Consider the following 461373-nt stretch of genomic DNA (forward strand, 5'->3'; position numbering starts at 1 on the left):
TTCAAAAAATATCACCTTCCTTAGATATGGCAAGCCGTACATTAGGTCAAAACGGCATCAAAATGTTACATCGTGTTCATCTGCCATTATTGTCTAAAGGTATTCTCACCGCATTGATGATGGTGTTTATCGAAACCATGAAAGAATTAAATGCTTCGTTATTATTACGTCCTTTTAATTTTGATACTTTGGCAACCCATGTTTTTACCTTTACTTCCGATGAGCAGCTCGAACAAGCCGCCCTACCTGCCATTGCGTTAGTATTAGTCGGCTTATTACCAGTGATTTGGTTGACACGCTCACTGGTGCTTCATTCCGAAAAAGATCGCTAATTATGAATATATTACAAATATCCCAATTAACTTGTGGTTACAGTACCGAAAACGTCTTACAAAACTTAGATCTGGCGATGGCTCAGAATGAAATTCTCTGTTTACTCGGAGCCAGTGGTTGTGGCAAAACAACGCTCTTGAAATCGATTGCCGGCTTACAAGACATCAGTCAAGGCAAGATTTTGTTTAATGAGCAAAATTTAGCTGGACTGCCCGTGGAACAACGGCAAATTGGAGTTATTTTTCAAGATTACGCGTTGTTTCCACATTTAACGGTGAAAGAAAATATCGCCTTTGGTTTACAGAAGAAAAAAGCGGCAGAAAAAACAGAAATTATTGAAAAAATGACCGCACTTGTGCGCCTCACAGGCTTACTCGAACGTTATCCTCATGAATTATCTGGAGGTCAACAGCAGCGAGTTGCCATTGCACGTGCTTTAGCTTGCAAACCGCGTTTATTGTTATTAGATGAACCTTTTTCCAATATTGATAGTCAAGTGCGTTATCAGATGATTGATGAGATCAAGGACATTTTAAAAAGCCAACAAATTCCCGCGATTTTTGTCACTCATAGCAAAGAAGAAGCCTTTGCCTTCGCTGATAAACTTGCCATTATGGATAAAGGTAAAATTGTGCAAGTCGGTGATGCCGACTTACTCTATCAAATGCCTATCAATAAGTTTGTGGCAGAGTTTTTAGGTAATGTCAATTATTTAACTTGTCGTATTACGTCAGAGCGTAGCTTCAATTCGGTGATTGGTGAATACACCTTTACTCAACCGCTCACCTTTTCCAACGAGAAGCCAATAAGTGTCGGACAGAACGTACATTGGTTAGTACGTCCACAAAGTTTCCAAATTCATCTTGATGAGCAAGGCAGTGGAGTCATTAGTAAAAAGCGTTTTTTAGGTCCTTACTTTCAATATGATGTTAATATTGGCGACGAGTGCTTTATGGTACAAAGTCCGAAAAACTTCCCGCTTGATGCGCAGGTCCGTTTAAATTATAAATGTACCGCGCCTGTTCTTTTTGACATCTAGCCCGCTTTTTTATTGTAACGTAATAAAAAATCTGCACCGTACTGAATACGAGTGCAGATTTCGCAAGATGTGTTATCTGGTTTAAAAAGGACTATTCATTAAAATTAGCCGGTAAATATGCCTGCATATTTGCCCAAATCACCCCACTGTCTTTACCATATTGACGGATACACTCTTTGACATCGTTCACTTGCTGTGTTTGACACAACGTCTTTAGCGAAAGATAAAAGCGTTTCGCTAATTCACGCGCCGATGGATTGGCAAAATAAAACAACCCTACACGTGTATATAACCCTTTCAAACTATTTAAAATCAAACCATACACAGGATTATCAGATGCAAATGCTAATTTACGGAAAAGATCATAATCAAAATTAGTATAAGCTTCTGCTGTATCTGCTAGAGTATCAAGATCCTTAAACGCTTCGAGTGATTTCTGTGGTTCTACTTTGAAGGCTTTTTGAATATAGATTGCCGAAATATTGGTTCGCGCGGACAGGATGTTAGAAATGAAACTAGGTAACTTGGTGCTATCTAAACGTACTAATACCTCTAAAATATTCAAGCCCGAGGTTTCCCAAATATTATTCACTTTGGTTGGTTTCCCATGTTGAATATTCAACCAACCGTCACGCGCCAGGCGTTGTAGCACTTCACGTAACGTGGTACGCGTCACCCCAATTTTCTCTGCCAACTCACGTTCAGCCGGCAAATCGGAGCCTGGTGGGAAATGATTATTCCAGATACTTCTGACAATATATTCTTCCGCTAAACCAGCCGGACTCTGTGCTTTTAAAAGAGGTTGATCATTATTCATACGTTTCTTCTAGTCGATTAAATTTAAAATGTGATACAGATAACAAATAGTTATTTTAAGTATTATCGTGTAATGCAGTATATATTACAATGATTCCAATATTATATTCAAAATTTCTAAAAATATTAAATATTAACTAAGGTGGTAGTAAAAATGAGTTATACTCAAGCATTCCTAAGAAATTTCTTAGGAACAAGTCCTAATTGGTACAAAATCACAATTGTCCTTTTCCTTATTATAAACCCTATAATCTTCTTCTTTATCAGTCCCTTTATTGCCGGTTGGCTCTTAGTTGCTGAATTCATTCTGACTCTCGCCATGGCACTGAAATGTTACCCTCTTCAACCCGGTGGTTTACTGGCATTAGAAGCCGTGGCGATTGGTATGACCCATCCAGAACACGTGAAAGCCGAAATCATAGCAAACTTCGAAGTCATCCTACTATTGATCTTTATGGTTGCAGGGATTTATTTTATGAAGCGGTTATTGCTGTTTGTTTTCACAAAATTACTTTTAAGTATTCGTTCAAAAATGGTGTTATCCCTTGCTTTCTGTTTAAGTGCGGCCTTTTTATCGGCTTTTCTCGATGCTTTAACTGTAGTAGCCGTGATCATCAGTGTAGGTATGGGGTTCTATGGGGTATATCATAAAGTTGCTTCAGGCAATAATTTCAACGACTCCACTGATATTACCAAAGACGATAAAATTGGTGAAAATAAAGACACGTTAGAACAATTCCGTGCTTTCTTACGCAGCTTAATGATGCATTCTTGTGTGGGAACCGCATTAGGTGGCGTCATGACTATGGTCGGTGAACCCCAAAACTTAATCATTGCAGAACAAGCCAAATGGGCATTTGGGGAATTCTTCTTACGTATGCTCCCAGTCACGTTGCCAGTTCTCATTTGTGGTTTAGTGACCTGCTTCTTAGTGGAAAAATTTGGTGTATTTGGCTATGGCGCCAAATTGCCACGTAAAGTATGGGGCATCTTGGCAAAGTTTGATCGCAATAATCAACAAAAAATGTCACGACAAGATCGTTTGAAACTTTTTGTGCAAGCTTTAATTGGTATTTGGTTGGTTGTTGGACTCGCATTCCATCTCGCCGCCGTCGGTATCATTGGTTTAACGGTGATTATTTTGGCTACTTCATTTTGTGGTGTCACCAGCGAGCATGCTATTGGTAAAGCCTTTCAGGAATCCTTACCCTTCACAGCATTGTTAGTGGTGTTCTTCTCGGTTGTTGCCGTCATCATTGACCAACATCTGTTTGCGCCAATTATTCAGTTTGTGCTGGCTGCCAGTGAACATACTCAGCTTGCTCTTTTCTATATTTTTAACGGTTTGTTATCCGCCATTTCAGATAATGTGTTTGTGGCCACAGTTTATATCAATGAAACCAAAGCGGCATTAGAGGCTGGCTTAATTGCTCAACCACAATATGAATTACTGGCAGTAGCAATTAATACCGGTACCAATCTTCCTTCTGTTGCAACCCCAAATGGTCAAGCCGCATTCTTATTTTTATTGACCTCATCACTGGCACCATTAATTCGTCTTTCTTATGGTAGAATGGTTTATATGGCATTGCCTTATACCATCGTATTATCCTGTATTGGTTTATTGACTGTGGAATATATTTTGCCTGGCGCAACCAATGTGCTCATTCAAATTGGTTTATTAAAACCAATGTAATGACAAGTAAAAGGAGGAAACATGCTAAGCTTTTTTAAGACACTCTCAACAAAACGAAGTGCATGGTTTCTATTGTTTAGCTCAGCTTTACTATTAGAGGCTATCGCTCTTTATTTTCAACATGGCATGGGGCTCGCCCCTTGTGTCATGTGTATTTACGAGAGGGTAGCTATTCTTGGCATTGCTTTCTCCGGTTTATTGGGGTTACTCTACCCGAGTTCGATGCTTTTGCGCCTTGTGGCGTTATTAATTGGTTTAAGCAGTGCAATCAAAGGCTTAATGATTAGCATCACCCATTTAGATCTACAACTTTACCCTGCACCTTGGAAACAATGTTCAGCGGTGGCAGAATTTCCCGAGACTTTACCCTTAGATCAGTGGTTTCCTGCACTCTTCCTCCCTTCAGGCTCATGCAGTGAAGTAACATGGCAATTTCTCGGCTTTTCTATGGTGCAATGGATCGTCGTCATTTTTGCACTCTATACCTTATTACTTGCTCTCATTTTCATCAGCCAAGTCAAACGTCTAAAACCCAAGCAGCGCAGACTCTTTCATTAAGTCATAAAAAATGGTGCGATAAAGCACCATTTTTCATTTCTCGTTCGGTATAGATTAAATTTCTTGCACGACAAACTGCAGGGAATGTCTTGCTAATAATCTTGCTTTACGCTGCTTTAAGCGTTTTAAACGTAATGCGCGTCCTTGTGATAAACGATATAATTTTTTTGTCGGCTTCAAAAAGCTTTTACGTCTCGCCATACTCTTCCTCTTATTGTGTCGTTACGGTTGTCGCTAACGTATCCGTTTCTTTCTTGATTTCGTTGATGTTTTCTATTTCGGCGGCTTGTGTATCTAATGTTTCTTCAATTTGTGCTTGCTGTACCCGATAATAATGCACAATGCTGTTCATATAACGACGGATATTTTCCACATAGTGATATGCTTCATAGCCTCGCGCATACCCGTATTTTAACCCCGTGTAATAGCGTTTTTCTGCTAATAGTGGCAAATTCTTCTTCACATCTAACCAATTATCGGGATCACCACCTAGGCTCTTGGTTAAACGGCGCGCATCTAACAAATGCCCTAATCCCATATTATACGCCGCTAAGGCAAACCAAATACGCTCATCTTCTTTAATCGTATCAGGCATTTGCGTAATAAGCCAATGTAAATATTCTGAACCGGCTTTAATACTTTGTTCCGGATCCGTTCTGTCTTGAATTCGCATCCGCTCTGCTGTGGCTTTCGTTAACATCATCATACCTCGTACCCCGGTCGGTGAGGTTGCATCAGGATTCCAATGGGACTCTTGATAAGCAATTGCCGCCAATAAACGCCAATCAAGATCGCCTTTATATTTTTCAAAGAGCGGGGCAAATTTCGGTAAAACCGTTTCTATTGCACGTAGATAGCTACGGGTATCAACATAGTCAAATTGCGCTAAATGATTAAAATATTTTTCTTCAATACGCGCAATCAAGCCTGTTTCAATAGCGCTATTCATAAAATCTAATAATGAGGCTTGCAATTCACTATACGAATTACTTGGTAAATACCAATGCACCGTCGATTCATCCGTCACATCAAACGCGACCGCTACATTTGGCTTAATTTGTTGCACCGCAGACACATCAATAGAATTCGCGATCACATAGTCAATTTTGCCATCTGCCATTTGAATCAGCAGTTCTTCCGGAGTAAGTTTTTCATTTACACGCCAGATTAAGTCAGGGTATTTTTCTTTTTCTATTTTTAATAATTCCGTGAGCTCTGATCCAGAGGCAATACTTAAAGTGCCTTTCAATTCCCCTAGACTACGTGGACGTTCTGTTCCCTTACGGTACACTAACTGCCACGAAGCCGAATTATAAGTGGGACCTACTTGGAACATATCTAATTTATTCGGTTGATACAACAAATTCGCCGCCGCAATATCAATTTTATTATTTTTCAGCGCGCTAAAAAGTTCATCACCATTTGACATCGCGAGAATTTCGAGATCCACATTAAGATAGTCAGCAAACGCCTTACTCAACTCATACTCAAGTCCCGCCGCTTGTCCTGCATGATCAATAAAATAAGAAATCGGATTATTAATTGTTCCCACCACCAACTTACCGCGACTTTGAATCGCAGTATAGCGGTTCTCTTCAGAACGCATGATTTGTTGCCAAGGAAACACCATATCTATTGCCCATAGCAATAAGGCTACAATCGCAATAATACGTAGAAATAAACCTTTCAAATGACCTCTATTGACTCGATAACTGAAAATTGACGCATTTTAACCATTAAATCCAGATTAGACAAATCAAAAAAGCGTTTCTTTTTTAAACAATTCAAATATCACGATGTCGCAATTCAGAGCTTAACTTGCCTATTACTCGCCTCATCAATATAATATGTGCCTATTTTTACTCTCTCGTTAGGAGGATAAGATGGATTTTGCGATCTATCTTCAATTCTTTATTGGACTCATCGCTTTAGTTAACCCAATAGGGGTTGTGCCAATTTTCTACTCCATGACATCAACCTTGTCAAAAGAGCAACAAAATAGAACTAGCTTCATCACCTGTATTTCTATTAGTGTGATCTTATTGGTCAGTTTTTTCTTTGGTAGCTTTATTTTAAATGCGTTTCATATCTCAATTGATTCTTTCCGAATTGCTGGTGGGATCGTAGTGATTTTAATTGCGTTAACCATGATTAACGGAAAAATCGGTGAGCATAAGATGAATAAAGAGGAAAAAAGTGAAAACTTCGATGACTACAATAATATTGCGGTCGTCCCCCTTGCCACGCCAATTATGGCAGGCCCCGGGTCGATTAGTGCGACCATTGTTTTTAGCTCGACACAAAATAGCCTTATTAACTATTTCTATTCCTCAATTACGATCATCCTGTTTGGTGTAGGCTGTTATATTTTATTACGTTACTCAAAACCCGTGATTAAACGCTTGGGTAAAACGGGTTCTAATGTGATCACTCGTATTATGGGATTACTCTTAATGTCGCTTGGTATTGAGATCATTATTGGTGGCTTAAGAAACTTAGGCATTGTTTAAAAGACATCACTCCCTTTAACTCCCCCATATACGGTGAAGTTCAGTTCAGTGCCCTGCCTTTGACTTCACCGTTGTCTAGAAAATGATTTATGATATTTCAACCCTTTTGCTTTAAAAATGAACTTTCACTTAACTTAACACAATAAATTTAGACAAAAATCAATAAAAACAGAAAAATAATAAATTTAATCTAATAACAACTTATTTTTTTAAATAGACAAAAAAAAACGTTTGCATCCGCCTTCACTTCTGTTGAATACTCTTTCCTGTGCCTAAGTGGCAAATTATTATAATAAATCGCAAACCAATTAAAACATCATATCTAGAAGGAAATCATTATGTCTCAAGTTGCAACATTAGATGCATTTTTAGAAAGAGTCGCACAACGCGACGGTACGCAACCTGAATTTTTACAGGCAGTACGTGAAGTATTTACCTCTATCTGGCCTTTTTTAGAAGCTAACCCAAAATATCGTTCACAAGCCCTACTCGAACGCTTAGTTGAACCTGAACGTGTTATTCAGTTCCGCGTAGCATGGACAGATGATCAAGGTCAAACCCAAGTTAACCGTGCATTCCGCGTGCAATACAACAGTGCAATCGGTCCTTTCAAAGGAGGAATGCGCTTCCATCCTTCTGTTAATCTTTCCATTTTAAAATTCTTAGGTTTTGAACAAATCTTCAAAAACGCGTTAACCACATTACCAATGGGGGGCGGCAAAGGCGGTTCCGATTTCGATCCTAAAGGAAAATCTGACGGTGAAGTCATGCGTTTCTGCCAAGCTTTAATGGCAGAATTATACCGTCATGTTGGCGCCGATACCGATGTGCCTGCGGGTGATATTGGTGTAGGAGGACGTGAAGTCGGCTATCTAGCAGGTTATATGAAAAAATTATCTAACCAAGCCGCTTGCGTGTTTACCGGTCGTGGCTTGTCATTCGGTGGCAGTTTAATTCGCCCAGAAGCAACCGGTTATGGTCTAGTCTATTTCGCCCAAGCGATGCTCGCTGAAAAAGGGCAAAGCTTTGCCGGTAAAACGGTGTCTGTTTCAGGTTCGGGTAACGTGGCGCAATATGCCATTGAAAAAGCGCTGCAATTGGGGGCAAAAGTCGTAACTTGTTCTGACTCATCTGGTTATGTTTATGATGAAGCCGGTTTCACAACAGAAAAATTAGCTGCATTAATGGAATTGAAAAACGAAAAACGCGGTCGAGTGGAAGAATACGCGAAACAATTCGGTTTAAAATACGTAGCAGGCAAAACACCTTGGGAAGTCAAAGTTGATATTGCGCTACCTTGTGCGACACAAAACGAATTAGACTTAGCGTCTGCTAATACCTTAATTGCCAATGGCGTACAATTAGTGGCTGAAGGGGCTAACATGCCAACTACTATTGAAGCAACAGATGCCTTTTTAGACGCAGGCGTGCTCTTTGGTCCGGGTAAAGCGGCGAATGCTGGCGGTGTAGCAACCTCAGGACTAGAAATGACGCAAAGTTCACAACGTTTATACTGGTCTGCGGAAGAAGTCGATAAAAAACTCCACAGTATCATGTTAGATATTCACGCGAACTGTAAAAAATACGGCACGATTGAAGGTCAAGCCAACATTAATTATGTCGTTGGTGCAAACGTTGCGGGATTCGTCAAAGTTGCCGATGCGATGTTAGCGCAAGGTGTTTACTAAACTAAAATAAAAAAACATAGCAAAAAAACACCGCACTTTGTTCGTCAAGAAAGGCGCCAAGTGCGGTGTTTTTTATTGATGTGAGGATGCCTGTCCGTGTCCGTGTCCGTGTCCGTGTCCGTGTCCGTGTCCGTGTCCGCCACGCAAATGAAGGATTTTTCCATCTTTATCAACATGAAACGCTTGACCAAATCCTTTCACATATAAACTTTGCTTCGGAGATAAACTGAAAAGTTTAAAATCAGATAAGCAGGCTAAACCATCAATTCGCTCACCATAACGTTGACGTAATGCCGCTAAAAGTTGTTTACCTTCTTCACTCTCCTTTTCAATCAAGCGCGCCTCTGCATTCGTGGTCAAACGCTTACGCGCAAATAATTCTCTCGCCGTTTTCTCATCTTCAATCAGCATTAAAGATACTTTAGGGACTTGCTGCAAATTTCGAGCATGTTTTGCCATTTCTGAAATCAAAACGACATAGCGATCATTATGATAAGCAAAAGGCGCATAGCTGGCATTAGGCTCACCCCTTTCATTTACCGTAGCAAGTTGGATCGTTTGGCAAGCATTCCTGAAATCAACAATTTCAGTACTAATTTTGGCTTGTAAAATCTGTTGACGTTCTTCCGACATAGTTCCTCCTCAATCAATAAAGTTAATGATAATAATTTTTATTTGCATAATTATGTAAAAAATGACAAGATTGTCAATGTAAATTATTTGTTACATAAAAGTGAGTGTCATTAAAAAAATACACAACAACGACTTTGTTATTTTTCTCTTATTTGGTTTAAAGGAAACTTGTTAAACAATGATGGGTAGCCAATTACAAGGATTTTTCACACAATTATTTCACTTAGCACGCATTTTTTGGGGTGATAAAAAGAACTGGTCATCTTGGATTATTTTAGCGACTGTCATTGCAATTGGTGTCTTTATTGTTTCCTTAAATGTCATGATCAATGATTGGAGCAAACATTTTTATGACACCTTAGCAGAATTAAACGTCCAGCTTATTTTGCCTCTTATTCAAGAATATTTAATTTATGTCGCACTTTATATTTTAGTCAGCGTTTATCGGAGCTGGTTACGTAAGCTGTTGATTATTCGCTGGCGCCAAGCCATGACAGAACACTTTGTCGAACGTTGGTTTAGTAAAAAAATTTTTTATAAATTGGCACAAGAAAATAAAATGGATAATCCCGATCAACGTATCGCAGAAGATATTCACTTATTTGCCAAATACAGTCTAGAGCTCACCGTATCCTTTGTCCTCAATTTCGTCCAATTAGGTTCTTTTTTAATGATCCTGTGGAATCTTTCCGGTTCCCCAACATTCAACTTGTTTGGATATGATATTGTTATCAAAGGTTACTTAGTATGGGTTGCCATTATTTATGCGTTTTTAGGGAGTGTTGTTACCCATTTAATTGGTCGTAAGCTTCATCCACTCAATTATAGTCAACAAGTTTACGAAGCCACTTTCCGTGGAAATTTAGTACGTCGTCATGAACATGCCGAGCAAATTGCGTTATATGGTGGAGAGCAAACAGAAAAACGTAAATTGGCTGATGAGTTTGCGCATATTGTCAAAAATTGGCGAGCGATTATGGATAAAGAACGTAATCTTGGTTTCTTTACAGTAGGCTACTCTCGCTTTAGCTCAATGTTACCTGTCCTTTGTGCAATTCCCTTACTGTTGCTTAAAATTATTACTTTTGGTGGCTTAATGCAGATCCGCAGTGCTTTTGGTACTGTATTAAGTTCATTAAGTTGGTTTATTTATGCTTATACCATTTTACCCGAGTGGTCTGCCACCATTTCACGTTTAGCGCAATTTAACCGAGAAATTGAACAATTCGAAAAATCCTACTGCACACCACAGTCACCAAAAAAAGCGATGATCTCAGTTGAAAACCTTTCAATGTTTACTTCTGATCATCAGCTACTCTTAAAAAATATCCAGTTTTCTGTACAAGAAAAAGAATGGCTACATTTAAAAGGACAAAGTGGTTTAGGAAAATCCAGTTTATTACGCACGTTATGTGGTATTTGGCAATATTATTCGGGAAAATATCAAATATGCCTGAAAAATCATTTATTTATTCCACAAAAAACTTATTTAAATGAAGGTAATCTCGCCGAATTATTACGTTATCCAAATCAACATCACTATTCACCACAAGAACTTAATCAAGTGCTTAACCTTGTGGGCTTAGAGAAATGGCAGAATCGCTTAGAGGAAGTATTACCTTGGCATATTGTTTTATCACATGGTGAGCAACAACGCTTAGCCTTTGCACGTATTCTTCTCACTAAACCCCAACTCTTATGCTTAGATGAGGCGACTTCAAATTTAGATGAAACCTCTGCCCTCTTATTAATGCAATTAATTCGTGAGCAATTACCAAATACCACTGTGATTTTTACTTCACATCAAACCAAAATAAGTCAATTGGCTGATCGAGAAGTGGATTTAAATAGTTATTTACCAGAACAGAACTAAATTCCCTTTTAATGCTTTTTTATATGATTTCAACAAGTTAAAAATTGATTAAAAAAATACACTTGACATCCCCTTTTTATTAAAGATAATGAGAATCGTTTTTATTTAGATTTAACATTAATTTAACAAAAGGAAATGTCATGTCATTCAAACATAAAACACTGGCGCTTTTTGTCGCACATGCTTGCTGCACTTCTGCCTTAGCAGAAAACGCGGCTACCACGTTAGAACCCATCGTGGTTTCCGAGCTCAGTCATACCACGCTGAACCTTGATCAAAATAAGCTTGAAAAAGAAAGTCCAAAAGATTTAAAAGCTATTTTTACCACAACGCCAAATATTAATGTTATCCATACGGGACATGCACAATTAGGCGATATTGAAATTCGCGGTATGGGAAGCAGCCGAGAAATCTTTGCTACTGGTGCAAACCGCGTCACAATGGAATTAGACGGTATGGACATTAGCCCGAGTTTTTATTTTGGACACAGCTCACGCCATGGTCGGCAATATTTTGATCCCAGTGATCTAAAACGTGTTGAGATTCATAAAGGTCCAAACAGTCAAGGCGTGGCAGGGCATGTTCGTTTCCAAACGAAAGATCCTCGTGATTATCTCTTGCCTAACCAACGTACAGGTGCACAACTTCGTGCTGGCTATTTAGGCGACAGTGATGCTTATTATGTTGGGATAACTGGTGCCACTTTATTGGATGAACACAGTAGTGCTTTAGTGAGCTATACACGACGCTGGTTTAATGAATTTAATAATAAGGGAGGCTTGGATGTCACAGGTAGTCAACGTACTAAAAGCAATCCTTCCAGTGGTTATAGTAATGCAGTGAACAGTAAATTACGCTATTCACCAAATGATCGCCATAAATTTACGCTGAATTTGCAACATTATGATTTAAAACGCACCGCTTATTTAGAAGATAGCTTAGGAACAACGACAACACGACGTGGCACAAAAACAGTTCATCATAATACCAACATTCAGAAAAATCAGCGTCATGCTATTGCTTTCAGTCATGACATGCAACAAACCACGGCATTTTTTGATCACCTACACTGGCAAATTGCGTTACAACAAACAAAAAGCACGAGCCGTAATACAGGGGCAGTCACGAGTACATCAGCACCTCCTCCCCCAAGTACGCCAAAATTTAGCCAAGAGCGTTCATTTGATGGCTTTAAAACCAAAACCATCAGCTTAAAAACGGAATTCAATAAAAGCCTTGGGCAACATGTCGTACATGAGCTTCACTATGGACTAAAATTGCAATATAGCCAAATGCAAGCTTTACGCCAAACACAATCCCTTAACGAACAGGGGAGTAACACTCGAACCAGCGCCTTTTTCCCGACACAGCAACAATGGCAAAGTAAATTCCATCTTTCCGATCGGATCAGTTTTGGTAAATCTGGTTTAAGCTTGACACCATCCATACATCTCACACAGATTAGAATCAAACCGAAAACAGAAAATGTATCGAAGAAAAACCGTGAACAATTATTTACTTACAAGGATACCGCCATTGGTTACGGTCTGCGTGTTGATTATGCACTCAATGAAGCGAATTTACTGAGTCTGAACTATCAGCACGCCACCCGCTTACCCGGCTATGGGGAAAACAATGCGCAAAGCTATGGACACTGGCCAGCAAAACCGAACCCTCATCTACAGCCAGAAACCTCAGATGGTGTTGAATTAAGTTGGCGTAGTGCGGGGGCGATTGGTCAACAAACCACGACCTTGTTCTATAACCGTTACAATGACTTAATTTATCTCGATACCACGGCATGTTATGCTGACCGAACAGGTCAAGTGCCTTGTGATTTAGCAAATGAAAAAGGACGTAGTTATAGCTATGGAATAGAATTCGACGGTAAACTCAATCTTGATACGATCGGCTTCGCTCAAGGAACATATTTAAATGCTGGCTTCGCTTACAGCAAAGGGAAGACCGCGAACAAGCAACCACAAGGACGTCTTGATCCCCTAACAGGCTTTGTCGGTCTTGGCTACCAACAGCCAATGGATGTTTGGGGCATTGAAGGTAAACTGAAATTTGCCGCGAAGAAAAAAACTAAAGACTTACCCGCCAATCAAGGTTTTGAAGGCTTACCGGGCTATGCTGTAGTTGATCTTACCGCCTATTATAATGTGACGAAACAGCTTTATCTTGGCATCGGCATCTATAATGTGCTAGATAAAAAATATGCTCGCTGGGCAATGGCAAGAGGCGATATTAAACATGGTAACTATGACAAGCACACTGAAGCAGGTCGTCATTTTGGTGCCAATATTCGTTACCACTTTTAACCTGCCCTCATCTAAAATCTTGTAATAATGACCGCACTTTGACGACAAACGAAAAGTGCGGTCTTTTTTTGTCATTTTTCGCACACAAAATGACGGGGTATACCTGCTTTATGCTTTCCATGGAGACAAGATCACTTTATGAAAAAGAGTAACATTATTTTATTTCTGAGTTTATCTCTCTTTTCTCTCACCACTATTGCACAGCAATGTACTCACCAAGATTTAGATGTGGTTGTACTCGGTTCTGGTGGACCTGAGATTCAATTATTCCGTAACAATCCTTCTCCTCCACCGAGAGCTTCAGCAAGTTATTTAGTGCGAGAAAATGGAAAAGCCGCATTTTTAGTGGATTTCGGTACTGGTGCCTTGCAAAATTTTGCACGTTCAGGCGCTAAAATTGAAGATGTAAAAGGGATTTTAATTACTCATTTCCATGTGGATCATATAAACGATCTGCCTGCACTTGTGAAAGCCTCTTTCTTTTCTTCACGTCATCATGACTTAGCTATTTATGGACCAACGGGCAATGAATTCATTCCAGATACCGAACAATTTATCACCCGCTTACTCGGTGAAAAAGGGGCTTATAGTTATCTCTCTGGTTTTTTAACGGGCGATGAATCCTATCAAATTCAACCAACCTCTGTGCCTGCTGATAAAACCGCCCCTATGCACTTTCACACCGAGATCGACGGTTTTCAACTGTCTGCTATCGCGACAGAACATGGCTTACTTCCCGCTCTGGCTTGGCGTATCGAAAAAGGCGGATGCCGTATTGTGTTTTCTGGCGATACCAGTAATCAAGGCAACAGCTTAGATCGCTTGGTGCAAGAGGCAGATCTCTTTATTGCACATAATGCGGTGCCTGAAACGAGCCAAGATAATGTTGCAAATAAGCTCCATATGCGCCCTTCCGAAATTGCTCGAATTGCCCAACAAGGCAACGTAAAAAACTTGTTATTAAGCCATCTCATGCGCCGTACTGAACACGTCAAAGCACAAACCAAAAACATCATCCAAGCACGATTTGACGGAAAAATTGCGTTTGCTAATGACTGTGATGTGTACGCTGTTGCAACAGGGATAAGAAAAGGTCAATGTGGCAATAAAATCAGTGATTAATATGGCATGACTTATAACTTTTTTATCTAATAAGATTTTGTTTTTTATGTTGAAAATTTCTACATTATAGTGTTAAATCGGCATATTTTATAAGGTTATTTAACGTCGTGTTTTTATGTGTCAATTACTAGGAATGAATTGTAATACGCCAACGGATATTGTTTTTTCTTTTGAAGGATTTCGTCGTCGCGCGGGTTTAACGGATTGTCATTGTGATGGATTTGGCATCGCATTTTTTGAAGGGAAAGGAATTCGAGTCTTCCGCGATAACCAAGCTGCCCATTCTTCTCCCATTGCTGATTGTGTTAAGCAGTATCATATTAAATCACTCAATGTCATCGCACATATTCGTAAAGCCACACAAGGTGAAGTGAATATTGAAAATACTCACCCGTTTATCCGTGAGTTATGGGGGCAAAACTGGGTCTTTGCCCACAACGGCAACTTAACCGTTTATCCTGATCTGACCCATTCGCTTTATCAGCCGATTGGTAGCACTGATTCTGAAGCGGCATTTTGTTATATGATGAGTGAACTCAAAACACGCTTTGCACAAAAACCCAGTGAAGATGAATTATTCACTGCGATGCAAGATATTACGCATTCCCTTTGTCAAACAGGCACATTTAACTTTATTTTATCCAACGGCGAATGGATGATTGCACATTGCACAACTCACCTCCATTACCTCACCCGAAAAGCGCCTTTTGGTAAAGCACAGCGCATTGATGATGACGGTGTCATTGATTTTAATGATTATGCGAAAGAAGGAGATCGTGTCACCATTATTACGACCTTCCCACTCACAAAAGATGAAATTTGGACCAAAATGGAATGTGGGGGCTTTGTCTTTTTCAAAGAAGGCGAAAAAATCGCAGAAATTATAGGTGTACCCACTCAAGCAATTGACGACGGTACACTAGGCTATCAAAAATGTGCATAAAATCTGTCCACTGACAGCGGTCATACAAGCGTGAGCTCATCTCCTCACGCTTTTCTTTTGCCTAAATTTTATGCTACAAAATGTTAATCAATAGTTAACTTTATGCTATTTTTTCTACAAAAATAGCATAAAATAACAATCTAAGTCACAAACTCAACATTTAATTTAATTTCACATTGAGTTTTCCCCACAATCTCTCTACTATAAATCTCCTCTTATTCTAGCGCTTTGGCGCTATTTGTTTTTTCAATAACATGGAGCGTTTTATGACAACAAAATCTTGTGTCAGTTGGAGCAAGTTTGATCTTGTCTGGGCATTAAATTTATTCGGTACCGCTGTGGGTGCGGGTGTCTTATTTTTACCCATTAATGCAGGAAAAGGCGGGTTTTGGCCCTTAGTATGCATGACACTCCTAGTAGGTCCCATGACTTACTTAGCACACCGCGGACTCACTCGTTTTGTCCTATCTTCTGCCAAAAGCGGCAGTGATATTACTGAAGTCGTAGAAGAACATTTTGGTCAAACCGCAGGAAAATTCATTACTTTACTTTATTTCTTCGCGATTTTTCCTATTCTGCTGATTTATGGTAACGGAATAACTAACACAGTCGATTCATTTATTGTACATCAACTGCATATGAGCTCACCTAATCGCGCCTTATTGGCTTTCATCCTCATTGCCGGCTTAATTTCTGTTATGTTAATGAATGAGAAGATCATGCTAAAAATTACCGAGTTTTTAGTCTATCCATTAGTCTGTATTCTGCTCGCCTTATCACTCTATCTTATTCCGGAATGGAATACCTCAATGTTAACAGAATTTCCGAGTACGCAAGCCCTATTCAGCACCTTATGGATTACGATCCCTGTATTGGTTTTTTCGTTTAACCACTCACCGGCTATTTCATCTTTTGCCCAATCTCAACAACGTGAATATGGTGATCTCACAAACACAGAAACGCATACTAACCGCACTTTAAAAATGACCTCAAGTATTTTGCTAGTGTTTGTGATGTTCTTCGTTTTTAGCTGTGTATTAAGTTTAACCCCTGCTGAATTAGCACAAGCAAAAACACAAAATATCAGTATCTTATCCTTCCTCGCCAACAAATTTGATAATCCTTATATTTCTTACCTTGGACCTTTCGTTGCCTTCTTGGCAATTACTAGCTCTTTCTTTGGTCATTATCTCGGTGCAAAAGAAGGACTAGAAGGGTTAATTATCAAAATGTCTGGCAAAAAAGAGATTAAGTGTCAAAAATTAAATTATTTCACCGCACTTTTCTTCTTGCTAACCCTGTGGATTGTCGCCATTATTAATCCAAGTATTCTTGGCTTAATAGAATCCTTCGGCGGACCGATTATTGCTGCAATTTTATTTATCATGCCTATGTATGCGATCCGTAAAATTCCCGCGATGCAACGTTACCAAGGACGCTTTTCGAATCTCTTCGTTACCATCATGGGTATGTTCGCCATCTCAGCGGTTGTTTATGGCTTATTTTAATTCGGCAAAATCCGTGTAGAATAGCCTCCCTTTTACGCTAAAGAAAAGTAGAAATGTATGATTAGTGTTTTTGATATGTTTAAAATTGGTATTGGTCCCTCGAGTTCCCATACTGTCGGTCCCATGAAAGCGGGCAAACAATTTATTGATGATCTTGTGAGTCGTCATCAGCTAGCACAAGTGAGTAAACTGCGTGTGGAGGTGTACGGTTCACTTTCCATGACAGGACGTGGACATAATACCGACATTGCCATTATTATAGGATTAGCCGGCTATTTACCCCATGATGTGGATATCGAGTTGATCCCTCAATTTATTTCTACCCTAAAACAGACTGCCCGTTTGCCCATCGCGCAAAATACGAAAGAGGTCACTTTTAATTTTAATGATGACTTAATCTTTCATCAAACCTTCCTCCCACGACATGAAAATGGGATGACTATTACCGCACTAACACAAGATGATACGGAACTTTATCAGCAAACCTACTACTCTATCGGAGGCGGGTTTATTGTGGATGAAGAACATTTTGAACATGCTATGCATACTGAAATCAGTGTGCCATTTCCTTACCAAAATGCAGCAGATATGCTAAAACACTGTGATGACAATGGTCTCCCGTTGTCTAGTGTTGTGATGAAAAATGAAATCGCATTACATGGAAAAACCGCATTAAGTCAACATTTACAACAGGTCTGGCAAACCATGAAAGCCTGTATCCAACACGGTATCAATACAGAAGGTTTATTACCGGGTCCATTAAAAGTGCCTCGTCGCGCGGCAAGCTTATATCGAATGTTACAAGCGAATAGTAGCTTATCCAATGATCCAATGAGCATTGTGGATTGGGTGAATATGTATGCGCTTGCTGTCAATGAAGAAAATGCTGCAGGCGGACGTGTGGTAACTGCGCCAACCAACGGGGCTTGTGGTATTGTGCCTGCTGTATTTGCTTATTACGAACACTTCATCGCAGATAGCATACCTGACATCATCGAACGTTATTTATTAACTTGTAGCTTTATTGGTTCACTGTACAAAATGAATGCGTCAATTTCAGGTGCTGAAGTAGGCTGCCAAGGCGAAGTTGGTGTAGCTTGTTCTATGGCGGCGGCTGGCTTGACTGAAATTCTGGGTGGTAGTCCTGAACAAGTATGTATTGCGGCAGAAATTGCCATGGAACATAATCTTGGTCTGACTTGCGATCCAGTCGGAGGACAGGTACAGGTCCCTTGTATTGAACGTAATGCTATCGCCGCGGTTAAAGCCATTAATGCCAGTCGAATGGCATTGCGTCGAACAACCAGTCCACGAGTCACTTTAGACAAGGTCATTGAAACTATGTATGAAACAGGCAAAGATATGAATGCTAAATACCGTGAAACCTCGCAGGGTGGATTGGCTATTAAAGTAGTCTGTTCATAACTCATTTAAAAGGGCTTATTACAAGCCCTTTTTTATCTAATAACGATAATGCCCAATCATTTTATATTTAAATAAAATATCTTCTTCCTGCGTACCCGCACCAATATTATGAATAACCAGAGGAATCCCTGCCGAAGTTTTCTTATCCGAAATAATGCCAATATGCGGTAAATTACGCGGTAAACGCCAAGTCACAATGTCTCCTGCCTTAAAACTTGTGATATCCGTAAGGGATAATGATTTCGCATGGCGTTGAAAAAAAGTTTCTAAATTTGGAACACGACGATGGTCAATATTGGTATCCGTGCTTTTTAATCCCCAAAGTTTTGGATAACTTGACCACGCTTTTTTCATGTCTTGATTGACCAATTTTTGCAAATCAATCTGCTGATGACGATACGCCCGAATCACGACATCCGTACACACCCCAGTGTGTAACGGCACATCCCCCATGGGGAAAGCCATTTTCCGGTAAGCCGGATCATAACCAATTGTCACATTAATTTGCTTCTTGGCATCATTCACTAACTGCATTGCATTAGTCGCTGCTAACGTCCCTAACGAAAAAACCAGCAAAATAACACTAACGATCCACTTTTTCATGATTGAAACTCTAACTCCACTGCATTTTCACCTAATTTTTCAGCCAGTTCAGTAAATAATTGATCGGTCGGATTCACAGACCACTGTACTCCCATTTTGACACGACATTGCCCCGCTGTACTCGCATAATAAACATAGATAGGTAAGGTTCCGCCACTATAAGGTGTTAATAACGCTTTCAATTCACGAATAAATGTCGGTTTCATGTTTTCCTCAGATAAACATATCGCCAAACTTTTCGCATAGCGACTACGCGCTTCATCTAAGCTCATCAGTTCACGAACTGACATTTTTAATCCACCCGAAAACTCATCAAAACTGACTTGCCCTGATACAATGATCACCGTATCTTTTTGTAATTTGTCTGCATATTTATCCAAGGCTTCACCAAATAACGTGATATCTAATCGCCCTGAACGATCATCTAGTGTAGCGATGCCAAGCCGATTGCCTTTCTTGGTTACAGCAAAACGAGATGAGACAAGTAACCCACTGACCGTACTCATTTGTCCACGAGAATTCGGTACTAAATCTTTTAACCGCGTAGCACTGTAATGCGCTAACTCTTTCAAATACGGACTAATAGGATGGCTACTTAAATATAACCCAAGGGTTTCACGTTCCCCTTCCAAAATTACTTTCTCGCTCCAACGTGGCGTACTGGCATACGCTTTTTCCACGTCTTCATGACTTTCAGTCAGCACACCAAACATATCCGCTTGCCCCATTGCCGCATCTTTCGCGTGCTGATCGGAGGCTTTTAACGCATCTTCAAGATTTTTCGATAACGCGGCACGGTGTGGACCTAATTTATCAAACGCACCAGATAAAATCAGACTTTCAAAAGTACGACGATTGATCTTTTTCAAATCGACTCGAGCACATAAATCAAATAAATCTTTGAAAATGCCGCCTTGCTCACGGGCTGAAATTAACGCTTCAATGGGTCCTTCTCCCACCCCTTTAATCGCACCAATACCATACACAATTTCGCCATGTTCATTCACGCTGAAATGATGCTTACCGGTGTTAATATCTGGCGGAGCGACTTTTAACCCCATACGTAAACATTCATCGTATAAGCCGACAATTTTATCGGTGTTATCCATCTCTGATGTCATTACCGCCGCCATAAACTCGGCAGGATAATGAGTTTTCAACCACAGGGTTTGATAAGACACTAAAGCATAAGCCGCAGAGTGGGATTTATTAAAGCCATAACCTGCGAATTTTTCCACCAAGTCAAAGATTTTCATGGCTAACTCGCCATCCACTCCTTTTTGAATCGCGCCTTTCTCAAAAATTTCACGTTGTGCTGCCATTTCTTCTGGCTTTTTCTTCCCCATCGCACGACGTAATAAGTCCGCCCCACCGAGAGTATATCCAGCCAATTCTTGGGCAATCTGCATGACCTGTTCTTGATATACAATTACGCCATAAGTCGGTTCTAAAATCGGTTTTAAACTGTCGTGTTGATATTCTGGATCGGGATACGCCACTACTTCATTGCCATGCTTACGATCAATAAAGTTTTGTACCATGCCTGACTCTAACGGACCAGGACGGAACAATGCTACTAACGCGATAATATCCTCAAAACAGTCAGGCTGAAGACGTTTGATCAAATCCTTCATACCACGCGATTCGAGCTGGAATACGGCGGTGGTTTCTGAACGTTTTAATAATTCAAAAGAAGCAGGATCATCTAACGGGATTGTGGCAATATCCACAGGCGGTTTGCCTTCTTTGGCAAGACGCGTATTAATCATGTCTAATGCCCATTTGATAATGGTCAGTGTGCGTAAACCTAAAAAGTCAAACTTCACCAGACCGGCATACTCCACATCATTTTTATCAAAATGGGTGACTGGATGTTTACCTTCAGAGTCACAATAAAGCGGCGAGAAATCAGTAATTAACCCTGGGGAAATTACCACGCCTCCAGCGTGCTTACCGGCATTGCGGGTGACTCCTTCAAGCTTGCGCGCCATATCAATCAAGGCTTTGACTTCCTCATCGGAGTCGTATACTGCTTGTAATTGTGGCTCCGCGGCAAATGCTTTTGCCAAGGTCATGCCGGGATCAGGCGGAATTAATTTTGAGATGCGATCCACAAAACCATAAGGATGACCAAGTACACGCCCCACATCTCGGATCACGGCTTTTGCTGCCATGGTACCGAAAGTGATAATCTGAGATACTGCACCACGACCATAGGTTTCTGCCACATGATCAATCACGCGATCGCGACCATCCATACAAAAATCCACGTCAAAGTCAGGCATGGAGACTCGCTCTGGGTTCAAGAAACGCTCAAAAAGCAAATCAAATTCTAGCGGATCAAGATCGGTAATTTTTAATGCATACGCCACTAACGATCCTGCCCCGGAACCACGTCCTGGACCGACAGGAATATCGTTATCTTTCGACCACTGAATAAACTCCATCACGATCAAGAAATAGCCCGGAAAACCCATTTGGTTAATCACGTCTAATTCTACTTGTAAACGTTCATCATATTCGGGGCGACGTGCTTGACGCACTTTTTCATCGGGAAAAAGAAATTTAAGGCGCTCTTCCAAACCTTCTTTCGATTTTTTTACCAAAAAATCTTCTGTGGACAGATCGCCCGTTGGAAATTGTGGTAAAAAATACTCTCCAAGACGAATCGTCACATTACAACGTTGCGCGATCAGTAAGGTATTTTCTAATGCCGAAGGCACGTCTGCAAAAAGATCACACATTTCTTGCTCAGAGCGAAAATATTGCTGATTGGTATAAAGTTTAGGACGTTTAGGATCATCAAGGGTGTAACTGTCATGAATGGCGACGCGAATTTCATGGGCTTCAAAATCGTCTTCATGCAAAAATAACACATCATTAGTGGCAACAACGGGCAAGCCTTTTTCTTCTGCCAATGTCAAAGCCAAACTCACATAGCGTTCTTCTTCATAACGTCCTGTGCGGCTCAAACTCAAATAAAAGTGTTCGGGGAAAAAATCTTGATAAAAAGCGACCGCACTTTCAATCTCAGCCGCATGACCTTTTAGTAATTTTTTACCCACATCACCATTGTGTCCCCCTGACAGTACAATAATCCCTTCACGGTATTCAGCGAGCCAGGCTTGGTCTAGATAAGGGAGATCTTGATAACCTCGCTCATAGGCTTTAGAGAGCAGCAAAGTAATATTGTGATAGCCTATATTGTTCTTAGCCAGTAATGTCAGCTCAAAAGGTTCATCACCACAAAGTTCACTTCTCACCAGCACATCTGCTCCAATAATGGGTTTCACACCAGCAGATAATGCCTCGCCATAAAAGCGCACTAAACCACAAAAGTTAGTAAAGTCTGTTAAGCCCATTGCCACCATATGATTATCGACACAGGCTTTAATTAATGGCTTGACTTTGGCAATCCCATTAATCATGGAAAAATCACTGTGAACGCGAAGGTGAACAAAACGGGGTTGAGACATAAAAAGTATCCTTGAAAAGCATAAATTCAGGCAGAAAGTGCGGTCTATTTTAGCGAGATTTTGACAGTAGCACAAATTCAACAAATTGAGTCAACTATGTGGAGACCATGCATAAAACGAAAAAGGCTTGGGTTGCCCCAAGCCTAATATTCATAAAGTTCAGAAGGTATTATTTTGCTAAGTTTGCACGAATTGCATCTGCTAATTCTTTGCTCACTTTATCAAACAAGGCTAATTGTCTTTCAACGATTGCACTGTCTGTCACACCAGATAAACCGGCTGCGAAGTTTGCTGCCACACGTGCTTTTTGATCCGCATCGAATAAGTTGTAAAGTGCGGCAGGTTGTGTGTAGTAGTCTTCATCATACTCACGGAAGTTAAAGTGTGCTGCTGAACGTTCTAACTCTAATGCAGGCTCTTGTTGGTGAGTCGGCACATAAGTATCAAAACGGTTCGGTGCATAGTTAGGGTGTGTACCACCATTGTTATCTACACGCATTGCGCCATCACGGTGAGTGGTGTGGTATGGGCATTTTGGTGCGTTCACTGGGATTTGGTGATGGTTAACCCCTAAACGGTAACGTTGTGCGTCTTGGTATGAGAAAAGACGACCTTGTAACATACGGTCTGGTGAGAAACCAATTCCCGGTACGATGTTAGAAGGTGCAAACGCAGCTTGTTCCACTTCTGCGAAGTAGTTAATTGGGTTTTGGTTTAACTCTAATACACCCACTTCGATCATCGGATAATCTTTGTGTGGCCATACTTTAGTTAAGTCAAACGCATAGTTATGTTTGTGTGCATCTGCTTCTGGCATGATTTGCACTTGAACATTCCAACGTGGGAATTCGCCACGCTCAATCGCTTCGTATAAATCTTGTTGGCTTGACTCACGGTTTTCACCCACCACTTTAGCCGCTTCTTCATTAGTATAGAATTTGTGACCTTGTTGTGTTTTGAAGTGGAATTTCACCCAGAAACGCTCATTTTGTGCGTTAATAAAGCTATATGTATGGCTACCGTAACCGTTCATATGACGTAAGTCAGTTGGAATACCACGATCACTGAAAAGAATCATGATTTGGTGTAATGATTCAGGGTGACGTGACCAGAAATCCCATGCCGCGTTCGCATCACGCAAGTTAGTTTGTGGATTACGTTTTTGCGTATGAATGAAATCTGGGAATTTCAATGGATCACGGATAAAGAAGACTGGTGTGTTGTTACCCACTAAGTCCCAGTTACCTTGTTCAGTGTAGAATTTTAATGCGAAACCACGCACATCACGCTCAGCGTCTGCCGCACCGCGCTCACCCGCTACTGTTGAGAAACGTAATAAGACTTGTGTTTGTTTACCGATACCATTGAATAAATCCGCTTTAGTGTATTTGCTGATATCGTGTGTCACAGTGAATGTACCGTACGCTGCTGAACCTTTTGCATGAACAACACGCTCAGGAATACGCTCACGTGCAAAGTGTGCTAATTTCTCTTGGAACCAAACATCTTGTAAAAGTAATGGACCTTTAGGACCCGCAGACATGGTGTTGTCGTTTTCAACAATAGGTGCACCAGCTGCATTCGTTAAGGTTTTTGAACCATGGTCAAATGGGCATTTAGACATAATAAAATTCCTCTCAAATAATAGAAATCGAAGATTCTGAATTTATGAACGGGATACTCCATTAGCGAGTAAATATCACTAGCTGAGTACCTTGTGGGCTCCATTATATTTAGAAAAAAAACACTCGCAATCTATTATTTTGATAGAGAAAAGTAATTAAAAAGGAAATAACAAACAACGTAATAAATAAAACCTATTATGTGTAAACAAGTAAAACAGCACTGTCCTATCAAAGCTCAGACAGTTATTCACATAGCGTTCATTTTCGCGCAATAGCGACGGTTTTACCTATCACTCCTTTTCATACGGATTGCGTGGTGGTTAGTAGGAAATGTACTCCGTTATCCTATTAGCTGTCATTGTTTATACAAAATAAAGTAAACAATGTGCTTGCTATAATATAAATAATCAAGAATACATTTAACCTATTTGGAAATAAAAATGGGCAAGCTATATAACAGAGAATATAGATTACAAAAATAAATACTTATTTTGCAGAACCAAGTGAAAACAAATATCATTATTTATGATAATGTTATTTTAAAGAAAGAAAATATTGCAATGAATGCACTATAACATTAAATATCAAGGAAAGGAAAAGAAATAAAAATAGACATCACTGAAAAAGCAGATTTCTCTCTTTTTCTAAACAAATTTTCTCCGCAGCTATCACATTTCATCACATCAGGTGTTATTTCGTTGTACTATCAGTATTACTCCTAACAATATCACTGCATAACAGGTTTCGCTATTTTTTATATGAGTGAATTCAGCTTGGAAAATAATATTTCAACACATTGGATAAGCTGAAAAATAGCAAGATTAACTTATAAGGATACCTATTTCGATAGGTTTTACCTAACACAAAAAAATGCCAACGTGAAATATTTTCTTGCGTAAAAGGCGCTTTACTCAGCTTATGAAGAAGTAAAATCAGTTGTCGTCAACTAATGCCATAGCACAAGCATAAGCCGAACTCCATGCCCATTGAAAATTATAACCGCCTAACCAGCCAGTGACATCGAGCACTTCACCAATAAAATACAAGCCTTTTACGCTTTGTGCTTCCATGGTTTTCGACGAAACAGCACGGGTATCCACCCCCCCCATAGTGACTTCCGCAGTACGATAACCTTCCGTCCCATTCGGTAAAAATTGCCAATGATGGATCAAATCGCTTAATTGCTGTAAACGGACTTTGCTGAGTTGTGCAATCGGCTCGTCTTGAATGAGTTGTTGTTCGCTCCAAACTTCGACTAATTTTTTAGGCAAGACTCTTGCTAATGCATTTTTAAGCTGTAATTTAGGTGAAGTGGTACGTAATTGCTGCAAAAATTCCGCAATATCTTGAGGCAATAAATTAATCTCCACGGATTCGTTCGGTTGCCAATAGTTAGAAATTTGCAAAATAGCAGGACCAGAAATACCACGGTGAGTAAACAACATTTGATTGCTAAAGGATTTGCCACAGTTTGCCGTAACAACTATCGGTAACGCCACGCCAGAGAGGGTGGTATACACTTTATCTGCTTCACGCCAAGTAAAAGGCACTAAGCTGGCTCTTGGTGGCAAAACCTTAATCCCAAATTGCTCTGCCACTTGATAGCCAAAAGGTGTTGCCCCTAAGCCCGGCATAGACAGCCCTCCTGTCGCAATCACTAAAGCATCGCAATACCAAGTTGTTCCATTAGCAAGTAATGCAAAACGCCCTTTTCTTCCTTGTTCAGCATCTGCTTGGTTCAGTTGGCGGATGTCGCTCACTTGTTGGCGTAACTGAATATTTACCTGATAGTTGGCACATTCTGTCGCCAGCATATCCACGATTTTTTCGGCGCCTTCATCGGTGAAGAGTTGACCTAATTCTTTTTCATGATAGGCAATACCATAGCTTGCCACCATGGCAATAAAATCCCACTGGGTATATCGGGCTAAAGCCGATTTAACAAAATGAGGATTCTGCGAAAGATAATGTTGTGGCGTCACTTCTAAATTCGTGAAATTACAAAATCCACCACCTGACATCAAAATTTTTCGTCCAATCTTTTTGCCATTATCGAGTAAGGTGACTTGTTTGCCTAACTTGGCGGCTTGGCTTGCACAAAATAATCCCGCTGCACCCGCACCGAGAATAATTACATCAGAATAGTTGTTCATAAGCTTGTTTGATCACCGTATTGCGGTTAAATAAAATCAGGCATGGTTCCCCCCCACCTGATTTCAAGTTATTTAATTGGATTGCTGTCTAAATTGCGCCATTTGTATTCGCTGAATCAGTAGGCGACGTTCGACATTCGGTCGGTCGGAGTCTAACATTTTTTGCCAGGTTTGTGCGGCTTTCTGATAATTTCCTTGTACAAAAGCATCTGTAGCAATCAAAGACAAGCTCGCTGTTTCAAAAGGATCAGCCGTTAAGGCTTGCGTTAATAGTGCATCCACTTTAGCTGTCATTTTTTGTCCAGCTTGATAATAATACGCCGTTGCTATCGCACCAAGAATAGCCGGTTTGTCACCTAATAATTGTTGGGCATTGCCATAGGCAATTAAGGCGTGCTCTACTTCGGCATTGTCCAGATAAGCTTGCCCAAGCAATAACCAATTTTCTGCATGATTAGGATCTTGACGTAATTTTTGCTGAAGTTGCGTGATTTTATCCTCGTGTTGCTGTGAGACAGCTTGTTCCATTAACTGCATTTGTTGCGCTAAAAAGGCTTGCTCACCGACTTCGACGGCAGCATAACGTGGCAAAGAAAAATAATACAGCGTTGGAACAGTCAACAATAAGACAATTAAAAACAGATGAAATTTAAACGAAAAGCGCTCACTTTTTTCACCTGACTGTTGCTCAAAGTGCGGTCTATTTTGGAAAAATTTTTCATCTTCTAGTAAGCGTTGCCCTAACTCTTTCGCCAATTCGGGATCAGATTGTCTTGCTACTTGTGCACGATAAAGTGCCACATTTTGTTGTTGGCGATAGTGTGTCTGCCATGCTTGCCATTTTGCCAAAGGTAACATCAGGAACACCACAATCAATAACCCAAATAGTGCTAATCCCCATCCCATCATTTTTTGTTTCCTGTGTGCTCCGTTTGTTTAAGTAATTGCGTTAATTTCGCTTGTTGTGCCGGATCTAACGCGGTAGTGTGCTGCGGTTTTTCACGCTTTTTAGCATAGCGCCACATGAGACCAAACGCTAACACAGTTAAAAAGATTGGCGAAAGCCACAACAACAGGGTTGTCCACTGAAACGGGGGCTTATATAACACAAAATTACCAAAACGTGCCGTCATCGCGTCGATAATTTGTTGATTGTTTTTTCCTTCGTTCACCATGTTGTACACCTCAATGCGCAAATCATAGGCAATTGGCGAATTGGATTCGACCAAGTTTTGATTTTGGCATTGTGGACAACGCAGCGCCTTTGCTAACGCCACTGCACGAACCCGTTCTTCAGGGCTGTTAAATGAGTAAGTATCCACCATATCCGCCCGCGCAAAGACACTGATCACAAAGACAAAACTCAGTAAAAACTTACCGCACTTTGGCATTTTCAGCCTCCAATTTTTGCCATTCTGGGATAAACATTTCTTGCCACACCTCTGGCGTTAATGGACCTGAGTAACGATAACGAATCACACCGTATTGATCGATCAAATAGGTCTCAGGGGCGCCATCTACCCCTAAATTCAGTGCTAATTCCCCGCGACTGTCATTGATGACAAGCTGAAAAGGATTACCTAGTTGATTCAACATTGCCAACGCATTTTGGGGGTTATCACGGTAATTTAAGCCCACAATCGGCATCGATTTGGCTAATTGCATTAAAAAAGGATGCTCTTTTTTACAATATGCACACCAACTGCCCCACACATTGAGTAAAAAGGTCTGTTGAGGTAAATCCTGCTGAGTCACACGTCTTTCTGTGCGCAAAAGATCGGCTTGCGAAAACGTCGGTACAGGCTTACCAATTAAGGCAGAAGCGATTTTCTGCGGATCCTGCTGTAATCCGATGAATAATAAAGCGCATACGGCTAACAGGATCACAAGCGGTAAAAATACAAAGTGATTTTTTCTTTTTTGCTGATGTAGCATACTCATACTCTCACCTGTTCATTCAATCTGACTGACGACGTGGTTTTAGTTTATTGCTATTGCGCAAGGAAAATATGGCAAGCAAGGCACCGAGTGCCATTAAAAGCCCGCCAAACCATAACCAACGGATAAAAGGTTTATATTGCAAGCGGAAAGTAAATTCGCCTTGTCCCAATTTATCGCCCATTACAATATAGACATCACCAAGCCACCCCCAATCAATCCCAACTTCGCTCATGTTCATAGTACGCACATCATAATAACGGCGTTCTGGGTAAATCTCAGTATAAGCTTGGTTTTGCTTTGTCACCACAAAATGGGCTTTTTCACTGGTGTAATTCGGACCTAACACATGCTGAAAACCCTGATAGTGAAACTCGTAATCACCGAGTTTTTGGCGTTGTTGCGGTGCCAAGCGCACGCCAATCTCACTGCTGTAATAGCTACTCATGATCGCCCCAATTGCCGTTATCGCTACACCTAAATGCGCGATCACCATGGCGAGCTGTTTCAGTTTCAGCTGCGTCCATGGGAGCCATAACGTCGCCAGAATTAACCAAATCGACAAGCTTAACAAGCCATAAGCGCTGAAATTGAAAGGCAACCCTTGGTTATGATCTACATAATAACGGATTAATCCATAAGCCAATATAAGCGCGGGAAATAACAATAACGTACGTTGAATAAACGGTTTTTTATTCAGTGTTTTCCAACGTAAAGACAACACCAAAATCATAGCAAGCATTGCCATCACAAACAGTGGCAGAAAAATTGTATTAAAATACGGCGCGCCGACTGAAATAGATCCCCATTGTAATGCGGTAAAGACAATCGGATAAAAAGTGCCTAAAAAGACACTGACCGTGGCAATCGTCAATAAAATATTGAGAAGCAACAGAGCATTTTCCTTCGAAATTAAACGGAAACGTACCGCACTTTGTGGCAAGTTAACCTTTAATGCAAATAAAGTGAATGCACTCACAGTCAATAAAAAGAATAAAATCAGTAAGGCAATTCCCCGATCGCCATCTACTGCAAACGCGTGCACAGAAGTTAAGACGCCCGAGCGCACGATGAAGGTACCCAGTAAACTGAAAGAAAATGCCAAAAGTGAAAATAGCAGCGTCCAGTAACTAAAAATGCCACGCTGTTCTGTGATAGATAGACTATGTAATAGTGCCAAACCTAATAACCAAGGCATCAATGAGGCGTTCTCGACCGGATCCCAAAACCACCAGCCGCCCCAGCCTAGTTCGTAATACGCCCACCAAGACCCTAACACAATCCCTAAAGTTAAAAATAACCAAGATAGCAAAACCCAAGGGCGCATCATGCGAGCCACGGCGGCATCTAAATGCCCACTCACTAAAGCAGAAATGGTAATAGCAAAATTGACTGCAAAGCCCACATAGCCCAAATACAATAAAGGTGGGTGAAAAATCAGCCCCACATCTTGCAACATCGGATTTAAATCACGCCCTTCAAATGCTTGTGGAAAACTGCGTTCAAATGGATTTGATAAAAATAAAATAAAGAGACAAAAACCAAAACAAATGAGCCCAAGCACTGAAAGTGCTCGCGCACAAATAATCGGATCTTTATGACGACTGGAAAACGCAAAGAGAATCAACCAGAGTGCTAAAGCAAACAACCAAAATAGCATCGACCCTTCATGTCCACCCCAAGTAGCAGACACTTTAAAGAAAATTGGCAGTTGTGAATTAGAATGATGTGCCACATATTGCACAGAAAAATCATCGAGCGCAAAGGCATAGGCAAGGCAGAATAACGCTATACAAGTAAATATCCCAAAGAGATAACTCAAATTCCACGCAGTACCAATCATATACGGCTTACGCAAAAAAATGCCGACTTGTGGCACTAGCGCAAGCAAGAACGCACACAAAGAAGCGATCAGTAAAGCCAAAAAACCAAGTTCTGGGATCATAGTGAATATAAACAAATCTGAAAAGCTGTATCAAAAAGGCGAACTTAGGTTCGCCTTCTCATAAAATGAAGCATTTATGCTAGCGTCATTTGTCCTGCATAGAGGATAAAGAAACGCAAACATAACACGCCAATTAAGCCTAAGCAAGCCACCAGTAGCATAAAGCCTTTGCGATGTTTTAACTGCGGAGTGGCTATGCCATTGAGGAGTAATGGCAAGACTAAACCAATACCAACTACCCCAATCCAGAAGACATTTGCCCAGAATCCACCTAAAAGTGCGGCCTCAAATGCCACCGTTTTTTGACCGCCCCCTAAATACAAGCCAATAAAGAAGGCAGCAAGTAAAAAGATTTCCATCAACACTACCGGCAATTCAAATTTATGTAAGAAGCCTAACGCAGGTGAATGAGGGTCTTCTTTAGTAAAGAGCAAGGTACAGAAAATTAATGCCACAATACCTGACGATGTCCCTGAGGCCAAGAATAAAATTGGTAACACCGGGTTATTCAACATTGGGTAGCTAATCAAAGCCGATAATAAGAAGCCCGTATAGGCGCCCAATAACACAGAGAGAATTATCAAAATAATTTCAATTAACCCAGTGAATTTGGTAGCAAAGGCAATCAATTTATTCACAAATCGTAACGGTTTGGCATATTGCTCAATTAAAGTTGCCACAAGCTGATGGAAAATAATCGCTAGCCAGACCAGTAAAAATGCCATATATACTTGGAATAGCATAACCCCCATCGACATAATAGAGGTGGTACTGTAATTAAACATCAAGTACCAAAAGGTCCATGGCTTAGTTAAATGGAAAATCAAAATCACCAAGCCAATAATCAGACTTAATGGCGCCAAAAATGCCGTACAACGTATCACATGATTGTTTGACGGTTCTGCGCCAGCTAGCCCTGCGCGTTTTAACAAAACGGCTAACATGGTTGCACCGGCAGAGATCCCCAATAAGAACAAATAAACGGCGATGGTATGATCCCATACTAAAGACGGGAAATGAAATGGACTGTTCATCGTCTTAGCTCCCCTCTTTTAGCTGGTACATGATACAGCTGTGGATCGGTGCCTAATTCCACCTTCGTCCGATACACTTGCTGCGATTTGACTTTTTGTGAAATGGCACTGTCAGGATCATTCAGATCCCCAAAGGTCAACGCATTGGTTGGGCAAGATTCCACACAAGCCGGTAATTTGCCGTTAGCTAAATTGGTATCGCGACAGAAGTTACATTTATCGGCTGATTTATACACGGGGTGAATAAATCGAACACGATATGGGCAGACAGCAATACAATATTGGCAACCGACACAAAGATCTTTGTGCACATCGACAATACCTGTTTCTTTGTCAACAAAAGACGCCCCTGTTGGACAAACATGCACACAAGGTGCATTGTGACAATGCTGACAAGAATGGCGGAAAAATTCATATTCTGCGTTTGGAAACTCACCATAAGGCTCACTACGGATAATCTCCAAACGAGAAACCCCTTCTGGGACCTGGTTGGTTTCACGACACGCATCCATACAAGCAGTACAACCGATACAAGCGGTTTCATCGTGTAACATCGCATAACGAATTGTTTTTTTCGCCTCGCTTGCGTTCTGTCCCACTGATTTTATTGATGTTCCCGTCATGAGGATTAACGCTCCCATGCCGGAAACAAAGTTTCGGCGTGAGCAAGCTGTCATTGTTTATCCTTTTGTTGCGGAGCATAAATATGCGGTGGTTGTAAATTTGCCTTACGTTTTTGTTGTTCACCGTGACAATCCACGCAAAGTTTCACTTGGTCTTTCTTCGCAATACCTGACATTTTATCTTGTGCGGGATGCAAAGTATGGCAACTTGCACAAGGTAACTTCATGGCATGTACATCATGCGCCCAAAGTGTTTCGCGTAATTTTTTCGGTTGGTGACACGCAAAGCAAACCTGATTTTGTTCCTCTACGGTGAACATTGGTTTTTCATCGCTGAAAATATTGCCATGGAAACGCATCACATCTTTCACACCACGGCGGTGATCTTCAGAAATATTGCCATGACAGTTCACGCAGGTAATCGGTTTACCGGTATTCGGATTTTTTTCCGATAAATGAGTTCCGTGGAATTTTCCAAAATGGAACACCCCACCAGATTGGCTATCATTAGCTTCTAATTTATGGCATTTCGCACAATATTGGTTCGGATCACGTTGATGTTCCAATTGTGGCTCATACATTAATTGACTGACTTCGTTACTGTTGGCTTTCTCTGCCTGCGCGAAAGTCGCCACACTAAACGCAATCAATCCTGCCGTGATAGCGATTCCTTGTTTGATTAGGGAATGTAAGCGCATGTTTATTACCTCAAAATGTAGTGTTAAACGCACCGCACTGATCGTCATAACCTCAAAGTGCGGTCATTTTTGACAAAGTTTCTGTTTATTTCTCCGCAGGAAGTAAGCCTTTTTCACGGGCTTCTTTATCCCATTGAGGAACAACAGTTTTGAGGAATTCGGCTTTTGCCTTACGTTCTTTTTCAATATCCACGCCTGTCGCTTTCCACGCATTTTCTGCCGTTGAAATATCTGGCAATTGCACAGGATCGGTAATGCCATGTTTGGCTAAGACACGCACTAATTTAGTTCTGGCATCAGCGGATTTATCCAAGCCTGTCCCAATCACTTTCAACAACACATCTGGTGCATGAATATGTCCACCATGTCCTGCTGCTGCATAATCCCAACGCCATTGCGCATGACGGATATCTTGCAATGCCTCTTTCATTTCTTCTTTGGTCGCGCCGGCTTCCCAAGCTGCTTTCGCTTCAAAGTGTGCGGCAACCAATTGATCTTCAAGACGTAACATCACATCTTTAATTTCGGTTTTACGTGATTTGACCATTGCTTGTAATTTTTCTTTGCTTTGGTCATGGCAGTTTGCACAAGTGTGTTCAAAGGCATTAAAAGGGTTACCGATTTGATGGTCAGTATAGACTTTACCGTCTGCGCCCTGTACTTTTGGCATATGGCAGTCAATACAAGTCACTCCATTTTTACCATGCACACCGAGCATCCAGGTTTCATAATCAGGGTGTTGTGCTTTTAACATTGGTGCTTTCGAAACAGCATGTGTCCAATCCACAAAACCGATGTCATCGTAATATTTCTCCATGGCGTCCACGGTGATACCGTTATCCCATGGAAACGTCACTTGTTTTAAATCACCCGCGAAATAGTATTCCACATGACAGTTTGCACACAATGCAGCACGCTGATCTGTCCGGTCTGAGGTATCAAATTTATGATCAATTTTTTCTAAGGCACGTAACACGTAAGGACGCGCAATACGTAAGGCAGGTTTGCCTTCCGCAAAGTCTTTTGAGGTGGTGTCATGACAATCTGCGCAGCCAATCGGGTTCACGACTTCTGAACCACCACTTGCCCATGTTGCCCCAAAATAACCCGCTTCACCGCGCTCAGCAATTAAGCGAGGCACATCGGGACTTTTACAAGACCAACATGCCATTGGCATTGGACCCGCATCAGGCGTCATAGGCGCTGCTGTACGTAAAATTTCTCTCACATCGGTTACCGCGTAGAAGTGTCCACGTGGTTTTTTATAATCTTTGGCAAACGCATAGCCTGCCCATAGTACAATCACGCGAGGATCTTCATAGTTAACCGAATCAAGATCCGTCGATTTTGAGGTATCCGCCCAAGTTTGATATTGCTTTGGATATTTTTCTTTGAACAAATCGTTACGCGATTCAATTTTTAAACTTGGATTTGCTGGCTCAACCGGTTGTTCAATCGGTTTATATTCCGCTAGAACGGGCAATGTCACTGAGAGTCCCCAGATCATTGTCGTTGCAACGAATAAGCGTTTTTTCAATGTGTTCACGATAATCACTCCATTCATAGATTTAAACTTTAAATCACTTTGCCTATATAAAATGAATAAAAAAAACGACCAGACCTGCTCATCATCCTAAATGATAATTTTTATCATTAAAAACAACTAGCTAGCTGATAAAAAGAGAGTTCCTTAATGTCGAAAAATAGCAAATAACCATACTTTTTGCTGAGGTATTTCGCACTTTTTTGCGCTTGATCAAAATTTCATTCAGAAAGCAATCAAAAATGGAAATGTGTAGCATATAAAATACCTCTAAATAAGTAGAAAAAAGCCTTAAAACCCAAATAAGAAAGGCGTTTAGGTAACAATTTTGGTGAGAAACGAAAAAGATACCCATTTAGAGTTATTTGATAACAATGCTACATAAAAAAGAAAAGAGAGGGGATAAAATAATATAACTAAAAGCAATAAAAAATGTCCCCTCATCAAGGGGACACTGTTTCATTAATTCTCCGTGAATGCCTATTAATTTCGATAAATCCCTTTACAAATGACTTGTCCGAGAATCTTGTGTGGCGAGTGCATATAATGTTTTGCTAAAGAAAGATGCTGTATTTGGGTCGATGACGCCTCGCCTTTTCCCCAAAAATCTGCATGATAGGTCGCGCTGACTAAGGCTAAACCATGACTTTCACAATTGACAAAATACACTTGTCGCAATGATTTCGCATAACGTTCGGGCTGCTCAGGATAAGCATAAACGGCTTTTTCAAAATTCTCTACAACATCAAAATGCACTTGGTTTGGATTTAAAGGATCTTTTTTCACACGCTGCGCATCAATAAATTGATTAGGATTTTGTTCTAGTCTGACAAAACCAGACTCAATGAGTGTAGGCAAAGTCAATACAATTTCTGGTGGTTGTGGTTTCTCGACAGGCACAGGCGCGTTACAAGCAACTAAGCCAAACATGCTGATCATCATAAATCCCCATTTCTTCATTACTGACTCCTTTGACACTACCTGCGAGTGCTTTGCGAGATAAAAAAGTACACATTGATACGATGCCCACTATTCTAACGAGAGAAACAAAGGAGCAAAAGCCTTTTTATCGCTTTTTATTGTGCAAAAGACAAAACAACCTGACGCGTAAAAATTCTTAAACAACTATCGCAAACGTTTGCTTAGGCATGCTACAATTTAGCAGATTTAAATTTATTTTCTCTAACTTATAGGAAATCATTGTGAGCAAACAATCATTAAGTTACAAAGATGCTGGCGTTGATATCAATGCCGGTAATGCTTTAGTCGAAAAAATCAAAGCCGATGTCAAACGCACAACCCGCCCTGAAGTCATCGGTGGCCTAGGCGGTTTTGGTGCTTTATGTGCGATACCAACAAAATACAAAGAACCGATTTTAGTTTCTGGCACAGATGGTGTGGGAACCAAACTGCGTTTAGCGATTGATTTAAATCGTCATGATAGTATTGGTATTGATTTGGTCGCGATGTGTGTTAATGACCTTGTAGTACAAGGCGCAGAACCGTTATTCTTTTTAGATTATTATGCTACCGGTAAATTAGATGTGGATGTTGCTGCCAGTGTAATTAGAGGCATTGCTAACGGTTGTGAACAATCTGGCTGTGCATTGGTAGGGGGAGAAACCGCTGAAATGCCGGGAATGTATCATGCTGGTGATTATGACTTAGCAGGATTTTGTGTCGGTGTCGTCGAAAAGTCAGAGATCATTGATGGCAGTAAAGTCCGCGTAGGTGACGTATTAATCGCCTTAGGATCAAGTGGTCCACATTCAAATGGTTATTCTTTAATTCGTAAGGTCATTGAGGTAGCAGGCATCAATCCAGCAGAAGAACAACTCGCAGGTAAACCACTTGCGGATCAAGTGCTTGCATCAACTAAAATTTATGTCAAATCTATTCTACAATTAATTAAACACGCCGATGTCCATGCAATTTGTCATTTAACTGGCGGTGGTTTCTGGGAAAATATTCCACGTGTCCTTCCAAAAAATGTTAAAGCTGTCATCGATGAAAGCAGCTGGGAATGGCAACCTGTCTTCAAATGGTTACAAGAAAAAGGCAATATTGACACCCATGAAATGTATCGTACCTTCAACTGTGGCGTGGGCATGATTATTGCATTACCACAAGAAGATGTGGATACGGCACTTGGCTTATTAAAACAAACAGGTGAAAAAGCTTGGGTCATTGGTCAAATTGAACACGCCACTGATGGCGAAGAACAAGTGATTATTCGCTAATGAAAAAAATTGTTGTTTTAGTGTCAGGACATGGCAGTAATTTACAGGCATTAATCGATGCCTGTCATAGCGGACAGATTGCAGGTAAAATCGTTGCTGTCATCAGTAATCAAGCGGAAGCTTATGCTTTAGAGCGAGCTCAAAGCGCGTCCATTCCAAGTAAAGTGTTTTTACGCAAAGATTTTGCTAATAACCGCGCTATGGATGAGCAAATTGGTCATTATATTGAATCTGTCCAAGCCGATTTGATCGTACTCGCAGGCTATATGAAAATTTTAAGTCCTGCGTTTACTCAACGTTTTGCTGGCAAAATTCTCAATATTCATCCTTCGCTTCTCCCTAAATACCCGGGTCTCAATACTTATCAGCAAGCCCTCGATGCAGGTGAGCGCGAACATGGTACCTCAGTCCATTTTGTGAATGAAGAGGTGGATGCAGGTGCCGTCATTTTACAAGCGAAAGTGCCTATCTTTGCTGAAGACCGTATTAAAGACATTGAGCAACGTGTCAAAGCGCAAGAGTTACGCATTTATCCTTTAGTCGTCAAATGGTTTGTAGAGGAACGTTTAACGTTGATCGGTGAACATGCTTTCCTTGATGGCAAACAATTGCCCCCACAAGGGTATGCGATGGAAGAATAAATTGTTTAAAAAAAGTGCGGTCTGTTTTCAGACCGTTTTTTTATGCTTAAAAAATATAAAATTAGCCAAGTCTCTAACTATCAATTTTTTAGATTATGTTTTAAAATTTAATGATTTTATTTTTCACCCACCCAAAAGGAGCCTACCATGAAATTAGTCCAAGTACAGCATCCGCTGGTCAAACATAAATTAGGTCTAATGCGTTCAGCTGAGATTAATACGAAAAAATTCCGCGAATTAGCAACAGAAGTAGGCAGTTTATTAACATACGAGGCTACCGCTGACTTAGAAACAGAAAAAGTGATCATTGATGGTTGGTGCGGTCCCGTCGAAATTGATCAAATTAAAGGGAAAAAAGTCACTGTTGTTCCTATTTTACGAGCAGGATTAGGGATGATGGACGGGGTTTTAGAACATGTGCCAAGCGCCCGTATTAGCGTCGTGGGGATGTATCGTGATGAAGAAACCCTTGAACCTGTTCCCTATTTCCAAAAACTCGCCAGTGATTTAGAAGAACGCTTAGCTATTGTGGTTGACCCAATGCTTGCCACCGGCGGCTCTATGATTGCGACAATCGATCTTCTAAAAGCGAAAGGCTGTAAACACATTAAAGTGCTCGTGTTAGTCGCCGCGCCTGAAGGCATTAAAGCATTAGAAGCTGCGCACCCTGATATCGAATTATATACCGCATCAGTTGATAGTCACTTAAATGAACAAGGCTATATTATTCCAGGTCTTGGTGATGCCGGTGATAAAATTTTTGGCACTAAATAATCCCAACACAAGCGGCATCTTATGCCGCTTTTTTCCGTTCAATTTATAGCGCTTACAATCTTAACAGCTTGAACACTATAAAATGAAAAGTTAATTCAGACAGAGAGTTGAAACTTAACATGACAAATCAAAATCCCCCTGTTCTTCTAGAACAAAATCACGCAAAACAAGCCTTCGTTGGGCTACAAATGCTTTTTGTTGCCTTCGGTGCTTTAGTCCTTGTTCCCCTGATTACGGGTTTAAATGCCAATACTGCCTTATTGACCGCAGGGATTGGGACACTCTTATTCCAACTTTGTACTGGACGCCAAGTCCCAATTTTCTTAGCCTCTTCCTTTGCTTTTATTGCACCAATTCAATATGGCGTGGCAACATGGGGCATTGCTACTACTATGGGGGGGCTGGTGTTTACTGGACTGGTTTATTTTGCCCTCAGTACGTTAGTCAAAATTAAAGGTGCTGGTGCTTTACAAAAAGTCTTTCCGCCAGTAGTTGTTGGTCCCGTTATTATCATCATCGGTATGGGACTTGCCCCTGTTGCCGTGGACATGGCATTAGGTAAAAACAGCACTTATCAATATAACGATGCCGTATTCGTTTCGATGGCAACATTATTGACAACGTTAGGTGTTGCGGTGTTTGCTAAAGGCATGATGAAATTAATTCCTATCATGTTTGGTATTGTCGTCGGCTATATCCTCTGCTTATTCTTAGGCTTAATTAATTTCCAACCTGTCATTGATGCACCTTGGTTTAGTGTGCCAGAAATTACTACCCCTGAATTTAAATTAGAAGCTATTCTTTATTTATTACCGATTGCTATCGCCCCAGCAGTTGAGCATGTCGGTGGGATCATGGCAATCAGTTCGGTGACAGGGAAAGACTTCCTACAAAAACCAGGATTACATCGCACTTTATTAGGGGATGGTATTGCAACGAGTGCCGCCTCATTCTTAGGAGGACCACCTAATACAACTTATGCTGAAGTCACTGGTGCTGTCATGCTTACGCGCAACTTTAACCCTAAAATCATGACATGGGCAGCCGTTTGGGCAATTGCGATTTCCTTCTGTGGTAAAGTCGGGGCTTTCCTCTCTACCATTCCAACTATTGTCATGGGTGGCATTATGATGTTAGTGTTTGGCTCTATCGCCGTAGTCGGTATGAGTACACTGATCCGTGGTAAAGTGGATGTAACAGAAGCGCGTAATCTGTGTATTATTTCCGTTGTGATGACGTTTGGCATCGGTGGTATGTTTGTGAACTTTGGAGAAGTCTCCTTAAAAGGGATTAGTTTATGCGCCGTTGTCGCGATTTTACTCAACTTAATCTTACCCAAAGCCAAAAACACCCCAATAGAAGAAAATCGATAAGAGAAAATTAAGGGTTAAGTCTTGCTTAACCCTTCATTTTTCGTTTATCCTTATTCTCCTTTTTTCGATTTTGTAGGTTGCTTTTTGTTAGAAAATTTCCAATTACCTTTGCCTATTCATCAACTCGATGATGAAACGCTGGATAATTTCTATCCCGACAATAATTTATTGTTGCTCAATTCGCTACGCAAAAATTTTACTTGTCTAACACAACAATTTTTTTATATTTGGGGCGAGCAAAGCAGTGGTAAAAGTCACCTCTTAAAAGGCATTACTCATCATTTTTTCCTTTTACAGCGCCCCGCTATCTATGTGCCCTTAGAAAAATCCCAATATTTCTCACCGGCGGTACTCGAAAACTTAGAACAACAACAATTGGTTTGTTTAGATAATTTACAGGCAATTATAGGCAATACTGAATGGGAATTAGCGATTTTTGATTTATTTAATCGCATAAAATCTGTTGAAAATACACTGCTTGTGATCAGTGCAAATCAATCCCCAACTGCATTACCTGTAAGTTTACCTGACTTAGCTTCACGTTTACGCTGGGGAGAAAGCTATCAGCTGGTCCCCTTAAATGATCAACAAAAAATCCATGTATTGCAAAAAAATGCACATCAACGTGGTATCGAACTCCCCGATGAAGTAGCTAATTTTCTTTTGAAACGCTTAGAGCGCGATATGAAAACGTTATTTGAAGCACTAAGTAAATTAGATAAAGCATCATTACAAGCCCAACGTAAATTAACGATTCCCTTTGTAAAAGAAATTTTAAAGCTATAAAAAAAGACCACCTCTTTATCAGGTGATCTTTCTTGTCAACTAAACGTATTTTGTTTAGTTTGTTTTAATATAATGACGGCTATATTGATAACTTACTGTTGGTAAGAAAAGCAACGGCACTGGGTGTAATCTAGAACGACGTTCTACGACTTTTGGCTGAGTATCACTTAAGTTAGCTTGATGCTCAACTTCTTTTGAATACGCCTGCTTTTGCGATGGGTCAACTGTATTTCCGCTTTTCACGCGTTGGTTATATTCTTCTAATGTTTTTAAATCCATTTGTGCACTTTCCACATTTTTTTGTGCGACACAACCCACAAGAAATAAAGCTGGTAATAATAAGATTAATTTTTTCATAGATTTTCCTTAATAAACTATGCCTAAATGACTTTACGACATATCACATGGGATAAAATCGTTTTTCTATTTTCAATATTTTTACTTGCTAAATTTTTCCCTTTCTTATTTTCTTCATCCTGCACTTTTTTCGCTAATTCAGGATTTTGAATATAAAAAACAGGTACATACTGCATATTTTTTGAATCTTCATTAGACAACACGGTGGCTGTTGCAATATTGGTGTAATATTCCTCTTTATTCACAGGGATCACATAATATGTTGTTGCATCAGTCACTTCCACACCTAGTCTTGAGTGGAAACCTTGGCAAATGCCTGCACCAGACTCAAAAATAGTATGCGAAGATTTCGTTTCATTAATTTGAAATACTTCAAACTCAATACTGCTTCCTAATGCTTTCGCATCTTGCTCATCTGCAGAAGGATTTAATTGACGAGTAAAATCACGATTCACATAAGTTACTTTTGTATTTTTCTCGCTCTTAGGAGAGCTTTCCAATAGAGGCATTGTGTGTTCGCTCTCTACTGTGTCATGATAACCATAAGTCCGACTCACCTCGTCCTCAGAAATACGAATAGACCAAGACTCAGCAAAAGCCAACGTTGGTAATAACAGACTTAATAAGAACGATACATTAAAACGCATATTTTCATCTCTTACATTTCATAGAGTTCTAAAGGCAAATCATCAGGATCCCGTAGAAACGTAAAACGCTTACCTGTTATCGGATCAACCCTAACGGGTTCACATTCGATATGTTTATCACGTAGAAAATCAATAAAACGATCAAGTTGTTCTACTCGGAAAGCTAAGTGACGTAAACCACAAGCTTCAGGATAAGTTAAACGCGTAGGAGAATCTGGAAAAGAAAACAATTCAATCTGACTACCATCGCGACAACGTAAATCCAATTTATAGCTATTTCGTTCAGATCGATAAGTTTCGTGAATAATTTCTGTACCTAAAATGGTCGTATAAAAATCTTTCGATTTTAAATAATCAGACGCAATGATAGCAACATGATGAAAGCCTACGATTGACAACGTAATTTCACTCCCCATCTAAAATTGATGGACTAATTATACACATTTTAAAATCAATGTAAAATAAATAGCGCCCTCTCCCGTTTCAACAAAGAAGGCACTCACTATCGACTTTATCAGCATATAACGCGACATTTTCGTGATCGCTTACTCACTCTGGCTTACGCTTTGCCCCTTCTTGTGCTTCTTGCGATGCCAGAGCAGAATGAATACTGCGTTCAATTAATGTCACTCGTGGATCATCTTCAGGTAAAAGACGTAGCATCATCGACCAAGTGACAGCTGCCATTTTATAGTCTTCTATTTCAAAATAACGAAACGCCAATAAGCCTAATGCTTCAAGATTACTATGATCTTTCCGAATGACTTCTTTTAACAGCGTGTCCCCTTTAGTTTTATCCGATGTATCTTCTGAAAACATCAGAATTCGTGCATAAGATAATTTATATTCAATGTTGTCAGGTTCAAGTTGATGCGCTCTAGCATAGCTATCGAGTGCTAATTGCCCTTTATTCGTATTCATCGCAATTTGCCCCAGTAACCACCAACTTTTCGCATCACTTGGCTGCTTTTGTAAATGCAAACGAAGTGCGGTAGAAAATTGCTGTAATTCTGACTCATTCAAAGGATGATGTTGTTCCTCTTTCAAGCGTTCGTGAAAGTGCGGTAATTTTTGGTAGGTTTTTTCCAACATAGCTTCAGCTTGCCATGCGCCAACACTTAAATAAGCACTCAGCGATAAAATACTTAATGCCAACAAACCCGACACAAACCAGATTTTGCCATAGGTTTTCTGTTCATTCTCATGTTGTTGTGCCGATTCTGGAATATCTTCTAATAGCGTTTGTTGCAATTCCGTTTTGACTTGCGTGGCATTTTCTAATAAGCCCTGTGCTTCATCACGCTCAATCTCGGCTAAACGTTGAAAATATAACGCCTTGTTTAATTCATCACGTTTCACAGTCTGTCTTGTTAAAGACGAGTTCGTACTGGATTTAAGTAACGGATAAAAACAAATGAAGGCGATAAATAACGTGAATAACATCACACTTAACCAAAAACTCATTCTTTCTTCTCTTGTAATAAACGTTGTAAACGCTGTTTTTGTTCATCACTCAAGCGAGGTTCACTCGCCTGCGCGGTCACGACTTGCTTAGTATGGCGACGAAATAAAAGCCGAAAACCCAAGATAACGAATAACGCGGGAATGACCCAAAGTGAGACCGTGGCAACGGTTAACGGGGGATCATAAGTCACAAAATGCCCATAGCGTTCAACCATAAAATTGACAACATCTTGTTTCGATTTGCCTTCTTGTAACAATTCCAAGACTTTATGCCGCATATCGACTGCAATCGTCGCATTCGAATCGGCAATATTATTGTTTTGACATTGTGGGCAACGTAATTCTTGTGTCAACGCATGATAATCTTTTTCTTGTTGCGTGGAAGAAAACTGCACTCCTTCAATCGCAGCAAGGCTCGAGAAACTCAAACATAACAAAAAAAGTGCGGTCAATTTTTTCATTATTTTCTCTCCACCAATTTTTGATAAATCGGCTGGATTTTCTCATCCCACACTTTCTGATTTAAATCCCCCGCATGACGATAATGAATGATACCTTGTCCGTCAATGACAAAGGTTTCTGGTGCGCCATAGACCCCTAAATCTAAACCATTTGAGCCGTTTTCATCTTTTAAAACAATCTGATAAGGATTACCCAGATCTTTTAGCCATTTTATCGCCTGTGCTGACTTATCCTTATAATCAATACCAATAATTGTCACACCTTGTTGTGCCAACTTATTTAAATATTGATGCTCGGCATAGCAGGTTGGACACCAGGTTGCCCAAACATTTAATAAAATCGGTTTACCTTGCTGAAAAATGTCAATGCCATATTGCTTCTCTTCAAACAAATCCTGTAATGTTCTCAGCGGAACAGGTTTACCAATTAAGGCTGATTCTAATGCTTTAGGATCATCACCTTGCGCGTTACGCAGAAGCTGAACAGCAAACGCAAAAACCAAAATTAAGAATAAAATTAAGGGAAAATACAATTTTTTGTTCATGCCTGCCCCTTAGTAAATAACTTCCCAAAACGATAACGACGATCAAACATACAGAGTAATCCACCTAATGCCATAAAGACACCACCGAACCAAATCCAGCGGATAAACGGCTTATAATATAAACGTAATGCCCAAGCATCTTGTCCTAAGTTTTCCCCCAATGCGACGTAAATATCACGTGTAAATCCCCAATCAATCGCAGCTTCAGTCATGGTCATTTTACTCACCGTATAGAAACGTTTTTCAGCAAATAAGATGGCTTCTACTTGTCCATTACGACGAATATCGACTTGTGCTTTGCCCCCCAAATAATTCGGTCCATTTGCCTCTGTAATGCCTTGGAAAGTAAATTGATAATCCGCAATTTGTACGCTATCCCCCACATTCATACGTACATCACGCTCCATACTGTAGTTCTGACTAAAAGCAATCCCCCACACAGACATTGCCACACCTAAGTGTGCCAACACCATGCCCCAATGAGAACGAGAAAGTTTCGTTAATCCAGACCAAAAAGCTGAACGATGTGTGGCGCGTTGTTGCAACTCATACACACTTAACAACACGATAAATACCGCCATCATCGTGCCCAATACTGCACTCACCGTCAATTGATCCTGTAAGAGATAAGGCAAGGCGAAACCGGCGACTAACATAACAATTAAGCTCAGGATAACCGGTTTACGAATCGCTGAAAATTCATCACGACGCCATTTTATTAACGGTCCGACACCTAATAAAAGTGAGAAAGGCACCATGATGATTAAAAACATTTGATCAAAAAACGGCGCGCCGACTGAAATAGTGCCCAACCCCAATTGTTTATGCACCAGTGGTAAGAGCGTACCAAGCAACACAACAGAAAGTGCACTCATTAAAAGAATATTATTGAGTAACAATGCAGTTTCACGCGAATAGCGTTCGGCATTTTCACGTGAGCGAATTTGGCTGCCTTTATACGCATACAGGACGAAGGATCCACCAATGACCACAACGAGATACGCTAGAATATACAGTCCACGGGTAGGATCGGAGGCAAACGCATGCACGGAAACCAAAATCCCCGAACGCACCAAGAAGGTGCCAAGCAAGCAAAGGGAGAAAGCCAAAATCGCTAATAACACTGTCCAAGCTTTAAAAGAGCCACGTTTTTCTGTGACTGCTAATGAATGCAACAATGCAGTGCCGGCAATCCAAGGCATGAGTGAGGCATTTTCTACCGGGTCCCAGAACCACCAACCGCCCCAACCGAGTTCATAATACGCCCACCAAGAACCTAACACGATCCCTAAGGTTAAGAAAACCCAAGCTGCCATCGTCCAAGGACGTGACCATCTTGCCCAAGCAGTATCCAGTTTTCCAGTCATTAATGAAGCAATCGCAAAGGCAAACGCGACCGAAAAACCCACATAGCCCATATACAGTAGCGGTGGGTGAAAAATCAACCCTACATCCTGTAATAAAGGATTGAGTTCTTTCCCATCAACCGGAAAATCCGGAAAGGTGCGGTCAAATGGATTCGAGGTGAATAACACAAAAATCAAGAAACCAATACTAATGATCCCCATGATGCCCAACACGCGCGACACGGCTTCTTGTGGTAATTGCTTACTAAACATTGCAACGGCAGCGCCCCATAACGTGAGTAGCCAAATCCACAGTAACAAAGAACCTTCGTGAGATCCCCAAACCGCCGATAAACGATAATGCAACGGCAAATTCGTGTTCGAGTTATTCACAATGTATTGCACAGAAAAATCATTCACCGCAAACAAGTAAAACAACGCAACAAAAGCCACCGTTAAACTGATAAAGAGCCCATAAGTCATGGGGCGCGCTAACGACATCAGTTGTATATGATTTTTTTCTGCGCCCCACAAGGCAAAAATTGCCACTAGCATCGCGATGGCAAGACTTAACGCTAAAGCATAATTTCCTAATTCAGCGATCATTTTTGACCTTCTTGCATCGATGTTTTCTGGTAAGCTTTTTCTTGACGATCTCGCTCGCTTTCCCCTTTCAAATCAGCGACCCCCATAGGTTTATGTACTTTTTGCATTTGTGCATCTAATTCTGGTGGTACATAATTTTCATCATGTTTAGCTAATACTTCTGTAGCTTCCAGTAAGGTTGGTGTTTTTAATACGCCTTGTGCCACGATCCCTTGTCCTTCTCGGAATAAATCAGGCAGAATGCCTTCATATTCCACACTGATGGAAGGTCCAATATCATTGAGATCAAATTTGACTTTCAAGCTCTTTGGATCACGTTCTACTGTACCAGCCACAACCATGCCCCCCACACGAATACGTTGTCCTACGCTAGGTTTCTGAGTTGCGTCTTCATTCTTACCATACACCACTTCTGTTGGGGTATAAAATAAATCAATATTTTGGCGTAATGCATAGAGCACTAAGGCAGAAGCAATAGAAATCCCGAGTAATACAAATAAAATCACAGTCATTCTTGACTTACGTCTTGGAGTCATAGCGCACCTCTTGTTTTATTCTTTTGTAAACGTGCTTGGCGTTGCTGTTCACGCAGTACATCACGCAAAATCGCTTTTCTCTCCTTCACACTTTGTACAATTAATACAACAATCGCTAACAAGCTGATGCCATAGGCTAGCCACACATAAAAACCGTAGCCACCCATATTGAAAAAATCCTGCCAAGTTGCAAAAAACATATTATCTCTCCCCCAGCCTATTTGAGTTTTGTGGCTAATTCTTGTACCCAAGGACGCTTATAGTCTTCTTTCAGTAGCGCACTACGATAGCGGATTAGCGTCAACCAAATGTATAACATCATAAAACCAAAAATACAGAGAATCAGTGGAATTAACATGGGGGTCGCAATTGAAGGCTTCTCAAATTTCGTAATGCTCGCCCCTTGATGTAGGGTATTCCACCACTCTACTGAAAAATGAATGATCGGTAAATTAATCACCCCCACTAAACACAGGACACCTGCTGCTTTTGCGCCAATAGCACGATCTTGAAAGGCTGAATAAAGTGCCATCACCCCTAAATACAGGAAAAATAAAATCAATTCTGAGGTCAAACGGGCATCCCATACCCACCAAGTGCCCCACATTGGTTTACCCCACACGGCACCAGTAACCAAAGCTAAAAAAGTAAACAATGCACCAATCGGTGCCATCGCTATCATGGCTAAGTGCGCCTGTTTGATTTGCCATACTAACGCAATAAAAGCCGCAATTGCCATTGAACCATACACGCCCATCGACCAAATTGCGGTGGGTACATGCACATACATGATCCGAAAACTATTGCCTTGTTGATAATCTGCTGGGGCAAATGCCAGCCCCCACACGACGCCCACGCCTAATAAAAGTGCGCTCAGTAATGCCGTTAAGGGTAAAAATTTACCGCACAAGTGATACTGTGTTTCTGATTTTGCATAAGGATGTAACCATTTCCACATAATGCCTTCCTTTTATTGATCTAAGCTAATTCGTAATGCAGCCGCAATAGCAAACGGCGATAATGTTACAGAGCCGGCTAAAATAGCGCCTAAAATGGCTAATTGCCCACTGTAAGGTAGGCTTAAACTGGCAGCTTCTAACACAGAAGCCGAAAAAATTAAAACGGGAATAAATAACGGCACAACTAATAAACTTAATAACACGCCGCCTTTACGTAATCCAACGGTCAACGCCACACCAATCGCGCCAAGACAACTTAAAACTGGTGTACCTATAAACAAAGTTAATACTAATGCCCACCAAATTTGAATCTCTAAGGAGAGAAGTAGTGCCGCAATCGGCGATAATAAAATTAAAGGAAATCCTGTTAATAGCCAGTGTGCAATGACTTTAGCTAAGGCTGTTAATGCAAGTGGTTGCGCTGTTAGCATTAATTGTTCCAAAGAACCATCTACAAAATCATCACGAAATAAGCGCTCAAATGAGAGTAACGCTGACAATAATGCAGCAACCCATGTAATACCAGAGGCAATACGTGATAATAATTTAGGCTCAGGTCCTATCACTAAAGGAAATAGTGTAATTACAATCAAAAAGAACCACAGCGGGTTTAAAATTTCCGCTTGTTTGCGCATAGCAATATAGAGTTCCCGTTTGATAATCTGAATAAATATCATATAGTTACTTAATTTATCTTCCCTAACCTATTCATTTTATGAGTCACTTACCTCACTCACAAATTAATCCATAAATTTATAGTTTTCTAACCGCACTTTAGTTAATAAATGACTTTGCACATCTTGATGGCTAGTGAAAATCACCATTCCCCCTTTTTGAACATGTTGTTCAAAAAGCGCAGTTAAAACTTGTACACCTTTTTTATCGATTGCTGTAAAAGGTTCATCTAAAATCCACAGTGGTGCTTTGGACAACCATAATCGTGCTAATGCAATACGTCGTTGTTGACCTGCTGAGAGCTGAGCAGCAGGAATATCCTCACGTCCTAATAACCCGACGGTTTCTAACACTTGCCACAATATCTCTTCACCCTGTTCACTTGCACTAATATGTTGATAAAATTTCAAATTTTCCCAAGCTGTTAACTCTGGTTTAATACCTGAATGATGACCTAAATAGAGTAAATTATATTGATACTCTTCACGTTGTTTTTGAATTAATTCGCTATTCCAGAAAATATTTCCTTCAAGTTGTTGAGCCAAACCGACTAAAATACGTAATAAACTGGTTTTCCCGATACCATTATGCCCTTCAATTTGTATAAAATCGCCACTATTCACAGTTAAATTTAAGGCTGTAAATAATATTTTGTCACCACGCTGACAAGCTAGCTTTTCCGTTTTTAATTGATAAGTTTTTTGCATAATTAATCAATTCCACCTATTAATGGCTCGCATTCTATCATAAGCAATTCACTTGGCGTAGTCATTGCGCTTATAAAAGGCTACCTCTTTAGAGGTGTATCATAGGGTTTATTGATTTAAAACAAAAGTTATGATTTCTAACAAAAAAATCGCCTATTTATTCAATAGGCGATTTTATTTAAACAAAATTGATTTACTAACTTATAGGTTCGTTATTCACTTTATTTTTTCTTCTTCAAGCAATATTTGTATCATTTCTGCGATTTTCTGATCTTGTAACTTCCCTTCTTCTAGCATAGCCTCATTCGCAAAGAGTGATAATTCTGGATCATATAAACTCGCCATTTTCCCCATACCATTACGATCCATTCTAAAATAAAGCTCACCTACTTTCTCAGCCGTTTCTTTTGGCATTCCTAAATATTCTAATGTACGTTTACCTGAACGCACTGCTGAGTCAAAGGTTTCACGAATAATATCATTTACACCTTTACCATATAACCTAAAAGTATGTACTCGATCATAAGAGCGAACAACAAGTTTAATATTTGGATTGACTTCTCTTGCAAATTCAACGATTCTCAATGTCAGCTCAGGATTATCAATCGCAACTACTAACACTTTTGCATCTTCAATCCCAGCCTTTAACAAGAGTTCGGGACGACTTGCATCGCCAAAATAAGCTTTAATCCCATATTTATTAATGCCCGAAATTGTCGTTTCATCCATATCAATAATGGTAACTTTATAACCGCTAAACTGTAAAATACGATTAATAACTTGCCCAAAACGCCCCATTCCAACTAATAATACAGAATGTTTCTCATCAACATTGTCTGCCTCTCGCAATGTTTTTACTTTAGGTTTCAAAAATCTTTGCTGTAAAACTAACAGTAATGGAGTAATTGCCATTGATAATACGACAATTGCTGTCATATTGGCATTATCTACTTCACTTAACACGCCTTGTGAAGTAGCGGCAGAATAAAGTACAAAAGCAAATTCACCACCTTGCGCCATTAAAAAAGCACGATCAATCGCCTCTTGATGATCGCTTTTTGCAATACGAGCCACACCATAAATTGTGGCAAATTTCACAATCATTAAAATGATTACACCTGATAAGATCAGAAACCAACTATCTACCACAACCGCCAAATCTAGCGCCATGCCTACGCCTAGGAAAAATAAACCTAACAGTAAACCTCTGAAAGGTTCTACGTCAGCTTCTAATTGATGGCGAAAACTAGACTCAGATAATAAAACTCCTGCTAAAAATGCCCCCATTGCCATTGAAAGCCCACCCCACTCCATCAATAAAGCTGAACCTAATACAACCAATAGCGCAGCAGCTGTCATGACTTCTCTTGCTTTATAACGTGCTAAAATTTTAAATAATGGGTTTAATAGCCAACGACCAATGATAACTAAAATAGTAATTGACAATAAAGAAATACCAATACTTTGCCACAAAGGTGTATCACTTTCAGTATGAATAGGAGAAAGGAAAGAAACTATCACTAACAATGGAACAATGAGCAAATCTTCGAATAATAATACAGAAACAATTTTTTGCCCACTTGAAGTAGAAAGCTGATTACGTTCTGCCAATTCGGACATAACAATAGCCGTTGAGGTCAACACAAAGCCTGAAGCACTGACGAAAGAAACAGGTAATGAAAAACCAAATGCAACCCCTACTCCTGTTAACAATACTGCTGCTAAAATAACCTGTAAGCTACCTAAACCAAAAATTTGCTTACGTAAATGCCATAAATGCGAAGGATGCATTTCAAGCCCGATGACAAATAGAAAGATGACTACGCCCAATTCAGCGACATGTAAAATTGCCTGTGGATCTGTAAATAAACCAAAACCAAATGGTCCAATAATAAGCCCTGCGGCTAAATAACCTAATACCGATCCTAATCCTAAACGCTTAAACAAAGGTACTGCAATCACTGCCGCCCCTAATAATGCAACGACTTGTACTAAGCTACTGGCTCCTTCAGCTGCCATCTTTTTCTCCTATAATATATTCAATGAAAAGTGTGCGTATTCTAGCTTTTTTACTAAAAAAATCCATATACAGGTTAAACAGCTTAAATGAACAAACTAAAAATAAACCGCATTTTTTCACAAAATAACTGCTGATTGTTGCATGAAAAACAAGCAATCATCTCTTACTGATAAATGTCTGGCTATGTCTATTACATAATACACTTTCTATCAAAACTGTATCTGTCTATGTGATTTTGTGTCGATATGTTAAATTAGTCATTGTTCATGACTTACTCACTCTTTCTCTCGATATATTGTATCAAAGGTAAGGATTACAAAATATGAACACTTAAAATTTAACCACTGAATTTAAGGAAGGAATCATGAAAGTAGCATTAGTATTAGGCAGCATTAGTCAGAAATCAATGACACATAAGATCGCACAATTTATCGTGAAGCAATTCCCAGAAGATATACAATGTGATGTTGTACAAATTCAGGATCTACCTCTTTATACACAAGATCTTGACAGTATCACTGTCCCTGTTTATGAGCGTGTACGTGAACAATTAAAAACAGCAGATGCCGTATTAATCGTCACACCTGAACATAACCGTAGCGTACCTGCTTCTCTCAAAAACTTACTTGATATTGGCAGCAGACCATCTGGACAAAATGTATGGGCGGGTAAAAAAGTTGCTGTTGCAACTGCCTCTCCCGGCTCATACGGCGGTATCAACTCAGGCTTACATACACGTCAAATCCTTCAGGCACTAGGCAGTAATGTACTGAGTGCGGAAGTCTACTTAAGCCAAGCACATACTGCATTGAGTGAAGAGGGAAAAGTTACAAATGAACGTACAGCTGGATTCTTAGCTAAATTTGCCGCTAATTTTGTCACTTTCATAAAATAAGGAGATTGTTCATGAGCATTGATAAGTTTACAGCACTGACGAAAGATGTCGGTGGAATCCCAGTTGCTCGACTTTTACCTAAATCAAGCAAAAAAACAATTGGTGCATGGTGTTTTTTAGATCATGCTGGTCCTGCTGAATTTTCACAAGAATCAGATGGTTTACAAGTCGGCTCACATCCTCATACAAACCTACAAACGTTTACATGGATGCTCTCTGGTGAGGTATGGCATCAGGATAGTTTAGGCTTTCGTCAATTAATTCGCCCTAAACAAGTCAATTTAATGACGGCAGGAACAAACAATTATGGTATTTGCCATACGGAGCAAACACCTGAAAACGTCAAAGATTTGCACGCTGTGCAACTTTGGATTGCATTACCAATGAATCAAGAAATTAAGCCTAATTTTGAACATTATCCGACTCTACCAGAGTGGTCCGAAGATGGCATTAATTTTATCTTAACAACAGGTAGCTTTGCTGGTCATACGGCACCCACAACGCAATTTAGCCCATTATTAGGCTTAGATGTACAGTTTACTAAAAAGACTTCACTGACAGTAAAAGTAGAAAAAGGTTGGGAATATGGCGCGCTAGTGATTGGCGGTACGTTATCTGTTAATGGTGAAGAATACCAACAAGATGAACTTGCTGTATTAACTGCTTGTGATGAACATGGGACATTTACTTTAGAAGGAGAAGAAGGCTGTCATCTCATGTTATTAGGGGGAGAACCTCTGCCGCATCCCACTGTAATTTGGTGGAATTTTGTTGCGGATAAAGCAGAAACCTTAACACAAGCGGTAGAAGACTGGAATAACAACCATCCTCGATTTGGTCATATTAATCTTGAAGGCACAAAACTTAAACGATTAATTGCCCCTAGAGTACCTGAAAAATTAAAATAACAAAAAAATCGTACTACTAATATCCTAAAGTGCGGTCCGTTTAAAACAAATTTTATCAGTGAGAAAAAAGTGAAAAATAATTTATTTTTCACTTTTTATTTTCTTTAATTATTGATGAAGATAGACTGCTTGGTAAGGCATTAACGTAACTTGCCTATTTTCAATTCTATAGTCTCCATAATTATTCATCAAACATATGACTTCCTTATGACACCACGCTGGAGGTAATTCAAATATCTGTTCTACTTCACTTAAATTAGCCAATACAAGCAATTTTTCATCTAAAGTCTGGCGTTGATAACACCACAATAAGGGATGTTCAGGGGCTAAATCTTGATAATCACCCTCTGTTAAAATCGGCAATTTCTTACGTAATGCGATCAAATTTTTATAGGTATAAAACACTGAATTTTTGTCAGCTAAGGCAGATTTTGCATTGATTTTTAAATAGTTTTTTGCCACATCAATCCAAGGCTCACCTGTTGTAAATCCAGCTTGTGCCGAGTCATCCCACTGCATTGGTGTTCGGCTATTATCACGAGACTTTTGTGCCAAAATTTGCATAATTAATGTTTCATCAATGCCTTTTTCCTGTAATTCTGCATAAGCATTTAAACTTTCTACATCACGATATTGCTCAATAGTAGTGAAATTTGGATTTGTCATACCAAATTCTTCACCTTGGTAAATATAAGGCGTTCCTTGCAAGCCGTGTAATAACATAGCTAGCATTTTTGCTGACTCTTGATGCCATTGTTCTTCATTACCAAAGCGTGACACAATACGCGGTTGGTCATGATTACACCAGAACAAGGCATTCCAAGCTTTGCCATACATACCTTGTTGCCAATAGTTAAAAATAGATTTCAATTGCACATAATCAGGTTGAGCATAAGTCCATTTTTCCCCATTTGGATAATCGACTTTCAAATGATGAAAATTAAAAGTCATCGAGAGTTCTGTGCCTGCTAAATTGGCATATTTTTGACAGTTTTCTAAGGTCGTCGAAGACATCTCTCCAACCGTCATTAAGCCATAAGGAGTGAGTGCACGTTGATTTAATAACTGTAAATATTGGTGAATTTTCGGTCCATCCGTATAAAAACGACGCCCATCCCCTTCGGGATCATCTTCAAATTGTTCAGGTTTTGAAATTAAATTCACCACATCTAAGCGCAAGCCATCAATACCTTTCTCTGCCCAAAACTTACAAATGTCGAATAGTTCTTCTCGTAATTTTGAGTTCTCCCAATTTAAATCCGCCTGCTCGGGTGCAAATAAATGCAAATAATATTTTTGTGCTTTGTCAGACCATTTCCATGCTGAACCGCCAAATTTTGACTTCCAATTGGTTAGGCTCTCACGCCAAATATAATAGTCGTGATATTCGCTATTTGGGTCCTCACCCTCAACAAACCATCGATGGAAAGTTGAGCTATGATTAAACACCATATCCATCACAATTTTGATGCCTCGTTGATGCGCTTGTGCAATTAACTGTTCAAAATCAGCCATACAGCCATAACTCGGATCTATATCACGATAATTAGCGATGTCATAACCATTATCAATTTGTGGCGAAACATACATCGGTGTAATCCAAAGCCCATCAACACCCAATTCTTTTAAATAATCTAAACGCTTAATAATTCCCTGAATATCGCCAGTTCCACTTCCCGTTGTATCTTGGAAAGATTTTGGATAGATTTGGTAGATAACCCCATTTTGCCACCAATTTTTATTACTCATATTGTTCCCTTACAAAAGTGTGTTGCTATCAATTAACGAGTTAAATCAAAACTCCAGTCGATTAAATGATAAAGTTGTTGTTGCGGAAAAGGACTATTAAGACGTAAGCTAAACCAATGTCTTTTATTCATATGATAGGCAGGAAAAATAGCCTCACTTTGGCGTAAACTATCAATGACAGCTGGCTCACATTTTAAATTAATAATATCGATTTGTTCTGTCTCTGCTAAACCTAAACTTATTGCTGGCACAGTTAAAATCAAAGCAAACCATTTATGGTTATGTGGATGTCGGAATACAGCATAACAAGGTTTATCTTGCCAAGGATAATCAGGACGAATAGCATATTTTCGTTCAATGTATTTTAAAATAGCTTCGCGAGTTAACATCTATCCGTCCTTTTGCACTATTGTTTTATCCAAAACTCTGCTAAAACAAACCGCACTTTCTCCCTTTCTGAAGGACAAAAGGGATGAAAAAAAGTTTGACTAATTTAATGTACCTGCTTTTTCTTTACGTTTGTAAACAAGAGTAGTAAGAATGAATGGTACAACAATCGCTATTGCCATAGCTAAAGCATAGACTGCCCAATATTGATGTTGAATAGATAAAATTCCAGGTAATCCACCCACACCAATACTGCTCGCTAATACACCAGCTAGACCACAAACTAAACCAGCAGTAGCTGAACCAATCATGGCACAAAGCATAGGAAAACGATATTTTAAGTTAACCCCATACATAGCAGGTTCTGTTACACCTAAATAAGCAGAGATTGCAGCTGGCACAGAGATTTCACGAGATTCTGCTGTTTTATTAACATAAATAATCGCTAATACGGCTGATGCTTGAGCAATGTTTGAAAGTGCAATTAAAGGCCATACTGGCGTACCGCCAATACTGCTAATCATTTGGAAGTCGATAGCTAGCGTTGTTTGATGTACACCTGTTACAACTAATGGGGCATATAAGAAACCAAATAATGCTGCGCCAATCGGAGCAAAATCACCTGTCATAGCGTGTTTTACAACAAAGGCAACACCATTACCAATTTCACGTCCAATTGGACCGATAATTGAATGTGCAAGGAAAACTGCTAATATAATAGACACTACTGACACAATCACTAAATTCAAATAATTTGGCACAATTTTAGTTAAATACCGCTCGATAAATGACAATGCTAGCCCAGCCATAATTGCTGGAATCACTTGAGCTTGGTACCCCACTTTTTCAATTGCCATGAATCCAAAATCCCATGCTTCAGGCAGTTGTGATCCTAATGCATAAGAATTCATTAATTGTGGTGAAACTAATGTGACCCCTAACACAATGCCTAAGATAGGCGATGTTCCCATTTTACGTGCGATAGACCAACAGATACCTACTGGTAAAAAGTGGAAAATCGCCTCACCGACCAGCCATAAGAAACTGTGCATACTTGCCCAGAATGAACTGATATCAACTAGTGTTTTAGTGCCATCTTCAAACATTTTGATGTCACCAATCACATTACGGAAACCTAAAATCAAACCACCACTAATTAGTGCTGGTAGCAATGGAATAAAAATATCAGCTAAATGAGAAATACTGCGTTCATACCATTTTTGATTTTGGCGTGCCGCTGCTTTGATTTGTTCTTTATCCGCATTAGCTAAGCCTGTCTTTTCAAGTAAAACTTTGTAATAGTCACCAACTTCTTGACCAATTACCACTTGATATTGACCACCTGTTGCAAAACTGGCTTTTACCATTGGTAAGCTTTTCAGTTTTTCAGCATCTGCTTTTGCATCATCATTCAAAATAAAGCGTAAACGGGTAATACAATGAGTTACTGCTGCAATGTTGTCACGACCACCAACATATTCAATAATTTTATCTACTGCACTTGGATCAATTTTTGCCATAAAATAGCCTCTTTTTTTCATCAATGGGAGAAAGCATAAATTGTTGTCCATTATAAATATGTTGATTATTTAATCAATGGGAACGTTCCCAAAAATAAGGAATATAAATGAGATCAAGATCACAAATTTAATAAAAAGATAAATAAAGACATCAAATAACTAATCGACAATCGAGACAATGATGCTGAATTGACTGATTTTCCAATAAATCAAATAACTGTTTTACTGTAATCTCACCAACCTGATCAAAACCTAAATCAACACTTAATACATTAGGAAATAAAAAATGTAGTAGTCGACTTTTTCCAACCCCACAAACTTGGATATGCGACAACTGTTTTTCTTGTAAATATTTTAGTGCGCCAATTGCCAAAGTATCAGTTGCACAAACAAGAGCCGAAACTTCAGGAAAAATAACTGCACTTGTATGATTATATGCCCATTCATACCCTAACTCACCTTGTAAAGAGCAAGGTTGTAAACCATACTCTTTACAAAAATGCAAATAAGCTTGATGGCGAGTATAACCTGTAGTCGCATCTTGATCATTCACACCTAAGTAACTAATTTTACGATGCCCTTCTTTATAAAGATGTGTCATCAATAAATGTACAGCCTTTCTATCATCATAGTAAATTGAAGATAACTGAGTATAATTTCTCGCAATGACAACCATATTATGCCGCCATCCCTGTAAATCAGTTTCCTCTAACTCACTAAACGCAAATAAAATCACGCCATCTACACCACGTTTTTGGAAAAAGGCTAAATGTTCTTTCACTAATTCTGGCTTAAATTGGCTTTCAACAATAATAGGCTCACACTGTTGTGCATAGAGTGAAGGAAGGATACTTGATAGCACTTGGTTTTCTGCTGTTGAAGCTAAACGTGTGACAATAATACCGATTACACGATCAGACACACCACGCATTGCACGAGCTGATTTTGAGGGTTGAAAACTATATTGTGCAATCACATTTTGCACACGCTGACGTGTTGCCTCACTAACCTTAGAGTCATTATTCAACACTCGTGAGACAGTGGATTTTCCAACTCCACTTAAACGTGCAATATCTTTAATAGTGAGCTTTGTCATTTTAATCTTTTGAATGTCGATAAATTAAAAAATAATAGCAACTGACCGCTGCGACGCTACAACATGCCATAGTTAATAACATCGGTGCAGCGCTTTTCATTGGCATCAAAGCAACTAGAGAACCAACTATTGCTCCCGTACCAAACCGTACACTACCAACAACAGAATTGGCGGTACCAGCCATTTTGGGAAACTTTTCTAAAATAGATGCCATAGCATTCGATGAAATTAAAGGGTTTTGCCCTGCAAAAATAGCTAAACAAAATGTCATAAGCCAAAAACCAAGATCAAAAAGAGAAACCATGATCAAACCAATGGCCGCGATAAATTGAATAAGCAAACCAGCTTTAAGCATCACTTCAGTCCCTACTTTATTAACAATACGACCATTAATGAAAGATCCGATTATCATAACAGCAATATTAAACATAAAGAAATAGCCAAATTTATCTACAGGTATACCATAAAGCCCGACATAAACGATTGAACCTGCCGTAATCAAAGCAAATAAACCACCAAAACCAAAAGCAGAAGCAAACATATAACCTAACACTTCTCTTTGCTGACAAAGTGCTAAAAAGTTTCGTCCAACAACACCTAACCTAAGAGGAATCCGCTGTGTTTTGTGATGTGTTTCAGGAATGATCACGAAGACTAATAAACAGGACAAAAATCCCATAAAACTGATAACATAAAAAATAGAATGCCAGTGGAACCAAGAAACTAAGTGACCGCCAATAATCGGTGCTAATAAAGGTGCTAACATAAAAACCAAGGTAATTGATGACATGATCCTAGATAATTCATTTTTATGAAATAAATCACGTAGAATCGCGCCAACCAATACCACTGGTGCTGCCCCAAAAAAGCCTTGTATAAAACGAAATCCTGTAAACTGACCAATCGAATAAATATGGGTTAAAATCAATGCCGCAACAGCACTTACTAGTACACCTAATAAAATAATCGGCTTACGCCCATAACTATCGCCTACAGGTCCCCAAAAAAGTTGTCCAATTGCCATCCCTGCGGCAAAAAATGTTAAAGTGTGTTGAACTTGTTCAGGCGTTACATTTAAGTCTTTTGCAATCAGTAAAAAAGCGGGAAGATACATATCTACACCTAAAGGGGGAAGCATAGATAAAATCCCTAATGTAATGATAAAAATAGTGCCTGCTTTTACAGGCTTTTGTTCAGCCAACATACTATCCTTTCTTAATACTATTTATTTCTCGTTCAGAAAGCGAACGGTACTCACCTTCTGCTAAATTTTCGTCTAATTCAATATCGCCGATTTTCCAACGGTGTAAGCCTACTACTTTATTCCCCAAAGCTGCAAACATCCGTTTGACTTGATGATAACGTCCTTCACTAATCGTTAAATTCACATTGTAATCATCAAGAATTTCTAACGTTGCAGGCTTCGTTGGGGTTTTCTCACCACGCAATAGCATACCTTCTGCACAGGCTTGTTGATAATGGCTTTCCACAGGATCGGCAAGTGTCACCAGATAGGTTTTCTCACAATGGTGTTTTGGGGACGTAATACGATGTGACCATTTTCCATCATCAGTTAATAACACGAGCCCGGTCGTGTCCACATCTAATCGTCCGGCACTATGCAATTTACCTACCAACGGATAATCAAAGAATTGATAAATCGTTGGATAATCCCCATCCTCATGAGAGCAAACATAGCCTTGCGGCTTGTATAACATCAAATATTGTCCTACAGATACCCAAGGTAAATGCTCGCCATCTAAACAAATTTCATCTGTTTGACTGACTTTTTGTGCACCATTTTTCTCAACGTGTCCATTTACCGTGACCGCACTTTGCTTTAAGACTTTATTCGCTTGTGAGCGGGTTAGTCCTGTATTTTCGGCTAAAAATTTATCTAATCGCATGCTAATTTACGTTGTCCTTCATTCATTAACTTACGCATTCTACTATGTTTCAGCACAAGAGGGGGAATTATTAAAAAATAAGCAAGTTGACGAAAAAAACAAAATCCCAATACTGTGTTTTAGGTCACGTTTTTTATTCTCAATTTATTTATAATGGTTTGTCTATTACGATAATTTATTTACTCACAAGAGGACTGTTTTATGGATGCACAATTACGTCAAGCTGCTCTCGATTTTCATGAATTTCCAACACCGGGAAAAATAGAAGTGACTCCGACCAAATCGCTGGCAACACAGCGTGATTTAGCGCTCGCCTATTCCCCCGGTGTTGCGGTCCCCTGTTTAGAAATCCAAGCAGATCCCGCTGCCTCTTATCGTTATACCTCCAGAGGCAATTTAGTTGCTGTGATTTCCAATGGTACGGCGGTTTTAGGTTTAGGCAACATTGGTGCATTAGCGGGAAAACCGGTAATGGAAGGGAAAGGGGTGTTATTTAAAAAATTTGCCGGTGTCAACGTATTTGATATCGAAATTGACGAAAGAGATCCAGATAAATTAGTCGATATTATTGCTTCGCTAGAACCCACTTTTGGTGGCATTAACTTGGAAGATATTAAAGCCCCAGAATGTTTCTATATTGAACAAAAATTACGTGAGCGGATGAAAATTCCTGTTTTCCATGATGACCAACATGGTACCGCTATTATCAGTGCTGCTGCGATTTTGAATGGCTTACGTATCGTGAAAAAAGACATTGCCAAGGTTAAATTGATTGCCTCGGGCGCGGGTGCCGCATCGATTGCGTGTTTAAATTTATTGGTCAGTTTAGGTTTACCGCGTGAAAATATTATCGTCTGTGATTCAAAAGGGGTGATTTTCCATGGTCGCGATGAACGCATGGATGAAACTAAAAAATTATATGCAATTGAAGACAATGGTAAACGTACGTTAGCGGAAGTCATCAACGATGCGGATATTTTCTTAGGTTGCTCTGCGGCGGGAACATTAACCCAAGACATGGTAAAAACCATGGCGGCCAACCCGTTAATCCTTGCGTTAGCTAACCCTGATCCCGAAATTTTACCGCCTTTAGCGAAAGCCGTTCGTCCAGATGCAATTGTTTGCACGGGACGTTCTGATTACCCAAACCAAGTCAATAACGTACTCTGTTTCCCATTTATTTTCCGTGGGGCATTAGATGTGAGTGCAACAGCAATCAACGAAGAGATGAAACTCGCGGCAGTGCATGCCATTGCGGATCTTGCACTTGCCGAACAAAGTGAAGTGGTTACCTCAGCTTATGGCGAAACGGAATTATCTTTTGGTCCAGAATATTTAATTCCTAAGCCGTTTGATCCCCGTTTAATTGTCAAAATTGCCCCAGCGGTAGCTAAAGCAGCCATGGATTCGGGGGTCGCCACGCGTCCAATTAAAGATTTTGATGCTTACATTGAAAAACTCACGCAGTTTGTGTACAAAACAAACTTGTTCATGAAACCGGTGTTCGCTCAAGCGAAGCAAAATAAAAAACGTGTTTTACTCACCGATGGTGAAGAATCTCGTGTTTTACATGCTGTGCAAGAAATCGCAACATTAGGTATTGCAACCCCAATTTTATTGGGTCGTCCAAGTGTCATCGCACAAAAAATTAAACAGCTTGGTTTACACATTCAAGAAGGGCGTGATTTTGAATTAGTGGACATCGAAAACAACCCTTATTTTGAGGAATGTTATAAAACTTACCACAACTTGCTTAAACGCAAAGGCATTACGCCAGCCGGTGCGCAACGTAAAATGCTACATAATCCGACTGTGATTGGTGCAACCTTGCTCCAACTCGGCAAAGCCGATGCCATGTTATGTGGTTTAGTCGGTCCTTATGCTTCGCATTTAAGCAATATTAAAGAAGTGATTGGTGTCCAACCGTGTGTCCCAACGCCTGCGACAGTAAATGGGCTCGTGTTGCCAACAGGTAACTTATTCATTACAGATACCTTTGTTAACCATAACCCAACCGCACAAGAATTAGCTGAGATCACCATTATGGCAGCCAATGAAGTAAGCCGTTTCGGTATTGAACCTAAAGTTGCCTTAGTCTCCCATTCTAATTTTGGCACCTTTGATGATCCAAGTGCGGTCAAAATGCGCGAAGTTTTACGCTTAGTGAAAGAAAAAACACCAGACTTGATCATTGATGGCGAAATGCACTGTGATGTCGCTTTAAATGAGAAATTGCGTCAGGACATCATGCCAGACAGTCCATTAAAAGGGGCGGCAAACTTATTGGTGATGCCAAATATGGAAGCTGCACGGATCAGTTTGAACCTATTACAGGGCACTGCCACCCCAATTACAGTCGGACCAATTTTAATGGGGATGAATAAACCTGTTCATATTCTCACCTCCGCGTCTTCTGTACGCCGGATCATTAATATGGTCGCGATTGCGGCAGCTAATGTTGAACCCACTTGTAAGTAGTGGATAGCAAAATCAGGGCAGAGGTAAAAATCTGCCCTGAGATTTTTGGTGTTAACTGCAGAGAAATAATGATCTTAATCAAGTTTCCTGTTAAAATCTTGTTACTTTTTGGCAATAATGCCCCCTTACTTTCACTCAATAAAGGAAATAATTATGGCTTATACACTACCAGAATTAGGCTATGCCTACGATGCATTAGAACCCCATTTTGATGCAATGACGATGGAAATTCACCATTCAAAACATCATCAAGCCTATGTCAACAATGCCAATGCTGCATTGGAAAATTTACCAGAATTAGCACAAGGTTGCCCAGGTCAATTATTAACTAAGTTAGCAGAGGTGCCTGCTGATAAATTGACAGCTATCCGCAATAATGTGGGTGGTCACTTAAACCACTCGCTATTTTGGAAAAGCCTGAAAAAAGGTACCACGTTACAAGGCGCACTAAAAGATGCCATCGTGCGTGATTTTGGCTCTGTGGAAGCCTTCCAAGCAGAATTTGAAAAAGCGGCAGCAACCCGTTTCGGTTCAGGTTGGGCATGGTTAGTCTTACAAGAAAACGGTAAATTAGCGGTCGTATCCACCGCGAACCAAGATTCACCTGTAATGGGTAAAGCTATTGCGGGTTGTGAAGGTTACCCATTATTAGGTTTAGACGTTTGGGAACACGCTTACTACTTGAAATTCCAAAACCGCCGTCCAGACTACATTAAAGAATTCTGGCACGTAGTAAACTGGGATTTCGTGGCAGAACGCTTCGAGAAAAAAGTTGAACATTGCAACTGCACAAAATAATCTCTCAATCCCCTCAATCGAGGGGATTTTTCTTTCTTCCTCCCTTTTCTCTCCCTCACTGTACTTTTTTTCAAATTTATGAGAGAGATCACAATCTATACAAAGAAATCACTAGAGCTAGCACGTAACTTTCTCTAGAATGGATTCCCCCTAATGTATTTATATTTCCAAGAAAGGAGTAATTATGGATAGAAGACGTTTTCTACAATTAGGCGCATGCAGTATTTTAACGTTTACTGCATCGAAATATGTTTTTGCTACCCCACAAAATTCAGCTTCATTGCGCATTATTGCCACCACGGACTTACATAGTTTCTTAACTGACTTTGATTACTATAAAGACGCACCAACAGAGAAATTTGGTTTTACACGCGCCGCCTCTTTAATTCGCCAAGCACGCAAAGAAGTCAAAAACTCGGTATTAGTAGATAATGGTGATTTAATTCAAGGTAACCCAATTGCTGACTATCAAGCGGCAAAAGGGTATAAAGAAGGTAAAATGAACCCTGCTATTGAAGTGCTTAATGCCATGAAATATGACGTAGGCACCCTAGGTAACCATGAATTCAATTATGGCTTAAAATATTTAGATGATGCTATTGCCGAAGCCAACTTCCCGATCATCAATGCCAACGTAGTCAAAGCCGATTCTGGTGAACCACGCTATCAACCTTATGTGATTCAAGAGAAAGGGGTTAGAGATGCTAATGGTCACTTACAAATGATCAAAATTGGCTATATCGGTTTCGTCCCACCACAAGTGATGGTATGGGATAAAGCCCATTTAGAGGGACATGTTTTAGCCCATGATATTAAAAAAACGGCTGAAAAATATGTGCCAGAATTAAAGGCAAAAGGCGCGGATATCATCATCGCTCTTGCGCACACTGGACCATCCGATGAGCCATATAAAGAAGGGGCAGAAAACTCGGCGTTCTATCTTGCCGATGTCAAAGGCATTGATGCCGTTATTTTTGGTCACTCACACCGCTTATTCCCAAATAAAGAATTTGCCAAATCCCCAAATGTGGACATTGAGAAAGGGACAGTCAAAGGCGTCCCAGAAAGTATGGCGGGCTATTGGGGGAACAATATCAGCGTAGTCGATTTAGAATTAGCACAACATGGTGATAAATGGGTTGTTGTGAATGGAAAAGCCGAACTGCGTCCAATTTATGACAACGAGAAAAAAATGGCGATTGCACAACCTGACGATGAGATGAACGCCTTACTTGCGCCTGTTCATGATGCAACGCGTCAATTTGTTTCACAACCGATTGGTCGAGCCGTCGATAATATGTTCAGCTATCTTGCGCTAGTACAAGATGACCCAACAGTACAGATCGTTAACCAAGCGCAACGTGCTTATGCGGAAAATGTGGTGAAAAATTTACCTGAGTTGGCTGGCTTGCCTGTACTCAGTGCGGGCGCCCCATTTAAAGCGGGTGGACGCAAAAATGATCCAACGGGTTATACCGAAGTCGATAAAGGAGAATTAACCTTCCGCAATGCAGCTGACTTATACTTGTATCCAAACACCTTAGTGATTGTCAAAATCAGCGGTGCAGAATTAAAAGAATGGTTGGAGTGTAGTGCGGGGATGTTCAAACAAATTGACCCAAGCAATGAACAACCACAAAGCTTATTAGACTGGACAGGCTTCCGTACTTACAACTTCGATGTGATTGATGGCGTACAATATCAATTCGACATCACGAAGCCAGCGCGTTATGATGGCGATTGTAAATTAATCAATGCGCAATCTGAACGTGTGATTAATTTGACCTACCAAGGTAAACCAGTGGATCCAAAAGCAGAGTTCTTAATTGCAACCAATAACTACCGTGCTTATAGTGCGAAATTCCCAGGCACTGGCGATAGCCATATTGTATTTGCTGCCCCTGATGAAAACCGTCAAATTTTAGCAAATTATATTTCATCTGAAAGCAAAACCCATGGTCAGGTCAATCCAAGTGCAGATAAAAATTGGCGTATTGCCCCGATCACAAGCAAAGTGAAATTGGATATCCGTTTTGAAACCTCACCAAGTGAAAAAGCAAAACAATTTATCCAAGAGAGAGCGCAATATCCAATGGTTCAAGTCGGAACTGACGAAGTGGGATTCGCGATATATCAAGTGGATTTAAGTCAATAATCACGCCTTATCCGATAATAAAAAAGCAAAGTGCAGTGAAGTACTTTGCTTTTTTTGTCTAGTCTCAGGTTTATCTCCATCCGTAAAAGTGCGGTCAGTTTTCCCTAAAAGTTATAACCACCGTCGCACTTTCTGTTTATAGTCTAAATAGGCATCGCCAAACAATTTTTCTAACTGCCGCTCTTCTGGCTTGATCTGAAATTGTGTGATACAAAACACAAAAACTACTAAAAAAAGCACCGCACTTAAACTCGCAAGCCATAATCCCCAAGCTAGCAATAGTAACGCCAAACTTAAGTACATCGGATTGCGGCTAAATTGATAAATACCACTCACGACTAAAGCACTGCTTTTCTCTAGCCGAATGGGATCCACAGTGGTTTTAGCTTGCCAAAATTGCCATAAACTGCCCGAACCGATAATCCCACTAATCAAAATAAACAGCCCAACTAGCCACGTATGACGAGCAAATTGATAAATCGGGGGAAGGCACCACATCACAGCCGCACAAGCAAGAAAAATCACGGGAGGTGGAAGGCGGATTGTCATCATAAACTCCTAATTTATCGTGGTTTGTTTCAGCCAATATCGTACTACTTGTTTTATCAAAAAAGGGCGGATTGGGCAATGCCACCCGACACGAACATAATCAGCATTTTCATCAACACAAACAGCTTATTTACCCTAAATATGCCTTGAGTTAACAAAAAAGAGAAAGAAAAAAGGCTTGGAAAATACCTTCCAAGCCTTTCAAGTAAATTTATAAATTATTCAACCGCACTTGTAACCACTGTGCTTCTAATGGTGAGGCATTATTTAACGCTTGTTGATAACTGGCTTTTGCCGCCACCTTATCCCCTTTGGCTAATAAAATATCACCAATCAGTAAGTTTTTACGACTATCCCAACTGCTTTCTTTCACCTGTTTCAAGCTGTCTAATGCCATGTCAAAGGCTTGTTGTTGGTATTGTACTGATGCTAAACGTAATGCTGTAATCGAGGATAAGTTTTCATCTGTTGACTGCGCTAGGGCTTGTTTTAAGGATTGCTCTGCTTGAGCAAACTCCTTTTTTTCCACTTCAACTTTTGCCTTTTCTAACAAGGCTAAAACCGCATAACTGGTTTTGCTGTTCGCTTGTACAAACTGCTCAATTTGCGCACTCTTGCTAGCAAAATCTGCTGTACTATACAGTGCCTGTTCATACTGAGCTGAAGTTTGTTGAATTTTATTTAACTGATGACTTTGCCAGTAATTCCAACCGAACACACCACCAAATGCAATAATGACCGAGGCGATTAAAGTTTTATAATTTTCCTTCCACCATGTTTTAATCTCATTTAGCTCTTGTTCTTCTTCCGCAGTATAAGCCATTTTCCTCTTCCTTCTCGATTAAAAATTGTTCTTAATGTAATCAACAATATCATCTAATGCAAGTGTTTGTTGCTCGGCTCCACCAAGTAAGTGTTTAACCACAACTTGTTGATTTTGCACTTCACTTTCACCAATCACTAACGCCAATGTCGCACCACTTTTATCTGCGCGTTTAAATTGTTTTTTAAAGTTACCACCACTGCAGTGGGTCATCACACGTAATTGTGGCAATTCAGTACGGAGAGTTTCAGCTAACTGAAATGCTGCTAATGTTGTCCCTTCGCCTTGGTAAACTACGTAAATATCAACCGCACTTGGCAAGCTGATACTTTGATTCACTTCTTGCACCAATAACACTAAGCGTTCTAGCCCCATCGCAAAGCCCACACCTGTCGTCGCATGACCACCTAATTGCTCAACAAGACCGTCGTAGCGACCACCACCACAAACAGTGCCCTGTGCTCCTAACGCAGAAGTCATCCACTCAAAAACAGTTTTGTTGTAATAATCTAAACCGCGCACCAGTTTTGGATTCACTTCATATTGAATCCCTACCGCATCCAGTAAAGCACAAAGTTGGGCAAAGTGTTCACGGCTATCCTCATCTAAATACGCTAACAGTTTTGGCGCATCATTTAGCACCTCTTGTAACGCTTGATTTTTTGTATCCAAAATACGCAGTGGATTTTTCTCTAAACGTTCTTTTTCTTCTTCACTTAATAAATCAACATGTTGCTGTAAAAAAGCGACTAAAGCAGAACGATAGTTCTTACGCGCCTCTAATGAACCAATTGAATTCAGTTGCAAGGTGACATGCTCAGCAATGCCCAATTCTTTCCATAAACGTGCCGTAAGCATAATTAACTCAGCATCAATTTCCGGATTAGGAATACCGAACACTTCAACACCTGCTTGGTGGAACTGGCGATAGCGTCCTTTTTGTGGACGTTCGTGACGGAACATCGGTCCCATATACCATAAACGTTGTTCTTGGTTATAAATCCAACCATGTTCAATCGCTGCACGTACACAACCTGCTGTCCCTTCTGGACGCAAAGTTAATTGCTCATCGTTATCCCAAAAAGTGTACATTTCTTTGGATACTACATCGGTTACTTCACCGATCGCACGAGCAAATAATGGCGTACTTTCGACAATTGGCATACGCACTTCAGAATAACCATAATTTTGTAAAACTGACCGCACTTTTCCTTCGACCCATTGCCATAATGGGCTTTCCGTTGGGGAACAATCATTCATACCACGAATTGCTTGAATTGTTTTTGCCACAATACTATCCTATTTTTTCTTTTGTTATTTTAAATAATTCGATTTTTGGGATCTTGCGCCGCCACTTTGGCACGAATTTTGGCTTCTAATTGATTGATTAGATCATCATTATCAAAGCGCTCTTTTTGGCGTTCCCCATCTAAATAATAACCGCTTTTCTTATTACCACCCGTGACACCTAAATCAGAGACGAGTGCTTCACCCGGTCCGTTAACGACACAGCCGATAATCGACACATCCATTGGTGTAATAATATCTTCTAAGCGTTGCTCAAGGGCGTTAACCGTGCCAATCACATCAAACTCTTGACGTGAACAAGTTGGGCAAGCAATAAAGTTAATACCACGAGAGCGGATCCGTAATGATTTGAGAATATCAAAGCCCACTTTGATTTCTTCAACAGGATCGGCCGCAAGCGAAATGCGTAATGTATCGCCAATGCCTTCCGCTAAAAGCATGCCCAACCCCACCGCACTTTTTACTGCCCCAGCACGAAAGCCGCCGGCTTCGGTGATGCCTAAATGCAAGGGTTGTTTGATGGCTTTTGCCAATAAACGATAGGATTCGACCGCTAAAAACACATCAGATGCCTTCACACTGACCTTAAACTGGTCGAAATTAAGGCGTTCTAGAATTTCTACATGACGTAACGCTGATTCCAATAACGCTTCGGGCGTCGGTTCACCGTATTTTTCTTGCAGATCTTTTTCCAAAGATCCGGCATTCACCCCAATACGGATCGGAATATTGTTATCTCTGGCGCAATCGACAACTGCACGGATACGATCTTCACGACCAATATTACCCGGGTTGATTCGCAAGCAGTCCACTCCGTACTCCGCCACTTTTAACGCAATACGATAATCAAAATGAATATCCGCCACTAAAGGCACATTCACTTGCTGCTTGATGAGCTTAAATGCCTCAGCTGCATCCATTGTCGGGACTGAAACACGAACAATATCCGCACCAACACGTTCCAGCGCTTTAATTTGCGCCACAGTGGCTTCTACATCAGTTGTTCTAGTATTGGTCATGGATTGCACTGCAATAGGCGCATCCCCACCAATCGGCACGTTCCCCACATAGATTTTGGTTGATTCTCTACGCTTAATCGTTGGTTTGGCTAACATAATTGTTTGCTACCTTATCAGCCACATTACTGTGGTAATTTAAATCGAGCGACACGACCATCTACTTTTAGCGGATAGTCCTCGCCTTTATATGTGATCTTAACATTTGCTGGCGCACCTATAATCAGTGAATAAGTCACACCTTCATTAAACGTCAACACATCACCTTGTTTGTATTCTTTTTGTGCAAGAATCTTTCCACTCTCATTTTGCACACTAATCCAACAACCACCGGTGACTTCAATGTGTAATTCATGAGAAGGGGTCGCCACCGTCTCATGTGAAAGAAGATTTTTCTCGCTTTTTTCATCTAATTTTTCCATTTCCGCTTTTAACACATCCGCAGACGTGATCGGCTGGTCACTTACTGGGCTGATCGTCACAGGAAGATCAGTAGAAGAGGTAGTTTGTGTCGTCGGTATCACTACACTTGAGGCACTGAGCACTGTTGCATTTTGTGTAGTATCCGCCAATGCAGTAGAACTCGCTATTGGTGTGCTTTGTACGACGCTACTTTGCGGTGTTGTGTCAACGTAATGTTGCACTAAACTCTCGCGCTCGGCATTAGACTGAGTATAGTTTTCCCACCACCACAGACCCGTCATCCCCGCCACAATGAGAACAACAAGTAAACTTAACCAACCAATCCAGTGGTTATGCGAGGAATAATGGTTAACCGCTCTGGTTGCACGTGCATTTTTACCTAGATCATTCTTATGATCTTCACCAAAACTTGCATGTACCCATACGGATTCAGGTAATTTGAGAAATTTAGCGTAACTGCGAACATAACCTCTCATAAAAGTGGCTGGAATTGACTTTTGAGCCAATTGATTCGTTTCAATCAATTGTAAAATAGAGGGTCTAAGAGAGATTTTTTTAGAAACATCTTCAATGGAAAGGTTAAGCGCCTCGCGTGCTTGGCGGAATTGTTCGCCGAGAGTGAGTACTTTTTCCTCAATATTATTTGTCGCAGTATTCATTTCACACCATCTATTTACACAAAATCCAAAGGGTAAAGTTTAAAGTTGTACAGGGGCTTTTGCAATAGCTATTCGCTAGATAAGCTATGTGAAAAAGTGTTTTTCTGTCTTTTTATCCTGAGTTACTCAATATGTGGCGGAAATTTTTTTGCTCTATTGGGATCAAACTGCGTTAAATGTTGCAAATTTTGTTGATAACGGACAGCGTCTTTGGCAAAAGACGCACACCAAACCAAATTTTCATAAGTATCGGCGTGTTGATAATAATGTGGGGCATTTAATGCTTGAGAAAATTGTTTGTAAGCTTGTTCAAACTCACCTTGTTGGCATAAAAAGGCACCATAATTATTTAATACATCGCCTTGATTTTTATCTAATTTTATCGCCTTTTCATAAGCGTGACGGGCTAAATCAAGATGACCTTGTTTTTGGTAGAGATACGCTAAGACCGCATGAGATAAATAGTAATTTGGGGCATGGGATAAAGCTTTATCAAAATTTTGCTTTGCTCGCGCAAAATCATGCTGAGATAAATAGCCTAAACCTAATTCAATTCTGGCTTTTGCCGCCTCATGTGAATCAAACGTATTGTTACCTTCTTGACTCACACAAGCACAAAGCAAAAGAGAAAAAATGCTCGCGATCCCAAATCGAAAAGTGCGGTTCATTTTTTCTCCTTTTTACGTCCTCAGCCATCATGACTGTCTTAATGATTTCTCACTGCAATTTCTTGACCAAATTGCTTTTTCTGTGCAGTACGTTTTGTTCGGTCAATTACATCACCGGCTAATTGCCCGCAAGCGGCATCAATATCATCGCCACGGGTTTTACGTACAATCACGGTGAACCCATATTCCATCAAGGTTTTTTGGAAACGATCAATACGCGAGTTTGAGCTTTTCGCATAAGGTGCTTCTGGGAACGGGTTCCAAGGGATCAAATTGATCTTACATGGTGTATTTTTTAACACCTGTGCTAACTGATGTGCGTGCTCCACACCATCATTAACATGATCTAACATTACATATTCAATAGTCACTTTACCGTGATTCGCATTCGACACGCTTAAATAACGGTTTACCGAATCCATCAACATTTTGATGTTATATTTTTTATTGATTGGCACAATTTCATCACGCAATTCATCATTCGGTGCATGTAACGAAATCGCCAACGCCACATCAATCATTTCACTTAATTTATCTAACGCAGGTACAACACCCGAAGTGGATAACGTCACACGGCGTTTTGATAAACCATACGCAAAATCATCTAACATGATTTCCATCGCAGGCACAACATTTGCCACGTTTAACAATGGCTCGCCCATCCCCATCATTACCACGTTGGTGATCGGACGCACACCAGTTACTCCAAAGTTACCAATAATTTTTGAGGCGCGCCAAACTTGACCAATAATTTCAGACACCGTCAAGTTACGGTTAAACCCTTGTTGTGCAGTCGAACAGAACGTACAAGCCAACGCACAACCTACTTGTGAAGAGACACATAAGGTGGCACGATCTGCTTCTGGAATATACACGGTTTCCACTTGCTGATCGCCCACTTGCATTGCCCATTTAATAGTACCGTCAGCAGAACGTTGCTCCACCGCGACTTCAGGGGCTTTAATTTCAGCTACTTGTTTTAATTTATCTCTTAACTTCTTGTTAATATTGGTCATATTGTCGAAGTTATCTTCGCCAAAATGATAAATCCATTTCACTAACTGATCGGCACGAAACGGCTTTTCGCCCAATTCTTTAAAGAACTCACGCATTTGCTGGCGTGTTAAATTCATTAAGTTAATTTTTTTTGCTTGGTCGGTTGATAATTCAACCGTGTTGACTGTATTTGCTGCTTTTTCAGCACAGGTTTGTTGTTCTAACATAACGCCTCGTTGTTACACATTGCGGCCTAGATAATCGCCTATAAAAAATGAGTTGCGATTGTACAGAGTTAGTGCGCATTAATCTAGCAATTTCGCCAAACTCTGTAAAAAAACACCGCACTTTTTTGCGAACTCGATCGAGAAAGAAAAAAGTGCGGTGTGTTTTTTTATAACCTGTTGCTATTTTTGATCCGCGGCTTTCGCGATCGCTTGAATTTCAGCTTCAATTTCTGCCTTAGCATCTGCAATGACGCCAGCGATGGCTTCATTCTTTGCTTCTTCTTTGGCCGTGGCAATGGCTTCGGCGATTTGCTCCGCGTTTTCTTCCCACTCAGCCTGTTCTTTGATGCGTTCTGCGGCTTCTTGTTTGGCGTCGATGATTTCACGGTTAATGTCTTTCACATCGCCTAACAAAATCGCATATTTAACCGTTTCTGGACTGGCTTCAAGGGCAATTTTTAGCACCATTGTCAGTGGCACAGACAGCAACATCCCAACTGTACCCAGTAACCATCCCCAAAATAATAAGGATAAGAAAACGACAAGTGTCGATAAGCCTAAGGTGCGCCCCATCATTTTCGGTTCAATGATGTTACCCACAATCATATTCACCGCACCTACACCAATCGCTACCCCAAGACCTGTTGGAAAACCATTCAGTAATAAGGCTTGCACTACAATTGGCACGGCGGCAATGATCGAACCAATATTGGGAATATAATTAAGCAGAAAACTCAAAGTTGCCCATAAAATAGCATATTGCACATCAGTTAATTCAAGCAGAATATAAACGCAAACACCGGTTAATAAACTGGTCAGCGTTTTCACGCCAAGATAACTAATTACCCCTTGTAAAATCCGATTGATATAATGTTCTTCACGGTGAACATCACGCACATCTGAACTAAACACCAGCGCCAATTTATGTTTCGCAAACGGCGCTTCACTCAGCATAAAAATCACCACAAGGAACAGAACAAATACGTTGGTGACGACGCCGGAAAAGCTTAGTAATGTACTACTCACCAAATTCATGATCACACTCGGATCCATATATTCCATCGTTCGCTCGGTGGATAAATCCAAGGGAATATTCCACTTCTTCGCCAATAATACTAAAGCATTAATCCGTTCTGATAATAAAAGACGATATTGTGGGATCGATTGGGTAAACTCTCGCGCGGTGCTATTGATCAAACTTAACACCGAGAAAAACACCACTAAAATCATCAACAGTAATAAGGTAATGGCAAGCCAGTGCGGGACTTTACGGCTAGTCATAAAGCGGATGATCGGCGAGCAAATGATGGCAATAAAAAGCGATAATAAAAACGGTACCGCAATTTCACTTGCGACTTTGACGCCAGCCAAAATGATCACAATGGCGGCTAAAGCGACCAACACTTTTAAAATAGGCGATTCAACTTTGAGCATTTAGATTGCGTCCTCGTTTTCTTCCCCAGTACGGATTCGGATGACACGTTCAACGTCATACACAAAAATCTTGCCGTCACCAATTTTCCCAGTTTGTGCGGTTTCCATAATGGCTTCAATACATTGATCCACTTGCTCATCAGTCACGACAATTTCCATTTTGACTTTCGGCAGAAAATCCACCATATATTCAGCACCACGATAAAGTTCAGTATGTCCTTTTTGACGTCCAAATCCACGCACTTCTGTAACCGTCATCCCGGTAATACCCACATCAGATAGACTTTCACGTACGTCATCTAATTTGAAAGGTTTAATGATTGCTTCAATCTTTTTCATAAATTTTTCCTTTTTTGACCGCACTTTTATCTCCGCTAACTCGTCTAACGACGGGCGGATTTAGGGCGAAAACTTTCAATCACGTCGGGATAAGTATCAATATAAATCCCGTTGATCAGTTGTAAACAATAGGGCACCGCACTAAAAATCCCTTTCACAATAACCTGACCGTTTTCATCTTTCACCCCTTCTAGCGTTTCTTTAATCGCTTTAGGTTGCCCCGGCAGATTGAGGATTAAGCTGTTTTTACGGATGACGCCCACCTGACGCGATAAAATCGCCGTTGGGACGAAATGCAAACTGACTTGGCGCATTTGTTCACCAAATCCCGGCATTTCACGATCTGCCACCGCGAGAGTCGCATCAGGTGTGACATCGCGTTTTGCCGGTCCAGTTCCGCCTGTGGTTAACACCAAGTGGCAATGGTAATCATCAACGAGTTCACATAAGGTTTGTTCGATACGATCTTGCTCATCAGGAATTAAGCGAGTTTCTATCTCAAAGGGCTCACATAATGCCTTTTCTAACCAAGCTTGTAATTCAGGAATCCCTTGATCAGCATACACGCCTTGTGAAGCACGATCAGAGACTGAAACTAAACCAATTTTTAAAACTGCGGTCATTTTTTCCTCTATTTTTTATTGCCAACTAAACCCAATAATATCTCACCACATGGAAGAAGATAGGTGCCGCAAAGCATAAACTGTCCATGCGATCTAACATGCCACCATGACCACTGATCATATTGCCCCAATCTTTCACGCCCATACTACGTTTGATTGCCGACATCACTAATCCGCCTAAAAAGCCCATTAAACAAATCAGTAAGCTCATCAGAAAGGCTTGTAACGGACTAAACGGGGTTAACCAATACAGTAAACCACCGAGAATTGAGGCACTTAGGATCCCACCGGCAAACCCTTCCACTGTTTTAGAAGGTGATAATGTCGGCGCAATTTTATGTTTTCCGAATAATTTGCCCCACACATATTGCAACACATCACTTGATTGCACGACTAAAATTAAGAAAATCATTAACAATAAATTCTTATTCTCAAAACCCACAATATCCAAGGTTAAGATAGCGGGAATATGGGAAATACAAAATACTGAAATCATAATTGCCCACTGAACTTTCGTGGAACGATCTAGGAAATGTGAGGCATCACCTAGCAAGGCAGACAAAATCGGTAAAAATAAGAAGGCATACACCGGAATAAAGATCGTAAACATGCTAAACCAGTCGATTGCCACAAAATAATATTGTACGGGGAGAATGACATAAAAACAGGCAGCTAACGCAAGATGATCACCACGACGGATATAAATTAATGATAAAAATTCGCGTAATGCCATAAAAGAAATGATAAAAAATAACGCAATCACCGCGTAAAAACCAATAAATGCCGCGGCAAAAATAATCAAAATCATGACCCACCACGCATTAATACGGGCATTTAAATTATCAATCACAGCGTGAGGTGTAGAAAAACCCACTTTCCATTTTAATGTATAACCGATGGCGGAAGCGAGAATTAGGGTGAACATTAAGCCCCAGAAGAGTGTCCAAATTTCCATCTTATTCTCCTTGATATTTTGGATTTAAACGTAATAAGGCGTTTTGCGCACGAGCAAGAAAATCGGCTTTTTCTTCCCCTTGTTGGTAACTTAACGGTTCACCTAAATACAGATCGCAAAGTAGTGGAATCGGTAAAATAAACCCTTTCGGTAACACATTATGCATATTACTAATCCAAACAGGGACCAATTCTAGCGTTGGGTTTTGTTTTGCTAAATGAAATAACCCACTTTTAAAAGGTTGTAAGGCAAGATCATCATCAGTCTTACGCGTGCCTTCTGGGAAAATAATTAATGAACTGTCTTTTAGTGCGTCGCTAATTTGATTAGTTGCCACCTTAGGATCATCACTACCACGTTCAATCAAGAGCATATTAAAGACCTTTTTCGCTAAAAAACGGCGGACTTTGCCTTTTAGCCAATAATCTGCACCCGCGACAGGGCGGGTATTTTGGCGTACTTCATAGGGTAAAGACACCCAAAGTAATATAAATCCCCGTGACTATTATGATTGGCATAATACAGTCGATTTTTTCCTGTAGATTGTTGCGTAACGTTTTTTTGTGGGCGAACACCCGTAATAAAGGAAGTAAAACGACATAAAAGAAAATCAATCAGTTTGGCGAGCATAAAATTCTCCTTATTCAGAGGATGAGATATCCGTGCTTGTTTTTTCAGTGCCATGTTCCACTTGGTTAGGTAACTCAGCTAACCCCGCACGCACACGCTTAATACAGGTCAAAATCAATAATAACACCACGAGCCATGCTACCCAATACAACCATTCCGGCAAAGGAGCGTAGAAGGTATAAGCCAGCCCTAATACACCAAATAAAAACGCACGATCACTTTTTCCCAGTGGACCATCATAACGACGAGTTTGACCTTGTACTTGCCCTAAGATGCCACATAATTCCGTCAACGCGGCAAGCCAAATAATCAACCCAATCAGTAGCGGATCAAACGGAAAAATGCAAGCAAAAGGTAAATATAATGCGGCATCAGAAACCACATCAGTAATTTCATTTAAATACCCCCCTAAGCGTGATTTTTGATGAAACTCACGTGCGAGCATGCCATCAATCGCATTTAACGCCATACGAATAAACAGCCAAATAGGGATCAAAATAAATAACCAATGTACTTCAGCCAGTGCTGTGAGAAAGAGCCCTAGCACAACGGAAATCGCACACGCCAATAAAGTCACTTGGTTCGCTGTTATCCCACGTTGCGCCAGTTTGACAACCGTTGGGCGTAATAGATTCTGAAATTTAGGTTTTAAATCATAAATACTCATGAGCACGCTCCTACTCAGAATGGGAACAGTAAAGGAATTAAAAAGACACTTACGATCATCACTAATAAAGTGAAAGGTACACCAACTTTAACAAAATCCGCAAATTTATACCCACCGGGACCTAATACCATGGTATTCACAGGGGAGGACACTGGCGTCATAAATGCAGCGGAGGCTGCGACTGCAATAATCATCGCAAATGGCATCGGTGATACTTGTAATTGATGGGCGATGGTAATCGCAATGGGAGCCATTAAAATGGCCGTTGCGGTATTAGAAATGAATAGACTCACCGCTGCGCAGAGTAAAAATAAACTCATTAACACCGCATGTAAACCTAATCCCCCCACTGCATCTAACATTAATTTCACCGCTAAATCTACACCACCGGTTTTTTGCAAAGCGATAGAAAAAGGCATCATACCCACAATTAACACTAAACTTGACCAATGGATCGATTCATACGCACTTTTCCCATCGACACAACGGAAATAACCGAGCATTAAACACGCAATTAGGGCAGCAATCACATTCGGTACAACTCCACTCACCATTAATACCACCATGGTTAAAATCGCAAATACCGCATGTGGTGCTTGTGTGGCGGCGGGGACCGCTCTTTCCATTTCAAGCGGATAGTTTAAAACATAAAAATCTTTCGCATGATGCTGCATCTGTGCAATGGCTTTCCAATCCCCGACGACGAGAATCAAATCCCCTAAAGCATAACTGACATCCGAAAAATTACCGACTAAGACTTCACCATCACGTTTTACTCCCACCACATTTAAACCAAATTGTGAACGAAAACGCAACTCCGATGTGGTTTTTCCAATACAATCGGAATCTGGTACAAGTGTGATTTCTGCCATGCCAATGGATTTCGCTTGTTGTGAGAAACTTTGGCTACGAATTTCCGCCATTTCTAAATGATTTTCTTGGCAAAACTGCTCTAAATCGAATTCAGGATGACTGCTGTCCATCATTAAAATATCTTTCTCACGAATCTCAGAGGTGCCTAGCGCGGCAATAAACATCGGTCTAAATCGTTTCCAACGTTCAATAGCTAACACATTTAAGCCATAACTAGAACGCAGATGAAGTTCGTCTAAATTTTTCCCAATGAATGGCGAGCCTTTTTTGACAACCAGTCGTTTGGTCCGCTCACGTAGCCCATACTCATCGATCAAATCATTCATTGAGCGTCGACTGGTATCTTTTTTGGTTTGTTCTTCAGGATCAGTTAACCAACGGCGCGCCACTAACATATATAAAATCCCCATGGTCAGTACGACTAGACCGATAGGGGTAAAATCAAAGAAGTGAAAACGAAAATCCGTATTACGAATCAATTCCGCATTGACGACTAAGTTAGGAGCGGTGGCAATCAAGGTCATCATGCCACTAATTAAACCAGCGACACTCAGCGGCATCATAAGCCGTTTCGGTGAGATATTCATTTGCTGACAAATGACTAACACCACTGGAATAAAAATCGCCACAATCCCTGTCGAACTCATAAACGAACCGAGTACCGCCACCGCGAGCATTAACAAAATTAGCACTTTGGTTTCATTATTTTTCGAGGCTTTTAATAACCATTCACTCACTTGATAAGCAATCCCAGTACGTACAATTCCTTCTCCGACAATGAAAAGTAATGCAATCAAAATGACATTAGGATCACTAAAGCCTGCTAAAACTTCATTTACACTTAAAATGCCACTTAACGCAAAGGCGACAATCACTAATAATGCCACCACATCCATGCGGATTTTATTACGTACAAATAAGACAATCGCGCCAAATAAGAGCAGTAAGACCCAAAATAACGAACTTGTCCAGAAAGGTGCTTGTAAGCTGAGCTCCACGTTAAACTCCTCACAAAATAAATAGATGAATTATAAAGTATTGAGTAATTTTCGCACAGGCGCAAAACTACGTCTATGCTGGGCTAAAGGTCCCAACTCGGCTAATTTGGCTAAATGCAACGCCGTTGGGTAACCTTTATGTTGCGCAAAGGCATATTCCGGATAGCGTTTATCTAACTCAGCCATTTCTTGATCGCGTGCGACTTTCGCCAAAATGGAGGCAGCGCTGATTTCTGCCACCAGTCCATCACCTTTCACAATCGCTTGTGCTGGGATCATGAGCTCTGGCACACGATTGCCATCCACTAACACAAAGTGCGGTTGAATTTTCAAATTTTCGACCGCTCTTTTCATCGCTAACATGGTGGCATGCAAAATATTTAATTGATCAATTTCCTCTGCTTCTGCGCGCCCCAAACTCCAAGCTAAGGCTTTTTGCTTAATTTCTTCGGCTAACAAAAGGCGTTTTTTTTCAGACAGTTTTTTCGAGTCATTGAGACCTAAAATAGGTTGATGAGGATCTAAAATCACCGCTGCCGTCACAACCGCGCCCACTAAAGGTCCGCGCCCGACTTCATCCACACCTGCAATGAGTTCAACCCCTTTGGGATATTCAAATACCATGTTATTTATCCTCTTGTTCGAGTAATTCAATCACAGCTTGTGCCGCTTGTTTATCTGCATCACATTGGATCAACTTGTGTAAATCCGTAAAGCGTTGAATTAATGCATGACGTTGTTGTAACGCGCTTTCTTCTTGGCTTAAATAAAGCGCCAGTTTTTCAGCAAGATTTTCTGCTGTACATTGCTCTTGGATAAGCTCTGGTACCAACATTTCATTCGCCAATAAATTCGGTAAGGAAACATATTCTGTTTTCACTAAGCGCTTTGCTAAGAAGTAAGTAGTTGCTTTCATACGATAACCCACCACCATCGGCGATTTACATAACATGGCTTCTAGCGCTGCCGTCCCTGACGCTAATAAGGTTGCTTCTGCGGCTATCATGGCTTGGCGAGCCTTTCCGTCTAACAAGATCAGCTCTAATTCTGGCGCGACTTGCGCTTTAATTTGTTCAAATTGTTCACGACGCTTAGCATTAATCAATGGAACCAAGAATTGAATATCAGGATATTGTTGTTTTAACAATTTAGCCGCTTGCAAAAAAGGTTCCGCTAAAAAGGTAACTTCTGAACCACGACTTCCAACAAGTATCGCCACATAACGCTGACTTGCATCAAGATTTAAATATTCACAAGCTTCCTGACGATTTGGTTTTAATGCGATCGCATCTGCCATCGTATGACCGATAAAACGGCAAGGCACCTCAAAACGATCATAAAATGCTTTTTCAAAAGGTAAAAAAGCTAAAACGAGATGCGTCGCTTTGGCAATTTTATGAATACGATTCTGACGCCAAGCCCAAACGGAAGGGCTGACATAATGTATGGTTTTGATGCCATTTTCTTTTAACTTCAATTCAACGTCGATATTAAAATCCGGCGCATCAATACCAATGAAAATATCTGGCTTTTCTTGCAACATGGTGTGAATTAATTGACGACGGATTTTCAATAAACGGGGTAAGTGTTTCACCACTTCGGCTAATCCCATGACTGAAAGCTCTTCCATATCTACCAAGGTTTCCGCGCCTTCTGCCAACATTCGAGGCCCCGCGATCCCAATAAATCGTGCATGAGGATACTGAACTTTCAAACTGCGGATAAGCCCAGCACCCAAAATATCACCCGACACTTCGCCGGCAACAATGGCAATCGTCGGCGGCTGTTTATGTATTTCTTTCATCTCTCAATCCTAGATAAAAAACAACCGCACTTCTCAGGAAAAAAGTGCGGTCGATTTGAGTCAAATTTCGCTTAATTAACGAATAATTCCGCGTGTTGAACGCTTGAAAAACTCAACAAAGAAGCTAATCGCTGATTCTTTTGCCGCCACTTGTTCAATTTCGGGCATCACTTCTTCTAAGGTTTTGCCACTGCGGTAAATCAGTTTATACACATTGCGAATCGCATGTAAGGTCGGTTTATCAAAACCACGACGTTTCAAGCCTTCAATATTCACACCAAACGGTTTTGCGTGGTTGCCTTGCGCCATCACATAAGGTGGTACATCTTGGCTAACCATTGAACCACCACCTAGCATCACGTGTGCGCCGACAATGACAAATTGATGAATCGCAGACATCCCACCAACAATCACAAAATCATCGAGCTCAACATGCCCTGCTAATGTTGCATTATTGGCTAAAATACAACGATTCTTAATGCGGCAATCATGTGCTACATGCACATTCACCATCAATAAGTTATCATCACCAATTACCGTCACAGAACCGCCCTGCGCTGTACCACGGTGAATCGTCACACTCTCACGAATGCGGTTACGATCACCGATGATCGTTCTGGTTGGCTCACCTTGGTATTTTAAATCTTGGTTGGTGTCGCCAATACTGGCGAATTGAAAAATTTGGTTATCGCGCCCAATCTTAGTAATGCCTTTGACGACAACATGCGAATGTAAGATCGTACCTGCACCAATTTCGACTTCTGCACCAACAAGACAAAAGGGACCGATAACAACATTCTCACCAATTTTTGCTCCAGCCTCCACAATTGAGGTAGGATGAATCTGTGCGGTTGGGTGGATCATATTTTACTCCTTGCTTATTATGCGGGACGACGAGCACACATTAATTCTGCTTCGCACACCACTTGACCATCTACGGTTGCCACACCAGTGAAACGCGTAATACCGCGACGCTCTTTCAAGAAGTGAACTTCTAACACCATTTGATCACCAGGTAACACAGGACGTTTAAAGCGCGCATTATCAATTGCAGCAAAATAATAAATTTCATTTTCTAATTGACGGTAAGTTTTACAGGCGAGCACCCCCGTCGCTTGTGCCATGGCTTCCAAAATCAACACACCCGGAAAAATCGGTTGTTCTGGGAAATGTCCCGTAAAGCAAGGCTCATTTACGCTAATATTTTTTACAGCTTTAAGCCATTTACCTTCTTCATAATCCACCACACGATCCACTAATAAAAAAGGATAACGGTGAGGAAGCAATTTCATAATTTCATTTGCTTCAATGATTTTTGTTGTGGTAGTTTCAGTTGTCACAATAGTACCTTCCAATAAAAATAAAACGATAAAACATTCAAAATTATACGGTATTTACGTGCTGAATACAAAACGCACCACAAAAAAGTGCGGTTCGTTTCACGCTTATTTCTTCTCGAATTTCTTTTCTAAGGCTTTTAACCGTTTATTCATCGCATCAATGCCTAACGTCAATGCAGCGGTTTTACGCCATTCTTTATTCGTTTGTAATGGGATACCCGAAGAGTACACGCCAGGTTCAGTAATTGGACGCATCACCATCCCCATACCTGTAATCGTCACTTTATCGCAGATTTCCATGTGTCCATTGATCACACTGGCACCACCAATTAAGCAATAGCGTCCGACGGTCAAGCTACCAGCCATAATCACCCCACCAGCAACTGCAGTCCCGGTCCCAATATGGACGTTATGCGCAATTTGGCAAAGATTATCAATAATCACATTATCTTCAATGACCGTTGGATCTAACGCACCTCGATCAATACAAGTGCAAGCGCCAATTTCGACATGATTGCCAATAATAACTTGTCCAACTTGTGGAATTTTAATCCAACGCCCACGATCATTGGCGTAACCAAAACCATCACTACCGATCACTGCACCAGATTGAATTAAACAATGTTGCCCTATTTCAACCTCATGATAAACACTGACATTTGCCCATAGCTGGGTATAAGCACCAATTTTGCTATTTTTGCCGACAAAGCAGTTAGCACCAATGACTACATGATCACCAAGCGTTACCCCGTCTTCAATCACCGCATTGGCACCAATTGAGACATTTTTGCCTATCACAGCACTAGCCGATACCACCGCACTGGCGGCAATGCCGCTCGCAGCTTTCGGCGTGCTATCCATATATTGTGCTAGAACGGCATAAGCCACGTACGGATCTTTTACAATCAATAAATTACTTTGCTCTGCACAAAACGCCACATCCGCTTCTGACACCACCAAAATCCCGGCATGAGATTGTGCCAGTAAGGAACGGAACTTAGGATTAGAAATAAAGGTAAGCTGTTTTTCTGTCGCCTTATCTAAAGGCGCAATACTTTCTACAACAACATCGGCGTTACCACGAATGGTAGCGCCGATCTGTTGTGCTAATTCTTGGAGGGAATAAACTTGCATTATTTCGCCTGTGTCGCAGGAATGACTTTTAGAACATCTTCAGTAATATTTTTTGCATCTGCAGCAAACACGACTGCACCTTCATTCAGTACTAATGTATAGTTTTTCTCTCTTGCAACCGTATTTACCGCGTTTTGAATGCTATCCACTAATTTTGCGGTTTCTTCACGTTCACGTTTTGCATAATCGTCTTGATATTTACTGACTTCTTCATCATGTGCAGTAACGAGTTTATTGATCGCTTCTTGCTCGCTATTGCCGAGTTTATTGATTTCTTCTTCACGTTTTTTAATATCTGCACTGCGTAATTTCGGGGCATCTTTTTGTAATGCAGCAACTTTGGCTTCAACTTTCTTTTGAGAAGCGGCAATTTTTTCATCAATGCTTTTTTTATTTGCAGTGAGTTTTTCTACTCTGGCTTTAAACTCTGACTCTAATTTTTCTGCCACCATTTTACGATCTGGGTGATTTTGAAATAAATAATCCCCACTGATAAATGCAATATTTTCTGTGGCCATGGCTAAAGACGAAGTAAAGGCTAATGCTAAAGAAAGTGCGGTAACTTTGACTGCTTTTTTCATTGGTTTCTTTTCCTATTTCAATAAAGATATGAATAAATACTGTGCCGAACGCTGACGGCACAGATGGCTGTTTAGACTACAATTTTTTACATAAGTTCCAATCGCTTATTAGAACGTCCCACCAATGCTGAATTGGAATTGCTCAATTTCATCGCCTTGGTATTTTTTAAGAGGTTTCGCATAAGAGAACACTAACGGTCCAATTGGCGATTGCCATTGAAGCGCCACCCCAGCTGAAGCACGAACGCGACTTGGGTCACTGTAATCTGGCACATTCAATTTTGCAAATTTTGCTTTATCCTCTGCTTTCCAACGCGTATTCCACACACTTGCGGCATCCACAAACAAAGAAGTTCTTACTGAGTTTTGGTTTTTGTCTGCGACAAATGGTGTTGGGACAATGAGTTCGGTACTGGCGGTGACCATTGCATTCCCCCCAATCACATCGCTACTGACTAAACAATAGCTGTCAGGACATTGACGTGTACGATAAATTGCATTTGGTCCAATCGCACCATAGGCAAAGCCACGTAAACTCCCGATACCGCCTGCGCTATAATATTGATAGAACGGCAAACGCTTACCACCAAATCCATCAGCAAAAGAGGCACTAATACGGCTTGAAAGTACCCAACCATGTTCACGATCTAACGGATAGAACCCTTGTGCTTCTGCATTGAGTTTATAATATTTATTGTCTGAGCCCGGAATGGTCACTCGTCCACCAATATTGGCACGTACCCCTTTGGTTGGGAAATAGCCACGGTTAAGACTGTTATAATTCCAACCAAAAGACAAATCAAAATCGTGCGATTTAAAGGTCCAAGAATCATTATATTTCATTGATTGACGATATAAATCACGATTATATTCCGGTGCGATATTCTTCAGTTTATTATACGTATAGCCCACACCAAGATAATATGAGTTATTCTCATTCACCGGAAAGCCTAGTGTCAAATTACCACCATAGCTAGTCCGTCCATAGGCCGCAGAGGTATTACTTTTGGAACTATCATATTCTTCAAAGAAAACATTGCCACCGAGGCTCACACCATCTTTGGTAAAGTACGGCTCATTATAACCAAGATTGATTGTAGTACCGTAGTCATTACGCGTCCCACCTAAACTAATAGAAGATCCCATTCCTAAGAAGTTATCCTGTTTAATACTGGCTTGGTAGCTCAACCCACTTTCTGTACCATAACCAATACCAAAGTTAATGCTACCCGTATTACGCTCTTTGACTTTATAAATCACATCGACTTGATCAGAACCCGGGATAGCTTCTGTTTTGGTTTCTACACTCTCAAAGAACCCCGTACGATCTAAACGTAATTTACCTAACTCAACCAACTCCGAGGATAGCCAAGCGCCTTCTTGTTGACGCATTTCCTGACGTAAGGTGCTATCTGCACTACTTGTATTGCCTTCAAAACGAATTTGGCGAACCGTATAACTTTTGCCTGCTTCAACAATAAAATCTAACGAAATCGTTTTATCTTGTTCGTCAAATGTCGGGTGAACATTGACTTGCGCAGTCGCATAACCTCTTTCACCTAACTTCGATTTGATGCGTTGTTCAACTTCCAATACGTTTGCGCGACGGAAAAGACCATTTAGTTGAATCGTATCTAAAATCGGGGCAAGTTCTGCTGACATGCCACCCACATCCCCTAGAATACGCGCGCTTTTCACTGTATATAAGTCACCTTCTTTCACTTTAATAATGACACGCGCTTCTTTTTTATCATCACTTAATTTGATATCAGTATCTAAAATTTGGAATTGCGCGTAACCACGATCTAAATAATAGCTACGTAAGGTTTCTAAATCTTTATTGAATTGGGTTTGATCAAATTTGTTACCAAACAATTTCCACCATGCATCTGTTTGAAGTTCCATTTGATCTTCTAATTTACTGCTGCTAAACGCTTGATTACCTTCAAAAATAATTTCTTTAAATAGCGCAACATCATCTTCATTAATTTGAATTTTAATTTCCGCGCTATTATTTGGTAGTGTATTCACGATAGCCTCTACCTTCGCGTTATAGCGACCGACACTATTGTAGTGTTCGACAATCCCTTTCCGGAATTCTTCTAATTTAGCACGGTTTAATACATCACCGACTTTAAAGCCATTCGCATCTAAGTTTTGTTTAATTGCTTCATCAGGAATCGATTTATTACCGTCAATCACGACGTTTGAAATAACAGGTTTAGGCATGACTGTCACAACTAAAGTATTCCCTTCGCGACTTGCTTTCACATCATCATATTGCCCACTCAGGAATAATTTTCGTACCACATTAGCAATATCGTTATCTGTTGCTCGCTGCCCAACACGAACAGGAAGTGTAGCTAATACACTTCCTTCTGTACCTGCTTGAACACCGTCAACACGAATGTCTTTCACTACAAACGGCGCAGCAAATGCAGTGGTTGAACCAAATAATAAGCTCGCAATTAAAAGTTTTTTCATCGTGAATGTTATCCTGTGAGTAAAATTAATTATAAACGTAAGAAATCATTAAAGAGTGCAAATCCCATTAAAGCCATTAATATCGCTGCACCAATTCGATAACTCAAATTTTGAATACGTTCTGAGAGTGGTTTACCTCGGACCGCCTCAGCCGCTAAAAAGACTAAATGACCACCATCAAGAACAGGTAATGGAAATAAGTTCATTATGCCTAAATTCACACTGATCAATGCCATAAAACCGAGGTAATAAATCAACCCAATTTCAGAAGAGATGCCCGCACCTTTCGCAATAGAAATCGGACCACCTAAATTCTTCAAAGCCAGATCACCGGTAAAGAGCTTGCCAATCACTTTTACCGTTAACCATGAAAGCTGTATCGTCTTCTCAACCCCTTTCTGTAAGGCCTCAAGAATACCATATTTTAATTCGGTTCGATATACATCAGAGATCGGGGCAGCCGTCGGCGCAATCCCCACATACCAGCGTCCTTTTTTGTTTAATTCTGGTGTCAGAACAACAAAGGAAAACTGACCATCACGTTCAACTTTAACATTAAACGGTTTTCCTTCTTGTACAAACTGTACAAATTGTTGCCAACTAATTAACTGCTCTCCCGCATAAATGCGATCACCGGCTTTTAAGCCTGCTTTGTCGGCAGGTGAGTTGACCTCGACCTTAGACAAAATCATGTCCACTTTAGTTCTCACAGGTTGCAGACCAAGTGAGCTCATGGCACTTTCTTTTTCAGGATCAAAACGCCAGTCTTTCGTATTGAGTACTTTATGTTGCTCAATAGACGAGCCAAAAGGCGATAACGTTAGGTGAATTTCATCATTTCCCATCTTAGTTGCCAACAACATATTAATGGTTTCCCAATCGCTCACTTTTGTGCCATCTACCGCCATAATTTGTGTATTCGGTTCAATTTGGGCTTGGGCAGCAATAGAATTTGATGAAATGTCCGCAATGACAGGTTTTACTGTCGGGATACCCACAGTATAAATCGTAAAATATGCCACAATCGCAAATAAGAAGTTCGCGATAGGACCTGCTGCAATCACGAAAGCGCGCTGTAGCACACTTTTTTGATCAAATGCACGTGAGCTCAATTCAGGCGGAACCACTTCATTACGTCCATCTAGCATTTTGACATAACCACCGAGTGGAATCGCAGATATGACAAATTCAGTTCCCTGTTTATCTGTGCGCGACCAAAGTACTTTACCAAAACCAATTGAAAAACGATGAACCTGAATACCGCACTTTCTCGCAGCCCAAAAGTGCCCATACTCATGGACTGCAACAAGTACACCAATAACAATAATAAACGACGCAAATGACCATAAAAATGACATAAATCTGTTGTTCCTAATGCATCATGAAATCACGAAAAAGTAAAAATAAGCAAAGAACGGAACGGCCGCCGTTAAACTATCAATCCGATCTAAAATACCACCATGTCCTGGAATGAGCTGACTACTGTCTTTAATGCCACTTTGACGTTTAAACATACTTTCGGTGAGATCACCTAATATTGATACAGCAACAGTGGCAACAGAAAGGGCAATGAAAGCAGGTATTGAGATACCAGAAAGCAAACTTTCTTGCGTGAAGTGAATAAAAATACTGGCTAGAATTCCTGCTGTGACTAAGCCACCGATCACGCCTTCCCAACTTTTACCGGGAGAAACTTTTGGTGCAAGTTTATTTTTGCCGAACTGGCGCCCAGCAAAATATGCTCCCGAATCCGCGCTCCAAACAAGAATGAAAACATAGAGTAATAAAATTAAACCATGATAGGGATCTGTTACATAATGTGCTAAGCGTAAACGTAACACGCCAGCAAAGAAAGGCACTAAGGTTAAAAAAGCAAAAGCAAATTGCAATAATTTGTTTTTTCCCCAATAGGTCGCCCCTTTGGGATAACTTATCACTAAGCCTAAGGCGACAAACCACCAAAGCACAGAAGAGAATAAAAGAAGTGAGAGCGTATTTTCAAACACACGACCCGCATTTAAATAGTCACTTTCACCATAAATCCAAAGAAATAGAAAAGCTGCGGATAAACCCGTCAAACCTAAACGCCAAAAAGACCATTTGAAATGCGCAAATTGCGTCCACTCCCAAACAGCGAGAATAACGACAACACCTACTGCAAGTGCAAAATAGAAGGGTGAAAAGAAAAACAATGCAATAAATACTATTGCAATTAACATGATCGCTGACAAAACACGTTCTTTAAGCACAATCTAATCCTCTTTATTATTCTTCTGCACCACCAAAGCGTCGGTGGCGTTGTTGATAAGCAATAATTGCTTCGTTAAATTCCTTTTCATTAAAATCTGGCCAAAGTACATCAGAAAAATACAGCTCAGCATACGCGATTTGCCATAATAAAAAGTTACTAATTCGTTGTTCACCACTCGTTCTAATTAATAAATCGACTTGTGGCTGCTCTTTGGTAACCAAAGCTTGCTGTAATACTTGCGCATTAATCTCATCAACGGCTAACTTGCCCTCTTTAACCTGTTGTGCGAGCGATTTTGTAGCTTGCACGATATCCCAGCAACCGCCATAGTTTGCTGCAATATTTAAGGTTAAAGCTGTATTGTTTTCAGTTAATTTCTCGGCCTGATGAATTTTATTCTGCAAGCTGGCACTAAACCCCGTTACATCCCCTAATATATTCAATTTAATATTATTTTTATGCAACTTTTTAACTTCAAGATCTAACGCTTGCATAAATAACGCCATTAATGCATTCACTTCTTTTTTTGGGCGGTTCCAGTTTTCACTACTAAACGCATAGAGTGTTAAAACTTTAATGCCCACTTTTCGGGCATAAGAAACCGCCTCTCGCACGGCTTTCACCCCATTTTTATGACCAAAAATGCGCATTTTGCCCTTTTGCTGTGCCCAACGCCCATTTCCATCCATAATAATCGCAACATGTTGTGGGATATTATTTGGATCAAGTTCTACCATATTCTCTCAAATTTCTGACCGCACTTTTTTCGCCACTATACCACAAGGCTTACGGATGTGAAAAACTTAAAATGATTGACTGAGATAATTCCCTTGCCTTTTTATCTACCTCAAGTACATCTTCTATGCAATGAATTTTTTGTGGTTGCAATTTGCTCACGACTAACTGATTTAGTCGCGCAATATCTGTAAATTTAATCTTATTGTCTAAGAAAGACGCTACCGCGATTTCATTCGCTGCATTCATTGCTGTCGTGGCATATTGTCCGGCTGAAAATGCGTCAATGGCTAATTTTAAACAAGGATAACGTTGATAGTCTGGCTCAATAAAGGTTAATCCATTCAGTTGGTAAAACTCCAAGGGCTCAACGCCAGCAACGGTCCGACTTGGATATGCCATGGTTTCCGCAATCGGTGTACGCATATCAGGATTCCCCATTTGTGCAATCACGGAACCATCGATGTAACGTACCATAGAATGAATAATGGATTGAGGATGAATAATAACTTCCATTTCCTCTGCCGAGGCATTAAATAACCAGCGTGCTTCAATATATTCCAACCCTTTATTCATCATGGTAGCGGAATCGACAGAGATCTTTTTCCCCATTGACCAATTAGGATGCGCAACTGCTTGTGCTGGGGTGATCTGTTCAAATTGCTCCAGAGGGGTATAACGGAATGGACCACCGGATCCCGTTAACACAATCTTACTGATCCCTAATTCAGAAAGCGGGCAAAACCCAATTTGTCTTTGCGCTTCAGGCGGAAGGGATTGGAAAATCGCATTATGTTCACTATCTACTGGTAACAATTGTGCTTGAGATTCACGCACTGCATCAATAAATAATTGCCCGCAAGTTACCAAGGCTTCTTTATTTGCTAATAGTACACGTTTTCCAGCTTTCACCGCAGACAAAGTAGGCAATAATCCCGCCGCCCCCACAATCGCAGCCATTACCATATCTGCTTCAGGATGTGCCGCTAACTCACAAATAGCTTGCTGTCCTGCTAAGACTGTTGTTTTGCTTTGGTGGGCTTTCAGTTTCTCCGCCAATATTTTGGCTGCGACATCGTCATCTAACGCAGCAAACGACGGTTGGAATGTCAAACATTGTTGAAACATTAGCTCTACATTACGTCCACCAACTAACGCAAACACTTGGTACTTATCAGGATTATGTGTAATCACGGATAAGGTACTGGTACCAATCGATCCAGTTGAACCTAAAATAACGATCTTTTTCATAAAATAACTAATACTCATTAATAACAATCCGCCCGTAAAACGGGCGGTTTTTAGGCCACCCTATAAGGGCCTAGTACTTCACATGCCCCTCAAGGGGCATGTGAATTCTGACAACCGTTCAATAACTCTGTTGCCTACCCCTTAAAGGGGTCCATATATTCTTTCTTCGATAAATTATCCTGAATCATATCTTCCTTTTCCTGATTTCGGATATATTCCTCTACAATTTTTGTATTTAAACCTACTGTACTTACATAATAGCCTTTCGCCCAAAAATTTCGATTCCCATACTTATATTTCAAATTTGCATGTCTTTCAAATATCATTAGCGATGACTTACCTTTTAAATACCCCATAAAACTTGAAACGGCCAGTTTCGGAGGTATCCTTAACAGCATATGGATATGCTCTTTCATTGCATATGCCTCTATTATCTCTACATTCTTGTAGTGACATAATTGTCTTAGTATCCCTCCTATATCAACTCGCAATTTTCCATAAATTGCTTTTCTCCTATACTTAGGGATAAAGACTATGTGGTACTTACAGTTCCATCTTGTGTGTGATAGACTTGAATCGTCATTGGATTTACTTGCCATGACTTATCCTCCTATATGTTGAATTTTGGTTGTCAGCCTTGTTCAATATAGGAGGATGTTTTGTTCTGCTCACCGCTTAAGCTTTTCTGTTCCATACGCAAAGCGTATGGTTTTTATAGCTAGACTTTGTCTAGCTATAATAAAAAACGATTTACTTCACACTTGAAATAAACCGTTTTATGTATTCAATAAAGCGCTCTCTTAATATCTGAATGGATGTAATGATTAGATAGACCAATCAATACTATGCTTGACATATCCGTCCATAAAGAGAGGCTCATGAATTAGAAATCGAGCAATTCTTTCTCTTTATCTGCCAATACTTCATCCACTTTTTTCACGAAAGTATCCGTGATTTTTTGGATTTCGTCTTGTGCTTTACGCTCTTCGTCTTCACTGATTTCTTTGTCTTTCAGCAAAGCTTTAATTTGATCATTAGCATCACGACGCACATTACGTACTGCAATTTTCCCTTGCTCAGCTTCACCTTTCACAATTTTAATTAAATCACGACGGCGTTCTTCTGTTAATGGCGGTAACGGTACACGAATCGTTGTCCCGGCAGAAGACGGGTTTAACCCTAAATCTGAGGTCAAAATCGCTTTTTCTACCGCACTAATTAAGCTACGATCAAACACAGTGACAGCAAGTGTACGCGCATCTTCTGCAACCACGTTGGCTAACTGACGTAATGGGGTTGGTGAACCATAGTATTCCACTTGAATACCATCAAGTAAACTTGGTTGAGCACGACCTGTACGCACTTTAGCAATGTGGTTTTTAAAGGTTTCTAAGCTTTTTTCCATACGCAATTGCGTATCTTTTTTAATTTCATTAATCACAAGAAGTCCTTCTTTATAGTCAATAAGTCTTAGTTAATCGGCTGCCTGTAAGTTTAATCTAATTCTGGTGAAAAATCACGACAACTTTTGGTCACAAATCAATGTCCCTTCGACTTCACCCAAAATCACTCGACGTAATGCTCCCGGCTTACCCATATTAAAGACCCGAATTGGCATATGATGATCACGTGCTAAGGTAAAGGCGGCTAAATCCATCACTTGCAATTCATGTTCAATAACATCAGCATAATTCAGCTGATGATAAAGCACCGCATCTGCATTTTTTGCGGGATCGCAATTATACACACCATCGACTTTCGTCGCTTTTAACACCACATCCGCTTCAATTTCAATTCCACGTAAACAAGCCGCAGAGTCCGTTGTAAAAAATGGGCTTCCTGTCCCCGCAGAGAAAATCACTACGCGTTTTTCACGCAACATTTTTATTGCTTCAGACCAGTTATAGGTATCACAAATACCATTTAATTGAAAGGCTGACATCAGTTTGGCATTCACATCAGCACGATGTAGTGCATCGCGCATGGCAAGACCATTCATGACGGTTGCGAGCATCCCCATGTGATCACCAACTACACGGTTCATCCCTGCTTTTGCTAATTTGGCACCACGGAACAAATTACCACCACCCAGTACAACACCAACTTCGACGCCCATTGCTACTAATTCTTTAATCTCGAGCGCCATTCTGTCTAAGATAGACGGGTCAATACCAAATCCCTCGTCACCTTGTAATGCTTCACCGCTTAGTTTTAATAAAATTCGTTTATAAATTGGTTGGCTCATTTTTGTACCTCTTTTGATTCTGTAAGCAACAAATTATCTTTTATTCCGCTGCACTCTGACATCTTATACACAAAGAGAGGCGAGTGCCGCTATCCATCTCTCTTATAAAGAAAAGGCGAGTTACCTCGCCTATTTTTTAGAAATTAGATTTTTTGCATCGCTGCAACTTCTGCTGCAAAGTCAGATTCAACTTTTTCGATACCTTCACCCACTTCGAAACGAACGAAGTTAGTCACATCAGCACCGCTTTCTTTTAAGAATTCGCCTACTGATTTAGCTGGATCCATTACGAATGGTTGACCTGTCAATGACACTTCACCAGTGAATTTCTTCATACGGCCTTCAACCATTTTTTCTGCGATTTCACGTGGTTTACCTGATTCCATCGCGATTGCCACTTGGATTTCACGCTCTTTTGCTACAACATCTGCTGACACATCTTCTGGTTTAACAAACTCAGGACGGCTCGCTGCAACATGCATCGCGATTTTTTTCAATAAATCTTCGTCTGCATTTTTACCCGCAACTAATACACCAATTTTGGCGCCGTGTAAGTATGAACCAACGACATCGCCATCTAAAAATTGTACGCGACGAATATTCATGTTTTCACCAATTTTCGCCACAAGTGTTGCACGTTTTTCTTCAAATTGTGCTTGAAGTGCTTCGATAGTCACGCCTTTGTTCGCTAATGCATAGTCTGCTACTTCGTTCGCTAAACCTAAGAAGCCAGCATCTTTTGCCACGAAGTCAGTTTCACAGTTCATTTCCACTAACACACCGAAACCAGCGCCAATACGAGCAAGGATAACCCCTTCTGCTGCCACACGACCTGCTTTCTTAGCCGCTTTTGCTTGACCTGATTTACGCATGTTATCGATCGCTAATTCGATATCACCATTTGCTTCAACTAACGCTTTTTTACATTCCATCATACCTGCGCCAGTACGCTCACGAAGTTCTTTTACTAATGATGCTGTGATTTCAGCCATTTTTTAATCCTCTGTCCGCTTGATTTTGTGCAATTTCTTAACCGCACTTTCACATAAAAAAGCAGGGAACTTAATTCAGCCCCCTGCTAACCAATTAATCGTTGTGATTAATAATAAGGGCTTGCGCCTTATCTACCTGAATTACTCAGCTTCTGCTACAAAGTTCTCTTCAGTGACAGCGTCTTGGTGACGACCTTCTTTAACCGCCGCGGCTGCTGCTGAAAGATATAATTGGATTGCACGTGCTGCGTCATCGTTACCTGGGATAACGAAATCAACACCATCTGGATCTGAGTTAGTATCAACGATAGCAAACACTGGAATACCAAGATTGTTTGCTTCTTTCACTGCAATGTGTTCATGGTCTGCACCGATAACGAATAACGCATCTGGTAAGCCACCCATCTCTTTGATACCACCAAGACTTAATTCAAGTTTCTCCATCTCACGTGTGCGCATTAACGCTTCTTTTTTCGTTAATTTATCGAACGTACCATCTTGAGATTGAGTTTCTAAATCTTTTAAACGTCTAATTGATTGACGAACTGTTTTCCAGTTAGTCAACATACCACCTAACCAACGGTGATTGACATAATATTGTTGACAGTCTAATGCTGCTGCTTTCACTGCTTCAGTAGCTGCACGTTTTGTCCCAACGAATAAAATTTTACCGTTGTTACCCGCAATACGTGTTAATTCCACTAAGGCTTCATTGAACATAGGAACAGTTTTTTCTAAGTTAATGATGTGAACACCGTTGCGTGGACCATAGATGAATGGTTTCATTTTTGGATTCCAGTAACGAGTTTGGTGACCGAAGTGAACGCCAGCTTGTAGCATATCGCGCATTGAAACTTGTGCCATAATAATATTTCCTTTTAATTGGGGTTTAGCCTCCACATACCAAGCAAATCGACCGTTTGGCACCCCGATTTACCCTCACGATATGTGTGTGATGTTTAAGTTAAAAATTAAATGTGAATGTTATTTTTCAAAAGTCAAAATAACGGGGTGCTTTATACCATAAAGAGCGGTCAATTTCTAGCAATTTTTTCACAACAGGTCCGATTTGTGCTACAATCTTGTTCACATTACATATCTTTCATTTATAAGGAGATCGTAATGAAAAAATGGCTCTTTATGCTTCCACTCATTGTCATTGGATGTGGCGTTTACTGGACACACTATCATCATGATAACCAACATACCGATATTGTGTCTTCAAATGGGCGTTTGGAATTTTTACGATTAGATGTTGCCAGTTTGTATGCCGGACGCGTCGAACAAGTCTTGGTCAAAGAAGGCGACTATGTCAACAAAGATACGCTTCTAGCAACCCTCTCTTCTGATACGGTTAAAACCCAAGTCGATACGGCCTTCGCACGAAAACAACAAGCCCAACAAGCAGTAAAACGCGTACAAGCACAACTCAGTGCACAACAGCAACAACTCAACACTGCCCAATTAGATGTCGATAATGCACATAAATTGCGCAAAAATCAGCTAATTTCCTCAAGCGAATTTGAAAAACGTCTTGCTTTACGCGATGCTGCCCAAGCCAATTTACACGCATTAGACATCGCTGTACAAGAAGCACAAAGCAGCGTGGCGCAAGCGGATGCCCAATTACGGCAAGCACATGCTATTTTAGCAGATTTACAGATTAAAGCGCCTCAAGCAGGACGCGTTGTCTATAAATTAGTTGAAGTAGGCAATGTGATCGCGGCGGGACAAAAAGTCATTAGCCTATTGGATCTTAATGAAGCCAGTATGTACTTGTTTTTTCCAGCCCCTATCGTCAATCAAATTCCCTTACAAAGTGAAGCACGTCTTGTATTTGACGGTCTCGAGGCTGTTTTCCCTGCCACCGTTAGCTATGTATCAAGTGATGCTCAATTTACGCCTAAATTTGTTGAAACCACGACAGAACGGGAAAAATTGATGTTTAAAGTCAAATTGCAGATCCCCTCAGATATCGCACAAAAATATGCTGACTATCTGAAAGGCGGTATGACGGGAAATGGTTATATCCGGCTTTCCTCGTCCACTGAGTGGCCAGCCGAGCTACAACTTCACTTACCAGACTAAGCGCAGGAGGGGGCATGAACACAATTCGTGTCGTGAATGTGACCCATACTTACCAAAAAACGACCGCACTTGATCAAGTGTCACTCTCACTTCCTGCGGGCAGTACGGTTGGATTAATTGGACCTGACGGTGTGGGCAAATCCACTTTACTTTCCTTACTCGCAGGCGTGAAAATCCTACAACAAGGACAGATCACGGTCTTCGGTCTCAGCCAAGCCGAGAAAGCAGAGCGTGAGTGCTTACTCAAACGCATTGCTTTTATGCCACAAGGGCTTGGTCGCAACCTTTACCCCACTCTCTCGGTGTATGAAAATATCGAATTTCATGCCTGCTTATTTGGTCTCACGCAGACACAACGTCAACAACGGATTCAACGTTTATTACTTGCCACAGGACTCGCCCCTTTTCAAAAACGGGCCGCGGGAAACCTTTCTGGTGGTATGAAACAGAAACTGAGTTTATGTTGTGCCTTGGTGCATAATCCAGATTTATTAATCTTAGACGAACCGACAACCGGTGTGGATCCCCTTTCACGCCAGCAGTTCTGGACTTTAGTCAATGAACTCCGCCACGAAAATCCCGCTATGACTGTTCTCGTAGCGACTGCATATATTGAAGAAGCCGCTCAATTTGAACATTTAATTGCGATGGATGAGGGAAAAATTTTAATGAGTGCCCCGACACAACAGGTATTAGAAGCCACTATGTCGGACAACCTCGAACAAGCTTACATTAAATTATTGCCAGAAACCAAGCAAACCCATTGGCATGCCGAGCAAATTCCACCGTTCTGCGCGGATCCAACGTTACCCTTTGCCATCGAAGCAGAAGGACTGACCAAAAAATTTGGCACCTTTACCGCTGTTGACCAAGTCAGCTTTAACATTCCACAAGGGGAAATTTTCGGTTTTTTAGGCTCGAATGGTTGTGGCAAAAGTACCACCATGAAAATGCTAACCGGCTTACTTGATGCAACAGAAGGCACAGCAACTTTGTTGGGTGAACCCATTGATTCAGGGAAAATGGAGACACGCCAACAAGTAGGCTATATGTCGCAGGCATTTTCTCTTTATGAAGAGCTGACCATTCGCCAAAATTTACTATTACATGCCAAACTCTATGATCTCACCGGTGAACGTGCAACTCAGGCCGTTTCGCAAGCGCTTGATCAATTTCAACTCATCGACGTCGCGGAGAAATTACCACGTGACTTATCCTTAGGTATACGTCAACGCTTACAGCTTGCCGCTGCTTGTTTACATCACCCCAAAGTCTTAATTTTAGATGAGCCGACTTCCGGAGTTGACCCTGCTGCACGGGATATGTTTTGGCAATACCTCATTCAACTTTCAAGAGAAGAAAAAATCACGATTTTTGTTTCAACGCACTTTATGAATGAAGCACTACGTTGTGACCGTATTTCATTAATGCATCGCGGTAAAGTACTCGCAGTTGGCACCCCCGAATCCCTCTGTCAACAACGTCAAACCGATAATTTAGAAGAAGCATTCATTGCATTTCTTGCTGACTACCCCGAAACAGAAGTGCCCGCGACCTCTTCACAAGTACCTTCCAGCGTAGTAGCGCCACCCCATAATCAAGACATGACACACTCAAGCTCACTCAGGCTTTGGTTTAACTCGATTTGGACCTTTGCTCGACGTGAAAGCAAAGAAATTTTACGTGATCATATCCGCTTAATTTTCATCATTCTGGGACCGATTATTTTACTCTTTGCTGGCAGTTGGGGACTGTCTTTTGATACCAACAGCCAGAATTTTGCAGTTCTCGATCAAGATCAAAGTGCAGAGAGCCGCCAACTTATTGAAGCATTCGAACAGTCTGCTTATTTTAACGCCATTGCGCCGTTAAACGTGCGGTCTGATTTAGCTACACTTCTAAAAACAGGGCAAGCACGACTATTAATTGAAATTCCACATCATTTTGGGCGAGATTTATTACAACAACGTCAACCTGAAATTGCCTTTTATATTGACGGTTCAATGCCATTTACAGGGGAAAATATCGTTTCCTACATACAACAAATTTTACGCCAATACCAAACGCAACTGTATCAGCAACAAGGCATCGACTTACCACAACTTGCACAGTTAGAAGTGCGTTTTATGTATAACCAAACGTTCCGCAGTGTGAATGCCATTTCGCCCGGTCTGATTATGGTCACATTGATGTTGATTCCTTCCATGATGACCGCACTTGCCGTGGTGCGTGAAAAAGAAATTGGTTCTATCACCAACCTCTATGGATCACCCGCAAGCGTTTTGCAGTATGTGCTTGGTAAACAACTCCCTTATGTGTTTTTAGCTTTGACCAGTTATTTTTTGCTAGTTGCTATGACCGTTTGGATTATTGGAGTGGACATCACTGGCTCTTTTTGGGCAATGACATTAGGCGCCTTGTGCTTAATCTTATCCGCCACTGCCTTTGGCTTATTAGTCTCTGCCTTTGTGAAATCACAGGTCGCTGCTATTTTTGCTACCGCGATTATCAGTATCGTTCCAACGATCAATTTTTCTGGTTTGCTCTACCCACGCTCAACCATTACAGGTTTAGGTTATTGGATGGGTGTAAGTTTTCCAACCAGTTGGTATCACTTGATCAGTTTAGGCGCCTTTACTAAAGGCTTGGGAATGAAGAGTTTTCTGCATTTATATCTGATTTTACTGCTCTTTTTTGCTGTTTATTTAGGGCTGACATGCTTCCTTTTGAAAAAACAGGAGAAATAACATGAAACGTTGGATAAAAAATGTTTATTTCTTATCTGGTAAAGAAATACGTAGTTTCTTTAGCGATTACACTTTATTGGTGTTAGTGATTATTATGTTTACGGTGATGATCTATTCCATCGCCAAAGGCATCACGACCGAAGTCAAAAATGCCACGGTAGCAATCTTAAATGAAGATCGCAGTCCCCTTTCTTACCGTATTCAAGATGCGATGCTCCCTCCACAATTCAAGTCAGTGGTTGAAATCCAACGTGCAGACATTGATGCGGCTATGGACAGTGGTGAGTTTATCTTCGTACTCACTATCCCTCCTCATTTCAGTGCTGATGTGTTAGCGCATAAACAACCTGAACTACAATTATTAGTAGATGCCACCGCTATGTCACAAGCTGCGGTAGGTGCAGGCTATTTGAGCCACATCATTCAGCAACAACTGTCGGAATACTTAAGTCATATCCCCTTGGATAGAACACTGCTCGAACCTAAACTGAATGTTTTATTTAATCCCAATTTAAAAACCGAGTGGTATATGCCAATTACACAAATTACTGGTAACTCGACCTTACTCACCCTAATTTTAGTAGGCGCCGCGGTGATTCGAGAACGAGAGCATGGCACCATTGAACACTTACTGGTGATGCCTGTTAGCGCGAGTGAAATTGTTATCTCAAAAATTTTAGCTAATGGCTTCATTATCCTCATCGCCGCCTTCTTATCTTTATATTTTGTAGTGCATCAATTCATTGGGGTACCAATCAATGGCTCAATGACGTTATTCATCGTCACAGAAGCCATTTTCCTGTCCTCTATGGCAGGGCTTGGCATTTATTTAGCGACCCATGCCCCTACGATGCCGCAGTTCAGCTTATTGTGTTTACCTGTCTATGTGGTGTTATATCTTCTGTCTGGCAGTTTATCCCCATTAGAAAATATGCCTGTGGCAGTTCAGTATCTCATGCAACTGTCCCCCTTAACCCAATTCATTTCGATTGGTCAAGATGTGCTCTTTCGTGGGGCAGGATTTACTGTGATTTGGCCGAAAGTACTGATGATAAGCCTAATGGGCGCATTTTTTATTGTAGTGGCGATTTTCCGTTTTAGACACATGCTCGCGCGTCAAAGCTAAGGAGCGATTATGCAAAAAACAATGATGACTTTTCTGCTCAGCAGCATGCTACTGGGCTGTCAGCAGACCGAAGTGGATTTACAGTCTAATATCCAATTACCTGATGTTTATCAATATGCACGCCTAGAAAAGGGGGCGCCAATCGTCCAAAATTGGTGGGAAAGTTGGCAAGATCCACAACTTAGCCGTTTAATCCAGCAAGGTTTAGCACAAAACCACCAACTTGCGATCGCTAAAAGTAAAATACAAGAAGCACAAGCAATCGTGAAAATCGCACAATCCACGCGTTTCCCTACCATTGCTGCCCTTGCCAATAGCGGTAAATCTCACCTTGATATTGAACAAATTGATATCACGCCAAGCGGTGTATTAGGTGGCATACGTGTTGCTTGGGAGCCTGATATTTTTGGACAAAAACGCAGTGATACTGATGCTGCACAAGCCACCGTATTGGGCGCTCAACAACAGTTTTATGCTGCGCAAATCCTTGTGGCAAGTGAAATTGCCCATTATTACTTGCAAGCGCTCCACAACAAAAAACAACAAGCGTTATTACAACGTACTCAAATGGCGCTAAAAGCCTTACAAAACTATATTGAGGGACGCTTTAATGCGGGGCAAGCTAGTGCTTATGAGCGCAATGAAATCAAAATAAAACGCCACTCTCTTGCAGCCAAACAAGCGATACTCGATGCCCAATTTATTGCCGCCCAAAATGCGATTGCCGTGCTGATTGGAGAAACGCCACAACACTTTAAGTTGGATATTGGGCAAATGCAAAACGTGGATATCCTCTCTCACTTACCGCGACCACCAAAAGGAATACAACCTGCTGATTTACTTCATCAGCGTCCTGATATTCAAGCCCAAACTGCCAATGTGAAAGCCCACGCAGCTAAATTAGCCAGTGCTAAAGCGGATTTATTTCCCCGCTTCACACTCGATTTCCTCTGGCAAACCGGACGTATTAAATTAGACGCGGACTTACCGACATTACAAGCTTGGCAAAACGTTGTCAGCGCAGGAATCCAGTTACCGATTTTCACTGCAGGACGTATCCAAGCGAACATTCAGGCAAGCGATGAACGCTTACAACAAGCCTTACTTCAATATGATCGCACTTTATTACAAGCTCTAGCAGAAGTCGAAAATCACTATCAACAACAATTTTCACTCACTCAGCAAGCACGTTTATTAACACAGGCAAGTCGCACTCAGCAACAGCAAGTACGTGATACACAGAAATTGTTTCAATATGGCGACTATACCTTTGATCGTGTATTGCAAGCGCGCCTCGATGCCTTGACCTTAGAAGAAAAACAGCTTGAAAATCAACTGGCTTGTGCCATGAATTTAGTCTTGTTATACAAAGCTATCGGCGTTGGTTGGCAATCGCAATAATGCCTTCTACTTTCCTGATACGAAAAAAAGCCTAGCAAATTCGCTAGGCTCTCATGTCACAAGTTTTACGTCTTATTGCTCTTCATTTTGCTGGAAGAACTTTTCATTCACTTCAATTTTCGCTTTCGCTCGTAAAGCTTGTAATAAAGTATTTTGCAACGCAACTTGACGGGCTTGTGCAAGCTGTTTTGTGAATAATTCACTTTCTGCTGCACTTAATGCACCTTGCTCAATATGACTTAATTCCACTAAAACCACCTCGCCATTGCTTGCTTTCGATGCGATATAGCTCGGTTTATTATCCGTTAATGACATGGCAAAAATCACATTATTTAATGCCGCATCGCGATTTTCAGCAAAAACCCATTTCTCCGCTGAGCCAAACTGAACGCCTTCTGGTAACGTTGAGCTTGCATTGTCATTTAAACGCTGTGCCGCTTGGTTTGCTTCTGCCAATACAATTTCTTCTGCTTTTTGGCGCTTCAAGTAGCTGATAATATCGGCTTTTGCTTCCTCTAAGCTTCTTGTACCTTCGGGTTTGTTTGCAATAACACGCACGAGCACAGCATGTTGTTCGCCCACATTCATCGGCTCAGAGTTCACGCCCCCTTGTGAGATATCAGAATGGAAGATCGCCGAAATCACATTTGGATAATTTAACGCCGCAGGCACATCATTTGCTGAGAAAAAGTCTGTCTCTTGAATGGTTAATCCCGCCACTTCAGCAGCTTTTTCTAATCCTTCTGGGTGTTCAAACGCTTTTTCTGCCAGTTGTTTTTCAATCGAGAAATACTGATTATTGACTAAATTCTGACGAATTTGATCTGCAATCTGGGTTTTCACAACCTCTAATGGTAAAGTTGATGGTTCTTTACGCTCTGTGACCAAAATAATATGGAACTGTTCATCTACTTTCACCGGTTGACTGAATTGCCCCACTTGAAGCGCATTAGCTGCCTCTTCAAAAGCTTTTGGGAACGTCCCCGCACTGGCCCAACTCAAATCACCACCATTTTCAGCAGAAATTTTATCGAGTGAACGCGCGCTCGCTAAACCAGCAAAATTAGCGCCATCTTGCAATGCTTGATAAATCTCTTTGGCTTCCGCTTCCGTTGCCACTTGAATATGCGATAAGCGTTGCTGACCTTGGGACACATAAAGGGCTTTATTATCTTGATAATATTGTGCAATTTCTACATCTGACACTTGAATATGTTTTTCGACATCAGCACGTGTTAATGTCATATATTGCACTTTAGCCAATTCTGGTACTAAAAACGCCCCTTTATTTGCTTCATAATACGCACTAACCTCTTCATCGGAAATGGTTTGCTTTTCTAACACTTGATCGAGCGAAAATGGCGCTAAACGTACTGTTCTTGCTTGAAAGAACAATTCCGTTAATTGCGCTTGTTGTGCAGGAACAATAAATTCACTTTCCGCTAATCCCGTTTGCAACTGCTCTAAACGTAACCCCTCACGCACAATATTGGCGTAGGTATCTGGCGTTAAGCCATTTAATTGCAACATGCGCTGATACAGGGCATTATCAAATTTTCCTTCTTGTTGGAAAAATTGACTTGTCACAATTTCTTGTTTAACACGCTCATCACTAATACCTATTTTCAACTCATCAGCATACTGGCGTAATAATTCTTGGTTAATTAAATTATTTAGCACACTTTGTCTTAAACCAGCCACAAACTCAGGCGAGCCCGATAAAGCGGCAAATTGTGCACCGAGTTGCTGTCTTAAACGCTCTGACTCTGATTCATAACGTTGATAAAAGGTTTGTTGTGAAATTTCTTCACCATTGATTTTTACCGCTGAAGTATCTACGCGCGTAAAAACGTAACCTGTAATCCCGCTTAACACAAAAGCCACAGCAATCAGACCTAACAAAAATTTGGATACCCAACTGTTTGTCATGCCGTGAAGTTTTTCAATTAACATTGTTATTATCCTATACGTATTTAAATCAACCGAAAATGTGTACGATTATAATCAAAAGTACTGATTTTCGCACTGGCAAAATAAAATAAGCCAAATCATAACAATTTGGCTTTATTTATAAAAGTATTAATTAATTGACCGCACTTTTACGTGAAGTAGATCGCCCTTTGCGGACCGTTTTCGCCGCACTAACCGGTGTTAATTTCATGAATTCAACCCCCGTTGGTGCATTTTCTAACGCAATTGTTAAGACTTCATCAATCGTTTCAACAGCATGAATCGTCAAATTACTTTTCGCGTTATCTGGAATCTCTTCCAAATCTTTCACGTTTTCTTTCGGAATAATCACCGTTTTAATACCACCACGGTGTGCCGCCAATAATTTCTCTTTCAAGCCACCAATTGGCAACACTTTACCACGCAAGGTGATCTCACCAGTCATTGCCACATCCGCTTTAACAGGGTTCCCCGTCAAGCAAGAAACTAATGCTGTACACATCGCAATCCCCGCACTTGGTCCATCTTTAGGCGTTGCTCCCTCTGGCACATGAATATGGATATCGCGTTTTTCATGGAAGTCAGACGCAATTCCCAATTTCTCTGCTCGCGAACGCACTACAGTCATCGCCGCTTGAATCGATTCTTTCATCACATCGCCTAGAGAGCCCGTATAAGTTAATTTGCCCTTACCCAAGACTGACGCGGTTTCAATGGTTAGTAAATCACCACCCACTTCGGTCCAGGCTAAGCCTGTGACTTCACCAACACGGTTTTGCGTATCCGCACGACCAAATTCAAAGCGTTTCACGCCTAAGTAATCGTGTAAATTTGCCGAATTCACTTTCAACGATTTCACTTTTTTATCGAGTAATAAGTTTTTCACTGCTTTACGACAGATTTTAGAAATTTCACGTTCAAGGCTACGCACGCCGGCTTCACGGGTGTAGTAACGGATAATATCTAAAATCGCACTGTCTTCAATGGTCAACTCACCCGCTTTTAAGCCATTACGCTCCATTTGTTTTGCAATCAAATGACGTGTAGCAATATTGAGTTTTTCATCTTCGGTATAACCTGACAGACGAATCACTTCCATACGATCCAATAATGGCGCAGGAATACGCATTGAGTTTGAGGTGGCCACAAACATCACATCAGACAGATCGTAGTCGACTTCTAAATAATGATCGTTAAATGAGGTATTTTGCTCAGGATCCAGCACTTCTAATAACGCTGATGCCGGATCTCCACGCATATCTGAACTCATTTTGTCGATTTCATCAAGCAAGAATAACGGGTTTTTTACCCCTACTTTTGCCATTTTCTGAATCAATTTACCCGGCAATGCTCCAATATAGGTTTTACGGTGACCACGAATTTCCGCTTCATCACGCACGCCACCTAATGCCATCCGCACATATTTACGTCCCGTTGCTTGGGCAATCGACTGACCTAACGAGGTTTTTCCCACTCCCGGTGGACCAACTAGACACAGGATAGGTCCTTTGATTTGATTCAAACGGGTTTGTACCGCTAAATACTCTAAAATACGCTCTTTTACGCGCTCAAGTCCGTAATGATCTGCATCCAACACTTGTTGTGCTTTGGTCAGATCTTTCTTCACTTTGGTGCGTTTATGCCAAGGCACTTGAATCATCCAATCAATGTAACTACGTACGACTGTGGCTTCCGCCGACATCGGCGACATCATTTTTAATTTTTGTAATTCTGCTTCGGCTTTACTTTTCGCCTCTGCAGGCATTTTCGCCTCTTCAATTTTTTGGCGGAGTTGCTCAATTTCATCCGCACTATCCCCTTCGCCTAACTCTTTTTGAATGGCTTTGATTTGCTCATTTAAATAATAATCGCGCTGTGTTTTTTCCATTTGCTCTTTGACACGTCCACGAATGCGTTTTTCAATTTGCAATAAATCCGTTTCTGATTCCATTAAACCGAGCAAATATTCAAAACGGGCGACCACTTTGGCAACTTCAAGGACTTTTTGTTTGTGTTTGACTGCCACAGGCATATGCGCAGCTAAGGTATCACTTAAACGATCAAATTCTTCAATACGTTCAAGAGCTGCATGCACATCTGGTTGCACTTTCTTATTTAATTTTGCGTATTTTTCAAATTCTGCAAGGGTCGCTTTTTTGACGACTTCAAGTTCTTTATCATCACCAAATTCTGTTTCAATTAAGCGAATTTGGGCAGAAAAATACTCACCATTATCGTCTAACTGCTCAATAGTGGCACGTTGTTGCCCTTCGACGAGGACTTTTACTGTCCCATCGGGCAATTTTAATAATTGAATAATATTAGCGACCGTACCAACGCGATACACATCATCCACTGTTGGTTCTTCTAAATCAGCTTGTTTTTGAGACACTAATAATAGCTGTTTACCAGTTTCCATTGCTTCATCGAGACTACGAATTGACTTCGGTCTCCCTACAAATAATGGCATCACCATATAAGGAAATACGACGACATCACGCAATGGTAATACTGGAATGCTCTGTTGCTGTGTTTTTTTTGCGCTCATTCCGTTCTCTCTTAGTTAAAAATTAGGCTACTTCGCTCAAATATGAGGGTAAATAATCATAAATCAAGCTTGAGGGCAAAAAAGTGCGGTAAAAAATACCGCACTTTTAGATGACATGCAGAAATTATGCTTTATACACGAGTGTTGGCGGTTGATTGTCTGTAATGGTGCTGGCTTCTACAATCACTTTTTCAAGATGCTGTAATGAAGGCAAGTCATACATCGTATCCAATAAAATGGCTTCCACAATCGAACGTAAACCACGCGCACCGGTTTTACGCGCTAAGGCTTTCTTCGCCATCGCAGTAAGCGCCTCTGGGCTAAATTCCAAGGCAACATCTTCTAAGCTAAATAACGCTTGATATTGTTTAATCAGCGCATTTTTTGGTTCAGTTAAAATTTTAACTAACGCTTCTTCATCGAGTTCAGCCAGTGGTGCTACCACAGGTAAACGACCAATAAATTCTGGAATTAAACCAAATTTCATTAAATCATCTGGTTCGACTTGTTCAAATAATTGGCTCAGAGTGGCTTTATCTTGCTTACTCTTCACTTCCGCACTAAAACCAATACCTGATCCCACATGCACACGTTTTTCGATCACTTTATCTAAGCCGGCAAATGCACCACCACAAATAAACAGAATTTTCGAGGTATCAACACGTAACATTTCTTGTTGTGGATGTTTGCGTCCACCTTGTGGTGGAATTGAGGCAACCGTCCCTTCAATTAATTTAAGTAACGCTTGTTGTACCCCTTCGCCAGAAACATCGCGAGTAATCGACGGATTTTCAGACTTACGGGTAATTTTATCGATCTCATCAATATAAATAATCCCTTGCTCTGCACGTTCTACATCATAGTCGCAACTTTGCACTAATTTTTGTAGTACATTCTCTACATCTTCCCCCACGTAACCGGCTTCAGTCAACGTAGTGGCATCAGCCATAGCAAAGGGCACATTCAACATACGTGCCATGGTTTCCGCTAATAACGTTTTCCCGCTTCCTGTTGGACCAATAAGCAAAATATTACTTTTACCTAATTCCACATCGGTAATCTGTTTATCAGAACGTAAACGTTTATAGTGATTATAAACGGCGACAGACAACACTTTCTTCGCATAATCTTGCCCGATAACATAATCATCTAAATGTGCACGAATTTCATGTGGTGTGGGTAATTTTTGTTGTTCTGTACTTTCGACTTCTGGCGTTTCTACGGCATCCGATAACAACATATCATGACATAATTCGATACATTCATTACAAATATAACCTGATGTGCCCGCAATTAACTTGCTGACGTGTTTCTGTTCTTTACCACAAAAAGAACAATGTAATTCAGTGTCTTTTTCCATTTCTTATCCTAATACTTATCGACTTGCTAACACTTCATCGACCAAGCCATAAGCTTTTGCCTCTTCTGCAGACATAAAATTATCCCGATCCGTGTCACGCTCAATGCGTTCGATAGTTTGACCGGTATGGAACGCTAAACGTTCATTTAAAGTTTGCTTAATTTTTAAGATTTCCTGAGCGTGAATTTGAATATCAGAGGCTTGACCACGGAAGCCACCCAAGGGTTGGTGAATCATCACACGTGCACTCGGTAACGCAATGCGTTTACCCGCGGTTCCTCCCGCTAATAAAAATGCCCCCATTGAACAAGCTTGTCCTACGCAAAGGGTGCGAATATCCGGTTTCACAAATTGCATCGTATCGTAAATCGCCATTCCCGCCGTTACTGAACCGCCCGGTGAATTAATGTAAATGTTAATGTCTTTTTCAGGATCTTCAGATTCTAAAAATAATAATTGCGCAACGATCAAATTTGCCATACGGTCTTCCACTTCACCGCCTAAGAAGATCACGCGCTCTTTTAATAAACGTGAATAAATATCATAAGAACGTTCCCCTCTTGCGGTTTGCTCAACAACCATAGGAATTACACTCATCTCTACCTCTCTCAATCCATTAATCATCCGTTTTTAAATCGTTTTGTTATTCTACCTGAAAATTCCGATTTCACTAAATTGAATATTTACACAAGATAAAAAAGTGCGGTCAAAATATTCAACATTTTGACCGCACTTAAAAGGGATATGACGCTTAAAGCAAATTACGCTTGTGGATTCATCACATCATCAAAAGAGGCTGCTTTTTCCGTCACTTGTGCTTTTGCAAGAACCGCATCAACAGCTTGTTCTTCCAACACAACATTGCGAATATTATTCATTAACTCTTTGTTCTTGCTGTAATATTCAACCACTTCAGCCGGTTGCTCATACGCAGAAGCAATCTCTTCGATCATGGTTTTTGCACGTGCTTCATCGACTTTTAACTCATGAGATGCAATCACTTCCGCTAATAATAAGCCAACTTGAACACGGCGTTTTGCTTGTTCTTCAAACAATTCACGTGGTAATTGTGCAGCTTGCTCTTTGTTGCCGCCGAAACGTTGTGCAGCTTGACCACGCAATACTTCGATTTCTTGTTCTACTGCGGAAGCAGGTACATCAATCGCATTTTGTGCAAGTAAACCATCAATCACTTGACCTTTTACTTTTGCGGTCAACGCATTTTTCAATTCACGTTGCATGTTTTTACGAATTTCGTTACGTAAATCATCTACTGTTTTGGTGTTTGGACCGAATTTCGCCACAAACTCATCAGTTAATTCTGGTAATACCATTACTTCGACTTTTTTCAAGGTAATCGCAAATTTTGCCGCTTTACCTTTTAAGTTTTCTGCGTGATATTCTTCAGGGAAAGTCACGTCAATATCAAATTGCTCACCGGCTTTATGCCCCACAATCCCCTCTTCAAAACCAGGGATCATTCGACCTTGCCCCATGAATAACGTGAAGTCTTCAGCTTTACCACCTTCAAATACTTCGCCATCTACAGAACCCACAAAATCAATCACAACACGGTCTTCTGCGCTTGCGGCTTCTTCTGTTTCCGCCCAAGTTGCTTGCTGTTTACGTAATACATCGATCATTTTATCAATGTCAGCTTCGCTAATTTCAACAACTGGCTTTTCCACTTTAATTTGGTCTAAACCTTGTAAAGCTACTTCTGGATAAACTTCAAAAGTTGCAGTAAATACTAAATCTTTACCTGCTTCAAATTGTTCTACAGCAAAAGCTGGACGACCCGCTAAATTGACTTTTTGCTCCATCACAACGTTAAAGAAGTGGCTTTGTAATACATCACCTAGCACATCGTGACGCACAGAGGCACCAAAACGTTTTTCAATGATATGCGGTGGAACTTTACCTTTACGGAAACCGTCAACACGTGCGGTTTTTGCAACACGTTTTAATTCTTCACGTACGGCACCTTCAACAGTGTCAGCTGGAACGGTGATTTGAACACGACGCTCAAGACCTTGAGTTGTTTCAATAGTAAATGACATTATGTTACCTCAAAATGAATTTGCACTCGGCGAATGCACGCACCGAACACGTTAGTAAAAATTAAAGTTAAAAATAACCGACGAATTATAGCGGTTTAAAACACAGCCGTCGAGAAAATGCCACCTAAAAACGCATATTTGTTTATTTTTTAACCCAAACAAAAAAGGAAGCTGGCTTTGCTTCCTTTTTGTAAAAATAAAATCAATGCCTCTTAAAGCACTTTCGGCAAACGAATTTTCTGACCTGGGAAAATTTTATCCGCGTCTTTAATCACTTCTTTATTTGCTTCAACGATCGCCGTATATTTACTGCCGTTGCCATAAGTTTTCTCAGCAATTTTCCACAAAGTATCGCCTTTTTGGATCACATAGAACTCATCTTCACCACTTAAGCTTTCGCCACTGACGATCACCACTTTATCCACTTTTACTTTAGTAATCCCAGCGACATTTCCCGCCATTAAGACTGCCTTCTCGAGCGCACTTGCTGATTTTGCCGTCCCTTCAATGCTGGCAACGCCATCCTCTACTTTCACATTGAGGTCTTCAATTCCTGGATTATCCTCTTTAATATGCTTAGCGAGTGCCTCTGCGGCGTCTTCTTGTTTAGAAAAAAGCTTACGCCCAATATCACTGACAAAATCAAATAAGCCCATAATACATTCCTCTTTTGTTAAAAAATCAACTAGACCATAACGGAATCATGCGATGAAGTCCACGACTAAGGCAAATCTTTACATAACTTGAAAATTTTTGCATAAATTTGACCGCACTTTGAACAATCTAGGCTAAAATACGCTTTTGATGACAACAAGTGAGAACATATTATGCGTTGGCGTGGTCGTAGAGAAAGCACAAATGTAGAAGATCGTCGTGCCTCAAGCGGTGGTTTAGGTGGCGGTAAGAAAACAGGCATCTTAGGCATCATTATTTTACTCATTGGTGCCTATTACGGTGTGGACTTATCCAGTTTAGTCGGCACTCCCGATTTTGGCATGCAGCAATCCAGTCCATTGGCGAGTGAAGAAGAACAAGAGCTCAACAGTTTATCTAGAGTGGTGCTTGCGGATACAGAAACCGTATGGGGCAATTATTTTGCTAGACAGCAACAACGCTATCAAGCCCCTGTGATGGTGCTCTATAACCGCGTGACTCACACCGCTTGTGGTACAGGGCAATCGGCTATGGGACCGTTTTATTGCCCAAATGATCGCAAAGTGTATCTGGATTTATCCTTTTATCAGGACATGAAAACGAAACTTGGTGCTGACGGCGAAGCGGCATTTGCTTATGTAATTGCACATGAAGTGGGGCATCATATCCAAAACCTTCTTGGTATCTTACCGAAAGTACATCAACTGCAAGGACAAACAAGCCGAACCCAAGCCAATCAACTTTCCGTTAAAGTAGAACTCCAAGCAGATTGCTTTGCCGGTGTTTGGGCATATCAAGCGTCAAAAACGGGCTTATTTGAAACTGGTGATATTGAAAAAGCTTTCAATGCCGCTGAGGCGGTAGGAGATGATCGCCTACAAAAACGCAGTCAAGGCTATGTCGTTCCCGATAGCTTTACCCATGGCACCTCAGCACAACGCTTACATTGGTTCAAACGTGGCTTAAACAGCGGCGACCCTAATCAATGTAATACATTCTGATCTTTTTTAGCAAAGTGCGCTATTCATTGAAAACATGTTTATCGCACTTTTTTGTTCTTATTCCCTTCCTTACTATCTTCTTTCTGCATTACCTTGCGTTCCATATCCTGTGACCTTTTTATATTTCAAATTGAATATCCATTTCTCTTACCAAGAAATAAAATGAAAAATAAAAAACTTAAAATGAAATATTTTTATTTCATTTTGATAAATTTATTTTCAAATTGTGATCTAACTCACTTTTTTCAAAACAGAAATGATCTATGATCAAACACGTTGTCGTTCTACAGCAACACAATATCAACTCTTCATATAGGAGGTCGTATGATCGAATACATTACACATGGTGCCGAGTGGTTTATTGGATTATTTCAAAAGGGAGGGGAAGTTTTAGTGAGTATGATGACAGGCATCCTACCTTTATTAATTTCTCTCTTAGTTGTCATGAACGCTTTAATTAATTTTATTGGACAAGAACGTATTGAACGTCTTGCCCAACGTAGTGCCGGCAATCCAATCTCTCGCTATTTCATTCTACCTGTCATTGGTACGTTTATTTTTTGTAATCCCATGACATTAAGTTTGGGTCGCTTTTTACCTGAGCGTTACAAACCGAGCTATTATGCCGCGGCTTCGTATAGTTGCCATTCAATGAACGGTTTATTCCCACATATTAATCCGGGTGAACTCTTTGTTTACTTAGGCATCGCAAGTGGCTTAACCACTTTAGGTTTACCACTCGGTCCATTAGCAATCAGTTACTTGTTAGTCGGTATGGTAACTAACTTTTTCCGTGGTTGGATTACTGACTTTACGACTGCGCTTTTCGAAAAAAGAATGGGCATCAAACTAGATAGAGAGGTCAGAATCGCGAATTAATTACCTTGCGAAAATAAGGAGCAACAGAGTATGAATAAAGCAATTTATATTGAAAAAGGAAACGGTGGTTGGGGAGGCCCTTTAACCTTGCCATTAGTTGAAGGAAAAAAGATCCTGTATATGACAGGCGGTACTCGTCCTGCTATTGTTGATAGATTAATTGAGCTGACTGGTTGGGAAGCCGTAGATGGTTTTAAAGAGGGTGAACCTGCAACAGAAGAAATTGGTATTGCGATTGTTGATTGTGGTGGCACACTACGTTGCGGTCTTTATCCCAAACGCCGTATTCCAACAATTAACGTACATGCAACAGGGAAATCTGGTCCACTTGCCGCATATATTGTGGAAGATATTTATGTATCAGCGGTTAAGCCACAACATATACAGTTAATTGATGCCGATCTGAGCGTAACAGAAAGCGTGACAGAAACCCCTACGCCAGCTCAACAATATAAAGAATATGATGCTAATAAAAAAATTACTGAACAAAGTGATGGCTTACTCGCGAGAATTGGTATTGGTATGGGCGCTATTGTTGCTGTTTTTTTCCAAGCTGGACGAGATACTATCGATACTGTCTTAAAAACAATTCTGCCATTCATGGCGTTCGTTTCCGCCTTAATTGGTATTATCATTGCTTCAGGTTTAGGTGATGTAATTGCACATGGCTTAACGCCTTTAGCAAATAGCCCTATAGGTCTCATCACGCTTGCCTTGATCTGTTCTTTCCCGCTCCTCTCGCCATTCTTAGGACCTGGTGCAGTAATCGCCCAAGTGATTGGTGTTTTAGTCGGAACACAGATAGGTTTAGGCAATATTCCACCACACTTAGCACTACCCGCATTATTCGCTATCAACGCTCAGGCAGCTTGTGATTTCATCCCTGTAGGCTTATCTATGGCAGAAGCCAAGCAAGATACTGTACGCGTTGGCGTACCCGCTGTATTAGTTGGACGTTTCTTAACTGGAGCACCAACAGTATTAGTCGCGTGGTTAGTTTCTGCTTTTATCTATCACTAAACTTAACGTAATGGACGTTGCCTAGACGTCCATTACCCCCATTTAACTTCAATATTGATACAGATAAGGATTGTAGTTATGAAAACTCTTTATCAAAGCAGATTTATTCAAATTGGTAATTTTGCAGCAGAAGCCTTAGATGACGGCATGCTGATCACCTTTAAACGAGGTGTGCCGGAGGAAATAGCTGATTACTGTTATATTCACACCCATGGCGAATTGCACGAAAATTTACAGCTTGGTGATCAGGTGAATTTTAATGAAGAACCTTATTACATTACTGCGATAGGGGATGTCGCAAATCTAAACTTCAAAGAACTTGGACACGTCACTTGGCGCTTTGATGGTGCAGTCGTTGCTGAATTTCCAGGGAGCATTCATCTACAAGGTCCTCCACCTGAAAGTGTGGCAATCAATAGTTTATTCACGATCAAACGTGATGAAAAATAATTTATTTTAGTTTTAAAGAAGGAAAAAATTATGTCAAAAGTTGCAGTCGTTATTGGTGGAGGACAAACATTAGGTGCCTTCTTATCCGAAGGGCTTGCTGAGGCAGGATACCGTGTTGTCGTGGCTGATCTTAATGGCGAAAATGCGAAGCAAGTGGCTACTCGTATCAATACACAACAAGGGATAGGACATGCAATTGGGTTGCAAGTTGATGCCGCAGATGAAACGAGCGTAGAAACTCTTGTGCATGCTACAGATCAAGCTTTTGGAAAAATTGATCTCTTGGTTTATAGCGCCGGCACCACCAAAGCTTCACCAATTTATGATTTCGATTTGAAAGATTTTGATTTATCCGTAAAAGTCAATTTAACAGGTTACTTCCTTTGTGCGAAGCATTTTTCTCGTTTAATGATCAGAGACGGTATCAAAGGTCGTATTATTCAAATCAACTCAAAATCTGGTAAAGTCGGTAGTAAACATAATTCGGGTTATAGTGCCGCAAAATTTGGTGGTGTAGGTCTAACTCAATCTCTTGCATTAGATCTTGCAGATTACGGCATTACAGTACATTCATTAATGTTAGGTAACTTACTCAAATCACCTATGTTCCAATCTTTAATTCCCCAATATGCGAAGAAATTAGGTATTCCTGAAGAAGAAGTAGAGCAAGTTTACATTGATAAAGTGCCACTTAAACGTGGATGTGATTATCAAGATGTCCTAAATGTCTTGAAATTTTATGCCAGTGAAGAAGCATCTTATTGTACTGGTCAGTCAATTAATATCACTGGCGGACAAGTGATGTTCTAAATGAACAAAAGTGCGGTGACTTTTAGCCTAGTTGAGAAAATGTGCATTCTTCTTAGAAATGAACGAGATACAAAACTGGGCTAAAAGTTATTTCAATTCTCGGAGGAACCATGGATACCACAACAATATTGATTTTCTTTGCCGCTTTTATGTGGCTTATACAGATTATCCTTGGCTGGCAACAAGTTTCCGCATTTAATCGCGCGTTTATGTCGATCAGTCAAAAGGGCAAAATTTTAACCGGTAGAAACAGTGGACGTTTTAATCCAAAGTCAATCATTGTACTCGCAATAGACGATAATGAAACCGTTATTGATAGCTTACAAATGAAAGGATTTTCTGTATTTGCTCGCCCACAAACATGTGAACAAGTCATTGGCTTAAAAGTAGACCAAATTCAACCAGAACGCATTTTTCCAAAAGATAAAAAATCGCAATTTGCTTTAAAAATTGCAATTTCATCGTTATATAGAAACTAAATACTTAACAATGAAAATTTTTTCTTTCAATTGATACACTTTTAATCACAAAATATTTATAATACGGCTGAGAAATAAATGAAAATAAGTAGCGTGATTTTTGATATGGACGGTGTCATGATTGACTCTGAACCACACTGGGCAAAAGCACAAATTCATGCCTTAGCAAACGTTGATATTCACATTACTATACAAACCTGTGAACAATTAACAGGTGGTAAACGTATTGACGAAATGGCGAGTATTTGAATCCAACATTTTAATTTACCAACTACCACACAAAGATTAGCGGATACGATTTTAAATCATGCGTATCACGCTATTTTGCAAGAAGGCAAGCCGATGTTGGGATTATATGAATTACTGCATTTCCTGAAAGCAAGACATATCAAAATGGCAGTCGCTACCTCATCTTTCCCCAAAATAATTCAGGCAGTATTTGATAAATTAAAATTATGGGGTTACTTTATACTACAATGTAGTGCAGATGATGAGCAATTCGGTAAACCACATCCCGCGGTATACTTGAAAACAATCCAAAAATTAGGTATTTCATCCAAGGAATGTCTTGTCATTGAAGACAGTGTTGTCGGTCTGATTGCTGCGAAAGCAGCAAATTTACGTACATTTATTGTGAATACTCATTACCAAAATGCTCAGTTTGCTATTGCAGATGCACGATTACCCACACGACTAGATGTGATCAAAAAACTGGAAGACGATTAGCAAGATAACACAAAAATATGCTTGCTAAGATATAGGAACAAAACATGAAACCTTTTGAAAGACAGCAGCATATTTTTAATTATTTAATGACAAATGGAAAAACCAAAGTCGATGAATTAGCGAGTCATTTTCATCTCACTGGTGCAACAATTCGTAAAGATCTCACTGCGTTGGAAAAACAAAATAAAGTCTTAAGAACCTATGGTAGTGTCGTCGTTACCCAAAAAGATCTTGAACAAGACCCGCCTATTGATTTTAAAACCAATGTCAACCTCAGCCAAAAACAACGAATTGGAAAAAAAGCCGCCACCCTCATCAACGAAGGAGATTCTATTATCTTTGATGCCGGCAGTACTGTCCTACAAATTATCCCCAATTTAACCACATTTGATAACTTGTCTATCATGACAAATAGCTTAACGATCTTTAATGCTGTTCTACAACTCAATAAATCCTATAACTTATTAATGTCTGGCGGATCATTCCGTGAAAAATCAGCGTCGTTTCATGGTTATTTTGCAGAATCTGTTTTCATTGGTTCAACTTTTGATACGTTATTTATTGGTACTGATGGTCTTGATCTTGACGTTGGATTAACGACGTTTAATGAAGTTTATCGCGTCAGTTCATTAATGTGTAACGCCGCCAAAAAAATCATTGTCCTTGCTGATTCAAGTAAATTTGGACGAAAAACGCCAAATATCGTCTGTGGCTTAGAAAAAATCCATACTATTGTTACTGATGATAAGTTACCGACAGAAATGAAAGACAAACTCATCGAAAAAGGTATTGAGGTTTTAATTGTTTAGTTTAGCTTAGCTAAACCTTTATCACAGGCATGTGTGATAACACGCGTCTTACTCAAGACGTGCTCAAACATCTCACTTATGCAATAAAAAGTGGTATTTCATATACATGATAGAAAATACAGGATAAAAATACCCCTTCACGTAATAACACAGAGTCAGAAACCAAAAAGAACAATAAAAATAGCTTTTTATACTTATACCTTTCTAAAAATCCTCCACAAAAACAAATTAAACACCAAAATTTTATTTGACAGCCTTATATTAATCGGTAATATGAAAACCGTTACAGTTTCAAAACAAGGATTTTTTTACTTATGTTTACCATGTGTTCTTTATCTCTCAACCTTCTGCTCACACAGTCATTGTGCGGCTAGGTTGTGGATAAAAAACAGTAAAATATCCCACAAATTAGACCCGCACATGTAAGCGGGTCTTTTTTTTATGAAAACGAAAAAAGACGACTGTACTTAAATACTCGAAATAGCACAACACGAACAACAATAAGGATCCTAATATGGCAGACAATATCATTATTTTTGACACCACATTACGTGATGGCGAACAGGCATTAAAAGCCAGCTTAACGGTAAAAGAAAAATTACAAATTGCCTTCGCCTTGGAACGTTTAGGCGTGGATGTCATGGAAGTGGGGTTCCCCATTTCGTCTGCTGGGGATTTTGAATCGGTGCAAACCATTGCCCGCCATATTAAGAATAGCCGCGTTTGTGCTTTATCTCGCGCTGTGGATAAAGATATTGATGCTGCAGCAGAAGCGTTGAAAGTAGCGGAGGCATTCCGTATTCACACGTTTATTGCCACGTCTGCTTTACATGTGGAAGCCAAATTACGTCGTACCTTTGAAGATGTGGTCGATATGGCGATCAATGCCGTGAAACGCGCGAGAAACTACACCGATGATGTGGAGTTTTCTTGTGAAGATGCAGGGCGTACTGGTGTGGATAATATCTGCCGTATTGTAGAAGCCGCAATTAAAGCCGGTGCCACGACTGTCAATATTCCCGATACTGTCGGCTACTGTTTGCCATATCAATACGGCGATATTATTGCGAATGTGATGAATCGTGTACCAAACATTGATAAAGCGATTATTTCTGTGCATTGCCACAATGATTTAGGGATGGCAACTGCCAATTCATTAACAGCGGTTCAAAATGGCGCACGACAAATTGAATGTACTATTAACGGGATCGGTGAACGTGCCGGTAATACCGCATTAGAAGAAGTAGTGATGGCAATTAAAACACGCCAAGATATGTTCAATGGTTTAGATACTCGCATTAACACACAAGAAATTCACCGTGTCAGCCAAATGGTGAGCCAACTTTGTAATATGCCAATCCAACCGAATAAAGCGATTGTGGGATCCAATGCCTTTGCCCATTCTTCAGGTATCCACCAAGATGGTATGGTAAAACATAAAAATACGTATGAAATTATGTCGCCTGAAAGCATTGGCTTGAAAAAAGAAAAATTGAACTTAACCGCGCGTTCAGGTCGTGCCGCGGTGAAAAACCATATGAGCGAGATGGGCTACCAAGAAAGTGATTACGATTTAGATAAACTCTATGAAGCATTCTTGAAATTGGCGGACAAAAAAGGGCAAGTGTTCGACTATGATTTAGAAGCGCTTGCGTTTATTGATATGCAACAAGGCGATGAAGATCGCTTAACCTTAGACGTGATCACTTCACAATGTATCAGCCACTTACCCGCATCTGCCTTTGTGCAAGTGGAATTAGACGGCAAAAAAATGAGCCAAGTGTCTAACGGTGGTAATGGACCTGTTGATGCGGTTTACAATGCGATTTTAGCGATCACCGGCTTAGAGATGAAAATGCTTAACTACAACTTGACGGCTAAAGGTGAAGGTGCCGAAGCTTTGGGGCAAGTAGATATTGTGGTGGAACATGAAGGCAGACGTTTCCACGGCGTGGGACTTGCGACTGACATTGTGGAATCCTCTGCCAGAGCCTTGATTCATGCGATTAATGCCATTTACCGTTCGCAAAAAGTGGCAGATTTGAAATTACATAAAATTGCTGGCGTGTAAAAAAACGGATTCAAAACACACCGCACTTTAAACAGTCATGATGCCAACATGTGATAAGAAGAAATTCATCCAAGACAAACTTCATTAAAAGATCAAAAGGAAAAACCAAATGCAAACATTCAACATCGCGGTATTAAGTGGCGACGGTATCGGACCAGAAATCATGGCAGAAGCCATTAAAGTCTTAGACGTGGTACAACAAAAATACGCATTCAAATTAAACTATCGTACTTTTGATGTGGGTGGCATTGCCATCGACAACCACGGTACACCACTACCTGAAGCGACCTTAAAAGGCTGTGAAGAAAGCGATGCGATTTTATTTGGCTCGGTAGGCGGACCAAAATGGGAACATTTGCCACCAGCGCAGCAACCCGAACGAGGCGCCTTATTGCCACTACGCAAACACTTTGCCTTATTCTGTAACTTACGTCCAGCCACCCTTTACAAAGGGTTAGAGAAATTCTGTCCATTGCGTGCCGATATCTCTGCCAAAGGCTTTGATATGGTCACTGTGCGTGAATTAACCGGTGGCATTTATTTTGGTCAACCGAAAGGACGTGAAGGCGAAGGTGCTAATGAAAAAGCCTTTGATACGGAAGTGTATCATCGTTATGAAATTGAACGTATTGCTCGCGTTGCTTTTGACACTGCAATGAAACGTAGCAAACACGTGACGTCCGTAGATAAAGCCAATGTGTTGATCAGTTCTGTCTTATGGCGTGAAGTGGTATGTGATGTGGCGAAAGATTACCCAGAGGTAACATTAGATCATATCTACATTGATAACGCTACTATGCAATTAATCAAACAACCTGAATTTTTCGATGTGTTACTCTGTTCGAATATTTTCGGCGATATTATTTCCGATGAATGTGCGATGATCACGGGTTCAATGGGGATGTTGCCTTCTGCCAGCCTGAACGAAAAAGGCTTTGGTTTATACGAACCTGCGGGTGGCTCCGCGCCTGATATCGCAGGCAAAGGTATCGCTAACCCGATTGCACAAATTTTATCGGCTGCCATGATGCTACGCCACAGTTTCAACTTAAACGACGCCGCGACAGCCATTGAAAACGCTGTGAAAAACGTCCTCGCAGAAGGACACCGCACCGCCGATTTAGCCGATGAAAGCCAACCACTTTCAACCAAACAAATGGGCGACCTCATCGCCCAAGCGGTAGAATAAAACTTTAAAAAAATTATACGTAATCGTTCTTAACGATTACTATGGCTTCGCCACCGTTGGCAAAGCCAACGTTCAAAAACTAAAGTTTTTGTCACCGCACTTTTTTATCAATATTAACATTGTCCCCGTGTAAACTGCCCGAGTGTAGTGGGGATTTTTAGGAAAATAACGTTGCGTAGCAAGGCGAAGACAACTTATTTTCCGTGAAAAAATCCACACGGAAATCGGATAAGCAGTTTAGTCGGGGTGTGTTTTTTGCTCCTTTTTTGCACAAGCAAAAAGGAGAGAAAGGCTCAGAATAAAATAATTAAAGCTCAAACATCATTAGGAATAACACAATGTCCAAAACCCTATACGAAAAACTCTTCGACGCACATGTCGTCCACGAAGCCAATGGCGAAACGCCATTGATTTACATCAACCGCCATTTAGTGCATGAAGTGACCTCCCCACAAGCCTTTGATGGTTTGCGCGCCATGGGACGTTCCGTTCGTCAACCGAGTAAAACCGTTGCTACCATGGATCACAATGTCCCAACTGATAGTCGTGATCTAGCAGGCTCAGGCGAAATGGGACGAGTGCAAATGGTAGAGTTAGCCAAAAATACTGAACAATTTGGCATCACACTCTACGATATTAACCACATCAATCAAGGTATTGTGCATGTCATGGGACCAGAACAAGGTTTAACTCTACCGGGTATGACCATTGTCTGTGGCGACTCACATACCGCTACCCATGGCGCCTTTGGGGCATTAGCCTTTGGGATCGGCACCTCCGAAGTTGAGCATGTGCTTGCTACTCAAACCATTAAACAAGCACGCGCGAAAAAAATGAAAATTGAAGTGCGTGGCAAAGTACGTGACGGGATTAGCGCGAAAGATATCGTGTTAGCCATCATCGGTAAAACAACCATGGGCGGTGGCACAGGACACGTTGTGGAATTCTGTGGTGAAGCGATCCGCGATCTTTCCATGGAAGGACGCATGACCGTCTGTAATATGGCTATCGAGTTAGGTGCGAAATCCGGTATTATTGCACCCGATGAAACGACGTTTGCTTACTTAAAAGACAAACCTTACGCGCCGAAAGGCAAAGATTGGGACGAGGCTGTTGCCTATTGGCAAACATTGCATAGCGATGAAGCGGCTGAATTTGATACCGTTGTCACGCTAGAAGCCAGTGAAATCGAACCACAAGTGACTTGGGGTACCAACCCAGGACAAGTGATTGGTATTAATCAGCCGATCCCAAATCCAGCGGAAATGTCAGATCCGATTGAGCGTCAATCTGCTGAAAAAGCCTTAGCCTACATGGATTTACCGCACAGCATTAAATTGACCGATGTCACCATTGATAAAGTCTTTATTGGTTCTTGCACAAACTCTCGTATTGAAGATTTGCGTGCAGCAGCAGCGATCGCCAAAGGACGCAAAGTGGCAGACGGCGTACAAGCCTTGGTCGTACCGGGTTCAGGTTTAGTGCGAGAACAAGCCGAGAAAGAAGGCTTAGATAAAATCTTTATTGAAGCCGGTTTTGAATGGCGTTTACCGGGTTGTTCTATGTGTTTAGCCATGAATAACGACCGCTTAGCCCCAGGTGAACGTTGCGCCTCCACCAGTAACCGTAACTTTGAGGGGCGTCAAGGTCGTGGTGGACGCACCCATTTAGTCAGTCCTGCGATGGCCGCCGCCGCTGCCGTTTATGGCAAATTTGTCGACATCCGTAACTTGGAATTACATTAACCACATTCCCCTCTTAAACCCAGAGGGGAAAACAGAAAAACTGTTTTAAAACTAACCGCACTTTATTGATAATGCTCAGACAAAGCGCCCCTTCGATTTTGCCTGAGTGTAAGAAAATTTTCTTTAAACGAAGAAAAGCAAAATCGCAGGTACGGTACATAACAGAATCAACATGTAAGAGAGAAATCACATGCCTAAAGAATTTAAACAACACACGGGTATCGCCGTTCCCCTTGATGCCTCAAACGTGGATACCGATGCTATTATCCCAAAACAGTTCTTACAAAAAGTCACTCGTATTGGTTTTGGTCAACACTTATTCCATGAATGGCGCTTTTTAGATGATGAAGGAAAACAACCCAACCCAGACTTCGTGTTAAACTACCCACGTTATCAAGGTGCCAGTATTTTATTAGCCCGTGAGAATTTTGGTTGTGGTTCCTCTCGCGAACACGCGCCTTGGGCGCTCGATGATTATGGTATTCGTGTGATTATTGCACCCAGTTTTGCTGATATTTTTTATGGCAATAGCTTAAATAATCAGATGTTACCAATTCGCCTTAGCGATGAAGAAGTGGAAGAATTGTTCCAGTTTGTCAATGCTAACGAAGGTGCAACCATTACGGTGGATCTAGAAACACAAAAAGTCAGCGCGAATAACAAAGTCTATTCCTTTGAAATCGACCCTTTTCGTCGCCATTGTTTGTTAAATGGGTTAGACAATATCGGACTAACCTTGCAACATGAAGCAAAAATCGCAGAATACGAAAGCAACATCCCTGCTTTCTTACGCTAAATATGTTCAAGAGATGAAACAATCATCTCTTGAGCTTTTTCCCACCCATTCATATTATTTTTCCTTGTTATTTTATGTACAAAATAAATACCTAAAGGTTTTGCTATTTTCAATAACCAGGAAGATGTTTTTTCACGTAAAAAACATGTCCTCTTCTCAATAAAAAGCAAAATAGACCAAAAAAACGAACATAATAGCACCATTTATACAATGGATATGTTGTTGTATTTATTATGAATAAGCTATTTACTCTCTGTACAAAATTGTGTCAAAATAAAAATGGTTTTTAACATTTTTCGTAAAAAATAATAATGAGAAAAATATATGCATAAGCGAGTAGTCGATTTTATTAAGAAACAATACTTATTTACTCTTGCCTGTACAGAAAATAATCTCCCTTGGGCAAATGCCTTTTATTATGTTTTCGACGAAAAAGAAAATAGATTAATTTATATTACAGGTGATCAAACTCATCATGCGAAAGTGCTTCGCAATAACTCGCGTGTTGCAGGTACCATTTTTGTTCCCACAAAATTTGTCCCCTCTCTACAAGGTGTACAATTTACAGGTCGCTCGAGTCAATTATTTTCAACACAAGCAGAACAAGCCCGTGCTTTATATAAAACTGAATATTCACATCACTTAATTGATCAACTCACGGTTTGGCAAGTTGAACTGGAGTATGTTCGTTTAGTGGATAATTCACTCGGCTTATTTAGTACGATAGAATGGCGTAAAGGGCAAGTAGCGGAAGAAACAGACCACTATGCCTAAAACGTGCAATACAAATAGGTTAATGTAGCTGTAATTGGCGACGAATTTTGCGTAAAAGTAAAAAGACCCACGGCCATAACAGCCCGCTCGCCAATGCGCCATAACTTTCTTGCCAATTAAATGATGCGCTATGCAAAAGTAATTCAATGAGAAAAATACTGAAGCGAATCGAGAAAACAAAGATAATGACCAACAAGCTTTGCATCCAGAGCGATAGATTACGTAGGACTAAATGATTAAGCGCGACTAAATAGGTAAAAAGCGATAAGACTAACGCATGTACCCCTAAAATAGAACCAAGCACTAAGTCCCAAATCACCCCAAGCACAAACGCCGATCCTATACTCACTTTATTTGGCAGCGCAAGTGTCCAATAGAGCAAAACCAGTACTAACCACGCCGGCTTAAAATTTTGGAAGTCCGTTGGCCAAGGGGCAATTTCCATCACTAACGCCACAATAAAAGTACAAATCAAAATTAGCCATTGTAGGATAAAACGCTTTTGCATTACGGTTCCTCTCTCGACGGTGATTCTGTTACCGTCGGTAATGGATGATTTTCAGCAGGATTTTCCAATACTGGACTCGGCTCGTCTGCTTCCACAGGATTGTTGTCGTTTTCTTCTTTAACCAACGTTTTTGTTACCTTACCTGCTTCTACGCCCTGATTTTCCAAACGTTGTTGTACAGTACGTCGAATATCTGCAGGTGAAATAGACTGGACTTTGCGCATCTCTTCATTCGTCGGCCATAAAAGCAAAACATAGCGTAAACGTTCAATCGAAGCTAATGGCTTTGCTGTTACAGTAGCAAAATAATTTTGCCCATCACGTGATACGGATTCCACAATGGCAACAGGATAACCTTCTAAAAAACGCCCACCTAATCCAGAAGTGACTAATAAATCCCCTTTGACAATATCGACCGAACGCGGCACATGATCTAAACTCAGTTCATCATTCCGTCCTGTTCCACTAGCAATCAAACGGACATCATTACGTAGTACTTGTACTGGAATAGAATGAGTCACATCTGTCAATAGAAGAACGCGACTCGTATTTTCACCAACGGAGATAAGTTGCCCAACAATACCCTTTTCATCAATAATCGGCTGCCCGACATAAGCACCGTCACGTTGTCCTTGGTTAATCACGACTTGCTTACGATACACATCAGTTTCTGCCGTTAAAACTTCAGCAATTTTTTTATACTCATCTGTACGTAGAGGGGAATTAAGCAATAAGCGCAGGCGTTGATTTTCTACTTTGAGTTGATCTAACAACAATAAATCTGCATTTTTTTCACGCAGTTGATCACGCAAAACTCGGTTTTCAATTTGCAATTTATTGGTATCAACCAAATTATCTGAAACCCCATCCAATACCGTTCTCGGTGTATTGGCAAGATAATACAGCCCGCCTACTGCGGTTTCCATAATACTGCGTGCTTTAATCATCGCATTGGATTGACCGTCCGAAACAATCAATGCAATGGATGCTAAAATCGCCAGAATTAAGCGAAGACCTAAAGGAGGTGCTTTTCCAAAAATAGGTTTCATATACGAATTAGGCTAGCCTTGTCAGCAATAAAAGAGAAGTAAAAGTGCGGTCTAATATCACCGCACTTTTAAATCATATTAGATATCGTCACTAAAAATATCACCACCGTGCATATCGATCATCTCTAATGCCTCGCCACCACCACGGGCAACACAGGTTAAAGGATCATCGGCGATGATAACCGGCACACCGGTTTCTTTTGACAGTAAAACATCAATATTACGAATAAGGGCACCGCCACCAGTTAAGACCATGCCACGTTCAAAAATATCCGCAGCATGTTCTGGTTGACACTCTTCCAAGGCCGTGCGCACTGCCGCAACAATGCCATTTAACGGGGCTTGAATAGCTTCTAACACATCACGTGAGGTGAGTTTGAAAGAACGCGGCGCACCTTCTGCTAAGTTATGACCATGCACTTCAATTTCACGGACTTCATCGCCTTCTTGAATAAACGCACTACCAATCTCTTGTTTGATACGCTCTGCTGTCGGTTCCCCAATAATTGAACCGAACGTCTTGCGTACATAAGAAATAATCGCCTCATCAAAACGATCACCACCAATGCGGACTGAAGAGGAATACACAATGCCATTTAAAGAAATCACCGCAACTTCCGTCGTACCACCACCGATATCGATCACCATCGAACCTGTGGCAGTCGAAACAGGTAATTTAGCACCAATCGCTGCCGCCATCGGTTCCTCAATCAAGTACACCTCGCGTGCCCCAGCACCAATGGCAGATTCTTTGATTGCACGTCGTTCGACTTGCGTAGCTCCCGCAGGTACACAAACTAAGACACGTGGACTTGGACGCATAAAATTGCTGCTGTGCACTTGTTTAATAAAATATTGCAACATTTTTTCTGTCACAAAGAAATCTGCGATCACCCCATCTTTCATAGGACGAATCGCTGCAATGCTTTTCGGTGTACGGCCTAACATTAATTTGGCATCACGACCAACCGCAGCAATGCTTTTTAATGCACCTGAACGTTCTTGGCGAATCGCCACAACAGAAGGTTCATCTAAAACAATCCCTTGTCCTTTGACATAAATTAAGGTATTCGCTGTGCCAAGATCGATGGACAGATCATTTGAAAATAAGCCTCGAATTTTTTTAAATAACATAAGAATTCCGCTGAACTAAATTAAATAATGGACACTCTGATTTGAGTATTGAAAAATTGTGCTAAATGTATCAAAAAATGTACCTTTATAACAGAGAATTTTCTGTAAATTGTCGAAATTTGCTTTGTCTTTACGCTTTCATGCACGACAAATCCCGCGAGTACAGATTGTTTCAGTCACGAACAGGTTTTTTACTTGCTTTCAACAAATCAGAGTGTCAAACTTGAGGTCATTAAACGAATGCGTATTTCCATTCTCAAAGGGAGTCATTATGGCAAAAATCAAAAACAATCCACATTTGCAAGATCCAAACTATCAAGAAGAACTCGCAAAATATGAGAACCCGATCCCAAGTCGCGAATTTATTCTTGATACAATTCGTCAACATAATGCACCTATCTCAAAAGAAGAATTACTGACCACATTTGCTATTCAAAATGAAGAACAACAAGAAGCCATGCGCCGTCGCTTAAGAGCGATGGAAAATGACGGACAATTGGTTTTCACTAAACGTAAACGCTACGCTTTACCGGAAAAACTGGATTTATTAAAAGGGACCGTATTAGGTCATCGTGATGGTTATGGTTTTTTACAAGTCGAAGGTAAAGACAGCGATTGGTTTATACCCAACAGCCAAATGCAGCGAGTAATGCACGGTGACTATGTCCTCGCCCAACCTAGCGGTTTTGACCGTCGTGGTCGCCAAGAAGTGCGGATTGTCCGCGTCTTACAACAGCGTAAAAAACAGATTGTTGGTCGTTTTTTCTTAGAAGATGGTATTGGTTATGTAGTACCTGACGATAGTCGAATTAATCGCGACATTTTAATTCCGAATGAACACCGCCAAGGCGCTCGTATGGGACAAGTGGTTGTAGTTGAATTAAAACCACGTACCGCAACATTTAGCCAACCTGTTGGAATGATTAGCGAAATTCTCGGTGAAAATATGGCAAAAGGGATGGAGGTGGAAATTGCTATCCGTAATCATGATATTCCCCATGTTTTTCCAGACGCGGTCCTCAAACAAGTTTCTAAACTGAGTGAAGAAGTACCGGAAGAAGCCAAATCAGGACGTATTGATTTACGCCATCTTCCGTTAGTCACCATTGATGGTGAAGATGCTCGCGATTTTGACGATGCGGTTTTTTGCCAGAAAAAACGTGGAGGCGGTTGGAAACTGTGGGTTGCCATTGCCGATGTCAGCTACTATGTTCGTTTACGTACTGCCCTTGATACCGAAGCACATGCGCGTGGAAACTCGGTATATTTCCCAAATCGCGTTGTTCCTATGCTACCGGAAATCCTCTCCAATGGACTTTGTTCATTAAACCCACAAGTCGATCGCTTATGTATGGTCTGTGAGCTGAATGTTTCAGCAAAAGGTAAAATCACAGGCTATGAATTTTATGAAGCGGTCATGAACTCTCATGCTCGCTTAACCTATACCAAAGTTGCTCGTATTTTAGAGGACGATGAAGAACTTTGTACTCGTTATCAAGCACTGGTTCCCCATTTAAAAGAACTCCATGTAATGTACCAAGCCTTAGTGGAAGCCCGTCATCAACGTGGCGCCATTGACTTTGAAACCATTGAAAGTAAGTTTGTGTTTAATGAAATGGGGCGAATCGAACGGATTGAGCCTGTTATTCGTAATGATGCGCATAAAATCATTGAAGAATGTATGATCCTCGCCAATATTGCGGCGGCAAACTTTATGGAAAAACATCAAGAGCCAGCCCTTTTCCGTATTCATGCGGGTCCAAGCGAAGAAAAAGTGACGGGCTTCCGCCAATTCCTCAGTGAATGTGGTTTAAGCCTTGAAGGTGGCAGTAAACCAAGTACCGCAGACTACGCTAAATTATTGGAGCAAATTCGCGAACGTCCAGATCATGAGTTATTGCAAACCATGTTATTACGTTCGTTAAGTCAAGCCGTTTATCATCCTGACAATATTGGGCACTTTGGGCTTGCACTCGAAGAATATGCGCATTTTACTTCGCCAATTCGCCGTTATCCTGATTTGACTTTGCATCGTGGGATTAAATACTTGTTAGCCAAACTAAAAGGCTCGAAACGGAGAACCACTGATACGGGAGGGTATCACTATACACTTGATGACATGGATGTATTAGGCGACCACTGCTCCATGACAGAACGACGGGCCGATGATGCCACTCGTGATGTTGCAGACTGGCTAAAATGCGAATATATGCAAGATCATGTAGGCGAAGAATTTACAGGTGTGATTTCATCTGTGACAGGTTTTGGCTTATTTGTCCGCTTAGATGACCTCTTTATTGATGGCTTAGTCCACATTTCTACCTTAGATAACGACTACTACCAATTTGATCTCGCTCGACAACGTTTAATCGGTGAAAATAGTGGTATGATCTACCGCATTGGCGATAAGGTAAAAATCCGTGTGGAAGCAGTTAGCCTTGAACAACGCCAAGTGGATTTTTCTTTAGTGTCGAGTGAGCGTAAACCATTACGAGAAGGCAAAACAGCCAAAGACAAGCTCAAGAAAAATGCACGCTACGCTGAAAGTCTCGAAAAACAACGCCATAAACGTAAACCAAGCACCAGTAAAAGTGCGGTAAGAAAAACAAGCGTTGTTAAACCATCAACAACCACGAAAAAAGCCAGTAAGAAATCAGCTAAAAAGAGAAAGTAGATGAGTGAAAATATTTATGGCATTCATGCAGTAAGTGCCTTTTTAAACAACGCGCCAGAGCGTTTAATTGAAGTTTATGCACTCAAAGGGCGCGACGATAAACGTTTACAACCTTTGCTCAATGAACTTCATCGGTTGGGTATTACTATCCAATTTGTTAATCGCCAAACCCTTGATAAAAAAGCAGAGGGCGAAGTACACCAAGGCATCATGGCACGTGTTCAGCCAGCGAAAGAATTGAATGAAGCAGATTTAGATACGCTTTTACAAAATCAGTCCAATCCGTTGCTATTAGTGTTAGATGGTGTGACTGATCCACATAACTTAGGTGCTTGTTTGCGTACTGCGGATGCAGCGGGCGTGTGTGCTGTGATAGTACCAAAAGATAAATCTGCCCAATTAACCGCTATCGCACGTAAAGTAGCTTGTGGTGCCGCTGAAGTCGTGCCATTAATCCGTGTAACCAACCTCGCGCGCACTTTGCGTGAATTACAGCAGAAGCACAACATTTGGGTGGTTGGTACTGCAGGTGAAGCCACAAATACGCTCTATCAAACGCAATTAACAGGGGGCTTAGCCCTTGTAATGGGAGCGGAAGGTGAAGGGATGCGTCGTTTAACGCGTGAGCATTGTGATCAACTGATTAGTATTCCAATGGCGGGTTCAGTCTCTTCGCTGAATGTTTCTGTGGCGACAGGGGTTTGCTTATTTGAAATTGTCAGACAGCGTTTAGCTTAAACTGAGAGTAAAACTGAGCGCACTTTATTGCCATAAAAAAGCGTAATGAAATTTTTCATTACGCTTTTTGTTCATTAATACGCTTTATTTGATCACACCGCAAGCCATACGTGGACCGCCACCACCTAATGGTGCTGGGTGATCATCATGGTTATCACCGCCCTCATGAATCATTAATGAACGCCCTTTCACGTCGTCCAAATGTTTCAAACGTGGCGCTAACACTGGGTTATTTGCAGTACCATCTTGGTTCACGACTAACGCAGGTAAATCACCTAAATGGGCATCATCCGACCACGGGTAACCATGTTTACCTGCATTTTTAGGATCCCAATGTCCACCAGCTGCCAACCCCGCTACTAACTTGCCGTCTTTTTCTTTGGCATCGCAGCTTGGGTTTTGATGAATATGGAAACCATGCAAACCCGCCGTTAAATTTTTCAATTCTGGCGTAAAGACCAAACCATAAGCAGATTCAGTAATCACGACTTTACCGATTTCTTGATTACCTTTAACCGGATCCAGCAACTCTACTTTCACTTCTAGCATTTCGCCGGTATGTTTATGTTCCACCGCATGATTATGCGCAAATGCAGAAGCCACCATACCACAAGAAAACATCAGGGCTAATACTGTTTTTTTCATATTAATCTCCTTGTTGAGTGTAAAATAATGCTAAATCGCCGGGTTATTTTACTGCAATGATGGTGGCTTTTTAGCGCTTTTGTAAAAGCGTTTTTAAGAAGCGTGCGGTATGTGAACCTTTCACTTCAGCGACCTGTTCTGGTGTGCCTGTGGCAATAATTTGTCCACCGCCATTCCCCCCTTCAGGACCTAAATCAATAATCCAATCGGCTGTTTTGATCACATCTAAATTGTGCTCAATCACCACTATCGTATTGCCTTGATCACGTAAACGATGCAAGACTGTTAATAGCTGTTTAATATCAGCAAAATGTAAACCTGTCGTCGGTTCATCTAATACATACAAAGTTTTCCCTGTATCACGTTTTGAAAGCTCCGTTGCTAATTTCACTCGTTGCGCTTCCCCACCCGATAACGTGGTCGAAGATTGTCCTAAACGAATATAGGATAAACCAACATCCATTAAAGTTTGTAATTTACGGGCGATCTGCGGAATCGCATCAAAAAACTCGCGCGCTTCTTCTACCGTCATTTCTAACACTTGATGAATCGTTTTACCTTTGTAACGGATCTCTAAGGTTTCTCGATTATAACGTTTTCCCTTACATTGCTCACAAGGCACATACACATCGGGCAAAAAGTGCATCTCTACTTTAATCACACCATCGCCTTGACAGGCCTCACAGCGTCCACCGCGTACATTAAAACTAAAACGTCCGGGATTATAACCCCGGGCTCTCGACTCAGGCACGCCCGCAAATAATTCTCGAATCGGCGTAAATAAGCCAGTATAAGTGGCAGGATTCGAACGCGGTGTACGACCAATTGGACTTTGGTCAATATCAATTACTTTATCAAAAAATTCTAAACCCGAAATGGATTGATAAGGCGCAAATTGCGTATTTTCCGCACGATTCAAGGCATTTTGTGCTAATGGGAACAACGTATCATTAATCAAGGTCGATTTCCCTGACCCCGAAACACCTGTCACACAGGTAAACAATCCTACTGGAATGGCTAAATTCACTGATTTCAGATTATTCCCCGTTGCCCCTTCTAATTTCAGCATTTTTTTCTTATCAAGTGCGGTCCGTTTTGCGGGAATTTCGATTTTCTCGACCCCAGATAAAAATTTCCCCGTAATTGAGTGTGGATTAGCCATAATCGCCTTTGCCGAACCTTCTGCCACAATTTGCCCACCATGAACTCCTGCCCCGGGACCAATATCAATAATATGATCTGCCGCCATAATGGCATCTTCATCATGTTCTACCACAATCACGGTGTTCCCTAAGTTACGTAAGTGAAGCAATGTATTCAGTAATCGCTCATTATCACGTTGATGCAAACCAATAGACGGCTCATCTAGCACATACATCACCCCCACTAAACCCGCACCAATTTGACTGGCTAAACGAATTCGCTGTGCTTCCCCACCAGACAAGGTTTCTGCTGAACGAGAAAGTGAAAGATAATCCAACCCTACATTGACTAAAAATTGTAAGCGCTCTTTAATTTCTTTTAAGATTTTCTCAGCAATTTGAGCTCTTTGCCCGCTTAAATGCAATTCACTAAAGAAATGCAACGTTTCGCCAATACTCTTTTCTGCCACATCAGGTAAAGTGGTGGTGCCAATATACACATGACGTGCCTCTTGACGTAAACGTGAACCCCCACAATCATGGCAAGGACAGGTACTGATATTTTTCGCTAATTCTTCACGCACAGACAGCGATTCCGTTTCTTTATAACGGCGCGCCATATTATTTAGAATGCCTTCAAATGCATGATGACGCACGACTACATCGCCGCGATCATTCATGTATTGAAACTCAATTTCTTCCTTACCTGAACCATTTAAAATAATCTGCTGGATTTTTTTCGGCAGTGCCTCAAAAGGTGATTCAATATCAAATTCATAATGCTTCGCTAAGGAGGTGAGCATTTGGTAGTAATAGAAGTTACGACGATCCCAGCCTTTTACTGCGCCACTGGCTAACGAAATACTCGGGTTTTGCACCACGCGTTTTTCATCAAAATATTGTTGCACACCTAAGCCATCGCAAGTCGGACACGCCCCGGCGGGATTATTAAAAGAAAATAAACGAGGTTCTAATTCTGGCACGGAATACCCACAATGTGGACAAGCAAAATTAGCCGAAAAGACCAATTCTTCCGTTTCAGGCTCATCCATGGAAGCAACTACAGCGGTGCCACCAGATAATTCCAATGCTGTTTCAAAGGATTCTGCTAATCTTGTGGCTAAATCAGACCGCACCTTAAAACGGTCCACAACCACTTCAATAGTATGTTTTTTATGTAATTCTAATTTAGGTGCATCAGATAAATCACAAATTTCACCGTCAATTCTGGCTCGAATATAACCTTGGGCGGCAATTTGCTCTAATAATTTAACATGTTCACCCTTACGTTCTTTCACCACTGGAGCCAGCAACATCATTTTGCTTTCTTCAGGCAAACTCAATACCTTATCCACCATCTGGCTAATGGTTTGTGCCGCTAAAGGCACATCATGATTCGGACAACGCGGTTCCCCTACTCGAGCAAAAAGAAGACGTAAGTAATCATGAATTTCGGTGACCGTACCCACCGTTGAACGCGGATTATGTGAGGTAGATTTTTGTTCAATAGAAATCGCCGGCGATAATCCTTCAATATGATCCACATCCGGCTTTTCCATTAGGGATAAGAATTGACGTGCATATGCCGACAAGGATTCTACATAACGGCGTTGTCCCTCAGCATACAGGGTATCAAAGGCTAAAGAAGATTTACCTGATCCCGATAATCCCGTAATCACAATTAATTTATCACGAGGAATAGTTAAATTAATATTTTTTAAATTATGGGTTCTCGCCCCACGTACCTCAATCTTATCCATAAATACAAAAAGCCATCAAAAATTGTCCAAATTGCGTTCATTATCGCACATTCTGAAATAACTGTGCAAATATCCAGTTAATCTTATTTTTTAACATAGATCTTTTTCTCATTTTAGGGCAAAATAGTCAAAATGATCAGCACAATTTGAAAGAAAACGTAAGAGGACTATATGGCTGGAGTAAATAAAGTAATTATTGTAGGAAACTTAGGTAACGATCCTGAAATCCGCACAATGCCAAATGGTGAAGCCGTAGCCAATATCAGCGTCGCGACCAGTGAAAGCTGGATCGACAAAAATACTAACGAACGTCGTGAAGTCACCGAATGGCATCGCATCGTATTCTACCGTCGCCAAGCTGAAGTGGCTGGGGAATATCTGCGTAAAGGTTCAAAAGTGTATGTAGAAGGGCGCCTAAAAACCCGTAAATGGCAAGACCAAAATGGGCAAGACCGCTACACTACCGAGATCCAAGGCGACGTGTTGCAAATGCTCGACAGCCGTAACGAACGTCAACAAACCGGCGGCTATGCCCCACAAACCGCTTCGCCACAATATAATGCCCCAACAGGTGGCTACGGCGCACAACCTTCTCGTCCAGCGACAAAACCCGCTCCACAAAACGAACCTCCAATGGACATGGGCTTTGAGGAAGATAATATTCCGTTTTAACCATAAAAAAACAACCCCTAGCAATGTTAGGGGTTGTTTTAATTATAGCTAGACAAAGTCTAGCTATAAAAACCATACGCTTTGCGTATGGAACAGAAAAGCTTAAGCGGTGAGCAGAACAAAACATCCTCCTATAATGAACAAGGCTGACAACCAAAATTCAACATATAGGAGGATAAGTCATGGCAAGTAAATCCAATGACGATTCAAGTCTATCACACACAAGATGGAACTGTAAGTACCACATAGTCTTTATCCCTAAGTATAGGAGAAAAGCAATTTATGGAAAATTGCGAGTTGATATAGGAGGGATACTAAGACAATTATGTCACTACAAGAATGTAGAGATAATAGAGGCATATGCAATGAAAGAGCATATCCATATGCTGTTAAGGATACCTCCGAAACTGGCCGTTTCAAGTTTTATGGGGTATTTAAAAGGTAAGTCATCGCTAATGATATTTGAAAGACATGCAAATTTGAAATATAAGTATGGGAATCGAAATTTTTGGGCGAAAGGCTATTATGTAAGTACAGTAGGTTTAAATACAAAAATTGTAGAGGAATATATCCGAAATCAGGAAAAGGAAGATATGATTCAGGATAATTTATCGAAGAAAGAATATATGGACCCCTTTAAGGGGTAGGCAACAGAGTTATTGAACGGTTGTCAGAATTCACATGCCCCTTGAGGGGCATGTGAAGTACTAGGCCCTTATAGGGTGGCCTAAAAACCGCCCGTTTTACGGGCGGATTGTTATTCATCCTCCAGATGGCTCAAACACACATGCAATCTCTTCCTTTCATGACAAAATCGTGCGTATGACATGATTAAAAATATCCATATCCAATTTATCTGAATCTAGGTTCCCATCTGTAATAAAAAGCGGTGAACTGGCAGCAAAAACAACTAGAAGCGTATCCTCACTGAGTTTTGCTTTCTTCTTGTTGTGTAATATCAAACAGGTCTTCCAACCCTAAATAATTGTAAATATCGCCATCATAAAGAGATAACGACTTATGTTTCAAGGTGATTTTCTGTGCTATTTCAGGCAGTTGATAGCACTTATGTTTATACCAAGTAAATTTTTGGCTGTCGATTACTAAGGGTTAATCCCCTTACTCAAAAAGGCACGCGCAATCTTTAAGAACAAAAGAACAATCCACTTATAAAAGTGCGGTGAATTTTTACTTAAAGTCAACCGCACTTTGCTACACCAATTCTAAGAGGCTATTTTCATTTCATACGCTGACAAGGTATTAAACATTAACATTGCCACCGTCATGGGACCTACACCACCAGGAACGGGTGTAATGTATCCTGCTTTTTCAAGTGCCACATCGTATTCCACATCGCCGACTAATTTCCCTTCCTGACGGTTAATCCCGACATCAATCACAATTGCCCCCGCTTTGATCCAATCGCCCGGAATAAACTTCGGTTTGCCCACCGCAACCACAAGAATATCCGCTTGACGAACGTGATGTGCGAGATCTTTGGTAAAACGATGCGTTACGGTGACAGTACAGCCTGCCAATAACAACTCAAGTGCCATCGGGCGTCCCACTATATTTGATGCACCGACAATCACTGCATGCTTACCGTGTAAATCAATCCCCGTGGTTTCGAGCAATTTCATCACGCCATAAGGCGTGCAAGCACGTAAAGTCGGAATACGTTGACATAAACGCCCCACATTATAAGGATGAAAACCATCTACATCTTTTTCAGGCGTAATACGTTCAATCACTTTTGTGCTATCAATATGTTTAGGAAGTGGTAATTGTACTAAAATCCCATCTACCGTCGTATCTGCATTTAATTCATCAATTAATGCCAATAATTCACTTTCTTGCGTGGTTTCAGGTAAATCATAGGATTTTGACTGGATCCCAATTTCTGCACAACTTTTACGCTTACTTCCTACATAGACTTGAGAAGCCGGATCCGCCCCCACGAGAATCACCGCTAAACCCGGTGAGCGTTTGCCCTGCTGAGTATAGGTTTCGATTTTTTGTGCTACTTGGGATTTAATTGTTTTCGAGAGTTCTGTGCCAGAAATCACTTGTGCAGTCATGACTTTATCCTTTATTTACGTGAAAGAAAACGTTTGCTATTCTCGCAAAAAACGCCTGTAAATGTAAGTCAAATTGAGATAAATTTAAGCGTTTGATTGAAAAATAGAAAAAAGTCATTGACTGGAATTAAAAGAAAACTATAATGCTACACATTCGTCGGCGAGTAGCGCAGCTTGGTAGCGCAACTGGTTTGGGACCAGTGGGTCGTAGGTTCAAATCCTATCTCGCCGACCACTTCTTTTCTTCCCCGTATCCATTTGAAATGCGCCCTTAGCTCAGCTGGATAGAGCAACGGCCTTCTAAGCCGTAGGTCATTGGTTCGAATCCAATAGGGCGTGCCATTAATTTTCTTATTCTCAACAAGTTCAATTCAAGTAATAAGCTTAGACCCTCATATTTATCCAATATCACTAATATCACTAATATCACTAATATCACTAATATCACTAATATCACTAATATCACTAATATCACTAATATCACTAATATCACTAATATCACTAATATCACTAATATCACTAATATCACTAATATCACTAATATCACTAATATCACACACAATCATAATTTCATTATTTCATTATTTCATTATTTCATTATTTCATTATTTCATTATTTCATTATTTCATTATTTCATTATTTCATTATTTCATCAAGTTAAATATCTACGCCATACTATTGTATAAAAGAAAGGTATTTTTAACACTCATCGGCATAATATTGCATTTTTCCCTACCTTACAGGAACCTATACAACAATTTTACTCATCTGCATTATTATCAATAAGACACTCATCAGACCACACAAGAAAATGTAATTCATTGAAAAGTAAAGTAAAGTAAAGTAAATCAATTGTAATGAAAGATATGCAAATATATATTTCTGTATGGTTAAATTTACAATTTTGTATATAATATATGCGCAATTTGCTTAAACTGCAAACAGCATATAGAAATATACAATAACTTTTCATTTTTATTCATCTTCTTAATTTAAGGATATTATATGTTAAAAAAACACAACATTTTTATGTTAGGTATTTTTGCACTCATTAGCTCAGCTAATTATGCTGCTGTCGATAGTGATGGAAATATCAAAGAAGGCAGAAATGCTGGAACTAATACAGTAGGCAAAAATAATGTTGCTATTTCTACAAATGCTGGACGTAATGTAACAGGAGATACCAATGTTGCTATTTCTGCTGATGCAGGTCAACAGGTCAAAGGTAATAATAATATTTCTATTTCATACAAAGCTGGAAATAATGTGGATGGAAGTAATAATATAGCTATGGGACGTGCATCTGGTTCTGAAGTTAATGGATCCTTTAATTCATCACTTGGCTATATGGCGGGGCGTGATATTGGTAAAAGCGGTAAATCCCATGCTAATCAAAGTTCAGGTATCTTTAGTGGAAACAACGTTCAAGGAAATGCAAATATTGCTAATGGAGCTTATGCAGGTCGAAATGTGACTGGAAACGGTAATATTGCTAATGGTGCAGGAGCAGGTATTGGTGTGAAGGGTGATAGCAATATTGCAATTGGTAATGCCGCTGGGACAAAAACAAAAACTAGCCATATGATAAATAAACGAGTTACCGCCAGCCTCGACCCTAATAAAGAAATCACTGTTGTTGAACATCAGGTTAGCAATACTGTAAGCTTAGGTACTTCTGCAGTTTCTATGGAAACTGATGCAGTTGCATTAGGTAGTTCTTCAGTCTCAGATATAGCTAAGGGTGAAGTAGGCTTTTTAGCAGAAAATGAGCAAAATGCAACATGGAAATCAACACGTGCTGGGGTATCCGTAGGTAAAGATAGCCATAATGAGGATGAAAAAATAACTCGTCAAATCCATAATCTTTCAGCAGGTTCAAAAGATACTGATGCAGTCAACGTAGCACAACTTAAGAAAGTCAATACCACTGTCGACCAAAATACAAAAAATGTGGCTAACCTCAGAGTGGATTTCCATCATTTAGAAAATAAACTTAATACTATTAACTCTGACTTGAAAGCAGGTATTGCCGGTTCAACCGCTATCGCAAACTTACCACAAGCGTTCCGTAATGGTCAATCCATGGTATCTGTTGCCGTAGGCTCTTATAGAGGTCAATCTGCAGCGGCATTTGGTATTAGTCGTATGGCGGAAAATTCACCTATCGTCTTCAAAGCATCCGGTAGTGCTAATACACAAGGTCATTTCAACGTCGGAGCCGGTATTGGTTGGGGATGGTAATTTTATTATCATTTGTCAATGCAATGAATACGGTAAGCTAAAGCTTACCGTATTTTATGTATTTTCTATTCTCTTATATCCTCTTTTTTTATCCTTATTTTTTCTTTTATCTACTTTCTCCTGTAAGAGATAACTATCCTTTCCGTCTAATACATGACAAATTTATAAGATAAAATATAAAGGAAATAACATGCTATTATATTGTAAAAAACTTCAACAGTCTGATCTTGATATGATCGTACTTCGACTTGTCGTTATTCTGCTCTTTTTTATTTTTGCTAATACTAAATGGTTTGAATTTGAAGTAGAAGCTCTGAAACCAATTATTTCCGCTAGCTGGTTAAGCTTTCTTTACGACTTATTTGGTGTATATAAAACAAGTTATTTATTAGGGATTATCGAAACTCTGGCTTATCTCGGCTTAATTATCGGATTTAGACAGCCTAAAGCAGGGTTATTGGGTAGTGGCTTAGTCCTTATCACAGCACTGGTCACAGTAAGTCTATTACCGCAATTAGGGTTTAATGGGTTTATTTTTAAAGATATTTTATTAATTGGCATCGCACTCGTTTTATTTAAATATGATTTAAATCGTGCTTACCCTCTTTGAGAACATGTACAATCTGGTAAGAAAAAATGGAAAGTTAAACCCTTTCCATTTTTTATTTTTCAAGTTTTATCAAGGCATTATTTCACAATTTCGCCTTTGGCTTGCAAGTCTGCATGATAAGAAGAACGCACAAACGGACCGCAAGCAGCGTGTTCAAAGCCCATAGCTTGTGCTTTATCACGGAACTCATCAAACTCTGCGGGTGGTACATAACGCGCAACAGGTAAATGATGGCGACTTGGTTGTAAATATTGCCCTAAGGTTAACATAGTCACACCATGATCGCGTAGATCTTGCATCACTTGCAGAATCTCTTCATTAGTTTCACCTAACCCCACCATTAAACCTGATTTGGTCGGAATATGTGGAAACATCGCTTTAAAATCTTTAAGCAATTTCAAAGACCATTGATAATCTGCTCCTGGACGAATTTCACGGTATAAACGTGGTACATTTTCTAAATTATGGTTAAACACATCTGGTGGATTGTCTTTCAATTTATCCAACGCTTGCTCAATTCGCCCACGAAAATCAGGAACCAAAATCTCAATTTTGATATTTGGATTGAGCTGACGAATTTCTTTTACACATTCCGCAAAGTGACCCGCACCACGATCAGGCAAGTCATCACGATCCACCGAAGTAATCACCACATAACGCAATTTCATGTCTTGGATTGTCTCCGCTAACTTACGTGGTTCTTCAGGATCCGGCGGTAAAGGCTTACCATGCGCCACATCACAGAAAGGACAACGGCGAGTACAAATTGCCCCTAAAATCATGAAGGTTGCTGTTCCGTGATTAAAACATTCATGTAAATTCGGGCACGATGCTTCTTCACACACTGAGTGTAAACCATGACGACGCATGCCGTTTTTAATGCTATCAATTTTGGCAGAATTCGCAGGGAGTTTGATTTTCATCCATTCCGGTTTTTTTAATAATTCCTGATTTGGATCGATATTTTTTACCGGGATAATGGACGTTTTAGCAGCATCACGGTATTTGACACCACGTTCCATTTTAAAAGGTGTACCCATCTTGGTTCCTTAACTTCTAATGACGTTTGAAAGTGCGGTCGGTTTTCAACAACTTTCAGAAATGTTAAAAATTTGTTGCATTATATCCTAATAATTGTGCAAAGTGTGCAACTAATTTCGGTGCGACTTTTTCACAGCTTGCTTGTTGAGGATCAATGAAATCCGCTAACTGGCACATTTCTAAACCGGCATAACCACAAGGATTAATAAAATGGAATGGCGATAAATCCATATTAATATTCAACGCCAGACCATGAAAAGAGCAACCCTTACGAATTCGTAAGCCTAAAGAACAAATCTTCTTCTCATCAATATACACACCGGGCGCATCCGCTTTGGGATAAGCGTGAATGCCATAATCTGCTAAGGTATTCACCACCGCTTGTTCAAGCGCGCTCACTAATTGGCGTACATTAAATTCATTACCTAAGGCTTTTTGGCGTTTAATATCAATCAACACATACATCACTTGTTGTCCTAAGCCATGATAGGTGATTTGTCCACCCCGATCAGATTGCACCACTGGAATAGTCGTTTGTTGCAATAAATGTTCTGCTTTACCTGCTTGCCCTTGAGTAAAAACCGCAGGGTGTTGAACGAGCCAGATTTCATCTTGTGTATCCACATCGCGTGAATCAGTAAAGGTTTGCATTTGTTGCCAAACCGTTTGGTAATCTTGTATGCCAAGTTGGCGAACAAGTAGTGGGGATAGATTAGGCATTTTTCGTTATAGCACCATTCTTACGCCATCAATTTTGGCAAGCTCAACATAAAGCACTTCGACTTGTTCAATGTGCTCTGCAATGATATCAATAGACACCGAATTGTAGGTACCTTTGCTACTTAATTGCTGACGCGGATTGTAATCCCCTTTTGCATATTTTTGTACCACAACCACAACATCATCTATCAGATCCGCACGATTCGCTCCAACAACTTTAAAGGTAAAAGCGCACGGGAATTCCAGTAGATCTTTTAATTTCGCTTGTGGCATCTCATTGAGTTTTATGATTTTTTCTGTCATTGTTCCATCCTACTCTTTATCAAAGATGAACCGCACTTTTCGCTAAAAAGTGCGGTCATCAAATTGCGGTTTCTTGCTTTTCAATATGGGGTGAGTTTTTGATTAATCAAACAAACTTTTTACAGTTAGGACTAACCAATCCCAAGCCTTACCAAAAATACCGCCTTCTTGGACTTCTTGCATCACTTGTAAATCAATTTTCGCGATGTCTTTACCCTCTAATTGATAAACGACTTGACCCACCACTTCACCTTTCGCTAACGGTGCTTGCAAGTATTTTTTATTGAGTTCATAACGGGCTTTTAACTCAGTTTGTTTGCCTTTCGGGATCGTAATAAATCCATCTTGTAATACCCCTAAAGACACTTTCCCCATGTCACCATAATAAACAGATTGCTCAGAAATCGCTTTACCGGCTTCAAGGGTTTTAAAAGTATCAAAATTCGCGAATCCCCACTGCAATAATTTTTTACTTTCGACTTCACGTCCTTTAATCGTTGGTACACCCATCACCACCGAAATCAAACGCATATTGTTTGCATTGGTCGCTGAAGCAACTAAGTTATAACCTGCTTTATCCGTATGCCCCGTTTTAATGCCATCCACTTGAATGCTTTTATCCCATAACAAGCCATTACGGTTATTCTGTTTAATCTTATTAAAAGTAAAATCCTTTTCCGCGTAAATTTTATATTCTTCCGGTAAATCACGGATTAAATGCGCACCAATAATCGCCATATCGCGGGCAGAGGAATATTGATTATCCTCATCTAAACCATGTACCGTGGTAAAATGCGTATTTTTTAAGCCAAATTGTTGCGCATATTTATTCATAGCGTCAACAAAGGCAGGTACAGAACCAGCAACATGCTCTGCAATGGCCACAGAGGCATCATTACCTGACACAATAATCACACCGCGGTTTAAATCAGACACAGACACTTGCTGATTTAAATTTAAGAACATTTTTGACGAGCCAGGAAAATTCTTTCCCCATGCACTTTCGCCAATCGTCACTCTATCCGCATTATTGATTTTACCTTGTTTTAAAGCATCGCCAACGACATAACTGGTCATCATTTTTGTTAATGAGGCAGGATATTGGCGTTGGTCAGGATTCAATGCAGCAATAACCGCACCCGAATTATAATCCATTAAAATAAAGGTTTGCGCATTCAATTGTGGCACCGCAATCCCATAATCAATATCTTGCGCCAACAAACTTGGGGCAATACATAAGCCCGTTATCAATGCGATTTTACTTTTCGTTACAACTGTTTTAAACATACTCTCCGTATCCATCTTAAATAAGGTTAATCGTCAAAGGTGTACACAATTAATGGTTTCGAGTAATTCAATTTTCTTAATTGTGCTTTGACGTCATTGACTTGAGATTTATCGCTAAACGGTCCAAAGTAAATATCAAATTTATCCTGATTTACTGTGATGTCCGCACGAATATCCTCACGTCCCAATTTACTAATTAATTTTTCAGCTTGTTTTTTTGAATCTAAATTAAGTATACGGATTTTATAAACCGTTGTATATTTTTCAGGCTTAGTGGTCGCTGCTTTTACTGTTTTTTCTTCAGTATGTTGTGTTAATTCGACCGTATCCTCTCCTTGCAGTAACATATTGACTGCCTCTTGGTTCTTGGCTAATTTTGCCAACGTCGCACTGGCTGCGCCTGAAATTCGCCCTTGTCTATCTAACTGTATCAGTTCCACACGCACATGACCAACACCACTACCAATTAAGCCGATTTCTCGTGCAGCAGCACGTGATAAATCAATAATTCGACCTTTTACAAAAGGTCCTCGGTCATTAATACGCACGATCACTTTACGTTGATTACGTAAATTCGTAACCAACACATAGCTGTTCAAGGGGAGCGTTTTATGCGCAGCCGTATATAAATTTTCGTTGTAAATTTGACCACTCGCCGTTTTTCGTCCATTAAATTTTTTATGGTAAAAGCTGGCAATACCATCTCTCGCATAGCCACTGGCCTCTTTGGACGTTTGTGTGCGATAACTCACCCCTTTCACCACATAATGATGTGATTTGGTTACGGGTGCTTGATAGATCAACTTCGGGCCTTGTAAACCATAAAGCTTCTTTGCATCTATTGCTTGAGCACTCATCACATAGAATATGCAACAAAGTGCGGTCAATATTTGAAAAATTTTTTGTTTCATCATCGTTCAGTTCAATTATTAAGAATCACTATCTAAGATAATAAATCGTTTAATTAGTTCCCTTTAAAAAATGTTCTTTATGGGTATGAATGGACATAATCAGCCCAAATCCTGCCATTAAGGTAACAAAAGATGTGCCACCATAACTGACTAAAGGTAAAGGCACACCAACTACAGGCAAGATCCCGCTAACCATGCCAATATTCACAAACACATAAATGAAGAAAATCAGCGTAATCGCGCCCACTAAAATTCGTCCAAAGGCGGTTTGAGCGTTGACTCCGATCATCAATCCGCGCCCCACAATAAATAAATAAATGGCCATTAAAATCAGAAAGCCGATCATGCCATATTCTTCACTTAATACCGCAAAAATAAAATCCGTATGCGGTTCAGGTAAAAACTCTAACTGCGACTGTGTTCCTTCCATCCAGCCTTTACCACTTAATCCGCCCGAGCCAATCGCAATTTTTGACTGTAAAATATGAAATCCTGCCCCTAATGGATCTTTTTCTGGATCGAAGAGTGTTAATACACGCGTTCGTTGGTAATCATGCATTAAATAGAACCACATAATCGGAATAAAGCAAGCCACCCCAACAACCGCAATCAGAATCAACCACCAGCTCATTCCTGCTAGAAAGACGACAAATAGCCCCGATGCGCTCACCAAAATCGATGTGCCTAAATCCGGCTGAATTGCCACTAACAATGTCGGAACGAGGATTAAAATCAGTGCAATAAAGGTCTGACCTAACGTTGGTGGCAATGGTCGTTTCCCAAGGTAAACCGCCACCATCAAAGGCACTGCCAGTTTTACAATTTCTGAGGGTTGGAAACGAAATAACCCCAGATCTAACCAGCGTTGTGCCCCTTTACTCGTCGTCCCAATCACATCCACTAAAATTAATAAAATAATACCGACACCAAAAAGCAGAGGAGCAATGCGCTGATAAAACTTCGGCGGGAATTGTGCCATCACCAACATGACCGCAAAGCCTAAGGCAACTTGGATCAAGCGGTTACGAAACATCGCTTCATTCCCCCCTGACGCACTATATAAGACCAGTAAGCCATAACCGGAAATTACAATCAATCCGATCAACAGCCATAAATCAATGTGCAATTTGCGCCATAAAGACAGCCAAATATTCTTTTTATGCATTATTCTGAGTCCTCAGTTGCTAACGAGTCAGCAGGAGATAAACGCGATATTTGAGGCAATCGTTGCGTTAAATAATAATCCATAATTTGACGCACCACAGGCGCTGCCACACTGGATCCCCCTCCCGCATTTTCTAAAATAATCGCCACCACCATTTTAGGATCATCATAAGGCGCATAAGCAGTAAACCAAGCATGATCATGCAATTCTTTTTTCAATCCACTCGCATCATAAGTTTGGTTTTCTTTCAAACTAAAGACTTGCGCGGTCCCTGATTTGCCCGCAACACGATAACTGGTTCCAATGAAGGCTTTACGTCCCGTGCCATTCGCAGCATTGACCACGTTATACATACCTCGCTTAGCCGCGTCCCAGTAGGCCGCTTTAGGCTCAGTAATATCTTCATATAACAGTGGATCTTGGTAAGGTTCAACTGTACTGCCCTCCACACTTTTCATTAAATGTGGTGTATGAACTTTCCCTTCATTGATTAAAATACTGGTGGCTTTTGCCACTTGTAAGGGGGTGGCAATCCAATAACCCTGCCCAATCCCAACGGAAATCGTATCGCCTTGTACCCATGGGCGTTTATGGCGCTTTTGTTTCCACTCACGACTTGGCATAATCCCTGCCGTTTCTTCCTGAATATCAATACCTGTCGGCACACCGAAACCAAAGCGTTTCATCCAATCGGATAAACGATCAATGCCCATGTTATAAGCGGTTTGGTAAAAATATGTATCAGACGATTCCACAATCGCTTTATTCAAGTCCGTATGCCCATGCCCCGTTTTTTTCCAATCCCGGAAACGCTTGGTAGTATTTGGTAGAACCCAATAGCCAGGATCAAAAATGGTCATGTTTTGTGTAATCACATTTTCATGTAATGCTGCAACACCAATAAACGGTTTGACAGTCGAAGCTGGCGGATAAGCACCTTGTGTTACGCGACTATATAAAGGACGGTTTGGATCATTTAATAACCGTTTATAATCTGCACTGGATATACCATCAACAAATAAATTGTTGTCATAACTTGGTGTGGAAACCATCGCGAGAATGCTATTATCTTTTGGATCTAACACTACAACCGCCCCTTTTTGCCCACTAAGCAAATCAGTAATATAACGTTGCAATTCTAAATCAATAGTCAAATGAATGCTTTTTCCTGCAATCGCTGGCTGTTCGCGTAATTTACGGATCACTTTACCGCGGTTATTGACTTCCACTTCTTCAAAGCCTGTACTCCCGTGTAATTGTGTTTCGTAATAACGTTCAATGCCCAATTTACCAATATCATGTGTGCCTGCGTAATTTGCAAACTTCCCTTCTTTTTTTAGGCGTTCAACATCTTTATCATTAATTTTCGCGACATAACCCAGAATATGCGTTAAGGGTTCTCCGTATAAATAATGGCGTTTAAAATACGGCTTCACTTCTAGACTGGTAAAACGGTATTGATTGACCGAAAAACGGGCTATCTGCTCCTCAGTTAAGTGTGGTTTCAGTAAAATAGAGGTGTAACGCGAAGCGCGACGGCGCTCCTTTTTGAAATTTTCAATATCCTCTTCCGTCAGTCCCACAATCGCTTTCAATTCTTCAAAAGTGCGCTCTAAATTTTCCACTTTTTCAGGCACAATATAGAGACCAAAAAAGGTTAAATTTTCCGCTAACAATTTGCCATAACGATCATAGATAAGCCCACGAGTAGGCGGAAGAGGTAACAATTTAATGCGGTTACCATTTGAACGAGTCTGATAACTGTCGTAATTGACGATTTGTAAATGGTATAAATTGGTTGCCAAAATTGCCGTCAGCACCCACACAAAAATAAATGAAACTAATGCTCGGCGGGCAAATAAATTGCGCTCCGATTTTTTATCTCTAATCAATTCTTGTTGTGGTTTAGCCAACAATTTTTTTAACTTTTTCATTGAATCACAGCATTATTCACGATGATATGGATGATTCATGGTCACAGACCAAGCACGATACAAACTCTCGGCGACCACAACACGCACGAGCGGATGCGGTAGCGTAAGCGGTGATAATGACCAACTTTGTTCTGCTGCTGCTTTACATTCGGCAGACAGCCCTTCTGGACCACCAATCAGTAAACTGAGATCACGCCCATCGTTTTTCCAGACCTCTAGCTGCGTAGCCAATTGCTCCGTAGTCCAAGGTTTACCGGGAATATCTAACGTGACGATACGGCTTTTTCCACACACGGCTAACATCGCTTTGCCTTCTTGTTCTAAAATACGTTTAATGTCCGCATTTTTACCGCGTTTTCCGGCTGGAATTTCAATAAGCTCAAAAGGCATCTCTTTGGGAAAACGACGTTGATATTCTTCAAATCCCGTCGTCACCCAGTTCGGCATTTTGGTACCCACGGCAATCAGTTGAATCTTCACTGATTAGCCCCATAGTTTCTCAAGCTGATACATCTCTCGACTGTCTGCTTGCATAATATGCACAATCGCTTGCCCTAAATCAACGACGATCCAATCTGCCGTTTCTTGTCCTTCATCGCCAAAGGTTTCAAATCCTGCTTGTTTACATTCCGTAATCAAATTTTGTGCCAGCGAAGACACATGACGACTCGAGTTGCCAGTACAAATTACCATATCATCAGTAATCGGCGATTTGCCACGCACATCTAAGCGTAAAATATCCGTGGCTTTTAAATCATCTAACTTATCAATAATAAAATCGACTAAGGTATTCAAAATAGGTTTTCCTTCATGATAAAAAAGTCGCAAATTCTATCACGACTTCAATGGGCTTAAAAGTTTCGTTTTAGACTGCGCTTTTTCTGAAAAGTGCGGTTTGAATTTGCACTATTTTTGCTGTTGTTATTGCCACGCTTGATCCGATACGGTTTTGGCAAGGTCAATAACGCCGCCACATCATATTGACTGACAGGAATACTATGTGAGATATATTCTTCAATTGCGGGCAAATTCATCGCATATTCTTCACACGCAAAACTAATCGACACTCCACTCTCCCCCGCCCGCCCAGTACGACCGATACGGTGTACATAGTCCTCGCGATCATCTGGCAAGTCATAATTAAACACATGCGACACATCAGAGATATGTAAACCACGTGCAGCCACATCGGTCGCCACGAGAATATCCAAATGCCCTTCGGTAAATTGCTTCAACAGTGAAAGGCGTTTTTTCTGTGCGACATCACCAGTGAGTAGCCCCACACGGTGACCATCTGCCGCCAGATAGCCCCAGATGTCTTCACAACGATGTTTCGTGTTAGCAAAAATAATGCAACGTTCTGGCCATTCTTCTTCTAACAACGTGAGCAACAACGCCATCTTATCTTGGTTTGAAGGATAAAAAAGTTCTTCTTTAATACGATGTCCCGTTTTTTGTAAGGGTTCAATTTCTACATATTCCGGATCATTCATATCCTCAAACGCCAATTCGCGCACTTTATAGGATAAGGTCGCAGAAAATAGCATGGTCAAACGGTGTTGTGGCGCTGGGCATTTACGCAATAAATAACGAATATCTTTAATAAAGCCAAGATCAAACATCCGATCCGCTTCATCTAACACGACCACTTGAATTTTGTCTAAACGCACAATGCCTTGTTTCACATAGTCAATCACACGTCCAGTGGTACCAATTAAAATATCAACACCTTGCTCAATGGCTTTGAGTTGTTTCTCATAGCCATCACCGCCATAGGCAAGTCCTGTTTTTAATCCTGTGGCTTTCGTAAGTAACGCTGCATCATTATTGATTTGAACAGCAAGCTCACGCGTTGGTGCAAGAATCAAGGCGCGCGGCTGACGTCCCCCTTTATCGCCTTGTTGAGTTAATAAATGATGAAAAGTCGCTGTTAAAAACGCCATCGTTTTGCCTGTACCGGTTTGTGCTTGTCCAGCCACATCTTTTCCCGCCAAACTCATCGGCAAAGAAAGTGCTTGAATCGGGGTACAGTAATCAAAGCCTTTTTCTTGTAACGCAGCAAGCACCTGATGGTGCAAGGGTAAATCAGAAAAACGAAGTTGCGATAAATAATTATTTTGCATAAAAGAATAAATCTGTGAGAAAAATTGCGTTAAGAATAGCACGAAGTGATAAAATCCCCAAAAAATGACCGCACTTTTTCACTTTTTTAGTAAAAACACCGTACTAAAACTAGACACCCATAGGTTTTAGTGATAATTTACGCACATTCTAAAAAATCACATATTCACCTTTTTTATTCTTTATAATCAAATCAATAACAACCCTCAAATATTATGCATCTTACAGAACTTAAAAATAGACCCGTTTCTGAATTAGTGGAACTCGGTGAAGGTCAAATGGGCTTAGAAAATCTAGCTCGCCTACGCAAACAAGACATTGTCTTCGCAATCTTAAAACAACACGCTAAAAGCGGTGAGGACATCTTTGGTGGTGGTGTGTTAGAAATTCTACCCGATGGTTTCGGTTTCTTACGCTCCGCTGACAGTTCCTACCTTGCCGGCCCTGATGATATCTATGTTTCACCAAGTCAAATCCGTCGTTTCAACTTACAAACAGGTGATAAAATTGAAGGTAAAATTCGTCCACCTAAAGAAGGTGAACGTTATTTTGCGTTATTAAAAGTCGATCAAGTCAATGACGACCGACCTGAAGTGTCCCGTAGCAAGATTTTATTCGAAAACTTAACCCCTTTACATGCGAACTCTCGTCTCAGAATGGAGCGAGGTAACGGCTCAACGGAAGATCTAACTGCCCGCATTTTGGATTTAGCCTCCCCGATTGGTAAAGGGCAACGTGGTTTGATTGTGGCGCCACCCAAAGCCGGTAAAACAATGTTGTTACAAAACATCGCACAAAGCATTACTTACAATTACCCTGAATGTGAATTGATCGTGTTATTAATTGACGAACGTCCAGAAGAAGTGACTGAAATGCAACGTTCGGTTAAAGGTGAGGTGATTGCTTCGACCTTTGATGAACCCGCAACTCGCCACGTACAAGTCGCTGAAATGGTGATTGAGAAAGCAAAACGTTCTGTTGAGCATAAAAAAGACGTGGTGATCCTCCTTGACTCAATTACACGTTTGGCACGTGCTTATAACACCGTCACTCCGGCATCAGGCAAAATTCTTTCTGGTGGTGTGGATGCTAATGCGTTACACCGTCCAAAACGTTTCTTCGGTGCAGCACGTAATGTCGAAGAAGGTGGTAGCTTAACCATTATCGCCACAGCACTCGTAGATACGGGCTCAAAAATGGACGAAGTTATCTTTGAAGAGTTCAAAGGAACCGGTAATATGGAATTGCATCTTTCGCGCAAAATTGCCGAAAAACGCGTTTTCCCAGCCATTGACTTCAACCGTTCAGGCACCCGTAAAGAAGATTTACTCACAAGCCCAGATGAACTACAAAAAATGTGGATCCTACGTAAAATCTTACATCCAATGGGCGAAGTGGAAGCGATGGAATTCCTCATTGATAAACTCATGGTCGCCAAAACCAATGATGAGTTTTTTGAAATGATGAAACGTTCATAACCTCATCACAAAATAAAAGCCTCAAAATCAATTTTGAGGCTTTTTCTTTATTCGACAATCTGCTTATTTGCTTCTTTTTTTGCTTTGTTACGCCAAAGCCCTTTCAAGACAAATCCGAGCGCCAACAACACAACCACCAGTATTTTCCAAAATTTCGCCACAAAAGCCGTTATCACAGCAAATAAACCAAGTTTTGTGGCTAAAGTAATACCACCAATTAAGCTCGTTAAGCCATGTTCATAGACTGCATCTGTAGCTGGATCAAAATCAGCATAGCGCTTTCCTGTATTAAAACGAATCCGTGATAGTAAATCTTGCGCAATATGTTGTTCCGCTTTAATCCGATCCTCGCCTGTAATAAACCCTAATTCAATATAGCCTTCACGACCTAACACATAAGTATTGTAATTAATGGTATTATCCAACTCAGGATTGGCATAAGGTCCTACTTCTTTTAAATTAACCGCCCAAATCAAACGGTTATTTTTCTCATCATAGGTCGGTTTTTGAATCCAATCTACCATTTCAATTTCTGCGATACCTCTCTCGCGACGAATTTTATTTTGTTCTTCATCTCCTTCACGCAAAGCAGTAAAAAGTGCTTGAGCATCCCACTTACGCGCCTCTTTATCAGATACATAGCCCACATCATCGAACAGAATATCTGCTATCCATTCGGAATCCTCATTATCTTCCATCACAATACCAAGACGTCCCAAGATCTGATTATTGCCGATTAATTCCATATATTGATTAGCTTCTTCCGCTGGTAGAAAAATCATCCCTGCCGGCAAAGCGAAAGTGGCTTGATCCGCTAAAGGAATAGTTGCAGGACCTTCAATGGCTTGTGAAAAGAGTTGCTCATAAAGCCAATCTTCTTCTACGCTGTTCTCTGCATTCACATGCCAGCTCAATCCTAATAGTAAAAGTGCGGTCAATTTGATAAGTATTTTCATGAGTTGTCGATTCCTAAGTGCCTACTGAATATCAAGGTATTGATTATGCTCAAGTAAAAAAATGCGGTCAATAAATTACTTTATGACCGCATGGGAAAACAGAAAGGAATACTTAAATCAGAATTTGTGCCAAGGTATATCCTACACAACAGGCTGTCACCACACCAATTAATCCCGGCACCATGAAACTGTGGTTAAAGTAATATTTACCAATTTTGGTTGTGCCTGTCACATCAAAGTTCACGGTGGCAATATCAGATGGATAGTTCGGGATAAAGAAATAACCATAGGTTGCCGGCATTAATCCAACAAGTAATGGTGCTGGTAATCCCATCGCAATCCCTACTGGTAATAACATCCGTGCGGTTGCTGCTTGGCTGTTAATCACCACAGATACCGCAAACAAGGCAAAGGCAAATGTCCATGGATAGGTTTGTACCATTTCTGTAATACCCGCTTTAAACGACGGCATTGCATATTGGAAATAAGTATCACTCATCCAGGCGATACCGAAAATCGCAATGGCTGCAACCATACCCGATTTAAAGACCACCCCATTTGGTACAGTTTCGACATTGGTTTTGGTCACCAACAAAATAATCCCGCCGAAACCAAGCATCATCATTTGAATAATTAATGACATAGAAATCGGTTTTTTCGCTTCACCAATAGTACGAATCTCAGGGAACATCGCGATAATTACAATAGTAATTAAGGCTAATAAGAATAAATAAACCGCATGTCTTGCCGCTGGTGGTAATGTTTCGTTTAAAGATGTACTCGTGGTATTTAAAATACGATCACGCCAAACTGGATCTTCTAAACGACGTTGATACTCAGGATCAGCCTCGAGTTCTTTACCACGACGTAAGCTATATAAAGACAATGCAATCGTGCCGATTAAAGTCGCCGGTACAGTCACAGAAATGATGCTTAACAAGGTGACATGTTCAAAACCCGGCAGGGCAACGATTTGTGCTAAATAATACACCACTGCCGCAGAAATTGGGCTCGACGTAATCGCAAGTTGTGAAGCCACAGAAGCCGCAGCCATCGGGCGTTCTGGACGAATTTTATTTTTTAATGCCACATCACCAATGATTGGCATAATCGAATAAACGGCATGACCCGTACCGAGCATAAAGGTCATCGTATATGTCACTAAAGGTCCCAAAATGGTGACACGTTTTGGATTACTGCGTAACACTCGCTCTGCGATCTGCAACATGAATTTTAGCCCGCCCGCGGCTTCTAAAATGGAAGCACAAGTCACGACGGCTAAAATAATTAACATCACTTCAATCGGTGGTGAAGTTGGAGGCATGCGGAAAATAAAGACTTCAATTAATAAACCAATACCAGATACCACACCAAGCCCGATCCCGCCAAAACGGCTACCCAAATAAAGGGCGACCAGCAGGAATAAAAACTCTAAATAAAGCATAAATATACCTCTAAAATGTTATAAAAAATTCTAGAAACAATCATACTTGATTTCTCTTTGCACACAATCGTTTTCATTCTCTTTGATGTAATTTTTTATAAGAATTAAACAATTTTTTGGTTTAAATCAAAGAAATGAAATTGGCTAAAAAAGGAGGGATAAGAAAAGGCATAATCAGAAGAGAAAAGAGAAAAAATTTAGGCGGTGATAACACCGCCTAAATACGAATTATTGATTGTTTTGAACGTAATCGATCGCAGATTGAACTGTCGTGATTTTCTCAGCTTCTTCGTCTGGAATTTCGATATCGAACTCTTCTTCTAAAGCCATGACTAATTCAACAGTATCTAAAGAATCCGCACCTAAATCTTCAACGAAAGACGCTTCAGGTTTAACTTCGTCTTCTTTAACGCCTAATTGTTCAACGATGATTTTTTTTACGCGTTCTTCAATGCTCATTTGTTTCTTCCTATGTTTAGTTTTTCGCTCACTGCGATGAGTTAGTAGTGTATATATTTTTTGTAAAGTTACAATGATTTTTGTCGGTGGTCAAACCTTAAAAGCATTTTTCAAAAAACACATACAGTGAAAATATAGTTACGTTACTTCATATACGCTTAAAGTGGCGTAACCAAGTTACATGCGAGGGGAATTTTAACATTAAGCAAAAAATTTGGCTATGCTTTTATCCCCTAAAATCTGTAATTGCATTATGACTATTAGTTGGTATACATCCCACCATTCACATGTAATGTAGTACCTGTAATATAACCCGCATCATCCGAAGCTAAAAAGGCGACCGCTTTGGCAATATCTTTTGGATCACCTAAACGCCCTGCTGGAACTTGAGATAAAATACCGGCTTTTTGCTCTTCTGTTAACACATCTGTCATATCGGTTGCGATAAAACCAGGCGCTACTACATTCACAGTAATACCACGCGAAGCCACTTCTTTTGCAAGCGCTTTACTAAAACCAATCAAGCCTGCTTTCGCAGCACAATAGTTAGTTTGACCAGGATTACCCATCGATCCGACTACCGAACCAATCGTAATAATGCGACCAAAACGCTTTTTCATCATAGAACGCAACATGGCTTTTGATAAGTGATACACCGAAGTTAAATTAGTTTGCATGATATCAAACCATTCTTCATCTTTCATGCGCATTAACAGATTATCACGTGTAATGCCTGCATTATTGACTAAAATATCAATCTCACCGAAATCTGCTTTGATTTTCTCTAGCGTTGTTTCAATCGAGGCAAGATCAGACACGTTCAGCACAAGCCCTTTACCTTTCTCGCCTAAATAGGCAGAAATACTTTCTGCGCCTTTTTCAGACGTTGCCGTACCGATAACAAATGCGCCTTTTGCACTTAATTCTTCTGCAATCGCACGACCAATACCACGCGTTGCGCCTGTTACTAATGCAATTTTACCCTGCATTGAATCTCCCCTTTTTTAATGAGTTAAGCGAATAGTTCATCAACCGCATTTAATGATGTCAGATCATTAACCGCAGTAGCTTGTAAATCAGCGACGATACGTTTTGTTAAACCCGTCAAGACTTTGTTTGGACCGACTTCAACTAAAACCTGCACACCATCTTTTGCCATACGTTCAACGGTTTCTGTCCAACGCACTGGACTATATAATTGACGAACAAGTGCGTGACGAATTTCACTATTTTCCGTTTCACACGCGACATCCACATTATTGATAACCGCTGTAGTTGGTGTTCTAATCGCAATATTATCTAAAGACACGGCTAATTGATCTGCTGCTGGTTTCATTAACGCACAATGAGAAGGCACACTTACCGCTAAAGGCAGGGCACGTTTTGCCCCGGCGTCTTTACAAGCAGCTGCAGCACGTTCAACCGCTGCTTTTGCTCCCGCGATCACCACTTGCCCCGGCGAGTTAAAATTCACCGCAGACACCACCTCGCCTTGCGCTGCGTCGGCACAGGCACTGATGATGGCTTCATTATCTAAACCAATAATCGCATACATCGCGCCGGTCCCTTCGGGAACCGCTTGTTGCATTAATTTACCACGCAGCTCCACTAATTTGACTGCATCTTGGAAATCAAGTGCGCCCGCGCATACTAAAGCAGAATATTCACCTAAACTATGTCCAGCCATCACGTCTGGCTTCAAATGAGGATATTTCTCTTGCCATACACGATAAATAGCAACAGATGCGGCTAACAGTGCTGGTTGTGTTTGCCAAGTTTTATTCAGTTCTTCCGCAGGTCCTTGTTGCACAAGTTGCCACAAGTCATAACCTAACACATCTGAAGCTTGTTTAAAGGTCTCTTCCACCACAGGATATTCTGTAGCTAATTCCGCTAACATTCCTACAGCTTGAGAGCCTTGTCCTGGAAAAACCATTGCAAATTTTTTCATGTTATTTTCCTTATTTTTAAAAATACTGAAAACTGACCGCACTTTAAGTCAATTCCGGCTATTAAAACCTAACTAACGCCGATCCCCAAGTCAGACCACCGCCGAATGCTTCTAATAACAACAATTGTCCACGCTGAATACGTCCATCACGCACCGCCTCATCAAGCGCACTTGGAATACTGCCTGCAGACGTATTGCCATGGCGATCAAGTGTAACCACGACTTGCGACATATCCATATCTAATTTTTTTGCGGTAGCGGAAATAATCCGCAAGTTCGCCTGATGTGGAACTAACCAATCAATATCTTTCTTATCTAACTGGTTGGCTTCTAAGGTTTCTTCCACCACATTTGCTAATTCACGTACTGCAATTTTAAAGGTTGCGTTGCCCTGCATTTCTAAATAGGCAGGATCGGATTCAATACCGCGCGTCTGATTAGCTAAGGTTAAGACTTCAGCACTTTCGCCTGTTGCATGTAAATGCGTTGAAATGATCCCCGCTTGCTCACTTGCTTCTAAAATCACAGCACCGGCACCATCACCAAATAAAATAATCGTGCCTCGATCCTCTGGATTTAACGCGCGGGAAAAGAGATCCGCCCCAATCACGAGGGCTTTTTTTACTTTTCCGGTACGGATAAATTGATCGGCAACGGTTAAGGCGTAAACAAAGCCCGAACAGGCTGCTGCGACATCAAACGCAATCGCGTCTTTTATGCCGAGCATTTTCTGAATTTGACATGCCGTACTTGGAAAAGCATGTGTTGCGCTAGTCGTCGCGACGACAATAAGATCAATCTCATTGACATCCATAGGCGATACCGCTAAGCAATTCTGGGCAGCTTCAAATCCCATGGTTGCCACAGTTTCGCTTTCTTCTGCAATGCGACGTTCTTTGATGCCAGTACGTTCCGAAATCCATTCATCAGAGGTGTCCACCATTTTTTCTAAATCGGCATTCGTACGGATATGTTTGGGTAAATAACTCCCGGTGGATAAGATTTTACTATACATAAGAAATCTCGTTAAAAATCGTAGCCAAATGGGCTAATTGAAGTTGCTCTAACCTATTATTTTTTTAATATTGATACAGCTAGTACTTTTCTAAACCAGCCAGAATTTTTGTTGGGATTTGCTGACGTGTTTGAAACGCCGCATCAGCAATCGCATAAGCAAACGCATCGCTATTTGCACTACCATGACTTTTGACAACAACTGCCGTTAATCCAATCAAGGAAGCACCATTGTATTCATCAGGATTAATTCGCTTTAAACGTTGATAACTCTCTTTAAAAATATGGGTGAGTAACCAAGAAAATAGCGGTTTTAACAGACTATTTTTCGATTTCCCTTTAATCAAGGCGATCACATTTTTTGCCGCACCTTCAAGGGTTTTCAATGCCACATTTCCTACAAAACCATCACTGACAATCACATCGGCGTGACCATTTAGTAGAAAGTTACCCTCAATAAACCCCGTGTAATTCAACGCGGGATCTTTTTCTAATAACATCGCCGCATCACGAATCGACTTATGTCCTTTAATATCTTCACTACCGATATTCAATAAGGCAATTCTAGGATAGACTAAGTTTAAGGTATTTTCAGCAAAAATACTGCCCATTAATGCAAATTGATACAAGTTTTCTGCGTCACAATCAATATTGGCACCCAGATCAAGCATCACACTTTTTCCACCATCCACGGTGGGAATCACGGAAATCAAAGCGGGACGCTGAATCCCTTTTAAAGGTTGCAATAAGATCTTCGACAATCCCATTAACGCTGCGGTATTCCCCGCACTCACACAACCTTGCGCATCCCCTTTCTGCACCGCTTCAATTGCTAAACGCATTGAGGTGCCTTTACTATGACGTAAGGCATAGGAAATACCATGTTCATTATCAATCGTACGTGAACAATGACAGACTGTCAGACGTTCTTTCATTGACGCAGGAATATTTTCAAGCAGAGGAAGGATTTGTTGGCTATCACCAAACAATAATAAAGAAAGCATTGGATCTTTTTCCAACGCAATGAGGGATGCGGGGATAGTAATACGGGGACCAATGTCCCCGCCCATCACATCTAACGCAAGGGTTAGACGACTCAAGTGATTACCTTTTCTAAATAAACTAGAAATTATTTGTTAATCACTTTACGACCACGATAGTAACCATCAGCAGTTACATGGTGACGTAAATGCTTTTCACCACTTGCTTTATCAACAGATATTGCAGCAGTGGTTAAGGCATCGTGTGAACGACGCATATCACGACGTGAACGAGATTTTTTGTTTTGTTGAACAGCCATTGGCTATACTCCTAAATTTACTTTTGCTTTAAACTAGCTAATACAGCGAACGGGTTCGGTTTTTTTGCCAGCGCTTCGGGCAATTCGCCAAAAACCTGTTCAGCCACGGACACTTCACAGTGTTCAGATGAATGCATTGGCACTATTGGCAGACTTAAAATTAATTCATCTTCAATCGCACCAACTAAATCTATTTCCCCAAACGCGTTAAATTCGATTGGTTCATAAATTTCGGGCAATACATCGGCTTGATCCAAATTAGCCACTGGACTGTAACAAAAAGTACAGTCAATCATTTGCACGAAGGGCTTTTCACAACGTTGGCAGATTAACTCTACTTCTACACTTGCTTGCCCCTTCATGACCACTAATTTTTGTGGATCAATAAAAAACGATAATCTAACCTGTGCATCGCTGAGCACTTTACTTACTGACTCATTAAGGCGCGTCAACTGATTAATAGCGTAATAGCCGTCATAATCTAAGCGTCGCTGCGCATCTTTTACTGGGTCAACAGTTAGGGGTAATTTTACCTTTTGCATAGGGCGTGAATATTACCGTTTGAGAACAAAATAGTCAAAGGAAATTATTACTTTTTACGTGAACCTCATGAGAAAGTATAAGAAAAATGATTTTCTCCACTTTTCAATACAAAAGCCTTATGGCGAATTGTTAATAAAACGTAGCAAAAATGCAAGATAACAGGAAAAAAGAGAGTGTTGATTCAAATTTTATCAAAAATAGCTCACAAATAACACGTTCGGCACTTTACAGTCTGATTTTTTTGCTTTATTAATAGAATTTCTTTTTACTCATAAAATAAAGGGAAAACTATGACAAACACAATGAAAAAAACAGGACTTAATGTGGCATTAGCAAGTATCTTTACGCTTTTTGCTACACAAACAACCTTCGCAGCAGAAGTACCCGCGGGCACCGAATTAGCCGCCAAACAAGAATTACGTTGGAATATTGGCTCCAACCCTGCTTCATTAGATCCACATAAAATTGAAGGAACACCAGAAGGCTTTACCTCCCGTCAATTATTCGAAACCCTAGTGATCTCTGATGCAGAAGGACATATTATCCCAGGTGCAGCGATCAAATGGGAACATAGCCCAGACTTTAAAAAATGGACATTCCATCTTCGTCCAGACGCAAAATGGTCAAATGGTGAACCTGTCACTGCTGAAGATTTCGTTTTCTCTTTCCAACGTTTAGCCGATCCAAACACGGCATCACCTTATTCTAGCTATCTAAAATACCTCAAATTATTGAATGCAGAAGATGTCGTAGCGGGTAAAAAACCAATTACAGAACTCGGTGTTAAAGCACTTGATGCGCATACGTTAGAACTGACCTTATCGGCAAGCGTGCCTTATGCAGATAAATTAACCGAGCATTATGTCTTAGCACCAGTCAACAAAAAATTAGTTGAACAATTCGGTGACAAATGGACAGATGTAAAAAATATCGTAGGTAATGGCGCATTTACGGTCAAAAATTGGACAATTAATGAAAAATTAGAATTAGTACCAAACCCACATTATTGGGATCATGCGAAAACCGTTTTAACAAGTGTAACACTGTACCCAATTGAATCAGAAAATACTGACGTGGCGCGTTATCGTGCAGGGGATTTAGACATCACCAACCACGCCTTACCAGTCGAGCTGTTTAGTAAACTAAAACAAGAATACCCAAATGAAGTTTATACTCCTGCGTCACTTTGTACTTATTTGTATGAAATTAACCACAAGAAACCACCATTTGATGATGTACGTGTCAGAAAAGCCCTTGCGATGGCACTCGATCGCGACATCATTACAGAAAAAGTGACAGCACAAGGTCAAGTACCGGCGTATAGCTTTACACCGCCATATATTAACGGTGGTGAAAAAATCGAAAAACCAGACTGGGTCGCACTCCCGCAAGCTGAGCGTAATAAACAAGCTGTAGCCTTGTTAAAAGAAGCAGGCTTTGATAAGAGCAATCCATTGAATTTCACATTGCTATACAACACTTCTGAAAACCACAAAAAAATTGCTTTAGCCGCCTCTTCATTGTGGCAAAAAAACCTCGCAGGTGCCGTGAAAGTGACGTTAGAAAACAAAGAGTGGAAAACTTACTTAGATACACGTCATCAAGGTAACTATCAAGTAACACGTGCGGGTTGGTGTGCGGACTATAATGAAGCAAGTACGTTCTTAAATTACTTCTTATCAACCAGTAGTAATAACACGGCCTTCTATAAGAGTGCTGAATTTGACAAACTGCTTTCAGAAACGTACTTAGCTGAAACAGATGCTCAACGCGCAGAGATTTATGCCAAACTCGAAGCGCAACTTGCTAAAGATGCAGCATTGGTTCCAGTCTATTACTATGTTGATCCACGTATGGTGAAACCTTATGTGAAAGGATTCCCAATCAATCATCCTGGTAAGAACTTCTATCTAAAAGATGTTTATTTAGTCAAATAATCATTTTGATATATTTTAGTGCGGTCACGACTTGGGTCACACCGACCGCACTTTTTTAGTTTTCGCACCTTGCGATCTATGGATTGGATTATCTTGTATGTTTAAATTAATTCTTCGCCGTCTTTTACAGGCAATTCCAACGCTTTTTATTTTAATTACGATTTCATTTTTCATGATGCGCTTAGCGCCAGGTAGCCCCTTTACCAGTGAAAAAAATTACCCAGCGGAAGTGATCGCCAATATTGAAGCCAAATATCATTTAAATGAGCCACTTTATAAACAATACCTGATCTATTTAAAAGATCTTGCGCATGGTGATTTTGGTCCTTCTTTTAAATACAAAGACTATACCGTCAATCAGCTCGTGTCAGCCGCCTTTCCTGTGTCATTCAAACTCGGCATTTCCGCGTTCTTTGTCGCACTTATCCTTGGCGTCAGCGCAGGTACTATTGCCGCACTGAAACAGAATAAATGGCTTGATTATGTGATCATGACCTTTGCTATGACTGGGGTGGTCATCCCCAGCTTTGTTGTTGCCCCATTGTTAGTTTTAATTTTCTCTATTTCATTAAAATGGTTACCGTCTGGCGGTTGGGAAGGCGGTGCATTTAAATTCATGCTGATGCCCATGATTGCTCTGTGCCTTTCTTATATTGCAAGTATTGCACGTATTACCCGTGGTTCCATGATTGAAGTCCTACATTCCAACTTCATTCGTACAGCTAAAGCAAAAGGCTTACCGATGCGTCGTATCCTACTCAAACACGCTTTACGTCCGGCTATGCTGCCCGTCATTTCTTATATGGGACCCGCTTTCGTGGGGATTATTACTGGCTCCATGGTGATCGAAAGTATTTTTGGTATTCCCGGGATTGGTCAACTGTTTGTGAATGGCGCACTGAATCGTGATTACTCACTTGTCCTAAGCCTCACTATTTTAGTCGGCGCCTTAACCATCGCATTCAATGCGATCGTCGATATTCTTTATGCGGTGATTGATCCCAAAATCCGTTATTAATTGGCAATTGTTGTAGGAAGTCAACTCATGTTAAACAATCAAAAAGATACTGAATTGCTAGAAGCGGTGACAGAAAAATTAGACACGCTTGAAGGTCGTAGCTTATGGCAAGATGCACGTCGTCGTTTTTTTCACAATAAAGCCGCCTTAACCAGCTTATTTGTGTTATTTTGCATTAGCTTGTTCGTCATTTTTGCGCCAATGCTCATGCCTTACCCTTATGACGAACTTGATTTTGGTGCAATTTCGATTCCACCTGAGTGGGAAACCATGCACTATTTTGGTACAGATGCCTCGGGGCGTGATTTATTAGTACGTGTGGCAATCGGAGGACGTATTTCTCTGTTAGTCGGCATTGCTGGTGCCTTAATTGCAGTCTTAGTCGGAACCTTATATGGTGCTACATCTGGCTATATTGGTGGCAAAGTCGATACCTTTATGATGCGCTTTTTGGAAATTCTTAACTCCTTTCCTTTCATGTTCTTTGTTATCCTTTTAGTCACTTTCTTTGGACGGAACATTTTCTTAATCTTCGTCGCAATTGGCATGGTGTCTTGGCTCGATATGGCAAGGATTGTACGTGGACAAACCTTGAGTTTGAAACAAAAAGAATTTATTGAAGCTGCGATTGTGTGCGGTGTATCTTCACGTCAAATTGTTTGGCGTCATATTGTGCCAAACGTACTTGGTGTCGTAGTCGTTTATGCCTCTTTACTTGTACCAGGCATGATCTTATTTGAATCCTTTTTAAGTTTCTTAGGTCTCGGCACACAGGAGCCTTTAAGTAGCTGGGGCGGTCTTCTCAATGACGGTGCAAAATCCATGGAGGCTGCGCCTTGGCTCTTAATCTTCCCCGCACTCTTTTTAGTCATTACCCTATTTTGTTTTAACTTTATCGGTGACGGGTTACGTGATGCGCTTGACCCGAAAGACCGTTAATACCCGCGCTTGGAGAGAAAAATGACAACTCACAATTTATTACTCGATGTACAAGATTTGCGCGTAACCTTTAAGACCCCAGATGGCGATGTTACTGCCGTCAATGATCTGACTTTTTCTTTAAATGCCGGTGAAACCCTCGGCATTGTCGGCGAATCTGGCTCAGGAAAATCGCAAACCGCCTTTGCTCTAATGGGGCTATTAGCAGATAACGGGCGAATTTCAGGATCAGCAAAATTTAATGGACAAGAGATTCTCAACTTGCCTGAAACACAACTTAACCGCTTGCGTGCTGAACAAATTGCGATGATCTTCCAAGATCCAATGACCTCGCTGAACCCTTATATGAAAATCGGCGAACAGCTAATGGAAGTACTGATGTTGCATAAAGGCATGGATCATAAAACTGCGTTTGAAGAATCGGTACGGATGTTAGATGCGGTGAAAATGCCGGAGTCACGTAAACGTATGAATATGTATCCGCATGAATTTTCCGGCGGTATGCGTCAGCGTGTGATGATTGCGATGGCATTACTTTGCCGTCCGAAACTCCTCATTGCGGATGAACCCACAACTGCGCTCGATGTGACGGTGCAAGCTCAAATCATGACTTTATTAAACGAATTAAAAAGTGAGTTTAATACCGCCATTATCATGATTACTCACGATCTCGGTGTGGTCGCAGGAATTTGCGATAATGTGTTGGTGATGTATGCAGGCAGAACCATGGAATACGGCACCGCTGAGCAAATTTTCTATACCCCAAGCCACCCTTATTCTATCGGCTTAATTGGTGCAGTGCCTCGCGTTGACGGACAGGAAGAAGAACTCATTACTATTCCGGGTAATCCACCTAACTTATTACGCTTACCGAGTGGCTGTCCTTTCCAACCACGTTGCGTTCATGCAACTAAACAATGCCTCAAAGCACCGGCGTTAACCTTGTTAAATGATCAACGTTTACGCGCTTGTTTTGTCCCTGCCGAGCAATTAATCCGAGGTAACGCATCATGAACACAGAGAAAAAAGTGATCCTAGAAGTGAAGGATTTAAGCGTTCATTTCAACATTAAAGATACGAAATCTTTATTCTTTGCTAAACACCAAACTTTAAAGGCCGTCAATCATGTCTCTTTTCAGTTATACGAAGGCGAAACCTTAGGTGTGGTCGGTGAATCGGGCTGTGGAAAATCAACTCTCGCACGCGCGATTATTGGCTTAGTGGAAAGCTCTGGCGGTAATATTTTATGGCTAGGTAAGGAGTTAACTCAGCAAAGTGCGAAAGAATGGAAAGCGATCCGTAGCGATATTCAAATGATTTTCCAAGATCCTTTAGCCTCCCTGAATCCACGGATGACCATTGGCAGTATCATTGCCGAACCATTAAAAATTTACCAACCCCATTTAACCGCGGAAGAAGTGAAAGAAAAAGTACGCGCGATGATGATGAAAGTGGGCTTATTACCTAACTTAATCAATCGCTATCCACATGAATTTTCGGGTGGACAATGTCAGCGTATCGGGATTGCGCGCGCCTTGATTGTGGAACCCAAACTCATTATTTGCGATGAGCCAGTGTCCGCCTTAGATGTTTCAATCCAAGCACAAGTAGTGAATTTATTGAAATCTTTACAACGCGAAATGGGGCTATCATTGATTTTCATTGCACACGACCTTGCTGTGGTGAAACACATTTCCGATCGTGTTTTGGTAATGTATCTTGGTAACGCGGTGGAATTAGGTGACTATGAACAAGTCTATCACGATACTAAGCATCCTTATACTAAAGCTTTGATGTCTGCGGTACCGATTCCTGATCCCCAATTAGAACGCAATAAACAAATTCAATTGCTTGAAGGCGATCTCCCTTCTCCAATTAATCCGCCGTCGGGCTGTGTGTTCCGCACCCGTTGCCCACTGGCAGATCAACACTGTATTGCAGACAAACCGCTCCTCAAAGGACGAGATAATCACGTTGTTGCTTGTTTTAAAGCCGAGTAATACACACAACCGCACAAAAAAGTGCGGTTGTTTTTTTGCGAATATTCACAGTCAAACTTTCGTGATACTTTCGCTCTGAGATAGGGATTACGATACAGAGAAGTTATTCAACAATCACACGTGCATTGATCGGTTGTACTGGACGATTATTGTGTCCTTTCATCAAAGTCGCAAACGCCTCAACTTGAGATTGGCTAATGTTGTCATAGTGTTTTAACACTAACCAATTTACACCTTCAGAACAAGGTGGTGTGGTTAATGACCCGCTGAAACGATAGTAATCGCGTTTTTTCGGAATTAATGTTGCTGGGTCAAAAGCGGTACTAAGCGTATATTTCTCCCCTGCTTTTTGCGGGAAGTTTTGCCAAATTGGGGCTAACCGTTGGTTTTCACTTGATAATACATAGAGCACACCAAGCACAGCAAGATTCCCTTCATTATCTGCGTGTACAAAATGTGCTTCCATCGGGAAGGATTTACCTCGAATTACGTTTTCACTCGGCACATGGAAATGGAATTGTTTAAGGGTAAAGGTCTTTCCATTAAGCTGCATGCGATTACTTGCCTCTTTGAAATCCACTTGAATAGTATGCCCATTATTGACAATCTCCACATTGGAAGGTCGATAATCCAGCTTAATCGGCGCTAACTTACCATCAATCGTATGCTTGATATCTATTGGTGTTTGGTTTTTACCTTCGCCACAAATACGGAATTTGGGTGAAAGTTCAGCCCAATGTTCTGGCGATTCGTGTCCGGTGTATCCCCAATGCGTGTGCGTTTCTTCTTTCTTAAGGGGGCTTGTACACGCTGTCAATGCTAATGCACCTAACGTAAGCACAAAAAGGTTTGATTTTTTCATAGCCTAGCTCCTGATTAAAAGAGATGAATTGATGAGACAACCTAAACTCAATAATGTCTTAATCCGAGACGCTTTCATCTTAGGCAAAACAACACTCCATTTCAAGTATAACTTGCTCAAGAATATATCTTAGACCGAAATCAAATCCATTATTTCAAATAAGGTATTAGGCGAGTATTTCTCTAAATAACGGCGTAAAAAATGTTGTGTTTCTTGGCTAATGACTTGATCTGTTTCCGGATACAAGTTGTATATCACAGCATGCACACTTACTCTTTTGGAGTTGAGTACTTGTAAACTCAATAAGGTATGATTAATACTACCTAGCTTGCCAGAGGTGACTAAAATCACGGGGTATTGATGCTGACAAAGATAATCAAGGGTGGTTTCTTCCTCATTATAAGGTACACACAAGCCGCCCGCCCCTTCCAATAATACATAATCATATTTTTCACACAAAAGTGCGGTGCAGGTTTCAATTTTTTTACGTTCGATCGTGCGCTGTTCTAATTTCGCGGCTAAATGCGGTGAGCAAGGATAATCAAACACGTAAGGACAAGTGATACCTTGCTTATCTTCTTCTGTAAGCTCAATACCTTGTATTTTTCGGTGTATGAGTAAATCTTCGGCAATTCCTCGGCAGCCTGTTTGGATCATCTTTTGCGTGATGACACTTGCGCCTTGTTGCATCAGTTTCTTGGCGTACCAACCTGTGGCGATGGTTTTGCCAATATCGGTGTCGATGCCAGTGATAAAAAAAACCTTTGCCATACTTTTTCCTTCTAAGATTAAGTTAAACGCGCCAGCACATACATCGGCGTGTAAGTGAGTTCTACTTTGTGTTGTGCGTTACGGTAATGTTGTTGATATTGTTGGCAAAAGGCGTGCAATTGCCCTTTTGTCCACCCTTGCTGCTGTGTGGCAGTAACGCCTGTTTGTTTCAAATGTTTTAACACCGCTAAGGGATCATCAAAGTGCAACACAATCTCCTCGTGTTCGAGGACTAAAATCTCAAATTCAGGCACTAGCCACTTTTGCCAGTCCTCAAGACGTGGATAAGTTAACCCCACACCGGTGAGGTGTTTGATCTGTGTTAAATTCTCGGGCGTGAAAGTACTGAATAACAAAAATCCGTGCTTTTTTAAGCGCACTTTACAACGCGCAATAAAACCCGCTTTATCTTCAAACCATTGCACCACGGAAGCACTGGCAATCAAATCATACTGCTGCGGAAAGGGAAGTTGTTCCGCATCGCCACAATGGAAGTGAAAAGGTTGGGGCAACACTGATTGCAGATGCTCTCGCATATCGCAAAGGTCATTCAGCTCCCAGTGTTCAACCTGCAACTGTGACATTAATTGCTTCGTTAATCCACCAGTACCACATCCAATCTCTAATGCACGTTGGAATGCTTGTCTGTCGATATACGACAATAAACTAAGCAAACGTTGGTGAATCTGCTGTTGTGCTCTCGCTTGCTGATCATAGTTCGATACAGCGGCAGAAAAACGCTGTTTAATGCGTCCTTTATCAATACGATCCATGTGCTACAACCAACAAGTTTCCCAATGGGTGAAGTGAGGAAACAACAAATGCTCCCCTGCGATTTCTGTTATTGCACAACGATCCTGCCAATAAGCCCGCTGATTTTGTGCAGGGAAAATTTTATCTTTTGAGCCGACAATCGCCTTGCTCCACGAGATTAAATCTGTACGGTGATCTTGTTGTAAAAAGGTATAAAGTGCGGTCAGTTCAGCATGAATTTCCTGTAATGTGGGACGCATGGAATAGTGCTGATAATCTCTTAACAGCGTTTTTGAACCACAAATACGACGTTCAAATTTAGTCCGATTATCTTCATTTAAACCAGATAACGTGCCAGCAAAAATGGCTTCGGGAATACCATATTGGTCATCACAAGGTAAGCCCGTGCCATTGATCGCCGTAGCAGATAGCAGTGGATAACCTTGCATCACACGCTCCGCTACCCACACGCCCATTGACCATGCCACCACGCGAATATGTTGATAAGCGGAAAAATCAACATCGCAATGCAGATCTCGATAATCATAGCAAAGGCATAAATCATAATTTTCCGGCAGAATCAGGTGCTCGACCACGCTCGGCGGTGTGCCCCACCCTGCAAAATAGACGATCAGATTGTCGCCTTGCTGTGAAATATGTTGTGTTTTCATTCAGCAAGCTCCTGTAAACAAGCAATAAATTGTTCCACTTCCGCCACTTGCATATCTGCAGTCAGTGAAAAACGAATACGAGAGGTACCTTTTGGGACTGTCGGCGGGCGAATCGGTAAGCAATAATAGCCTTGTTGTTGCAAACGTTGCGCTGTTCTTACTGTCAGTTCGTTGTCGCCCAAAATATAAGGTACGATACAACTTTCACTTGGCATCGGGACTTGAAAAATGCCGACAATCGCTTGGCGTAAATGTTGACTAAGCTGAGCAAGATGTGCGCGTTCGGCTTGCAAATGTGGTAATTGTTGAAAGACAAAATGCGTCCATGCCACATTAAACGGCGGAAGTGCCGTGGAAAAAATCAATGGGCGCATTTTATTAACCAAATAATCTCGGATCATTTGATCGCAAATCACATAAGCCCCCATAGAGCCCAACGCCTTGCCAAACGTACCGACTAAAATATCAATTTGGTTGATACAGCCTCGTTGTTCTGCTAACCCTAGCCCCTTCTCCCCCAATACGCCTATCGCATGGGCTTCATCTACATATATCATCACTTGCGGATAGTGCTGTTTTAATGCGACCAGCTGGGTGAGGTCTGCACAGTCACCATCCATACTAAACACGGATTCCGTAACCACGATAATCCGCTCAAAAGTGCGGTCATTTTTTTGCAAAATTTGTTCAAGGTGGGCGTAATCATGATGACGAAAACGCACAAACTCACATTGTGCCAAGCGAATGCCATCAATCATACTGGCATGTACCAGTTTATCCGCCACAATCAGCGTTTTTTTGTCCGCTAAAGCAGGCAAAATCCCAATATTAGCATGATAACCGCTATTAAATAGCAAGGCAGTTTCTCGTCCAAATGCCTGCGCCATTAAGCTTTCTAGCTCATCATAAATCGGAAAAGAGCCTGTTAATAAACGGGAGGAAGAAGAAGTCAATGCCGGGAGTTGATCTTGGTATTGCGTGAAAAACGCCTGACGCAAGGCTTCGTTATTGGCTAAACCTAAATAATCATTGGAGGACATATTCAGCATCGTATTGTCCTCACGTTGAATAAAACGCCCTCGGTGAATGAGTTGGGGCAGTTGGCGAAATTGATTCTGCGCCTTTAAATCAGCTAACTGCTGCTGATAATACCTGATCATAGAGATTCCTTATGTGCATACTCTTCTTGAAGGGTGCGAATTGTGCCATGAATTAATTGAGACAATTGATCCGATGAGATGATATACGGTGGCATCAAATACACTAATTTGCCAAATGGACGCACCCAAACGCCATTTTGCACAAAGCGTGGTGGTAAACTTGCCATATTGACAGGCGCCTTCATTTCAATCACCCCAATCGCCCCAAGTACTCTCACTTCAGCAACACAATCTAAGGCTTCCGCTTGGCGCAATTCTTGACGTAATTGCTGTTCAATCTGTTGAATACGTTGTTGCCAAGGGCTTGCCAATAACAATTTGATACTTTCTGCTGCTACCGCACACGCCAGTGGATTTGCCATAAACGTCGGACCGTGCATAAAACATTTTGCCTCGCCAGAACAAATCACGTCTGCTACTGTTTGGTTGGTAATGGTAGCGGATAGGGTTAAATACCCCCCTGTTAAAGCTTTACCGATACACATCACATCTGGTACGACATTGGCATGTTCACAAGCAAATAATTTGCCTGTACGCCCAAATCCTGTGGCAATTTCATCAAAAATCAGCAAAATGCCGTACTGTTCGCACAAGGCTTTTGCTTGCACCAAATACTCAGGGGAATAAAAATACATACCGCCCGCCCCTTGCACTACCGGTTCTAAAATTAAGCCCGCAATCTCATCACCATGTTGTGCCAATAAATCCTGTAACGGTTGCATCGCTTCGGGTTGCCAAGCTTGCCCAAATTTTACCGGGGGTTGCGGTAAAAAATATTGCACGGGTAGCCCTTTGGCAAACAAGCTGTGCATGCCGGTCACGGGATCACACACGGACATCGCATGCCAAGTATCACCATGATAGCCCGAACGAATCGTAGCAAATTTATAGCGCTGTGTTTCGCCTTTAGCATGTTGATATTGCACTGCCATTTTCATCGCCACTTCCACGGCGACCGAACCACTATCGGCAAAGAAAATTTTATCCAAACTTTCCGGCAAGATGTTGACCAGTTGCTTCGCCAGTTCTACCGCTGGTTGGTGCGTTAATCCACCAAACATCACATGACTCATTTGACTCAGTTGTTGCGTGACAGCGTGGTTTAAACGGGGGTGATTATAGCCATGAATCGCTGACCACCACGATGACATGCCATCAATCAATTGCTGACCGTTTTTTAACTGGATATACACGCCTTCGGCACGTTCTACTGCAAATAAGGGAAAATCCGCATTTAACGCCGCATAAGGGTGCCAAATATGTTGTCGATCACATTCTAAAAGTTGCTGCTCATTCATCGTTTCACCTCGGTTGTGAATCGCCCTTTCAACTGGCGTAAATTCACGCAAATACTTACATAAACGGAATAACTTGTTATAATCGCCAAGCATTCGGCTTTTCAAGCCCATTATTCTAACTTAAAAAGATGATTTATCACTATGAATATATTAGAAAAAAAAGCACAACTGAGTTACTGGCAACGGATTAAAATTGCCTTTCAATATGTGATGCCACAACTTTATTTAACACGTCTCGCAGGCTGGTTTGCAAAACAGCAATGGGGTGCTGTCACACATTTTGTGATTAAATTATTCGCGAAAAAATACCATGTGGATATGAGTGAAGCTGCAAAACCAAATTTCAGCGACTATGCGAGCTTTAATGAATTTTTTATCCGTCCATTAGCGGACAATGCCCGTCCAATTAATCAAAATCCTACCGCACTTTGTTTACCGGCAGATGGTCGTATTAGTCAGTTAGGACACATTGAGCAGGATTTATTGCTACAAGCCAAAGGACATTATTTCAGCTTGAACGATTTGTTAGCTGGCGACGAGGCGCTCGCTCATCATTTTAAAGATGGCGAATTTGCCACCACCTACCTCTCACCACGCGATTACCACCGTGTGCATATGCCTTGTGATGCCACTTTATGCAAAATGATTTATGTGCCTGGTGACTTATTCTCAGTCAATCCATTTTTAGCCGAACACGTGCCAAACTTATTTGCACGTAATGAGCGCGTGATCTGCGTATTCGATACCGAATTTGGTAAAATGGTCCAAATTTTAGTCGGCGCAACCATTACCGCGAGTATGAGCACCGTGTGGGCAGGCGTGATCAACCCGCCTCGTCCAGAAAAAATCACCACCTGGACCTATGAAGGAGAAAGTGCAGTCAAATTACTGAAAGGACAAGAAATGGGCGCCTTTCAATTGGGCTCGACGGTGATCAATTTATTTGAAAAAGATCGTGTGCAACTGGCATCTCATTTACAAGTGGATAGCCCAGTACGTATGGGTGAAATTCTTGCCCACCAAAAATAATTTTTAACCACAATAGGAAAAACAATGAGTCAACAATTTTTCGACCAAGTGTCATTAGAAAGCCTTTCAGCGAAAGGAAGCTACGGTATCGGTTTACAAATCGGTCAACAATTATTAGAAAGCCAACTTGAAGTGAGCGCCGAAGCCGTCGCGAAAGGGATCTTTGATGTGTTAAATCAAAATCCACCAGCACTTGAGTTAAATGAAGTGAGTCATGCCCTACAGACTTTGCAACAACAAGCCACTGAAGCACAACAAGCGAAATTCAAAGAAATTGAAGCCGTTGGTGCACAATTCTTAGCTGAAAACGCGCAAAAAGCGGGGGTAAATACTACGGAATCTGGTTTACAGTATGAAGTGTTAGTGGCTGGTGAAGGGCAAATTCCGGCACGCGAAGACAAAGTGCGTGTGCATTACACTGGGACATTAATCGACGGTACCGTCTTTGACAGCTCAGTAAAACGTGGTCAACCTGCAGAATTCCCAGTAAATGGCGTGATCGCTGGTTGGATTGAAGCCTTGTCCATGATGCCAGTGGGTTCAAAATGGCGTTTAACCATTCCTCACAACCTCGCTTATGGCGAACGTGGTGCCGGTGCCTCCATTCCGCCATTCAGTACCTTAGTGTTTGAAGTCGAATTATTAGCCATTCTTTAAAGCTAAACGCTAGACATAAAAAAAGTGCGGTCATTTTCCGCACTTTTTTCTTTTCTATTGTTTATCGTTTCAAGCCTTGCTGATAGCCACTGTTCCACGAATGGCGGAACTTGTCCAGCACAGCCTTGCCCGTTTGTTCTTCACAGTAAGCCGTTCGTTGACTCAACATTTTTTGTTGATGTTCTCGAAACGATTTTCCCACACGATAGCCGTCCAAATACCAATCATCATTATCTTGACATGCCATGGTATTAATCCGTTTTGTATTCCCTGTCACTGCAAAAGATTTGCCTGCCTCAATACGTTGCACCGCATGTTCAGAGTATGAAGTACAGCTCACCAGCGAACCTAGTACACTGAATATCAATACTGCTTTCCAATTCATCTTGTTACCTTTCTTTTTCTGATTTATAACACAATCATATCGTCGCGGTGTACCGCAACCGCCCCATATTCATAACCGAGAACCTGTTCAATATCTTGCGAATGTTTGCCTTGAATTAAATGGAGTGCATCGCTGTTATAACGTGGCATCCCTAAGGCGACATCCTTGCCTTGCTGAGTACGAATTTTTACCACTTCACCGCGTGAAAAGCGTCCTTCCACGTTCACAATCCCAGCAGGCAATAACGATTTATGTTGCATTAACATCGCGTTTTCCGCCCCTGCATCAATGGTAATAATACCGGCTGACGGCGCCGCATATAGCCATTGTTTACGACTTTCTAAGCGATCTGCTTGCACACTAAATTTGGTGCCAATGGCTTGCCCATAAGCTAAGTCCACAATCACATTCGGGCGATTACCCGGTGCAATAATGGTTTCAATGCCGGAGCGGGTTGCCACATCCGCGGCACTGATTTTGGTGGACATGCCACCTGTGCCTAACGAGGTGCCACTTCCGCCCGCAATCGCGCGAATATGATCGGTAATTTTGTCCACGTCGGCGATCAATTTGGCGTCTGGATGTTTGCGCGGATCACGATCAAACAAACCTTGCTGATCAGTAAGCAAATACAACTGTTCTGCTTGCACTAAAATCGCCACTAACGCGGATAAATTATCGTTATCGCCTACTTTAATTTCTGACGTAGCGACAGCGTCATTTTCATTAATCACTGGAATAATCTGATTATCTAATAAGGCGCGCAAAGTATCTCTGGCATTTAAAAAACGTTCACGATCTTCAATGTCGGCACGGGTCAATAAAATCTGTCCAATATGAATATCATAAATGGCAAACAATTTTTCCCACGTTTGAATGAGCTGACTTTGTCCTACCGCAGCCAATAATTGTTTCGAGGCAATCGTCGGTGGCAATTTCGGGTGATTTAAATAATGACGACCTGCCGCAATCGCCCCTGAGGTGACAATCACTAAACGAAAGCCCGCTTGATGAAGCTGTGCGAGCTGACGCACAATATCCATCATATGAGGTAAATTTAACTTCGCCGATCCTTGCGTAAGCGTACTGGTTCCAAATTTCACAACGAGTGTTTTGTCGATTTTCATCTTCTCTATCTTCTTATTTTTGTCGCACAAAATTGAAGCTAACTTACCATTAATCATCAGAAAAATCATCTCGTTTACTTGCTATTTTCTATGATTTAGCACAAATTTTTTCTCACTAAAAGGCATATAATAAAGCCTCTTGATTTTTCAGCTAGGAACCCGATTATGACCTCAACCTCTTCACAAGAAACGGAGCGGCAACGAGAAATCACTCGCCTTTGTGTTCAAGTTGCCCAACTCTTATTACAACATGGTGCAGAAAGTGCCATCGTTGTGCAAATGGCACATCGCTTAGGCTTAGCCCTCGGTGTAGATAGCGTAGAATGTGCCCTCACGCCAAATGCCATTATTCTTACTACATTAGCCCAAGACCATTGCATCACGACAGTCCGTAAAAACCAAGACAAAGGAATTAATATGCAAGTGGTTACTGAAGTGCAACGTATTGTGATTACAGCAGAACGTAAAATCTATGATATGCAACAAGTGCATGCCAAACTGGCTCGCATTAAACCGCTTAAATACAATCGCTATTTTGTGATGTTGATGATTGGCTTATCCTGTGCCAGTTTTGCTCATTTATCTGGTGGGGATGCACTAGTTTCATTGGTTACATTTCTCGCCGCAACACTCGCCATGTATGTTCGCCAATCACTTGCCGCAAGACACTATAACCCCTTAATTGTATTTGCGGTGACCGCCTTTGTCGCCTCGCTAATTGCGGGTATCGCGTTGAAATATAACATCGGCAATCAGCCCCAAATTGCCTTGGCATCCAGCGTATTATTGCTCGTTCCTGGCTTTCCACTGATTAATGCACTCGCCGATATTTTAAAAGGGCATATCAATATGGGGATTGCCCGTTGGGCACTCGCGACGATCCTCACATTTGGGGCATGCTTAGGCATTGTATTTGCGCTGAGTTTATTGGGTATCACGGCATGGGGGAAATAAAATGTTAATGTTAAATTTACTGGATGATATGTTTTTTGCTGCGATTCCCGCAGTCGGCTTTGCCTTAGTCTTTAATGTGCCCCCAAAAGCCTTGAAATACTGTGCGGGCTTAGGCGCGTTAGGACATGGACTTCGCACTTTATTAGTCCATTATGAACTCCCCTTAGTGTTTGCCACTTTCTGCGGTGCCGCCTTAATTGGGTTTATCGGTGTGCATTTATCCCATCGTTATTTAGCCCACCCGAAAGTGTTTACTGTTGCAGCCATTATTCCCATGATCCCCGGTGTCTATGCCTATAAAGCCATGATTGCGGTAGTGCAATTACATAATCAAGGTTGGTCCCATGCGCTCACTGCACAAATGATCGATTATTTTATTAAAACGGGATTTATTCTCGGTGCATTAGTTTTCGGACTCGCATTGCCGGGCTTACTGTTCTATCGGCAAAAACCTGTGGTATAGTAAACACACCTTTAGTTTGCCTGTCAGGAACTCACTATGATCTTTAGCCTTATCGTCGCTATGACGAAAAACCATGTCATTGGTAAAGACAATCAAATGCCTTGGCATCTGCCTGCCGATTTAGCGTGGTTTCGCCAGAATACCACGGGTAAACCGGTGATTATGGGACGAAAAACCTTTGAAAGCATTGGGCGTCCATTACCAAAACGCACTAATTTAGTGCTTTCTCGTCAGCCATATCTACATGAGGGCGTGATTTGGCAAAACAGCCTTGAAAGTGCGGTGGATTTTGTCAAAGATTCACCTGAAATCCTGTTGATTGGCGGGGGCGAATTATTTAAGCAATATTTACATAAAGCCGACAAGCTCTATCTCACTGAAATCCAAACAGAATTAGAAGGCGATACCTTCTTTCCTGAAATTGTATGGCAAGACTGGCAAATTGAATATGAAGCATGGCGCCAAGCCGATGAAAAAAATCCTTATGACTGTCGCTTTTTAATTTTATCGCGTAACACTAAAAATGAATGACATAACACATTAAATAAGAACGATGTAAAGGGCGCAAACATTAAGCAAGCGCCCTTTTCTTCATTTATCCAGCGGATCCTCACAAAAAAATCTCAGCAAAGTGCGGTCAATGGTAAAAAAATGTTATCCCCCACATTCATTGTAATGTCATGACATGTCACGATTGAATTTTACTTGTTTCAAACGTAATGCATTCATTAATACTGACACGGAGCTCAATGCCATCGCTGCCCCCGCAATAATCGGATTTAATAACCCCCATGCTGCAATAGGAATACCTAACACATTATAAATAAAGGCAAAAAACAAATTTTGTTTAATATTTTTTAAAGTTGCCTGCGCGAGAAGTAAACCGTCCACCATTTGATTAACAGATTGTTGCATTAATGTCGCAGACGCCGTATGTTCTGCCACATCTGCCCCATTTTTCATGGCAAAACTCACGTTAGCACGGGCTAATGCTGGGGCGTCATTAATACCATCTCCGACCATGGCGACGACGTTGCCTTCTGCTTGTAATTGCGCAATTTTGCTCGCTTTATCTCGTGGTGAAAGGTTACCATAGGCATGCTTAATCCCAAGCTGATCAGCAAGATATTGCACAGCACTTTGCTGATCACCACTCATGATATATACCTCAATCTGCGCGGCTTGCAGACGCTTGATTCCCTCAATAGAATCAGGCTTTAGCTTATCCGCAATCGCAAATGCCCCAATGGGCTGATCATTGACCGCGACTGCCACAATACTTGCCAGCTGCCAAATCGGATCGGCTAAAGCCGGTAACGTGAAATGACAATAATCAGCTTTGCCGACTTTCACGCGCCCAATCCCTTCCACTTCGGCTTGTATCCCAGCACCAAGTGCGGTTTGAATTTGCTCTGCATGCAACAAATCAATTCCCTTCTCTTGCGCGTGCTGAACAATCGCTTTGGCTAAAGGGTGGCTGGCATGTTGCTCGACAGAGGCCGCCAAACGATAAACATCTTGCTCGGTATAAGGACTATTTTCCACCAACCAACAAGCAGCAATTTGCGGTTTTCCTTGCGTTAACGTTCCCGTTTTATCTAACACCACTGTATTCACACGAGCCGATTCTTCCATCGCTGCCGCATCTTTAAACCAGATCCCATGTTTGATCGCATTGCCCATGCCCACCATAATTGCAGCGGGCGTAGCTAAACCTAACGCACAAGGACACGCAATCACTAACACCGCGACAGCATGCATTAATGCACTCACCCAATCTTGTTTAATCCAATAAGTAAAGGCAAAGGTCAGTAAGGCAATAACCACCACTGTTGGTACAAATACTGCTGCCACTTTATCCGCAAAACGCGCAATTGGCGCTTTCGTCCCCTGTGCTTCAGATAACGCATTCATCATATCGCCCAATAACGTCTGGCTACCGAGTTGCTGTGCTTGGTAAACTAATGACCCGTCACTCAGCATGGCGCCCGCTAGCACTTGGCTACCAACTTTTTTCATTTCAGGCTTAAACTCGCCGGTTAAATGGCTTTCATCGCTCCAACCTGTACCACTTTGCACGATACCATCCGCCGCGATTCGCTCCCCTTGCTTCACTCGTAACAGATCACCGATTTGAACCTGATCCAAAGGCAACGTCTGCCATTGTCCATCACGCTGTACATTCACTTGTTGCGGAGTAAGTTTAACCAGTAATCCTAAACTATTAAGGCTGTGTTTTTTGGTGCGTTCTTCTAAGAATTTGCCTAAACTGACAAAACCAAGCACCATGACACTGGCTTCAAAATACACATGTGGCATGCCCTCATGAGTATGTCCATAGGCTGTAAACAGCATAAATACGGAATAAAAGTAGATACTGAGCGTCCCCAAACTCACCAACACATCCATATTGGCTAAGCCACCTTTTAAGCTGCCCCATGCACTTTTATAAAAAGGGATCGCTAAGCCAAACTGCACAATGCTAGCAAGGACAAATTGCCACTCTGGCGCGAGCATCCAGTAGTGCTGCCCTAGCAACATACCGATCATACCAAACATAAACGGAAGATTAATCAGTAATAACAGCCATAAACGCCACGAAGGTAAGCGAGGTTCCACAAGAGGAGGCGCTTGTTCTGATTGCAAGCTCCCTGTAAAACCTACGTTTTCAATAAGCTGCAAAATATCTTGTGGAGAATGTTCACTGTTATCAAAACTGATTTGTGCTTGCTCACTAGCAAAATTGACTGCAGCTTGTTGAATATAAGGTTTTTTATTTAAGACTTTTTCAATACGGCTAGCACAAGCCTGACAGGTCATGCCCTGAATGTGCAGGGTGATTTTTTGTTGCATATCCGCTCCTCTAACAGTGCGGTCGTTTTTCAATAAGAATAATAAAAAGGACCGAGTAAAACGTTCACTTGCGTGCTCTCATGCAACGCAAATAGCAAAGGTGAGCTAAGCTCACCCTGAAACGCCATCACATCAATGGTTAAATAGGTTGTACATCAAAACCTGCATTTTCCACCACATCAATTAACTGAGCAATGGACACGCGATTGGTGTCATATTGAATTGTGACACAAGCGTGCTCTAAATTCACGTCCACTTGTGTTACGCCGTCTAACCCATTCAATACACGCTCTACGGTTTTGACACAACCACCACAGTGCATCCCCTCAATATTCAGTGTCACAGTTTGCATGAGGTCTTCCTCCTTGTTTTTATGTTAGCAAATTGAATAACAAAACGGCTTTAACAATGACCACACTGTGCTTACACAGCAATGTTATTGAAAAAGTTTCATGAATTTATCACCAAAGAAAAAAATAATTAACCCAATACCAACAATCACTATCCCAATAAACTTGAACAAGTTCACTTCGCGCACTGGCATATGAATCAGACCATAATGGTCAATCACCATCGCCGCAATTAATTGACCCACAATAATAAAAAACAACATATTGGTAATGCCCATTTTGGGAGAAAGTAAAATCGTGGTAAAGACGACTAATGCGCCTAACGCACCGCCAATATATTTCCACCAAGCATGTTGTGTTGCGCTAGAAAGATGACCAATTAAATCCGTTTTTAATAACGAAATCACCAGCAATAATAAGGTACCTGTCCCAAAAGAAATAAAAGTAGCAACCAAAGGCTCATTGCCCATGGCTTTGGCAAGCTGTGAATTTATCGCCGCTTGAGAAGCTAAGGCAACCCCCGCTACCAGTGCAATAATAGTATAAAAAACAAACATAACTCACCTAAAAAATCAAAATGTGTCTTATTGTAACGAGATTATAGGGGAGTGCAAACGTTTAATCAGTAAACAAACTTGCATTCTGCTGTGAAATCCGTATGATCAGCCCCTCGCCAATGGCGAAAGACAATCAATTTTCTGTATTGGGTTCCCTCACCCCAAATTTCAATTAAAAAGGTGCAACAATGAAAAATACATTTTCGATCTTTAATGATCAACAAACACGTCGTGCGTTAATCCTCTTGAGCTTTTTTCATATTCTGACTATCGCCGCCAGTAACTATTTGGTACAGATTCCCTTTGAAATCACGCTTCCACTGAGTCAGCTCGGTACACGTGAAGATTTTAGTTTTCACAGTACTTGGGGCACATTGACCTTTCCTTTTATTTTCTTAGCCACTGATTTAACTGTACGTATTTTTGGTGCAAAAGAAGCACGCTGGATTATTTTTGTGGTCATGATCCCCGCATTAGTGATAAGTTATGTGATTTCTACCCTGTTCCAAGATACACAATATCAAGGTCTAAATGCATTAGCGCATTTTAATACTTTTGTCTTCCGTATTGCGGTTGCCAGTTTCTTTGCTTATGTTTTTGGTCAACTCTTAGACGTGTTAGTCTTTAACCGTTTACGCCAATTAAAAACTTGGTGGATTGCTCCAAGTAGTTCCATGATTTTTGGTTCCATGGCAGACACATTCCTCTTCTTTGCAATCGCATTTTATGCCAGCAGTGACCCGTTTATGGCGGAGCATTGGGCGGCATTAGGCTTTGTGGATTATTTATTTAAACTGTTTGTTGGCATCATCTTATTTGTACCGGCTTACGGTGTGGTGCTCAATTTTATTTTACGTAAAATCCAAGCGCTCAATGCACAGCCACAAGTTGCTTAACTTGGAGTATAAAAAATGCCACAACGATTGTGGCATTTTTCTAACACGCTAAATTTAACTGGTAATCCAAAGCGGAATACATAAAGTGACACAAAGTCCCCCAAGCTGACTAGCATTTGCCCACACCGCACCGTGATGCTCTTTAACGACGTTAGCAACAATGGCTAAACCTAATCCCGTTCCTCCGGTTTCGCGGGTTCTGGTTTCATCTACACGGTAAAACGGTTGGAAAATTTTCTCGTATTCTGCCTCATCTAAGCCGTGACCATTATCATCAATCACAATCATCAATTCTTGACGTTTTAAGAAAATCGACACCCTGATTTCACTTTGGGTATATTTCAATGCATTTCGAACAATATTTTCGATCGCACTGACCAAAAGTGCTTTATTACCATTCACATAGTATCGAGCAGGCTGAGTAATATTCTGTCTTACAACAAAATTCAATTTACGGTGTTTTGCCTCAAATATTGCATCATCAAGCACCTCTTCCCATAATTCATTAATCGGAAAAATCTCACGTGAAACATGACTATGCAACTGCTGTCTTGATAACAATAAAAGATCGTTAATCATTTTATCTAAACGGCGTGCCTCAATTTCAATACGATGAATTTCGGTATTATCTTCTCCAAACCTACGGCGTAATAACCCCAAGGCTAATTGCAAACGGGTCAGTGGTGTACGTAATTCGTGAGAAATCGAAGACAGTAACACTTGTTGGCTCGAGAGTAATTCTTCCAAAGACTCCGTCATTTGGTTAAAACTTTGCCCTACTTGACGTAATTCTAACGAGCCTTTGGTTTCAAGATCTTTATTAATTTTAAAGTCCCCTAAAGCGACTGCCTTTGCCGACATTTGCAAGTTTCGAATAGGTTTACCAATACTGCGCGCAAGCCACCACAATAACGGGGTTGACACCAAAATAATCAAACCGACTAATAAAGCGGGGTTAGCAAAGACAAAGCTCATAATTTCCTTCTGCGCATTCACTCTATCAATAAAATAAAGTGTATAAGATTTATTGGCTTCCCCGCCTAAATGTATTGAAAAAGGACCAACGATACGAACATCCCCAAACACTTTTTTCAAAGGTCTTGTGGGATCTGAAGAAGAAAACATAAATTGAGTTAATAAAGGGATTTCTGTCGCCGTCGCCCCTAAAATACTGCTGTCATCGACATCATCGACTAACACAGGGCGAATACCGTCAAACCGTTCTGCGTGAGAGAGAGGCACACCAGCTAAAATACGTGCAATTTGGTTATGACGAATAGAAGTGATAATTTCTTGCTGATAAGCAGATAGCTCTTTCTCGCTTAATTCAGAATAAATGCGAGAATCAAAATAAGGGATAGAAAAAATCAGAATGGAAAGTAGCGAAAACGTTAACCAGAAAAAAGCAAAAATTCGGAATGAAATAGTATTAAAAAAACTTTCTTTCGCAAATGGCATAGTTGCCCTCAAACACAAGGCTATTATGCATGATAATAGCCTTTATCATCACTGTTATTTTTCTGACACTAACAAATAACCTCGTCCACGTAAGGTTTTAAACCAAGGAGACCCATCCGTACGCGGTGGAAGTTTCTTACGTAAATTTGACATATGCATATCAATAGCACGGTCAAATGGGGTTAATTGTTTACCTAAAATTTCAATACTTAACGACTCTCTGGAAAGAATTTGACCGGGATTTAAGACCAATTTTTGTAATAGTGCAAATTCTGTTCCTGTTAATTCTAAATCTTTATCATGGTGAAATGCCTGTTGTCGACCGGGATAAAGTGTAATATCGCAAAATACAAATTCGCTACGATTTTCTTTCACTTCTGTATTTAATGTGGCTGCCGGCTGTGTACGACGTAAAATCGCTTTAATACGCGCTACAAGCTCGCGATCATTAAACGGTTTTGGAATGTAATCATCTGCCCCAAGTTCGAGACCGAGAATACGATCAATATCATCACCACGTGCAGTTAACATGATCACGGGTACAGAAAATTCCTGACGAATTTTCTTTAACGTCTCAACCCCATTGAGGACAGGCATCATAATATCCAACAAAACTAAATCATAACTCAGATCTAATTTTTGTAATGCTTGTAAGCCATTATTTGCCATATCAATCTCAAAGCCTTCCAATGTTAATAACTCAGCAAGAAGCTCTATTAATTCAACATCATCATCAACTAATAAAATCTTAGGCATACAGACTCTCCTCACATTTGATTAAAAAGAAAACGCGATAAACAACAGCGCGACAAATTATTTGCTATTGCCAAAATTTCCACCAGCTTTTTGAGGCACTCTTCTCCGCATGAATCACTGCATTGTTAATTGCAGGCTTACTTTCATCTGGTAAAGGTTTATCTAGGTCAAAACTGGTGACAATGCCGCGCTGATCAAAATTGACGACTAACGTATGTTGTTCTGGTTTTTGATAGGCTTTTTGTTGTAAGAACACATAATACCATTTGCTTTGATCAAAAGGTTCAACTAATACCGGAGTGCCAAGTAAATATTGGACTTGCGCCGCATTCATACCAACTTGTAATTGCTTAACTGTCGCTGCTTCAAGATAGTTGCCTTGCGGGACATCAATACGATACACAAGCTTATCTACAGTTGAACAAGCGGTTACACTTAAAGCAAGAACAATGGCACTGATCATGGATTTTAATTGCATAATTTTTACCTTTTTATACACTGCAAATGATTGATGATGATACAGAAACTTTGCCCGATTGCCAAATCAATTCTGACCTTTCAATTGTCGTTGTAATTGATCACGCAAGTTAGGTGGCAATCCCTGAATGGTTAAGCTATCCGTCGCTTCATCCCAAAAAACGCGTTGATTGATGAGCTCCGCATCAAAGCTCAAGGTGATACCTTTCCCTGAACCCGAAAACTTGGTTAAGGTTTTTAATGCTGAACGTACAGGAGGAATATGTTCTGCTAACCCATACGCTTGTTCTGCTGCGAAGCTCGCAAACGCCTGCTCGTTTAGAGTTGGCATCGTGGCAGAAAGTTCCGTTAATGCAATTTCTTCCCCTACATTCATTTGTCCTTTACAGTATTCAAACACTTGTTTTTTCACGGCTTGTGATTGTTCTTTGCTTAAATCGGCTTGCGCACAATAATCACTGACCGCTTGCAATAAGCATTGATTTTGGACTTGTGGATTGAGCCCTTCCTCTGCCCCTAAAAAATCCATGAAGAAATCCCCAATTTTACGCCCAACACGCCCCTTCACGAAGGTTAAATACCGATCCGATTTAGCATCTAAACTTAATTCCGTCAAATTCAGACGTGCTGCAATATCAAACTGACTGATCTCCAAATATTTGGTGCGATGAATCTCTAACTGTTCATCCACTAACATACTGGCACGACTGTCTAGTAATGCAATAAATAAATAGTCAGTAGCAAGAAAGTTATAACGACATAGCACTAAAGTACCTTCGTCGGCAAAAGGATATCGGCTTAGTTCATTAACTAAAAGTGCGGTCGCTTTTTGGCTAAAATCGAGGAATTCACTTTCGTGCTCTAAAAAACGGTTTAAATCTTGTGCAAAAAGGGAGTTTTCGTTAAACACGGCATAGGCTTTACTCTTATTTTGATAAGCTTGATGTAATTGCAACATCATTTGCTCAACTTCTGGGGTAATCGTCAGCAAACGCTCACGCAACATCGTGTTTAATTTCATCGCATCGCCTTCAATCGATTTCGTAATTTGATGAAGGACAATCTCATTCACATTGATACTCATGTTTAATCCGTTATTTTATTTAAAAAAATGTGCTCCATTATACCCCTACTTTTTTAATGATAAATAAGAAAAAATGCTGGGATATCCAAAATTATCGGTTATGATATAGCACAAATGTTCATTTCCCTATCTCAATAACCATGGCAAAAAACTCAAAATATCAAGATAAACAAGTCGATGCGATCTTAAATGACATGATCGCTGTATTAGAAAAACACCAAGCACCAGTTGACTTATCATTGGTTGTGCTCGGCAATATGGTCACCAATTTATTGGTCAGTAGCGTCGGAACCAATCAGCGTATTGCCTTGGCGAATGCCTTTTCAGAGGCGTTATTAAACTCCGTTAACAAGCAAAAATCGTAAGATGTGGATAAAGACAAGCAAACAATATCGAGAAGAAACCTCACGCAAAATTTCGTGGGGGCACTGGTTTGCGTTTTTTAATATTTTATGGGCGATTATCCTTGGCGCGCGCTATGCCTTTATTATGGATTGGCCCGATACGCTCTTTGGTAAACTGTATTTTTTCATTAGCCTTCTCGGTCACTTCAGCTTTGTTGTCTTTGCACTTTATCTGCTGTTTATTTTTCCGTTGAGTTTTCTCATCAAAAATGACCGCACTTTTCGTGGCATCACCGTCATCCTCACCACAATTGGTGCCACACTCTTACTGGTCGATAGCGAAGTGTTTTCTCGCTTCAACTTGCACTTATCTACCGTTGTTTGGAATTTATTGGTCAATCCTGAGAATGGTGAGTTGTCACGGACTTGGCAAATTTTCTTTGCCCCAATGCCACTGATTTTATTAGTACAAATGGTGTTTTCACGCTGGTCATGGCAAAAATTACGTAGCTTAGAACGTCAAAAATGGCTCAAAGGTGTGGGTGTTTTCTTTGTCTGTACTTTCATTGCAACGCATTTAATTTATGCTTGGGCAGACGCGTTTATTTACCGCCCGATTACAATGCAACGCTCTAACTTCCCACTGTCTTATCCAATGACGGCGCGTTCCTTCTTAGAAAAACATGGTTTCTTAGATAAACAAGAATATGATCAAATTATTGAGCAACAAGGGCGCCTAGATGCGTTAAAAATCAATTACCCAAAACAAAAGCTCACCTTTGCGACAAGCCAAACACCTAATATGGTACTGATTACTGTATCGGGTTTACGTCACGATGCCATTGATGAAAAACATATGCCGCACTTAACCGCTTTTGCTAACCAATCGACGCAATTTACGAATCATTATAGTAGTGGCAATGATAATAACACTGGCTTAACTGGACTCTTTTATGGCTTAAGTGCACATTATGTGGACAGCTTATTAAGTAATAAAACTGCTTCGATTTTGGTGGAAAAACTCAAACAAGAACACTACGAACTGGGTTTGTTTTCCAGCACGCAATTTCACTCTAGCCTATTCCGCCAAGCGCTGTTCCCGACGCTCAGCCTTGCCACACGAAACACCAGTAACCAATTGGAAACCGCGCGCTTTAAAACTTGGTTTGCACAAATTAAAGACAAAAATACCCCCTTTGCAGCTTATTTAAGTTTAAATATCCGTCCAAACTTGGCGAAAGCGGACTATCAGTTGGAACTGGCTGAAATTGATCGGCTATTAGGGACGATTTTGCCTGAAATTGAATTAAATAAGACATTAGTGGTAATTACCGCGGAACATGGCTATCACTTCAAACCGCTAAACGCCAAAGCCTTATTGCATTACTTTGGGCGTGATGAAATTCAAGTACCAATGGTTATTCATTGGAAAGATTTACCTGCGGGAAAAGTCAGTAACCTAACCAGTCACATGGATTTACTACCCGCAGTGATGAAACATATTTTTCATGCACAAAATCCGATTTCTGACTACTCCCAAGGTCGCGATTTATTCCAACTGACACAGCCTGCTGATTGGGTGTTAGTATCGAACTATCGCTGGAATGTCATCATTACGCCTGATGGGACACAGTACCATATCGATAAGCGCGGGACTTATCAGAAATACAATCAAGAGAATCAAAAAGAATCCTCTGATCAACCGCCACTTGGCTTGTTCTTAGAGGTCTTTAATCAAGAACGTTCATTTATTGAAAAATAACGAAAAATTGCACTAAAACCAATAGCCAAAACCAATTATATTTTTTAGGTTGAAGCCTTTATACTAGCCAGCAATTTTTTAGGATAGAAACATAATGTTATTAATTAAAAATCAGAGAATTTTTCATAACATTGTTACCCCCCTCATCAATCGTCTTAACGCATTGAGCCCATATCTGTTTTTAATGAATAACCGATCCTCATTTATTGGGGATTTTTTTATGTCTCGCCTTCCTCACTTACCTCTCACTTTTACGTCCTCACGGAGCGATTATGAAAAACCACGTTCGTAGTTTTAAAACCTATATTCGAGATGAAATCATTAAAAAAGGCGGTTGGGTCAATGCACATGCGCATGCCGATCGCGCCTTTACCATGACCCCGGAAAAAATCAGCATTTACCATACAAGTAATCTGCAACAAAAATGGGATTTAGTGGATGAAGTCAAGCGAACGTCCAGTGTAGATGACTATTATGCGCGTTTTTGCCAGTCCATTGAATTAATGATTTCGCAAGGTGTCACTGCTTTCGGCACTTTTGTAGATATCGATCCGATCTGTGAAGACCGTGCAATTATTGCGGCACACAAAGCACGAGAAGTGTACAAACACGATATCACGTTAAAATTTGCTAACCAAACGTTAAAAGGTGTAATTGAGCCCACCGCACGAAAATGGTTCGATATTGGTTCAGAAATGGTGGATATGATTGGTGGTTTACCGTATCGCGATGAACTGGATTATGGTCGTGGCTTAGAAGCAATGGATATCTTATTGGATACCGCCAAATCGCGTGGCATTATGTGTCATGTACACGTGGATCAATTTAATACCCCAAAAGAAAAAGAAACCGAACAGCTCTGTGATAAAACCATTGAACATGGCATGCAGGGGCGTGTTGTTGCTATCCATGGTATTTCTATCGGTGCCCATTCAAAAGATTACCGCTACCGTTTATACGAAAAAATGCGCCAAGCACAAATGATGATGATTGCCTGCCCAATGGCGTGGATTGACAGTAATCGTAAAGAAGATTTAATGCCATTCCACAACGCCCTCACCCCTGCCGATGAAATGATTCCTGAAGGTATTACTGTCGCGATTGGTACCGATAATATCTGCGATTACATGGTGCCATTATGTGAAGGGGATATGTGGCAAGAACTCAGTTTATTAGCCGCGGGTTGTCGCTTCCCTGACTTAGAGGCGATGGTGAATATTGCGAGTATCAATGGCAGGAAAGTACTTGGTTTAGAAGTATAATCCTCAACAAAAAGCGAACAAAAGATCCGCTTTTGACATGTCAATATTGATAAAACACACCGCACTTTTAGACTTCGCCATCAAAGCATGCTCTTGCAAAAAGTGCGGTTATTTTTTTAAAAATTTTTGGATAACAATACACTCAACACTAGGCTGACACAATTTCCAATAATTGATCAAAACGATCAATACTGTACGTTGGCTGAATATCACTGTGATTTTCACGATCATAATGCAACCAACAGGTATCTAAATTCGCATTATGCCCGCCTAAAATATCCGAATCTAAATTATCCCCCACCATTAACACTTGGCGACGATCTGTCACTTTTGCTAAGGCTAAACTGTGTTCAAAAATCCGAGGATCCGGTTTTGCGATCCCCACTTCTTCCGAAATGGTGACAAATTGAAACCAATCACTTAAGCCTGTTTTTTCTAAACGCAATTTCTGTAATGTCGTAAACCCATTGGTGATGATGCCTAAATTCACTTGTTCTTTTAACACGGTTAAGGTTTCCACTACGTTTTCCAACGGTTTACAAATGTCTGCCATTGCGATTAAGTAATGATCGTTCAGCTCTACTGGATTTTTATTTAAACGCTTCGCCCAACTAGCAAAACGGGTGACCTGTAATTGTTCTGCGCTAATTTCAGCCTGTTGATATTGTACCCAAAGTGGCTTATTCACACGTTGAAATTCTGTAAAATCACTTTGTTGAAAATCAACACCATAATCTGAAAACAATTTCTGCAATCCTGCAAAAGCATCAAATGAAAACAAGGTTTCATCTGCATCAAAAAAAATCCATTGATATTTCATTAGTTCATAACTCCGTCTATTTTCATGCGTAACGCCTGTCCATCATGACAGGTTTTAATGAGCTGAAAGAGCGCATCGGCTTGTGGGTATGCTTTTTTAAGATAACCTAGCCATTGTTTTATACGCGCGACATGATAAAACCCCGTATCAAATTGGTTTTCCGTATGCGCATATTGATGTAACAGGATAAGCACCTCAGCCCACGGCATTTTTGCTTGATTGAATTTCACCACTTGGCTTAAATTCGGAATATTCAAAGCGCCGCGCCCAATCATCAAATCTTGGCACCCCGTTTCAGCTAAACAGGCTTGCCCTGATTGCCAGTCCCAGATCTCACCATTGGCAATCACTGGAATAGATAAGCCTTGACGTACGTCATTAATTTTTGCCCAATTAATCCGATCAGCACGATAACCATCCATTTTGGTTCGTCCATGGATAGTAATCTCTGTCGCACCACCTTGTTGTACCGCATCAGCGATCTCAAACGCTTGTTCTGAATTATCCCAACCTAAACGCACTTTTACACTAACTGGCAAGTCCTTCGGTACTGCAGCACGTAGGGCTTTGGTGGCGTGATAAATCAGTTCGGGTTGTTTTAAGAGAGACGCGCCGCCATTGCTGCCATTCACCGTTTTTGACGGACAACCACAATTGAGATCAATACCATGCGAACCTAATTCAATCGCGCGCTGCGCATTTTCCGCTAACCATTGAGGATGTTGCCCCAATAGTTGCACACGCACTGGCGTTCCCGAAGCGGTCAATCCTTGTTGATATAATTCAGGGCACAGACGATAGAATACTTTCGTGGGAAGAAGTTGATCGACCACCCGCACAAATTCAGAAACACACAAATCATACTGATTGACCTGTGTGAGAAGTTGACGAACAAAGGGGTCTAATACCCCTTGCATCGGAGCAAGAATTACGCGCATGTTTTATCCGTTCTCACGAGATAAAACAATGCCAACGCGCTTAACGCCCCGAATGTATCTGCCAAAATATCTTTTTGCGCATCCCACTGATCGCCCTGCGATCCTAAAAAGGCAATTCCCTCTTCACCACCAGCAATCACCGCATATTGCCACTCAATCAACTCATAGCCCGCCGCAATACTCATAATAAAAAATAGGGCAAAAAAGCCCGCTAAGATCGGACCACATAATCGACGTCGTAACAACCATTCCGCCATAGGAAAACTGTAAAAACCAATAACATAATGTGCTACGCGATCAAAATGATTACGTCCTTCGCCTAACCAAGGGGCGAGTAGTCGATTTGCCCACTCAAAAGGCACCTGTTCAAACGTATAGTGAGCACCAATAAGATGTAAAACCATCCATAAGCTCATTAAGAAATATGCAAGGTTGCTGAACTGAAAACGAGAATAGCTCACGACTAAAGCCAAAAAGACCAAAAAAATGGGTAATACTTCAGCATACCACACCGCCCGAGAAACAGGTTCAATGCTCGACCAAATCGCGATGACAAGCACAACGAGTGCTAACAGCCAAGGAAATACCTGTTTGGTGGTCAAGGACATTATTTCCACCCTTTGGTTTTACAAATTAAATCATACGCAGATTGAATTTGCTGCGTTTTCTCTTTTGCCATCTCTAACATTTCTTTTGGTAAGCCTTTCGCCACTAATTTATCAGGATGATTTTCATTCATCAGACGGCGATAAGCCCGCTTCACGGTTTGTTGATCATCCGTAGCAGATACACCGAGCACCTTATACGCGTCGTCAACTGTTGGACCTGACTGTTGTTGATAACCACCATATTGTTGCTGATGCTGTTGATAGCCATAATCACGTTGATAACGATTTTGCTGTTGGTAACCTGCACGAGAAAACTGGCGTGCTGCAAATTCCATCGCTAACATTTGTTCAAATTGAAAACGAGAAAGTCCTAATTCTTCTCCCACAATATACAGTACGTCTTTTTCGCTTTGATCGAGTTGAGCATCGGCGAAAGCCGCTTGAACTTGAACATGTAAAAACATCCGTAACAAATCAGCGCGTTGTCCACAGCCTAAACGAAACTCGCGAATCACTTGGCGCAAAGGGAAATCCGCTGCCTTACCGCGTGTAAAGGCTTCTTGTGCCAAACGGCGATTGGCGTCATCTAACTGCATTTGTTGCATTAAATGACTGGCTAATTGAATATCATCTTCAGTGACTCGCCCTTTCGCTTTGCTTAAATGTCCAAGCACCGCAAAAGTGGTTTGCATAAATAGCGATTGACGGGTGATTTTACTTTTAAAGAAACTGGAATTGACCGTCCCTAATTCATACAGCTTTTTATCACCAAGGTGCCCTAAAATCACACCACAAATCGCGCCAAAAAAGCCACCTAACTTCCAACCAATAATCAAGCCTAAAAACTTACCAATAAAATTCATTCTTCCCCTCCGAAAGCGCCAAAGTGCGGTTGTTCATTATACAATATCGTCCTATTCTGAATATTTTCTTAAAACCCACCGCACTTTTATCTTACTTCACGCCATATTGCTCACGATAAGCACGCATTGCTGGTAAATATTGTTGATATTCTGGTGCTTGCTCAATGAAAGTCATCAAATCATCAAAATTCACAATCGACAACACTTGGCATTGATAATCACGTTCCACTTCTTGAATCGCAGACAATTCACCTTTGCCTTTTTCTTGACGATTTAACGCGATCATCACGGCACTGAGTTCCGCTTGATTTTGTGCAATTAAGGTCATGGATTCACGAATGGCGGTCCCCGCAGTAATCACATCATCGACCAATAAAATTTTTCCACTTAAACCATAGCCAATGAGCTGCCCCCCTTCACCGTGATCTTTGGCTTCTTTACGGTTAAAGCAAACGGGTTTATCAATTTGAAAATGATTAAATAATGCCACAGAAACCGTCGTGGCAATCGGCAGCCCTTTATAAGCCGGACCAAAAATCACATCATATTCAACACCACTGGCTTGAATCGCTTTGGCATAGAATTCCCCTAAACGAGCGAGATCTGCTCCCGTATTAAATAACCCTGCATTAAAAAAGTACGGGCTGATACGACCGGATTTCAGGGTGAATTCACCAAATTTTAACACCTGACGGCTCAGGGCAAATTGAATAAATTCCGATTTATAGGCTTCCATGATCCGCTCTCCTTCCTACTTGGCTAGCGCCTGACGTTGCACATCGAAAATAAGCTGACAACCTTCTTTAGCTAAGGCTAACAAAGTCAATAATTCTTCATGACTGAATGGTTCTCCTTCTGCTGTCCCCTGTACTTCAATCATTCGCCCATCTTCCATCATCACGACATTCATATCCGTTTCTGCCGCAGAATCTTCGACATATTCCAAATCACAAACCGGCACGCCCTCAACAATCCCGACGGAAATCGCCGCCACTAAACTTTTAATAGGATTTACTTTTAAGGTGCCATTTTCCACTAAACCATGAATCGCATCACATAAGGCTACGCAAGCACCAGTAATCGATGCTGTGCGTGTTCCCCCATCTGCTTGAATCACATCACAATCCAATGTAATCGAGCGTTCGCCTAAGGCTTCTAAATCGACCATTGCCCGCAATGAGCGCGCAATTAAACGCTGAATTTCAAGTGTGCGTCCGCCTTGTTTACCCTTTGCCGCCTCACGTTGCATACGGCTATGAGTTGAACGTGGCAACATCCCATATTCCGCCGTTACCCACCCTTGATTTTGACCTTTCAAAAAGCGAGGCACCGACTCTTCCACCGTCGCTGTACAGAGTACTTTCGTGTCTCCAAACTCAACCAACACTGAGCCTTCCGCATGTTTTGTATAATGACGAGTAATTTTGATCGGGCGGGGCTGATTATTTGCACGTTCATTTGGACGCATAGTTTATTCCTTATTGTTCTTTCTTCATGATAAAAAAATTCGCAGTATTTTAGCACGCAAACTGACAGAAACGAAATTTACCAGTACAATAGTTCTGTTAAACACGACCTCTTTTTATCACATTAAGGAACTCACATGATTTATAGTATGACCGCTTTTGCACGCCTCGAAATCAAACAGGATTGGGGTGATGCCGTGTGGGAAATTCGCTCAGTTAACCAGCGCTATTTAGAAACCTTTTTCCGCTTGCCTGAGCAATTTCGTGGTTTAGAAAATACCTTGCGAGAAAAACTGCGTCAAAAACTGACGCGTGGCAAAATTGAATGCACATTGCGTATTGATAATAAAAAACAAGCTGCCACAGAAATCCATTTAAACAAAGCCTTTGCATTACAAGTGATACAGTCATTACAGTGGATCAAACAACAAGCCGGGGAAGGCGAGATTCACTTAAATGACGTGTTGCGCTATCCGGGCGTCGTTGAAGTACCAGAACAAGATCTGGATTTGATTAGCCAACAATTACTCAGCGCGTTTGACAGCTTATTAACCGAGTTTATTGCAATGCGAGCAAGAGAGGGCGAAAAACTCAACACACTCCTTCAACAACGTTTAGATGCCGTTGAAGTTGAAGCCAATAAAGTGCGGTCAAAAATGCCGGAAATTTTACAATGGCAACGAGATCGTTTATTACAGCGCTTTGACGAAATCCATTTACAAGTGGATCCCCAACGTGTTGAGCAGGAAATGGTGTTATTAGCTCAACGGGTTGATGTCGCTGAAGAACTCGATCGTCTGCAATTACACGTCAAAGAAACCAAAGCCATTTTACAAAAAGGCGGTGCGGTTGGCAGAAAATTGGATTTTATGATGCAAGAACTTAACCGTGAATCAAATACGCTCGCGTCCAAATCTATCAGTACTGAAGTCACCAATTCTGCGGTTGAACTGAAAGTCCTTATCGAACAAATGCGTGAGCAAATTCAAAACTTAGAGTAAGGGAAAAGGACATGACTTATTCATTATTAACGGAAACCCAAGCACATGTGGTTTGCGATCTACAACAATACACGCTACTTGAAATCCAAGGCGAAGATGCCGAAAAATATTTACAAGGTCAGCTCACTTGTGACGTTAACAAATTAGCGGTAGGAGAATCTACTCTTGCAGCCCATTGTGATGCAAAAGGAAAAATCAATTCGCTTTTTCGCTTAATTCGTACGGCTCCGCAGACGTTCTACTTATTGGTCAAAAAAGGGTTGTTGCCAACGGCGCTTGACCAATTGAAAAAATATGCGGTTTTTTCTAAAGTGACTTTTACCCCATGTGATTGGCAAATTATTGGCTTAGCTGGAGAGAAAATCATCAATGCCTGCGATGAAATCGACGCACAAATACGTGTAACCTTATCCAGTCAACAACCACGTGTCATTTTAATCCACCCAACAGCATTAGATTTGCAAGCCAATGCTAGCCATGTGGTATGGGATTTATTGGACATTCAAGATGGCATCCCTTTATTAAGCCCTGAAACGCAAGCGGAGTTTATTCCACAAGCATTAAACTTACAATGTTTAGAACACGCTATTTCATTCCAAAAAGGTTGTTATATTGGACAAGAAATTGTCGCCAGAGCAAAATACCGTGGTGCGAATAAACGCGCGATGTTTACTTTTGTAGCTCAAAGTCAAGAAATGCCAAATATCAAAAGTGAAGTTGAAATGCAATTGGAAAACCATTGGCGTAAAACGGGTAATATCATTAGCGCAGTGAATTTTGAGGGCACATTATGGTTACAAGTGGTGTTAAACAATCAGCTTGAAGAAGACGTCCAATTTCGTTTATCAGAACATACAGCTTTAACCCGGTTTCCTTTGCCTTATACATTAAGTTAGTTAACATTCAGGCACAAAAAAGCAGATCATATGATCTGCTTTTTTAATACCCACAATAAACTTAATGTGCTTTCACTTTCATTTGCGCTTGTGCTTTTACAATGATTAAGCCGATGAAACAACCAAATAATGCCACCGGTAACCATTCCATTGAGTATGCTTTAAATGGTAAGCCTGCTACAACCTCAGCGCCCATGACGGATAAGATGGACACAATCGCCACCAACACTAATGGGATGCCTTTTGCTAATTTTGGTAATGGCATGACCAAATTAACTAACAATAATAACATCGCTGTCATTGAGATTGGATAAAGGACTAATAACACAGGCACAGACTTACTAATCACGGCATTTAACCCTTGGTTCGCCAAACCAAATCCAATCAAGGTAAATAAAATGGCATAGTTACGATAAGAAATGACAGGGAAAATACTGTTAAAGTAAGAAGAGGTTGCCACCACTAAACCAATCGCTGTTGTTAAACAAGCTAATGTCACAATTAAGCCCAGTAAGCTACGTCCTAACTCACCAAACGATTGTGTCGTCGCATCATTTAAAATAAATACGCCTAAATTTTGACCTTTGCTCGCAACATCTGCAACAGTTTCCGCACTCAACGGGATATTGTTGCCAATCCAACCAATCGCAATATAAATAAAGGCTAAAGCAATTGCCGCAATCAGACTTGCTACAGTGGCTTGTTTAATAAAGCTGGTTTTTTTGTCACTTTTCGCACGAATTGCGTTCATGACCACGACAGAGAAAGCAAAAGAGGCAAGCACATCCATGGTTTGATAGCCTTCGATAAAGCCAACAATTAATGGGGTTTCCATACCTGCTGAGGTATTATTGTACTCTCCGCTAATTAAAATACTCGCCATACGCACGACTAACGCAATAATTGCAACTAATAGAACAGGGGTTAAAATCGCCCCGATACGATCCACCATTTTAGTCGGGTTTAAACTGACCCATAATGTGATCGCAAAATAAACAAAGGTAAAAGCAAATAAAGAAACGGGATCGCTGCTCCCAATAAAAGGAATCACAGCCATATCAAAAGCTGTCGCCGCGGTACGTGGAATCGCAAAAAACGGTCCAATCGTTAAATAAATCGCACCTAACAAGAGCACAGAAATCCACGGATGAATATCTTCTAATGCTTTCTTATAGCCACCTTCATAACGAGTCGCCACTAAAATCCCTAAAAGAGGCAAACCAACGCCTGTCGTGACAAACCCAAGAATAGCTGGCCAAAAACCGACGCCACTTTCAAAACCTAATTTGGGTGGAAAAATTAAATTCCCTGCCCCAAAAAAGATGGCAAATAGCATAAAGCCAACAACAAATGTGTTTTTGTTCATAGAAAACCTCAAATATTAAAAAACAGAATTTTTTAGGATATTAAAAATAGAAAAACGCGACATTCTACTATAAAAAATCATCAACACCTACAAAAGTGAGGTAAATTATGTCCAATTTTGCGTTTATCATCGTCATTCCAGCACATTTAATGAAAAATCGTTAAAAATGCACACTTATTTTTCACATTTCGATAAAATACAGCACAATGATTGAGTTAAACGCGCCTTTGCTGTAAACTACTCTCCCGTCTTGATAATTTCATTCAATCCATTTTTTCATATCAATAGTTAGGTTTCATATGGCAACAAATTATATTTTTGTGACGGGCGGTGTTGTATCTTCCCTGGGTAAAGGTATTGCTGCAGCATCATTAGCAGCAATTTTAGAAGCACGTGGTTTAAAGGTCACCATGTTAAAACTTGATCCTTATATCAACGTGGACCCGGGCACCATGAGTCCAACTCAACATGGTGAAGTCTTTGTCACCCAAGATGGCGCTGAAACCGACTTAGACTTAGGGCATTATGAGCGTTTTATTCGCACCAAAATGACCAAACGTAACAATTTCACCACAGGTAAAATCTATTCTGAAGTCTTACGCAAAGAGCGTCGTGGTGATTATTTAGGCGCAACAATTCAAGTCATTCCTCACATCACAAACGAAATTAAATCTCGCGTCATTGATGGCGCAGCTGGGCATGATGTCGCAATTGTCGAAGTAGGGGGAACAGTAGGTGATATTGAATCTTTACCTTTCCTTGAAGCCTTACGTCAACTGGCAGTGCAAGTCGGTCGTGAACGTACCTTGTTTATGCACTTAACCCTCGTACCTTATATTCCAACGGCAGGTGAAGTGAAAACGAAACCAACACAACATTCAGTGAAAGAATTATTATCCATTGGGATTCAACCTGATGTCTTAATTTGTCGCTCTGATCGCATGGTCCCACCAAATGAGCGAGCAAAAATCGCATTATTCTGTAATGTGCCAGAAAGAGCGGTCATTTCACTGAAAGATGTCAGCTCGATTTACCAAATTCCAGCCTTATTAAAATCACAAGGTTTGGATGATTTCATTTGTCAACGTTTCCACTTAGATTGCCCAGAAGCCGATCTGTCTGAATGGGAACAAGTGTTATACCAAGAAGCGAATCCAACAGGTGAAGTGGTGATCGGTATGGTGGGTAAATACACTGAATTACCGGATGCCTACAAATCGGTTAATGAAGCCTTGAAACACGCAGGCTTAAAAAACCGTCTTAGCGTGCAAATCAAATATATTGATTCACAAGATGTGGAAACCAAAGGCACAGAAGTGTTAGAAGGCGTTGACGGTATTTTAGTGCCGGGTGGATTTGGTAATCGTGGTGTAGAAGGTAAAATTCTCACCGCCAAATATGCACGTGAAAATCACATTCCTTATTTAGGGATCTGCTTAGGGATGCAAGTAGCTTATATTGAATATGCTCGCAATGTTGCTGGTTTAACTAATGCAAATTCTACTGAATTTGACCGCACTTGTGACTATCCTGTCGTGGGCTTAATTACCGAATGGCAAGACGCCGAAGGGAATATTGAAACACGTACCGATGCCTCTGATTTAGGTGGCACCATGCGTTTAGGTGCACAACAATGCCATTTAATGGAAGGTAGCAAAGCACGTGAACTTTATGGTGCTGAAACCATCGAAGAACGTCATCGTCATCGTTATGAAGTCAATAACGTCTTACGTCCACAAGTGGAAAAAGCGGGCTTAAAAGTCACGGGCTTATCCGCAGATAAAAAATTAGTGGAAATTATTGAAGTACCAAATCACCCTTGGTTTGTGGCGTGTCAATTCCACCCAGAATTCACCTCCACCCCACGTGATGGGCACCCACTCTTTGCTGGTTTTGTCAAAGCGGCAAAAGACAATCAAAAGAAATAATTTTACCTATCAAGAAACTCAGCCCTACAACAACTTTGTAGGGCTTTTTTAGTCAAAAAATATCATGTTGTTCCATTCACACTCTCCGTTTTTGATTCCATTTTTGCAAAAAAGCGACTGCTATTTCGCTCCCTCATCACTGCCAATACTATGCAAGTTCGAGCGAAACGTGTGAGGGGCTTTTTGATGCTTTCGTTTACCAAGAAAAAACTAGATGTAAATCAATTAATCGACATTTTTCACAAGACAAAGCAGATGAATTATTTTAAGATACGAACCATTCGTTTTAGGTTAATTTTCATTTAAAGAGGAAAACAAAAATGGCAAAAATCGTTAAAGTGATCGGCCGTGAAATCATCGATTCTCGTGGTAACCCAACTGTTGAAGCAGAAGTCCATTTAGAAGGTGGCTTCGTGGGTCTAGCCGCCGCACCATCAGGCGCATCAACTGGTTCACGCGAAGCATTAGAATTACGTGACGGTGACAAAGCACGTTTCTTAGGTAAAGGTGTGTTAAAAGCTGTTGCTGCAGTGAACAACGAAATTGCACAAGCTCTCGTTGGTAAAGATGCGACAAACCAAGCTGAAATCGACCAAATCATGATCGATTTAGATGGCACAGAAAACAAATCTAAATTCGGTGCAAACGCCATTTTAGCGGTTTCTTTAGCTAACGCAAAAGCAGCGGCGGCGGCAAAAAGTATGCCATTATTTGCTTGGATTGCAGAACTTAACGGTACGCCAGGTCAATACTCTATGCCATTACCAATGATGAACATCATCAACGGTGGTGAGCACGCAGACAACAACGTTGATATCCAAGAATTTATGATTCAACCAGTGGGTGCGAAAACCTTAAAAGAAGCCCTTCGTATCGGTGCTGAAGTATTCCACAACCTTGCGAAAGTATTAAAAGGCAAAGGCTTAAGCACAGCAGTCGGTGACGAAGGTGGTTTTGCACCTAACTTAGAATCTAACGCAGCAGCGCTTGCTTGTATCAAAGAAGCCGTAGAAAAAGCGGGTTATGTGTTAGGTAAAGATGTCACATTAGCGATGGACTGTGCATCATCTGAGTTCTATAACAAAGAAAATGGTATGTACGAAATGAAAGGTGAAGGTAAATCATTCACTTCTCAAGAGTTCACACACTACTTAGAAGAATTATGCAAAGAATACCCAATCGTGTCTATTGAAGATGGTCAAGATGAGTCAGACTGGGAAGGTTTCGCCTACCAAACTAAAGTATTAGGCGACAAAGTTCAATTAGTTGGTGATGACTTATTCGTAACGAATACCAAAATCTTAAAAGAAGGTATCGAAAAAGGTATCGCGAACTCGATCTTAATCAAATTCAACCAAATCGGTTCATTAACTGAAACGTTAGCGGCAATCAAAATGGCGAAAGACGCGGGTTACACGGCGGTGATTTCACACCGTTCTGGTGAAACAGAAGATGCCACTATTGCAGATTTAGCCGTTGGTACCGCAGCAGGTCAAATCAAAACGGGTTCAATGAGCCGTTCTGACCGTATCGCGAAATACAACCAATTAATCCGTATCGAAGAAGCATTAGGTGATAAAGCACCATTCTTAGGTTTAAAAGCGGTTAAAGGTCAAGCATAATTTGCTGAGATAAAATAGTAAAAAAAAAGCACCGCACTTTTAACAAGTGCGGTGTTTTTTTATGAATTTCTTGAAAATGATGATTTTTCTTACTTAACCTGTTGATTTTCAAACCAACTTTCTAAAATCAAACACGCAGATATCCCATCTACTTTACTTTTGTTTAACGCTTTATAACCACCACGTCCAAAGATTTCAGCTCGCGCTTCTGTCGTGGTCAAACGTTCATCTTGTAATTCAACTGCCACGCCAAAACGCCCATGTAAACGATGAGCAAATTTTCTTGCCCTTACTGTGAGATCTTGCTCGGTACCATCCATATTTAACGGTAAACCGACCACTACTCGATCTGGTTGCCATTCTGCCAAACACTTGCCGATCGCATCCCAGTTTGGGATGCCATCTTGTGCTTTAAACGCTGGCAATGCCTGAGCCGTGCCCGTAATACTTTGCCCTACCGCACAACCAATGCTTTTTGTACCAAAATCAAATGCGAGAACAGTCATCCCCATTAGCAATGTCCCGCTTGGTGTGCAAAATTATGATGTTGAATCCCCAACAATAAATTGGCTTCTAACCAACGATCTTCATAAGGCACATCAAATAAAATACGATTATTCGCTGGCACCACTAACCAATCATTATTGGCAATCTCGCTTTCTAATTGGTTGACAGTCCAACTTGCACAACCTAACGCCACCAAATATTTTTCAGGTGCTTGTGCCGTGCCAAACGTATCGATAATATCTGCCGAAGTCGTCAAACTGAGCTGATCAGTCACTTTGTAGCTATGTTTAAATGTTTGTGCTGTTTTAGTATGTAAAATAAAGCCTCGCTCAATATTCACCGGTCCGCCGGCTAACACTAAATCATTGCCATAAGTGCGGTCAGTTTTCATCATAAAATTCATTTTGGCGCACAACTCTGCAATACTTAAATCCGTGGGTTGATTCAACACCAATCCCATTGTGCCTTGATCGTTGTGCTCACAAATATAAACCACCGAATGGGCAAAATAATCATCTTCCATTTGAGGCATCGCAATTAAAAAATGATCTTGTAATTCCATCATATCTCTTCCTCAACCTAAATCACCGAAACAGATCTGCAATGCTGTAATTGCAGCTAACGAAGCTGTTTCCGTACGCAATACACGCTTTCCTAATAATACTTCAATAAAATCTTGTTGTTCTGTTTGAGCAATCTCTTGTGCGGATAAGCCCCCTTCAGAACCAATTAATAAACGTACCCCTGCGGCAGGGATGTCAGGTAGGGTACGTATTGAATATTGGGCCCTTGGATGTAAATTCAACTTCAACGCCCCGTCTTTTTCCGCACACCAATCTTGTAATTTCATCATCGGACGTATTTCTGGCACCACATTACGCCCACATTGTTCACAGGCGGCAATGGCAATTTTCTGCCATTGCTGGATTTTTTTCTCCAGACGATCTGCATCTAACTTCACCCCACAACGCTCTGACCAAAGAGGTGTAATCACATGTACTCCCAATTCAACGGATTTCTGAATGGTGAATTCCATTCTTTCTCCTCGTGAAATCACTTGCCCAAGGTGAATTTTTAATGGACTTTCTCGATCATCCCATTGGTGTTGCAAAATATCTACTTCAACACGTTTTTTGCTGATCTGCGTAATCTGCGCGTCATACACATGATTTGAGCCATCGAAAAGCACGAGTTTATCCCCGGCTTGCATACGTAACACACGTCCAACATGGTTAGCCGCATCTTCACTTAATTCACAATGTTTCACGCCTTGTAATAGGACTGGGTGGTAAATTCGAGGTATTCTCATAACTGCAATGATTATTTTATCTTACGCGATTTGTCATATTCCTATCATAACAGAAAGGCAAGCGCTTGGTTAAACAAAAGTATGAGCTATTTTGTTTTCATTTTAAGCAAGAAAAAACAGAAATCCCCAAATATCCAGTGAAAATCTGCTAAAATAACAGGCGATTTAGTTAGCAAAAGTTGAGGCAAGTTATCGAAAATTGGCAACGGGGTTTTGTCTTACATCGCAAAGCCTATAGTGAAACAAGCTTATTAGTTGAGTTATTCACCGAAGAAACAGGGCGTCTAACTGTACTTGCCAAAGGTGCGCGAGCAAAACGTTCCGCATTAAAAGGCATCTTACAGCCTTTTACCCCTTTGCTATTGCGTTGGAGCGGGCGCAGTGAATTGAAAACATTGACGAAAGTAGAACCTGCTGCCATTGCATTACCGTTACAACAGACCGCACTTTATAGCGGATTCTATGTTAATGAATTGCTCTGTCGCGTCCTTGAACCCGAAACTGGTTATCCCCATCTGTTCCAAGACTATTTACGTTGCCTAACTGGCTTGGCAAGCGCTGAACATCTGATTGAGCCTAGTCTGCGTCACTTTGAATTTCAATTATTACAAACTTTAGGCTACGGCGTCGATTTTTGCCATTGTGCTGGCTCAGGCGAGCTGGTTGATGAAAATATGACTTATCGTTATCGTGAAGAAAAAGGCTTTATTGCATCGCTCATTAAGGATAATTTAACTTTTTATGGTCGTGAATTACTGGCTTTTGACGCAAGACAATTTCACGACAGCGCCACTTTACAGGCGGCTAAACGTTTCACTCGCATCGCGCTTAAACAGTATTTAGGGAATAAGCCCTTAAAAAGCCGAGAATTATTTACTCAATATATGTTGTATCAAAAATAAACTATGGTATTACACTATACCCCTCATCAATCCACCCCACGTAACACAACATTCGTTGCGGAAATTCTTGATCTTGATTATCAAGGACGTGGTGTAGCCAAAGTACAAGGCAAAACGTGGTTCATTGAAAATGCACTGCCACAAGAAAAAGTGGAAGTGCGCATTGTCGATGAAAAACGCCATTATGGTCATGGAATCAGCTGCAAAATTCTCACTCCACATCCAGAACGCCAGTCAGCAAAATGTGCTTACTATGCCCAGTGCGGTGGTTGCCAAAGTCAACATATTCCAATTGACATGCAACGTCAGGCTAAACAACAAGCCTTATTCCAACACTTACAACAATTACAACCTCAAGCGACCTTCATGCCCATGATCGTCGCAGCGCCTTGGCATTATCGCCGTCGTGTGCGTTTAAGCGTGCGGTTTCATCCCAAAAGCAAACAACTTGCGATGGGTTTGCGTCAGAGAAATACTCAACAAATCGTGAATCTGCAGCATTGTGATGTGCTTGAAATCCCCTTAAGTCAACTCTTACCTAAATTACATTTGTTGTTTTCAACATGGTCCCTGCCTAAAAACTTAGGGCATGTGGAGTTAGTGCATGCGGATAATGGAATTGCGATGTTATTACGCCATACAGGAAATTTAGCGCAAACTGACCGCACTTTATTAACCAATTTTGCGCAACAAGAAAACTTAATGTTGTTTGTACAAGATGATCAACAGATCACCCAACTACATGGCGAGGCACCTTACTACATACTACGCGATGGCACCAAATTACAGTTTGATATCCGTGACTTTATCCAAGTGAATGCTGTTGTAAATCAGAAAATGATTGATACCACTCTTGAGTGGTTGGAACTCACATCGAACGATAACGTATTAGATTTGTTTTGTGGTATGGGAAACTTCACCCTCCCAATCAGTCGTCAGGTCAATCAGGTTGTGGGCATTGAAGGCGTAGGAGAAATGGTGGAGAAAGCAAAACGAAATGCGGAACAAAATCAATGTGATAATGTCCAATTCTATCAGGCGAATTTAGATCAACCTTTTGTGCAACAACATTGGGCGAGCCAACATTTTAATAAAATTTTACTGGACCCTCCACGTACAGGCGCGGCATTTGCCTTACATGCCTTATGTGAATTGGGCGCAGAAAAAATCTTATATGTTTCCTGCAATCCTGCTACATTAGTACGTGATACAGCGATTTTATTACAATTTAACTACCGACTTAAAAAAGTCGCAATGATCGATATGTTCCCCAATACAGGACATTTAGAATCCATCAGTTTATTTGAAAAAGAATAGGATAGATTATGGTTGCAGTGCGAGGATCACACTTACTCAATCCAAAAGATTTTGTTATTGAAACCTGGTGTGCCAGTTTAGAGGTTTCACCAGAAGTACGAGAAAATCTGGTCAACGCTTGGTATTACTCGCAAAAGTACATACCGCAACACCACGACGCCTCTTCTTGCTCATTGCACTCTGGCGTAGAAATGGTCGAAATTCTACACAGTCTGAATATGGATGCAGATAGCTTACTCACGGCAATGCTCTATCCGACGATTCATCACAAGCTTGTCGAACTCAGCCAAATTAACGAAGATTTTGGGGCAAATATCTATAAATTGGCAAAAGGCGTGATGGAAATGGATAATATTCGCCAATTAAATGCCAGCCAATCCGCCAATAACGCACAAGTGGATAATATCCGCCGCATGTTACTCGCGATGGTAGATGATTTCCGTTGTGTGATTATCAAACTGGCAGAACGCATTACTTTTTTAAGGGATGCCGAACAAACCTGCTCTGAAGAAGATAAAGTCCTAGCCGCCAAAGAATGTGCCAATATTTATGCCCCACTGGCAAATCGTTTAGGTATCGGGCAACTAAAATGGGAGTTAGAAGATTACTGTTTCCGTTATCTCCACCCTGAGCAATATCGTAGCATTGCCAACTTATTGAAAGAAAGACGCCTTGATCGAGAACAATACATTGCAGATTTTGTCTCCGAAGTAAGCGACTATTTACGCCATAACATTGATAAAGTGGAAGTGTATGGTCGTCCGAAACACATCTATAGCATTTGGCGCAAAATGCAGAAAAAACATCTTGAATTTAGCGATCTCTACGATGTTCGTGCAGTGCGAATTATCGTCCCTAAATTGCAAGATTGTTATACCGCACTTGGCATTGTGCATACCCACTTCAAACATATTCCGAAAGAATTTGATGATTACGTGGCGAACCCGAAACCTAATGGTTACCAATCTATCCATACTGTTGTCCTCGGCAAAGGCGGTAAACCGGTGGAAGTGCAAATTCGCACTCAACAAATGCATGATGATGCCGAGCTTGGGGTAGCCGCCCACTGGAAATATAAAGAAGGCGCGACTGGCGGTCGTTCTGGCTATGAAGAAAAAATCACCTGGTTACGCAAATTGCTTGCTTGGCAAGATGATATTACGGACTCGGGCGAAATTATGGCAGAAATGCGTAGCCAGGTCTTTGACGATCGCGTTTATGTGTTTACCCCCAAAGGTGAGGTTATCGATTTACCGACAGGTTCCACCCCATTAGATTTTGCCTATGCTATTCATAGTGAAATTGGTCATCGCTGTATTGGTGCCAAAGTCAGTGGTCGTATTGTTCCGTTCACCTATCAGCTACAAATGGGTGATCAAATTGACATCATTACACAGAAAAATGCCAACCCAAGTCGCGACTGGTTAAATCCTAACTTAGGCTTTACACATACCGCCAAAGCACGGGCTAAAATCCATGCTTGGTTTAAAAAACAAGATCGTGAGAAAAATATTCCGGCAGGTAAAGAAATGCTGGAAAATGAACTTACACGCTTAAACATCGGCTTAAAACAAATCGAACCACACGCCTTAGCGCGTTACAACCTAAAAAATTTAGAGGATTTATACGCGGGTATCGGTGGCGGTGATATTCGCCTCAATCACCTCATCAACTTCTTACAAAACAAGTTAATTAAAACGACGGCTCAAGAAGTTGATGAAGAAATCTTACGTCATGTGGCAAATAAAAGTGCAGCGAATAATCAACAAAAAGAAAAGCCTCGGGGTTATGTGATCGTAGAAGGTGTCGGGAATTTAATGCATCACATTGCCCGTTGTTGTCAACCAATTCCGGGCGATCATATTATGGGTTATATCACAATGGGACGGGGGATTTCCATTCACCGCAGTGATTGCGAACAATTCCTCGAACTACAACAAGCTCATCCCGAACGAGTGGTAGAGTCCATTTGGGGTGATAACTATGCCAGTGGATTTAAAATCAGTATCCGTATTATCGCCAGTGATCGCAGTGGCTTATTACGTGATATCACGACGGTTTTAGCCAACGATAAAATTAGTGTCTTAGGTGTATCGAGTCGTACTGATACTAAAAAACAATTAGCGACAATTGATATGGAAATTGAGCTGAATAATGTTCAAATTTTGAGTAAAATTCTAGCTCGTCTTTCAAAACTCGACGATGTCATTGAAGCAAAACGACTGTAATTCAGCCATTAAGGATAATAAAAATGTATAAAACAACAGGACTTACTCATCTGATTAAAGCCACTGGTTATTCACTCAAAGGATTAAAAAGTGCGGTTAAATTTGAAACTGCGTTTCGCCATGAACTGCTCGCCGCCCTTTTTTTGGTGCCTTTAGCCTTTTGGCTCGGTGAAAATGGGATTGAAATTGCCTTAATGCTTGGCTCTCTTTTGTTAGTTCTTGCCTTTGAACTGATTAATAGTGCGATTGAAGCGGTCGTTGATCGCATCAGCTTGGACCATCATGAACTCTCTGGGCGCGCTAAAGATTTCGGCTCCGCTTCCGTTTTTATTGCCATGGTCAATGTGGTTGTTGTGTGGGCACTGGTGCTCTTTTATTGAGCAGACAAATCATATTATGTGTTATTCCTTTTCACTGTGTTTTAAACAGCCATAGAAAATAAAAACCGATAAGAAATAAAAAATATTACCGGAATTATGGTTTAAAAAGGCTTGAGTTAAGGAATAGCACATCACTGAAATAATATGAAGCATACCTAATGTTGCCACTAATTTTTCCTCACTCTTTATGGCATGTCGTTTTCGATAAAAATAACAAAATGGCACACTAAAAATCGCCAGTAATGCAACTAACCCTACAAGACCATATTTTGACAGGTTATCCAAATATTGATTATGTGCATGGGTAAAATTGGCGGCATATTCACTTATCACCCCTTCTTGTTGCTGCACTTGACGTTTCTCCATCGCTCCCGCATTTCCCCAACCTAATAGTGGTTTTTCTTTTGCCATAAGCAATGCACTTTTCCATAACGCAAAACGCGCGCCAATCGAGGTCGATTGTTCTGCTTGTGCGTCAAAATATTGTTGTGTTTCGGTGTATGCTTCTGTCACACGAGAAATCAACTTTGTTTTAGGGGCGAATGCAACAGCTGCCAACAGAAACACAAAAAACAAACTCACAAAAAAGAGAATTTTTTTCGATAAATACTGACGATAAGCAAACAACGCAAAACATAACAGCAGCGGTAAGCCAATCCAGCCACCCCGAGCCGTCGATAACACACTACCAAGTATCCCGAATAACGTCGCAATAATCGCCCACAACATCTGACGATATTGCTGTCGACTAAACGAATGCAAACCAATCACAAACGAAAACAGACCTAAAGACATGGCAATATCGCCCGCTTGAATCTGTAACATACGCGGTGAATACGCCGCATAAACATTTAAGATAAAGCGATCATAAATCGCCACACCGCCTGCAATTATCGCACCGAATAAAATTCCCTTAAGTAGCCAATTGATATGAGGTCGATAACGTTCAAATAAATATAACAATGGGATAAACAGGCACAACTTAGCAATATGTTCGAGTTCCCTTAGCTTTTCAGCATGCCAAAAGAAAGACAATAAAAACGTTGCGCTATAAAAAAGAAGACATAACATCCAGATTTTTTCTGCACGAGGCAATGAGTCAAGCTCTTCCCTGTTAAGCAGACGAGAAATCAGGTAAATGAGTGCGATGCCACATAACCCGACAGAGGCAATATTATGCCCACCTTTTACAAGAAAAAGCGTGGGAAAGAAGATAAAAATAATAAAATTTATACTCAATACGTATAAAGAAGATTTTTTTAAGCTTTGCATAATATCTAACAACTTAATAAAGAAACAAAAAAAAACCGCACATCAACGTGCGGCTTCATTGTAACTGAATTGAGTTGCTTATAGAACATCAATACAATTCAAATCTTCGAAAGATTGTTCTAAACGTTTAGACATGGATTCTTCCATTTTACGTAACCAAACACGTGGATCATAGTATTTTTTGTTTGGTGCATCAGGACCTTCTGGGTTACCTAATTGACCTTGAAGATAATCTTGATTTGCGTTGTAGAATTTCAAAATCCCTTCCCAAGATGCCCATTGTGTGTCGGTATCGATATTCATTTTGATCGCACCGTAACTGATCGCTTCGCGGATCTCTTCACGGCTTGAGCCTGAGCCACCATGGAAGACAAAGTCGATTGATTTCGCTGGCAAACCACGTTCTTTAGAAACAAATTCTTGTGATGCACCTAAGATAGACGGTTTTAATTTCACATTACCCGGCTTATAAACACCATGTACGTTACCGAATGCCGCAGCGACTGTGAAACGCGGGCTCACTGGGTTTAATTGATCATAAACATAAAGTACATCTTCTGGTTGCGTATAAAGTTTAGATTCTTCTACATCAGAGTTATCAACTCCATCTTCTTCACCACCCGTGATACCGATTTCGATTTCTAACGTCATCCCCATTTTGTCCATACGCGCGAGGTATTCACGGCAAATAGCCATGTTTTCTTCCATAGGTTCTTCAGAAAGATCAATCATGTGAGAAGAGAATAATGGTTTGCCTGTTTCAGCAAAATGTTTTTCACCCGCCTCTAATAAACCGTCAATCCATGGAAGAAGTTTTTTCGCTGCATGGTCAGTATGTAAAATCACCGGTACACCATATTCTTCTGCCAACGCGTGAACATGTTTTGCCCCTGCAATGGCACCCAGTACATCAGTACGTGCACCACTTGCTGGTTTTAAGCCTTTACCAGCATAAAATTGTGCACCACCATTTGAGAATTGAATAATCACAGGTGCTTTGACACGTGCTGCGGTTTCTAATACGGCATTTACAGAGTCTGAACCCACACAGTTTACCGCTGGAATCGCAAAATTGTTTGCTTTTGCATATGCAAATACTTTCTGAACATCATCACCAGTAACAACGCCGGGTTTTACAATATCTAATAATTTAGCCATTTTCTGCTTCCTTTATTTATTTGATTAGAGTGAAATTTCGTTTCTTGATAAGCCTAATGCTTATTCTCATTCAAAATAGAGAGGGGCGACTACACAAGCCTGCCCCCACCCAATTAACCATTTGCACGTTTTTCTAAGATTTCTACTGCTGGTAATACTTTACCTTCAACGAATTCTAAGAACGCACCACCACCTGTTGAAATATAAGAAATTTTATCTTTGATACCGAATAGGTCAATCGCCGCTAATGTGTCACCACCACCTGCAATTGAGAAACCTTCGCTATTAGCAATTGCGTGAGAAATGATTTCAGTCCCTTTACGGAAATTCGGGAACTCAAACACGCCCACTGGACCATTCCAAAGAATCGTTTTCGCATTTTTGATAATTTCCGCGAGTTGTTCTGCTGATTTATCACCAATATCAAAAATGGATTCATCATCTTTCACTTCATTGACGGCTTTTTCTGTTGCTGCTGCAGTTTCAGAGAATTCTAACCCTACGCGCACATCAACGGGTACAGGAATATCTGTGCTTGCCGCTAAGTTTTTCGCCACTGGAATTAAATCTTCTTCATATAAGGATTTACCGACGTTATGACCTGCTGCAGCAATGAAGGTATTGGCGATACCCCCGCCCACAATAATTTGGTCCGCAATTTTAGATAAGGAATTTAACACTTCTAATTTGGTTGAGACTTTCGACCCCCCTACAATCGCCACCATTGGACGCGCAGGTTCTTTTAAGGCTTTACCTAAAGCATCTAATTCAGCCGCTAATAATGGACCCGCACAAGCCACTGGCGCATATTCAGCCACACCGTAAGTCGAGGCTTGCGCACGGTGTGCAGTACCAAAGGCATCCATCACAAAGACATCGCAAAGTGCGGCATATTTTTTGCCTAATTCAGGATCGTTTTTCTTCTCACCTTTGTTAATGCGCACGTTTTCTAATACCACGATTTCGCCTTGGTTAACGTCCACACCGTCTAAATAATCGCGTACTAAACGAACAGGCACATCTAAATTTGCATTTAAGTAATCAACTACAGGTTTCAGTGAGTTTGCTTCATCAAATTCGCCTTCTGTTGGGCGACCTAAGTGTGAAGTCACCATCACTTTTGCGCCTTTTTCAAGCGCAAGTTTCAAGGTAGGGATGGTCGCACGGATACGTGCATCAGAAGTCACTTTGCCATCTTTGACTGGCACATTTAAATCAGCACGAATAAACACACGTTTGCCGCTCAAATCCAAGTCTGTCATTTTGATTACTGACATATTTTATCCTCTTACTGGTTAAATTAAAAAATGAGAAAACTAAACGCATTATACCCCTTTCTAACTAGGCTGTACTGCGTTAGATCAAATAATTTTTATTATTTAATAAATAAAAATTAATATCCTGTACGACTTCTTGGACAATCGATCACCTGCCATTTTAAGTCATAACAAATAAAGAGTTCATTACGACTTGCCCCTAAATATGCCTCTTTTAGGTGCTTATTATTTTTACGCAACCACTGGAAAAGTTCATTCCGACTTAATTCATAATTTGGTAATTTTAAGGTGCGATACAGTTCACGTTGTTTGTCAAAATACGCTTTTGCATCATCAAAAGCACAAGCACCGTGTTTTTCCCACTCACCTTGTAATAAACTGGCACTTGGCGATTCTGGTAAATATTGCTCAATGATCTCTTGCGGTACCATTGGTAAATCCCCTCGGCAAAAACGCGGTTGATCTGAGACGCGACGCGCACGCTCATTTTGAGGCCATAAACCATGAATCACCCAGCCAAATTGCTGAGTTAAACCACATTGATATTGCAATGAATTAGGTAAGTCATCACCATAACGATTACGCTGCTTCTCACAAAATGCCGGCGACCAAGATAATACAAACGTATAATAATCCGTCGGCGCATTGGCGTTTTGACCGATCGGATCATTTTTCATAATATAGTCGTAATTACGATCCACGATAATTTCAACAGCTTGTTTTTGCTTAGAAAAGAAATACCAGCCTGACAACAAAAACATTAGAAAACAAACCACAAAGATAGACAGCTGAAGTGTTTTTTTCTCGTTCATAAAATTCCTATTTCACTTTTGGAGCGGATTGATTATAATTCGTCGCTTTCACTGTAACACAGCAAAGGACAAACACCATGGCGCTTTTAATCACAGACAAATGCACAAATTGCGATATGTGTGAGCCGGAATGTCCAAATCAAGCAATTTCAATGGGAGAGGAAATTTACGTCATTGATCCCGCCCTTTGCACAGAATGCGTGGGGCATTATGACATCCCAACCTGTCAAAAAGTCTGCCCCATTAATCACTGTATTATTACCGATCCCGACCACATTGAAACCAATGAGCAACTGTGGGAACGGTTTGTTCTGATTCATCACGCAGATAAATTATAGCCTGTATCGAGTGTAACAATTCTTAGCCGCCTTGAAAATGCCTGAAAACGAGCCTCAATCGCAGGCATACGTTTTTCTTTTCCTGCCTCAGGTTACATCCCACACCTTTTTCCCTGCACATGATGAAAAATCGGGCAAATGCCCGATTCTGTTAACCTCAACGATAGTCCCACTGTGCTAATAAAATGCCCGTTGCCACCGCAATATTTAATTCTGCTTTTAATGGATTACCAAGAGACAACACCACCTGTTCATCTTCGGCTTGTGCAAGAGAAGCATCGCCTTGTTCATTTAGAACAAACACCACTTTCTCAGTAAAGTGTAATTTCGATAGCGGCTTAGCTTGTTTATTCGCCGTCACATGAATAAGTTGATAACCTGCTTGACGCAATTGCGCTAATGCCTTTGGCACATCGGTTGTTTCCAACACCCGAACATATTCCATTCCCCCTTCTACCACACGCATTGCCGCAGGCGCGTTTAAATTATCCGCTAACGCTTGTTCAATCACCACACCTTTCACACCAAACACCGCACAAGTACGCACAACACCGCCTAAATTATGTGGATTTTGCACGCCATCTATCAACACAAGACAATCTTGTTTACGTGGAATGTCCAAGTATCCGGCTAAAGTAAAAGGACGGGCTTTTTTCACTAACATACAAATGCCGCCATGATGCGCGGTACCGCTCACTAAAGCGAGTTCCGCACTGTCCACCACATGATAGGCTTTTTTCTGCTCTGCTAAATAACTGAAAAGTTCACCGCTCTTTTTCGCCATCTCTACCGTTGCCCAAATACGCACAATGCTTTCCGGACGTTGTGCAAACAATGCCTGACAAGCATTCTCGCCATAGACTTCATTTCTTCTGCACGGTTTTTCTTAATTTTTTCGGGTGCGCGTGGCGAAAGTGCCCCAGTTTTTTTCTCACGAGGTTTATCGCTGGCACCCGTACTTTTCACCACAACTTTCACTTTGCCTTCTTCGCCAGATGCTGTACGCATGGAGGTTTCAGAAATATGCTGTTCGACTTGCTGTGGACGACGCACAGGTTTACTTCTCGCCGAAAATTTATTGCCCGTCAACTTTTCGCGAGTCTTCGCCTCGCCACGTCCGTCAAATTTTTCTTTAAAGTGCGGTGCAGTTTTGACAGATTTTTCGCCAACGCTGCGTTCATGAAATTGCTTATTACTGGTTTGTTGAAAGACAGGCGCTTTCGCTTTACTATTCATTTCGATATGCCTATTTGATGAGTTGAGGAGGCAAAGCTGGGCAAAAAATCACCTAGCGTTGCAAGAAAGTGTGAGCATTATAACGAAAAAACCGCATTTTTCTACCAAGTCGCGAGGTAAATATTGTAAACTACAGAGCTAATCAAACTATAGAGAATGATTTTTATGCTGATAAACAAAACCAAACGAGCAAAACAAAATATCAATCGTTTATTCTGTTTACCCTTACAAGCTGAACACGTTGAATTTATTTATAGCGCTGCCGCATTCAAACAGCAAATCCTTCAGCTCATTAAACAAGCAAAATCACGCATTTATGTGACCGCACTTTATTGGCAACATGACGAAGCGGGTCAAGAAATTTTAGATGAAATCTACCGTGCCAAACAAAACAACCCGTCATTAGAAATCAAGATTTTAATTGACTGGCACCGTGCACAACGCAATTTACTGGGTGCGGAAAAAAGTATGACTAATGCTGACTGGTATTGTGAACAACGTGCAAAATATCAAGCAGAGCAAGATTCACCTCTCTTTTTTGGGGTGCCAGTGAACACTCGAGAAGTCTTTGGTGTGTTACATATTAAAGGCTTTGTGTTTGATGATACGGTCTTATACAGTGGTGCAAGTATTAACAATGTTTACTTAAATCAATTTAATAAATACCGTTACGATCGCTACCATAAAATCACTCATCCTGAATTAGCCAACAGCATGGTGAACTTTATCAACGACTATTTGTTGGATCCGTTAGCTGTTCACCCATTAGATCAGAACACTCGTCCAACAACCAAAGAAATACGCCCCGCGATTAAAGAATTTCGTAAAACACTCGCTTTTGATGCCCGTTATACGTTAAAAGGCGCGCGTTTCTTGGAGGAAACACCTGAACAACTCAGTATTTCTGCGCTCTTTGGCTTGAGTAAATACAGTAACCAATTAAACCAAGTGATCGAGGATCTCTTCCAAATTGTGGAAGAGGAATTAGTGATTTGTACTCCTTATTTTAATTTTCCGCGTACACTACAACAAAAAATCCGCCGCTTGCTGAATAAAGGGAAAAAAGTGGAAATTATTGTCGGTGACAAAACTGCAAATGACTTCTATATCCCGCCTTCAGAACCCTTTAAAATGGCGGGTGCCTTGCCTTATCTATACGAAAGCAATTTACGCCGTTTTAGCAAAAAGTTTGAATATGAGATTAACCAAGGTTTGTTAGTGATTCGGACTTGGAAAGATGGGGATAATTCATACCACTTGAAAGGGGTTTGGGTCGATAACAATTATGTGCTCCTCACTGGCAATAATCTAAATCCTCGAGCATGGCGCTTGGATGCGGAGAATGGTTTATTTATCTACGATCCAAAACAAGAGCTACGCGCACAATTTGAACAAGAACTGGATTACATTCGCCAACATACACAAGTGTTGCGCCATTATTCTGAACTTGACGAAATGAAACAGTATCCGGCCCCCGTACAAAAGTTATTGAAAAAATTTGCCCGTGTAAAAGCGGATAAGCTCGTGAAGATGATCTTATAATAGTCAATCACTCTGTCGTGGTGATATTTTCTCATTCAAAAAAACATAAAAAAAAGACCGCACTTTCGCGGTCTTTTTTAAACGACACAGTCAGTTAAGAAACCGAAACGTTTTTTGTATCATCAATAATTAAATAGGCTTTCGCCACCGGTCCATGTACACCAACCACTTTGATTAATTCAATATCCGCTGTTGAACTGGGTCCCGCAATTAAGTTAATGCAAGATGGCATACGCTCACCTTGCTTCGCTTTTTGATGAAGAATTTCAGAAAGCTGTGCCACACGTGGCAAAATCGTACTTTTGTTTAATACAACAATCGACACTTTTGGTAATAAGCTCACTGAACGTCCACGCTGTGCATCAGAAAATAACACAATTCCACCGGATTCGGTTAAACCGTATTCTGCAAACACAATTCCAATATTCGCAGTATTCGCAAAAGTGCGGTTAATTTCTGCTGCATTTTCTGACCAAATATGAGTTTCATATTTCGCTTGTACTGCCGGCGTAATCCCCGCTTCGACTAAACGAGAATCATCATTTAAAATCACTGGACCGCCACCATATTTTTCACACATTGCCAACAAATCAGCAGTAGCTTGTTCTGGTGTGGTCACTTGGCAATTGACTAACATGGTTTGCGACGCAAATTCCACGAACGCATCACAACGCTGGTCAAGACTTAACTCGGTTAAACGAGTCACTGGATAATCATTTAGCGGATGATATTCAGTGACGACTTGCGTACGAGGCTCACGTCCTAATTGTTTGGCAAGGTGATCTAAAAACTGTTGTCTATTATTTTGATCTAACATCGAAATTCCTCACTTAATTAACGGTTTTTAAACCAAGAACGGAAGCTTTCGCCTTCAGCGTCTGGTAAATCACGGGCTTTTGTCCATTCAGCAATCGCACCGACTTGGATCGGCATTTTGCCATCACGAATCGCCAATTTCGCCACTTTCGCCCCTACATTCATACCAATTTTCCACAGACTTGGGTGACTATTTGCTAACGTGAACGCTTTGACAGAAAGCCGTTCTGCTAATGGATTCATACCTGATTCGGCAATATGACGGCGGTGTTTTAATAACAAATTGGCGAGTGGAATTTTCACAGGACAAACTTGGTTACACGCCGTACATAAGGAACATGCTGAAGGTAAGTCTTTAAACTCCTCATAACCCCCTAAAATAGGTGAAATCACTGAACCGATTGGACCCGGATAAATCGAACCATAACCATGACCACCAATTTGACGATAGGCTGGACAAGTATTTAAACAAGCGCCACAACGAATACAACGTAAAACCTCACGAAACTCTGAACCGAGCATTTTTGAACGACCGTTATCGACGATCACTAAGTGGAACTCTTCAGGTCCATCAGTTTCCCCAGCTAGACGTGGTCCGGTTAACCAAGTGTTATAGCCTGTTAAACGTGCCCCTACCGCACTGCGTGCAAGCAAAGTAATTAGCACATCCACTTCTTTAAAGGTTGGCGCTAAACGCTCCATACCCATCACTGCAATATGTGTTTTTGGCAAGGATGTGGCTAAACGTAAGTTCCCTTCATTAGTGACTAAACATACGCTGCCCGTTTCTGCCACCGCAAAGTTACAACCGCTTACGCCGATATCCGCTTCTAAGAAATCATTACGGATCGTTTCACGAATAAATAGGGTCATTTCTTCTGGTGTATCGGAACCGGTATAACCTAATTTTTCAGCCAGTACTTTACGGATTTGATGACGGTCTTTATGAATGGCAGGTACCACAATATGTGAAGGCTTATCTTCTGCTACTTGTAAAATATATTCACCTAAGTCAGTTTCAACGACTTTGATCCCCTCAGCTTCTAACACATAATTCATGCCAATTTCTTCCGTCACCATGGATTTCGATTTGACAATTTTCTTGGCATTTTTCTGCTTGGCGACGTCTTTAATGTAATTTGTGGCTTCTTCTGCTGTTGCCGCAAAATACACATGACCACCATTTTGGGTCACTTTCTCTGAAAGCTGATACAAATAAGCATCTAAATTTTCAATGACATGGTTACGAATCTCTTTGGCATGCTCTCGCCATTCTTCCCAATGCCCTAATTCCTCCACCATTTTCTGGCGGTTTGCACCGATACGCTCTTGTGCCATCACCACAGCTTTACGCATAATGTCATTTTGAATTTCTTCATTGATGCGTGGTTTAAATTTAAGGTGGCTCGTTTTAATAGACATCATTCTCCCCCTTAGCGACTCATTAACACTTCAGCAATATGCATCACTTTGACATGATGCCCTTCACGTTTGAGACGTCCGCCAATATTAAGTAAACAACTGACATCTGCACCGATTAAATACAACGGCTTCACCGCCATAATATGCTGTACTTTTTCTTTCACCATTTCGCCTGAAATTTCCGCCATTTTGACGGAGAATGTGCCACCAAAACCACAACAAGTTTCTTGATTATGGATCGGCAATAAATTTAATCCTTCCACCTGCTGTAATAATTTCACTGGCTCTTCTTTCACGCCAAGTTTACGGAATAAGCTACAAGAAGGGTGATATACCGCGTTACCCGCGAGTTTCGCCCCCACATTGACAACCTTTAACTGATTCACAATAAAATCGGTTAAATCGTAAAAACGATCCGCCACTTTTTGAGCGCGCGCAGCCCATTCGGGTTCCTCTTTCAAGTATTCTGCATAAGTTTTAATGGCATACACGCAAGAACCAGCAGGGGCAACGATGGGATAATCATTGACTTCAAAAGTTTCAATCAATTTTTTCATGCCGGGGATAGCAGATAAAACATAACCGCTGTTAAGCGCAGGTTGCCCACAACAACCTTGTTGTTCAAGAAAGGTAATTTTACATCCGAGTTGTTCTAAAAGGAGAACAGACTGTTTAGCGACATTGGATTTTAAGGCATCACCAATGCACGTCACATAAAAATTGACATTCATTTTCATCACTCCAATAAATGCGGATATAGCTAACTCGGGCAAGTTAGCTATATTTAAAAAAAGACATCAAAAATAAATTAGTAAATAACAACTGCAACCAACGCTGCGATAACACCATAGAGGAACATTGGAACCACCGTCCGTTTTAAAATCGAACCTTCTTGGTTACTGACATTTAATACAGTACATACGGCAATAATGTTATTCAAACACACCATGTTACCCATTGCACCGCCCACAGATTGTAGTGCAAGGATTAATGGTACAGACATGCCTGTGGTTTCAGCGATAGAGAGTTGGATCCCACCAAAAGTTAAATTTGAAACAGTATTAGATCCTGAGAAAAATGCACCGATAGCACCAAGATAAGAGGAGAAATACACCCATTTATCTCCAGTAACATCAGCGAAGGTTTTACCAATAGTAATCACCATAGAATCATAATTCTCATTGCCAACTAACATTAATTTTACCATAACTAAGGCGCCTAATAACGCAAAGAATGGTTTTTTCGTTTGTTGATAGGTGCTCACCGCAATGGTTTTGGCTTTTGTCCCATTGAGTTTAAACACAAAAATCGAAATGATCACCGTGACAATAAATGGAATCAGTGAAGGCACATATAAAGTTTTATAGCTTTCGTTAATACCTTGACCCAAGATATTGTTTAAAGACAAGATTAACGCTTGACTCACTTTGAATTCACCGAAGGCACCTAAAGATACAGAGAACCAGGTGGTCGCATCATTTAATAATTGCTTAATCCCTAATTGGTGAATACGTGTCACAATTAAGATCGCAATCAACATCATGGTTGGGAATAAGGCTTTAACCAGTACACCAAATTCCACTTTTTCGAGCTGTATTTCTGCCTGCGCTGTTTTACTCACCCCAATCCCTTTATTCGCCACGAGAATTGAGATAAATAAACCGATGGCTCCCCCCACTAAAGCAGGGAACTCATAGTTCACTTGCGCTAATAAGAAATAAGGAATAGTACAAGCTAAAATGCTGATATAAATGAAAACAAGATTCTGTTTGATTTGTTGCCAGCTGACTAAGAAACGTAACGCTAAGACGGGAATCACAAAGGCTGCAATGAAGTGAATAAATGCCGTTTTCTGCCCCACTTCAAGTACTACGTCTTCGCTTAATCCTAATGGTCCGAAACCAAACCAAGTTGGTGTACCAACCGCACCGAAAGAAACCGGTACAGAGTTCATCACTAACGCTAGCATTGCCACTTGTAGCGGTTTAAAACCTAAACCCATCAAGATTGGCGCGGCAATCGCTGCTGGCGTTCCAAAGCCACTCGCGCCTTCAATCATAAAGGCAAATGCCCAACCAATGATCATAATTTGCGCCACAGGATTCGGATTGATATTGGCTAACCATTTACGTAATACATCGGTGCTGCCTGATACTTCCATCATGCGGTTAAATAAAATTGCACCAAAAATAATTGTAATCGGTGTTTGTGTCGCAATTAATCCCGCAATAACATTAGCATTTAAACGGGTTAAATCTGTCCCAAAATAAAATGCTTGTAAGAGATAAGTTAAAACAGCAATCAAAGGAAGTGCGATATAAGACGGTAAGCTATTACGTTTTACCATTAAATAAATCAATAAGACAATAGGAAGAATACTTAAAAAGAAAACCATAAAAAACCCTACATAAAAATTAAATTTGAGATAACATCAAAATATCAACGCCAAAGAATAACTATTTATGAGTATGTATTTTCATGAAAAATAAAACTACACAAATAATATACCACTTAAAATGTTAATAAGTTGTTATATTAAAGTAATTTTAAAAAAATGCTTTAAAAATCAGATTTTTTTCTGTGACAAAACTCACACATCTTATATTTTACGAACCGTTTGATTAATTTATATACGAATATAAGCCAATTTCTTATTTTTATATCAGAAATAATTTAATTTATTAGTTAAAATAAATAAGGCTGTATGACATATCACACAGCCTTATTTTTTGACTCACTCTATTTATTTTATGTTACAGTTTTTCCACTAATTCCACTGCGGCACCAATATAGGTTGCAGGCGTCATTTGTTGTAAACGGATTTTTTCTTGCGCTGGAATATCTAATGTTTCGATAAATTCACGCATCGCTTCTGCATCCACACGCTTACCACGGGTTAACGCTTTTAATTTCTCATACGGCTTTTCAATACCATAACGACGCATCACTGTTTGGATAGGTTCGGCAAGGACTTCCCAGTTTTGATCCAATTCATCACGTAAATGCTGCTCGTTCACTTCTAATTTACTGATACCTTTACGTGTCGCCGCGTACGCAATTAAACAATAGCCTAATCCCACACCTAAGTTACGTAATACGGTGGAATCCGTTAAATCACGTTGCCAGCGAGAAACCGGTAATTTTGCGCCTAAATGCGCCATGACTGCATTGGCTAAACCAAGATTTCCCTCTGAATTTTCAAAGTCGATTGGATTGACTTTATGTGGCATGGTTGAAGATCCAATTTCACCGGCAATGGTACGTTGTTTGAAATGATTTAACGCAATATATCCCCATAAGTCACGGTCAAAATCGATAATAATAGTATTAAAGCGCGCCACATTATCGAAAAACTCAGCAATGTAGTCATGTGGTTCAATTTGTGTGGTATATGGGTTCCAAGTTAAACCTAATGACGTCACAAACTCTTCACTGAATTGATGCCAATCAATATCAGGATACGCTGATAAATGGGCATTATAGTTACCTACCGCACCATTGATTTTACCTAAAATGTCAATCTGCTGTAATTGTTTAAACTGGCGTTGTAAGCGATACACCACGTTTGCCATTTCTTTCCCAATAGTAGAAGGTGATGCAGGTTGACCATGTGTACGAGACAGTAACGGAATGGTTTTATATTCATTAGCAAGTGCGCTGATATCCGCAATTAAGTTTTGCCATTCTGGAAGAATCACCTCTTCACGTGCCGTTTTTAGCATTAATGCATGCGAAAGATTGTTAATGTCTTCTGAGGTACAAGCGAAGTGAATAAATTCACTGATTTTGGCTAATTCTGGTAAAGCTTCACTTTTTTCTTTTAAGAAATATTCCACCGCTTTCACATCGTGGTTCGTCGTGCGTTCAATTTCTTTAATACGTTCGGCATCTTGCACACTGAAATTTTCAACGATGTGATTCAAGTAATCGTTTGCCTCTTGAGATAATAAAGAAACTTCTTGAATTTGATCGGTGGCAGCTAATTTTTGTAACCAGCGCACTTCCACTGTCACACGAAATTTTAACAAGCCAAATTCACTAAAAATTGAACGTAGTGAACTCACTTTGTCTTGATAACGACCATCAATCGGGGAAAGTGCAGTTAATGCATTAAGTTGCATAGCGGTTTGCTCCATAAAATAAAATGATTAAAGTGAAGAATAAATCTGTTTTGCCATAGCGATAATTTTGCGACGAGAGAATAACACTTGCCATTTTGTTCCCCCCACTTGGCGCCATAATACCGCAGAACGAATGCCCGCTAATAAGCAGGCGCGAATACGATGATGCATAGCTAATTGCTGTAAATAAAGCGTGGAACCTGTCACTTGAATTTTTTTACCTAATGGACTGATGACATCCACATAAATGCTGGCTAAAGTGGACAACATTTGTTCATCAAGTAAATCATCATGTTCAAGTTGCGTTGGTAAATATTGAATACGACGTGCAAGTTCTGCTTTTGCATGGGGATCTTTATTCAGCTTACTCTCTAACGCCAGTAAGCTAATCCAATATCGGCTTAAATCCGACCCTGTCCCATGCATTTGTTCTAACAAGGTTTCAAGCCCCAATTTTAAATTCTGCGCTTTACCACCAAAGACGGCCAAAGTGTCTTCTGGGTAAATTTGTAACAAAGTATTCAGACTGGTTTCAAACGCTGCCTGATCCGCTTGCCCTTCATGAGCAAATTGTTGTACCAATTTTGCGGCTTGACACACACCTGCCAGAGCTAAAGTAATATCGTAGTAATTCGCCATAGGATTGGAAATAGGATGATGAAAAATCGGGGGACAATATAGCACTTTTTAACATTTTTTTAAAGCAAACGATGTCACCGCTGAAAACTTGATCTAGATCGCAAAAATAGAAATCCAGCTTGTAAAACTAAAACGTTTTAGTTAGGATTAAAATGATGAAAATCCAATCTGTGGGAGAAAGCAAAATGGGCAAAATCTGGGTATTAGGCGATGCGGTGGTTGATTTAATTCCGGAAGGGGAAAACACTTATTTACGTTGTGCTGGCGGAGCCCCCGCGAATGTGGCAGTGGGCATTGCGCGTTTAGGCGCCACAACTGGCTTTATTGGACGAGTGGGAGATGATCCATTAGGACGCTTTATGTTAAACAAATTACAACAAGAAAATGTCTGTACCCAATATATGCACCTCGATCCCAAACAACTGACTTCCACCGTGATTGTTGACTTAAAAGAAGGTGAACGCAGTTTTACTTTTATGGTGAATCCAAGTGCGGATCAATTTTTAGAACTTTCTGATCTGCCACATTTTAACCCAAATGATTGGTTACATTGTTGCTCTATTGCGCTTATCAATGAACCTTCACGTTCCAGTACATTTGCCGCGATTCATCGAATTAAAGCAGAAGGGGGATTCTTCTCTTTCGATCCGAATTTACGAGAATCGTTATGGAATAGCCCAGCAGAAATGAAAACCGTTGTAAATCAAGTGGTCGCCTTGGCTGATGTATTAAAATTTTCCGAAGAAGAATTATTGTTCTTAACCGACAGCGATACGCTATCAGACGCTACCGCTAAACTGACCCAACACTATCCCGATAAGCTCATTATTGTGACATTGGGTAAATTAGGCGCAACCTATTACTTACAAGGCAAAAGCCAATTGATTTCCAGTAAAAAAGCGTTAATCCCCGTTGATACGACAGGGGCGGGAGATGCTTTCGTCAGTGGACTCTTATTTGGTATCTCACAAGTAAAAAATTGGCAAAATCCAACCGCACTTGTCGAGATCATCAAACAAGCCAATGCATGCGGCGCATTAGCGACAACGGCAAAGGGCGCCATGTCTGCGTTACCCAATAAACAGCAATTAGATGCCTTTCTCGCTGAGTAAAGTGCGGTCATTTTTCTGCCATTTTTGGACAACACCTATGTATATTTTTAATCAAGGCAAATACAAAAGTTTGCACGCACAGGAAGTCGGGGAACTTGCACAGATTCGACAACATGTACTACGCGATACACAATTTCGCCCGACTTATCATCTTGCGCCAGAAACAGGCTTATTAAATGATCCTAATGGTTTAGTGTTTGATGGCGAAAAATATCATATTTTTTATCAATGGTTCCCGTACGCCGCAATACACGGAATGAAACATTGGAAACATTTTATTACGTATGATTTTCACCATTTTCAAGCTGCGGATCCATTGATTCCAGATGAACTATTTGAATCACACGGTTGCTATTCGGGTGGCGCACTGTTATGGCAAGATCAGATTGTTGCTTTTTATACTGGCAACACGCGCAACGCAGAAAATCAACGTATTCCGCACCAAAACATCGCGATTTTTAAGAAAGACGGCACACTCTTAAAAAAACGTTGCTTGTTAAATCAAGCCCCAACAGGTTATACCGAGCATGTCAGAGATCCCAAACCATTTATAACGGAAGAAGGCAAAATTCGCTTTATTCTCGGTGCACAACGTGAAGATCTTTCTGGCACAGCGTTAATCTATGAAATGACCGATCTTGATGCCACACCACAACTTATCGGTGAATTCAAACTCCCTGATTTTGATAACCAGCAGGTATTTATGTGGGAATGCCCTGATTTGCTCAAGCTTCAAGAACAAGATCTGTTTCTTTGGTCCCCTCAAGGCAAAGCACAAAAAACCTACTGTTTCCAAAATCACTACCATGCCACTTATGCGCTGGGTCAATATGCCAATTTGCACTTTTCCGCACAGCATATCGAAGAACTGGATTATGGCTTTGACTTTTATGCGCCACAAAGTATTCAGGGATCGGAAGGTATCTATTATGCTTGGGTTGGCTTACCAGACTTAACCTATCCAACGGATGAATACCAATGGCATTCTATGCTAAGTTTGCCACGTCAATTTTCAATTCAGCAGGGAATACTTTATCAGCGCCCAATTCCACAAGTGTATGCCCAGTGTCTACCTGCGCATAAATATTGGGTGGAGGGCAAGCAACAAATTCCACATTTAGATCGTAGCTATGTTGCTTTTGATGCTGAAAATCAGCCTTTCACACTGCGTTTTTTCACAAACCAGCGAGGACAACAACTGATTTTACGCTATCAAAATGGCATACTGACGCTAGATAGAACATACACAACACAGACCGCCTTGATGCAACAATTTGGTGAACAACGCCATTGTATTTTGCCTCAATTAAACCATGTGGAAATATTCTTTGATCGTTCTGTCGTGGAAATTTTTTTAAATCAAGGTGAGAAAGTGATGACTTCACGTTTCTTTATTGCAGATCGAGAAAATGCGTTAGATAGCTCTCGCCCGCTCTGTGTTTCTGTGGCAGAATTAAAACCCATTATCTTAACACCCTAAGTTTTCATTTATTTCTCTTTACAGCATGAGCATTACCAATAAAAAACGTATCACCCTCAGCGATATTGCGAAATGTTGTGGTTTATCCACCACTACCGTCAGTATGATTTTAAATAATCGAGGTGAGGAATTTAAAATTAAAGCGGAGACGTGTCAACGCGTAAAAGCCATTGCGGAACAACAAGGTTATCGAGCAAATGTCTACGCCAAATCACTCAAAATGCAACGCTCTAATGTAATAGGTTTCGTGATTCCAGATCTGACGAACTACGGCTTTGCCTGTACAGCTAAAATATTAGAAAAGCAGTGTCGTGAAAATGGTTTACAACTTATTATTGCCTGTTCAGATGACAATCCACAGCAAGAAAAATTAGCGATTGAGCGTTTATTGGATCGTCAAATTGATTTTTTAATTACTGCCCCTACTCATCAAGATCCGAGTTACTACCAGAAAATCGGTCAACACACTCCTATTTTACAATTGGATCGTTATGTACCAGACTTGGCGCTGAACTATGTCATCAGTAATGATAGTGAACACATTACGGCTTTAATTTGCCGTCTATGTGACCAGTATCAGCTAACAGAATTCATGTACTTTGGCGGACAGCGTACCCTTTCTCCTAGCGAATCACGCTTAGCGGGCTTTTTACAAGGGCTTAAACAAGCCAATCTTAACCTAAAAAAAGAATGGATATTACACCGCACCTATCAACCAGAATCAGGTTATCAAATGTTAGCGGAGACAGAAGCTAAACTAGGTCGCTTACCTCAAGCGATCTTCACCGCTTCCTATACTTTGTTAGAGGGCGTGTTACGTTACTTAACAGAACAAAAAAAAATGGATTTATTACTTAATCGTCAGTTACATTTAGCCACTTTCGATGATCACGATATCTTAAATGCCTTGCCATTCCACATACATTCTATTAAACAAAATCACCCCCAGCTTGCTCAGCAGATTTTCCAACATATTATGCGTTACTTTGCAGGTAAAAAAAGCCCTAACCAAAAAATCGACTGTGACGTCATTTATCGTGATTAAGCTATCGCAACGCTGAAGACAAGGAGAATAACGTTATTCTCCTTTGTTTTATTAAACGACACTTTCTTCTTGTTCCATTCAAACAATACATCGTTTCTTTGCAAAAAATGTGATCTAGCGCATAAAACTAAAACGTTTTAGTTAAATACATCTTTACAACTAAAACGTTTTAGTTAAAATAAAATTACACATTTTTTCTACATCAACACAACTTTATAGGTGGTGACCATGAACTTCTCGCAAATCGCCCAACAAGTGATTGACAAACTCGGTGGTAAAGACAATATCTCTGCTGCGGCACATTGTGCTACCCGATTGAGAATCGTTGTAAAAAATGAAAACTTGATTGATAAAAAAGGCATTGAGAATATTGAAGGTGTCAAAGGTCAATTTGCCGTAGCAGGACAATACCAAATTATTTTTGGTTCTGGCACAGTCAATAAAGTCTATGCAGAGTTAAGCAAGTTGTTAGGTATCGGTGATATGACGACTTCTGAAGTCGCTGCCGCTGGTACAGAAAAACAAGGGTTATTACAACGCTTAGTGAAAGGTCTAGCTGATATTTTCGTCCCAATTATTCCTGCCATCGTTGCCGGTGGTTTGTTAATGGGTATTCACAGTATGTTGACAGCAAAAGGTTTCTTCGTTGAAGAAAAAAATGTTGTCGATCTGTATCCCGCAATAGCTGATTTAGTGGATTTTATTAATACCATTGCAAATGCACCTTTTGTCTTCTTACCTGTATTACTTGGTTTTTCCGCCACTCGAAAATTTGGCGGTAATCCATTCTTAGGAGCGGCACTTGGCATGCTATTAGTGCACCCAGCACTTTCTGATGGCTGGAATTATGCACTGACACTCACTAAAGGCAATATTCAATATTGGCATATCTTTGGTTTAGAAATTGAACGTGTCGGCTACCAAGGTACAGTTATCCCCGTTCTTGTCGCCTCTTGGGTCTTAGCAACCTTGGAGAAAAACCTACGTAAAGTCGTTCCGTCATTTCTTGATAACTTAATTACCCCACTTTTTGCATTATTTATAACGGGCTTACTCGCTTTTACCGTAATAGGTCCTATCGGGCGTGAAGCGGGGTCTTTAATTAGTACAGGCTTGACCTGGTTGTATGACACATTAGGATTCGTGGGGGGGGCCATTTTCGGTACACTTTACGCCCCCATTGTTATCACAGGTATGCACCAAACATTTATCGCCGTCGAAACACAATTGCTTGCTGAGGTGGCTCGCACTGGAGGTACCTTTATCTTCCCAATCGCCGCAATGTCAAATATTGCTCAAGGTGCAGCTTGTTTGGGCGCCGCTTATGTGATGAAAGATGCCAAAGTAAGAGGGATCGGCGTACCTTCTGGCATCTCAGCCTTGTTAGGGATTACTGAGCCCGCCATGTTCGGTGTCAACTTACGCTATCGCTATCCTTTCATATCTGCCATGATCGGTGCTGGCATTTCCAGTGCGGTCATTGCCTTGTTTAATGTTAAAGCCATTGCTTTAGGCGCTGCGGGCTTGCCGGGCATCCCCTCAATTAAGCCGGATAGTTTAGCAATGTATTGTGTCGGTATGCTTATTTCCGCATCGATTGCATTTACTCTCACCGTCATTTTAGGTAAAAGAGCACAACTAAAAGCAGAATAAGACGATTGTTGCGTGTATAAAAATGCCGTGATAGAAAAAAATCACGGCATTTTTCTTTTTAAAAGCGTATGATATCCGCATATTGGATGCTCATTTTTATTGTCTAGGATCTTTTATGAAATCGTTAACTCAACTTCTCTTCATCCTTACCGCACTTTTACCTACCTCGCTTTTTGCTCACATCCATGTCGAGCAAGCCCAGATGTTCAGTGCCAAAGCCGGTGAGCCAAGTGCCATATTCATGAATATTCATAATACGGGAAATGAAGATGTGAGTTTAGCGCTAGTACAAAGTGATATCCGTGCCGATATCGTCTTACACGGCACACAACATGGCAAGATGATTGAAGTCACTGGTATTAACCTACCTGCACATCAAATGACGGCGCTCAAACGGGGTGGATTGCATATCATGGTGTTTAATGTCGAACAAGATCTCAACGCGGGTGATTCCTTCCCACTGCGTTTACTCTTTGACAACGGTGAAATCATGCATATTGAGGCAAAAATTATTCAATACTAATAAATCACCTCAGAAATCGTCTAAAATACGCGATATGATTTGTTATTTTCAACATGGATAGAATAAGTATGCATATTTTAATTATTGGACCCTCTTGGGTTGGCGATATGATGATGTCGCATAGCCTGTATCAAACACTCAAACAACAATATCCCCAGTGTGAAATTGATGTCATGGCACCCAATTGGTGTAAACCTCTCTTAGAACGTATGCCTGAAGTGCGACAAGCCATTACAATGCCATTAGGACATGGGGCATTTGCCTTGGGTGATCGTTATCGCTTAGGCAAAGCATTACGCCACCAATATGATATGGCGATTGTTCTACCTAATTCACTCAAATCCGCATTCATTCCTTTTTTTGCCAAGATTCCGCTTCGCCGTGGTTGGAAAGGCGAAAGTCGCTATCTCTTTTTAAATGATTTACGCAGTAATAAAAAAGACTATCCGATGATGGTGCAACGCTATATTGCTTTAGCTTTTGAAAAAGGTGCTGTGCCGAAAGCAGAGGATTTGCCACGACCCGTCCCTTATTTAACGGTCGATCCCATCACACAACAACATACCTTAAAAAAATTTGAAAAACAGACCGCACTTATTTCCCCACGCCCGAGTATTGGCTTTTGCCCGGGAGCAGAATTTGGTCCAGCAAAACGCTGGCCTCATTATCATTATGCTAAATTGGCAGAAATGCTGATTCAACAAGGCTATGCCATTCGTTTGTTTGGTTCTGCCAAAGATGAAGCCGTAGGCGAAGAAATCCGCCAAGCGCTACCTGAAACAATGCGTCACTTTTGCATAAATCTGGCAGGGCAAACCAGTTTGAATGAGGCAGTGGATTTAATCGCTGATTGTACCGCTATCGTCACCAATGACAGTGGACTCATGCATATCGCAGCCGCAGTTCAGCGCCCTTTAGTGGCACTTTATGGACCAACGAGCCCCACTTATACGCCTCCACTTTCTGAAAAAGCCGTGATTATTCGTTTAATTGAAGATGGCTTAATCAAAGTACGTAAAGGCAAAGACAGTGACGAAGGTTACCATCAAAGTTTAATTGATATTCAACCGGAATTGGTATTCGATAAACTCACAGGATTACTTGCTAACACATGAAAATTTGTTTAATCAAAACCTCATCAATGGGCGACATTCTGCACAGTTTACCTGCGCTCACCGATGCCCAACGCGCCCTCCCCAATTTACAAGTTGATTGGGTGGTCGAAGAAAGTTTCGCTGAAATTCCCCATTGGCATAGCGCCGTCCGACAGGTTATCCCCATTGCTCTGCGACGTTGGCGTAAAACCCCATTTACCGCCCTAACTCGAAAACAGTGGAAAACTTACCGCACTTTATTACAATCAGAACAATATGATGCGGTCATTGATGCACAAGGCTTACTTAAAAGTGCCCTTTTTGCCACTCGATTAGCGCGAGGCACACGCCATGGTTACGATCGTCATTCGATTCGTGAACCGATTGCCGCCTGTTTCTACGATAAAAAATACGCCATTAGCTATCAACAACATGCTGTCGAACGTATTCGCCAGCTGTTTGCACAAAGCCTAAATTATCCCTTACCCCATACACAAGGCGATTACGGCATAGCACGCCATTTCCCACAACACGCACAAACGATGCCTTATGTCCTCTTTTTCCATGGCACCACACGCCAAGATAAATTTCTACCGGACAAACAATGGCGGACATTAGCAGAAAAACTGACCGCACAGGGTATCCAAATTCACGTACCTTGGTCAAATCCTCAAGAAAAACAGCGTGCAGAGAGGATCGCCCAAGGGCTTGATCTTGTGACGATTTTGCCAAAATCCACATTATCCGAGTTAGCACAGCAGATTGTGAATGCCAGCGCTGTTGTTTCTGTTGACACCGGATTGGCACATTTAAGTGCCGCACTCGATAAAACCAACTTGACTCTCTATGGTGCTACGGATCCCAAACTGATCGGCTCCTACGGCAAAAACCAGCATTATCTCGTTGCTGAGAGTATGGATAAGATTGAAGCTGATGAAATTTTCCAAAAATTGACCGCACTTTTATCGTTAAACACGATATAAGCTAACAGACCGATCCCCATATCCAACTGTTTTAGTAATATACCAACAGTCAATTGAAACTGCCTATACGGCAGTTAACACCAATCTGATAATCGAGCCAAGATCGCTTTATTTCTAAGCTGCCTACACGGCAGTTAACAAGAGCAGAAAACAGAAGAATTGGAAGATGACTTTCTAAGCTACCTACACGGCAGTTAACAGTGTAATTCCGCTCCGTTGCTTAAAATAATCTTTCTAAGCTGCCTACACGGCAGTTAACGTATGAGTTCGGCATTTGCAGAGCTTAAAGCTTTTCTAAGCTGCCTATACGGCAGTTAACCGGGTGCGCAAATGGTTTGCGACAAAAGGCGATTTCTAAGCTGCCTATACGGCAGTTAACAACTATAATAAAAAAGGCTGTTGCCATTGCTATTTCTAAGCTGCCTATACGGCAGTTAACATGACTTTTGGGGAGCTATCGGCATAGTGCTTTTTCTAAGCTGCCTATACGGCAGTTAACACGTGATGACGTGCTCATCTGCGCTGTGGCTTTTTCTAAGCTGCCTATACGGCAGTTAACGCTTACGGGGATTAACGTGAGCGCGGACACTTTTTCTAAGCTGCCTATACGGCAGTTAACCGTTTCTTCATTTCGCTTACGCTCCCGTTGATTTTCTAAGCTGCCTATACGGCAGTTAACTTTGATCCATCAAGAAGTGATCATGTGTTCATTTTCTAAGCTGCCTATACGGCAGTTAACGAATACGCGGGGACAGCTTACAACCTTGCAACTTTCTAAGCTGCCTATACGGCAGTTAACAAAGGCAATATGCGACAAATTCCAGAGATTTTTTTCTAAGCTGCCTATACGGCAGTTAACGCTCGCGGAAATCTACCCCGATTTAGACACATTTTCTAAGCTGCCTATACGGCAGTTAACCTCGGGATAATCATCCACTGCTCACCTGAAATTTTCTAAGCTGCCTATACGGCAGTTAACTACGCCATTATGACGACTGACTTCCGCGATAATTTCTAAGCTGCCTATACGGCAGTTAACTTGGTTATATTCTACACACAATAAACACTTTTTTTCTAAGCTGCCTATACGGCAGTTAACTAAAACAGTCTAATCGACATCCCTTTATTCAGCAAGTATGGCGCCTATCAAACTGTTAAAAACCCTTTTTCTAGACATAGAAATAACCCTTTGATCTTATTAGATAAATAATCTAGCCAGAAAAAAGGGTTAGCAATTTAGATGTGATTATTCTGCGTTAGCAGGAGGTGTATTGGATTTGCGACGTTTACCAATATTTTTCGTATCTTTATGACGTAGTTTCACTTTTTTCTTTTGCTCTTGTTTTTGCTTCTCTTCACGTTTTGCTTTAATGCGGGCTTTTTGTTTTTTACTGACCGTTTTAACTTCTCCCTCTTTCGGTGCTTTGGTGCGAGGAGCTAAACCTTCGATAATACGTGCTTTCAGTAATTCTTGGGTGTAACGTTTGATTTTACCCAACAATTTATAATCATGGGCTTCCACAAAAGACACCGCTACGCCTTTTTTACCTGCGCGTGCAGTACGTCCAATACGGTGCAAATAGGTATCTGCGCTGTATGGTAAGTCGAAGTTCATGACATGGCTGACATCTTCGATATCAATCCCACGTGCGGCGACATCAGTTGCTACCAAGACCGTCACAATACCATTTTTAAGTTTATCAATAGCGTTATTGCGTTGAGTTTGTGCCATTTCACCTTCTAAATAGGTGGAACGAATACCGCGTTTACGCAAAGTTTCGGACAGTTCACGCACATCTTCACGTCGACGCACAAAAACAATACCTCGGCTCACTTGTTCTTCATCAATAAAACGTGCCAATAATTTGATTTTGTGTTCATTGCTGTCAGCATGATAGTACCATTGCTGAATTTTTTTACGCTCACGACGACTTGGTTCAGCGTCAATTTGCACGGGGTCTGTTAATAAGCGACTGGCGAAATCCACCAGCAATTCGCCCTCTAATGTGGCGGAAAATAGCAAGGTTTGTTTACGCCAGCGAGTTTCGGCGGCAATTTTTTCGGCATCTTGTCCAAACCCCATTTGAAGCATACGATCCGCTTCATCAAAGATGAGAATTTCGACTGAACGACAGTCAAAGTTTTCTTCTTTAATGTATTGCAATAAACGTCCTGGGGTTGCCACTACGATATCTTGATTGCTGTTAAAAATTTCCCCGTGGTTTTGGTAAGCCACTCCACCGGTAATGGTCGCGATACTCAAGTTCGTGAATTCCGCAAAGCTTTCTGCCTGCTCTGCCACTTGCATAGCGAGTTCACGAGTTGGCGTTAAAATTAAAATACGTGGGGCACCCGGTTTGCGACGTGGGTAATCAAGTAAGTGCTGAATGGCTGGCAGTAAAAAGGCGGCTGTTTTACCGGTACCTGTTGGTGCAGAGCCTAGCACGTCACGTTGTTCCATAGCGGCGGGAATCGTTTCTTGCTGAATCGCTGTTGGACGAGTGTAGCCTTTTTTAGCGAGTGCTTTCAGTAAGGCAGGAGCGAGATCAAAATCTTGAAAAGTGGCTAATGTCATGAGTATGGGTTTCTATCATTGTAAAATTGTGGCAGATTATAGCGCACTTTGTCCGTGTTGCGAAATGAAGACGCTATTTGTACCAAAAGGCGGTCAATATTAAGGAAAAATATGTCAGCAAAACAAAACGGTTTTACCTTTAAACAATTTCATATTGAGCACCATCGTTGTGCGATGAAAGTAGGCACTGACGGGATTTTATTAGGTGCGTGGGCGGATGTCAGTCAAGCTGAACGGATTCTCGATTTGGGAACTGGCACAGGTTTAATCGCCTTGATGTTAGCACAACGTAGCACCAAAGAAAGCGAAATTCATGCCGTCGAATTAGATCAGGCTGCTTATTTACAAGCACAGGCAAATATTCACGCTTCGCCATGGGCACAGCGTGTGCATGTCTATCAACAAGATGCCGCCGAATTTTGCCGAAACGCTGTGAATAAGTTTGATTTAATTGTGGCAAATCCCCCTTATTTTCCACAGGGTGTGGACTGTGCTACGCCACAACGTGATCTCGCACGTTATACTGCCACGCATCGTCATGTTGATTGGCTAAATTGGGCATCTCATTGTCTTAGCGAGCAAGGCAAAATCAGCATGGTGTTGCCTTTTGAGGCGGGTGAAACGTTGTTAAAACAGACCGCACTTTATTGTATTGCCCGTTGTGAAGTGATCACTAAAAAAGGCAAAGCTCCACAACGTTTACTGCTCACATTTTCTTTGCAAGCCCAACCGTTGCAGCCAAGCCAATTGATTATTTATGATGAAAGCAATCGCTATCATCCGGATTTTATTGGCTTAACCAAAGATTTTTATTTAGCGTTTTAAGCACACAAAAAGGGAGCGAATATCGCTCCCATATCAATTGATAAAGTTTATTGTACTGACTGACGATGGGCTTTTTCCAATTTTGTCCAGTTGTAATAGCCATACAGTGAGTTGAGTAAATAAGCAGAATACATGGTCACCATCGCAAGCGATCCTTCTTTGGCCTGTGTCCACAACACAATGGAAATCACATTCAGTGCAATCCACAAAAGCCATTGTTCACGGTAACGCAAAATCATGAGAAGCTGTGCTACGACCACGATAACTGTGGTTAGCCCATCTAGCCCTGTTGAACTTCCGCCTGCGGCATTCAATGCTTGCACGAACAATAAAGTACCTATCGTGATAGTACCCAGTACGATTGCCCAGCCTTTTAAGGTTAAGGATTTGGCAATCACACTTTCTGCGCCTTCACTGCCTTTCTGTAAATTCTCACGCCATAAGAAATAACCAATAAATTGTGCGGGAATATACACATACAATACCGTATTCATCTCGCCGAGATAATTGGCTTGCCAAGCCACATAAAAGTAAGTGTAGGCAAAAATCAGCCCAAAGAAGTAGTTACTCACTTTTCCTTTACTGACAAACACCACACATAAAATGCCAGAAATACCTGAAATCATGCCCAAAATCGAATCTGGGTTTTGGATATAAATGACAATCTGCGCAATTAAAAACAGACTTAACCACGCCACTTCAAAAGGCTTCCAGCCTCCAAGAAATTCATTTTTTACGGCTTGTAAATTCATGCTGCTCTTCTCCTACAATGAAATTTAGGTTGATTTTTACATCGCTGATTACAAATGTCAATGATAAGCTACATTATCAATTATGAATCCATAATCAAGATATTTTTTGTTATATACAGATATAATACAAGGTTATTTTTTCTTCCCTCACATCCAAACAGAGATTTCGTTTTATTTTTGAGTGCAAGATCGCTAAAATAGCCGGCTATTTTTTAATGAAAGAACACGTCTTATATTTTTTATCAAGTCATCAAAACAAAGAGAATTATAACATTATGACATTTGCAGTCGGTCAACGTTGGATGAGTGAAAGTGAGAATAATCTCGGCTTAGGTTTAATTGTCGCCATAGATATGCGCACTGTCACCATTCTATTTCCTGCTTCTGAAGAGCAACGTATTTATGCTTTAAACTCTGCGCCTTTAACGCGCGTCTTATTTCAAATTGGCGATGAAATTGTGCATCATGAAGGCTGGAAAGGTAATGTCTTGGACATTCTTGAGAATAACGGTGTGGCGTTTTATTTACTCAAACGACAAGATAACGGCGAAGAAATCACGATTCAAGAAAGGGATATTGCTCATCAAATGACCTTTAGTAAGCCACAAGATCGCTTATTTACCACCCAAATTGACCGTAATGAACATTTCACCCTACGTTACCAAGCTCTGACTCACCAACAAGCCCAATTCCAATCGCCTTTACGTGGCTTACGCGGCATTCGTGCCGGCTTGATTCCACACCAGTTACATATTGCCAGAGAAGTAGGACAGCGTACCGCCCCTCGTGTGTTGCTCGCTGATGAAGTGGGATTAGGCAAAACCATTGAAGCAGGTATGATTTTACAGCAACAATTGTTTGCTGAAAAAGTGGAACGGGTTTTAATCATTGTGCCGGAAACCTTGCAACATCAATGGCTCGTGGAAATGCTACGCCGTTTTAACTTGCACTTTGCTTTATTTGATGAGGAACGCTGTGCCGATTTTGAAGATCCTGCTTCTGCTTTATGGATTAACCCATTTAGCACGGAATCACAGATTATTTGTGCCTTAGATTGGCTATGTGAAAAACCAAAACGTGTCGAACAGCTCCTCGAAGCGGGCTTTGATATGCTGATTGTGGATGAAGCTCACCACCTTGGCTGGTCAGAACATAACCCAAGTTTGGAATATCAATTAGTCGAACAGCTTGCACGTCAAATTCCCGCGGTGCTCTTGCTGACCGCCACGCCAGAACAGCTCGGACAAGAAAGTCATTTTGCCCGTTTAAGTTTGCTGGACCCCGATCGTTTCTATGATTATCAAGCCTTTGTACAAGAACAGCAACAGTACCAACCTGTTGCCGATGCGGTGCAAAGTTTATTGGCGGATAAACCCTTAAGTACGGTGGAAAAAAACCATATTGCTGATTTGTTATCCGAGCAAGATGTCGAACCAATGTTAAAAGTGATCGACTCACAAGCTCACGACGAACAAAAAGCCCTGGCGCGTCAAGAGCTTATCGACAACCTGATTGATCGCCATGGCACAAGCCGTGTGTTATTCCGCAATACCAGACAAGGGGTGAAAAGTTTCCCACATCGTACTTACAACCAAATTACCCTTGAGTTGCCAAAACAATACAATAATGCGGCGAATGTGTTAGCGATGTTAGGAGAAAAAAGCGAAAACGATTCTTTTTACCCGGAACAGATGTTCCAAAAACTCAATCCTGATGCTCGCTGGTGGGAATTTGATCCTCGTCTAGCATGGTTAATTACCTTCTTAAAAAATCACCGAGAAGAAAAAGTGTTGGTGATTTGCCGACATGCGAATACCGCCATTCAATTAGAACAAGCCTTGCGTGAAAAAGAAGCTATTCGTGCGGCGGTTTTCCATGAAAAACTCAGCATTGTGGAGCGTGATCGCGCAGCAGCCTATTTTGCTCAACAAGAAGACGGGGCACAGGTATTACTCAGCTCAAGCATTGGTTCGGAAGGGCGCAACTTCCAATTTGCGAGTCATTTAGTGCTGTTTAACTTGCCTGATGATCCGGATCTCTTAGAACAATGTATCGGTCGTTTGGATCGTATTGGTCAAAGTCGTGATATTCAAATTCATGTGCCTTGCTTTGCTGACACCGCCCAAGTGGTACTTGCGCGTTGGTATCATGAGGGCTTAAATGCCTTTGAAGAAACTTGCCCAATGGGTATGACCTTGTTTGAAACACATCAAACACAGCTCAATAAATTTTTACAAAAACCGACCGCACTTGAAGGCTTTGCAGAATTTGTTAGCCTCACACGCAAACAGCAACATGAACTAAAACAGGCTTTAGAAAAAGGACGTGATCGCTTATTAGAACTGAACTCCAACGGGGGCGAACAAGCGCAACAGTTGGCAACAGATATTGCTGAACAAGATAGTACGACAGAACTGGTGAACTTCACTTTAAATCTGTTTGATATTATTGGCGTTGATCAAGAAGATTTGGGCGAAAAATCCATTGTGATCACACCAGCAAGTAATATGCTTGTGCCCGATTTTCCGGGCTTAAAAGAAGAAGGCGCAACTGTCACCTTTGACCGTCAACTTTCACTGGCACGCGAAGATGTCGAGTTTATGAGCTGGGATCACCCACTCATTCGTCACGGTATTGATCTGATCACTTCAGGTGATATCGGCAAAAGTGCGGTCAGTTTATTAATTAATAAAGCCTTGCCAGCAGGGACGTTACTGTTGGAAATGATTTATGTGGTGGAAGCACAAGCACCGAAAGGCTTACAGCTTACCCGTTTCTTACCACCTACACCAATCCGTTTATTATTGGATCAAAAAGGCAATAACTTAGCGGAACAGGTGTCGTTCAATGCATTACAAAAACAGTTAAAGCCGATTGGCAAAAATATGGCAAATAAAGTGGTGAAAATGGTGCGTCCGAACATTGAGCAGTTAGTCAAACTCAGTGAGCAAAAAATCGTTGCACAAGCACAACAAATTATCCACAATACACAACAGCTTGCAGATCAGACATTAAGTGCAGAATTAAACCGTTTAACGGCGTTACAAGCAGTGAATAAAAACATTCGCCAAGATGAAGTCGATGCACTCGAAAACATTCGCAGCCAGTCCCTCGCCCAGCTACAACAAGCAACCTGGCGTTTAGACAGCTTGCGTGTGATTGTGAGTAACAAAGAATAAAACAGAGTAAAAACCTAGCGCACTTTTCAAGTAAAACGGCACAGGCACAATGCGTGTGCCAAGAACATTGAGCAAACAAAATGGCATTAATCAGTTACACCCCACCGACCGATCCTTACCTTGATATCGTGCATTACGATGATCATTTTGTGGTGATCAACAAACCGAGCGGCTTGCTCTCCGTGCCGGGTAACCAGCCCCAATATTACGACAGCGCCATGTCGCGCGTGAAAGAAAAGTACGGTTTCTGTGAACCCGCCCATCGTTTAGATATGTCCACTAGCGGTTTGATTTTGTTTGCCTTGAGCAAAGCGGCCGATCGGGAACTGAAACGCCAGTTTCGTGAACGTGAACCGAAAAAACATTATCAAGCATTGGTGTGGGGACATCTGGAGGAAGACCAAGGGGAAGTCAACTTGCCATTAATTTGTGACTGGGAAAACCGCCCTCGCCAAAAAATTTGCTTTGAGCGGGGTAAACCAGCGCTCACGTTATATGAGGTGCTAGCCCGCTATCCTAACAACACAACAAGAGTGAAACTCACACCAATTACAGGACGTTCTCACCAATTGAGATTGCATATGCTTGCCCTTGGACACCCAATCTTAGGTGATAAATTCTATGCCCCACCACAAGCCAAAGCCCTCTCGCCTCGCTTGTGTTTACACGCAGAACAGCTAGCATTTCGCCACCCAATTACGCAAGAATGGCTAAGCTTTAGTGCGCCACCTGCGTTTTAATTAAGTAAAACCGATTTTAAATGGTACAATCTACCATCAACGATGAATGAAAGAGAAAAGATTATGGCTCGTAAGAAGAAAACACGCCGCGTCAGCGATATTATGCCGGCTCGTAAAGTCGATAAAAAAGTCGAATTGCCAAAGGGAAAACCTGGTAAGAAATTAACACGCTATGAATTAGATGCCAAAGCGCGTGAAGACAAAAAGAAAAAGAAACGCAAAGGCTTAGCCTCTGGCTCTCGTCATAGTGCCACAGAAAACAATAATAAACATCAAGCGTTGGAGAAAAAAGATCCGCGTATTGGTAGCCGTAAAAAAGTGCCGTTAGTTGTGGAATTTGTGAATAAGCCAGAAAAAGGCATGACTATTCCACCGATGAAATTAGAGGAAAAACTGCCAAAACAAGATCCAATGCTAGAGTTGGAGTTACTCGAAAGTAACGAATGTTTAAACCAGCTGTTAGACGATTTGGAAGCGGGCAAAACCTTAAGTGCAGAAGATCAACAATTTGTCGATGACTGTTTAGATCGTATTGCAGAATTAATGGACGAGCTAGGCATTTCAGAAGATGACGATCCTGAAGAAGATCTCTTACGCACCTTTGAAAAAATCGATATTAACCAATTTAGATAAGTATGATGTGGACGAACATTTTATTGATTCTTGCCGTGCTGGTTATTGTGGCAATGGCGAGCTATGCGGGCTACTTATTATTGGCATTGCAAAAGCAGAAAAAAGCCATTGCCAATATGCGTACTGCCCGTAGTCAGCGCTTAACCGAAAGTATTGTGATTATTGCGAAAGCCATGCAAAATGGCGATTGTAATCATTCGGAAGGCGTCATTCGCTTAAAAATGTTGCTTGATCCCTTGGGTAAAAAGCTCAAAAATTATCAAGCCATGTATCAGCTGTATGAAGTGGTAATGGAAATGCCGACTCATGAAAAGCGTCGCGAGTTAAAGAAAAATGAACGTATGCGTTTAGACTTACAACGTGAAAGCGCCGAAGCGGAATTAGAGCAGAAAATTCGCTTAGAATTACAGCAATTATTAATTGATATGAAGTAAATGGAATCTTGTTGGGGGAAATCATGTCCGATATTGTTTGGGATTTGGCGCTTATTCAAAAATATAACCAGTCTGGTCCACGTTATACGTCCTATCCAACGGCGTTGGAATTTAATGAAAATTATACCAACCAAGATTTTATTCAGGCGACAAAACGCTATCCAAATCGTCCCCTTTCACTTTATGTCCATATCCCATTTTGCCATAAGCTGTGCTATTTCTGTGCCTGTAATAAAACCATTACTCGTCACCAACACAAAGCGGATATTTATCTCGACTTTTTAGAACGTGAAATAGAAAACCGTGCATCGCTATTTAAAAATCGTATCGCAACCCAAGTACATTGGGGCGGGGGGACGCCAACTTATTTAACAGAGCAACAGTCCGCACGTTTAATGGCGATGCTACGCAAACATTTTACCATTGCCCCTGATGCGGAAATCAGCATTGAAATGGATCCGCGTGAAATTGAACTCAATATGCTCGATCATTTACGTCGCATTGGTTTTAATCGCATGAGTATGGGTGTGCAAGATTTCAATAAAGACGTGCAAAAAGCCATTAACCGTGTACAAGATGAAGACTTTATTGAAGCGCTATTAAAACGTGCGCGTGAGTTGGGTTTCCAATCCACTAACCTCGATTTAATTTATGGTCTGCCACTTCAAAACGTCGATAGTTTTATGTTCACTTTGCAAAAAGTCATTGCATTAAACCCCGATCGTTTAAGTGTGTTCAATTACGCCCACTTACCAAGCCGTTTCGCTGGGCAAGCGAAGATTAAAAATGAACAATTGCCGGCACCAGAAACCAAATTAACCATTTTGCAAAAAATGATAGAAACCTTAGGTGATGCAGGTTACAAATTTATTGGCATGGATCATTTCGCCAAACCAGATGATGAACTGGCGATCGCCCAAAAACAAGGTGTATTGCACCGCAATTTCCAAGGCTACACTACACAAGAAGAATGTGATTTACTCGGCTTAGGTGTCTCGGCGATCAGCTTGTTAGGCGACACTTACGCACAAAATCAAAAAGAATTAAAACATTATTATACGGCGATTGATAACACCGGTATTGCACTGCACAAAGGTTTTGCCATGAGCGAAGAGGATTGCTTACGCCGTGATGTGATCAAACAATTAATCTGTAACTTCAAATTAGATTATCAACCGATTGAACAGCAATACGGCATTCAATTTACTTCGCACTTTGCCGAAGATTTAAAACTGCTTGCGCCATTATCTGAAGACGGTCTATTAACGATTGGAGAGAAAGATATTCAGGTATCGGCGAAGGGGCGTTTATTGATTCGCAATATTTGCCTTTGTTTTGATACTTATTCCAGAGAACAGGCGAAACGCCAACAGTTCTCCCGAATTATTTAAACAAACTTTTTGAAAAACCACCGCACTTTGGGAGAAAACCATGTCCATTTCAAAAACAGATATCCTAAATGCCTTTCATTTTCGTCACGCTTGCAAAGCCTATGATCCAAGTAAGAAAATCAGTGAAGAGGATTTCCGTTTTATTTTAGAAACAGGTCGCCTTTCGCCGAGCTCATTTGGTTTCGAACCTTGGAAGTTCTTAGTGATTGAAAACCCCGACATCAAAGCATTAATTCGTGATACGGCTTGGGGTGCGAAAGATAAAGTGATGGATTGCAGCCATTTTGTGGTGGTGTTAGTGCGCCAACCAGAGACCTTACTTGCTGATGGTGAATATGTGCAACATATGATGCGAGATATCCATCATATCCCTGAAGAAATGCGCAAAATCCGTCAAAATTTCTATCGTACGTTTAGCGAACAGGATTTTGCCTTAACTGAGAATCCAAAAGCCTTTTACGATTGGGCATGTCGCCAAAGCTATATTGCCCTGGCAAATATGCTGACCAGTGCAGCGATGATCGGCATCGACTCAACCCCAATTGAAGGTTTCCCATTGGAAAAAATGGATCATATTTTTGTGGAACAAGGGCTTTATGATCCGAAAACCTATAAACTGAGTGTGATGATCGCCTTTGGTTACCGTTTAAACGAGCCAAAAGCCAAAACACGCCAAGCCTTTGATGACGTGGTGGAGTGGGTAAGATAACTCCACCAATTTTGTCATCGGAAGACATAAAAATGGCGAATCCGCTTGACTTGAGAGAAGCCTGATTCGCCCATTTTTATGTGAGCTTGGTCACATTAAGCTGTCGAAAAAAGTTCCTTTAATAATGCCTTAGAAACAGGTACCAAGCCGAGTTCCAGACCAAAGGGTTTAAACACTTTATTAATCGTTTCTACACTATAATTACCCTTATCATTCTCAATATTCGATAGGGTCTGGCGTGATACCTTTACTAACTGAATATAGTGTTGTTGATTAATACCGAACATTTCAATACGCAATTTACGCAATGCTTCACCTTGGCTCAATTCCCCCATTAGCATCGCTTGAATGATTTCATTACGTACTTTCTTACGATCAATTTCCGCAACACTTGCCCCTTTGGTAGAGGCATTTCTTCGAGTGATTTGCATCCTAAATAAGCCCCCATTTTTTTAATTTTTCAGGTAAATAATCAAAACCAATCGCAGGGAAATCTAAAATAGATTGAGGTAGATTACGTTGTACTAATCGGGATTTTAAATCCACTAAACTGCCAGCTAACCGGCGTAACTCTTGCATTAATAACGTTGGTTCAACTAAATCAGCTAATACTTCTGCGATGCGCTCAAAGTGATACTCGCCAGCAAATTCCTGTGGATACTCCCCTTTAGTTTGCCAAGTAGTCGTACGAATAATGCCTTCTGGATCAGCACGCATCGGCGCAAAATCATAAATTGGGGCGAGCCAAATACGTTGTTCATCACGTAAAAACGCCATATTACGACCATGATTGTCGCTATTGCCAAAGGCAATATTTAACAAATCTCGCTTTACCCATTCAATCACGAAGTCTGTTTGTGCAAACTGCAAACGAGCCGTCGAGATTCTCTCAATTAACTGGCGAAGTGTCGTTTCATGATCAAGTACACCACCTTGTTTCTGTAATAGCGAATACACTGATTCAAAAGCAAGACGATGTGTTTTTCCTTCTCGTTGCACAATATCAAAACGAGGCAACCATAGGGAAGGATAACGTTTTCCTTCTTCTAACCTCATTCTAGTCGTATCTATTGTGTCAAAACCCAGTTGAGCAAGTTCCTGATAATAATGATATTCTGCACGTAAAATATCACAATCAATGGGTGAGTAATTGCCACGTGGGTACTTCACTAAATAACTCACATCCTGATCCTGCCCTTGCTGTTGGTTATCAATCCAAACTTGATTCTCTCGCCGTTTAAGAAGCAATTTTGGTGCTTCGCCGCCAGCCCCTGTCGCACCTCCTACCATCGCACCACTTTGGTTCACATACTCTAAAAAATCACTCTGTCTATCTTTCGCCTTGTCTAGATCAAATAAGCGAACTTCAACTTGTTCTGGCACAGCATCTTTGATACGTAAATTGCCAATTGGGGAAATCGCAGCATGTTTCAGTAAAAGAAACTGTTGTTTTTCCTCTGATTCTTGTTTAATGTCTAACGCTTCTAACCAATAACGACGACTTGCTCCCGCAGGCGCGATATCACTGAGCCAGCTCCACAGCGACGTCGTGTCATCAATGAAAACATTCACTGGATAATTAAGCGACACAGCATGTTCACCCGTTTTTCCATAGTGCTGAACCACGTAATCTGTTAAGTATTCGAAATTACACAGTTGATAGGTTTCTGAATCAAAATACAAGAAAGCTAAATCGCACCAAGCTTGTTCAAGATAAATTTGCAGTGTAAGTTTTTCCATTCTTTGATTGATATAAGTGACAAAACAGACTAAAAGAAGCGATATATGTATGATATAGCAATCAATCTATCTTTCCAATAAAAAATTCACTTAGTAGCAAAAGATCCTGTTAAATGCGCCTGTGAGTTTTCCTCACAACCTCGCTTAGGCGTGGCACTTCTTATTCACTCACCTTTTGCTGATTTTTCCGATTACTTCTATAATACACAACATATCAGCTGAAAAAGGAGGCAACTATGTATTATATCGGGGTCATGTCAGGCACCAGTTTAGACGGAGTGGATCTGGCATTAATGGACTTTTCCTGTACGCAACCACAACTTATCCATTCGGATTTTTACCCAATGCCACCCGCAATACGGCAACAGATTTCAGCATTATGTAACTCCGGCGCAACCACTTTACAAGCCTTAGGTGAGTTAGATCACCAACTGGGTTTACTCTATACCGAGTGCATTCAGCAATTCTTACAAAAATATCAGCTTTCCCCAGAACAGATCACGGCGATTGGTTGCCACGGACAAACTGTTTGGCATTCCCCAAACAGCCACTATCCATTTACTATGCAAATTGGCGATGCTAACCTGATCGCAGCGAAAACGGGCATTACCACTGTGGCGGATTTTCGCCGTAAAGATATGGCATTTGGTGGACAAGGTGCGCCACTGGTGCCGGCTTTTCATCAAGCCTTATTTCGGAAACCGAATCAAGCGACCGTAGTGTTAAATGTCGGTGGTATCAGCAATATTTCTCGCTTACTACCAAATGAAGAGGTCATTGGCTATGACACAGGTCCGGGCAATACGTTGCTCGACGCGTGGATCGAAAAACATCAAGGCAAAGCCTATGATAAAAATGCAGAATGGGCGAAATCAGGTAAAGTGAATATGGACTTACTTGCTGATTTACTCGATGAACCGTTCTTCGCCCTTCCCGCACCAAAAAGCACAGGGCGCGAATTATTCAATCTGGCTTGGCTAAACAAAAAATTGCAAAAACACACCGCACTTTCGCCACAAGATGTCCAAGCAACCTTAGTAGAACTCACTGCACAAAGTATTGTGGATCAGCTTAACCAAATTGAAACGGAATTAGATCGCCATTTACTAGTGTGTGGAGGCGGGGTGAAAAATTGTCTCTTAATGGCACGCCTCACCACCTTATTGCCACAATGGCAAGTGCAAACCACCAATGACTACGGCTTAGATGCCGATTATGTGGAAGCGGCGGCTTTTGCGTGGCTTGCCTATCAACGCCTCAATGACCTCCCGGGCAATTTACCGAGCGTAACAGGGGCAAAAAGTGCGGTCAGTTTAGGGGCAATTTATCCGAAGGAAAAGGATGTGGCAGCATAAAATCAAGCCTCGTTACCACTTCAATGATAGAAAAGCGGGCTGAATACCCGCTTTTATTGTATAGATCAAACCAACTTCTTCAACTGATACAAATACGCTAGCGCTTGTTTTGGGCTGAGTTCGTCAGGATCGAGTTTTTCTAACATTTCCCAAACGGCTGTTTTGCTGTCATCTTCTTCCATTAACGCCAATTCACCTTGTGTTTGATTGAGCTGGCGCAAATCTTGGATACGTTGATCGGCATTTTGTTGTGACAGTTTTTCTAATTGCGCTAATTTTTGTTTCGCCAGTTTAATCACCGATTGTGGCACGCCCGCCAATGCCGCCACGGCTAAACCGTAACTTTTGCTGGCGGCGCCCTCTTGCACTGCGTGCATAAAAGCAATGGTGTCATTATGCTCGATGGCATCTAAATGCACGTTGGCACTACCCGCCAGTTGTTCAGGTAACACCGTCAGCTCAAAATAATGAGTGGCAAATAAAGTAAGTGAGCGTAATTTTTTCGCCAACCATTCCGCACAAGCCCACGCTAAAGAAAGCCCATCATAAGTCGATGTTCCCCGTCCAATTTCATCAATTAACACCAAACTGTTTGCCGTGGCTTGATGCAAAATATTTGCCATTTCGGTCATCTCCACCATAAAGGTCGAACGCCCTGACGCCAAATCGTCTGACGCACCAATACGGGTGAAAATACGATCAATCGGACCAATCACCGCACTTTCCGCAGGCACAAAACTGCCCATATACGCCATTAATGTAATCAAGGCAGTTTGGCGCATATAGGTACTTTTCCCGCCCATATTCGGTCCTGTGATAATCAATAAATGACGTTGCGGGTGAAGCTCAACCGGGTTGGCAATAAACGGCGCATTGAGCACCTGTTCCACCACAGGATGACGACCTTGCTGAATATGCACCCCGATATCATCGCTAAATTGCGGTGCCACATAATTGAGGGTTTCTGCTCGTTCGGCTAAATTGGTGAGCACGTCCAGTTCCGCTAAAGTTAAACTGGCAAGTTGTAACGCCCCTAAATGTGGCAATAACTCATCAAATAATTGTTCGTAAAGCTGTTTTTCTAACGCTAATGCAGCGCCTTTGGCTTTCAGCACTTTATCTTCGTACGTTTTCAGCTCTGGAATAATATAACGTTCTGCATTTTTCAGGGTTTGGCGGCGCACATAGTGCATCGGTGCCTTATGGGCTTGCCCTTGGCTAATTTGAATATAGTAGCCATGCACCGCATTAAAGCCGATTTTTAACGTATCAATCCCGGTACTTTCTCGCTCACGCTGTTCGAGATCTTCTAAATAACGCGTTGCACCATCCGACAAACTGCGCCATTCATCTAACTCCGCATTGTAGCCTTCAGCAATCACGCCACCATCACGAATTAACATTGGGGGATTATCAATGATAGCACGCTGTAATAAATCTAACTGCGCTGAAAATTCACCGATTGGCTGCAAAAGTGCGGTCAAATCTGACGAAGTTTGTTGTGCCAGAATATCGCGCAAATACGGAATTTGTTCCAGGGCAGTACGCAAACGAGTTAAATCACGGGGACGTGCCGAGCGCAAAGCGACACGGGCTAAAATCCGTTCCATATCGCCGATTTGCTGTAAATAAGGCTGAATCGCTGCTACCAAATCCTGTTGCAAAAGGGCAGTAATCCGATTTTGGCGCACCATGAGTTTTTCATGCTGACGAATGGGCTGATGCATCCAACGTTTCAATAAACGGCTTCCCATTGGGGTGACACATTTATCGAGCACCGAGGCGAGGGTATTTTCGCTGCCACCGGCAAGATTTTGGGTTAACTCTAAATTACGGCGCGTGGCGGCATCTAATTGTATATGTTCTGAATGTTGTAATAAGGTTAGGCTTTGAATATGCGGTAATGCCGTACGTTGAGTATCTTTGGCATATTGTAACAAACAGCCTGCCGCACAGAGTCCCAAAATGGCTTTTTCCACCCCAAAACCACGCAGATCTTTGGTGTGAAACTGACGATTGAGTAATTGAATTGCCGTACCGAGTTCAAATTCCCAAATAGGACGCCGGCGTAACCCTTTAAACGGCTCAAGCAATGCCATGTCCACAAAGTCTTCACAATACAATAACTCTACAGGCGAAATGCGCTGTAACTCCGCTTGTAAGCTCGCGCGATCCTCGGGCTCACTGATTTGAAAACGCCCCGAGGTGATGTCTAACACTGCCAAACCAAAGCGATCTTTTTCTTGGTAAACCGTGGCGATCAAGTTGTCTTGCCGTTCAGGTAAGAGGCTTTCATCGCTCACGGTACCGGGGGTGACAATCCGCACGACTTGGCGCTCAACGGGACCTTTTGAAGTCGCCGGATCACCCACTTGCTCACAAATCGCCACCGACTCCCCTAATTGCACCAATTTGGCTAAATAACCTTCTACTGCATGATAAGGCACGCCCGCCATTGGGATAGGTTGCCCAGCGGACTGTCCACGTTTAGTCAAGGAAATATCTAGCAACGCCGCCGCTTTCTTGGCATCGTCATAAAAAAGCTCATAAAAATCACCCATCCGATAAAACAACAAAATATCGGGATTTTCGGCTTTGAGCGCCAAATATTGGCGCATCATGGGCGTGTGCAAGTCTAAATTATCCATGTCTTATCTCTAAAAAATCATCAGAAAGTGCGCTCTATTTTCGCATAAAATCACAAGACAAAATACCGCTTTCTGCTCGCAAAAAAATCAGGCGACCGCCTGATCGCCTGAAGAATAGGAATGGAAAAGCGCTATTCGCAAATTTCTTCCGTTTGGACCGACTTCACTGCTTGGTTAATGAGTTCGGTGAGTTGTAATTCACTTTTCACCTCACTATTAAAGATCTGTCCCCCGCTGAGCGAGGCTAAACAGTCTGTGGCATTCCATGGTGAATTAATACTGACAATATTCACTTTCAATTTCGGTCTGCGTTGGATTTCTTGTTGAATCAGCTGACAAGGATCACGGAAAGTACAATCGCCATTACCTTCCGTAATCAATAGGATCAAGGCATCGCGTTCAATTCCATCCACCATTGTTAGGGCTTTTTCCAATCCTTCATAAATTGGGGTGCCCGGTACTTGATTCTCACGCACTTTCATTTGATTGATTTTTTGTTTCAAAGACTCCCGTTGTTGCGCAGAAAATACTCCGTGTGCAACAGCGGCAGAAGCCTTTGTTTTTTTAGTCAAACAACTTTTCAGTTCCACTAAACCGATATCAATATGCGGGTCAATCGACGCTAAGATGTTATTGACCGCGACTTTCGATGCGGTCGATCTATTCGGCTTACGATACATATAATCAATCTCTTTACGCGGGACAGCTTCACGCTCTAAGCGTCGATCAAAATCATCAATTTTTTTAATGCCTTCTTTAATGGTATAACGCATCCCAGAAGCATTATTAAAGATAATCACCATTTGTGGCGCTTGCGCGGGAATAATTTTCTGGCGACACACTTTTTCAGGTGCTGCCTCAATTTTAGGTGCCTCAACTTTAGGTGGCTCAACTTTAGGTGGCTCAACTTTAGGTGGCTCAACTTTAGGAGGTTCCACTTTTGGTAATTCGACAGGTGGCGCTTCTTTGATCGGCTGCGTTTCCGGTGGCGGTTCTGGTTTTGGCTGCGTTTTTACCGTTTCGACTACTGGTGTCCGCCAAAAGAACCACCAAAGTAATACACCTAACAGAAATAGCAATAATGGCAGTAACCACCAGTACCACCGCGTTGGTTTGGACGGTGCAGGGGCGACAGGCATAGGTTCAGGTTTCCGCTCACCAAGTCCCCAACCTGTGATAACCGGTGTCTTATTGACCATATACACTTGTATCGTATTGTGTTCAGCCCCTTCGACAAACTGCGTTAACAAGGTACACTGTTCGGGAGTCAGCTGCCCCTTTGCCGTTAAATCTTGATTCAAATGACGAATCACCTTTAAACATTGCTGAATAAAGGGCTGAACTTGCGCTAATTGTTGCTGATCAGCTTGACTACTGCCCAGTAAATGAGGCTGTCCTTGCAACTCGGTGTACCATTCCACCCTTGTTGCGTCGGCGTTGATGTCTGGTCGTGCAAACAAATCCACTGTGCTTGGGGGTAAATGGCGACGTAATATACGCTCAATTTCATCATAACGAGAAAGTAAATTAATCCCGTCCTGATGAGTATTCTGAAGAGTAAAAAAGGCTAAACGTTGCATACTTTCCTCTGATTACTTACACACTTCCACTTCTGTAATCGGTTTTACCGCTTGATTAATCATATTCACTAATTGTTTTTGACTATTGGCAGTAAACACTTTTCCCTTCGTGGCTTTTGCCACACAGTTTGCCGCTTTGGCCCCCCCAATATCCACCACATTGATTTTTAGACGGGGCTGCCGTTTGGCAATTTGTTGCGCTAATGCACAAACATCGCCCGTTTCGCACGAATCTTCACCATCGCTAATCAGTAAAATAAATCCATCGCGCTTCTTACCATCCACCATTGCAGCGGCTTGTTTTAGTCCGCTATATAATGGGGTACCGCCACTGTTTTCATCGCTATCTGGTGCCGGCTGCATCGCATTAATTTTGGCACGTAGCTGTTTGCGCTTCGCGGGTGAATAATAACCATGATTATTCGCTGTCGGACAACCTTTCAATTCCACCAGTCCAATGTCGACGGTTTTCGCAATGCTATTAATAATACTGGCAGAAGACTGCTTCGCCACTTCTAACCGATTCGGTGAGCGACGGATATGGGCAGTTTCTTCTGCGGAGGTTAAATAACGAACCCAACGATACTCAAAATCGGCGAGCGTTTGTTTACTTTCAAGCAAGGAATACAACATGGAGCGTGAATTATCAAACACAATCACCATTTGTGGATTCTCGCCTGGTTTTGTTGAGATAGAACAGACTTTTTCCGGTGGCGCTGGCGTTTTCTCCGTCACCTTAGGCGGGTCATCCACTTTTTCTGGTGCAACCGGCTCAGGCTTCGGTGGCGGCACAACCTCCAAGGGTTTCGTCTCCTCCACTTTAGGTTCGTTAGGTTTCACCACTTCAACTGGCTCAGGGACTTTAGGTTGTGTCAGCACGGGTGGCGAATTCACTGCCTCAGGCGTTTTTGCTGGTTGCTTAGTATTCAGCCACCACCAAAGCAATAAGCCCAATAACAATAAAAGAAACAAGAAAGGCCATAGCCAACGAGAACGACTTGCCGGATTGATTGGTGCCACAGGCGGGGAGGCTGGTGGCATCACTTTCTGACCCATGCCCCATCCGGTTATCACGGGTTCATTATTGATCACATAGATTTGCTTTGTGTCATGACTTGCGCCCTCGACCAATAACCTCAGTCGCTCAGATTGTGTGGGACTGATCAGCCCTTTTTTTAACAGATCTGCATTTAACTGCTCAATGGCTGTCAGTCGTTGGGTAATCCGTGTCAGCACGCTATCGCGTTGTTGCTTTTCAACCTGATTCGCATGAAATAAATCGGCTTGTCCTTCTAATTCACTATACCATTCGATGATCTTGCCATCGGATTGCACTTCAGGACGAGCAAATAACGTAGCAGTACTCGGCGGCAAATAGCGCACGATAATCTGCATCAGTTCATCATAATGCGATAGTAGCGCGACTGCGGCTTGATTCTCTTGCTGAAGGGGAACTCGAGCTAAACGTTGCATATTTCTTTCCAATAAACATGATAAAAAATAGGCAGCCCTGTGACTGCCTATTTAAAAGGTGTTAAATACCACTTGCCGCCTGTAATGCTTCAAGCTTACGCTTCAATGCTTTAATTTCAGCCTGTTTGGCTTCTTCACTCGCGGCAGAACCATTCACTTGCTTTAATTGCTGCTCGACTTTTCTCACTTCAGCAAGGACATCCTCTTTGCCTTTGGCTTTTTGCTTCAATTGCGCTGCATAATCGGTGACCGATTTATTCAATGTAGCAAGTTCAGCTTTCTTCTTCGCTAAAGCGCGCTCAGTGGCTTTGGCTTTTTTCTGTGTGTCTGCATAAGTTTTATTCAAGGCAGTTTGCTTGTCTTTTTCACTTTGCAACGTCCGTTCTTTTTCTTTGACACGATGATCATAACTGCCTGATGTCGTACATGCCATTTTATTCCATACACTCGACTCAACACTTGGGTCGCACTGTTCTGGCGTAACGGAACACGCTGTTAATACCGTCAAGCTCGCCACCAATAATGATAATTTTAATCCTTTCATAGTTTATCCTATTTGAATTGCAGAACGCTGTTTAGACGAAGCATCGACTAAACGCTCATAAGTCGCGATTTGTTTATTAAGACTTGCAATTTCGGCTTCAAATCGACTGACATTCAAGCCACTGGATTTTTCTTTACTCGCCACCTCGCGCAATGTTTGTGCACGTTTTTTCATGGAGGCTAAATTGTTTTGTGCCGCTTTAATATCCGCATCAATTTGTGCAAGTTGTTTTTTCGCATCTGCTTGCTGAATCGCACCCGATTTTAATTGCTTGTTTAAATTCACGAGTGTTTTATTGTTTCTATCTAGCTGCGTTTTCGCTTTTGCAGTGGCTTTTCTCACCATGTCCGAATTTTTACGCGTTTCAGCAATATAGGCATTCAAACGATCTTCTTTTTTAGCGTAGGCTTTGCGCTGTTTTTCCAGATAATAGTTCGTTCCCATTAATGCCCCACAGCCCGCTGCCGCACCTGCAACACCGACCGCTGCCGCCGTGCCTGCATCTTTACCCGATAACAGTGCAACACCTGCACCTAATACCGCACCACCTGCGGCCCCCCATGCACAAGCATTCCAACCTGAATCACTAAAGAACTCGGCTTCTTCGCCAGTAGAGAGGCTACTTTGCGAGCCAAAATAACTGCCCCCGGTATTTTGACAACCGGCGAGCACTACGGCAGTTGAAAGCGTGAGTACACCTAAAATAGATTTACGTGATTGTTTCATTTTCATCATATTAGTTCCCCTGTTTGACTTGAGTACATTTCTCTAACCATGCTTGACGGCTGATCTTGTTATCTTGATAATATTGCTCAAGATGTCGCCAGTAAAGATTAACATATTGTGTTAAGTTTGCTTTTCCACTACTGCTAACGATAGCATTCGTACGTGAAACCTGTGTTTCAATTGTTTGTTTATTATACGTTGTTGAGCTTGCCACGATTGTATCAGCATAATACTTCAACACAAAATCCCGTGCGTTTTCTGATTCTGCTAACCGATTTTTGGCATTCGTTTCTTTTTCACTGTTGGGATAAAGTGCGGTCATTGCCTCGAGAATTTTCTTATTTTGCTCCACTTCGCCTTGTAAATCTGACACGTTGGCACACAAAAATGCCCCCAATTGTAAGGCAGAACGCACGGCAGAATCCCGTTGTTCATCACGTTCTAAATTCGCCGCACGCAATTGCTCTTTAGTGTTATTGAGCTCTTGTTTTAATTTTTCATCTACCGTGTTATTTGCCAGTTCTTCTAGCTTATCCACAATCTTGCTATTTTCCCCTTTTTCAGGTTGTTGATGATCTTTGCCCAATGCCTCCCACGCTTTTTCAACGGATTTAATACGCTCACTGGACGTGAGTAACGGTGCGGCAATCACCACACGGAAGCCCACATCTTTGGCTTTTTTTGCGCCTTGTTGGTCATAAAAAGGCATTTCTAAGCGTAAGACATTATTCACATCAGCTTCTGATTTTAAATAGCTGCCCCCCCGAACAATTACGCCCCCTTCTTGACCATGGTAGCGGCTTAATTTATTCATTTTGAAACTGTCAAACATCATTTCACTGGCATTGCCTAAAGTATCAAATAGCCCTAATGGATTCGGTTTTAAACGCCCAATCACTTGCAGGCGACCATTCGCCGATTTGGCATTATTAAACCAAGCATAATTGACTAAGCCGTCTTGCATTGGGAAAGTATTTTCACGAAATTCCGATGGTGTCACGGCAACACCACCACGAGAAGCAAATTCCCATTCCACGTTGGTCGGTAAACGCACAAAGCCTGCGACCCCATCTTCTGTCGGTAACGCGCCTTTCGCCTGTTTCAGTAACCATTCATTGTATTTCTGCGTAAACGTCATGGCATCAAACCAAGTGATATTGGTCATCGGCAACAATCCCTTTAGTGTGGGCGTATTACATTTTTCCGTCATCACCGCTTGATACTGTGCTTCGGTCACTTCATATTTCGCCATCAAAAAGAAACGCTCTTTGTCTTTATCGGCAAATCCACCCGCAATATAGTTTGGGGTGGCATATTCTGCATAACCATCTTGTTCACGATTTCCCCCTAATGTCACTAAGGTGTCTTCTAAAGGTTGTTGCGTATTGGTTCTCACCACGCGAAACACCATATTTCCCTCACAGGGCAACGGCAAAATGACATCATTCTCTAACGGCTGAGGGTTATAAAATTTCTCTTCCCAAGCGGCTTGTGTTGCACTACTCACCACACACAAGCTCAATAAGGTATATACATATTTACACATCTCGTAAACTCTCCGCGGGCTGAATCCGAATGGCTCGTATTGCACCAATAGCAGCGACGATCGCCGATAAAATAAAAGCAATCATAAACGCAAACACTAAATGCAATGGCTGCAAATGACTAATAAAAGGCGTATCCGCCAAATTGTTGGTTAAAATATGGTTAAACAATTGGCTTCCCACAACAAAAAATAAGTAAGACATCAAAAAAGCCACACTGCTTAAAATCACTGCTTGTAAAATCAAAAAGCCCATCACGCCAATTGATTGAAATCCGAGCAAGCGTAGGACGGCAATTTCTTTTCTTTTGCGATCAATATTGGCTAAAAATGCCCCCACCAAAGACAGAATACAGCCCATAATCGAGGTGACGGCAATAACAAGAAAAATCACATTTAAAACGGCATCAATCGCTTTGACATTTTCAATGGCTTTAGCTTCTGTGCGTGTATCGATATTTTTCGCACGTAATTTCAACGCCAACAACGCCACATCATCTAACTGTTTGGCATAAATACGCGCTCTCGCAAAGGTCTCTCTTGCCTGCTCTCTCACTTGCCCTGACATAGCAGGAAAGACGTCTGTTTGAAAACCATCACGAAAATCCTCAATGCCCACTACAGTTTCCAAATCCACAAAGGCAGCCGGGCGTGAGAAACGAGTTTCTGGTAGGATATTTTCCACAATCAGTTCGAGGTGCCCTTTTTCCGTCAACCCCGCATAGTTTCGCGTTGCCAGTAAGGTAATCTTATCTCCCGATCTCACTTGTAATTTTTCAGCCGCTAAGGCCGTTAATACCGCCGCTTTTTTTTGTTGAAGCTGAAGCGGGGCTAAAATAGGGTCATTGGGTGCGGTAGGTAAGAGTTCCACATCAGACACAAAATGGCGAGTATCACTACGCAAGTCAACAATCGTATTCAGTGAACGGGTTAAGGGGATCACGAACTGCGTTTCAGGTTGCTGTTGTAGCCAAGCAAACCATTCTGAAGATAAATTCAAATTACCCACGATTTTGATTTCTAAGTGGCGGGGATCATTCATCAGCTGTGCACGTAATTGGGAAACCACGCCATATTTTAAGCTGAATAAAAGCAACAAGGGCGCAATCACGGCAATCAAGGAAGCAATAATACAAAACGACACATTGCGATCATAGCGGAGATCACGCCATGCTAATTGGCTTAATAAGTGGATTTTTTTCCCAAAAGAGATTGCTTGCATATTCATTCTCTCAGCCGATGTCGGTAAAAATTGCGTGTTGTGGGGACAGTAAATTGGCACTTAAGGCTCGCAGCTGCTTACGTTTCACCAATTCCCAGTCATGAGTAACCAATAACACAGAAATATTCTGTTGTGCTACCAGATCTAAAATCAAACTAAACAACACGTCAGCATGATGAGGATCTAACGCAGAAGTAGGTTCATCTGCCAATAAAACTAAGGGTTTATGTGCAACCGCGCGAATAAAAGCGACACGTTGACGCTCCCCAATCGACAGTTGTTTCGGGTACTTTGTTAAAAGATGTCCAATATTCAATTCTTGGCACAAGAAGGCAACCCATTGCTGATCGACGTAGCTCTGCAATAACGCGTTCGGCAATTCAATATTTTGTGCAACAGTTAAAAAGGGCAGTAATCCGCCATTTTGTAGCATAAACCCGAGTTTCTCTGCGCGAATTTGAGCCAACGCGGGTTGGTTTTGCTGTTGAATCAGACGATGAATGTCCAACAGTGCTCCTTGCTTGCCCAATTGAAAACCGCTTAGCTGCTCAGGCTGAAGAATCAGACCGATCATTTCCAATAGGGTGCTTTTGCCACAACCACTTGTGCCTTGAATCGCCAAGACGTCTCCATCCGCGAGATGCAGTGTCGGTAAAGACACGGTGAAACGTTGTTCCCCTTTTCCTCGTGTCACAGACATATTTTCAATACAAAGCACAATCTCACCCTTTGTTTGTTATGGTAAGGCTTCTAAAGGCACGGGATAAACAAAATCACGTGGATCACTGCCTTCTGATAAAGAGATCCAACGACTTTGATCTTCATTAAAGACACGATAATGACGTAATTTACTGTGTAGTTCACGAATGAACTTTTCTTGTTCCTGTACGCTCATGCCTTTCCAAGTGTCCTCATCAATAGATGTCACTTGGCTTTTATAAGGAATATTGTCAAGATACTCCCCTAATAAGCCTAAATCCGCGATCTTAGTTGCACTTTCTGCCTTAATTTTACTTGGATCTTGTCCCATTGCCGCAGCCACAGAACGTAGCTGTGCAAACATATCATTGGGTGAAATTAAGCCTTCATTGGCGGCATCAGCGATCTTTTTCACCACATCACTCAAGTCACTTAATTGTGATTTGGTCAATAACACACGTGCTTCAGCCGTCGGGACAGTTGGTTTGGCAAAATCTTTATCACTGATCCACGCTTTAAACACTGGTGGCGCTTTTGTTCCTTTCTCGCCGCCTAAATAGGCAAGTTGCATTGCACGCCCTAACAACATGGCATCTTGCTCAATTTCAGAGGTCGGCGCTGGCGCAGATTTTTTCTCTTTTTCGACCGCACTTAATGCACTGCCTGCCGCCATTTCACCACGATAAGCCAATTTCACTTGTGCCGTGAGGGCTTTCGCTAAGGTGCTAATTTTCTCACCAAACTCATTTACATCACCGGCATTCACTGGATAATACAGCGCTTTATTTAAATAATGATTAAAGGCTAAATCGGTATATTGTGCTTGCGCTTGTTCGTGATTCTTCGCGCCAGAAGGCGTTTTTAAATGTAAGGCATAAATCGCCACACCACGATGTTGGGCTTCTAAGCGTAATTGTTTAGCATCTAATCCTGTGGTGGAAATCGGATTATCGCCTTCAATCGCCCCCGCATCAGTAATCAAGACCATATAACGTGCGCCAAACTGGTTCCATTGAATTTCATTCAGTGCTTGGTTAATCCCCGCATACGCATCTTCACTAAATTCTTTACTCGACACTTTGGCTTGTTTTAATGAGGCGACTTTTTGCATAAAGTCTTTCCCGTCTTTCACGGTAGTCGGATCTACAAACATTTTTGAAGTATATTCCAACCCTTTAACCGCTTTAGTACTGGAACGGAATGCCACCAAGCCGAACTTCACTTGTTCGCCTAAATTCTCTTTTTCAATTTGATCGTACACTTGTTTGATCGCTTCTCGCGTCCGATTAATATAAGGATCCATCGAAATCGTCGAGTCAATCACAAACACCACTGCGGCACGAAAACCCGTCACTTCTTGTGGATTATCCGCCGTCGCCGTTTTTTTCGCATCCGATGACACGGTCTTTGTGCTGGTATCAGTACGCGTCGGCGATGTGGTTAATGTTCCTTCTTGTTTACTAACTGAGGCGACTTCTAAAGCACGCTCATAAAACCCTTTGGCATTCATCACTTCTTCGCCTTGTAAAATCGGTAGCAAATAGAAGTTTTTCTGAAAATCAACAAATTCACTTGGCTCTTGTGCTAACACCGCAGGATGCGCTTTATTTGCAGTCAATGCCTGACGTATTGGATTGACCACTTGTACAGGATCTTCGGCATTAATCACTTGATCTAACGCGCTTCGGTCTTTAAAAAAGAGTAAAGGATCACGTTCTGCGGGATTAGTAAACACCAGTGTCATTTGCATCTGCCAAGGCACTGCACAGCTTTCATCAAGCCAGCCCACTGTTTTACCAAACGTATCGGGACCCACTTGCACCAAGCTTTTCCCCGCCTGATTTTCACGTTTATACACGTAGTAACGAGAAAACGCGGGAATTTTTTTCCCCGATGTTGCCTGTTGATTGTCTAACAGCTCACAACTGGGTGTACTCAATACACGTTGATAAAGGGTGGTTTTCCCTTCTTGCAATAGCGGCTTTTGCTCCGCCTGTGCATGCAAACTCAAAGGCAGTAAGCCACATAACACATAAAGGGGCAGCAAATTCAATCTTGTCATACGTTCCTCTCAATATTCAGCACTCAGTCTGCCAGTCGATCTATTTTTTTAATTCCGCTAAGGCTTTTTTCGCGGCGTCATTATTCGGATCAATCGACAATGCGGTTTCATACCAATAGATCGCATTCTCTTTATCTAATGCAAAACAAGGACTGCCTGTCACATATTCTTTGGCATAAGCAACTGCCAATTCCACATTGCCACTTTGCGCTTGATGTGCGTATAAACGTTGTGCAATGCTACATTTATTGGCTGCTTTTGCCTCCGCAATAGTGTCTAACAAGCGTTGATTATTTGGTTTTGTTTTTAAGCAAGATTGAATAAACGCCAGTTCATCGCTACTGTTTGCGATACTGCATTCCGCCGTGACTGGTGGTGCCGTTTTATCAGATTGATGAGCAAAGAAGAAATACGCGACTGCCGCCCCAATCCCTAAGAGTAACACCAATAAGCCAATGAGTAGTCCTGTCTTACTTTTTTTCGGTTCTACCGGTGTTGGCGCCATGTCCACTGTTGGTTCATGACTTAACGGTATTTCTGGGACATCTTCAATCGGCGTTTCCACCGTTGGTGTTTCAACAACTTCAACCGCTTCAACCAGAGAAGGTGCCTCTTCCACTTGTACCGGAGGTGTCATTTCTCTCACATCACTTTCACGTGATGAATCACCACCAGCAGAAGAGGCTAAGATATTACCAATTAAACTCAATGGACCACTGTCTTCCACTTGACCATCGCGTACTTGTAATAAAAAGCGGACATTGCCACTTTGGCGGATTAATCCGTCAACAAGCCAAGGACCAATTCGTCCTTGTAACGCATCGCCCACTACATTCAGTTCGGTAGTTTTATGCCAAACCGGTTCCGGCGTCCATTTATCCTCACCCGCAAAATAATGACTATCTTGATTACGTTGAACGGCAAGTTCCACTTCATGACTGCCTTTCCATTTACGTGCACTCAATTGTGCATAGCCCGGGCTATCTTCTCTTAATTCAATTCGTAACACCGTCAATTCCTCTTCTTGTTATTCTGTCAGTTGTGCGGCACGGAAAGCGCGTAACACATTCCCTAACTGTGCATTTTGTGCCGCATTTATTTCACGTCCAGCACTATGTCCTGCATTATTTACGGCAAAATGCCCAAATGCCACAAGCCAATCTAGACGATAATTATCATCATAATTGCTGGTATGATCATTCAATTTTGGTAAGCCGTTATGTTGCTCAACGGGACGTTGTTCAAAAATCATTTGCCCCGCCAACACTCTGCTGGCTGGACGTTGTTCTAGTGCTATGTCTGAATAGCCTAACCAAGCAATAAAATCAGCAATAGCGGTATTCATAGTAAAGACTTGTCGCTCAGCCAATTGATCACGTTTGCTCCCGCTACGTTCATTACGTAACGCGATTTTTGACAATTGCTCTTGCAATTTTAATCTTGTCGCACCTGTCACCAATTCATTGACAACATTTTCGACATTATCTACTGACACGCCCAAATATTGCATTAAACGGTGATCAGCGGTTAAATTGCGTAAATGGCTGACCCACGCCTTGAACACGGCTTGCGCAAAGCGTGATTCTTCCACTTTTTCAATACGTTGTGGCGTGGTCGTGGTAACTGGGGCTGGATCACTAAATAAATCGAACTCTTCTGCCGGTGAATAGGTTTGTTCAACCTCTTCTTCGCCTAATATGTCATCTAAATCAGAGAAATACAGCGAGCGTATTGTTTCTTCCGGTAACTGCAGATGACGCAATAATTCGCCCATACAAAGAGAACGTGGATTTTGTGGATGTAATTCTTTTGCGAGCGCATTGGCTAATTGTCGTTTTTTCGCCACTTCTTCTTCGCCATCACTTTGATACCAGCTCGCAAAACGATTCTCGACAAAGTGGTGAATCCGTTCGTTCAATTGCTCGGTTAAACGATGGGCTTTCACTTCAGGTAGGGCGATGGTTTCTAAATACTGGCTAATGCGTTTCATCCCACCATCATTCAGTAATAACATCGCATCCCAAGCTTCTTCTGGTTGAGCAATATGTTTGCGAATATCGGGATCTTGACAAAACGTGCGTTTTAACAAGGAAAGTTGTGCAGTTTCACTCTGATTGATACTGACTTCGTTTTCCCCTTCGACATTTAAGAAAGGGACTTTAAAGCCGGGTTTACGTACCAAGAAAACATTATCAAACGGGTTGCCATTTGCCCAATTATTAAACCAGTCATAATTGCCAAAACGTTCTAAAATAGTTTGTTTTAATAAACCACCCGAACCCCAAGAAATTTTTAATAATTCTTCCTCTTTGGTTAAATCCTGACTAATACGCATATCAAACATCGTAATCGCCTATAATAAGCCCGGTTTACGTTCCGCGCGTTGTTCTGGACTCTCGCCTTGTGTTTTATGGATCCAACGCTCAAGCACAGGACCGACACTATTGACATCAGATTGTTTGGTTGATGGCGTACACACAATCAAGATGTTCATTTCTTGACTGTCTGTATAACGTTCAAATAAATACGCCACTTTACCGCGCAAGATCAACTGAGATACTGGATTACCCTCTTTCACTTCTGCTAAGGACGTAATTGCCAAGCGTCCACGATACCCCGGGAAATCCAATAAATCGACACGCTCAACCGCAGGCACACGCGTTGGATTCATCAAGGGGAAAACTAACTCCGCGGTCAGTGCGGTTAATTCCGCTAACGAAATTGTAACCGCTCCTCCGACCTCTTCACCCTGTGCGGGACGCACATCAATTTGCTCATCACGCGCGGTACCTAAGCGCTCTAGCATATCCACGTTCATAATACTGTCCGCTTGAGATAAGCCCCCTTCAGGAGTTTCTTTCACTACGGCACTAAGCGGCGCATACACACGTTCAGGGTGACCTAAACGTGCTAAAGAATGAGCGAATTGAATATAAATATCGGTCAGCTCTTGAATTTCACCCCAAAGAATCGAGAATAACGTGGCACGTTCTTGGATCGCTAAATAAGGTGCAAGTGCGGTCGCATTTGCCCAATAATTGCCTTGTAACACTGATAACGACTTGCCAAAACTGTCTTGGGCGTAATCTTGCAAATCGACTACATCATCTTGATTAACACCTGACACTAAATTCGCCGAAACTCGCCCACTTAAGCTTTTCACTAATTGATTAATACGCGATTGCGTAATTTCGTATTCCACCCGTTCTTTATCAAAGTCATTGAAATAGGCATTCACCAGAATTTTTGCCACTTCAATTTCACTGAATAAACGCAGTTCTAAAGGATAGCCTGCTACCCCTTTGGTTTCTTTACGGGTAAAACGGGTCACTAGCCCTGTTGCTTCTTTTCCGCCACCCGGTGGGTTGATATGTTTAATAAAATCCAGTTTTTGCCCATCAAATAAGGTTTCCAATTTACCCCGTTCATCCGCCGCCAAGGCAGAAATTAAAAAGGATTTACCCGCTTGGGATAAGCCAAAGAAACCCGCTGTAATCGGCTTATCCGACACCGCGCCTAAACGTTTTGCGGTGTTACGCAAACGGCGCAGTTCTAAAATTAAACTGTCGGCTTCATTATTTAACCGGACAACATTCGGGCGCACATCATCAATCCAATCAATTGCTGATTGTGATGCAGTAAAGACCTCATTCCATGATTGCACTAATTGTTTTGCTGTATTACTCATTATATCTCCCGTTTAATGCTGCCCGTATCTAACCAGTAAAGGCTGTCTTTTAAGCCGGCATCTGTCATGGTATTCAAACTCAATTTGATTTGTGGCTCACCCAGATCATTACGTCTTAAGCGGATTTTTTTCACTTTGCCATCTAAGGTTTTTAACTCGGCATTGGCGATTTCAAAATGTTCAATGCGTTCTTTTTGTTTTGACGCTAAACCTAATGCTTTCTTAATACGCAAAGTGATATCCAACACCCCACCATTTGCTAACTCACGATTTAGCGCGTCATCTTCAATCGTCAAAATATACAGTGGTGTGGCGCTCCAACGCTCTACATTCAATTGACGGAAGCCTAAACGGGCTAACCCACGCGCTTCAAAATGGGTATCAGGTAATTCATAATCCGGGTTATCCAGATCAATATCACGATAGTAAATATTACTGTCTTTAATCACGTTATTGTTATCCAGTAACCCAATGTATTTGACGGTTGAATAGGCGACCAATGCCGTGGCACGCAAATAGAAGTTCGGTAGGCGCTGATGAGTACTTAAAAAACACAGCATTGCACCGACAGACGCTGTGGTTTTAGGATCATCAATACGACCCTGTTTGTGGAAAGGATACCAGTTACCGGTACGGTAATTATGTAAAGGCAAAATACGCCCTACCGGCAGTGGTAAACGCGAGCGGAAAAAGGCTTGTACACCAGGTAAACGCGAAGGACGTCCCGTCAATAACAGGACATCACATTGATAGCAATTAATCACTTCGCATAACGCGTTAAAGGTTTTACAAATATCGTAATAATCGCCACGCACAAAGCGGTTATGAATCTCACGTAAATTCACCTCAAGCGGTAAATCTAAAATACTAAAATGCGGATCATTTAATTCTCGTCTAATCGGTTCATTAATGTAATCTAAGACGTTTTCTGTTGGTGCTTCCACCTCACTTAACAAACTCGAAAAGCGCAGATCCGTTAAACTGGCTTCGCTGTAATAAGGATCAAAATTCTCATACTCTTTTAAAACACGTAACCCAATAGGCATAAAGACTTGAAGGGTTAATTGCTGACGCAATAATTTATCCTGTACTGAGCGCTCTTCTGAACCAATTAATTTAGATAAAATGGAATCAGGCTCACGCATGCCTTTTTCTTTTAAACCTTTGGCAAGAGAATTCACCACCACATCGCGAATCATATCAAGTAAAATATCATCCCCCGCCACTTTGAAACCATCACGGAAACGTTGGGTCGGGACGATATGTGCGTTACTGCCGCCTGTAGCGTAATTCCCCCCATAATCTAAAGCATAATCATTGATCACTAAGTCTGTAGTTCCGCCACCAATATCTACTGTCGCAATGGTAATTTTGCCTTTTTCTGGGTTATCGCTACGTCTTAATGCTTCAATAAATTCTTCTGGACGACCGCCATAATTATTCTGGGTTTCATTAAAGAAATACACCACTTGCCCGCAGGTTGCTTCATCCCATTGAATTACCACTTCAGGCAACATTGGCCAATAACTTTCACGACTGTCTTTCGAGTCAAAATTGAGATCTTCATCGCTTTTATCCCAACCTAAACTTTTCCAAACGAGTCCAATCGCTTGATACACGCTGTTACGGAAAATTTCACGTTCAGGTTTCGGCATCGCTGGAGGCACCGTCAGAATGATCGAACGTAAATAACGCGGTGTACGAGAATGCTCTAACTTAGCACGTTGTGTCGGGCTATTAATTTGAATTAAGGCATGCATCAAGACTTCAGATAACATAAATGTCATCAATGAACTGCGTGAATATTTCGGGTGGAAAACCGGAATTTTACGCTCAAATTCGTCATCAATATTGTCATCTAGAATATGTAGCGCTTCGCCATATTCATTAATTAAGCCAGACAACGGTTCTGCGGTGGCGTGAGGTTCATGATCGGTTTTCACATACGCACTATTAAAGCGCCAACCTTGTCCATACTGCTCCGTGTCCCAAAGATAGCGTTTAGGGCTAGATAAACCCGTAGCACCTTCGTTACCGTTACGACGGCTTGCCAAACGCGCCGCTTCTTTGCCCACTCGTCCAATCGTTGCCCACTGGAATGCATCACGACGTCCACTTTGGACCGAAAAATGTTCTTTACCAAAAAAGGCTTGAGCAAATTCCACGCGGCTTTCAAAAGGCTCGTTATACACCCGCTCTGGACTGCTTAAATCACGCAACTCCAATTCATAACGTTTCTTTAAACCGTCTTTTTCTTGTTTGTGATCTTCAATTAAAATGCCACACGTCCGCGAATTCCCTACATCTAACACCATATCCACCGGAATCGCTTCCACAATGTCATCCGCTTTTTTCGAGACCACCTTAATGTTTGGCATGGATAAGCAGGTGCCTAAGATCGCTAAAATGTTCAGATAATGAGCTTGATGATTTTTCAGCGTAATCGCATCGGACAATTCTTCAAAGTCGGTTAAGCGAATGCTATGCGCCTGCTCTTTGAAAATTTCTAACAGCCACTCATTCACCCATTTGAAATCTAAAAACCAGGACATCTGATTGGATTGGTGAGCGAAACCGAACACGACACCAGAACGTACATCCTCCTCTGTCGGCGCTAAATAAGCCACATTTTGGCTATTAGGAAAGACTTTCGTATCAAAAGCAAAGGTAATACGATGAGTATGACCTTCTTGATCTGGGTTCTCTAAACGAATAACACGCACACGCGCCCAGTTATAAGGACCTTCATCAAAACGATCAGGAGGCACAGTACGTAAAAAAGGAATCGGTAACCAGACGCCATCAAATAAGGTAAAGGAATGTTCTACACTGATATCTTGTTCAGGGGTTACAATCCGACCGGGTTGCGTGGGGTCATAATAGCCATCACGGACTTTATCTTCAATTAAACGACGTAACGGTCCATTCTCACCAGAAGAAATAAAGTAGCCGCTAGCAATGTCACGCCATTCCCTGTCTTTCCAATCAATCTTCAAACCAAAATCAATAAACTGAATACCGCTATTCATCACTAGCGATACTTCTTTACCTAAATAATGTAATTCTGGGAGCATTTTTATTCTCTCTTTTTCGTCAATTTAAGGGGTTTTCATGGACATTGGGAAACGTTGCCCTGAACCATATTCGCCTTCACAATCCGCCGATCCCGCTACATCGGGTTTACAATTAACACTCGGTAATTGATAGAATGAACCATCACTACAATTGGCAATACCGGTGTTTGCAATGCTTAAACTGCCACCACGCATCGCCGCGTTCACATCACCAACACATTGCACACCATCTCCACGTTCCACACGGACTTTTCCTTTTCCTTTTTCAAATTCATAGTTGAGACGAAGCGGTTTGCCCGTGGTTTTATCTTGAATTCCAGCGCCCGCATTCCATTTCCCATTGAGGAAATCCACATTACCTGTTTTGCTACTTTCTGCAGGAATCTGTAATAGCTTATTCGTCAAGGTTTGATCTTGTGCTGGATTTTGCGTTTCTGTCAGATCTTTCGTCGGATGAGCGACAGGATCTTCTTTCGCAGTTGGTGAGTTACGATCAGAATGAGAGGTCGGTTCATTTGCTTTTAACGGATCAAGTGTCTTATCTGCTGTATTCCCGTTCTCGGTCAAATTTGGCTGCATGGTTTTATCCGCGAGAGAAGAGTCTGTTGTTGCAACAGATTTGAGCTCAGTGTGTGCGACATCACCTGTCACTTTCCCGACTTTCTCAATAACTTTTGTGCCGGGTTCAGCAACAAAAGTGCGGTCACATTTTTCTAAATTTGCTGTCGTGGTTTTCGTTAAGCGTGTAATTAATGCCTTCTCTGTGACTGTCTGCCCATTGTCTTGATATACCCACTTATTTTGCGTAAAACGATACAAACGCCCGTCTAAACAAATCAGGCGTTCTGTTGCGCTCAACGATGTTTTTTCTACTGGCGTTGTTTTTTTGGCAAGATCAACATGCGTGGTGCCACAGCTACGCAAAAAGAACAGAGCAAGTAATCCCAAGAGTAAGAAGGGCAGTAACCATAATAACCAACGCCACCACGGTTTCTTTTCAACGACATTCGCAGGCTCAGGGGAAATTACAGGCGCCGCTGGTTCACGCACAACGGGTTTTAAACGTAAGAAAGGATGCCCATACGCTTCGGTATTTTTTTCTAGAAATCCCCAGAAAGTGATCACTGGGCGATTATTCACTAAATACACATAATCAGGATTAGGAAAACGTAAGGCTTTGAGATTCTCAGGATCATGAATATCCTCAGGATGTTGGTTACCGCACAACAAACGTGAAAAAAGTAAGAGATCACCTTGCAAATTATCACTCTTTTTCAAACTGAGCCCAAATTGCAACATTGCTTGCTCAAATTGACTCAATTCAGCAAAAGCTGCCGCGCGTTCTTCATCTGTAGCGGATGTCCAAGGAATAATCATATATTTACCGTCGGCACGATCAGATTCAAAAGGCACATACCAATCAATTTGGCTCCCCTGATCATTACGCTGTGGGATGGCTAAATAATTGGCAAAACGCTTACCTATTGTTTTGTCATTCGCATCCTTGACCCTAAACTTAATGGCATCACGCAATTGCGAAGCAACCGCATAAACGGGAGTTCCATCTTGTCCAAGTGCGGTGTAATTTTTCACATCACCGCTACGTAATAAAGCACTTAACATAGATTATCCTTGTTCAACCTGATCACAATAAATACAAAAACGTTATAAATATTGCACTACATTCACACGATTTTAATAAGCTTGCCGCAGAAATGCAAAGAATTTGTACTTTTTTACAGCACTAAGATTTGTATTGATATCAAGGATATAAAAAACAAAAATTGCACTTTCAAACTAACAACTTGACGGATAGCACAATTTTATTTTGCGAGAAATCCCACAAATTTGATAAAAAGCACTTGATACTGTTTATTCATACAGTTAATATACACGACAAATTCTGATGATGATTTTATTGAGGATTCAAACATGGCAACAAAAGAAGAAAAAAATAAAGCACTGGCAGCAGCACTTGGGCAGATTGAAAAACAATTTGGGAAAGGCTCTATTATGAAATTGGGCGATACCCAAGCCTTGGATGTTGAAGCCGTGTCAACAGGCTCATTAAGCCTCGACGTCGCACTTGGCATTGGCGGGTTACCAATGGGTCGTATTGTTGAAATTTTCGGGCCTGAATCTTCCGGTAAAACCACCTTAACCCTTTCTGTCATTGCGCAAGCACAAAAAGAAGGCAAAACCTGTGCCTTTATTGACGCAGAACACGCATTAGATCCAATTTATGCTGCCAAACTGGGCGTCAATGTGAATGAACTGTTAGTTTCCCAACCTGATAACGGTGAACAAGCACTCGAAATTTGCGATGCGTTAGTGCGTTCAGGTGCAGTAGATGTGATCATTGTGGACTCAGTCGCAGCATTAACCCCGAAAGCGGAAATTGAAGGAGAAATGGGTGACTCACACATGGGCTTACAAGCACGTTTGATGTCACAAGCATTACGTAAACTCACTGGACAAATCAAAAACTCAAATTGCTTAGTGGTCTTTATTAACCAAATCCGTATGAAAATTGGTGTTATGTTCGGTAACCCAGAAACCACAACAGGGGGTAATGCACTAAAATTCTATGCCTCTGTACGTTTAGATATTCGCCGTACGGGTGCGATTAAAGAAGGTGAAGAAGTGATCGGTAACGAAACCCGTGTCAAAGTGGTGAAAAACAAAGTGGCGGCACCATTCCGTCAAGTAGATTTCCAAATTCTTTACGGTCAAGGTATTTCTAAAACAGGCGAGCTCATCGAGTTAGGCGTAAAACACAAATTAGTGGATAAAGCAGGTGCATGGTACGCTTACAATGGTGAAAAAATCGGTCAAGGTAAAGCTAACGCGATGAAATGGTTAGAAGAGCATCCTGAAGAAGCATTGGCTTTAGAAACAAAATTACGCAATGAGTTACTCGCGAATCCAGAAAAAGTACTCGCGGCAGACATTGCGGAAAAAAATGAAAGCTCTACGGGCTTAGAAGCGGATTATTAATCTGTTTTTAGCGGTTTACTCGAAAAAAGTGCGGTGAGTTTTAACAAAATTTCACCGCACTTTTTGCTGAGTGATATCTAAACATTGTAAAGAAGCAGGTAACCATCGTATGTCTTCTCCCGCGTTAAATTATGTCGTTGGCTTATTAGCACGCCGTGAATACAGTGAGTTTGAACTTCGCTGTAAAATGCAAGAAAAAGGCTTTTCTGAACAAGAAATTGATGACACACTTGCCTTTTGCCAACAAAAAAACTGGCAAAATGATCGCCGTTTTACTGAAAACTATCTCACCTTTCGGGCACAGCGGGGTTATGGATTTGCCAGAATCAAACAAGAATTACAACAATTAAAAGGGATTTCCTCTACACTTATCAGTGAAACCGAACAAACATTGGCGCCAGATTGGCAGCACCATGCTTTAACCGTATTGAGAAAAAAATTCCCACAGTATGCCGAAATCACCGACTTAAAATTAAAACAAAAAGTCTGGCGTTATATGCTTTCACATGGTTTCAAGCCTGACCAATTTGCACATTATGTTGGGCATACAGAGTATGAAGAATAATCTCATCAAAATAAATAATATCGTTTCTAAAAAAATAGCCCTTCAATACTGAATTTGCAGTATGAAGGGCTACCTAATCTAGCAATCAACAAGTTTATTTACTTTCTAAAAGCACCGGCGGTTCTTCTGGTTGAGAATGTGTAAGTGAAGAAACTGCCATCGTTTCTTTTAAACTTTCCTCACGCACTTGCTGCGCTAAAGCATTTTCCCCTACTTGTTCGAATACATAGGCCGCCATATTGACATCAGTTGCTTCAAGTTGTGCTTTATTGGCAACGACATGTTTGAACGCTTGGCTAGCTTGGGTAAGATCATTATTACGCACATATAAATACCCCAAGGCGCGATAAATACAGCAATGCTCACCTTCTATGGCTTTATTTGCTCTTTTCTCCATCAGTTTAATTAACTTACTATTATCTTCCGGTTGCAAACGTGCAATTTGCGTACACAACAAACGATTTTCTGGGCTTTGATCTTCCACTTTCTTCAAAGCTTCCAGTGTCAATTCATAAGCAGTTTCATGGTCATTGCAATCAATTAAACGCTGAATTAATGCAATTTTAACTGAAAGATCATGACGACGTTTACGTGGCTGATCATTCCACCAAGTCAATAAGCCATCTACACCTTCTTCGTTCATTTTCTCATCTAATAAGCCATTTTCCACTTGACGTTGCAATTGGATAAAATCTTGCGCTGTATATAATCCCGCACTTTCAATTTGGTCAAGTATCTTATCTAGAGCTAAATACGCTTTTGATTTTAAATAAATGTCGACTGCTAGCTTGAGTACTTCTTTATTACGGTTCGTCATCACTAACAAACTATCAACCGAACTTCGTGCAGCAGGTAATTTTCCTTGTTGTAATAGAATTCGCGTTCTCGCTAACTCAACCATTAAATTATCGGACCCGGCTAACTCCGTTGCTTCTAACAAATAACGGTTAGCGGAAAATTCATCACCACGTTGTTGTGCCGCTTCTGCGGCAGTAATGAAGTTCAAGATCGGCTCTTCCGAATGTTTCGCATTTTTCCCGATTAATTTCTCTGCTTTTGAATAATCGCCCTCATTCATGCGCATCAACCCTTCGAGGGTTTGTTTTTGTGCTTTGGCACGTTTACGACGAGAAAACCAATGATAAGTATCGCTACTTAAACGACAAAAACGCGTCACAATAACTTCAATTCCATAAATTACTGCCATGGCGATCACAAAAAACACCACTAACATCGTAATGGACATTTCAATATTGTAGCTGTTCGTTTCAATCAAGACATAGCCTTGTTTACCCGATAAATACGGTCCTGCAATTAAGCCTGCTAGTAACACCAGCATTAAAAATAGCACTCTAAACATAATCTATTTCCTCTACTGTTGTTCTGTCGTCGAAGCGTCACTCGAAGGAGCACTCTCTGTTGTTTCCTCAACTAACGCCTTATCCACGGAAAGTTCGATCTTTTTAACATCTTGTGAAGGGCGATCCAGTAGTTTATCCAACGCATTTAAACTCTGTAATTGAGAAGGTACATCCACATAGATAGATTGCTCCGCTAATTCATCTAGTGTTTTCAAGAAATTCTGCGCCACTTCAGAGTTAGTATCAAAATAACTTCTGATCCAAGATGCTACAGTTTCTAGTGATTGTTTATACAATTCATCTTGTTGACGTGGTACCGCCATAATGGCAATTTGCAAACGTAATCGGATATTTTCACGTAAATAAATATCCTGATTCGGGGCTAATAGCACCTTATCACTCGTATTTCTTGGTGTAATGCGAATAAAGTGATTTAAGAAAGAAGTCGCGCTTTTTTCGGCGTTTTCTTTCCAATCATCCAACGAATCAGTAAGTTTTTCATTATTGTTCACCGCATCAAAATTCACATCTAATACAGTCAACTCATCAATAGTATTAGCCAGCTGTGATAAACGTTGCATGATCACATTCTGATCGACATTATTCACTGCAAGTAATTGTTTTAAATCATTATTGATCGCGGTCCTAACCATGCTAACACGCGGATCTGACATTTTTTCCAAAGTTTCATCCGCAATCTTGAGTAAGGAAACACCTGTATCCACATCGTTATCTAAAACTAACTTGCGTAATGCATTATTTAGTAAGAAATCTGCTTCTGATAATAACCAATCATTTGGCTGTTGTTGTTTCGCGGCAGCACTCATGCGGTTTACTTGATTTTGCAATGCAGAAAGAGAATGCTCTTTGCCTGCAAGCTCTTTTTCTAACTGTTGTAATTTTTCTTCATTATCACGTATGGAACGCATTAATTGGGCAATTTGCTGACGCTCTTGCTCAAACGTCGGAAGGTCCACTTTTGCGGGTGTGATATTGGCTGTTTGCTGTTCAAGAGCGCTGAGTTTATGTTGAATATGATCCACTTGTTGTAAACCAAAGTAATAACCTGCCGCACCAAGACCAAGCGCAACTAACAGCGCCAGTAACGCTAAACCAGTGCCACCACCTTTCTTCACCACAACTGTTTCGGCGGTGTTTTTTGATTCAGCACGCGCTTGCTTATCAGGTTCTTTTTTGACACTTTCTTTCATCTCATCTCGCATTTTGCCTGCATCCTTTTTCTCTGGCACCTCGTTTTTTGCGGTTTCCGTCTGCGTAGCAGGCGCATCTTGTGCAACCGCCTGTTCTTTTGGATCTACCGTGACTTTTCCACTGGTCTTTTTCTTATCGACTGTACTTCCCTCATTTTTTGGTACAGTACTGCTTTCAGAAGAGGTTATTTTATTTTCAGCCATAATACCCATTTCCTTTATGATCATTAGAATTCAACACTAGTTAGTCCGCAGACAGCAATGTTTTTAGTAAATGCACGTTATCTGCTCGCGGTGAAACCACCACATCACACCAACCCAATTGTTTGGCTAAATTGGCAATACGCTGACTTACCGTCACCAGCTGACAACTTTTTAGCCAATTATGTTCGCTTTCTGGAACAAAATCCACAAGATACTGCAAAATTTCTGCACTGCTAATCACAAGCCGATTAATTCCTGCACGCTTACAAATACTGATTTGCTCTGCATTATTGTAGGCAGTCGGTACACGCTGGTAACATTCGAGCGTCTCCACTTTAGCACCACGCAATTGTGCCTGTTCAGAAAAATACTCACGTCCCCCATTGCCGCGTAAAATTAAAATGTGCTTTTCTGACAAATCTTGCATGGCATCCAGTGCCAATAATCCTTCGCTACTTTCCTGTCGATAAGGATACAATACCGCACGTTCGATTTGACTGGCAAAAAATTCAGCACTGCGTTGTCCTACCGCAAAATAGGCTAAATCTGTTCGCCAAGAAAACCCTGTATTCTTTAACGTATCGACTGCATACTGAACAGCATGTTTTGAAACTGCAAAAACATAATCACCCGCTTTAAGTTGCGACAGTTTATTCGGCAAGTCATTCAATTCTCGTCCTGTTTCGATCGTAAAGAGCGGTAAATGGATTGCAAAAATCCCCGCTTGAATCAACATCTCTGTTAACTGTGCGCCTCGCACATCAGGTCGAGTGACTAATACCGCCATTTTATTCTTCCCTTCCTTAGTTTGAATAAAGTGTTTGCAAGATTTTATCCGCACCTTGCTGTAAAAGTTTTTCTGCCACTTGAATACCTAATGTTTCGGCATCCGCAACCGCACTCCGTCCTTCTGCACGAAGTATACTGGAACCGTCTACTTCGCCCACTAAAGCACGCAAAAAGAGCTGTCCCTCTTCGATAATCGCATAACCTGCAATTGGCACCTGACATCCCCCTTGTAAATGCCGATTCATCGCACGTTCAGCCAATACACAAGCAGTCGTTTCTGGATCGGCTAAAGGGGCTAACAGCAGCTCAATTTCTGCCTCTTGACGACATTCAATGCCAACGGCACCTTGCCCTGCGGCAGGCAAACATTGTGTGACATCAATCAAAGAGGTGATACGTTGTTGTTGCCCTAAACGTATAAGCCCCGCGGCAGCCAGAATAATCGCATCATAATCGCCGTTATCTAATTTTGCTAAGCGAGTCCCAACATTGCCACGTAGTGAATGAATGTGTAGATCAGGACGTAACTGCTTTAACTGACATTGGCGACGTAAGCTAGAGGTGCCCACCACCGCACCAGCAGGTAATTCCATGAGAGTGCGGTATGAATTTGATACAAATGCATCACGCGGATCTTCACGTTGACAAATGGTGCTAAGCATTAATCCTGCTGGAAACTGCATAGGGACATCTTTCATCGAATGTACGGCAATATCGGCTTCGCCCTTTAATAAAGCTTGTTCTAACTCTTTCACAAAGAGTCCTTTTCCTCCAATTTTAGCCAGTGGCGTATCTAAAATCACATCCCCTTTTGTCACCATTGGGACAAGTTCGACCACTAATCCAGCATGGATTTTTTCTAAACAGGCTTTCACATAGTTCGCTTGCCACAATGCAAGCGGGCTCTGACGCGTAGCGATTCTCAAGCTTTTTCTTGTCATCATCACAACCATTTTAGGCAGAATAATTTGCTCCTATCCTAACATTGTTGGGTTTAAATGTCAGTTTCCATTTAAATTTTTTGCTTTCAGTTATACCAAGTGTTAGAGTACTTAGGTGGAGCGAATCTCATCATATCTGTGAGTGGAATATCATTTGAATTACGATCTCTTTAGTGCCCAAAAGAAAGTGGAGTATTTAGATAAGCTACGTATTGAGCGCGCATTATCTGGTTCTTCTGGCGAATTTCAGCACGTTTTTCAGTTACTTACGTTGTTGTTACATATTAACCACCCTAATCTGCCCGGCTACGTTGCTGACGCGCCTGTAGGGATTGCTGACTTTGTGATTTCCCCCTACCAAAAACAATATCTGCTCACAACCGTGCCGAGCTTAGAGGCTAATCAGTCGCTGCTCCCGTCCTTCTCTTACCGTAGTACCAATGCCATTTTAGGTGTCTATGTGATGGGCAGTATTGCCTCTATTTCACAAACACCAAAATCGGATCTAGATACTTGGGTCTGCCATCGTGATGATTTAAGTACAAAAGAAAAAGAAGCCTTACAACGTAAAACACATTTATTAAAAAATTGGGCGAAACAATTCAACATTGAAATCAATTTTTATTTAATGGATCAAAAGCGGTTCCGTTGTTTCCGTTATGCGGAACCGTTAACAGCAGAAAACTGCGGTTCAGCTCAATATATGTTACTGTTGGACGAATTCTATCGCTCTGCAATTCGCTTAGCAGGCAAACCATTACTCTGGCTACATTTATTGATCGAACAAGAAGAAAATTATGAAAGTGAAGTCGAGCGGTTAGTCCGTACCCAACAAATTTGTCTTGATGATTGGGTTGATTTTGGTGGTTTGGGGCAACTTTCCGCCAACGAGTATTTTGGTGCAAGTTTATGGCAACTGTACAAGGGGATCGATGCGCCTTATAAATCGGTCATCAAAATCTTATTGTTAGAAACGTATTCATCGGAATACCCCAATACCTATTTAATTGCGCGCCAATTTAAAGAAGAATTATTAACAGGTAAGCTCAACCCAAGCCATCATTTTGATCCCTATTTAGCCATGTTGCAACGAGCGACACGCTACCTCACGAAACACAATGAATTAAAACGTTTAGGTTTTGTTCGCCGCAGTGTTTACTTAAAAGCAACCGAAGGTATGTGTTGGCAAGATCCTAATGCGACAAATAATTGGCGCTTACAGCATTTGCAAAAGCTCATCCAAGAGTGGGACTGGTCGGACGCCTTAATTGAAGAATTAAATCAACGCGCTAACTGGAAAATCAAACAAGTCAAAAAAGCACATAACAGCTTAATTAAATTCTTAATGCTCAGTTATCGTAATTTAGTGGCCTTTGCTCGTAAACACAAAGTGAACTCGAGTATCATGCCACAAGACATCAGTGTGCTTACACGCAAACTGTATACAGCATTTGAAGAATTACCCGGTAAAATTACCCTACTTAACCCACAAATTTCACTCAATTTATCTGAGAAGAATTTGCTGTTTTTTGAAGTCAAAGGCAGTAAAACGTTCAAAGACGGGTGGTATGTGGTGAATCAAACACCAAGTGTTGCCGGCTTTGTACAAAAACGCTATACCGAATACAGTGAGAGTTTAAACAAACTGGTCGCTTGGGCGTATTTTAATCGTATTCTCACCGCCAATACCGACTTACACATTATTAGTCCCAATGTTTCCTTAACAACCTTGCGGCATTTTGTCACCGATTTACGTCTCTCATTTCCGGTCACAGTTTCCTCTGTCACGAATGAGGATTTAACTCATGCTTGTGAAATTCGGAGCTTAATTGTGGCAGTTAACTTAACCGTTGACCCAACCAAAAAAATCACACAAGTCAAATCTCGCATTCAAGCCAGTGATTTATTTAGTTTTGGACCGAAAGAAGAAAGTTTAGTCGGTAGTATCGATATTACTTACCGTAATCTTTGGAATGAAATTAGAACCTTACATTTTGAAGGACCAAATGCGATCCTCTTAGCCTTGAAGGTGCTGTCAAATAAAATTCATCGTGGCGCCCCTTCACCAAAATTGATTCAAGTGTTTTCTTATAGTCATCGTTACCGCCGTACGTTGAGTAATATTGTCACCGCTTTGATCAACCGCTGTATTAGTATCCAAATTGGCGATGCACTTCCACCACAAAATAATCTATTGCGTGTGGCAGGTAAAAACTGGCAGTTTTTCTTTGAAGAGCGTGGCATCAGCTTACAAGAAATTCACTCAAATGAAGAATTAGAAGCCACTGGCTTTGATACCGCGCTACAAACCGAAGTGGAAGAAAAAGAAAGCGCCTTACCCGATACCTCACGAACCTACCCCCCAGAGATTGATCACTTTGCCAGTGAGGGCTTTTTACAATTTTTCTTTGAAGATAATTCTGATGGTTCCTTTAATGTCTATATTTTAGATGAAGCCAATCGCATCGAAATTTACCGTAACTGCGATGGACAAAAAGAAAAGAAGATTTTGGAGATTAACCACATTTATCAATCTTCAGGCTTGGATGAAAATAACAATCCGTATAAAATTGTGCAGCGTGATTTTAACTATCCGCAATTCTATCAATTATTATTACAAGAGAATGGCGTAAAAATCGTACCATTCCACAGTCGATTAGCGATGTCATAACATATTGGGGGTTATATGTCAGAAAAAATGAAAGTGTTGATTATCGACGATCATCCATTGATGCGTCGAGGAATCAAACAACTTATGGAATTAGCGCCAAATTTTGAAGTGGTTGCGGATGCGGGTAACGGCAGTGAAGGTATTAGCCTCGCATTACAAACGCAACCTGATTTGATTATTCTTGATTTGAATATGAAAGGGTTATCAGGACTGGATACATTAAAAGCACTGCGCGCGGAAGGCATTGATGCACGCATTTTGATTTTGACAGTGTCTGATTTAAAAAGTGATATTTTTACCTTAATTGATGCTGGGGCAGCCGGTTACTTATTAAAAGATACGGAACCCGACGCGCTCTTAAGCCAAATTCAACGTATCGCACAAGGGGAAGTTATCCTAAGCGATTCAATTAAAGATGCATTAATTGAACGCCAGATGAATGCAGATCCTATTTATTCTCTCACCGATCGCGAAATGGATGTCTTACGTTTAATTGCGACAGGACTCTCCAATAAACAGATCGCTGGTCAGTTATTTATTTCAGAGGAAACCGTTAAAGTGCATATTCGTAATTTGCTCCGTAAGCTGAATGTGCATTCGCGCGTTGCGGCAACGGTGCTTTATTTTGAGCATAAAGGACGCTAGTCTTTCCCCCGTTAAAAAGCCAATTATCTTTATAATTGGCTTTTTTTTGGCAAAAATTTACTAAAATTTTCAAAAAAACTACCGCACTTTGCGTTGCCAAAGCCTTTGCTTAAAAGGTACACTAAACTAATCTTTGATTTGAGGCGGCTATGAAATTATTAAGTAATACAAAGGCATCATTGATCACAAAAACGGTATTTTTTATCGGCAGTGTACTTTTGAGTACAGTCAGTTTGGCACAACAATTAGAACTACAAGTAAAAGGTATCCAGAATACTCAGCTTAATAATAATGTGCGTATTTACGTCGGTATGATTGATAAAGAAGAAGCCGACGGTTCCGAGCGTCATAAGCAATTGGTACGCGAAGCAATCGATAAAGCATTGCGGGCATACGGCTATTATCAAAACGAAGTGGAATTTCAAATCGAAAGCCAAAAACCCCCTAAAAAAGATCAATTAATCGCCCATGTGAAGATCGGCGAACCTGTGAAAATCGCAGACGTCGATTTTGTTCTGCAAGGTGAAGCCACACAAGATCCTGAATTTATCGCCGTGACCAAGAATATCCCAGAAAAAGGGAGCATACTCAATCACGAGACCTATGATAATTATAAAAGTCACATCCAAAAAATTGCATTGAGTCGAGGTTATTTCGACGGTGATTTTTTAGTATCACGCTTAGAAGTCAGCCCCTCAACGCAACAAGCTTGGTGGCGCTTAAATTATGATAGTGGTGAACGTTACCGCTTCGGTGAAGTTACCTTTGAAAATGCGCAAATACGCGAAGATTATTTGCGTAACATGATTAATTTTAATAAAGGTCAGCCCTACCTGATTAATGATCTTTCTACCTTAACCAACAATTACACGTCGTCAAATTGGTTTAGCTCTGTTTTAATGCAACCTGTTTTAGATGAAGAACACAAAATTGTGAATGTCGATGTATTGCTCCAACCACGTAAAAAAAATAGCATGGAAGTGGGGATTGGCTGGGCATCTGATGTGGGACCTCGCTTGCAATTAGGTTGGACAAAGCCTTGGATTAACAATCGTGGTCACAGTTTCCGTACCAATTTATATGTTTCTGCGCCAAAACAGACCTTAGAAGCCACCTACAAAATGCCTTTATTGAAAAACCCGCTCAACTATTATTACGAGTACTCGGCGGGTTTAGAAAATGAAAATAAAAATGACACAGAATCCTTTGCCTCTTCCTTATCTGCAATTCGCTATTGGAATCATGAAGCAGGTTGGCAACATTCTTTAGGCTTACGTGTCCGTTATGACTCTTTTATTCAAGCGAATGTAAAAGACAAAACATTGCTTGTGTTCCCAACTGCCTCTGTCAGACGAACCCGTTTACAAGGCGGGCTATTCCCGACTTGGGGGGATACACAAAAACTCACCGTCGATTTAGGTCGTACATGGTGGCTGTCTGATGTGAATTTCCTCAAAATGCAAGGGTCGAGTTTATGGGTCAGAACTTATTTACAGCACCATCGTATCGTTACCCGACTAGAACTCGGCTGGTTACATACCAAAAATATCGAACGCATTCCACCCGCCTTGCGTTTTTTTGCGGGGGGCGATCGCAGTATTCGTGGTTATGGCTATAAAAAAATTGCGCCAAAAAACAATGCAGGCAAATTAGTTGGTGGCTCTCGCTTATTAACCGGGTCATTTGAATATCAGTATCAAGTGTATCCTGACTGGTGGTTAGCCACTTTCGCGGATACGGGACTGGCTGCTAACCAGTTTACAACAAAAGAATTACGCTATGGCGCAGGAATGGGGGTACGTTGGGCCTCACCCGTAGGGGCGATTAAGTTTGATATTGCCACCCCAGTCAGAGATAAAGACAACAGTAAAAATATCCAATTTTATATTGGACTAGGCGCGGAACTTTAATCACCACAGCATCACCGCAAAAAAGAGAAGACGTAGCTAAAAGAAAATATGTAGCTAAAAAAGACGGATCACGCAACATGACAGAACATATCGCAGCACAACCAGCTTCACCTGAACAACAAAACCAAACCCCACCGGTTAAGCGCCCAAAATCGTTTTGGCGCAAACTGCTATGTGGTCTAAGTGCGGTCATTTTCTTATCAATTTTAGCGCTCTTCATCACACTCAGCACCAGCGCGGGTCAACGCTGGCTGATTGAATTCGTAGATAAAGCCTTACCTCAGCTCTCGATTGCACAAGTAAATGGTGGCTTACAAGAAGGTCTTGTCCTGAATCAAGTGCGTTTTGATGCAGAAGGGGTACAAACACAATTAGAACAAGTTCATTTACAACTGGATTTAAGCTGTCTATGGCGCTTACATATTTGTGTTAAAGAGATCGCTTTACACCAACCGCATATTCAAGTGAATACCGCGCTGCTGCCTCCAAAAGCAAAAGAGAAACCAACCAGTGCACCAATGCAACGTATCCATTTGCCTATTTCTGTTGATGTCGACAACATGGTAGTAGAGCAATTACGTCTTGTGATTGATGATAATGCCGTGGACTTAGCCTACTTCCAAACAGCAGCCAGTTTAAATAATGAGTCAGGCTTAACCATTGCACCAACGACAATTCAAGCATTATTAGTCAAAGTTGTCTCACCAACGGCAGCTGTGAAAGAACCGTCTCAGACAGAAAAAGCCCCGATTGGTTGGGTTCAAATAGAAAAACAGTTGAGTGCGCCTTTATTAGCAAAATTGGAAAATATCGTTTTGCCTTTTGATATGCATATTCAACACATTCAAGGACAGCACTGGCAATATCAACAAGTCAACGACCAACACACGCAAGTGATTGATATCCCCGTGTTTCAGTTACAAGCAAACGCCACTGGCGCGCAGATTGAACTCAGCCAGTTCAATGTAGAAAGTAACTTGGCAAATTTACACGGTAGCGGACACTTGCAACTTGACGCAGATTTCCCCCTGCATGTTGCACTACATGCTGAAATGCACACTTTAAACGAAGGCGAAGCAATTTTATTGCCCGCCAGTCAAGTAGATGTCACCTTGTCTGGAAATTTGAAAAAACAGACCGCACTTACGTTACAAAGCCGTGGGGCGTTAAATGCAAATTTGAACGGACAATTTGCGCTGTCTCAAGAAAAGACCCCCTTCCAGATCAAGTTAAGTAGCCAAGACTTCCGTTATCCGTTTCAGCCAGTACAACCAGCTCTTGTTCATATTCCTCAATTGAATTTACAAGTGAGCGGTAATTTACTGGACTATCAATTACAGCTAAACACCGAAGCAGAAGGCGCGAATATTCCCAAAACGGCGCTCCAATTTGACGCAAAAGGGGAATTATTATCACTTGATATTACTCAACTCCATCTTGATACCCTAAAAGGCAGCGCTGATCTACAAGGGAAAATTGGTTGGCAAAATGGGGTGCAATGGTATAGCAATTTACAGCTTGATAAATTAAATTTGAGTGACTATTTGGCAGGTTTGCCTACCATACTATCAGGGCAATTGTTCTCGACAGGATTAATTAATCAACAGCAATGGCTGTTTGATATCCCACATTTAAACTTAGAAGGTACGCTATCACAACGCCCATTAGCGCTCAAAGGCAGTTTGAGTGTGGGGTCAGAAACATGGCTTCATCAATTATTGTTAAAAGTGCCTGATTTAGTGTTAACTTACGGAGAAAATAAGATTGTTGCCACCGGTTTTCTTGGTGAAAAATCAGATCTCAAACTCGATATTAACGCCCCTGACCTACGTGGTTTAATGCCAAACTTAAGCGCGAATTTACAAGGTCATCTCCAGCTAAATGGACAACTTGTGCAGCCTACTGTCGCCCTAGACTTAGTTGGTAATCAAATCAAACTTAATGACTTGAATATCAATAAAGTTACCTTGAAAGGTCATGTGGATATGGCGAAACAAACCGCCGGTGAACTGGCATTACAGGTAAATAAATTCCAATCTGGCGATGTAAAACTGGATACGTTAGATTTAACCTTACATGGTAATGAAGCGCAGCATAATCTGACCTTAGTTTCTCAAGGTGAGCCTGTTGCACCTAAACTCAGTTTGGAAGGGCAATTTGATCGTGCGACACAACGTTGGCAAGGTGCATTAAAACAAGTGTCGATTGCCTCAGTTATTGGACATTGGCATACCGATAAAAACGTTGTTTTAGCCTATGATAATCCGACGATGCAAACTGAGATTTCTGCACATTGTTGGCAAAATAACGATGTGGAGCTTTGCTTTCCACAGGCATTTCGTGTCGGCAAAAGTGGCGAAGTACCATTTAAAATAACGAAATTTGATTTAGCGTTAGTCAATGATCTCCTCGAACAAGATCTGCTACAAGGGCAATTACAAAGTGAAGGAAAAGTTGCTTGGTTTAGTGACAAACCGCTCCAGCTGAATGTCCAAGTCAAAGGGGATAATTTAAGCTTCACACAAAAAATAGACTACCGTACTTTTGGCTTAGATATCCCTAAACTCACATTAAACGCGGATCTACAGAATAACCATTTCGTACTCAACAGTAATCTCCTACTGCAAGACCAAGGCAATATCAGTGCGAATCTCGAGGTCAAAGATTTAGCACAAGCACGCCAATTGGGCGGAAGCTTGATAATTCATAAACTGAATTTAGATATTTTTAATCAGTTGCTATCCAATAACGAGGTCATCACGGGGGATATTGTCGCTAACTTGAAATTTGCGGGTACCCTCAATGCCCCCAACTTAAACGGTCAGTTCAAGCTTTCTCGCTTAAATGCCAAAATGAAATCATTACCTTTTGACATTGAAGGCGGGGAGCTGGCGTTAAACTTTGTAGGTAACCGTTCAACATTAAATGGTCATATAAAAACACCAGACAGCCGCTTAAATTTAGAGGGTGATGCCAGTTGGCAGAACTTAGATAATTGGACATCTCGCTTACATGCCAAAGCTGACCAATTTAAAGTTGATATTCCCGCGATGGCGAAACTTAAAATCAGTCCGAATGTGGAAATCACCGCCAGTCCAAAACGCTTGCAGTTAACGGGCAATATTGATATCCCATGGGCAAGAATTGAAATTGAAAGCTTACCGGAAAGTGCGGTCTCTGTCAGTCCTGATGAAGTCATCCTAGACAATCAGACATCACAAAAAATCACCGCCAAACTGCCAAGCAAAACCAAATCCGGAATGGAGATTCTGTCCGACTTAAAAATTAATATTGGACAAGATGTCTATCTGAACGCGTATGGATTGAAAACCAACCTCAATGGGTTACTCAGTGTACGTCAAGAAAAAGGCAATCTGGGTCTCTTTGGGCAAATTCATTTAACCAATGGTCGCTATGCTTCCTTTGGGCAAGATCTGTTGATCCGCAAAGGCATGATCAGCTTTTCTGGTCAACCTTCACAACCCATGCTAAACATTGAAGCAATTCGTAATCCTGAATCCATGGATACCGCTGGTGTCGTCGCTGGAATTAAAGTCCTTGGGCTCGCCGAAAGTCCTGAGATCAAGGTCTTCTCCGAACCCGGTATGTCACAAGATCAAGCCTTATCTTATGTGCTGACAGGGCGTTCATTAGAAAACAGTGGCGAAGCTGGCTCTGGTGGGTCTATTGGCGCCGCTTTACTCGGACTCGGGCTCGCGAAAAGTGGTAAAGCCGTTGGCGGAATTGGACAAGCCTTTGGTATTCAAGATCTAAACTTAGGCACCCAAGGCGTCGGCGATAGCTCGAAAGTGGTGGTCAGTGGCAATATCACACCACGTTTACAAGTCAAATATGGTGTGGGTCTGTTTGATGGACTGGCGGAGTTTACGGTACGTTATCGCTTAATCCCTAAATTATATTTACAATCTGTTTCCGGTGTCACCCAAGCGGTGGATTTGCTATATCAATTTGAATTTTAAGGAAGAATATGAAGAGTGAAAATGTCATGGAAAAAGGCACCGCACTTTCCATTCCCTCGCGTCTCGAAGCGAGGGAAATTGCTGCCATTGATTTGGGTTCAAATAGCTTTCATATGATTGTCGCACGTATTATGAATGGCTCTATTCAGATTCTTTCTCGTTTAAAGCAAAAAGTCCAGCTCGCAGAGGGCTTAGATGAAAACAATGTTCTCAACCAAGCGGCAATTACTCGTGGCGTAAATTGTTTAGCCTTGTTTGCGGAGCGCTTACAGGGGTTTGCACCAGAAAATGTCAATGTTGTTGGCACCTATACCTTACGTCGTGCAGTGAACAATGACGAGTTTTTACGCCAAGCCAAAGCTGTTTTCCCTTATCCAATCAATATCATTACAGGGAAAACCGAAGCGCAAACTATTTATGCCGGTGTGTCACACACCCAACCTGAAACTGGAAAAAAATTTGTCATTGATATTGGCGGTGGCTCGACTGAAATGATTATTGGGGAAAATTTCACCCCTATTTTAGCTGAAAGTCGACATATGGGGTGTGTCAGCTTTGCGAAACAATTTTTCCCTCAAGGTGAAATCAGTCAGTTACATTTTGAAAATGCTCGTCAAGCCGCATTAATGAAAATTGAAGACTTAGCCTATGAATATCGGCATTTGGGCTGGGATGTGGTGTTAGGCTCCTCTGGTACAATTAAAACTGTACATCAAGTCATCATGGCAAATATTGATCCAAACGGTCTTATCACCCCTGAACGTCTACAACAATTAATCAAACAAACATTACAGCATACCCACTTTGAAGATCTGAAATTATCCGGCTTGATTGAAGAACGTGCTGATGTCTTTGTGCCCGGATTGGCTATTTTGAGTGCTGTATTTGAAACATTTGGTATTCAACAAATGCGTTATTCTGATGGGGCGTTACGCGAAGGGGTCATGTATAGCCTCGAAAAGACCTTTCAAGTGAGCAATATTCGTGAGCGGACGGCGTTAGGTTTAGCAGAACAATTTACCATAGACCAAGCCCAAGCAGAACGTGTCCATCAAAGTGTTAAACTGCTTAGCCAACAATATCGCCATTGGAAAAAACCACAACTGGCAGCAGAGATGATCGAAATCGTCCTGTGGGCAGCACGTTTACATGAAGTCGGCATTGTGATTAACCATAAAGGGATGCAAAAACACTCCGCCTATATTTTACAAAATATAGAATTACCGGGTTTCGATAAAGAACAACAACGCTTATTAGCCACCTTAGTGCGTTATCAAATTAACCTGTTTAAACTGTCTGAATTAAGTAAATTTGCACGGTATGATGAACAAGATGTGTTAGCCTTAGTACGTTTATTACGCTTAGCCATTATCTTAAACAAATCCCGTCAAGCCACAGAGAAAACCGAGCAAATCACCTTGACGTTCAACCGTGCTTTAACCCATTGGACACTCAAGTTTGCACAAGGCTATTTGACGCATACACCGCTGATCTGTAACGAGCTAAAAGCCGAAAAACGCGTGCTTAGTGAAATGGGATTAGATATCACGTTTAACTAAACAAACTGCCCACCAACAGGTGGGCAGCAAGTACATAAATACTGTTCGTAAGTGCGGTTACTTTTTCGTTTGTTTAGTAGGGCGTTGCCAACCTTGAATATGACGTTGAGGAACACGTGAAATCACTAACTCATCACAAGCCACATCTTTGGTCACCGTAGTCCCCGCACCAATGGTTGCACCCGCTTCGATAGTAACCGGTGCCACGAGTTGTACATCAGACCCTACAAACACATTATCACCAATAATGGTCTTAAATTTATTTGCGCCATCATAGTTACAAGTGATCACGCCTGCACCAATATTACATTGCATCCCGACTTCGGCATCTCCCACATAACTTAAATGGTTTACTTTCGAGCCCGTCCCAATATGCGCTTTCTTAATTTCAACGAAATTACCAATATGTGTGTTGTCGGCTAATGCAGCCCCCGGACGCAAACGAGAGAAGGGTCCAATTTGCGCAGCTTGTCCAACAATCGCCTCTTCCAACACAGAATAAGGTTTAATTTCTACATCATCACCAATCTGGCAATTTTTTAACACACAACCAGCTCCAATTTTAACTCGGTGACCTAAGCTGACTTTGCCCTCGATAATCACGTTCACATCAATTTCCACGTCTTTCCCATGGCTTAGTTCCCCGCGTAAATCAAAACGCTCAGGATCCGCTAATGCCACTCCAGCCAATAATAAATTGTCTGCTTGTTTGCGCTGATAATAACGCTCTAAACGCGCTAATTGCTGACGGTTATTCACGCCCTCTACTTCCATAAAGTTACTGGCTTGTACCGCCACTACTTGGCAACCGTCTTGATTCGCTAAGGCGATCACATCCGTAATATAATATTCTCCCTGTGCATTGTTGTTGGTTAACTGTGATAACCATTTTTTCAAACTTTTACCGTCTGCCACTAACAAGCCTGTGTTAATTTCTTGGATTTTTAATTGCTCTGCATTGGCATCTTTTTGTTCCACAATCGCCACCACATTGCCATTTTCACGCACAATACGCCCATAACCAGTTGGGTCATCTAATACGACGGTCAATAATGCAATACCATGTTCAGGTTTTGCCGCAATTAATGTTTGTAAGGTTTCCGCAGTAATTAATGGTCCATCACCATAAAGCATCAAAATATTTTCATCATCTGCAAAAAACGGGGCTGCTTGCTGCATAGCATGCCCCGTACCTAATTGCTCGGCTTGTAAGACCCAATTCACAGGTTCATCTTGCAAACGAGTTTGCATCACTTCCCCACCATGTCCATACACTAAATGGATATTTTTTGCATGAATGGATTTCACCGTATCGATCACATGTTTTACCATCGGTTTTCCGGCAATTTTATGTAGCACTTTTGGTAAATCAGAATACATCCGCGTCCCTTTACCGGCCGCTAAAATCACGATACTTAATGCTTTCTCTTTCATAATCTTCTCTTGTTTGATGAATAAAAAAATAACTGCTCAAAATTATAATCTAACTTTACAATAAAAATAAACGCACATCACCCAAAACAAGCCAGCTAAAGCAAGTAAATTGAAACAGCAAATAAAGCGGTGTATAGTGAGGACTCAATGCTAACCATATTCATGTGATGTTAAGAGGTAAATATGCAGACATTTTCAAAACTTAGCTTTTTGTGCTTGTTATCTTTTGGTCTAATCGCCTGTGACCAGATAACCCAATTCACAACCACATCCAACAGCACAAATCAAACGAAAGCCCCCGCGGTAGCCTTAGATCCTAAAGCAGAATTCTATCTTTTTATTGATTTTCAAAACGCCAATAATGCCAAAATCGCCGCCCTCAATCATGAAATCGCCAATGTGACACAATCTGGCGATATCGCCAGCTTAGCACCTCTCGTGAACAAATTTTCAACGGAAATTAAGGCGATTGTGAAAGATCTCGATACACTCCCTATTTACAGTGCTGAAATTCTTAAACTCAAAGAGAAAGCCAAGGTTTTACTGGTTACGTCCGCTGAACTGATCAGTGATAATGTAAAATTACATCATAATCCTTCGCCAGAAGGTTCAATGGCGTTATTACAGAAAAGAGATATCTTACTTAAAATAAGTAATGAATTTTCGCAAATGAATGACGAATTAATGCAAAAATATGGTCCGCCACCACAACCTTAATCTTGATAGCAAACAGAAAAACAAAACCGCACATTAAAAACATGTGCGGTTTTTGCATGAATATCGTGCGGTTCAAATACGACTCAACGTTGCTACTCAGCGTAGCTGGGCATTTTCATTCATCAGCTTACCCAGTTAAATAAATATCAAAACGATGATTCTTCGTTTCTCGACTAAAGTGCGGTGATTGTTGCGCAAGAAATGGCGCGTAGTCAGGACGTTTCACCACCACACGTTTGTTTGCCAACGCTAAGGCGGGTTCGAGTAAGTTATCGGCATCCAGATCTGCCCCAACTAAATGCTGAAACACACGCATTTCTTTTTTGACTAAAGCACTTTTGGGTTTATGTGGATACATTGGATCAAGATAGACGACATCAACACAATCCAATGCAGGATTTAATTGCGCAATGTGACTCACAGGTAATAATTGCATATTTTGTTGCAACATTTCGCCAATCTCACTGTCAGCATAAGCGCGCTGTAAGCCATCTTGTAGTAATAAACGTACCACCGGATGACGCTCCACTAAACGCACTCGGCAACCGATCGATGCCAATACAAACGCATCTCGTCCAAGTCCCGCTGTCGCATCAATCACTGTCGGCAAATAGCCTGACTTAATGCCTACCGCTTTTGCCACAGCCTCCCCTCGTCCGCCACCAAATTTACGCCGATGTGCCATCGCGCCCGCGACAAAATCTACAAACACCGCGCCCAGTTTTGCTTCATCTAATTTACGTAACTCTAAACGGACTTGTCCCAGCTCATCATAGGTTTGTACCAGTGCCAAATAACTTTCCGGATCGTGCACTAAACTATATTGTGTACAAAGTGCGGTGAATTTTTCAGGATTTTCCGTTTCACAAATCAGTTGAATATTCATAGCTTATTTCCGAATTAACCACACACCGGCTTCCATATGTTCGGTATAGGGGAATTGATCGAACAAGGCGGCTTTTTCAATACGGTGTGTTTGACAAAGATGTTGTAAATTATCGCACAAAGTATGTGGATTACATGAAATATACAAAATACGATCATAATTCTGTACTAATTTCACCGTTTCCTCATCTAAACCAGCACGAGGCGGATCCACAAAAATGGTATTACATTCATAGGCGTTTAAATCAATGCCCTTTAAGCGATGAAATTCACGCACGCCATTCATCGCTTGCGTGAATTCTTCTGCGGACATCCGAATAATTTGCAAATTCTTAATGCTATTTTCGGCAATATTAAATTGGGCGGCTGCCACCGAGGGTTTGGCAATTTCTGTCGCCAAAACCTTGCGGAAATTTTGTGCAAGCGCAATAGAAAAATTACCGTTGCCACAATAAAGCTCAAGCAAATCACCTTCACTGTTTTGGGTACAGTCCACCGCCCACTCAAGCATTTTCTGATTCACGATCGCATTGGGTTGAGTAAAGCTGTTTTCCACTTGACGATACACATAAGATTTTCCATGCACCGTTAACACTTCATCGACAAATTCCTGATCCAAACAGATTTTTTGTTTGCTAGCACGCCCAATCAGTTGTAAGTCAAAGCCTTGTTGTAACAAACTTGTTTTTAATTGTTTTGCTGCCTGTTCCCATTGTTCATCAAGGGTTTTGTGATATAGCAAACTGACAATGATCTTATTGCTTAAAGTGCTTAAATAATCAATTTGGAACAGTTTATGATGTAGTACCCTGTTTGTTTTTAGCAACGGTAAGAGCGTATCCATCATCTGATTAATAAGCTGACTTGCCATCGGAAAACAATCGACACGATAACGTTGACGAGTCCGTTGATCGAACATGATATGGTAAAAATCCCCTTTGTCATGCCAAATACGAAACTCTGCACGCATACGATAATGCTGTACAGGTGAAGGAAAAACCGCCAATGCGGGAGCATGAAAAGGCGCTAAAAGTGCGGTCAGTTTTTTCTGTTTTTCCGCCAATAAGCTGTCATATTGTTCAATAGGAAGCAACGCTTGCATAAGATGAGTTCTATAATGATGTCTGTATGAAATGAAGATAAAAGGCTCAGTTTCATTGTCCAAGCCTTTTATAAGATGACGCGAGATTATTCTGCTGAGAAATCGTCTAAATTATCGGTACCAACTACACCTGATAAAGTATAAACACGTTTAGTCGTCGAGATACGCGCACGATACTTAGACCATGTTTTCTCAAAAAAGGTTTCTGCTGGACGCTCTCCACGGCAGAATGCAACAAAGTTTTTTTCTTCTTTTGTCACAGGTTCACGTTCGCCTGATTCTAATGCTTTAAAGGCTTGTCCATATTGTTCAAGGACTTGTGATTCCTTGATTGTATAATCGCCATGACGTGAGAAGCCTCTCGGGTAATTTTTATCATCAAAAAAACGACGTGTAACACTAAAACTTTCTGCCATAATATCCTCTACAATAAGCTATTCGTTCAAAAAACGAAGCATTAAACCAATTTTTTGTTATTTTTGCAATAAACCTTTTACTGTTTCGACATAATCAGCAACAAACGCCTCATGACTGTCGTTTTTCAGTCCTTCAGGATTAACTCGATAACGCCCGTTTACGTAAAAATCTGGCACACCCCGCACTTTCATGTGTTCAGCCGCTGTCACTTGCTTATTAGTTAACGCTGTGACGGCAAAACTGTTAATTCCGCCATCAAATTGTTCTGCACTGAGACCATTAGCCAAAAAGATTTGACGAATATCATCCATACTGCGTAATTTATTTTGCTGTGCCGCGAAAAATAAAGGTTCTTTTACTTTATCTTGTACACCGGTCGCCATAGCCAATGCCCATGCACGAGTAAGATTTTTCCCCATTTCACCGCCTAAAAAGTTGACATGATATTGTTTCAAGCTCACACCTTCTGGCAACTGCTGTTTCACTTTATTTGGGATTTGGTATTCGTATTCAAACGAATAACAATGTGGACAATAAAAAGAGAAAAACTCGATGACTTCTGCTTGTTGTACAGGTGCCTGATTTAACGTCACATACTGCTTACCCTCAGTTAAATTTGTCGCTTGTACAGAAACAGCAAAAAGGAATGACGTCACCGCTAAAACTAATTTTTTCATTGCAAATCCTTATTTAATAATGCCACGCGCTTTCAGCAACGCAGTCTTAAAATCATCTTCGTAATCTTTCTTGATACCCGGGATCGGCGCATTTTTATCCGTCCCATCCATTTTTAGCTGATAAATGATCACTTCATCGGTTAATTCAGCTAAAGGTTTCTTGAACCCTGCCTCATCGGCAATTTTCTGCAAAATTTGTAATAAATGCAAATCCGGGTCTTTAGACCAATAAGGCTGTAAAAGTTCCAAAACCTCGTTCAAACGATGACATTTCATAAAGTTTTCCTTATGATTGAAAAAATTTGCAAGAATCATACTGTAATTAGAGAAAGAAGAAAACATGACAATCACATTTAGTGCGGTAATTTTAGCAGGGGGACAAGCGCGTCGCATGGGTGGCGTGGATAAAGGCTTACAACTTTTTAGAAATCAACCGCTCTTTGAACATATTTACCAGCGTTTACAGCCACAAATTGCTGATATTGCGATTAATGCTAACCGTAACCAACAGCGATATGCGCAAAGTGGATTGCCGGTTTTTTCTGATGACTTAGCCGGCTTTCAAGGACCGTTAAGTGGGATCTTAACTGCCTTACAGCGTGCCCAAAGCAACTTTGTGTTATTTGTGCCTTGTGATTGTCCTTTTTTCCCCATGGATCTGTTTGCCAAACTCAAACACGCTGTCATTTCGCAACACGCGCAACTTGCCTACGCCCATGACGGCGAACGAGAACATCCCACTTTTTGTTTGGTTTCCACCTCACTCGCACCGGCTTTAGCACAATATCTCGCGACAGGCGAGCGACGCATGTTAACATTTATGCAGCAACAGCACGCTATAGCGGTCGATTTCTCAGCGACGCCAGATGCCTTTAAAAATATCAACAACTTAGTCGATCTGCAGACGTAAACCACATCCCCATACTTTATCTGCTAAAAGATGTGCAAGAGATTGGCTAATATAGACTTTCACAGTATAATCAACGATCAATGCACTGGACTGAACAAGGAACTCATTATGTTAAAGTCACTCTCTCTTATCAGCTTAATCACGCTACTTAGCGCGTGTTCAATGTCTTCTTATGTGCCTTTTATGAATGATAAAAAAGCGGTGATTGATTTAGATAAAACACAAATTGATCAAAAATCTTATGCGACAGCCTATGAAGCGACGCTTGCTACCTATAAAGGACGAGTGAATCAAGATTATGATGTGCACTCATTTAGTAGCGGTGCAAATGATTGGTATTTAAACCGTATTTTATTGCCGATTGACAAAATCAAAGAGAACCTCTATCAAGGTGGGCATGACTCGAATATTCACGCTTACTATAGTGGTGTCGTGTTTGCCTCCGCTTTACAAAGCAACTTTAACAAGCTTAACCCAAATTGTTGGTCATATTTAGATGCGCCTAGTGTCACACAAGGCATATATGATGCAATGAAAGATCTCCAAAAAGGCAAACAAAGGGCTGAAGATGACCCTTATATTGTCCAAGGTTCTGAACAATTATTAAAACGTTGTGCCCAATAAAGTGAAAAACTGTTGATGTGAAAATCAGCAGTTTTTTTCGCTTTTGGCAATAAAGAGAAAGATGACATTTTCTCGACATATGCATGATCTATAATGAAGAAGTACAGGAGTCGCCGTGTTTGAACTCACCGAAAACGACATTCACTTATCCTCTCAAGCCGTCAATAAAGATCAAGCCATTGAAATGGTTGCTCAAGCACTTATACAATCAGGCTACGTAGAAGAAGGCTACTTAGCTGGTATGCTTGAACGTGAAGCGCAGATTACTACCTATTTGGGCAATGGTATTGCGATTCCACATGGTTCTGTGACCACCCGCGCTTTAGTCAAAAAAACAGGCGTGAAAATTTTTCAGTTTCCACAAGGCGTCGCTTGGGATAAAGATAATATCGCCTACCTTGTGATTGGACTTGCCGCTGATTCAGATGGACATCTAGCGCTCCTGCGTCAATTAGCTCGTCTGCTTCACGATAAAGAAACGGTCAAACACTTAATCACAACACAGGATGTGTCCGAATTTTATGCGCGCTTAATGGGGAAAAGTGCGACTAACCAACCTGATTTAATTAGCTTAGATCTTGATACGACTAGCCTATTAACCTTGACAGCACGTAATGCCGAAAAATTACAACAGTACCAAGCCGTCAATAACGAATTTGTTCGTGAAGTACTTGCTAGCCCTGCGTTGCCTTTAGGGCAAGGGATTTGGTTGACGGATGCTACGCTCGGCAATCAAAAAAATGCTTGTGCTTTTAGTCGTACTAAAAACCCATTCTTACATAATGGTAAAAGCGTCCATGCCGTACTCACCATTGCAGCAATTGATGATAACATTCATCCCGTCCTAACCCGTTTATTAGCACCAGAAGTTCAACAACAATTACTCACCGGCTCAAAAGAAACAATTGCCTCCTTATTAAATCTTGAGCACAAGCACGTAAACCAAACGGAAGGGACTGCGGGTTTAAATGAACAGATTGAACCTATTGAATCGATTTTTACACTGCGTAATCTACATGGGTTACACGCTCGTCCTGCCGCAATCTTAGTCAGTCATCTCAAAAAATATAATGCGTCTATCGCCGTGCAAAATTTAACAACCAACAGTCAACTGATCAGCGCAAAAAGTTTGCTGAAAGTTATCGCACTGGGTGCACAACAAGGACATCGTTTACGCTTTGTTGCCACTGGTGCAGAAGCACAGCAAGCCATACAATGTGTAGGTGAGCTTATTGACAACCATTTAGGTGAGACAGCATGACAAAAGTACTGACCATTACACTAAATTCTGCCTACGACTTAGTAGGGCATCTCCCTCACCTAACACGAGGTGCGGTAAACCAGGTGGATTCTTTAGGACTTTACCCTGCTGGCAAAGGGATTAATGTTGGCAAAGTTCTGCATGACTTAGGGGTAGACGTGGCATTAACTGGCTTTCTCGGGCAAGAAAATCAAACGGGATTTCAACAATTGTTTTCGCGTTTGGGGCTCACCGATCATTTTCATCGAATTACCGGAGCAACACGCATCAACGTAAAACTGACAGAGTCAGATGGCGTCGTCACTGACCTCAATTTTCAAGGCTATCATGTGAGTAAGACAGATTGGCAAACGTTTGTGGACTTTTCATTGCAACAATGCCAAACATTTGATGTGATTGCAGTTTGTGGCAGTCTTCCTCGAGGAATCAGCGTAGATGACTTTACAGCTTGGCTCCGCCAACTTAATAAAAATAACATCAAGCTCATATTAGACACTAGTCAACAAGCTTTCGCATCAGGCATACAAGCCAAACCTTGGCTCGTCAAACCTAATCGCGATGAGCTTGCAAGCTGGTATGGTTCGTCATTAGCGACACAGCAAGACATCATCCACGCGGCAACACAATTACAACGACAAGGTATCCCTCATGTCGTCATTTCAATGGGGGAAGAAGGGGCAATTTGGCTAAATGAAAATACAGTGTTACACGCCCAGCCCCCACAAGACACGCCTATCGTCAGTACCGTAGGCGCGGGAGATACCATGGTGGCGGGTCTAATTTATGGTATGCTTAATACATATTCTGCTGAAAAAACATTGGCTTTTGCGACCGCACTTTCGAGCTTAGCAGTTTCACAAAGTAATGTAGGCATCACTGACTTGACGTTACTCAACCCAATTTTAGAAAAAATAAAAATCACATTCATTTAAGGATAATTTCATGAACATTTTTCTCACACAAAAAGAAGACATTGGCAATGCAAAAGTATTCTTATTGCATCAAGTTATCACAGCAGCCGCCCATCAACAAGGTCACCAAATCACCGAATTAGATGAGGCAGATCTGGTGATTGTATTCGGTGAAGCAATACACAACCCTCAATTTGTAGGTAAAAAATGCGTTATTGTCGATGCAGAAGAGGCGTTCAATGCTCCCGAAAACACTTTAACTAAGGCTTTCGCAGAGGCAACTCCCTATGTTTTAAACGAGCATGCCGAAAGTGTAACGCCCTCTTTCTCTACGCCTTATAACGTGAATCGCTTGATTGCGATTACGGCTTGTCCAACAGGCGTCACACAAACTTTTATGGCTGCCGAAGCCATTATGAACTATGCGAAACAACAAGGTTGGGATGTTAAGGTCGAAACCCGTGGACAGATTGGCGTGAAAGATATTCTAACCGAAGCGGATATTGCAGAGGCTGATCTTGTTCTTGTGGCAACGGATGTGGAAACCGATCTGTCAAAATTTGAAGGAAAGATGTTATACCGTACATCAACACGCGCAGTCCTCAACAATACAGAAAGCACTTTCCAACAAGCATTAACACAGGCGACAGTTTATCATGCGCCGAAAGAGGATGATGTCGGCATTATCACCCCACCACCACGTGACTACCACAATGATTTTGCGACCTGTGATGCCACTAAAAAGATTGTCGCAGTTACTGCTTGTCCAACAGGAGTAACACAAACCTTTATGTCTGCAGAAGCGATCATGTTGTATGCGAAAACACAAGGTTGGTGTGTCAAAGTCGAAACACACGGGCAAATGGGGGCAGATAACCTGATTACAGCTGAAGAAGTAGCAGCCGCTGACTTAGTCTTTGCCGCCACGGATATAGAGATTGATTTATCGAAGTTTGAAGGTAAACCGCTTTATCGTACCTCAACGCATGCAACTTTAAAAAACATTGCGCAAGAGTTTGATAAAGCATTCATGCAAGCGACTCCTTATACGCATACGAAGCAAGAAGCGTCTAAAAATGCTTGTTGTTCAACAAGCACAACCAGCGAATGTTGTCAGTTAAAATGTGGTGTAGCACGTTGGTTACCGCTCATTTTACTTGCCGCACTCATCATTGCGCTCGTGGCTTATTTTAAATAAAACCTAGCCCGAATTGGCATAATATTCATAAGAAAAAAGCCCGACACATGCCGGGCTTTCTTTTTGATGAGGCATCCTTTAATTTTGACAATCTGCTTGTAATAACAAAATCAACAACACGACAACCTGTTGATAAAACGTGGTGCGTGTTTTTACTCGCTGTACTTTGTCATTGAACGGTAATAACCAAGGTAACAGTGCATCTTGGATCAGTTGCTGATAGGTTTTCATGTCATCTACTTCAGCAAGCTGACGTAGTAATTCTAAATAGACACACAGATGATCGCTAGGCTCAGGCTTATCCCGATTCAGTTGTAACTGAAAACGCACGAGCAATGCCTCCAAAAAGGTAAAATGGCAAGCCAGCTGTGCCTCGAGTAAATACGCGGAGGCATAAGGTAACGTACTACTGCTACCGTCTAACAGAAATAACTGCGTGTAATCCGCTGCTAATTCCAAATGTGCCAATTCAACTGTTTTTAACTGCTGTAATTGCTGTTGAATACCTTCTACTTGTGCTTGAAAGCCTTGCTCCGTGAGAAACGCAAAGAAATCATCAAATAGACCTTGTTGATATTGCGCTAATTGGCTAGCGGAAAGCTCATGACCAAGCATATTGCTCAGCCAGGTATAGACAAATTGGCGTTCTTCACGGGAAAACGGCATCATAGGGCGACCTCATGTGGACCATGGAAACCCGTTACCGCAGGTGCTTGTCCCACAAATTTCTCAATATTGACCAAACAAGTATTGGCAGATACCGCTTGCGCCAAACTTGAACTGCCAATATCTAAGCTCATGGTATTCGGATCACCATAGGTATCAATAGAACCGACTTTTTCGTCTAAAGGTGAATACCATGCACCTTCTTGTAAACGTAGTACACCTTGTGGGAAATTATCTGACACATGCGCACCAACAATCGCTTGTCCCCGATCGTTATACACCCGCACTAAATCACCATGAACAATGCCTAAACGTTTGGCATCTTCTGGATTGATAAACAAAGGCTCACGATCTTGAATGGCATAGGTCTCACGCAATGCTTTCGATTCGCATAACTGGGAATGCAAGCGCTTATCAGGATGTGCCGATTGTAACCAGAACGGATATTTGTCTGATTTTGGTCCACCGTGCGAACGCTCAGCTTTTTCAAACCACATTGGATGACCTTTACAATCTGCATAGCCATAACTGGCGATTTTGTTACTGAAAATTTCAATAAAGCCGGACGGTGTGCCCAACGCATGTAATTCAGGATCCTCACGGAAATCTGCATGACGTACCCAAGGCTCCCCTTCAGGGAATAATACATAACCCTTTTGCCAAAATTCAGCAAATGGTGGCATGTCAAACTTGCCTTGGTTTTCTTGCCGACAGGCTTCATACAGGTGCTTGACCCATTCCATTTCGTCCATATTGCGACAATATTCTTTTTCTTTACCAAAACGACGGCAAAGATCTTTGAAAATCTCAAAGTCAGAACGCGAGTCATACAACGGATCTACCAGTTTTTGCATGGCGATCACGCCACGGTTACTGTACGAACCATAAGCATCAATATCGTTGCGCTCAAATGGGGTACAGGCGGGTAAGACAATATCCGAGAAGCGACAAGTGGCTGTCCAGCTGTAGTTGATCGACACAATGGTTTCTAACCGTTGGAAAGCCTGTTTCATCTTGTTACGTTCAGAATGGCGGTGCCAGTGGTTACAACCTGTAAAGATCGCCATTTTATATGGGGCGTAAGTGATTTTTTGACCATTGTGGTGAATGGTCTCGCCTGGTTGCAATAGCGAATCCGTTATTCTAGCACAAGGGATTACGGCACTGTAGCCGTTGTAATTTTTGTTATCGTATTTCGGTTTTTGCCCTTCATCTAAGTTTAATGGGAAGGCGCCTGGCATGGCGGCACCCGAGCTTGGAATACCAATCGAGCTATAATGATGCGCATAGCTAATGCCACCACCCGCTAAACCAATTTGCCCGAGCATGGCGGCCAGCACGGCCCCCATCCAATACGGTTGTTCGCCATGTTGTTGACGCTGGATTGCCCAACCAAAAATCAACTGGGTACGTTTACCCGCTAGCATTCTGGCAAATTGACGAATGTCTTCTGCTTGAATAGCGCAAATTTTTGCTGCCCACTCAGCATCTTTAACCACTTTATCTTCACTTTCACCCAGTAAATATGGCAAGAATTTTTCAAAACCTACGGTGTACATCTCGATGAATTTTTTATCGTACAAATTCTCGACATAAAGGGTGTGGGCAAGCGCCAACATAAAGGCAACATCTGTTTGCGGGTTGATGTATTGGAAGTCGCAACCTAAATAATTTTGGGTTTTGCTTTTCACGGGATCAACGCAAATCACATTCACGTCTTTTGCTGCTACTTTTGCTTTTAATTGTTCTAAATATTTATAGGCTTCGTGAGTTTCACAGTTCCAACCCACTTGTAAGTTTTTCACTGGATCACTTGCCCAGAAGATAATATTTTCACTTTCTTTTAAAATAATTTCCCAAGAAGTACCTTGTGAATACACCTCTGTTGATCCTAAGACATAAGGCAAAATCACCTGCCCTGCCCCAGTGGAATAATCCCCACTGGTACTGACACTGTTGCCGTGCATCCCCACAGCACGGATCATATGGTTACCGCAACTATGGAATTGCCCGGTAGATCGCCACCCTACGTTACCGGTGTGTAATGCCCATGGACCGTAATTTTGCTGGATACGTTCTAATTCTTCATAAAATAAATCTAATGCTTCATCCCAAGTCACACGCACAAAGCGGTTATCACCCCGTTGTGCCGTATTGCTGTTATGACGTTTTTTTAACCAATCCAAACGCACCATTGGGTAACGAATACGTGCTTCGCTATAAATTAAGTCTTTGATCCCCTTGATCATTTCCGTTGGGTATTGATCATATTCAAAGGGTTTAACATCAACTACTTTGCCATTTTGCACTTTGGCACGAATCGCCCCCCAGTGTGAACCTGTGATTTTCCATTCACTGACGTTTTCTGCAGACTGTGCAAACGCGTTTTGAGCAATCAGGAAATTAGGCATCGCAAATGTCGCCGCCATGGCAGACATATTTTTCAAAAATTGACGACGTGATTGTTTCATGGTGTTCTCTCCTACTTGCTGTCAGAATGGGCTTCAAAGTCAGATGAATGCAGTTGTAAATAGCGTAAAACTTCTTTACTGGTTTGTTTATCCATGTTGGTGAAACCCACCATACCATTGAATAAACCGATCCATGTATTCGAGTCAAAGTGCGCCACTTCTGGCTGTCTATGACAGGTACTACATTGGGTTTTGTACATGCTTTCCGCCGCTGCCCATACTGGCTTCACGTCCTCAATTAACTGTGATTTAGCAATCCACACTTGCATGCTGACTTGTTGCCACGTTAAACCTGTTAAAGGATCTTCTTGTTTCGCTAACACTGTAAAGTGCGGTGCATTTTGCATAAATTCTTTGCTTAATACGGCATCTGTAATATTTTTGCCAAATTGGTGATACCAAATTCGACCAAAACCTTTGTCTTTACGCCACATGGTCATTTCCACTAAATCCGCGCCTTGACCTGCTTTAACAAAACGTACTGGTACCGCCGTTTCCAGTTGACCAATTTGCGCTTGCATAGCTTCATCTTTAAACAGCGCGATATTGGCTTTACTGTAATACGTTTTATCCGCCTGTGGTGCTTTCGCCACAAATTGATCAAATTTCGAAGTACTGCCTTCGCTCACTTGTGTTTTTGGTAAATGGTGTGCTACGCCTTTATGGCAATCCATACAGCTTTGATCTTTCGCTGCGGCAGGAATCATGGCTTTTCTCGCTGCCTCAGACATTTTGTCGAAGTTCATGCGCTCATAGCTATGACAGGCTTTACATTCTTTCGAACCATTCGCTGCAAAACGAGCCCATTCTCGTTCTGCCATTTCTTGGCGGTGCTTTTCAAAGGCGCCTTCTTCCTCATATTTGCCGGTGAATTCCGCAAATACCTCACGCACCGCTTGGACTTTGCGGGCATATTTGGCTGTTTTATCATGCGGCAAGTGGCAGCTTGAGCAAGTGGCAGTGACACCAGAACGATTTGACCAATGTGCCGTTTGCTTTAATTCTTCTAATGGTTGCTGCATAGAATGACAACCAATACAAAATTCTTCGGTACTGGTGTGATCCATTAAATCATTAAATTTTTGCCAGCTAATCGCACCTGCAATAAAGCCAATACTCACTAAAATACCCAAACCTATTTTGGCAGAAGGCTTGGTAAAAAATCGCTTAATTAACATAAAAAATTTCATATCTACCCCGTTACGCGCCTGGTAAGCCAATGACGAACATTTGTAATAACCAAACGATCAAGCCATAAGCTCCCACGCTCCCCATCATTAAAATCGGCAACAGTATGCCGGCAAAGAAAAACGTTTTAATCACATCTTTCAAGGTTGAGTGTGTTTGTTGTCTTAGCATAAATAGATTCCCAAGCTTGATTATAAGAAACGCGGATTATACAGAAGAAAGGGAAATCCTTATTGAGAAGGATCAAATTAGATATCTTTTAAGAGTTAAACTGGTAAAAAATAGCCAATAAGAATAGAAAAACATCAATGTAATATAATGTTTTATATAACAAAAAATAAATTTCTCATCACATCGCTGATTCACCCACAAAAAAACGGGATATAACAAAATATCCCGTTTTTGCTTATTGATTACTTAATTATGCTACATCGTAGGTCATCAAAGCATTGGTTTTATCCATCGCTAAATTCATATAACGCTCATATTGTTTTAATACATCAGCAATTAATTCATCTTTAGTCATATATTGCACATCATAACCTTCTCGCCCATCAATAAAGTAGGTAATCGGCTCATAAGAACGTTTAGAATCAATATTTGGCATCGCTTCATCTTCCACCACTAAGGTGGATAATTCACGGAATTGACATTCAATACCATATAAGAAATTACGTAAATTTTCTTTCATCACCACAAATTCAATTTTTGGTTTTTTCCCTGCAATCATGTCAACTTGTGCGGTTAAACCATGTTTTTCAAACTCCGCCACTAATTCATAAAAAGCGGGCTGAGCAATTTCATCAATAAAATTACGCACGTCGGCACGTTTCGATTGCGAAAGAATTTTTTCTAAGCGCAATTTCCAGTGTTTCCCCGTCCAATTACTGCTACCCTGTGAAAAAGTTTTGCTGAAATATTGGTTATCCACCATCAACCCTTTCCATAGACCAAAACACAGTAACAACATAATCATGGTGAAAGGTAAGGCGATGACCAGTGTCATGGTTTGTAAGGCAGACAAGCCGTCTGAACGTAATAAGGCAATCGCCAGTACCGCCAATAATATTGCCCAAAACACACTTTGCCATTTAACACTGTTTTCTTCCCCTTGCGAAGCAATGCTGTTAATCACATAAATGCCAGAATCCGCCGAGGTAATAAAGAATAAAGCGATAATCACAATGGCAATAAAGGAAGCAATATTGCCAAAAGGTAATAAATCAAAAAAACCAAATAATAACGCTTCCGTGTTGCCCGCAAGTGCGGTCAAATTTCCTGCAGTTTCCCCATCTAGCCAAATCGCAGAATTGCCGAAAGTGGTCATCCACAGTGCATTAAAGAGTGAAGGAATAAATAACACCCCTAAAATAAATTCGCGAATCGTGCGCCCTTTAGAAATTTTGGCAATAAAAAGACCGACAAACGGGGCCCAAGACACCCACCACGCCCAATACAACACCGTCCAACCGCTAAACCAACCTTGATTTTCAGGCTCATAAGCAAAGGTGCGGAAACTTAACGACACTAAATTACTCAGATAATAACCTAGATTTTCCGTGAAGCTGGTTAACAATAACAATGTCGGTCCAAGCACGATCACAAACAGCATTAGAATCAGCGCAAAAAATAAATTAATTTCACTTAAACGGCGCACCCCCTTTGCAACCCCCGTAATGGCAGAAATCGTTGCAAAACACATCACCAAAATGATCAACAGAGAAAGTGTGGAAAAACTCCGAGAGTCAATCCAACCCAAACTATTTAATCCCGCATCTAACTGCATGGCGCCATAACCTAAGGTCGTCGTGATACCGAAAATCGTACTACATAAGGCACAGACATCGATCACATGTCCCCAAAAACCTGAAATACGCTGTTTTAATAACGGATAAAAGCCTGAACGGATGGTGAGCGGTAACTTATACCGAAAACCGAAATACGCCAGTGCGAGACCAATCACCGCATAAATTGCCCAAGCATGAATCCCCCAGTGATAAAAAGTCATTAACATGGCTTCTTTGGTTTTTTCCGCTGCAGTCATGCCCTGATGTAATGGATTGGCATAATGCAACATCGGCTCAGCCACACCAAAATACATCAAACCAATACCCATTCCTGCCGCGAATAACATCGCTATCCAAGAGAGGAATGGATACTCTGGTTCTTCATTATCCGAACCTAAACGAATATCGCCTAATCGACTGGTACAAAGCAACACTAAGAAAACAATAAAAATGGATACCGCAAGCACATAAAACCAACTGAAATGGCTAAAGATTTGTTGCTTAACGACGTTTAAGGTCCCTTGAGCATGTTGTGGAAAAAAAGAACAATATAAAGTGACAAAAATGATGAAGAAAAGACTGGGAAAGAAAATCGGTGCTTTTAATGTACTACGTTGTTGTAACTGCTTAAAAAATGTCAAAACGCCTCCTTAGTGACGAGATAATGTGATATAACCTATTGGCATACGGAAATTTCATGCTATTCATGAAAAATAAGGAAAAAACTGCGCAAAATACAGTTTAAATGAGATAGTATTGCACTTAACTAAGACAACTAATCGCCATTAATATAACAAAAATGCCTCAAAATCGCAAAAGTCCTCTTTTCGCGCCAACAGGCAAAAAGAGTAACTGAGTTTATTTTCCTGTCTTTCCTTGCTATATTTACGCAGTTTACATCTTCTAAGGATATCAAATGACCCAATACAACAAACTGAGAATTGAATGGGATTGTCGGCGAGGAATGCTCGAACTGGATAACGTCATTATGCCATTTTATCGACAGCACTTTGACGCCTTATCTGACACACAAAAAGACACCTTTATTCGTTTATTAGCGTGTAGCGATTTACAGCTTTTTTCTTGGTTCTTTAATCGAGGTATGGCAACTGATCCTCAATTACAACAAATGGTTGATTACATTCAAAAAACATTGAAACTCACAGATTAATTTGTCTTTACAAAAAAGATTGAACTTTTTTTATTCGGCACCGTCTAACTGTTTGCAAGAGCTTGCTGTCTTTGAATATTAAGGCTTGTTAGAGGTGATATAAGAGGTTATATGGCTGAACAGCTAACAGATCAGGCTTTGGTAGAAAGAGTACAGCAAGGAGATAAAAAGGCCTTTAATTTATTGGTTTCTCGTTATCAAAATAAAGTGGCTGGTTTGCTGACTCGCTATGTGTCACAAAACGACATTCCTGATGTTGTACAAGAATCATTTATCAAAGCATATCGCTCGATTGATTCTTTTCGTGGTGACAGTGCTTTCTACACATGGCTATATCGAATCGCCGTCAATACGGCAAAGAATTATTTAACTGCTCAAGGACGTCGCCCTCCTAATGAAGATATCTTAGCGGAAGAGGCTGAAAGTTATGAAATGGGCAGTAACTTACGGGATGTGGATACCCCGGAAAATGAAATGTTATCCAGCGAATTAAAGAAAATTGTATTTGATACAATAAACGGTTTACAAGAAGATTTAAGAACGGCCATTACACTCCGCGAGCTTGAGGGCTTAAGCTACGAAGAGATCGCAGAAATTATGGATTGTCCAGTTGGAACTGTTCGCTCTCGAATTTTCCGTGCGCGTGAAATTATCGAAAGTAAAGTGCAACCTATGTTGCAACGTTAAATACAATACAAAAAATCCAAAACCAAGCAAAAGTTGGAGTGTCCAAATGCAAAAAGAGTTACTTTCAGCCTATATTGATGGTGAACAAGTCAGCGCTGAATTGACTGAAAAATTATGCCAAGATGACGAATTACAGCAATCTTGGGCAAATTTTCATACAATTCGTGCAGTCATGCGTCAAGAAAGCGAAGTATTACTGGGTGCAGATTTTACCGCGAAAATGGAAGCGCTCATTGAAGCAGAGGAAATGAAAGTCGTCACACCGATGATTTCACAACCGTTGCCAGAAGAAGTAGAACACTTACCATTTATGCAAAAACTCAAAGGTCTTTTTGCTCCCTTGGCACAAGTCGCTGTGGCGGCAAGCGTTTGCTTAGTTGCGGTGCTCGGCACACAATCTGTGATTACGGCTAAGAATGAAGCGCAAAACAATGTTGATGCGCCAATTTTACAAACCTTACCGTTTAATAATGTCGTACAGCAAGTAAGTTATAATGCACCGATTAAAGATGTAGTCACACCAGAGCAATTGGAACAAAAAAATAAACGCATTGGTACAATGTTACAAAACTATGAAGTACAACGTCGTCTTTATGCTGACTCTTTAATCTTAAATCAGCAAAACACACAAAAATAATGTTTTTCGTTAATTCACCTTCACCACCTTTATAGGTGGTGAATTTGTTTTATGGTGGCAACTATGTTTAAAGCACTGCAAAAATCTCTCACCTTTTTCTTGCTCGCGCTCTGCTCATTTAACACATTTGCAGAAGAAAGCCTGTCGGCCAAACAAATTCTACTCAAAATGCCAGAAGCGCGCGAAAAACTCAGCTATGAAATTGCTTTTGTAAAAACAACACCCGCCAATATGGATTCTTTACGTTATCGTCATCTTCATATTGATGGTAAATCCTATGCGCAGTTAGTGACTCTGGACGGTGTCCAACAAGAAATTGTGCTCAGGGATAATTTAGTCAGCTATTTCCAGCCGAATTTCCAACCTTTTACGATTCATAGCGCCCAAATCATTGACAGTTTACCGGCACTGATGAATGCCAATTTTGAACGGTTAGAAAAATACTATGATTTTGTCAAAATGGGGCGTAATCGTGTTGCTAACCGCCTTGTGCAAACAATTCGCATTTTGCCAAAAGATGATTTCCGTTACCAATATGTCGCCTTTATTGATGAAGAAAATCATTTGCTACTACAAAGTGACATTCTCGATCGCGATGGTAACTTATTAGATCAATTTCGTGTCGTCAATCTGTATATTGGCGATGGCTTACAAGGTTTAGCAGAATATCTCGAAAATATTGTGTTCCCACCATTACTGATTGATAAAAAAGAAGAGACAACGCCAACATTCCACTGGCAAACCAGCTGGTTACCACAGGGGTTTGTCAAAATAAATCAAGCTGTGGGATTAGACGATGAACGCCATATTGAAAGCCAATTATACAGTGACGGGTTATTCTCTTTTACGCTTTATGTGTCTGATCCGATTGCCGAGGTCAATTTAGATAATACGTGGAAACAAGGAACTTATACGATTTACAGTGAAATGATCAATGGCAAAGAAATTACCTTTGTTGGTCAATTACCGATTTCCACCGCAAAACGTATCGTGCAAGATATTCAGTTCAAAAAGTAAGGCATAACATGTTAAAAGAAACAGCCATTGTGATTGACTACCAATCCGGCATGGCAAAAGTAAAATGTCAATCACAAAGTGCTTGTGGAGCTTGTGCAGCACAAAATGCCTGTGGCGCCTCCGCTCTCTCTGAACTCACTGGAGAAAAGGGAGAGCACATTTTTTGGATTGAAACCATTACTCCACTAAAAGTGGGGCAACGGGTTGAAATTGGTTTAGAAGAGCGTTCGTTAATTTTCTCCGCGCTCATCATTTATATTGTTCCTCTACTTACTATTCTCGCCAGCACGTTTCTCGCGGAAAAACTGTTCTCTCATGAATTAATCAGCGCTTTGTTTATCTTTATTTGCACAGCATTGTCCTTTCTCGCCATTCGCACATACAGTAAAAGGTTAAAGAAGAAACACCACTACCAACCTATTTTATTAAGAGTTTTGTAATCTTAACGAATCCTTTATAATGCACAGAAATTTAAAAATAGGATAATTTTATGCCGTTTATGTTAGGTATTACAGGCTATAGTGGAAGTGGCAAAACCACATTACTTGAACAGCTCGTGCCAATTCTTAATCAACATGGGATAAAGGTTTCCGTGATAAAACACAGTCACCATGATGCACAAGTAGATAAAGTCGGTAAAGACAGCTGGCGCATGAAAGCAGCAGGAGCGAATCAGGTGATGATGACCTGCGATAATCGTTGGGCATTGATGACAGAAACACCAACGCAACCCGCCAATCTAGCCTATTTAGCGCAACATTTTGATCCTCACTTAACGGACTTAATCCTTGTAGAAGGTTTCAAACATGAGCCGATTGAAAAAATATTATTACACCGTCAAGAAATGACAAAACCGCGACCAGAACTCGACCAATATGTTATTGCGTTAGCCACCAACTATCCACTTTCATCAACGGTCCCTGTTTTAGACATCAATGATATCACGCAAATCGCTACTTTCATTCGGCATTGGTATCAACAAAAGTGCGGTGCAAAATAGGAAAGTTTTATGACCGAACGTGAAAGTTATCGGGGGTTAGCTTGGATTGCGGCAATGGCACTTTTCATGCAAACCCTTGATGCAACCATTCTCAACACTGCCTTACCCGCCATTTCACGCGATTTAAATGAATCGCCGTTAGAAATGCAACTTGCGATTATCAGCTATGCACTCAGTGTGGCATTGTTTATCCCACTCAGTGGTTGGCTCGCGGATAAATATGGCACCTTAAAAATTTTTCGCATTGCTGTCAGCATTTTTGTTATCGGCTCTGTTGCCTGCGCCATCTCTAACACGCTTGATACCCTTGTCCTGGCGCGTGTATTACAAGGTTTTGGCGGTGCCTTAATGATGCCCGTAGCACGGCTTGCCATTATTCGCACCGTGCCTAAACAGCATTTATTATCCGTTTGGAATTTAATGGCGATGTCAGGTTTGCTCGGTCCGATTTTAGGTCCGATTTTAGGTGGCTGGTTAGTAACCTATGCGACTTGGCATTGGATATTCTTGATTAATATTCCGATTGGTATTATCGGGGTATTGATTGCAGGCAACTACATGCAAAATGTCACGGCTGAAGTCAATAAACTTGATTGGAAAGGCTTTATGCTCTTTGCTGGTAGTTTAGTCGGACTCACATTGGGCTTAGATCTCATCGCTGAACGAAGTAGTCATAAAGGGATTGCGTTTAGTGTATTAATGTTGGGATTACTCTTATTGTGTGCTTATTATTTCCACGCGAAAAAATCCCCTATTTCCCTTTTGCCACTGTCCTTATTTAAGATCAGAACCTTTACGATCAGCATTGTGGCCAACTTATTTATTCGCCTTTGTGGTTCGGGGATTCCTTTTTTATTGCCTTTGATGTTACAAGTTGTTTTTCATTACAGCGCGGAATTATCTGGCTGGCTCCTCGCTCCGATTGCCATCAGCTCTGTGTTAATGAAACCCTTAATTAGCCCTATTCTCCACCGTTTAGGCTACAAAACCACCCTTCTTTTAACTGCCATTTGTCTCACACTGGCGATTGCTGTCATGGCGTTGGTCACTGTTGACACACCAATTTGGTTATTAGTACTCGCCCTCGCATTTTATGGCGCTTGTATGTCTGTGATTTTCAGTGCGACCAATACCTTAGCGGTCAGCGAATTATCCGAACAAAACGCCAGTGCCGGCTCTACTATTTTGAGCGTTGCTCAACAAATGGGGATTGGGATCGGCATTGCGGTCTGCTCCGTGATCCTTGGGATTTATCGCGACCACATCGGAGAAGTCGGTGAACAACTTCAACAATCATTCAGCTATACCTTTTTAAGTGTTGCCTGTTTTGGTTTTATTTTGATTTGGGTGCTCACTTATTTAAAAGCCCAAGATGGTCAGAGTCTCCGTCGTTAAAATACAAGGCGAGAATGGGAGTTGAATTCACAACCTAACCACTTGAATATAAATAGATTTATTTTAAGCAAATAAAAATAGGTAACAAAACAGGTAACAAAAACTGTTTTCACCCCTTATTTTTTGATTATTTTTTATACTCACTTTCTGTTTGATTATCTTCTCTAAAAATGAATTTCGTTATAAAAAAGGAATAATTAAAACTTTTTAAGAGAGTGTCAGCCATTGGCTGATACTTATCAGGCATACGTTAGGATAATTTTCCTAACGGTGAAACATTTAACTCTTATCTATTTGCTAATAATAACCGTTGTGCAAATTTACATATCGGACAATAACAATACGGATTATCTTCGTATGAGTACGGATAAAAAACTAGTTATTAATGATCATTTACATGGGGTTGTTTTTAAAAATGACATTTTAAGTACACTGAAGAAAATAGGGAGTTAATACATCAAAACAAAGCATAAATAGATTAGTGAATCAAAAATTGGGGAATTTGATTGGTTAGTGAATTGAGAGTAAATAAAAACCGCCAGTGTGGCGGTTTGTTGATTAATTAATGTAGCAATAAGACTGTGGAGGTGTGCCAGAAGCTATAACATCTGAAATCGCTAATGGTTCATCGTATAATTTGAATGAGTCAATTTCAAAAGCATGCGCTAAAGCTCTTGTGGAAAAATACTCATCAAAGAAATTTTTGGTAATACCAGAAAATTCTTTTGTTTTTTCCCAGAGTGATTCTGGTGTATGGGATATTACATCTTTAATCTTAAATTCACCGACCACTTTTCCAACAGGCATTGTGGAGTAAACGACAATTGTTGTTATTCCTTCGCGTTTTGGTAGCGATTTTCTAAACTCAAATTTTTTTTCACCTGAAATGATTTTTTCTACAAACTCAGGTTTAATCGATAATAAAACTTTCATTGGCTTTTGATAAATATATAATTTTGTTAAATTTTTCGTCCGAAATTGGATGTAGTACTATTCTATTTTTACCTTGAATAATTCCATTGTCAAGCAAGGATTGCCGATTAATTCTTTTAGGCAACACTAAATTATATGTGAATCTAATTACATATTCAGGATATTTTTCATAGTAGAAACGGGATAACTCTTGCTCTGTAAATACACTAAATTTTAGACAATATTTAAGATATTCAGAGAGTGTTTTAAATTCGCTAACATGACGCACACTTTCTACTACGCAAACGGAGGATAATACAGATCTGTAATAAGCTCTCTTTGCGATATCAGTCATTCTATACATCACAAGAATATCACCCCTCCTTAGATTATTCGCACCATAAGCTGCTGATATATAAATCTTGTGTATGCTATTTGAATGTGACACATCTTTAATAATATCTGGAGATTCTCCAAATAATTTTGATTCTGGAAACATTCTTGTGTGGTATTCAGGTTTTATGGCAAGTAGATATTTATTAGCGTTTTGTTGATGAATGAAAGGGTAGTCTTGATAAATATGGTTCTTAATCACATGGAGATCTCTTAGGTAAACAAATTCAGTCCCGTTCGGGCTAACTTTTTCTCCATTCTTCTCAAAACCATAGAATTTGAACAAGTCGATTAATGGCTCATGTTTTTCAAAAACAGTAAGATAAACTATATCGACATGGTTTGTTATGGCAATATCTAATATTTTCTTTATAAACCTTTGTCCTCTTAATGTTCCAGCAGGATTAAACTTAAACGTCCCCACTTTCATCACAGCTTTTCCTCGAATGGGTGGGTTTACATCTTCTACATCACTCTCAAATTTATAATATAAAAAGCCTTCTATCAGGTTATTATCGTTATATAAAACATAAGCCCACTCGTTTGACTTTCTTTGAAACCAGTCAGAAAACTCTTTATAATCTTTCTTTAAGCTATCAAAGAATGGATCGTCTAAATTGACATCTGAGAAGAGTACAACTTTTAAGTTATCCATATTTTTCCTTATGTTAAATCCACTAATCACAAAGCACAGACCACCAAAAGACTTTGTTTATCAAGTGCCACGCTAAATTCAAAAAAATCACCTTTATAACAAGTTGATTTTTAATACTACGACAATAGCGTTATATAAACAAATATCTATTATATGTTTTGTGATCCGCCTCAAAGAGTAAAAAAGGTCGAAAAACTGGAATAACAATTTAAGGAGTTTTTAGGAGCAGTAGTTTGGGCTTTTTACTTGAACTTTTTACCCCCTCCCTATATCTGAAAATTTTAATTTCGCGGTTGTAAAAATTGAGTTAGTGGAGCGGTTGATAAAGTAAAAAGTAGTAGAGATTTAATCGTCTCTCTTCCAAATAATGTTATAAGCATTAAATACACAAATTTTTTAATATGTGACACATAATCAATATGTGGATTTACGAGGGGGGGTGATGAAGATTAATTTATGGAGTGGCGGAGATCATGGGAGTCCAATTCACTATATAACATATTGATTTATAAAAGACTAAATTTTAACACCCTAAAATATAGTACTATTCCTAGTACTATTTTTGTTTGCTACCCCCTGTTTTGATTATTTTTCATACTTATTTTTTTGTTTGATTCATCTTTTCTAAAAATGAGTTTCTTTACATTATAAAAAAGGACTAATTAAAACTTGTTAAGAGAGTGTCAGCCATTGGCTGATACTTATCAGGTATACGTTAGGATAATTTTCTTAACGGTGATTCTGCCGATTTTGCCGATGCTATAAAAAAGGTCAAAAAACTGGAATAGCGATTTAAAGAGTTTTCAGGGGCGGTATTCAAGACTTTTTATCTAAACTTTTTCCCCACCCTCCCCATATCTGAAAATTTTAATTTCGCGGTTGCAAAAATTGAGTTAGTAGGGCGGTTGCTAAAGTGAAAAGCTGTAGAGATTTAGCCTCCCCCTCCCTTTCTATCAACATTTTTAGGCAATAAAAAAGCACCATTTAGGTGCTTTCATTATAGTTCTGTTTCATTAACTCTATAGGCAGTGTTGTATACTCTCCTAACCCCATAAACTCTAATTTAGCATTTGGAACATCGGGAAAATCAGTATCAATTAAATCCTTTAGTTTTTCTAACCATTTATAGTTTTTGCTGTCAGTCTGCTGAATTAAATACCATAATATTAATATGCGACTAAAAACACGTTGCGATGTCCTTTCGTTCGTTTCTACTCTAGTGTTAGGTAAAGTAATAGCATTAAAATCTTTATTCCATACTCGAGAATGATGCGCACACAAGTTTCTCAAAATGTTGATTTCATGTAGCCATTTTTCAAAAGTAACATGATCTATACCAAATTTCTTGGAAATTTTTTTCTGATTGTTTCCTTTTAAAAATGAGTAATATTTTGATAAGGTTCCAAAATCCCATATTTCTACAATCACCCAAAAAGGTATTTCTTTATCATTTTCCCTATGATAAATAATAAACTCAGCTTTATTTCTTTTAATTTCGTCCTGTAACTTAGGTAACCAAACATTATCATAATTTCTTCTTACTTTTGGACTATCTTTCTTAATAAAATCCTTATTTTTATATGCTAATGGATCTATGCGACCTAATTCATGCGCCATAACCGAACGTATGTTAACCTCTAATCTTTCGATAATATCTAACAGTAATAATCTCAGTTTTTTATCGAATAAATAAAGCTTATAAACTTCATTAAAAGATGTATTTGGTAAAAACTCATCAATAAATTGACTTTGTCTTATGCCATTTTCAGTAACTATAGCAGTCCTTCTACTAGTAAACCAAAATCCAGAAAGACGATAATAACCAACCTGAGAAAGTTTTCTTTTCGCGTATGAAATATCTTCAACTACCATCTTTCTAGTAAGCAAAATATCAACTAACTCAGCATATTCCTTATGAGGTTTTGTTAAAAGCATAGGATAATAAAGAAGAAGAAAGGAAGGGTAAGGAGGTAGCTTTTACACTCAACATTTCGGATTGAGGTCAGTTTTATCGTTTAGGCTACCCCACGATTGCGGTGTATTTTACACAAAATAAGATCTAAAACAAGGATATAGATCACATTTTTGATGGGTCATATAGGGCTGTATAGGGTCAAAACTCAGTTTTTCAATACGAGACAGCAAGGAAACTAAATGACTTCACAGACAGATTTCTGTTATTAAACAATCTATAAATATAGACCGTAGTCCTTATTAGGAGTTCCAAGCATTGCTTAATATTTACCCCTTTGAACTAATCATAATGTGGCTAAAGTAAGATTTTGGAATAAAGAAAAAAAGCCAGCAATTTCTGAAAACCCATCCGCTTCAATTGCATTGGGATCTTACATCAGATGCTGACCTTTCTAGGAAGAATATTAAAACCGAAACCGATCTAAGTCAATACATTCAACCTGCACCCAACATTGGTGGATGTAAATATCCTCAATAGTATTATGTAGCATAATCTCCCTCATTTTTCATAAATCCACCGCCACGATTTTTATCAAGAAAAAAAGCAATGTGTATATATAAGCAAAAAACTATAGGACCAATAGGACCATAGGACCAATTCAGGATTGGCGCGGGTTGAAGGCTTGTTTTTTGGTCCTATTCCATTTTTAAAAATAGGACCAGTAGGACCAAAATAGGACCACTTTTTAAAATGGTCATTTTTTGAGCTTTAAAAAATAGGACCAGATTTTATTTATTTTTTATATAAGTTATTGTTTTTTATCTATATATTATTTTCTGGTCCTATTGGTCCTATAAAAAAACTGTTATCTACACGAAAAAACTTTTTATCTAATTTTTTTAATTCTGCGTCCATTGCCTTGTGTAAAATAAATGCTACATATTTTACGAATTTTGGATATTCTCCTAATTAATATGCTACATATTAAGCAATAAAAAAGAGGGCGCTTGCCCTCTTGTTTATACTGGATAGGTTATGTATTTTCTTCCTCCTCGCTTTCCACCAGCGTATAGAGTAAATAACATCTTGTGCGATCACCTTTTATTTGGCGTGGGAGTTTGATTGTAAATCCATACCCCTTTTCCTTTCCTCGCTTTAACATTCCTTTCTCGGCTAGGATTTGGCAAGCCTGCTTTTTAGGATGTCCTTTTATTGCCTCGTCAAATGCCATTGGGTACAAATAAAAATACTCTTGTTCATCGCTCTTGCTATCAGGTATTACACGAAAGCCAGCGATATTGTTTACTTCTCTTTGCGTTGGATCTATTGGGTATCTAATAAAACGCCCCTCCGCATTTGCTAAAAGCCAGCCATTCACTTGCTCAATAACCTGTAATTCCTCACGGCTATGATAACCAAAGATATTTACCCACTCATTAAATGCTTTCGTTATCGCATTTTCACATTCGCCCACATCCCACCCCGTGAAGTCTAGGGAAAGTTTTAACGTCATTTCTAATATCGAAAAACGGCTCATTACACGCTTAACTTGTGAATGGCAATCATTCGGCAAGGTATTTAATCTATTCTCTAAAATGGCTCGATATAACGGCTCTATGGCGTTGTTATGGTGTAAATCAATAAGGTGCTTAATCCACTCACGCCCTATAACGCCATAATGCAATTTTGAGGCTTGGTTTAAATGGTCTGCGTGCGCCTTTCCGTCTTTGTGGTGGTGGAATTGAGTAGCCCTTTGTAGTGGAATATTCAACAATCGGACTAATTGCCCCACATTCGTTTTTATCCCCACGTTAGTTAAGTAAGTTTCTAAATCTATTTCCCCCGTAGAAAAAGCCACCGTGCGCCAGCGTGCTAAATCTCGGTTTCCTCCCTCTTTTGCGCCTTGTATCTTGCCTACACCATTAAATAGACTATAAGCAATGTCGCCAACGTGCTTGCGGTTGGTGCTTTGCCCTATCTCATCCAACGGCATAAAACCATCATTGCGTGCTTGCGCCTCGTTGCTAATCCCTAGCGGTGTAGTTAGCCAACTTAAACGGATTTCATCAGGATGACCATAGATAGAACTTGCAATATTGGCGATGGTTGTTTTGCCTGTTGAGCTACCCCCAAAGATATGAACACCAAAGCTCTCCGCATTGATCAAATGAATAATAGGCGCACTTAACGCAACGGCTACACCTAACATCATAAACGGATTACCGGCCACATTATTGGCGATTTCCTGTTGCCAGCTTTCAATGCTACCCCTTACCCCATAGCCTTTATTATTGGCGGACTGCCCCACAAAAAATACTGGCGTTTTAGGCTCTCCAATAACCTCGCCATTAGGGAGAATATATGCGCCTGATTGCCACCCTGTCGCATTTACTACGCGATAAAAGCCCTTTTGATAGTAGTCTTGTAAATAATCGGCTAAGTAAGGTCGTAAGCGTTGATTATTCGTGATATTTAAACCATTTTTACGCAATAACTGCCAGCCTGTACGCTCGCCCACATCTTTTAACGGCAACGCAAGCAATGTATTATTATCACTATTATGCGGTTTAAAACTAATCATGGTGTAATACTCTTCATCACTTCGACCTTGTCCAACCACCTCTAATTCATCACTCAGCCAATCTTCACGCTCAATAATTTCCCCAGTATCCTTATCTAATTTTGGAGTAATGCGATATAAGCCACTTTTACCGCCTATTTTGCGCTTTTCTATGTAAGGTGACATATTATCCACCCAAACATTATTTTCCTTCTCTATGCCCTCCTGTGCGATTATTTCAGCCATACCGCTATCTTGTCTTACTCGCTTAATGTAACTGCTTAGATTTTCGGTTACTTCGCCAATACAATTACATAATGCCAATTGATCAACTTTAGAATGTTTGGCAAGGTTAAGACAAAGTGCGGTAATTTGCGCCTGTGAAAGCTCACCGCATTGAATCAGCCTTACAGCTCTCTGCGCTGGTGGAACAATTGCTAACCGCTCTAGCTCGTTTAATTGTTTTACGTCAAGGATAATCGGCTTTTGTGTGGCGTTATGCTGTAATGCTTGGCAAAGTAAGAGCCATCCCTCGCCCTTACCTTTACCCCACCATTCCCACGCTTGACTGCCTGCTAGCACAATTAAATCACTAAATGGCTCATTGGGTTGTTCTTTAAGGTGCGGTGCTTGGATCATTTTTTTACTCATTTCCGCCCCCTTGTATCTCGTCCACATTAAAACTAACGCTATGTAATTTGCTAATTAAATATTTAGCACCACGCATAAAGGATTTAATCTGCCCCTTTTGTTCTTTACTTAACGTTTTTCCTTCTGCTAATTTTTCCACCACCAGCAAGCCTTTTGATAACCGTTCGGCTAAATCATCACATTCTTTGGCTAATTTAATCTTATGGTGATAGCAATCTGGAAATTCATTAAAACAACGTTGGTTACTGTCTTTTATCAGCTGAAATTGGCGGTTAATTTGCGTATATAGCACACATAAGCCATTTCCTTTGCCTAAGGTGAGGGTTGGCTTTCTATCGTTCAAATAACCCTCTAATTTCGCTTTAAACGGCTTATTAGGTTCGGTGGTGGATTTCGCTACTTTCATTTGAGTAATTGGATTCATCATTGATCACCTCCTAAACCGTCCGGATGACTAATTCTGATTTCAGAATACAAACCAGTGGTTTTTAAATAATCAGATACATCACAAGCTTGAGCATAGGTAGGATATTCGCCCACAAAAGCAATCTCGCCTTGTTTATCAAAAACAGTGATTTCATAAGGAGAACGCTCTACTCTCAATGTTGAACTATAAACAAGCGGATCGTTATCCATTGCCTCACGTGCGATTTGTGCTGCCTCTTGGTATGTTTTCCCGGTGGCAATAATGAATGGTTGACCTTCTACGGTTTCATCTTCTCGATAAGTGATTACGCTGTATTTACGCATAAATCACCTCCATAGCAGGAGCAAAAGCAATAGGTGTGCGTGAACGAACCGCTAAAAGTGCGGTAGATTTTTGACTAGTTTTCATTGTGGGATTTCTCAATAGTTTAGTAAAAGGAGTACCGCACTTAGTAGGGTGCGATACGGTCTCAACTACCGCTATTGAACGGCTAACCTTATTCGTGCGCAAATGCGCCTTATTTCGGTTTATCAACCGTACCGCAAATTCGGTTAATGATAGGGTGTCAGTCAATGGCTGATACTCTAAAGAGTGAATTTGAGGTAAAAAAATACCGCTTGAATAACGCTTGCGGTTAGCGTCAATAGATGTAGTACCTTGAATACTACTAGCAATAACAGATCTTGACAATGCTTTTTTCACATTACGCATAAATACCCCCTTTAACCTCTAAAGTGCGGTCATTTTTTGCGGTGTTTGGTAAGCGACCTAAGAGAATAAGAACATAATTACGCGCTAAATAGGCTCTCGCTTGGGTTTCGTTATCAGCTAATATGCGGATTTGTTCTGCTTTGGTTTGGTCGTAGTGTTGGCGTGATATGCCTAAGAATTGGTAAATCATTTGCGTAACTCCGTATGTAAAATTATTGAGAGTTACCGCTAAAAGTTTCCACGCTTTAGGGCGGTAACGTGCGACTGGGTGGAAAACTGCGACATACGGTACACAGCCAACGATTAAACGTTGCCAATCGCACGCTACCATTGAGAATAGATCCATTGCTGGATTTATTTTAGGTGTGCGAACTTCACGAACAAAAAAAGCACGGTTAAATGGCGTGCTACTGTTCGCCGTATGTTTATTATTCGAGTTTCCACGCTCGGTTAGCGATTTTGCGCTAACGATTAAATAATGCCAAAACGCACCGCACTTTGTAAAGCGTTTTAGCTCACTTTTTTTAAATAAATCGGATTTTTTGAATAGCATTTTGATATAATCCCTTTGCCTAGATATTGATTTCATTCCAAAGCCTCATTGAGTTAAACTCGGTGAGGTTTTTTGTTTCTTGCCGTAATCTTGCCGTTTTATCAGCCTATCTTTTATGTAAATCACCGCCTTTTAAGCCATTTTGAGAACCTAATTTTTTGATTCAATCCAGCCAGTTCTGTTGCTGTTAAAATGTCATGTTTTGCTGGTGGATCTTTCCTATCACTCATTAAATCTGTTCTCTCTGTTCTGCCCCTGTAATGTGGTAATAATTCCCCTTGTTTTGCCATTTCTGCCTTAAATTCCTCTATCATTTCAACAGTACGATAATCATTTAACAGCTCGCTTGCTCTTGCCCTGATAGTGTGCGGTTTCATTCGTGATAACTGGCTTTCACTTAATACCGTTTTTAAGGCGTGCGTAGCATTTCCTAATCTTGAATACGCTTTGGCAAACTCCTTTCTCACTTGATACCCATAGCCCATTCCACCACCCTATATACTTTATATGTTCAGTTTTCCCCTTGTATGTGTACCACTTTCCTCAATTTTGAGGTTTGTTTTAAAATCAACGACTTATAATTCCCTCAAATTGAGGTAAAGCCATACTCCCTCGCGCGCGCTCGTACTGGTCGCAAAATTGCCTTTTTTATGGACTCCAAGAATTCAGGGTATTCACCACTCCCTCGCTCGCACTGGAAAGGTTGCCGTAATGGTGCCGTCCCCTAATCTTCCTCACGCGCTTACTGAATTTAACTGGACCAATTTTGGTCTCGTTGAATATACTTCCTCGTATGTGTTTGTACTGGAATATCCCTTTTTTATGGACTCGCAAAATTCCCAAAACCACCATTGGTGGACTGGCTCAAAATTGAGCTGGTTTTCATCTCCTAAAATTTGAGGAGATTACCGCCAACTTGTGTTAGTTCAGTTGTGGTCACGAGCATTCATTTTTTCTCAACCTCGCTTAGCCTTTTCTCTAACTTATTCAGCGTTTGCCTAGCCTTGAGTAATTGCCCCAATAAGAACTCCGTAGGGTATTGTTTATATTCCCGTTCAATTTCTAGCACCTTTTCTTTCTGCAGTTGGATGACCTCACTTAATGGATAGGGTTCGTTATCGTCATCAAGACTAAGAAAATAGTAGGTAGTCGCTCTCACCAAGTAATGTTGAACGGCATTAGGTAAGAGAAAACGCTTAGCTATCTTGTTCTTTATTTCCATTTCTTTTCCCAATAAATTCGCTTTTCTTCTACGGTGAGATTGTGAAAGTGAGTAGCATATCCACCGTGCTTTAATGCGTTAAATCGGCTATGGCGATATGCTTTTTCCGTTTCGCAAATAGGCGTTTTATTTCGCACTTTTGGCGTTATCTGAACACTCACAATCCACCACCAGCAAGGGTTTAACGGTTTTCACAATTCGCAATTTGTTTCGCAATTTATCTGTAATAATTGCGCTAATTTTTCTTGGATATTCTCCACGTCATAAATTAAGCAGTTAATACGCTCTAACGCCCACTCTAGATAGTCTTTATCGCTCATCCTGACGTTAGGCTCTCCCTCTGTTTTTATCGTTGGATAACCTTTATCTATGGCGATTTCTAAACTCTCTTGGATATTGTTTAACTGCGCCAAAATATCTGCGTATGTAGGTTTATATTGGCTTTCTGCTGGTGGATTGGTATCAAGCATTTAATGCCCCCTTTCTCAAATGGTGTAATGTGGTTTCCTGTAACTGTGCTTTGCGCTGGTGGTAGCCCATACCTAACTTAATCATTACGGCATTTTCAGAAAGCAACTGATCAACTAATTGCAACTGATCAACGGTCAAGCATTGTCTTATTTCCACATCATCAGGATAGCCATTCTCCAGTAGCCACGATTTACGGCTATTCCCTAGTGCTACTACATAAACAAGGTTATTTTCTCGGCTGTATGCGTGAGGGTCATCTTTGCCTACTTGTTCTAAGCGGTACTTAATCGCCTCATTCATTCGTAGTTGATCAACTTTCATATTGGCGCGTGTCGCAAGGCGTTTTTTCATCTCGTTAAACTCTTTGATGTACTGCTCTTTAAATTGCATTGCTTTCTTGCCAGTAAAGCCCATCACTAACAACGTAAAACCATCTTGGGTCATTAAATACATTGGTCTTTTCTCACCTTTCTCATCGGTGTATTTAACCGCCTTAAAATTAAGGGCGTTAAATTCAGGCGAACAACCTAAGTTTTTTATAGTCGCTAGAAGATTATCGTGCCGTTTACCAAAGTAATGCGCTACTTTTAGGCTATCTGTCATCGCTACCGTTTCCTTGTGAAAGACTTTAGGAAATACTGCGCTATTTACCGCACTTTCTGCGCCTTGTAGCTCGTTTACTTGGTTTACTTGATTCTTGGTATTAATCATCATTAAATCCTCGCTATGCGCTAAATATTGGCTTTTGGGCGTGATGGTTTTTGTACTATTCTTTCACCGTCCACCACCGCCAAAGGGTCAACATAATTAAAGCGGTTCATTGCCTCGTTAATATCTGCCTGTGAGAGTGGCTTATAACCTCGTTGGCTTGCTTTCAGGTTGTAATACTTGGCTAACTTCTCGCAATCTTTCGCACTTGCTACTCGGTAAGAGAGATAAACGCCACCGTATACCCCCTTGCGTTCCACTCGCACAAATGAAATATCGTTTTGCTCCTCGAGTTGATTAATCTCATTACGCAAAGAACGGTTAAAACAGATTTTTTGTAATTCAAGTTCACTAACCTCACCCAATAGCACAGCTAAGCCAGCTACTTTTGGCTTACGTTCCATCAGTGGAAAGTTAAAACTCGCTAGATATTGATCACCTTCCATAATTCCCCCTTATGCGTTAGTGGATTGAATAAAGGCATTGACCTCATCAGCACTAAAACGCACAGAACCACCAATTTTGATTTTTTTCAGTAAGCCCTGTTTTGCTAAGCGGTCAATTTTGGTGCGTGAGCCAATACCAAGTGCGGTTAGCTCGTTAATGGAATAGTATTTTTTGATTGGTGTTTGATTGGTTTGAGTCGTACTCATAAATACCCCTTTTAATTTGGTTAATTAAAATTAAGCAAAGTATTTCGTTTTGCTTGGGAGTATTTTGCTGTGGGAATTTTAGTAAGCCTATCCAACGTACTGTTGATTATATTTTCTAACAGTAGGTCATATTTTCTCACTGTTAGATTATATGGTTTACAGTAAAACAGATAATCAACTAAATGAATTTTAGGCAATAAAAAAGCCGATCTATTGAATCGGCTCTAGTGGTTATTTTGATGCTTTTTCCTGTTTGGGTTTAAATCTCTAATCCATTCTTGGATAAGCCCTACGCTTTTTCTTATTCCTAACTCGCTCTTTATTTCATACGCAGTATCAAGTAACGATTTTTTGCGGTATTTCCCCCATATTTCTTTTGCCAATATTCTAGCAGAGTTAATATTAGGATCTTCTGGCTTTGGTTTTCTTTTTGCTCTATTTTGTTTGGCTATTGCCACATTTGAGATTTCTAAAAGCTTTAACAATCTCTCATATTTACGAATAATAACGGCTATACTTAACAGGGATCTACCTTCAAAAAGTGCGTTCTCTCCATTTGCCACTATGTAAGAAATAGTATTTAATAAAAAACTTTTAAAGGAATTAGCTTCTATTTTATTAATAACACTATCTCTAAAATCTTTGAAAGTTTCAAAAATATCTTCATCATTATAATCTTTTACATGGTTAATAGCTTCGCTCAATCTCAATCTAATCTCATTTTCAGAACTATTTTTTATTTCGTCTAATTCCTTTATAACTTGAACATAATAATGCTCACAATAATCATCACGAGTGGCAAATTCTTTTTTATAAATATCACGCTCCATAAAACGTCCCTATACGTTGCCCTATTTAGTTGGTGCGCAACAAAGAATAAATAGGGTTATTCTCTTTCGGCTCGGGTAATTAGTCCGCCCCTAGTTGCGCATATTTGGTTAAATATTTCTCACTAAATTTAATCATATTTCACCATACTGTACAAGCACTGTATAAAAAGTTTATTTTCAGCACAACACAACCTCTTTTTAGCCCATTTACTGCCTCATTTCGTCAAAATCACCTAAAAAAATAGGACCAAAACAGGTAAAAATAGGACCAAAATCACTAAAAATAGGACCAAAACAACTAAAAATAGGACCAGATTTTATTTATTTTTTATATAACTCATTGTTTTTTATCTATATATTATTTTCTGGTCCTATTGGTCCTATAAAAAATTTATACTCCTATTAAGAAAAGTTTTTTATGGTGTTGGTGGAAATAAAAAGGCTAAACAAATTAGCCTTTGAAAGAATAGTATTAAGCCACAACCTTAAGATGTTTTGGTGGTGGAATAATTGGCTCTGGTGCTTGGCTTTCTACATAGTCCGCCCATTCTTGTAACATCACCGCCCTTTGTGAGAGATATAAAGATTTATCATAGGTTCTGCGGATCTGGTTTTTATCTTTATTTTGCTTGTGTGATAAGGCTCTTTCTATCCAGTCGGCTTTGTAGTCTTTCTCGTTTAATGACGTGCTGAATAAATGGCGTATGCCGTGCGTAGTGAGGCGATTTTCCCCTATACCCTTGATAATGGCTTTACGCATTGCCTCAATGCTTAAATGACCGCTTTTCACTGTTAAACTGGCAAATACAAATTCACTCTCAATGCCAAGTACGGTGTGTAATTGTTGCATTTTATTAAATATCCCAATTGCTTGGCGTGATAGTGTTACTACGTGTTCTCGCCCCTCAGGTAGATTTTTATTGCCCTTTTGGACTCGGTAGATCCACGTTTTCTCTTTGTAATGAATATCCGCCCATTTCGCTTTGGCGATTTCAGACGGTCGCCCACCAGTCAATACCACCAGCATCACCGCATAAAATGAAAACGGATTAAAACGGTTTTCATCTCTTGCTCGGTAAAAGCCGTGTAAGAACTCGCTTAATTCTTCAGGGGTAATGGTATTCATTCCCTTAGAGACTGGCTTATCAAATTCCTTGCCTATTTCTGCCAGCGGATTATGTGCAATCAATCCCCTATGAAGTGCGAACCGCATCACATTGTTAAGATTGCCAATAATCTTTTTAACGGTTTCTAACTTGCCCTCTTTCTCTAGTGGTTTAAGCGCATTAATGGCGATAAGTGGCGTGATTTCTGATATTGGATAATTGGCAAAGTGTGGGAGTAAATGACGTTCAAATAAAGCCCACGTATCTTTGGCGGTACGTTCTGAAAAGTTAGCCTTTATCTTTCTATCTTCAAACCACGCTTTAGCCATCTTCTCAAAGGTACGGCTTAGCTTATCCGCTTGTGCTTGTTCTTGTTGCTTACGGTAAGTTTGCGGATCGATATTATTCGCCAGCAAGGCATTAAATTCATCGCGCTTGGCTCTGGCTTGTGATAGTGATAAATCAGGGTAAGTACCCAAGCTAATTGTAGTGCGTTTCTTAGTGTAAGGCTGGGCGTATCTAAAACGCCATAATTTCGCCCTTTTACGTGATACTTCTAAAAATAGCCCGTCACCATCATATAGTGGCTTGCTTGTCGCTTTTGCGTTTTTAATCTCGCTGTCTGTTAGTTTCTTCACTAATCTAGCCATAAAAAAACTCCATGTAAAAAGAGTTATTTTTAGAAAGCCTACTCAAGATAGTACTATTTTTTGAATGAGAGAATTATAGCACCAAACCCTTTCAAACCTTGTTATAAAAGGCTTTATGGAGCTTTTAGTACTATGATTTGAAAGTTTTATTTTCTCATTTTGGGAGTAAATAGTACTAAAATGGGTTCTTTCTAAAATTATAGTACTATTTATAGTACTAAAAACTCGGGTTAGAATGAATAACTTTGATTAATTTTGCACTATGTAAAATGGGATAAATCTTGATTTTATTGGTTTTTATTGATTATTTTGGTGAGGTTTGATTAAGATTAATTTATGGATTGGCGGAGGAGAATGGGAGTCGAACCCACCCGAGATTGCTGGCAACCTCAACAGGATTTGAAGTCCTGCCGCTTCACCGGAAACGACGCTCCTCCGTGCTAGAAGTCGTGAGCACTTTAACGCAAATACACAAGGGATTCAAGTAGGTAAGTAAAACTCAGGTAAAATTGACCGCACTTTTTTAACCGCCTCACAAAATTGGGCTTTCTTTTTGATTGCATACTGAATTTTCAACGAAAAACGAGTATGATTAAATCAATTTTGTGCGCAATAAAAAGGAATCCGAATGTTGCTCTACTCTTCTCTTCCTTCCATTGATAAATTGTTAAAAACGCCTGAAGGCGCTAGATTAAGTCATGAATTTGGGCATACTGCGGTAGTGAATATTTGTCGTCAATTGATTGAACAAGGGCGTGAATACATCAAGAATGAAAATAAACTGCTCCCCGTTTTTCAAGATATCAGCGATACGTTACGTGAAATTGAACACCAGTTACACGCACAAAGCCAAGTGAAAATACAATCCGTCCATAATCTGACCGGTACTATTCTACACACCAATCTTGGGCGTGCCTTATGGTCAGATGCTGCACAACACGCCGCCTTGACCGCAATGTCGCACAATGTGGCATTAGAATACGATTTGGAGGAAGGCAAACGGAGTCATCGTGATCATTATATTAGCGATCTCTTGTGCCAATTAACGGGGGCGGAAGCCGCCTGTATCGTCAATAACAATGCTGCAGCGGTGTTACTTATGCTAGCGACCTTTGCACAAGGCAAAGAAGTGATTATTTCTCGTGGTGAATTAATTGAAATTGGCGGTGCTTTTCGCATTCCAGATATTATGCAACAAGCCGGTTGCAAATTGGTGGAAGTCGGCACAACCAATCGTACACATTTAAGCGATTATCGTCACGCGATTAACGAAAATACTGCCTTTTTAATGAAAGTGCACAGCAGTAATTATCAAATCTGTGGTTTCACAAAGTCAGTAACAGAAGCAGAACTGGTAACGTTAGCCAAAGAATTTAATCTACCAGTGATGACTGATTTAGGCAGTGGCGCATTAGTCGATTTAGCACAATATGGATTGCCGAAGGAACCGACCGTGCAAGAAAAATGGGCACAGGGTGTAGATTTGATTTCATTTTCTAGCGATAAACTACTGGGCGGACCACAAGCAGGTATTATTGTGGGCAAAAAAGTCTGGATTGATCGCTTACAAACGCATCCTATTAAGCGTGCACTGCGCTGCGATAAAGTCATTCTGGCAGGATTAGAAGCCACGTTGCGTTTATATTTGCAACCAGAGAAATTAAGCCAACACTTAACCACACTGCGCCTGTTAACACAACCAGTAGAAGCATTACATGAACAAGCCAAACAGCTCCAATCCGTATTACTGACAAAGTTAACCACAGATTACAGTGTAGCTATCACCAATAGTGTGGCACAAATTGGCAGTGGCTCACAGCCCATGGCAACCATTCCTTCTGTCGCAGTCACCATTTCCACTGAAAAAGCAGGAAAACTGACCGCACTTTTACAACGTTTTAAAGCTCTTCCACAGCCGATCATTTGCCGAGTAGAGAAAGAAAAAATTTGGTTAGATTTACGTGGTTTAGCGGATATAGATAGTCTCCTCAAGACAATCATGCAGCTATAAAAAGCAAAAGGGGCATATGCCCCTTGCTTGGTGCGTTAACCAATACGTTGCAAAGCATCGTAAATCAAGCCCCAAAATTTCGCTTTATCCAGTTGCATTGCCACCTGTGTGTGACAATTTTCAGGAATCGGATAACGAAAATCTGCCACCGTCATGCCCAATGTGTGAGTGCCTGTTAACTCAATATTGATGGGCACCACTTTCGTCGTACAAACCGTCGGATCAATCACATAAGCCACTGCGCAAGGATCATGTACTGGCGGATAATCAAAATTTTGTGCTTGCTTATACATTTTGCGAAAAAACGCCAACAATTCGAGAACAAACTTAGCTGGTTTTGTTTGAATTTTTTCAATGTTTTTAATCACATCTTCTGTGGCTAAAGCTTGATGCGTCAGATCCAATCCCACCATAGTTAATAGCCATTTTTCATTGAACACAATATGTGCCGCCTCAGGATCGATCTTAATATTAAATTCCGCAACAGCACTCCAATTGCCTGTGTGATAGCCTCCCCCCATTAAGACAATTTCCTTCACGCGTTCCACAATGCGAGGTTCTTTTCTCACCGCCATGGCAATATTCGTTAAACCACCGGTAGGCACCAACGTAATTGTTTTGGGCGGGTGGGTCATCACTAACTCAATAATTAAATCGACGGCATGACGTGAATCTAAACTCAGTGTGGGTTCGGGCAAAACAGGTCCATCCATCCCCGATTCACCATGGATACTCGGTGCAACTTCTACTTCTCGCACTAAAGGTCGCACACAACCTTTGGCAATAGGTACGTTAAGGATATTGGCTATTTCAGCTACTGCTAAAGCATTACGACTGACTTTTTCTAACGTTTGATTACCCACCACAGTCGTGATTGCTAACAGATCAATTTCTGGATTGCCATGCGCTAACAGAATCGCAATGGCATCATCATGCCCTGGATCACAATCTAGAATAATTTTTTTCATGTCCATTCCTCTCCTACCTAGAATAACATCTTGTTTATCTTAATAATTTTCATTCAGCGTAGAGCTAATTGGGTTTGAGGACAATCCTTTAAGCTCAAAACTGTGAATGAGATCACAACATAAGTGCCGCCTCATGAGGTGGCATAAGAGCGCAACAGAAAAAAGTTATTCATTTAAACGCTAAATGCTAAAATAAAAACAAAAGCATTGAGGATAAGAGATGATTATTGTGACATCAGGCCATGTTGATCATGGTAAAACGGCTTTATTACAGGCTCTCACTGGCACCCATACCGCACATTTACCCGAAGAAAAAAAGCGCGGTATGACCATTGACTTGGGTTATGCTTACTTGCCTTTAGAAAAAAACGGAAAAATCGACCGCACTTTAGGCTTTATTGATGTGCCGGGGCATGAAAAGTTTCTCGTTAATATGCTCGCTGGCTTAGGTGGTATTCATTATGCGATGCTCATTGTGGCAGCAGATGAAGGTGTGCAAGCACAAACTCTAGAACACTTGGCAATTTTACGTTTATTGCAATTAGAGCACATTCTTATCGTTATCACCAAAGCAGATCGCGCAACATCACCGCAAATTGAACAACTTTCACAACAATTAAAAGCGAATCATCCCATTTTAGCCAATTCACCTGTTTTTATCACTTCGGCTAAAACCGAACAAGGTATTGATGAATTACGTAACTATCTTGCTAAGTTACCTAATTTAGCGGATTCCAATAAACCCTTTCGTTATGCTATCGATCGCGTATTTAGCGTAAAAGGGGTAGGTACCGTCGTAACCGGCACTGCATTTAGTGGACGTGTACAAATCGATGATGAACTGTTGTTATCCAATGGTCAGACCGTACGTATTAAAAATATTCATAGCCAAAATCAACAAACCAATGTGGGTAACGCAGGGGAACGCTTAGCATTAAATCTGAATGTGGATTTAGATCGCATCACCATTGAGCGCGGAGATTGGTTACTTTCTCAACAACCCTTGCCACCAACATCACGTATCACCGTGCTGCTCAATGCGGAAACTACCTTACAAGAAAGTCAGCCTATCCATCTCTATCATGCCAGTGCGCGAACAACGGGTAAGCTAAATTTACTGCAACACAAAACCCTTTTGCCTGCACAACAAGGTTTAGCAGAAATCATTTTAGAAAAGCCATTGTTCTTAGCTTATGCTGATAAACTCATTTTACGTAGTGGCGATGCCAAACATCTGGTCGCAGGTGCGAAAGTTATTGAGATTAATTCGCCCAAGCGCCACAAGCGAACTGAACAACGGTTAGATTTCGTATATGCTTTACAGCAAGCCAAAACTACCACTGAACGCACCACACTTTATCTACAAAATAAAGCTGTTGATGCTCAAACGTTGATGTGGACGGAGCAATTAAATGCAGAGCAGCTCGCTGAGATCGTCGCGACCAATCAGCAAGTGCGTTTTCAGGATTGGATCTTTAACGCAGATTATCAACAACAACAAACCGAGAAATTATTGACCGCACTTGCGCAATATCACCAAAATCATAATGACCAACTGGGTATCAGTAAGGCTCGTTTATATCGGATTGCAACCCTGAACCAACCCGAAAAATTGATGTATCACTTCCTAGAAGCATGTTTGGCTAAGGGGCAATTACAACAGACACGCGGCTGGCTACATTTACCTGAACACAAAATCCAATTTTCAGAGGACGAACAAGCACTATGGCAAGCGGTACTGGAACAATTTGAACAACAGCATGGGCACCCCCTTTGGGTGCGTGATCTCGCCAATGTGTTAGGGCAAGACGAAAGCGCAATGCGAAATTTTCTCTATAAAGCGGGGAAATTGGGTTACCTGACACCGATTGTCAAAGATCGTTTTTTCCTCACAGAAACGCTCTACGCTTATTCACGTTTAGTAAAACAATTCATTGCAGAGCACGGCGCGATTTCAGTCAATCAACTCCGTGATGAGCTTCAATTCGGACGTAAATTGGTTGTACAGCTGATTGAATATTTCGATCGTTGTGGTTTTTTGCGCCGCAAAGGAAATATTCACGTATTACGTGATAGTGACGTATTTGATTTGTAAAAACGGTGAGTGAAACGCTCACCGTTTATTAGCCATACTCAGCATAGTGCCTAAACCTTCCTTGATAAGGTAATTGCCCCCAGCATACAACTTATCTTGCATTGACCACAGCCATGACAAGCTGGACTAACAACAAGTTGTTTATGTTGAATCGACAAAGCATGTTGTGGGCATTTTTGCTGACACTCAGAACAAGATTGCCCTTGTGTAATTAAACATTTTTCGCTAAAGATTGGACGTAATTCCGTGTCCGCTGAAAATGCTCGATGTAAGGCGCCTGTAGTACAAGCTTCGGCACATTTACCACAAAAATCACAGGCTGAAAAATCAATTTCTAGCACGGGTTTTCCTTCCACCAAGCGAAGCAAGCCATAAGGACAGGCACCAATACAATCCGCACATCCATGACACACTTGAAGTAATAAGGCTTCTTTAGCCGCAAAGGGCGGTCGATTTTTTAAACGTTTTTCCTGTTTCGTGTTTCCCCCCAATAAGCCACGCAATAAACCACGACGTGAAATAGTATGGTGAGAAAGATAGGCTTCATAATAACGTTCATCTTTCTGACGATGCCGATGAGTTGAGTCATTATTGTGCATGCTTTGCCTCATGTGATTTAACGATAAAGACGTACGCTGTTCACTTGAATATCAAGCTGTTGCTGCCATTGATTTAACGTCGCTTGCGTCAATAACGCAAGACCTCGATAAAATACTGACGTTTGTTGATTCGCTAAAAGTTGTAAATAACGTGTTGACCAAGTAAAGACATGCTCACTTAAAAAGATAACCAATAATTCTGGGCGATTTTCCGCTAAATATGCAGACAGTAACAACATTAGCCCAATATGATCCTCTGGTTCATTTTGTGTGGTTACAAACTCAACACGGTGTTGGCGTAAAAATTCGCGTAATTTCAGTAAAGAATCACCAAAAAGTACTGACTCGGGATCAAGATAAACCGATCCCCAAGGTGGAGCACTCAAGGCAGCGGGACCAATAAATAATTCTTGGTATGTTGTATCTAATGCTTCGCTTGCAAGACCTTGCTGAATAGCCTGCAAGATCGTTGCATCCACTTCATGCTGCCATTCATGTTGCCAATCAGGCTGACGGAAAAAATCCAAAATGGATTCAAGCTGTGCTTCAGTCGGTGCATAATAAAATAAAGCACCTAATAAACGCCCTGATAAGGAAACCCATTGACGTTGTGGCATATTCATAACATGAATCCCCAAAATTTTCATAAAATAGACCGCACTTAGCACTTGTGTTGTTCAGGGCAGCGCGAGCGCTACCCCGTTAGGTTTACTATGCCCCGACAGCCATCCCAACCGTCATATGCAATCCATAAAATAACGTCCGCCCGATCATTTCAGCGGCGAACACCAATAACACGGCACAAAGTTTACTCATCCATGAAGCCGGTTTATGGAGCACATAGAATAAACAGGCTATTGCCAAACCCAATAACACAAAACGTAACGCACTTAAGGTGGCGAAATCTGGTACCAGTGCCGTCGCTTTTTGTGCTGACGTGACGACTGTGGATAACGCGAACCCTTGATAAATAATGACGATTGCGGCTACTAACGTTGTAATAGAAACAAGGGTTGGTACCCAAGAAACCACTTTAGCATCTGGTCGTTCACTATGTAATAAACCATAACCGAGGGTAAAACCTGCCAAAATAATGGTTAAATAAAAGCCCCAAGTAGTAAAACTGGTATGCCATGTTGGCACCGTTGAGATGTGATAAACCTTATTCATCATATACATAAAGATTAATCCCATCGCAGAGGCACATACCAATAAAAAGCGTCCAAATGCCTTTGGTAACTTGTCTAATATCGCAAATAACCAATATATGCCCGCAAGCGCAAAGAACAACGTACCGGTGGCAATTTCGTTACTCAACATAGATTCACCTACTCGATTTAATGCGTTAAATGCACGCAATGGCGAGCCTAAATGCGTGATAGAGGCAATAAAACCTATACCGAGTAACGCTAATAATACAAACATCGCTTTGTGCACATAAACACGATAGTGTTTGTCTTCTGTCGTAAATAGAACAATAGCAAAGAGTAAAAAAGCCCCCACAACTGATTGTGCTAATACGGTGAAAATCACTAAAGGTAATTCGTGTAATCCGTTCATCTTACACCTCCCTTGGATTCGCTAAAAAACCGGTTGTATCCCCCGTTGGACGCGCATTTTTATTGGTCTTAATCACCAAATTTGGCGCAGTATGTTCTGGCGAGGGTAATGGCGCAATCGCCGCTAAATCACCATAGGTTTTGCGTAGCTCATCAATGGGCGCGAAATCTAGAGCCCGTAATGGACACGCATCAACACAAATCGGTTTTTTCCCTTCCAATATACGTGAATGGCAGCCATCGCATTTAGTCATATGCCCTTTCATTGCATCATATTGTGGTGCATCATAAGGACAAGCCATATGACAATAACGACAACCAATACAGATTGCTTCATTCACGATGACAAAGCCATCTTCTGTTTTATGCATTGCACCCGTTGGACAAACTGACACACAAGCAGGATTGTCGCAGTGATTACAGGAAATCGATAAATAATAAGCAAAAACATTATGTTGCCAACATCCATTTGCTTGCTGTTGCCAGTCACCACCTGCATATTCATAAATGCGACGAAAATTCACGTTGGTATCGAGGTCTTTATAGTCTTTGCAGGCTAATTCACAAGTCTTACAGCCGGTGCAACGATCTGAGTCAAAATAAAAGCCATACTGAACACTCATCATTTACTCCTTACACTTTCGCAACTTGAACTAAGTTAGAATGCTGTGGATTACCCTTCGCGAGAGGCGATGGACGTTGTGTTGTCAATACGTTCACACAACCTGAATGATCCACACCTTGACTGTCTGGTGCATACCAAGCACCCTCACTTAACGCGACTACACCGGGGATAATACGAGGTGTCACTTTGGCATGAATCTGCACTTCACCACGATCATTAAAGATACGAATCATATCGCCATTTTTAATATCGCGTGCTTGTGCATCAATCGGATTAATCCACACTTCTTGCGGGGTCGCCGCCTTAATCACGTCCACGTTACCGTAAGTTGAATGTGTACGCGCTTTATAATGAAAACCTGTCATTTGTAACGGATATTTTTCCATTAATTTATCGCCATAGTGTTCAAAACTGTCAGCATGTACAGGCAATGGGTGAATCACTTCATCGTCTTTTAGCGACCACGTTTTGGCGATTTCCGCTAAGCGCTCAGAGTAAATCTCAATTTTACCGGATGGTGTTTTGAGAGGATTCGCTTGCGGATCTTCACGGAAAGCCTTATAAGCCACATAAAAGCCATTTGGATCGACTTTTTTAAAGATGCCTTGCTGTCTGAATTCTTCAAAGGTCGGCAATTCTGGCAAGTTTTCTCGGGATTGTTGATAAATATGACGGAGCCATTCTTCTTGTGTGCGCCCTTCAGTGAATGCTTGCTTAACCCCCATTTTCTCGGCTAAATCCGTTAACATGTCATAAATATTACGGCACTCAAAAGAAGGGGGGATCACTTGATCTGCAAAGATCACATAGTTCATATTGGCGACAAAGGCATCGGTACAAAAATCCATTTGCTCTGACGCAGTACAATCTGGTAACAAAATATCACTGTATTTTGCGGTTGAAGTCATATGATTATCAATGGTAATAATCAATTCACACTGTGTCTCATCTTGCAAAGTTTCGTGAGTACGATTGATGTCGGAATGCTGGTTAATCAAACAGTTACTCGCATAATTCCAAATCACTTTAATAGGTGCAGTGAGTTTTTCCACACCACGAATACCATCCGTTAATGCAGTCATTTCGTGCGCACGAAAAATCGCATCTGTCCATAAAAACATCGGAATACTGGCTTTCACTGGGTTTGTTAAGGTTGGCATACGGACAAAAGGGACTTTATAAGTGCTTTCCCTTGCTCCAGTATTGCCCCCATTAATTCCCACATTACCGGTCAGAATCGGTAACATAGCAATCGCACGAGAAATCAGCTCGCCATTACTGCGACGTTGTGGTCCCCAACCTTGCGAAATATAAGCAGGTTTCGTTCCGGCAATTTCTCGAGCCAATTTAATAATACGTTGTTCAGGAATTCCCGTAATTTTCGCCGCCCACTCCGGTGTTTTGACAATTCCATCATCCCCTTCCCCCAAAATATAGGCTTTATAATGCCCATTTTTTGGTGCGCCTTCAGGCAAGGTTTTTTCATCATAGCCAACACAATACGTATCTAAGAACGCTTGATCGACTAAATCTTCTGTAATCATCACATAAGCTAAAGCCGAAACTAAGGCGGCATCAGTACCTGGACGAATTGGAATCCATTCATCCTCACGTCCAGCCGCGGTATCAGTATAACGAGGATCAATAATGATCATTTTCGCATTCGATTTTTGTCGTGCTTGTTCAATACAATACGTCAATCCCCCACCGCTCATGCGTGTTTCTGCTGGATTATTACCAAAAAGGACAACCAACTTCGTATTTTCGATATCAGCTAAGCCATTTCCTAATGCCCAACCACCGCCATAGGTATAATCCAACCCGACTGCAATTTGTGCGGTGCTGTAATCACCATAATGGTTGAGATAACCCCCTAAACAGTTCATAAAACGGGCAAGCATAGTTGACCCCGGAGGCCAAGACTTAGTCATTGTGCCGCCCAGTGTACCTGTACCATAATTGAGATAAATCGATTCATTACCATATTGCGCAATATTCTTACGTAGTGAAGTAGCAATCTCATTTAGTGCTTCATCCCAACTGATACGCTTAAACTTACCTTCACCGCGTTTACCCACACGCTTCATTGGGTATTTCAAACGGTCTGGATTATAAACACGCCGGCGCATTGAACGTCCGCGTAAACACGCTCTGACTTGGTGGTCAACGTTATATGTATCCGTTCCCGTGTTGTCAGTTTCGACATAGATAATTTTATTGTCTTTCACGTGCATTCTCAGTGGACAACGGCTACCACAGTTCACTGTGCAAGCACTCCAAACCACTTTTTCCTGCAGATTTTCTGTTGATGAGGATGTCGCTTTTTTTTCATTAGCGACGGCTTTGAAAGGTAATGACAGATTGGTCGCAGCGAGCGCTGCACCAATTGAAGTTCTTTGCAGTAAAGAACGTCTGGTCAATCTTGAATTGACAAGCAATTTATCCATAACGTATCCCCCGATGGTTATGCTATAAACAGACATAGAAACATCTATTCTATTAAACAACCAAAAAGAGGTAGGGAATATGAGATAGATCAACTTTTATCTTTTAAGATAAAAAATAAGCCATATTATATGATATAAATCAATCACTTATAAAAATGATAATAATTAGCATTCAACTAGAATAGGCGTAAAAAAGACCATGATGTGATACTCATTACCGCATCATGGTCTGTTTCATGTCATGCTTAATTATCTAAATCCACACTCACCACTTCCGGCTCATTTTTTAGCAGCAAGTACACGTTTTGGAGCATGGTTTTGTCTGTAATCAAACAGCGCATATTTAAACGCACATCATCCGTATTGGGTAAGTCTTTCACACTTAAGCTATCCAGACGGTAATTATTGCTGATTAAAATATCTGTGACTTTACCAATCGCATTCGGTGTATTGAGCTGAATGGTAATCTTCGTTTTACGAATATTATTTTTACGACGGACTAAACTTTGCACTAAAGGACTTAAACGAACAGCAATTAAAATCATCACGGTCGCAATAATCGCATCAAAGAAAAAGCCTGCGCCACTGGCAATACCAATACCTGCAGCCGCCCAAATAATCGCAGCCGTCGTTAAGCCTGAAATCGCATCATTACTTTTACGTAAAATCACCCCCGCACCTAAAAAGCCAATCCCACTAATCACTTGCGCGGCTAAACGCATGGGATCGGTACGGATATTTTCTGACACTTGAGCATAATGCTCAGCGGCTTGAATAGACACAATGGTTAATACACAGGTTGTTACCGCGATAATGACGCAAGTCTTCACCCCTACTGCTTTACGTTTTAATTCACGCTCTAAGCCGATGATTCCGCCTAATAGCATTGCCATTGCCATTTTCGCTAAAATCGCAAAATGCGTTGAGGCTAAAAAAGCATCGAACAAATCTGTTAACATTTTCATAAATCTACTGCACTAAAATCAATCAATATTATCCCAATTCTAACAAGGACATAAGATAAGTCCATAGGCATCTCAAAATATATTTCTACGCAACAAAAATGCCTCTAAAATACTTTAGAGGCATGCTATCTTGGACAAGAAAATTAATCTTCTTTACCTAAAATTTGGTTAACTTCACTTTTGTATAACACCGCTTTTGCCCCAAAAATCGCTTGAATACCTCCACCAACTTCAAGAACATCAATTGCCCCTAATGCTTTTAAACGTGCTTTATCTACTGCTTTCACGTCTTTGACATTTACACGTAAACGCGTAATACAAGCATCCACATGTTCAATATTTTCAGCCTTGCCTAATGCCTCAATAATGTGATGTGCATTTTCAGTTAACGAAGAGTTAGTCGATTCAACCACTTCTTCCTGTTCTTCAGCTCTGCCCGGTGTCATCACATCAAATTTCGTAATCAGAAAGCGGAAGCTAAAGTAATATAACATTGCCCAAAACACACCGACAACGACTACGAGGATCCAGTTTGTGTTTTCATTCCCCTGTAAAATGCCAAATAAAAGGAAATCAATAAAGCCACCCGAGAAAGTATTACCAATCGAAATATTCAAGAAATCGGCAATAAAGAATGAAACACCATCTAAGAAAGCATGGAAAACATACAACCAAGGTGCCACAAATAAGAACATAAATTCGATAGGTTCTGTGATGCCTGTAATAAACGACGTTAAGGCGGCCCCTAAAAACAAACCACCAATCAAACCACGACGTGCTTTAGGTACACAGTGATACATTGCCAAACAGGCGGCGGGTAAGCCAAACATCATAGTATCGAAACGCCCCGCGAAGAAGCGAGTCCCTTCAGTGAATAACCCTTGATGGTTCGGATCAGCTAATTGTGCAAAAAAGATTTTTTGTGCCCCGATAATGGTTTCACCGTTTACAATTTCCGTTCCCCCTAACTCTGTATACCAAAAGAGCGGATAAATCATGTGATGTAATCCCACCGCTCCACTCAAACGCATCAAAAAGCCGTAAAAAAACGTCCCAATTGCGCCCATAGAGGCGATACCCTCACCCGCGGATACTAGCCAACCTTGGAAAGTTGGCCAAATAAGGAAAAAGAGGAAACCAACAAAAATTGCCGCAAACGCGGTAACAATAGGAACAAATCGCGATCCACCAAAGAACCCTAGAATTTGGGGTAACTGGATATTATGGTAACGATTATGTAACTTCACGGTTAATAATCCCATCACTAATGATCCAATCACCCCCGTATCAATCCCTTTCACTTCTGGCGAAAAAATACTGATTAAGGCATTAATGGTGCCCGTCATGATTAAATAACCGACTACCGCCGCTAATGCAGCGACCCCTTTATCACGTTTAGCCAGACCAATGCCTAAACCGATACAAAGTAATAACGCCAGATTAGCAAAAACCACACTGCCTGCGGCAGACATAATTTGGAAAATGCCTTGTAACACGGGGTTATCTAAAACAGGATAGGCCTGTACCGTCGCTTTATTCGATAATGCACCACCAATCCCTAGTAGCAAACCTGCAGCAGGTAGAATGGCAATTGGTAACATGAACGCTTTACCAATTTGTTGAAGCTGCTTAAACATAATGATCTCCTCTTCACACACAATGATTTGTACTAGTTTACCGCGTTTCTTAACCTAACATAGTGAAGTTAATCACATATTTATGATTTATCTCCTTATTTATCTTTGGAATGCTGCATAGAAGAAAAGAAATGAAATGTTTTTTGCTAACGATTTTGTCAAGAAATTTAGTAAAATTTGCAGTAAAATGACCGCACTTTTAACTCGTTTTGGGAAACTATGCCAATTTCTAAACAAAAATGGATTGCCTACGCACAGCTGATGCGATTTGATAAGCCAATTGGCACTTTACTCTTACTTTGGCCAACCCTTTGGGCATTATTTCTATCCGTCAAAGGCATGCCCGACTTGTCGATATTAAGTATTTTTGTCTTAGGCGTGATTTTTATGCGTGCCGCGGGTTGTGTGATTAATGATTATGCCGATCGTCATATTGATGGTGCCGTCAAACGCACCTCAAAACGACCGTTAGCAACGGGAGCCGCCACACCTGAAGAAGCAAAATGGCTGTTTGTATTACTGGTCTTCTGTTCATTCATATTAGTACTCTTTTTAAATACTTATGCTATCGTCTTGTCATTTATTGCTGTCTTTTTAGCCTTTATCTACCCCTTTATGAAACGCTACACCCATTTGCCACAACTGTTTTTAGGCATGGCATTTGGCTGGTCGATTCCCATGGCATATGGCGCCTCGATTGAAGCCTTACCGCTTGAATGCTGGCTGTTATTTTTCGCCAATTTAACGTGGACAGTCGCCTATGACACGCAATACGCCATGGTAGATCGCGATGATGATTTACGCATTGGGGTAAAATCCACCGCCATTTTATTTGCCCAATATGACAATAAAATCATCTCATTATTGCAAATCGTCACGTTATTTTTCTTAGGGCTAATTGGTTATCTTTCCCAGTTACATACCAGCTATTTTGTGGTGCTTTTCCTCGCCACTTTGTTATTTGTCTATCAATGCAAGCTCATCAAAGATCGTGAACGAGAATCCTGTTTCAAAGCCTTTTTAAATAACAACTACTTTGGCGCAATGGTATTTGTGGCGTTTCTCTTTGGTCTTTTTTATTAATTTGAAAAGTCGTTTAAGATAACTAAGCGGCTTTTCTCTCTCATGCCCTTGATCTTTCCCATTTCATCGCCATATAGTGCCTTATGATTTTGCAATAACAAAGGATACAAAATGACAACGATTGTAAGTGTTCGCCGTAATGGTCAAGTTGTGGTCGGCGGTGATGGTCAAGTTTCATTAGGCAACACCGTGATGAAAGGCAATGCGCGTAAAGTGCGTCGTTTATATAATGGCAAAGTGTTAGCGGGATTTGCTGGTGGTACGGCGGACGCGTTTACGTTATTTGAATTATTTGAACGTAAATTAGAAATGCATCAAGGGCATTTGTTGAAAAGTGCGGTGGAATTAGCTAAAGATTGGCGTACTGACCGTGCCTTACGTAAGTTAGAAGCGATGTTGATCGTGGCAGATGAAAAAGAAAGTTTAATTATTACGGGGATTGGTGATGTGGTGCAACCTGAAGCAGACCAGATTTTGGCGATTGGTTCAGGCGGTAATTTTGCGTTATCGGCAGCGCGTGCGTTAGTGGAAAATACAGAGTTATCTGCACGTGAGATTGTGGAAAAATCCTTAAAAATTGCAGGTGATATCTGCGTTTATACCAATACTCATTTTACCATTGAAGAATTACCTAATAGCTAGGTCATAGGAGTAAACATGTCTGAAATGACCCCAAGAGAAATTGTCTCTGAATTGGATCAACATATTATCGGTCAAGCCGATGCGAAAAGGGCGGTGGCGATTGCGTTGCGTAATCGTTGGCGAAGAATGCAATTACAAGAGCCACTTCGCCACGAAGTGACACCGAAAAATATTTTAATGATTGGTCCAACAGGGGTAGGGAAAACCGAAATTGCTCGTCGTTTAGCCAAACTCGCCAATGCGCCTTTTATTAAAGTGGAAGCCACCAAATTTACCGAAGTGGGCTATGTCGGGAAAGAGGTGGATTCGATTATCCGTGATTTAACCGACAGCGCGATGAAGCTAGTGCGTCAAACGGAGATTGAAAAAAATCGCTTCCGTGCCGAAGAAGCGGCAGAAGATCGTATTTTAGATGCCTTACTGCCACCTGCCAAAAATCAGTGGGGACAAGTAGAAGCCTCGGATAACAATAATGCAACTCGCCAAGTCTTCCGCAAAAAATTGCGTGAAGGGCAATTAGACGATAAAGAAATTGATATTGATGTTGCCGCCCCTTCTATGGGCGTGGAAATTATGGCGCCGCCGGGCATGGAAGAAATGACTAATCAATTGCAATCGATGTTCCAAAATCTTTCAAGCGGACAAACCAAAAAACGCAAAATGAAAATTAAAGACGCGTTAAAAACCTTGATTGATGATGAAGCAGCAAAACTGATTAACCCTGAAGATCTCAAACAAAAAGCCATTGATGCGGTGGAACAAAACGGGATTGTATTCATTGATGAGATCGACAAAATCTGTAAGAAAGGTGAATACAACTGTGCCGATGTCTCGCGTGAAGGGGTGCAGCGTGATTTGCTACCATTAGTGGAAGGCACAACGGTCAGTACTAAGCACGGTATGGTGAAAACCGACCATATTCTCTTTATTGCTTCGGGTGCATTCCAAGTGGCTCGCCCTTCGGATTTAATCCCTGAATTGCAAGGACGCTTACCAATTCGGGTGGAATTATCTGCCTTAAGTGCGGTGGATTTTGAAAGAATTTTAACCGAACCTAATGCTTCATTAACAGAACAATACAAAGCCTTGATGGCAACAGAAGGGGTGAACATTGAGTTTACTGGCGAATCAATTAAGAAAATTGCCGAAGCAGCATTCCGCGTTAATGAGAAAACCGAAAATATCGGTGCGCGCCGTTTACACACGGTGATGGAGCGCTTAATGGATAAAATTTCCTTTAATGCCAGTGACATGCAAGGTCAAGTGGTACGCATTGATGAAGCTTATGTGATGGATGCACTAGGCGATGTAGTAGAAAACGAAGATTTAAGCCGTTTCATTTTATAATCTTGCTTAACGTAAAACCGCACTTTATTTGAATCAATAAAGTGCGGTTTGTTTTTGTATGATTTCAATAGAAAGCAGAACTATTTACGTAATTTCACCAACTCTACGGCATGATCTGTGCCTTTGGTCAGAATTAAATTGGCACGTTCTCTTGTCGGTAAAATATTTTCTCTTAAATTTAACCCGTTAATTTCATCCCAAATCCGCCCTGCCGTACTGATCGCTTCAGGTTCTGATAAAGTAGCATAATGTTTAAAATACGAATTCGGATCGCTAAATGCGCTTTGACGGAATTTCAAAAAACGGCTGATATACCACGCTTTTAAGAGATCTTCATCTGCATCCACATAAATAGAAAAATCAACAAAATCAGAAACGAAAGTTTGACTAGAACGATCGCCTGTTTGTAGGACATTTAAGCCTTCTAAAATGAGAATATCAGGTTGATCCACCACATCAAATTGATCCGGTACGATATCATAAATTAAATGGGAATAAACAGGCGCACTCACTTTTGGTTTACCTGATTTAATATCAGCTAAAAAACGCACTAAACGCGCCGTATCGTAAGAAACTGGAAAACCTTTTTTATGTAAAAGATTGTCTTGTTGCAACTTAGCCAACGGATATAAAAAACCATCTGTCGTGATCAAATCCACTTTACGACGTTCTGGCCATTGGGAAAGTAACGATTGCAGAATACGTGCTGAAGTGCTTTTTCCGACGGCAACACTCCCTGCAATACTAATAATATAAGGTACTTTGTCAGGGTTGACGCCTAAAAAGCGATTCATCACTTGCTGACGCTGGATACGTTCTTCGATGTAATAATTAATTAAACGTACTAACGGCAAATAAATAGTTCGCACTTCATCTAAAGAAAGTTCTTCATTAATCCCAAGCAGGGGTTTTAAATCCTGTTCAGTTAAGGTTAACGGTACAGACTTTCTTAATTCAGCCCACTGCTCGCGGCTAAAAGATAAAAAAGGGGTTAATTGATTTGATAAAAAAGTTGAATTTGTTAAGTCCACAATCTGTTTAAGTTGTCACGTTGCAATAAATTGAGTATGAAATATACCCTATAAATAGGTAAAAAAGGATAAAAATTTTACAAAACTGGCTACTTTATAAGAAAAGATGGGCTTTTTGAGTGATAAATAGACGAACAAGTAAAAAAATCATTTTTTTTCAAAAAAACACTTGTCAGCGATGAAAATTTCCCTATAATACGCCTCACTTGCTTACGAGATGCCGACTTAGCTCAGTAGGTAGAGCAACTGACTTGTAATCAGTAGGTCACCAGTTCGATTCCGGTAGTCGGCACCATTCATTCTCGGCAAGTGTTCATTTAACGCGGAGGGATTCCCGAGCGGCCAAAGGGAGCAGACTGTAAATCTGCCGGCTCAGCCTTCGAAGGTTCGAATCCTTCTCCCTCCACCATTTTTTAAATGAAACTAGTTCTGATGGGTCAGATGAATTTAGGACTGCGGGCATCGTATAATGGCTATTACCTCAGCCTTCCAAGCTGATGATGCGGGTTCGATTCCCGCTGCCCGCTCCAAACGCTGATATAGCTCAGTTGGTAGAGCGCACCCTTGGTAAGGGTGAGGTCGGCGGTTCAAATCCGCCTATCAGCACCAGTCCTAGTATTTCCTTTCTGTCCTGTCCTTAATTAACAGCAAATTTGAATTTTGGTTAATGTGGTATATTGAACCATCCATAACCGTGTTTGTTTAGAGGGACTCTCAATGTCTAAAGAAAAATTTGAACGTACAAAACCGCACGTAAACGTGGGTACAATCGGCCACGTTGACCATGGTAAAACAACTTTAACCGCAGCAATCACAACCGTATTAGCAAAACACTACGGTGGTGCAGCTCGTGCATTCGACCAAATCGATAACGCGCCAGAAGAAAAAGCGCGTGGTATCACCATCAACACATCACACGTTGAATACGATACACCAACTCGTCACTACGCACACGTTGACTGTCCAGGACACGCGGACTATGTGAAAAACATGATTACCGGTGCAGCTCAAATGGACGGTGCTATCTTAGTTGTTGCGGCAACTGACGGTCCTATGCCACAAACACGTGAGCACATCCTTTTAGGTCGCCAAGTAGGCGTTCCTTACATCATCGTATTCTTAAACAAATGCGACATGGTGGATGATGAAGAATTATTAGAATTAGTTGAAATGGAAGTGCGTGAACTTCTTTCTCAATATGATTTCCCAGGTGATGATACACCAATCGTACGTGGTTCAGCGTTACAAGCGTTAAACGGTGTAGCTGAGTGGGAAGAGAAAATTCTTGAGTTAGCCAACCACTTAGATACTTACATTCCAGAGCCACAACGTGCAATCGACCAACCGTTCCTTCTTCCGATTGAAGACGTGTTCTCAATTTCTGGTCGTGGTACAGTAGTAACAGGTCGTGTTGAGCGTGGTATCATCCGTACAGGTGAAGAGGTTGAAATTGTTGGTATTAAAGCGACAACGAAGACCACAGTAACAGGTGTTGAGATGTTCCGTAAATTATTAGACGAAGGTCGTGCGGGTGAGAACGTTGGTGCTTTATTACGTGGTACTAAACGTGAAGAAATCGAACGTGGTCAAGTGTTAGCGAAACCGGGTTCAATCACGCCACACACTGATTTTGAATCAGAAGTTTACGTGTTATCAAAAGAAGAAGGTGGTCGTCATACACCATTCTTCAAAGGTTACCGTCCACAGTTCTACTTCCGTACAACGGACGTAACAGGTACAATCGAATTACCGGAAGGTGTTGAGATGGTGATGCCTGGTGATAACATCAAGATGACTGTAAGTTTGATTCACCCAATCGCGATGGACCAAGGTTTACGCTTTGCGATTCGTGAAGGTGGTCGTACAGTAGGTGCGGGTGTTGTAGCGAAAATTATCAAATAATTTGGCTTAACATGCGAAAGAAGGCGTATCGAAAGATACGCCTTTTGTGTTTATCAAACACTTAACTTAAAAAGTAAAGAGATAAAAAGGCAAGGTTGATCCTCACCTTTTCACATAGCTGATTATTTGGTTAAACGTTGATTAAGCAACCACATAATCGCTTCAGGACTGTTAAACACCGCATCCCACGTGTTATGTGGATTGTTATTCACAATGCCATTATCTCCGGCTTGTTGCATCGTAAATTCAGTATATTTCACCTTGTCTGACTTCACTTCATCTTTCAAAATCGCATAATTGATGCGCGAACCTGCAACCGGCGAAACCTTATCTTCGATACTGTGGAAAAACCAAATTGGGGTATTTTTCAATGCCGATAAATGTTGTACGGACGCATTACCCTCTATCCATTCAAGCGTATTAGCCTCACGTCCACTCATTAATAACGCTCCCGCAAAAAAGTGCGGTCGTTTTTGTAATAAATATAATCCCCCTTCTGCCCCACGCGAGAGCCCAATAACATAGATCCGCTGTGTATCAATATTTGGGTGGCTAGCAATCACATCATCTAACAGCTTGAAAAGGAGTTGGTGACGATTGTCGGTTTGCCAATGGATACCGGTCTTATCGAAAGCATCAAAAACCGCATCGTACTGAGGTGCCAAAACAAAACCGTCCTCATAAAGTAATGTGGCAATCGCACCTTTACTAGATAATAAATGTGCTAAATTATCTTTTCCTACCTGTCCAGAACCATGTAAAAATAAGGTTAATGGGTATTTTTTCCCGCTATCGACCGCGGGTTGATAAAAACGATATAAAAGTTGATTATCTTGCTGTGTATGCCAAACCCGATGCGCTGAGAAGTGATCTAGATAAGCGATGTTGATCTTTTCTTGCACTGCCGGTTGCTTAATTTCACTCGGCATCAGGGTTGTGCCATTGGTCAACTTTAACAAACCGGTTTGTTTAATACTGTATATTAATTTGTCACCATAAAACTCCGGCACACGATTTGCCTGCACCTTTTCGACTTCAATCATTTGCCCCGTTTTATCTTTTGCCTTAAATTTCATTGCCTGATTATTTTCCACTTTCAAAGCATAAAAATCGGCATTTTTATCACGTTCATCGAGTTCAAGGATCACAAATTTTCCTGCTTGTGGGCGATGTGTTCGACTTGGTTGATTATTAACATAAGCCTTCAAGAGTGTTCTTGGTTCACTCGTGGTTTGCTCAAGTGCGGTCTGAATTTGATAAAGTTGACGTAGATCGGTGCCCGCCAAAATATTCGCCTCATATTCCAATGCAATCCCTGTAATCTTCGCCCCTTTTTCAGTGACATCAGCCAATAATGTTGCTTGGATCGCTTGTGGTGGCTTTGCTACATCTGGTATTTGTGTCGTTGCCATACTGACGAATGGAAAACTGACACAAGCTAAGATCAAAATTTGTCTTAACATAATTTCTCTCCCTAAAAAAATAGCAACAAGCCCTCCTCGCCTTGTTGCTATCTTTGTTTAACCCTTAGAGTTTTTTACTCTGTAAATTGACATAAAGCAGAATTCCCGCCAACACACCGAGCGGTAACACCAAGTCTGTAATCGAACCATCATTGCCCCAAACTAAGTTCGCCAAAATCACTGAGCTACCACCAATTGCCCATGCGATTGTCGTTGGTACAGACCAAACAATCATTTGTTTCTTCACATCATTAATGCCCATCATGCGGTTCACGACCCAGAACAAGCTGTCATTAAAATAACCGAAGAACAAGGAGCCCATAGTCGCAGCCTGTGCCGCGAGTAACATATTCACCCCCGGAATCTGTGCTAGAATTGGCGCAGAAATCGAAGCCGCAGTGATCATAGCTACCGTACCTGAGCCCTGAATAAAGCGTACTAATGTTGAAACAATAAACGGAATCAAGATAGGTGAAATAGGTAAGGCAGCAACTTGTTCTGCCAATTCTTTACCCGCTCCACTATCACGTAATACCGCACCGAGCGCACCACCAGCACCCGTTACTAATAAAATAATGCCCGCCGTTTTTACCCCTTCTTCTAAATGCAGTGCTGTCGTGGTTTTATCGGCTTTAGGCAATAATGTGTACACAGCGACTAACACACTGATTGCAAGAGCAATCATCGGATGACCAATAAAGTTAAACACTTGGTATAGGGTGTTTTGTGCAAGTTCAGGAGTGTTTTTAGCCAGTAAACCTAAAATGGCTTTAATGAAAATAAGCGCAATCGGTAAAACAATCGGTAATAATGATAAACCTAAACTTGGTAAGTTTTTCTTCTCACGGCTTTCAATATAATCATCATACTTTTGTTTTAATTCTTCTTGACTAAACACTTCCTGATTAAAGGTTGGATACTTTTTGTCTAACCATTTAGCATACAGCACCATCCCAACTACAGGTAAAACGGCCAACGACATCCCGACTAATAACATTGCCCCAATATCAACATTAAATAAGCCGGCTACACCTAATGGACCGGGTGTTGGAGGAACAGTATGGTGCGTAACAACTAAGCCACCTGCTAATGCTACCCCTAAAGTCAATAAAGAACGTTTCCCATTTTTAGCTAACGCTTTTGCTACTGGATACAAAATCACAAAGGCTGAATCCACAAAGATTGGAATACTCACAATATAGCCAGTAATAGCCAATGCCCATTCTTCCTTCTTCTTGCCTAAAAACTTAATAAAGCTATAAGCCATTTTCTCTGCGGCACCCGAAACCTCAAGGATACTTCCCATCATGACACCGAGTCCAATTACAATACCAATCCCCCCTAACGTGCCTCCAAAGCCTTTGGTAATTGCACCCAGTGTTTGGTCAACATTCATCCCACCAATAAGCCCTGCTATCGCTGCCGCAATTAACATGGCAATAAAAGCATGAACGCGCGTTCTTAACACTAAAAAGACGAGCACAAAAACGGCCACTAATAAGCCGATTATTGGAATAGGTAATCCAAACATAACGCCTCCCGTTACATATCATATTGAATGAATTGTTGAATCACATCCGCAAAACGTTGATCGGCATGGAAACCTAAACCAAGTGCGTGTGAACAGTTAATTGCCGCAGGCCAACTGGCAACAATATTGTTAATCCCTTCGTCAAATGCCACATTGACATACTGTAAAATTGCATCCCCTTTTACCTTAGCTAACTCAGACAACATGTTTTCCACAGTCACAGTAAAGCCAGGTAAATTGATGACATGCCAATCTCTTGCAGGAAGAGAAGGTAGCTGAAGTGCGTGAATAAAATTATTCACGACTGTATTTGGACTTGATAGCCATAATTTTAATTGCACAGACACCGGGCAAATCGCCATTTCGTTATGCAACGGCTCACGAATAATACTGCTCACAAATGAAGAAGCGGCTTTATTCGGTTTACCCGGACGAATACAAATGGTCGGCAAGCGAAGCACGATGCCGTCCACAAACCCTTTGCGGCTATAATCATTAATCAATAATTCACACATGGCTTTTTGTGTACCATAGGTGGATTGTGGTGTGACGGCAGTATGATCCTCAATAACGTCAGGTAGCTTTCCTCCATAGACAGCTAATGAGCTGGTAAAAATAAAACGAATCTTTGGATTACGACGGCGGCAGCATTCGAGTAAATGACGCGTCGCTAAGAAATTAATCTCATAGCCTAAATCAGGATCTTGTTCCGCATGGCTACTGACAATCGCCGCTAAATGGAAAATAGCGTCTGTCTGCTGATCAATAATCTCATCCAATCCTTCTGGCTGGCGTAAGTCCATTTCTATACAACGTACTCTGGGATCATAATTGGGTGCGATAGGCTTAATCACATCAATTAAAATCAGCTCATCGACTTGTACATGTGGATGGGATAACAAGGTTTTTGCTAAACGCTGTCCAAGGAATCCTTGCCCGCCCGTAATGATAATTTTCATCTTTTTCTCCTCAAAAATTCACCGCACTTTTGTTCACATTTCATGCAGTTTAAGGGTTATTATGTAAGAAATGCCCTACCCACTGACAACAGGGCATTTTTCGAATGAATAACAACACGACTGTGACGAAATAAAGGTTTAGGCTAAGAATCGCCCAATGACTTGACCTCCGACTAACACCCAAGTCATTAACAGAGAGGTGAAAAATACCCCTAAATAAATATAGCCTGTTTTTAAATAGCACCAGTGATTGATCACGGTGAAGACAATAAACTGTGGAATAATAACGGCTAACATCATCATCCAACGTCCACCAAATTGTGGCAGTCCCACCACATCAAATCCCGGACCGATTTGCATAAAACCAGGAACAAAATGGAATAACCATAAAATAATTAAACCACCAGTAGCAAAAAGTGCGGTTTTGAAACTCCAGATCAACAATGTTGCTGTAAACGAACTCGCCACTTTTTGTTTCATTTGGACTGACACGATCAAACCGTTGAACACGAAGAAAAAGACCAAAATAGGTAACCAATACACGATAAATAAATTAAACCGCTCTACCGTTAATGGCTTCAATAATGGCCATAAGAAACGTAACTCAACATGGAAATATTGATAAATCAGACTGACAAGGAAATATAAACCGGCAAATAACAATAAGCTGAGTAATAAATAACGTCCAATCAGTTGCGCCGTTGTCAAGGAAGCAGATTGGCTCAACACACCAAACTCTGCCCAACAAAACTGTGCTTTTCTTTGCCACAAGCCAAATAAAAGACTACCGACAAGCCCACTCACAACGAGCCATAAAATAATGCCATTTCCCATTTCAAGTGGCATAAAACTCAATTTCGCGGCAATCGGTTCATTCGCACCGCCCCACTGGGTAAATAGCGGATAGAGCAGTAATGTCAGCACAATATTAATCAGCGTAAAGCCCCACCATTGTTTGCTCGAAATTGCTGTCTTTTCTGTGACGGCTTGATTCATCACGCCAAAATAGGTCGTTTTTAAAAGTCCGCTGGCAAAACATAATGTGGCAAGCAAAGCACAAGCTAAAGCAAATAACCCTGTAAGTTCTTTATACCAATAGGTTTGTTGGTCAGGATCAATCCAATCCGCACCTTTTTCGCCATGTTGCAATGCTTGATTAAACCAAAGAATGGCTTCTTTATTACTCTGGGAAGCAATCATCACCCCAAGATGGGTACCATCGACCATTGCCGCACGACGTGCAGAACCGGTGTTAAAGTCACCATAGGTATGATCCCACTGCAAAGTTTCATTTTCGCCTAACCCAAATGCTTTCAGGCGGTTAGGATGATGAATCAAACTTTTTACAGGGAAGGTTCTTTCACGATAGCCACCGATTTCTTCGTACAATCCTTGTGTCAATAAGTAGTTATTCAATGTCATCTCACCACCATTGCTACTTAATCCATTGACAGCTTTGTGATCTGGATTGAGTTTTGCCACGCGAATTGCATTTAACGCGCCAGTAGAGTGACCAAAGAGACCTAACCGTGTGTTATCTACAAACGGCAACGTTTTTAAATATTGATAACCATTATTCGCTCCACTCATATTTTTATTTGAAGCGGGTAACTTAGTAGAATAGCCATGTCCAAAATGATCGATCGCTAGCACCACAAAACCGCGCTTAGCCAGCTCCAACGCACCAAATGTACTGGTTGCTTCTTTATCACTTTGATAGCCATGCAATGCCAAAAGTCCTGGCTTCGGTGTGTCTGCCGTAGCAGAAACTGGACGATATAGCTTCGCGGCCATCGGTTGCATTTCTTCTGTCATAAAGCTCACATGGCTCACCTCAATTCGACCAAAATCGCGATCTATTGCCGAAGCAAGATAGGCACCTAAAAACGTGAACAAAAGAAACACACTTCCCCAAAAATAAGGTTTACTTGAATGCATCTTATCTCTCCTCTGCAAGCACAGTCACTTGTGCGCTATCAATTCCTTTGACTAATAAAGGCATCGCTAATACCCGCATTAACGTTTCACTGTTCACTTGAGATAATTTCATATCTTCAATAATGCAAATAAAGGCTGGCTTATACATCCCAAGCATCACTTGATGTGCTTCCACACCATGTTCGGGATTTGCCGGCGATGCCAAGGAAATAAAATCAAAACCAATCGCTTTTAAATGACTCGCATGATCAATCAAATATTTCGCTGCTTGGATACTGACAGCGCCGCCATTTGCAGCATATTGTTGCGGGTCGGTTTGGCGTAACTGCTCTAACCCCGTACGAATGAAAAGAGAGTCCGCTTGTTGCATTTGTGTCAAATAAGGCGCCAGATCTTCAGGTTCAATTAATGTACCGGGTGCTTTGGGAATATCAACTAACAACGGTTTTTCATAAATAAATGTACTCAATGGCAGTTCTGAAATAGATAAGCCATTTGGATTGAAATGTTTTGGCGCATCAAAATGTGTACCAAAATGATTAAATAAATGAATAATGGCACTGTTATAAACATCCCCTTCGGCAATGCTCGTGCTACTTTCGAAAGTCAGTGTCGGCTCCCCGGGAAACCCGGGATCCTTGATATCTAACGGATAAGACAGTAATTGATAATTCATCTTAGCGCTCCTGACTTACGCGTCTTTATAAGGCGCAAACCAATCTAATCCGACGACAGTTTCGATTTTTGGCTTATATTCACAGCCAATAAAGCCGCGATAGCCCATTTGATCTAACTTATCAAATAAATAAGTGTAGTTAATTTCTCCTTCATTCGGCTCATGACGATCTGGTACCGAGGCAATTTGAATATGTGCCACTTTGTCTTTCAACAAATCTGTCAGCTGTGACAACTTGCCATCGACATTTTGGGCATGAAAATAATCAAGCTGGATAAAGACATTATCCCGATCAACTAAATTCACAATGTCTAATGTATCAAATTGACTTTTTAGCAAATAATTTGGTTTCACCTGTGGACTTAAGGCTTCGAGTAGAATCTTAATACCATGCGGTTTGAATTTTTCTGCCGCGTAACGAAGATTCTGCACAAAGGTACGTTTATACAGCTCGCGATCCGCACCTTCTGGTACAACCGCTGCCATAATATGAACACTCGGGCAATCGAGTGCTAGCGCATATTCCAAGGCTAAATCAATATCACGATGACTGTCTTGTTCGCGTCCCGGAATCGCTGACACGCCCCACTCCCCTTGTTCAATATTTCCCGCAGCCGTATTAAATAACACTTGCTTCAGCCCATATTGCACCAATTTTTCTTTTAACACTGAGGCGGGATAGTCATAAGGCCATAAATATTCCACATATTTAAAGCCCGCTTTCGACGCCGCTTCAAAACGATCTAAAAAAGGCACTTCAGTAAACATCATGGTTAAATTTGCAGCAAATTTTGGCATACTATTTTCCCCTCTTTTCGAGATCTTTCACTTCGTCATCGGTCAGATAACGAACTTGTTGGCCTTTTAAGAGGAAATACAATTTTGCGGTTTCCTCTAATTCTTCGGTATTGTCCACGGCATCAACCAAATCGGTTCCCGTTACAACCACACCGTGATTGGCCAATAAAAACGCTTTGCTCAGTAATGCGCGCTCACTCAGTTCACGCGCAATATTCGTATCACCGGGGCGATAATAAGGAATCACCGGAAGCTTGCCGACACGCATCACATAGTAGGGTGTGAATGCTTTCATCGCATTATCTGGATTGAGCCCCTCTAAACACGAAAGGGCAGTGAGATAAGTTGAATGTAAATGAACAATGGCATGACATGCCGGATTTTTGTGATACATCGCCAAATGAAAGACAGACTCCTTAGAGGGCTTCTTACCCGATAACAAGTTGCCTTCCATATCCAATACAGAGAGACTGTCCGCCTCTAAACGCCCCAAAGAAGAGCCCGTTGGCGTGACTAAAATACGTTTCTCATCTAAACGTACAGACAAATTTCCTGCGCCCCCCACACTATAGCCTCGTTCAAATAATGAGCGCGCAAGATTCACCATTTCTTTTTTTTGTTCGAGTTCTGTCATATCAACATTCCTTGTGCGAAAGCAAAAAAGTCTTCTGTCCCGAAATTCCCTGATTTCAAAGCAAGATAAATATCTTCATCTAATGCTTTTAACCAAGGCACTCCGGGAGCAATTTGTTTACCGATTTGGAAGCCTGTAAAACCAAGTTGCTGAACCACAATGCTTGACGTTTCTCCACCCGCAGTAATGAAGTTCACTACCCCAGCGGCTTTCAGTTTTTGCGCGAGCTGTGCAAATGTGTTTTCGATCGCTTGGCTAGCTTTTTCCACACCAAATTCCGCTTGAATTTGTTTGAGCTTATCGGGTGATACCGTGGCATACACCATAGGCGCCAAATCGTGATCTAAATGAGCAATAACCCATTTTGCTAGCACATCGGCATACGCAGGATTTGATAGGCTTTGTTCAACATCCAAATAAAAGTGCGGTGCTTTTTCTGCATATTTCGCCACTTGTTTATTGGTCATCACAGAACAAGACCCTGACAGCACCACCGTTTTACCTTTTGGTGGCAATAACGCATTGTCGCCATGCTGACCACCACTAGCACGCGCCGCCATATAAGCAGCTAATCCCGATCCACCCGTCACCAATTTCAAGTCTGTAATGGCTTCTGCCAAAACAGCTAATTGATCATTATCGACAGAATCCACGACTGCATAACGGAAGCCTTGTTGTTGTAAAGTACGAAAACACGATTTCACATAGTCACTGCCTTTCAACAGATCCGCATAGCACACAAGTCCTGTTTTCCCGAGCGCTTGTTGATCCATCAAGCGCACTAAATTGGCATCTTTCATCGGCGTAATCGGGTGATTTTGCATACCGGATTCATTCAATAGCACCTCACCAACAAACAGATAACCATTAAAAATAGTGCGACCATTAACCGGTAAAGCTGGGCAAATAATCGTGAAATCCGCGTTTAACGCATCCAATAATGCATCCGTCACAGGACCAATATTGCCTTTTGCTGTACTATCAAAGGTGGAACAATATTTAAAATAGAACTGAGTACAGCCCTGTTGTTGTAACCAATGTAGTGCTTGTAAAGATTGAGCGATGGCTTCATCAACGGGATTAGAACGTGACTTTAAACTGATCACAATCGCATCCACAGGCGCTGTCAACGACTGCTTAGGCACCCCATTCATCTGTACGGTAGCAAGCCCATTTTCCACTAGAAAACTGGCAATATCACTCGCACCAGTAAAATCATCTGCAATGACACCTAACATAATCACGCTCCTTTTTTCTGTGGTAATTCAATGCCACTAAAAATCTTAATCACCGCACTATCATCTTCTTTGCCATACCCCGCATTGCTGGCTGACGTAAACATATTAAACGCCGTGCTTGCTAGCGGTAACGGGAACTTCAAAGATTTTGCAGTATCCGTGACAAGACCTAAATCTTTCACAAAAATATCTACCATAGACAGTGGGGTATAGTCGCCCTCTACAACGTGCTTCATACGATTTTCAAACATCCAAGAATTCCCTGCAGCATGAGTCACCACGTCATACATTAAATCGAGTGGAATACCAGCTCTAGCTGCTAATGCCATGGCTTCTGCACCCGCGGCAATATGTACCCCCGCGAGTAATTGGTGAATAATTTTCACGGTTGCCCCTAAGCCAATTTCTTCACCGATGTTATACACTTTACCCGCCACCGCATCTAAGACTGGTTGCAATTTCGTAAAAGCTTGTTGAGAACCAGATGCCATCACGGTCATCTCGCCTGCCGCCGCTTTTGCTGCCCCTCCAGAAACAGGCGCATCTAACATCACCAACCCTAGCTCTGTTAATTTTTGTGAAATCTGCTGCGCATCTTGTGCAGAAATGGTAGAAGAGACCATCACCGCAGTACCTGGTTTTAAATGACTTGCCAAGCCTTTCTCGCCAAATAGCACTGTATTCACTTGGCTAGCATTGACAACTAACAACAACACCGCATCTAATTCTTGTGCAAAATCCACCGCGCTTTGTGATACGCCTTTTGCTCCCTCGGCTTTAAGTTTCTCCAAGGCAAGCGGGTTCAGATCTGCACCGTAAGTTGTTAATCCTGCTCGAATACAAGATTGCGCGGCGCCCATTCCCATTGCACCTAAGCCAATCACGGCGACTGAAATATTTTGATTCATAAGTTCCTCCACTCAGATTTTAACGGGTGTTCGACTAACACTATATTGCCTCCTTTTATAAAATAAATCTGCGATCGAGATCTCAAAATTTAACAAATCAATGTTAAATTTTGTTAAATGCGTTTATTTTTAAGCCTTAAAATAGAAAACTTACACAGAATAAAAAAAATCAGCGTATAATTTGCCTTAATTTTGGTTAAATGGATGTAAAAGCATGTTAATCCCCGCAGAACGTCAAAAGAAAATCCTTAATTTAATTCATCAACAAGGTATTGTCCGCATTACGAATCTGGTCGAATTAATGGGTGTTTCCCACATGACCATTCGTCGCGATATTCAAAAATTGGAAGAAAAGGGCAAAGTCGTTTCTGTTTCGGGGGGAGTACAGCTATTAGAAAGGTTAATTTCCGAGCCTACTCGCGATGATAAATCGCTGTTATTTCATCAACAAAAATCAGCGATTGGTTTAGTCGCCGCAAATCTGATTCCTGCCAATGCAACGATCTATTTAGATGCAGGCACCACCACTTTAGAAATCGCCAAACAGATTACAGATCGTGATGACTTATTGGTAATCACCAATGATTTTGGCATTGTGGATTACTTAATTAGCAATGGACGTTGTGACTTAATTCATACTGGGGGGCGAGTGTGTAAAGAAAATCGTTCTTCTGTGGGGGAATTATCTGCCCAATTTTTGCGGAACATTTCTATTGATATCGCCTTTATTTCGACTTCCTCATGGAATTTACAAGGATTGACGACACCAGATGAAAATAAATTACCGGTTAAACGTGCCATTGTACAAGCTAGCAGACGGAATATCCTTGTCACAGACTCCTCAAAATACGGCAAAGTCGCGACGTTTTTACTCTATGCTCTGGATACATTAGATCAAATTATTTGCGATAAAGCTTTGCTCATCAACGCGCAAGAAAAGATTAAAGAAATGGATATTGAACTTTTGTTAGTGTAAGAAAAAATGCGGTGAATATGTCAACATATTCACTGCATTGTTATGCTCGTTTAATGCTTATTTTGCTGGAATCGCAGCTAACAACTTCGTCAGTAGCGCCCAATAGGTTTGTACCGCAGGAATATGCACTTTTTCATCTGGTGAGTGCGCATTACGGATCGTCGGTCCAATTGATACCATATCCATATCCGGATAAATCTTTTTCAGTAAACCGCATTCTAAGCCTGCATGGATCACTTTCACAACCGGAGCATAGCCCAAGACGTCGGCATAGACCTTTTCCGTTAATCCGACAATAGGCGCATCATTATGTGGCTCCCAACCAGGATAATAGCCACTCAGCGTCATTTCTGCGCCTGTTAACGCGGCCAATGATTTTAATAAACTGCCAATATAGCGATTACCACTATGAATGAGTGAACGAATCAAAATCGTCCCTTTAATTTCATTTTCTTCGGTACGTAATACACCAATACTTAACGAACTTTCCACAACATTCTCTAACGCATCACTATTACGGATCACGCCATTTGGCAGTACATTAAGTAAATGAATGACTTTTTGCGTCGTGTTTTGTGAAAACACTGTATCCGCATTCTCGACAGGTTTCAGCGTCAATGACAGATTAGGTTCAACTTTCACTAACTCATGTTTTAATATCCCCTCAAACTCACTGACTGCTTGTTGTAAAGTGGCTAAATCCTCATTAAAAGCAAGTGTTGCAAAGGCTTCACGAGGAATCGCATTACGCACCGACCCACCACGAATATCACTTAATGCAAATTGGAAGTCTGGCTTATCTTGGGTAAGTTTGGCTAAAAAACGGGCAAGTACTTTAATCGCATTTGCACGACCAGTATGAATATCACCACCTGAGTGTCCACCAGAAAGCCCTTTTAAAATAAGCTGATAACTTTGTTCAAAAGTATTCAGCTTACGCTCAATTTCCAACGTAATATTGGCATTTTCACCGCCCGCACACCCAATGTAGATTTCACCGTTTTCTTCCGTATCGGTGTTGATCATGATTTCACTTTGTAACCAATTTGGACGTAACCCAATCGCACCTTCCATGCCAGACTCTTCTGTCATAGTCAATAAGACTTCTAACGGAGGATGTACCAAATCATCACTATCTAACACCGCTAACGCAGACGCCATACCAATTCCATTATCAGCACCAAGTGTTGTCCCTTTTGCTTTTACCCACTCACCATCAATATAAGGTTGAATAGGATCTTTGGTAAAATCATGCACGGTACCTTCATTCGCTTGAGGCACCATGTCTAAGTGCGCTTGTAATGCCACCGGCACATGGTTTTCCATACCCGCACTGGCAGGTTTACGAATCAAAATATTGCCGACTTCATCACGCTCAGCATAAAACCCTTTGCCTTTTGCCCAATGCACAATGAATTGTGCAATTTGCTCTTCATGATAAGACGGATGTGGAATAGCGCAAATTTGGCTAAACCATTTCCATAATAATGTTGGTTGTAGTGTTTTGATTTCTGACATTGTGGTCTCCTCTTCAGAAATATGTACGCCTGTTCTGCTCATAAAAAATACGAAAAAAATCAGTAAAATTATAGCATAAAAGGCGATTTCGCGTTATCCTAACGCAATTTTTTAATTTATGGGTAAATTTTACCCCCTCTTTGTCAAAAGGTGTATTTATGAGCGAAAAATATGTAGTGACTTGGGACATGTTCCAAATGCACGCGCGTAAATTATCGGAGCGCTTACTTCCTGCTTCACAATGGAAAGGCATTATTGCTGTCAGCCGTGGTGGATTATTTCCTGCGGCAGTACTTGCACGTGAACTGGGCATTCGTCATATCGAAACCGTCTGTATCGCTAGCTATCACGATCATGTTGAACAAGGCGAATTAAAAGTATTACATCGTGCCGAAGGTGATGGCGAAGGTTTCATCGTAGTGGATGACTTAGTGGATACAGGCAATACAGCACGTGCTATCCGTGACATGTATCCAAAAGCTAAATTTGTGACGGTATTCGCAAAACCCGCCGGTGCGGCATTAGTTGACGATTATGTGATCGATATTCCACAAAATACTTGGATTGAACAGCCTTGGGATTTAGGTTTAACCTTCATACCACCATTAGCCAGAAAATAATCACAACGTTATTTTCGCTTTTCAAACATAAAAAATGCGAGTAATTAACTCGCATTTTTTGTTTTACGCGTTTATTATCTTTCAAAATAAACTTTTTTGAGAGCTAACTCCAATCCTCTAAATTCTGCTAAACCTTTTAGCCGACCAATTGCTGAATAACCTGGATTTGTTTTTTTATTCAAATCATCAAGCATTTGATGACCATGATCAGGACGCATTGGAATTAAACGACCATTTCCATTAGCTTTTCGTCTGTATTCTTCCGTTAAGAGAGCTTTGACAACATTAAACATATCCACATCGCCTTCTAAATGTGCCGCTTCGTGAAAACTCAGTGGATTTTCTTCACGACAAGTAGAACGTAAATGTGCAAAGTAAATACGATCAGAGAATTGTTCCGTCATTTTCACTAAGTCATTATCTGAACGAACTCCATAAGATCCCGTACACATTGTAAAACCATTCGCCGCTAATGGTTGAGTTTTGACAAACCACTGCATATCCTCAATTGTCGAAACAATACGTGGGAGACCTAAAATTGGACGAGGAGGATCATCAGGATGAATTGCCATTTTAATCCCCACTTCCTCTGCAACAGGAATAATCTCATTTAAGAAATACGCCAAATGCGTACGAAATTTCTCTGGCGTGATATTTTGATAACGATCTAGCTGCCCTTGAAATTCACTTAAAGTATAACCTTCTTCCGCGCCAGGCAAGCCCGCAATAATATTATTCGTCAATTGTTGAATATCCTGCTTACTCATTTTTTCAAAATAGGTTTTTGCTTGCGAGCACTCTTCAGCAGAATAACTTTGCTCTGCATTTGGGCGTTTTAAAATATATAATTCAAAGGCAGCAAAGGCGATATGGTCGAATCGTAAAGCTTTTGAACCATCTGGCATTTGGTATGCCAAATCTGTCCGAGTCCAATCTAATACAGGCATAAAATTATAACACACCGTATCAATACCACATTTGGCAAGATGACGTAGCGTCTGTTTATAATTTTCGATCCATTGTTGATATTGCCCTGTTTGTGTTTTAATTTCTTCATGAACAGGCACACTCTCCACGACTGACCAAACCAAACCAGCTTTTTCAATATCTGCTTTACGCTTCTCAATCTCTTCCACTGACCAAATTTGCCCATTTGGAATATGGTGAAGCGCAGTAACGATTCCTGTTGCACCTGCTTGACGAATGTCTGCTAATGAAACCGGATCTTGGGGGCCATACCAACGCCATGTTTGTTCCATAAAATTCTCCATTTAAGATTATTTGGCCTGTAAATAATGTTCACTCATCCATCGACATTGATACTTTTCTTTCGCTACCTTTTTAGGGAGAGTTTACTTTTATCAGTTTTTCTAACTATTTTATTGATTATGATTTATAAGATTTATTGATGATATATTCTGGGTACATTTCATATTAATACAATAATCCTTAAATTATTCTTAACAGAGTTATATATGATGTAATATGAAAATAGCTAATTACTTTCCAGAGGCTTATATATCCATTAAATGGAAATCTTAATAACTTAATTGGTACTGTGTCACTTAAACACATCCTATTTAAGTTCATCATAAATAAAACAATCAATATTAGTTATTGAAAAAGCAGTAACGATAAATTCATTATTTACTAGACCGTACTAGATTAACGTAGTAAATATTATTCTTTTGTAAAACGTTCTTTGATGATTTAAGTTCATATTCCAACAACAACAGGATTCCGATTAAATAAATAACCATCAAAATCAGGATCATCAAGATCAGATAATTCAAATAATTTCTGTTTTACATTTTCAAGATGCTGCCACATGGCTTTTTTAGCAAGCGCAGGATCTTTTCGTTGGATACTATTGAGAATTGCCTCATGATCTTTTAACCATAAGCGACGATAATGATGCACTTTAATATGCGAATGAAGCCCTTTCCACATTGGATTCGAACGATATTTCCATAGATCTTTTTGCATCTGAATTAAAACTTCATTCTGCGTTATTTCAGCAATCGCAGTATGAAATTCTTCATCTTCAGAATAATCATCATTACCACCTTGCTCTAACGTAACATATTCACGCTTTAAAATTTCTTTCAATCGTACAATATCATTACGGTTCGCTTGAATTGCTGCAAATTCGGCAATACTGCTTTCTAATAATTGTCGAGCTTGCAACAATTCAAATGGTCCTACATCTAAATAATCAAAACTATCATTACTGCTTGGTAAATTAATGATATAGACACCAGAACCCTTTCTAACAGAAATTAAGTTTTCTAGCTCCAACATAATTAATGCTTCTCTAACGACAGTACGGCTGACATCAAAACGTTCTGCAATATCACGTTCTGGAGGTAATCGCTCGCCAATTGTATAGATTCCTTTGCGGAGCTCATCTTTCAATAATTCACCAATTTTCTTATAAGATCGTAATGAATAGTTTTCACTCATAATTAAAAAGCCTCAAATATTCCAACAATAACAGTACCAATCTAAATATTGGTATAACAAATTATAATTTAATATAACATACCTACTGCAGTTTACGGATCTCTTCTACAATTTTATATGTGTCAGGATCTGTTTTTTGTAATTCTTCATACATTGGGATAACCGCAGCTTTGAATGTCGACTTATCTACTTCTACAAATGTTGAGCCTTGCTTAATCGCAGATTCTCTTTCTTTATTTTCAGAAGCAACCCAAAGCTCTTGCATTTTAGCAGTAGCCTCATCAGCAGCTTGTTTCAATGCTCGTTGTTCATTTTCACTCAAAGCATCCCATATTTTTGTTGAGATGACTAACACATCTGGCACCATTGTGTGTTCATCTAAACTAAAAAGATACTTCACTATGACGGCTCAATGTATAAGATGGAATATTATTTTCAGCAGCATCAACTACTCCTTGCTGAAGCGCAGTATAAAGTTCACCATAGGCTAATGGTGTTGGGTTTCCCCCCAAGAATTGCACCATATTTACGGCTGTCGGACTAGGCTGGACTCGTACTTTCAAACCTTTTAAATCCTCAGGTGTTTTAATTGGTTTTGATGTATAAAAACTTCTTGCGCCAGCATCTAAGTAAGCTAAACCAATAAAGCCATTTTCTTTTGAAGACTGTAAAATATTTTGTCCAATCGGACTTTCCATCACTTTATAATAATGTTCCTTACTATTAAATAAATAAGGCAAATTATATACGCCATATGGCTTACTAAACGCTTCTAGCTCAGCGGCATTCGATTTTGCTAATGCTAAAGCTCCTTTTTGTACAAGTTCCAAAGATTCACGTTGTGAACCAAGTTGAGCATCCGGGTAGACTCGGATTTTTAGTGCTCCATCTGTTAATGTTTCAGTACGCTTAGCCATGTATTGCAATACTTCATGAACTGGATGGGATCTATTTTGATTATGGCTTAATTTTAACGTAGTGCTCGCTAACGCATTAAAAGACAATCCTAGAACAACTGTCGTAATCACTGTATTTAATAAGAATCTTTTCATCTTCATCCCCTTTATCATTAAATTCACATCAGACCAAAAAATAATATTTGGCACACCAATATTTGTATTTTTTCGCATTTCAGTCAAAACAATTTATTAAAAAATGAGATAAAGATCACAAAAAAACACAAAATTGGAATTCCAATTATAAAAATGTGACAATGATCTCATTTAAAATGAGAAAATCATTATAGAATTCGTTTCATGTTATAGACTCAAGGGGTTTTTTATGGAAAGATTTTTAAAATTGGTGAACCAAATATTAATCTATTTCTTAGTATCGCTTTCCTCCGTTCTCGTAGCCTGTGTCATTTGGCAAGTTATCTCTCGCTATATTCTCAATGCAGCAAGTATTGTGACTGATGAACTAGCTCGTTTTCTCTTTATGTGGGTAGGTCTTATCGGGGCAGCTTATGCAACGGGGCTAAAAAGACACCTTGCGATTGACTTATTACTCATGAAAAGTAAAGGGAAAAATAAGACTATTCTTGAAATCTTCATTTCTTGTGTGATGCTCTTTTTTGCAGGATTTGTTCTCGTTTATGGTGGCGCTAATCTTGCATGGGATACGCATATATCTGGACAAATTTCGCCATCACTTGGTATAGACATGGGAATTATTTACCTTTGTTTACCTGTTTCTGGAGCAATTATGGTGTTCTATATTCTTATAGACCTCGTTTCAAAATTTGATAAAACGGGTCAACAACTTAATTAAGGAGCAATTTACTTATGGAATGGACAAGTATTCTCGCCCTTTTTGGTTCTTTCATTTTAATGTTAGCGCTTTCCGTACCAATTTCTTTTGCGATTGCGATTTCAACATTAATTACAATTATGATTAGTTTACCATTAGATAGTGCCCTAACTGTTGTCACTCAAAAAATGGCATCTGGTTTGGATAATTTTGCGTTGTTAGCAATTCCTTTTTTTATTTTAGCAGGCAATATCATGAATCGTGGTGGCATTGCCATCCGTTTAATTGCATTAGCAAAAGCATTAGGTGCTAGATTACCGGGATCATTATTCCACAGTAATGTACTTGCGAATATGTTATTTGGCTCAATTTCTGGCTCCGCTGTTGCTTCAGCTGCTGCAATGGGTGGGATTATGTCACCTTTACAAAAGAAAGAAGGTTATGATCCTGAAATTTCAGCCGCAGTCAATATTGCATCTTGCCCAACGGGATTACTTATCCCACCAAGTAACACATTAATTGTTTATTCTCTCGTTTCAGGTGGTACATCCATTTCAGCACTCTTTCTAGCTGGCTATTTACCAGGAATATTGATGGGATTAGGCATTATGCTTGTAGCTGGTTTTATTGCCAAAAAGAAAAAATATCCACTTGAACCAAGGCCAAGTTGCAAAGACGTCATGTTAAAAACTATTGATGCGCTACCTTCTTTATTACTTATTTTCATTGTCATTGGCGGTATTATCGCTGGAATATTTACTGCAACAGAGGCTTCTGCTATTGCTGTAATCTATACTTTAGTGCTTGCTGTTGGATTCTATAAAGAAGTAAAAATTAAAGAACTCCCTGCGATAATCTTGGAATCAAGTGTAACAACCGCAATTGTTCTATTACTCATAGGCGCTTCATCAGGTATGTCTTGGGCAATGGCAAATGCGGATATTCCTTATTTGATTCAAGATGCTTTACTCGCTGTTTCTGCTAATCCAATCGTTATTATGTTATTTATCACAGTACTCCTACTAATCGTAGGTACGTTTATGGATATGACGCCAGCGGTGTTGATTTTTACACCTATTTTCTTACCTATTGCTATGGAATTAGGTATCGATCCCGTCCATTTCGGGATCATCATGACATTTAACCTCTGTATTGGTATCTGTACACCACCTGTTGGTAGCGCTTTATTTATTGGCTGTTCAGTAGGGCATGTGAGCATTGATCGCGTATTAAAACCGATGCTGCCATTTTTCATTGCGCTCATTGTTACTTTATTAATGGTGACATTTATCCCTGATATCAGCTTATTGCTACCTAAATTATTCCTTAATTATTCACCAATGTAATTAAATCGTTTAGGTAAACATCGAATACTATTACTAATAAGGAAAAATTATGCAAATTCCATTTAATCATCAATTTAAAGACAAAGTTATCGTCATTACTGGCGCTGGCGGCGTATTATGTGGTTTCTTATCTAAGCAACTCGCCAAAACAGGCGCTAAAATCGCCTTATTAGATATTAACCTGGAAATGGCAAACTATTTTGCAGAAGAGATCAATCAATCGGGAGGTATTGCTAAAGGTTATCAAACTAATGTGTTAGAACTCAGTAGCATTCAAGCAACAAATGAGCACATTAAACAGGACTTTGGTTCCTGCGATATCCTCATTAATGGTGCTGGCGGTAATAATCCTAAAGCCACAACAGATAATGAATTTCATGAATTTGAATTACCTGAAAAAACCAAATCTTTTTTTGACTTAGACAAAAGTGGTGTCGAGTTTGTTTTCAACCTCAATTACCTTGGCACACTTCTTCCGACTCAAGTTTTTGTGAAGGAAATGATAGGAAAACAAGGCTGTTGCATTATCAATATTTCTAGCATGAATGCATTTACCCCACTCACTAAAATTCCTGCCTATTCAGGAGCGAAAGCCGCTATCAGTAATTTTACACAATGGCTTGCTGTACATTTCTCTCATGTTGGTATTCGTTGCAATGCGATCGCACCAGGTTTTTTAGTAAGCAATCAAAATCGTACTTTGTTATTTAATACTGATGGCAGTCCAACAGCACGAGCACATAAAATTTTAACCAACACGCCAATGGGGCGTTTTGGAGAAGCAGAAGAGTTAGTGGGAGGCATTTTATTCTTAATTGATGAACGCTATTCAAGCTTTGTGAACGGCGTTGTCTTGCCTATTGATGGTGGTTTCTCAGCTTATAGCGGTGTGTAATAAGTTATTTTAAGGAGGAAATAAGATGAAATCCTTTCTATGCGAAAACTTCTTACTTTCAACAAGAACTGCAGAAAAACTGTATCATGACTATGCAGAAAATATGCCTATTTTTGATTATCATTGCCATCTCAATCCCAAAGAAATTGCTGAAAATCGACAATTTAAAGATTTATCAGAAATTTGGTTAGAAGGCGATCACTATAAATGGCGTGCAATGCGAACTGCAGGCATTGAAGAACACTTCATTACAGGTTCAGCTACTCATTATGAAAAATATTTAGCTTGGGCAAAAACGGTCCCCCTTTGTATTGGTAACCCCATTTATCACTGGACACATTTAGAACTACGTCGTCCGTTTGGCATTCATAGTAAGCTCTTTAATCCTGAAAATGCGGTAACAATTTGGCATGAATGTAATGAAATGTTGCAACAACCCGCGTTTTCTGCACGAGGTATTATGCAGCAGATGAATGTCAAACTCGCAGGAACGACGGATGACCCCATTGATTCTTTACACTACCATAAAGTAATTGCAGAAGATAAAACATTTGATATTGATGTGGTACCAAGTTGGCGACCAGACAAAATTTTTAAAATCGAACTCCCAACATTTAATGATTATATACAACAACTTGCTGAAGTCGCTGATATTGAAATTACTAATTTTTCAACATTACAACAAGCTATTTTAAAAAGGCTTGATCATTTTGAACAACATGGTTGTAAATCTGCCGATCATGGTATTGAAATTGTCCGCTTTGCTGACATCCCAACAGAACAAGAACTAGACAAAATCCTACATCACCGTCGCCAACACCAACCATTGACAGAACTACAAATTTCGCAATTTAGTACCGCAATCTTAGTTTGGTTAGGACAAGAATATCATAAACGTCAGTGGGTGATGCAATTTCATATTGGTGCGATTCGTAATAATAACAGCAGAATGTTTAGACTATTAGGTGCTGATAGTGGTTTTGATTCTATTGGTGATCGTATGTTTGCAGAACCACTTTCAAAACTATTAGATGCAATGGATAAAACCAATCAATTACCTAAAACAATTTTATATTGTTTAAATCCTCGTGATAATGAAGTAATTGGTAGTATGATAGGTAATTTCCAAGGTGATGGCATTGCCGGCAAAATTCAATTTGGCTCAGGTTGGTGGTTTAACGATCAAAAAGATGGCATGGAGCGTCAATTAGAACAACTATCTCAACTGGGATTATTAAGTCAATTTGTTGGTATGTTGACGGATTCTCGTAGTTTTCTTTCTTATACTCGCCATGAATATTTCCGTCGTATCTTATGTGAAAAATTAGGATGTTGGGTTGAAAATGGAGAGGCGCCAAATGACCTAACATTGTTAGGTAATATGGTTCAAAATATTTGTTTCAATAATGCAAAACGCTATTTTAAATAAGGAACATCCATGAAAAAAATAGCAATTATTGGTGAATGTATGATTGAGCTAAATGGTGATGCATTTGGTCACATGTACCAAACCTATGGTGGAGATACACTAAATACAGCAACTTATTTAACGCGTATTACACCATCAACAGCACTTGAAGTACAGTATATCTCAGTAATGGGAACAGATAAACTTAGCCAACAAATGATTGAGCATTGGCAAACTGATGGTATCAATACCAATTGGGTACTGCGTGACCCGAAACGGCACGCAGGTCTCTATTTAATTCAACTAGATACACAAGGTGAGCGAACGTTTTTATATTGGCGTAATCAATCTGCTGCCCGTTATTTGTTACAACATATTGATATTAAAAAAGTATTTGAAGCACTAATAACTGTAGATATGATTTACTTAAGTGGCATTTCGTTAGCCATTTTACCTGATAATGACAGAATATCATTGCTTGCAGAATTAACTGTACTTGCAAAACAAGGCGTAAAAATTGCTTTTGATAGTAATTACCGTCCTGCACTTTGGGAATCACGAGAAAAAACACAAGAAATTTATACCGCACTTTTACCTATCGTTGATCTAGCATTAGTCACATTCGAGGACGAACACGCAATTTGGCAAGATAAAAATGCTATTGATACTATCCATCGTTTAAAACAAATGGGAGTCAAAGACGTCGTCGTCAAACAAGGAAAATCTGGGGCAATTTTCAGTGATCACCATGGCAATCAATGCGTAGTGCCTACACAAGAAGTCAAAAATATTGTTGATACAACTTCCGCTGGCGATGCGTTTAATGCAGGTTTCCTTAATGGCTATTTACAAGGTAAACCATTATATACTTGCTGTGAACAAGGTCATCAATTAGCAAGGCTCGTCATCCAGCACCGAGGTGCAATTATCGACAAATCTGTGACATCTCATCTAATAAACAAATTCAACTAATCATATTTAAGGATTTCTATGAAATATAAGACTGCTCAAATTATTGAAAAGTTAAGAACGATTAAAATTGTGCCAGTTATTGCAGTAGAAGAAGCAGAGGCAATTTTACCCTTAGTAGAGACTTTAGCAAAAAATGGCTTACCTGTTGCAGAGATCACTTTTCGCTCTGCAGCAGCAGAACAAGCGATCCGTTTAGTTCGTCAACATTACCCAGATATATTAATTGCGGCAGGTACGGTACTCACATCAGAACAAGTCATCCAAGCTAAAAATGCAGGTGCTGATTTTATTGTTACACCAGGTTTTAATCCTAACATTGTCAAACTTTGTCAAGCATTACAACTTCCTATTACGCCAGGTATAAACAATCCAATGTCGATTGAAGCAGCGCTTGAAATGGGCATTACAGCAGTAAAATTCTTTCCAGCCGAAGCTTCTGGTGGCGTAAGAATGATTAAAGCCTTACTGGGTCCTTATGCACAATTACAAATCATGCCAACAGGGGGAATTAGTTTACATAACATTCAAGAGTATTTAGCAATCCCAAATGTTGTCGCTTGTGGTGGTTCTTGGTTTGTAGAGAAAAAATTAATTCAAGAGAAAAATTGGGAAGAAATTGGACGTTTAGTTCGTGAAGTTTTAGACAAAATTAAGTAATGACCCTATCAAATAAAAATGCGAGTAATTAACTCGCATTTTTTGTTGTCTATTCTTCGACTTAGCTGGCGAATTTCGCCTTTAAGACGTCTAATAATTGATCTTTGGCAATCATTTCTTTTTCACCAGAACGACGATATTTATATTCAATTTCACCTTTCTCGAGATTTTTCTCACCAATCACGATCATATGTGGCACGCCGATCAATTCCATATCCGCAAACATCACACCGGGACGCTCTTTACGATCATCAAAAATCACTTCCACGCCTTGGGCAGTTAAAGTGCGGTATAATTCTTCCGCAAATTGTTGCACGCTTTCCGATTTATGCATATTCATCGGCACAATCGCCACTTTGAATGGGGCAATATTGTCTGGCCAAATAATGCCACGCTCATCATGATGCTGTTCAATCGCAGCCGCAATCACACGAGTGACACCAATCCCATAACAGCCCATAATCATGGTTTGCGGGCGACCATCTTCACCTTGTACAGTGGCGTTCATTGCCGCAGAATATTTGGTGCCTAATTGGAAAATATGCCCAACCTCGATACCACGTTTGATTTGTAGCACACCTTTACCATCTGGACTTGGATCGCCTTCCACTACATTACGCAAATCGGCAATGTGTGGCACAGGTAAATCACGTTCCCAGTTAATACCAAAATAATGTTTGCCATCTTGATTCGCACCGGCTGAGAAGTTATCCATATTGGCGACGGTGCGATCAATCACAATCGGCATTGGTAAATTGATTGGACCTAGCGACCCCGTCCCTGCACCAACTACTGCACGGATTTCTTCGTCTGTGGCGAATTGTAATGGGCTTGCCACAATATCGACTTTTTCCGCTTTAATTTCATTCAGTTCGTGATCACCACGTACTAACAAGGCCACTAACTTGTGACCACTTTCTTCCGTCGCGTGGACGACTAAGGTTTTGACGGTTTTTTCAATCGGTTGATTAAATTGTTCTACCAATTCCGCAATGGTTTTTGCATTAGGCGTATCCACGACACGTAATTCTTCTGTTGCCGCACCACGTTCACCTAATGCCACCGCTTCGGCAAGTTCAATGTTTGCGGCAAAATCTGACTCGGTGGAAAACACCACATCATCTTCACCACTTTGTGCTAACACTTGGAATTCATGAGATGCACTCCCACCAATTGAACCTGTATCCGCTTGCACTGCGCGAAAATCTAACCCTAAGCGGTTAAAAATATTCGAATAGGTTTCATACATCACATCATAAGTATTTTGCAAACACTCATGAGTAGTATGGAAAGAGTATGCATCTTTCATCACAAACTCACGCGAACGCATTACGCCGAAACGCGGACGAACTTCATCACGGAATTTGGTTTGAATATGATATAAATTCAATGGTAACTGCTTATAAGAACTCAATTCACGGCGCACTAAATCGGTAATCACTTCTTCATTGGTTGGTCCAATCACAAAATCACGCTCGCCACGATCTTTAAAACGCAATAACTCCGGACCATACTCTTCCCAACGACCAGACTCTTGCCATAATTCTGCTGGTTGCGTGACCGCCATTTTCACTTCTAACGCACCGCTTTTATCCATTTCTTCACGGATAATCTTTTCTACTTTATTTAAGACACGCAACCCGGTCGGCAACCAAGTATAGAGCCCCGATGCTAACGGACGAATCATGCCCGCACGTAACATTAATTGATGGCTAACAATACTCGCCTCAGCAGGCGTTTCTTTTAAGGTTGAGAATAAATATTGACTTGTACGCATTGAGATACCTGTAAATGAAAAACGGTTTATAAATCGAAAAAATTGTGGGTTAGTTTATCACTGTGTGGGGTTTGCACAAAGAGTTATACGCAAATTTGCACATAAAAATGTAGAATGAAATCGCCTGTGAATACCACTTTTTCCCCTTGGATAACTCTGTTTTCAACAGATAAAAAAGAGGCAATAAAAATAGGTTAAATGAAAGGTATCACTTAACCTATTACTTGATTTTACGAGACAATTAATAATGTTGTTGTAAAAGTACTAAATAACGCTGATAAACTCGCTCATATTCCACCGCACTTTTTGGATTAGGTTGTACAAGAGATGTCGTATCAAGATGCACAAAGGCGTGACATAAATCAGCTAAAGCCCCTTCACCATTCACCCACATGGCTTGGATTGCGCCACCGAGTGCAGCGGCTTCGTCTTCTTTCAAACAAACCACTTCAGTATTCATGATATCCGCAATCATTTGACGCCATACCGCACTTTTAGCTCCCCCACCAATTAAACGGATTTGTGAAGTCGATAAGCCGGCTTGACGGAATAAATCTAAGCCGTAACGTAAAGTAAAACTGGCAGCTTCCATCATCGCTCGGCATAAATTCGGTTGAGTAAAATTGGCTGCATCCACCCCTAAAATACTCGCCTTAGCTTGTGGCAATGGCGGAACACGTTCACCATTAAAGAAAGGCAGAATGGTGATACCCTCTGCACCAATTGGGCTTTGTTGAATAAATTCGTTAAATTTAGCCACATCAATCTGTAATAAATCCATCAGATTTTTATTGGCAGAGGTCATGTTCATCACACAAACCAAGGGTAACCAACCGTCTGTACTTGAACAGAAATTGGCAATTTCCATCGGTAAATCCGTGAGTGGTTTATCGGTATAGGCATAGAGTGTGCCTGAGGTGCCTAAACTCATCGTTACAATACCTTGCTGAATATTGCCCGTCCCAATCGCCCCCATCATATTATCGCCACCACCCGTGGACACAATAACATTTTCTGATAAGCCTAATAGGGCGGCAATTTCAGCACGTACCTGACCAATCTTTTGTTGGGCAGAACGTAATGGCGGTAAAACTTGATGTGGGTCTAATTCTGGCGCCAGTAATTTAAACGCCTCGAGATGCCACTGACGTTGCACCACATCAAAATAACCTGTCCCTGAGGCATCACCATATTCCATACAAAAATGTCCCGTTAGCCAATAATTCAAATAATCATGTGGGAGCATGATTTTGGCTATACGACGATATTGTTCAGGATACTGCTTTCTAAACCATAAAATTTTTGAGGCGGTATAGCCTGTTTGGGGCATGATACCTAACTGTGAGAACGCTTTTTCTTGACCGCCCAACAATCGGATAAATTCCGCATTTTCAGCCGCAGTTTCGGTATCACACCAAAGTTTTGCATTGTATAACGGTTGATCATTGTCATCTAACAGCACCAAACCATGCTGTTGCCCCGAGACTCCAATCCCTTTAATCAAGTGCGGTTCGATTTGGGCGAGTTTTATCGCTTGTTGATATGCGCTGACTAAGGCGTCCGTCCACCATTGAGGCTGTTGTTCACGGCGACCTTCACTATTTTCAATGATCGTATGCGGCGCATAGCCCACACCAATCACCTGTCTCTGCTGGCTATCTACCACGATGACTTTAGTACCTTGTGTACCACAATCAATGCCGATATACATATTCTTTCCCCCTAAAAAGTGCGGTATAAAATATAACAAAAATTATACCGCACTTTTATGATCTATTTACTGAAAATATAGTGATTAACGAGGTTTTCCAAATACTCTTGTTGACCTGAAATAGGTTGTGGATCGAATCCCTGCACTTCTACTCGCTGAGCCAGCTCAGCTAACGAAGTTTGACCTAGTAAGATTTGTTGACCAAGTGATGATGTCCAACCAGCATAACGTTGATTGACGACTTTTTGTAAAGCTTGCTCTTCAAGCATTTTCGCCGCACATTTTAGTGATAAGGCAAGTACATCAATCGCGCCAATATGTCCATGAAATAAATCGTAAGGATCCGTACTCTGCCGACGGATTTTAGCATCAAAATTAAAACCACCGGTTGTAAAGCCCCCTGCTTTGAGAATTTCATATATGACCAAAGTATTTTCTTCTACGCTATTAGGGAATTGATCGGTATCCCAACCTAATTGTGGATCACCACGATTTGCATCAATAGAACCAAAAATATCTAACGCTGTAGCCATGGCGACTTCATGCTGGAAAGTGTGTCCAGCTAATGTTGCGTGATTAGCTTCAATATTCACTTTAATTTCTTTTTCTAAACCAAACTGCTTTAAAAAGCCATAAACGGTCGCCACATCATAGTCATATTGATGTTTCGTTGGCTCTTGTGGCTTTGGTTCAATCAGCAAAGTCCCGTTAAAACCGATTTTATATTTATGCTCAACCACCATTTGCATGAAACGTCCAATTTGCTCTCGCTCCTGTTTTAAATTGGTATTTAATAACGTTTCATATCCTTCACGTCCTCCCCACAAAACATAATTTTCACCACCTAAACGCTGAGTTGCCCCCATGGCAGTAAATACTTGTGCAGCAGCCCAAGCAAAAATTTCTGGATTCGGATTTGTTGCAGCACCAGACATATAACGAGGGTGTGTAAAACAATTTGCAGTCCCCCACAACAATTTGACGCCTGTTTCTTCTTGTTTCTGCGCTAAAACATCGATCATTGTATTAAAGTTCGACAAATATTCTTTAAATGAATGACCTTCTGGCGCAACATCAACATCATGAAAACAATAATAAGGTATGCCTAATTTACTGAAAAATTCAAAAGCGATATCTGCTTTTTGTTTTGCACCTGCTAATGAATCACTCGCCTTCTGCCAACAACGATCGAAAGAACCGACACCGAACATATCATTCCCTGTCCAACAGAAAGTGTGCCAATAACAGACGGCTAAACGTAAGTGTTCAGCCATCGTCTTACCTAAAATAACTTGATTAGCATCATAATGCTTATATGCAAACGGATTAGATGAAGTTACACCTTCATAATTTACTTTTTCAATTTTGTCGAAGTAAGTGGACATAAATGATTTCTCCTGAACAAATAAGTTTCAGAGACATAATTTAGTAAAACAATGGGAGGATCAATTACGTTATTTCACTTAACAATTAAGATTATTGGTTATTGTGGCTTATATCACAAAAAAGAAAAAACGTAATAGAAATACCAGATTTAACAATTCCAACAATCTACCTCAAGTTCTAAAGTTTATATAAATCCAATATTGGAGAACATGTATGACGGATAATTTGTTTGATGTTTTTACTGATAGATCAGATTGTCATAGTGCTAAATGGGCAATTACTCGTAAATACGGCAAGGATATGATTTCAATGTCTGTTGCAGATATGGATTTACCTGCGCCTCAAATGCTCATCAATTATTTAGCAAAACAAAATAGAACTGGAATCTATGGCTATACGGTATTACCTGATAATTACCATAATATTGTAAGAAGATATTTACTTCGCCATTATCAGTATGAGATCGCAAATGAGTACATTATTTTTTGCCCGAGAATCATTCAAGCGATTTCTATTTATATTAAAGAGTTTACTTTTCCAACAGAAAGTATCGCTATTCTAACACCCTCATATGCACCTATTGTCAACGCTATCTTATTAAATAAACGAACAGTTGAATCTTGTGCATTAATTTATCAAGCAGGCAAATATACGATTGATTTCTCTCAATTAGAAAAATGTTTCCAAATAGCCAAAACGTTTATTTTAATCTCACCACATAATCCAACCGGTACCGTCTGGTCACATCGTGATTTACAACGAATTGCTACGTTAGCTGAAAAATATGGTGTGTTTATTTTATCTGATGATGTTCATGCTGATTTCGATTTTTCTGGTAGCAAACATATCATCATTTCGGCAATAAGCTCATATGTTGAAAAACATTCAATCATTTGTACATCGCCCGCCAAAACATTCAATATTCCCGGACTAGAAATTTCCAATTTACTTATTTGCAATAAAAATGTCAGAGATAAATTTCAAGGTCATATGCAAGCTTTAGGTATGCATAATCCAAATTTCTTTTCCATTCCAGCACTTCAGATTGCCTATCAATATTGTGACGACTGGCTTGATGAATTAAGAGATTATATTTTTCATAACAAATTGATTGTCAAAAACTTTTTCACCCAGGAGATACCACAACTAGAGATGATAAACAGTGAAGGAACTTATCTTATTTGGGTTAATTATAGCAAGCTACAGATCAGTGAAGAAAAATTGAGACATTGGTTTCTTGATTTATCCCGTATTGAGGTGTCTTGGGGAAGTGATTTCGGTAAAGAAGGTCTGTCTTTTTTTAGAATGAATGTCGCTATGCCACGTGCTTTATTAAAAGAGAGTTTGGAAAGAATGAAACAAGGTCTAGCGTTATTAATGCAAGAGGAGCTTAATCATGAATAATGAAATAAAAACCCCCACATTACCACAAGCTTTATCTCCTATATTGGTTATGTTGGTTCTATTAGGTTTAGGTTATGCATTCTTTGACTTACCGCCTGAACCATTGATGGTAATTTCCTGTGTCTTTGCTGGATTTTTAGTAAAACATTTAGGGTACAATTACAGCGATATCTTAAACGCGATCGCAGCTAAAATAGCTAAAACAATGCCCGCATTGTTAATTTTAATTACTGTTGGATTATTAATCGGTACTTGGATTGCTGGCGGTACAATCCCTATGATGATTTATTACGGTTTAAAAATTATCGACCCTCAATTCTTATATATCACCGCACTTGTTTTAACCTCTATTGTATCTGTTTGTACTGGTACATCTTGGGGATCGGCTGGCACTGTTGGTGTTGCCTTTATGGGCGTGGCAATCGGATTAGATGCGAATTTAGCAGCAACGGCAGGTGCAGTCGTTGCGGGTGCATATTTTGGAGATAAATTATCGCCATTATCCGATACAACAAACATTGCTTCAGCTGCAACGGGTGTTGATCTTTATGAACATATCGCTCATTTGCTTTATACCACGCTACCTTCTTTCATACTGTCAGCGATCATTTATGTTATTTACGGTATGAGCGGTAATTTTCATGATGTTGCAACACCAGAAAAGGTGTTAGCGATGCTTGCAGGATTAGAACAGATTTACCATTTTAATGTCATTTTGTTAATTATTCCTGTCATCATTATTCTATGGGGATCCATTACTAAAAAACCAACAATTCCTGTAATGCTGCTTTCAGCCGCTATTGCAATATTAAATGCATTAGTTATTCAAGGCTTTTCATTACATGATGTGGTCAATAGTGCAGTTAACGGTTTTAATGTTTCAATGATCAAAAGTGACATACCAATTAGTGCTGATTTAGCTCGACTCCTCAATCGAGGCGGAATGAATTCTATGATGGGAACGTTATTAATCTGTTTCTGTGCATTATCTTTTGCGGGTATTTTGTCACTGAGCGGCGCGTTAGACGTGATCATCAACTATTTGCTTAAACTAGTAAAATCAACAGCATCTTTAATCTTTGCGACTATCCTTTGCGGATTAACAATGATTGGGGTGACATGTAATGGACAAATTTCTATCTTAATTCCAGGCGAAATGTTAAAAGAGGCTTACACTGAACGCGGATTACATCCTAAAAACCTCAGTCGAACCGTTGAAGACTCTGCTACAGTCATTGAGCCGATCCTACCTTGGACAGCCGCGGGGGCATATATGGCAGGTACACTCGGTGTAGCCACACTCTCTTATCTACCTTGGGCTGTATTATGTTGGAGTGGTATTGTCTTTGCGATGTTATGGGGAATGACTGGATTTGGTATTGCAAAATTAAAATAAGTCCTCTTTTTTAGGAGGAATGATATCACCGTTCATAGCGTTGAACGGTGATTTTTTTATTGCTAATAAAAGACATTATGTTACTTCACTCCGGATTTTAGATTATTCGTTATTGTGGCTCATATCACAAAAAAGAAAAAACGTAATGCTATTACAAGATCTGATAATTGCACTTCATTTGCAATCTGCTCAAACTGGACATGAGTCAACAACGACGACTCAAAATATCACTCATTTAACGACTTTGAGGTGGCTTATGAAAATGAAATCCACATTATTAGCGATTGCTGCTGCATTAATGTTCTTAAACAATACTGTGTTGGCAAAAGATTTAAAAATCGGAATGTCTATTGATGATTTACGTTTAGAACGTTGGCAAAAAGATCGTGATATTTTTGTAAAAAAAGCCGAAGAATTAGGGGCAAAAGTCTTTGTACAATCTGCTAATGGTGATGCAGCTGCACAAATTTCTCAAATTGAAAATATGCTCAATAAGGATATTGATGTACTCGTAATTATTCCATTTAATGGCGAAGTATTGGGTAACGTTATATCAGAAGCGAAGAAAGAAGGCGTGAAAGTATTAGCTTATGATCGGTTAATTAATAATGCCGACATTGATTTCTATGTTTCTTTTGATAACGAAAAAGTCGGTGAGTTACAAGCACAAAGTATTATTGAGAAAAAACCCGAAGGGAACTATTTCTTAATGGGAGGCTCACCAGTGGATAATAATGCGAAATTATTCCGAAAAGGGCAAATGAAAATATTACAACCACATATTGATAGCGGCAAAGTTAAAGTAGTAGGCGATCAATGGGTTGATTCTTGGTTAGCAGAAAAAGCCTTACAAATTATGGAAAATGCTCTGACGGCTAATAAAAATAACATTGACGCAGTCGTTGCATCAAATGATGCGACTGCTGGCGGGGCAATCCAAGCACTAAGTGCTCAAGGATTAGCAGGTAAAGTTGCAATTTCTGGACAGGATGCTGATTTAGCGGCAATTAAACGCATTATTGACGGTTCACAAACCATGACGGTTTACAAACCGATTACCAAGTTGGCAAATAAAGCTGCCGAAATTGCCGTCCAATTAGGTAAAGAACAAAAAATCGAGTCCAATTCAGCACTTAATAATGGCATAAAAGAAGTCCCTAGTTACTTGTTAGAGCCAGTTATCGTCACAAAAGATAATATTGATGACACCGTCATCAAAGATGGTTTTCATAGTAAAACCGCAATTTATAAATAATTCTTTCGACTCAAACAAGGTGGTAGATTATTTCTACCATCTTTTTAAGGAAAAATAGATTATGGCGAAACTATTGGAAATGAAAAACATCACAAAAAAATTTGGTGATGTTGTTGCTTTAAATAATATTTCCATTTCGCTAGAAATGGGAGAGGTCCTTTCCCTCTGTGGCGAAAATGGTTCTGGCAAATCGACCTTAATGAAAGTGCTATGTGGGATTTATCCATATGGTGACTATGAAGGTGAAATTTACTTTTTAAATGAGCGTCTTATCGCAAAAAATATTAGAGAAACGGAAGAAAAAGGCATTTCAATTATTCATCAAGAACTCGCGTTAGTAAAGAATATGTCTATTCTTGAAAACATGTTTTTGGGTAATGAAATGACACAACTAGGATTAACCAATGACAATGAAATGTATCTTCGCTGTAAAACATTATTACAACAAGTACAATTGGATGTCGATCCCAATACAAAAGTAAAAGAACTCGGTCTAGGTCAACAGCAGCTTGTAGAAATCGCCAAAGCGCTAAATAAAAAAGTTCGTTTACTTATCCTCGATGAACCCAGTGCCTCACTGACAGAAAAAGAAACAGCAATTCTATTAAATCTTATTAAAGATCTGCAAGCTCAGAATATTGCCTGTATTTATATCTCGCATAAACTAAACGAAGTAAAAGCTATCTCCGACAATATCTGTATCATTCGTGATGGTGAACATATTGGTACACATCCGACAAGAGAAATGAGTGAAGATAACATTATTTCTATGATGGTTGGCAGAGAAATCACCTCTCTTTATCCTCACGAACCCCATTCTATTGGCGAAGAAATTCTACGTGTTGAAAATTTAACAGCATGGCATCCAACAAATACACATATTAAACGTGTCGATAATGCAAATTTTTCCTTACATAAAGGTGAAATTCTTGGTGTAGCAGGGTTAGTTGGTTCAGGACGTACAGAAATGGCACAATGCATTTTTGGTTCCTATGCGGGAAAATATCAAGGCAATATTCTCCTTGAGAATCAGCCTATCCAGATTAAAAATTGTGCTCAGGCTATTGCAAATCAGATTGTCATGGTGCCAGAGGATCGTAAAAAACACGGTATTATTCCAATCATGGGAGTAGGTCACAACATTACCCTTTCATCACTCCCCCAATTCTGCTTTCGTAAAAAAATCATTAATGCACCACTTGAAGAAACAATTATCAATCAATCCATTGCTAAACTTACAGTCAAAACATCATCAACACAACTTGCAATCGGGCGCTTAAGTGGAGGCAACCAACAAAAAGCTGTTCTAGCAAAATGTTTACTATTAAACCCTAAAATTTTGATCTTAGATGAGCCAACAAGAGGAATTGATGTAGGTGCAAAATATGAAATTTATAAGTTAATTAACCAACTTGCTAAAGAAGGTATGGCGATTATTGTCATTTCGTCTGAATTACCTGAAGTACTTGGCATCAGCGATCGTATCTTAGTCATGCATCAGGGAAAAATCAAAGCAGATCTTGTTAATCGCAATCTGACCCAAGAACAAGTCATGGAAGCGGCGCTTAAGGAGTAATCAATGCAGAAATTAAAATCCATTAATTTACAAGTTTATATCATGTTTATTGCCATCGTGATCATTATGACATTTTTCTCATTGGCAACTGACGGTGCCTATTTAAGTGCAAGAAATATATCAAATTTACTACGTCAAACATCAATTACTGGTATTTTAGCGATTGGGATGGTGTTTATTATTATCTCTGCAGAAATTGATTTATCCGTAGGTTCCTTAATGGGACTACTCGGTGGTTTTGCTGCTATTACTAATGTCTGGTGGCATTGGCCATTACCGCTAACTATCTTAATTACGTTAATGTTAGGACTTATATTGGGTGCATGGAATGGCTGGTGGGTCGCTTATCAGAAAGTCCCTTCCTTCATCGTCACGTTAGCCGGTATGTTAGCCTTTCGGGGGATTTTAATTGGTTTAACCAATGGCACTACAGTTTCGCCAATTAGTTCAGACATGACATCTATCGGACAAGGCTATTTGCCAGATATTTTAGGTATGCTCTTAGCTACATTTGTCCTGTTCTGTTTTATTGTCTGGGGAGGCTATCAACGTAAAGCTCGTCAAAAACTGAATTTACCTGTACAGTCGGTCACGAAAGAAACGCTCACATATGCAACAGTCGCAATCTTAGTCCTTGGTGCAATTTACTTATTAAATACTTATCGAGGAGTCCCATTTCCAGTATTAGTACTCGCTTTACTAACTATCATTGGTGCATTTCTAGCCAGAAAAACCGCTTTTGGTCGTCATGTTTATGCGATTGGTGGCAATATTGAGGCAGCAAGATTATCTGGCATTAGTGTAGAAAAAGTAAAAATGACAATTTTTGCATTAAATGGTTTTTTAGTGGCGATTGCAGGTTTAATCTTAAGTGCGCGTTTAGGTGCTGGGGCGCCCTCTGCTGGTCAAAATGCAGAGCTGGATGCCATTGCCGCTTGTGTGATTGGTGGCGCCAGTCTCGCTGGTGGTATCGGAACGATTTATGGTGTCGTAATAGGCGCATTTATTATCGCGTTACTTGATAATGGAATGAGTATGTTAGATGTCCCGACTTTCTGGCAATATATCGTAAAAGGTGGGATTCTACTCCTTGCCGTATGGCTTGATACCATCAGTAAAAAGAAAATGTAATTTACATTCTAATTCCTCTCCAAATCCACCGCACTTTGCTTGGCTTAACGAAAGTGCGGTGGACTTTTTATCATTTTGCTAAGTTTATTTTTTTATCTTATAGTGAAACAAGCAAAGGAGATAAAAATGTCAGAACAACCTTACAAAGTTGCCTTGCTGTTTAATGCAAATAAGATTTATGATCGTGGGGTCATTAAAGGTATTGGACAGTATATTCAAGCATCGCAATGTACATGGGATATTTTTATGGAAGATGATTTCGTTTACCACAAAGAAGATATCCGAAACTTATCCATTGACGGTATTATCGCTGACTTTGATGATATTGAAACTGCAGAATTGCTCCATAACATTGAAGTTCCCATTATTGCTGTAGGTGGTTCATACCAGAATCCGGCATATTATCCAGATCTGCCTTATGTGGCAACAGACAATTATGCGCTAATCGAAACCGCATTTCTTCACCTAAAACAAAAAGGAATTAATCGTTTTGCTTTTTATGGTTATCCTGCTGAAAGCGAAAAACATTGGTCACTAGAAAGACAAAATGCGTTTATCCATTTAATGCGGCATTATGAGCATGAACCTCAATATTATCTCGGAGATAAAACGAACTCACAAAATTGGCTAGAATCACAAAATAAGCTTTGTGAATGGTTAAAAACACTTGCAAAACACACTGGGATTATTGCGGTAACGGATGCTCGAGCAAGGCATTTATTACAAGCTTGTGAACAGCTCAAAATCGTTGTCCCTGACGAGCTTTGTATTATTGGTATTGATAATGAAGAGTTAATTCAATATTTATCAAGAACCTCACTTTCCTCTGTTGTACAAGGAACCAGTCAAATTGGTTATCAAGCAGCTAAACTTCTTCACCAAAAACTCAGTGGACAGCCTGTATCACATAAGCCCATCTTAATCCCACCCATCAGTGTAGAAGAACGCCGCTCAACGGATTATCGCTCTTTACAAGATCCTTTCGTTATTCAAGCGATGCATTTTATTCGCCATCGCGCTTGCCAAGGCATTAAGACAGAACAAGTGTTAGATCATTTACGCATATCTCGTTCAAATTTAGAACAACGTTTTAAAACAGAAATGGATAAGACGATTCATCAAGTTATTCATGAAGAAAAGCTCAGTCGAGCGCAATATATGTTACGCTTTACTGACGTTTCTACTCAAGAAATCGCTGAAATATGTGGCTATCCTTCACTACAATATTTTTATGCTGTCTTTAAAAGAGAATACGGTAAAACCCCAAAAGAATTTAGATTAAAATCATCTTTTTAACCATCATTTCAACGGTTTGATTCTTGTGTTGTAATAAAGTGTTGCAGTGTTTCATAACTCACTGCACCGCCCGTTGCGGACATGGAGAATAAATTGAAGTACGCTAACCCGTGACCGAGTTTGAGTACTTCAACTAAAGGTAAGCCATGATGTAAACCATAAAGCACCCCTGTACAGAAAGCATCACCTGCCCCTAAGGTACTCACGATATTTTGTTTTTCTACCCAGTACGAAGGTATCGCAACCTGTTCACCTTGTTGATTCATTGCAACAGCCCATTTAGGCTCATGGATGATCACCGTATCACGCACGCCCAATACCATCATTTGCTCCGCCATGCGCTGTAACACAGTTTTGCTCGATGCGAATGCCTCTGAATTGGTCAACCATTTGGCTTCAATATCATTAATAATCACATAATCCACATAAGGCAAAATTGGCAGGATTTGTTGAGTAAAGATCTGTTTATTCGCTACGGAAACTAAATCAATGGAAATGAGAAAGCCTTTTTGTTGCAGACTGGTCAGCGTGTGTTTTAACACCTCTACATCAAGCAATTTAGGCAATAGCGGTAAATAAGCGATGTGGGCAATTTTCGCGGGATGATCAATTTGCAAAATATGTGCTGCTTGATATTCTGCCATTGCGCCAACGTAATGGAAAAACGTACGATCACCAGTTTGTGAATTGATCATCACATCAGTAAATGAGGTTGGTAGAGCTAACTGAACTACATTGTCAACATTAATATGATGCTGCTTAGCTTGTTGTAAAATCAACTGTCCTTCGCCATCTTGACCAATGGCACCGGCAAGAAAAAGCGGTAAACGTGGATCAAGTTTTGCCAAATTAAATAACACATTGGTACAACCGCCGCCACAATGGAGCTCCATGTTAGAAATCGTGGCTAACATGGACTCTTGTGGATAATCCGAAATCAGTAGGGCACGATCCACTAATAAATTACCGATGGCGAGAATGCCATTACGTTGTTGCATATAAATGCGCCTTATTGATGCTATTAAAGATGTTCATTTGCTCTGCAACTGTGTCAGAAATCGCCTGTTGCATACGGTTCATCATAATCAGGTAATAATGATATTTTGTTTCGAGATCGGTATGTTGCATATCTTTTTCAAGTGACTGTAACGCCGCTTGTGACATGCCTGTAAAGAAATTAATTTTGCAAATGCCACGTTGAATCGTTTTGCGGAAATCGTCAGCACTTAATCCCGAACCTCCGTGTAATACTAACGGGACAGAAACCGCTTGGTGAATTTGCGCCAGACGTTCAAAATCTAACTTAGGTACACCTTTATATTTACCATGGGTATTCCCAATCGCAACAGCGAGGGCATCAATGCCTGTTTCGCGCACAAACTCCACAGCCTGTTCAACATTGGTATAAAGCGCCACATCAGCACAACTTTCTAACGCGCCATGTTCATCTCCCCCCACTGCACCAAGTTCACCTTCAACAGAAATACCATAATTTTGACAAAGTTCGACAACTTTACGAGTTTGCGCAATATTTTCTGCGTAAGTAAGTGAGGAGCCATCAAACATAATGGAAGAAAAACCACATTTAATTGCACGCTCAACGGTGGAAAACGTCAATCCATGATCTAAATTTAAGCACACGGGGACACCTGCTAACATAGCTTTTTTCTTGATATATTCAGCGGTGGATTCTAAATCAATATACGTTAAATGCACTTCAGCCACATTAATAATTACCGGTGACTGATTTTGTTGTGCTGCAGTAAACACTGCATCAATAAAATTTGAGTCAATCGCATTAAATGCCCCGACCGCAAATTGATGTTGATTTGCGATGGAAAGCATTGACTTTAAGTTCAATAATCCCATGTTATGCTCCTGCTAAATACTGAGGGTAATCACTACAAAGTAAATGAAGAGGGGGTTCATCTTCCTCAATGTGTGAAAAACGACCCAACTGTGCTAAAAAACGATTATCGGTTAAATCGTCATTTGCCATAGACACTTCCCCTGCTAATACCACACCATCCTCAGCCCAAAAGCTATGATACAAGAAAGGGGTTAAACAAATACTTTGTCCCGGTTTAAGTTTGACTAAACCACCTGCATTGACCGTGATCTGCTTGCCATCCACCGCCACTTGAATAGTCGATTTTTCATCTAACAAATCCGTTTGTTCATCACGTCGATACAAACGAATCACCAAGGTACCACCACCTCGATTAATAATATCTTCCATCTTTTTCCAATGGTAATGCATCGGGGTGACTTGCCCCTCTTTTACCATCATAATTTTTTCCGCATAGGGTTTCTGATTAGTGGGAGATTGATTACGAATAGTAAATAACGTTAAACCATATTTCGCAAAATCATTCAAATTGAAATCCGTGACATCCCAACCAAGACGCGCATCTAATACTTCTTGTTGGCTTACTAAATCGGCGAGTTTCCAATCCGCCAAACGGTAATCTGCAAATTCGGGCAAATAAAAACAATGACGTTGCATCAATGCCTTAAATTCGCCTAATACTTGGTTAATTTCAGAACGTTTCATCGCTTATCCCCCTTAGAGAAACCCCATCAAAGTGCGGTCAATTTAACGAAATTTTATTTTTCCAGTGGCCATAGCCATGCCGCACCACGCACGCCACTGGAATCACCATGTAATGCCTTGCGAATAGGAGTATGGAACTCATGACCAAAAATATACTGTGGCATCAGCTTAGGCACATTGGTGTAAAGTCTATCAACATTACACACACCACCTGCGAAGACAATCACATCAGGATCGAGCATATTGACATAAGAGGACAACGCTTTCGCCAAGCGACGTTCATAAGCTTGGAAGGATTGTTCGGCTAGCGTATCGCCTTGCTCAGCTAAAGCAAGAATCTCATCTCCTTTCAAACGTTTTCCCGAACGACGCTCATAATCATCACACAGCCCTGTGCCTGACACAAATTGTTCAATACAACCGTGTTTACCACAATAACATGGTGTTTGTTGCGCAACGGCTTTTTCTTCATCGTCCATCCAAGGCAAAGGATTGTGTCCCCATTCTCCCCCGATACCATTACCACCATGATGTGGTTTACCATGAATCACAATGCCTGAACCGCATCCTGTTCCTAAAATTAACGCCAACACGACCGCACTTCCTGCTCCTGCACCGTCTGTGGCTTCGGATACTGTCATGCAATTTGCATCATTGGCAATACGGACTTCGCGTCCCAGTAAGCGACAAAGATCTTTGTCTAATGGTTGACCATTTAACCACACGGAATTAGCATTTTTCACTTTATGACTAAACGGCGAAATCGTCCCTGGAATGCCAATACCCACCGTACCTGTTTGTCCCGTTGCTTGTTCCGCATCATCTACCAGCCCTTTAATTGCAGCTAATGTTGCTTCATAAGACCCTCTTGGTGTAGGTACTCGTTTTCTGAATAACTCTTTGCCTTCATTAGAAAGGGCGATCACTTCAATTTTCGTGCCACCCAGATCGATGCCAATACGCATAACTACCTCATCGTTTTAGATTTTGTTTATTGATGAATACTCTTTCTGTTAGAAATTATATATACTTAAAAAATAATCTATTTAAGGCATGGATATACAAATGCAACAAAATACTTCTCTTCTTGTCATTGATGATGATGTTCAAGTTTGTGAATTGCTTACCGATATTTTTGAGGAACATGGCTATACTGTTATGACGGCTCAAACCGGTCAGCAAGCGTTAGCTTTGTTGCAATCGACTCCGCACTTTTCATTAATTTTTCTTGATTTAATTCTGCCTGATGTAAATGGATTAATTCTCTTACAGCGTTTAAAAAGCCTGACCACTGCCCCTGTGATTATGTTAAGTGGGCTAGATTCTGAATCCGATATTGTTGTTGGCTTAGAAATGGGTGCTGATGACTACATCTCCAAACCCTTTTATCCTCGCGTGGTCGTTGCAAGAGCGAAAGTCGCGTTACGTCGCCATCAGCCACAACCTTTTTCAACCAGCGCCTCACATCAAGGTTTTACTTTTCATCATTGGGTGCTAGATACACAAAATCGGAAATTATATTCGCCACAAAAAGTGGATATTGAGCTGACGCAAGGAGAATACACCTTATTACACGCCTTAGTTTCTCATGCACAAAAAGTCCTTTCTCGTGAAAAGTTACTTGAACTGACACACACGGAAAGCTTAGAAATTTTTGACCGCACTGTCGACGTGCTCATTATGCGGTTACGTAAAAAAATTGAGCCTAACCCCAAGGCACCAACTTATATTCAAACTGTTCGCGGCATGGGTTATTTATTTGCCGTCGCGGTTGAGCGCTGTTAATGTCGCATGTTTAACCACAAATAATAAGCCCCCTCCCAAACTCAGGAGGGGGAATCAGGTAATTACTTCACAGTCCAACCTTTATAATCTTTAATGTTATCACGTGTAATTAAATGTACAGGAATTAACACGGGGTCTTTCGGTGCTGGTTTGCCTTGTAAAATATCGTAACCAATTTTCACCGCTTCCGCTGCCATCACTTGTGGATCTTGTGCTGGTGTACCACGGAATAAGCTATCTGATAATTTCAAGGCTTCTTCACCATCTGGCGAGCCGTCCACACCCATAATGAAAAACTCATTACGTTGTGCTTGTTTTGCAGCTAAATCTGCACCAATCGCCGTTGGGTCATTGATGGCGAACACCGCATCAATTTTCGGATGTGCAATTAATAATGAAGTCATCACTTCTAAACCACCTTCACGGCTACCTTTCGCATTTTGGTTATGTGATAACACTTTGATGTCCGCGTGTTTAGCAAATACATCTTGGCAACCTTGTACACGATCTTGTACTGCAGATACTGGTGGTCCATTGATGATCACCACATTCCCTTTACCGTTAAGTTTTTCAACGATAGTTTGGCAAGCAATTTCACCCGCTTGGTAGTTATTTGAAGTGACTGTTGCGTCCGCGCCATCCGCTGCCACGTCAACTGCCACTACCACAATACCGGCTTTACGTGCACGCTCTACAGCAGGTCCAATCCCTTTAGAGTCCGCTGCGTTAAGGATAATCATGTCGGTTTTTGCCGCGATGAAGTTATCGATTTGTGCCACTTGTTGACCTAAATCGTAACCACTGGATACAGAAACAACGTTTACTTTGTCGCCAGCAAGCTCTTTTGCTTTTAACTCAGCCCCTTTCGCAATTTGTACGAAGAATGGGTTAGCGAGATCACCAACGGTCACACCGATCGATTTTAACTCTTTCGCTTGTGCAAAAGGTGCCATGGCTAACATTAAAGATACTGCTAATGTTTTTAATTTCATTATAACGTCTCCTATATTGGATGTTGTTTAAGCTGAACGGGTACGGTATTTGTCGATCAATACTGCCACGATGATTACCCCACCTTTAATAACGAGCTGCCAGAAATATGACACTCCCATTAAAGTCATACCATTATTTAAAGTCGCAATAATTAATGCACCGATGAGCGTCCCCGTAATGGTTCCGATACCGCCCACGAAACTCGTGCCACCTAAAATAACGGCTGCAATTGCATCAAGTTCATAGCCTACACCAAGATTACCATTGGCGCTATACAAACGAGATGCACTCATTACGCCGCCTAAGCCAGATAATAATCCGCTGGCAGCGTAAACGAAGATTAAGACTAAAGAGACTTTGATACCTGTTAAACGTGCAGCTTGCAAGTTCCCCCCGACCGCATAAATATGGGTGCCTAACGTCGTGCGACGTAAAATAAACCAGCATACGGCAATCACGGCAAAGGCGATAATCACTAGCCAAGGTATCGAACCAAGATAACCATTTCCTATCCAACTGAATGAGATTTTAGAGTTGATCACCGTTGTCCCATCTGCTACTAAATAGGCCGCGCCACGTAATGCAGTATATGTACCTAGTGTGACAATAAATGGAGGTAGACCTGCATACGCAACTAATAAACCATTAAATACCCCCATACCTAAACCCGCGAGTAACGCTAACGGGACCGCAAATTCTGCCAATGCGGGATTGAGCGAGGTAACCAGTCCAATCACCGCCGTCACCCCTAAAATCGAACCAACGGAAAGGTCAATCCCGCCCGTTAAAATCACAAATGTCATCCCTGCGGCTAACACAATATTAATTGATGCCTGACGAGTAATATTCATCATATTGGCTTCTGTCATAAAGTTTGGTGCCACAAAAGAAAACACGATCACAATTAAAATCAAGATGGGTAAAATCCCCATTGCCTGCATCGCATCTGCAATTGCCAGTTTTTTAAAACCCGGTTTAACCGGTTGTGTTGTTCCCATGGTTACTTCTCCTAAATGATGTTCTTTTTATCTCTTTATTATGATTGTGCGCCACAAGCAAATGCCATGATACGCTCTTGATTAATGTCATCGCCTTCTAATTCACCCACGGTATAGCCCTCACGCATGACATAAACGCGATCGCTCATACCCACAATTTCAGGCAACTCACTGGAAATCATTAAAATCGCGACCCCTTTCTTCGCCATTTCAATCATCATGCGATAAATTTCACTTTTCGCCCCGACATCCACACCGCGCGTTGGCTCGTCCATGATGAATAGCTTCGGTTCAATTGCCGCCCAGCGTGATAACAAGACTTTTTGTTGATTCCCACCAGATAAGCCACTGACATTGACATTCGCACTCGGCACACGCATTTTCAATCCTTCAATCGCCGCTTGCGTGGTTTGCTTGCCTTTATTTTGGTCGATCACTAACATCGTGGCATCACGCTCTAAAGTCGCCATCGTGACATTTTTGAGAATATTGAGATCTAAAAATAAGCCTTCTTCTTTACGGTTTTCTGGCAACAAGGCTACATGATGAGCGATCGCCTCTCGTGGTGAAGAAAAACTGATTTCACCGCCACTCAAATAGATTTTGCCTTTCGTTGCGCGTTTCACGCCGAAGAGTAAATGTGCGAGCTCAGAGCGTCCCGCGCCCACTAATCCAGACAATCCGACAATCTCACCGGCACGAATAACCAAAGAGGCATCTTTAAGTTTGTGTCCATCGGATAAATTTTCTACTCGTAGAACCTCTTCCCCAACAGGCACTTTCTCTTTATTAAATAAGTCAGTTAACGGGCGTCCTACCATCATCTGTACGAGAGTAGCGGAATCCAAGTTATCGCGGGTTAGAGAACCGACATACTTACCATCGCGTAGCACGCTAACACGGTCAGCAAGCTCATAAATTTCTGCCATACGGTGACTGATATAAATGATCGCCATTCCCTCATCACGTAATTTTTTCACTAAGGCAAACAGTCGTTCCGTTTCACGAGAAGACAACGCCGCAGTCGGCTCATCCATCACGAGAATACGACTTTTTCGATATAAGGCACGGGCAATTTCCACTTGTTGCTGTTCTGCGATCGTTAAAGATGAGACTTTTTGCGTCGCTAAAAACTGTGCGCCTAAACGATCAAGTACTTTCTGTGACTCTTCTGCCATGGTTTTACGATCGAGACCAAACAGAGTTTTAATCTCACAACCAAGAAAAATATTTTCTGCCACAGTTAAATTAGGTGAAAGGTGGATTTCTTGATAAATCAAGGTAATACCGGCTTTAATCGCATCTTTTGGCGAGGAAATAGGAAACGGTTCACCGTCAATTAAGATCTCACCCGCAGAAGCGGTGTACGCTCCAGCGAGAATTTTCATTAAGGTACTTTTACCCGCCCCATTTTCCCCCATCAATGCATGGATTTCACCACGATAAATGGATAAATCCACATCTTGTAGCGCATAAAAAGTACCAAAGCGCTTGGCAATACCTTTCATTTCTAACAGAGGGCGAGCAGGTGGTGTTGAATTAACGTGCTCCATCCGAAAAAATCCCTTGATAAAGTAAACATAGTCGCATTTAACCATAACAATATGAATGGAAAATGTTGAATCCCGTTCATAATTGTCATAATGATTTGTTTTTTCTCATTTTGAGAAAGAGATCACGAAATTTCATTACGCTAGCATGCTTTTTAGCATATAAGGTGACATCCTTGACTTAATATTATTCGCCATTAGTTTAAAGATTATCAATAATAAAGATGTTTATTCTCTAAAAATGAAAAGATATAATACACAACGTTTTGGTAAAAAATTAATTTTAAGGGAAAAGAATGAAAACTATCTATCACTCAGCAAATAGTCGTGGTAATGCAGATCACGGTTGGTTAAAAAGCAAACACACTTTTAGTTTTGGTCATTACTATGATCCTAGTCGTGTTAATTTCGGCGTATTAAGAGTTATTAATGATGACTTCGTTGAAGGGGGAATGGGATTTGGTACCCACCCACACAATAATATGGAAATTATTTCTATTCCATTAAGTGGAGATTTAGCGCATAAAGATAGCATGGGAAATGGCAGTATTATTCGCAATGGTGACATTCAAGTGATGTCTGCTGGTACAGGGGTTACACACAGTGAAATGAATCCGAACGCTGATATCCCAGTAAAATTTTTACAAATTTGGGTTATCCCAAATAAACGCAATGTTGAGCCTCGCTATCAACAAATTACAATTGCGGATAATGCAAAACCAAATGATTTCCAACAAATTCTATCACCAAATCCAGATGATGAAGGTGTTTGGATTCATCAAGATGCGTGGTTTTCGCTAGCAAAATTTGATAAAGGTATTGCTAAAAATTACTCTCTAAATAAAGCAGGTAATGGCGTGTATGCCTTTGTTATCAAAGGACAAGCGAATGTCGCAGGCATTGATCTCAATGAGCGTGATGGATTAGGTGTATGGGATACTAATAACCTAGATATCGTTGCATCAAGTGATGCTGAGATTTTACTTATGGAAGTGCCAATGGAAGCCTAATCCAACAATATATAATAACAATCCGCCCGTAAAACGGGCGGTTTTTAGGCCACCCTATAAGGGCCTAGTACTTCACATGCCCCTCAAGGGGCATGTGAATTCTGACAACCGTTCAATAACTCTGTTGCCTACCCCTTAAAGGGGTCCATATATTCTTTCTTCGATAAATTATCCTGAATCATATCTTCCTTTTCCTGATTTCGGATATATTCCTCTACAATTTTTGTATTTAAACCTACTGTACTTACATAATAGCCTTTCGCCCAAAAATTTCGATTCCCATACTTATATTTCAAATTTGCATGTCTTTCAAATATCATTAGCGATGACTTACCTTTTAAATACCCCATAAAACTTGAAACGGCCAGTTTCGGAGGTATCCTTAACAGCATATGGATATGCTCTTTCATTGCATATGCCTCTATTATCTCTACATTCTTGTAGTGACATAATTGTCTTAGTATCCCTCCTATATCAACTCGCAATTTTCCATAAATTGCTTTTCTCCTATACTTAGGGATAAAGACTATGTGGTACTTACAGTTCCATCTTGTGTGTGATAGACTTGAATCGTCATTGGATTTACTTGCCATGACTTATCCTCCTATATGTTGAATTTTGGTTGTCAGCCTTGTTCATTATAGGAGGATGTTTTGTTCTGCTCACCGCTTAAGCTTTTCTGTTCCATACGCAAAGCGTATGGTTTTTATAGCTAGACTTTGTCTAGCTATAATAAAAAACCTGAGACTGTGCTCAGGTTTTTTTTATGCTATTACTCACTATAAGTTTGTTAATTTTTCTACTTTAGTTCCCAAAATAGCTTCCCTCTTCCTTTTGATCTATATCAAAAATACTATTTATATACATCCAGCGAGGTATAGAAACGACTTACTGAATTTATGTAAATTGAGCCAAAACCAAACCCGACCAAATAACTCAACTACTTATAACAAAGGAAGAAAAATGTTAGATCAACAAACTCGTGACATTATTAAAGCAACTATTCCTGTATTAGAGCAACATGGTACAACTATCACTAATACTTTTTATCATAATATGTTTAACGCACATCCTGAATTATTAAATGTTTTTAATAAGACTAACCAAAAACAAGGACGTCAACCAATGGCATTAGCAAGTACAGTTCTAGCAGCGGCGAAACATATTGATAATCTTACTGTGATTTTACCGAATGTAATGCAAATTGGTCACAAACACCGAGCGCTTGAAATCAAACCTGAACATTATCCTATCGTTGGTGAAAACTTACTGAAAGCAATTAAAGTAGTATTAGGAGATGCTGCAACACCAGAAATTATCGATGCTTGGAAAAAAGCTTATGGAGTAATTGCAGATGTATTTATTAAAGTAGAACAAGAGATGTATGCTGCCGCTGCATGGGAAGGTTATAAGCCTTTTAAAGTGGTTGCTAAACGCGCTGTTTCTGATCAAATCACAGAATTTACTGTGCAGACAGATTTCCCATTACCAATATTAAAAGCAGGTCAATATATTACTGTACGTGTACAACCAGAGGATGAAGTCAATACAGCATGGCGACATTATTCTCTCTGTTCAATGAACACTAGCAACGGACTAAAATTTGCTGTTAAGCGTGAAGGAAAGGGAGAAACAAAAGGTTTAGTATCACACTACTTACATGATCATGTACAAGTTGGCGACACTTTAGATTTTACTGCACCAGCAGGTGATTTTTTATTAGAACAAAATGATAAACCACTAGTACTGATCAGTGGTGGAGTAGGAATAACCCCATTATTAGCAATGTTAGAAGAGCAAGTAAATCATAACTCACAGCGTGAAATTTGTTGGATTCACTCTTGTCGCAATAATGAAAATCACGCGTTTAAAGCAGAAGTTGAAGCTCTCTTACAACAAGCAGACAACACAGATTGTCACATTATTTATACTGCTGAACAATCACGTATTGATGCTGATTTCATTGCAAAACATATACCACAAAATGCGAATATATATGTATGTGGATCAATCAACTTTATGGAAGGTATTATCGACTTATTAAAACGGCAAGGTTGGAATGAAAGTGATATTCACTTTGAGCCATTTGGACCTAAAATGAGTGTTGTTAGTGTTTAACAAAATATCCTTGACCTACTTTAATATTAAGTAGGTCGTTTTTCTTTTCTCAATATAAAAAACACGACTCAATTCATATTTGTCATTTTTTTTTCGCCATTTATGCTTAAAATAATGGCAACCTAGTTCAAGTGCGGTCTAAAAAATGAAAAATTGGAAAACATCTTTTTTTACTAAGCCTTACAGCGTACGCTTTCGTTTAATGCTGTTTTTGATCACCGCTATTTTTTTAATTGTTGTAATCAGTATGACAGCTATTATTGGTTTAAATAGCACTTATCACTCACTCTCTAACTTACGTGATCGCTCACTTAACCAGATGTTTTCCTCAATGACCTTAGGGGTAAAAACCGCACAAATTTCTACTTATGCAAAACGCCTTACTCAAACAACACGCGCTTTAGAGTATCAAGAAGAATCCAAAACCTTGGCACATCATGCTGAACAATTACAAATGCTCTTAACTCAAGCGAAGCAATCTACACCAGAGGACCAACGCTTTGCTAATATCATCTATCACATTGATTTACTGGGAAAAAGTGTACAAGACTTGCTATTACAAACTCACCGACGTCATATTCTTAACACCACAATCATTAGTGAATTAAACCAAGGGTTGCTCCACATTCAGCATATTAAAAGACTGGAAAAAAATACCGCACTGCCAGAACAGATCCCTGCCACTTTTTTATCGCAGCTTAACCGTATGGAAAAATTAATTGAAGATGCCACCAAAAGTAATTTCTCGACGGGGATTTTTATCAGCATTGAGTCCAATTTCTTACTCTTCCCTGCAGTTGATTACTTAATCGACATTAACCAAGAACTGGATAAGCTCAAAGCCCTTTTCCCACAGTTGATTGACAATGCTAAAGCCCTTGAAAAGATCAATTTACGCGTGCAATTCCTCACCTTCCAGATTGATGCTTTGGTGCAACAAATTAGCCAACAATATACACAATTGGCGAAAGAAAAAGTGGACAGCGTGGATATTGATTCAGAACAAATTCAACAACGATTATCCACACTTACTTTGTCTATTTTGCTCTTTTCGTTATTTACGATTTTATTGATTATTATTCTAGGACAATACATTTATTCCTTGATCGGCAAACGCTTATATTCCATTACTGATGCGTTAAAACGCTTATCACAAGGCGATAAAAACGTGATGGTACCGCAACAACAAACCCAAGATGAAATTGGCGATTTAGCACGGACCTTTGATATTTTTCACCAAAATGTGCTGACCTTAGAGCAAACTGACTCATTATTAAAAGAAAAGAGTGAATTATTAGAGCACACGTTTTTAGCTATGCGCGACGGTCTCGCCATTTTTGACCAACAACTTAACTTAGTGTCTTACAACGCACAATTTAACACGCTACTAGGTGACTTTTTTACACACACCTCCCCATTAAGCTTACACACGCTGGTGGATTACTTTAATCATAAACACGCTAAGGTAAGCGGCTGGGAACAACCAATTGATCTCGCCTTACTGAAACAAATTCGGCAAGCGGAAGATTTCCTTGAAATTGAATATTCACAGCAAGTACTGGAATGGCGGGTTAGTCCATTAAAAGATGGACTAGTCATCTTTTTAATTGATCGTACACAACGCAAAAAATTAGAAAACGAAATTGCACACAGTCAAAAAATGCGAGCCATCGGTCACCTCACCGGTGGGATTGCGCATGATTTCAATAATTTCTTAGCTGTGATTATTGGTAATTTGGATTTAATTGATCCGCATGGGCTTGATGAACGCCAAGTCAAACGTCTACAGCGCGCCTTGAAAGCAGCAGAAAATAGCGCAACGCTGACACAACGCCTGTTAGCTTATGCGCGAAAACAACCGTTACACCCTACAGTTTTAGATATTAATCAACTGGTGATTGAGTTTAATGATTTGATTAAACACACCATCCCCCCAACGATTAATGTACAACTCGAATTGGGCGAACATTTGCCTTTAGTCTATATTGATAAAAACCAGCTCGAAACCGCTTTAGTGAATTTAATTGTCAATGCGAAAGATGCACTCAATCACGAAGGTAATATCATCATTCGCAGCACACAATTAACAGTACAACGCGCTCATTGCCAAGAGGAGATGGTGCAACTCTCAATCATTGATGACGGTTGTGGGATGGATGAGCAAACACAAAAACGGGTATTTGAACCATTCTTCACCACCAAACAAAATGGTCGCGGAAGTGGCTTGGGCTTATCCATGGTCTATGGTTTTATCCGCCAGTCGAAAGGACGTGTACTGATTGAGTCCCAACCTGATCAAGGTACCGCTATTCATTTGCAATTGCCAATCGCACAACAAATACAAGATGTATCAGCGTTGACATCCCAACCTCGTCTGAGCTGTGATACAGCATACCAGATTCTAGTAGTGGAAGATAAAGCCTGTGTACGCGAGACCCTGTCAGAACAATTACATGAAATGGGCTACCAACCCGTTTTATGTGAGTCAGGTGAACAAGCTCTTGCCTTATTAGAACAAGGACTAACGATTGATTATTTACTCTCTGATATTATGTTATCCGGCAAATTAACTGGGGTAGATGTCGCAAAATGGGTAAAAACACACTTACCGCAAGTGAAGATCCTGTTGATGACAGGGCACACTGAGCAAAGAGAAAAAGCAGAACAATTCCCAGTCCTTGTCAAACCCTTTAAACAAGTAGAATTGCAGCAGAAACTCACCGCACTTTGAGTTATCAAGCATAAAAAAATCCACTTTCTTAACAAAAGTGGATTTTTCTTGCTCAAGAAAAAGGAATATTAGCCTTTTTTCGCCCCTTGCATATACAGCATTTCTAGCGCCAACGTTGCACCTGCTAAAGCAGTAATGTCCGATTGATCATAGGCAGGAGAGACTTCAACCAAATCCATACCCACAATATTCACATCTTTCAAGGCACGTAAAATTTTCAATGCTTTGTCTGTGCTTAATCCACCACAGACTGGCGTACCGGTACCCGGTGCATAAGCAGGATCTAAACAATCGATATCAAAGGTTAAATAGACAGGTAAATCACCAATTACCTCTTTGATTTTAGCAACAGTTTGTGCCACGCTATCCTCGTTGACTTGTGGCGCAGAAAGTACCGTAAATGGTAAGTTGCGATCAAATTCAGTACGAATACCAATTTGTACCGAATGGGCTGCATCAATTAACCCTTCGTTTGGCGCATGGTAAAACATGGTACCGTGATCATAACGACTGCCATTTTCATAGGTATCCGTATGGGCATCAAAGTGAATCATCGCCAACTTACCAAAATGTTTTGCATGGGCACGTAATAAAGGCAAGGTAATGAAATGATCGCCACCAAAAGTTAAGCAACGCTTACCCGCTTTTAATAAAGCGGTTGCGTGCGCTTCTAATTCTTCTACGAAATTTTGGTTATCACCGAATGAATAAACTAAATCGCCACAATCCACGATCTTTAAACGCTCACGCACATCAAAATCCCATGGAAAGCGACAGTGTTCCCAAGCCAAATTCACCGACGCGCGACGAATAGCTTCCGCACCAAAACGCGTTCCTGCGCGACCCGATACTGACGCATCAAACGGTACGCCAGTAATAATCCACTCTGCATCCGTTTCGACGGGATTAAAGTGAACAGGCAAGCGTAGAAAACCAAAATTATTTGAAACTAATGAAATATCTTCTTTATTGTTTAACGTATTGTACATAGTGATTCCTGTTGTCCTAAAGCGCGGTCTTTTTACAGAAACATAGACCGCACTTTTGCCAATTACTCGTCTTCTAAATAGGTATAACCATTCAAGCCCACCTCAAGTTCATTTAAGAACTGAATGGCTTCTGACGCAGGTAAGTTTGAATGCTCAATTTGTTCACGATAGCGATCCAATAATTTTTTCGGATCAAGATAAACATATTCCAACATATCTGCTACGGTGTTACCTTCGTCGTAGTCCACAATATAAGCCTTATCCTGCTCATGAACTAAGACATCCACTGTACTGGTATCACCAAATAAGTTATGCATGTTACCTAAAATTTCTTGATACGCCCCGACCATAAAGAAGCCTAATAACGGTGGATTGTCTTCTTCATAATGTGGCATCGGCATGGTGGTCGTAATACCATCCCCATCAATATAATGATCAATCGTGCCATCTGAATCACAGGTAATATCTAATAATACTGCACGACGGCTCACAGGTTGATTTAAATTCGAAATTGGACAGACCGGGAAAAGCTGGTCAATCCCCCACGCATCAGGCAAGGATTGGAACAAAGAAAAGTTCACATACAATTTATCCGCAAAGCGTTCTTGCAGTTCATCAATAATTGTACGATGAGAACGGTGCTTTTCATTAAATAATTGCCCCACTTCATGACAAATATTCAAATAAAGTTGCTCAGCCCATGCACGCTGTTCTAAATTCAGCAACCCGACATTGTATTGATTATGTACATCTGATAAATCAAATTGGCTTTCATGAATCCAACTGCGTAACGACCGTTTTTCACGTGAAGACTGAATATCCACCCAAGTTTCCCACATACTATGTAACACACTTGGTGCGTCTTTTGCTGGCGCCGCTAAGGTTTCAAATTTATAACGTTCTACACCAATCACATTAGAGACTAAAACGGCATGGTGTGCAGTCACACCACGACCCGATTCGGTGATAATGGTAGGATGGGGTAAACCATGCTCACGGCAGGCTTGACCAATACCCCACACAACAGTATCGGCATATTCATTTAAACCATAGTTCACTGAGCAATCGGATTGTGTACGGTTTCCTTCATAATCCACACCTAAGCCACCACCCACATCAAAGCACTGAATATTGACGCCTAATTTATGCAATTCAACATAAAAACGAGCACTTTCTCGCACGCCTGTCGCCACATCACGAATGTTGCCCAGCTGTGATCCCAAGTGGAAATGTAGCAACTGTAAACAATCGAGACAGTCATGTTCTTTTAACATCTGAACTAAAGACAAGACTTGTGAGGCAGATAAACCAAATTTTGATTTTTCGCCGCCTGAAGATTGCCATTTACCGGATCCCTGTGAGGCTAAACGTGCACGTACCCCTAAGCGTGGCTTCACATTCAGTTTTGCTGCTTCCTCTAAAACAAGCTGGATTTCAGAGAGCTTTTCAATCACTAAATACACTTTATGTCCAAGTTTTTCACCCATCAGGGCAAAACGAACATATTCTCGATCTTTATAGCCATTACAGACAATCACCGTTTGTGTGATCCCTGCATGCGCTAGCACAGCCATCAATTCCGCCTTTGACCCGGCTTCTAAGCCAAGCGGTTGACCTGAGCTAATTAAGGATTCCACAATACGTCGATGTTGATTTACTTTGATTGGATAAACGAGGAAATAATTCCCCTCATAACCAAAGTCTTCACGGGCACGTTTAAACGCCTGATTAATCGAGCGTAAACGGTGTTGAATAATTTGTGGAAAGCAAAAGAGTGTTGGTAAATGTGCGCCTTGTTCTCGTTGCACTTTTTCTGCTAACGCCGCCAAAGACACACGATTTTGTGGTTTGTCAGGATCAGGACAAACAAAAATGTCCCCTTTTTCATCTACGTTATAATAACGCATCCCCCAGTAATTGATGTTACACACTTCACGTACGGTATTTTCAGCAAACACAGATGAAGTGCCATCAGACGTTAAAGTAACCTGTTCCAATGTCTTAGTTTACCTCTTAAAAGGAGTCAAAAATTCAAGCGCCAACGCGCCATATTTTGTTTTTTCTGTCCCATCGCAATTACAGAAAAACGTTTGCAAGAATAAAGCAAAACAAGGGGAATAACTAGTTTTTTCTTACTACTTTTCCTCTTGGAATATCAACGATATTTATCTAAAAAACGATAGTATTTAGTGCCTACAAATAAGGTGGCTTTTTGCAGTAACTTACCGCCATGCACACTCGGTACTTTAAGTTGCTCAAATACGCGTAAACGCTCATCGTTACCTAAAATAGCTTCTGCAACAATACGCCCCGCTAATCCCGTTAACGCCACGCCATGTCCAGAATACCCTTGCGCAAAATAAATATTCGGCGCAATTCGACCAAAATGTGGATTGGAATTCAAGGTCATATCAATAGGTCCGCCCCAACCATAGTCAATGTTGACATTTTCTAACTGAGGAAACACGTGCAACATATTGCAGCGCATAACCGTCATCATATCCAAGCCCGGACTCGAATCACTGCCAAATAACAAGCGATTGTCGGCACTTAAACGGTAATAATCTAAGAAATAATTATTGTCACATACTGACATACGGTTGCGAATCAAACTCTCCGCCATTGCATCACTTAACGGCTCGGTGGCAATAATAAAACTTTCTACAGGTAAAATTTTGCGAGCAATACCACGATGTAACTTTTTTGGTAGCACACGAATATAAGCATTGGTGGCTAATACTAAATCTTTGGCAATCACGGAGCTTTGATCGGTTTTCACTTTGACTTTTGCTTTACCGATACGTAAATCAACTGCTGGCGACTGTTCATAAATTTCCACTCCTAACGCTAAACAGGCTTTCGCTAAACCTAAACAATAATTCAGTGGGTGTAAATGACCAGAATTGGCATCAAAGAGTGCGCCCGTATAAATCTCACTGCCTAGATTCTCAGCTAATTTAGCTTTATCCCATAATTGCATATGGGGATAAGCAAAAAATTCGCGACAAGATTTCTCAATCGCAATTAAGTCATCCATACGACGTGGATTTAAAGCTAACGTTGCATAACCTCTACGCCAATCACATTGAATGTTATATTTTTTAATCCGCTCTTCGATAATCGCTAACGCTTCTAGTGACATTTGCCATAATTTCTGCGCAGTATCAAATCCCACTGCATCAATATAATCGCCAATGTCTTCTTCAAAACCGTTGATCGCCTGCCCACCATTTCGCCCTGAGGCGCCAAAGCCTACACGTGCGCCTTCTAATACAATCACTTTTTTGCCTTGTTCCGCTAATTCAAGTGCGGTCGATAGACCAAAAAATCCCGCACCGATGATACACACATCAGCAGATTTTCGTTGTTGTAAAGGCGGAAGAGTGAAATGAAGATGACGGGAGTCGGAATAATAAGTTTTGATATGTTCTTGATGAGAAAACGTTAACATAAAATCGCTCGCTAATAACACTAGCTGGCAGTTTACCCCGACGAAGAAATATGTCAATTTAATTCAATCACTTTATAAAGTTTGCTATACTCAGCGCGAAGTTCTTAAACTTAACGTTCATGCGGATTGCTTCACTAAAATCCGTTCATTTTTAACCGCACTTTATTGTCTTTAGACATTGAGGGACTCAAAATTGAAAAGACTTTTTGCTAACGTCATCAAATCACTTGTCTTCACCTCCCTTTTCTTTTTCACACATTCCGCCTTAGCAAACAAAAAGCTTTACGTTTACAACTGGACGGATTACATTCCTTCAAGTTTAATTGCTGATTTTACTAAAGAAACGGGCATTGAAGTCATCTATTCTACTTTTGAGAGTAATGAAGAGATGTACGCGAAACTCAAATTACTTTCTAAAAATAGCGGTTATGACCTGGTTTTTCCATCGAGTTATTACATCAATAAAATGGTCAAAGATGGCATGCTACAAAAACTCGATCACGCAAAATTAACCAATTTACATCAAATCCCAACCCATTTGCTGAATAAAGAATTTGATCCACAAAACCAATATTCCCTGCCTTATATTTATGGACTCACTGGTATTGGTATTAATGCAGAAGAGATTGATCCTAGCAAAATTACTAGCTGGGCAGATTTATGGAAACCAGAATATAAAGGTAAAGTGTTACTAACTAGCGATGCACGCGAAGTATTTCATATTGCTTTACTGTTAAATGGCAAATCACCAAACACCACTAAAGAGCTTGAAATTAAACAAGCTTATGAAAAACTGGTTAAACTCATGCCAAACGTTTTGGTATTTAATTCTGATTCACCAGAGGTCCCTTATGTACAAGGTGAGGTTGCTTTAGGCATGATTTGGAATGGTTCCGCCTACTTAGGTAATAAAGAAAATTCCAACATTCAGTTTATTTACCCAAAAGAAGGGGCGATTTTCTGGATGGATAACTATGCTATCCCGAAAAAAGCAAAAAATGTTGAGGGCGCATATCAATTTATCGACTTCTTATTACGTCCTGAAAATGCCAAAATTGTGATCGAAAGAATGGGATTTTCAATGCCAAACGAAGGTGTAAAACACTTACTCGCGCCTGAAATGGTCAACAACCCAGTTCTTTTCCCACCAGCAGAGGAAGTGGAAAAAGGCATCATGCAAGGCGATGTCGGTAGAGCAGTCGATATTTATGAAAAATATTGGAACAAGCTGAAAACGAATTAATTATCCTAATACAAAAAGTGCGGTCAGATAAAATTTTGACCGCACTTTTTTATACACACTAAATATTACACATCATACTTTTGACGATAAGCCACTAAATCTTCAATCGTAACGACTGGAAAACCAAATTTCTGAGCAAACGTAACAATTTCTGGTGCACGAGCCATTGAACCATCATCATTGGTAATTTCACAAATCACACCAGCGGCTTTATAACCAGCTAAACGAGCAAGATCAACCGATGCTTCAGTATGCCCACGGCGTTTTAACACGCCACCTGTCATCGCACGTAATGGAAAAATATGTCCCGGACGGCTTAAATCGCTTGGTTTGGCATTATCGGCAACGGCAGCACGAATAGTTGTCACACGATCAGTGGCGGATACGCCTGTCGATACACCTTTAGCTGCCTCAATCGTCACCGTAAAGGCCGTCTTATTCACACTGGTATTTTCAGTAACCATCGGTGGCAAATCAAGTTGTTGGCAAATTTCATCGCTTAAACATAAACAAACGATACCACTGCCATAACGAATTAACATTGTCATTTGTTCTACTGTAATGGTTTCAGCAGGAAAAATGAGATCACCTTCGTTTTCACGATCTTCATCATCAAGAACTAAAACACCGTTTCCCTGTTTAAACGCATTAATCGCAGCAATAGCACGTTCTTCTGACTGACCAAAAGGAGATAAAATAGACTGATTCATAGTAAATTCCTTGAAATATAAAGATATTTAGATACCAGAATCAGGGCTGATGAGAAAAGTATGTGGCTAAGAAAATCTTAAACAAACAAAAAATACAGGTTTTGCACACAAAACCTGCTTATTCTCTTTCATCCAGACTATACTGTCGGCTTTGGATTCTCACCAAATCTGCTGACTTTACTATCTCTTGTGACATGAAATAGTAAACGCTCGTGGGCTTATGTTATACATTTACCACCGGTAGGGAATTTCACCCTGCCCTGAGAATGCGCAAATAGTATAACGCAAACTTAATCTCGAAAAAATGTTTTTATTTGTAGCAAGATTACATACAATAGATGAAATTTCAAAAAATATGAGGCGATTATGCTAAATCCGAAAAAAATAGAGCAAGTTATACAACAAATCCAAGACTCTCTTCCACAAGGGATTAAAGACTTGGGACAAGATGCTGAAGCCAAACTCAAACAAACATTGCAAGCGCAATTAGCAAAACTTGATTTGGTGACGCGTGAAGAGTTTGATGTACAAACACAAGTATTAATGCGTACTCGGGAAAAATTAGTGGCGTTAGAAAAACGGGTTGATGAATTACTTGCACAACAAAACCAAGCATAACCTTGCGCCACTCGCTGAAAAGTGCGGTCTTCACTTTACTATTTCTGAATAAAAGGAAAGCATCATGTCCACGTTTGCCTACTTACAACAAAAGCGTAAACAACTGAATTTAAAAGTTAATGAGATCTGTGCACAAGCCAATATTACACGTGCGTATTTTAATCAACTCGTGAGTGGAAAAATCAAAAATCCAAGCGCAACAAAGCTCAGTGCATTACATAAAGTGTTGCAGATCACCGAACCGAATAATAAGAAAGTCGGTGTGATTTTTGGCAAATTTTATCCTGTCCATACCGGTCATATTAATATGATCTATGAAGCCTTTAGTAAAGTGGATGAAATACACGTCATTGTCTGTAGTGATACAGAACGTGACTTAAAACTCTTTTATGACAGCAAAATGAAACGTATGCCGACAGTGCAAGATCGCTTACGTTGGATGCAACAGATTTTTAAATACCAAAAAAACCAGATTTTTATTCATCATCTTGTTGAAGACGGAATTCCAAGCTACCCAAATGGTTGGGAAGCGTGGGCGTTGCAAGTCAAAAACCTCTTTAAAGAAAAACATTTCAATCCAACCGTAGTTTTCAGTAGCGAAGTGCAAGATAAAGCACCTTATGAAAAATACCTTGGTTTAGAAGTTTCCTTAGTCGATCCTGAGCGACAATTTTTTAATGTCTCTGCGACAAAAATCCGCAATAACCCATTTCACTATTGGAAATTTATCCCAAAAGAAGTACGCCCGTTCTTTGCCAAAACTATCGCCATTTTAGGAGGGGAAAGCAGTGGTAAAACTGTACTGGTCAATAAATTAGCCACAGTATTCAATACCACGTCTGCCTGGGAATATGGGCGCGAGTTTGTTTTCGAAAAATTGGGGGGAGATGAACAAGCGATGCAATATTCCGATTACCCACAAATGGCACTGGGGCACCAACGCTATATTGATTATGCGGTACGTCATGCACATAAAGTGGCGATTATTGATACAGATTTCATCACCACACAAGCTTTTTGTATTCAATACGAAGGAAAAGCACATCCTTTCTTAGATTCCATGATCAAAGAATATCCATTCGATGTCACAATTTTATTAAATAACAACACTAAATGGGTGGATGATGGCTTACGTAGTTTAGGTAATCATAAACAACGCCAACGTTTTCAACTCTTACTAAAAAAATTACTCGATAAATACAATGTACCTTATATTGAAATTGAATCGCCAAGTTATTTAGAGCGTTATAATCAGGTCAAACAGATTGTCGAGAAAATCCTAAATGAAGAAGAAATTCCTAATTTAATGCATGATCATGGGACAACATCCATTTTTGAGGAAGAAGAATGATTTTATTTGCTGGTGATCCGCATGGAAGTTTTGATCACCTTTATCCTTTCATCAAAGATAAACAGGATGTTGCTTTAATTATTTTAGGGGACTTACAACTTACTACCGCCAGTGAATTAGAAAAACTCGCTCAATATTGCGATCTCTGGTTTATTCATGGCAACCACGACAGTAAAACAATCGATGCCTTTGAATCCATTTGGGAAAGCGAATGGCAATCGCGTAACTTGCATGGCAAAGTGACAGAAATCCAAGGAAAAAAAATTGCAGGGCTAGGGGGCGTTTTCCGTGGACAAATTTGGATGCCACCAAACAAACCTTTATTTTTTGATCCTATTCACTATTGCCAATACTGTTCACAAGAAAAAATATGGCGAGGTGGCGTACCATTACGCCACAGGACCTCTATTTTTCCCTCTGATATTGAAGCATTAGAACAACAAAAAGCCGATATTTTGATTTGCCATGAAGCACCGAAACCCCATCCTAGTGGTTTTGCTGTGATCAATACATTGGCACAAAAAATGCAAGTCAAACATATTTTCCATGGCCATCATCATGAAAATTTTGATTATGACACGCTAAGTGAAGAGGCGTTTAAAATTACGAATGTTGGCTTTCGTAGCTTATGTAACATTGAGGGAGAATATTTACTGCTAGGTGTTGATGATCGGTAAAATGACAAGAGCTGCATTCCCCTATTAAACATCAAAGAAACAGACCGCACTTATGCCTCTGAGAATTAAAAGAGAAAAGTGCGGTTTCTTTTTTCTCTTTTCTAGCTAACTCAGCAGTATTCCAGTATTAGGATTATCTTCAAGGAAAAGTAAAATCCCTGTTTCATAAAAAGCGGAGGAAAAAGAAAACCCACTGATACATATCAGTGGGTTTTATCTCGAGTATAAGTTAGAACAATCTAACTTAATTTAAGTTATTACTCCGCAGTTGCTTCTTCAGCTGCAACTTCTGGGCGATCAACTAACTCAATGTATGCCATTGGCGCGTTATCACCAGTACGGAAACCACATTTCAAGATGCGAGTGTAACCACCTGCACGTTGAGCAAAACGTGGACCTAATTCATTGAATAATTTAGCAACAGTTTCAATGTTGCGAGTACGAGCAAAAGCTAAACGACGATTTGCAACGCTATCTACTTTTGCTAATGTAATTAACGGCTCAACTACACGACGTAATTCTTTAGCTTTTGGCAACGTAGTCTTGATAATTTCGTGACTAACTAAAGAGCTTGCCATATTACGGAACATCGCTTGGCGATGGCTGCTATTACGGTTTAGTTGACGACCACTCTTACGATGGCGCATGACCTTATCCTTCTCAGAAAAATCTTTAACCTATGACCAAACTAGTCTTCAGCAATACTTGCTGGTGGCCAATTTTCAAGGCGCATACCTAGTGATAAGCCGCGTGAAGCAAGAACATCCTTAATTTCAGTAAGTGATTTCTTACCAAGATTAGGTGTTTTTAATAATTCAACTTCAGTACGCTGTACTAAATCACCGATATAGTGAATTGTTTCTGCTTTCAAACAGTTAGCAGAACGAACTGTCAACTCTAAGTCATCAACAGGACGCAACAGAATTGGATCGAATTCTGGTTTTTCTTCCTTAACTTCTGGTTGACGAACATCACGCAAATCAACGAACGCATCTAGTTGCTCTGCTAAAATTGTTGCTGCACGACGAATTGCTTCTTCTGGATCAATAGTGCCGTTAGTTTCCAACTCAATAACTAATTTATCTAAGTCAGTACGTTGTTCAACACGTGCTGCTTCAACATTATAAGCAATACGGTCTACTGGACTGTAACAAGCATCTACTAATAGACGACCAATTGGTCTTTCTTCATCTTGAGCATGCACACGCGCTGATGCGGGTACATAACCTCTACCACGTTGAACGCGAATGCGCATATTAATGGATGCGCTTTCGTCAGTCAAATGACAGATAACGTGCTCAGGATTTACGATCTCAACATCTCCATCATGGGTGATGTCAGCTGCAACAACAGGGCCAATTCCAGATTTGTTTAATGTCAGAAATACATCATCTTTATTCTGAACTTTAACCGCTAGGCCTTTTAAGTTTAGAAGTACTTCAAGAATATCTTCCTGAACCCCTTCTTTACTGCTGTATTCGTGCAATACGCCATCAATTTCTACTTCAGTTACAGCACAACCTGGCATTGAAGATAGAAGAATACGACGCAATGCATTACCTAAAGTGTGGCCGAATCCACGCTCTAACGGTTCTAAGATCACTTTAGCATGAGTTGAGCTAATTTGCTCAATATCAACTAAGCGTGGCTTTAAAAATTCTGTAACAGAACCCTGCATTTTATCCTCTCTTTGCTTCTAAGCTTTAACTATTATTTAGAGTAAAGCTCAACGATCAGATGTTCGTTAATGTCTGCTGATAAATCAGAACGTTCAGGAACACGTTTGAACACACCTTCCATTTTAGCAGCATCAACTTCTAACCAAGTTGGTTTTTCTCTTTGTTCTGCTAATTCTAATGATGCTTTAATACGTGCTTGTTTTTTAGATTTCTCACGAACAGCAACTACATCATTAACTGAAACTTGGAATGATGGGATATTAACAACACGACCATTTACAACAATCGCTTTGTGACTCACCAATTGGCGAGCTTCAGCACGAGTTGCAGCAAAGCCCATGCGATAAACAACGTTATCCAATCTACCTTCCAATAATACTAGTAAGTTTTCACCAGTATTACCTTTTAAGCGGTTTGCTTCTTTATAATAATTACGGAATTGACGTTCTAAGATACCGTAAATACGACGAACTTTTTGTTTTTCACGTAATTGACTACCATAGTCAGATAAACGCGGCTTACGAGCACCGTGTTGACCTGGGGCGGTATCAATTTTACATTTTGATTCAATCGCGCGCACACCTGACTTAAGGAATAAGTCAGTGCCTTCACGACGGCTTAGCTTGAGCTTAGGACCCAAATATCTTGCCATTTTCTTTCTCCAACTATCCTATGACGCCATTAAACACGACGTTTTTTCGGTGGACGACAACCGTTATGAGGAATCGGAGTCACATCAGTAATATTCGTAATACGGAAACCCGCTGCGTTTAACGCACGAATAGTAGACTCACGACCAGGACCAGGTCCTTTCACCATAACTTCCAAGTTCTTTAAGCCGAATTCTTTAACAACTTCAGCACAACGTTCAGCAGCAACCTGCGCCGCAAACGGGGTAGATTTACGAGAACCACGGAAACCTGAACCACCTGCTGTTGCCCACGCGAGAGCATTGCCTTGGCGGTCAGTAATAGTAACGATTGTATTATTGAAAGATGCGTGGATATGTGCTACGCCATCTACAACTTGTTTTTTTACACGTTTACGTGCACGAACTGGTGTTTTAGCCATTTTACCTTACCCCGACTTATTTCTTGATCGGCTTACGAGGACCCTTACGGGTACGCGCATTAGTTTTAGTACGTTGACCACGTACCGGTAAACCACGACGATGACGTAAACCACGATAACAACCTAAGTCTAATAGACGTTTGATGTTTAGTGTTACTTCACGACGTAAGTCACCTTCAACGGTAAATTTACCAACTTCGTCACGCAGTTTATCAATCTGCTCTTCAGACAATTCGCTGATCTTAACATCTTCGGCAATCCCTGTTGCAGCACAAATCGCTTGTGCGCGAGTCTTACCGATACCATAAATTGCAGTTAAAGCGATTACAGTGTGTTTATGATCAGGAATGTTAATGCCTGCAATACGGGCCACTATGCACTCCTATTATTTAACTAAGTTGACACTTTGATCTTGAAAAGCCCGTTTTCAGGATACTCAAACAAAGTGTCAAGGACATAAATGAGCTGAGCAGTATAACTGCTCAACTGGTTCTTTGCAAGAAAAAATATCAACTAACCTTGACGTTGTTTATGTTTAGGGTCGCTACAAAGTACACGAACGACACCTTCACGTTTAACAATTTTACAGTTACGACATAATTTCTTCACGGAAGCACGAACTTTCATTGCTTATCCCTTTTATTTAATGGACAGATTACTGTCCGAAACCTTTAAGGTTTGCTTTCTTCAGCGCAGATTCATATTTCGTCGACATCAAATGACTTTGAACCTGAGCGATGAAATCCATAATTACTACGACAACAATCAGAAGAGAGGTTCCACCAAAGTAGAACTGTACATTCCATGCTGATGTCATCACGTAAGGAACCAAACATACGAACGTAATATACAAGCCACCAATTAAGGTTAAGCGAGTCATAATTTTGTCAATATAACGTGATGTTTGTTCACCTGGTCTAATTCCTGGTATAAATGCACCAGATTTTTTCAAATTATCCGCTGTATCACGAGGATTATATTGCATTGCGGTATAGAAAAAACTAAAGAAGATGATCGCTACGGCATAAACAAGCAAATAGAGTGGTTGACCTGGATGCAATAACATTGATAAATCTGTTAACCATTCTAAGCTCGATCCCTCACCAAGCCACTGCGCTAATGTCGCAGGGAATAAAATAATACTTGATGCGAAAATTGCTGGAATAACGCCTGCCATATTGACTTTTAATGGTAAGTGCGTTGAGTGTCCACCTAGAATCTGACGACCTTGCTGACGCTTAGCATATTCAACTTTAATTCTTCTTTGTCCTCTTTCAACAAAGACAACAAAGTAGGTTACAGCAAATACAATAACGGCGATCAATAAGAGAACTAATAGATGCATTTGACCTTGGCGAGTTTGCTCAATCGTTTGACCAATCGCGGATGGTAACCCTGCAACAATACCCGCAAAAATAATTAAAGAGATACCATTACCAATACCACGTTCTGTTATTTGCTCACCTAACCACATTAAGAACATTGTTCCTGTGACCAAGCTAATAACTGCAGCAAGATAAAAACTAAATCCTACGTTAGGGACAAGTCCAGGTAGCATATTAGGTAAGCCTGTTGAAATACCAACCGCCTGTAATGTCGCAAGGACTAACGTTGAATAACGCGTGTATTTGCTGATTTTACGACGACCAGCCTCACCCTCTTTTTTTAATTCTGCAAGTGCAGGATGAACCGTAGTCAATAGTTGGATGATAATCGATGCCGAGATATATGGCATAATACCTAACGCAAAAATTGACGCACGACTCAATGCACCACCAGAGAACATGTTAAACATATCAATGATGGTGCCTTTTTGTTGTTCAATTAATTGAGCTAACACGGCCGCATCAATACCAGGAACCGGAATGAAAGAACCAATGCGGAACACAATAAGTGCGCCTAATACAAATAACAATCTGCTTTTAAGTTCACCTGTACCGCTTTGAGTACTTCTACTTTGATAACCTGGTTGCTTAGCCATTTATTTATTATTCCTCAACTGAACCGCCAGCAGCTTCAATTGCTGCTTTCGCACCTTTAGTTACGCGTAAACCACGAACAACCACTGCACCTTTCACTTCACCTGCTAAAATGATTTTAACAAATTGAATATCTTTGGTGATGACATTCGCTGCTTTTAATGATTCTAAAGTTACTACGCCACCTTCTACTTTGGCTAAATCATTCAAACGAACTTCTGCAGTTACTGCAGCTTTCATTGAAGTAAAACCAAATTTTGGTAAACGACGATATAAAGGCATCTGACCACCCTCGAAACCACGACGAACACCGCCGCCAGTACGAGATTTTTGACCTTTGTGACCACGACCACCTGTTTTACCTAAACCAGAACCAATACCGCGACCTAAACGTTTAGCACTATGCTTAGCGCCTTCAGCTGGTGATAGAGTATTTAAACGCATTCGATTACTCCTCCACTTTAACCATGTATGAAACTTGGTTAATCATACCACGTACTGCTGGAGTATCGATTAACTCAACAGTATGATGCATATGGCGAAGACCAAGACCACGCAATGTAGCCTTATGCTTCGGTAAACGAGCAATAGAACTACGAACTTGAGTTACTTTAATAGTTTTAGCCATTATCAATTACCCCAAGATTTCATCAACGGTTTTGCCACGTTTTGCAGCAACCATTTCTGGTGATTTCATATTTGCTAGTGCATCAATAGTTGCACGAACAACGTTAATTGGGTTGGTTGAACCATAAGCTTTAGAAAGAACGTTACGAACACCCGCGACTTCTAATACTGCACGCATTGCACCACCCGCGATGATACCTGTACCTTCACTAGCTGGTTGCATAAATACGCGAGAACCCGTATGAGCCCCTTTAATTGGATGTTGTAATGTACCTTCATTTAAAGCTACATTGATCATATTGCGACGTGCTTTTTCCATCGCTTTTTGGATCGCTGCCGGAACTTCGCGCGCTTTACCATAACCAAAACCTACGCGACCGTTACCATCACCTACTACAGTTAATGCAGTAAAGCTCATAATACGACCACCTTTAACAGTTTTTGATACACGGTTTACCGCGATTAGCTTCTCTTGCAGTTCACCAGCTTGTTTTTCGATGTTTGCCATCTCAAATTACCTCTATTAGAACTGTAGACCAGCTTCACGGGCAGCGTCCGCTAACGTTTGGACACGACCATGATATTTAAAACCAGAACGATCAAAAGCAACGTCTTTAACGCCTTTTGCTAATGCTCTTTCTGCAACAACTTTACCAACTACTGCTGCTGCATCTTTATTTCCGGTATATTTCACTTGCTCACTAATTACTTTTTCAACAGTTGAAGCAGCGGCAAGAACTTCTGAACCGTTCGGTGCAATCACTTGTGCGTAGATATGACGTGGAGTACGGTGAATAACTAAACGCGTTACACCTTGCTCTCTCATCATATGACGTGCACGAGCTGCACGACGGATACGAGCTGATTTCTTATCCATAGTGTTACCTTAATTATTTTTTCTTAGCCTCTTTGATACGTACCACTTCATCAGCGTAACGTACCCCTTTACCTTTATAAGGCTCAGGACGGCGATAAGCACGAATATCTGCAGCAACTTGACCGATTAACTGCTTGTCTGCACCTTTCAACACGATTTCGGTTTGAGATGGACATTCAGCTGTAATACCTGCTGGTAAAGCGTGCTCCACAGGGTGAGAGAAGCCTAAGCTTAAAGCAACTGCATTGCCTTTAATTTGTGCTCTGTAACCTACACCCACCAATTGTAACTTCTTAGTGAAGCCTTCAGTAACACCGATAACCATTGCGTTAACTAATGCACGTGCAGTTCCTGCTTGCGCATCTGCTCCAACAATACCTTCACGTGGAGAAAAAGTTAATTCGTTATTATCTTGTTTAACTTCGACTGCGTTATGAATGGTACGAGATAACTCGCCATTTTTTCCTTTAACTGTTAGTAGCTGTCCGTCGAGTTTTACCTCAACGCCGGCAGGAATACTAACAGGTGCTTTTGCAACACGAGACATTTTCCTACCTCTCTATTAAGCTACGTAACAGATAATCTCACCGCCTAAACCCGCTTGGCGAGCTGCACGGTCAGTCATCACACCTTTAGATGTAGATACTACTGCAACACCTAAACCACCCATTACTTTTGGTAACTCGTCTTTACGTTTATAAATACGTAGACCTGGGCGGCTAACACGTTGGATGCTTTCTACAACTGGTTTGCCTTGGAAATATTTTAATGTAATTTCCAACTCTGGTTTAACACCATCTAAAACTTTAACGCTTTCAATATAACCTTCTTCAGCTAATACATTGGCAATCGCCACTTTTAGCTTGGATGAAGGCATACTGATCGCAACTTTGTTCGCAGCTTGACCGTTGCGAATGCGAGTCAACATATCTGCGATTGGATCTTGCATACTCATTGTATTTTTACTCCGATTCCAAAATAAAGTGGTAAATTACCAACTAGCTTTCTTAAGGCCTGGGATTTCACCGCGCATCGCAGCTTCACGCACCTTAATACGGCTTAAACCAAACTTACGAAGCACACCATGTGGGCGTCCAGTTTGGCGGCAACGGTTACGCTGACGGCTTGGGCTAGAATCACGTGGTAAAGTTTGTAGCTTTAACACAGCATTCCAACGGTCTTCGTCAGAGGCATTTACATCAGAAATGATCTGTTTTAATTCAGCGCGTTTTGCGTAGAATTTTTCAGCGAGTTTCACACGTTTTACATCACGTGCTTTCATTGATTGTTTAGCCATGATAACCTGCCTTATTTACGGAATGGGAAATTAAAGGCAGCAAGTAGTGCTTGACCTTCTTCATCACTTTTCGCAGTCGTGGTGATAGTAATATCTAAACCACGTACACGATCCACTTTATCATAATCGATTTCAGGGAAGATGATTTGCTCACGCACACCCATGCTGTAATTGCCACGACCATCGAATGATTTCGCGCTTAAACCGCGGAAGTCACGGATACGTGGAACAGCAATTGTAATTAAACGTTCAAAGAACTCCCACATACGCTCACCGCGTAGTGTTACTTTACAACCGATTGGATATCCCTGACGGATTTTAAAGCCTGCAACAGATTTGCGTGCTTTTGTAATCAAAGGTTTCTGACCGCTAATCGCTGCTAAATCTGCTACTGCATTATCTAGCAATTTCTTATCGGTCAATGCTTCACCCACACCCATATTTAGGGTTATCTTTTCGATTCGTGGGACTTGCATGACAGATTTGTAGTTGAATTTATCTTTCAATTCATTAACTACTTGATCTCTGTAGTAATCATGCAGTTTCGCCATCGCATTACTCCAGTTTGTTAAATGATTTCATTGTTAGATTTAAAGAAACGGACTTTTTTGCCGTCTTCAAATCTAAAACCTACACGGTCAGCTTTATTTGTTTTTGGGTTAAAAATAGCAACATTTGATACATCAATTGCCGCTTCTTTCTTCACTAAACCACCTTCTTTGCCTAACGCAGGAACCGGTTTTTCATGTTTAGTGATGATATTTACACCTTCAACAATCACTTTACCATTTGGTAACACTTGAGTTACCTTACCACGCTTGCCTTTGCTTTTGCCAGCAAGCACGATTACTTCATCGTTTTGACGAATTTTTGCAGCCATTTGTCACTTCTCCCTTACAGTACTTCTGGCGCCAAAGAGATGATTTTCATAAACTTCTCTGAACGAAGTTCACGAGTCACCGGTCCAAAAATACGAGTACCGATTGGTTGCTCTGTGTTATTGTTTAAAATGACACATGCATTACCATCGAAGCGAATGACTGATCCATCTGGGCGACGAACACCCTTCTTGGTGCGCACAACAACTGCTTTTAATACATCACCTTTTTTCACTTTACCGCGTGGAATTGCTTCTTTCACAGTAATTTTGATGATATCACCAATAGCAGCGTAACGACGGTGCGATCCACCTAGAACCTTGATACACATTACACTGCGAGCGCCTGAGTTATCAGCAACGTCCAGCATAGTCTGTTCTTGGATCATCTTAGTACTCCGCTAAAATTAATAAAACCCTTTCGGGACGAATCTATCTGCACATACACAGATAGGACGTGGATTCTATCATAATAAACAATACGAAAGCAACATAATGTGTTGTAAAAAATAGAAAGATTTTTAATCAACTTTTGCTGACAAACTGTTACTTTCAGATGTTTTTTTGTAGACAAAAAAGCCAAAGGATGATTCCTTTGGCTTTTTGATTTTATGTTGAGCTGATATTAAGCAATTACTGCTTTTTCAACTACACGAACTAAAGTCCATGATTTCGTTTTAGAGAGTGGACGACACTCTTTAATTTCAACGACATCACCTAATTTAGCTTCGTTGTTCTCGTCATGCACGTGTAATTTCGTTGTACGACGGATAAACTTACCATAAAGTGGGTGTTTAACCTTGCGTTCAATCGCAACAACGAACGATTTGTCCATTTTGTCGCTTACAACTTTACCTTGCACGCTACGAATTTTATCAGTCATTACTCACCCGCCTTTTCGGTTAATACAGTTTTTACTTGTGCAATACTACGACGCACTTGTTTTAACTGATGGGTTTGTTGAAGCTGACCGGTGGCTGCTTGCATACGCAACTTGAATTGCTCACCTAACAAGTTAACCAATTCAGCATTCAGCTCTTCAACACTTTTTGTACGTAGTTCTTGAGCTTTCATTACATCACCGTCTTAGTTACGAAAGTGGTCTTGATAGGCAATTTCGCCGCTGCTAATGCAAATGCGTTTCTTGCGATCTCTTCAGACACACCATCCATTTCATATAGTACTTTACCCGGTTGGATTAAGGCTACCCAGTACTCAACGTTACCTTTACCTTTACCCATACGGACTTCTAATGGTTTCTCAGTAATTGGTTTATCTGGGAATACACGGATCCAGATTTTACCTTGACGTTTAACCGCACGAGTCATCGCACGACGTGCTGCCTCAATTTGGCGAGCTGTTAAACGACCACGGCCAACTGCTTTCAAACCGAAGGTACCGAAGCTAACTTCTGTACCCGCTGCAATACCACGGTTACGACCTTTGTGGACTTTGCGGAATTTTGTACGTTTTGGTTGCAACATCTAGCGATTCTCCTTACTTACGACCTTTGCCGCGTGGTGCCTTTTTAGGCTTATCAGCAGGTTGTTGTTCTGGTTGCGCAATTGCAGCCATTCCACCGAGGATTTCACCTTTGAAGATCCATACTTTAATACCGATTACACCGTATGTAGTATGGGCTTCAGCAGTGTTATAGTCGATGTCCGCACGTAATGTATGTAGAGGTACACGACCTTCACGATACCATTCAGAACGTGCAATTTCTGCACCACCTAAACGACCGCTTACTTCAACTTTGATACCTTTAGCACCTAAACGCATTGCGTTTTGTACTGCACGTTTCATAGCACGACGGAACATAACACGACGTTCTAATTGAGAAGCGATACTATCTGCAACTAATTTTGCATCTAATTCAGGTTTTTTCACTTCAGCAATGTTGATTTGAGCTGGAACGCCTGCGATAGCCGCAACTGCGTTACGTAATTTTTCAACATCTTCACCTTTCTTACCGATAACGATACCTGGGCGAGCTGTGTGAATTGTGACACGGATGCTTTTCGCTGGACGCTCAATAGTGATACGTGAAACGGAAGCATTCGCTAATTCTTTATTCAAGAATTTACGTACTTTGAAATCGCCGTCTAAATTATCAGCGAAATCTTGTGTATTCGCAAACCAAGTAGAGCTCCAAGGCTTAACAATACCTAGGCGAATACCATGTGGATGTACTTTTTGACCCATTGCTATTCCTCTACTTATTAACGATCTGACACAACCACAGTAATGTGGCTAGTACGTTTTAAAATACGATCTGCACGACCTTTAGCACGTGGCATAACACGTTTCATGCTAGGACCTTCATCTACGAAAATCTTCGCTACTTTAAGATCATCGATATCTGCACCGTCATTGTGCTCTGCGTTAGCAATTGCTGATTCAAGCACTTTCTTCACTAAAGCTGCCGCTTTTTTGTTAGTGTAAGTTAAGATGTCTAATGCTTGATTCACTTTCTTACCACGGATTAAATCCGCAACTAAGCGAGCTTTTTGCGCTGAAGTGCGAGCGTAACGATGTTTTGCAATAGTTTCCATCTTTTACCCCTTACTTCTTAGCTTTCTTATCCGCAGCGTGACCGCGGTAAGTACGAGTCGGTGCAAATTCACCTAATTTATGACCGATCATTTCATCAGATACATAAACAGGAACGTGCTGACGACCATTATGGACTGCGATGGTCAATCCGATCATTGACGGAATGATCATTGAACGACGGGACCAAGTTTTAATTGGTTTTTTATCCCCGCTTTCCACCGCCTTCTCTACCTTCTTCAACAAGTGTAGGTCAAGGAAAGGACCCTTCTTGAGAGAACGTGGCATGGCTAATCCTCTTTATTAATTAATATTATTTACCACGACGACGTACGATGAATTTATCAGTACGTTTGTTATGGCGAGTTTTCTTACCTTTAGTTTGAACGCCCCAAGGTGTGACTGGGTGTTTACCAAAGTTACGACCTTCACCACCACCGTGTGGGTGATCTACTGGGTTCATTGCTGTACCACGAACTGTTGGGCGAATGCCTCTCCAGCGGTTAGCACCTGCTTTACCCAATACGCGAAGCATGTGTTCTGAGTTACCAACTTCACCAATGGTCGCTGTACACTCAGCTAAAACTTTACGCATTTCGCCTGAGCGAAGACGTAAAGTAACATAGTTACCTTCACGAGCGATAATTTGTACATAAGCACCAGCTGAACGCGCGATTTGACCGCCTTTACCTGGTTTTAATTCAACGTTATGTACAGTCGAACCAACTGGAATATTACGCATTGGTAACGCATTACCAACTTTAATTGGCGCATTCGCTCCAGATTGGATTGTATCGCCTGCAGACAAACCTTTAGGTGCTAAGATATAACGGCGTTCGCCATCTTTATAAAGCACTAAAGCAATATTTGCAGAACGGTTAGGGTCATATTCTAGACGCTCAACAACCGCTGGAATATCTAACTTGTTACGTTTGAAATCGATTAAACGGTAATGTTGTTTATGACCACCACCAATATGGCGAGTAGTAATACGTCCGAAATTGTTACGACCACCTGTTTTAGATTTTGTATCTAAAAGTGGTGCGTAAGGTTTACCCTTGTGTAATTCAGGGTTCACGATTTTAACAACGTGACGACGACCAGCGGAGGTCGGCTTACATTTAACGATAGCCATTATTTTCTACTCCTCCGAATTACTCTGCACCTTCAACGAAGTCAAGTGATTGACCTTCTTGAAGAGTTACATAAGCTTTTTTCCAGTCACTGCGACGTCCCATTCTTGCACCGTGGCGTTTAGTTTTACCTTTCACCACAACGGTGCGAACAGAATCCACTTTCACTTCAAATAATTGCTCAACAGCGTTAGCAATTTCAACTTTATTTGCATCTAAAGCCACTTTGAAAACGATTGTGTTAGACTTCTCAGCGTTATTTGTTGCTTTTTCAGAGACATGTGGTGCTTTTAACACTTTTAGCAAACGTTCTTGTTGAATCATGCTAACATCTCCTCAATTTGTTTCACAGCATCAACAGTGACAACAACTTTATCAAATGCGATTAGGCTGACTGGATCGATACCTTGCACATCACGTACATCTACTTTGTAAAGGTTACGTGCGGCTAAGAATAGATTTTCATCTAAGCTTGCTGTGATAATTAACACATCTTCGAGTGCTAATTCTTTTAATTTTTGTACTAAAACTTTCGTTTTTGGCGCTTCAACTTCGAACTTCTCAACCACGATTAAACGGTCTTGACGAACAAGTTCAGAAAGAATGCTTTTGATTGCACCACGGTACATTTTCTTGTTCACTTTTTGGCTGTGATCTTGTGGTTTCGCTGCGAAAGTGACACCACCTGAACGCCAGATTGGTGATTTGATATCACCTGAACGAGCACGACCAGTACCTTTTTGACGCCAAGGTTTTTTACCTGAACCAGACACTTCAGCACGAGTTTTTTGCGCACGAGAACCTTGACGGGCACCTGCTGCATAAGCAACAACAACTTGGTGAATCAATGCTTCGTTGAACTCACGTCCGAAGGTAGTTTCAGAAACAGTTAGTGCGTTTGCACCTACAACTTGTAATTCCATCTCTATCTCCTGACTTATGCTTTAACTGCTGGTTTAACGATAACATCACCATTAGTTGCGCCTGGAACAGCACCTTTCACTAATAGTAATTTACGCTCAGCATCAACACGAACAACTTCAAGTGATTGAACGGTTACACGCTCATTACCTAAGTGTCCTGCCATTTTTTTACCTTTAAACACACGACCTGGTGTTTGGTTTTGACCAATCGAACCAAGTACACGATGTGATAAAGAGTTACCGTGAGTAGCATCTTGAGTACGGAAGTTCCAGCGTTTAACACCGCCAGCAAAACCTTTACCTTTAGATGTACCAGTAACATCAACTTTTTTAACATCAGCGAAGATGTCAACATTAATTTCTTGACCTAAAGTGAATTCTTCACCTTCAGTAGTACGAAATTCCCATAAACCGCGACCAGCTTCAACACCTGCTTTCACGAAATGACCCGCTTCTGGCTTAGTTACACGACTTGCTTTTTTAGAGCCAGTAGTAACTTGAATTGCAGAATAGCCATCTGTTTCTACAGTTTTAACTTGAGTAACACGGTTGGCTTCGATTTCGATAACGGTAACTGGAATTGAAACGCCATCTTCATTGAAGATACGAGTCATACCAACTTTGCGACCGACTAAACCAATCATTGTAATAACCTCTTAATTAACCTAGGCTAATCTGCACGTCAACGCCGGCAGCTAGATCTAAACGCATTAATGCATCAACAGTTTTTTCTGTTGGCTCAACAATATCAACCAAACGTTTGTGAGTACGGATTTCGTATTGATCACGCGCGTCTTTATTCACGTGTGGAGAAATCAACACAGTGAAACGCTCTTTACGAGTTGGTAACGGAATTGGACCACGAACTTGTGCACCAGTACGTTTAGCTGTTTCTACGATCTCCGCAGTAGATTGATCAATCAAACGATGATCAAATGCTTTCAAGCGGATACGGATTCTTTGGTTCTGCATTAGACCAGAGCTCCAATCAAAATTTAGCTAATAAAAAACTAACACCAACACTTTTCTTACTTCTAAAAACGAAAAGGGGTGCAAGTTGACCTGTTTATAGTTTCCCAATCGGAAACATTTTACGTATTACCTATTGTAATACTCGTTTAATAAATGATTACATTAAACGGCTCTCTGTGAGAAAGCTTGCGAATTTTACTGAAAAGCACCGCACTTTGCAAGTCTTTTTTGATCACTAAATCAAAGAAATCCGCTTGATTGTCTGCTGAATATTTAGCTAAACGGGATTTTACGTTATAATTTGCCACTCTCTTCCTGACTCAATCAAGCATCTATGTTTTTTCCAACGCAATTGAATAGCAAAGTGCGGTATGTTTTACATAAAAAATTACGCCAAACACACCGTATTTCTCGTAAAAGTTTAGAATTTAGCGCACTCCTGATTGGTGCAGCGCTCGTCGCCCTTTTTTCTCTTGGTTTTGCCAAATTGGCAGATCTCGGTCTCGAGTGGAATGCGCACTGGAGTGCACAATATCCCCTTGCTGTTTGGCTTGTGTTACCGGGCGGCTTAGCTTTACTGGCGTGGTTTACCGCAAAATACACCCCTTATGTGGCAGGCAGTGGCATTCCACAAGTTATCGCGGCGATAAGTTTACCACATGGGAATAATAAGAGTCGTCTGGTCGCCTTTTGGCAGACTCTGTGGAAAATTCCGCTCACGTTTCTTGCCATGCTGATTGGGGCATCCGTAGGGCGTGAAGGTCCTTCCGTGCAAGTTGGTGCCGCCGTGATGCTCGCTTGGGGTAATCTTTGTCGCAAAAAAGGCATTGCCTTTAACGGACTCAGCGCTAATGAACTAATGGCGACCGGTGCCGCTGGCGGACTAGCTGCGGCATTCAATGCGCCTTTGGCTGGCGTGATCTTTGCCATCGAAGAACTTGGTCGTGGCGTGCTATTACGCTGGGAACGACGTGTCTTATTGGGTGTGTTAGCCGCCGGCTTTATTTTAGTGGCGATTGAAGGTAACAACCCTTACTTTCCACAATACCATGGTGAAACCTCTGTACCTTATCTGTTTTTATGGGTCAGTTTATGTGGCGTTGTATGTGGCTTCTTTGGCGGGATCTTTGCGCGTTTATTAGTCAAAGGATTAGCGGGGCTTTCTCCGTCCAAAATACGCGGTTGGATTCGCCGTCATCCGATTTATGTGGCATTCATTTTAGGGCTGTTCCTCGCGGCCTTAGGGACTTATACCCAAGGCAAAACCTATGGTACCGGTTATTATGTGGTGGCAGACGCGTTAGATGGACAACCTTTAAGCAGTGAATTTGGTTTATTAAAACTTCTCTCCACTGTCGCTACTTATTGGACGGGCATCGCTGGCGGTATCTTTACACCAGCATTAACTACCGGCGCTGGGATTGGTGCACAAATTTAGGCAATGACTGGCGGTATCGTTGATCAACGCTTACTGGTTTTACTCTGCATGGCGGGCTTTTTAGCCGGAGCGACCCAATCGCCTGTGACAGCAAGCGTAGTCGTGATGGAGATGACGGGCTGTCAGCCTGTCTTATTTTGGTTATTGATTTGTTGCTTGGTTTCGTCCATTATTTCACGCCAATTTCACCCAAAACCCTTTTATCATTTTGCGGCTGGACGTTTTCGCCAACGCATTCAAGAAGACACAAGAGAACAAGAAAAATGATCCAAAACCAACCGCACTTTTACCGTGGGCGCTTTTCCGTTGCCCCAATGCTCGATTGGACCACTCGCCATTGTCGCTATTTCCATCGTCAATTTAGCCAACACGCCTTACTCTATACGGAAATGGTGACAACAGGAGCGATTATTCATGCCAAATATGATCACCTTGAATTTTCGCCAGCAGAAAACCCCGTAGCATTACAATTAGGCGGAAGCGATCCTGCCCAACTCGCCCAATGTGCAAAAATCGCACAACAGCGAGGCTATACAGAAATCAATCTCAATGTTGGTTGCCCTTCTGATCGGGTGCAAAATGGCATGTTCGGTGCCTGTTTAATGGCAAAAGCCGATTTAGTGGCAGACTGTGTCAATGCGATGCAAACGGAAGTCAGCATTCCCGTCACGGTAAAAACTCGCATTGGTATTGATGATCTCGACAGCTATGAATTCCTGTGTGAGTTTGTGCAGAAAGTACATGAAGCTGGTTGCCAAGAATTTATCATTCACGCCCGCAAAGCGTGGCTTTCTGGCTTAAGCCCGAAAGAAAACCGCGAAATTCCCCCCTTAGATTATGAACGCGTGTATCAACTCAAACGGGATTTTGCGCATTTACACATGAGCATTAATGGTGGCATTAAAACCCTTGAAGAGATGCAACAACATTTGCAGTATATGGACGGCGTCATGGTGGGGCGTGAAGCCTATCAAAATCCGAGCTTATTGGGCTATATTGATCAAGCCTTATTTGATCCAACCTGTCCTGTGGTTACTCCAAGAGAAGCCGTAGAAAAAATGTTTCCTTATATTGAACAACAACTGAGCCAAGGCGTGTATTTAAATCATGTGGTTCGCCATATGCTTGGTGCATTCCAAAGCTGTAAAGGGGCACGCCAATGGCGCCGTTATTTAAGTGAAAATGCGCACAAAACCGGAGCTGGCTTGGAAGTGGTCGAAAAAGCGTTAAGTTTTGTGGCAAGTTAACACTAAAAAACAAGCACAAAATAGACAAAAGTGCGGTCATTTTTTGAAATGTTTTGAAAATACACCGCACTTTATCAACAAAAAGGGGCGTTACTCGCCCCTTTTAGTATCTTTATCAAATTACCCTTTAAATACAGGTAACATGCCAAACATGGCAAGGAAGTGGAATAATGCAGTCACAATACCAAATACCATGACCACAACAATCGTAACATTGCCACCACCGACCATAAAGCCCGTTTGTCCATTTGGTAAGCTACGTGATTTTCTTGCTAATAAGGCAGGGATAATACAAGTCCAAATAGTGGCTACCGCGCCAGCATAACCAATCGCTTTTAAGAAACCGAGTGGGTAGGCGACAGAAAGAATTAGTGGTGGTAAGAAGGTTACCGCCCAAGACTTCGCACGTCCTTCTTTGCTGTTATCAAATTTAAAGAAATCTGCTAAGAAATCAAACACCCCTAATCCCACACCAATAAATGAAGATAAAATCGCCGCAATTGAAAACGCATTAATCGCTTGTTTGACTGAAGCAGACTCAATCACATTACCCAAAGCGCCAAGTAATACATCTAAATTTCCGTCACTGGCTAACACTGGTGCGAATTGATCGCGTGGTAAATTCCCAAAAATCGATACCACCCATAATAGATAAAGAGTTAACGCGATACCGGTACCGCCAAGGATCGCATATTTCGCTTTACGCTCATCACCATAGTAAGCTCGCATTGTTGCAACCGAATGATGATAGCCAAAGGAAGTTAATGCTACGGGTAATAATCCCATTGCATACATCGCATAATGTGATTCTGTACCTTTCGTATCAAATAAAGTGCTTAAATCAATATTTACGGTTAAACCAAAGACACTAAAAAGGAATGAAAGCGCCATAAAGATGATCAGTAAAACGGAAACACGGTCAACAATACGCGTTGAATGCCAAACAAAGAAGGAAAAAACAAAGACAAAAATCACTGACCAAATCCGTGAATCTAAGGCAAAATACGGTGCCGCAAGTCCGCTTAAGATACCCCCAGACGCGGTAGTATAAGCATACAATAAAATCCCCCCGACAAAATAAACTGCAAGATTATTGATCGTATTGACGGAATTCCCGAGCATGCTTTTGGTCACGGTATTAAACGAAGCACGCAGATCATAATGCTTGTAAGCTTCTAATAATAACCAACCTGAAATTGTCATGGTAAACATCGTAAAACAGATCGTCAAAATAGACCAAATTGTCCAAGCACCGGCACCCGAGCTTGGTAACCCTAACATACCCGCGCCGACACACACACTGGCAATAATACAGGCACCACCGAAAATTGAAGGCGTCTTTTTCATAATGCATTTCCTTTCAAAATAAAATCAATAAAAAATGCAGTTCCTGATCGCTCAGAAACTGCATTAAGCTTGTTATACTTCTTTTAAGCGTGCCGTGAAGTGACGTAAAACTTTTGGCTCATAAGTAAAGGTTAACCCTTTAATATTTTCTGCATTTTCTTTGACTTGCTTAAATGCTTCAATAATGAAGTCCATGTGCGTTTGAGTATAAGTTGCACGAGGAATCGTTAAACGTAATAACTCCGCAGGACAAGGCAATTGTTTACCGGTTTTTGGATCACGACCTAATAAGAACGAACCGATTTCTACTGCACGAATTCCCGCCACCTTATAAAGTTCACAAGCAAGGGCTTGCGCAGGGAATTGATCGGCTGGAATATGTGGCAACAATTTTCCTGCGTCAACGAATGCCGCGTGACCACCAGGTTGTTGACATACGACGCCAATCGCTTCTAAACCATTCACCAAATACTCAATTTGATTAATACGATACGCTAACCAATCTTGACGCATACCATCACGTAGCCCCACCGCTAAACGCTCCATTGCGCCCCCTTCTAAACCGCCATAGGTCGGGAAGCCTTCTTGTACGACACAAAGTGTACGACACTCGTTATACACATCTTCCATGGATTTATCTTTAAAGCAGAGTAAGCCACCCATTGGCACCATCGCATCTTTTTTCGCAGACATCGCTAAAGCATCAGCATATTTATAGCTTTCATAAGTGATTTGTTCGATCGTCCACTCTTTATAGCCAGGTTCACGTTGTTGGATGAAATAGGCATTTTCTGCAAAACGGGCGGAATCCATGACGACTGGAATATCATATTTTTTCGCAATCTCATACATTGCTCGCATATTGGCTAATGATACAGGCTGACCACCCGCAGAGTTACACGTAATGGTACAAACAATATATGGGACGTTTTCAGCACCGACTTCTTGAATCCCTTGTTCTAATTTTTCAAGATCAAAATCCCCTTTGAAATCGGCGTTAACACTGGTATCAAACGCTTCTTTTGTATAAACGTTACGCACTGTCGCACCATTAATTTGGCTATGACCTTGTGTGGTATCGAAGAAATAGTTAGAGAACACCACCATTTTGCTACGATCTAAGCCTTTTTCTTGCTCGCGCTTTTTAATTAATACGGGAATATAAATTTGTTCTGCACCACGACCTTGGTGAGTTGGAATTGTATATTCATAACCAAAAATCTCTTTCACCGCATTCGCTAGCGCATGATAGCTACGACTACCACTGTATGCTTCATCGCCACGTAACATCGCCGCTTGCATTTCCTGTGTTACTGCACCTGTTCCACTGTCAGTTAAGAGATCGATAAACACATCTTCACTGTCTAGTAAGAATGGGTTCATTCCCGCCTTTAAAATGGCTTCTTCACGGTACGAACGCGTGGTTCTTCTCACTGGCTCAATCACACGAATACGAAACGGCTCTGGTAAATGTTTGAAGTTTTCCATAATAAAATCCTTAAAAGTAAGCTAAAAGAAGAGGAAGAAATAAATCGGGATTTATTCCAAATAAAAAAATATCTTGAGTTTGAAACGTAAAGGATTAGCGTATTATGGGAAAAAAGAATGACAGTTTTGGATCAACAATAATCCAAACTTGATTAGGAGATAAAATCGACATCATAGAATTATCCTTTTTAAAGTAAGAAGAGATAATAACTTATGCTTGAGAATTGCTCTCGAACATAAAGTAACCATCTGTACAGAATTTGTCACCTCGAAAATGCCAGAGTTGTGAGTGGAATCACAAAAATAAGCGCCAAAGAAAGAAAAATTTCACTCTAATATTAAAATAGTATATAAAGAGAAAATGCTTTTTATTTCAAAATGATATAAATAATCAGGTGAGTTATACTTAAACGTTATACCGATTTACTTTTAGGCAAATGAAGTAGAAATTTTGACCTAGACCAAGAAAACGTTGATTAAATCGACCGCACTTCTTTTTTGTGACTCATATCAAATTTTTTATAGCCGAAAAGAAGTAATATCCCACATTATTATGCAAAAAAAGGAGCTAAAAATGACAAATGCAGAACTTCTGCAGGAAGGCATCAACTTAATGTTTGCTGGCGTTGGATTTGTGATGCTATTTTTGTTTATTCTTATCTACGCTATCGAATTTATGTCTAAGCTGGTAAATACTTACTTTCCAGAACCAGTCAAAGCACCTTCTACCAAACCGATTCAAACTGAAAATCATGACTTAGAACGTTTACGTCCCGTTATCGTTGCCGCGATTGCACATCATCGCCGCCAACAAGGGCTAAAATAACTCACAAAGGAAATTAGAAATGACTACTCAAAACAAAAAAATTGCCATTACTGATGTTGTGTTACGTGACGCTCATCAATCTCTCTTTGCCACGCGTATGCGCCTTGATGACATGTTGCCTATTGCACATGAGTTAGATCAAATTGGCTATTGGTCGCTTGAAGCCTGGGGGGGCGCGACTTTTGATGCGTGTATTCGTTTTTTAGGGGAAGATCCTTGGGTACGTTTACGTGAATTAAAACAAGCCATGCCAAATACGCCGTTACAAATGCTGTTGCGCGGTCAAAACCTATTAGGTTATCGTCATTATGCGGATGACGTCGTGGATCGCTTTGTAGAACGCTCCGTGAAAAATGGGATGTCCGTTTTCCGTGTCTTCGATGCCATGAACGACCCGCGTAATATGAAACAAGCCTTGCAAGCCGTAAAACGTAACGGTGGACATGCCCAAGGGACATTAAGTTATACCACTAGCCCAGTACATAACTTAGAAACCTGGTTGGAGATTACTGAGCAATTATTAGAAATCGGTGTCGATTCCGTGGTGATTAAAGATATGTCCGGGATTCTAACCCCAGTAGAAGCTTACAAATTAGTCAGTGAAATTAAAAAACGCTACGATGTTCAACTCCATTTACATTGCCACGCCACGACGGGAATGGCAGAAATGGCGTTATTAAAAGCTGTAGAAGCGGGTATTGATGGCATTGACACCTCAATTTCCTCTATGAGTGGCACTTATGGTCACCCGTCAACTGAAGCCTTAGTCGCGACTTTACAAGGTACACAATATGACACCGGCTTAGATATCCATAAATTAGAACATATTGCTGCCTACTTCCGCGAAGTACGTAAAAAATACGCTAAATTTGAAGGTCAATTACGTGGTTCAGATAGCCGTATCTTAGTTGCACAAGTACCAGGTGGGATGTTGACGAACCTTGAAAGCCAGCTCAAACAACAAAATGCGTCGGATAAATTAGATGAGGTATTGAAAGAAATTCCACGTGTGCGTGAAGATTTAGGCTTTATTCCATTAGTTACGCCTACCTCACAAATTGTCGGTACACAGGCCGTGATTAACGTGTTAATGGGTGAGCGTTATAAAACCATTGCTAAAGAAACAGCGGGTATTTTGAAAGGTGAGTACGGTCGTACACCTGCCCCGGTCAATGCTGAATTACAAGCCAAAGTGTTAGACGGTGGGCAACCTATCACTGATCGTCCAGCCGATCATATTGCACCAGAAATGGAAAAATTAGCCACAGAAATCAAACAACAAGCCAAAGAAAAAGGCATTAAACTGGCTGAAAATGAAATTGATGATGTATTGATTGTGGCGTTATTCCCACAAATCGGTTGGAAATTCTTGGAAAATCGTGGCAACCCAGATGCCTTTGAACCTGCACCAACCTTAGAAACCGCAAAACCGGCAGAAAAACCAGCTGCACCTGTGGCGAAAACACCAGTTTCAGGACCTGCCGTTTACACCGTGGAATTAGAAGGCAAATCCTTTGTAGTGAAAGTCACAGACGGGGGAGAAGTCGGTGAGATTGCCCCTGCAGCACAAACAGCGCCACAACCTGCCCCGGCATCTACGAGTGGAACACCTGTCAGCGCCCCAATGTCTGGCAATATCTGGAAAGTGGTAGCAAAAGAAGGGCAAAAAGTGGCAGAAGGGGATGTGTTACTCATTTTAGAAGCCATGAAAATGGAAACTGAAATTCGTGCAAGCCAAGCAGGTACCGTACAAAGTATTCATGTAAAAGCCGGCGATACTGTTGCCGTTGGCGATACCTTAATGACATTAAGCTAACGAGGTCAATATGGAAAGTATTTTGTCATTATTAAGAGGAATGGGCATCATGCATCTGGAGTTGGGTCAAGCTCTCATGATGCTAATAAGCCTTGTCCTCTTGTGGCTTGCCATCGCCAGAAAATTTGAGCCTTTGCTCCTTCTCCCCATTGGATTTGGTGGATTATTATCCAACATTCCAGAAGCAGGGCTAGCGATGAGTGCCTTAGAAAGCCTACTACATCAAGGCAGTGCTGAACAAATTGCGATCATCGCCGCGAAGCTCAATACGGTCGCGGATCCTGTTGCAATTAAAGAGGCTTTAGCCAATGCCGTCCCTTCTGTACAAAATCAGCTTGAGGTGATGGCGGGGGATATGGGCTACAATGCGGGAGTCTTGGCACTGTTTTATAAAGTAGCCATTGGCTACGGCGTTGCACCACTTATCATCTTTATGGGCGTAGGAGCCATGACCGACTTTGGTCCATTGCTGGCGAATCCACGAACCTTGTTGTTGGGAGCTGCCGCACAGTTTGGTATTTTTGCGACGATTATTGGCGCCTTACTCCTCAACTGGACAGGCATTATTAGTTTTACCCTGCCACAAGCGGCTGCTATCGGTATTATTGGTGGCGCCGACGGTCCAACAGCGATTTATCTCTCCAGTAAATTAGCGCCAGAGTTATTGGGGGCGATTGCTGTTGCCGCGTATTCTTACATGGCGCTCGTGCCTTTAATTCAGCCACCAATTATGCGTGCTCTCACCACCCAAGCAGAACGAAAAATTAAAATGGTTCAACTGCGCAATGTCAGTAATCGTGAGAAAATTTTATTCCCTATCGTGTTAGTCACTTTAGTCGCCTTGCTTTTACCAGATGCCGCACCTTTATTAGGGATGTTCTGTTTTGGTAACTTACTGCGTACCAGTGGTGTAGTAGAACGCCTCAATGATACAGCACAAAATGCTTTGATCAATATTGTGACCATTTTCTTAGGTTTAGCAGTGGGATCTAAATTGGTCGCGGATAAATTCTTGCAACCGCAAACCTTAGGGATTTTATTGCTTGGTGTGGTCGCCTTCTGTATTGGTACTGCCAGTGGGGTCATCATGGCGAAATTTATGAATAAAATTTGTAAACACCCAATTAACCCACTGATTGGTGCTGCAGGGGTATCGGCTGTGCCTATGGCTGCACGTGTTGCCAATAAAGTCGGATTAGAAGAAGATCACCAAAACTTCTTATTGATGCATGCAATGGGACCTAACGTGGCAGGTGTGATTGGTTCTGCCATTGCCGCAGGTGTGATGTTGAAATACGTCTCTGCGCTCATGTAAATGGCTAAATGCCGATAAAGTGCGGTATAAAAACACACTTTTCCGATAAAAAATCCTCGTTAGATATAATACTAACGAGGATTTTTCTTTTCATGTTACATCTCAGCGATAGGTGATGGTATTTATGGCAAGAGTCGTTCCAATGCCCACAGTTCTTCCAGTGTTTCACGGCGGCGGATTAAATGCACTTGATCTCCATCCACCATCACTTCCGCGGTACGCGAACGTGAATTATAGTTGGAGGACATACTGGCGCCATAAGCCCCTGCGGAACGTTGTGCCAAATAATCACCAGCCGCAATCGCCAATTCCCGTTGTTTGCCGAGAAAATCCGAGGTTTCACAAATTGGTCCTACAACGTCATAAACCGCTTTATCACGTGTTAACGTACGATCAACTTCAATAATATTCATATACGCCTGATACAATGCTGGGCGAATCATATCATTCATCCCCGCGTCAACAATCGCAAAATGGCGATCTTCATTATGTTTGAGATATTCCACTTTAGTGACCAAAATCCCTGCATTCGCGGTGATTGCACGACCCGGCTCAAGAATAATCTCAAGTTCATGATAGGCTTTTAATTTATCTAACAATGCACTGGCATATTCACTCGGATGCGGTGGGTTTTCATTAGTATAAGGTACGCCCAAACCACCACCTAAATCTAAATGTTTAAGCTGAATACCATCTTGTTTCAACTGTTCCATTAACACAATTAGACGATCTGTGGCATCTAAGAAAGGTTGTAATTCAGTCAATTGTGACCCAATATGGCAATCCATACCTGTGATTTGAATATGAGGTAATTGATTTGCTAATTGATAAACGTTACGGGCTTCCGCCACACTAATACCAAATTTATTTTCTTTTAAACCGGTTGAAATATAAGGATGCGTGCGCGCATCCACATCAGGATTAACGCGCAATGAAATAGGCGCAGTTTTCCCCATTTCACCCGCCACCTGATTAATTCGATACAACTCAGCAACCGATTCCACATTAAAACAGCGTATGCCCACCTCTAATGCACGAGCAATTTCTGTTTCTGTTTTCGCCACACCAGAAAACACTATTTTACTCGGCTCGCCACCCGCCGCTAGGACACGTTCCAATTCACCTTGGGACACAATATCAAAACCTGAACCTAACCGCGCCATAATATTCAAAATCGCGATGTTAGGATTGGATTTCACCGCAAAGCAAATCAAATGCGGATGATCGCCAAGTGCGTTATTAAAGGCATGCCAATGACGTTCTAACGTGGCACGAGAATAAATATACAAAGGGGTACCATATTGCTGTGCAATGTGTTTTACCGGCACTTGTTCTGCCATCAGTTGTGCTTGTTGATATTGAAAATAATCCATTTCTTACCTGCTATTATTGTGTTTTTTGTACTGTCTCATTTTCAGGGAAATACAAAGGACCTTTCACACCACAAGCCACACTTAAGGCACAAACCATCCCTAATAAGAAAATTGAAACCCATTTTTTCATACCATCATCCTTACTCATTCAATTCGATAACACTTTTTACCATTAAATCCGCCTTTGTGCTATCACAATAATGCGAAAATCTTTATAATCCTTATTTTAGGATGACGATAAAGAGGCCTTTATGAACGTAACAGAATTTCATCAAAATATTGAACAGGTATGGGCAAAAATCGAAGAACAATTAGAAGCACAAGACTGTGATGTGGATTGTGATACACAAGGTTCGGTATTCAGCATTACCTTTCAAGATCGTAGCCAAGTGGTGATCAACAAACAAGAACCTTTATTAGAATTATGGTTAGCAAGCCGTGTGGGTGGTTTCCATTTTCGTTATCAAAATAACAATTGGACAAGCAATGATGGAAAAGACTTTTGGGCGTGTTTAGAAGAAGCTTGTGCCGCTCATGGTGAAATCGTTCACTTTAGTTAAGGAAGTAATCAGAATGTACAAAGCAAAAGGAATTAACCTGTACAAAAAATGCCTTATCTTAGCAGTGTTAGGCGTCTTTGTTAGCCATGGTACACAGGCAAATGAAAGTGACGCGCGTCCCTATAAAAGTAAAGCAGAAGTCTTATTAACTAAATCTGATGCCTTCATCGGCTTACTTGGCTACGAAGAAAACTATCTGTTGGGGACCTATTCAAACAGGCATTTTCTTAAACGCGAAAAAACGCAAAAAGATGAGATTAAGTTCAAAATTAGCTTAGCACTTCCCCTTTGGCGGGGTATTTTGGGCAATAACTCCGTATTAGCCGCCTCTTATACACAAAAGTCCTGGTTTCAGCTAAGTAATGTTGATGATTCTTCTCCTTTCCGCGAAACCAATTACGAACCTCAGCTATTTTTGGCTTGGAAAACGCAATATTCCTTACCTTTTGGCTGGACATTACAGGATGTGGAAACCGGGATAAATCATCAATCCAATGGGCGCGATGATGCGGAAAAACTCTCTCGCAGTTGGAATCGCCTCTATGTGCGTGCCTCTGCCATAAAACAGAATTGGACAGTTGAAATCAAACCTTGGTGGCGTATTCCTGAGAAAGCCAAAAATGATGATAACCCAGACATCACTAAATACCGCGGTCATTTTGATATAGCGTTGGGGTACTACTATCGCGATCATCAATTTAAACTTTCAGGTCACTATAATCCGATCTCAAACAAAGGGGGATTAGAGGCAAGTTATAGTTACCCAATCACAAAAAACATTCGTTTCTACACTCAATACTATAATGGCTATGGTGAATCCTTAATTGATTATCAACAACGTATCCAACGTATTGGTATCGGCATTTCCTTGAACAATGTTTTCTAGTTCTCTCCTCTCAAAAGACAATAAAAGTGCGGTGGATTTTCACGAAATTCCGTTAAAACAGACCGCACTTGACATGTTGCATGCTGTTTTCGGTTACCAAAGTTTCCGTAAAGGGCAAGAGGAAGTCATTGATGCGACGTTAATGGGCAAAGATAGCCTAGTGATTATGGCGACGGGGAATGGCAAATCCTTATGCTACCAAATTCCAGCCCTCTGTTTTGAGGGGCTTACCTTGGTCATATCACCACTGATCTCGTTAATGAAAGATCAAGTGGACCAGCTGCTTGCGAATGGAATTGAAGCCGATTATCTCAACTCTAGCCAAACCTTTACTGAGCAACAACAAGTACAAAATAAACTGATGTCTGGCACCTTAAAATTACTTTATGTGTCGCCAGAAAAAGTGATGACCACCAGCTTTTTCCATTTGATCTCACACTGCAAAGTGAGTTTTGTGGCCATTGATGAGGCTCATTGTATTTCACAATGGGGGCATGATTTCCGTCCAGAATATACCCAACTTGGTGGCTTAAAAAGCTGTTTTCCACACGCCCCCATAATGGCGCTCACGGCGACTGCCGATCATGCCACACGGCAAGATATTTTACGCCACTTAAACTTACAATCCCCGCATGTGTATATTGGCAGTTTTGATCGCCCGAATATCCGCTATACTTTAGTGGAAAAATTTAAACCCATGGAGCAACTTTGTCGTTTTGTTTTGGGGCAAAAAGGCAAAAGTGGCATTATCTACTGTAATAGCCGTAGCAAAGTAGAACGTATTGCAGAAAGTTTGCGTAATAAAGGGGTGTCCGCACAAGCCTACCATGCAGGGCTAGAAACTGCACAACGTGAGCAAGTTCAACGCGCCTTTCAACGCGATAATGTCCAAGTTGTAGTTGCGACTATCGCATTTGGTATGGGGATTAATAAATCCAATGTGCGCTTTGTTGTGCATTTTGATTTGCCACGCAGTATTGAGTCTTACTATCAAGAAACAGGACGAGCGGGACGTGATGATTTGCCTGCGGAAGCGGTTTTATTTTATGAACCTGCAGATTACGCTTGGCTACATAAAATCCTATTAGAGAAACCCGAATCACCGCAGCGCCAAATCGAAGCATTGAAATTACAAGCGATTGGCGAATTTGCCGAAAGTCAAACCTGCCGACGTTTAGTCTTACTCAATTATTTTGGTGAACACCAACAAAAACCTTGTCAGAACTGTGATATTTGCCTTGATCCACCTAAACAATATGATGGCTTAATTGATGCACAAAAAGTCATGTCAACCATTTACCGCATTGGTCAGCGTTTTGGTGTGCACTATGTGATTGCCGTCCTACGGGGTTTAAGTAATCAAAAAATCAAAGACAATCAACACGAGCAATTAAGCGTTTATGGCATTGGTAAAGACAAAAGCAAAGAACATTGGCAATCTGTTATCCGTCAACTCATTCATTTAGGTTTTATCAAACAAGTGTTTGATCATTTTAATGCCACGTTGCAATTAACCGAAAATGCCAAACCGATTTTACGCGGTGAGCAACCTTTATCCCTTGCGATGCCACGTATTTCATCACTTACCTCCGTGGTAGCGCCTCAACGCTACGCCATGGCACAATATGACAAAGACTTATTTGCTCGACTCCGCTTCTTACGTAAACAAATCGCAGACAAGGAAAATATCCCTGCTTATATTGTATTTAATGATGCGACCTTACAAGAAATGGCACAATATCAACCCACCACCAAAGCGGAAATGTTAGCAATCAATGGGGTAGGGGCGACTAAGTTTGAACGCTTTGCGCAACCCTTTATGCAGATTATTCAACAACATAAAAAAGTCCTCACACAACATGAGCCGCCACTCTCTTTAGAGTCATGATATGTTTGCATTGAGGTAAGCATTTCCCAAGTTAAATATGAAAAAGCACAGTAGCTGGACTGGCATACTGTGCTTTTTTAGCAAACCAACCTGCTGATTTAGAAATGGATGTTTAATCCTAAAGTCACATTACGCCCCATCTGCGGTACAAAGGGTAAAAAAGAAGTATGAGAATAAACTTTACGGTTTAACACATTATTTGCTTGAACAAATAATTGATAATTTACCCCAGCTATTTGGCGTGAATAATCCACTCCGATATTTAATAAACTATATGCAGCCGTTTGATTTTCTAACGGCGCTACTTTCTTTTGTTGATAAACGTAAGTGTATTCGAGTGAACTTGTTAAACTCTCAGTCATCTCCATATTCACACGAAAGCCTAAACGCATTGGCGGGACACGTGGTGCGTCTTGATCAGGTTGAGGAACGGGTTCTAAGCTATTCACCACATGATCGACACGGTACGTTGGCGGTAAATCATACAGTTTTCCACGCACATAATCACCAAAAAGTCCCATGTGCAGTTCAGGTGTCAACGCATAGTCAATACGCCCTTCCACACCATAATATTTCGCTTTGGATTGATTATAACGATTCAAAGATAAATTACCGGATTTGTTCAATGTTTGATTAAAAATCCGATTTTTAAAATCATTGTAATATACATTCACTTTATAACTTAGCTTGTCACCAAGATACGCAAGACCGACTTCCCAGTTATCAGAAACTTCTTTTTTCAGATTACGATTGCCATGTTCAAATGACACCGTCGCTAAATGTTTGCCGTGGTAATACAATTCCATCGGTGTTGGGTGACGTTCGTTATGTGAGTAAGTCAAAGAAAGGGTGTAGTCAGGCGTCATATTCCAACTGATAGCACCAGAATAAGAGGTCGCGCGATCATGATAAGAGGCAAAATCAGGTGCTGGATAACTGCCTTGACGACATCCTGATGGGCTATAAAAGAACGAATTCGGATCACAGCCTTCTAGCTTTCGCTTTACTTTAAACAGCCAAGCGCGATCATATTCAATATCAATGCGTTGTTTTTCCGTACGTACACCAATTTCAAATAAAAAATCTTGCCAACGCAATTGTTCTATAGCAAAAAAACTCATTTGTGATTGAGTATTTTCAATCAATGCCCATGACTTACGATCACCCTTAGTGATTTTGGACGGATCGCGTTGCTTTTTCTTATGACAAGGATCGCTTGCATTATTTGAGCATGGTGCAATACGCGGAATATTCGCACTGCTGGTTTGTGTTTGATACTGCGCCCCTATAACGCCACTCAACCCCGCTATGGGCGTATGGAAAATTTCTACGCGCAGGTTATATCCGTTATTTTTAAATAAATTCACGGCGATATTGCCATCTTTTTCATCGTGTTTATAACGGGTTTCCGAATAACTGAGTTTGATTTTCTCAATCGCTTTCATCGGCTGTTTGACTTCAGCACGTATGTCATAACGTTTAGCATAAGAATCAATCAATGGACCGGCAATAGAATGGTCATGATCGTGACCGTACGGATGATCATGACTGTGTTTTCCATCCATGTCATGATTTGATCCACAATGGAAATGCGTATTTACTAGATCCGTATCATGCATTAAATGAGGATAAAGCCCTAAATAATAGTCATTACGTACATTGCCACCCCAAATATGCGCAGCACAACTATCTAGCTTATGGTTATGTCCCGGTAACCCATATTTCTCACGACGAAGATTGTAGGCAAAACCGACATAACCTCGCTCACCGATAAAAGCCACACCATAGTTACCTGACTTCGTTTTATTTTGAGTATCGGGGACATAATTTAATGTTTTGTCTAGCTTAAATGCTGGCACATGGTAATTATTTGAGCCACGTAACAGTTCTTCTACCCGTAAAGCAATGTGCTTACCTAACCCGAAAGTCAGTGCAGCCGTTACCAATTTTTCATGACTATTCGTGTTATAACGCGTGTTGAAATCCACTTCATAGCCCTTTTGAGGAAGCTGTGTTGGAATGCGTTTATCTACTACATTAATCACACCAGCAGGTGACGCATTGGCATATAACAATGTTGAGGCACCACGTACAATTTCGACTTGCTCTGCCAATAACGTATCGACACCAATCGCATGGTCAGGAGAAAGTTGAGACATATCAATGACATCAGAACCATTTTGTAAGATTTTTAAACGCACGCCTTCCTGTCCTCGAACGACAGGTGCACTGGATCCACCACCAAATTGATTACTATGTACACTGAGTTCACCCGCTAACGCATTACCTAATGTACTGGATCCTGTTTTTAATTTTTGCTTACTGACTAAAATGTCATTTTGTTTTGGTAAGCCGGAAAGGGGATCGCTACGAAAAGCAGCACCTTTCGACTCCACACTAATTTCATCTAAAAAAACAATTTGCTTCTTTTCTGTATTTGCCCAAACTACTTGCGGAATGCAACACATCATCAAAACAGCAAAAAATTTATTTACTTTACAACCTCTTGAAATCATTTAAATAGAACTCCTTTCTCGATTTCAGGATAAAACAAAGGAAATCACTTTACTTAAAGCGATGAATCTTATTTTTCAATAAAAAATAAGATTCATCATATTACAAGCCTAAAACAAGAAAGGAAAGGGAAGATAATCAGATTGCTTTTTTATTCGCTAAAAAGCACAAAAAAGGCACAATACTGTGCCCTATTGAATCAGAATGTAAAAATTAACGGATTGAACGCGCAAACTCAGCGGCTTCGGCAATCAAAGTTTCACTTGGTCGTTGATGCGTGTAGAGTTCGAATTGTTCGACCGCTTGCAAGACAATCACTTCCGCACCTGAAATGGTCTGCTTATTTTGCTGTTTCGCATATTGAATTAATGGTGTTTCTGCGGGCAAAGCAACAACATCAAATATGCTGCTGGCTTGCTCAATCAGACTTTCAGGGAAAGCGAGCGTATTTTCCTCTCCACCAGACATCCCAATCGGGGTTGCATTCACTAAAATCGATGCTTCATTGCCTTCTAAATGATTGATATATTGATATCCATATAAATTCGCTAAATACTGTCCTGTGGTTGCATTACGTGCATACACACTCAAATTGTGAAAGCCCGCATTTTTAAATGCTGCAACAACGGCTTTCGCCATACCACCACTCCCCTGCACAATCACCCTGTGATGTTTATCAAGTTGATACTGTTGAATCAATTTGCTGATCGCAATGTAATCGGTGTTATAGGCTTTTAAATAGCCATCTTCATTCACTATCGTATTCACCGACTCAATGGCTTTGGCTGATGCCGATATTTCATCGAGAAACGGCATACAACTTTCTTTAAAGGGCATGGATACCGCACAACCCCGAATCCCGAGCGCACGCACACCTTTTACGGCATGTTCAATATCGGAGGTGGTAAATGCCTTATAAATATAGTTTAGCCCTAGCTTTTGATATAAGTAATTATGGAACGCCGTGCCAAAATTACCCGGTTTACCCGCCAGTGAAATACAAAGCTGCGTTTCTTTATTAATCATAAAATATCCTTGTGCTCACGTGTCTTCAGTAAGAAAAAAGTGCGGAAAATGACCGCACTTTTTAACTCACTGCTAAATTACACCTTAGAGGCATGATCGTCATTAAAATATTGGTTCATATCAAAAGCGGGTTTCGCCGCTTGATCGCGAGCAATCACACGTGCCGGTACCCCCGCTGCGGTGGTATATTCAGGGACAGGTTGTAAAACAACCGAGTTTGCCCCAATTTTGGCATAACGTCCCACTTCAATGTTACCCAAGATTTTTGCCCCAGCACCAATCATCACACCTTCGCGTACTTTAGGATGACGATCGCCACACTCTTTACCCGTACCACCCAAGGTGACGCCTTGTAAAATCGACACATCATTTTCAATCACCGAGGTTTCTCCCACCACGATGCCTGTCGCATGGTCAAACATAATGCCACAACCAATTTTAGCCGCAGGATGGATATCCACATCAAAGGCGACCGAGATTTGGTTTTGTAAATAAACAGCTAAGGCTTTCCGCTCTTGTTGCCATAAATAATGGGTAATCCGATAACTTTGCAAGGCATGAAAACCTTTTAAATATAACAGTGGCGTAGAATATAATTCCACCGCGGGATCGCGTTGACGCACCGCACGGATATCACAGGCAGCACTGGCAATGATGTCAGGATCCGCCTGATAAGCTTCCTCAATAATTTCTCGCAAAGCAATGGCGGGCATAATCGTATTTGCCAATTTGTTGGCTAAAATATAGCTTAATGCATTACCAAGATTATGATGTTTCAAAATCGTTGCGTGAAAAAAGCTGGCCAAAATTGGCTCATTTTCTGCTAAGGTTTTTGCTTCCTGACGGATGTCCGTCCAAACCGCTAATGGCATGTTACTTACCTCGTTCTGCTTTCCTTATTATTCCCCTTTGCGCTCACGTCCAAGTAGGCTTGCCGCCACGTCTTGTGCATTTTTACCACAGAATAAAACTTGATAAACTTGCTCTGTGATCGGCATTTCTATCCCTTGACGTTGCGCTAATAAATAGGCTTCTTTCGCGTTATAAAAGCCTTCTACCACTTGCCCGATATTGTCCATTGCTGTTTGGGCTGAAAAGCCCTGACCGAGCATGATACCAAATCGGCGGTTACGCGATTGATCGTCAGTACAGGTTAACACTAAATCACCTAAGCCAGACATGCCCATAAAAGTATTTGGATTCGCGCCTAATGAGGCGCCTAAACGGCTAATTTCCGCAATACCACGAGTAATCAAGGCTGTTCGTGCATTAGCACCAAAGCCCATACCATCCGACATCCCAGCACTGATCGCAATCACATTTTTAATCGCACCACCTAGCTGCACACCGATCATATCTTGATTAATATAAACTCTGAAATGTTTACTGCAATGGATACGTGCTTGGAATTCCAAAGCAAATTGTTCATTATTGGAGGCTAGGGCAATTGCGGTCGGTAAACCGGCAGCAAGCTCTTTCGCAAATGTCGGTCCAGATAATACCGCTAACGGGTGTTGTGTACCGAGCTTTTCCTCAATCACTTCTTGCAATAAACGCCCCGTATTGCGCTCTAACCCTTTCGTCGCCCAAGCAATGCGATGATCAGGGCGTAAATAAGGCTTAATTTTATCAATCACTTCCCCAAATACATGACTTGGCACCACAATTAACAGATCACGTGATTGGCTTAAGGCACTGGCTAAATCAAATTCAATATGCAAGGCATCTGGAAAAGCAATATTCGGCAAAAAAGCGTTATTCTGACGTTCTTCACTTAAGCGTTGCATGTGAACAGGATCATGTCCCCAAAGATAAGTAGGGAAACCATTTCGAGAAAACGCAATCGCTAATGCGGTACCATAAGAACCTGCACCAAGTACCGTAATTGGAGAAGTGGCTACAGTCGTATTCATGTTATACTCCCGAAAAATGATGAAACTAAGTGAGGCAATTGGACATCATCTTAATAAATTAAGTGATAAAATTTCGCTCTCACAGCGAGAGCGAAAAGAGATAGATTAATGAACGTCTTTATTTTCTTCTTCTGTGGTTTGTTCAGCTTGTTCTTGACGCTGTAAATAGTCCATAAACAACGCATCAAAATTCACAGGGGAAAGATTCAATGCAGGGAATGTACCGCGATTCACTAAGCTTGATACTAATTCACGCGCATAAGGGAAAAGCATATTTGGGCATTGTGAAGTTAAACAATGTGCCATTTGCATCTCTTCTAAACCACTAATGGTGAAAACCCCAGCTTGTTTGACTTCGCAGATAAAAGCAACATCACCTGAACTTTCCATGGTGGTTTCCACAGAAATATTTAAGCAAACTTCGTATAAATCATCACCGACTTGTTTCGCTTCTGTACTTAAATCAAAACTGAGTTTTGGCTCCCAATCTTGTTGGAAAATATGTGGAAGATTAGGTGCTTCAAACGACACATCTTTCACATAAATGCGTTGGATTTGAAGTACTGGTTGCTGTGTTGCTTGTGTATCTGCCGCATTCACTTGATTTTCTTCAGACATGTTTAAATCCTTATGATCTATTTTTTAATTAAAGGTAAATTTGCAGAACGCCAACCTGTAATGCCTTCTTTTAAGGTATAAACACGGTTAAATCCTTGTTTACTTAATAACTCGGCAGACGCACCGGCACTCATACCGGTTGCACAAGCCAGAATCACAGGCGTGTCTTTATGATGATGAATTTTACCGACATTATTCTTTTTGATTTCTGCGGGTAAAATATTCAAACTGTTAATAATATGACCACGCTCAAACTCATCAATAGAGCGTAAATCCACCACAACGGCATCTTCATTATTCATCAAGCTTACCGCTTCCGCATTTGTCACCACTTTGACTTTTGAGGTGAAATCTTTCACAAAAGTATAAATGACCATAAAAAAGACCATTACCCACGCAAGTACCATTAAAGTATGGTTTTGGGCAAAGGCTTTTGCCATTGGAATAAATTCTTGCATTTTTTTCTCAGGATTAAGTTTAAAATAAGAGCTTAAGTATAACCGCACTTTAAATATCTTTCAAAGCAAAGTATTCAAATTTTAATTGATCTACATTATAGATAGCCTACCTATTTATTGCTATATTAATCCCGATTCTACGAAAGTAGGAAGGTAACGGATCATTTCTTTTCTGCAATCTTCATTCAAACTTATCACATAAGGATACATTATGTTCTTCATTCAATTTGGCATAGTTTTACTATGTATTTTAGTCGGGGCACGTATTGGCGGTATCGGGCTCGGAGTTATGGGGGGCTTAGGACTTGCTATTCTCTCCTTTGGGTTTGGTTTAAAACCAGCCGGCTTACCTATCGACGTTATGTTTATGATCATGGCAGTCGTCTCTGCCGCCGCAGCGATGCAAGCGTCAGGCGGTTTAGATTATATGATCAAAATTGCGGCGCGTATTTTACGTAAAAATCCTAAATACATTACTTTTATGGCACCTGCTGTCACTTGGACTTTCACCGTATTAGCGGGTACCGGGCACGTAGCTTATTCTGTACTACCGGTTATCGCGGAAGTCAGTCGCCATAATGGCGTACGCCCAGAACGCCCACTGTCTATGGCTGTGATTGCTTCACAATTCGCCATTGTGGCTAGTCCTATCGCGGCAGCCGTGGTTGCTGTAGTGAACTTTCTCGAGCCACAGGGCATCACCTTAGGGAATGTCTTATCTGTCACCATTCCAGCCACGGTATTAGGACTTTTTGTGGCGTGTTTATTTGTTAATAAAATGGGGAAAGAATTACATGAAGACCCTGTTTATTTAGCCAAATTACAAGATCCAGAATACGTTAAAGAAAGCCAAGCACAATCTACCATTGGTGAAGCTGACATCTCAGATAAAGCAAAAGTATCTGTAGGTATCTTCTTGTTTGCTGCATTATTAGTAGTATTAATGGGGACGTTCCCAAGCTTACGCCCAACCTTTGATGGCAAAGCAATGGGGATGGCACACACCATTGAAATCGTGATGCTTTCTGCAGGTGCACTCATTATGTTATTGTGTAAACCTGATGGCACAGCGGTAACTAAAGGATCGGTCTTCCATGCAGGTATGCGTGCTGTCATTGCGATTTTCGGTATCGCATGGCTAGGTGACACGCTTATGCAAGCCCATATTGTGGAAGTCAAAGATTCAGTAAAATACCTCGTTGAAACGGCACCATGGGCGTTTGCATTTGCACTCTTTGCCTTATCTGTATTAGTGAATAGCCAAGGGGCAACAGTCGCCACCTTATTCCCACTTGGTATTGCATTAGGTATCCCAGCACCGATCTTGATTGGTACCTTTGTGGCAGTAAACGGTTATTTCTTTATTCCAAACTACGGTCCAATCATTGCTTCTATTGATTTTGATACCACTGGAACAACACGCATTGGTAAATTCATTTTCAACCACAGCTTTATGCTCCCTGGTCTATTAAGCATGGCATTTAGCTTAGGTTTTGGTTTACTGTTTGCCAATTTTATTCTCTAAGTAAACATTAGAAGACAAAAACGCGGTTTGATATTGAATAAAACCGCGTTTTTTTGTCGATGACTTCAACAAGTCTCGTAAAACTTGCTTAAAAATGACCGCACTTTATTTCTTCAATGCCCCCAAAATACCACGCATGATTTGCTTGGTCACTTGAGTACGGATGTTACGTCCAACTGATTTCGCCACACCACTAACAATTTCTTCTGTCACAGTCAGTTTCTCACCGCGTTTTTTCGTACCAAAAATCATGCGACTTAAACTGCCCATTAAACCACTTTCCTCTTCTTGTTGTGCTTGCTCTGCTTGCTTTTGCGCAACAGCAGCAAGATCTGCTTGTTGATTTAACACTTCAAAGGCAGACTCATTATCAATCAATTCACGGTAAAAAGGATAAATATCATCGTCTTTAACCCAAGCATCGCGTTCTTCTTGTGCAATCGGTTTTAGCTGGCTACGTGGCGGGAAAATAAACGCTACTTCGACGGGGGTCGGCATCCCTTTTTCATCCAAAAAAGACACCAACGCTTGTCCCACACCAAGACTGGTGATCGTTTCCGTCACATTAATCTTTGGATTAGTGCGGAACGTTTCGGCGGCAGCTTTTACCGCTTTTTGATCTCGTGGCGTGAAGGCACGTAAGGCGTGCTGTACACGGTTACCAAGCTGACCTAACACCGTATCCGGCAAATCTAACGGGTTTTGCGTCACAAAATACACACCAACGCCTTTAGAACGAATTAAACGCACCACTTGTTCCACTTTATCCACCAACACGGCGGGGGCGCCATCAAACAATAAATGTGCTTCATCAAAGAACATCACAAATTTCGGCTTTTCCGGATCACCAACTTCAGGTAAAGTCTCGAATAACTCTGACATGAGCCAGAGTAAAAAGGCACTGTACATTTTTGGTGAATTAATTAATTTTTCTGAATTCAGCACATTGATGACACCACGCCCATCTCGTGTTTGTAACCAATCTTCTAAATTCAAAGCCGGCTCGCCAAACAAATTTGCGGCCCCTTGATTTTCAAGGGTAAGCAAGGCACGCTGAATCGCCCCCACACTGGCAGCTGAAACATTACCGTATTCCAATTGGAACGTTTTGGCATTGTCTGCTACATATTTCAACATCGCGCGTAAATCTTTTAAATCTATCAGCAATAGCCCTTTATCATCTGCAACACGGAACACTAAATTCAATAGCCCTTCTTGCGTGGCATTCAGATTTAAAAGACGCGATAACAGTAAAGGTCCCATTTCTGAAATTGTAGTGCGAAGCGGAATACCCGTTTCGCCAAACACATCCCAAAATGAAACAGGATAGCCATTAAGGTAGCCTTCGCCACCCAAGCCAAATTGCTCAATACGCTCAGCAATTTTTCCTTGAAATTGACCGGCTTTGACTAAACCAGATAAATCGCCTTTGACATCCACTAAAAAGACTGGCACACCGTCATCACTAAAAGCTTCTGCCATAGTACGTAAGGTAACCGTTTTCCCAGTCCCGGTTGCTCCCGCAATTAAACCATGTCGATTTGCCATTTTGGCGGTGATCCCCAGTTGTTGTCCTTGTTCTGTTTGCGATAAAAGATATTGCATAAAATTGCCCTTAAACAAAAAATGATCGGTTCATCATAAGGAAAAAAAACAAGCGGGTCAAAATGTGAAAAGCAAAAATCACGAATGACTCACAAATTGAGTGCACTCTTGTCATTTTGTCTTTCGCAAGAAAAATGTTATATTGCCGAACTTTTAAACATCAACGAAAAATCATTATGTCTGCATTCTCTGAAATTTCACCACAACAAGCTTGGCAACTGGTGCAACAACACGCTGCTGCTTTGTTAGATATCCGCAATGAAACACACTTTGCTCTCGCTCATCCAGCCCAAGCATTTCACTTGAGTCATCAATCCTATGGCGAATTTGAGATGCAATATGAAGATGATCATCCCGTCATTGTCATTTGCTATCATGGCGTCAGTAGCCGTGGTGCAGCAATGTATTTGATCGAACAGGGTTACACCCAAGTGTACAGTGTAACCGGCGGGTTTGAGGCTTGGGAACGAGATGGGTTACCAATCGAACGCATAGGTTAATGAAACCCACCTGCTACATAGTACAGCATCCCATAAAACGCCACCGCACTAAGCCCTAACAGCCCGCGTGCAAAAGGTGGTTTGTGTTGATTAAGACGATACGCAAGCCGTGCGATTAACGCTAAGCCAAAAGGATATGCCCATAAAAAAACGGACATCAACGTGGTTTCCGTTTCACTCAGGCGAGGATTTTTCAACAAATTCGGTGAAATGGTTAAGGCTAACGGCCACAGCAAAATTGGCAAACAAAATAGTGCAATCCCCCAACTAAACCCACTAAATCCTTTTGGCTTATTTTCTCTTTCCATTCTTTACTCCATCTCGTTACAATAATGACATCTCAATACAGCTATGGAATATAACAAATGCGATATTTATTTGGTAGTGAAATCCCCACATTGGCTTTTCGTTTTCGAGATTATATTCGTGCACAATTTAACGTAGAAGTGGAACTGCGCGAGATACAAGACGAAAACGGTCAACAAATTCAACTTTTTTTACCTCAACATGCACCGCACTTTGAGGCTATCCTTGCAGAAGTACCGCCTTTTCTCGCAGACCCTTTTCATACCAAATATGAACAGGCAAGTTGGCAACGTGGAGATACACAGTCAACCACGACCTCACTAAAAGGAATGTTGCAGCAATCTGGACTCACCCTCAGTGCATTACGTAGCCGATCGCGTACAGGTCCTTTCACCCTTTTTATTACTACGCTCTGCCTTGTGATCTATATTTTCCAGCTGACAGGCTATCAAGACAGTATTCTCACCTTGATGCATTATCCTGAGAATACACAGCAAGATACACAATTTTGGCGTTATTTATCACATACTTTCGTGCATCTTTCTCCCCTGCATATTCTGTTTAATTTGTTATGGTGGTGGTTGTTTGGCCATACAATTGAACACCATTTTGGTACAGGAAAATTATTTCAGCTCTTCTTAATCGCCGGTTTACTTAGTGGTTTTGCGCAAAATATTGCCTCCGGACCTTACTTTTTTGGCTTATCTGGCGTGGTGTATGCCGTCTTAGGCTATGTGTTAATTTATGATAAGTGGGGGAAAAACGCGGACTTCACTCTCCCTAGCGGGTTTTCCTTAATGCTGATTGTCGGGATTGTCAGTGGATTTATCAGCCCATTCTTTGGGGTTGAAATGGGTAATACAGCCCACATTACTGGCTTAATTGTCGGCTTACTGCTCGGTTGGGCAACGATAAAGCCCACACTAAAAAGATGATCAGCAAATAAAAATAGCATAAAATGCAATCAAAACTAGCCACAACATGAAGGCACTACATGAAACAATCTATTCGCCACCAAAAAATTCTTGATCTCGTTACACAAAAAGGCTACGTCAGTACAGAAGAGCTGGTTAGCCTCTTAGATGTCAGTCCCCCGACTATTCGTCGTGATTTAAATGAGCTGGCTGAGAAAAATTTAATTCGTCGTCATCATGGTGGTGCTGCCTCGCCCTCTACGGCAGAAAACAGTGATTATGAAGATCGGAAAAACTTCTTCTTGAAAGGGAAAAACTGCATTGCTCAGCGAGTTGCCAGCTTAATTCCAAACGGTGCTTCCTTGTTTATTGATATTGGTACCACACCAGAAGCGGTAGCGAAGGCACTCTTAAATCATCAAAAATTACGCATTGTGACCAATAACATTAATGCCGCTTATATCCTAATGCAAAATGAAACCTTTGATATTATTTTGGCGAGTGGTTCATTACGTCAAGACGGGGGGATTATTGGTGAGGCAACCGTTGCCTTTATTTCACAATTCCGTTTAGATTTTGGTATTTTAGGTATCAGTGGTATTGACTTAGATGGCTCACTGTTAGACTACGACTACCATGAAGTACAGGTCAAACGCGCCATTATCGAAAGTTCTCGCCAAACCTTATTAGTGACGGATCACTCCCTGTAGTAAGCGATATGGAGGTGATCTTAACCAATGCCTACTATGGTTATGATGCCAATCAATACTAATTACCTCTTAACCCCGAAGTGCGGTCAATACTGAAAACGTTTTGATAGCACGTTCACTCAAACAATAACAATCCGCCCGTAAAACGGGCGGTTTTTAGGCCACCCTATAAGGGCCTAGTACTTCACATGCCCCTCAAGGGGCATGTGAATTCTGACAACCGTTCAATAACTCTGTTGCCTACCCCTTAAAGGGGTCCATATATTCTTTCTTCGATAAATTATCCTGAATCATATCTTCCTTTTCCTGATTTCGGATATATTCCTCTACAATTTTTGTATTTAAACCTACTGTACTTACATAATAGCCTTTCGCCCAAAAATTTCGATTCCCATACTTATATTTCAAATTTGCATGTCTTTCAAATATCATTAGCGATGACTTACCTTTTAAATACCCCATAAAACTTGAAACGGCCAGTTTCGGAGGTATCCTTAACAGCATATGGATATGCTCTTTCATTGCATATGCCTCTATTATCTCTACATTCTTGTAGTGACATAATTGTCTTAGTATCCCTCCTATATCAACTCGCAATTTTCCATAAATTGCTTTTCTCCTATACTTAGGGATAAAGACTATGTGGTACTTACAGTTCCATCTTGTGTGTGATAGACTTGAATCGTCATTGGATTTACTTGCCATGACTTATCCTCCTATATGTTGAATTTTGGTTGTCAGCCTTGTTCATTATAGGAGGATGTTTTGTTCTGCTCACCGCTTAAGCTTTTCTGTTCCATACGCAAAGCGTATGGTTTTTATAGCTAGACTTTGTCTAGCTATAATGAAAAAAAGCGCTGTCTTTACAGCGCTTTTATTTGTCCAAACCGTTACTCCACGGGATACCAATGTAATCGAGTAAATACGAGTTGGCAACTTTCACCCTCTTTTGGTCCGGGATCTCGACGCCCTTTCTGCACACGGAGTTCCTGATCACCCACAACAATATTGTAATCAATTACTTCGCCTAAATAAGAACGCCGTTTCACAACGCCTGTTACGCCGCCTTCATTGACAAAATCAATTTCTGACGGGCGCGTGGCTAAAATCGCTTTCCCTTGTTGCACCAGTGCTATTGGAGGCGAAGGTTGAATATGAAAAGTACCATCCAGTCCTGCAAAAGACACCCCTTGGGGAGATAAATTGACCTGTAATTGATTCGATAACCCAATAAAATTAAACACAAATTTATTGCTTGGGTTATTGTACACATTCAATGGCGTATCAATTTGTTCAATAAGTCCTTTCCTCATCACCAAAATCCGATCCGATAACGCCATTGCTTCGGCTTGGTCGTGAGTCACATAAATAATGGAAAAACCAAATTTACGTTGCAGGGCTTTAATTTCAAAGCGCATCTCTTCCCTTAAATGGGGATCTAAACTGGATAACGGCTCGTCAAGTAGCATCACATCTGGATTTAACGCCAAAGCACGTGCTAATGCCACACGCTGTTTTCCCCCGCCGGATAAATCATCTGGGCTTTTTTGTGCAACGTTCAGCAAATTAGTGTGTTTTAACGCGTCATTCGTCCGCTTTTCGATTTCCTGTCTTGACACATTTTTCAAGGTGAGAGGAAATGCCACATTGTCATATACCGTCATATGCGGCCAGACCGCAAAAGCCTGAAACACCATCCCAAAATTACGTTTCTCTGGCGGTAAATAGAAATTAGTGATTTTGGAAGAAAGTAAACGATCGCCTACACGAATTTCTCCGCCGTCTAAATCTTCAAATCCTGCGATCATACGTAATGTCGTGGTTTTACCGCAACCAGACGGTCCTAACATAGAAAAACATTCCCCTTTTTCAATACTGAGGCTCAGATCAGGAATGGCAATGACATCGCCGAATTTTTTCATCACATGATTAAGTTGAATATAGCTCATCATTTTCTCCTTAATATTCGGCTATTTCTGTGTTTTCTTCTCGGCATAACGTTTAATCACGGTTTGCCCAAACACAATAATAATTAATGCAATACCCGCTAATGCTGCAGAATAAACCGTTTCGCCATCTTCATTCAGGGTATAAATCGCCACCCCGATCGTACGTGTTGACGGACCATATAACATGACCGAAACCGTTAATTCTCTTAATGCCGGTAAGAAAATGAGGAAGAAAGCAGCAATCATTCCCGGACGCACTAACGGCACGACAATATCTTTCAGCGATTGCCACATACTTGCACCACAAGCACGTGCTGCTTCAACTAAAGAGTCATGTACTTGTTCTAGCGCTGCGGAGTTGGCTTTTAGTGAGAACGCCATGTAACGCGCAATATAGGCAATCAAAATAATCCATACTGTGTTGTATAAATTAATACCAAATTTACCGCTCCACGCTAAAATAACCCCTAACGCAATCACCGAGCCGGGTACTGAGAATGGCAACATACCCAAGAATTCAAGAATTCCTTTGCCTTTCACTCGCATCTTCACAATGACATAAGAGATCATTACCCCAGCAAACATCGTTATCACTGCCGCGGCTAAACCTAATAGCACACTATTGCGGATCGCATCTTTAGTGAGCTGCCAGTCAAACAAGATAAATTTGTAGTTATCAAAGGTGAGATTTTCCCAAGTAATTGGCAGACCATAGGTTTTTAACCCTCCCACGATAAAAATCGTGACCGTTGGTAACACAATGGTAAACGCGATATAGAACACACAAATAAACAATAATGGCATTCTTAATCCTCTGAGTTTCACCTCAACAGGACGGAAACTTTTACCCGCAATAATTTGGAAACGTCCACGATTAAGAATTTTATTTTGCAACCAAATAATCAACGCAGCCGTCACCACTAATACTGTCGCTAACACCGTTCCGGTCCGAATTGCCTCAAAACTCCCCGCACTTTGATGGATACGTTCATAAATTAAGGTCGGAATATTGAAAATCCCATTTTCCACCCCTAATACAGCCACCGTACCAAAGTGAGCCATAGAGTAAAGCATAATCAATAACGCACCCGACACGATACTCGGCATCACTAATGGAATCGTGATTTTACGTGTAATGGTAAAAAGACTGGCGCCAGAAATACGCGCTGATTCTTCTAACGTCGGGTCCATACGCTCAAGTGCACCACATACTTGAATAAAGACGAAGGGGAACAAATACATGGTTTCTACCGCCATAATGCCCGTATAACTGTAGATATTGAAAATCGGTTCCTCTAAACCAAACGTATCCATAAAGAAACGGTTAATATAGCCGGCACGAGGGGAAAGTAACATTTTCCAAGCTAACGCCCCAATAAAAGACGGCAACATAAAAGGCACGAGAAACATCACTTTCATCAGCCCTTTATAAGGCAAATCGGTACGTGTCACTAACCAGGCAAAAAATGTCCCCACGATCGTACTCATGATCGTCACACCAACGGCAATGAATAATGAGTTCAATAAGGCTTCGTAGGTTTCTTTCTGTTTCAAAATATTGACGACATCGGTAACATTAAATTGCCCATTTACCCAAAAGGAATTAATAAAAATTAATAACACAGGGACAGCAACCACAATCACCAAAATCCCAATTGATAACGCTAAAATCGCATTCGCCACATTAAATGGACTTTTTTGAATCACTGCGGCCATTGCTACCCCCTTGTTTGCTGAACATGTTGTTGATTATCAGTAAACCAAAGCAAATCATGGAAATTAACGTAACAGTCTTCCCCCTCTTGGAACATCAAATCATGTTGCAATGCTTTATTGGTGGAAATTTCTGTTCGTAAAGACACGCCGTCAATATTAATCATGTAATCCATTACGGCGCCAAGAAAACTGGCTCGCGCCACTTTACCTTTTAATCCTTCCCCAGATTTGCTCAAAATAATATCTGAAGGGCGACAACCTAATTTGCCGGATTCCGCAGGCAGATTTTGCCATTGTAACGCTTGCTTACCTTGTCCAATAAAATGCTGTCCTTCTTCATAGCGCACATGGATAAAATTAGCTAACCCCATGAATTTAAACACCATTTCATTAGCAGATTTTTCATAAATCTCCCAAGGGGTACCAATTTGTTGAATATCACCGTTTTTATCCATAATGGCTAAACGATCGGAAATCGCGAGAGCAATCTCTTGATCGTGAGTCACATATAAAATCGTAATGCCCAGTTTCTTTTGTAACTCTTTGATTTCAAAACGCATTTCTTCTCGTAAATTCGCATCGAGATTATTTAATGGTTCATCTAATAACATCAAAGAGGGCTTCGCCACTAACGCACGTGCTAGCGCGACACGTTGTTGCTGTCCACCGGAAAGTTGGGAAGGTAAACGTTTTTCCAATCCCGTCAAATTGACCAAATTAACCACTTCCATCACTTGTTGCTGAATTAAGGCTTTATCTAAATCCTTCAGCTTTAATGGATACGCAATGTTGTCGAAAACGGTCATGTGCGGCCAAACCGCATAATCTTGAAATACCACCCCCAGACTTCGTTGATCAGGGGGGATATCAATGCCTTCTGCTGGATCAGACACCACATGTTCGTCAATTAAAATGCGTCCGCTATCAGGCACGTCAAACCCGGCTAACAAACGAAGTAAGACCGTTTTACCACAGCCAGATGGTCCAAGTAAGGTAAAACATTCACCATCTTTCACTACAAGAGATAAATCTTTTAGCACTTCATTCGAACCAAACGCTTTACTGACCTTTTCGAATGTGATTGTTGCCATAGTGCACTCCTGTTTTATTGACGTCCTTGGAGGATTTGGGTGAATTTCTTCACAATCTCTTCTTTCTCCGTCAAGATTGCTTGATAATCAATCGGAATAGCACGACTAATCGCATCTTCTACTGTTGGCATACCTTCTAAGGTTGCAACACCTTTTCTCACTGGTAACGTACCTTCATGCGCAATAATGTGTTGTGCTTCTTCAGACAATAAGAAATCAATGAATTTTTTAGCCGCAGCTGGGTTTTTGGTGCCTTTGAAAATCGCAGCAGGGCTTGGAATCACTAACATTTCTTTTGGATAGACCAATTTAAGCTGCGCACCTTTTTTGATTTTGTCGTTGGTAATATAATCCACCGCTAACGACGCTAATAAGTCACCCGAGGCAGTATCATCCACGACTTGACCCGATCCTTTCCCCACTTTACCTTTATTAGCTTTGATTTTTTCAAAAAACTCCCAGCCAAAAGTCGATTTCAACAAGGCAACACTCATATACGCCGTTCCCGATAAAGCCGGGTTAGCAATACCAAAAGCCCCTTTGTATTTTGCGCCCGTAATATCATCCCAGCTTGTCGGGGGCTCTTTCACAAAACGCGTGTTATAGGCAATACCTAAGGTACCTAAACGAATCGGTGTAAAGGAACCATCAAAATCTGGAATCGGGTTCACAATATGCTCAACTTCAGGTGACACATACGCATCTAGCATGCCATTAGCTTTCATTTTAAAGAAATCCGGTACTTCACTGGTCCAAATGACATCTGCCATAATTTGTCCTGATTCTTTTTCTGCAGCAATTTTTGCCATGAGTTTGCCTGCACCAGCAGATTGATAATCCATCGCAATGTCAGGATGCTTTTCGTTAAATTTTGTTTTTAACGCACCAATTAACGATTCTTTCATCGAGGTATAAACAATGAGTTTTTCATTTGCATGCGCAACACCTGCAATTGTCATACTTAATCCGAGTGCAATCAGGGCTGAAGAGAATGTTTTTTTCATGATCTGATCCTTCCTATTTTGTGATGTATGAGAATGATTATGAGGGGGAGTTACTACTAAACTGATTTCATCTATCGTATGAAATTTAACCTACAATACCCCCCAAAAACACAAAATAAAAGTCTCGTCAATGTGCGACAAATCAGTCAAATTTAACTCATTTTGACATGATATGGCTGTCAAAATTGACACATTTTCTCAAGCGATACGTCGCTTCCAATGATTTATGAAAAAAAGCCCTATAAATGACTCAAAATATCCGATAAGTCTTTAAAATATAAATTCTCTTTTTTTGAGATAGATCACAAAAAAAAGCCCCTATTCCGCCACTATTTTGGGTAAGATGACACAGTAAGATGGGTTAATCGATGTGATCACTATGCGCTCCAAAAGACAAAATTACATCATATACTTTGTCGTCACCTTATTGGCTTTTATTCACCCAATAAAAGCAGAGGAGCTCGTGATCGGTACAACATTTGCTTTAGAGGGCGTGCAACATCTCATCAAGGAATGGAATAAACAACCCGATAGTTTCCCAATTACTACTTTAAACCGCACGAGTGCCTCATTAAATCAGCTGCTCTCTACTGAAAAAGCGCGTGAAGTTGATCTCATTCTGAGTTCATCTCCGATGCTGTTTTATAATTTACAGCATAAAAACAAGCTAGCCCCCTTACCTCCTAACATTGAGCATGACACACGCTTCCTCCCCGATCTCCTGCAACCGACCACGGTTGCTTTTGCACTGTCAGGTTACGGCATGCTTTTTAATATCCCGTTATTACAACAAACTCACTTACCTTTCCCGCAATCTTGGCAAGATCTTACACATCCGGATTTACAAGGGCTCGTGATTATCAGTAGCCCTACGCGATCAGACACAAATCACATCATGGTAGAAGCGCTATTACAGCGCTATGGTTGGCAACAAGGGTGGGAATTAATTGAAAAAATTATGTTGAATGTGGGGACAATTTCATCACGCAGTTTTGGGGTGGTGGATAAAGTGCAAGCGAATTTAGGCGCGGTGGGCATTACTATTGATAACTATGCACATATTTTAACAACACAAGATCAATCACATTTAGCTTTTCATTATTTTCCTGATTTTCCAATTTCGCCAACCTTTATTGCTGTCGTAGCAGAAAGTCGCAAAAAGCAACACGCATTCCGCTTTATTCGCTTTTTACTCAGTGCCACAGGTCAACAAATCCTAACCGATCCGCAGATGAGCAAATACCCGATTACCCCACTGCCTGCAAGTCATCCTCAAGCCGCACTACAACAGCAACTCTTCGCTCAGCCTCCACTGAACTATCATCTGTTAATTAAGCGGCAAGAATTAGTCAAATTATTATTTGAACAACAAATTACTCACCGTTTAAGCTTATTGAAAGAACATTGGCATCTATTACACCAAAAAGAACGCGCGTTGAATCGACCGCTTCCTGAGCTACGCCAAATTCTCACTGCCTTACCAGTATCCGCAGAACAAGCAGAAAATGATGATTACTTAACCCATTTTAATCGCAGCCAAGAATTACTTAATTGGCAACATTTTTTTATTGCCCAGCAACTTGCTTTCGTTAACGCATTGGAAAATCAAGAATGAAAAAATGGTTGAAACATTTAGATTTGAGCACTGGCTTACAACTGTCTTTTCTGATCAGTGGGCTACTTTGTCTGTTTGTCGGTGGCGTGGGGCTTTATACTTGGCAGCAACAACGCACGGAAATCAATTTCGCACTCGATAAAGATTTTCCTAAAGTGCAAGCCGCGTTTCAAACAGAAGAACAAATTAATATCCTCCATCATGCCTTTATCCATTTGGTCAATGTCAAAAACACCAATGAGAAAGTCGAACGCTACAACCATGCAAAGCAACAGCTTTCGACGTTAAAGGAACTGATCATTGAATTAGATGAAAATTTAGATGAGGATTTGATGGCATTATTACAGCAACAAGCCTCACTTTTAGAACAAATATCACAAAATATCACAGGTACGCTCACGTTAAACGATGAACTGAATAAAACCATTTCTCAAATCAACTGGTTACATAATGATTTTCACAATGAATTCACCGCACTTTTGCAAGAAATGAGCTGGCAACAATCTACTCTGGCTAACAATATTGTTCAACAGCCACACAACAAACAAAAAATCGAACAATTAAAAAAACTGCAACAAGAATTATTGTTAGTTTACGATTTCACTACTTATGAAGAGCAAATTATCACAGAATTACGCACTCAGATAACAGAGCCAACTGAAAGCAATGTCATTCGACTACACAATTATTTGAGCTATTTATCGTTATTAATTACTAACCGAATTCAGTTGCTTGGTCTTCATTCCTCCACGTCAACCATTAAACAAATTTTAGATGAACTGATTAACTTTGGCTTAAACCCACAAGCACTCCCCGCCCTGTTTGCAATCCGTACCGAACTGAACCAACAACGAGAACAGCTGATTCAACAAAGTGATAAGATATTCGAGGCATTTCGCGAGCAAATCAGTACTCAAATTGGTAACAGTAAACAACAATTACATTTACTGCATAATATTGTCGAAAAAAGTACTACATTCAACGGCGCATTAATTTTATTGGTGATGCTATTTGCGGGAATTTTTGTCATCGGTATTAACTTCTTTTATATTCGTTTACGTCTCTTAAAACGTTTTCAACAACTTAACCACGCCGTAGTTCAATTAACCAATGGCGAGCCCAACGTCAAAATCGCCATTTATGGCAATGATGAATTAGGGCGGATTGCTAAATTATTGCGCTTATTTCTGTTCGAAATGAATCACAAAACAGAAGAGTTAAAATCGCGTAATCAAGTTCTCTTAGAGGAAATCGAACACCGTATTGAAGTACAAACCGCATTAGAAAATGCCCAAAATGAACTAACCCAAGCCGCAAAACTGGCTGCTGTCGGTAAAACCTTGACTTCGATTAGCCATGAAATTACACAACCACTTAATGCCATGAACGCTTATTTGTTTAGTGCGAAAAAAGCCGTGAGTAAACAAAACAGTGAGGCAGCACTTGAATACTTAAATAAAATCAATCATTTAGTTGAACGCACGGCGCTGATTGTCAAACGCTTACGGCAATTCTCACGCCAAGGGAGCGGCAAAATACAAGCTGTCAATTTAATGGATTGTATTCAAAGCGCGTGGGAATTATTGGAATCACAACATAAACCGCGTCAAAGTCAGCTCATCACGCCCACAGATTTACCACTCGTATTAGGTGAAGATGTCCTTATCGAACAAGTGTTTGTCAATCTCTTCCTCAATGCTTTAGAAGCCATTGAACACACACCGCCCCAAATTCATATTGACGTTGACAGCGATAATGCGGAAGACCTCTGTTTATGGATCACCGACAATGGTCAAGGTTGGCCCTTAACTGACAAGTTATTGCAACCTTTTTCGAGCAGTAAATCGATCAATTTAGGTTTAGGACTATCCATTAGTCAATCCATCATGGAGCAATGTCAAGGATCATTGACCATTGCCTCTACTCTCACCCATAATGCATTAGTGATATTAAAATTTAAGGTGGCTCAACATGTTTAATCCTGCCTATAACGTACTCTTAATTGATGACGACATGGATATTCTCGATTCTTATCAGGATTTATTACGACAAGAAGGCTATCAAGTGATCACCTGTGCAGACCCGATAGATATTGTGGCGCAAATTCCAGAAAACTGGATTGGGATCATCCTTTGTGATGTCTTGTTGCCCAATATTTCAGGTTTAAAAATCTTAGAAGATATCATTCAACGCGATGCACAGATTCCTGTGATTATGATCACGGGTCACGGTGATGTTCCCATGGCAGTGGAGGCTGTCAAAAAAGGCGCCACAAATTTTCTTGAAAAACCCATCTCAGCAGAAAATTTACTGATTCAAGTCGCACAAGCATTAGAAAAACGCGCTGCCTTAATGGAAAATCGCCAATGGCAATTAGAAAAGCTGAGCGAAAGCTTTATTGGTCAAAGTGAATGGATTATCGCTATGCGCCACCAGCTACAAAAACTCGCCGACATTGATGTCCCCCTCTTTTTATGGGGAGAAACGGGCACTGGACGTTATCTTTCTGCCACTTACTTACATAAACTCAGTGCCCGTCAGAACGCTCCGTTTATTTATCATGAATGTTTACCGCAAGCACAATGCAACCTAGACAAATGCCTAGACGATGTACAGCAGGGCACACTGGTGTTAAAAAATATCCACCATTTAGCACAAACGGAACAGCAACATTTAGCCAAAGCCTTAAATATGGAAGGATGCGCCTTTAGGCTGATCTTAATCAGTGATTTTGCACTGCTCACGCTCATTCAAGAACAACGGATTTGCTCAGAACTGTATTATTTATTTTTACATACGCAATTTGAATTATTGCCACTCAAAAAACGCCCCAGCGATATTCTGCCTATCTTCTGCCATTATGTGCATAAAAGTTGCGCCAGATTAAATAAAGAGTACGTCGAACCTAATAAAAAATTAATACAACATTTACTCACACAAACTTGGCAAGGCAATGTCAAAGAGCTTATCCATGTGGCAGAATTATATGCGATTGGCTTATTGGCAGAACAAACGCCAATGAGCAATCCCCTTGCCCTTAAAACAGAGCATATCAAACCGCTTGATGAACAGATCAATGAATATGAAAAACAAATCATTGAAGATGCGTTAATTTTTTATCAAGGGCGAATTAATGATGTGGCGACTTATCTGAATATTCCACGTAAAAAACTCTATTTGCGTATGAAAAAACACCATATCGATAAAAAGCACTATAAATGTTAGGCAAAAAACTAAGAAAATAGGATGTGATGCCTGCGCTCAATGTGGGCTATTCTTTGTTCGCGTCCTGCATAAATATAAATCCTGCTTCTTATCACAATCTATTTTACATCTCGCCAAAATCACTTTATCCTTTTTAGCTCCCATAGCTTGTATCAAAAATAACGATGATGAAAAAAAATACACTCTTTCTTGGCTTAGTTTTTATTGGCATCTTAACTTTTCTAGTGAATCTTTTGGCGAAAACGCCTTTCGCTCTCAATGCCAACCTCAGTGCACTGACGATTGCGATTCTGTTAGGTATTTTATTCGGCAACACTTTTTACCCCAAAATTTCTCAATACACCGCGCAAGGCGTGATTTTTGCCAAAGGCACCTTATTACGCTTAGGTATTATTTTGTATGGCTTTCGCCTCACGCTACAAGACATTAGTAACGTTGGCATAAATGCTATTGCGACGGATACCATTATGCTGATTAGCACTTTCTTGCTCACCTTGTGGCTAGGGATTCGTTATTTAAAAATGGATAAACAAATTGTGTATTTAACTGCCGGTGGTTGTAGCATTTGCGGTGCTGCCGCGATTATGTCCATGCAACCGGTCACCAAAGCGGAATCCCATCAGGTGTCGATTGCGGTAGCCGTCATTGTGATTTTTGGCACCCTTTCCATGTTCTTGTACCCGTTAATGTACCCTTATCTCACTACTTGGCTAAGTGAACATCAATTTGGCATTTATATTGGTTCAAGTGTGCATGAAGTGGCGCAAGTGTACGCGGCGGGTGGCAATATTAGTCCTGCGGTGGCAGATACCGCCGTGATTTCCAAAATGATCCGGGTGATGATGCTCGCCCCATTCTTACTATTGGTGTCTTGGTTACTGGCGAAGCAAAGTGACAATCCACAAAATAGCAAAATCACCATTCCCTGGTTTGCCTTTTTATTTATTTTCATGGCGGTGATCAATTCCTTTTCTCTCATCCCCGCCCATATCGTCGCTTGGATTGTGGAAATTGACGGCTTATTACTGATCGCCGCGATGACCGCTCTAGGCTTAACCACACATATCAGCGCCATTAAACAGGCTGGCATCAAACCACTGATTTTGGGCGCACTCGTACTATGCTGGTTGGTCATCGGTGGATTTTTCGTGAATGTGGGCATTAGCCAACTACTCTAGCCAGCCGAAAAATCAGAAAAGTGCGGTCGATTTCAAAAACGTTTTCGCTTTGAGAGATTGACCGCTTTTGTATTAGATAAGGTGATATCATCAACTCGGATCACGCTCGAGCCCACACGAGTGCGGTTTGTTTTTCTCAAGAAGTTAATTTTCCAGCCAATTGCGTAATAGCTGTTCGCCATGTTCCGTCATAAAGGATTCTGGGTGAAATTGCACCCCGTAAATGGGTAGGTGGTTATGCTGAAATGCCATCACTACTTCTTCGGCACAATGCGCGGTAATAGTGAGCGCTGCGGGGAAATTGTGCTCACGAATTGCCCAAGAATGGTATAGCCCAATTTGAAACTCGGTGGGTAGTCCTCGAAATAGGACAGAAGGTGAGCGCACTTGTAGGCGTTGACTACGCCCATGACGTACCTTGTCTAAATTGTATAATTCGCCGCCAAAAAATTCACACAGCGTTTGGTGACCCAAACATACCCCTAAAATGGATTTTGATTGGTGGTAGCGTTCCAACAGCGCAAACAATTGCGGATAGGCGCGTGGCACATCAGGACCAGGGGAAATCAGAATATGACTGTAATTAGCGACCTCGTCCACATCCAATTCTTGCACGTTGACCACGTCAAAAGGCACCGCTAATCGGCGGATCATATCCACTAAATTGTAGGTAAAAGAATCTTGATTATTGATGATAAGAAGTCGTTTCATATCTGCGCCATATTCTGTGGAGAAAGAGGCAAAGTATAAAGGAAAATGCGGATTTTTGTTTCATTTTCCGTTAAACTTTCCCTAATTTTTTTTCAAATGTAGATAACTTATGTCCTTCCATGCTTTTATTCAACAGGCGAATCAGTTTGGTGAACAACGTCAGCCGTTTTTCTTTCTGATTGATTTTGAACAGCAACAGCCGATTATTTGTCCGTTAGCTCAGGCGGCAGAATTAGGGTTATTTTTTGCGATACGAGGGCAGCAGAATGTCAATTGGCAGACTGAAATGCCTCACAAGCCTTTTGAACTGCACAAATTTCCTATCTCAAAAGCAGCTTATCAGCGTGGCTTTGACTTAGTGCAAAAAGAGCTACAAAAAGGCAATTCTTATTTGTTGAATCTCACCTATCCGACCGAAATTAACATGAATTGGCGTCTGGAACAGGTTTTTCAACAAACGACAGCTCCCTATAAATTGTACTATCGGGATCGCTTTGTGTGCTTTTCGCCTGAATGCTTTGTCAATATTCATCACAATCAAATTTATACTTACCCGATGAAAGGCACCATTGATGCTACGTTGCCTGAGGCGGAAAAACGCTTGTTAGATTCTGACAAAGAGCGACAAGAACATTACACCATTGTGGATTTAATGCGCAACGATTTGGCAACGGTCGCCGAGAAGGTGGAAGTGACGCGCTTTCGTTACGTGGAAAAGATTCAGACACAAAAAGGGGCGATCTTGCAGACAAGTTCTGAAATTCGCGGCGATCTTGCAGACAATTGGCAAGCACGCATTGGTACGATGTTAGCCACCTTGTTGCCTGCAGGCTCGATTAGTGGGGCACCGAAAGAAAAAACCGTGCAAATTATTCACGCCGCAGAACAGCAGCCACGCGGTTATTACACGGGGATTTTTGGTCTGTTCGATGGTGAGTCGTTACAAAGTGCGGTGGCAATTCGTTTTATTGAGCAAGTGGACGAGAAATTGATTTTCCGCAGCGGTGGCGGGATTACGATCTTAAGCGAGCTAGAAGACGAGTACCAAGAATTGATCCAAAAAGTGTATGTACCAGTAGGATAAGCGATGACATTTCCTTTATTTGAGACGATCGCTATTGTGAACGGTGAAATTCAGCACCTTGCCCTGCATCAACAACGTTATGCGGCAAGTTTGGCGACCTTTTACGGCGAGAAAGGAGCGAAAGTACAGGATCTTGCGAAAATTATTCAGATTCCGACCGCACTTGAACACACTCAACATGCGCCGATAATCCGTTGTCGGATTGATTACAATCAGCAAGACTGTGACGTGCATTATTTTCCCTATCAACGCAAAATTTACCGCACTTTTCAGCCTGTCATTTGCGATGAAATTAACTATGATCTGAAATATGCTGATCGGGCATTATTAAATCAGTTATTTGCTCAGCGTAGGGATTGTGATGAGATTATGATTATCAAACACGGCAAGGTGACGGATTGCAGTATTGGTAATCTGGTGTTTCGCCAAGGTGAGCAATGGTTCACGCCAGATAGCCCGTTATTTTACGGCACACAACGAGCCTGGTTATTACAACAAGGCAAAATTCAAGCCCGTTCCATCTTATTGCAAGAGATCGCACAATTTGAAGAAATTCGGTTAATTAATGCACTAAATCCGCTGTAAATTTTCCTTGAACAGCGTAAAATAAAACAACTTTTTCAGTCAGATAAAAGGAGATAAACGACATGACGAAAGTAATTCATACTGACAATGCACCAGCCGCCATTGGTCCTTATGTACAAGCGGTAGATTTAGGTAATATGCTGTTAACCTCTGGGCAAATTCCAGTGAATCCAAAAACCGGTGAAGTGCCAGCGGATATCGTAGCACAAGCACGTCAATCGTTAGAAAACGTGAAAGCGATTGTGGAACAAGCGGGATTACAAGTCGCAAATATCGTGAAAACCACGGTGTTTGTGAAAGATTTAAATGACTTTGCAGCGGTCAATGCGGAGTATGAACGTTTCTTTAAAGAGAACAATCACCCTAGCTTCCCTGCTCGTTCATGTGTGGAAGTGGCACGTTTGCCGAAAGATGTGGGGATTGAAATCGAGGCAATCGCTGTAAAAGCCTAATGAATAGCTTGCATTTATCTTAGTCGTAGCAAAACAATCTCTTTTCACTTGCTCTCTTCAAAGCAAGTTGATAAGTGATTTTTATTGGGCGTTTTTCTATTGATAGCCAAAAACGCCCTTTACTGATAGAGAATAAACTATGCAAAATCAAGTCATCGAGATTCTACAATACCGTTTAAAACCACAATCAGGACAAACGTTTCACCAAATTATGCGTGAGATCAGTGTTCCACTCCATAAACAACATGGGATTGATGTCATTGCGTATGGAAATTCATTACATGATATTGACAGCTATTATTTAATCCGTGCATTTGAGACAGAAACCAAATTGCAACAGCAGCTCGATGCTTTTTATGCCAGTGATGATTGGCGTGATGGACCAAGAGAAAGTATCATTCGCCTGATTGAAAGCAGTTTAAAATCGGTGATCATGCTCCCGACACAGGCAATCCATGCACTACGCAACCATTATCCTCAATAAAATCAACAACCGCACCCAATCAGTGCGGTCATTTTTTCTTACTTTTTCAGTGCTAAGGGAAAAACAACGATAGTGGACGTTGTTTAATCAATTTCCAAACACATTGCGCGATATCACACCAACTCTCAATTTCTGTTTCTAAAGAACGCAGCGCAACCCATAACGCGATAAAGAAACTGACAATCAAATTCACCATACCAATCAATAACACGAACACTAAACCTTGTAAGAACATCTGCCAAGTAAACGCGCCACTGATCGCCATATAGCCCAAATTCGCAGAAGAAAACGCCACATGGCGAATATCTAACGGTAAATTAAGCAAATACCCGACTAACCCCGTTAAACCAAGCAATAAACCAAAACACAGATTTCCCATAATCGAACCGTAATTATCATGCCAGTATTCTGCAAATTTGTAGCGCATATTACGGGTCAACAGACGGCGTAAAATAGGGTGATTTCTTAGTCGCATTTTTAAGTTCAAATAATTACTACGATTATCAAAATAACCAGAAATAATCCCAGAAAAGAATAACCAGAAACCCGCAATGGCGGCAAACCATAAGGACCCTTTCATCGGATCAAGGGATTTTTGTTGGTAGGCAATCTCCGCGTCACTCAATAAAGGTGTACCAACATAATGTTGATAGCCTAGCGCAAGCAAACAAGCCACAGAAATCGCTAAAGTGACATTACCCAAGACTGCCACTGTTTGCGAGCGAAACACATCGATCAGCAGTTGAGCTAATTGCAGATTAACGGATTTGCCTTGTCCATTATCCACCGTTTCTGCAAAACGTGCTGCAGTCATTGCGGGCTGTTTGGTCGCCACAGTACAATGCAACATAAAAATCAAGGTAAAACCAATACCGTAATTCAGCCCTTCAGCAATACCTCGCCAGACACGATCTTCAATCAGATCACCTAAATACAGTTTAAATAACGCCATTAAGGCAATTAAAATGCCCCCACCCGCCGCTGAAAAAAACATATTACGGTATTCTTTTGCATCGCGTGTAATATAATGTTCACCGTGATCACTTTTATTCTGGGTAATACTGCGCGCGAGCATTTTGACACTTTGTTTCCATAAATCCACTGCACTGTGCGTTTGTGCCGATGCCACGGCTAATTCACCGCTAAACATCAAAATACGTCGTGGCGGAAGCTGATCCTGTTGAAAGAGATCCATCAGTGTAGCTAAACGATCGAGCGTTTGATCTAAACGGGTTAATAAATGGGCAACACCGAGGGTGGATCCTGCACTTGAACCACGCTTATGTAAGCGATCGATTTGCTCACGACATTGTGTAAACATCACTTGTAAATGTGCATCATCATAATGACAGTGTTGACGACGTGCGCTGACCCAGTGTGATACTTCGCGTTGTAATGCGACGAAAGGCGAATCGGCATCCAATAACGAAGGATCTAAGCGCATCAATTCAGGCTCTAATTCTTCCGCCGCAATCCAAATAGCAAGCATTTCAATGGCGAACAAGCCCTCATAACGCAAATGGTTATGCACATTTTCCCGATCACGGTCCGTACAGTGCTGTTGTAATACGTCCAATAACCTCACCCAGTCTTGAATGGCGACTGCTTGTAACCAGTCGGCATCCTTTTCTTCACAAAAGAGGACAAAGAAAATATCACGTAAATCGTTTAAATCTTTGAAAGAGGGGTTTAATCGTTCATATAAACGTTTTTGAATTTCGCGTCCAAAGCCTTCTCTGCCTAAAATCCCACAACTAATAAACAGGGGATATAAACGAAGTTGGCAAATCCATTGACACAAAAGACTGGCGGTTTTCTGCGCCAATACCTTGTCATCATAAAATAGTTGCGTGATGTAATGAAAACGTTGTGCTGCCTCTTTTTTACCTCCGGCACGCATCCACTGACAAGCGGCATTTAACAAAGTAAAGGCATTTTGTTGCTCAATCTGTGTGGTCAAAAAAGGGAGAATATTGTTTTCGTCTAAAGGGTATTTTTCGATCATATATAGGATATAACAGTAAACAATGTGATTTTTGTTTGAGCATAATAAGGGAATCATTAAAAAAAACAAAGTTGTAGATGCCTATTATGTATAAAAAGTGCCATTTTATTGCATGTAAATCAAACACACCTGTTACTGACGCTTCGCGACTTTAATTGAAAAAAATCGCATTCATTACGCAATAAACCGGCTGAATACAACAGAATTCTGTCAATATACCGCGAATTATGGCTTTTTATTTGCGCTATTCAACGACTTATAAAAACATTAAAATGAGGTGATTTTGTGTTACTTGTTTATTTAAAGGAAGGGAAGGAAATAACATGAATATCATACAATCGTTCACGCACAGATTAAGCGATTTAATCAAACAATACCCTCTCGCGATGTCGTTTATTTTCATCAGTACGGCATTTATTCCGTGGATACAAGATGAAAGTATTTCCCGAGATATGATTGTCGTTTTATTGCTACCGATCTATTTCTCCACGGTGTTACTGCTAAACAAGCGCAAATACGCGAATGGGCTTGCTATTGCTTATGCCATTCTTATTACGCTTGCCTTTTATTTTGCTGAGCGACCTATCTATGATAATGACGCTTATTGGGGACTATTGCTCATTCATTTTGTGCTGTTTGTTACCTATCCACTGGCAAAAGAGAACCGACTTTTTGTGTATAACACGGTGTCACGTTTGACTCAACTTGCCCTGGCTATTGTGTTAGCAGGCATCATTTGTATATGTGCTGTATTGGTTTTGAACAGTATAGAATACTTGTTTAATATCAATCTATTAAGCTACCGTATCGTGCCGAAAACGCTCCTTTTTATCATGTGCTTTTTTACACCGGTTTTCTTTCTGATTTTTGAACAGCGCTTAGCCCAAAACTTTCAAGGTGAACGGTTTCATTATGTGATCGAATTGATCGTCAACTTTATTTTTTCACCGGTTGTTATCCTTTATACCCTGATCGTGTACCTGTATTTGGCTAAAATTCTGTTTTATTTCGAACTACCGAAAGGTGGTGTGGCGTATATTATCATGCCATACATCGCGTTAGGCTTATGTTGTCAAGGACTACGCTTACTGCTGATTGACGCAAAATGGACAGGATTCTATCGCGTTTTTGCTTATCTCTCTATTGCGCCACTGGTTTTACTTTGGGTAGGCATCCACACGCGTATTACCACTTATGGTTTAACCGAAATCCGCGTTATGCTTGTCGTGCTCGCCAGTATGATGACCTTGTTTATTTTATTTTCCATGACGCAGCGCTTGCAACAATATCGCTTATTTAGCCTTACTGCCTGCTTGCTTCTTTTTATCAGCACAATACTCACCTCTCCCTATTATTTGGCACAGCAACATCAATTAGCACGTTTTGAACGGTTGCTCAGTGAACTGAATATCTTGGATGAACAGCAACAAATTAGCGCAACCATCTTTGACAGTCAGTTCGCTAAACAACTGAGCAGTGAACAAGTCGAAAAATATAAACAATTAGAAGAAATTATTGGGGGGTATATCAAGACCAATCCAGCGGCTGTCGCCAAATATGGTCAAGAAAAACTCAATTATTTACATGGTTTTTACTACAACCAGATTATTTATAATACGCCATATCAAGATGAAGATGTCTCGATCACCTTTTATGCTTACGATACTCGTAGACAGGATAACTATACCATTGATATCGCACCTTATCAGACACTACATTTGATTAACGGCTATGTTAATAGTGGCGATCCAAATGAGCTTGAGACACAGACACAAGAGACATCCACTCTATTTCAACGTCAATTTGATCTGATTGATAAGCATAACAAGTACAGTTTTGATGAACACTATTTTGTCGAGGTTTTTAAAGCAGCAGGCTTAGATATTCACCAAAAATATTCACAAGATACGTTACTGCCATTAGCCAAGCAACTAACCCAAGTACCCACAAGGGAAGGAGGATTGCTCATTTTTCGTGACATGGATTTCAAATATGAAGTCCATGGTGACATAAAAGGCTATGTTTATCAGGGTGGTTATATTGAGTTTTATCTCGCCCCATAACATCACAAAAAAGTGCGGTCTATTTTACTAACATTTTGTCAAAATAGACCGCGCGTTAAAACAACTTTACCTATGACGTGTATTGGTCACACTACACATCATAAGTGCCCATGATGACGGCTTGATCCAAAATATGCCCTTGCATCGCAAAATGCAGGTCGTTAAAACGAAAACCTGCGCTGAGATCCAACTTACAATCTAATGCATATACGATGAGTTCATAACGATGTAAGCAGTTAGGTGGTGCCATACCCCCATAAAAAGAGGCTTCTGCAATATCAAATTTACCCAACACACTTGCCCAAGAATTTGCCCCTTGCACATAATCCGTTGCGGTTAAACTTTCGTTTTCTTGCACAGAAGTACGTTTTAAATTTGCGATTAACCAATGAATCCAGACAAACCCACTAGCCGTAATCGCATCTTTATCTTCCAATACCACCGCAAAAGATTTCGTGCCTACGGGCACCTCGCTAATGTCAAAAGGAATCGAATAGGTCGGCATTCCATTTGGGCTAAATTGCTTGCCTCGTTTGCCGTATTTGTCTTCAAATGCACCATTTTTAATGGCTGAACTGGTCACTTTCATCACTTCCTCCTTCATTCATGGTTAAAATATCAACATCTTTTGACAAAAATTATTCTGTCTCTTTATGTTTCCTTCCCCATTCACACATAGCTCGCAAAACGGGCATCAGTGATTGTCCACGTGCAGTTAAGCTATATTCTACTTTAGGTGGAATTTGAGGATATTCTTCACGATGGACCAAGCCATCTTTTTCTAATTCTTTTAATGTGGTACTGAGTGTTTTAAAGGAAATGGAACCAAGATAGCGTTTTAATTCGTTGAAACGGATCGCTGGTGGGTACGTAAATAACCAATATAAAATCATCATTTTCCATTTTCCATTTTCCATTTTCCATTTTCCATTTTCCACCAATTAAACTTAATGTATAGCCAAAGTTGGTATCCTTAATTTCTACTCCAGTATCAATTAAATAGCTGTCTTCATTTTCATTCATCATGCTTTCCTTAAGGAGAGTATATAACTTAAAAGTGCGTACTTGTTTCGCGAAAACATCACATATATAATGACATTCTGTTTGGTAACATAACAAAAATAACCTTATTTTGTCATCTTACCTAATTAATCCATTTATTCGGAGATAAATATGTCAACTATTTTACTTTTTAATGCAAGCAATAGCTCTCGCTCTATCCACCAAAATCTCTTAAACGCTATTGCCCCTTTATTATCCACCCACCAACTGTGTTATGCGTCAAGTCTCGATTTTGATTTACCTTTTTATAGTGAAGATGCGGAAAACGAGCAAGGTTATCCACAAGCAGCAAAAGATTTTGTGGCACTCTTACACAAACATGACGCCGTTATTTTAGCCTGTCCAGAGCATAATGGCGCACCACCAGCTATTTTCAAAAATTTATACGACTGGGGAACACGTGCAGCAAAAGCAGAAGAGTCCACTCTATTTAATCAACGTAAGCTACTGATCTTAACCACTTCAGGTGGTGAACGTGGCGGACTCACAGTACAAACCTATTTAAAAAATATCACGCCATTTCATGGTGCAACGGTGGTTGGCGCTTATAGCATAGGAAAATATTACGACAACTTTGTTGATGGTCAACCAACACCAGCAGCTAATCAAATTCTACAAGCTGCGGCAGATGACTTACAACAAGCCTTAGCCTAGGTTTTTCAAACTACACAAATTGCTACTATTTTGTGTGAGAAAGCAAAAAGTGCGGTCTGTTTGTTAAAAATTTTAAAAAACAGACCGCACATAAGTTTGGGTGATCGAGAATCGTTTATCCAGAAAATTTATGACATACGCCCATTTTCAATCTGAATCACTTGATCACAAATCGCCATGGTCGAAGCACGATGGCTGACTAACACAATCAATTTTTCTGCTTTCACCGTTAACAACGATTGCAAAATAATCGCTTCGTTTAAGCTGTCTAAATTACTGGTTGGCTCATCGAGTAAGATAATCGGGGCATTGTGTAAGAATGCACGTGCAATACCGATACGTTGTTTCTCCCCGTCGGACAAATTACTACCAAGCTCATTGATTTGGGTGTCATAACCTTCCGGAAGACTCATGATAAAGTCATGAATCGAGGCTTTTTTTGCCGCTTCGATCACCTGTGCTTTGCTAGCAGTACGATTTGCCATCAAAATATTTTCATAGATGGTTTCGTTGAAAATATAGGTTTGTTGGGTGATGTAAGCGATATGATCACGCAAACTGAGGGTATTAATCTGCTTCAGATCAGTACCGTTGATGCGGATTACGCCCGTTTGTGGATCATAAAAACGCATCATCAGTTTTAACAATGTGCTTTTACCACTCCCACTACGACCATGAATCCCGAGAATTTGTCCTTTTTGTAAGCGTAAATGGAGATTTGACAGGATCTGTTCATCTGCATAAGCAAAGCTTAAATTTTCGACTTCTATGTTTTCAACATCTTGCAAATCCACGCCTTTCACCACGTCTTTGAGATGCGGTTCTTCACTGAGTAAGCCTAGCACACGCTCACCACTGGCGAGAGTTTGTAGTAGGTTATTTGACAAGTTACTCAACGCAATCACCGGACCATAACTCGACATCAATAAAATCACCGCAATTAATAGCCCAGCAAAGTTAACTTGTTGATTTAAATAGAGGGTAACACCCGTCATTAACATCAGAATATTAAATGCAGAAACAGCAATTTCTGTGTAAGCACGCACTTTACCTTCTTGTTGTTTGATTTTTAAGAAAGCTTTATCAATTTGCTCACTGCGTTGATGAATGCCGGCTAAGCGTTCCTGCTCATTGCCAAACAGTTGTAACTCTTTCATGCCTCGTACGCTATCGAGGAAATAATCGTTCATTTCACCCACCAGTTCACGATACACTCGCCCGTCTTCTCGTGCCATTTTAGTGGTGAAAATCGGTAAAATCACACCAATGGTGAGATACGCCAATAAGCCAATTAAGGTGAACCAAGGTGAAATATGGGCAAACACCGCCAGCAAAATGCTTGAAGTTAAAAAGGCAATCATAATCGGTGCAATAGTATGGGCATAAAACACTTCAAGCAGTTCAATATCGTTGGTAACTAACGACAGCAATTGCCCAGATTGTTTACCTTGCAGTTTTACAAAGGCTAATTTACGCAATGCGCTAAACACTTTATCACGTAAAAGGGCGAGTAATTTGAATGCAATATAATGCCCTGACATTTGCTCAAGATAGTGCAAGATGCCACGGGCCACTGCCAAGACAATGAGTGCGGTCAAAATTTGTGAAAAACTGAGGTGTACAGGGAAATCGAGCAAGTTCACCAAGCCCATGGCACCCAATACCATAATAAAGATTGCGGCTAAAAAGCCAAGTACACCCATGATAATGGTAAACGCCATAATATGTGCGAGAGGGGTGACTAACTTCAATAATTGCCACATAATCACAAAACCATTCTTACGCATGCTGACCTCCGTGGCGGATATTTTCTAAATTTTTCTGTTGCGTAAACATCTCAGCATACATTCCCTGCTCAGCCATTAAGCTGTCATGATTGCCCTGCTCAACTAAACGTCCCGCTTGCAAAACATAAATCTGATCGGCTTTCACCGCATTGGCTAAACGATGCGAAATCATCACAAGGGTTTTCTCTGCTTTTAAACGTTGAATAAATTGTAGAATAATTTCTTCACTTTCCACATCAATGTTGCTGGTCGCTTCGTCAAAAATATAGCAATCCGCATTGTGCAATAAAGCACGGGCAAGCGCGAGACGCTGAATTTGTCCGCCGGATAAATTGCTACCACGGCTTAATAACATCATATCTAGACCGCCGTTTTCACGCACGAAATTGGCAAGATTGACTTGTTCTAGCACCGCATAAATCTGCTCATCGGTTGCGCTTAAATTTGCCATTAGCATATTTTCACGCAAGCTCCCTTTGAAAATATAAGAACTGTGGCTCACCAGTGAAACATGACGATAGAATGCATAACGATCAAGATCTTGAATGTCTTGTTGGTTAAATAAAATCTTGCCTTGCTGCGCTTTGTGGAAGCCCATTAAAAGCGACACTAAAGTCGATTTACCACAACCACTTTTACCGACAAAAACCGTGAGTTTTTTCGGCTCAATTGTGAGCGTTAAACCATTAATCGCTTGTTTTTCAGCCTGATAGGCAAAGTGGAGATCTTGAATTTCCACACGCAATTGGTTTTCGACTGGAAATGCCACTGCATTTGGATTGATTTCAACAGGGGTATCTAACAAAGTAAAAATCTTATCCGAAGCGGCTTTGCCATTCATTGCCACATGGAAAAATGAACCTAATAAGCGTAATGGAATGAAAAATTCGGAGGCGAGTAGAATAAATAAAATCACGCCAAAAATACTTAAACTGCCTGCTTGGTATTGTAAAAGGGCAGTCAAAATGCCGATAGCGGATCCACCGTATGCCAATAAATCCATGATTGACACTGAGTTGAGCTGCATGGTCAGCACTTTCATGGTGATAGTACGGAATTTCTCGGCTTCTTGATCCATTTGTTTGGCTTTGTAAGCATCATCTTGATAAATCTTCAAGGTAATTAAGCCCTGTAAATTATCCAAAAAGCTGCTACCAAGCCCGACATAGATCGACCAATACTTATGTAATAAACGTTTAGCGATTTTATTGACCGCAATAATAGAAAAAGGAATCAGTGGTACACAGATCAAGAGAATCAGTGCAGTCGGTGCATTGAAAAAGACTAAAAACACAAAGAGAGAGAGCGGTGCCAGCAAGCTATAAAACAGTTGTGGCAAATAGCGCCCAAAATAGATTTCAAGCTGTTCCACACCTTCTGATGCCACTTGAATAATAGAAGAGGTGGATTGTTGATTCACTTGATTTAATGGCATCGACGCCAATTTTTGAAAAATCAAGGTACGTAGTTTATGTTTTACATGCGTACTGGCTTGATAAGAGGCTTTCACAGCCATTTTGCCTGCCATGGCACGTACCGCAAGGGCGGCAACTAAATTGATAGCATAGCTAAACAAAGTGCCCAAGGTAAGTGTTTGTTCAAAGGCTTGTTCCAAACAAAGGGCAAAAATCACGGCACTGACAATACTAGCAATAAGCGCAATCCAGTTCCAAAGCACTGTTTTTGCTACCCATTTTTTGCTATCGGTTACCGTGTTAATCAGTCGTTTATCGATCATCATAAAAGGGTCATCCTTTAAAAAACATATCTAACTATCAAGTGCGATAGTTTAACACAAATGAGAATAAGATTTATTAAAGTATCAACGGAAAATTATAAATTCCGTAGCGACAAAGAAACCCTAGCTATTCCTTCGCGGTAAATTTTGGCATCATACTGGCCATTACCGTAGAAGATACGATGATAAAAATGCCTAGCCAAGACACAAGCGAAATCATTTCACCTAATAATAAAATCGCTAGACCTACGCCAAATATAGGCTCAAGTGCGGTCAATAACCCAGTAAAGTTGGTATGGGTGGCATTCAGTCCTTTATTCCATAACCAATAAGCAATCCAACTGCAAAAAATAGCCAGATAAAGTAATCCTGCTACACCTTGCCAGTTCCAATTGACAGTCCAATTTTGAGTTAATAACGCAGTGAAAGGTAAACAGGTGATCGCCCCTAACACCACAGAAATCGCAGTATAAGCAGAGGCGGTGATCTGATTAATCATGGTTTTTGTCCAACGTAAGCAAACAGAAAATAAAATCCCTGCAAATAATACTAAAAGACAACCAAGGACTGTGATTTCGCCTTCGTGGCCTCCACCAGCAATTAAAATTGCGACACCAATAAATGCTAATGTACCAAATAACCAGTGATACCAACTGGCTTTATCTTTAAAGAAAAAATGCCCCACAAAAACAATCAATAAAGGTTCTAAACCAATAATAGTGGCAGCACTTGCCGCGGACGTATAATGAAGTCCAACAAACTGTAATAAAAATACTGCAGGATAATTAAAAAAGCCGAGCCACCATAATTGTGGACGTAACCTCTTATCCACTTTTTTCCAATGACGTAAAAAGAGTGGAAAAACAAGTAACGCAATTATCATTAATCGAGTTTGAACGGTTAATACTGGATCGAGCATTGTAAAAGCATATTTCCCAGCAACAAAAGAACTTGCCCAAATAAAGAGTGCAATAATTTGGTATATCATGGATTTATAAAGAAAAAGTGCGGTTAAAATGAACTTTATTTTAACCGCACTTGATGAAATGAAAAGCAGATTTTTTGTCTAAATATCTAAATTTGCATGTAATGCGTTGCTTTCGATAAATTCACGACGTGGCTCGACTTCATCCCCCATTAATGTGGTAAACAGTAAATCTGCCGCCACCGCATCTTTAATCGAAACTTTTAACATACGACGTGCATTCGGATCCATTGTGGTTTCCCAAAGCTGTTCTGGATTCATTTCCCCCAATCCTTTATAGCGCTGTACCATTAACCCACGACGCGACTCTTTCACTAACCATTCAATCGCTTGTTCAAATGAACTCACTTCTAGTTTACGCTCACCACGCATGATATAAGCGCCTTCTTCAATTAAACCGGTTAATTGTTTGCCTAATTTCACGATGCGGGCATATTCACTGCCTGTCGCAAATTGGAAGTTAAGGAAATAATCCGTATCAATCCCATGTGTGCGAACCGTTAACACCGCCTCATGTAAATGACGTTCGCTGTTAAACACAGTACGATAGCTATAATGGTTACCGTTGCTTTCTTTTGTCACCAGTTTATCGACGAGGGTTGCAATCCAGTTTTCCACTTCTTTTTGGTCCGCCATTAATTCACTGGTTAACTCTGGATGATAAATCAATTCTTTTAACACCGCTTCTGGATAATAGCGAGTTAAGCGATCTATCATTTTTTGTACTGCATTATATTCTGACACTAAACTTTCTAACGCCAAGCCACTCATAGCAGGGGCATTTTCATTGACATACAGTGCCGCATTTTCTAACGCAAGTGCGACTTCATATTGCACCATGGCTTCATCGTCTTTGATATATTGCTCTTGTTTGCCTTTTTTCACTTTGTAAAGTGGGGGTTGCGCAATATACACATGACCACGTTCAATCAACTCTGGCATTTGACGATAGAAGAAAGTTAATAATAAGGTTCGAATGTGCGCACCATCCACATCCGCATCGGTCATGATAATAATGCTGTGATAACGCAATTTTTCTGGATTATATTCATCACGACCAATTCCACAACCCAGTGCGGTGATTAATGTCCCCACTTCAGCAGAAGAAAGCATTTTGTCAAAACGGGCTTTTTCTACGTTCAGAATTTTCCCTTTTAACGGTAAAATGGCTTGGTTTTTACGATTACGCCCTTGTTTTGCTGAGCCGCCCGCAGAATCCCCCTCCACGAGGTATAATTCCGATAATGCAGGATCACGCTCTTGGCAGTCAGCAAGTTTACCCGGTAAGCCACCTAAATCTAATGCCCCTTTACGGCGTGTCATCTCACGGGCTTTACGTGCAGCTTCACGCGCACGGGCAGCATCAATGATTTTACCAACAATGATTTTGGCATCGGACGGGTTTTCTAATAAATATTGTTGTAAATATTCATTCATCACCGATTCCACCGCACTTTTCACTTCCGAAGACACTAATTTGTCTTTCGTTTGCGAGGAGAATTTAGGATCAGGTACTTTGACCGAAATAATCGCTACCAAACCTTCTCGAGCATCGTCACCCGAAGTCGCCACTTTCGATTTTTTATTATGACCTTCGTTATCCATGTAGTTATTTAAACTACGAGTTAAAGCACCACGGAAACCCGCTAAGTGCGTACCGCCGTCACGTTGTGGAATATTATTGGTGAAACAATACACGTTTTCGTTAAAGCTATCATTCCACTGCATTGACACTTCCACCCCAATGCCGTCTTTTTCTGTCGAAAAATAGAAAGGTTTTTGATGAATCGGATTTTTGTTACGGTTTAGGTATTCTACAAACGCTTGAATGCCACCTTCATAATGAAAATGATCTTGTCTGTCATTGCGCTTATCAAATAATTTAATCGACACACCTGAATTTAAGAAAGACAATTCACGCAAGCGTTTTGCCAAAATATCGTATTCGAATTCGATGTTATTGAAAATGGTTGGACTCGGCCAGAAACGCACGGCAGTTCCGGTTTGATCCGTTTCACCAATCGCGGCTAATGGTGCTTGAGGTTCACCTAAATGGTAAATTTGTTCATGCACTTTGCCTTGACGACGAATAGTTAATTGCAATTTATCGGAAAGGGCATTAACCACTGACACCCCTACACCATGTAAACCGCCCGAGACTTTGTACGAATTATCATCAAATTTACCGCCTGCATGTAATACCGTCATAATGACTTCAGCAGCCGAAACCCCTTCTTCTGGGTGAATATCAACAGGAATACCACGACCATCATCTTGTACAGACACCGAATTGTCGGTGTGAATGGTGACTGTTATATCCTTAGCATAGCCCGCTAAAGCTTCGTCAATGGAATTATCCACCACTTCGAACACCATGTGATGTAAACCCGTACCATCATCCGTATCCCCAATGTACATACCAGGACGTTTACGCACGGCATCAAGTCCTTTTAAGACTTTAATACTATTCGCACCATAATTTTCAGGGGTATTATTTGACATCGTATCTCTCTTTTTAAACCATAAAAAATTGCTGAGATTATAGCAAATTTTTGGCGAATTGGCTAAGAATAAGTGCGGTCGATTTTGGTTGATATTTTTCTAACTAAAACGGTTTTAAGTGCCTTCCACTACGTAATTTTGAGTCCGAAAAAGTAACGCAAAACAGATGATTTTCTCCACTTAATAAAATTTATAACAATTTTTATACAATTTTATTACATTTCAGTTGATTTATTATTTATATCCTATATATTTCATATTTAATAAATAACATATAAAAAGATAAAATATAAAGGAGAAAATAATGCGTAAATCCAATTATATTAATCAAAGTAAGCGCCAATTTCTGCGTACGGGTGCAGCCAGTATTGCAGCTGGGGCAATTGGTACATCTGGTTTTTTCTTACCTAAAACAGCAACTGCCTCATTACCTAAAATCCGTTCTTCAGCAAAAATTGTGATTGCTGGTGCCGGGGCGGCTGGTCTTACAATTGCTTCTCAACTCGCTGCGCGGCTTGAACCAAGTGCACAAATTATTTTAATTGACTCAAGAATCGCGCATTATTACCAACCCGGGTTTACGCTCGTGGCCGCTGGCATTAAACCTAAACACTATGTTGTTTCACAAACTGAGGAATATTTACCTGACAATGTGAAATGGATTAAAGCCGCTGTAAATGAATTTGATCCCGATAGCAATCGCCTGACGACATCAACGGGTGAGCACATCACTTACGATTATTTATTTGTTGCAACAGGTCTAAAACTTGATTATGACGCTATTGAAGGCATGGATGTTAACTTGATAGGGCAAAATGGCTTAGGCAGCATTTATCACAGCCCAGACAGTGCTTATAAAACATGGCAATTGCTTGATCAATTTGCCAACAAAGGCGGAGATGCGGTCTTCTTACGCCCTGCAACAGAAATGAAATGTGCAGGTGCACCTTTAAAATATACCTTTATCGTGCGTGATTATTTGCTCAGACGCCATACCTTAGATAAATCAAGATTATTTTATAACGCACATAATAAAACCTTATTTAGCGTGCCTATCGTTGATGCAAAAGTCAAAATGCTGTTTGCTGAAAAAAATATCCAAGTCAATTACGATCGTAGCCTTACAGCCATTGATCTGAGTAAACGTATTGCGACCTTTAATAGCCCAGAAGGAGTTGTAGAAGTCCCTTATGATTTTATTAATGTGGTACCTCCAATGCGAGCACCTGATGCCGTTCGTCAATCAGCACTCGCGTGGCAAGAAGGAAAATGGGCTAACGATGGTTGGGTTGAAGTAGAAAAACATACCTTGCGTCACCGTCGTTATGCCAATGTGTTTGCTGTGGGTGATGTGGCAGGGGTCCCAAAAGGCAAAACGGCTGCCAGTGTCAAATGGCAAGTTCCTGTTGCAGTGGCACATTTACTCGCAGAATTAGAGGGCAAACCTTGTGATGAAATTTACAACGGTTATACATCTTGTCCATTAATTACTCAATTAGGAAAGGGGATGCTAGTAGAATTTGATTATAACAACCACTTAACACCTTCTTTCCCCGGTGTAATAGCGCCATTAGAAGAACTGTGGGCAACATGGGCAATTAAAACATTAGGTTTAAAACCCACTTATTTAGGTATGTTACGTGGATTAGCTTAAGGAGCGTTAACAATGAAAGAATTTCAATTTGACACTTTATGGGCTGTGATGCAAATCATGCTAGGGGCATTTTTCTGGCCTGCCTTAATCGTCATAATTTTAACAATCACGGCTTTTTGTTATTTATTAGTCAAAGAAAAGGGGCTTGTTGCTTGTCGTTTAAAAGGCAGTAGTCTTGTCGGATTATTAGGTGGCATACTTGCTTTATATCTTTTGTTTTCAATTTCACAAGCATCAATTAGCGACATAGGCGGACCAATCGATCTGATTCTTGTAGTTTTAGCCTATTTTGGTGGTTTCTTAGCAAGCACAATGCTACTTTATAGTATTATGGGCTTTGTCAAACCAAGAAGTTGTGCTTGTCAAAAAAATTAACTTAATGGAAAGTATCATGAAAATTGCGATACCTGAAATCAAAGCATTTTTTGATGAACCAACGAATACATACAGTTATGTTGTTCACGATCCTGATACGCAAGCTTGTGCCATTATTGATTCTGTTTTGGATTTAGATTATGCGGCAGGAAAAATCAGCACCGTATCTGCAGATGCCATTATTGCGTATATTCAACAACAGCAATTGACTGTTGAGTGGATTTTAGAAACGCATGTGCATGCCGATCATTTATCCGCAGCGCCTTATTTGCAAGAAAAATTAGGTGGAAAAACAGGTATTGGTCAACATATCACAACTGTACAAAATGTATTTGGTAAGGCATTTAATGCCGGTACGGAATTTGCCCGTGATGGTAGTCAATTTAATCGCTTGTTTCATGATGGAGATGAATTCACTCTCGGTCGCCTTCCTGTTAAAGTCATTCATACCCCAGGACATACTCCAGCTTGTGTCAGTTATTTAATTGGAGATGCCGTTTTCGTAGGGGATACTTTATTCATGCCAGATTATGGGACTGCACGTTGTGATTTTCCTGGCGGGGATGCCAATGTGTTATATCAATCTGTACAAAAATTACTTGCTTTACCTGAAGAAACACGGATGTTCTTATGCCACGATTATTTACCTAAACATCGTCAAGAATATTGCTATGAAACCACTGTTAAAGCACAGAAAGAACAAAATATTCATATTCACCACGGGGTTAAGCAAGCAGAATTTGTTCAAATGCGCCAATCGCGTGATGCGACATTATCTATGCCGAAATTGATCATTCCTTCGGTACAAGTCAATATGCGAGCAGGACATTTACCGCCAGCAGAAGAAAATGGGCAAGTCTATTTAAAAGTGCCGATTAATTTATTTAAATCATAATTTACAGGGGAAAGCGCTATGACAATTCAAACCATCTGTGTCAATGATGTATGTGAAAAACTGAAGCAAGGGGCAATTTTAGTTGATATTCGTCAACCTGATGAATATTTAAGAGAAAATATTGAAGGGGCAGAACTACAACCACTTGCACAGCTTGAAAAAGAGGGGTTACAAGGCAATGCTGTGAGTGCAAATGTTATTATTTTTCATTGCCGTTCTGGTCGCCGCACACAGCAAGCCAGTGAATTATTAACCGCGATTTCTGTTGGTAAAGAAGCGTTTATTTTGGAAGGTGGATTAGACGGTTGGAAAGCCAATCATCAACCTACTCGCTTAAATCGTTCTCAACCTTTAGAAATGATGCGTCAAGTCCAAATTGCCGCGGGAAGTTTAACCTTAATTGGTGCGCTTTTAGGTTGGTTAGTTTCACCTGCATTCTATGGTTTATGTGCATTTGTTGGTGCGGGATTATTACTCGCGGGTGCGACGGGATTCTGTGGTATGGCTCGTTTACTTGCTCTCATGCCTTGGAATCGTCAATAACCAACTTGCTGGAAGTAGAAAGCAATATTTTCTACTTCCTTTCTTGTCCTATAATGAAAATGAGCCTTTCTTTTTATGCTGCCTAAATAAGCGATTTAATCAAAAAATAGGCAAATCAACAAAAATGACATATCATACCTGTCTGAATGCGTTTAAGTACATAAGTCAATTTTAGATAACATTTACTA

The 461373-nt window shown here is 40.8% G+C and carries 427 protein-coding genes, 7 tRNA genes, 8 pseudogenes, 1 CRISPR repeat array and 1 riboswitch (1 of these 444 only partly in view); of the genes and pseudogenes, 167 read left to right on the plus strand and 275 right to left on the minus strand.

The window, feature by feature from the left end:
* Positions 1–332 carry the 3' portion of an ABC transporter permease gene (locus CKV69_RS06065; RefSeq protein WP_014326321.1) on the plus strand. It extends 1327 nt beyond the left edge of the window, so the window shows 332 of its 1659 coding nt (coding positions 1328–1659); its start codon lies beyond the left edge, outside the window; the stop codon is at positions 330–332.
* 2 nt (positions 333–334) lie between these two features.
* On the plus strand, positions 335–1372 hold the full coding sequence (locus tag CKV69_RS06070) for an ABC transporter ATP-binding protein (protein WP_014326322.1): 1038 nt from the start codon (positions 335–337) through the stop codon (positions 1370–1372).
* Positions 1373–1463: 91 nt separating this feature from the next.
* On the opposite strand, the gene fadR is transcribed toward CKV69_RS06070, so the two are convergent.
* Complete coding sequence (fadR, locus tag CKV69_RS06075; protein ID WP_005724453.1) at positions 1464–2189, minus strand: fatty acid metabolism transcriptional regulator FadR; 726 nt, start codon at positions 2187–2189, stop codon at positions 1464–1466.
* A gap of 153 nt (positions 2190–2342) precedes the next feature.
* Between fadR and nhaB the strand changes: the two genes are divergently transcribed.
* Together nhaB and dsbB are read left to right on the plus strand one after the other, a co-directional pair.
* The gene (gene nhaB, locus CKV69_RS06080) at positions 2343–3884 is read left to right on the plus strand and encodes a Na(+)/H(+) antiporter NhaB (protein ID WP_005753302.1); all 1542 of its coding nucleotides are present in this window, start codon (positions 2343–2345) and stop codon (positions 3882–3884) included.
* Positions 3885–3905: 21 nt separating this feature from the next.
* Positions 3906–4442: a disulfide bond formation protein DsbB gene (dsbB, locus tag CKV69_RS06085; protein WP_005724450.1), complete on the plus strand. Its 537-nt coding sequence runs from the start codon at positions 3906–3908 to the stop codon at positions 4440–4442.
* 54 nt (positions 4443–4496) lie between these two features.
* On the opposite strand, the gene CKV69_RS10710 is transcribed toward dsbB, so the two are convergent.
* A complete protein-coding gene (locus CKV69_RS10710) occupies positions 4497–4643 on the minus strand; it encodes a hypothetical protein (RefSeq protein ID WP_005724449.1) in 147 nt (48 codons plus the stop codon).
* 10 nt (positions 4644–4653) lie between these two features.
* Entirely contained in the window at positions 4654–6132 is a 1479-nt protein-coding gene (gene mltF / locus CKV69_RS06090) for a membrane-bound lytic murein transglycosylase MltF (protein WP_014326324.1), read from the minus strand.
* Between the two features lie 193 nt (positions 6133–6325).
* Here mltF and CKV69_RS06095 point away from each other — a divergent pair, with 193 nt between their 5' ends.
* Together CKV69_RS06095 and gdhA are read left to right on the plus strand one after the other, a co-directional pair.
* Positions 6326–6952: a YchE family NAAT transporter gene (locus tag CKV69_RS06095; protein ID WP_005715956.1), complete on the plus strand. Its 627-nt coding sequence runs from the start codon at positions 6326–6328 to the stop codon at positions 6950–6952.
* Between the two features lie 338 nt (positions 6953–7290).
* Positions 7291–8640 (plus strand): NADP-specific glutamate dehydrogenase, encoded by a 1350-nt coding sequence (gdhA, locus tag CKV69_RS06100; RefSeq protein ID WP_005724447.1) that lies wholly within the window; start codon positions 7291–7293, stop codon positions 8638–8640.
* Positions 8641–8712: 72 nt separating this feature from the next.
* On the opposite strand, the gene CKV69_RS06105 is transcribed toward gdhA, so the two are convergent.
* Positions 8713–9273: a HugZ family pyridoxamine 5'-phosphate oxidase gene (locus CKV69_RS06105; RefSeq protein WP_016570057.1), complete on the minus strand. Its 561-nt coding sequence runs from the start codon at positions 9271–9273 to the stop codon at positions 8713–8715.
* Positions 9274–9451: 178 nt separating this feature from the next.
* Between CKV69_RS06105 and CKV69_RS06110 the strand changes: the two genes are divergently transcribed.
* From CKV69_RS06110 to CKV69_RS06135, 6 genes are all read left to right on the plus strand, one after another.
* A complete protein-coding gene (locus CKV69_RS06110; protein WP_016504624.1) occupies positions 9452–11146 on the plus strand; it encodes an ABC transporter ATP-binding protein/permease in 1695 nt (564 codons plus the stop codon).
* A gap of 140 nt (positions 11147–11286) precedes the next feature.
* Positions 11287–13470, plus strand: a complete 2184-nt coding sequence (locus CKV69_RS06115; protein ID WP_016570056.1) for a TonB-dependent receptor domain-containing protein — start codon at positions 11287–11289, stop codon at positions 13468–13470.
* Between the two features lie 138 nt (positions 13471–13608).
* Positions 13609–14592 (plus strand): MBL fold metallo-hydrolase, encoded by a 984-nt coding sequence (locus tag CKV69_RS06120; RefSeq protein WP_005753296.1) that lies wholly within the window; start codon positions 13609–13611, stop codon positions 14590–14592.
* Between the two features lie 115 nt (positions 14593–14707).
* Positions 14708–15535: a class II glutamine amidotransferase gene (locus tag CKV69_RS06125; protein ID WP_005722299.1), complete on the plus strand. Its 828-nt coding sequence runs from the start codon at positions 14708–14710 to the stop codon at positions 15533–15535.
* A gap of 266 nt (positions 15536–15801) precedes the next feature.
* Complete coding sequence (locus CKV69_RS06130) at positions 15802–17043, plus strand: HAAAP family serine/threonine permease (protein WP_005721563.1); 1242 nt, start codon at positions 15802–15804, stop codon at positions 17041–17043.
* Between the two features lie 57 nt (positions 17044–17100).
* On the plus strand, positions 17101–18468 hold the full coding sequence (locus CKV69_RS06135) for an L-serine ammonia-lyase (protein ID WP_014326328.1): 1368 nt from the start codon (positions 17101–17103) through the stop codon (positions 18466–18468).
* Between the two features lie 36 nt (positions 18469–18504).
* On the opposite strand, the gene CKV69_RS06140 is transcribed toward CKV69_RS06135, so the two are convergent.
* From CKV69_RS06140 to CKV69_RS06200, 13 genes are all read right to left on the minus strand, one after another.
* Entirely contained in the window at positions 18505–19071 is a 567-nt protein-coding gene (locus tag CKV69_RS06140) for a DUF1287 domain-containing protein (protein ID WP_005751022.1), read from the minus strand.
* Positions 19068–22547: a DNA polymerase III subunit alpha gene (gene dnaE / locus CKV69_RS06145; protein ID WP_014326330.1), complete on the minus strand. Its 3480-nt coding sequence runs from the start codon at positions 22545–22547 to the stop codon at positions 19068–19070. The genes CKV69_RS06140 and dnaE overlap by 4 nt, the downstream gene beginning before the upstream one ends.
* A 169-nt stretch (positions 22548–22716) precedes the next feature.
* Entirely contained in the window at positions 22717–24171 is a 1455-nt protein-coding gene (locus CKV69_RS06150) for a catalase (RefSeq protein WP_005722290.1), read from the minus strand.
* A gap of 933 nt (positions 24172–25104) precedes the next feature.
* The gene (locus CKV69_RS06155; protein ID WP_014326331.1) at positions 25105–26325 is read right to left on the minus strand and encodes a BaiN/RdsA family NAD(P)/FAD-dependent oxidoreductase; all 1221 of its coding nucleotides are present in this window, start codon (positions 26323–26325) and stop codon (positions 25105–25107) included.
* 72 nt (positions 26326–26397) lie between these two features.
* Positions 26398–27234, minus strand: coding sequence for a tetratricopeptide repeat protein (locus CKV69_RS06160; protein ID WP_014326332.1), 837 nt, complete (start codon positions 27232–27234; stop codon positions 26398–26400).
* Positions 27231–27716 carry a heme lyase NrfEFG subunit NrfF gene (gene nrfF, locus CKV69_RS06165; protein ID WP_014326333.1) on the minus strand — a complete coding sequence of 162 codons (486 nt, stop codon included), beginning with the start codon at positions 27714–27716 and terminating at the stop codon, positions 27231–27233. The genes CKV69_RS06160 and nrfF overlap by 4 nt, the downstream gene beginning before the upstream one ends.
* On the minus strand, positions 27700–28266 hold the full coding sequence (locus CKV69_RS06170; RefSeq protein ID WP_005721368.1) for a DsbE family thiol:disulfide interchange protein: 567 nt from the start codon (positions 28264–28266) through the stop codon (positions 27700–27702). The genes nrfF and CKV69_RS06170 overlap by 17 nt, the downstream gene beginning before the upstream one ends.
* Positions 28267–28282: 16 nt before the next feature.
* A complete protein-coding gene (nrfE, locus tag CKV69_RS06175) occupies positions 28283–30208 on the minus strand; it encodes a heme lyase NrfEFG subunit NrfE (RefSeq protein ID WP_014326334.1) in 1926 nt (641 codons plus the stop codon).
* Between the two features lie 74 nt (positions 30209–30282).
* Positions 30283–31242: a cytochrome c nitrite reductase subunit NrfD gene (gene nrfD, locus CKV69_RS06180; RefSeq protein WP_014326335.1), complete on the minus strand. Its 960-nt coding sequence runs from the start codon at positions 31240–31242 to the stop codon at positions 30283–30285.
* Positions 31239–31919 (minus strand): cytochrome c nitrite reductase Fe-S protein, encoded by a 681-nt coding sequence (gene nrfC / locus CKV69_RS06185; RefSeq protein WP_005721361.1) that lies wholly within the window; start codon positions 31917–31919, stop codon positions 31239–31241. The genes nrfD and nrfC overlap by 4 nt, the downstream gene beginning before the upstream one ends.
* Positions 31916–32563 (minus strand): cytochrome c nitrite reductase pentaheme subunit, encoded by a 648-nt coding sequence (gene nrfB, locus CKV69_RS06190; protein ID WP_005721359.1) that lies wholly within the window; start codon positions 32561–32563, stop codon positions 31916–31918. Before nrfB ends, nrfC begins: the two co-directional genes overlap by 4 nt.
* Before the next feature lie 85 nt (positions 32564–32648).
* Positions 32649–34127, minus strand: a complete 1479-nt coding sequence (gene nrfA, locus CKV69_RS06195) for an ammonia-forming nitrite reductase cytochrome c552 subunit (RefSeq protein ID WP_016570054.1) — start codon at positions 34125–34127, stop codon at positions 32649–32651.
* A 462-nt stretch (positions 34128–34589) separates the two neighbouring features.
* On the minus strand, positions 34590–35066 hold the full coding sequence (locus CKV69_RS06200) for a surface-adhesin E family protein (RefSeq protein ID WP_005751011.1): 477 nt from the start codon (positions 35064–35066) through the stop codon (positions 34590–34592).
* A gap of 242 nt (positions 35067–35308) precedes the next feature.
* Between CKV69_RS06200 and purM the strand changes: the two genes are divergently transcribed.
* From purM to hda, 5 genes are all read left to right on the plus strand, one after another.
* Positions 35309–36346, plus strand: a complete 1038-nt coding sequence (gene purM, locus CKV69_RS06205) for a phosphoribosylformylglycinamidine cyclo-ligase (RefSeq protein WP_038641900.1) — start codon at positions 35309–35311, stop codon at positions 36344–36346.
* Positions 36346–36987, plus strand: coding sequence for a phosphoribosylglycinamide formyltransferase (purN, locus tag CKV69_RS06210; protein WP_014326337.1), 642 nt, complete (start codon positions 36346–36348; stop codon positions 36985–36987). The genes purM and purN overlap by 1 nt, the downstream gene beginning before the upstream one ends.
* Positions 36988–37134: 147 nt before the next feature.
* The gene (gene upp / locus CKV69_RS06215) at positions 37135–37761 is read left to right on the plus strand and encodes a uracil phosphoribosyltransferase (protein ID WP_005721349.1); all 627 of its coding nucleotides are present in this window, start codon (positions 37135–37137) and stop codon (positions 37759–37761) included.
* A gap of 119 nt (positions 37762–37880) precedes the next feature.
* On the plus strand, positions 37881–39134 hold the full coding sequence (locus CKV69_RS06220) for a nucleobase:cation symporter-2 family protein (protein WP_005722262.1): 1254 nt from the start codon (positions 37881–37883) through the stop codon (positions 39132–39134).
* Between the two features lie 84 nt (positions 39135–39218).
* The gene (gene hda, locus CKV69_RS06225) at positions 39219–39920 is read left to right on the plus strand and encodes a DnaA inactivator Hda (RefSeq protein WP_005755788.1); all 702 of its coding nucleotides are present in this window, start codon (positions 39219–39221) and stop codon (positions 39918–39920) included.
* Between the two features lie 54 nt (positions 39921–39974).
* On the opposite strand, the gene CKV69_RS06230 is transcribed toward hda, so the two are convergent.
* The 13 genes from CKV69_RS06230 to CKV69_RS06290 form a co-directional block, all read right to left on the minus strand.
* The gene (locus tag CKV69_RS06230) at positions 39975–40277 is read right to left on the minus strand and encodes a hypothetical protein (RefSeq protein ID WP_005721346.1); all 303 of its coding nucleotides are present in this window, start codon (positions 40275–40277) and stop codon (positions 39975–39977) included.
* Positions 40278–40300: 23 nt separating this feature from the next.
* Positions 40301–40924: a hypothetical protein gene (locus CKV69_RS06235; protein WP_005722258.1), complete on the minus strand. Its 624-nt coding sequence runs from the start codon at positions 40922–40924 to the stop codon at positions 40301–40303.
* Positions 40925–40935: 11 nt separating this feature from the next.
* A complete protein-coding gene (gene gloA2, locus CKV69_RS06240) occupies positions 40936–41340 on the minus strand; it encodes an SMU1112c/YaeR family gloxylase I-like metalloprotein (RefSeq protein ID WP_005753269.1) in 405 nt (134 codons plus the stop codon).
* Positions 41341–41473: 133 nt separating this feature from the next.
* A complete protein-coding gene (gene ccmI, locus CKV69_RS06245; protein WP_014326338.1) occupies positions 41474–42388 on the minus strand; it encodes a c-type cytochrome biogenesis protein CcmI in 915 nt (304 codons plus the stop codon).
* Complete coding sequence (locus CKV69_RS06250) at positions 42385–42849, minus strand: cytochrome c-type biogenesis protein (RefSeq protein ID WP_005722251.1); 465 nt, start codon at positions 42847–42849, stop codon at positions 42385–42387. The genes ccmI and CKV69_RS06250 overlap by 4 nt, the downstream gene beginning before the upstream one ends.
* Positions 42849–43394 (minus strand): DsbE family thiol:disulfide interchange protein, encoded by a 546-nt coding sequence (locus CKV69_RS06255; protein WP_014326339.1) that lies wholly within the window; start codon positions 43392–43394, stop codon positions 42849–42851. Before CKV69_RS06255 ends, CKV69_RS06250 begins: the two co-directional genes overlap by 1 nt.
* Positions 43391–45346, minus strand: a complete 1956-nt coding sequence (locus CKV69_RS06260; protein WP_014326340.1) for a heme lyase CcmF/NrfE family subunit — start codon at positions 45344–45346, stop codon at positions 43391–43393. The genes CKV69_RS06255 and CKV69_RS06260 overlap by 4 nt, the downstream gene beginning before the upstream one ends.
* Positions 45343–45882 carry a cytochrome c maturation protein CcmE gene (gene ccmE / locus CKV69_RS06265; RefSeq protein WP_010906429.1) on the minus strand — a complete coding sequence of 180 codons (540 nt, stop codon included), beginning with the start codon at positions 45880–45882 and terminating at the stop codon, positions 45343–45345. Before ccmE ends, CKV69_RS06260 begins: the two co-directional genes overlap by 4 nt.
* Positions 45879–46082, minus strand: coding sequence for a heme exporter protein CcmD (ccmD, locus tag CKV69_RS06270; RefSeq protein WP_005721265.1), 204 nt, complete (start codon positions 46080–46082; stop codon positions 45879–45881). Before ccmD ends, ccmE begins: the two co-directional genes overlap by 4 nt.
* Before the next feature lie 17 nt (positions 46083–46099).
* The gene (locus CKV69_RS06275; protein WP_005751001.1) at positions 46100–46840 is read right to left on the minus strand and encodes a heme ABC transporter permease; all 741 of its coding nucleotides are present in this window, start codon (positions 46838–46840) and stop codon (positions 46100–46102) included.
* 12 nt (positions 46841–46852) lie between these two features.
* A complete protein-coding gene (ccmB, locus tag CKV69_RS06280; RefSeq protein WP_016504445.1) occupies positions 46853–47518 on the minus strand; it encodes a heme exporter protein CcmB in 666 nt (221 codons plus the stop codon).
* A gap of 63 nt (positions 47519–47581) precedes the next feature.
* A complete protein-coding gene (gene ccmA / locus CKV69_RS06285; RefSeq protein ID WP_005720526.1) occupies positions 47582–48223 on the minus strand; it encodes a cytochrome c biogenesis heme-transporting ATPase CcmA in 642 nt (213 codons plus the stop codon).
* Between the two features lie 216 nt (positions 48224–48439).
* A complete protein-coding gene (locus CKV69_RS06290; protein ID WP_014326342.1) occupies positions 48440–50242 on the minus strand; it encodes a monovalent cation:proton antiporter-2 (CPA2) family protein in 1803 nt (600 codons plus the stop codon).
* Between the two features lie 365 nt (positions 50243–50607).
* Between CKV69_RS06290 and CKV69_RS06295 the strand changes: the two genes are divergently transcribed.
* Positions 50608–51138: an NADPH-dependent FMN reductase gene (locus CKV69_RS06295; RefSeq protein ID WP_005719655.1), complete on the plus strand. Its 531-nt coding sequence runs from the start codon at positions 50608–50610 to the stop codon at positions 51136–51138.
* An 11-nt stretch (positions 51139–51149) separates the two neighbouring features.
* Positions 51150–52046: a pirin family protein gene (locus CKV69_RS06300; RefSeq protein ID WP_014326343.1), complete on the plus strand. Its 897-nt coding sequence runs from the start codon at positions 51150–51152 to the stop codon at positions 52044–52046.
* A 108-nt stretch (positions 52047–52154) separates the two neighbouring features.
* Here CKV69_RS06300 and treC read toward each other — a convergent pair whose 3' ends face one another.
* The 6 genes from treC to rsuA form a co-directional block, all read right to left on the minus strand.
* Positions 52155–53795: an alpha,alpha-phosphotrehalase gene (gene treC, locus CKV69_RS06305; RefSeq protein ID WP_016533053.1), complete on the minus strand. Its 1641-nt coding sequence runs from the start codon at positions 53793–53795 to the stop codon at positions 52155–52157.
* A 32-nt stretch (positions 53796–53827) separates the two neighbouring features.
* Complete coding sequence (locus tag CKV69_RS06310) at positions 53828–54184, minus strand: MmcQ/YjbR family DNA-binding protein (RefSeq protein ID WP_005719661.1); 357 nt, start codon at positions 54182–54184, stop codon at positions 53828–53830.
* Between the two features lie 99 nt (positions 54185–54283).
* A complete protein-coding gene (treB, locus tag CKV69_RS06315; protein ID WP_025248509.1) occupies positions 54284–55702 on the minus strand; it encodes a PTS trehalose transporter subunit IIBC in 1419 nt (472 codons plus the stop codon).
* Positions 55703–55853: 151 nt separating this feature from the next.
* The gene (gene treR, locus CKV69_RS06320) at positions 55854–56798 is read right to left on the minus strand and encodes a trehalose operon repressor TreR (protein WP_014326346.1); all 945 of its coding nucleotides are present in this window, start codon (positions 56796–56798) and stop codon (positions 55854–55856) included.
* A 1-nt stretch (position 56799) separates the two neighbouring features.
* A complete protein-coding gene (locus CKV69_RS06325; protein ID WP_014326347.1) occupies positions 56800–58002 on the minus strand; it encodes a Bcr/CflA family multidrug efflux MFS transporter in 1203 nt (400 codons plus the stop codon).
* Position 58003: 1 nt separating this feature from the next.
* On the minus strand, positions 58004–58705 hold the full coding sequence (gene rsuA / locus CKV69_RS06330; RefSeq protein WP_014326348.1) for a 16S rRNA pseudouridine(516) synthase RsuA: 702 nt from the start codon (positions 58703–58705) through the stop codon (positions 58004–58006).
* Positions 58706–58906: 201 nt separating this feature from the next.
* Between rsuA and CKV69_RS06335 the strand changes: the two genes are divergently transcribed.
* The 3 genes from CKV69_RS06335 to cpdB all read left to right on the plus strand — a co-directional run bounded on the left by CKV69_RS06335 (position 58907) and on the right by cpdB (position 64136).
* Positions 58907–61183, plus strand: coding sequence for an NADP-dependent malic enzyme (locus CKV69_RS06335; RefSeq protein WP_005750999.1), 2277 nt, complete (start codon positions 58907–58909; stop codon positions 61181–61183).
* 153 nt (positions 61184–61336) lie between these two features.
* The gene (sodA, locus tag CKV69_RS06340; protein WP_005750998.1) at positions 61337–61981 is read left to right on the plus strand and encodes a superoxide dismutase [Mn]; all 645 of its coding nucleotides are present in this window, start codon (positions 61337–61339) and stop codon (positions 61979–61981) included.
* A gap of 181 nt (positions 61982–62162) precedes the next feature.
* Complete coding sequence (gene cpdB / locus CKV69_RS06345; RefSeq protein WP_025248510.1) at positions 62163–64136, plus strand: 2',3'-cyclic-nucleotide 2'-phosphodiesterase; 1974 nt, start codon at positions 62163–62165, stop codon at positions 64134–64136.
* Between the two features lie 111 nt (positions 64137–64247).
* Here the strand turns inward: cpdB and CKV69_RS06350 are convergent, their stop codons facing one another.
* The 30 genes and pseudogenes from CKV69_RS06350 to rpsB form a co-directional block, all read right to left on the minus strand.
* Entirely contained in the window at positions 64248–64685 is a 438-nt protein-coding gene (locus CKV69_RS06350) for a methyltransferase family protein (protein ID WP_005758199.1), read from the minus strand.
* A 211-nt stretch (positions 64686–64896) separates the two neighbouring features.
* Positions 64897–65508: a YfgM family protein gene (locus tag CKV69_RS06355; RefSeq protein WP_005725137.1), complete on the minus strand. Its 612-nt coding sequence runs from the start codon at positions 65506–65508 to the stop codon at positions 64897–64899.
* An 18-nt stretch (positions 65509–65526) separates the two neighbouring features.
* Positions 65527–66798 carry a histidine--tRNA ligase gene (hisS, locus tag CKV69_RS06360; protein WP_014326353.1) on the minus strand — a complete coding sequence of 424 codons (1272 nt, stop codon included), beginning with the start codon at positions 66796–66798 and terminating at the stop codon, positions 65527–65529.
* Positions 66799–66827: 29 nt separating this feature from the next.
* Entirely contained in the window at positions 66828–67931 is a 1104-nt protein-coding gene (gene ispG, locus CKV69_RS06365) for a flavodoxin-dependent (E)-4-hydroxy-3-methylbut-2-enyl-diphosphate synthase (protein WP_014326354.1), read from the minus strand.
* 26 nt (positions 67932–67957) lie between these two features.
* Positions 67958–68914: a RodZ domain-containing protein gene (locus CKV69_RS06370; protein WP_014326355.1), complete on the minus strand. Its 957-nt coding sequence runs from the start codon at positions 68912–68914 to the stop codon at positions 67958–67960.
* A gap of 122 nt (positions 68915–69036) precedes the next feature.
* Positions 69037–69582, minus strand: a complete 546-nt coding sequence (pilW, locus tag CKV69_RS06375) for a type IV pilus biogenesis/stability protein PilW (protein ID WP_014326356.1) — start codon at positions 69580–69582, stop codon at positions 69037–69039.
* Positions 69583–69620: 38 nt separating this feature from the next.
* Entirely contained in the window at positions 69621–70805 is a 1185-nt protein-coding gene (rlmN, locus tag CKV69_RS06380) for a dual-specificity RNA methyltransferase RlmN (RefSeq protein WP_010907446.1), read from the minus strand.
* Positions 70806–70985: 180 nt separating this feature from the next.
* The gene (locus CKV69_RS06385; RefSeq protein ID WP_005755688.1) at positions 70986–72239 is read right to left on the minus strand and encodes an AI-2E family transporter; all 1254 of its coding nucleotides are present in this window, start codon (positions 72237–72239) and stop codon (positions 70986–70988) included.
* The gene (gene glnB, locus CKV69_RS06390; protein ID WP_005725112.1) at positions 72240–72578 is read right to left on the minus strand and encodes a nitrogen regulatory protein P-II; all 339 of its coding nucleotides are present in this window, start codon (positions 72576–72578) and stop codon (positions 72240–72242) included. It abuts the gene before it with no gap.
* A 44-nt stretch (positions 72579–72622) separates the two neighbouring features.
* Positions 72623–73201: a molybdopterin adenylyltransferase gene (gene mog / locus CKV69_RS06395; protein ID WP_005737641.1), complete on the minus strand. Its 579-nt coding sequence runs from the start codon at positions 73199–73201 to the stop codon at positions 72623–72625.
* A 25-nt stretch (positions 73202–73226) separates the two neighbouring features.
* On the minus strand, positions 73227–74156 hold the full coding sequence (locus CKV69_RS06400) for a phosphatidate cytidylyltransferase (RefSeq protein ID WP_005725108.1): 930 nt from the start codon (positions 74154–74156) through the stop codon (positions 73227–73229).
* Between the two features lies 1 nt (position 74157).
* A pseudogene (locus CKV69_RS06405) lies at positions 74158–74786 on the minus strand (lysophospholipid acyltransferase family protein).
* 10 nt (positions 74787–74796) lie between these two features.
* Positions 74797–75453: a CDP-alcohol phosphatidyltransferase family protein gene (locus tag CKV69_RS06410; protein WP_014326357.1), complete on the minus strand. Its 657-nt coding sequence runs from the start codon at positions 75451–75453 to the stop codon at positions 74797–74799.
* Positions 75454–75467: 14 nt separating this feature from the next.
* Complete coding sequence (locus tag CKV69_RS06415; protein WP_005755681.1) at positions 75468–77324, minus strand: SLC13 family permease; 1857 nt, start codon at positions 77322–77324, stop codon at positions 75468–75470.
* Positions 77325–77354: 30 nt separating this feature from the next.
* Positions 77355–77948, minus strand: coding sequence for a ribonuclease HII (gene rnhB / locus CKV69_RS06420; RefSeq protein ID WP_005725099.1), 594 nt, complete (start codon positions 77946–77948; stop codon positions 77355–77357).
* A gap of 1 nt (position 77949) precedes the next feature.
* Complete coding sequence (lpxB, locus tag CKV69_RS06425) at positions 77950–79128, minus strand: lipid-A-disaccharide synthase (protein ID WP_014326358.1); 1179 nt, start codon at positions 79126–79128, stop codon at positions 77950–77952.
* A gap of 75 nt (positions 79129–79203) precedes the next feature.
* Positions 79204–79992 (minus strand): acyl-ACP--UDP-N-acetylglucosamine O-acyltransferase, encoded by a 789-nt coding sequence (gene lpxA / locus CKV69_RS06430; RefSeq protein WP_005719528.1) that lies wholly within the window; start codon positions 79990–79992, stop codon positions 79204–79206.
* 17 nt (positions 79993–80009) lie between these two features.
* Positions 80010–80468 carry a 3-hydroxyacyl-ACP dehydratase FabZ gene (fabZ, locus tag CKV69_RS06435; protein ID WP_005719526.1) on the minus strand — a complete coding sequence of 153 codons (459 nt, stop codon included), beginning with the start codon at positions 80466–80468 and terminating at the stop codon, positions 80010–80012.
* A 105-nt stretch (positions 80469–80573) separates the two neighbouring features.
* Positions 80574–81602 carry a UDP-3-O-(3-hydroxymyristoyl)glucosamine N-acyltransferase gene (gene lpxD, locus CKV69_RS06440; RefSeq protein WP_005725095.1) on the minus strand — a complete coding sequence of 343 codons (1029 nt, stop codon included), beginning with the start codon at positions 81600–81602 and terminating at the stop codon, positions 80574–80576.
* Positions 81602–82183: an OmpH/Skp family outer membrane protein gene (locus CKV69_RS06445; RefSeq protein WP_005719521.1), complete on the minus strand. Its 582-nt coding sequence runs from the start codon at positions 82181–82183 to the stop codon at positions 81602–81604. The genes lpxD and CKV69_RS06445 overlap by 1 nt, the downstream gene beginning before the upstream one ends.
* 108 nt (positions 82184–82291) lie before the next feature.
* Positions 82292–84667, minus strand: a complete 2376-nt coding sequence (bamA, locus tag CKV69_RS06450; protein ID WP_005755679.1) for an outer membrane protein assembly factor BamA — start codon at positions 84665–84667, stop codon at positions 82292–82294.
* Positions 84668–84696: 29 nt separating this feature from the next.
* Positions 84697–86025, minus strand: coding sequence for a sigma E protease regulator RseP (gene rseP / locus CKV69_RS06455; RefSeq protein ID WP_014326359.1), 1329 nt, complete (start codon positions 86023–86025; stop codon positions 84697–84699).
* A gap of 21 nt (positions 86026–86046) precedes the next feature.
* The gene (locus CKV69_RS06460; RefSeq protein ID WP_005758173.1) at positions 86047–86916 is read right to left on the minus strand and encodes a phosphatidate cytidylyltransferase; all 870 of its coding nucleotides are present in this window, start codon (positions 86914–86916) and stop codon (positions 86047–86049) included.
* A 16-nt stretch (positions 86917–86932) separates the two neighbouring features.
* A complete protein-coding gene (gene uppS / locus CKV69_RS06465; RefSeq protein WP_005725086.1) occupies positions 86933–87655 on the minus strand; it encodes a polyprenyl diphosphate synthase in 723 nt (240 codons plus the stop codon).
* 49 nt (positions 87656–87704) lie between these two features.
* Complete coding sequence (ispC, locus tag CKV69_RS06470) at positions 87705–88922, minus strand: 1-deoxy-D-xylulose-5-phosphate reductoisomerase (protein WP_014326360.1); 1218 nt, start codon at positions 88920–88922, stop codon at positions 87705–87707.
* Positions 88923–89038: 116 nt separating this feature from the next.
* The gene (gene tnpA, locus CKV69_RS06475; RefSeq protein ID WP_014325726.1) at positions 89039–89503 is read right to left on the minus strand and encodes an IS200/IS605 family transposase; all 465 of its coding nucleotides are present in this window, start codon (positions 89501–89503) and stop codon (positions 89039–89041) included.
* 284 nt (positions 89504–89787) lie between these two features.
* Entirely contained in the window at positions 89788–90345 is a 558-nt protein-coding gene (gene frr, locus CKV69_RS06480; protein ID WP_005725082.1) for a ribosome recycling factor, read from the minus strand.
* A gap of 75 nt (positions 90346–90420) precedes the next feature.
* Positions 90421–91149, minus strand: coding sequence for a UMP kinase (pyrH, locus tag CKV69_RS06485; RefSeq protein WP_005725080.1), 729 nt, complete (start codon positions 91147–91149; stop codon positions 90421–90423).
* Between the two features lie 143 nt (positions 91150–91292).
* Positions 91293–92141, minus strand: coding sequence for a translation elongation factor Ts (tsf, locus tag CKV69_RS06490; RefSeq protein ID WP_005719507.1), 849 nt, complete (start codon positions 92139–92141; stop codon positions 91293–91295).
* Between the two features lie 141 nt (positions 92142–92282).
* Positions 92283–93005, minus strand: coding sequence for a 30S ribosomal protein S2 (gene rpsB, locus CKV69_RS06495; RefSeq protein ID WP_005725076.1), 723 nt, complete (start codon positions 93003–93005; stop codon positions 92283–92285).
* A gap of 258 nt (positions 93006–93263) precedes the next feature.
* Between rpsB and CKV69_RS06500 the strand changes: the two genes are divergently transcribed.
* Genes CKV69_RS06500 through CKV69_RS06515 form a run of 4 tightly spaced genes read left to right on the plus strand, consistent with a single transcriptional unit; the run spans position 93264 to position 99503 of the window.
* Positions 93264–94229, plus strand: a complete 966-nt coding sequence (locus CKV69_RS06500; protein ID WP_014326361.1) for an HlyD family secretion protein — start codon at positions 93264–93266, stop codon at positions 94227–94229.
* A gap of 14 nt (positions 94230–94243) precedes the next feature.
* Positions 94244–96976, plus strand: coding sequence for a ribosome-associated ATPase/putative transporter RbbA (rbbA, locus tag CKV69_RS06505; RefSeq protein WP_014326362.1), 2733 nt, complete (start codon positions 94244–94246; stop codon positions 96974–96976).
* Position 96977: 1 nt separating this feature from the next.
* Positions 96978–98102: an ABC transporter permease gene (locus CKV69_RS06510; RefSeq protein WP_005752424.1), complete on the plus strand. Its 1125-nt coding sequence runs from the start codon at positions 96978–96980 to the stop codon at positions 98100–98102.
* A 9-nt stretch (positions 98103–98111) separates the two neighbouring features.
* Complete coding sequence (locus CKV69_RS06515; protein ID WP_014326363.1) at positions 98112–99503, plus strand: efflux transporter outer membrane subunit; 1392 nt, start codon at positions 98112–98114, stop codon at positions 99501–99503.
* 72 nt (positions 99504–99575) lie between these two features.
* Here the strand turns inward: CKV69_RS06515 and CKV69_RS06520 are convergent, their stop codons facing one another.
* From CKV69_RS06520 to lysM, 6 genes are all read right to left on the minus strand, one after another.
* Positions 99576–101456, minus strand: coding sequence for a SurA N-terminal domain-containing protein (locus CKV69_RS06520; protein WP_014326364.1), 1881 nt, complete (start codon positions 101454–101456; stop codon positions 99576–99578).
* Positions 101457–101586: 130 nt separating this feature from the next.
* Positions 101587–104001 (minus strand): endopeptidase La, encoded by a 2415-nt coding sequence (gene lon, locus CKV69_RS06525; RefSeq protein ID WP_016504363.1) that lies wholly within the window; start codon positions 103999–104001, stop codon positions 101587–101589.
* 124 nt (positions 104002–104125) lie between these two features.
* Positions 104126–105361 carry an ATP-dependent protease ATP-binding subunit ClpX gene (gene clpX / locus CKV69_RS06530; protein ID WP_005719489.1) on the minus strand — a complete coding sequence of 412 codons (1236 nt, stop codon included), beginning with the start codon at positions 105359–105361 and terminating at the stop codon, positions 104126–104128.
* A 15-nt stretch (positions 105362–105376) separates the two neighbouring features.
* Positions 105377–105958 (minus strand): ATP-dependent Clp endopeptidase proteolytic subunit ClpP, encoded by a 582-nt coding sequence (gene clpP, locus CKV69_RS06535; protein ID WP_005725064.1) that lies wholly within the window; start codon positions 105956–105958, stop codon positions 105377–105379.
* 164 nt (positions 105959–106122) lie between these two features.
* On the minus strand, positions 106123–107421 hold the full coding sequence (tig, locus tag CKV69_RS06540; protein WP_005752415.1) for a trigger factor: 1299 nt from the start codon (positions 107419–107421) through the stop codon (positions 106123–106125).
* Positions 107422–107633: 212 nt separating this feature from the next.
* The gene (lysM, locus tag CKV69_RS06545; RefSeq protein ID WP_005719483.1) at positions 107634–108077 is read right to left on the minus strand and encodes a peptidoglycan-binding protein LysM; all 444 of its coding nucleotides are present in this window, start codon (positions 108075–108077) and stop codon (positions 107634–107636) included.
* 171 nt (positions 108078–108248) lie between these two features.
* Here lysM and ypfJ point away from each other — a divergent pair, with 171 nt between their 5' ends.
* The 14 genes from ypfJ to CKV69_RS06615 all read left to right on the plus strand — a co-directional run bounded on the left by ypfJ (position 108249) and on the right by CKV69_RS06615 (position 120824).
* Positions 108249–109076, plus strand: a complete 828-nt coding sequence (gene ypfJ, locus CKV69_RS06550; RefSeq protein WP_005719481.1) for a KPN_02809 family neutral zinc metallopeptidase — start codon at positions 108249–108251, stop codon at positions 109074–109076.
* A 324-nt stretch (positions 109077–109400) separates the two neighbouring features.
* Positions 109401–109955, plus strand: a complete 555-nt coding sequence (gene srlA / locus CKV69_RS06555) for a PTS glucitol/sorbitol transporter subunit IIC (protein WP_005725059.1) — start codon at positions 109401–109403, stop codon at positions 109953–109955.
* Between the two features lie 30 nt (positions 109956–109985).
* Positions 109986–110975 (plus strand): PTS glucitol/sorbitol transporter subunit IIB, encoded by a 990-nt coding sequence (srlE, locus tag CKV69_RS06560; protein WP_005755661.1) that lies wholly within the window; start codon positions 109986–109988, stop codon positions 110973–110975.
* Positions 110976–111053: 78 nt separating this feature from the next.
* Positions 111054–111425 carry a PTS glucitol/sorbitol transporter subunit IIA gene (srlB, locus tag CKV69_RS06565; protein WP_005758153.1) on the plus strand — a complete coding sequence of 124 codons (372 nt, stop codon included), beginning with the start codon at positions 111054–111056 and terminating at the stop codon, positions 111423–111425.
* Positions 111426–111455: 30 nt separating this feature from the next.
* On the plus strand, positions 111456–112235 hold the full coding sequence (gene srlD / locus CKV69_RS06570; RefSeq protein ID WP_014326367.1) for a sorbitol-6-phosphate dehydrogenase: 780 nt from the start codon (positions 111456–111458) through the stop codon (positions 112233–112235).
* A 110-nt stretch (positions 112236–112345) separates the two neighbouring features.
* Positions 112346–112714, plus strand: a complete 369-nt coding sequence (gene gutM, locus CKV69_RS06575; protein WP_005737386.1) for a transcriptional regulator GutM — start codon at positions 112346–112348, stop codon at positions 112712–112714.
* A gap of 78 nt (positions 112715–112792) precedes the next feature.
* On the plus strand, positions 112793–112963 hold the full coding sequence (locus tag CKV69_RS06580; protein WP_014326368.1) for an HAD family hydrolase: 171 nt from the start codon (positions 112793–112795) through the stop codon (positions 112961–112963).
* Between the two features lie 48 nt (positions 112964–113011).
* On the plus strand, positions 113012–113440 hold the full coding sequence (locus tag CKV69_RS06585; protein ID WP_139639383.1) for an HAD family hydrolase: 429 nt from the start codon (positions 113012–113014) through the stop codon (positions 113438–113440).
* 44 nt (positions 113441–113484) lie between these two features.
* On the plus strand, positions 113485–114249 hold the full coding sequence (gene srlR, locus CKV69_RS06590; protein ID WP_005725056.1) for a glucitol operon DNA-binding transcriptional repressor SrlR: 765 nt from the start codon (positions 113485–113487) through the stop codon (positions 114247–114249).
* 514 nt (positions 114250–114763) lie between these two features.
* Complete coding sequence (gene leuA / locus CKV69_RS06595) at positions 114764–116320, plus strand: 2-isopropylmalate synthase (protein WP_005755657.1); 1557 nt, start codon at positions 114764–114766, stop codon at positions 116318–116320.
* A gap of 109 nt (positions 116321–116429) precedes the next feature.
* A complete protein-coding gene (leuB, locus tag CKV69_RS06600; RefSeq protein ID WP_014326369.1) occupies positions 116430–117509 on the plus strand; it encodes a 3-isopropylmalate dehydrogenase in 1080 nt (359 codons plus the stop codon).
* A 338-nt stretch (positions 117510–117847) separates the two neighbouring features.
* A complete protein-coding gene (gene leuC, locus CKV69_RS06605; protein ID WP_014326370.1) occupies positions 117848–119254 on the plus strand; it encodes a 3-isopropylmalate dehydratase large subunit in 1407 nt (468 codons plus the stop codon).
* A 190-nt stretch (positions 119255–119444) separates the two neighbouring features.
* Positions 119445–120050, plus strand: coding sequence for a 3-isopropylmalate dehydratase small subunit (gene leuD, locus CKV69_RS06610; RefSeq protein WP_014326372.1), 606 nt, complete (start codon positions 119445–119447; stop codon positions 120048–120050).
* Between the two features lie 324 nt (positions 120051–120374).
* Positions 120375–120824: a pyridoxamine 5'-phosphate oxidase family protein gene (locus tag CKV69_RS06615; RefSeq protein WP_005719455.1), complete on the plus strand. Its 450-nt coding sequence runs from the start codon at positions 120375–120377 to the stop codon at positions 120822–120824.
* 19 nt (positions 120825–120843) lie between these two features.
* Here the strand turns inward: CKV69_RS06615 and mreD are convergent, their stop codons facing one another.
* From mreD to CKV69_RS06630, 3 genes are all read right to left on the minus strand, one after another.
* Positions 120844–121332 (minus strand): rod shape-determining protein MreD, encoded by a 489-nt coding sequence (gene mreD / locus CKV69_RS06620; protein WP_005725048.1) that lies wholly within the window; start codon positions 121330–121332, stop codon positions 120844–120846.
* Positions 121332–122381, minus strand: coding sequence for a rod shape-determining protein MreC (gene mreC / locus CKV69_RS06625; RefSeq protein WP_005719451.1), 1050 nt, complete (start codon positions 122379–122381; stop codon positions 121332–121334). Before mreC ends, mreD begins: the two co-directional genes overlap by 1 nt.
* A 78-nt stretch (positions 122382–122459) precedes the next feature.
* Positions 122460–123515, minus strand: coding sequence for a rod shape-determining protein (locus tag CKV69_RS06630; RefSeq protein WP_005719450.1), 1056 nt, complete (start codon positions 123513–123515; stop codon positions 122460–122462).
* Between the two features lie 271 nt (positions 123516–123786).
* Between CKV69_RS06630 and rnr the strand changes: the two genes are divergently transcribed.
* Together rnr and rlmB are read left to right on the plus strand one after the other, a co-directional pair.
* On the plus strand, positions 123787–126189 hold the full coding sequence (gene rnr / locus CKV69_RS06635; protein ID WP_010907422.1) for a ribonuclease R: 2403 nt from the start codon (positions 123787–123789) through the stop codon (positions 126187–126189).
* The gene (gene rlmB / locus CKV69_RS06640) at positions 126190–126927 is read left to right on the plus strand and encodes a 23S rRNA (guanosine(2251)-2'-O)-methyltransferase RlmB (RefSeq protein ID WP_005725044.1); all 738 of its coding nucleotides are present in this window, start codon (positions 126190–126192) and stop codon (positions 126925–126927) included.
* Between the two features lie 84 nt (positions 126928–127011).
* Here rlmB and sodC read toward each other — a convergent pair whose 3' ends face one another.
* Both sodC and uvrA read right to left on the minus strand, forming a co-directional pair.
* Complete coding sequence (gene sodC, locus CKV69_RS06645) at positions 127012–127572, minus strand: superoxide dismutase family protein (protein ID WP_038641419.1); 561 nt, start codon at positions 127570–127572, stop codon at positions 127012–127014.
* Positions 127573–127642: 70 nt separating this feature from the next.
* Positions 127643–130474 (minus strand): excinuclease ABC subunit UvrA, encoded by a 2832-nt coding sequence (uvrA, locus tag CKV69_RS06650; RefSeq protein WP_010907420.1) that lies wholly within the window; start codon positions 130472–130474, stop codon positions 127643–127645.
* Between the two features lie 171 nt (positions 130475–130645).
* Between uvrA and CKV69_RS06655 the strand changes: the two genes are divergently transcribed.
* Positions 130646–131146, plus strand: coding sequence for a single-stranded DNA-binding protein (locus tag CKV69_RS06655; RefSeq protein ID WP_005719438.1), 501 nt, complete (start codon positions 130646–130648; stop codon positions 131144–131146).
* 182 nt (positions 131147–131328) lie between these two features.
* Positions 131329–131793: an IS200/IS605 family transposase gene (tnpA, locus tag CKV69_RS06660; protein WP_014325726.1), complete on the plus strand. Its 465-nt coding sequence runs from the start codon at positions 131329–131331 to the stop codon at positions 131791–131793.
* 576 nt (positions 131794–132369) lie between these two features.
* Here tnpA (CKV69_RS06660) and folD read toward each other — a convergent pair.
* Positions 132370–133224: a bifunctional methylenetetrahydrofolate dehydrogenase/methenyltetrahydrofolate cyclohydrolase FolD gene (folD, locus tag CKV69_RS06670; RefSeq protein WP_005725034.1), complete on the minus strand. Its 855-nt coding sequence runs from the start codon at positions 133222–133224 to the stop codon at positions 132370–132372.
* A gap of 158 nt (positions 133225–133382) precedes the next feature.
* Between folD and CKV69_RS06675 the strand changes: the two genes are divergently transcribed.
* Positions 133383–133459, plus strand: a tRNA-Pro gene (locus CKV69_RS06675).
* Between the two features lie 30 nt (positions 133460–133489).
* Positions 133490–133566 (plus strand) — tRNA-Arg (locus tag CKV69_RS06680).
* Between the two features lie 56 nt (positions 133567–133622).
* Here CKV69_RS06680 and CKV69_RS10670 read toward each other — a convergent pair.
* Positions 133623–133790, minus strand: a complete 168-nt coding sequence (locus CKV69_RS10670) for a hypothetical protein (RefSeq protein ID WP_157738541.1) — start codon at positions 133788–133790, stop codon at positions 133623–133625.
* Positions 133791–134230: 440 nt separating this feature from the next.
* On the opposite strand from CKV69_RS10670, the gene CKV69_RS06685 reads away from it, so the two are divergent.
* Complete coding sequence (locus tag CKV69_RS06685; protein WP_014326375.1) at positions 134231–135466, plus strand: YadA family autotransporter adhesin; 1236 nt, start codon at positions 134231–134233, stop codon at positions 135464–135466.
* A gap of 190 nt (positions 135467–135656) precedes the next feature.
* Positions 135657–136076, plus strand: coding sequence for a DUF417 family protein (locus CKV69_RS06690; protein ID WP_014326376.1), 420 nt, complete (start codon positions 135657–135659; stop codon positions 136074–136076).
* 77 nt (positions 136077–136153) lie between these two features.
* Here the strand turns inward: CKV69_RS06690 and lipA are convergent, their stop codons facing one another.
* The 10 genes from lipA to rhlB form a co-directional block, all read right to left on the minus strand.
* Entirely contained in the window at positions 136154–137116 is a 963-nt protein-coding gene (gene lipA, locus CKV69_RS06695; protein ID WP_005719422.1) for a lipoyl synthase, read from the minus strand.
* A gap of 64 nt (positions 137117–137180) precedes the next feature.
* On the minus strand, positions 137181–137837 hold the full coding sequence (lipB, locus tag CKV69_RS06700; RefSeq protein WP_005725032.1) for a lipoyl(octanoyl) transferase LipB: 657 nt from the start codon (positions 137835–137837) through the stop codon (positions 137181–137183).
* A 6-nt stretch (positions 137838–137843) separates the two neighbouring features.
* Positions 137844–138140: a DUF493 family protein YbeD gene (gene ybeD / locus CKV69_RS06705; RefSeq protein WP_005719420.1), complete on the minus strand. Its 297-nt coding sequence runs from the start codon at positions 138138–138140 to the stop codon at positions 137844–137846.
* 102 nt (positions 138141–138242) lie between these two features.
* Positions 138243–139427: a serine hydrolase gene (locus CKV69_RS06710; protein ID WP_005752389.1), complete on the minus strand. Its 1185-nt coding sequence runs from the start codon at positions 139425–139427 to the stop codon at positions 138243–138245.
* Between the two features lie 26 nt (positions 139428–139453).
* The gene (locus CKV69_RS06715) at positions 139454–140338 is read right to left on the minus strand and encodes a septal ring lytic transglycosylase RlpA family protein (RefSeq protein WP_005755551.1); all 885 of its coding nucleotides are present in this window, start codon (positions 140336–140338) and stop codon (positions 139454–139456) included.
* 49 nt (positions 140339–140387) lie between these two features.
* Entirely contained in the window at positions 140388–141503 is a 1116-nt protein-coding gene (gene rodA, locus CKV69_RS06720; RefSeq protein WP_005725028.1) for a rod shape-determining protein RodA, read from the minus strand.
* Entirely contained in the window at positions 141503–143437 is a 1935-nt protein-coding gene (gene mrdA, locus CKV69_RS06725) for a penicillin-binding protein 2 (protein WP_005752384.1), read from the minus strand. Before mrdA ends, rodA begins: the two co-directional genes overlap by 1 nt.
* Before the next feature lie 12 nt (positions 143438–143449).
* Entirely contained in the window at positions 143450–143917 is a 468-nt protein-coding gene (gene rlmH, locus CKV69_RS06730) for a 23S rRNA (pseudouridine(1915)-N(3))-methyltransferase RlmH (RefSeq protein WP_014326379.1), read from the minus strand.
* Between the two features lie 3 nt (positions 143918–143920).
* Positions 143921–144232, minus strand: a complete 312-nt coding sequence (gene rsfS / locus CKV69_RS06735) for a ribosome silencing factor (protein WP_005755549.1) — start codon at positions 144230–144232, stop codon at positions 143921–143923.
* A gap of 56 nt (positions 144233–144288) precedes the next feature.
* Positions 144289–145560, minus strand: a complete 1272-nt coding sequence (rhlB, locus tag CKV69_RS06740) for an ATP-dependent RNA helicase RhlB (RefSeq protein WP_005752382.1) — start codon at positions 145558–145560, stop codon at positions 144289–144291.
* Between the two features lie 213 nt (positions 145561–145773).
* Here rhlB and rho point away from each other — a divergent pair, with 213 nt between their 5' ends.
* Complete coding sequence (gene rho, locus CKV69_RS06745) at positions 145774–147036, plus strand: transcription termination factor Rho (RefSeq protein WP_005725026.1); 1263 nt, start codon at positions 145774–145776, stop codon at positions 147034–147036.
* Positions 147037–147083: 47 nt separating this feature from the next.
* On the opposite strand, the gene CKV69_RS06750 is transcribed toward rho, so the two are convergent.
* The 9 genes from CKV69_RS06750 to yceD all read right to left on the minus strand — a co-directional run bounded on the left by CKV69_RS06750 (position 147084) and on the right by yceD (position 154702).
* Positions 147084–147992 (minus strand): DUF2167 domain-containing protein, encoded by a 909-nt coding sequence (locus CKV69_RS06750; RefSeq protein WP_014326380.1) that lies wholly within the window; start codon positions 147990–147992, stop codon positions 147084–147086.
* Between the two features lie 112 nt (positions 147993–148104).
* Complete coding sequence (locus tag CKV69_RS06755; RefSeq protein WP_014326381.1) at positions 148105–149436, minus strand: anaerobic C4-dicarboxylate transporter; 1332 nt, start codon at positions 149434–149436, stop codon at positions 148105–148107.
* A gap of 228 nt (positions 149437–149664) precedes the next feature.
* Positions 149665–149895, minus strand: a complete 231-nt coding sequence (gene acpP / locus CKV69_RS06760; RefSeq protein WP_005725021.1) for an acyl carrier protein — start codon at positions 149893–149895, stop codon at positions 149665–149667.
* 260 nt (positions 149896–150155) lie between these two features.
* Complete coding sequence (gene fabG / locus CKV69_RS06765) at positions 150156–150884, minus strand: 3-oxoacyl-ACP reductase FabG (protein ID WP_005725020.1); 729 nt, start codon at positions 150882–150884, stop codon at positions 150156–150158.
* Between the two features lie 23 nt (positions 150885–150907).
* Positions 150908–151846: an ACP S-malonyltransferase gene (gene fabD, locus CKV69_RS06770; protein WP_005758138.1), complete on the minus strand. Its 939-nt coding sequence runs from the start codon at positions 151844–151846 to the stop codon at positions 150908–150910.
* A 61-nt stretch (positions 151847–151907) separates the two neighbouring features.
* Positions 151908–152861 (minus strand): beta-ketoacyl-ACP synthase III, encoded by a 954-nt coding sequence (locus CKV69_RS06775; protein WP_014326382.1) that lies wholly within the window; start codon positions 152859–152861, stop codon positions 151908–151910.
* 79 nt (positions 152862–152940) lie between these two features.
* A complete protein-coding gene (gene plsX, locus CKV69_RS06780; RefSeq protein ID WP_014326383.1) occupies positions 152941–153960 on the minus strand; it encodes a phosphate acyltransferase PlsX in 1020 nt (339 codons plus the stop codon).
* 29 nt (positions 153961–153989) lie between these two features.
* Entirely contained in the window at positions 153990–154160 is a 171-nt protein-coding gene (gene rpmF / locus CKV69_RS06785) for a 50S ribosomal protein L32 (protein WP_005719398.1), read from the minus strand.
* 17 nt (positions 154161–154177) lie between these two features.
* On the minus strand, positions 154178–154702 hold the full coding sequence (gene yceD / locus CKV69_RS06790; protein WP_005719396.1) for a 23S rRNA accumulation protein YceD: 525 nt from the start codon (positions 154700–154702) through the stop codon (positions 154178–154180).
* 291 nt (positions 154703–154993) lie between these two features.
* Between yceD and CKV69_RS06795 the strand changes: the two genes are divergently transcribed.
* The 5 genes from CKV69_RS06795 (at position 154994) to oppF (ending at position 160597) form a co-directional block, all read left to right on the plus strand.
* A complete protein-coding gene (locus tag CKV69_RS06795) occupies positions 154994–156640 on the plus strand; it encodes an ABC transporter substrate-binding protein (RefSeq protein WP_005755533.1) in 1647 nt (548 codons plus the stop codon).
* A 97-nt stretch (positions 156641–156737) separates the two neighbouring features.
* A complete protein-coding gene (gene oppB / locus CKV69_RS06800; RefSeq protein ID WP_005725003.1) occupies positions 156738–157658 on the plus strand; it encodes an oligopeptide ABC transporter permease OppB in 921 nt (306 codons plus the stop codon).
* 27 nt (positions 157659–157685) lie between these two features.
* Positions 157686–158597, plus strand: coding sequence for an oligopeptide ABC transporter permease OppC (gene oppC / locus CKV69_RS06805; RefSeq protein WP_005725001.1), 912 nt, complete (start codon positions 157686–157688; stop codon positions 158595–158597).
* 21 nt (positions 158598–158618) lie between these two features.
* Positions 158619–159611 (plus strand): ABC transporter ATP-binding protein, encoded by a 993-nt coding sequence (gene oppD, locus CKV69_RS06810; RefSeq protein ID WP_005719387.1) that lies wholly within the window; start codon positions 158619–158621, stop codon positions 159609–159611.
* Entirely contained in the window at positions 159608–160597 is a 990-nt protein-coding gene (gene oppF / locus CKV69_RS06815) for a murein tripeptide/oligopeptide ABC transporter ATP binding protein OppF (RefSeq protein ID WP_005755531.1), read from the plus strand. The genes oppD and oppF overlap by 4 nt, the downstream gene beginning before the upstream one ends.
* Positions 160598–160700: 103 nt before the next feature.
* Here oppF and CKV69_RS06820 read toward each other — a convergent pair whose 3' ends face one another.
* The 6 genes from CKV69_RS06820 to bioA all read right to left on the minus strand — a co-directional run bounded on the left by CKV69_RS06820 (position 160701) and on the right by bioA (position 166112).
* The gene (locus tag CKV69_RS06820; RefSeq protein WP_014326384.1) at positions 160701–161459 is read right to left on the minus strand and encodes a carbonic anhydrase; all 759 of its coding nucleotides are present in this window, start codon (positions 161457–161459) and stop codon (positions 160701–160703) included.
* Between the two features lie 129 nt (positions 161460–161588).
* Positions 161589–162230 carry a dethiobiotin synthase gene (gene bioD / locus CKV69_RS06825; RefSeq protein WP_005719383.1) on the minus strand — a complete coding sequence of 214 codons (642 nt, stop codon included), beginning with the start codon at positions 162228–162230 and terminating at the stop codon, positions 161589–161591.
* 17 nt (positions 162231–162247) lie between these two features.
* Positions 162248–163003 carry a malonyl-ACP O-methyltransferase BioC gene (bioC, locus tag CKV69_RS06830; RefSeq protein ID WP_014326385.1) on the minus strand — a complete coding sequence of 252 codons (756 nt, stop codon included), beginning with the start codon at positions 163001–163003 and terminating at the stop codon, positions 162248–162250.
* Between the two features lie 3 nt (positions 163004–163006).
* A complete protein-coding gene (locus CKV69_RS06835) occupies positions 163007–163654 on the minus strand; it encodes a pimeloyl-ACP methyl esterase BioG family protein (RefSeq protein WP_005719377.1) in 648 nt (215 codons plus the stop codon).
* Positions 163651–164814, minus strand: coding sequence for an 8-amino-7-oxononanoate synthase (bioF, locus tag CKV69_RS06840; RefSeq protein ID WP_014326386.1), 1164 nt, complete (start codon positions 164812–164814; stop codon positions 163651–163653). The genes CKV69_RS06835 and bioF overlap by 4 nt, the downstream gene beginning before the upstream one ends.
* Positions 164811–166112, minus strand: a complete 1302-nt coding sequence (gene bioA, locus CKV69_RS06845) for an adenosylmethionine--8-amino-7-oxononanoate transaminase (RefSeq protein ID WP_016504267.1) — start codon at positions 166110–166112, stop codon at positions 164811–164813. The genes bioF and bioA overlap by 4 nt, the downstream gene beginning before the upstream one ends.
* 141 nt (positions 166113–166253) lie before the next feature.
* Between bioA and asd the strand changes: the two genes are divergently transcribed.
* Both asd and CKV69_RS06855 read left to right on the plus strand, forming a co-directional pair.
* Complete coding sequence (gene asd, locus CKV69_RS06850; RefSeq protein WP_005719369.1) at positions 166254–167141, plus strand: archaetidylserine decarboxylase; 888 nt, start codon at positions 166254–166256, stop codon at positions 167139–167141.
* A gap of 24 nt (positions 167142–167165) precedes the next feature.
* Complete coding sequence (locus CKV69_RS06855) at positions 167166–167798, plus strand: FKBP-type peptidyl-prolyl cis-trans isomerase (RefSeq protein ID WP_005724987.1); 633 nt, start codon at positions 167166–167168, stop codon at positions 167796–167798.
* 61 nt (positions 167799–167859) lie between these two features.
* Here the strand turns inward: CKV69_RS06855 and CKV69_RS06860 are convergent, their stop codons facing one another.
* Together CKV69_RS06860 and proB are read right to left on the minus strand one after the other, a co-directional pair.
* Positions 167860–168183 (minus strand): hypothetical protein, encoded by a 324-nt coding sequence (locus CKV69_RS06860; protein ID WP_016504713.1) that lies wholly within the window; start codon positions 168181–168183, stop codon positions 167860–167862.
* 23 nt (positions 168184–168206) lie between these two features.
* The gene (proB, locus tag CKV69_RS06865) at positions 168207–169310 is read right to left on the minus strand and encodes a glutamate 5-kinase (protein ID WP_014326389.1); all 1104 of its coding nucleotides are present in this window, start codon (positions 169308–169310) and stop codon (positions 168207–168209) included.
* A 165-nt stretch (positions 169311–169475) separates the two neighbouring features.
* Here proB and CKV69_RS06870 point away from each other — a divergent pair, with 165 nt between their 5' ends.
* From CKV69_RS06870 to folA, 3 genes are read left to right on the plus strand one after another with little or no spacing between them, the layout of a single operon-like run.
* Positions 169476–170264 (plus strand): threonine/serine exporter family protein, encoded by a 789-nt coding sequence (locus CKV69_RS06870; protein ID WP_005755516.1) that lies wholly within the window; start codon positions 169476–169478, stop codon positions 170262–170264.
* A 1-nt stretch (position 170265) separates the two neighbouring features.
* Positions 170266–170727 (plus strand): threonine/serine exporter family protein, encoded by a 462-nt coding sequence (locus tag CKV69_RS06875; RefSeq protein ID WP_005724981.1) that lies wholly within the window; start codon positions 170266–170268, stop codon positions 170725–170727.
* 36 nt (positions 170728–170763) lie between these two features.
* Positions 170764–171258: a type 3 dihydrofolate reductase gene (folA, locus tag CKV69_RS06880; protein WP_016504588.1), complete on the plus strand. Its 495-nt coding sequence runs from the start codon at positions 170764–170766 to the stop codon at positions 171256–171258.
* Between the two features lie 147 nt (positions 171259–171405).
* On the opposite strand, the gene CKV69_RS06885 is transcribed toward folA, so the two are convergent.
* From CKV69_RS06885 to CKV69_RS06895, 3 genes are all read right to left on the minus strand, one after another.
* Positions 171406–173580: a heavy metal translocating P-type ATPase gene (locus tag CKV69_RS06885; protein WP_014326391.1), complete on the minus strand. Its 2175-nt coding sequence runs from the start codon at positions 173578–173580 to the stop codon at positions 171406–171408.
* A 139-nt stretch (positions 173581–173719) separates the two neighbouring features.
* Positions 173720–173932 (minus strand): heavy-metal-associated domain-containing protein, encoded by a 213-nt coding sequence (locus CKV69_RS06890; RefSeq protein ID WP_014326392.1) that lies wholly within the window; start codon positions 173930–173932, stop codon positions 173720–173722.
* A gap of 84 nt (positions 173933–174016) precedes the next feature.
* Positions 174017–174487: a DMT family transporter gene (locus tag CKV69_RS06895; protein ID WP_005724973.1), complete on the minus strand. Its 471-nt coding sequence runs from the start codon at positions 174485–174487 to the stop codon at positions 174017–174019.
* A gap of 188 nt (positions 174488–174675) precedes the next feature.
* Here CKV69_RS06895 and CKV69_RS06900 point away from each other — a divergent pair, with 188 nt between their 5' ends.
* Complete coding sequence (locus tag CKV69_RS06900) at positions 174676–175383, plus strand: 7-cyano-7-deazaguanine/7-aminomethyl-7-deazaguanine transporter (RefSeq protein ID WP_014326393.1); 708 nt, start codon at positions 174676–174678, stop codon at positions 175381–175383.
* Between the two features lie 54 nt (positions 175384–175437).
* Here CKV69_RS06900 and cpxA read toward each other — a convergent pair whose 3' ends face one another.
* The 4 genes from cpxA to yejK all read right to left on the minus strand — a co-directional run bounded on the left by cpxA (position 175438) and on the right by yejK (position 179158).
* Positions 175438–176841 carry an envelope stress sensor histidine kinase CpxA gene (gene cpxA / locus CKV69_RS06905; protein ID WP_038641786.1) on the minus strand — a complete coding sequence of 468 codons (1404 nt, stop codon included), beginning with the start codon at positions 176839–176841 and terminating at the stop codon, positions 175438–175440.
* Between the two features lie 54 nt (positions 176842–176895).
* Positions 176896–177597, minus strand: coding sequence for a response regulator (locus CKV69_RS06910; RefSeq protein WP_005724968.1), 702 nt, complete (start codon positions 177595–177597; stop codon positions 176896–176898).
* A gap of 64 nt (positions 177598–177661) precedes the next feature.
* Complete coding sequence (gene bamE, locus CKV69_RS06915; protein WP_005724967.1) at positions 177662–178075, minus strand: outer membrane protein assembly factor BamE; 414 nt, start codon at positions 178073–178075, stop codon at positions 177662–177664.
* Positions 178076–178141: 66 nt separating this feature from the next.
* Positions 178142–179158 carry a nucleoid-associated protein YejK gene (gene yejK / locus CKV69_RS06920; protein WP_010907395.1) on the minus strand — a complete coding sequence of 339 codons (1017 nt, stop codon included), beginning with the start codon at positions 179156–179158 and terminating at the stop codon, positions 178142–178144.
* A 140-nt stretch (positions 179159–179298) separates the two neighbouring features.
* Between yejK and CKV69_RS06925 the strand changes: the two genes are divergently transcribed.
* The 3 genes from CKV69_RS06925 (at position 179299) to CKV69_RS06935 (ending at position 182526) form a co-directional block, all read left to right on the plus strand.
* Positions 179299–179523: a YejL family protein gene (locus CKV69_RS06925; RefSeq protein WP_005724962.1), complete on the plus strand. Its 225-nt coding sequence runs from the start codon at positions 179299–179301 to the stop codon at positions 179521–179523.
* A 1-nt stretch (position 179524) separates the two neighbouring features.
* Positions 179525–181264, plus strand: a complete 1740-nt coding sequence (locus tag CKV69_RS06930; protein ID WP_014326395.1) for a DUF3413 domain-containing protein — start codon at positions 179525–179527, stop codon at positions 181262–181264.
* A 272-nt stretch (positions 181265–181536) separates the two neighbouring features.
* The gene (locus CKV69_RS06935) at positions 181537–182526 is read left to right on the plus strand and encodes an amidohydrolase family protein (RefSeq protein ID WP_005719330.1); all 990 of its coding nucleotides are present in this window, start codon (positions 181537–181539) and stop codon (positions 182524–182526) included.
* Positions 182527–182674: 148 nt separating this feature from the next.
* On the opposite strand, the gene yjjG is transcribed toward CKV69_RS06935, so the two are convergent.
* The 6 genes from yjjG to rph form a co-directional block, all read right to left on the minus strand.
* The gene (gene yjjG / locus CKV69_RS06940; protein WP_005752351.1) at positions 182675–183346 is read right to left on the minus strand and encodes a pyrimidine 5'-nucleotidase; all 672 of its coding nucleotides are present in this window, start codon (positions 183344–183346) and stop codon (positions 182675–182677) included.
* On the minus strand, positions 183346–184284 hold the full coding sequence (gene dusC / locus CKV69_RS06945) for a tRNA dihydrouridine(16) synthase DusC (protein ID WP_014326396.1): 939 nt from the start codon (positions 184282–184284) through the stop codon (positions 183346–183348). Before dusC ends, yjjG begins: the two co-directional genes overlap by 1 nt.
* On the minus strand, positions 184275–184892 hold the full coding sequence (locus CKV69_RS06950; RefSeq protein ID WP_005724957.1) for a DUF2238 domain-containing protein: 618 nt from the start codon (positions 184890–184892) through the stop codon (positions 184275–184277). Before CKV69_RS06950 ends, dusC begins: the two co-directional genes overlap by 10 nt.
* The gene (gene djlA / locus CKV69_RS06955) at positions 184892–185755 is read right to left on the minus strand and encodes a co-chaperone DjlA (RefSeq protein WP_005755501.1); all 864 of its coding nucleotides are present in this window, start codon (positions 185753–185755) and stop codon (positions 184892–184894) included. Before djlA ends, CKV69_RS06950 begins: the two co-directional genes overlap by 1 nt.
* A 91-nt stretch (positions 185756–185846) precedes the next feature.
* Positions 185847–186491 (minus strand): orotate phosphoribosyltransferase, encoded by a 645-nt coding sequence (gene pyrE / locus CKV69_RS06960; protein ID WP_005719325.1) that lies wholly within the window; start codon positions 186489–186491, stop codon positions 185847–185849.
* Between the two features lie 15 nt (positions 186492–186506).
* A complete protein-coding gene (rph, locus tag CKV69_RS06965; RefSeq protein ID WP_005724954.1) occupies positions 186507–187223 on the minus strand; it encodes a ribonuclease PH in 717 nt (238 codons plus the stop codon).
* 135 nt (positions 187224–187358) lie between these two features.
* On the opposite strand from rph, the gene CKV69_RS06970 reads away from it, so the two are divergent.
* Complete coding sequence (locus CKV69_RS06970; protein WP_005724953.1) at positions 187359–188222, plus strand: YicC/YloC family endoribonuclease; 864 nt, start codon at positions 187359–187361, stop codon at positions 188220–188222.
* A gap of 11 nt (positions 188223–188233) precedes the next feature.
* Entirely contained in the window at positions 188234–189118 is an 885-nt protein-coding gene (gene ygfZ / locus CKV69_RS06975) for a CAF17-like 4Fe-4S cluster assembly/insertion protein YgfZ (protein ID WP_005719322.1), read from the plus strand.
* Between the two features lie 61 nt (positions 189119–189179).
* Here ygfZ and brnQ read toward each other — a convergent pair whose 3' ends face one another.
* Positions 189180–190484: a branched-chain amino acid transport system II carrier protein gene (gene brnQ / locus CKV69_RS06980; RefSeq protein ID WP_014326399.1), complete on the minus strand. Its 1305-nt coding sequence runs from the start codon at positions 190482–190484 to the stop codon at positions 189180–189182.
* Positions 190485–190783: 299 nt separating this feature from the next.
* On the opposite strand from brnQ, the gene pyrG reads away from it, so the two are divergent.
* Together pyrG and eno are read left to right on the plus strand one after the other, a co-directional pair.
* Entirely contained in the window at positions 190784–192412 is a 1629-nt protein-coding gene (gene pyrG, locus CKV69_RS06985; RefSeq protein WP_014326400.1) for a glutamine hydrolyzing CTP synthase, read from the plus strand.
* Positions 192413–192732: 320 nt separating this feature from the next.
* Positions 192733–194034, plus strand: coding sequence for a phosphopyruvate hydratase (eno, locus tag CKV69_RS06990; RefSeq protein WP_014326401.1), 1302 nt, complete (start codon positions 192733–192735; stop codon positions 194032–194034).
* Positions 194035–194123: 89 nt separating this feature from the next.
* Here the strand turns inward: eno and ruvX are convergent, their stop codons facing one another.
* From ruvX to rsmE, 3 genes are read right to left on the minus strand one after another with little or no spacing between them, the layout of a single operon-like run.
* Positions 194124–194546, minus strand: coding sequence for a Holliday junction resolvase RuvX (gene ruvX / locus CKV69_RS06995; protein ID WP_005755497.1), 423 nt, complete (start codon positions 194544–194546; stop codon positions 194124–194126).
* Positions 194546–195103, minus strand: a complete 558-nt coding sequence (locus tag CKV69_RS07000; protein ID WP_010907391.1) for a YqgE/AlgH family protein — start codon at positions 195101–195103, stop codon at positions 194546–194548. The genes ruvX and CKV69_RS07000 overlap by 1 nt, the downstream gene beginning before the upstream one ends.
* Before the next feature lie 12 nt (positions 195104–195115).
* Positions 195116–195850, minus strand: coding sequence for a 16S rRNA (uracil(1498)-N(3))-methyltransferase (rsmE, locus tag CKV69_RS07005; protein ID WP_005724940.1), 735 nt, complete (start codon positions 195848–195850; stop codon positions 195116–195118).
* 179 nt (positions 195851–196029) lie between these two features.
* Here rsmE and recO point away from each other — a divergent pair, with 179 nt between their 5' ends.
* The 4 genes from recO to CKV69_RS07025 are packed head-to-tail and all read left to right on the plus strand — an operon-like array spanning position 196030 to position 200677.
* Positions 196030–196752, plus strand: a complete 723-nt coding sequence (gene recO, locus CKV69_RS07010) for a DNA repair protein RecO (RefSeq protein WP_005752341.1) — start codon at positions 196030–196032, stop codon at positions 196750–196752.
* A gap of 3 nt (positions 196753–196755) precedes the next feature.
* Positions 196756–198069, plus strand: coding sequence for a 23S rRNA (uracil(1939)-C(5))-methyltransferase RlmD (gene rlmD, locus CKV69_RS07015; RefSeq protein ID WP_014326402.1), 1314 nt, complete (start codon positions 196756–196758; stop codon positions 198067–198069).
* A gap of 8 nt (positions 198070–198077) precedes the next feature.
* Positions 198078–200297, plus strand: a complete 2220-nt coding sequence (gene relA / locus CKV69_RS07020; protein ID WP_005719296.1) for a GTP diphosphokinase — start codon at positions 198078–198080, stop codon at positions 200295–200297.
* Between the two features lie 23 nt (positions 200298–200320).
* The gene (locus CKV69_RS07025; protein ID WP_005724931.1) at positions 200321–200677 is read left to right on the plus strand and encodes a diacylglycerol kinase; all 357 of its coding nucleotides are present in this window, start codon (positions 200321–200323) and stop codon (positions 200675–200677) included.
* Between the two features lie 21 nt (positions 200678–200698).
* Here CKV69_RS07025 and CKV69_RS07030 read toward each other — a convergent pair whose 3' ends face one another.
* The 4 genes from CKV69_RS07030 to CKV69_RS07045 form a co-directional block, all read right to left on the minus strand.
* Positions 200699–201949 carry an O-antigen ligase family protein gene (locus tag CKV69_RS07030; RefSeq protein WP_016533063.1) on the minus strand — a complete coding sequence of 417 codons (1251 nt, stop codon included), beginning with the start codon at positions 201947–201949 and terminating at the stop codon, positions 200699–200701.
* A gap of 78 nt (positions 201950–202027) precedes the next feature.
* Positions 202028–203107, minus strand: coding sequence for a class II fructose-bisphosphate aldolase (gene fbaA / locus CKV69_RS07035; RefSeq protein WP_005719287.1), 1080 nt, complete (start codon positions 203105–203107; stop codon positions 202028–202030).
* A 113-nt stretch (positions 203108–203220) separates the two neighbouring features.
* Entirely contained in the window at positions 203221–204384 is a 1164-nt protein-coding gene (gene pgk, locus CKV69_RS07040; RefSeq protein ID WP_005758072.1) for a phosphoglycerate kinase, read from the minus strand.
* 116 nt (positions 204385–204500) lie between these two features.
* Complete coding sequence (locus CKV69_RS07045; RefSeq protein ID WP_005719283.1) at positions 204501–205196, minus strand: ribonuclease T2 family protein; 696 nt, start codon at positions 205194–205196, stop codon at positions 204501–204503.
* Positions 205197–205273: 77 nt separating this feature from the next.
* Between CKV69_RS07045 and CKV69_RS07050 the strand changes: the two genes are divergently transcribed.
* The gene (locus tag CKV69_RS07050) at positions 205274–205534 is read left to right on the plus strand and encodes a YfhL family 4Fe-4S dicluster ferredoxin (protein ID WP_005719279.1); all 261 of its coding nucleotides are present in this window, start codon (positions 205274–205276) and stop codon (positions 205532–205534) included.
* A gap of 157 nt (positions 205535–205691) precedes the next feature.
* Here CKV69_RS07050 and CKV69_RS07055 read toward each other — a convergent pair.
* Positions 205692–206770 (minus strand): annotated as a pseudogene (locus CKV69_RS07055) (TrmH family RNA methyltransferase).
* 165 nt (positions 206771–206935) lie between these two features.
* Between CKV69_RS07055 and pssA the strand changes: the two are divergent.
* Positions 206936–208312: a CDP-diacylglycerol--serine O-phosphatidyltransferase gene (gene pssA, locus CKV69_RS07060; protein ID WP_005724911.1), complete on the plus strand. Its 1377-nt coding sequence runs from the start codon at positions 206936–206938 to the stop codon at positions 208310–208312.
* Positions 208313–208406: 94 nt separating this feature from the next.
* Here pssA and CKV69_RS07065 read toward each other — a convergent pair whose 3' ends face one another.
* The 6 genes from CKV69_RS07065 to hflD all read right to left on the minus strand — a co-directional run bounded on the left by CKV69_RS07065 (position 208407) and on the right by hflD (position 215310).
* Positions 208407–209129 (minus strand): LutC/YkgG family protein, encoded by a 723-nt coding sequence (locus CKV69_RS07065; RefSeq protein WP_010907381.1) that lies wholly within the window; start codon positions 209127–209129, stop codon positions 208407–208409.
* Positions 209130–209146: 17 nt separating this feature from the next.
* Positions 209147–210550: a LutB/LldF family L-lactate oxidation iron-sulfur protein gene (locus CKV69_RS07070; RefSeq protein ID WP_025248517.1), complete on the minus strand. Its 1404-nt coding sequence runs from the start codon at positions 210548–210550 to the stop codon at positions 209147–209149.
* 11 nt (positions 210551–210561) lie between these two features.
* The gene (locus CKV69_RS07075) at positions 210562–211281 is read right to left on the minus strand and encodes a (Fe-S)-binding protein (protein ID WP_005719269.1); all 720 of its coding nucleotides are present in this window, start codon (positions 211279–211281) and stop codon (positions 210562–210564) included.
* Between the two features lie 77 nt (positions 211282–211358).
* Positions 211359–212945 carry an L-lactate permease gene (locus tag CKV69_RS07080; RefSeq protein ID WP_005758065.1) on the minus strand — a complete coding sequence of 529 codons (1587 nt, stop codon included), beginning with the start codon at positions 212943–212945 and terminating at the stop codon, positions 211359–211361.
* A 358-nt stretch (positions 212946–213303) separates the two neighbouring features.
* A complete protein-coding gene (purB, locus tag CKV69_RS07085) occupies positions 213304–214671 on the minus strand; it encodes an adenylosuccinate lyase (protein ID WP_005724904.1) in 1368 nt (455 codons plus the stop codon).
* Positions 214672–214698: 27 nt separating this feature from the next.
* The gene (hflD, locus tag CKV69_RS07090; RefSeq protein ID WP_014326407.1) at positions 214699–215310 is read right to left on the minus strand and encodes a high frequency lysogenization protein HflD; all 612 of its coding nucleotides are present in this window, start codon (positions 215308–215310) and stop codon (positions 214699–214701) included.
* A gap of 185 nt (positions 215311–215495) precedes the next feature.
* Here hflD and CKV69_RS07095 point away from each other — a divergent pair, with 185 nt between their 5' ends.
* The 7 genes from CKV69_RS07095 (at position 215496) to rfaC (ending at position 223200) form a co-directional block, all read left to right on the plus strand.
* A complete protein-coding gene (locus tag CKV69_RS07095; RefSeq protein ID WP_016504355.1) occupies positions 215496–216422 on the plus strand; it encodes an aminoimidazole riboside kinase in 927 nt (308 codons plus the stop codon).
* 37 nt (positions 216423–216459) lie between these two features.
* Positions 216460–217902 (plus strand): glycoside hydrolase family 32 protein, encoded by a 1443-nt coding sequence (locus CKV69_RS07100; RefSeq protein ID WP_016504356.1) that lies wholly within the window; start codon positions 216460–216462, stop codon positions 217900–217902.
* A 25-nt stretch (positions 217903–217927) separates the two neighbouring features.
* On the plus strand, positions 217928–218947 hold the full coding sequence (locus CKV69_RS07105; RefSeq protein WP_005752328.1) for a substrate-binding domain-containing protein: 1020 nt from the start codon (positions 217928–217930) through the stop codon (positions 218945–218947).
* Between the two features lie 228 nt (positions 218948–219175).
* Positions 219176–220600 carry a sucrose-specific PTS transporter subunit IIBC gene (locus CKV69_RS07110; protein WP_014326411.1) on the plus strand — a complete coding sequence of 475 codons (1425 nt, stop codon included), beginning with the start codon at positions 219176–219178 and terminating at the stop codon, positions 220598–220600.
* 115 nt (positions 220601–220715) lie between these two features.
* The gene (locus tag CKV69_RS07115; RefSeq protein ID WP_014326412.1) at positions 220716–221123 is read left to right on the plus strand and encodes a copper chaperone PCu(A)C; all 408 of its coding nucleotides are present in this window, start codon (positions 220716–220718) and stop codon (positions 221121–221123) included.
* A gap of 68 nt (positions 221124–221191) precedes the next feature.
* The gene (gene waaF, locus CKV69_RS07120) at positions 221192–222238 is read left to right on the plus strand and encodes a lipopolysaccharide heptosyltransferase II (RefSeq protein ID WP_014326413.1); all 1047 of its coding nucleotides are present in this window, start codon (positions 221192–221194) and stop codon (positions 222236–222238) included.
* On the plus strand, positions 222235–223200 hold the full coding sequence (rfaC, locus tag CKV69_RS07125; protein ID WP_014326414.1) for a lipopolysaccharide heptosyltransferase RfaC: 966 nt from the start codon (positions 222235–222237) through the stop codon (positions 223198–223200). Before waaF ends, rfaC begins: the two co-directional genes overlap by 4 nt.
* A 51-nt stretch (positions 223201–223251) precedes the next feature.
* Positions 223252–224299: a CRISPR direct-repeat array (repeat unit 28 nt; unit sequence TTTCTAAGCTGCCTATACGGCAGTTAAC).
* 147 nt (positions 224300–224446) lie between these two features.
* Here rfaC and srmB read toward each other — a convergent pair.
* Entirely contained in the window at positions 224447–225775 is a 1329-nt protein-coding gene (gene srmB / locus CKV69_RS07130) for an ATP-dependent RNA helicase SrmB (protein WP_005758057.1), read from the minus strand.
* 111 nt (positions 225776–225886) lie between these two features.
* Between srmB and CKV69_RS07135 the strand changes: the two genes are divergently transcribed.
* A complete protein-coding gene (locus CKV69_RS07135; RefSeq protein ID WP_014326415.1) occupies positions 225887–226600 on the plus strand; it encodes a tRNA1(Val) (adenine(37)-N6)-methyltransferase in 714 nt (237 codons plus the stop codon).
* A gap of 47 nt (positions 226601–226647) precedes the next feature.
* Here CKV69_RS07135 and pnuC read toward each other — a convergent pair whose 3' ends face one another.
* Positions 226648–227352: a nicotinamide riboside transporter PnuC gene (gene pnuC, locus CKV69_RS07140; protein ID WP_005724867.1), complete on the minus strand. Its 705-nt coding sequence runs from the start codon at positions 227350–227352 to the stop codon at positions 226648–226650.
* Positions 227353–227627: 275 nt separating this feature from the next.
* On the opposite strand from pnuC, the gene rapA reads away from it, so the two are divergent.
* From rapA to CKV69_RS07170, 6 genes are all read left to right on the plus strand, one after another.
* A complete protein-coding gene (rapA, locus tag CKV69_RS07145) occupies positions 227628–230531 on the plus strand; it encodes an RNA polymerase-associated protein RapA (protein ID WP_014326416.1) in 2904 nt (967 codons plus the stop codon).
* Between the two features lie 80 nt (positions 230532–230611).
* Positions 230612–231271, plus strand: a complete 660-nt coding sequence (rluA, locus tag CKV69_RS07150) for a bifunctional tRNA pseudouridine(32) synthase/23S rRNA pseudouridine(746) synthase RluA (RefSeq protein ID WP_005724855.1) — start codon at positions 230612–230614, stop codon at positions 231269–231271.
* A 63-nt stretch (positions 231272–231334) separates the two neighbouring features.
* Entirely contained in the window at positions 231335–231904 is a 570-nt protein-coding gene (gene yihI / locus CKV69_RS07155) for a Der GTPase-activating protein YihI (protein WP_014326417.1), read from the plus strand.
* 5 nt (positions 231905–231909) lie between these two features.
* Positions 231910–232338, plus strand: a complete 429-nt coding sequence (locus CKV69_RS07160) for a DUF2489 domain-containing protein (RefSeq protein WP_005719208.1) — start codon at positions 231910–231912, stop codon at positions 232336–232338.
* A gap of 23 nt (positions 232339–232361) precedes the next feature.
* Positions 232362–233729, plus strand: a complete 1368-nt coding sequence (gene hemN, locus CKV69_RS07165; protein ID WP_016504414.1) for an oxygen-independent coproporphyrinogen III oxidase — start codon at positions 232362–232364, stop codon at positions 233727–233729.
* A gap of 40 nt (positions 233730–233769) precedes the next feature.
* A complete protein-coding gene (locus tag CKV69_RS07170) occupies positions 233770–234438 on the plus strand; it encodes an NAD(P)H-dependent oxidoreductase (RefSeq protein WP_014326419.1) in 669 nt (222 codons plus the stop codon).
* Positions 234439–234533: 95 nt separating this feature from the next.
* Here the strand turns inward: CKV69_RS07170 and CKV69_RS07175 are convergent, their stop codons facing one another.
* Together CKV69_RS07175 and CKV69_RS07180 are read right to left on the minus strand one after the other, a co-directional pair.
* Positions 234534–234869 carry a helix-turn-helix transcriptional regulator gene (locus CKV69_RS07175; RefSeq protein WP_005752888.1) on the minus strand — a complete coding sequence of 112 codons (336 nt, stop codon included), beginning with the start codon at positions 234867–234869 and terminating at the stop codon, positions 234534–234536.
* 1 nt (position 234870) lies between these two features.
* Positions 234871–236178 (minus strand): type II toxin-antitoxin system HipA family toxin, encoded by a 1308-nt coding sequence (locus CKV69_RS07180; RefSeq protein WP_005752891.1) that lies wholly within the window; start codon positions 236176–236178, stop codon positions 234871–234873.
* Positions 236179–236396: 218 nt separating this feature from the next.
* On the opposite strand from CKV69_RS07180, the gene CKV69_RS07185 reads away from it, so the two are divergent.
* Positions 236397–237533, plus strand: a complete 1137-nt coding sequence (locus CKV69_RS07185) for an anhydro-N-acetylmuramic acid kinase (RefSeq protein WP_075266242.1) — start codon at positions 236397–236399, stop codon at positions 237531–237533.
* Between the two features lie 65 nt (positions 237534–237598).
* Here the strand turns inward: CKV69_RS07185 and mutS are convergent, their stop codons facing one another.
* From mutS to CKV69_RS07250, 13 genes and pseudogenes are all read right to left on the minus strand, one after another.
* The gene (gene mutS, locus CKV69_RS07190) at positions 237599–240181 is read right to left on the minus strand and encodes a DNA mismatch repair protein MutS (protein ID WP_014326421.1); all 2583 of its coding nucleotides are present in this window, start codon (positions 240179–240181) and stop codon (positions 237599–237601) included.
* Between the two features lie 131 nt (positions 240182–240312).
* Complete coding sequence (locus CKV69_RS07195; RefSeq protein WP_016570048.1) at positions 240313–241761, minus strand: hypothetical protein; 1449 nt, start codon at positions 241759–241761, stop codon at positions 240313–240315.
* A 12-nt stretch (positions 241762–241773) separates the two neighbouring features.
* The gene (locus CKV69_RS07200) at positions 241774–243234 is read right to left on the minus strand and encodes a vWA domain-containing protein (RefSeq protein ID WP_014326423.1); all 1461 of its coding nucleotides are present in this window, start codon (positions 243232–243234) and stop codon (positions 241774–241776) included.
* Between the two features lie 61 nt (positions 243235–243295).
* Positions 243296–243778 (minus strand): hypothetical protein, encoded by a 483-nt coding sequence (locus CKV69_RS07205; RefSeq protein ID WP_005736678.1) that lies wholly within the window; start codon positions 243776–243778, stop codon positions 243296–243298.
* Between the two features lie 3 nt (positions 243779–243781).
* The gene (locus CKV69_RS07210; protein ID WP_005752308.1) at positions 243782–244513 is read right to left on the minus strand and encodes a coiled-coil domain-containing protein; all 732 of its coding nucleotides are present in this window, start codon (positions 244511–244513) and stop codon (positions 243782–243784) included.
* A 1-nt stretch (position 244514) separates the two neighbouring features.
* Entirely contained in the window at positions 244515–246050 is a 1536-nt protein-coding gene (locus tag CKV69_RS07215; protein ID WP_014326424.1) for a formylglycine-generating enzyme family protein, read from the minus strand.
* Positions 246043–247269: an ABC transporter permease gene (locus CKV69_RS07220; protein WP_016504306.1), complete on the minus strand. Its 1227-nt coding sequence runs from the start codon at positions 247267–247269 to the stop codon at positions 246043–246045. The genes CKV69_RS07215 and CKV69_RS07220 overlap by 8 nt, the downstream gene beginning before the upstream one ends.
* 10 nt (positions 247270–247279) lie before the next feature.
* Positions 247280–247987 (minus strand): ABC transporter ATP-binding protein, encoded by a 708-nt coding sequence (locus CKV69_RS07225; protein WP_014326426.1) that lies wholly within the window; start codon positions 247985–247987, stop codon positions 247280–247282.
* Positions 247988–248005: 18 nt separating this feature from the next.
* Positions 248006–250030, minus strand: a complete 2025-nt coding sequence (locus CKV69_RS07230) for a vWA domain-containing protein (protein WP_005752303.1) — start codon at positions 250028–250030, stop codon at positions 248006–248008.
* A 40-nt stretch (positions 250031–250070) separates the two neighbouring features.
* A complete protein-coding gene (locus CKV69_RS07235; protein WP_016504305.1) occupies positions 250071–251039 on the minus strand; it encodes a hypothetical protein in 969 nt (322 codons plus the stop codon).
* Positions 251040–251057: 18 nt separating this feature from the next.
* A pseudogene (locus CKV69_RS07240) lies at positions 251058–253718 on the minus strand (putative virulence factor).
* The gene (locus CKV69_RS07245) at positions 253718–256792 is read right to left on the minus strand and encodes a virulence factor SrfB (protein ID WP_005755436.1); all 3075 of its coding nucleotides are present in this window, start codon (positions 256790–256792) and stop codon (positions 253718–253720) included. The pseudogene CKV69_RS07240 and the gene CKV69_RS07245 overlap by 1 nt, the downstream one beginning before the upstream one ends.
* Before the next feature lie 24 nt (positions 256793–256816).
* Positions 256817–258415, minus strand: a complete 1599-nt coding sequence (locus CKV69_RS07250) for an SrfA family protein (protein ID WP_014326429.1) — start codon at positions 258413–258415, stop codon at positions 256817–256819.
* A 309-nt stretch (positions 258416–258724) separates the two neighbouring features.
* Between CKV69_RS07250 and recA the strand changes: the two genes are divergently transcribed.
* Positions 258725–259789, plus strand: coding sequence for a recombinase RecA (recA, locus tag CKV69_RS07255; RefSeq protein ID WP_005724816.1), 1065 nt, complete (start codon positions 258725–258727; stop codon positions 259787–259789).
* Positions 259790–259898: 109 nt separating this feature from the next.
* Positions 259899–260354: a recombination regulator RecX gene (recX, locus tag CKV69_RS07260; RefSeq protein WP_014326430.1), complete on the plus strand. Its 456-nt coding sequence runs from the start codon at positions 259899–259901 to the stop codon at positions 260352–260354.
* A 94-nt stretch (positions 260355–260448) separates the two neighbouring features.
* Here recX and CKV69_RS07265 read toward each other — a convergent pair whose 3' ends face one another.
* Genes CKV69_RS07265 through hemC form a run of 4 tightly spaced genes read right to left on the minus strand, consistent with a single transcriptional unit; the run spans position 260449 to position 264860 of the window.
* The gene (locus CKV69_RS07265; RefSeq protein WP_014326431.1) at positions 260449–261714 is read right to left on the minus strand and encodes a heme biosynthesis protein HemY; all 1266 of its coding nucleotides are present in this window, start codon (positions 261712–261714) and stop codon (positions 260449–260451) included.
* 12 nt (positions 261715–261726) lie between these two features.
* Entirely contained in the window at positions 261727–263130 is a 1404-nt protein-coding gene (locus CKV69_RS07270) for a uroporphyrinogen-III C-methyltransferase (RefSeq protein WP_014326432.1), read from the minus strand.
* A gap of 40 nt (positions 263131–263170) precedes the next feature.
* Complete coding sequence (locus CKV69_RS07275; RefSeq protein WP_005724810.1) at positions 263171–263917, minus strand: uroporphyrinogen-III synthase; 747 nt, start codon at positions 263915–263917, stop codon at positions 263171–263173.
* A gap of 16 nt (positions 263918–263933) precedes the next feature.
* Positions 263934–264860 (minus strand): hydroxymethylbilane synthase, encoded by a 927-nt coding sequence (gene hemC / locus CKV69_RS07280; protein ID WP_014391553.1) that lies wholly within the window; start codon positions 264858–264860, stop codon positions 263934–263936.
* Between the two features lie 154 nt (positions 264861–265014).
* Between hemC and CKV69_RS07285 the strand changes: the two genes are divergently transcribed.
* The 5 genes from CKV69_RS07285 to ppx all read left to right on the plus strand — a co-directional run bounded on the left by CKV69_RS07285 (position 265015) and on the right by ppx (position 275625).
* Positions 265015–267531 carry a class I adenylate cyclase gene (locus tag CKV69_RS07285; protein ID WP_005724808.1) on the plus strand — a complete coding sequence of 839 codons (2517 nt, stop codon included), beginning with the start codon at positions 265015–265017 and terminating at the stop codon, positions 267529–267531.
* 15 nt (positions 267532–267546) lie between these two features.
* Positions 267547–268176 carry a response regulator gene (locus tag CKV69_RS07290; RefSeq protein ID WP_038641790.1) on the plus strand — a complete coding sequence of 210 codons (630 nt, stop codon included), beginning with the start codon at positions 267547–267549 and terminating at the stop codon, positions 268174–268176.
* A 149-nt stretch (positions 268177–268325) separates the two neighbouring features.
* A complete protein-coding gene (gene tamA, locus CKV69_RS07295) occupies positions 268326–270086 on the plus strand; it encodes an autotransporter assembly complex protein TamA (protein WP_014326433.1) in 1761 nt (586 codons plus the stop codon).
* Between the two features lie 77 nt (positions 270087–270163).
* The gene (tamB, locus tag CKV69_RS07300; RefSeq protein WP_014326434.1) at positions 270164–274066 is read left to right on the plus strand and encodes an autotransporter assembly complex protein TamB; all 3903 of its coding nucleotides are present in this window, start codon (positions 270164–270166) and stop codon (positions 274064–274066) included.
* Positions 274067–274074: 8 nt separating this feature from the next.
* Positions 274075–275625, plus strand: coding sequence for an exopolyphosphatase (gene ppx, locus CKV69_RS07305; RefSeq protein WP_016504269.1), 1551 nt, complete (start codon positions 274075–274077; stop codon positions 275623–275625).
* A 57-nt stretch (positions 275626–275682) separates the two neighbouring features.
* On the opposite strand, the gene glmU is transcribed toward ppx, so the two are convergent.
* On the minus strand, positions 275683–277059 hold the full coding sequence (gene glmU / locus CKV69_RS07310) for a bifunctional UDP-N-acetylglucosamine diphosphorylase/glucosamine-1-phosphate N-acetyltransferase GlmU (protein WP_014326435.1): 1377 nt from the start codon (positions 277057–277059) through the stop codon (positions 275683–275685).
* A 183-nt stretch (positions 277060–277242) separates the two neighbouring features.
* Between glmU and CKV69_RS07315 the strand changes: the two genes are divergently transcribed.
* On the plus strand, positions 277243–277776 hold the full coding sequence (locus tag CKV69_RS07315) for a hypothetical protein (protein WP_014326436.1): 534 nt from the start codon (positions 277243–277245) through the stop codon (positions 277774–277776).
* 127 nt (positions 277777–277903) lie between these two features.
* On the opposite strand, the gene CKV69_RS07320 is transcribed toward CKV69_RS07315, so the two are convergent.
* From CKV69_RS07320 to CKV69_RS07340, 5 genes are all read right to left on the minus strand, one after another.
* A complete protein-coding gene (locus tag CKV69_RS07320) occupies positions 277904–278662 on the minus strand; it encodes a class I SAM-dependent methyltransferase (RefSeq protein ID WP_014326437.1) in 759 nt (252 codons plus the stop codon).
* A 3-nt stretch (positions 278663–278665) separates the two neighbouring features.
* Positions 278666–279763 (minus strand): tRNA (uridine(54)-C5)-methyltransferase TrmA, encoded by a 1098-nt coding sequence (gene trmA / locus CKV69_RS07325; RefSeq protein WP_014326438.1) that lies wholly within the window; start codon positions 279761–279763, stop codon positions 278666–278668.
* Positions 279764–279849: 86 nt separating this feature from the next.
* Positions 279850–280179: a MaoP family protein gene (locus CKV69_RS07330; RefSeq protein ID WP_005719007.1), complete on the minus strand. Its 330-nt coding sequence runs from the start codon at positions 280177–280179 to the stop codon at positions 279850–279852.
* 57 nt (positions 280180–280236) lie between these two features.
* Positions 280237–280857: a thiol:disulfide interchange protein DsbA gene (dsbA, locus tag CKV69_RS07335; protein ID WP_005752287.1), complete on the minus strand. Its 621-nt coding sequence runs from the start codon at positions 280855–280857 to the stop codon at positions 280237–280239.
* Positions 280858–280866: 9 nt separating this feature from the next.
* Positions 280867–281133: a YihD family protein gene (locus tag CKV69_RS07340; RefSeq protein ID WP_014326439.1), complete on the minus strand. Its 267-nt coding sequence runs from the start codon at positions 281131–281133 to the stop codon at positions 280867–280869.
* A 64-nt stretch (positions 281134–281197) separates the two neighbouring features.
* On the opposite strand from CKV69_RS07340, the gene mobA reads away from it, so the two are divergent.
* The 5 genes from mobA (at position 281198) to CKV69_RS07365 (ending at position 285761) form a co-directional block, all read left to right on the plus strand.
* Complete coding sequence (gene mobA / locus CKV69_RS07345; RefSeq protein ID WP_005755401.1) at positions 281198–281767, plus strand: molybdenum cofactor guanylyltransferase MobA; 570 nt, start codon at positions 281198–281200, stop codon at positions 281765–281767.
* Between the two features lie 108 nt (positions 281768–281875).
* Positions 281876–282391 carry a hypothetical protein gene (locus tag CKV69_RS07350; protein ID WP_005752285.1) on the plus strand — a complete coding sequence of 172 codons (516 nt, stop codon included), beginning with the start codon at positions 281876–281878 and terminating at the stop codon, positions 282389–282391.
* 115 nt (positions 282392–282506) lie between these two features.
* The gene (fruB, locus tag CKV69_RS07355) at positions 282507–283652 is read left to right on the plus strand and encodes a fused PTS fructose transporter subunit IIA/HPr protein (RefSeq protein WP_014326441.1); all 1146 of its coding nucleotides are present in this window, start codon (positions 282507–282509) and stop codon (positions 283650–283652) included.
* On the plus strand, positions 283649–284584 hold the full coding sequence (gene fruK, locus CKV69_RS07360; protein ID WP_014326442.1) for a 1-phosphofructokinase: 936 nt from the start codon (positions 283649–283651) through the stop codon (positions 284582–284584). The genes fruB and fruK overlap by 4 nt, the downstream gene beginning before the upstream one ends.
* A gap of 10 nt (positions 284585–284594) precedes the next feature.
* The gene (locus CKV69_RS07365; protein WP_014326443.1) at positions 284595–285761 is read left to right on the plus strand and encodes a PTS fructose-like transporter subunit IIB; all 1167 of its coding nucleotides are present in this window, start codon (positions 284595–284597) and stop codon (positions 285759–285761) included.
* A 78-nt stretch (positions 285762–285839) separates the two neighbouring features.
* On the opposite strand, the gene torD is transcribed toward CKV69_RS07365, so the two are convergent.
* From torD to CKV69_RS07390, 5 genes are all read right to left on the minus strand, one after another.
* Positions 285840–286430, minus strand: a complete 591-nt coding sequence (torD, locus tag CKV69_RS07370) for a molecular chaperone TorD (protein ID WP_016570046.1) — start codon at positions 286428–286430, stop codon at positions 285840–285842.
* Positions 286427–288898 carry a trimethylamine-N-oxide reductase TorA gene (torA, locus tag CKV69_RS07375; protein WP_014326445.1) on the minus strand — a complete coding sequence of 824 codons (2472 nt, stop codon included), beginning with the start codon at positions 288896–288898 and terminating at the stop codon, positions 286427–286429. The genes torD and torA overlap by 4 nt, the downstream gene beginning before the upstream one ends.
* Positions 288899–288909: 11 nt before the next feature.
* The gene (gene torC, locus CKV69_RS07380; RefSeq protein ID WP_005757988.1) at positions 288910–290088 is read right to left on the minus strand and encodes a pentaheme c-type cytochrome TorC; all 1179 of its coding nucleotides are present in this window, start codon (positions 290086–290088) and stop codon (positions 288910–288912) included.
* Positions 290089–290098: 10 nt separating this feature from the next.
* Positions 290099–290257, minus strand: a complete 159-nt coding sequence (locus CKV69_RS07385; protein WP_005736300.1) for a periplasmic nitrate reductase, NapE protein — start codon at positions 290255–290257, stop codon at positions 290099–290101.
* Between the two features lie 250 nt (positions 290258–290507).
* Positions 290508–292514, minus strand: coding sequence for a BCCT family transporter (locus CKV69_RS07390; RefSeq protein ID WP_010907338.1), 2007 nt, complete (start codon positions 292512–292514; stop codon positions 290508–290510).
* Between the two features lie 275 nt (positions 292515–292789).
* On the opposite strand from CKV69_RS07390, the gene CKV69_RS07395 reads away from it, so the two are divergent.
* From CKV69_RS07395 to CKV69_RS07425, 7 genes are all read left to right on the plus strand, one after another.
* The gene (locus CKV69_RS07395) at positions 292790–293044 is read left to right on the plus strand and encodes an FAD assembly factor SdhE (protein WP_005718978.1); all 255 of its coding nucleotides are present in this window, start codon (positions 292790–292792) and stop codon (positions 293042–293044) included.
* Between the two features lie 111 nt (positions 293045–293155).
* The gene (rpoE, locus tag CKV69_RS07400) at positions 293156–293731 is read left to right on the plus strand and encodes an RNA polymerase sigma factor RpoE (RefSeq protein ID WP_005755383.1); all 576 of its coding nucleotides are present in this window, start codon (positions 293156–293158) and stop codon (positions 293729–293731) included.
* A gap of 46 nt (positions 293732–293777) precedes the next feature.
* Positions 293778–294368, plus strand: a complete 591-nt coding sequence (locus CKV69_RS07405) for a sigma-E factor negative regulatory protein (protein ID WP_014326447.1) — start codon at positions 293778–293780, stop codon at positions 294366–294368.
* Positions 294369–294431: 63 nt separating this feature from the next.
* The gene (rseB, locus tag CKV69_RS07410) at positions 294432–295385 is read left to right on the plus strand and encodes a sigma-E factor regulatory protein RseB (RefSeq protein ID WP_005757982.1); all 954 of its coding nucleotides are present in this window, start codon (positions 294432–294434) and stop codon (positions 295383–295385) included.
* A gap of 8 nt (positions 295386–295393) precedes the next feature.
* Positions 295394–295825 carry a SoxR reducing system RseC family protein gene (locus tag CKV69_RS07415; protein ID WP_014326448.1) on the plus strand — a complete coding sequence of 144 codons (432 nt, stop codon included), beginning with the start codon at positions 295394–295396 and terminating at the stop codon, positions 295823–295825.
* Positions 295826–295875: 50 nt separating this feature from the next.
* Positions 295876–296385, plus strand: a complete 510-nt coding sequence (gene mobB, locus CKV69_RS07420) for a molybdopterin-guanine dinucleotide biosynthesis protein MobB (RefSeq protein WP_005736263.1) — start codon at positions 295876–295878, stop codon at positions 296383–296385.
* A gap of 9 nt (positions 296386–296394) precedes the next feature.
* The gene (locus CKV69_RS07425) at positions 296395–297780 is read left to right on the plus strand and encodes a DHA2 family efflux MFS transporter permease subunit (RefSeq protein ID WP_005718967.1); all 1386 of its coding nucleotides are present in this window, start codon (positions 296395–296397) and stop codon (positions 297778–297780) included.
* 558 nt (positions 297781–298338) lie between these two features.
* Here the strand turns inward: CKV69_RS07425 and CKV69_RS07430 are convergent.
* From CKV69_RS07430 to CKV69_RS10675, 17 genes are all read right to left on the minus strand, one after another.
* A complete protein-coding gene (locus CKV69_RS07430; protein ID WP_005764193.1) occupies positions 298339–298713 on the minus strand; it encodes an ASCH domain-containing protein in 375 nt (124 codons plus the stop codon).
* Positions 298691–299740, minus strand: coding sequence for a hypothetical protein (locus tag CKV69_RS07435; protein WP_014326449.1), 1050 nt, complete (start codon positions 299738–299740; stop codon positions 298691–298693). The genes CKV69_RS07430 and CKV69_RS07435 overlap by 23 nt, the downstream gene beginning before the upstream one ends.
* A 984-nt stretch (positions 299741–300724) precedes the next feature.
* The gene (locus CKV69_RS07440) at positions 300725–301675 is read right to left on the minus strand and encodes an Abi family protein (RefSeq protein ID WP_014326450.1); all 951 of its coding nucleotides are present in this window, start codon (positions 301673–301675) and stop codon (positions 300725–300727) included.
* A gap of 1013 nt (positions 301676–302688) precedes the next feature.
* Positions 302689–304866: a DUF927 domain-containing protein gene (locus CKV69_RS07445; protein WP_014326451.1), complete on the minus strand. Its 2178-nt coding sequence runs from the start codon at positions 304864–304866 to the stop codon at positions 302689–302691.
* On the minus strand, positions 304859–305293 hold the full coding sequence (locus tag CKV69_RS07450) for a hypothetical protein (RefSeq protein ID WP_016533390.1): 435 nt from the start codon (positions 305291–305293) through the stop codon (positions 304859–304861). Before CKV69_RS07450 ends, CKV69_RS07445 begins: the two co-directional genes overlap by 8 nt.
* Entirely contained in the window at positions 305290–305616 is a 327-nt protein-coding gene (locus CKV69_RS07455) for a hypothetical protein (protein WP_014326453.1), read from the minus strand. Before CKV69_RS07455 ends, CKV69_RS07450 begins: the two co-directional genes overlap by 4 nt.
* Positions 305609–306004: a hypothetical protein gene (locus CKV69_RS07460; protein WP_016504559.1), complete on the minus strand. Its 396-nt coding sequence runs from the start codon at positions 306002–306004 to the stop codon at positions 305609–305611. Before CKV69_RS07460 ends, CKV69_RS07455 begins: the two co-directional genes overlap by 8 nt.
* Positions 305997–306557, minus strand: a complete 561-nt coding sequence (locus CKV69_RS07465; RefSeq protein ID WP_014326454.1) for a host cell division inhibitor Icd-like protein — start codon at positions 306555–306557, stop codon at positions 305997–305999. Before CKV69_RS07465 ends, CKV69_RS07460 begins: the two co-directional genes overlap by 8 nt.
* A 122-nt stretch (positions 306558–306679) precedes the next feature.
* Entirely contained in the window at positions 306680–307042 is a 363-nt protein-coding gene (locus tag CKV69_RS07470; protein ID WP_014326455.1) for a hypothetical protein, read from the minus strand.
* A 461-nt stretch (positions 307043–307503) separates the two neighbouring features.
* A complete protein-coding gene (locus CKV69_RS07475; RefSeq protein ID WP_016504558.1) occupies positions 307504–307779 on the minus strand; it encodes a hypothetical protein in 276 nt (91 codons plus the stop codon).
* Between the two features lie 191 nt (positions 307780–307970).
* Positions 307971–308249, minus strand: a complete 279-nt coding sequence (locus CKV69_RS07480; protein ID WP_014326458.1) for a hypothetical protein — start codon at positions 308247–308249, stop codon at positions 307971–307973.
* Positions 308242–308961, minus strand: coding sequence for a Rha family transcriptional regulator (locus CKV69_RS07485; RefSeq protein WP_014326459.1), 720 nt, complete (start codon positions 308959–308961; stop codon positions 308242–308244). Before CKV69_RS07485 ends, CKV69_RS07480 begins: the two co-directional genes overlap by 8 nt.
* Positions 308962–308981: 20 nt before the next feature.
* On the minus strand, positions 308982–309404 hold the full coding sequence (locus CKV69_RS07490) for a hypothetical protein (RefSeq protein WP_014326460.1): 423 nt from the start codon (positions 309402–309404) through the stop codon (positions 308982–308984).
* 9 nt (positions 309405–309413) lie between these two features.
* Positions 309414–309611, minus strand: a complete 198-nt coding sequence (locus tag CKV69_RS07495) for a helix-turn-helix transcriptional regulator (RefSeq protein WP_005764228.1) — start codon at positions 309609–309611, stop codon at positions 309414–309416.
* Positions 309612–309835: 224 nt separating this feature from the next.
* Complete coding sequence (locus CKV69_RS07500; protein WP_014326461.1) at positions 309836–310441, minus strand: hypothetical protein; 606 nt, start codon at positions 310439–310441, stop codon at positions 309836–309838.
* Between the two features lie 472 nt (positions 310442–310913).
* The gene (locus CKV69_RS07505) at positions 310914–312197 is read right to left on the minus strand and encodes a tyrosine-type recombinase/integrase (protein ID WP_038641794.1); all 1284 of its coding nucleotides are present in this window, start codon (positions 312195–312197) and stop codon (positions 310914–310916) included.
* 342 nt (positions 312198–312539) lie between these two features.
* A tRNA-Sec gene (locus tag CKV69_RS10675) sits at positions 312540–312634 on the minus strand.
* Between the two features lie 191 nt (positions 312635–312825).
* On the opposite strand from CKV69_RS10675, the gene selA reads away from it, so the two are divergent.
* Entirely contained in the window at positions 312826–314208 is a 1383-nt protein-coding gene (gene selA / locus CKV69_RS07510) for an L-seryl-tRNA(Sec) selenium transferase (protein WP_014326463.1), read from the plus strand.
* A gap of 35 nt (positions 314209–314243) precedes the next feature.
* Here the strand turns inward: selA and uriH are convergent, their stop codons facing one another.
* Positions 314244–315176 (minus strand): uridine-preferring nucleoside hydrolase UriH, encoded by a 933-nt coding sequence (gene uriH, locus CKV69_RS07515; RefSeq protein WP_016504487.1) that lies wholly within the window; start codon positions 315174–315176, stop codon positions 314244–314246.
* A 220-nt stretch (positions 315177–315396) separates the two neighbouring features.
* Between uriH and selB the strand changes: the two genes are divergently transcribed.
* The gene (gene selB, locus CKV69_RS07520; protein WP_014326465.1) at positions 315397–317271 is read left to right on the plus strand and encodes a selenocysteine-specific translation elongation factor; all 1875 of its coding nucleotides are present in this window, start codon (positions 315397–315399) and stop codon (positions 317269–317271) included.
* 50 nt (positions 317272–317321) lie between these two features.
* Here the strand turns inward: selB and napF are convergent, their stop codons facing one another.
* The 7 genes from napF to CKV69_RS07555 all read right to left on the minus strand — a co-directional run bounded on the left by napF (position 317322) and on the right by CKV69_RS07555 (position 325103).
* On the minus strand, positions 317322–317870 hold the full coding sequence (gene napF / locus CKV69_RS07525; protein WP_014326466.1) for a ferredoxin-type protein NapF: 549 nt from the start codon (positions 317868–317870) through the stop codon (positions 317322–317324).
* 17 nt (positions 317871–317887) lie between these two features.
* Positions 317888–318493, minus strand: coding sequence for a Tat proofreading chaperone DmsD (gene dmsD, locus CKV69_RS07530; protein WP_016504488.1), 606 nt, complete (start codon positions 318491–318493; stop codon positions 317888–317890).
* A gap of 88 nt (positions 318494–318581) precedes the next feature.
* Positions 318582–319430, minus strand: coding sequence for a dimethyl sulfoxide reductase anchor subunit family protein (locus CKV69_RS07535; RefSeq protein WP_014326468.1), 849 nt, complete (start codon positions 319428–319430; stop codon positions 318582–318584).
* A 1-nt stretch (position 319431) separates the two neighbouring features.
* Positions 319432–320052, minus strand: coding sequence for a DMSO/selenate family reductase complex B subunit (locus CKV69_RS07540; protein ID WP_005724710.1), 621 nt, complete (start codon positions 320050–320052; stop codon positions 319432–319434).
* Positions 320053–320062: 10 nt separating this feature from the next.
* Positions 320063–322501, minus strand: a complete 2439-nt coding sequence (locus tag CKV69_RS07545) for a DMSO/selenate family reductase complex A subunit (RefSeq protein ID WP_014326470.1) — start codon at positions 322499–322501, stop codon at positions 320063–320065.
* 245 nt (positions 322502–322746) lie between these two features.
* The gene (locus CKV69_RS07550; protein WP_005718857.1) at positions 322747–323466 is read right to left on the minus strand and encodes an MgtC/SapB family protein; all 720 of its coding nucleotides are present in this window, start codon (positions 323464–323466) and stop codon (positions 322747–322749) included.
* Between the two features lie 143 nt (positions 323467–323609).
* Positions 323610–325103 carry a PTS transporter subunit EIIC gene (locus CKV69_RS07555; RefSeq protein WP_005724708.1) on the minus strand — a complete coding sequence of 498 codons (1494 nt, stop codon included), beginning with the start codon at positions 325101–325103 and terminating at the stop codon, positions 323610–323612.
* A 219-nt stretch (positions 325104–325322) separates the two neighbouring features.
* Here CKV69_RS07555 and ubiA point away from each other — a divergent pair, with 219 nt between their 5' ends.
* The 3 genes from ubiA (at position 325323) to hslU (ending at position 328175) form a co-directional block, all read left to right on the plus strand.
* Entirely contained in the window at positions 325323–326186 is an 864-nt protein-coding gene (gene ubiA, locus CKV69_RS07560) for a 4-hydroxybenzoate octaprenyltransferase (RefSeq protein WP_014326471.1), read from the plus strand.
* 111 nt (positions 326187–326297) lie between these two features.
* Positions 326298–326828: an ATP-dependent protease subunit HslV gene (gene hslV, locus CKV69_RS07565; RefSeq protein WP_005724701.1), complete on the plus strand. Its 531-nt coding sequence runs from the start codon at positions 326298–326300 to the stop codon at positions 326826–326828.
* 15 nt (positions 326829–326843) lie between these two features.
* Complete coding sequence (gene hslU, locus CKV69_RS07570; RefSeq protein WP_014326472.1) at positions 326844–328175, plus strand: HslU--HslV peptidase ATPase subunit; 1332 nt, start codon at positions 326844–326846, stop codon at positions 328173–328175.
* Positions 328176–328255: 80 nt separating this feature from the next.
* Here hslU and coaA read toward each other — a convergent pair whose 3' ends face one another.
* The gene (gene coaA / locus CKV69_RS07575) at positions 328256–329206 is read right to left on the minus strand and encodes a type I pantothenate kinase (protein ID WP_010907311.1); all 951 of its coding nucleotides are present in this window, start codon (positions 329204–329206) and stop codon (positions 328256–328258) included.
* Positions 329207–329425: 219 nt separating this feature from the next.
* Between coaA and CKV69_RS07580 the strand changes: the two genes are divergently transcribed.
* The 5 genes from CKV69_RS07580 to tuf all read left to right on the plus strand — a co-directional run bounded on the left by CKV69_RS07580 (position 329426) and on the right by tuf (position 331108).
* Positions 329426–329501 (plus strand) — tRNA-Thr (locus CKV69_RS07580).
* Between the two features lie 29 nt (positions 329502–329530).
* Positions 329531–329615, plus strand: a tRNA-Tyr gene (locus CKV69_RS07585).
* Positions 329616–329661: 46 nt separating this feature from the next.
* A tRNA-Gly gene (locus CKV69_RS07590) sits at positions 329662–329736 on the plus strand.
* A gap of 3 nt (positions 329737–329739) precedes the next feature.
* Positions 329740–329815 (plus strand) — tRNA-Thr (locus CKV69_RS07595).
* A 108-nt stretch (positions 329816–329923) separates the two neighbouring features.
* Positions 329924–331108 carry an elongation factor Tu gene (tuf, locus tag CKV69_RS07600; RefSeq protein WP_005751979.1) on the plus strand — a complete coding sequence of 395 codons (1185 nt, stop codon included), beginning with the start codon at positions 329924–329926 and terminating at the stop codon, positions 331106–331108.
* Positions 331109–331230: 122 nt separating this feature from the next.
* Here the strand turns inward: tuf and CKV69_RS07605 are convergent, their stop codons facing one another.
* From CKV69_RS07605 to ltnD, 9 genes are all read right to left on the minus strand, one after another.
* A complete protein-coding gene (locus tag CKV69_RS07605) occupies positions 331231–332571 on the minus strand; it encodes a carboxylesterase family protein (protein ID WP_014326473.1) in 1341 nt (446 codons plus the stop codon).
* A gap of 64 nt (positions 332572–332635) precedes the next feature.
* Entirely contained in the window at positions 332636–334102 is a 1467-nt protein-coding gene (locus CKV69_RS07610; protein ID WP_005751981.1) for a GntT/GntP/DsdX family permease, read from the minus strand.
* Between the two features lie 11 nt (positions 334103–334113).
* Positions 334114–335061, minus strand: coding sequence for a D-erythronate dehydrogenase (gene denD, locus CKV69_RS07615; RefSeq protein ID WP_014326474.1), 948 nt, complete (start codon positions 335059–335061; stop codon positions 334114–334116).
* A gap of 138 nt (positions 335062–335199) precedes the next feature.
* Positions 335200–336999, minus strand: coding sequence for an alpha/beta hydrolase (locus CKV69_RS07620; RefSeq protein WP_014326475.1), 1800 nt, complete (start codon positions 336997–336999; stop codon positions 335200–335202).
* A gap of 1 nt (position 337000) precedes the next feature.
* On the minus strand, positions 337001–337675 hold the full coding sequence (locus CKV69_RS07625; protein ID WP_005723974.1) for a cyclase family protein: 675 nt from the start codon (positions 337673–337675) through the stop codon (positions 337001–337003).
* Positions 337676–337690: 15 nt separating this feature from the next.
* Positions 337691–338473 (minus strand): 2-oxo-tetronate isomerase, encoded by a 783-nt coding sequence (otnI, locus tag CKV69_RS07630; protein WP_014326476.1) that lies wholly within the window; start codon positions 338471–338473, stop codon positions 337691–337693.
* 1 nt (position 338474) lies between these two features.
* The gene (gene otnC / locus CKV69_RS07635; RefSeq protein WP_005751985.1) at positions 338475–339107 is read right to left on the minus strand and encodes a 3-oxo-tetronate 4-phosphate decarboxylase; all 633 of its coding nucleotides are present in this window, start codon (positions 339105–339107) and stop codon (positions 338475–338477) included.
* Positions 339104–340345 carry a 3-oxo-tetronate kinase gene (gene otnK, locus CKV69_RS07640; protein ID WP_016504417.1) on the minus strand — a complete coding sequence of 414 codons (1242 nt, stop codon included), beginning with the start codon at positions 340343–340345 and terminating at the stop codon, positions 339104–339106. Before otnK ends, otnC begins: the two co-directional genes overlap by 4 nt.
* A gap of 2 nt (positions 340346–340347) precedes the next feature.
* On the minus strand, positions 340348–341253 hold the full coding sequence (gene ltnD / locus CKV69_RS07645; protein WP_014326478.1) for an L-threonate dehydrogenase: 906 nt from the start codon (positions 341251–341253) through the stop codon (positions 340348–340350).
* A 214-nt stretch (positions 341254–341467) separates the two neighbouring features.
* On the opposite strand from ltnD, the gene CKV69_RS07650 reads away from it, so the two are divergent.
* The gene (locus CKV69_RS07650; RefSeq protein ID WP_005717875.1) at positions 341468–342229 is read left to right on the plus strand and encodes a DeoR/GlpR family DNA-binding transcription regulator; all 762 of its coding nucleotides are present in this window, start codon (positions 341468–341470) and stop codon (positions 342227–342229) included.
* Between the two features lie 57 nt (positions 342230–342286).
* Here CKV69_RS07650 and CKV69_RS07655 read toward each other — a convergent pair whose 3' ends face one another.
* On the minus strand, positions 342287–343747 hold the full coding sequence (locus CKV69_RS07655) for an aminoacyl-histidine dipeptidase (protein ID WP_005757556.1): 1461 nt from the start codon (positions 343745–343747) through the stop codon (positions 342287–342289).
* 158 nt (positions 343748–343905) lie between these two features.
* On the opposite strand from CKV69_RS07655, the gene gpt reads away from it, so the two are divergent.
* Positions 343906–344367, plus strand: a complete 462-nt coding sequence (gpt, locus tag CKV69_RS07660; RefSeq protein ID WP_014326479.1) for a xanthine phosphoribosyltransferase — start codon at positions 343906–343908, stop codon at positions 344365–344367.
* 74 nt (positions 344368–344441) lie between these two features.
* Here the strand turns inward: gpt and uxuA are convergent, their stop codons facing one another.
* The 3 genes and pseudogenes from uxuA to CKV69_RS10835 all read right to left on the minus strand — a co-directional run bounded on the left by uxuA (position 344442) and on the right by CKV69_RS10835 (position 347882).
* The gene (gene uxuA, locus CKV69_RS07665) at positions 344442–345626 is read right to left on the minus strand and encodes a mannonate dehydratase (RefSeq protein WP_005754896.1); all 1185 of its coding nucleotides are present in this window, start codon (positions 345624–345626) and stop codon (positions 344442–344444) included.
* A gap of 457 nt (positions 345627–346083) precedes the next feature.
* A complete protein-coding gene (locus CKV69_RS07670) occupies positions 346084–346830 on the minus strand; it encodes an FCD domain-containing protein (protein ID WP_005752716.1) in 747 nt (248 codons plus the stop codon).
* Between the two features lie 82 nt (positions 346831–346912).
* A pseudogene (locus tag CKV69_RS10835) lies at positions 346913–347882 on the minus strand (TRAP transporter substrate-binding protein).
* Positions 347883–348111: 229 nt separating this feature from the next.
* Here CKV69_RS10835 and CKV69_RS07680 point away from each other — a divergent pair.
* The 6 genes from CKV69_RS07680 to CKV69_RS07705 are packed head-to-tail and all read left to right on the plus strand — an operon-like array spanning position 348112 to position 353857.
* On the plus strand, positions 348112–348600 hold the full coding sequence (locus tag CKV69_RS07680) for a TRAP transporter small permease (protein ID WP_014326482.1): 489 nt from the start codon (positions 348112–348114) through the stop codon (positions 348598–348600).
* Between the two features lie 14 nt (positions 348601–348614).
* Positions 348615–349925 (plus strand): TRAP transporter large permease, encoded by a 1311-nt coding sequence (locus CKV69_RS07685; RefSeq protein ID WP_014668377.1) that lies wholly within the window; start codon positions 348615–348617, stop codon positions 349923–349925.
* A gap of 49 nt (positions 349926–349974) precedes the next feature.
* Complete coding sequence (locus CKV69_RS07690) at positions 349975–350820, plus strand: SDR family oxidoreductase (RefSeq protein WP_014326484.1); 846 nt, start codon at positions 349975–349977, stop codon at positions 350818–350820.
* A 25-nt stretch (positions 350821–350845) separates the two neighbouring features.
* A complete protein-coding gene (gene uxaC / locus CKV69_RS07695; protein ID WP_014326485.1) occupies positions 350846–352249 on the plus strand; it encodes a glucuronate isomerase in 1404 nt (467 codons plus the stop codon).
* 9 nt (positions 352250–352258) lie between these two features.
* A complete protein-coding gene (locus tag CKV69_RS07700) occupies positions 352259–353200 on the plus strand; it encodes a sugar kinase (RefSeq protein ID WP_014326486.1) in 942 nt (313 codons plus the stop codon).
* Positions 353201–353218: 18 nt separating this feature from the next.
* Positions 353219–353857, plus strand: a complete 639-nt coding sequence (locus tag CKV69_RS07705) for a bifunctional 4-hydroxy-2-oxoglutarate aldolase/2-dehydro-3-deoxy-phosphogluconate aldolase (RefSeq protein ID WP_005754908.1) — start codon at positions 353219–353221, stop codon at positions 353855–353857.
* Positions 353858–353918: 61 nt separating this feature from the next.
* Here CKV69_RS07705 and proS read toward each other — a convergent pair whose 3' ends face one another.
* The 3 genes from proS to xylA all read right to left on the minus strand — a co-directional run bounded on the left by proS (position 353919) and on the right by xylA (position 358730).
* Complete coding sequence (gene proS, locus CKV69_RS07710) at positions 353919–355634, minus strand: proline--tRNA ligase (protein ID WP_005757558.1); 1716 nt, start codon at positions 355632–355634, stop codon at positions 353919–353921.
* Between the two features lie 241 nt (positions 355635–355875).
* On the minus strand, positions 355876–357345 hold the full coding sequence (gene xylB / locus CKV69_RS07715; protein WP_014326487.1) for a xylulokinase: 1470 nt from the start codon (positions 357343–357345) through the stop codon (positions 355876–355878).
* Between the two features lie 62 nt (positions 357346–357407).
* A complete protein-coding gene (gene xylA, locus CKV69_RS07720) occupies positions 357408–358730 on the minus strand; it encodes a xylose isomerase (protein ID WP_014326488.1) in 1323 nt (440 codons plus the stop codon).
* A gap of 214 nt (positions 358731–358944) precedes the next feature.
* Here xylA and CKV69_RS07725 point away from each other — a divergent pair, with 214 nt between their 5' ends.
* The 6 genes from CKV69_RS07725 to CKV69_RS07750 all read left to right on the plus strand — a co-directional run bounded on the left by CKV69_RS07725 (position 358945) and on the right by CKV69_RS07750 (position 366789).
* Complete coding sequence (locus CKV69_RS07725) at positions 358945–360135, plus strand: MalY/PatB family protein (RefSeq protein ID WP_014326489.1); 1191 nt, start codon at positions 358945–358947, stop codon at positions 360133–360135.
* Positions 360128–361531 carry a Na+/H+ antiporter NhaC gene (nhaC, locus tag CKV69_RS07730; protein WP_014326490.1) on the plus strand — a complete coding sequence of 468 codons (1404 nt, stop codon included), beginning with the start codon at positions 360128–360130 and terminating at the stop codon, positions 361529–361531. Before CKV69_RS07725 ends, nhaC begins: the two co-directional genes overlap by 8 nt.
* Before the next feature lie 256 nt (positions 361532–361787).
* Positions 361788–362786: a D-xylose ABC transporter substrate-binding protein gene (xylF, locus tag CKV69_RS07735; RefSeq protein WP_005752640.1), complete on the plus strand. Its 999-nt coding sequence runs from the start codon at positions 361788–361790 to the stop codon at positions 362784–362786.
* Between the two features lie 61 nt (positions 362787–362847).
* On the plus strand, positions 362848–364362 hold the full coding sequence (xylG, locus tag CKV69_RS07740; RefSeq protein WP_014326491.1) for a D-xylose ABC transporter ATP-binding protein: 1515 nt from the start codon (positions 362848–362850) through the stop codon (positions 364360–364362).
* Positions 364363–364365: 3 nt separating this feature from the next.
* On the plus strand, positions 364366–365493 hold the full coding sequence (locus CKV69_RS07745) for a sugar ABC transporter permease (RefSeq protein WP_005752637.1): 1128 nt from the start codon (positions 364366–364368) through the stop codon (positions 365491–365493).
* Between the two features lie 126 nt (positions 365494–365619).
* Positions 365620–366789, plus strand: coding sequence for a XylR family transcriptional regulator (locus CKV69_RS07750; RefSeq protein WP_005752634.1), 1170 nt, complete (start codon positions 365620–365622; stop codon positions 366787–366789).
* 8 nt (positions 366790–366797) lie between these two features.
* Here the strand turns inward: CKV69_RS07750 and CKV69_RS07755 are convergent, their stop codons facing one another.
* From CKV69_RS07755 to mak, 4 genes are read right to left on the minus strand one after another with little or no spacing between them, the layout of a single operon-like run.
* The gene (locus tag CKV69_RS07755; RefSeq protein WP_005757571.1) at positions 366798–367787 is read right to left on the minus strand and encodes a carbohydrate kinase family protein; all 990 of its coding nucleotides are present in this window, start codon (positions 367785–367787) and stop codon (positions 366798–366800) included.
* Complete coding sequence (locus CKV69_RS07760) at positions 367774–368658, minus strand: ketose 1,6-bisphosphate aldolase (protein WP_016504470.1); 885 nt, start codon at positions 368656–368658, stop codon at positions 367774–367776. The genes CKV69_RS07755 and CKV69_RS07760 overlap by 14 nt, the downstream gene beginning before the upstream one ends.
* 1 nt (position 368659) lies before the next feature.
* Positions 368660–369343 (minus strand): D-lyxose/D-mannose family sugar isomerase, encoded by a 684-nt coding sequence (locus CKV69_RS07765; RefSeq protein WP_014326493.1) that lies wholly within the window; start codon positions 369341–369343, stop codon positions 368660–368662.
* Positions 369344–369396: 53 nt separating this feature from the next.
* A complete protein-coding gene (gene mak, locus CKV69_RS07770; RefSeq protein ID WP_016504471.1) occupies positions 369397–370308 on the minus strand; it encodes a fructokinase in 912 nt (303 codons plus the stop codon).
* Positions 370309–370408: 100 nt separating this feature from the next.
* On the opposite strand from mak, the gene CKV69_RS07775 reads away from it, so the two are divergent.
* Positions 370409–371128 carry a response regulator gene (locus CKV69_RS07775; RefSeq protein ID WP_005717885.1) on the plus strand — a complete coding sequence of 240 codons (720 nt, stop codon included), beginning with the start codon at positions 370409–370411 and terminating at the stop codon, positions 371126–371128.
* A gap of 62 nt (positions 371129–371190) precedes the next feature.
* On the opposite strand, the gene CKV69_RS07780 is transcribed toward CKV69_RS07775, so the two are convergent.
* Genes CKV69_RS07780 through CKV69_RS07790 form a run of 3 tightly spaced genes read right to left on the minus strand, consistent with a single transcriptional unit; the run spans position 371191 to position 374672 of the window.
* Complete coding sequence (locus tag CKV69_RS07780) at positions 371191–372120, minus strand: ABC transporter substrate-binding protein (protein WP_005723986.1); 930 nt, start codon at positions 372118–372120, stop codon at positions 371191–371193.
* Positions 372121–372147: 27 nt separating this feature from the next.
* Positions 372148–373119 carry an ABC transporter permease subunit gene (locus CKV69_RS07785; protein ID WP_014326495.1) on the minus strand — a complete coding sequence of 324 codons (972 nt, stop codon included), beginning with the start codon at positions 373117–373119 and terminating at the stop codon, positions 372148–372150.
* Between the two features lie 38 nt (positions 373120–373157).
* On the minus strand, positions 373158–374672 hold the full coding sequence (locus CKV69_RS07790; RefSeq protein ID WP_014326496.1) for a sugar ABC transporter ATP-binding protein: 1515 nt from the start codon (positions 374670–374672) through the stop codon (positions 373158–373160).
* A gap of 293 nt (positions 374673–374965) precedes the next feature.
* Between CKV69_RS07790 and CKV69_RS07795 the strand changes: the two genes are divergently transcribed.
* Positions 374966–375679, plus strand: coding sequence for a pirin family protein (locus CKV69_RS07795; protein WP_005752760.1), 714 nt, complete (start codon positions 374966–374968; stop codon positions 375677–375679).
* 128 nt (positions 375680–375807) lie between these two features.
* On the opposite strand, the gene tnpA (CKV69_RS07800) is transcribed toward CKV69_RS07795, so the two are convergent.
* Complete coding sequence (gene tnpA / locus CKV69_RS07800) at positions 375808–376272, minus strand: IS200/IS605 family transposase (protein WP_014325726.1); 465 nt, start codon at positions 376270–376272, stop codon at positions 375808–375810.
* A 370-nt stretch (positions 376273–376642) separates the two neighbouring features.
* Here tnpA (CKV69_RS07800) and hmpA point away from each other — a divergent pair, with 370 nt between their 5' ends.
* Together hmpA and CKV69_RS07810 are read left to right on the plus strand one after the other, a co-directional pair.
* Positions 376643–377797, plus strand: coding sequence for an NO-inducible flavohemoprotein (gene hmpA, locus CKV69_RS07805; protein ID WP_014326497.1), 1155 nt, complete (start codon positions 376643–376645; stop codon positions 377795–377797).
* Positions 377798–377942: 145 nt separating this feature from the next.
* On the plus strand, positions 377943–380528 hold the full coding sequence (locus CKV69_RS07810; RefSeq protein WP_014326498.1) for an ATP-binding protein: 2586 nt from the start codon (positions 377943–377945) through the stop codon (positions 380526–380528).
* A gap of 68 nt (positions 380529–380596) precedes the next feature.
* Here CKV69_RS07810 and speB read toward each other — a convergent pair whose 3' ends face one another.
* The 3 genes from speB to CKV69_RS07825 form a co-directional block, all read right to left on the minus strand.
* A complete protein-coding gene (gene speB / locus CKV69_RS07815) occupies positions 380597–381517 on the minus strand; it encodes an agmatinase (protein WP_014326499.1) in 921 nt (306 codons plus the stop codon).
* 62 nt (positions 381518–381579) lie between these two features.
* Positions 381580–383514 (minus strand): biosynthetic arginine decarboxylase, encoded by a 1935-nt coding sequence (gene speA / locus CKV69_RS07820; RefSeq protein WP_005754927.1) that lies wholly within the window; start codon positions 383512–383514, stop codon positions 381580–381582.
* A 158-nt stretch (positions 383515–383672) separates the two neighbouring features.
* Positions 383673–384968, minus strand: a complete 1296-nt coding sequence (locus CKV69_RS07825) for an NAD(P)/FAD-dependent oxidoreductase (protein WP_014326500.1) — start codon at positions 384966–384968, stop codon at positions 383673–383675.
* Between the two features lie 193 nt (positions 384969–385161).
* Here CKV69_RS07825 and CKV69_RS07830 point away from each other — a divergent pair, with 193 nt between their 5' ends.
* The gene (locus CKV69_RS07830) at positions 385162–386211 is read left to right on the plus strand and encodes an extracellular solute-binding protein (RefSeq protein WP_005752003.1); all 1050 of its coding nucleotides are present in this window, start codon (positions 385162–385164) and stop codon (positions 386209–386211) included.
* A 65-nt stretch (positions 386212–386276) separates the two neighbouring features.
* Here CKV69_RS07830 and ribB read toward each other — a convergent pair whose 3' ends face one another.
* The gene (gene ribB / locus CKV69_RS07835) at positions 386277–386921 is read right to left on the minus strand and encodes a 3,4-dihydroxy-2-butanone-4-phosphate synthase (RefSeq protein WP_005724006.1); all 645 of its coding nucleotides are present in this window, start codon (positions 386919–386921) and stop codon (positions 386277–386279) included.
* A 116-nt stretch (positions 386922–387037) separates the two neighbouring features.
* A riboswitch (FMN riboswitch) is annotated at positions 387038–387193 on the minus strand.
* Between the two features lie 94 nt (positions 387194–387287).
* On the opposite strand from ribB, the gene ubiK reads away from it, so the two are divergent.
* The 3 genes from ubiK (at position 387288) to CKV69_RS07850 (ending at position 389567) form a co-directional block, all read left to right on the plus strand.
* On the plus strand, positions 387288–387539 hold the full coding sequence (gene ubiK, locus CKV69_RS07840; RefSeq protein ID WP_005717905.1) for a ubiquinone biosynthesis accessory factor UbiK: 252 nt from the start codon (positions 387288–387290) through the stop codon (positions 387537–387539).
* A gap of 64 nt (positions 387540–387603) precedes the next feature.
* Entirely contained in the window at positions 387604–388890 is a 1287-nt protein-coding gene (gene nadR, locus CKV69_RS07845) for a multifunctional transcriptional regulator/nicotinamide-nucleotide adenylyltransferase/ribosylnicotinamide kinase NadR (protein ID WP_005724008.1), read from the plus strand.
* On the plus strand, positions 388887–389567 hold the full coding sequence (locus tag CKV69_RS07850; RefSeq protein ID WP_005724010.1) for a metallophosphoesterase family protein: 681 nt from the start codon (positions 388887–388889) through the stop codon (positions 389565–389567). Before nadR ends, CKV69_RS07850 begins: the two co-directional genes overlap by 4 nt.
* Positions 389568–389824: 257 nt before the next feature.
* Here the strand turns inward: CKV69_RS07850 and rplQ are convergent, their stop codons facing one another.
* The 29 genes from rplQ to CKV69_RS10715 all read right to left on the minus strand — a co-directional run bounded on the left by rplQ (position 389825) and on the right by CKV69_RS10715 (position 403863).
* Positions 389825–390214: a 50S ribosomal protein L17 gene (gene rplQ, locus CKV69_RS07855; protein ID WP_005717908.1), complete on the minus strand. Its 390-nt coding sequence runs from the start codon at positions 390212–390214 to the stop codon at positions 389825–389827.
* Positions 390215–390255: 41 nt separating this feature from the next.
* The gene (locus tag CKV69_RS07860) at positions 390256–391245 is read right to left on the minus strand and encodes a DNA-directed RNA polymerase subunit alpha (RefSeq protein ID WP_005717909.1); all 990 of its coding nucleotides are present in this window, start codon (positions 391243–391245) and stop codon (positions 390256–390258) included.
* Between the two features lie 32 nt (positions 391246–391277).
* Positions 391278–391898: a 30S ribosomal protein S4 gene (rpsD, locus tag CKV69_RS07865; RefSeq protein WP_005717911.1), complete on the minus strand. Its 621-nt coding sequence runs from the start codon at positions 391896–391898 to the stop codon at positions 391278–391280.
* 29 nt (positions 391899–391927) lie between these two features.
* The gene (rpsK, locus tag CKV69_RS07870; protein ID WP_005701868.1) at positions 391928–392317 is read right to left on the minus strand and encodes a 30S ribosomal protein S11; all 390 of its coding nucleotides are present in this window, start codon (positions 392315–392317) and stop codon (positions 391928–391930) included.
* A 16-nt stretch (positions 392318–392333) separates the two neighbouring features.
* On the minus strand, positions 392334–392690 hold the full coding sequence (gene rpsM, locus CKV69_RS07875; RefSeq protein ID WP_005717912.1) for a 30S ribosomal protein S13: 357 nt from the start codon (positions 392688–392690) through the stop codon (positions 392334–392336).
* Between the two features lie 140 nt (positions 392691–392830).
* On the minus strand, positions 392831–392944 hold the full coding sequence (gene rpmJ / locus CKV69_RS07880) for a 50S ribosomal protein L36 (RefSeq protein WP_005548767.1): 114 nt from the start codon (positions 392942–392944) through the stop codon (positions 392831–392833).
* A gap of 28 nt (positions 392945–392972) precedes the next feature.
* The gene (secY, locus tag CKV69_RS07885) at positions 392973–394298 is read right to left on the minus strand and encodes a preprotein translocase subunit SecY (protein WP_005717913.1); all 1326 of its coding nucleotides are present in this window, start codon (positions 394296–394298) and stop codon (positions 392973–392975) included.
* Positions 394299–394305: 7 nt separating this feature from the next.
* Positions 394306–394740: a 50S ribosomal protein L15 gene (rplO, locus tag CKV69_RS07890; RefSeq protein ID WP_005717914.1), complete on the minus strand. Its 435-nt coding sequence runs from the start codon at positions 394738–394740 to the stop codon at positions 394306–394308.
* A 4-nt stretch (positions 394741–394744) separates the two neighbouring features.
* On the minus strand, positions 394745–394924 hold the full coding sequence (gene rpmD, locus CKV69_RS07895; RefSeq protein WP_005543631.1) for a 50S ribosomal protein L30: 180 nt from the start codon (positions 394922–394924) through the stop codon (positions 394745–394747).
* Between the two features lie 6 nt (positions 394925–394930).
* Positions 394931–395431, minus strand: a complete 501-nt coding sequence (gene rpsE / locus CKV69_RS07900; protein WP_005717915.1) for a 30S ribosomal protein S5 — start codon at positions 395429–395431, stop codon at positions 394931–394933.
* Positions 395432–395446: 15 nt separating this feature from the next.
* A complete protein-coding gene (gene rplR, locus CKV69_RS07905; RefSeq protein WP_005717916.1) occupies positions 395447–395800 on the minus strand; it encodes a 50S ribosomal protein L18 in 354 nt (117 codons plus the stop codon).
* A 13-nt stretch (positions 395801–395813) separates the two neighbouring features.
* Positions 395814–396347: a 50S ribosomal protein L6 gene (gene rplF, locus CKV69_RS07910; protein ID WP_005717917.1), complete on the minus strand. Its 534-nt coding sequence runs from the start codon at positions 396345–396347 to the stop codon at positions 395814–395816.
* Positions 396348–396362: 15 nt separating this feature from the next.
* Positions 396363–396755, minus strand: coding sequence for a 30S ribosomal protein S8 (rpsH, locus tag CKV69_RS07915; protein WP_005724020.1), 393 nt, complete (start codon positions 396753–396755; stop codon positions 396363–396365).
* 36 nt (positions 396756–396791) lie between these two features.
* Positions 396792–397097, minus strand: a complete 306-nt coding sequence (gene rpsN / locus CKV69_RS07920; protein WP_005717919.1) for a 30S ribosomal protein S14 — start codon at positions 397095–397097, stop codon at positions 396792–396794.
* Positions 397098–397108: 11 nt separating this feature from the next.
* Positions 397109–397648, minus strand: coding sequence for a 50S ribosomal protein L5 (gene rplE / locus CKV69_RS07925; RefSeq protein ID WP_005717921.1), 540 nt, complete (start codon positions 397646–397648; stop codon positions 397109–397111).
* A 17-nt stretch (positions 397649–397665) separates the two neighbouring features.
* Positions 397666–397977 carry a 50S ribosomal protein L24 gene (gene rplX / locus CKV69_RS07930; RefSeq protein WP_005717922.1) on the minus strand — a complete coding sequence of 104 codons (312 nt, stop codon included), beginning with the start codon at positions 397975–397977 and terminating at the stop codon, positions 397666–397668.
* 14 nt (positions 397978–397991) lie between these two features.
* Complete coding sequence (gene rplN, locus CKV69_RS07935; protein ID WP_005548786.1) at positions 397992–398363, minus strand: 50S ribosomal protein L14; 372 nt, start codon at positions 398361–398363, stop codon at positions 397992–397994.
* A gap of 236 nt (positions 398364–398599) precedes the next feature.
* Positions 398600–398857 (minus strand): 30S ribosomal protein S17, encoded by a 258-nt coding sequence (gene rpsQ, locus CKV69_RS07940; protein ID WP_005717923.1) that lies wholly within the window; start codon positions 398855–398857, stop codon positions 398600–398602.
* Positions 398857–399048 (minus strand): 50S ribosomal protein L29, encoded by a 192-nt coding sequence (gene rpmC, locus CKV69_RS07945; protein WP_005717924.1) that lies wholly within the window; start codon positions 399046–399048, stop codon positions 398857–398859. The genes rpsQ and rpmC overlap by 1 nt, the downstream gene beginning before the upstream one ends.
* Positions 399048–399458, minus strand: a complete 411-nt coding sequence (gene rplP / locus CKV69_RS07950; protein WP_005717925.1) for a 50S ribosomal protein L16 — start codon at positions 399456–399458, stop codon at positions 399048–399050. Before rplP ends, rpmC begins: the two co-directional genes overlap by 1 nt.
* Positions 399459–399471: 13 nt before the next feature.
* A complete protein-coding gene (gene rpsC / locus CKV69_RS07955; RefSeq protein WP_005717926.1) occupies positions 399472–400179 on the minus strand; it encodes a 30S ribosomal protein S3 in 708 nt (235 codons plus the stop codon).
* Positions 400180–400196: 17 nt separating this feature from the next.
* Positions 400197–400529, minus strand: a complete 333-nt coding sequence (gene rplV, locus CKV69_RS07960; RefSeq protein WP_005724025.1) for a 50S ribosomal protein L22 — start codon at positions 400527–400529, stop codon at positions 400197–400199.
* A 10-nt stretch (positions 400530–400539) separates the two neighbouring features.
* Entirely contained in the window at positions 400540–400815 is a 276-nt protein-coding gene (rpsS, locus tag CKV69_RS07965) for a 30S ribosomal protein S19 (RefSeq protein WP_005539416.1), read from the minus strand.
* 25 nt (positions 400816–400840) lie between these two features.
* Complete coding sequence (gene rplB / locus CKV69_RS07970) at positions 400841–401662, minus strand: 50S ribosomal protein L2 (protein WP_005724028.1); 822 nt, start codon at positions 401660–401662, stop codon at positions 400841–400843.
* A gap of 19 nt (positions 401663–401681) precedes the next feature.
* Positions 401682–401984 (minus strand): 50S ribosomal protein L23, encoded by a 303-nt coding sequence (gene rplW, locus CKV69_RS07975; RefSeq protein ID WP_005724030.1) that lies wholly within the window; start codon positions 401982–401984, stop codon positions 401682–401684.
* A complete protein-coding gene (rplD, locus tag CKV69_RS07980; protein WP_005717930.1) occupies positions 401981–402583 on the minus strand; it encodes a 50S ribosomal protein L4 in 603 nt (200 codons plus the stop codon). The genes rplW and rplD overlap by 4 nt, the downstream gene beginning before the upstream one ends.
* A gap of 14 nt (positions 402584–402597) precedes the next feature.
* Positions 402598–403227: a 50S ribosomal protein L3 gene (gene rplC, locus CKV69_RS07985; RefSeq protein ID WP_005724032.1), complete on the minus strand. Its 630-nt coding sequence runs from the start codon at positions 403225–403227 to the stop codon at positions 402598–402600.
* A 16-nt stretch (positions 403228–403243) separates the two neighbouring features.
* Positions 403244–403555, minus strand: a complete 312-nt coding sequence (gene rpsJ / locus CKV69_RS07990) for a 30S ribosomal protein S10 (protein ID WP_001181005.1) — start codon at positions 403553–403555, stop codon at positions 403244–403246.
* A 146-nt stretch (positions 403556–403701) separates the two neighbouring features.
* Complete coding sequence (locus CKV69_RS10715) at positions 403702–403863, minus strand: hypothetical protein (protein WP_005717931.1); 162 nt, start codon at positions 403861–403863, stop codon at positions 403702–403704.
* 26 nt (positions 403864–403889) lie between these two features.
* On the opposite strand from CKV69_RS10715, the pseudogene CKV69_RS07995 reads away from it, so the two are divergent.
* Positions 403890–405260 (plus strand): annotated as a pseudogene (locus CKV69_RS07995) (chloride channel protein).
* On the plus strand, positions 405257–406240 hold the full coding sequence (gene dusA / locus CKV69_RS08000; protein WP_015702518.1) for a tRNA dihydrouridine(20/20a) synthase DusA: 984 nt from the start codon (positions 405257–405259) through the stop codon (positions 406238–406240). The pseudogene CKV69_RS07995 and the gene dusA overlap by 4 nt, the downstream one beginning before the upstream one ends.
* 120 nt (positions 406241–406360) lie before the next feature.
* Here dusA and CKV69_RS08005 read toward each other — a convergent pair whose 3' ends face one another.
* The 3 genes from CKV69_RS08005 to tnaC all read right to left on the minus strand — a co-directional run bounded on the left by CKV69_RS08005 (position 406361) and on the right by tnaC (position 409250).
* Positions 406361–407587: an aromatic amino acid transporter gene (locus CKV69_RS08005; protein ID WP_015702519.1), complete on the minus strand. Its 1227-nt coding sequence runs from the start codon at positions 407585–407587 to the stop codon at positions 406361–406363.
* A gap of 72 nt (positions 407588–407659) precedes the next feature.
* Complete coding sequence (gene tnaA, locus CKV69_RS08010; RefSeq protein WP_005754976.1) at positions 407660–409075, minus strand: tryptophanase; 1416 nt, start codon at positions 409073–409075, stop codon at positions 407660–407662.
* A gap of 94 nt (positions 409076–409169) precedes the next feature.
* Positions 409170–409250, minus strand: coding sequence for a tryptophanase leader peptide (tnaC, locus tag CKV69_RS10855; RefSeq protein ID WP_071543615.1), 81 nt, complete (start codon positions 409248–409250; stop codon positions 409170–409172).
* A 399-nt stretch (positions 409251–409649) separates the two neighbouring features.
* Here tnaC and CKV69_RS08020 point away from each other — a divergent pair, with 399 nt between their 5' ends.
* From CKV69_RS08020 to CKV69_RS08030, 3 genes are read left to right on the plus strand one after another with little or no spacing between them, the layout of a single operon-like run.
* Positions 409650–409901, plus strand: coding sequence for an oxaloacetate decarboxylase subunit gamma (locus tag CKV69_RS08020; protein WP_005717937.1), 252 nt, complete (start codon positions 409650–409652; stop codon positions 409899–409901).
* A gap of 19 nt (positions 409902–409920) precedes the next feature.
* The gene (gene oadA, locus CKV69_RS08025; protein ID WP_015702520.1) at positions 409921–411717 is read left to right on the plus strand and encodes a sodium-extruding oxaloacetate decarboxylase subunit alpha; all 1797 of its coding nucleotides are present in this window, start codon (positions 409921–409923) and stop codon (positions 411715–411717) included.
* Between the two features lie 10 nt (positions 411718–411727).
* Positions 411728–413032, plus strand: coding sequence for a sodium ion-translocating decarboxylase subunit beta (locus CKV69_RS08030; RefSeq protein ID WP_005754979.1), 1305 nt, complete (start codon positions 411728–411730; stop codon positions 413030–413032).
* Positions 413033–413154: 122 nt separating this feature from the next.
* Here the strand turns inward: CKV69_RS08030 and lysA are convergent, their stop codons facing one another.
* Both lysA and lptM read right to left on the minus strand, forming a co-directional pair.
* Entirely contained in the window at positions 413155–414405 is a 1251-nt protein-coding gene (gene lysA, locus CKV69_RS08035; RefSeq protein WP_005757601.1) for a diaminopimelate decarboxylase, read from the minus strand.
* Positions 414406–414418: 13 nt separating this feature from the next.
* On the minus strand, positions 414419–414535 hold the full coding sequence (lptM, locus tag CKV69_RS10785; RefSeq protein ID WP_005717943.1) for an LPS translocon maturation chaperone LptM: 117 nt from the start codon (positions 414533–414535) through the stop codon (positions 414419–414421).
* A 121-nt stretch (positions 414536–414656) separates the two neighbouring features.
* On the opposite strand from lptM, the gene cyaY reads away from it, so the two are divergent.
* The 3 genes from cyaY to recQ are packed head-to-tail and all read left to right on the plus strand — an operon-like array spanning position 414657 to position 417739.
* Positions 414657–414965, plus strand: coding sequence for an iron donor protein CyaY (gene cyaY, locus CKV69_RS08040; protein ID WP_005735315.1), 309 nt, complete (start codon positions 414657–414659; stop codon positions 414963–414965).
* A gap of 13 nt (positions 414966–414978) precedes the next feature.
* Positions 414979–415851 (plus strand): phospholipase A, encoded by an 873-nt coding sequence (pldA, locus tag CKV69_RS08045; RefSeq protein ID WP_016504455.1) that lies wholly within the window; start codon positions 414979–414981, stop codon positions 415849–415851.
* Positions 415841–417739: a DNA helicase RecQ gene (gene recQ / locus CKV69_RS08050; RefSeq protein WP_015702523.1), complete on the plus strand. Its 1899-nt coding sequence runs from the start codon at positions 415841–415843 to the stop codon at positions 417737–417739. Before pldA ends, recQ begins: the two co-directional genes overlap by 11 nt.
* A gap of 98 nt (positions 417740–417837) precedes the next feature.
* Here the strand turns inward: recQ and CKV69_RS08055 are convergent, their stop codons facing one another.
* The 6 genes from CKV69_RS08055 to CKV69_RS08080 all read right to left on the minus strand — a co-directional run bounded on the left by CKV69_RS08055 (position 417838) and on the right by CKV69_RS08080 (position 424268).
* On the minus strand, positions 417838–420255 hold the full coding sequence (locus tag CKV69_RS08055) for a TonB-dependent receptor (RefSeq protein ID WP_025248526.1): 2418 nt from the start codon (positions 420253–420255) through the stop codon (positions 417838–417840).
* 211 nt (positions 420256–420466) lie between these two features.
* Complete coding sequence (locus CKV69_RS08060) at positions 420467–421279, minus strand: shikimate 5-dehydrogenase (RefSeq protein ID WP_015702525.1); 813 nt, start codon at positions 421277–421279, stop codon at positions 420467–420469.
* A gap of 77 nt (positions 421280–421356) precedes the next feature.
* Positions 421357–422151 carry a serine O-acetyltransferase gene (gene cysE / locus CKV69_RS08065; protein ID WP_005717958.1) on the minus strand — a complete coding sequence of 265 codons (795 nt, stop codon included), beginning with the start codon at positions 422149–422151 and terminating at the stop codon, positions 421357–421359.
* A gap of 27 nt (positions 422152–422178) precedes the next feature.
* Entirely contained in the window at positions 422179–423192 is a 1014-nt protein-coding gene (gene gpsA, locus CKV69_RS08070) for an NAD(P)H-dependent glycerol-3-phosphate dehydrogenase (RefSeq protein WP_005717960.1), read from the minus strand.
* 105 nt (positions 423193–423297) lie between these two features.
* A complete protein-coding gene (gene secB / locus CKV69_RS08075; RefSeq protein ID WP_005724094.1) occupies positions 423298–423810 on the minus strand; it encodes a protein-export chaperone SecB in 513 nt (170 codons plus the stop codon).
* 17 nt (positions 423811–423827) lie between these two features.
* Positions 423828–424268, minus strand: coding sequence for a rhodanese-like domain-containing protein (locus tag CKV69_RS08080; protein ID WP_005717964.1), 441 nt, complete (start codon positions 424266–424268; stop codon positions 423828–423830).
* Between the two features lie 211 nt (positions 424269–424479).
* On the opposite strand from CKV69_RS08080, the gene CKV69_RS08085 reads away from it, so the two are divergent.
* Positions 424480–425793 carry an anaerobic C4-dicarboxylate transporter gene (locus CKV69_RS08085; RefSeq protein ID WP_005717965.1) on the plus strand — a complete coding sequence of 438 codons (1314 nt, stop codon included), beginning with the start codon at positions 424480–424482 and terminating at the stop codon, positions 425791–425793.
* A 105-nt stretch (positions 425794–425898) separates the two neighbouring features.
* On the opposite strand, the gene CKV69_RS08090 is transcribed toward CKV69_RS08085, so the two are convergent.
* The gene (locus tag CKV69_RS08090; RefSeq protein WP_015702526.1) at positions 425899–427398 is read right to left on the minus strand and encodes a helicase HerA-like C-terminal domain-containing protein; all 1500 of its coding nucleotides are present in this window, start codon (positions 427396–427398) and stop codon (positions 425899–425901) included.
* A 176-nt stretch (positions 427399–427574) separates the two neighbouring features.
* Between CKV69_RS08090 and glpE the strand changes: the two genes are divergently transcribed.
* On the plus strand, positions 427575–427898 hold the full coding sequence (glpE, locus tag CKV69_RS08095) for a thiosulfate sulfurtransferase GlpE (protein WP_005724096.1): 324 nt from the start codon (positions 427575–427577) through the stop codon (positions 427896–427898).
* On the opposite strand, the gene CKV69_RS08100 is transcribed toward glpE, so the two are convergent.
* Positions 427895–428206, minus strand: coding sequence for a DUF5389 domain-containing protein (locus tag CKV69_RS08100; RefSeq protein ID WP_005717973.1), 312 nt, complete (start codon positions 428204–428206; stop codon positions 427895–427897). The two genes, glpE and CKV69_RS08100, sit on opposite strands and share 4 nt — an antisense overlap.
* A gap of 57 nt (positions 428207–428263) precedes the next feature.
* On the opposite strand from CKV69_RS08100, the gene CKV69_RS08105 reads away from it, so the two are divergent.
* The 3 genes and pseudogenes from CKV69_RS08105 to CKV69_RS10860 all read left to right on the plus strand — a co-directional run.
* Positions 428264–429139: a rhomboid family intramembrane serine protease gene (locus CKV69_RS08105; RefSeq protein WP_015702527.1), complete on the plus strand. Its 876-nt coding sequence runs from the start codon at positions 428264–428266 to the stop codon at positions 429137–429139.
* Between the two features lie 59 nt (positions 429140–429198).
* Positions 429199–429822, plus strand: a pseudogene (locus CKV69_RS08110) (DeoR/GlpR family transcriptional regulator); the annotation flags it as partial.
* Positions 429819–429890: pseudogene (locus tag CKV69_RS10860) on the plus strand (oxidoreductase); the annotation flags it as partial. The pseudogenes CKV69_RS08110 and CKV69_RS10860, both read left to right, overlap by 4 nt.
* Positions 429891–430068: 178 nt before the next feature.
* On the opposite strand, the gene tnpA (CKV69_RS08115) reads toward CKV69_RS10860, so the two are convergent.
* The 5 genes from tnpA (CKV69_RS08115) to CKV69_RS08135 form a co-directional block, all read right to left on the minus strand.
* Entirely contained in the window at positions 430069–430533 is a 465-nt protein-coding gene (gene tnpA, locus CKV69_RS08115; RefSeq protein WP_014325726.1) for an IS200/IS605 family transposase, read from the minus strand.
* Positions 430534–430718: 185 nt separating this feature from the next.
* Positions 430719–431777 (minus strand): ABC transporter ATP-binding protein, encoded by a 1059-nt coding sequence (locus CKV69_RS08120; RefSeq protein WP_005717992.1) that lies wholly within the window; start codon positions 431775–431777, stop codon positions 430719–430721.
* Between the two features lie 21 nt (positions 431778–431798).
* Positions 431799–433493, minus strand: a complete 1695-nt coding sequence (locus tag CKV69_RS08125; RefSeq protein WP_005752033.1) for an ABC transporter permease — start codon at positions 433491–433493, stop codon at positions 431799–431801.
* A gap of 2 nt (positions 433494–433495) precedes the next feature.
* On the minus strand, positions 433496–434584 hold the full coding sequence (locus CKV69_RS08130; RefSeq protein WP_005755022.1) for an ABC transporter ATP-binding protein: 1089 nt from the start codon (positions 434582–434584) through the stop codon (positions 433496–433498).
* A 14-nt stretch (positions 434585–434598) separates the two neighbouring features.
* A complete protein-coding gene (locus CKV69_RS08135; RefSeq protein WP_005724123.1) occupies positions 434599–435588 on the minus strand; it encodes an ABC transporter substrate-binding protein in 990 nt (329 codons plus the stop codon).
* Between the two features lie 379 nt (positions 435589–435967).
* On the opposite strand from CKV69_RS08135, the gene CKV69_RS08140 reads away from it, so the two are divergent.
* The 4 genes from CKV69_RS08140 (at position 435968) to CKV69_RS08155 (ending at position 441606) form a co-directional block, all read left to right on the plus strand.
* Positions 435968–437203, plus strand: a complete 1236-nt coding sequence (locus CKV69_RS08140) for an ABC transporter substrate-binding protein (RefSeq protein ID WP_015690931.1) — start codon at positions 435968–435970, stop codon at positions 437201–437203.
* Complete coding sequence (locus tag CKV69_RS08145; protein ID WP_005752035.1) at positions 437200–439182, plus strand: ATP-binding protein; 1983 nt, start codon at positions 437200–437202, stop codon at positions 439180–439182. The genes CKV69_RS08140 and CKV69_RS08145 overlap by 4 nt, the downstream gene beginning before the upstream one ends.
* Positions 439175–440428: a sigma-54-dependent transcriptional regulator gene (locus tag CKV69_RS08150; RefSeq protein ID WP_005757635.1), complete on the plus strand. Its 1254-nt coding sequence runs from the start codon at positions 439175–439177 to the stop codon at positions 440426–440428. The genes CKV69_RS08145 and CKV69_RS08150 overlap by 8 nt, the downstream gene beginning before the upstream one ends.
* 167 nt (positions 440429–440595) lie before the next feature.
* Positions 440596–441606, plus strand: a complete 1011-nt coding sequence (locus tag CKV69_RS08155; protein WP_016504394.1) for a YeiH family protein — start codon at positions 440596–440598, stop codon at positions 441604–441606.
* 144 nt (positions 441607–441750) lie between these two features.
* Here the strand turns inward: CKV69_RS08155 and CKV69_RS08160 are convergent, their stop codons facing one another.
* Positions 441751–442317 carry an anthranilate synthase component II gene (locus tag CKV69_RS08160; protein WP_015702538.1) on the minus strand — a complete coding sequence of 189 codons (567 nt, stop codon included), beginning with the start codon at positions 442315–442317 and terminating at the stop codon, positions 441751–441753.
* A gap of 109 nt (positions 442318–442426) precedes the next feature.
* On the opposite strand from CKV69_RS08160, the gene CKV69_RS08165 reads away from it, so the two are divergent.
* The 4 genes from CKV69_RS08165 to CKV69_RS08180 all read left to right on the plus strand — a co-directional run bounded on the left by CKV69_RS08165 (position 442427) and on the right by CKV69_RS08180 (position 444922).
* Positions 442427–443401: an aminodeoxychorismate synthase component I gene (locus CKV69_RS08165; protein ID WP_015702539.1), complete on the plus strand. Its 975-nt coding sequence runs from the start codon at positions 442427–442429 to the stop codon at positions 443399–443401.
* A gap of 3 nt (positions 443402–443404) precedes the next feature.
* A complete protein-coding gene (locus tag CKV69_RS08170; RefSeq protein WP_005757646.1) occupies positions 443405–443986 on the plus strand; it encodes an aminotransferase class IV family protein in 582 nt (193 codons plus the stop codon).
* Between the two features lie 62 nt (positions 443987–444048).
* Positions 444049–444438, plus strand: a complete 390-nt coding sequence (locus tag CKV69_RS08175) for a RidA family protein (protein ID WP_005718022.1) — start codon at positions 444049–444051, stop codon at positions 444436–444438.
* Positions 444439–444577: 139 nt separating this feature from the next.
* On the plus strand, positions 444578–444922 hold the full coding sequence (locus CKV69_RS08180) for an NIPSNAP family protein (RefSeq protein ID WP_005755039.1): 345 nt from the start codon (positions 444578–444580) through the stop codon (positions 444920–444922).
* Positions 444923–444974: 52 nt separating this feature from the next.
* On the opposite strand, the gene CKV69_RS08185 is transcribed toward CKV69_RS08180, so the two are convergent.
* A complete protein-coding gene (locus CKV69_RS08185) occupies positions 444975–446927 on the minus strand; it encodes a site-specific recombinase (RefSeq protein ID WP_015702540.1) in 1953 nt (650 codons plus the stop codon).
* Between the two features lie 323 nt (positions 446928–447250).
* Here CKV69_RS08185 and CKV69_RS08190 point away from each other — a divergent pair, with 323 nt between their 5' ends.
* A complete protein-coding gene (locus tag CKV69_RS08190; RefSeq protein WP_015702541.1) occupies positions 447251–448990 on the plus strand; it encodes a DUF4153 domain-containing protein in 1740 nt (579 codons plus the stop codon).
* A gap of 91 nt (positions 448991–449081) precedes the next feature.
* Here the strand turns inward: CKV69_RS08190 and CKV69_RS08195 are convergent, their stop codons facing one another.
* Together CKV69_RS08195 and CKV69_RS08200 are read right to left on the minus strand one after the other, a co-directional pair.
* Complete coding sequence (locus CKV69_RS08195; protein WP_015702542.1) at positions 449082–449579, minus strand: YbhB/YbcL family Raf kinase inhibitor-like protein; 498 nt, start codon at positions 449577–449579, stop codon at positions 449082–449084.
* Positions 449580–449628: 49 nt separating this feature from the next.
* Positions 449629–450013, minus strand: a pseudogene (locus CKV69_RS08200) (winged helix-turn-helix transcriptional regulator).
* 150 nt (positions 450014–450163) lie between these two features.
* Here CKV69_RS08200 and CKV69_RS08205 point away from each other — a divergent pair.
* Entirely contained in the window at positions 450164–450706 is a 543-nt protein-coding gene (locus tag CKV69_RS08205; RefSeq protein WP_015702543.1) for an NADPH-dependent FMN reductase, read from the plus strand.
* A 128-nt stretch (positions 450707–450834) separates the two neighbouring features.
* On the opposite strand, the gene cydC is transcribed toward CKV69_RS08205, so the two are convergent.
* From cydC to gyrB, 4 genes are all read right to left on the minus strand, one after another.
* A complete protein-coding gene (gene cydC / locus CKV69_RS08210; RefSeq protein ID WP_025248531.1) occupies positions 450835–452493 on the minus strand; it encodes a thiol reductant ABC exporter subunit CydC in 1659 nt (552 codons plus the stop codon).
* A complete protein-coding gene (locus tag CKV69_RS08215; protein ID WP_015702545.1) occupies positions 452486–454234 on the minus strand; it encodes an ABC transporter ATP-binding protein/permease in 1749 nt (582 codons plus the stop codon). The genes cydC and CKV69_RS08215 overlap by 8 nt, the downstream gene beginning before the upstream one ends.
* A 124-nt stretch (positions 454235–454358) precedes the next feature.
* The gene (locus tag CKV69_RS08220; RefSeq protein WP_015702546.1) at positions 454359–455219 is read right to left on the minus strand and encodes a DMT family transporter; all 861 of its coding nucleotides are present in this window, start codon (positions 455217–455219) and stop codon (positions 454359–454361) included.
* A 78-nt stretch (positions 455220–455297) separates the two neighbouring features.
* Entirely contained in the window at positions 455298–457718 is a 2421-nt protein-coding gene (gyrB, locus tag CKV69_RS08225; RefSeq protein WP_015702547.1) for a DNA topoisomerase (ATP-hydrolyzing) subunit B, read from the minus strand.
* Positions 457719–458022: 304 nt separating this feature from the next.
* Between gyrB and CKV69_RS08230 the strand changes: the two genes are divergently transcribed.
* From CKV69_RS08230 to CKV69_RS08245, 4 genes are read left to right on the plus strand one after another with little or no spacing between them, the layout of a single operon-like run.
* The gene (locus tag CKV69_RS08230; RefSeq protein ID WP_005752051.1) at positions 458023–459372 is read left to right on the plus strand and encodes an NAD(P)/FAD-dependent oxidoreductase; all 1350 of its coding nucleotides are present in this window, start codon (positions 458023–458025) and stop codon (positions 459370–459372) included.
* 12 nt (positions 459373–459384) lie between these two features.
* Positions 459385–459747 (plus strand): DUF5368 domain-containing protein, encoded by a 363-nt coding sequence (locus CKV69_RS08235; RefSeq protein WP_005735478.1) that lies wholly within the window; start codon positions 459385–459387, stop codon positions 459745–459747.
* A 16-nt stretch (positions 459748–459763) separates the two neighbouring features.
* Positions 459764–460642: an MBL fold metallo-hydrolase gene (locus tag CKV69_RS08240; RefSeq protein WP_005752053.1), complete on the plus strand. Its 879-nt coding sequence runs from the start codon at positions 459764–459766 to the stop codon at positions 460640–460642.
* 18 nt (positions 460643–460660) lie between these two features.
* On the plus strand, positions 460661–461185 hold the full coding sequence (locus tag CKV69_RS08245) for a rhodanese family protein (RefSeq protein ID WP_005724180.1): 525 nt from the start codon (positions 460661–460663) through the stop codon (positions 461183–461185).
* The last annotated feature ends 188 nt before the right edge of the window (positions 461186–461373 follow it).

The sequence above is a fragment of the Pasteurella multocida genome (genome assembly GCF_900187275.1).
GTDB lineage: Bacteria > Pseudomonadota > Gammaproteobacteria > Enterobacterales > Pasteurellaceae > Pasteurella > Pasteurella multocida.

What these genes read in the sequence shown, in the direction of transcription:
- CKV69_RS08175 (WP_005718022.1), top strand. Translation starts at nt 444,049, where the DNA reads ATGACGAAAGTAATTCATACTGACAATGCACCAGCCGCCATTGGTCCT.
- rplP (WP_005717925.1), bottom strand. Translation starts at nt 399,458, where the DNA reads ATGTTGCAACCAAAACGTACAAAATTCCGCAAAGTCCACAAAGGTCGT.
- fabD (WP_005758138.1), bottom strand. Translation starts at nt 151,846, where the DNA reads ATGAAAAAATTTGCAATGGTTTTTCCAGGACAAGGCTCTCAAGCTGTA.
- yejK (WP_010907395.1), bottom strand. Translation starts at nt 179,158, where the DNA reads ATGAGTATCAATGTGAATGAGATTGTCCTTCATCAAATTACGAAATCG.
- CKV69_RS08020 (WP_005717937.1), top strand. Translation starts at nt 409,650, where the DNA reads ATGACAAATGCAGAACTTCTGCAGGAAGGCATCAACTTAATGTTTGCT.
- CKV69_RS06220 (WP_005722262.1), top strand. Translation starts at nt 37,881, where the DNA reads ATGACAAATCAAAATCCCCCTGTTCTTCTAGAACAAAATCACGCAAAA.
- CKV69_RS07555 (WP_005724708.1), bottom strand. Translation starts at nt 325,103, where the DNA reads ATGTTTAAGCAGCTTCAACAAATTGGTAAAGCGTTCATGTTACCAATT.
- CKV69_RS06400 (WP_005725108.1), bottom strand. Translation starts at nt 74,156, where the DNA reads ATGGAAATTTGGACACTCTTCTGGGGCTTAATGTTCACCCTAATTCTC.
- ccmI (WP_014326338.1), bottom strand. Translation starts at nt 42,388, where the DNA reads ATGAGTTTTTGGTTAAGTGTGATGTTATTCACGTTATTTATCGCCTTC.
- leuB (WP_014326369.1), top strand. Translation starts at nt 116,430, where the DNA reads ATGCAAACATTCAACATCGCGGTATTAAGTGGCGACGGTATCGGACCA.
- CKV69_RS06385 (WP_005755688.1), bottom strand. Translation starts at nt 72,239, where the DNA reads ATGCTCAAAGTTGAATCGCCTATTTTAAAAGTGTTGGTCGCTTTAGCC.
- CKV69_RS07220 (WP_016504306.1), bottom strand. Translation starts at nt 247,269, where the DNA reads ATGCAAGCAATCTCTTTTGGGAAAAAAATCCACTTATTAAGCCAATTA.
- proB (WP_014326389.1), bottom strand. Translation starts at nt 169,310, where the DNA reads ATGAAAATCGACAAAACACTCGTTGTGAAATTTGGAACCAGTACGCTT.
- mreC (WP_005719451.1), bottom strand. Translation starts at nt 122,381, where the DNA reads ATGAAACCTATTTTTGGAAAAGCACCTCCTTTAGGTCTTCGCTTAATT.
- bioC (WP_014326385.1), bottom strand. Translation starts at nt 163,003, where the DNA reads ATGGATCGTATTGATAAAGGACGCATTAAACAGCGTTTTTCTGCCGCT.
- rpsC (WP_005717926.1), bottom strand. Translation starts at nt 400,179, where the DNA reads ATGGGTCAAAAAGTACATCCACATGGTATTCGCCTAGGTATTGTTAAG.
- uxaC (WP_014326485.1), top strand. Translation starts at nt 350,846, where the DNA reads ATGAAATCCTTTCTATGCGAAAACTTCTTACTTTCAACAAGAACTGCA.
- rplW (WP_005724030.1), bottom strand. Translation starts at nt 401,984, where the DNA reads ATGATTCAACAAGAACGTTTGCTAAAAGTGTTAAAAGCACCACATGTC.
- CKV69_RS07700 (WP_014326486.1), top strand. Translation starts at nt 352,259, where the DNA reads ATGAAAAAAATAGCAATTATTGGTGAATGTATGATTGAGCTAAATGGT.
- CKV69_RS07795 (WP_005752760.1), top strand. Translation starts at nt 374,966, where the DNA reads ATGAAAACTATCTATCACTCAGCAAATAGTCGTGGTAATGCAGATCAC.
- CKV69_RS07245 (WP_005755436.1), bottom strand. Translation starts at nt 256,792, where the DNA reads ATGCTCCCAGAATTACATTATTTAGGTAAAGAAGTATCGCTAGTGATG.
- rnhB (WP_005725099.1), bottom strand. Translation starts at nt 77,948, where the DNA reads ATGGTATTTGAATATCCCAAAGGGGTTGAACTCATTGCAGGTGTGGAT.
- uriH (WP_016504487.1), bottom strand. Translation starts at nt 315,176, where the DNA reads ATGAAAAAAATTATTCTAGATTGTGATCCAGGGCATGATGATGCCATT.
- torA (WP_014326445.1), bottom strand. Translation starts at nt 288,898, where the DNA reads ATGAAACAATCACGTCGTCAATTTTTGAAAAATATGTCTGCCATGGCG.
- uvrA (WP_010907420.1), bottom strand. Translation starts at nt 130,474, where the DNA reads ATGGATAAGATTGAGGTACGTGGGGCGAGAACCCATAATTTAAAAAAT.
- lpxB (WP_014326358.1), bottom strand. Translation starts at nt 79,128, where the DNA reads ATGAAAGAAATACATAAACAGCCGCCGACGATTGCCATTGTTGCCGGC.
- nrfE (WP_014326334.1), bottom strand. Translation starts at nt 30,208, where the DNA reads ATGATCCCAGAACTTGGTTTTTTGGCTTTACTGATCGCTTCTTTGTGT.
- oppB (WP_005725003.1), top strand. Translation starts at nt 156,738, where the DNA reads ATGTTTAAATTAATTCTTCGCCGTCTTTTACAGGCAATTCCAACGCTT.
- CKV69_RS07670 (WP_005752716.1), bottom strand. Translation starts at nt 346,830, where the DNA reads ATGAGTGAAAACTATTCATTACGATCTTATAAGAAAATTGGTGAATTA.
- CKV69_RS08220 (WP_015702546.1), bottom strand. Translation starts at nt 455,219, where the DNA reads ATGATATACCAAATTATTGCACTCTTTATTTGGGCAAGTTCTTTTGTT.
- CKV69_RS08030 (WP_005754979.1), top strand. Translation starts at nt 411,728, where the DNA reads ATGGAAAGTATTTTGTCATTATTAAGAGGAATGGGCATCATGCATCTG.
- CKV69_RS06325 (WP_014326347.1), bottom strand. Translation starts at nt 58,002, where the DNA reads ATGTTGGCTGAACAAAAGCCTGTAAAAGCAGGCACTATTTTTATCATT.
- CKV69_RS07265 (WP_014326431.1), bottom strand. Translation starts at nt 261,714, where the DNA reads ATGTTTAGAGTGCTATTTTTAATGCTGGTGTTACTAGCAGGCTTAATT.
- fruK (WP_014326442.1), top strand. Translation starts at nt 283,649, where the DNA reads ATGACAAAAGTACTGACCATTACACTAAATTCTGCCTACGACTTAGTA.
- CKV69_RS07180 (WP_005752891.1), bottom strand. Translation starts at nt 236,178, where the DNA reads ATGGAAAAACTTACACTGCAAATTTATCTTGAACAAGCTTGGTGCGAT.
- CKV69_RS07045 (WP_005719283.1), bottom strand. Translation starts at nt 205,196, where the DNA reads ATGAACGAGAAAAAAACACTTCAGCTGTCTATCTTTGTGGTTTGTTTT.
- upp (WP_005721349.1), top strand. Translation starts at nt 37,135, where the DNA reads ATGAAATTAGTCCAAGTACAGCATCCGCTGGTCAAACATAAATTAGGT.
- CKV69_RS08145 (WP_005752035.1), top strand. Translation starts at nt 437,200, where the DNA reads ATGAAAAAATGGTTGAAACATTTAGATTTGAGCACTGGCTTACAACTG.
- rpsH (WP_005724020.1), bottom strand. Translation starts at nt 396,755, where the DNA reads ATGAGTATGCAAGATCCAATCGCAGATATGTTGACTCGCATTCGCAAC.
- CKV69_RS07395 (WP_005718978.1), top strand. Translation starts at nt 292,790, where the DNA reads ATGACCCAATACAACAAACTGAGAATTGAATGGGATTGTCGGCGAGGA.
- tnpA (WP_014325726.1), bottom strand. Translation starts at nt 376,272, where the DNA reads ATGGCAAGTAAATCCAATGACGATTCAAGTCTATCACACACAAGATGG.
- srlD (WP_014326367.1), top strand. Translation starts at nt 111,456, where the DNA reads ATGTCAAAAGTTGCAGTCGTTATTGGTGGAGGACAAACATTAGGTGCC.
- speB (WP_014326499.1), bottom strand. Translation starts at nt 381,517, where the DNA reads ATGTACAATACGTTAAACAATAAAGAAGATATTTCATTAGTTTCAAAT.
- gdhA (WP_005724447.1), top strand. Translation starts at nt 7,291, where the DNA reads ATGTCTCAAGTTGCAACATTAGATGCATTTTTAGAAAGAGTCGCACAA.
- CKV69_RS07470 (WP_014326455.1), bottom strand. Translation starts at nt 307,042, where the DNA reads ATGGGCTATGGGTATCAAGTGAGAAAGGAGTTTGCCAAAGCGTATTCA.
- CKV69_RS06835 (WP_005719377.1), bottom strand. Translation starts at nt 163,654, where the DNA reads ATGAAAACACAACATATTTCACAGCAAGGCGACAATCTGATCGTCTAT.
- CKV69_RS07605 (WP_014326473.1), bottom strand. Translation starts at nt 332,571, where the DNA reads ATGTTAAGACAAATTTTGATCTTAGCTTGTGTCAGTTTTCCATTCGTC.
- CKV69_RS08055 (WP_025248526.1), bottom strand. Translation starts at nt 420,255, where the DNA reads ATGATTTCAAGAGGTTGTAAAGTAAATAAATTTTTTGCTGTTTTGATG.
- CKV69_RS08150 (WP_005757635.1), top strand. Translation starts at nt 439,175, where the DNA reads ATGTTTAATCCTGCCTATAACGTACTCTTAATTGATGACGACATGGAT.
- CKV69_RS07065 (WP_010907381.1), bottom strand. Translation starts at nt 209,129, where the DNA reads ATGTTAGATCAAAATAATAGACAACAGTTTTTAGATCACCTTGCCAAA.
- relA (WP_005719296.1), top strand. Translation starts at nt 198,078, where the DNA reads ATGGTTGCAGTGCGAGGATCACACTTACTCAATCCAAAAGATTTTGTT.
- CKV69_RS06355 (WP_005725137.1), bottom strand. Translation starts at nt 65,508, where the DNA reads ATGGCTTATACTGCGGAAGAAGAACAAGAGCTAAATGAGATTAAAACA.
- CKV69_RS07440 (WP_014326450.1), bottom strand. Translation starts at nt 301,675, where the DNA reads ATGCTTTTAACAAAACCTCATAAGGAATATGCTGAGTTAGTTGATATT.
- srmB (WP_005758057.1), bottom strand. Translation starts at nt 225,775, where the DNA reads ATGACATTAGCCACTTTTCAAGATTTTGATCTCGCTCCTGCCTTACTG.
- glmU (WP_014326435.1), bottom strand. Translation starts at nt 277,059, where the DNA reads ATGAAAGAGAAAGCATTAAGTATCGTGATTTTAGCGGCCGGTAAAGGG.
- CKV69_RS06690 (WP_014326376.1), top strand. Translation starts at nt 135,657, where the DNA reads ATGCTATTATATTGTAAAAAACTTCAACAGTCTGATCTTGATATGATC.
- CKV69_RS06750 (WP_014326380.1), bottom strand. Translation starts at nt 147,992, where the DNA reads ATGAAAATACTTATCAAATTGACCGCACTTTTACTATTAGGATTGAGC.
- CKV69_RS06125 (WP_005722299.1), top strand. Translation starts at nt 14,708, where the DNA reads ATGTGTCAATTACTAGGAATGAATTGTAATACGCCAACGGATATTGTT.
- cydC (WP_025248531.1), bottom strand. Translation starts at nt 452,493, where the DNA reads ATGCGTAAGAATGGTTTTGTGATTATGTGGCAATTATTGAAGTTAGTC.
- CKV69_RS08080 (WP_005717964.1), bottom strand. Translation starts at nt 424,268, where the DNA reads ATGCAAGAATTTATTCCAATGGCAAAAGCCTTTGCCCAAAACCATACT.
- pyrE (WP_005719325.1), bottom strand. Translation starts at nt 186,491, where the DNA reads ATGGAAGCCTATAAATCGGAATTTATTCAATTTGCCCTGAGCCGTCAG.
- ccmA (WP_005720526.1), bottom strand. Translation starts at nt 48,223, where the DNA reads ATGCAAAAAACTTATCAATTAAAAACGGAAAAGCTAGCTTGTCAGCGT.
- secY (WP_005717913.1), bottom strand. Translation starts at nt 394,298, where the DNA reads ATGGCTAAGCAACCAGGTTATCAAAGTAGAAGTACTCAAAGCGGTACA.
- purB (WP_005724904.1), bottom strand. Translation starts at nt 214,671, where the DNA reads ATGCAACTTAATGCATTAACTGCACTTTCCCCGATTGATGGTCGTTAT.
- selA (WP_014326463.1), top strand. Translation starts at nt 312,826, where the DNA reads ATGTTGCTCTACTCTTCTCTTCCTTCCATTGATAAATTGTTAAAAACG.
- CKV69_RS08105 (WP_015702527.1), top strand. Translation starts at nt 428,264, where the DNA reads ATGCGATATTTATTTGGTAGTGAAATCCCCACATTGGCTTTTCGTTTT.
- CKV69_RS07315 (WP_014326436.1), top strand. Translation starts at nt 277,243, where the DNA reads ATGCAGACATTTTCAAAACTTAGCTTTTTGTGCTTGTTATCTTTTGGT.
- nrfC (WP_005721361.1), bottom strand. Translation starts at nt 31,919, where the DNA reads ATGACAGCTTGCTCACGCCGAAACTTTGTTTCCGGCATGGGAGCGTTA.
- rpsB (WP_005725076.1), bottom strand. Translation starts at nt 93,005, where the DNA reads ATGGCACAAGTTTCAATGCGCGATATGCTACAAGCTGGCGTTCACTTC.
- tuf (WP_005751979.1), top strand. Translation starts at nt 329,924, where the DNA reads ATGTCTAAAGAAAAATTTGAACGTACAAAACCGCACGTAAACGTGGGT.
- CKV69_RS06910 (WP_005724968.1), bottom strand. Translation starts at nt 177,597, where the DNA reads ATGCCTAAGATTTTATTAGTTGATGATGATGTTGAATTAATAGAGCTT.
- CKV69_RS07790 (WP_014326496.1), bottom strand. Translation starts at nt 374,672, where the DNA reads ATGGAGCACGTTAATTCAACACCACCTGCTCGCCCTCTGTTAGAAATG.
- pilW (WP_014326356.1), bottom strand. Translation starts at nt 69,582, where the DNA reads ATGAACCGCACTTTTCGATTTGGGATCGCGAGCATTTTTTCTCTTTTG.
- cysE (WP_005717958.1), bottom strand. Translation starts at nt 422,151, where the DNA reads ATGCCATTAGCGGTTTGGACGGACATCCGTCAGGAAGCAAAAACCTTA.
- glpE (WP_005724096.1), top strand. Translation starts at nt 427,575, where the DNA reads ATGTCTGCATTCTCTGAAATTTCACCACAACAAGCTTGGCAACTGGTG.
- CKV69_RS08140 (WP_015690931.1), top strand. Translation starts at nt 435,968, where the DNA reads ATGCGCTCCAAAAGACAAAATTACATCATATACTTTGTCGTCACCTTA.
- CKV69_RS07685 (WP_014668377.1), top strand. Translation starts at nt 348,615, where the DNA reads ATGGAATGGACAAGTATTCTCGCCCTTTTTGGTTCTTTCATTTTAATG.
- bioF (WP_014326386.1), bottom strand. Translation starts at nt 164,814, where the DNA reads ATGATCAGGTATTATCAGCAGCAGTTAGCTGATTTAAAGGCGCAGAAT.
- CKV69_RS06275 (WP_005751001.1), bottom strand. Translation starts at nt 46,840, where the DNA reads ATGTGGAAATGGTTACATCCTTATGCAAAATCAGAAACACAGTATCAC.
- CKV69_RS07230 (WP_005752303.1), bottom strand. Translation starts at nt 250,030, where the DNA reads ATGACAAGATTGAATTTGCTGCCCCTTTATGTGTTATGTGGCTTACTG.
- CKV69_RS06520 (WP_014326364.1), bottom strand. Translation starts at nt 101,456, where the DNA reads ATGTTAATTGAAAAACTTCACGGCATGACAAACAGTTGGGTATCCAAA.
- CKV69_RS07455 (WP_014326453.1), bottom strand. Translation starts at nt 305,616, where the DNA reads ATGCGTAAATACAGCGTAATCACTTATCGAGAAGATGAAACCGTAGAA.
- CKV69_RS06140 (WP_005751022.1), bottom strand. Translation starts at nt 19,071, where the DNA reads ATGAAAAAGTGGATCGTTAGTGTTATTTTGCTGGTTTTTTCGTTAGGG.
- yjjG (WP_005752351.1), bottom strand. Translation starts at nt 183,346, where the DNA reads ATGAAATATCAATGGATTTTTTTTGATGCAGATGAAACCTTGTTTTCA.
- pyrH (WP_005725080.1), bottom strand. Translation starts at nt 91,149, where the DNA reads ATGAGCCAACCAATTTATAAACGAATTTTATTAAAACTAAGCGGTGAA.
- torD (WP_016570046.1), bottom strand. Translation starts at nt 286,430, where the DNA reads ATGATGCCGTTTTCCCGTGAAGAACGCCAATTTGTCTATACCTGGCTG.
- CKV69_RS07070 (WP_025248517.1), bottom strand. Translation starts at nt 210,550, where the DNA reads ATGTCTATTAAAACGAGCCACCTTAAATTTAAACCACGCATCAATGAA.
- pldA (WP_016504455.1), top strand. Translation starts at nt 414,979, where the DNA reads ATGTACAAAGCAAAAGGAATTAACCTGTACAAAAAATGCCTTATCTTA.
- CKV69_RS06310 (WP_005719661.1), bottom strand. Translation starts at nt 54,184, where the DNA reads ATGTTAACTCGCGAAGCTATTTTAAAATACATTGAACGAAAATATGCT.
- CKV69_RS07850 (WP_005724010.1), top strand. Translation starts at nt 388,887, where the DNA reads ATGATTTTATTTGCTGGTGATCCGCATGGAAGTTTTGATCACCTTTAT.
- CKV69_RS08120 (WP_005717992.1), bottom strand. Translation starts at nt 431,777, where the DNA reads ATGAGCTATATTCAACTTAATCATGTGATGAAAAAATTCGGCGATGTC.
- CKV69_RS06885 (WP_014326391.1), bottom strand. Translation starts at nt 173,580, where the DNA reads ATGCAACAAAAAATCACCCTGCACATTCAGGGCATGACCTGTCAGGCT.
- xylF (WP_005752640.1), top strand. Translation starts at nt 361,788, where the DNA reads ATGAAAATGAAATCCACATTATTAGCGATTGCTGCTGCATTAATGTTC.
- CKV69_RS06235 (WP_005722258.1), bottom strand. Translation starts at nt 40,924, where the DNA reads ATGCGTTTTAATGTATCGTTCTTATTAAGTCTGTTATTACCAACGTTG.
- CKV69_RS06130 (WP_005721563.1), top strand. Translation starts at nt 15,802, where the DNA reads ATGACAACAAAATCTTGTGTCAGTTGGAGCAAGTTTGATCTTGTCTGG.
- CKV69_RS06150 (WP_005722290.1), bottom strand. Translation starts at nt 24,171, where the DNA reads ATGTCTAAATGCCCATTTGACCATGGTTCAAAAACCTTAACGAATGCA.
- CKV69_RS07495 (WP_005764228.1), bottom strand. Translation starts at nt 309,611, where the DNA reads ATGAGTACGACTCAAACCAATCAAACACCAATCAAAAAATACTATTCC.
- hslV (WP_005724701.1), top strand. Translation starts at nt 326,298, where the DNA reads ATGACAACGATTGTAAGTGTTCGCCGTAATGGTCAAGTTGTGGTCGGC.
- CKV69_RS07500 (WP_014326461.1), bottom strand. Translation starts at nt 310,441, where the DNA reads ATGGAGCGTGATATTTATAAAAAAGAATTTGCCACTCGTGATGATTAT.
- lpxA (WP_005719528.1), bottom strand. Translation starts at nt 79,992, where the DNA reads ATGATCCACCCAACCGCACAGATTCATCCTACCTCAATTGTGGAGGCT.
- CKV69_RS07100 (WP_016504356.1), top strand. Translation starts at nt 216,460, where the DNA reads ATGTATATTTTTAATCAAGGCAAATACAAAAGTTTGCACGCACAGGAA.
- ygfZ (WP_005719322.1), top strand. Translation starts at nt 188,234, where the DNA reads ATGACTTATTCATTATTAACGGAAACCCAAGCACATGTGGTTTGCGAT.
- CKV69_RS06755 (WP_014326381.1), bottom strand. Translation starts at nt 149,436, where the DNA reads ATGCTTTATTTAGAGTTTTTATTCCTGCTGGTCGCCCTTTATTTGGGT.
- CKV69_RS07860 (WP_005717909.1), bottom strand. Translation starts at nt 391,245, where the DNA reads ATGCAGGGTTCTGTTACAGAATTTTTAAAGCCACGCTTAGTTGATATT.
- tnpA (WP_014325726.1), bottom strand. Translation starts at nt 430,533, where the DNA reads ATGGCAAGTAAATCCAATGACGATTCAAGTCTATCACACACAAGATGG.
- dsbA (WP_005752287.1), bottom strand. Translation starts at nt 280,857, where the DNA reads ATGAAAAAATTAGTTTTAGCGGTGACGTCATTCCTTTTTGCTGTTTCT.
- rplD (WP_005717930.1), bottom strand. Translation starts at nt 402,583, where the DNA reads ATGGAATTACAAGTTGTAGGTGCAAACGCACTAACTGTTTCTGAAACT.
- oppD (WP_005719387.1), top strand. Translation starts at nt 158,619, where the DNA reads ATGACAACTCACAATTTATTACTCGATGTACAAGATTTGCGCGTAACC.
- rpmJ (WP_005548767.1), bottom strand. Translation starts at nt 392,944, where the DNA reads ATGAAAGTTCGTGCTTCCGTGAAGAAATTATGTCGTAACTGTAAAATT.
- ybeD (WP_005719420.1), bottom strand. Translation starts at nt 138,140, where the DNA reads ATGACAGAAAAAATCATAAAACTCAATGAGATGCCACAAGCGAAATTA.
- CKV69_RS07110 (WP_014326411.1), top strand. Translation starts at nt 219,176, where the DNA reads ATGAACTTCTCGCAAATCGCCCAACAAGTGATTGACAAACTCGGTGGT.
- CKV69_RS08130 (WP_005755022.1), bottom strand. Translation starts at nt 434,584, where the DNA reads ATGGCAACAATCACATTCGAAAAGGTCAGTAAAGCGTTTGGTTCGAAT.
- nrfD (WP_014326335.1), bottom strand. Translation starts at nt 31,242, where the DNA reads ATGAACAGTCCATTTCATTTCCCGTCTTTAGTATGGGATCATACCATC.
- nrfA (WP_016570054.1), bottom strand. Translation starts at nt 34,127, where the DNA reads ATGAATGGAGTGATTATCGTGAACACATTGAAAAAACGCTTATTCGTT.
- rodA (WP_005725028.1), bottom strand. Translation starts at nt 141,503, where the DNA reads ATGCATAAAAAGAATATTTGGCTGTCTTTATGGCGCAAATTGCACATT.
- CKV69_RS07030 (WP_016533063.1), bottom strand. Translation starts at nt 201,949, where the DNA reads ATGCAAAGCTTAAAAAAATCTTCTTTATACGTATTGAGTATAAATTTT.
- CKV69_RS07275 (WP_005724810.1), bottom strand. Translation starts at nt 263,917, where the DNA reads ATGGCGGTATTAGTCACTCGACCTGATGTGCGAGGCGCACAGTTAACA.
- rpsJ (WP_001181005.1), bottom strand. Translation starts at nt 403,555, where the DNA reads ATGCAGAACCAAAGAATCCGTATCCGCTTGAAAGCATTTGATCATCGT.
- eno (WP_014326401.1), top strand. Translation starts at nt 192,733, where the DNA reads ATGGCAAAAATCGTTAAAGTGATCGGCCGTGAAATCATCGATTCTCGT.
- rplR (WP_005717916.1), bottom strand. Translation starts at nt 395,800, where the DNA reads ATGGATAAGAAATCAGCTCGTATCCGTCGTGCAGCTCGTGCACGTCAT.
- srlR (WP_005725056.1), top strand. Translation starts at nt 113,485, where the DNA reads ATGAAACCTTTTGAAAGACAGCAGCATATTTTTAATTATTTAATGACA.
- recQ (WP_015702523.1), top strand. Translation starts at nt 415,841, where the DNA reads ATGTTTTCTAGTTCTCTCCTCTCAAAAGACAATAAAAGTGCGGTGGAT.
- rapA (WP_014326416.1), top strand. Translation starts at nt 227,628, where the DNA reads ATGACATTTGCAGTCGGTCAACGTTGGATGAGTGAAAGTGAGAATAAT.
- dusA (WP_015702518.1), top strand. Translation starts at nt 405,257, where the DNA reads ATGATCCAAAACCAACCGCACTTTTACCGTGGGCGCTTTTCCGTTGCC.
- CKV69_RS08240 (WP_005752053.1), top strand. Translation starts at nt 459,764, where the DNA reads ATGAAAATTGCGATACCTGAAATCAAAGCATTTTTTGATGAACCAACG.
- CKV69_RS10710 (WP_005724449.1), bottom strand. Translation starts at nt 4,643, where the DNA reads ATGGCGAGACGTAAAAGCTTTTTGAAGCCGACAAAAAAATTATATCGT.
- mrdA (WP_005752384.1), bottom strand. Translation starts at nt 143,437, where the DNA reads ATGAAAAAGTTAAAAAAATTGTTGGCTAAACCACAACAAGAATTGATT.
- tnpA (WP_014325726.1), bottom strand. Translation starts at nt 89,503, where the DNA reads ATGGCAAGTAAATCCAATGACGATTCAAGTCTATCACACACAAGATGG.
- CKV69_RS07655 (WP_005757556.1), bottom strand. Translation starts at nt 343,747, where the DNA reads ATGTCAGAAATCAAAACACTACAACCAACATTATTATGGAAATGGTTT.
- CKV69_RS07810 (WP_014326498.1), top strand. Translation starts at nt 377,943, where the DNA reads ATGAAAAATTGGAAAACATCTTTTTTTACTAAGCCTTACAGCGTACGC.
- CKV69_RS06260 (WP_014326340.1), bottom strand. Translation starts at nt 45,346, where the DNA reads ATGATCGCTGAATTAGGAAATTATGCTTTAGCGTTAAGTCTTGCCATC.
- CKV69_RS08205 (WP_015702543.1), top strand. Translation starts at nt 450,164, where the DNA reads ATGTCAACTATTTTACTTTTTAATGCAAGCAATAGCTCTCGCTCTATC.
- rplN (WP_005548786.1), bottom strand. Translation starts at nt 398,363, where the DNA reads ATGATCCAAGAACAGACTATGCTGGACGTTGCTGATAACTCAGGCGCT.
- CKV69_RS08135 (WP_005724123.1), bottom strand. Translation starts at nt 435,588, where the DNA reads ATGAAAAAAACATTCTCTTCAGCCCTGATTGCACTCGGATTAAGTATG.
- rseB (WP_005757982.1), top strand. Translation starts at nt 294,432, where the DNA reads ATGTTTAAAGCACTGCAAAAATCTCTCACCTTTTTCTTGCTCGCGCTC.
- CKV69_RS07115 (WP_014326412.1), top strand. Translation starts at nt 220,716, where the DNA reads ATGAAATCGTTAACTCAACTTCTCTTCATCCTTACCGCACTTTTACCT.
- CKV69_RS06290 (WP_014326342.1), bottom strand. Translation starts at nt 50,242, where the DNA reads ATGGCAGCTGAAGGAGCCAGTAGCTTAGTACAAGTCGTTGCATTATTA.
- mobA (WP_005755401.1), top strand. Translation starts at nt 281,198, where the DNA reads ATGACAATCACATTTAGTGCGGTAATTTTAGCAGGGGGACAAGCGCGT.
- CKV69_RS07250 (WP_014326429.1), bottom strand. Translation starts at nt 258,415, where the DNA reads ATGTTAAGTGCTTTATTACGTAGCGGTGATGTGAAAAATTACACCGCA.
- bioD (WP_005719383.1), bottom strand. Translation starts at nt 162,230, where the DNA reads ATGGCAAAGGTTTTTTTTATCACTGGCATCGACACCGATATTGGCAAA.
- CKV69_RS07075 (WP_005719269.1), bottom strand. Translation starts at nt 211,281, where the DNA reads ATGAATGTCAATTTTTATGTGACGTGCATTGGTGATGCCTTAAAATCC.
- CKV69_RS07650 (WP_005717875.1), top strand. Translation starts at nt 341,468, where the DNA reads ATGTTAATCCCCGCAGAACGTCAAAAGAAAATCCTTAATTTAATTCAT.
- CKV69_RS07340 (WP_014326439.1), bottom strand. Translation starts at nt 281,133, where the DNA reads ATGAAATGTCATCGTTTGAACGAGGTTTTGGAACTTTTACAGCCTTAT.
- CKV69_RS06110 (WP_016504624.1), top strand. Translation starts at nt 9,452, where the DNA reads ATGATGGGTAGCCAATTACAAGGATTTTTCACACAATTATTTCACTTA.
- CKV69_RS07405 (WP_014326447.1), top strand. Translation starts at nt 293,778, where the DNA reads ATGCAAAAAGAGTTACTTTCAGCCTATATTGATGGTGAACAAGTCAGC.
- CKV69_RS06250 (WP_005722251.1), bottom strand. Translation starts at nt 42,849, where the DNA reads ATGAAAAAATTGACCGCACTTTTTTTGTTATGTTTGAGTTTCTCGAGC.
- rpsQ (WP_005717923.1), bottom strand. Translation starts at nt 398,857, where the DNA reads ATGACTGATAAAATTCGTAGCGTGCAAGGTAAAGTTGTAAGCGACAAA.
- CKV69_RS06410 (WP_014326357.1), bottom strand. Translation starts at nt 75,453, where the DNA reads ATGAGTATTTATGATTTAAAACCTAAATTTCAGAATCTATTACGCCCA.
- rpsE (WP_005717915.1), bottom strand. Translation starts at nt 395,431, where the DNA reads ATGGCAAACATCGAAAAACAAGCTGGTGAACTGCAAGAGAAGCTAATC.
- hemC (WP_014391553.1), bottom strand. Translation starts at nt 264,860, where the DNA reads ATGACAAGAAAAAGCTTGAGAATCGCTACGCGTCAGAGCCCGCTTGCA.
- CKV69_RS07365 (WP_014326443.1), top strand. Translation starts at nt 284,595, where the DNA reads ATGAACATTTTTCTCACACAAAAAGAAGACATTGGCAATGCAAAAGTA.
- CKV69_RS07270 (WP_014326432.1), bottom strand. Translation starts at nt 263,130, where the DNA reads ATGGCTGAAAATAAAATAACCTCTTCTGAAAGCAGTACTGTACCAAAA.
- CKV69_RS06500 (WP_014326361.1), top strand. Translation starts at nt 93,264, where the DNA reads ATGAAAAAATGGCTCTTTATGCTTCCACTCATTGTCATTGGATGTGGC.
- mak (WP_016504471.1), bottom strand. Translation starts at nt 370,308, where the DNA reads ATGCGTATTGGCATCGATCTGGGTGGCACGAAAATTGAAGTGATCGCC.
- CKV69_RS08060 (WP_015702525.1), bottom strand. Translation starts at nt 421,279, where the DNA reads ATGATTAATAAAGAAACGCAGCTTTGTATTTCACTGGCGGGTAAACCG.
- CKV69_RS07480 (WP_014326458.1), bottom strand. Translation starts at nt 308,249, where the DNA reads ATGCTTGATACCAATCCACCAGCAGAAAGCCAATATAAACCTACATAC.
- lipB (WP_005725032.1), bottom strand. Translation starts at nt 137,837, where the DNA reads ATGCCTAATCTATCCCCACTACTTGTTCGCCAACTTGGCATACAAGAT.
- CKV69_RS07680 (WP_014326482.1), top strand. Translation starts at nt 348,112, where the DNA reads ATGGAAAGATTTTTAAAATTGGTGAACCAAATATTAATCTATTTCTTA.
- sodA (WP_005750998.1), top strand. Translation starts at nt 61,337, where the DNA reads ATGGCTTATACACTACCAGAATTAGGCTATGCCTACGATGCATTAGAA.
- CKV69_RS08160 (WP_015702538.1), bottom strand. Translation starts at nt 442,317, where the DNA reads ATGAAACGACTTCTTATCATCAATAATCAAGATTCTTTTACCTACAAT.
- recA (WP_005724816.1), top strand. Translation starts at nt 258,725, where the DNA reads ATGGCAACAAAAGAAGAAAAAAATAAAGCACTGGCAGCAGCACTTGGG.
- djlA (WP_005755501.1), bottom strand. Translation starts at nt 185,755, where the DNA reads ATGAATTTTATTGGTAAGTTTTTAGGCTTGATTATTGGTTGGAAGTTA.
- CKV69_RS07050 (WP_005719279.1), top strand. Translation starts at nt 205,274, where the DNA reads ATGGCGCTTTTAATCACAGACAAATGCACAAATTGCGATATGTGTGAG.
- ltnD (WP_014326478.1), bottom strand. Translation starts at nt 341,253, where the DNA reads ATGAATCAAAATATTTCAGTCGCCGTGATTGGCTTAGGTGCAATGGGA.
- CKV69_RS07430 (WP_005764193.1), bottom strand. Translation starts at nt 298,713, where the DNA reads ATGAAAGTTTTATTATCGATTAAACCTGAGTTTGTAGAAAAAATCATT.
- mobB (WP_005736263.1), top strand. Translation starts at nt 295,876, where the DNA reads ATGCCGTTTATGTTAGGTATTACAGGCTATAGTGGAAGTGGCAAAACC.
- CKV69_RS07545 (WP_014326470.1), bottom strand. Translation starts at nt 322,501, where the DNA reads ATGGATAAATTGCTTGTCAATTCAAGATTGACCAGACGTTCTTTACTG.
- rseP (WP_014326359.1), bottom strand. Translation starts at nt 86,025, where the DNA reads ATGTCATTTTTATGGTCATTTGCGTCGTTTATTATTGTTATTGGTGTA.
- CKV69_RS06200 (WP_005751011.1), bottom strand. Translation starts at nt 35,066, where the DNA reads ATGAAGAAATGGGGATTTATGATGATCAGCATGTTTGGCTTAGTTGCT.
- rplF (WP_005717917.1), bottom strand. Translation starts at nt 396,347, where the DNA reads ATGTCTCGTGTTGCAAAAGCACCTGTTAGTATTCCTGCCGGCGTTGAG.
- rlmD (WP_014326402.1), top strand. Translation starts at nt 196,756, where the DNA reads ATGGTATTACACTATACCCCTCATCAATCCACCCCACGTAACACAACA.
- CKV69_RS07825 (WP_014326500.1), bottom strand. Translation starts at nt 384,968, where the DNA reads ATGTTAACGTTTTCTCATCAAGAACATATCAAAACTTATTATTCCGAC.
- bamE (WP_005724967.1), bottom strand. Translation starts at nt 178,075, where the DNA reads ATGCAATTAAAATCCATGATCAGTGCCATTGTTCTTGCTTTAAGTGTA.
- CKV69_RS06775 (WP_014326382.1), bottom strand. Translation starts at nt 152,861, where the DNA reads ATGTATAGTAAAATCTTATCCACCGGGAGTTATTTACCCAAACATATC.
- CKV69_RS06230 (WP_005721346.1), bottom strand. Translation starts at nt 40,277, where the DNA reads ATGAAAAAATTAATCTTATTATTACCAGCTTTATTTCTTGTGGGTTGT.
- clpP (WP_005725064.1), bottom strand. Translation starts at nt 105,958, where the DNA reads ATGAGTGTAATTCCTATGGTTGTTGAGCAAACCGCAAGAGGGGAACGT.
- CKV69_RS06685 (WP_014326375.1), top strand. Translation starts at nt 134,231, where the DNA reads ATGTTAAAAAAACACAACATTTTTATGTTAGGTATTTTTGCACTCATT.
- yceD (WP_005719396.1), bottom strand. Translation starts at nt 154,702, where the DNA reads ATGCAAAAGGTAAAATTACCCCTAACTGTTGACCCAGTAAAAGATGCG.
- CKV69_RS08090 (WP_015702526.1), bottom strand. Translation starts at nt 427,398, where the DNA reads ATGCAATATCTTTTATCGCAAACAGAACAAGGACAACAACTGGGGATC.
- CKV69_RS07135 (WP_014326415.1), top strand. Translation starts at nt 225,887, where the DNA reads ATGTCAGCAAAACAAAACGGTTTTACCTTTAAACAATTTCATATTGAG.
- dsbB (WP_005724450.1), top strand. Translation starts at nt 3,906, where the DNA reads ATGCTAAGCTTTTTTAAGACACTCTCAACAAAACGAAGTGCATGGTTT.
- srlB (WP_005758153.1), top strand. Translation starts at nt 111,054, where the DNA reads ATGAAAACTCTTTATCAAAGCAGATTTATTCAAATTGGTAATTTTGCA.
- CKV69_RS06935 (WP_005719330.1), top strand. Translation starts at nt 181,537, where the DNA reads ATGAAAAACCACGTTCGTAGTTTTAAAACCTATATTCGAGATGAAATC.
- CKV69_RS08245 (WP_005724180.1), top strand. Translation starts at nt 460,661, where the DNA reads ATGACAATTCAAACCATCTGTGTCAATGATGTATGTGAAAAACTGAAG.
- folA (WP_016504588.1), top strand. Translation starts at nt 170,764, where the DNA reads ATGATCTTTAGCCTTATCGTCGCTATGACGAAAAACCATGTCATTGGT.
- cpxA (WP_038641786.1), bottom strand. Translation starts at nt 176,841, where the DNA reads ATGCCATTTGCGAAAGAAAGTTTTTTTAATACTATTTCATTCCGAATT.
- srlA (WP_005725059.1), top strand. Translation starts at nt 109,401, where the DNA reads ATGATCGAATACATTACACATGGTGCCGAGTGGTTTATTGGATTATTT.
- rplV (WP_005724025.1), bottom strand. Translation starts at nt 400,529, where the DNA reads ATGGAAACTATTGCAAAACATCGTTACGCTCGCACTTCAGCGCAAAAA.
- CKV69_RS06115 (WP_016570056.1), top strand. Translation starts at nt 11,287, where the DNA reads ATGTCATTCAAACATAAAACACTGGCGCTTTTTGTCGCACATGCTTGC.
- CKV69_RS07350 (WP_005752285.1), top strand. Translation starts at nt 281,876, where the DNA reads ATGTTAAAGTCACTCTCTCTTATCAGCTTAATCACGCTACTTAGCGCG.
- CKV69_RS06795 (WP_005755533.1), top strand. Translation starts at nt 154,994, where the DNA reads ATGACAAACACAATGAAAAAAACAGGACTTAATGTGGCATTAGCAAGT.
- CKV69_RS07290 (WP_038641790.1), top strand. Translation starts at nt 267,547, where the DNA reads ATGTCAGAAAAAATGAAAGTGTTGATTATCGACGATCATCCATTGATG.
- CKV69_RS06160 (WP_014326332.1), bottom strand. Translation starts at nt 27,234, where the DNA reads ATGATGGGATGGGGATTAGCACTATTTGGGTTATTGATTGTGGTGTTC.
- acpP (WP_005725021.1), bottom strand. Translation starts at nt 149,895, where the DNA reads ATGAGCATTGAAGAACGCGTAAAAAAAATCATCGTTGAACAATTAGGC.
- asd (WP_005719369.1), top strand. Translation starts at nt 166,254, where the DNA reads ATGAATATATTAGAAAAAAAAGCACAACTGAGTTACTGGCAACGGATT.
- tamA (WP_014326433.1), top strand. Translation starts at nt 268,326, where the DNA reads ATGAAATTATTAAGTAATACAAAGGCATCATTGATCACAAAAACGGTA.
- CKV69_RS07000 (WP_010907391.1), bottom strand. Translation starts at nt 195,103, where the DNA reads ATGGAATTACAAGATCATTTTTTAATTGCGATGCCTCAAATGGAAGAT.
- tsf (WP_005719507.1), bottom strand. Translation starts at nt 92,141, where the DNA reads ATGGCTGAAATCACAGCATCATTAGTAAAAGAACTTCGTGAGCGTACT.
- CKV69_RS06135 (WP_014326328.1), top strand. Translation starts at nt 17,101, where the DNA reads ATGATTAGTGTTTTTGATATGTTTAAAATTGGTATTGGTCCCTCGAGT.
- rpoE (WP_005755383.1), top strand. Translation starts at nt 293,156, where the DNA reads ATGGCTGAACAGCTAACAGATCAGGCTTTGGTAGAAAGAGTACAGCAA.
- CKV69_RS06510 (WP_005752424.1), top strand. Translation starts at nt 96,978, where the DNA reads ATGAAACGTTGGATAAAAAATGTTTATTTCTTATCTGGTAAAGAAATA.
- uppS (WP_005725086.1), bottom strand. Translation starts at nt 87,655, where the DNA reads ATGGTAGAACTTGATCCAAATAATATCCCACAACATGTTGCGATTATT.
- leuD (WP_014326372.1), top strand. Translation starts at nt 119,445, where the DNA reads ATGCCTAAAGAATTTAAACAACACACGGGTATCGCCGTTCCCCTTGAT.
- secB (WP_005724094.1), bottom strand. Translation starts at nt 423,810, where the DNA reads ATGTCTGAAGAAAATCAAGTGAATGCGGCAGATACACAAGCAACACAG.
- CKV69_RS08085 (WP_005717965.1), top strand. Translation starts at nt 424,480, where the DNA reads ATGTTCTTCATTCAATTTGGCATAGTTTTACTATGTATTTTAGTCGGG.
- CKV69_RS07105 (WP_005752328.1), top strand. Translation starts at nt 217,928, where the DNA reads ATGAGCATTACCAATAAAAAACGTATCACCCTCAGCGATATTGCGAAA.
- CKV69_RS07210 (WP_005752308.1), bottom strand. Translation starts at nt 244,513, where the DNA reads ATGATGAAAATGAAACAATCACGTAAATCTATTTTAGGTGTACTCACG.
- gpsA (WP_005717960.1), bottom strand. Translation starts at nt 423,192, where the DNA reads ATGAATACGACTGTAGCCACTTCTCCAATTACGGTACTTGGTGCAGGT.
- CKV69_RS07765 (WP_014326493.1), bottom strand. Translation starts at nt 369,343, where the DNA reads ATGAAACGTTCTGAAATTAACCAAGTATTAGGCGAATTTAAGGCATTG.
- CKV69_RS06895 (WP_005724973.1), bottom strand. Translation starts at nt 174,487, where the DNA reads ATGTTTGTTTTTTATACTATTATTGCACTGGTAGCGGGGGTTGCCTTA.
- CKV69_RS07175 (WP_005752888.1), bottom strand. Translation starts at nt 234,869, where the DNA reads ATGCAAATCACTCGAAGAAATGCCTCTACCAAAGGGGCAAGTGTTGCG.
- CKV69_RS06580 (WP_014326368.1), top strand. Translation starts at nt 112,793, where the DNA reads ATGAAAATAAGTAGCGTGATTTTTGATATGGACGGTGTCATGATTGAC.
- ispC (WP_014326360.1), bottom strand. Translation starts at nt 88,922, where the DNA reads ATGAGTATTAGTTATTTTATGAAAAAGATCGTTATTTTAGGTTCAACT.
- gpt (WP_014326479.1), top strand. Translation starts at nt 343,906, where the DNA reads ATGAGCGAAAAATATGTAGTGACTTGGGACATGTTCCAAATGCACGCG.
- rpsN (WP_005717919.1), bottom strand. Translation starts at nt 397,097, where the DNA reads ATGGCTAAACAATCAATGAAAGCACGTGATGTAAAACGTGTGAAACTC.
- rplX (WP_005717922.1), bottom strand. Translation starts at nt 397,977, where the DNA reads ATGGCTGCAAAAATTCGTCAAAACGATGAAGTAATCGTGCTTGCTGGC.
- CKV69_RS07080 (WP_005758065.1), bottom strand. Translation starts at nt 212,945, where the DNA reads ATGGTTTTCTTTTTAAGTATTCTTCCTATTGTCTTATTGATTTATTTA.
- CKV69_RS08165 (WP_015702539.1), top strand. Translation starts at nt 442,427, where the DNA reads ATGTCCTTCCATGCTTTTATTCAACAGGCGAATCAGTTTGGTGAACAA.
- rfaC (WP_014326414.1), top strand. Translation starts at nt 222,235, where the DNA reads ATGAAAATTTGTTTAATCAAAACCTCATCAATGGGCGACATTCTGCAC.
- CKV69_RS08155 (WP_016504394.1), top strand. Translation starts at nt 440,596, where the DNA reads ATGAAAAAAAATACACTCTTTCTTGGCTTAGTTTTTATTGGCATCTTA.
- CKV69_RS06820 (WP_014326384.1), bottom strand. Translation starts at nt 161,459, where the DNA reads ATGAAAAAATCAAACCTTTTTGTGCTTACGTTAGGTGCATTAGCATTG.
- CKV69_RS07450 (WP_016533390.1), bottom strand. Translation starts at nt 305,293, where the DNA reads ATGATGAATCCAATTACTCAAATGAAAGTAGCGAAATCCACCACCGAA.
- xylG (WP_014326491.1), top strand. Translation starts at nt 362,848, where the DNA reads ATGGCGAAACTATTGGAAATGAAAAACATCACAAAAAAATTTGGTGAT.
- rsmE (WP_005724940.1), bottom strand. Translation starts at nt 195,850, where the DNA reads ATGAGAATACCTCGAATTTACCACCCAGTCCTATTACAAGGCGTGAAA.
- dusC (WP_014326396.1), bottom strand. Translation starts at nt 184,284, where the DNA reads ATGCGCGTAATTCTTGCTCCGATGCAAGGGGTATTAGACCCCTTTGTT.
- ypfJ (WP_005719481.1), top strand. Translation starts at nt 108,249, where the DNA reads ATGCGTTGGCGTGGTCGTAGAGAAAGCACAAATGTAGAAGATCGTCGT.
- CKV69_RS06095 (WP_005715956.1), top strand. Translation starts at nt 6,326, where the DNA reads ATGGATTTTGCGATCTATCTTCAATTCTTTATTGGACTCATCGCTTTA.
- CKV69_RS06120 (WP_005753296.1), top strand. Translation starts at nt 13,609, where the DNA reads ATGAAAAAGAGTAACATTATTTTATTTCTGAGTTTATCTCTCTTTTCT.
- ccmE (WP_010906429.1), bottom strand. Translation starts at nt 45,882, where the DNA reads ATGACTCCAAGACGTAAGTCAAGAATGACTGTGATTTTATTTGTATTA.
- ubiK (WP_005717905.1), top strand. Translation starts at nt 387,288, where the DNA reads ATGCTAAATCCGAAAAAAATAGAGCAAGTTATACAACAAATCCAAGAC.
- CKV69_RS06930 (WP_014326395.1), top strand. Translation starts at nt 179,525, where the DNA reads ATGTGGATAAAGACAAGCAAACAATATCGAGAAGAAACCTCACGCAAA.
- CKV69_RS08125 (WP_005752033.1), bottom strand. Translation starts at nt 433,493, where the DNA reads ATGGCCGCAGTGATTCAAAAAAGTCCATTTAATGTGGCGAATGCGATT.
- folD (WP_005725034.1), bottom strand. Translation starts at nt 133,224, where the DNA reads ATGACTGCACAAGTGATTTCTGGCACAGAACTCTCGAAAACAATTAAA.
- CKV69_RS06350 (WP_005758199.1), bottom strand. Translation starts at nt 64,685, where the DNA reads ATGACAATCCGCCTTCCACCTCCCGTGATTTTTCTTGCTTGTGCGGCT.
- leuC (WP_014326370.1), top strand. Translation starts at nt 117,848, where the DNA reads ATGTCCAAAACCCTATACGAAAAACTCTTCGACGCACATGTCGTCCAC.
- CKV69_RS06155 (WP_014326331.1), bottom strand. Translation starts at nt 26,325, where the DNA reads ATGAACAACTATTCTGATGTAATTATTCTCGGTGCGGGTGCAGCGGGA.
- otnI (WP_014326476.1), bottom strand. Translation starts at nt 338,473, where the DNA reads ATGCCAAAATTTGCTGCAAATTTAACCATGATGTTTACTGAAGTGCCT.
- CKV69_RS07465 (WP_014326454.1), bottom strand. Translation starts at nt 306,557, where the DNA reads ATGCTATTCAAAAAATCCGATTTATTTAAAAAAAGTGAGCTAAAACGC.
- CKV69_RS06105 (WP_016570057.1), bottom strand. Translation starts at nt 9,273, where the DNA reads ATGTCGGAAGAACGTCAACAGATTTTACAAGCCAAAATTAGTACTGAA.
- gutM (WP_005737386.1), top strand. Translation starts at nt 112,346, where the DNA reads ATGGATACCACAACAATATTGATTTTCTTTGCCGCTTTTATGTGGCTT.
- CKV69_RS06925 (WP_005724962.1), top strand. Translation starts at nt 179,299, where the DNA reads ATGGCAAAAAACTCAAAATATCAAGATAAACAAGTCGATGCGATCTTA.
- CKV69_RS07750 (WP_005752634.1), top strand. Translation starts at nt 365,620, where the DNA reads ATGTCAGAACAACCTTACAAAGTTGCCTTGCTGTTTAATGCAAATAAG.
- CKV69_RS08195 (WP_015702542.1), bottom strand. Translation starts at nt 449,579, where the DNA reads ATGAAAGTGACCAGTTCAGCCATTAAAAATGGTGCATTTGAAGACAAA.
- CKV69_RS07160 (WP_005719208.1), top strand. Translation starts at nt 231,910, where the DNA reads ATGTGGACGAACATTTTATTGATTCTTGCCGTGCTGGTTATTGTGGCA.
- CKV69_RS07330 (WP_005719007.1), bottom strand. Translation starts at nt 280,179, where the DNA reads ATGGCAGAAAGTTTTAGTGTTACACGTCGTTTTTTTGATGATAAAAAT.
- clpX (WP_005719489.1), bottom strand. Translation starts at nt 105,361, where the DNA reads ATGGAAAAAGACACTGAATTACATTGTTCTTTTTGTGGTAAAGAACAG.
- pyrG (WP_014326400.1), top strand. Translation starts at nt 190,784, where the DNA reads ATGGCAACAAATTATATTTTTGTGACGGGCGGTGTTGTATCTTCCCTG.
- oppF (WP_005755531.1), top strand. Translation starts at nt 159,608, where the DNA reads ATGAACACAGAGAAAAAAGTGATCCTAGAAGTGAAGGATTTAAGCGTT.
- napF (WP_014326466.1), bottom strand. Translation starts at nt 317,870, where the DNA reads ATGCACAATAATGACTCAACTCATCGGCATCGTCAGAAAGATGAACGT.
- ispG (WP_014326354.1), bottom strand. Translation starts at nt 67,931, where the DNA reads ATGTTAGCCAAACCAACGATTAAGCGTAGAGAATCAACCAAAATCTAT.
- CKV69_RS06445 (WP_005719521.1), bottom strand. Translation starts at nt 82,183, where the DNA reads ATGAAAAAAGCAGTCAAAGTTACCGCACTTTCTTTAGCATTAGCCTTT.
- hmpA (WP_014326497.1), top strand. Translation starts at nt 376,643, where the DNA reads ATGTTAGATCAACAAACTCGTGACATTATTAAAGCAACTATTCCTGTA.
- CKV69_RS08180 (WP_005755039.1), top strand. Translation starts at nt 444,578, where the DNA reads ATGCAAAATCAAGTCATCGAGATTCTACAATACCGTTTAAAACCACAA.
- CKV69_RS07475 (WP_016504558.1), bottom strand. Translation starts at nt 307,779, where the DNA reads ATGGAAATAAAGAACAAGATAGCTAAGCGTTTTCTCTTACCTAATGCC.
- rpsK (WP_005701868.1), bottom strand. Translation starts at nt 392,317, where the DNA reads ATGGCTAAAACACCAGTTCGTGCACGTAAACGTGTAAAAAAACAAGTT.
- CKV69_RS06630 (WP_005719450.1), bottom strand. Translation starts at nt 123,515, where the DNA reads ATGTTATTTAAAAAAATTCGAGGCTTATTTTCAAATGATCTGTCCATC.
- xylA (WP_014326488.1), bottom strand. Translation starts at nt 358,730, where the DNA reads ATGTCCACTTACTTCGACAAAATTGAAAAAGTAAATTATGAAGGTGTA.
- otnK (WP_016504417.1), bottom strand. Translation starts at nt 340,345, where the DNA reads ATGTTAGGTGTCATTGCAGATGATTTTACTGGTGCGAGTGATATTGCC.
- CKV69_RS07415 (WP_014326448.1), top strand. Translation starts at nt 295,394, where the DNA reads ATGTTAAAAGAAACAGCCATTGTGATTGACTACCAATCCGGCATGGCA.
- CKV69_RS07760 (WP_016504470.1), bottom strand. Translation starts at nt 368,658, where the DNA reads ATGGGATTATTGAACTTAAAGTCAATGCTTTCCATCGCAAATCAACAT.
- CKV69_RS08170 (WP_005757646.1), top strand. Translation starts at nt 443,405, where the DNA reads ATGACATTTCCTTTATTTGAGACGATCGCTATTGTGAACGGTGAAATT.
- CKV69_RS06715 (WP_005755551.1), bottom strand. Translation starts at nt 140,338, where the DNA reads ATGAAACAAAAAATTTTTCAAATATTGACCGCACTTTGTTGCATATTC.
- dnaE (WP_014326330.1), bottom strand. Translation starts at nt 22,547, where the DNA reads ATGTCTCAACCCCGTTTTGTTCACCTTCGCGTTCACAGTGATTTTTCC.
- rluA (WP_005724855.1), top strand. Translation starts at nt 230,612, where the DNA reads ATGGCATTAATCAGTTACACCCCACCGACCGATCCTTACCTTGATATC.
- tnaA (WP_005754976.1), bottom strand. Translation starts at nt 409,075, where the DNA reads ATGGAAAACTTCAAACATTTACCAGAGCCGTTTCGTATTCGTGTGATT.
- CKV69_RS07435 (WP_014326449.1), bottom strand. Translation starts at nt 299,740, where the DNA reads ATGGATAACTTAAAAGTTGTACTCTTCTCAGATGTCAATTTAGACGAT.
- treR (WP_014326346.1), bottom strand. Translation starts at nt 56,798, where the DNA reads ATGACAAAGCTCACTATTAAAGATATTGCACGTTTAAGTGGAGTTGGA.
- lipA (WP_005719422.1), bottom strand. Translation starts at nt 137,116, where the DNA reads ATGGGTACACCTTTTAAAATGGAACGTGGTGTCAAATACCGTGATGCT.
- CKV69_RS07620 (WP_014326475.1), bottom strand. Translation starts at nt 336,999, where the DNA reads ATGCATTCAAGTAAACCTTATTTTTGGGGAAGTGTGTTTCTTTTGTTC.
- CKV69_RS07775 (WP_005717885.1), top strand. Translation starts at nt 370,409, where the DNA reads ATGCAACAAAATACTTCTCTTCTTGTCATTGATGATGATGTTCAAGTT.
- rplC (WP_005724032.1), bottom strand. Translation starts at nt 403,227, where the DNA reads ATGATTGGTTTAGTCGGTCGCAAAGTTGGTATGACTCGTATCTTCAAT.
- brnQ (WP_014326399.1), bottom strand. Translation starts at nt 190,484, where the DNA reads ATGAACAAAAACACATTTGTTGTTGGCTTTATGCTATTTGCCATCTTT.
- treC (WP_016533053.1), bottom strand. Translation starts at nt 53,795, where the DNA reads ATGAGTAATAAAAATTGGTGGCAAAATGGGGTTATCTACCAAATCTAT.
- glnB (WP_005725112.1), bottom strand. Translation starts at nt 72,578, where the DNA reads ATGAAAAAGATTGAAGCAATCATTAAACCTTTCAAATTAGATGACGTA.
- CKV69_RS07200 (WP_014326423.1), bottom strand. Translation starts at nt 243,234, where the DNA reads ATGCAACGTTTAGCTCGAGTTCCCCTTCAGCAAGAGAATCAAGCCGCA.
- waaF (WP_014326413.1), top strand. Translation starts at nt 221,192, where the DNA reads ATGCATATTTTAATTATTGGACCCTCTTGGGTTGGCGATATGATGATG.
- CKV69_RS07385 (WP_005736300.1), bottom strand. Translation starts at nt 290,257, where the DNA reads ATGCTAAGACAACAAACACACTCAACCTTGAAAGATGTGATTAAAACG.
- CKV69_RS06370 (WP_014326355.1), bottom strand. Translation starts at nt 68,914, where the DNA reads ATGAATACTGCGACAAATAATATTGAGGAAAAAGTACTCACTCTCGGC.
- ubiA (WP_014326471.1), top strand. Translation starts at nt 325,323, where the DNA reads ATGCCAATTTCTAAACAAAAATGGATTGCCTACGCACAGCTGATGCGA.
- CKV69_RS06855 (WP_005724987.1), top strand. Translation starts at nt 167,166, where the DNA reads ATGAGTCAACAATTTTTCGACCAAGTGTCATTAGAAAGCCTTTCAGCG.
- CKV69_RS06860 (WP_016504713.1), bottom strand. Translation starts at nt 168,183, where the DNA reads ATGAATTGGAAAGCAGTATTGATATTCAGTGTACTAGGTTCGCTGGTG.
- CKV69_RS07550 (WP_005718857.1), bottom strand. Translation starts at nt 323,466, where the DNA reads ATGAAAATGTTAACAGATTTGTTCGATGCTTTTTTAGCCTCAACGCAT.
- ccmD (WP_005721265.1), bottom strand. Translation starts at nt 46,082, where the DNA reads ATGTTTTTTGCAACTTGGCAGGATTTTTTCAATATGGGTGGCTACGGT.
- treB (WP_025248509.1), bottom strand. Translation starts at nt 55,702, where the DNA reads ATGGCAAAAATTGATCCAAGTGCAGTAGATAAAATTATTGAATATGTT.
- CKV69_RS07205 (WP_005736678.1), bottom strand. Translation starts at nt 243,778, where the DNA reads ATGAAAGGATTAAAATTATCATTATTGGTGGCGAGCTTGACGGTATTA.
- pgk (WP_005758072.1), bottom strand. Translation starts at nt 204,384, where the DNA reads ATGTCAGTAATCAAAATGACAGACTTGGATTTGAGCGGCAAACGTGTG.
- lptM (WP_005717943.1), bottom strand. Translation starts at nt 414,535, where the DNA reads ATGAAAAAATGGGTTTCAATTTTCTTATTAGGGATGGTTTGTGCCTTA.
- ruvX (WP_005755497.1), bottom strand. Translation starts at nt 194,546, where the DNA reads ATGGGGATGACTGTTCTCGCATTTGATTTTGGTACAAAAAGCATTGGT.
- CKV69_RS06950 (WP_005724957.1), bottom strand. Translation starts at nt 184,892, where the DNA reads ATGTCCTTGACCACCAAACAGGTATTTCCTTGGCTGTTAGCACTCGTT.
- rpsS (WP_005539416.1), bottom strand. Translation starts at nt 400,815, where the DNA reads ATGCCACGTTCTCTCAAGAAGGGTCCTTTCCTTGACCTACACTTGTTG.
- CKV69_RS07215 (WP_014326424.1), bottom strand. Translation starts at nt 246,050, where the DNA reads ATGTGTAAATATGTATATACCTTATTGAGCTTGTGTGTGGTGAGTAGT.
- rnr (WP_010907422.1), top strand. Translation starts at nt 123,787, where the DNA reads ATGGCAAAAATCAAAAACAATCCACATTTGCAAGATCCAAACTATCAA.
- CKV69_RS07610 (WP_005751981.1), bottom strand. Translation starts at nt 334,102, where the DNA reads ATGTTTGGATTACCTATTCCAATAATCGGCTTATTAGTGGCCGTTTTT.
- gloA2 (WP_005753269.1), bottom strand. Translation starts at nt 41,340, where the DNA reads ATGGGGAGTGAAATTACGTTGTCAATCGTAGGCTTTCATCATGTTGCT.
- CKV69_RS06890 (WP_014326392.1), bottom strand. Translation starts at nt 173,932, where the DNA reads ATGCAAACTGTGACACTGAATATTGAGGGGATGCACTGTGGTGGTTGT.
- lysM (WP_005719483.1), bottom strand. Translation starts at nt 108,077, where the DNA reads ATGGGCTTATTTGATTTTGTCAGTGATATTGGGCGTAAGCTTTTTTCT.
- CKV69_RS07425 (WP_005718967.1), top strand. Translation starts at nt 296,395, where the DNA reads ATGACCGAACGTGAAAGTTATCGGGGGTTAGCTTGGATTGCGGCAATG.
- rplQ (WP_005717908.1), bottom strand. Translation starts at nt 390,214, where the DNA reads ATGCGCCATCGTAAGAGTGGTCGTCAACTAAACCGTAATAGCAGCCAT.
- dmsD (WP_016504488.1), bottom strand. Translation starts at nt 318,493, where the DNA reads ATGAATATGCCACAACGTCAATGGGTTTCCTTATCAGGGCGTTTATTA.
- CKV69_RS07785 (WP_014326495.1), bottom strand. Translation starts at nt 373,119, where the DNA reads ATGGGAACAACACAACCGGTTAAACCGGGTTTTAAAAAACTGGCAATT.
- uxuA (WP_005754896.1), bottom strand. Translation starts at nt 345,626, where the DNA reads ATGGAACAAACATGGCGTTGGTATGGCCCCCAAGATCCGGTTTCATTA.
- CKV69_RS08185 (WP_015702540.1), bottom strand. Translation starts at nt 446,927, where the DNA reads ATGATCGAAAAATACCCTTTAGACGAAAACAATATTCTCCCTTTTTTG.
- CKV69_RS07490 (WP_014326460.1), bottom strand. Translation starts at nt 309,404, where the DNA reads ATGGAAGGTGATCAATATCTAGCGAGTTTTAACTTTCCACTGATGGAA.
- recX (WP_014326430.1), top strand. Translation starts at nt 259,899, where the DNA reads ATGTCTTCTCCCGCGTTAAATTATGTCGTTGGCTTATTAGCACGCCGT.
- CKV69_RS07485 (WP_014326459.1), bottom strand. Translation starts at nt 308,961, where the DNA reads ATGATTAATACCAAGAATCAAGTAAACCAAGTAAACGAGCTACAAGGC.
- hflD (WP_014326407.1), bottom strand. Translation starts at nt 215,310, where the DNA reads ATGGCGAATTACTACGATATTACTTTAGCTCTGGCAGGTGTGTGTCAA.
- tig (WP_005752415.1), bottom strand. Translation starts at nt 107,421, where the DNA reads ATGTCATTTACTATTGAAACAACTCAAGGTCTTGAGCGTCGTGTTCAA.
- CKV69_RS07445 (WP_014326451.1), bottom strand. Translation starts at nt 304,866, where the DNA reads ATGAGTAAAAAAATGATCCAAGCACCGCACCTTAAAGAACAACCCAAT.
- bamA (WP_005755679.1), bottom strand. Translation starts at nt 84,667, where the DNA reads ATGAAAAAACTTTTAATTGCGAGCTTATTATTTGGTTCAACCACTGCA.
- rph (WP_005724954.1), bottom strand. Translation starts at nt 187,223, where the DNA reads ATGCGTCCAAATGAACGTGCAAATAATCAGCCCCGCCCGATCAAAATT.
- nrfB (WP_005721359.1), bottom strand. Translation starts at nt 32,563, where the DNA reads ATGCGCTTACATTCCCTAATCAAACAAGGAATCGCTATCACGGCAGGA.
- CKV69_RS06170 (WP_005721368.1), bottom strand. Translation starts at nt 28,266, where the DNA reads ATGAGTATGCTACATCAGCAAAAAAGAAAAAATCACTTTGTATTTTTA.
- rpmC (WP_005717924.1), bottom strand. Translation starts at nt 399,048, where the DNA reads ATGAAAGCTCAAGAACTACGTACAAAAAGTGTTGAAGAGCTGAATGCT.
- CKV69_RS06870 (WP_005755516.1), top strand. Translation starts at nt 169,476, where the DNA reads ATGACCTCAACCTCTTCACAAGAAACGGAGCGGCAACGAGAAATCACT.
- fadR (WP_005724453.1), bottom strand. Translation starts at nt 2,189, where the DNA reads ATGAATAATGATCAACCTCTTTTAAAAGCACAGAGTCCGGCTGGTTTA.
- rho (WP_005725026.1), top strand. Translation starts at nt 145,774, where the DNA reads ATGCATCTTACAGAACTTAAAAATAGACCCGTTTCTGAATTAGTGGAA.
- CKV69_RS08235 (WP_005735478.1), top strand. Translation starts at nt 459,385, where the DNA reads ATGAAAGAATTTCAATTTGACACTTTATGGGCTGTGATGCAAATCATG.
- rbbA (WP_014326362.1), top strand. Translation starts at nt 94,244, where the DNA reads ATGAACACAATTCGTGTCGTGAATGTGACCCATACTTACCAAAAAACG.
- sodC (WP_038641419.1), bottom strand. Translation starts at nt 127,572, where the DNA reads ATGAAAAAAACAGTATTAGCCCTGATGTTTTCTTGTGGTATGGTGGCT.
- trmA (WP_014326438.1), bottom strand. Translation starts at nt 279,763, where the DNA reads ATGCAAGCGTTGCTTCCTATTGAACAATATGACAGCTTATTGGCGGAA.
- rplB (WP_005724028.1), bottom strand. Translation starts at nt 401,662, where the DNA reads ATGGCTATCGTTAAATGTAAGCCGACCTCCGCTGGTCGTCGTCACGTT.
- ccmB (WP_016504445.1), bottom strand. Translation starts at nt 47,518, where the DNA reads ATGATATTTATTCAGATTATCAAACGGGAACTCTATATTGCTATGCGC.
- rlmN (WP_010907446.1), bottom strand. Translation starts at nt 70,805, where the DNA reads ATGTTAGAACAACAAACCTGTGCTGAAAAAGCAGCAAATACAGTCAAC.
- CKV69_RS06335 (WP_005750999.1), top strand. Translation starts at nt 58,907, where the DNA reads ATGGATGCACAATTACGTCAAGCTGCTCTCGATTTTCATGAATTTCCA.
- oadA (WP_015702520.1), top strand. Translation starts at nt 409,921, where the DNA reads ATGACTACTCAAAACAAAAAAATTGCCATTACTGATGTTGTGTTACGT.
- torC (WP_005757988.1), bottom strand. Translation starts at nt 290,088, where the DNA reads ATGAAATTTTTTATGTTAATTAAGCGATTTTTTACCAAGCCTTCTGCC.
- CKV69_RS07625 (WP_005723974.1), bottom strand. Translation starts at nt 337,675, where the DNA reads ATGAATTATCAATTACTGTCTTATCCGTTAGATATCAAGGATCCCGGG.
- CKV69_RS07780 (WP_005723986.1), bottom strand. Translation starts at nt 372,120, where the DNA reads ATGAAATTAAAAACATTAGCAGTATCTTTAATGTTAGCCATGGCACCT.
- CKV69_RS06070 (WP_014326322.1), top strand. Translation starts at nt 335, where the DNA reads ATGAATATATTACAAATATCCCAATTAACTTGTGGTTACAGTACCGAA.
- hslU (WP_014326472.1), top strand. Translation starts at nt 326,844, where the DNA reads ATGTCTGAAATGACCCCAAGAGAAATTGTCTCTGAATTGGATCAACAT.
- CKV69_RS10670 (WP_157738541.1), bottom strand. Translation starts at nt 133,790, where the DNA reads ATGATTGTGTGTGATATTAGTGATATTAGTGATATTAGTGATATTAGT.
- rplE (WP_005717921.1), bottom strand. Translation starts at nt 397,648, where the DNA reads ATGGCGAAACTGCATGATTACTACAGAGATCAAGTAGTTAATGAATTG.
- CKV69_RS07705 (WP_005754908.1), top strand. Translation starts at nt 353,219, where the DNA reads ATGAAATATAAGACTGCTCAAATTATTGAAAAGTTAAGAACGATTAAA.
- bioA (WP_016504267.1), bottom strand. Translation starts at nt 166,112, where the DNA reads ATGAATGAGCAGCAACTTTTAGAATGTGATCGACAACATATTTGGCAC.
- rhlB (WP_005752382.1), bottom strand. Translation starts at nt 145,560, where the DNA reads ATGCAAAATAATTATTTATCGCAACTTCGTTTTTCTGATTTACCCTTG.
- CKV69_RS07505 (WP_038641794.1), bottom strand. Translation starts at nt 312,197, where the DNA reads ATGGCTAGATTAGTGAAGAAACTAACAGACAGCGAGATTAAAAACGCA.
- CKV69_RS08005 (WP_015702519.1), bottom strand. Translation starts at nt 407,587, where the DNA reads ATGAAAAAGACGCCTTCAATTTTCGGTGGTGCCTGTATTATTGCCAGT.
- CKV69_RS07095 (WP_016504355.1), top strand. Translation starts at nt 215,496, where the DNA reads ATGGGCAAAATCTGGGTATTAGGCGATGCGGTGGTTGATTTAATTCCG.
- fabG (WP_005725020.1), bottom strand. Translation starts at nt 150,884, where the DNA reads ATGCAGGGTAAAATTGCATTAGTAACAGGCGCAACGCGTGGTATTGGT.
- nrfF (WP_014326333.1), bottom strand. Translation starts at nt 27,716, where the DNA reads ATGCCAAAGTGCGGTAAGTTTTTACTGAGTTTTGTCTTTGTGATCAGT.
- lon (WP_016504363.1), bottom strand. Translation starts at nt 104,001, where the DNA reads ATGAGCGCAAAAAAAACACAGCAACAGAGCATTCCAGTATTACCATTG.
- hemN (WP_016504414.1), top strand. Translation starts at nt 232,362, where the DNA reads ATGTCCGATATTGTTTGGGATTTGGCGCTTATTCAAAAATATAACCAG.
- fbaA (WP_005719287.1), bottom strand. Translation starts at nt 203,107, where the DNA reads ATGGCTAAATTATTAGATATTGTAAAACCCGGCGTTGTTACTGGTGAT.
- mreD (WP_005725048.1), bottom strand. Translation starts at nt 121,332, where the DNA reads ATGCAAAAGCGTTTTATCCTACAATGGCTAATTTTGATTTGTACTTTT.
- gyrB (WP_015702547.1), bottom strand. Translation starts at nt 457,718, where the DNA reads ATGTCAAATAATACCCCTGAAAATTATGGTGCGAATAGTATTAAAGTC.
- cyaY (WP_005735315.1), top strand. Translation starts at nt 414,657, where the DNA reads ATGAACGTAACAGAATTTCATCAAAATATTGAACAGGTATGGGCAAAA.
- xylB (WP_014326487.1), bottom strand. Translation starts at nt 357,345, where the DNA reads ATGTATATCGGCATTGATTGTGGTACACAAGGTACTAAAGTCATCGTG.
- nhaB (WP_005753302.1), top strand. Translation starts at nt 2,343, where the DNA reads ATGAGTTATACTCAAGCATTCCTAAGAAATTTCTTAGGAACAAGTCCT.
- purN (WP_014326337.1), top strand. Translation starts at nt 36,346, where the DNA reads ATGAAAAAAATTGTTGTTTTAGTGTCAGGACATGGCAGTAATTTACAG.
- CKV69_RS06900 (WP_014326393.1), top strand. Translation starts at nt 174,676, where the DNA reads ATGAAAAATACATTTTCGATCTTTAATGATCAACAAACACGTCGTGCG.
- CKV69_RS06655 (WP_005719438.1), top strand. Translation starts at nt 130,646, where the DNA reads ATGGCTGGAGTAAATAAAGTAATTATTGTAGGAAACTTAGGTAACGAT.
- CKV69_RS06255 (WP_014326339.1), bottom strand. Translation starts at nt 43,394, where the DNA reads ATGAACAAAAAATTGTATTTTCCCTTAATTTTATTCTTAATTTTGGTT.
- CKV69_RS06615 (WP_005719455.1), top strand. Translation starts at nt 120,375, where the DNA reads ATGCATAAGCGAGTAGTCGATTTTATTAAGAAACAATACTTATTTACT.
- CKV69_RS07755 (WP_005757571.1), bottom strand. Translation starts at nt 367,787, where the DNA reads ATGCAACAACGTAATGGCATTCTCGCCATCGGTAATTTATTAGTGGAT.
- leuA (WP_005755657.1), top strand. Translation starts at nt 114,764, where the DNA reads ATGGCAGACAATATCATTATTTTTGACACCACATTACGTGATGGCGAA.
- denD (WP_014326474.1), bottom strand. Translation starts at nt 335,061, where the DNA reads ATGAAAATTATCATTACGGGCGGGCAAGGATTCCTTGGACAGCGTTTA.
- CKV69_RS07690 (WP_014326484.1), top strand. Translation starts at nt 349,975, where the DNA reads ATGCAAATTCCATTTAATCATCAATTTAAAGACAAAGTTATCGTCATT.
- CKV69_RS06300 (WP_014326343.1), top strand. Translation starts at nt 51,150, where the DNA reads ATGAGCATTGATAAGTTTACAGCACTGACGAAAGATGTCGGTGGAATC.
- srlE (WP_005755661.1), top strand. Translation starts at nt 109,986, where the DNA reads ATGAATAAAGCAATTTATATTGAAAAAGGAAACGGTGGTTGGGGAGGC.
- selB (WP_014326465.1), top strand. Translation starts at nt 315,397, where the DNA reads ATGATTATTGTGACATCAGGCCATGTTGATCATGGTAAAACGGCTTTA.
- CKV69_RS07460 (WP_016504559.1), bottom strand. Translation starts at nt 306,004, where the DNA reads ATGCGTAATGTGAAAAAAGCATTGTCAAGATCTGTTATTGCTAGTAGT.
- lpxD (WP_005725095.1), bottom strand. Translation starts at nt 81,602, where the DNA reads ATGCAAGTTTATTCCCTCCAAGAATTAGCACAACAGATCGGCGCTACC.
- CKV69_RS08215 (WP_015702545.1), bottom strand. Translation starts at nt 454,234, where the DNA reads ATGATGATCGATAAACGACTGATTAACACGGTAACCGATAGCAAAAAA.
- CKV69_RS08230 (WP_005752051.1), top strand. Translation starts at nt 458,023, where the DNA reads ATGCGTAAATCCAATTATATTAATCAAAGTAAGCGCCAATTTCTGCGT.
- CKV69_RS08190 (WP_015702541.1), top strand. Translation starts at nt 447,251, where the DNA reads ATGAATATCATACAATCGTTCACGCACAGATTAAGCGATTTAATCAAA.
- tamB (WP_014326434.1), top strand. Translation starts at nt 270,164, where the DNA reads ATGACAGAACATATCGCAGCACAACCAGCTTCACCTGAACAACAAAAC.
- tnaC (WP_071543615.1), bottom strand. Translation starts at nt 409,250, where the DNA reads ATGATGTCGATTTTATCTCCTAATCAAGTTTGGATTATTGTTGATCCA.
- CKV69_RS07745 (WP_005752637.1), top strand. Translation starts at nt 364,366, where the DNA reads ATGCAGAAATTAAAATCCATTAATTTACAAGTTTATATCATGTTTATT.
- nadR (WP_005724008.1), top strand. Translation starts at nt 387,604, where the DNA reads ATGTCCACGTTTGCCTACTTACAACAAAAGCGTAAACAACTGAATTTA.
- CKV69_RS07725 (WP_014326489.1), top strand. Translation starts at nt 358,945, where the DNA reads ATGACGGATAATTTGTTTGATGTTTTTACTGATAGATCAGATTGTCAT.
- otnC (WP_005751985.1), bottom strand. Translation starts at nt 339,107, where the DNA reads ATGACAGAACTCGAACAAAAAAAAGAAATGGTGAATCTTGCGCGCTCA.
- proS (WP_005757558.1), bottom strand. Translation starts at nt 355,634, where the DNA reads ATGCGTACAAGTCAATATTTATTCTCAACCTTAAAAGAAACGCCTGCT.
- yihI (WP_014326417.1), top strand. Translation starts at nt 231,335, where the DNA reads ATGGCTCGTAAGAAGAAAACACGCCGCGTCAGCGATATTATGCCGGCT.
- pssA (WP_005724911.1), top strand. Translation starts at nt 206,936, where the DNA reads ATGCTGATAAACAAAACCAAACGAGCAAAACAAAATATCAATCGTTTA.
- CKV69_RS07195 (WP_016570048.1), bottom strand. Translation starts at nt 241,761, where the DNA reads ATGCAACGTTTAGCCTTTTTTACTCTTCAGAATACTCATCAGGACGGG.
- rsuA (WP_014326348.1), bottom strand. Translation starts at nt 58,705, where the DNA reads ATGCGATTAGATAAATTTTTAGCCGAAAATACAGGACTAACCCGCTCA.
- CKV69_RS06970 (WP_005724953.1), top strand. Translation starts at nt 187,359, where the DNA reads ATGATTTATAGTATGACCGCTTTTGCACGCCTCGAAATCAAACAGGAT.
- mog (WP_005737641.1), bottom strand. Translation starts at nt 73,201, where the DNA reads ATGACCGCAGTTTTAAAAATTGGTTTAGTTTCAGTCTCTGATCGTGCT.
- CKV69_RS08100 (WP_005717973.1), bottom strand. Translation starts at nt 428,206, where the DNA reads ATGGAAAGAGAAAATAAGCCAAAAGGATTTAGTGGGTTTAGTTGGGGG.
- nhaC (WP_014326490.1), top strand. Translation starts at nt 360,128, where the DNA reads ATGAATAATGAAATAAAAACCCCCACATTACCACAAGCTTTATCTCCT.
- tnpA (WP_014325726.1), top strand. Translation starts at nt 131,329, where the DNA reads ATGGCAAGTAAATCCAATGACGATTCAAGTCTATCACACACAAGATGG.
- CKV69_RS07320 (WP_014326437.1), bottom strand. Translation starts at nt 278,662, where the DNA reads ATGAATATTCAACTGATTTGTGAAACGGAAAATCCTGAAAAATTCACC.
- rpmD (WP_005543631.1), bottom strand. Translation starts at nt 394,924, where the DNA reads ATGGCTAAAACTATTAAAGTAACTCAAGTTCGTAGTTCTATTGCTCGT.
- CKV69_RS06515 (WP_014326363.1), top strand. Translation starts at nt 98,112, where the DNA reads ATGCAAAAAACAATGATGACTTTTCTGCTCAGCAGCATGCTACTGGGC.
- mutS (WP_014326421.1), bottom strand. Translation starts at nt 240,181, where the DNA reads ATGGATAATTTAGACTTGCACACGCCCATGATGCGCCAATATTTGGCG.
- CKV69_RS07025 (WP_005724931.1), top strand. Translation starts at nt 200,321, where the DNA reads ATGTATAAAACAACAGGACTTACTCATCTGATTAAAGCCACTGGTTAT.
- oppC (WP_005725001.1), top strand. Translation starts at nt 157,686, where the DNA reads ATGTTAAACAATCAAAAAGATACTGAATTGCTAGAAGCGGTGACAGAA.
- rpsD (WP_005717911.1), bottom strand. Translation starts at nt 391,898, where the DNA reads ATGGCAAGATATTTGGGTCCTAAGCTCAAGCTAAGCCGTCGTGAAGGC.
- lysA (WP_005757601.1), bottom strand. Translation starts at nt 414,405, where the DNA reads ATGGATTATTTTCAATATCAACAAGCACAACTGATGGCAGAACAAGTG.
- ribB (WP_005724006.1), bottom strand. Translation starts at nt 386,921, where the DNA reads ATGAATCAGTCTATTTTATCTCCTTTTGGTCAGTCAGAAGAACGTGCT.
- rlmB (WP_005725044.1), top strand. Translation starts at nt 126,190, where the DNA reads ATGAGTGAAAATATTTATGGCATTCATGCAGTAAGTGCCTTTTTAAAC.
- ppx (WP_016504269.1), top strand. Translation starts at nt 274,075, where the DNA reads ATGAAGAGTGAAAATGTCATGGAAAAAGGCACCGCACTTTCCATTCCC.
- CKV69_RS06295 (WP_005719655.1), top strand. Translation starts at nt 50,608, where the DNA reads ATGAAAGTAGCATTAGTATTAGGCAGCATTAGTCAGAAATCAATGACA.
- rplO (WP_005717914.1), bottom strand. Translation starts at nt 394,740, where the DNA reads ATGCGTTTAAATACTCTATCACCAGCTGAAGGCGCTAAGCATAGTGCT.
- CKV69_RS07540 (WP_005724710.1), bottom strand. Translation starts at nt 320,052, where the DNA reads ATGAGTGTTCAGTATGGCTTTTATTTTGACTCAGATCGTTGCACCGGC.
- CKV69_RS07535 (WP_014326468.1), bottom strand. Translation starts at nt 319,430, where the DNA reads ATGAACGGATTACACGAATTACCTTTAGTGATTTTCACCGTATTAGCA.
- CKV69_RS07170 (WP_014326419.1), top strand. Translation starts at nt 233,770, where the DNA reads ATGTCCATTTCAAAAACAGATATCCTAAATGCCTTTCATTTTCGTCAC.
- CKV69_RS06710 (WP_005752389.1), bottom strand. Translation starts at nt 139,427, where the DNA reads ATGTTTAAAACAGTTGTAACGAAAAGTAAAATCGCATTGATAACGGGC.
- rpmF (WP_005719398.1), bottom strand. Translation starts at nt 154,160, where the DNA reads ATGGCTGTTCAACAAAACAAAAAATCTCGTTCACGTCGTGATATGCGT.
- pnuC (WP_005724867.1), bottom strand. Translation starts at nt 227,352, where the DNA reads ATGAATTTACAAGCCGTAAAAAATGAATTTCTTGGAGGCTGGAAGCCT.
- CKV69_RS06875 (WP_005724981.1), top strand. Translation starts at nt 170,266, where the DNA reads ATGTTAATGTTAAATTTACTGGATGATATGTTTTTTGCTGCGATTCCC.